General features: G+C 53.9%; 426 protein-coding genes, 7 tRNA genes, 1 rRNA gene, 2 other RNA genes, 7 pseudogenes and 1 riboswitch (1 of these 444 only partly in view). Of the genes and pseudogenes, 237 read left to right on the top strand and 206 right to left on the bottom strand.

The window, feature by feature from the left end:
- Positions 1-82: ribosomal RNA gene (gene rrf, locus OGV83_RS21650) — 5S ribosomal RNA — on the top strand; the annotation flags it as partial.
- Between the two features lie 130 nt (positions 83-212).
- Here the strand turns inward: rrf and OGV83_RS15685 are convergent.
- The 7 genes from OGV83_RS15685 to OGV83_RS15715 all read right to left on the bottom strand — a co-directional run bounded on the left by OGV83_RS15685 (position 213) and on the right by OGV83_RS15715 (position 9,614).
- A complete protein-coding gene (locus tag OGV83_RS15685; protein ID WP_012135408.1) occupies positions 213-971 on the bottom strand; it encodes an amino acid ABC transporter ATP-binding protein in 759 nt (252 codons plus the stop codon).
- A gap of 7 nt (positions 972-978) precedes the next feature.
- Positions 979-2,082, bottom strand: a complete 1,104-nt coding sequence (locus OGV83_RS15690; protein ID WP_024130997.1) for an amino acid ABC transporter permease — start codon at positions 2,080-2,082, stop codon at positions 979-981.
- Between the two features lie 9 nt (positions 2,083-2,091).
- Entirely contained in the window at positions 2,092-3,273 is a 1,182-nt protein-coding gene (locus OGV83_RS15695; RefSeq protein WP_058668172.1) for an amino acid ABC transporter permease, read from the bottom strand.
- Between the two features lie 108 nt (positions 3,274-3,381).
- Positions 3,382-4,407 carry an amino acid ABC transporter substrate-binding protein gene (locus OGV83_RS15700; protein ID WP_058668171.1) on the bottom strand — a complete coding sequence of 342 codons (1,026 nt, stop codon included), beginning with the start codon at positions 4,405-4,407 and terminating at the stop codon, positions 3,382-3,384.
- 433 nt (positions 4,408-4,840) lie between these two features.
- Positions 4,841-5,062 (bottom strand): putative periplasmic lipoprotein, encoded by a 222-nt coding sequence (locus OGV83_RS15705; RefSeq protein ID WP_012135403.1) that lies wholly within the window; start codon positions 5,060-5,062, stop codon positions 4,841-4,843.
- Between the two features lie 269 nt (positions 5,063-5,331).
- On the bottom strand, positions 5,332-8,445 hold the full coding sequence (locus tag OGV83_RS15710) for an efflux RND transporter permease subunit (RefSeq protein WP_110493742.1): 3,114 nt from the start codon (positions 8,443-8,445) through the stop codon (positions 5,332-5,334).
- Between the two features lie 11 nt (positions 8,446-8,456).
- Complete coding sequence (locus tag OGV83_RS15715) at positions 8,457-9,614, bottom strand: efflux RND transporter periplasmic adaptor subunit (protein ID WP_115181055.1); 1,158 nt, start codon at positions 9,612-9,614, stop codon at positions 8,457-8,459.
- A gap of 406 nt (positions 9,615-10,020) precedes the next feature.
- Between OGV83_RS15715 and envR the strand changes: the two genes are divergently transcribed.
- On the top strand, positions 10,021-10,683 hold the full coding sequence (envR, locus tag OGV83_RS15720) for an acrEF/envCD operon transcriptional regulator (RefSeq protein WP_110123633.1): 663 nt from the start codon (positions 10,021-10,023) through the stop codon (positions 10,681-10,683).
- 52 nt (positions 10,684-10,735) lie between these two features.
- On the opposite strand, the gene OGV83_RS15725 is transcribed toward envR, so the two are convergent.
- The 14 genes from OGV83_RS15725 to acuI form a co-directional block, all read right to left on the bottom strand.
- Entirely contained in the window at positions 10,736-10,900 is a 165-nt protein-coding gene (locus OGV83_RS15725; RefSeq protein ID WP_047460895.1) for a DUF2556 family protein, read from the bottom strand.
- Between the two features lie 82 nt (positions 10,901-10,982).
- Positions 10,983-11,867 carry an adenine-specific DNA-methyltransferase gene (yhdJ, locus tag OGV83_RS15730; RefSeq protein WP_115181056.1) on the bottom strand — a complete coding sequence of 295 codons (885 nt, stop codon included), beginning with the start codon at positions 11,865-11,867 and terminating at the stop codon, positions 10,983-10,985.
- Positions 11,868-11,953: 86 nt separating this feature from the next.
- Positions 11,954-12,250: a DNA-binding transcriptional regulator Fis gene (gene fis / locus OGV83_RS15735; protein WP_000462905.1), complete on the bottom strand. Its 297-nt coding sequence runs from the start codon at positions 12,248-12,250 to the stop codon at positions 11,954-11,956.
- A gap of 23 nt (positions 12,251-12,273) precedes the next feature.
- Entirely contained in the window at positions 12,274-13,239 is a 966-nt protein-coding gene (gene dusB, locus OGV83_RS15740) for a tRNA dihydrouridine synthase DusB (protein WP_115181057.1), read from the bottom strand.
- A 292-nt stretch (positions 13,240-13,531) separates the two neighbouring features.
- Positions 13,532-14,308, bottom strand: coding sequence for a carbonic anhydrase (locus OGV83_RS15745; protein WP_049010084.1), 777 nt, complete (start codon positions 14,306-14,308; stop codon positions 13,532-13,534).
- A 141-nt stretch (positions 14,309-14,449) separates the two neighbouring features.
- The gene (gene prmA / locus OGV83_RS15750; protein ID WP_047460904.1) at positions 14,450-15,331 is read right to left on the bottom strand and encodes a 50S ribosomal protein L11 methyltransferase; all 882 of its coding nucleotides are present in this window, start codon (positions 15,329-15,331) and stop codon (positions 14,450-14,452) included.
- Positions 15,332-15,342: 11 nt separating this feature from the next.
- Positions 15,343-16,794, bottom strand: coding sequence for a sodium/pantothenate symporter (gene panF, locus OGV83_RS15755; protein ID WP_047460907.1), 1,452 nt, complete (start codon positions 16,792-16,794; stop codon positions 15,343-15,345).
- Positions 16,784-17,026, bottom strand: a complete 243-nt coding sequence (locus OGV83_RS15760) for a YhdT family protein (RefSeq protein WP_012135393.1) — start codon at positions 17,024-17,026, stop codon at positions 16,784-16,786. The genes panF and OGV83_RS15760 overlap by 11 nt, the downstream gene beginning before the upstream one ends.
- Before the next feature lie 106 nt (positions 17,027-17,132).
- Complete coding sequence (gene accC, locus OGV83_RS15765; RefSeq protein WP_012135392.1) at positions 17,133-18,482, bottom strand: acetyl-CoA carboxylase biotin carboxylase subunit; 1,350 nt, start codon at positions 18,480-18,482, stop codon at positions 17,133-17,135.
- Positions 18,483-18,492: 10 nt separating this feature from the next.
- The gene (gene accB / locus OGV83_RS15770; protein WP_012135391.1) at positions 18,493-18,963 is read right to left on the bottom strand and encodes an acetyl-CoA carboxylase biotin carboxyl carrier protein; all 471 of its coding nucleotides are present in this window, start codon (positions 18,961-18,963) and stop codon (positions 18,493-18,495) included.
- A gap of 22 nt (positions 18,964-18,985) precedes the next feature.
- Entirely contained in the window at positions 18,986-19,438 is a 453-nt protein-coding gene (gene aroQ, locus OGV83_RS15775) for a type II 3-dehydroquinate dehydratase (protein ID WP_012135390.1), read from the bottom strand.
- Positions 19,439-19,673: 235 nt separating this feature from the next.
- Positions 19,674-20,294 (bottom strand): protein-methionine-sulfoxide reductase heme-binding subunit MsrQ, encoded by a 621-nt coding sequence (gene msrQ, locus OGV83_RS15780; protein WP_058668165.1) that lies wholly within the window; start codon positions 20,292-20,294, stop codon positions 19,674-19,676.
- Entirely contained in the window at positions 20,295-21,296 is a 1,002-nt protein-coding gene (gene msrP, locus OGV83_RS15785) for a protein-methionine-sulfoxide reductase catalytic subunit MsrP (RefSeq protein ID WP_024130995.1), read from the bottom strand. It abuts the gene before it with no gap.
- A gap of 77 nt (positions 21,297-21,373) precedes the next feature.
- On the bottom strand, positions 21,374-22,348 hold the full coding sequence (acuI, locus tag OGV83_RS15790; protein WP_047460914.1) for an acrylyl-CoA reductase (NADPH): 975 nt from the start codon (positions 22,346-22,348) through the stop codon (positions 21,374-21,376).
- A gap of 203 nt (positions 22,349-22,551) precedes the next feature.
- Here acuI and csrD point away from each other — a divergent pair, with 203 nt between their 5' ends.
- The 8 genes from csrD (at position 22,552) to tldD (ending at position 34,972) form a co-directional block, all read left to right on the top strand.
- Positions 22,552-24,492 carry an RNase E specificity factor CsrD gene (csrD, locus tag OGV83_RS15795; RefSeq protein ID WP_047460917.1) on the top strand — a complete coding sequence of 647 codons (1,941 nt, stop codon included), beginning with the start codon at positions 22,552-22,554 and terminating at the stop codon, positions 24,490-24,492.
- Positions 24,493-24,799: 307 nt separating this feature from the next.
- Positions 24,800-25,843, top strand: a complete 1,044-nt coding sequence (mreB, locus tag OGV83_RS15800; protein WP_000913396.1) for a rod shape-determining protein MreB — start codon at positions 24,800-24,802, stop codon at positions 25,841-25,843.
- A 64-nt stretch (positions 25,844-25,907) separates the two neighbouring features.
- Positions 25,908-26,927, top strand: coding sequence for a rod shape-determining protein MreC (gene mreC / locus OGV83_RS15805; RefSeq protein ID WP_012135384.1), 1,020 nt, complete (start codon positions 25,908-25,910; stop codon positions 26,925-26,927).
- The gene (gene mreD / locus OGV83_RS15810) at positions 26,927-27,415 is read left to right on the top strand and encodes a rod shape-determining protein MreD (RefSeq protein WP_012135383.1); all 489 of its coding nucleotides are present in this window, start codon (positions 26,927-26,929) and stop codon (positions 27,413-27,415) included. Before mreC ends, mreD begins: the two co-directional genes overlap by 1 nt.
- A gap of 8 nt (positions 27,416-27,423) precedes the next feature.
- The gene (locus tag OGV83_RS15815; protein ID WP_071257705.1) at positions 27,424-28,017 is read left to right on the top strand and encodes a Maf family protein; all 594 of its coding nucleotides are present in this window, start codon (positions 27,424-27,426) and stop codon (positions 28,015-28,017) included.
- Entirely contained in the window at positions 28,007-29,476 is a 1,470-nt protein-coding gene (gene rng / locus OGV83_RS15820; RefSeq protein ID WP_012135381.1) for a ribonuclease G, read from the top strand. The genes OGV83_RS15815 and rng overlap by 11 nt, the downstream gene beginning before the upstream one ends.
- Before the next feature lie 67 nt (positions 29,477-29,543).
- Entirely contained in the window at positions 29,544-33,341 is a 3,798-nt protein-coding gene (yhdP, locus tag OGV83_RS15825) for an AsmA2 domain-containing protein YhdP (protein WP_286464057.1), read from the top strand.
- 185 nt (positions 33,342-33,526) lie between these two features.
- A complete protein-coding gene (gene tldD / locus OGV83_RS15830; protein WP_047460926.1) occupies positions 33,527-34,972 on the top strand; it encodes a metalloprotease TldD in 1,446 nt (481 codons plus the stop codon).
- 102 nt (positions 34,973-35,074) lie between these two features.
- Here the strand turns inward: tldD and aaeR are convergent, their stop codons facing one another.
- Positions 35,075-36,004, bottom strand: coding sequence for an HTH-type transcriptional activator AaeR (gene aaeR, locus OGV83_RS15835; protein ID WP_047460928.1), 930 nt, complete (start codon positions 36,002-36,004; stop codon positions 35,075-35,077).
- 183 nt (positions 36,005-36,187) lie between these two features.
- Here aaeR and aaeX point away from each other — a divergent pair, with 183 nt between their 5' ends.
- The 5 genes from aaeX to OGV83_RS15860 all read left to right on the top strand — a co-directional run bounded on the left by aaeX (position 36,188) and on the right by OGV83_RS15860 (position 41,148).
- A complete protein-coding gene (gene aaeX / locus OGV83_RS15840; protein ID WP_000051840.1) occupies positions 36,188-36,391 on the top strand; it encodes a p-hydroxybenzoic acid efflux pump operon protein AaeX in 204 nt (67 codons plus the stop codon).
- 7 nt (positions 36,392-36,398) lie between these two features.
- On the top strand, positions 36,399-37,331 hold the full coding sequence (gene aaeA, locus OGV83_RS15845; RefSeq protein WP_286464058.1) for a p-hydroxybenzoic acid efflux pump subunit AaeA: 933 nt from the start codon (positions 36,399-36,401) through the stop codon (positions 37,329-37,331).
- Positions 37,332-37,336: 5 nt separating this feature from the next.
- Positions 37,337-39,304 carry a p-hydroxybenzoic acid efflux pump subunit AaeB gene (gene aaeB / locus OGV83_RS15850; protein ID WP_012135374.1) on the top strand — a complete coding sequence of 656 codons (1,968 nt, stop codon included), beginning with the start codon at positions 37,337-37,339 and terminating at the stop codon, positions 39,302-39,304.
- 90 nt (positions 39,305-39,394) lie between these two features.
- Positions 39,395-40,843 (top strand): NAD-dependent succinate-semialdehyde dehydrogenase, encoded by a 1,449-nt coding sequence (locus OGV83_RS15855; protein WP_110493746.1) that lies wholly within the window; start codon positions 39,395-39,397, stop codon positions 40,841-40,843.
- A gap of 29 nt (positions 40,844-40,872) precedes the next feature.
- The gene (locus OGV83_RS15860; RefSeq protein ID WP_012135372.1) at positions 40,873-41,148 is read left to right on the top strand and encodes a barstar family protein; all 276 of its coding nucleotides are present in this window, start codon (positions 40,873-40,875) and stop codon (positions 41,146-41,148) included.
- Between the two features lie 61 nt (positions 41,149-41,209).
- On the opposite strand, the gene yhcN is transcribed toward OGV83_RS15860, so the two are convergent.
- Both yhcN and argR read right to left on the bottom strand, forming a co-directional pair.
- Positions 41,210-41,473 carry a peroxide/acid stress response protein YhcN gene (gene yhcN, locus OGV83_RS15865; RefSeq protein ID WP_012135371.1) on the bottom strand — a complete coding sequence of 88 codons (264 nt, stop codon included), beginning with the start codon at positions 41,471-41,473 and terminating at the stop codon, positions 41,210-41,212.
- Positions 41,474-41,850: 377 nt separating this feature from the next.
- On the bottom strand, positions 41,851-42,321 hold the full coding sequence (gene argR, locus OGV83_RS15870) for a transcriptional regulator ArgR (RefSeq protein ID WP_012135369.1): 471 nt from the start codon (positions 42,319-42,321) through the stop codon (positions 41,851-41,853).
- A 436-nt stretch (positions 42,322-42,757) separates the two neighbouring features.
- On the opposite strand from argR, the gene mdh reads away from it, so the two are divergent.
- Entirely contained in the window at positions 42,758-43,696 is a 939-nt protein-coding gene (gene mdh, locus OGV83_RS15875; RefSeq protein ID WP_012135368.1) for a malate dehydrogenase, read from the top strand.
- Between the two features lie 147 nt (positions 43,697-43,843).
- Here mdh and degS read toward each other — a convergent pair whose 3' ends face one another.
- The 3 genes from degS to zapG all read right to left on the bottom strand — a co-directional run bounded on the left by degS (position 43,844) and on the right by zapG (position 46,937).
- The gene (gene degS, locus OGV83_RS15880; RefSeq protein ID WP_286464059.1) at positions 43,844-44,911 is read right to left on the bottom strand and encodes an outer membrane-stress sensor serine endopeptidase DegS; all 1,068 of its coding nucleotides are present in this window, start codon (positions 44,909-44,911) and stop codon (positions 43,844-43,846) included.
- Between the two features lie 91 nt (positions 44,912-45,002).
- Entirely contained in the window at positions 45,003-46,370 is a 1,368-nt protein-coding gene (degQ, locus tag OGV83_RS15885; RefSeq protein ID WP_058668160.1) for a serine endoprotease DegQ, read from the bottom strand.
- Between the two features lie 168 nt (positions 46,371-46,538).
- Positions 46,539-46,937 (bottom strand): Z-ring associated protein ZapG, encoded by a 399-nt coding sequence (gene zapG, locus OGV83_RS15890; protein ID WP_042292056.1) that lies wholly within the window; start codon positions 46,935-46,937, stop codon positions 46,539-46,541.
- Positions 46,938-47,129: 192 nt separating this feature from the next.
- Between zapG and zapE the strand changes: the two genes are divergently transcribed.
- From zapE to nanQ, 11 genes are all read left to right on the top strand, one after another.
- Positions 47,130-48,254 carry a cell division protein ZapE gene (gene zapE, locus OGV83_RS15895; RefSeq protein ID WP_049010584.1) on the top strand — a complete coding sequence of 375 codons (1,125 nt, stop codon included), beginning with the start codon at positions 47,130-47,132 and terminating at the stop codon, positions 48,252-48,254.
- A gap of 302 nt (positions 48,255-48,556) precedes the next feature.
- Entirely contained in the window at positions 48,557-48,985 is a 429-nt protein-coding gene (gene rplM / locus OGV83_RS15900) for a 50S ribosomal protein L13 (RefSeq protein ID WP_000847556.1), read from the top strand.
- 15 nt (positions 48,986-49,000) lie between these two features.
- The gene (rpsI, locus tag OGV83_RS15905; RefSeq protein WP_000829818.1) at positions 49,001-49,393 is read left to right on the top strand and encodes a 30S ribosomal protein S9; all 393 of its coding nucleotides are present in this window, start codon (positions 49,001-49,003) and stop codon (positions 49,391-49,393) included.
- Between the two features lie 315 nt (positions 49,394-49,708).
- A complete protein-coding gene (sspA, locus tag OGV83_RS15910; RefSeq protein WP_012135361.1) occupies positions 49,709-50,347 on the top strand; it encodes a stringent starvation protein SspA in 639 nt (212 codons plus the stop codon).
- A gap of 5 nt (positions 50,348-50,352) precedes the next feature.
- Positions 50,353-50,853, top strand: a complete 501-nt coding sequence (gene sspB / locus OGV83_RS15915) for a ClpXP protease specificity-enhancing factor (protein WP_012135360.1) — start codon at positions 50,353-50,355, stop codon at positions 50,851-50,853.
- Between the two features lie 115 nt (positions 50,854-50,968).
- A complete protein-coding gene (gene nanR, locus OGV83_RS15920; RefSeq protein ID WP_012135359.1) occupies positions 50,969-51,757 on the top strand; it encodes a transcriptional regulator NanR in 789 nt (262 codons plus the stop codon).
- A 137-nt stretch (positions 51,758-51,894) separates the two neighbouring features.
- A complete protein-coding gene (nanA, locus tag OGV83_RS15925; protein ID WP_012135358.1) occupies positions 51,895-52,788 on the top strand; it encodes an N-acetylneuraminate lyase in 894 nt (297 codons plus the stop codon).
- Positions 52,789-52,908: 120 nt separating this feature from the next.
- Positions 52,909-54,399, top strand: coding sequence for a sialic acid transporter NanT (nanT, locus tag OGV83_RS15930; protein ID WP_012135356.1), 1,491 nt, complete (start codon positions 52,909-52,911; stop codon positions 54,397-54,399).
- A gap of 49 nt (positions 54,400-54,448) precedes the next feature.
- Positions 54,449-55,138, top strand: a complete 690-nt coding sequence (locus OGV83_RS15935) for an N-acetylmannosamine-6-phosphate 2-epimerase (protein WP_286464060.1) — start codon at positions 54,449-54,451, stop codon at positions 55,136-55,138.
- Positions 55,135-56,007, top strand: a complete 873-nt coding sequence (gene nanK, locus OGV83_RS15940; RefSeq protein WP_114848373.1) for an N-acetylmannosamine kinase — start codon at positions 55,135-55,137, stop codon at positions 56,005-56,007. The genes OGV83_RS15935 and nanK overlap by 4 nt, the downstream gene beginning before the upstream one ends.
- Positions 56,007-56,474 (top strand): N-acetylneuraminate anomerase, encoded by a 468-nt coding sequence (gene nanQ / locus OGV83_RS15945; protein ID WP_286464295.1) that lies wholly within the window; start codon positions 56,007-56,009, stop codon positions 56,472-56,474. The genes nanK and nanQ overlap by 1 nt, the downstream gene beginning before the upstream one ends.
- Before the next feature lie 130 nt (positions 56,475-56,604).
- Here the strand turns inward: nanQ and OGV83_RS15950 are convergent, their stop codons facing one another.
- From OGV83_RS15950 to gltB, 3 genes are all read right to left on the bottom strand, one after another.
- Entirely contained in the window at positions 56,605-57,690 is a 1,086-nt protein-coding gene (locus OGV83_RS15950; RefSeq protein WP_286464062.1) for a PDDEXK nuclease domain-containing protein, read from the bottom strand.
- A gap of 209 nt (positions 57,691-57,899) precedes the next feature.
- Positions 57,900-59,318, bottom strand: a complete 1,419-nt coding sequence (gltD, locus tag OGV83_RS15955) for a glutamate synthase subunit GltD (RefSeq protein WP_012135351.1) — start codon at positions 59,316-59,318, stop codon at positions 57,900-57,902.
- An 11-nt stretch (positions 59,319-59,329) separates the two neighbouring features.
- Entirely contained in the window at positions 59,330-63,790 is a 4,461-nt protein-coding gene (gene gltB / locus OGV83_RS15960; protein WP_047460959.1) for a glutamate synthase large subunit, read from the bottom strand.
- Between the two features lie 673 nt (positions 63,791-64,463).
- Between gltB and mnmL the strand changes: the two genes are divergently transcribed.
- The 4 genes from mnmL to mtgA all read left to right on the top strand — a co-directional run bounded on the left by mnmL (position 64,464) and on the right by mtgA (position 69,480).
- A complete protein-coding gene (mnmL, locus tag OGV83_RS15965; RefSeq protein WP_199976853.1) occupies positions 64,464-65,393 on the top strand; it encodes a tRNA modification radical SAM protein MnmL/YtqA in 930 nt (309 codons plus the stop codon).
- 141 nt (positions 65,394-65,534) lie between these two features.
- Positions 65,535-67,871, top strand: coding sequence for an aerobic respiration two-component sensor histidine kinase ArcB (gene arcB / locus OGV83_RS15970; protein WP_199976855.1), 2,337 nt, complete (start codon positions 65,535-65,537; stop codon positions 67,869-67,871).
- A 230-nt stretch (positions 67,872-68,101) separates the two neighbouring features.
- The gene (elbB, locus tag OGV83_RS15975) at positions 68,102-68,755 is read left to right on the top strand and encodes an isoprenoid biosynthesis glyoxalase ElbB (protein ID WP_058668155.1); all 654 of its coding nucleotides are present in this window, start codon (positions 68,102-68,104) and stop codon (positions 68,753-68,755) included.
- Complete coding sequence (mtgA, locus tag OGV83_RS15980; protein ID WP_286464072.1) at positions 68,752-69,480, top strand: monofunctional biosynthetic peptidoglycan transglycosylase; 729 nt, start codon at positions 68,752-68,754, stop codon at positions 69,478-69,480. Before elbB ends, mtgA begins: the two co-directional genes overlap by 4 nt.
- Here mtgA and yrbL read toward each other — a convergent pair.
- The 12 genes from yrbL to OGV83_RS16040 form a co-directional block, all read right to left on the bottom strand.
- Entirely contained in the window at positions 69,455-70,126 is a 672-nt protein-coding gene (gene yrbL / locus OGV83_RS15985; RefSeq protein WP_012135340.1) for a PhoP regulatory network protein YrbL, read from the bottom strand. The two genes, mtgA and yrbL, sit on opposite strands and share 26 nt — an antisense overlap.
- Before the next feature lie 210 nt (positions 70,127-70,336).
- Entirely contained in the window at positions 70,337-70,609 is a 273-nt protein-coding gene (npr, locus tag OGV83_RS15990) for a PTS phosphocarrier protein NPr (RefSeq protein ID WP_012135339.1), read from the bottom strand.
- Positions 70,606-71,460 carry an RNase adapter RapZ gene (gene rapZ, locus OGV83_RS15995; RefSeq protein WP_012135338.1) on the bottom strand — a complete coding sequence of 285 codons (855 nt, stop codon included), beginning with the start codon at positions 71,458-71,460 and terminating at the stop codon, positions 70,606-70,608. Before rapZ ends, npr begins: the two co-directional genes overlap by 4 nt.
- A 36-nt stretch (positions 71,461-71,496) precedes the next feature.
- Positions 71,497-71,988 carry a PTS IIA-like nitrogen regulatory protein PtsN gene (gene ptsN / locus OGV83_RS16000; RefSeq protein ID WP_012135337.1) on the bottom strand — a complete coding sequence of 164 codons (492 nt, stop codon included), beginning with the start codon at positions 71,986-71,988 and terminating at the stop codon, positions 71,497-71,499.
- A 125-nt stretch (positions 71,989-72,113) separates the two neighbouring features.
- Positions 72,114-72,401 carry a ribosome hibernation promoting factor gene (gene hpf / locus OGV83_RS16005; protein WP_012135336.1) on the bottom strand — a complete coding sequence of 96 codons (288 nt, stop codon included), beginning with the start codon at positions 72,399-72,401 and terminating at the stop codon, positions 72,114-72,116.
- 22 nt (positions 72,402-72,423) lie between these two features.
- Positions 72,424-73,857 carry an RNA polymerase factor sigma-54 gene (rpoN, locus tag OGV83_RS16010; RefSeq protein WP_012135335.1) on the bottom strand — a complete coding sequence of 478 codons (1,434 nt, stop codon included), beginning with the start codon at positions 73,855-73,857 and terminating at the stop codon, positions 72,424-72,426.
- A 47-nt stretch (positions 73,858-73,904) separates the two neighbouring features.
- Positions 73,905-74,630, bottom strand: a complete 726-nt coding sequence (gene lptB / locus OGV83_RS16015; RefSeq protein WP_012135334.1) for an LPS export ABC transporter ATP-binding protein — start codon at positions 74,628-74,630, stop codon at positions 73,905-73,907.
- Positions 74,631-74,636: 6 nt separating this feature from the next.
- Positions 74,637-75,191: a lipopolysaccharide ABC transporter substrate-binding protein LptA gene (gene lptA / locus OGV83_RS16020; protein ID WP_047460976.1), complete on the bottom strand. Its 555-nt coding sequence runs from the start codon at positions 75,189-75,191 to the stop codon at positions 74,637-74,639.
- Positions 75,160-75,735 carry an LPS export ABC transporter periplasmic protein LptC gene (gene lptC, locus OGV83_RS16025; protein ID WP_012135332.1) on the bottom strand — a complete coding sequence of 192 codons (576 nt, stop codon included), beginning with the start codon at positions 75,733-75,735 and terminating at the stop codon, positions 75,160-75,162. Before lptC ends, lptA begins: the two co-directional genes overlap by 32 nt.
- On the bottom strand, positions 75,732-76,298 hold the full coding sequence (kdsC, locus tag OGV83_RS16030; RefSeq protein ID WP_071257742.1) for a 3-deoxy-manno-octulosonate-8-phosphatase KdsC: 567 nt from the start codon (positions 76,296-76,298) through the stop codon (positions 75,732-75,734). Before kdsC ends, lptC begins: the two co-directional genes overlap by 4 nt.
- A gap of 19 nt (positions 76,299-76,317) precedes the next feature.
- Positions 76,318-77,304, bottom strand: coding sequence for an arabinose-5-phosphate isomerase KdsD (kdsD, locus tag OGV83_RS16035; RefSeq protein WP_012135330.1), 987 nt, complete (start codon positions 77,302-77,304; stop codon positions 76,318-76,320).
- Between the two features lie 14 nt (positions 77,305-77,318).
- Positions 77,319-78,296 (bottom strand): calcium/sodium antiporter, encoded by a 978-nt coding sequence (locus tag OGV83_RS16040; protein WP_115181067.1) that lies wholly within the window; start codon positions 78,294-78,296, stop codon positions 77,319-77,321.
- 212 nt (positions 78,297-78,508) lie between these two features.
- Here OGV83_RS16040 and mlaF point away from each other — a divergent pair, with 212 nt between their 5' ends.
- The 7 genes from mlaF to murA all read left to right on the top strand — a co-directional run bounded on the left by mlaF (position 78,509) and on the right by murA (position 83,351).
- The gene (gene mlaF, locus OGV83_RS16045; RefSeq protein WP_012135328.1) at positions 78,509-79,321 is read left to right on the top strand and encodes a phospholipid ABC transporter ATP-binding protein MlaF; all 813 of its coding nucleotides are present in this window, start codon (positions 78,509-78,511) and stop codon (positions 79,319-79,321) included.
- 7 nt (positions 79,322-79,328) lie between these two features.
- On the top strand, positions 79,329-80,111 hold the full coding sequence (mlaE, locus tag OGV83_RS16050) for a lipid asymmetry maintenance ABC transporter permease subunit MlaE (RefSeq protein WP_047460983.1): 783 nt from the start codon (positions 79,329-79,331) through the stop codon (positions 80,109-80,111).
- A gap of 4 nt (positions 80,112-80,115) precedes the next feature.
- Complete coding sequence (gene mlaD, locus OGV83_RS16055) at positions 80,116-80,667, top strand: outer membrane lipid asymmetry maintenance protein MlaD (protein WP_012135326.1); 552 nt, start codon at positions 80,116-80,118, stop codon at positions 80,665-80,667.
- A gap of 18 nt (positions 80,668-80,685) precedes the next feature.
- Positions 80,686-81,321, top strand: a complete 636-nt coding sequence (mlaC, locus tag OGV83_RS16060) for a phospholipid-binding protein MlaC (RefSeq protein WP_012135325.1) — start codon at positions 80,686-80,688, stop codon at positions 81,319-81,321.
- A complete protein-coding gene (gene mlaB / locus OGV83_RS16065; RefSeq protein ID WP_112001517.1) occupies positions 81,321-81,614 on the top strand; it encodes a lipid asymmetry maintenance protein MlaB in 294 nt (97 codons plus the stop codon). The genes mlaC and mlaB overlap by 1 nt, the downstream gene beginning before the upstream one ends.
- A gap of 169 nt (positions 81,615-81,783) precedes the next feature.
- Positions 81,784-82,038 (top strand): BolA family iron metabolism protein IbaG, encoded by a 255-nt coding sequence (gene ibaG, locus OGV83_RS16070; protein WP_024130986.1) that lies wholly within the window; start codon positions 81,784-81,786, stop codon positions 82,036-82,038.
- 53 nt (positions 82,039-82,091) lie between these two features.
- Positions 82,092-83,351, top strand: coding sequence for a UDP-N-acetylglucosamine 1-carboxyvinyltransferase (gene murA, locus OGV83_RS16075; protein ID WP_012135322.1), 1,260 nt, complete (start codon positions 82,092-82,094; stop codon positions 83,349-83,351).
- Between the two features lie 70 nt (positions 83,352-83,421).
- On the opposite strand, the gene sfsB is transcribed toward murA, so the two are convergent.
- Both sfsB and ispB read right to left on the bottom strand, forming a co-directional pair.
- A complete protein-coding gene (gene sfsB / locus OGV83_RS16080; protein WP_012135321.1) occupies positions 83,422-83,694 on the bottom strand; it encodes a DNA-binding transcriptional regulator SfsB in 273 nt (90 codons plus the stop codon).
- A gap of 235 nt (positions 83,695-83,929) precedes the next feature.
- The gene (ispB, locus tag OGV83_RS16085) at positions 83,930-84,901 is read right to left on the bottom strand and encodes an octaprenyl diphosphate synthase (protein WP_047460989.1); all 972 of its coding nucleotides are present in this window, start codon (positions 84,899-84,901) and stop codon (positions 83,930-83,932) included.
- Between the two features lie 258 nt (positions 84,902-85,159).
- Between ispB and rplU the strand changes: the two genes are divergently transcribed.
- The 4 genes from rplU (at position 85,160) to cgtA (ending at position 87,998) form a co-directional block, all read left to right on the top strand.
- A complete protein-coding gene (gene rplU / locus OGV83_RS16090; RefSeq protein ID WP_000271396.1) occupies positions 85,160-85,471 on the top strand; it encodes a 50S ribosomal protein L21 in 312 nt (103 codons plus the stop codon).
- A gap of 19 nt (positions 85,472-85,490) precedes the next feature.
- Positions 85,491-85,748, top strand: coding sequence for a 50S ribosomal protein L27 (rpmA, locus tag OGV83_RS16095; RefSeq protein WP_012135319.1), 258 nt, complete (start codon positions 85,491-85,493; stop codon positions 85,746-85,748).
- A gap of 96 nt (positions 85,749-85,844) precedes the next feature.
- Positions 85,845-86,810 carry a DMT family transporter gene (locus tag OGV83_RS16100; RefSeq protein ID WP_012135318.1) on the top strand — a complete coding sequence of 322 codons (966 nt, stop codon included), beginning with the start codon at positions 85,845-85,847 and terminating at the stop codon, positions 86,808-86,810.
- 15 nt (positions 86,811-86,825) lie between these two features.
- Complete coding sequence (cgtA, locus tag OGV83_RS16105; protein WP_071257749.1) at positions 86,826-87,998, top strand: Obg family GTPase CgtA; 1,173 nt, start codon at positions 86,826-86,828, stop codon at positions 87,996-87,998.
- A 90-nt stretch (positions 87,999-88,088) separates the two neighbouring features.
- On the opposite strand, the gene dacB is transcribed toward cgtA, so the two are convergent.
- Positions 88,089-89,522 (bottom strand): serine-type D-Ala-D-Ala carboxypeptidase, encoded by a 1,434-nt coding sequence (gene dacB, locus OGV83_RS16110; RefSeq protein ID WP_275055506.1) that lies wholly within the window; start codon positions 89,520-89,522, stop codon positions 88,089-88,091.
- A 247-nt stretch (positions 89,523-89,769) separates the two neighbouring features.
- Between dacB and greA the strand changes: the two genes are divergently transcribed.
- Positions 89,770-90,246 carry a transcription elongation factor GreA gene (gene greA / locus OGV83_RS16115; protein WP_286464076.1) on the top strand — a complete coding sequence of 159 codons (477 nt, stop codon included), beginning with the start codon at positions 89,770-89,772 and terminating at the stop codon, positions 90,244-90,246.
- Between the two features lie 155 nt (positions 90,247-90,401).
- Here greA and yhbY read toward each other — a convergent pair whose 3' ends face one another.
- Entirely contained in the window at positions 90,402-90,695 is a 294-nt protein-coding gene (gene yhbY, locus OGV83_RS16120) for a ribosome assembly RNA-binding protein YhbY (RefSeq protein WP_004139797.1), read from the bottom strand.
- 126 nt (positions 90,696-90,821) lie between these two features.
- On the opposite strand from yhbY, the gene rlmE reads away from it, so the two are divergent.
- From rlmE to OGV83_RS16150, 6 genes are all read left to right on the top strand, one after another.
- Positions 90,822-91,451: a 23S rRNA (uridine(2552)-2'-O)-methyltransferase RlmE gene (rlmE, locus tag OGV83_RS16125; RefSeq protein WP_000145975.1), complete on the top strand. Its 630-nt coding sequence runs from the start codon at positions 90,822-90,824 to the stop codon at positions 91,449-91,451.
- Between the two features lie 99 nt (positions 91,452-91,550).
- On the top strand, positions 91,551-93,485 hold the full coding sequence (ftsH, locus tag OGV83_RS16130; protein ID WP_012135310.1) for an ATP-dependent zinc metalloprotease FtsH: 1,935 nt from the start codon (positions 91,551-91,553) through the stop codon (positions 93,483-93,485).
- A gap of 90 nt (positions 93,486-93,575) precedes the next feature.
- A complete protein-coding gene (gene folP, locus OGV83_RS16135) occupies positions 93,576-94,424 on the top strand; it encodes a dihydropteroate synthase (protein WP_286464078.1) in 849 nt (282 codons plus the stop codon).
- Positions 94,417-95,754, top strand: coding sequence for a phosphoglucosamine mutase (glmM, locus tag OGV83_RS16140; protein ID WP_012135308.1), 1,338 nt, complete (start codon positions 94,417-94,419; stop codon positions 95,752-95,754). The genes folP and glmM overlap by 8 nt, the downstream gene beginning before the upstream one ends.
- Before the next feature lie 227 nt (positions 95,755-95,981).
- Positions 95,982-96,314: a preprotein translocase subunit SecG gene (gene secG / locus OGV83_RS16145; RefSeq protein ID WP_012135307.1), complete on the top strand. Its 333-nt coding sequence runs from the start codon at positions 95,982-95,984 to the stop codon at positions 96,312-96,314.
- A gap of 9 nt (positions 96,315-96,323) precedes the next feature.
- A tRNA-Leu gene (locus tag OGV83_RS16150) sits at positions 96,324-96,410 on the top strand.
- A 205-nt stretch (positions 96,411-96,615) separates the two neighbouring features.
- Here OGV83_RS16150 and argG read toward each other — a convergent pair.
- The gene (gene argG / locus OGV83_RS16155) at positions 96,616-97,959 is read right to left on the bottom strand and encodes an argininosuccinate synthase (RefSeq protein ID WP_049010995.1); all 1,344 of its coding nucleotides are present in this window, start codon (positions 97,957-97,959) and stop codon (positions 96,616-96,618) included.
- 346 nt (positions 97,960-98,305) lie between these two features.
- On the opposite strand from argG, the gene OGV83_RS16160 reads away from it, so the two are divergent.
- The 12 genes from OGV83_RS16160 (at position 98,306) to mtr (ending at position 112,054) form a co-directional block, all read left to right on the top strand.
- A tRNA-Met gene (locus OGV83_RS16160) sits at positions 98,306-98,382 on the top strand.
- A 207-nt stretch (positions 98,383-98,589) separates the two neighbouring features.
- Positions 98,590-99,042: a ribosome maturation factor RimP gene (rimP, locus tag OGV83_RS16165; protein WP_012135304.1), complete on the top strand. Its 453-nt coding sequence runs from the start codon at positions 98,590-98,592 to the stop codon at positions 99,040-99,042.
- 28 nt (positions 99,043-99,070) lie between these two features.
- The gene (nusA, locus tag OGV83_RS16170) at positions 99,071-100,558 is read left to right on the top strand and encodes a transcription termination factor NusA (protein WP_012135303.1); all 1,488 of its coding nucleotides are present in this window, start codon (positions 99,071-99,073) and stop codon (positions 100,556-100,558) included.
- Positions 100,559-100,582: 24 nt separating this feature from the next.
- Positions 100,583-103,267, top strand: coding sequence for a translation initiation factor IF-2 (gene infB, locus OGV83_RS16175; RefSeq protein ID WP_012135301.1), 2,685 nt, complete (start codon positions 100,583-100,585; stop codon positions 103,265-103,267).
- Positions 103,268-103,435: 168 nt separating this feature from the next.
- Positions 103,436-103,837, top strand: coding sequence for a 30S ribosome-binding factor RbfA (gene rbfA, locus OGV83_RS16180; RefSeq protein ID WP_001040203.1), 402 nt, complete (start codon positions 103,436-103,438; stop codon positions 103,835-103,837).
- Positions 103,837-104,781: a tRNA pseudouridine(55) synthase TruB gene (truB, locus tag OGV83_RS16185; protein ID WP_012135299.1), complete on the top strand. Its 945-nt coding sequence runs from the start codon at positions 103,837-103,839 to the stop codon at positions 104,779-104,781. Before rbfA ends, truB begins: the two co-directional genes overlap by 1 nt.
- 152 nt (positions 104,782-104,933) lie before the next feature.
- The gene (gene rpsO / locus OGV83_RS16190) at positions 104,934-105,203 is read left to right on the top strand and encodes a 30S ribosomal protein S15 (protein ID WP_003861789.1); all 270 of its coding nucleotides are present in this window, start codon (positions 104,934-104,936) and stop codon (positions 105,201-105,203) included.
- A 246-nt stretch (positions 105,204-105,449) separates the two neighbouring features.
- Entirely contained in the window at positions 105,450-107,585 is a 2,136-nt protein-coding gene (pnp, locus tag OGV83_RS16195) for a polyribonucleotide nucleotidyltransferase (protein ID WP_047461008.1), read from the top strand.
- Positions 107,586-107,694: 109 nt separating this feature from the next.
- Positions 107,695-108,579, top strand: a complete 885-nt coding sequence (nlpI, locus tag OGV83_RS16200; protein ID WP_012135296.1) for a lipoprotein NlpI — start codon at positions 107,695-107,697, stop codon at positions 108,577-108,579.
- 105 nt (positions 108,580-108,684) lie between these two features.
- A complete protein-coding gene (gene yrbN, locus OGV83_RS16205) occupies positions 108,685-108,765 on the top strand; it encodes a protein YrbN (protein ID WP_010723222.1) in 81 nt (26 codons plus the stop codon).
- On the top strand, positions 108,758-110,656 hold the full coding sequence (gene deaD / locus OGV83_RS16210) for an ATP-dependent RNA helicase DeaD (RefSeq protein ID WP_024130983.1): 1,899 nt from the start codon (positions 108,758-108,760) through the stop codon (positions 110,654-110,656). The genes yrbN and deaD overlap by 8 nt, the downstream gene beginning before the upstream one ends.
- 153 nt (positions 110,657-110,809) lie before the next feature.
- A complete protein-coding gene (mtr, locus tag OGV83_RS16215; protein WP_286464079.1) occupies positions 110,810-112,054 on the top strand; it encodes a tryptophan permease in 1,245 nt (414 codons plus the stop codon).
- 90 nt (positions 112,055-112,144) lie between these two features.
- Here mtr and OGV83_RS16220 read toward each other — a convergent pair whose 3' ends face one another.
- The 3 genes from OGV83_RS16220 to ubiU form a co-directional block, all read right to left on the bottom strand.
- Positions 112,145-113,152, bottom strand: coding sequence for a luciferase-like monooxygenase (locus OGV83_RS16220; RefSeq protein WP_286464082.1), 1,008 nt, complete (start codon positions 113,150-113,152; stop codon positions 112,145-112,147).
- 185 nt (positions 113,153-113,337) lie between these two features.
- The gene (locus OGV83_RS16225) at positions 113,338-114,216 is read right to left on the bottom strand and encodes a U32 family peptidase (RefSeq protein ID WP_024130982.1); all 879 of its coding nucleotides are present in this window, start codon (positions 114,214-114,216) and stop codon (positions 113,338-113,340) included.
- Positions 114,217-114,224: 8 nt separating this feature from the next.
- Positions 114,225-115,220, bottom strand: a complete 996-nt coding sequence (gene ubiU, locus OGV83_RS16230; RefSeq protein ID WP_275376069.1) for a ubiquinone anaerobic biosynthesis protein UbiU — start codon at positions 115,218-115,220, stop codon at positions 114,225-114,227.
- A gap of 220 nt (positions 115,221-115,440) precedes the next feature.
- Here ubiU and ubiT point away from each other — a divergent pair, with 220 nt between their 5' ends.
- Both ubiT and OGV83_RS16240 read left to right on the top strand, forming a co-directional pair.
- Complete coding sequence (gene ubiT, locus OGV83_RS16235) at positions 115,441-115,965, top strand: ubiquinone anaerobic biosynthesis accessory factor UbiT (protein ID WP_024130981.1); 525 nt, start codon at positions 115,441-115,443, stop codon at positions 115,963-115,965.
- Positions 115,959-116,462 carry a GNAT family N-acetyltransferase gene (locus OGV83_RS16240; protein WP_012135286.1) on the top strand — a complete coding sequence of 168 codons (504 nt, stop codon included), beginning with the start codon at positions 115,959-115,961 and terminating at the stop codon, positions 116,460-116,462. Before ubiT ends, OGV83_RS16240 begins: the two co-directional genes overlap by 7 nt.
- On the opposite strand, the gene OGV83_RS16245 is transcribed toward OGV83_RS16240, so the two are convergent.
- Entirely contained in the window at positions 116,449-116,751 is a 303-nt protein-coding gene (locus tag OGV83_RS16245) for a GIY-YIG nuclease family protein (protein WP_024130980.1), read from the bottom strand. The genes OGV83_RS16240 and OGV83_RS16245 overlap by 14 nt on opposite strands.
- Before the next feature lie 52 nt (positions 116,752-116,803).
- Here OGV83_RS16245 and OGV83_RS16250 point away from each other — a divergent pair, with 52 nt between their 5' ends.
- From OGV83_RS16250 to OGV83_RS16260, 3 genes are all read left to right on the top strand, one after another.
- Entirely contained in the window at positions 116,804-117,244 is a 441-nt protein-coding gene (locus OGV83_RS16250; protein WP_115614385.1) for a YhbP family protein, read from the top strand.
- 32 nt (positions 117,245-117,276) lie between these two features.
- Positions 117,277-117,912 (top strand): NAD(P)H-binding protein, encoded by a 636-nt coding sequence (locus OGV83_RS16255; protein WP_024130979.1) that lies wholly within the window; start codon positions 117,277-117,279, stop codon positions 117,910-117,912.
- A gap of 190 nt (positions 117,913-118,102) precedes the next feature.
- Positions 118,103-119,140, top strand: a complete 1,038-nt coding sequence (locus OGV83_RS16260; protein ID WP_058668148.1) for a permease — start codon at positions 118,103-118,105, stop codon at positions 119,138-119,140.
- A gap of 178 nt (positions 119,141-119,318) precedes the next feature.
- Here the strand turns inward: OGV83_RS16260 and dolP are convergent, their stop codons facing one another.
- From dolP to OGV83_RS16280, 4 genes are read right to left on the bottom strand one after another with little or no spacing between them, the layout of a single operon-like run.
- A complete protein-coding gene (dolP, locus tag OGV83_RS16265) occupies positions 119,319-119,894 on the bottom strand; it encodes a division/outer membrane stress-associated lipid-binding lipoprotein (protein WP_012135280.1) in 576 nt (191 codons plus the stop codon).
- Positions 119,895-119,903: 9 nt separating this feature from the next.
- Positions 119,904-120,494: a DnaA initiator-associating protein DiaA gene (gene diaA / locus OGV83_RS16270; protein ID WP_012135279.1), complete on the bottom strand. Its 591-nt coding sequence runs from the start codon at positions 120,492-120,494 to the stop codon at positions 119,904-119,906.
- A gap of 20 nt (positions 120,495-120,514) precedes the next feature.
- Complete coding sequence (locus OGV83_RS16275) at positions 120,515-120,910, bottom strand: YraN family protein (protein ID WP_047461029.1); 396 nt, start codon at positions 120,908-120,910, stop codon at positions 120,515-120,517.
- Complete coding sequence (locus OGV83_RS16280; protein ID WP_286464084.1) at positions 120,868-122,913, bottom strand: penicillin-binding protein activator; 2,046 nt, start codon at positions 122,911-122,913, stop codon at positions 120,868-120,870. The genes OGV83_RS16275 and OGV83_RS16280 overlap by 43 nt, the downstream gene beginning before the upstream one ends.
- Before the next feature lie 62 nt (positions 122,914-122,975).
- Here OGV83_RS16280 and rsmI point away from each other — a divergent pair, with 62 nt between their 5' ends.
- Positions 122,976-123,839: a 16S rRNA (cytidine(1402)-2'-O)-methyltransferase gene (rsmI, locus tag OGV83_RS16285; protein ID WP_047461036.1), complete on the top strand. Its 864-nt coding sequence runs from the start codon at positions 122,976-122,978 to the stop codon at positions 123,837-123,839.
- Positions 123,840-123,935: 96 nt separating this feature from the next.
- Here rsmI and OGV83_RS16290 read toward each other — a convergent pair whose 3' ends face one another.
- The 10 genes from OGV83_RS16290 to kbaZ all read right to left on the bottom strand — a co-directional run bounded on the left by OGV83_RS16290 (position 123,936) and on the right by kbaZ (position 134,171).
- Positions 123,936-125,108 carry a MalY/PatB family protein gene (locus OGV83_RS16290; protein ID WP_286464086.1) on the bottom strand — a complete coding sequence of 391 codons (1,173 nt, stop codon included), beginning with the start codon at positions 125,106-125,108 and terminating at the stop codon, positions 123,936-123,938.
- 12 nt (positions 125,109-125,120) lie between these two features.
- Positions 125,121-126,692 (bottom strand): maltose/glucose-specific PTS transporter subunit IIBC, encoded by a 1,572-nt coding sequence (malX, locus tag OGV83_RS16295; protein WP_286464087.1) that lies wholly within the window; start codon positions 126,690-126,692, stop codon positions 125,121-125,123.
- 121 nt (positions 126,693-126,813) lie between these two features.
- Complete coding sequence (gene kbaY / locus OGV83_RS16300) at positions 126,814-127,686, bottom strand: tagatose-bisphosphate aldolase subunit KbaY (protein ID WP_275165113.1); 873 nt, start codon at positions 127,684-127,686, stop codon at positions 126,814-126,816.
- A gap of 12 nt (positions 127,687-127,698) precedes the next feature.
- Positions 127,699-128,844 (bottom strand): AgaS family sugar isomerase, encoded by a 1,146-nt coding sequence (locus tag OGV83_RS16305; RefSeq protein ID WP_286464092.1) that lies wholly within the window; start codon positions 128,842-128,844, stop codon positions 127,699-127,701.
- A 299-nt stretch (positions 128,845-129,143) separates the two neighbouring features.
- Positions 129,144-130,277 carry an N-acetylglucosamine-6-phosphate deacetylase gene (nagA, locus tag OGV83_RS16310; protein ID WP_115181077.1) on the bottom strand — a complete coding sequence of 378 codons (1,134 nt, stop codon included), beginning with the start codon at positions 130,275-130,277 and terminating at the stop codon, positions 129,144-129,146.
- The gene (agaF, locus tag OGV83_RS16315) at positions 130,274-130,708 is read right to left on the bottom strand and encodes a PTS galactosamine/N-acetylgalactosamine transporter subunit IIA (protein WP_049008851.1); all 435 of its coding nucleotides are present in this window, start codon (positions 130,706-130,708) and stop codon (positions 130,274-130,276) included. Before agaF ends, nagA begins: the two co-directional genes overlap by 4 nt.
- Before the next feature lie 17 nt (positions 130,709-130,725).
- Positions 130,726-131,604, bottom strand: a complete 879-nt coding sequence (gene agaE, locus OGV83_RS16320) for a PTS N-acetylgalactosamine transporter subunit IID (RefSeq protein ID WP_049008850.1) — start codon at positions 131,602-131,604, stop codon at positions 130,726-130,728.
- On the bottom strand, positions 131,594-132,373 hold the full coding sequence (gene agaW, locus OGV83_RS16325; protein WP_115181078.1) for a PTS N-acetylgalactosamine transporter subunit IIC: 780 nt from the start codon (positions 132,371-132,373) through the stop codon (positions 131,594-131,596). Before agaW ends, agaE begins: the two co-directional genes overlap by 11 nt.
- Positions 132,374-132,383: 10 nt before the next feature.
- Complete coding sequence (agaV, locus tag OGV83_RS16330; protein ID WP_012135267.1) at positions 132,384-132,857, bottom strand: PTS N-acetylgalactosamine transporter subunit IIB; 474 nt, start codon at positions 132,855-132,857, stop codon at positions 132,384-132,386.
- An 18-nt stretch (positions 132,858-132,875) separates the two neighbouring features.
- On the bottom strand, positions 132,876-134,171 hold the full coding sequence (gene kbaZ, locus OGV83_RS16335) for a tagatose-bisphosphate aldolase subunit KbaZ (RefSeq protein ID WP_024130977.1): 1,296 nt from the start codon (positions 134,169-134,171) through the stop codon (positions 132,876-132,878).
- A gap of 249 nt (positions 134,172-134,420) precedes the next feature.
- On the opposite strand from kbaZ, the gene OGV83_RS16340 reads away from it, so the two are divergent.
- Complete coding sequence (locus OGV83_RS16340) at positions 134,421-135,230, top strand: DeoR family transcriptional regulator (protein ID WP_012135265.1); 810 nt, start codon at positions 134,421-134,423, stop codon at positions 135,228-135,230.
- Positions 135,231-135,288: 58 nt separating this feature from the next.
- Here the strand turns inward: OGV83_RS16340 and garD are convergent, their stop codons facing one another.
- The gene (gene garD, locus OGV83_RS16345; RefSeq protein ID WP_012135264.1) at positions 135,289-136,860 is read right to left on the bottom strand and encodes a galactarate dehydratase; all 1,572 of its coding nucleotides are present in this window, start codon (positions 136,858-136,860) and stop codon (positions 135,289-135,291) included.
- Positions 136,861-137,269: 409 nt separating this feature from the next.
- Here garD and garL point away from each other — a divergent pair, with 409 nt between their 5' ends.
- The 14 genes and pseudogenes from garL to OGV83_RS21655 form a co-directional block, all read left to right on the top strand.
- Positions 137,270-138,040: a 2-dehydro-3-deoxyglucarate aldolase gene (garL, locus tag OGV83_RS16350; RefSeq protein ID WP_024130976.1), complete on the top strand. Its 771-nt coding sequence runs from the start codon at positions 137,270-137,272 to the stop codon at positions 138,038-138,040.
- A 28-nt stretch (positions 138,041-138,068) separates the two neighbouring features.
- Positions 138,069-138,959, top strand: a complete 891-nt coding sequence (garR, locus tag OGV83_RS16355) for a 2-hydroxy-3-oxopropionate reductase (RefSeq protein ID WP_104868152.1) — start codon at positions 138,069-138,071, stop codon at positions 138,957-138,959.
- Between the two features lie 96 nt (positions 138,960-139,055).
- Positions 139,056-140,201, top strand: coding sequence for a glycerate 2-kinase (gene garK, locus OGV83_RS16360; RefSeq protein WP_047461065.1), 1,146 nt, complete (start codon positions 139,056-139,058; stop codon positions 140,199-140,201).
- A gap of 32 nt (positions 140,202-140,233) precedes the next feature.
- Positions 140,234-140,612: RNase P RNA component class A (gene rnpB, locus OGV83_RS16365), an RNA gene on the top strand.
- Positions 140,613-141,406: 794 nt separating this feature from the next.
- Entirely contained in the window at positions 141,407-142,345 is a 939-nt protein-coding gene (gene tdcA / locus OGV83_RS16370; protein ID WP_047461068.1) for a transcriptional regulator TdcA, read from the top strand.
- A 103-nt stretch (positions 142,346-142,448) separates the two neighbouring features.
- A complete protein-coding gene (gene tdcB, locus OGV83_RS16375) occupies positions 142,449-143,438 on the top strand; it encodes a bifunctional threonine ammonia-lyase/L-serine ammonia-lyase TdcB (RefSeq protein WP_012135254.1) in 990 nt (329 codons plus the stop codon).
- 34 nt (positions 143,439-143,472) lie between these two features.
- Positions 143,473-144,804: a threonine/serine transporter TdcC gene (gene tdcC / locus OGV83_RS16380; RefSeq protein ID WP_012135253.1), complete on the top strand. Its 1,332-nt coding sequence runs from the start codon at positions 143,473-143,475 to the stop codon at positions 144,802-144,804.
- A 31-nt stretch (positions 144,805-144,835) separates the two neighbouring features.
- Positions 144,836-146,044, top strand: a complete 1,209-nt coding sequence (gene tdcD, locus OGV83_RS16385; protein WP_024130974.1) for a propionate kinase — start codon at positions 144,836-144,838, stop codon at positions 146,042-146,044.
- A 32-nt stretch (positions 146,045-146,076) separates the two neighbouring features.
- Positions 146,077-148,371 carry a formate C-acetyltransferase gene (pflB, locus tag OGV83_RS16390; protein ID WP_012135251.1) on the top strand — a complete coding sequence of 765 codons (2,295 nt, stop codon included), beginning with the start codon at positions 146,077-146,079 and terminating at the stop codon, positions 148,369-148,371.
- Between the two features lie 13 nt (positions 148,372-148,384).
- A complete protein-coding gene (locus OGV83_RS16395; RefSeq protein ID WP_012135250.1) occupies positions 148,385-148,780 on the top strand; it encodes an enamine/imine deaminase in 396 nt (131 codons plus the stop codon).
- 100 nt (positions 148,781-148,880) lie between these two features.
- On the top strand, positions 148,881-150,245 hold the full coding sequence (tdcG, locus tag OGV83_RS16400) for an L-serine ammonia-lyase (protein WP_012135249.1): 1,365 nt from the start codon (positions 148,881-148,883) through the stop codon (positions 150,243-150,245).
- A 381-nt stretch (positions 150,246-150,626) separates the two neighbouring features.
- Positions 150,627-151,958: an SLC5/6 family protein gene (locus OGV83_RS16405; protein ID WP_248623404.1), complete on the top strand. Its 1,332-nt coding sequence runs from the start codon at positions 150,627-150,629 to the stop codon at positions 151,956-151,958.
- 25 nt (positions 151,959-151,983) lie between these two features.
- Complete coding sequence (locus tag OGV83_RS16410; RefSeq protein ID WP_248623403.1) at positions 151,984-153,294, top strand: L-cysteine desulfidase family protein; 1,311 nt, start codon at positions 151,984-151,986, stop codon at positions 153,292-153,294.
- Positions 153,295-153,309: 15 nt separating this feature from the next.
- Positions 153,310-153,390: pseudogene (locus OGV83_RS21655) on the top strand (hypothetical protein); the annotation flags it as partial.
- Between the two features lie 32 nt (positions 153,391-153,422).
- Here the strand turns inward: OGV83_RS21655 and OGV83_RS16415 are convergent.
- Together OGV83_RS16415 and OGV83_RS16420 are read right to left on the bottom strand one after the other, a co-directional pair.
- Positions 153,423-153,587, bottom strand: coding sequence for a protein YhaL (locus OGV83_RS16415; RefSeq protein WP_047463896.1), 165 nt, complete (start codon positions 153,585-153,587; stop codon positions 153,423-153,425).
- Positions 153,588-153,613: 26 nt separating this feature from the next.
- Positions 153,614-154,315: a pirin family protein gene (locus tag OGV83_RS16420; protein WP_047461083.1), complete on the bottom strand. Its 702-nt coding sequence runs from the start codon at positions 154,313-154,315 to the stop codon at positions 153,614-153,616.
- A gap of 104 nt (positions 154,316-154,419) precedes the next feature.
- Between OGV83_RS16420 and yhaJ the strand changes: the two genes are divergently transcribed.
- Complete coding sequence (yhaJ, locus tag OGV83_RS16425) at positions 154,420-155,316, top strand: DNA-binding transcriptional regulator YhaJ (RefSeq protein ID WP_012135243.1); 897 nt, start codon at positions 154,420-154,422, stop codon at positions 155,314-155,316.
- Between the two features lie 89 nt (positions 155,317-155,405).
- Here the strand turns inward: yhaJ and OGV83_RS16430 are convergent, their stop codons facing one another.
- The 11 genes and pseudogenes from OGV83_RS16430 to OGV83_RS16480 form a co-directional block, all read right to left on the bottom strand.
- Positions 155,406-155,771 carry a DUF805 domain-containing protein gene (locus OGV83_RS16430; RefSeq protein ID WP_012135242.1) on the bottom strand — a complete coding sequence of 122 codons (366 nt, stop codon included), beginning with the start codon at positions 155,769-155,771 and terminating at the stop codon, positions 155,406-155,408.
- Between the two features lie 158 nt (positions 155,772-155,929).
- Positions 155,930-156,925 (bottom strand): glutathione S-transferase family protein, encoded by a 996-nt coding sequence (locus tag OGV83_RS16435; RefSeq protein WP_248623402.1) that lies wholly within the window; start codon positions 156,923-156,925, stop codon positions 155,930-155,932.
- A gap of 68 nt (positions 156,926-156,993) precedes the next feature.
- Positions 156,994-157,386, bottom strand: a complete 393-nt coding sequence (locus tag OGV83_RS16440) for a DoxX family protein (protein WP_012135240.1) — start codon at positions 157,384-157,386, stop codon at positions 156,994-156,996.
- Positions 157,387-157,663: 277 nt separating this feature from the next.
- Positions 157,664-157,963: a YqjK-like family protein gene (locus tag OGV83_RS16445; RefSeq protein ID WP_012135239.1), complete on the bottom strand. Its 300-nt coding sequence runs from the start codon at positions 157,961-157,963 to the stop codon at positions 157,664-157,666.
- Positions 157,953-158,358 (bottom strand): annotated as a pseudogene (locus OGV83_RS16450) (phage holin family protein). The gene OGV83_RS16445 and the pseudogene OGV83_RS16450 overlap by 11 nt, the downstream one beginning before the upstream one ends.
- A 2-nt stretch (positions 158,359-158,360) precedes the next feature.
- A complete protein-coding gene (locus OGV83_RS16455; RefSeq protein WP_012135237.1) occupies positions 158,361-158,666 on the bottom strand; it encodes an ElaB/YgaM/YqjD family protein in 306 nt (101 codons plus the stop codon).
- 41 nt (positions 158,667-158,707) lie between these two features.
- Positions 158,708-159,076, bottom strand: coding sequence for a DUF1090 domain-containing protein (locus OGV83_RS16460; RefSeq protein ID WP_049010354.1), 369 nt, complete (start codon positions 159,074-159,076; stop codon positions 158,708-158,710).
- 147 nt (positions 159,077-159,223) lie between these two features.
- Positions 159,224-159,607, bottom strand: a complete 384-nt coding sequence (gene mzrA / locus OGV83_RS16465) for an EnvZ/OmpR regulon moderator MzrA (protein WP_012135235.1) — start codon at positions 159,605-159,607, stop codon at positions 159,224-159,226.
- Positions 159,608-159,610: 3 nt separating this feature from the next.
- Complete coding sequence (gene yqjA, locus OGV83_RS16470; RefSeq protein WP_012135234.1) at positions 159,611-160,273, bottom strand: DedA family general envelope maintenance protein YqjA; 663 nt, start codon at positions 160,271-160,273, stop codon at positions 159,611-159,613.
- Positions 160,274-160,622: 349 nt separating this feature from the next.
- Positions 160,623-161,399 carry a transcriptional regulator ExuR gene (exuR, locus tag OGV83_RS16475; protein ID WP_012135233.1) on the bottom strand — a complete coding sequence of 259 codons (777 nt, stop codon included), beginning with the start codon at positions 161,397-161,399 and terminating at the stop codon, positions 160,623-160,625.
- Between the two features lie 142 nt (positions 161,400-161,541).
- On the bottom strand, positions 161,542-162,843 hold the full coding sequence (locus OGV83_RS16480) for an MFS transporter (protein ID WP_047463898.1): 1,302 nt from the start codon (positions 162,841-162,843) through the stop codon (positions 161,542-161,544).
- 472 nt (positions 162,844-163,315) lie between these two features.
- On the opposite strand from OGV83_RS16480, the gene uxaC reads away from it, so the two are divergent.
- Positions 163,316-164,728 carry a glucuronate isomerase gene (uxaC, locus tag OGV83_RS16485; RefSeq protein ID WP_024130971.1) on the top strand — a complete coding sequence of 471 codons (1,413 nt, stop codon included), beginning with the start codon at positions 163,316-163,318 and terminating at the stop codon, positions 164,726-164,728.
- A 14-nt stretch (positions 164,729-164,742) separates the two neighbouring features.
- Positions 164,743-166,230: a UxaA family hydrolase gene (locus tag OGV83_RS16490; protein ID WP_153257879.1), complete on the top strand. Its 1,488-nt coding sequence runs from the start codon at positions 164,743-164,745 to the stop codon at positions 166,228-166,230.
- A gap of 93 nt (positions 166,231-166,323) precedes the next feature.
- Here OGV83_RS16490 and sstT read toward each other — a convergent pair whose 3' ends face one another.
- The 4 genes from sstT to OGV83_RS16510 all read right to left on the bottom strand — a co-directional run bounded on the left by sstT (position 166,324) and on the right by OGV83_RS16510 (position 170,676).
- Complete coding sequence (gene sstT / locus OGV83_RS16495) at positions 166,324-167,568, bottom strand: serine/threonine transporter SstT (RefSeq protein WP_012135229.1); 1,245 nt, start codon at positions 167,566-167,568, stop codon at positions 166,324-166,326.
- 254 nt (positions 167,569-167,822) lie between these two features.
- Positions 167,823-168,791, bottom strand: a complete 969-nt coding sequence (locus tag OGV83_RS16500) for a TerC family protein (RefSeq protein WP_012135228.1) — start codon at positions 168,789-168,791, stop codon at positions 167,823-167,825.
- Positions 168,792-169,116: 325 nt separating this feature from the next.
- A complete protein-coding gene (locus OGV83_RS16505; protein WP_248623400.1) occupies positions 169,117-170,103 on the bottom strand; it encodes a Gfo/Idh/MocA family protein in 987 nt (328 codons plus the stop codon).
- Positions 170,104-170,172: 69 nt separating this feature from the next.
- Positions 170,173-170,676 carry a M48 metallopeptidase family protein gene (locus tag OGV83_RS16510; RefSeq protein ID WP_012135226.1) on the bottom strand — a complete coding sequence of 168 codons (504 nt, stop codon included), beginning with the start codon at positions 170,674-170,676 and terminating at the stop codon, positions 170,173-170,175.
- Between the two features lie 86 nt (positions 170,677-170,762).
- Here OGV83_RS16510 and rlmG point away from each other — a divergent pair, with 86 nt between their 5' ends.
- On the top strand, positions 170,763-171,899 hold the full coding sequence (gene rlmG, locus OGV83_RS16515) for a 23S rRNA (guanine(1835)-N(2))-methyltransferase RlmG (RefSeq protein ID WP_230009832.1): 1,137 nt from the start codon (positions 170,763-170,765) through the stop codon (positions 171,897-171,899).
- A 91-nt stretch (positions 171,900-171,990) separates the two neighbouring features.
- Here rlmG and OGV83_RS16520 read toward each other — a convergent pair whose 3' ends face one another.
- Together OGV83_RS16520 and ygjG are read right to left on the bottom strand one after the other, a co-directional pair.
- Positions 171,991-174,009 carry an NADPH-dependent 2,4-dienoyl-CoA reductase gene (locus tag OGV83_RS16520; RefSeq protein WP_286464103.1) on the bottom strand — a complete coding sequence of 673 codons (2,019 nt, stop codon included), beginning with the start codon at positions 174,007-174,009 and terminating at the stop codon, positions 171,991-171,993.
- Positions 174,010-174,297: 288 nt separating this feature from the next.
- Positions 174,298-175,677 carry a putrescine aminotransferase gene (gene ygjG / locus OGV83_RS16525; protein ID WP_286464104.1) on the bottom strand — a complete coding sequence of 460 codons (1,380 nt, stop codon included), beginning with the start codon at positions 175,675-175,677 and terminating at the stop codon, positions 174,298-174,300.
- 431 nt (positions 175,678-176,108) lie between these two features.
- Here ygjG and OGV83_RS16530 point away from each other — a divergent pair, with 431 nt between their 5' ends.
- Both OGV83_RS16530 and OGV83_RS16535 read left to right on the top strand, forming a co-directional pair.
- Entirely contained in the window at positions 176,109-177,629 is a 1,521-nt protein-coding gene (locus OGV83_RS16530; RefSeq protein ID WP_286464105.1) for a methyl-accepting chemotaxis protein, read from the top strand.
- 327 nt (positions 177,630-177,956) lie between these two features.
- Entirely contained in the window at positions 177,957-179,522 is a 1,566-nt protein-coding gene (locus OGV83_RS16535) for a methyl-accepting chemotaxis protein (RefSeq protein ID WP_275165166.1), read from the top strand.
- On the opposite strand, the gene OGV83_RS16540 is transcribed toward OGV83_RS16535, so the two are convergent.
- Positions 179,519-180,079, bottom strand: a complete 561-nt coding sequence (locus OGV83_RS16540; protein ID WP_047461113.1) for a PadR family transcriptional regulator — start codon at positions 180,077-180,079, stop codon at positions 179,519-179,521. The genes OGV83_RS16535 and OGV83_RS16540 overlap by 4 nt on opposite strands.
- Before the next feature lie 239 nt (positions 180,080-180,318).
- On the opposite strand from OGV83_RS16540, the gene OGV83_RS16545 reads away from it, so the two are divergent.
- Entirely contained in the window at positions 180,319-181,095 is a 777-nt protein-coding gene (locus tag OGV83_RS16545) for a siderophore-interacting protein (RefSeq protein WP_071257987.1), read from the top strand.
- A 59-nt stretch (positions 181,096-181,154) separates the two neighbouring features.
- Here OGV83_RS16545 and OGV83_RS16550 read toward each other — a convergent pair whose 3' ends face one another.
- Positions 181,155-182,813, bottom strand: a complete 1,659-nt coding sequence (locus tag OGV83_RS16550; RefSeq protein ID WP_049010701.1) for a glycerone kinase — start codon at positions 182,811-182,813, stop codon at positions 181,155-181,157.
- A gap of 594 nt (positions 182,814-183,407) precedes the next feature.
- On the opposite strand from OGV83_RS16550, the gene OGV83_RS16555 reads away from it, so the two are divergent.
- Together OGV83_RS16555 and dhaR are read left to right on the top strand one after the other, a co-directional pair.
- Complete coding sequence (locus OGV83_RS16555) at positions 183,408-184,505, top strand: glycerol dehydrogenase (protein ID WP_024130968.1); 1,098 nt, start codon at positions 183,408-183,410, stop codon at positions 184,503-184,505.
- Positions 184,506-184,610: 105 nt separating this feature from the next.
- Complete coding sequence (gene dhaR / locus OGV83_RS16560) at positions 184,611-186,536, top strand: dihydroxyacetone kinase operon transcriptional regulator DhaR (RefSeq protein ID WP_012135209.1); 1,926 nt, start codon at positions 184,611-184,613, stop codon at positions 186,534-186,536.
- A gap of 54 nt (positions 186,537-186,590) precedes the next feature.
- On the opposite strand, the pseudogene OGV83_RS16565 reads toward dhaR, so the two are convergent.
- A pseudogene (locus OGV83_RS16565) lies at positions 186,591-186,688 on the bottom strand (hypothetical protein); the annotation flags it as partial.
- 587 nt (positions 186,689-187,275) lie between these two features.
- On the opposite strand from OGV83_RS16565, the gene OGV83_RS16570 reads away from it, so the two are divergent.
- Positions 187,276-187,575 carry a DUF1889 family protein gene (locus tag OGV83_RS16570; protein WP_071257989.1) on the top strand — a complete coding sequence of 100 codons (300 nt, stop codon included), beginning with the start codon at positions 187,276-187,278 and terminating at the stop codon, positions 187,573-187,575.
- A 116-nt stretch (positions 187,576-187,691) separates the two neighbouring features.
- Here OGV83_RS16570 and OGV83_RS16575 read toward each other — a convergent pair.
- Positions 187,692-187,767 (bottom strand) — tRNA-Ile (locus OGV83_RS16575).
- Between the two features lie 125 nt (positions 187,768-187,892).
- On the opposite strand from OGV83_RS16575, the gene mug reads away from it, so the two are divergent.
- Complete coding sequence (gene mug / locus OGV83_RS16580; RefSeq protein WP_012135205.1) at positions 187,893-188,399, top strand: G/U mismatch-specific DNA glycosylase; 507 nt, start codon at positions 187,893-187,895, stop codon at positions 188,397-188,399.
- A gap of 51 nt (positions 188,400-188,450) precedes the next feature.
- Here mug and rpoD read toward each other — a convergent pair whose 3' ends face one another.
- From rpoD to rpsU, 3 genes are all read right to left on the bottom strand, one after another.
- Positions 188,451-190,325: an RNA polymerase sigma factor RpoD gene (gene rpoD, locus OGV83_RS16585; protein ID WP_256372597.1), complete on the bottom strand. Its 1,875-nt coding sequence runs from the start codon at positions 190,323-190,325 to the stop codon at positions 188,451-188,453.
- Positions 190,326-190,525: 200 nt separating this feature from the next.
- Positions 190,526-192,271 (bottom strand): DNA primase, encoded by a 1,746-nt coding sequence (gene dnaG, locus OGV83_RS16590; protein WP_012135203.1) that lies wholly within the window; start codon positions 192,269-192,271, stop codon positions 190,526-190,528.
- 164 nt (positions 192,272-192,435) lie between these two features.
- Entirely contained in the window at positions 192,436-192,651 is a 216-nt protein-coding gene (gene rpsU, locus OGV83_RS16595) for a 30S ribosomal protein S21 (RefSeq protein WP_001144069.1), read from the bottom strand.
- A 237-nt stretch (positions 192,652-192,888) separates the two neighbouring features.
- On the opposite strand from rpsU, the gene tsaD reads away from it, so the two are divergent.
- Positions 192,889-193,902, top strand: a complete 1,014-nt coding sequence (tsaD, locus tag OGV83_RS16600) for a tRNA (adenosine(37)-N6)-threonylcarbamoyltransferase complex transferase subunit TsaD (RefSeq protein ID WP_115608823.1) — start codon at positions 192,889-192,891, stop codon at positions 193,900-193,902.
- An 86-nt stretch (positions 193,903-193,988) separates the two neighbouring features.
- On the opposite strand, the gene ureG is transcribed toward tsaD, so the two are convergent.
- The 10 genes from ureG to ttdA form a co-directional block, all read right to left on the bottom strand.
- A complete protein-coding gene (gene ureG, locus OGV83_RS16605) occupies positions 193,989-194,606 on the bottom strand; it encodes an urease accessory protein UreG (protein ID WP_012135199.1) in 618 nt (205 codons plus the stop codon).
- A 9-nt stretch (positions 194,607-194,615) separates the two neighbouring features.
- The gene (locus OGV83_RS16610; RefSeq protein ID WP_047461132.1) at positions 194,616-195,290 is read right to left on the bottom strand and encodes an urease accessory protein UreF; all 675 of its coding nucleotides are present in this window, start codon (positions 195,288-195,290) and stop codon (positions 194,616-194,618) included.
- Positions 195,290-195,748, bottom strand: a complete 459-nt coding sequence (gene ureE / locus OGV83_RS16615; RefSeq protein ID WP_286464107.1) for an urease accessory protein UreE — start codon at positions 195,746-195,748, stop codon at positions 195,290-195,292. Before ureE ends, OGV83_RS16610 begins: the two co-directional genes overlap by 1 nt.
- 9 nt (positions 195,749-195,757) lie before the next feature.
- The gene (gene ureC, locus OGV83_RS16620; protein ID WP_012135196.1) at positions 195,758-197,461 is read right to left on the bottom strand and encodes an urease subunit alpha; all 1,704 of its coding nucleotides are present in this window, start codon (positions 197,459-197,461) and stop codon (positions 195,758-195,760) included.
- Entirely contained in the window at positions 197,454-197,774 is a 321-nt protein-coding gene (locus OGV83_RS16625) for an urease subunit beta (protein WP_012135195.1), read from the bottom strand. The genes ureC and OGV83_RS16625 overlap by 8 nt, the downstream gene beginning before the upstream one ends.
- 9 nt (positions 197,775-197,783) lie before the next feature.
- The gene (locus OGV83_RS16630; RefSeq protein WP_042289336.1) at positions 197,784-198,086 is read right to left on the bottom strand and encodes an urease subunit gamma; all 303 of its coding nucleotides are present in this window, start codon (positions 198,084-198,086) and stop codon (positions 197,784-197,786) included.
- Between the two features lie 10 nt (positions 198,087-198,096).
- Positions 198,097-198,954 (bottom strand): urease accessory protein UreD, encoded by an 858-nt coding sequence (locus OGV83_RS16635; RefSeq protein WP_286464110.1) that lies wholly within the window; start codon positions 198,952-198,954, stop codon positions 198,097-198,099.
- A gap of 89 nt (positions 198,955-199,043) precedes the next feature.
- A complete protein-coding gene (locus OGV83_RS16640; protein ID WP_058668123.1) occupies positions 199,044-200,507 on the bottom strand; it encodes an anion permease in 1,464 nt (487 codons plus the stop codon).
- Positions 200,508-200,555: 48 nt separating this feature from the next.
- Positions 200,556-201,161 (bottom strand): L(+)-tartrate dehydratase subunit beta, encoded by a 606-nt coding sequence (gene ttdB, locus OGV83_RS16645; RefSeq protein ID WP_012135191.1) that lies wholly within the window; start codon positions 201,159-201,161, stop codon positions 200,556-200,558.
- On the bottom strand, positions 201,158-202,069 hold the full coding sequence (gene ttdA, locus OGV83_RS16650; protein ID WP_012135190.1) for a L(+)-tartrate dehydratase subunit alpha: 912 nt from the start codon (positions 202,067-202,069) through the stop codon (positions 201,158-201,160). The genes ttdB and ttdA overlap by 4 nt, the downstream gene beginning before the upstream one ends.
- 210 nt (positions 202,070-202,279) lie before the next feature.
- Between ttdA and ttdR the strand changes: the two genes are divergently transcribed.
- Positions 202,280-203,215, top strand: a complete 936-nt coding sequence (gene ttdR / locus OGV83_RS16655; RefSeq protein ID WP_012135189.1) for an L-tartrate utilization transcriptional activator TtdR — start codon at positions 202,280-202,282, stop codon at positions 203,213-203,215.
- A gap of 103 nt (positions 203,216-203,318) precedes the next feature.
- Here ttdR and plsY read toward each other — a convergent pair whose 3' ends face one another.
- Complete coding sequence (gene plsY, locus OGV83_RS16660; RefSeq protein ID WP_012135188.1) at positions 203,319-203,936, bottom strand: glycerol-3-phosphate 1-O-acyltransferase PlsY; 618 nt, start codon at positions 203,934-203,936, stop codon at positions 203,319-203,321.
- A gap of 106 nt (positions 203,937-204,042) precedes the next feature.
- On the opposite strand from plsY, the gene folB reads away from it, so the two are divergent.
- Complete coding sequence (gene folB, locus OGV83_RS16665) at positions 204,043-204,411, top strand: bifunctional dihydroneopterin aldolase/7,8-dihydroneopterin epimerase (RefSeq protein WP_012135187.1); 369 nt, start codon at positions 204,043-204,045, stop codon at positions 204,409-204,411.
- A gap of 90 nt (positions 204,412-204,501) precedes the next feature.
- Complete coding sequence (gene bacA, locus OGV83_RS16670) at positions 204,502-205,320, top strand: undecaprenyl-diphosphate phosphatase (protein ID WP_012135186.1); 819 nt, start codon at positions 204,502-204,504, stop codon at positions 205,318-205,320.
- Positions 205,321-205,460: 140 nt separating this feature from the next.
- On the opposite strand, the pseudogene OGV83_RS21660 reads toward bacA, so the two are convergent.
- The 3 genes and pseudogenes from OGV83_RS21660 to OGV83_RS16680 form a co-directional block, all read right to left on the bottom strand.
- Positions 205,461-205,574, bottom strand: a pseudogene (locus OGV83_RS21660) (hypothetical protein); the annotation flags it as partial.
- Positions 205,570-206,811, bottom strand: a complete 1,242-nt coding sequence (locus tag OGV83_RS16675; RefSeq protein WP_286464112.1) for a multifunctional CCA addition/repair protein — start codon at positions 206,809-206,811, stop codon at positions 205,570-205,572. The gene OGV83_RS16675 and the pseudogene OGV83_RS21660, both read right to left, overlap by 5 nt.
- A 64-nt stretch (positions 206,812-206,875) precedes the next feature.
- The gene (locus tag OGV83_RS16680; protein ID WP_012135182.1) at positions 206,876-207,496 is read right to left on the bottom strand and encodes a TIGR04211 family SH3 domain-containing protein; all 621 of its coding nucleotides are present in this window, start codon (positions 207,494-207,496) and stop codon (positions 206,876-206,878) included.
- A gap of 241 nt (positions 207,497-207,737) precedes the next feature.
- On the opposite strand from OGV83_RS16680, the gene OGV83_RS16685 reads away from it, so the two are divergent.
- From OGV83_RS16685 to glgS, 4 genes are all read left to right on the top strand, one after another.
- The gene (locus OGV83_RS16685; RefSeq protein ID WP_047461147.1) at positions 207,738-209,039 is read left to right on the top strand and encodes a CYTH domain-containing protein; all 1,302 of its coding nucleotides are present in this window, start codon (positions 207,738-207,740) and stop codon (positions 209,037-209,039) included.
- 134 nt (positions 209,040-209,173) lie between these two features.
- Entirely contained in the window at positions 209,174-212,014 is a 2,841-nt protein-coding gene (gene glnE / locus OGV83_RS16690) for a bifunctional [glutamate--ammonia ligase]-adenylyl-L-tyrosine phosphorylase/[glutamate--ammonia-ligase] adenylyltransferase (protein ID WP_286464113.1), read from the top strand.
- A gap of 59 nt (positions 212,015-212,073) precedes the next feature.
- Positions 212,074-213,507, top strand: coding sequence for a bifunctional D-glycero-beta-D-manno-heptose-7-phosphate kinase/D-glycero-beta-D-manno-heptose 1-phosphate adenylyltransferase HldE (gene hldE / locus OGV83_RS16695; RefSeq protein WP_012135177.1), 1,434 nt, complete (start codon positions 212,074-212,076; stop codon positions 213,505-213,507).
- Positions 213,508-213,681: 174 nt separating this feature from the next.
- Positions 213,682-213,891, top strand: a complete 210-nt coding sequence (gene glgS / locus OGV83_RS16700; RefSeq protein ID WP_012135175.1) for a cell surface composition regulator GlgS — start codon at positions 213,682-213,684, stop codon at positions 213,889-213,891.
- Between the two features lie 34 nt (positions 213,892-213,925).
- Here glgS and ubiK read toward each other — a convergent pair whose 3' ends face one another.
- Entirely contained in the window at positions 213,926-214,222 is a 297-nt protein-coding gene (gene ubiK, locus OGV83_RS16705; protein ID WP_024130961.1) for a ubiquinone biosynthesis accessory factor UbiK, read from the bottom strand.
- 132 nt (positions 214,223-214,354) lie between these two features.
- Positions 214,355-214,560: riboswitch (FMN riboswitch) on the top strand.
- A 105-nt stretch (positions 214,561-214,665) separates the two neighbouring features.
- Between ubiK and ribB the strand changes: the two genes are divergently transcribed.
- Entirely contained in the window at positions 214,666-215,319 is a 654-nt protein-coding gene (gene ribB / locus OGV83_RS16710; RefSeq protein ID WP_012135173.1) for a 3,4-dihydroxy-2-butanone-4-phosphate synthase, read from the top strand.
- Positions 215,320-215,612: 293 nt separating this feature from the next.
- Entirely contained in the window at positions 215,613-215,789 is a 177-nt protein-coding gene (locus OGV83_RS16715; protein WP_012135172.1) for a hypothetical protein, read from the top strand.
- Between the two features lie 19 nt (positions 215,790-215,808).
- On the opposite strand, the gene zupT is transcribed toward OGV83_RS16715, so the two are convergent.
- Positions 215,809-216,582: a zinc transporter ZupT gene (gene zupT / locus OGV83_RS16720; RefSeq protein WP_024130960.1), complete on the bottom strand. Its 774-nt coding sequence runs from the start codon at positions 216,580-216,582 to the stop codon at positions 215,809-215,811.
- 141 nt (positions 216,583-216,723) lie between these two features.
- On the opposite strand from zupT, the gene ygiD reads away from it, so the two are divergent.
- Positions 216,724-217,512 carry a 4,5-DOPA-extradiol-dioxygenase gene (gene ygiD / locus OGV83_RS16725; RefSeq protein WP_047461156.1) on the top strand — a complete coding sequence of 263 codons (789 nt, stop codon included), beginning with the start codon at positions 216,724-216,726 and terminating at the stop codon, positions 217,510-217,512.
- 85 nt (positions 217,513-217,597) lie between these two features.
- Here the strand turns inward: ygiD and OGV83_RS16730 are convergent, their stop codons facing one another.
- The 3 genes from OGV83_RS16730 to tolC form a co-directional block, all read right to left on the bottom strand.
- Positions 217,598-218,758 carry a glutathionylspermidine synthase family protein gene (locus OGV83_RS16730; RefSeq protein WP_012135169.1) on the bottom strand — a complete coding sequence of 387 codons (1,161 nt, stop codon included), beginning with the start codon at positions 218,756-218,758 and terminating at the stop codon, positions 217,598-217,600.
- 5 nt (positions 218,759-218,763) lie between these two features.
- A complete protein-coding gene (locus OGV83_RS16735) occupies positions 218,764-219,432 on the bottom strand; it encodes a DUF1190 family protein (protein WP_110493817.1) in 669 nt (222 codons plus the stop codon).
- A gap of 215 nt (positions 219,433-219,647) precedes the next feature.
- The gene (tolC, locus tag OGV83_RS16740; protein WP_115608831.1) at positions 219,648-221,117 is read right to left on the bottom strand and encodes an outer membrane channel protein TolC; all 1,470 of its coding nucleotides are present in this window, start codon (positions 221,115-221,117) and stop codon (positions 219,648-219,650) included.
- A 205-nt stretch (positions 221,118-221,322) separates the two neighbouring features.
- Between tolC and nudF the strand changes: the two genes are divergently transcribed.
- The 5 genes from nudF to parE are packed head-to-tail and all read left to right on the top strand — an operon-like array spanning position 221,323 to position 225,728.
- Positions 221,323-221,955 carry an ADP-ribose diphosphatase gene (gene nudF / locus OGV83_RS16745; protein ID WP_024130957.1) on the top strand — a complete coding sequence of 211 codons (633 nt, stop codon included), beginning with the start codon at positions 221,323-221,325 and terminating at the stop codon, positions 221,953-221,955.
- Positions 221,952-222,374 carry a DUF1249 family protein gene (locus OGV83_RS16750; RefSeq protein WP_012135164.1) on the top strand — a complete coding sequence of 141 codons (423 nt, stop codon included), beginning with the start codon at positions 221,952-221,954 and terminating at the stop codon, positions 222,372-222,374. Before nudF ends, OGV83_RS16750 begins: the two co-directional genes overlap by 4 nt.
- A 24-nt stretch (positions 222,375-222,398) precedes the next feature.
- Positions 222,399-223,226: a 3',5'-cyclic-AMP phosphodiesterase gene (cpdA, locus tag OGV83_RS16755; RefSeq protein WP_112001543.1), complete on the top strand. Its 828-nt coding sequence runs from the start codon at positions 222,399-222,401 to the stop codon at positions 223,224-223,226.
- Positions 223,226-223,807, top strand: coding sequence for an esterase YqiA (gene yqiA, locus OGV83_RS16760; RefSeq protein WP_012135162.1), 582 nt, complete (start codon positions 223,226-223,228; stop codon positions 223,805-223,807). The genes cpdA and yqiA overlap by 1 nt, the downstream gene beginning before the upstream one ends.
- A 28-nt stretch (positions 223,808-223,835) precedes the next feature.
- Positions 223,836-225,728: a DNA topoisomerase IV subunit B gene (parE, locus tag OGV83_RS16765; protein WP_012135161.1), complete on the top strand. Its 1,893-nt coding sequence runs from the start codon at positions 223,836-223,838 to the stop codon at positions 225,726-225,728.
- A 75-nt stretch (positions 225,729-225,803) separates the two neighbouring features.
- On the opposite strand, the gene OGV83_RS16770 is transcribed toward parE, so the two are convergent.
- Positions 225,804-226,655: a helix-turn-helix transcriptional regulator gene (locus OGV83_RS16770; protein ID WP_012135160.1), complete on the bottom strand. Its 852-nt coding sequence runs from the start codon at positions 226,653-226,655 to the stop codon at positions 225,804-225,806.
- 165 nt (positions 226,656-226,820) lie between these two features.
- Between OGV83_RS16770 and OGV83_RS16775 the strand changes: the two genes are divergently transcribed.
- Genes OGV83_RS16775 through OGV83_RS16785 form a run of 3 tightly spaced genes read left to right on the top strand, consistent with a single transcriptional unit; the run spans position 226,821 to position 231,167 of the window.
- The gene (locus OGV83_RS16775) at positions 226,821-228,641 is read left to right on the top strand and encodes a DUF2264 domain-containing protein (protein ID WP_248623060.1); all 1,821 of its coding nucleotides are present in this window, start codon (positions 226,821-226,823) and stop codon (positions 228,639-228,641) included.
- A 32-nt stretch (positions 228,642-228,673) separates the two neighbouring features.
- Entirely contained in the window at positions 228,674-229,942 is a 1,269-nt protein-coding gene (locus tag OGV83_RS16780; RefSeq protein ID WP_012135158.1) for an oligosaccharide MFS transporter, read from the top strand.
- A gap of 34 nt (positions 229,943-229,976) precedes the next feature.
- Positions 229,977-231,167, top strand: coding sequence for a glycoside hydrolase family 88 protein (locus OGV83_RS16785; RefSeq protein ID WP_115181102.1), 1,191 nt, complete (start codon positions 229,977-229,979; stop codon positions 231,165-231,167).
- A 115-nt stretch (positions 231,168-231,282) separates the two neighbouring features.
- Here the strand turns inward: OGV83_RS16785 and OGV83_RS16790 are convergent, their stop codons facing one another.
- From OGV83_RS16790 to qseB, 4 genes are all read right to left on the bottom strand, one after another.
- Positions 231,283-231,597, bottom strand: coding sequence for a putative quinol monooxygenase (locus OGV83_RS16790; RefSeq protein ID WP_012135156.1), 315 nt, complete (start codon positions 231,595-231,597; stop codon positions 231,283-231,285).
- A gap of 30 nt (positions 231,598-231,627) precedes the next feature.
- The gene (locus OGV83_RS16795) at positions 231,628-232,209 is read right to left on the bottom strand and encodes an NAD(P)H-dependent oxidoreductase (protein WP_047461170.1); all 582 of its coding nucleotides are present in this window, start codon (positions 232,207-232,209) and stop codon (positions 231,628-231,630) included.
- A gap of 109 nt (positions 232,210-232,318) precedes the next feature.
- Positions 232,319-233,668, bottom strand: a complete 1,350-nt coding sequence (gene qseC, locus OGV83_RS16800; RefSeq protein ID WP_049009955.1) for a quorum sensing histidine kinase QseC — start codon at positions 233,666-233,668, stop codon at positions 232,319-232,321.
- Positions 233,665-234,324: a quorum sensing response regulator transcription factor QseB gene (gene qseB / locus OGV83_RS16805; RefSeq protein ID WP_012135153.1), complete on the bottom strand. Its 660-nt coding sequence runs from the start codon at positions 234,322-234,324 to the stop codon at positions 233,665-233,667. Before qseB ends, qseC begins: the two co-directional genes overlap by 4 nt.
- A gap of 153 nt (positions 234,325-234,477) precedes the next feature.
- Here qseB and OGV83_RS16810 point away from each other — a divergent pair, with 153 nt between their 5' ends.
- The 5 genes from OGV83_RS16810 (at position 234,478) to OGV83_RS16830 (ending at position 241,997) form a co-directional block, all read left to right on the top strand.
- Complete coding sequence (locus OGV83_RS16810) at positions 234,478-234,870, top strand: YgiW/YdeI family stress tolerance OB fold protein (protein WP_012135152.1); 393 nt, start codon at positions 234,478-234,480, stop codon at positions 234,868-234,870.
- Positions 234,871-235,001: 131 nt separating this feature from the next.
- Positions 235,002-237,260: a DNA topoisomerase IV subunit A gene (parC, locus tag OGV83_RS16815; RefSeq protein ID WP_115608838.1), complete on the top strand. Its 2,259-nt coding sequence runs from the start codon at positions 235,002-235,004 to the stop codon at positions 237,258-237,260.
- A 240-nt stretch (positions 237,261-237,500) separates the two neighbouring features.
- Positions 237,501-238,238, top strand: a complete 738-nt coding sequence (gene plsC / locus OGV83_RS16820; RefSeq protein WP_047461176.1) for a 1-acylglycerol-3-phosphate O-acyltransferase — start codon at positions 237,501-237,503, stop codon at positions 238,236-238,238.
- Between the two features lie 70 nt (positions 238,239-238,308).
- The gene (gene ftsP, locus OGV83_RS16825) at positions 238,309-239,721 is read left to right on the top strand and encodes a cell division protein FtsP (protein WP_012135149.1); all 1,413 of its coding nucleotides are present in this window, start codon (positions 238,309-238,311) and stop codon (positions 239,719-239,721) included.
- A gap of 104 nt (positions 239,722-239,825) precedes the next feature.
- Complete coding sequence (locus OGV83_RS16830) at positions 239,826-241,997, top strand: YgiQ family radical SAM protein (RefSeq protein ID WP_012135148.1); 2,172 nt, start codon at positions 239,826-239,828, stop codon at positions 241,995-241,997.
- 57 nt (positions 241,998-242,054) lie between these two features.
- Here the strand turns inward: OGV83_RS16830 and OGV83_RS16835 are convergent, their stop codons facing one another.
- From OGV83_RS16835 to yqhD, 3 genes are all read right to left on the bottom strand, one after another.
- Complete coding sequence (locus OGV83_RS16835; RefSeq protein WP_012135147.1) at positions 242,055-242,516, bottom strand: HIT family protein; 462 nt, start codon at positions 242,514-242,516, stop codon at positions 242,055-242,057.
- Between the two features lie 112 nt (positions 242,517-242,628).
- Positions 242,629-243,456 (bottom strand): 2,5-didehydrogluconate reductase DkgA, encoded by an 828-nt coding sequence (gene dkgA / locus OGV83_RS16840; protein WP_012135146.1) that lies wholly within the window; start codon positions 243,454-243,456, stop codon positions 242,629-242,631.
- Positions 243,457-243,559: 103 nt separating this feature from the next.
- Positions 243,560-244,723 (bottom strand): alcohol dehydrogenase, encoded by a 1,164-nt coding sequence (gene yqhD, locus OGV83_RS16845; protein ID WP_012135145.1) that lies wholly within the window; start codon positions 244,721-244,723, stop codon positions 243,560-243,562.
- Positions 244,724-244,916: 193 nt separating this feature from the next.
- Between yqhD and OGV83_RS16850 the strand changes: the two genes are divergently transcribed.
- Positions 244,917-245,816 (top strand): AraC family transcriptional regulator, encoded by a 900-nt coding sequence (locus OGV83_RS16850; RefSeq protein WP_137675730.1) that lies wholly within the window; start codon positions 244,917-244,919, stop codon positions 245,814-245,816.
- Between the two features lie 47 nt (positions 245,817-245,863).
- Here OGV83_RS16850 and yghB read toward each other — a convergent pair whose 3' ends face one another.
- Positions 245,864-246,523: a DedA family general envelope maintenance protein YghB gene (gene yghB / locus OGV83_RS16855; RefSeq protein ID WP_012135142.1), complete on the bottom strand. Its 660-nt coding sequence runs from the start codon at positions 246,521-246,523 to the stop codon at positions 245,864-245,866.
- Between the two features lie 131 nt (positions 246,524-246,654).
- Entirely contained in the window at positions 246,655-247,842 is a 1,188-nt protein-coding gene (gene metC / locus OGV83_RS16860; protein ID WP_024130955.1) for a cystathionine beta-lyase, read from the bottom strand.
- 251 nt (positions 247,843-248,093) lie between these two features.
- On the opposite strand from metC, the gene exbB reads away from it, so the two are divergent.
- Both exbB and exbD read left to right on the top strand, forming a co-directional pair.
- Positions 248,094-248,828, top strand: coding sequence for a tol-pal system-associated acyl-CoA thioesterase (gene exbB / locus OGV83_RS16865; protein WP_024130953.1), 735 nt, complete (start codon positions 248,094-248,096; stop codon positions 248,826-248,828).
- Positions 248,829-248,834: 6 nt separating this feature from the next.
- Positions 248,835-249,260 carry a TonB system transport protein ExbD gene (gene exbD, locus OGV83_RS16870; protein WP_012135139.1) on the top strand — a complete coding sequence of 142 codons (426 nt, stop codon included), beginning with the start codon at positions 248,835-248,837 and terminating at the stop codon, positions 249,258-249,260.
- Positions 249,261-249,390: 130 nt separating this feature from the next.
- On the opposite strand, the gene OGV83_RS16875 is transcribed toward exbD, so the two are convergent.
- Positions 249,391-249,813 (bottom strand): hypothetical protein, encoded by a 423-nt coding sequence (locus tag OGV83_RS16875; RefSeq protein ID WP_047461188.1) that lies wholly within the window; start codon positions 249,811-249,813, stop codon positions 249,391-249,393.
- 1 nt (position 249,814) lies between these two features.
- The gene (locus tag OGV83_RS16880) at positions 249,815-250,219 is read right to left on the bottom strand and encodes a hypothetical protein (protein WP_012135137.1); all 405 of its coding nucleotides are present in this window, start codon (positions 250,217-250,219) and stop codon (positions 249,815-249,817) included.
- A gap of 104 nt (positions 250,220-250,323) precedes the next feature.
- On the opposite strand from OGV83_RS16880, the gene OGV83_RS16885 reads away from it, so the two are divergent.
- Complete coding sequence (locus tag OGV83_RS16885; protein ID WP_286464116.1) at positions 250,324-250,827, top strand: ESA_00282 family adhesion-associated protein; 504 nt, start codon at positions 250,324-250,326, stop codon at positions 250,825-250,827.
- 63 nt (positions 250,828-250,890) lie between these two features.
- On the opposite strand, the gene OGV83_RS16890 is transcribed toward OGV83_RS16885, so the two are convergent.
- Positions 250,891-251,931: an aldo/keto reductase gene (locus tag OGV83_RS16890; RefSeq protein WP_071257848.1), complete on the bottom strand. Its 1,041-nt coding sequence runs from the start codon at positions 251,929-251,931 to the stop codon at positions 250,891-250,893.
- Between the two features lie 156 nt (positions 251,932-252,087).
- Between OGV83_RS16890 and yghX the strand changes: the two genes are divergently transcribed.
- The 13 genes from yghX to OGV83_RS16955 all read left to right on the top strand — a co-directional run bounded on the left by yghX (position 252,088) and on the right by OGV83_RS16955 (position 263,759).
- Positions 252,088-252,975, top strand: a complete 888-nt coding sequence (gene yghX / locus OGV83_RS16895) for a YghX family hydrolase (RefSeq protein WP_286464118.1) — start codon at positions 252,088-252,090, stop codon at positions 252,973-252,975.
- A gap of 216 nt (positions 252,976-253,191) precedes the next feature.
- Positions 253,192-254,832 carry a methyl-accepting chemotaxis protein gene (locus OGV83_RS16900; protein ID WP_024130951.1) on the top strand — a complete coding sequence of 547 codons (1,641 nt, stop codon included), beginning with the start codon at positions 253,192-253,194 and terminating at the stop codon, positions 254,830-254,832.
- An 83-nt stretch (positions 254,833-254,915) separates the two neighbouring features.
- Positions 254,916-255,203: a DUF2623 family protein gene (locus tag OGV83_RS16905; RefSeq protein WP_012135131.1), complete on the top strand. Its 288-nt coding sequence runs from the start codon at positions 254,916-254,918 to the stop codon at positions 255,201-255,203.
- Between the two features lie 187 nt (positions 255,204-255,390).
- A complete protein-coding gene (hybO, locus tag OGV83_RS16910; protein WP_012135130.1) occupies positions 255,391-256,509 on the top strand; it encodes a hydrogenase 2 small subunit in 1,119 nt (372 codons plus the stop codon).
- 2 nt (positions 256,510-256,511) lie between these two features.
- Positions 256,512-257,498 carry a hydrogenase 2 operon protein HybA gene (hybA, locus tag OGV83_RS16915; protein ID WP_024130950.1) on the top strand — a complete coding sequence of 329 codons (987 nt, stop codon included), beginning with the start codon at positions 256,512-256,514 and terminating at the stop codon, positions 257,496-257,498.
- Entirely contained in the window at positions 257,488-258,666 is a 1,179-nt protein-coding gene (hybB, locus tag OGV83_RS16920; RefSeq protein WP_012135128.1) for a Ni/Fe-hydrogenase cytochrome b subunit, read from the top strand. The genes hybA and hybB overlap by 11 nt, the downstream gene beginning before the upstream one ends.
- Positions 258,663-260,366: a hydrogenase 2 large subunit gene (gene hybC, locus OGV83_RS16925; protein ID WP_012135127.1), complete on the top strand. Its 1,704-nt coding sequence runs from the start codon at positions 258,663-258,665 to the stop codon at positions 260,364-260,366. The genes hybB and hybC overlap by 4 nt, the downstream gene beginning before the upstream one ends.
- The gene (locus OGV83_RS16930) at positions 260,366-260,860 is read left to right on the top strand and encodes a HyaD/HybD family hydrogenase maturation endopeptidase (RefSeq protein ID WP_047461208.1); all 495 of its coding nucleotides are present in this window, start codon (positions 260,366-260,368) and stop codon (positions 260,858-260,860) included. The genes hybC and OGV83_RS16930 overlap by 1 nt, the downstream gene beginning before the upstream one ends.
- On the top strand, positions 260,853-261,344 hold the full coding sequence (gene hybE, locus OGV83_RS16935) for a hydrogenase-2 assembly chaperone (RefSeq protein WP_012135125.1): 492 nt from the start codon (positions 260,853-260,855) through the stop codon (positions 261,342-261,344). The genes OGV83_RS16930 and hybE overlap by 8 nt, the downstream gene beginning before the upstream one ends.
- Complete coding sequence (gene hypA / locus OGV83_RS16940) at positions 261,337-261,678, top strand: hydrogenase maturation nickel metallochaperone HypA (protein WP_012135124.1); 342 nt, start codon at positions 261,337-261,339, stop codon at positions 261,676-261,678. Before hybE ends, hypA begins: the two co-directional genes overlap by 8 nt.
- A gap of 17 nt (positions 261,679-261,695) precedes the next feature.
- Positions 261,696-261,944 (top strand): hydrogenase maturation factor HybG, encoded by a 249-nt coding sequence (hybG, locus tag OGV83_RS16945; protein ID WP_012135123.1) that lies wholly within the window; start codon positions 261,696-261,698, stop codon positions 261,942-261,944.
- A gap of 79 nt (positions 261,945-262,023) precedes the next feature.
- Positions 262,024-263,076 carry an ABC transporter substrate-binding protein gene (locus OGV83_RS16950; RefSeq protein WP_049011490.1) on the top strand — a complete coding sequence of 351 codons (1,053 nt, stop codon included), beginning with the start codon at positions 262,024-262,026 and terminating at the stop codon, positions 263,074-263,076.
- The gene (locus OGV83_RS16955; protein WP_286464119.1) at positions 263,076-263,759 is read left to right on the top strand and encodes a molybdate ABC transporter substrate-binding protein; all 684 of its coding nucleotides are present in this window, start codon (positions 263,076-263,078) and stop codon (positions 263,757-263,759) included. Before OGV83_RS16950 ends, OGV83_RS16955 begins: the two co-directional genes overlap by 1 nt.
- 96 nt (positions 263,760-263,855) lie before the next feature.
- On the opposite strand, the gene yghU is transcribed toward OGV83_RS16955, so the two are convergent.
- Positions 263,856-264,725, bottom strand: coding sequence for a glutathione-dependent disulfide-bond oxidoreductase (gene yghU, locus OGV83_RS16960; RefSeq protein ID WP_012135120.1), 870 nt, complete (start codon positions 264,723-264,725; stop codon positions 263,856-263,858).
- Between the two features lie 221 nt (positions 264,726-264,946).
- Between yghU and OGV83_RS16965 the strand changes: the two genes are divergently transcribed.
- The 3 genes from OGV83_RS16965 (at position 264,947) to OGV83_RS16975 (ending at position 270,494) form a co-directional block, all read left to right on the top strand.
- Positions 264,947-267,235 carry an FdhF/YdeP family oxidoreductase gene (locus OGV83_RS16965; RefSeq protein WP_286464120.1) on the top strand — a complete coding sequence of 763 codons (2,289 nt, stop codon included), beginning with the start codon at positions 264,947-264,949 and terminating at the stop codon, positions 267,233-267,235.
- A 158-nt stretch (positions 267,236-267,393) separates the two neighbouring features.
- Entirely contained in the window at positions 267,394-269,256 is a 1,863-nt protein-coding gene (gene gss, locus OGV83_RS16970) for a bifunctional glutathionylspermidine amidase/synthase (RefSeq protein ID WP_012135118.1), read from the top strand.
- Positions 269,257-269,438: 182 nt separating this feature from the next.
- Positions 269,439-270,494, top strand: a complete 1,056-nt coding sequence (locus tag OGV83_RS16975; RefSeq protein ID WP_012135116.1) for an NAD(P)-dependent alcohol dehydrogenase — start codon at positions 269,439-269,441, stop codon at positions 270,492-270,494.
- Between the two features lie 51 nt (positions 270,495-270,545).
- Here the strand turns inward: OGV83_RS16975 and OGV83_RS16980 are convergent, their stop codons facing one another.
- The gene (locus tag OGV83_RS16980; RefSeq protein WP_225622014.1) at positions 270,546-271,523 is read right to left on the bottom strand and encodes an AraC family transcriptional regulator; all 978 of its coding nucleotides are present in this window, start codon (positions 271,521-271,523) and stop codon (positions 270,546-270,548) included.
- Between the two features lie 107 nt (positions 271,524-271,630).
- A complete protein-coding gene (locus tag OGV83_RS16985; protein ID WP_012135114.1) occupies positions 271,631-272,461 on the bottom strand; it encodes an alpha/beta fold hydrolase in 831 nt (276 codons plus the stop codon).
- Positions 272,462-272,649: 188 nt separating this feature from the next.
- Between OGV83_RS16985 and OGV83_RS16990 the strand changes: the two genes are divergently transcribed.
- Positions 272,650-273,075, top strand: a complete 426-nt coding sequence (locus OGV83_RS16990; RefSeq protein ID WP_047461225.1) for a MerR family transcriptional regulator — start codon at positions 272,650-272,652, stop codon at positions 273,073-273,075.
- Between the two features lie 54 nt (positions 273,076-273,129).
- On the opposite strand, the gene OGV83_RS16995 is transcribed toward OGV83_RS16990, so the two are convergent.
- The 15 genes and pseudogenes from OGV83_RS16995 to OGV83_RS17065 form a co-directional block, all read right to left on the bottom strand.
- Positions 273,130-274,170: a fimbrial protein gene (locus OGV83_RS16995; RefSeq protein ID WP_242514177.1), complete on the bottom strand. Its 1,041-nt coding sequence runs from the start codon at positions 274,168-274,170 to the stop codon at positions 273,130-273,132.
- Positions 274,161-276,662 carry a fimbria/pilus outer membrane usher protein gene (locus tag OGV83_RS17000; protein ID WP_286464129.1) on the bottom strand — a complete coding sequence of 834 codons (2,502 nt, stop codon included), beginning with the start codon at positions 276,660-276,662 and terminating at the stop codon, positions 274,161-274,163. Before OGV83_RS17000 ends, OGV83_RS16995 begins: the two co-directional genes overlap by 10 nt.
- An 11-nt stretch (positions 276,663-276,673) precedes the next feature.
- Entirely contained in the window at positions 276,674-277,351 is a 678-nt protein-coding gene (locus tag OGV83_RS17005) for a fimbrial biogenesis chaperone (protein WP_012135110.1), read from the bottom strand.
- A gap of 46 nt (positions 277,352-277,397) precedes the next feature.
- Positions 277,398-277,916 carry a fimbrial protein gene (locus OGV83_RS17010; RefSeq protein WP_012135109.1) on the bottom strand — a complete coding sequence of 173 codons (519 nt, stop codon included), beginning with the start codon at positions 277,914-277,916 and terminating at the stop codon, positions 277,398-277,400.
- Positions 277,917-277,988: 72 nt separating this feature from the next.
- A complete protein-coding gene (locus OGV83_RS17015; RefSeq protein ID WP_012135108.1) occupies positions 277,989-278,561 on the bottom strand; it encodes a helix-turn-helix transcriptional regulator in 573 nt (190 codons plus the stop codon).
- Between the two features lie 456 nt (positions 278,562-279,017).
- Positions 279,018-282,200 carry a response regulator gene (locus tag OGV83_RS17020; RefSeq protein ID WP_286464130.1) on the bottom strand — a complete coding sequence of 1,061 codons (3,183 nt, stop codon included), beginning with the start codon at positions 282,198-282,200 and terminating at the stop codon, positions 279,018-279,020.
- Positions 282,200-282,823, bottom strand: a complete 624-nt coding sequence (gene evgA / locus OGV83_RS17025) for an acid-sensing system DNA-binding response regulator EvgA (protein ID WP_371320451.1) — start codon at positions 282,821-282,823, stop codon at positions 282,200-282,202. Before evgA ends, OGV83_RS17020 begins: the two co-directional genes overlap by 1 nt.
- A 513-nt stretch (positions 282,824-283,336) precedes the next feature.
- A pseudogene (locus tag OGV83_RS17030) lies at positions 283,337-283,621 on the bottom strand (ISAs1 family transposase); the annotation flags it as partial.
- Positions 283,622-284,616: 995 nt separating this feature from the next.
- Positions 284,617-285,225 carry a DUF8188 family protein gene (locus OGV83_RS17035; RefSeq protein ID WP_058668102.1) on the bottom strand — a complete coding sequence of 203 codons (609 nt, stop codon included), beginning with the start codon at positions 285,223-285,225 and terminating at the stop codon, positions 284,617-284,619.
- 12 nt (positions 285,226-285,237) lie between these two features.
- The gene (locus OGV83_RS17040) at positions 285,238-286,377 is read right to left on the bottom strand and encodes a PAAR-like protein (RefSeq protein WP_058668101.1); all 1,140 of its coding nucleotides are present in this window, start codon (positions 286,375-286,377) and stop codon (positions 285,238-285,240) included.
- Positions 286,377-287,255, bottom strand: coding sequence for a hypothetical protein (locus OGV83_RS17045; RefSeq protein ID WP_058668100.1), 879 nt, complete (start codon positions 287,253-287,255; stop codon positions 286,377-286,379). Before OGV83_RS17045 ends, OGV83_RS17040 begins: the two co-directional genes overlap by 1 nt.
- Before the next feature lie 86 nt (positions 287,256-287,341).
- Positions 287,342-289,282 (bottom strand): type VI secretion system Vgr family protein, encoded by a 1,941-nt coding sequence (locus tag OGV83_RS17050; RefSeq protein WP_058668099.1) that lies wholly within the window; start codon positions 289,280-289,282, stop codon positions 287,342-287,344.
- 445 nt (positions 289,283-289,727) lie between these two features.
- Positions 289,728-290,045 carry a hypothetical protein gene (locus OGV83_RS17055; protein WP_286464134.1) on the bottom strand — a complete coding sequence of 106 codons (318 nt, stop codon included), beginning with the start codon at positions 290,043-290,045 and terminating at the stop codon, positions 289,728-289,730.
- A gap of 47 nt (positions 290,046-290,092) precedes the next feature.
- A complete protein-coding gene (locus OGV83_RS17060) occupies positions 290,093-290,821 on the bottom strand; it encodes a peptidoglycan recognition protein family protein (protein ID WP_200029778.1) in 729 nt (242 codons plus the stop codon).
- Between the two features lie 605 nt (positions 290,822-291,426).
- Complete coding sequence (locus OGV83_RS17065; protein WP_058668097.1) at positions 291,427-291,945, bottom strand: Hcp family type VI secretion system effector; 519 nt, start codon at positions 291,943-291,945, stop codon at positions 291,427-291,429.
- A 673-nt stretch (positions 291,946-292,618) separates the two neighbouring features.
- Between OGV83_RS17065 and tssB the strand changes: the two genes are divergently transcribed.
- From tssB to OGV83_RS17155, 18 genes and pseudogenes are all read left to right on the top strand, one after another.
- Positions 292,619-293,125: a type VI secretion system contractile sheath small subunit gene (gene tssB, locus OGV83_RS17070; protein ID WP_058668096.1), complete on the top strand. Its 507-nt coding sequence runs from the start codon at positions 292,619-292,621 to the stop codon at positions 293,123-293,125.
- 19 nt (positions 293,126-293,144) lie between these two features.
- Entirely contained in the window at positions 293,145-294,629 is a 1,485-nt protein-coding gene (tssC, locus tag OGV83_RS17075) for a type VI secretion system contractile sheath large subunit (protein WP_058668095.1), read from the top strand.
- A gap of 8 nt (positions 294,630-294,637) precedes the next feature.
- The gene (gene tssE, locus OGV83_RS17080; protein WP_125337101.1) at positions 294,638-295,063 is read left to right on the top strand and encodes a type VI secretion system baseplate subunit TssE; all 426 of its coding nucleotides are present in this window, start codon (positions 294,638-294,640) and stop codon (positions 295,061-295,063) included.
- Positions 295,063-296,895 carry a type VI secretion system baseplate subunit TssF gene (gene tssF / locus OGV83_RS17085; protein WP_200026891.1) on the top strand — a complete coding sequence of 611 codons (1,833 nt, stop codon included), beginning with the start codon at positions 295,063-295,065 and terminating at the stop codon, positions 296,893-296,895. Before tssE ends, tssF begins: the two co-directional genes overlap by 1 nt.
- A complete protein-coding gene (tssG, locus tag OGV83_RS17090) occupies positions 296,862-297,905 on the top strand; it encodes a type VI secretion system baseplate subunit TssG (RefSeq protein WP_134769063.1) in 1,044 nt (347 codons plus the stop codon). The genes tssF and tssG overlap by 34 nt, the downstream gene beginning before the upstream one ends.
- A gap of 16 nt (positions 297,906-297,921) precedes the next feature.
- Positions 297,922-299,208, top strand: coding sequence for a type VI secretion system-associated FHA domain protein TagH (gene tagH, locus OGV83_RS17095; RefSeq protein WP_058669120.1), 1,287 nt, complete (start codon positions 297,922-297,924; stop codon positions 299,206-299,208).
- 23 nt (positions 299,209-299,231) lie between these two features.
- Positions 299,232-299,738 carry a type VI secretion system lipoprotein TssJ gene (tssJ, locus tag OGV83_RS17100; protein ID WP_375379923.1) on the top strand — a complete coding sequence of 169 codons (507 nt, stop codon included), beginning with the start codon at positions 299,232-299,234 and terminating at the stop codon, positions 299,736-299,738.
- 2 nt (positions 299,739-299,740) lie between these two features.
- Positions 299,741-301,084, top strand: a complete 1,344-nt coding sequence (gene tssK / locus OGV83_RS17105; RefSeq protein WP_248623392.1) for a type VI secretion system baseplate subunit TssK — start codon at positions 299,741-299,743, stop codon at positions 301,082-301,084.
- Positions 301,085-301,088: 4 nt separating this feature from the next.
- The gene (gene icmH, locus OGV83_RS17110) at positions 301,089-301,898 is read left to right on the top strand and encodes a type IVB secretion system protein IcmH/DotU (RefSeq protein ID WP_227657306.1); all 810 of its coding nucleotides are present in this window, start codon (positions 301,089-301,091) and stop codon (positions 301,896-301,898) included.
- Positions 301,899-301,909: 11 nt separating this feature from the next.
- Positions 301,910-304,660, top strand: a complete 2,751-nt coding sequence (gene tssH, locus OGV83_RS17115; RefSeq protein WP_286460149.1) for a type VI secretion system ATPase TssH — start codon at positions 301,910-301,912, stop codon at positions 304,658-304,660.
- Complete coding sequence (vasI, locus tag OGV83_RS17120; protein WP_134769068.1) at positions 304,657-305,388, top strand: type VI secretion system-associated protein VasI; 732 nt, start codon at positions 304,657-304,659, stop codon at positions 305,386-305,388. Before tssH ends, vasI begins: the two co-directional genes overlap by 4 nt.
- 4 nt (positions 305,389-305,392) lie before the next feature.
- On the top strand, positions 305,393-306,808 hold the full coding sequence (tssA, locus tag OGV83_RS17125; protein ID WP_200029747.1) for a type VI secretion system protein TssA: 1,416 nt from the start codon (positions 305,393-305,395) through the stop codon (positions 306,806-306,808).
- 51 nt (positions 306,809-306,859) lie between these two features.
- A complete protein-coding gene (tssM, locus tag OGV83_RS17130; protein ID WP_464224286.1) occupies positions 306,860-310,348 on the top strand; it encodes a type VI secretion system membrane subunit TssM in 3,489 nt (1,162 codons plus the stop codon).
- A gap of 9 nt (positions 310,349-310,357) precedes the next feature.
- A pseudogene (locus OGV83_RS17135) lies at positions 310,358-311,738 on the top strand (VasL domain-containing protein); the annotation flags it as partial.
- Positions 311,722-312,201, top strand: a complete 480-nt coding sequence (locus OGV83_RS17140) for an Hcp family type VI secretion system effector (protein WP_286464143.1) — start codon at positions 311,722-311,724, stop codon at positions 312,199-312,201. The pseudogene OGV83_RS17135 and the gene OGV83_RS17140, both read left to right, overlap by 17 nt.
- 140 nt (positions 312,202-312,341) lie before the next feature.
- Positions 312,342-312,812, top strand: coding sequence for a glucosaminidase domain-containing protein (locus OGV83_RS17145; RefSeq protein ID WP_227657305.1), 471 nt, complete (start codon positions 312,342-312,344; stop codon positions 312,810-312,812).
- A gap of 292 nt (positions 312,813-313,104) precedes the next feature.
- Positions 313,105-313,443 carry a hypothetical protein gene (locus OGV83_RS17150; protein WP_286464145.1) on the top strand — a complete coding sequence of 113 codons (339 nt, stop codon included), beginning with the start codon at positions 313,105-313,107 and terminating at the stop codon, positions 313,441-313,443.
- Positions 313,444-313,558: 115 nt separating this feature from the next.
- Positions 313,559-314,074 carry a hypothetical protein gene (locus OGV83_RS17155; protein WP_286460152.1) on the top strand — a complete coding sequence of 172 codons (516 nt, stop codon included), beginning with the start codon at positions 313,559-313,561 and terminating at the stop codon, positions 314,072-314,074.
- Between the two features lie 152 nt (positions 314,075-314,226).
- Here the strand turns inward: OGV83_RS17155 and OGV83_RS17160 are convergent, their stop codons facing one another.
- Positions 314,227-314,988 carry a lipoprotein YafT gene (locus OGV83_RS17160; RefSeq protein ID WP_286460154.1) on the bottom strand — a complete coding sequence of 254 codons (762 nt, stop codon included), beginning with the start codon at positions 314,986-314,988 and terminating at the stop codon, positions 314,227-314,229.
- 156 nt (positions 314,989-315,144) lie between these two features.
- On the opposite strand from OGV83_RS17160, the gene OGV83_RS17165 reads away from it, so the two are divergent.
- The 3 genes from OGV83_RS17165 to OGV83_RS17175 all read left to right on the top strand — a co-directional run bounded on the left by OGV83_RS17165 (position 315,145) and on the right by OGV83_RS17175 (position 315,991).
- The gene (locus OGV83_RS17165) at positions 315,145-315,303 is read left to right on the top strand and encodes an AlpA family phage regulatory protein (RefSeq protein WP_072271835.1); all 159 of its coding nucleotides are present in this window, start codon (positions 315,145-315,147) and stop codon (positions 315,301-315,303) included.
- A gap of 65 nt (positions 315,304-315,368) precedes the next feature.
- Positions 315,369-315,590, top strand: coding sequence for a hypothetical protein (locus OGV83_RS17170; RefSeq protein WP_012135085.1), 222 nt, complete (start codon positions 315,369-315,371; stop codon positions 315,588-315,590).
- 131 nt (positions 315,591-315,721) lie between these two features.
- On the top strand, positions 315,722-315,991 hold the full coding sequence (locus OGV83_RS17175) for a hypothetical protein (RefSeq protein ID WP_286464302.1): 270 nt from the start codon (positions 315,722-315,724) through the stop codon (positions 315,989-315,991).
- On the opposite strand, the pseudogene OGV83_RS17180 reads toward OGV83_RS17175, so the two are convergent.
- The 4 genes and pseudogenes from OGV83_RS17180 to OGV83_RS17195 all read right to left on the bottom strand — a co-directional run.
- A pseudogene (locus OGV83_RS17180) lies at positions 315,895-316,586 on the bottom strand (transposase); the annotation flags it as partial. The gene OGV83_RS17175 and the pseudogene OGV83_RS17180 overlap by 97 nt on opposite strands.
- A gap of 58 nt (positions 316,587-316,644) precedes the next feature.
- Complete coding sequence (locus OGV83_RS17185) at positions 316,645-316,983, bottom strand: Arm DNA-binding domain-containing protein (RefSeq protein WP_024130940.1); 339 nt, start codon at positions 316,981-316,983, stop codon at positions 316,645-316,647.
- 151 nt (positions 316,984-317,134) lie between these two features.
- Positions 317,135-317,210 (bottom strand) — tRNA-Phe (locus OGV83_RS17190).
- Positions 317,211-317,315: 105 nt separating this feature from the next.
- The gene (locus OGV83_RS17195; protein ID WP_012135082.1) at positions 317,316-318,023 is read right to left on the bottom strand and encodes a DUF554 domain-containing protein; all 708 of its coding nucleotides are present in this window, start codon (positions 318,021-318,023) and stop codon (positions 317,316-317,318) included.
- A 427-nt stretch (positions 318,024-318,450) separates the two neighbouring features.
- On the opposite strand from OGV83_RS17195, the gene OGV83_RS17200 reads away from it, so the two are divergent.
- Positions 318,451-320,586 carry an ornithine decarboxylase gene (locus tag OGV83_RS17200; protein WP_286464148.1) on the top strand — a complete coding sequence of 712 codons (2,136 nt, stop codon included), beginning with the start codon at positions 318,451-318,453 and terminating at the stop codon, positions 320,584-320,586.
- A 72-nt stretch (positions 320,587-320,658) separates the two neighbouring features.
- Here OGV83_RS17200 and OGV83_RS17205 read toward each other — a convergent pair whose 3' ends face one another.
- The 4 genes from OGV83_RS17205 to mutY form a co-directional block, all read right to left on the bottom strand.
- Entirely contained in the window at positions 320,659-321,915 is a 1,257-nt protein-coding gene (locus OGV83_RS17205; RefSeq protein WP_049010794.1) for a nucleoside permease, read from the bottom strand.
- Between the two features lie 211 nt (positions 321,916-322,126).
- Positions 322,127-323,209 (bottom strand): membrane-bound lytic murein transglycosylase MltC, encoded by a 1,083-nt coding sequence (gene mltC / locus OGV83_RS17210; RefSeq protein ID WP_024130939.1) that lies wholly within the window; start codon positions 323,207-323,209, stop codon positions 322,127-322,129.
- Positions 323,210-323,306: 97 nt separating this feature from the next.
- A complete protein-coding gene (locus OGV83_RS17215; protein WP_012135077.1) occupies positions 323,307-323,582 on the bottom strand; it encodes an oxidative damage protection protein in 276 nt (91 codons plus the stop codon).
- Between the two features lie 28 nt (positions 323,583-323,610).
- Positions 323,611-324,663 carry an A/G-specific adenine glycosylase gene (mutY, locus tag OGV83_RS17220; protein WP_286464149.1) on the bottom strand — a complete coding sequence of 351 codons (1,053 nt, stop codon included), beginning with the start codon at positions 324,661-324,663 and terminating at the stop codon, positions 323,611-323,613.
- 161 nt (positions 324,664-324,824) lie between these two features.
- Between mutY and trmB the strand changes: the two genes are divergently transcribed.
- From trmB to ansB, 4 genes are all read left to right on the top strand, one after another.
- On the top strand, positions 324,825-325,544 hold the full coding sequence (gene trmB / locus OGV83_RS17225) for a tRNA (guanosine(46)-N7)-methyltransferase TrmB (RefSeq protein ID WP_024130937.1): 720 nt from the start codon (positions 324,825-324,827) through the stop codon (positions 325,542-325,544).
- The gene (locus OGV83_RS17230; RefSeq protein WP_012135074.1) at positions 325,544-325,870 is read left to right on the top strand and encodes a YggL family protein; all 327 of its coding nucleotides are present in this window, start codon (positions 325,544-325,546) and stop codon (positions 325,868-325,870) included. The genes trmB and OGV83_RS17230 overlap by 1 nt, the downstream gene beginning before the upstream one ends.
- A 52-nt stretch (positions 325,871-325,922) precedes the next feature.
- Positions 325,923-326,642: a YggN family protein gene (locus OGV83_RS17235; RefSeq protein WP_012135073.1), complete on the top strand. Its 720-nt coding sequence runs from the start codon at positions 325,923-325,925 to the stop codon at positions 326,640-326,642.
- Positions 326,643-326,824: 182 nt separating this feature from the next.
- Positions 326,825-327,871, top strand: a complete 1,047-nt coding sequence (gene ansB / locus OGV83_RS17240) for an L-asparaginase 2 (RefSeq protein ID WP_286464151.1) — start codon at positions 326,825-326,827, stop codon at positions 327,869-327,871.
- Positions 327,872-327,989: 118 nt separating this feature from the next.
- On the opposite strand, the gene hemW is transcribed toward ansB, so the two are convergent.
- The 5 genes from hemW to OGV83_RS17265 are packed head-to-tail and all read right to left on the bottom strand — an operon-like array spanning position 327,990 to position 331,296.
- Entirely contained in the window at positions 327,990-329,126 is a 1,137-nt protein-coding gene (hemW, locus tag OGV83_RS17245) for a radical SAM family heme chaperone HemW (RefSeq protein WP_286464153.1), read from the bottom strand.
- Complete coding sequence (locus OGV83_RS17250; RefSeq protein WP_286464156.1) at positions 329,119-329,712, bottom strand: XTP/dITP diphosphatase; 594 nt, start codon at positions 329,710-329,712, stop codon at positions 329,119-329,121. The genes hemW and OGV83_RS17250 overlap by 8 nt, the downstream gene beginning before the upstream one ends.
- 7 nt (positions 329,713-329,719) lie before the next feature.
- On the bottom strand, positions 329,720-330,010 hold the full coding sequence (gene yggU / locus OGV83_RS17255) for a DUF167 family protein YggU (protein WP_012135069.1): 291 nt from the start codon (positions 330,008-330,010) through the stop codon (positions 329,720-329,722).
- Positions 330,007-330,573, bottom strand: coding sequence for a YggT family protein (locus tag OGV83_RS17260; RefSeq protein WP_012135068.1), 567 nt, complete (start codon positions 330,571-330,573; stop codon positions 330,007-330,009). Before OGV83_RS17260 ends, yggU begins: the two co-directional genes overlap by 4 nt.
- Before the next feature lie 18 nt (positions 330,574-330,591).
- Positions 330,592-331,296 (bottom strand): YggS family pyridoxal phosphate-dependent enzyme, encoded by a 705-nt coding sequence (locus OGV83_RS17265; protein ID WP_049010785.1) that lies wholly within the window; start codon positions 331,294-331,296, stop codon positions 330,592-330,594.
- 17 nt (positions 331,297-331,313) lie between these two features.
- On the opposite strand from OGV83_RS17265, the gene OGV83_RS17270 reads away from it, so the two are divergent.
- Positions 331,314-332,294, top strand: coding sequence for a type IV pilus twitching motility protein PilT (locus OGV83_RS17270; protein WP_071257863.1), 981 nt, complete (start codon positions 331,314-331,316; stop codon positions 332,292-332,294).
- Between the two features lie 100 nt (positions 332,295-332,394).
- Here the strand turns inward: OGV83_RS17270 and ruvX are convergent, their stop codons facing one another.
- The 8 genes from ruvX to metK all read right to left on the bottom strand — a co-directional run bounded on the left by ruvX (position 332,395) and on the right by metK (position 339,744).
- On the bottom strand, positions 332,395-332,811 hold the full coding sequence (gene ruvX / locus OGV83_RS17275; protein ID WP_114848321.1) for a Holliday junction resolvase RuvX: 417 nt from the start codon (positions 332,809-332,811) through the stop codon (positions 332,395-332,397).
- Entirely contained in the window at positions 332,811-333,374 is a 564-nt protein-coding gene (locus OGV83_RS17280) for a YqgE/AlgH family protein (RefSeq protein WP_012135063.1), read from the bottom strand. The genes ruvX and OGV83_RS17280 overlap by 1 nt, the downstream gene beginning before the upstream one ends.
- Before the next feature lie 176 nt (positions 333,375-333,550).
- On the bottom strand, positions 333,551-334,498 hold the full coding sequence (gene gshB / locus OGV83_RS17285; RefSeq protein ID WP_012135062.1) for a glutathione synthase: 948 nt from the start codon (positions 334,496-334,498) through the stop codon (positions 333,551-333,553).
- 12 nt (positions 334,499-334,510) lie between these two features.
- Positions 334,511-335,242: a 16S rRNA (uracil(1498)-N(3))-methyltransferase gene (gene rsmE / locus OGV83_RS17290; RefSeq protein ID WP_049010798.1), complete on the bottom strand. Its 732-nt coding sequence runs from the start codon at positions 335,240-335,242 to the stop codon at positions 334,511-334,513.
- A 77-nt stretch (positions 335,243-335,319) separates the two neighbouring features.
- Positions 335,320-336,027 (bottom strand): deoxyribonuclease I, encoded by a 708-nt coding sequence (gene endA / locus OGV83_RS17295; protein ID WP_012135060.1) that lies wholly within the window; start codon positions 336,025-336,027, stop codon positions 335,320-335,322.
- Between the two features lie 94 nt (positions 336,028-336,121).
- Complete coding sequence (locus OGV83_RS17300; protein ID WP_058668076.1) at positions 336,122-336,619, bottom strand: SprT family zinc-dependent metalloprotease; 498 nt, start codon at positions 336,617-336,619, stop codon at positions 336,122-336,124.
- 158 nt (positions 336,620-336,777) lie between these two features.
- Positions 336,778-338,172 (bottom strand): galactose/proton symporter, encoded by a 1,395-nt coding sequence (galP, locus tag OGV83_RS17305; RefSeq protein WP_012135058.1) that lies wholly within the window; start codon positions 338,170-338,172, stop codon positions 336,778-336,780.
- Positions 338,173-338,589: 417 nt separating this feature from the next.
- Positions 338,590-339,744, bottom strand: coding sequence for a methionine adenosyltransferase (gene metK / locus OGV83_RS17310; RefSeq protein ID WP_012135057.1), 1,155 nt, complete (start codon positions 339,742-339,744; stop codon positions 338,590-338,592).
- 415 nt (positions 339,745-340,159) lie between these two features.
- Between metK and yqgG the strand changes: the two genes are divergently transcribed.
- The 4 genes from yqgG (at position 340,160) to speB (ending at position 343,662) form a co-directional block, all read left to right on the top strand.
- A complete protein-coding gene (gene yqgG / locus OGV83_RS17315; RefSeq protein WP_269475138.1) occupies positions 340,160-340,297 on the top strand; it encodes a small protein YqgG in 138 nt (45 codons plus the stop codon).
- 97 nt (positions 340,298-340,394) lie between these two features.
- A complete protein-coding gene (yqgB, locus tag OGV83_RS17320) occupies positions 340,395-340,526 on the top strand; it encodes an acid stress response protein YqgB (RefSeq protein ID WP_047463939.1) in 132 nt (43 codons plus the stop codon).
- 8 nt (positions 340,527-340,534) lie between these two features.
- Positions 340,535-342,511, top strand: a complete 1,977-nt coding sequence (gene speA, locus OGV83_RS17325; RefSeq protein WP_024130934.1) for a biosynthetic arginine decarboxylase — start codon at positions 340,535-340,537, stop codon at positions 342,509-342,511.
- Between the two features lie 230 nt (positions 342,512-342,741).
- Positions 342,742-343,662 carry an agmatinase gene (speB, locus tag OGV83_RS17330; protein WP_012135054.1) on the top strand — a complete coding sequence of 307 codons (921 nt, stop codon included), beginning with the start codon at positions 342,742-342,744 and terminating at the stop codon, positions 343,660-343,662.
- 39 nt (positions 343,663-343,701) lie between these two features.
- On the opposite strand, the gene OGV83_RS17335 is transcribed toward speB, so the two are convergent.
- A complete protein-coding gene (locus OGV83_RS17335; protein ID WP_286464158.1) occupies positions 343,702-344,970 on the bottom strand; it encodes an OprD family outer membrane porin in 1,269 nt (422 codons plus the stop codon).
- 332 nt (positions 344,971-345,302) lie between these two features.
- Positions 345,303-346,061 (bottom strand): metalloprotease LoiP, encoded by a 759-nt coding sequence (gene loiP, locus OGV83_RS17340; RefSeq protein ID WP_047461362.1) that lies wholly within the window; start codon positions 346,059-346,061, stop codon positions 345,303-345,305.
- Positions 346,062-346,338: 277 nt separating this feature from the next.
- Here loiP and tkt point away from each other — a divergent pair, with 277 nt between their 5' ends.
- From tkt to OGV83_RS17375, 7 genes are all read left to right on the top strand, one after another.
- Positions 346,339-348,330: a transketolase gene (gene tkt / locus OGV83_RS17345; RefSeq protein ID WP_024130933.1), complete on the top strand. Its 1,992-nt coding sequence runs from the start codon at positions 346,339-346,341 to the stop codon at positions 348,328-348,330.
- A 313-nt stretch (positions 348,331-348,643) separates the two neighbouring features.
- Entirely contained in the window at positions 348,644-349,084 is a 441-nt protein-coding gene (cmtB, locus tag OGV83_RS17350; protein ID WP_200029706.1) for a PTS mannitol transporter subunit IIA, read from the top strand.
- Between the two features lie 27 nt (positions 349,085-349,111).
- Positions 349,112-350,494: a PTS mannitol transporter subunit IIBC gene (locus OGV83_RS17355; RefSeq protein WP_286464160.1), complete on the top strand. Its 1,383-nt coding sequence runs from the start codon at positions 349,112-349,114 to the stop codon at positions 350,492-350,494.
- Positions 350,495-350,518: 24 nt separating this feature from the next.
- Positions 350,519-351,796, top strand: coding sequence for a zinc-binding dehydrogenase (locus OGV83_RS17360; protein ID WP_012135046.1), 1,278 nt, complete (start codon positions 350,519-350,521; stop codon positions 351,794-351,796).
- A complete protein-coding gene (gene glpX, locus OGV83_RS17365) occupies positions 351,793-352,764 on the top strand; it encodes a class II fructose-bisphosphatase (RefSeq protein ID WP_012135045.1) in 972 nt (323 codons plus the stop codon). The genes OGV83_RS17360 and glpX overlap by 4 nt, the downstream gene beginning before the upstream one ends.
- A 15-nt stretch (positions 352,765-352,779) precedes the next feature.
- Positions 352,780-353,289, top strand: a complete 510-nt coding sequence (locus OGV83_RS17370) for an MltR family transcriptional regulator (protein WP_047461374.1) — start codon at positions 352,780-352,782, stop codon at positions 353,287-353,289.
- On the top strand, positions 353,286-354,020 hold the full coding sequence (locus OGV83_RS17375) for a nucleoside/nucleotide kinase family protein (RefSeq protein WP_286464162.1): 735 nt from the start codon (positions 353,286-353,288) through the stop codon (positions 354,018-354,020). Before OGV83_RS17370 ends, OGV83_RS17375 begins: the two co-directional genes overlap by 4 nt.
- On the opposite strand, the gene OGV83_RS17380 is transcribed toward OGV83_RS17375, so the two are convergent.
- Genes OGV83_RS17380 through OGV83_RS17400 form a run of 5 tightly spaced genes read right to left on the bottom strand, consistent with a single transcriptional unit; the run spans position 353,953 to position 357,055 of the window.
- Positions 353,953-354,660, bottom strand: a complete 708-nt coding sequence (locus OGV83_RS17380; protein ID WP_286464164.1) for an ABC transporter ATP-binding protein — start codon at positions 354,658-354,660, stop codon at positions 353,953-353,955. The two genes, OGV83_RS17375 and OGV83_RS17380, sit on opposite strands and share 68 nt — an antisense overlap.
- The gene (locus OGV83_RS17385) at positions 354,654-355,331 is read right to left on the bottom strand and encodes an energy-coupling factor ABC transporter ATP-binding protein (protein ID WP_058668070.1); all 678 of its coding nucleotides are present in this window, start codon (positions 355,329-355,331) and stop codon (positions 354,654-354,656) included. Before OGV83_RS17385 ends, OGV83_RS17380 begins: the two co-directional genes overlap by 7 nt.
- Entirely contained in the window at positions 355,319-356,026 is a 708-nt protein-coding gene (locus tag OGV83_RS17390) for an energy-coupling factor transporter transmembrane component T (protein WP_012135040.1), read from the bottom strand. Before OGV83_RS17390 ends, OGV83_RS17385 begins: the two co-directional genes overlap by 13 nt.
- Positions 356,026-356,604 (bottom strand): ECF transporter S component, encoded by a 579-nt coding sequence (locus OGV83_RS17395; RefSeq protein WP_012135039.1) that lies wholly within the window; start codon positions 356,602-356,604, stop codon positions 356,026-356,028. The genes OGV83_RS17390 and OGV83_RS17395 overlap by 1 nt, the downstream gene beginning before the upstream one ends.
- Before the next feature lie 25 nt (positions 356,605-356,629).
- Positions 356,630-357,055, bottom strand: a complete 426-nt coding sequence (locus OGV83_RS17400) for a PPC domain-containing DNA-binding protein (RefSeq protein WP_012135038.1) — start codon at positions 357,053-357,055, stop codon at positions 356,630-356,632.
- Positions 357,056-357,429: 374 nt separating this feature from the next.
- Between OGV83_RS17400 and epd the strand changes: the two genes are divergently transcribed.
- The 3 genes from epd to fbaA all read left to right on the top strand — a co-directional run bounded on the left by epd (position 357,430) and on the right by fbaA (position 360,874).
- A complete protein-coding gene (epd, locus tag OGV83_RS17405) occupies positions 357,430-358,449 on the top strand; it encodes an erythrose-4-phosphate dehydrogenase (protein WP_012135037.1) in 1,020 nt (339 codons plus the stop codon).
- 81 nt (positions 358,450-358,530) lie between these two features.
- The gene (gene pgk, locus OGV83_RS17410; protein ID WP_024130932.1) at positions 358,531-359,694 is read left to right on the top strand and encodes a phosphoglycerate kinase; all 1,164 of its coding nucleotides are present in this window, start codon (positions 358,531-358,533) and stop codon (positions 359,692-359,694) included.
- Between the two features lie 100 nt (positions 359,695-359,794).
- On the top strand, positions 359,795-360,874 hold the full coding sequence (gene fbaA / locus OGV83_RS17415; RefSeq protein ID WP_012135034.1) for a class II fructose-bisphosphate aldolase: 1,080 nt from the start codon (positions 359,795-359,797) through the stop codon (positions 360,872-360,874).
- A gap of 132 nt (positions 360,875-361,006) precedes the next feature.
- On the opposite strand, the gene OGV83_RS17420 is transcribed toward fbaA, so the two are convergent.
- On the bottom strand, positions 361,007-361,912 hold the full coding sequence (locus OGV83_RS17420; protein WP_049008832.1) for a carbamate kinase: 906 nt from the start codon (positions 361,910-361,912) through the stop codon (positions 361,007-361,009).
- Positions 361,913-362,249: 337 nt separating this feature from the next.
- Here OGV83_RS17420 and OGV83_RS17425 point away from each other — a divergent pair, with 337 nt between their 5' ends.
- From OGV83_RS17425 to OGV83_RS17460, 8 genes are all read left to right on the top strand, one after another.
- Positions 362,250-363,473: an MFS transporter gene (locus OGV83_RS17425; RefSeq protein ID WP_012135031.1), complete on the top strand. Its 1,224-nt coding sequence runs from the start codon at positions 362,250-362,252 to the stop codon at positions 363,471-363,473.
- A gap of 13 nt (positions 363,474-363,486) precedes the next feature.
- Positions 363,487-365,148 carry an acyl-CoA synthetase FdrA gene (locus tag OGV83_RS17430; RefSeq protein ID WP_286464166.1) on the top strand — a complete coding sequence of 554 codons (1,662 nt, stop codon included), beginning with the start codon at positions 363,487-363,489 and terminating at the stop codon, positions 365,146-365,148.
- Between the two features lie 16 nt (positions 365,149-365,164).
- Positions 365,165-366,427, top strand: a complete 1,263-nt coding sequence (locus OGV83_RS17435) for a YlbE family protein (protein WP_286464168.1) — start codon at positions 365,165-365,167, stop codon at positions 366,425-366,427.
- 94 nt (positions 366,428-366,521) lie between these two features.
- Positions 366,522-367,394 (top strand): oxamate carbamoyltransferase subunit AllH family protein, encoded by an 873-nt coding sequence (locus OGV83_RS17440; protein ID WP_286464170.1) that lies wholly within the window; start codon positions 366,522-366,524, stop codon positions 367,392-367,394.
- Complete coding sequence (gene allS, locus OGV83_RS17445) at positions 367,312-368,244, top strand: HTH-type transcriptional activator AllS (protein ID WP_047461391.1); 933 nt, start codon at positions 367,312-367,314, stop codon at positions 368,242-368,244. Before OGV83_RS17440 ends, allS begins: the two co-directional genes overlap by 83 nt.
- Before the next feature lie 129 nt (positions 368,245-368,373).
- Complete coding sequence (locus OGV83_RS17450) at positions 368,374-369,231, top strand: small-conductance mechanosensitive channel MscS (protein ID WP_012135025.1); 858 nt, start codon at positions 368,374-368,376, stop codon at positions 369,229-369,231.
- Between the two features lie 202 nt (positions 369,232-369,433).
- The gene (gene argO / locus OGV83_RS17455; RefSeq protein WP_071257872.1) at positions 369,434-370,069 is read left to right on the top strand and encodes an arginine exporter ArgO; all 636 of its coding nucleotides are present in this window, start codon (positions 369,434-369,436) and stop codon (positions 370,067-370,069) included.
- Between the two features lie 93 nt (positions 370,070-370,162).
- The gene (locus OGV83_RS17460; RefSeq protein ID WP_012135022.1) at positions 370,163-370,891 is read left to right on the top strand and encodes an oxidative stress defense protein; all 729 of its coding nucleotides are present in this window, start codon (positions 370,163-370,165) and stop codon (positions 370,889-370,891) included.
- A 77-nt stretch (positions 370,892-370,968) separates the two neighbouring features.
- Here OGV83_RS17460 and argP read toward each other — a convergent pair whose 3' ends face one another.
- Positions 370,969-371,862 carry a DNA-binding transcriptional regulator ArgP gene (gene argP, locus OGV83_RS17465; protein ID WP_012135021.1) on the bottom strand — a complete coding sequence of 298 codons (894 nt, stop codon included), beginning with the start codon at positions 371,860-371,862 and terminating at the stop codon, positions 370,969-370,971.
- Between the two features lie 158 nt (positions 371,863-372,020).
- On the opposite strand from argP, the gene rpiA reads away from it, so the two are divergent.
- Together rpiA and serA are read left to right on the top strand one after the other, a co-directional pair.
- The gene (gene rpiA / locus OGV83_RS17470; protein WP_286464300.1) at positions 372,021-372,680 is read left to right on the top strand and encodes a ribose-5-phosphate isomerase RpiA; all 660 of its coding nucleotides are present in this window, start codon (positions 372,021-372,023) and stop codon (positions 372,678-372,680) included.
- 268 nt (positions 372,681-372,948) lie between these two features.
- Positions 372,949-374,181 (top strand): phosphoglycerate dehydrogenase, encoded by a 1,233-nt coding sequence (gene serA, locus OGV83_RS17475; protein WP_115608880.1) that lies wholly within the window; start codon positions 372,949-372,951, stop codon positions 374,179-374,181.
- An 88-nt stretch (positions 374,182-374,269) separates the two neighbouring features.
- Here the strand turns inward: serA and OGV83_RS17480 are convergent, their stop codons facing one another.
- The 3 genes from OGV83_RS17480 to zapA form a co-directional block, all read right to left on the bottom strand.
- A complete protein-coding gene (locus tag OGV83_RS17480) occupies positions 374,270-374,872 on the bottom strand; it encodes a 5-formyltetrahydrofolate cyclo-ligase (RefSeq protein WP_047461402.1) in 603 nt (200 codons plus the stop codon).
- Between the two features lie 20 nt (positions 374,873-374,892).
- A non-coding RNA gene (gene ssrS, locus OGV83_RS17485) (6S RNA) lies at positions 374,893-375,076 on the bottom strand.
- A gap of 41 nt (positions 375,077-375,117) precedes the next feature.
- Complete coding sequence (gene zapA, locus OGV83_RS17490; protein ID WP_006686880.1) at positions 375,118-375,447, bottom strand: cell division protein ZapA; 330 nt, start codon at positions 375,445-375,447, stop codon at positions 375,118-375,120.
- Positions 375,448-375,613: 166 nt separating this feature from the next.
- Here zapA and ygfB point away from each other — a divergent pair, with 166 nt between their 5' ends.
- The 7 genes from ygfB (at position 375,614) to gcvP (ending at position 385,118) form a co-directional block, all read left to right on the top strand.
- Complete coding sequence (gene ygfB, locus OGV83_RS17495; RefSeq protein WP_123907426.1) at positions 375,614-376,192, top strand: UPF0149 family protein YgfB; 579 nt, start codon at positions 375,614-375,616, stop codon at positions 376,190-376,192.
- Between the two features lie 25 nt (positions 376,193-376,217).
- Positions 376,218-377,543, top strand: a complete 1,326-nt coding sequence (pepP, locus tag OGV83_RS17500; protein ID WP_286464172.1) for a Xaa-Pro aminopeptidase — start codon at positions 376,218-376,220, stop codon at positions 377,541-377,543.
- On the top strand, positions 377,540-378,718 hold the full coding sequence (gene ubiH / locus OGV83_RS17505; protein ID WP_286464175.1) for a 2-octaprenyl-6-methoxyphenyl hydroxylase: 1,179 nt from the start codon (positions 377,540-377,542) through the stop codon (positions 378,716-378,718). The genes pepP and ubiH overlap by 4 nt, the downstream gene beginning before the upstream one ends.
- Positions 378,719-378,860: 142 nt before the next feature.
- Positions 378,861-380,063, top strand: coding sequence for an FAD-dependent 2-octaprenylphenol hydroxylase (gene ubiI / locus OGV83_RS17510; RefSeq protein ID WP_047461414.1), 1,203 nt, complete (start codon positions 378,861-378,863; stop codon positions 380,061-380,063).
- Positions 380,064-380,514: 451 nt separating this feature from the next.
- On the top strand, positions 380,515-381,609 hold the full coding sequence (gene gcvT, locus OGV83_RS17515; protein WP_012135011.1) for a glycine cleavage system aminomethyltransferase GcvT: 1,095 nt from the start codon (positions 380,515-380,517) through the stop codon (positions 381,607-381,609).
- A 25-nt stretch (positions 381,610-381,634) separates the two neighbouring features.
- Positions 381,635-382,024 (top strand): glycine cleavage system protein GcvH, encoded by a 390-nt coding sequence (gene gcvH, locus OGV83_RS17520; protein WP_012135010.1) that lies wholly within the window; start codon positions 381,635-381,637, stop codon positions 382,022-382,024.
- 220 nt (positions 382,025-382,244) lie between these two features.
- Positions 382,245-385,118, top strand: a complete 2,874-nt coding sequence (gcvP, locus tag OGV83_RS17525) for an aminomethyl-transferring glycine dehydrogenase (RefSeq protein ID WP_286464176.1) — start codon at positions 382,245-382,247, stop codon at positions 385,116-385,118.
- Between the two features lie 110 nt (positions 385,119-385,228).
- Here the strand turns inward: gcvP and bglA are convergent, their stop codons facing one another.
- Complete coding sequence (gene bglA, locus OGV83_RS17530; RefSeq protein WP_286464177.1) at positions 385,229-386,662, bottom strand: 6-phospho-beta-glucosidase BglA; 1,434 nt, start codon at positions 386,660-386,662, stop codon at positions 385,229-385,231.
- A gap of 120 nt (positions 386,663-386,782) precedes the next feature.
- A complete protein-coding gene (locus OGV83_RS17535) occupies positions 386,783-387,511 on the bottom strand; it encodes a MurR/RpiR family transcriptional regulator (RefSeq protein WP_012135006.1) in 729 nt (242 codons plus the stop codon).
- Between the two features lie 52 nt (positions 387,512-387,563).
- On the opposite strand from OGV83_RS17535, the gene yqfB reads away from it, so the two are divergent.
- The gene (gene yqfB, locus OGV83_RS17540; protein WP_114848307.1) at positions 387,564-387,875 is read left to right on the top strand and encodes a N(4)-acetylcytidine aminohydrolase; all 312 of its coding nucleotides are present in this window, start codon (positions 387,564-387,566) and stop codon (positions 387,873-387,875) included.
- 161 nt (positions 387,876-388,036) lie between these two features.
- Positions 388,037-388,696 (top strand): PAQR family membrane homeostasis protein TrhA, encoded by a 660-nt coding sequence (gene trhA, locus OGV83_RS17545; RefSeq protein ID WP_012135004.1) that lies wholly within the window; start codon positions 388,037-388,039, stop codon positions 388,694-388,696.
- A gap of 153 nt (positions 388,697-388,849) precedes the next feature.
- On the opposite strand, the gene ygfZ is transcribed toward trhA, so the two are convergent.
- Positions 388,850-389,830, bottom strand: a complete 981-nt coding sequence (gene ygfZ, locus OGV83_RS17550) for a tRNA-modifying protein YgfZ (protein ID WP_110493848.1) — start codon at positions 389,828-389,830, stop codon at positions 388,850-388,852.
- Between the two features lie 256 nt (positions 389,831-390,086).
- Between ygfZ and sdhE the strand changes: the two genes are divergently transcribed.
- Together sdhE and OGV83_RS17560 are read left to right on the top strand one after the other, a co-directional pair.
- Entirely contained in the window at positions 390,087-390,353 is a 267-nt protein-coding gene (sdhE, locus tag OGV83_RS17555; RefSeq protein ID WP_024130922.1) for an FAD assembly factor SdhE, read from the top strand.
- Positions 390,334-390,741: a protein YgfX gene (locus OGV83_RS17560; protein ID WP_024130921.1), complete on the top strand. Its 408-nt coding sequence runs from the start codon at positions 390,334-390,336 to the stop codon at positions 390,739-390,741. Before sdhE ends, OGV83_RS17560 begins: the two co-directional genes overlap by 20 nt.
- Before the next feature lie 97 nt (positions 390,742-390,838).
- Here OGV83_RS17560 and fldB read toward each other — a convergent pair whose 3' ends face one another.
- Entirely contained in the window at positions 390,839-391,363 is a 525-nt protein-coding gene (fldB, locus tag OGV83_RS17565; RefSeq protein ID WP_012134999.1) for a flavodoxin FldB, read from the bottom strand.
- 103 nt (positions 391,364-391,466) lie between these two features.
- Between fldB and xerD the strand changes: the two genes are divergently transcribed.
- The 5 genes from xerD (at position 391,467) to lysS (ending at position 397,548) form a co-directional block, all read left to right on the top strand.
- Complete coding sequence (xerD, locus tag OGV83_RS17570; protein ID WP_012134998.1) at positions 391,467-392,363, top strand: site-specific tyrosine recombinase XerD; 897 nt, start codon at positions 391,467-391,469, stop codon at positions 392,361-392,363.
- Positions 392,364-392,386: 23 nt separating this feature from the next.
- Entirely contained in the window at positions 392,387-393,097 is a 711-nt protein-coding gene (gene dsbC / locus OGV83_RS17575) for a bifunctional protein-disulfide isomerase/oxidoreductase DsbC (RefSeq protein ID WP_047461435.1), read from the top strand.
- Between the two features lie 5 nt (positions 393,098-393,102).
- Entirely contained in the window at positions 393,103-394,836 is a 1,734-nt protein-coding gene (gene recJ / locus OGV83_RS17580; protein WP_047461438.1) for a single-stranded-DNA-specific exonuclease RecJ, read from the top strand.
- An 86-nt stretch (positions 394,837-394,922) separates the two neighbouring features.
- A protein-coding gene (gene prfB, locus OGV83_RS17585; protein WP_096753903.1) for a peptide chain release factor 2 occupies positions 394,923-396,021 on the top strand; the annotation gives its coding sequence in 2 pieces (ribosomal slippage) (positions 394,923-394,997 and positions 394,999-396,021; 1,098 coding nt in all).
- Positions 396,022-396,030: 9 nt separating this feature from the next.
- Positions 396,031-397,548, top strand: coding sequence for a lysine--tRNA ligase (gene lysS / locus OGV83_RS17590; RefSeq protein WP_012134993.1), 1,518 nt, complete (start codon positions 396,031-396,033; stop codon positions 397,546-397,548).
- Positions 397,549-397,647: 99 nt separating this feature from the next.
- Here the strand turns inward: lysS and idi are convergent, their stop codons facing one another.
- On the bottom strand, positions 397,648-398,193 hold the full coding sequence (gene idi / locus OGV83_RS17595; RefSeq protein WP_115625883.1) for an isopentenyl-diphosphate Delta-isomerase: 546 nt from the start codon (positions 398,191-398,193) through the stop codon (positions 397,648-397,650).
- Positions 398,194-398,393: 200 nt separating this feature from the next.
- Between idi and actS the strand changes: the two genes are divergently transcribed.
- On the top strand, positions 398,394-399,140 hold the full coding sequence (gene actS / locus OGV83_RS17600) for an amidase activator ActS (RefSeq protein WP_058668057.1): 747 nt from the start codon (positions 398,394-398,396) through the stop codon (positions 399,138-399,140).
- 79 nt (positions 399,141-399,219) lie between these two features.
- Positions 399,220-399,293: transfer RNA gene (locus OGV83_RS17605), tRNA-Gly, on the top strand.
- A 96-nt stretch (positions 399,294-399,389) separates the two neighbouring features.
- On the opposite strand, the gene OGV83_RS17610 is transcribed toward OGV83_RS17605, so the two are convergent.
- Genes OGV83_RS17610 through OGV83_RS17620 form a run of 3 tightly spaced genes read right to left on the bottom strand, consistent with a single transcriptional unit; the run spans position 399,390 to position 402,235 of the window.
- The gene (locus OGV83_RS17610; RefSeq protein ID WP_049011223.1) at positions 399,390-400,085 is read right to left on the bottom strand and encodes a LutC/YkgG family protein; all 696 of its coding nucleotides are present in this window, start codon (positions 400,083-400,085) and stop codon (positions 399,390-399,392) included.
- Complete coding sequence (locus OGV83_RS17615) at positions 400,078-401,505, bottom strand: LutB/LldF family L-lactate oxidation iron-sulfur protein (RefSeq protein WP_047461453.1); 1,428 nt, start codon at positions 401,503-401,505, stop codon at positions 400,078-400,080. Before OGV83_RS17615 ends, OGV83_RS17610 begins: the two co-directional genes overlap by 8 nt.
- A 10-nt stretch (positions 401,506-401,515) precedes the next feature.
- The gene (locus OGV83_RS17620; RefSeq protein ID WP_024130919.1) at positions 401,516-402,235 is read right to left on the bottom strand and encodes a (Fe-S)-binding protein; all 720 of its coding nucleotides are present in this window, start codon (positions 402,233-402,235) and stop codon (positions 401,516-401,518) included.
- A gap of 492 nt (positions 402,236-402,727) precedes the next feature.
- On the opposite strand from OGV83_RS17620, the gene OGV83_RS17625 reads away from it, so the two are divergent.
- From OGV83_RS17625 to OGV83_RS17635, 3 genes are all read left to right on the top strand, one after another.
- Positions 402,728-404,281 (top strand): L-lactate permease, encoded by a 1,554-nt coding sequence (locus OGV83_RS17625; RefSeq protein WP_024130918.1) that lies wholly within the window; start codon positions 402,728-402,730, stop codon positions 404,279-404,281.
- Between the two features lie 121 nt (positions 404,282-404,402).
- Positions 404,403-404,633, top strand: a complete 231-nt coding sequence (gene yjdI, locus OGV83_RS17630; protein ID WP_071257888.1) for a 4Fe-4S mono-cluster protein YjdI — start codon at positions 404,403-404,405, stop codon at positions 404,631-404,633.
- An 11-nt stretch (positions 404,634-404,644) separates the two neighbouring features.
- Positions 404,645-404,917 (top strand): GNAT family N-acetyltransferase, encoded by a 273-nt coding sequence (locus OGV83_RS17635; RefSeq protein WP_058669118.1) that lies wholly within the window; start codon positions 404,645-404,647, stop codon positions 404,915-404,917.
- Between the two features lie 13 nt (positions 404,918-404,930).
- Here the strand turns inward: OGV83_RS17635 and OGV83_RS17640 are convergent, their stop codons facing one another.
- From OGV83_RS17640 to OGV83_RS17665, 6 genes are all read right to left on the bottom strand, one after another.
- Entirely contained in the window at positions 404,931-405,713 is a 783-nt protein-coding gene (locus tag OGV83_RS17640) for a fimbria/pilus periplasmic chaperone (protein ID WP_286464202.1), read from the bottom strand.
- Positions 405,679-407,016, bottom strand: coding sequence for a fimbrial usher protein StbD (stbD, locus tag OGV83_RS17645; RefSeq protein ID WP_286464204.1), 1,338 nt, complete (start codon positions 407,014-407,016; stop codon positions 405,679-405,681). The genes OGV83_RS17640 and stbD overlap by 35 nt, the downstream gene beginning before the upstream one ends.
- 3 nt (positions 407,017-407,019) lie before the next feature.
- Positions 407,020-409,587, bottom strand: coding sequence for a fimbrial outer membrane usher protein (locus OGV83_RS17650; RefSeq protein WP_286464206.1), 2,568 nt, complete (start codon positions 409,585-409,587; stop codon positions 407,020-407,022).
- A complete protein-coding gene (locus OGV83_RS17655) occupies positions 409,568-410,317 on the bottom strand; it encodes a fimbria/pilus periplasmic chaperone (RefSeq protein WP_286464209.1) in 750 nt (249 codons plus the stop codon). Before OGV83_RS17655 ends, OGV83_RS17650 begins: the two co-directional genes overlap by 20 nt.
- Positions 410,318-410,369: 52 nt before the next feature.
- Entirely contained in the window at positions 410,370-410,903 is a 534-nt protein-coding gene (locus tag OGV83_RS17660) for a fimbrial protein (RefSeq protein ID WP_012134978.1), read from the bottom strand.
- A gap of 982 nt (positions 410,904-411,885) precedes the next feature.
- Positions 411,886-412,746 carry a nickel/cobalt efflux protein RcnA gene (locus OGV83_RS17665; protein ID WP_286464212.1) on the bottom strand — a complete coding sequence of 287 codons (861 nt, stop codon included), beginning with the start codon at positions 412,744-412,746 and terminating at the stop codon, positions 411,886-411,888.
- 120 nt (positions 412,747-412,866) lie between these two features.
- Between OGV83_RS17665 and rcnR the strand changes: the two genes are divergently transcribed.
- The gene (gene rcnR / locus OGV83_RS17670) at positions 412,867-413,139 is read left to right on the top strand and encodes a Ni(II)/Co(II)-binding transcriptional repressor RcnR (protein ID WP_012134972.1); all 273 of its coding nucleotides are present in this window, start codon (positions 412,867-412,869) and stop codon (positions 413,137-413,139) included.
- Positions 413,140-413,171: 32 nt separating this feature from the next.
- On the opposite strand, the gene OGV83_RS17675 is transcribed toward rcnR, so the two are convergent.
- Positions 413,172-413,873: a helix-turn-helix transcriptional regulator gene (locus tag OGV83_RS17675; RefSeq protein ID WP_024130913.1), complete on the bottom strand. Its 702-nt coding sequence runs from the start codon at positions 413,871-413,873 to the stop codon at positions 413,172-413,174.
- A 689-nt stretch (positions 413,874-414,562) separates the two neighbouring features.
- On the opposite strand from OGV83_RS17675, the gene OGV83_RS17680 reads away from it, so the two are divergent.
- Both OGV83_RS17680 and OGV83_RS17685 read left to right on the top strand, forming a co-directional pair.
- On the top strand, positions 414,563-415,264 hold the full coding sequence (locus OGV83_RS17680; RefSeq protein WP_214143823.1) for a winged helix-turn-helix domain-containing protein: 702 nt from the start codon (positions 414,563-414,565) through the stop codon (positions 415,262-415,264).
- Positions 415,251-415,712: a YqeJ family protein gene (locus OGV83_RS17685; protein WP_214143822.1), complete on the top strand. Its 462-nt coding sequence runs from the start codon at positions 415,251-415,253 to the stop codon at positions 415,710-415,712. The genes OGV83_RS17680 and OGV83_RS17685 overlap by 14 nt, the downstream gene beginning before the upstream one ends.
- A gap of 61 nt (positions 415,713-415,773) precedes the next feature.
- Here the strand turns inward: OGV83_RS17685 and OGV83_RS17690 are convergent, their stop codons facing one another.
- A complete protein-coding gene (locus tag OGV83_RS17690) occupies positions 415,774-417,003 on the bottom strand; it encodes an amino acid permease (protein WP_214143821.1) in 1,230 nt (409 codons plus the stop codon).
- Between the two features lie 141 nt (positions 417,004-417,144).
- The gene (locus OGV83_RS17695) at positions 417,145-417,600 is read right to left on the bottom strand and encodes a multidrug/biocide efflux PACE transporter (RefSeq protein WP_024130912.1); all 456 of its coding nucleotides are present in this window, start codon (positions 417,598-417,600) and stop codon (positions 417,145-417,147) included.
- Positions 417,601-417,704: 104 nt separating this feature from the next.
- Here OGV83_RS17695 and OGV83_RS17700 point away from each other — a divergent pair, with 104 nt between their 5' ends.
- From OGV83_RS17700 to kduD, 4 genes are all read left to right on the top strand, one after another.
- Positions 417,705-418,583 carry a LysR family transcriptional regulator gene (locus OGV83_RS17700; protein WP_115614449.1) on the top strand — a complete coding sequence of 293 codons (879 nt, stop codon included), beginning with the start codon at positions 417,705-417,707 and terminating at the stop codon, positions 418,581-418,583.
- 107 nt (positions 418,584-418,690) lie between these two features.
- The gene (locus tag OGV83_RS17705; RefSeq protein WP_049011188.1) at positions 418,691-419,869 is read left to right on the top strand and encodes an acetyl-CoA C-acetyltransferase; all 1,179 of its coding nucleotides are present in this window, start codon (positions 418,691-418,693) and stop codon (positions 419,867-419,869) included.
- Positions 419,870-420,262: 393 nt separating this feature from the next.
- Positions 420,263-421,099 carry a 5-dehydro-4-deoxy-D-glucuronate isomerase gene (gene kduI, locus OGV83_RS17710; RefSeq protein ID WP_286464220.1) on the top strand — a complete coding sequence of 279 codons (837 nt, stop codon included), beginning with the start codon at positions 420,263-420,265 and terminating at the stop codon, positions 421,097-421,099.
- A 56-nt stretch (positions 421,100-421,155) separates the two neighbouring features.
- Positions 421,156-421,917, top strand: a complete 762-nt coding sequence (kduD, locus tag OGV83_RS17715) for a 2-dehydro-3-deoxy-D-gluconate 5-dehydrogenase KduD (protein WP_071257893.1) — start codon at positions 421,156-421,158, stop codon at positions 421,915-421,917.
- Positions 421,918-422,002: 85 nt separating this feature from the next.
- Here the strand turns inward: kduD and OGV83_RS17720 are convergent, their stop codons facing one another.
- Positions 422,003-422,329, bottom strand: coding sequence for a cupin domain-containing protein (locus OGV83_RS17720; protein WP_012134962.1), 327 nt, complete (start codon positions 422,327-422,329; stop codon positions 422,003-422,005).
- A gap of 142 nt (positions 422,330-422,471) precedes the next feature.
- Here OGV83_RS17720 and OGV83_RS17725 point away from each other — a divergent pair, with 142 nt between their 5' ends.
- Positions 422,472-423,164, top strand: a complete 693-nt coding sequence (locus tag OGV83_RS17725; protein ID WP_115625873.1) for an aspartate/glutamate racemase — start codon at positions 422,472-422,474, stop codon at positions 423,162-423,164.
- Here OGV83_RS17725 and OGV83_RS17730 read toward each other — a convergent pair.
- Positions 423,151-424,086: a LysR family transcriptional regulator gene (locus OGV83_RS17730; protein WP_012134960.1), complete on the bottom strand. Its 936-nt coding sequence runs from the start codon at positions 424,084-424,086 to the stop codon at positions 423,151-423,153. The genes OGV83_RS17725 and OGV83_RS17730 overlap by 14 nt on opposite strands.
- Positions 424,087-424,210: 124 nt before the next feature.
- On the opposite strand from OGV83_RS17730, the gene lysA reads away from it, so the two are divergent.
- On the top strand, positions 424,211-425,473 hold the full coding sequence (lysA, locus tag OGV83_RS17735) for a diaminopimelate decarboxylase (RefSeq protein ID WP_286464228.1): 1,263 nt from the start codon (positions 424,211-424,213) through the stop codon (positions 425,471-425,473).
- 178 nt (positions 425,474-425,651) lie between these two features.
- Here the strand turns inward: lysA and OGV83_RS17740 are convergent, their stop codons facing one another.
- Entirely contained in the window at positions 425,652-426,671 is a 1,020-nt protein-coding gene (locus OGV83_RS17740; protein WP_047461502.1) for a LacI family DNA-binding transcriptional regulator, read from the bottom strand.
- 13 nt (positions 426,672-426,684) lie between these two features.
- Positions 426,685-427,713: an HTH-type transcriptional regulator GalR gene (gene galR, locus OGV83_RS17745; RefSeq protein ID WP_012134956.1), complete on the bottom strand. Its 1,029-nt coding sequence runs from the start codon at positions 427,711-427,713 to the stop codon at positions 426,685-426,687.
- Between the two features lie 593 nt (positions 427,714-428,306).
- Between galR and aas the strand changes: the two genes are divergently transcribed.
- Both aas and lplT read left to right on the top strand, forming a co-directional pair.
- Positions 428,307-430,466 (top strand): bifunctional acyl-ACP--phospholipid O-acyltransferase/long-chain-fatty-acid--ACP ligase, encoded by a 2,160-nt coding sequence (gene aas / locus OGV83_RS17750; protein ID WP_286464230.1) that lies wholly within the window; start codon positions 428,307-428,309, stop codon positions 430,464-430,466.
- On the top strand, positions 430,459-431,655 hold the full coding sequence (lplT, locus tag OGV83_RS17755; protein WP_047461510.1) for a lysophospholipid transporter LplT: 1,197 nt from the start codon (positions 430,459-430,461) through the stop codon (positions 431,653-431,655). The genes aas and lplT overlap by 8 nt, the downstream gene beginning before the upstream one ends.
- A gap of 323 nt (positions 431,656-431,978) precedes the next feature.
- Here the strand turns inward: lplT and OGV83_RS17760 are convergent, their stop codons facing one another.
- The 4 genes from OGV83_RS17760 to mutH form a co-directional block, all read right to left on the bottom strand.
- Positions 431,979-433,019 carry an NADP(H)-dependent aldo-keto reductase gene (locus OGV83_RS17760; protein ID WP_047461513.1) on the bottom strand — a complete coding sequence of 347 codons (1,041 nt, stop codon included), beginning with the start codon at positions 433,017-433,019 and terminating at the stop codon, positions 431,979-431,981.
- A gap of 119 nt (positions 433,020-433,138) precedes the next feature.
- Positions 433,139-433,357, bottom strand: coding sequence for a lipoprotein YgdR (ygdR, locus tag OGV83_RS17765; protein ID WP_012134951.1), 219 nt, complete (start codon positions 433,355-433,357; stop codon positions 433,139-433,141).
- Between the two features lie 146 nt (positions 433,358-433,503).
- Complete coding sequence (locus OGV83_RS17770; RefSeq protein WP_049012027.1) at positions 433,504-434,217, bottom strand: TerC family protein; 714 nt, start codon at positions 434,215-434,217, stop codon at positions 433,504-433,506.
- Positions 434,218-434,295: 78 nt separating this feature from the next.
- Positions 434,296-434,988 (bottom strand): DNA mismatch repair endonuclease MutH, encoded by a 693-nt coding sequence (mutH, locus tag OGV83_RS17775; RefSeq protein ID WP_047461516.1) that lies wholly within the window; start codon positions 434,986-434,988, stop codon positions 434,296-434,298.
- Positions 434,989-435,174: 186 nt separating this feature from the next.
- Here mutH and OGV83_RS21665 point away from each other — a divergent pair, with 186 nt between their 5' ends.
- The 13 genes from OGV83_RS21665 to recD all read left to right on the top strand — a co-directional run bounded on the left by OGV83_RS21665 (position 435,175) and on the right by recD (position 454,383).
- Positions 435,175-435,321: a hypothetical protein gene (locus OGV83_RS21665; protein WP_047461519.1), complete on the top strand. Its 147-nt coding sequence runs from the start codon at positions 435,175-435,177 to the stop codon at positions 435,319-435,321.
- A gap of 351 nt (positions 435,322-435,672) precedes the next feature.
- A complete protein-coding gene (rppH, locus tag OGV83_RS17780; protein WP_024130909.1) occupies positions 435,673-436,203 on the top strand; it encodes an RNA pyrophosphohydrolase in 531 nt (176 codons plus the stop codon).
- 13 nt (positions 436,204-436,216) lie between these two features.
- Positions 436,217-438,463: a phosphoenolpyruvate--protein phosphotransferase gene (gene ptsP, locus OGV83_RS17785; RefSeq protein WP_012134945.1), complete on the top strand. Its 2,247-nt coding sequence runs from the start codon at positions 436,217-436,219 to the stop codon at positions 438,461-438,463.
- A 510-nt stretch (positions 438,464-438,973) separates the two neighbouring features.
- Positions 438,974-439,849 carry a prolipoprotein diacylglyceryl transferase gene (lgt, locus tag OGV83_RS17790; protein ID WP_286464232.1) on the top strand — a complete coding sequence of 292 codons (876 nt, stop codon included), beginning with the start codon at positions 438,974-438,976 and terminating at the stop codon, positions 439,847-439,849.
- Between the two features lie 6 nt (positions 439,850-439,855).
- Entirely contained in the window at positions 439,856-440,650 is a 795-nt protein-coding gene (gene thyA / locus OGV83_RS17795) for a thymidylate synthase (RefSeq protein WP_012134943.1), read from the top strand.
- A gap of 184 nt (positions 440,651-440,834) precedes the next feature.
- Positions 440,835-441,305: a prepilin peptidase-dependent protein gene (locus OGV83_RS17800; RefSeq protein ID WP_200092713.1), complete on the top strand. Its 471-nt coding sequence runs from the start codon at positions 440,835-440,837 to the stop codon at positions 441,303-441,305.
- Positions 441,296-441,859 (top strand): prepilin peptidase-dependent protein, encoded by a 564-nt coding sequence (locus OGV83_RS17805; protein WP_286464235.1) that lies wholly within the window; start codon positions 441,296-441,298, stop codon positions 441,857-441,859. The genes OGV83_RS17800 and OGV83_RS17805 overlap by 10 nt, the downstream gene beginning before the upstream one ends.
- Positions 441,856-442,263, top strand: coding sequence for a DUF2509 family protein (locus tag OGV83_RS17810; RefSeq protein WP_286464237.1), 408 nt, complete (start codon positions 441,856-441,858; stop codon positions 442,261-442,263). Before OGV83_RS17805 ends, OGV83_RS17810 begins: the two co-directional genes overlap by 4 nt.
- The gene (locus OGV83_RS17815) at positions 442,248-442,571 is read left to right on the top strand and encodes a prepilin-type N-terminal cleavage/methylation domain-containing protein (RefSeq protein ID WP_115614456.1); all 324 of its coding nucleotides are present in this window, start codon (positions 442,248-442,250) and stop codon (positions 442,569-442,571) included. Before OGV83_RS17810 ends, OGV83_RS17815 begins: the two co-directional genes overlap by 16 nt.
- A gap of 12 nt (positions 442,572-442,583) precedes the next feature.
- Positions 442,584-445,952, top strand: coding sequence for an exodeoxyribonuclease V subunit gamma (gene recC / locus OGV83_RS17820; protein WP_286464238.1), 3,369 nt, complete (start codon positions 442,584-442,586; stop codon positions 445,950-445,952).
- 181 nt (positions 445,953-446,133) lie between these two features.
- The gene (ptrA, locus tag OGV83_RS17825; RefSeq protein ID WP_047461534.1) at positions 446,134-449,022 is read left to right on the top strand and encodes a pitrilysin; all 2,889 of its coding nucleotides are present in this window, start codon (positions 446,134-446,136) and stop codon (positions 449,020-449,022) included.
- Positions 449,015-452,560 (top strand): exodeoxyribonuclease V subunit beta, encoded by a 3,546-nt coding sequence (gene recB, locus OGV83_RS17830; RefSeq protein ID WP_286464240.1) that lies wholly within the window; start codon positions 449,015-449,017, stop codon positions 452,558-452,560. The genes ptrA and recB overlap by 8 nt, the downstream gene beginning before the upstream one ends.
- Entirely contained in the window at positions 452,557-454,383 is a 1,827-nt protein-coding gene (recD, locus tag OGV83_RS17835; protein ID WP_286464242.1) for an exodeoxyribonuclease V subunit alpha, read from the top strand. Before recB ends, recD begins: the two co-directional genes overlap by 4 nt.
- Before the next feature lie 93 nt (positions 454,384-454,476).
- On the opposite strand, the gene argA is transcribed toward recD, so the two are convergent.
- Positions 454,477-455,808 (bottom strand): amino-acid N-acetyltransferase, encoded by a 1,332-nt coding sequence (gene argA, locus OGV83_RS17840; protein ID WP_024130906.1) that lies wholly within the window; start codon positions 455,806-455,808, stop codon positions 454,477-454,479.
- Positions 455,809-456,041: 233 nt separating this feature from the next.
- Between argA and amiC the strand changes: the two genes are divergently transcribed.
- Positions 456,042-457,295: an N-acetylmuramoyl-L-alanine amidase AmiC gene (gene amiC / locus OGV83_RS17845; RefSeq protein ID WP_024130905.1), complete on the top strand. Its 1,254-nt coding sequence runs from the start codon at positions 456,042-456,044 to the stop codon at positions 457,293-457,295.
- Positions 457,296-457,367: 72 nt separating this feature from the next.
- On the opposite strand, the gene OGV83_RS17850 is transcribed toward amiC, so the two are convergent.
- Both OGV83_RS17850 and OGV83_RS17855 read right to left on the bottom strand, forming a co-directional pair.
- Positions 457,368-457,444, bottom strand: a tRNA-Met gene (locus tag OGV83_RS17850).
- A gap of 151 nt (positions 457,445-457,595) precedes the next feature.
- A tRNA-Met gene (locus OGV83_RS17855) sits at positions 457,596-457,672 on the bottom strand.
- 208 nt (positions 457,673-457,880) lie between these two features.
- On the opposite strand from OGV83_RS17855, the gene mltA reads away from it, so the two are divergent.
- Both mltA and tcdA read left to right on the top strand, forming a co-directional pair.
- The gene (mltA, locus tag OGV83_RS17860; protein WP_012134931.1) at positions 457,881-458,978 is read left to right on the top strand and encodes a murein transglycosylase A; all 1,098 of its coding nucleotides are present in this window, start codon (positions 457,881-457,883) and stop codon (positions 458,976-458,978) included.
- Positions 458,979-459,117: 139 nt separating this feature from the next.
- The gene (gene tcdA / locus OGV83_RS17865; protein ID WP_012134929.1) at positions 459,118-459,924 is read left to right on the top strand and encodes a tRNA cyclic N6-threonylcarbamoyladenosine(37) synthase TcdA; all 807 of its coding nucleotides are present in this window, start codon (positions 459,118-459,120) and stop codon (positions 459,922-459,924) included.
- A gap of 77 nt (positions 459,925-460,001) precedes the next feature.
- On the opposite strand, the gene csdE is transcribed toward tcdA, so the two are convergent.
- Entirely contained in the window at positions 460,002-460,448 is a 447-nt protein-coding gene (gene csdE / locus OGV83_RS17870; RefSeq protein ID WP_104868245.1) for a cysteine desulfurase sulfur acceptor subunit CsdE, read from the bottom strand.
- Positions 460,448-461,373 carry the 3' portion of a cysteine desulfurase CsdA gene (csdA, locus tag OGV83_RS17875; protein ID WP_200029657.1) on the bottom strand. It continues 280 nt past the right edge of the window, so 926 of the gene's 1,206 nt are visible here — the last part of the coding sequence; the start codon falls outside the window, past its right edge; the stop codon is at positions 460,448-460,450. The genes csdE and csdA overlap by 1 nt, the downstream gene beginning before the upstream one ends.

Genomic DNA, 461,373 nt, shown 5'->3' on the forward strand with positions numbered 1-461,373 from the left:
CCATGCCGAACTCAGAAGTGAAACGCCGTAGCGCCGATGGTAGTGTGGGGTCTCCCCATGCGAGAGTAGGGAACTGCCAGACATCAAATCAAGCGAAGGGCCCGGTCGAAAGATCGGGCCTTTTTGCGTTTACGCGCCCTGAGAACTACCGGATGGCGGCTGTGCCTTATCCGGCTCACGTTCCACCAGATAAGCGCAGCGCCACCGGGCAGTTAGTGAATGACTTGCGACAAGAACGCCCGGGTGCGCTCTGATTTAGGATGGGCAAAAAACTCTTCCGGTGGCGCCTGCTCAACAATTTCACCACGATCCATAAAGATCACCCTGTCTGCTACCGTTCGGGCAAAGCCCATTTCGTGGGTGACGCAAAGCATTGTCATCCCGGACTGTGCCAGACCAATCATGGTATCCAGCACCTCTTTCACCATCTCAGGATCCAGCGCGGAGGTCGGCTCATCAAACAGCATAATTTTGGGCTTCATGCATAGCGAACGTGCAATAGCCACGCGCTGCTGTTGCCCGCCGGAAATCTGCCCTGGAAACTTATGGGCGTGCTCAGCGATGCGCACACGTTCCAGGTAATGCATCGCCAGTGCTTCAGCTTCTTTCTTTGGCATCTTCCGCACCCAAATCGGCGCCAGAGTACAGTTTTGCAGTACCGTCAGATGTGGGAAGAGGTTGAAGTGCTGGAACACCATACCGACTTCCTGTCTTACCCGCTCGATATTGCGAATGTCTTCATTGAGTTCAATACCGTCTACCACAATCCGTCCTTGTTGATGTTCCTCCAGATGATTAATACAGCGAATGGTCGTGGATTTACCCGAGCCGGAAGGGCCACACAACACGATACGCTCCCCCTGTTTCACGTTCAGATTAATGTCTTTCAGAACATGAAACTGACCGTACCATTTATTGACGTTTTCCAGCGTGATCATCGCGTCGGCAGGTTGAATTAATAATTGGCTCATAAAATCCTCAGTGCGGCGTACGCCCGGTGTTAAAACGTTTCTCCAGATGCTGGCTGTAACGCGACATGCTGAAGCAGAAAATCCAGTAAATCAGTGCGGCAAAAACATACCCTTCGGTCGACATCCCCAGCCATGCAGGGTCAACAGTTGCCTGCTGAACGCTACTGAAAAGGTCAAATAAACCGATAATGATCACCAGGCTGGTATCTTTAAACAGGGCGATAATGGTGTTCACCAGACCCGGTATTACCAGCTTCAACGCCTGGGGTAGAATGACCAGTCCCTGGGTTTTCCAGTACCCGAGCGCCAGAGATTCCGCGGCCTCATACTGCCCTTTCGGTAATGCCTGTAACCCTCCGCGTACGACCTCTGCGACGTAGGCAGACTGAAAAAGGATCACCCCGACCAGCGCCCGGATAAGTTTGTCGATACTGGTTCCTTCCGACATAAACAGCGGCAACATGACCGAAGACATAAACAGCACGGTGATTAACGGTACGCCTCGCCAGAACTCGATAAAGATAACGGAGAGCATCCGAACGATCGGCATATGAGAGCGACGGCCCAGCGCCAGCAAAATTCCCAGAGGAAGGGCACCCGCAATACCGACGGAAGCGATGATCAACGTGAGTGTTAATCCTCCCCATTGCCGCGTTTCTACCCGCTCCAGCCCGAAGAAACCGCCATACATCAGCCACCAGACAACAATGGGATAGATAACCGCCCATGCGGCGATATAGCGCCCGCGACGGGGCATTGCTTTCCAGAACATCGGCACAATGGAGGCCAGACCAACGAGTAATGCCAGGTTGATGCGCCAGCGTTGGTCATGTGGATAAAGCCCATACATAAACTGACCAAAACGTTCGTGGATAAATACCCAGCATGCACCCGCCTTCGTGCAATCAGCACGCGTCGAACCCACCCAGTTAGCCTGTAGAAACGCCCAGTTCAGCAAGGGGGGAATGAGTATCCACATGAGCCACAGACAAAAAAGGGTTAGCAGGCTATTGGACCAACTGGAAAAGAGATTTTTACGTACCCACAAAATTATGCGACCTGCGCCGTTATTGGCCGGGCGCATGGGATGAGACAGAAGAGCTTTTGTCATCATGGTTCCTTAGCGCTCAATCAGGGCGATACGGCGGTTATAAATATTCATCAGCAGGGAAATACTGAGGCTGATGATCAGATAAACCGACATGGTGATGGCGATGGTTTCAATGGCCTGACCCGTCTGGTTCAGTACCGTTCCGGCAAACAGGGAAACCATATCCGGGTAGCCGATAGCGGCGGCAAGCGATGAGTTCTTCACGATATTCAGATACTGGCTGGTCAATGGAGGAATGATCACGCGCAGTGCCTGGGGAATGATGACCTGACGCAGCGTTACCGGATTAGGGAGGCCCAGTGAACGCGCGGCTTCATGCTGGCCGTGGGGAACCGCCTGGATACCGGAACGGATGATCTCAGCAATAAATGCCGAGGTGTATACCGAAAGCGCCAGCGTCAACGCAGCCAGTTCTGGAATTAATGCCATTCCTCCCCGGAAGTTAAACCCGCGTAACTCAGGCACATCCCAGTGTAGCGCCGCGCCAAATAGCCACTGAGCGACAGCCGGCAATAGCACGATGAGCGCCAACGCCGTAGGCCATGTTCGGCGCAATTGCCCCGTCTTAATCTGGTGCGTTTTATTGAAGCGAAAGAGCCCGGTGGAGATGACGATCGCCAGAAGGATTGCCACACAAAAAGCGATAACGCCTTCACCCAGCTGTGGCGCCGGAATATAGAGTCCCCGATTACTCAGAAAAACCAAATCCAGCGCGCTGACCGCCTGCCGTGGCCCGGGTAAATTACGCAGGACGGCAAAGTACCAGAAGAAGATTTGCAGCAATGGCGGAATATTGCGAAAGGTTTCGATGTAAATGGTCGATAACTTACGCAATAACCAGTTATCCGACAGGCGTGCAAGGCCGAGGAAAAAACCTAAAAATGACGCAAAAACAATACACAGTGCGGAGACCAACAGGGTATTGAGCAAGCCGACCAGAAAAACGCGGCCATATGTATCCCCTTGCTCGTAGTCGATCAGGTGCTGAACAATACCGAACCCGGCGCTGCGATCGAGAAACGCGAATCCTGAGGTAATCCCCCGACTGCTCAGATTGTTAATCGTATTATGAATTAAATAGACCGCAACACTGACAACCGCAATAACGGCGAGTATTTGAAATAACCAGGCGCGGACCGCAGGGTTAGAAAAGGAGAGCATTCCTTTCACGGTTGAGCGGCGATGGGACATAAGAAAACCTCGGTAACCATAACTCTGGGCTGAGCGCCGCAGGTGCGGCGCCCGTTACATCACAACGGCTGAGCGCCGCAGGTGCGGCGCCCGTTACATCACAACGGCTTAGCGTACGGGTGGTGCGTACTGAATGCCGCCGTTATTCCAGAGATTGTTCTGGCCTCGTTTGATCTTCAGTGGGCTTTCCGATCCCACGTTACGTTCAAAGATCTCCGCGTAGTTACCAACCTGTTTAATGATGTTGTAGGCCCATTTGTTATCCAGTTTCAGATCCTTACCGTAATCCCCTTCTTTGCCCAACAAATGCGCCATGTCCGGTGTTGCCGGATTCGCCGCTTTCTCATCTACGTTCTGCGAGTTAATCCCCATTTCTTCAGCATTCAGCATAGCGAACAGCGTCCAGCGGACGACGGAGAACCACTCATCATCACCACGGCGCACAACGGGGCCCAGAGGCTCTTTTGAGATGACTTCAGGCAAGACGATCCATTCGGCAGGGTCGCTCAGCTTGATTCGCAGGGCATATAACTGAGACTGGTCAGAAGCCAGCGTGTCACAGCGGCCCGATTCCAGCGCTTTGGCTGACTCATCAGAGCGATCAAAAGTGACCGGGGTGTATTTCATTTTGTTGGCTTTAAAGTAATCGGCCACGTTCAGTTCGGTATCCGTGCCAGCCTGTATACAGACGGTGGCGCCGTCCAGCTCTTTAGCGCTTTTTAACCCCGCTTTGTTATGCGTCAGGAAACCAATCCCGTCGTAATACGTCACGCCAGTGAATGACATGCCCATACCTGCGTCGCGTGAAGAGGTCCAGGTTGTATTACGGGATAACAGATCGACTTCGCCGGATTGCAAGGCGGTGAAGCGCTCCTTTGCAGTGAGTGGGGTATATTTTACTTTTGTATCATCGCCAAATACGGCTGCGGCAACGCCACGACAAACATCGACGTCAATACCCGTGAATTTACCGCTTGCATCTGCATAAGAAAAACCAGGCAGGCCGTCACTGATCCCACATTGTACGAATCCTTTTTTCTTTACGGCATCCAGTGTTGCGCCAGCATACGCCTGATTTGCAACAGCAAGCAGCACGCCGACCGCAGCCAGGCTGGCTATCATCATCTTTTTCATAATGCATCCTGTGTGGAGAAATTATCGTTATAGAGAGACGTTCTGGAACGTCTTTACCTGTCTGTGGCTTTGGCCATACTCTTTTAAGCAAAGGTAGTGCCAGGTTTTGCGAACGAATGCTCGACGCAATATGCAGAGTGTAGACAGGAAAAAATAAATGCAGCGCCCTGAAATGGTGCGAAAATGAAACGTAAGCCACATTTTGGAGCAAAATATTTAAATTTACGGGCGCTGTGCGGAATAACGATTTCGCCCGTTAATATCGGCAGGATAAGTATGATAAATGCAGTTTCACTAAGACAGAATAATGAAAAGCGCCAATCTTATAGAGTAGATATGTGAGAGAAATCTATAATTAATGATTAATAATAAGTCGATTATCCAGAGCTTTGCCTTATATTAAAAGCGCGGGTTGCCGCGCTTTTAATAAAACCTATTTCGTCAGGGCAACAATCCCCAGCGTCAGGCCTGCGACAGCGGCTGCACCACCGGCAATCGCCCCCGCTGTTTCCCAGTTATCTTGCGTGGTGCCCTTCATACAGGTATTGGTATGAACCAGACGACCCTGGTCGTCATAAACCGGAACGCAAGGAGAGTCATGCGCACACCCCGCCAGCAAGGTTGTGAGCAATGCAACAGGAATTAATCTTTTCATGGTGTTACCTCAAAAATAAACGTTTCGCTACATCCAGCAAAGTCGAATGCTCCGCTAGCTGCGAACCCGACGCTATTTTATCACGCCTTAAAAAGGCACCCGCATATGGAATAATTTCAATTCATGTGGATTGTAAAAATAATGGAGAAAAGGATGGCTAAGCGGTGCATGTCTGGTAAATAGCAGGGAAAATAAATGACTATCTTTTTAATACATAAATGGATAATTATTTTGGAAAAAGGCGCCCGAGGGCGCCTTAATTTTAGTGGTTAATCATGATGCCGGTTAAATCGACGTCTCACGACCACAAAGAAGACCGGAACGAAGAAGATTGCCAGCAATGTCGCCGTCAGCATTCCTCCCATAACCCCTGTTCCCACCGCATTTTGTGCGCCACTGCCTGCGCCATGACTGATAACCAGCGGCATAACGCCGAGGATGAACGCCAGAGATGTCATCAGGATTGGGCGTAAACGCATACGTGACGCTTCAAGCGTTGCCTCAATCAACCCTCGTCCCTCTTTCTCCATCAGATCCTTGGCAAACTCCACAATCAGGATGGCGTTTTTAGCAGAAAGACCAATGGTTGTGAGCAGGCCAACCTGGAAGTAAACGTCGTTATTCAGTCCGCGAAGCGAGGCGGCCAGCAATGCGCCGACCACGCCTAGCGGTACAACGAGCATAACGGAGAACGGAATGGACCAGCTTTCATACAATGCAGCCAGGCAAAGGAAGACCACAATCAGTGAGATTGCATACAACGCCGGAGCCTGGTTGCCGGAGAGGCGCTCCTGATACGACATGCCTGTCCAGTCATGACCAATACCGTTCGGTAATTTTTCCGCCAGGCTTTCCATTAATGCCATCGCTTCCCCGGTACTTCTGCCGGGCGCCGCTTCACCCAACAGCTCCATTGAAGGCATACCGTTGTAGCGTTCCAGACGTGGTGAGCCGTAAATCCACCGTGCCGAACTGAAGGTGGAGAACGGAACCATTTCACCGTTTGCGCTACGGACATACAGATTGTTGATGTCACCGGGCAACATGCGGAACGGCGCATCCGCCTGGACATAGACTTTCTTCACTCGTCCATGATCGATGAAATCATTCACGTACGTGCCGCCAAGCGCGGTGGAAATCGTCTGGTTGATGTCTGACAGGCTGACTCCCAGAGCCTGTGCTTTTTCCTGATCGACATCCAGCTTGAACTGTGGCGTATCTTCCAGCCCGTTAGGGCGTACGCGAACCAGCAGGTCGGGATGCTCTTTTATCATACCCAGCAACTGGTTCCGGGCTTTGGTGAGCTCCGTGTGGCCCAGGTTCGCCTGATCGATCAGTTCAAAGTCAAACCCCGTTGCCGTACCCAGCTCAATAATCGCGGGCAGGTTGAACGGGAAGACAAGACCATCCTTTATCTGGCTGAATGCCCTGGTTGCGCGGGCAACGATCGCTTCTACGCCATTTTCTTCGCCGGGGCGTTCTTCCCAGGGCTTCAGGCTAATAAAGACGATACCGGAGTTCTGCCCCTGTCCGCTAAAGCTAAAACCATTCACGGTAAAGACGGATTCAACGTTGGCTTTTTCCTGGTTCAGATAGTAGTTCTGAATCTGATCCAGCACCTGCTGCGTACGCGTCTGCGTCGCGCCAGCCGGTAACTGCACCATCGTCATGAATACGCCCTGATCTTCTTCCGGCAGGAAGGAGGTGGGTAAGCGCAGGAACAAAATGGCCATGCCGCCGACGATAAGGACATACAGCAGCAAATAACGCCCGGTCTTGCGCAAAATACCGCTGACGCTGTTACTGTAATGCCCGACGCTTTTCTCAAACAGCGTGTTAAACCACCCGAAGAAGCCACCTTTCTTTTCATGGTGATCGGCAGACGCAGGCTTAAGCAGCGTGGCGCAAAGCGCAGGCGTCAGGATGAGCGCAACCAGTACAGAAAGCGCCATTGCAGAAACGATAGTCAGCGAGAACTGGCGGTAAATTGCGCCAGTTGAGCCGCCAAAGAAGGCCATCGGCACAAATACGGCGGAAAGCACCATCGCGATCCCCACCAGCGCGCCCTGAATCTGCGACATTGATTTCTGAGTCGCTTCTTTGGGCGGTAGCTTTTCTTCCACCATCACGCGTTCGACGTTTTCCACGACGACGATAGCATCATCGACCAGCAAGCCGATGGCGAGCACCATCCCGAACATTGTTAACGTATTAATAGAGAAACCGAACGCCGCCAGGATGGCGAATGTACCCAGCAGTACAACCGGCACAGCAATGGTCGGTATCAACGTCGCGCGTATGTTTTGCAGGAAAAGATACATGACCAGGAAAACGAGGATGATCGCTTCAAACAGCGTTTTCACCACTTCATGAATCGATATTTTCACAAACGGCGTGGTGTCATACGGGTAGACCACCTTCAACCCTTGCGGGAAGAACGGCTGTAGTTCCGCAAGCTTCGCTTTAATGGCCGCTGCCGTATCCAGCGCGTTCGCGCCGGTTGCCAGCTTAATACCCAAGCCTGTCGCCGCCTGGCCATTAATCTTCGTCACCATGTTGTAGTTTTCGCCGCCAAGTTCGATGCGGGCCACATCTTTAAGATGGACCATCGAACCATCCTGATTCACTTTCAGCGTGATGCGGCCAAACTCTTCCGGCGTTTTCAGGCGTGTTTGCGCGATGATAGAGGCGTTAAGCTGCTGTCCCGGGATGGAAGGCGTCCCGCCCAGTTGGCCTGCGGCAATCTGGTTGTTCTGCGTTTTCAGCTGGTTAATAACATCTAACGGCGTCAGTTGGTATTTGTTTAACGCATTGCTGTCGAGCCAGATACGCATCGCGTACTGTGCGCCAAACAGTTGGACGTCGCCGACGCCGGATGTCCGGCTGATGGTATCTTTAACGTTAGACGCCACATAATCGGAAATATCATCCTGCGTCAGGTTCTTATTGTCGGAAACAAAACCGGCCACCAGAAGGAAGCTACTGCTTGATTTCTCGACGCTGATACCTTGCTGCTGTACCTCCTGCGGCAACAAAGGCATGGCCAGTTGCAGTTTATTTTGTACCTGAACCTGTGCGATATCCGGGTCGGTGCCGGACTGGAACGTCAACGTAATGGTTACGCTACCGGACGAGTCGCTGGTGGACGACATATACATCAGGTTATCGATACCGTTCATATTCTGTTCGATAACCTGCGTTACGGTATCCTGCACCGTTTGCGCGTCTGCCCCCGGGTAGGTTGCGGAAATCGCAACGGCGGGCGGCGCGATGGTCGGGTACTGCGCAACAGGCAGCTGCATGATCGCCAGGGCGCCGGCCATCATGAGAATGATGGCCAGAACCCAGGCAAAAATCGGGCGATTAATAAAAAAGTTTGCCATGTCCGGTTACCTTATTGCGCTGCATTCGCCGCAGGGGCATCGGTGGTGGCTTTAACCTGTTCGCCCGGGCGGGCTTTCTGCAAGCCGCTGACGATAACTTTGTCGCCCGGTTGCAACCCTTTGCTGATTAACCATTTATCGCCGATCGCCTGAGTAGCGATAACGTCGCGCGCTTCAACCTGATCTTTATCATTGACGAGCATCACCATCGCATCGCCACGCGGCGTACGCGTTACGCCCTGCTGTGGAACGAGAATGGCATTGGGCTGAATGCCTTCATCAATTCGCGCGCGGACAAACATACCGGGAAGCAGGGTGTGCTGAGGATTGGGGAAAACAGCCCGAAGGGTGATAGAACCGGTACTTTCATCTACCGTAACGTCGGAAAATTGCAGCGTGCCTTTCAGCGGGTATGCCTGACCATTTTCCATTACCAACTCGACGTTGCTGCGGGTGTTGTCTTTGTGCAGGCTACCCTGCTCGACGGACTGCCTGAGACGCATAAAATCGCTGCTGGACTGCGTCACATCAACGTAAATAGGATCAAGCTGTTGCACGGTCGCCAGTTCGGTTGCCTGACCATTGGTTACCAGCGCGCCTTCGGTGACACTGGATTTACCAATGCGGCCGCTGATCGGCGAAGTCACTTTGGTGTAGGCGAGGTTGATGCGCGCGCTTTCTACTGCGGCTTTTGCGGCGATAACGGCGGCATCAGCCTGACGAGCATCGGCGATGGCCTGGTCGTACTCTTGTTGGCTAATGTATTTTGTGCCAACCAGCGGAACGTAGCGTTTAACCGTTAAGTGCGCAATGGCGGCGGCAGCTTCGCTTTTTGCCAGCTCGCCTTTGGCGCTGTCGTAATCAGCCTGATAAGTCGCCGGGTCAATCTGATAAAGCGACTGGCCTGCTTCGATATCGCTACCTTCGGTGAAATTCCTTTTCAGTACAATGCCGCTGACCTGAGGCCGGACTTCCGCAATACGAAATGGCGTCGTGCGCCCCGGCAGCTCGGTCGTCACCGCTAAGGGGGCAGATTCGACTACGTGGACGGTGACTTGCGGCTCAGCAGGGTGAGCTTGCGTATCTCCCTGATCGTTACAACCGGCGAGTAACGCAGCGGAGATTATGATGAATGAGGGCAGGAGTGCAAACCTGGCATGTTTCGTCATTACTGTTCCTTAGAAAACCGAAGCTCGTTATTTACCGGATAACGGTAAGGCGTTAACGCGCACAAATAAAATAGCAGTTGGCTATCCTACAAATTATCAGCTCGTGATGTAAGCAATACTTATTTCCGGTCGTCATGCACGGCACGTAAAAGCAAAAAAAGATTAATATCCTGTCGTTTCATAATGCGGTGGAAAAGTAAAATCCTGTCTTTCATTAACACAAATGGAAATATGCATTCTTTTGGTGAATGATTTTATTTGATTCATTTGTATTTATTATTTATTTGGATGTATTGTGCGTAATAATACACGAGGACTCTCGTTTAAATAAAAATGAAGTGATACATTTGCGCGTTATCCCTGAACAGTATTTACTGTCATCCTTCGGTTTCAGACACACTTCATTATGGCCAGGAAAACAAAAGCGGACGCCCTCAGAACCCGACAACACTTGATTGAAACAGCGATCGTACAGTTCGCCTTGCACGGGGTCGGCAACACCACGCTAAACGACATTGCAGACGCCGCGAATGTTACGCGGGGCGCTATCTATTGGCATTTTGAGAACAAGACGCAGTTGTTTAATGAGGTATGGGGTCAGCAACCGCCGCTACGCGATCTCATTCAGGACAGGTTAACAACGTGTGGGGGCGATAATCCGCTACAGAATTTGCGTGAAAAACTGATTGCCGCTTTGCAATATATTGCCGAAGTGCCCCGACAACAGGCATTAATGCAGATTTTATATCATAAATGTGAATTTCATAATGATATGATATCAGAGCAGGATATTCGGGAAAAAATAGGCTTCAGTTATCAGGTAATGCGTGAAGCATTACAGCAATGTATGAATAAAGGACTGATTGCGACCGGTCTTGATGTCGAGGTCAATTTAATTGTGCTTCATGGCAGTTTTAGCGGGATCGTAAAGAACTGGTTAATGAATCCTTCCAGTTATGATCTCTATAAGCAGGCGCCGCAATTAGTGGATAATGTATTAAAAATGTTAGTTCCGAATGGCAATGTGATGGTACTAACGCAGAATAACAACCCGGTCGGGGAAGCGTAACGGTTATCCCTAACTGTGCGTCGGCATAATTTGCATAGAACTGGCTGGCGTACTACTCAAGGTCGGCGCAGTTGACGAGTTTGAGCGGGTTAACCGAATTCATGTTGCGGCATTTATCGTATTCCGTTGTCATCAGTTCGATCCACTGCATGAGTAATGCGTCAAAAAGGAAAACGGAGACTGCGAAAACAACCAGCCACCAATACTTACGAATCATTGCCAAATCCTGTGTATTCATGCCCAAGCGTGCAAGGAATATACACGAAACAACGCGGCAGAAAAGCAGACTTACAATGCTTTTACTTCACCTGAGACGTATCCGTCATTTCGGTCATTCGGCTCTTTTTGGACAGGTTTGTTGTCTTGCGCTTTTTCACCTTTGCCAGTTCGTTTTCCGCATAGTGAGAGGTGACGTTCAGCCTTCTGATGCCCATTTTTACGTATTCATCGTTGATTTCGATGCCGACAAATTTTCGCCCGGTTTCCACGGCTACGGCGCCCGTCGTGAAGCTTCCGGCGAAGGGATCTAACACCGTGTCGCCCGGGTTTGAGGAGGCCAGGATGATCCGGCTCAACAGCGCTCTGGGTTTTTGCGTGGGATGGTTCTCATACTCATCCATTAAGTAGCGGACGCGGGGAAAATCCCAGACGTTTCCGGGGACTTTTTGCGTGTTGTAGGGCTGGGGCGGATTTTTGCGGTAATCGATCAACGCTCTTTTTGCGCCGGTTTTGGTTTCAACCAGGATGTCATCACGATTAAACGTATAGTTCTTCGCATCTTTTACCATCATCAGGATGGGTTCATACATTGAGCCAAAATACTTTTTGGCCTGCACGCCTGAGCTGTCGTACGACCATATGATGCGGCTTTTGATATCGAACAGTTTCCTGCATTTGAGGTCGAGATAGGGCATGTTCTCCGTGCTGTTCATGATGTACATCGTGCCGTGTTTTTTCAGCACCCGATGGCACTCATCAATGCATTCAAACAGCCAGGCCAAAAAGGTCTCTTCGTCCCAGGACTCCACCAGACCATCAAAATTTTTTCCGATGTTGTAGGGCGGGTCGGCAAAAATTAAATCGGCACTTTCCGGGGGCAGTTTTTTCAATTCTGAAAGCGCATCACCGTGAATGATCTTCTTCGATTCATCGCCAAAATATTGCGGCTCAAATCCGACATTCATGAACAAACTCCTGTCTGACGCGAATAAAAAAGGCGCTTCCCCATGCCGAGTAGCGCCTTTTTAAACAAGCAATTAGCTAATCGAAATTAGTTCATGCCGTATTTTTTCAATTTTTTACGCAGCGTACCACGGTTGATGCCCATCATCAGGGCAGCACGGGTCTGGTTACCACGGGTGTATTGCATCACCATGTCCAACAGGGGCTGTTCTACTTCAGCCAGTACCAGCTCATAGAGGTCATTAACATCCTGACCGTTCAGTTGAGCAAAATAGTTCTTCAGTGCCTGTTTAACCGAGTCACGCAGGGGCTTTTGAGTCACCTGATCCTGAGAGTTAACGGTAGAAACGGTCAGTACGTCAGAATTTACGCGTTGTTCGAACATAGTTCTGTCAGCTCTTTATTTCATTACGCAAAATTTTCGAAGTATGCCTCCAACGCCTCCAGCTGTTCGCTGGCATCCTCAATGGCGTTGAATGTGCGCCGAAACTGGTCATTTGGAGCGTGCTCCTGGAGATACCAGGAGACGTGTTTACGTGCAATTCGGTACCCTTTTGCCTGGCCATAAAAGTCATGCAGTTCCCGAACATGCGCGCAAAGCAAGCGCTTAACCTCTGCCAAAGGCAGGGGGGGTAGCAACTCCCCAGTGTCCAGATAATGCTGGATTTCCCGAAAGATCCAGGGTCTTCCCTGAGCTGCGCGGCCTATCATCAGGGCATCCGCCCCCGTATAGTCGAGCACAGCTCTGGCTTTATGCGGGTCAGTAATGTCGCCATTCGCGATAATCGGAATGGAAACTTTCTGCTTAACTGCCCGAATACTGTCGTATTCAGCATCTCCATTGAACAAACAGGCGCGGGTGCGTCCATGAATGGTCAGAGCCTGAATGCCACAGTCTTCAGCCAGTTGGGCAATCTCTACGCAGTTACGGTGTTCCGGGGCCCAGCCGGTGCGAATCTTCAGGGTGACAGGAACGTCCACTGCACTCACGACCTCGGTTAGTATCGACTTCACTAAATCCGGGTACTGCAAGAGGGCTGAACCTGCGAGCTTGCGATTCACTTTTTTAGCCGGACACCCCATATTGATATCAATAATCTGGGCGCCGCTTTCCACGTTAATACGTGCGGCATCGGCCATCTCAACAGGGTCGCTACCGGCGATTTGCACCGTGCGAACGCCTGGCTCATCAACGTGCACCATCCGTAAACGAGATTTGTCGCTTTCCCAAACCTGCGGGTTAGAAGACATCATCTCGGATACCGTCAATCCTGCTCCCATCTCATAGCACAGCGTCCGAAAAGGTCTGTCAGTAATGCCAGCCATGGGCGCTGCGATCAGGCGATTTCTAAGCTGGTATTGTCCGATGCGCATGAGTTAAGAAATGACCATACTGTGACTGCAAGGCGGCGTATATTACGCATTTTTTGCACGAGATGAAAGGCCAAACTTTGACCAATCCTCTGAGGTGGATCAAAGAATCGCGGTTAAGATGAACGATGAGAATTAATTAACTTTATAAATCATTGCGTTATAAAATGATGCCGAATTTTTATACGCTTACAATTTTGCGTAACTTCTCATTTTTTCTTCTATGGCTGACGGCTGGACAACATAATCTGCTGATTTAACCAGCAGATTATCGTTTCATAGTGTGATCACCGCCTCATTTCAGGACAGGATCGCGAAGCGTCGGTATCGACCATTCGTTAATGACGCGGCCATTCAAAGGCTGGACAGGGCGATTGTTGGCAGGGTGTATCGTATGGCGAAACTTTTCCAGTTGACCGGCAGAAAGCGTCATAGGCTGTTTCAGGACAATCCAGGTTACGCCTTCGCTACAGGGAGGCGTCGTTAACGAACCGCTAAAGCGCCAGTAGGTTCTGTCTTCCGGCAACAGCAGATTGATATCGACGGGGGAAAGCAACGGTATGCTGTCGCCCGGGGTTGCCGGGATGGATTGCCATAAACGTTCAATTGCCTCATTTGGCTCACCGATATCAAACATGACGGCAACGACGGCAATCTCACCTTCCTGGTTTTTGTGTGTCAGGTGCAGCTCCATCGCATAGTGTTTACCATTGATGGTATTTTCACTTGGGGCATGAAAATGAAATTCTGCTAAAGCATAAGGCTGATCGTCAATCTGAGCGAAAGCAGAAGAATAGGGGTTCATTGTTGCCTGAAGAGTGTGGTTAACGTTCAGGAGCATGTCGGCGCGATCGATGTACTGTACGTTAAGCGGCGGGAGCTGGATTTCATTCGTGGTGAGAATATCAACAGGGGACTGGCTCATCCCGGTCTGGCACAGTTTGTATGCTTTATTGATTTCACCCCAGTGCGCGGGAGAGGTGTCGCCTTCATAGCTCCAGTCAGTTGCCGAAACGGAAACGGGAATCATACAGATTGCCAGAAAGGCAGTGGCCAAAGAAATTAACTTCATGCATTTACCCGATGAATTGAAAACAACATAACATTATATAAATCAATCAATTATAAAGAATATTGTATCGGTGACGAGCAGGAGAGGAAAGTGAATCGTGTGAAAAAGGCGTGGCCAGATGACCACGCCGGAAAGGACTGATTATTTTTTACGACCGGTAATGCGGCACCACTCTTCTTTCTCTACCACCGGGTCGAGCGTAAAGAGTTCGGTATAGGCTTCGCATACGCTTTCCGCCTGGCTGGCCAGGATACCGGAAAGCCCCAGTAAACCGCCCTCAACGGGCAGTACGCTGATTAACGGGGCCAGTTCACGTAATGGGCCAGCCAGGATGTTAGCGACCACCACATCGGCTTTCATGGCTTCTGGCTGGTCTTTGGGGAGATAGAGCTCCAGACGCTCAGATACGCCGTTGCGCTCTGCGTTATCACGGCTGGCCTGGATCGCCTGCGGATCGATATCGATCCCGATAGCTTTCGCTGCGCCCAGTTTTAATGCGGCAATCGCCAGGATGCCGGAACCGCAGCCAAAGTCGATCACTGTCTTACCGTTCAGATCAAGCCCGTCGAGCCATTGCAGGCAGAGGGATGTGGTGGGATGCGTGCCGGTACCGAAGGCCAGACCCGGGTCCAGCATGACGTTGACGGCGTTCTCATCCGGTACATCGCGCCAGCTCGGGCAAATCCACAGACGCTCGCCAAAGCGCATCGGGTGAAAGTTGTCCATCCATTCGCGTTCCCAGTCTTTATCTTCCAGTTGCTCAATCTTATGCGCGAAACCCGCACCCAGCAGCGGATGATGCTCAAGGATTGCCACCACCTCTTTCATGTCGGTTTCGGCATCGAACAGGCCGATAACGTCGGTATCGCCCCACAGACGCGTTTCACCTGGCAGCGGCTCAAATACCGGCGTGTCGTGCGTGTCCTGGAAGGTCACAGAGACCGCGCCGGTTTCCACCAGCGCATCGCTAAGTTCTTCGGCGTTCGTACCGGTCGTATTCAGTTTCAGTTGGATCCACGGCATGGCAAAACTCTTTATTTATCAGTAGTCAATAAGGTGGCTTGCTGGGCAGATGAACCAAAACGGTTTCCGGCCAGAAAAGCCAATAAACTGAGCAGTAGCGAGGGCACGATGGGGTGAAAGCCCAGGTACTGAACGTTAAAGGTGGCGAGCACGGCATACAACACGCCGCCAATGATCATGGCGCTTAGCGCGCCTGTCGCGTTTGCACGCTCCCAGTACAGGCCCAGCACCAGCGGCCATAAGAACACCGCTTCCAGGCCGCCGAAAGCCAGCAGGTTAAGCCAGATAATCATTTCCGGCGGTTTCCAGGCTGCGAGCAGTAGCAACGCACCTAACAGCAGCGTGATGATGGCTGACATCCGCTTCAGGCGAGTTTCGTTATGCATTTGCTCCGGGCGAATATTCAGATAGAGATCTTTAATGATCGTAGCGGAACTTTGCAGCAACTGGGCATTGATTGTCGACATAATGGCCGCCATCGGCGCGGCGAGAAAGATGCCGGCGGCAATCGGCGGCAGAACCTTAACCATCAGCGTTGGAATGACCAGGTCCGGTACGGTCAGGTCAGGAATCACCGCCCGTCCCAGCGCGCCCGCCAGGTGCATACCGAACATCAGGATCGCCACCACAATCGTGCCGATGATAATGCCGCGATGCACCGCTTTACTGTCTTTATAGGAGATGCAACGCACGGCAGTATGCGGCAGGCCGATCACGCCAAAGCACACCAGCACCCAGAATGAGGTCATAAAGGTCGGTGACAGAATGTCATCCGCGCCCTGCGGCGTCACCAGTTTCGGGTCGATCGTTTGCAGGGTTTCGACCGCGTGTCCGAGGCCGCCTGCCGCATGAACCACGCCGACCAACAGGACGATGGTGCCAATCAGCATGACCATGCCCTGCATCGTATCGTTGAGCACGCTGGCGCGAAAACCGCCAAATGCGGTATACAACGCGATGCTGACGCCAAAGATTAACAGCCCTGTTTCGTAGGGGATGCCCGCTGCGGTCTCAAGCAGACGCGCGCCACCAATAAACTGTACGGTCATCGCCCCGACGAAAGCCACCAGCAGGCTGAGGCTTGCCAGCCAGACCAGCAGACGGCTTTGATAGCGGGCAAACAGCATATCGTTAAGGGTGACGGCGTTGTAGCGCCGCGCCAGAATAGCGAACTTCTTACCCAGAATACCCAGCGAGAGCCAGACGGCGGGTAACTGGATCATCGCCAGCAATACCCAGCCCAGGCCGTATTTATAGGCCGCGCCCGGGCCGCCGATAAATGAGCTGGCGCTGATGTAGGTGGCGGTCAGCGTCATCGCCAATACAATTCCGCCCATCGAACGGCTACCGAGGAAATACTCATTCAGGAAGGTGCCCGTCGTCCTTTTTCGCATGGCATAGACCGACAGACCAAACACCACCAGCAGATAGGCGATAAGCGGCAGAATGACTTCAAGCTGCATCATCGTCCTCCAGAGGAATGTCGCGATAGATAAATTTCACCATAGCCCAGCACAGTAAAATGAAAACAAGCGGCGTCAGCAGGCAGGCCATTTCAAACCAGTGTGGAAGGCCCGTTATGCCGGGTGCCGCGCCTGGTAAGTAAGCAGTCACCAACCACGCAGCCAGATACAGAAGGGTCAGCCACAGCGCCCAACGCGCCTCTTTGTTGGCCTGAACAAAACGCGTGTCCATTTTTTGTCCCTTGTGGATGAAGAAAGCGGGGATTGTACCTTATGGGATGTACCGGAGGGAAAAAAACAAAAGGCCGGAAAACCGGCCTTTTTCAGTTAACGCATGCTTATTTTTCCTGAAGACCGAGTTTCTTCTCCAGATAGTGGATGTTGGTGCCACCGTGCTGGAAGTGCTCGTCGTTCATGATGCGGGTTTGCAGGTCAATGTTGGTTTTGATGCCATCAATGATCAGTTCCTGCAATGCGTTTTTCATACGGGCAATCGCCACGTCACGGTTTTCACCGTAGCAGATCAGCTTGCCGATCATGGAGTCATAGTACGGCGGTACGGTGTAACCCGCGTAGATATGGGACTCCCAGCGTACGCCAAAGCCGCCCGGCGCGTGGAAACGCGTGATTTTACCCGGGCTTGGCAGGAAGGTGTTCGGGTCTTCGGCGTTGATACGGCATTCTACCGCATGGCCTTTCACCACAACTTCTTCCTGCTTGATGGACAGCGGCTGGCCCGCAGCGATACGCAGCTGTTCTTTGATCAGGTCAACGCCGGTGATCATTTCAGTAACCGGGTGTTCTACCTGAATACGGGTGTTCATTTCGATGAAATAGAACTCGCCGTTTTCGAACAGGAACTCAAACGTACCTGCTCCGCGATAGCCGATATCGACGCACGCTTTGGAGCAACGCTCGCCGATGTAACGACGCAGTTCCGGGGTAATGCCCGGCGCTGGCGCTTCTTCGACCACTTTCTGGTGACGACGCTGCATGGAGCAGTCACGTTCTGCCAGATAGATAGCGTTACCCTGACCGTCAGCCAACACCTGAATTTCGATGTGGCGTGGGTTTTCCAGGTATTTTTCCATGTACACCATGTCATTGCTGAAGGCTGCTTTCGCTTCCGCTTTGGTCATGGAAATGGATTGCGCCAGTTCGGCATCGCCGCGCACAACGCGCATACCGCGACCGCCGCCGCCGCCGGACGCTTTGATAATAACCGGGTAGCCAATGCGTTTTGCAATGGCGCGGTTTTTATCCATATCGTCGCCCAACGGGCCGTCAGAACCCGGTACGCATGGAACGCCAGCCTGTTTCATTGCGCTGATTGCGGACACTTTATCGCCCATCAGGCGGATGGTGTCGGCCTTCGGGCCAATGAAGATAAAGCCGGAGCGTTCAACCTGCTCAGCGAAGTTGGCGTTCTCAGACAAGAAGCCGTAACCCGGATGGATTGCCACCGCGCCGGTGATTTCAGCGGCGCTGATGATAGCCGGGATGTTCAGATAGCTTTTTACGGACGGAGCCGGGCCAATACAGACCGTCTCATCCGCCAGCAATACGTGTTTTAAATCGCGATCCGCGCTTGAGTGCACAGCCACGGTCTTGATACCCAGTTCTTTACAGGCACGAAGAATACGCAGTGCAATCTCGCCACGGTTGGCGATGACAATTTTATCCAGCATGTTCGCCTCGTTATTCGATGACGACCAGCGGCTCGTCAAATTCTACCGGCTGACCACTTTCGACCAGAATTGCTTTCACCACGCCGGATTTATCGGCTTCGATCTGGTTCATCATTTTCATGGCTTCAACGATGCACAGGGTATCGCCCGCGTTAACTTTCTGACCGACTTCGACGAATGCTTTCGCATCCGGGCTCGGGGTGCGGTAGAAAGTACCAACCATTGGGGAACGTACGATGTGACCACTGATTTCCGCTGATGCAGCAGGCGCTTCCATTGCTGGAACAGCCGCCGGAGCGACAGCGTTAGACAGAGCTGGCTGCTGCATTGGCGCAGCATAAGCTTGTTGCATCACTGGAAAACCTGCGTTTGGCGCGGTGCGGCTGATGCGCACAGACTCTTCGCCTTCAGAAATTTCCAGTTCGGAGATGCCTGATTCTTCAACCAGCTCGATCAGTTTTTTAATCTTACGAATATCCATGAGTGGGTTCCGTACTCTTTGTTTAGTGTGATTGTGACAGGCGTTTTACCGCCGTCTGTAAAGCGTATGAGTAACCGTCAGCGCCGAATCCGCAAATAACGCCAGCCGCAATATCGGAAAGATACGAATGCTGGCGAAACGGTTCCCGCGCATGTACGTTGCTCAGGTGAATCTCGATAAACGGGATGCTCACCGCGAGCAGCGCATCGCGAATCGCAACACTGGTGTGCGTAAACGCGGCCGGATTAATCAGGATATAGTCCACAGTGTCTTTAGCCTGATGAATACGGTCGATGAGTGCGTACTCCGCGTTAGACTGCAAATGATCCAGCGTCACATTCAGCGCGTCGGCTTCTGCATTCAAACGGTTAACAATTTCCGTTAATGTCAGGGTGCCGTACTTATCGGGTTCACGGGTGCCGAGCATATTAAGGTTCGGACCGTTTAAAAGCAAAATGTGTAATTTGTCGGCCATCGTGCAGCTATCTCCTGCGATTCTCCGGTAAAAAACAAAATATACCTTTGATGCGCGATTGTCACCCTTTCAGCGGCTTAAAAACCCTGTCCGGGAAACCAAGGTCGCACATTATAACGATTTCGTAGCATTTGGCAGCTAAATACTGGTCTTATCAGGGAAGATTATCAACTGCTAACACGCAAAGACCCAAGGCGAGTCCTGGTTTTGCAACAAACCGCACATAACGGAGGCGTTACAGCATTTTGCCCGCAAACGACCGCCACCACTGGCGAAATGTCTTGTAGCGCCAGGCTAAAAGCGCCAGCGCCAGCAGGGCATAAATGACTGGCTGCGGCGATAAAATTTTTACCGACCACAGATAATGAATGGGAGCCAGAATCGCGACAAGATAAACGAAGTTATGCAAACGTTGCCAGCGTTTCCCCAGTTTTCGTTGCGCCGCCTGCGTGGAGGTCAACGTAAGGGCGAATAAAATGAACCAACTGATAATGCCCAACGTTAAATAAGGACGAGTGATTAACTCCTGGCCCAGCAGCGCCAGATTATTTATGCCCAGTTCAAGTAGCGCATAGCTGGTTAAATGCAGCGTGGCCCAGGCGAAGCACCATAACCCTAACAAGCGGCGAGTGCGGATCAATAATGGTTGTTTAGCGTAGCGCGCCAGCGGTGAAACCAGCAAGGTGGCGAGCAAAAATTTCAGCGCTGTCCTACCGGTAAAGTGTTGAATATCTTTGACCGGATCGGCGCTGAGCCCTCCCTGATTCACCGCCCAGACGAGCCAGAGAAACGGTAATAATCCGGCAAGATGCAGCAGTACTTTTAGCCAGACGATCTGTTTTTGTGTCAGACGCACTTAGAAATTCTCCCGCAGATCCAGACCGCGATATAAAGACGCCACTTCACTGGCATAGCCGTTAAACAGCAGCGTCGGCTGTCTTTGTACATCCAGAATGCCGCCCGCGCCAATAAAACGCTCGGTCGCCTGTGACCAGCGCGGATGATCAACGTGCGGATTCACGTTGGCGTAAAATCCGTATTCGTTTGGCGCGGCCAGATTCCAGGTGGTCGGCGGGCGTTCGCGGGTCAGTTTAATACTGACGATCGACTTAATCCCCTTGAACCCGTATTTCCACGGCACCGTCAGACGGATGGGGGCGCCGTTTTGCGGCGGCAGCGCTTTACCATAGACGCCGACAGTCAGCAGCGTGAGCGGGTGCATTGCCTCGTCCAGACGCAATCCTTCGACGTAAGGGTATTTTAGCCCGCCGCCGATAAAGCGGTCTTTTTGTCCCGGCATATCGTCGGGCGCGTAGATCGTTTCGAACGCCACATAGTTGGCATTGCTGGTGGGTTCGACCAGTGCGAGCAGTTTATGTAAGGGGAAGCCAATCCAGGGAACCACCATCGACCATGCCTCAACGCAGCGCATACGATAGATTCGCTCTTCCAGCGGGAAACGCGTCGTGAGCGCATCGTGATCGAGCGTTAAGGGTTTCGCTACTTCGCCGCTAATTTTCAACGTCCAGGGATCGGTTTTCAGGCTACCCGCGTTGGCGGCTGGGTCTGCTTTATCGAGGCCGAATTCATAGAAATTATTATAACCGGTGACTTTGTTTTCCGGCGTTAACGGGAGATCGTTTTGCCAGGCGGCGGGTTTGCTGAAATCAAGCGGCTTACCGGCAGGCGCAGGGGGACGATCGTTGCCTTTAAACCAGCTCAGCAGGTCGGCCTGGGCGGTGGCGGGCAGAGAAAGGGCGGCTGCGCTGATGCCTAAAGCTTTCAGTACCTGGCGGCGCTGCAACATAAAAACGGACTCCGCGGTTACGTCGGCTTCCGTCAGTTTTTTCATTTTCATAGCATCCTCCGTCATGCGTTTTTTTAAGCATGACGGAGGCGAAACGTTAACGCGAATATGTCACGAAAATTTGAAGATTAGGCAATCTTCACCAGCGTACGGCCCTGCGCCTGGTTATTGATGATGGCATCGGCGAATTTCGGCGCGTCTGCCAGCGTGATTTCTGTTGCAGCCTGCGCATAGAAAGAGGCTGGCAGGTCGTTGACCAGGCGTTTCCAGGCTTCTGCGCGGCGGGCAGGTGGGGTCATCACGGAATCCACGCCCTGCAAGCGGACATTACGCAGAATAAACGGCATGACCGTGGTGGGGAGCGCGAAGCCGCCCGCCAGACCACAGGCCGCAACGCAGCCGCCGTAGTTCATCTGCGCCAGCACTTTCGCCAGCACTTTATCGCCAACGGTGTCGATGGCCCCGGCCCAGAGTTGTTTTTCCAGCGGGCGGGATTCGGCAAACTCATCGCGCCCCAGAATGCGGTTGGCGCCCAGGCTACGCAGGTAGTCGTGGGTGCTTTCGCGTCCTGACACGGCCACAACCTGGTAGCCCAGCTTATGCAGCAACGCAACGGCAGTGCTGCCCACGCCGCCGCTGGCGCCAGTCACGACAATCTCGCCATCTTCAGGGCGAATGCCCGCGTCTTCCAGCGCCATCACGCACAGCATGGCGGTAAAACCGGCGGTGCCGATAATCATCGCATTTCGGCTATCAAGGCCTTTCGGGAGAGCAACCAGCCAGTCGCCTTTTACGCGGGCGCGCTCAGCCAGACCGCCCCAGTGGTTTTCGCCTACGCCCCAGCCGGTCAGTAAAACCTCCTGACCGGCATGGAAGCGGGGATCTTCACTGGCGCGTACGGTTCCGGCGAAATCGATGCCAGGAATCATCGGAAAGTTACGGATGATTTTCCCTTTCCCGGTGATGGCCAGAGCATCTTTATAGTTCAGGCTGGACCAGTGGACATCTACCGTTACATCCCCTTCCGGTAGCCGACTTTCTTCAAGGGTCTGAACGGAAGCAAGGGTTTTACCGTCCTGCTGTTCTAAGATCAAAGCCTGCATAACCTGTCCTCAATTTGCATAGTGGATTGGAAAAATATTTATGAAGACTATACTCGCTAATCAAAACGTGATGCCGATTCAACGCAATAAATTGCCAGATAGACCTGATTTGGTAGTATGCCCGCTTAGCTGTGCAATTTAACGGACTTCGCGTTCAGAGTTGCTCTTTCATGTCGTTTATAACTGTCGGAGTTAACACACGGATGCGATTAACGACGAAATTCTCAGCCTTTGTCACGCTGCTTACCGGGCTAACGATCTTCGTTACGCTCATCGGCTGCTCGCTGAGTTTTTACAATGCCATCGAGAATAAATTCACCAGCCGCATTCAGGCGGTCGCCACCGCTATTGACACGCATCTTGTCTCCTCTGATTTTGTCACGCTAACGCCGCAGATTAATGAACTGATGGTATCGGTCGATATCGTGCGCGTCGATTTGTTGCAGGATGGCCGCCAGGTGTATAGCCATTCGCGCAACAGCAGCTATCGGCCAGCGGGAAGCAACAACCTGTATCGTGAGCTGACGATTCCGCTGGTAAAACATCCCGGCACCTCGCTGCATGTGGTGTTTCAGGACCCGATGGGCAACTATTTTCACTCGCTCGTGACCACCGCGCCGCTCACGCTGGCGATCGGCTTTATCGTTCTCATCTTGTTCTTATCGGTACGCTGGCTACAGCGCCAGCTGTCCGGGCAGGAGCTGCTGGAAATTCGTGCAACGCGTATTCTGAACGGCGAACGCGGGCCGAATGCGCGAGGGTCGGTCTACGAATGGCCCGCGCGTACCAGCAGCGCGTTGGATATGCTGCTGTCTGAAATTCAGTTTGCCAGCGAACAGCGCAGCCGTCTGGATACGCTTATCCGTTCTTATGCGGCGCAGGATGTCAAAACCGGGCTGGGCAATCGCCTGTTTTTTGATAACCAACTGGCGACGCTGCTGGAAGATCAGGAAAAAGTGGGATCGCATGGCGTGGTGATGATGATCCGTCTGCCAGACTTTAACCTGCTTCACGACAGCTGGGGGCGCGATCTCGCGGAAGAACAGCTGTTTGCGCTGATTAATCTGCTGTCGACATTTATTATGCGCTACCCGGGTTCGCTGCTGGCGCGCTACCACCGCAGCGACTTTGCCGTCCTGTTGCCGCACCGCACATTGAAAGAAGCGGAGAGCATCGCCGGGCAGTTATTAAAAGCGGTAGATGCATTACCGGTTAATAAAAAGCTCGATCGTGACGATATGGTACATATCGGCATTTGCGCATGGCGTAGCGGTCAGTCGACGGAGCAGGTGATGGAACATGCCGAAGCCGCGACCCGAAATGCCGTGTTGCAGGGAGGGAACAGTTGGGCGGTGTATGACGATTCGCTGCCGGAAAAAGGCCGTGGCAACGTACGCTGGCGCACTCTTATTGAGCAGATGCTCAGCCGGGGCGGGCCGCGGATTTATCAGAAACCGGCGGTAATGCGTGAAGGACGCGTACATCACCGGGAGCTGATGTGCCGTATCTTTGACGGCGCCGAAGAGGTGATTTCGGCGGAATACATGCCGATGGTATTGCAGTTCGGTTTATCGGAAGAGTATGACCGCTTGCAAATTAGCCGTTTGATCCCGCTGCTGAAATACTGGCCGGAGGAAAATCTGGCGATGCAGGTAACGGTAGAATCGTTGATCCGCCCACGGTTTCAGCGCTGGCTGCGTGATACGTTGATGCAGTGCGAAAAATCGCAGCGAAAACGTATTATTTTTGAACTTGCCGAGGCAGATGTTTGTCAACACATCAGTCGGTTACAGCCTGTTATTCGTTTAATGAATGCGCTTGGCGTTCGGATCGCGGTGACACAGGCGGGTTTGACGCTGGTGAGTACCAGCTGGATTAAAGAACTTAATGTGGAATTACTGAAACTTCATCCGAGTCTGGTAAGAAACATTGAGAAACGAACGGAAAACCAGTTGCTGGTACAGAGCCTGGTGGAAGCCTGCACGGGAACGCATACGCAGGTTTACGCGACAGGCGTCCGTTCGCGTAGCGAGTGGCATACGCTGACGGGGCGCGGAGTGGCGGGCGGACAGGGGGATTTTTTTGCCTCCTCCCAACCACTTGACACCAACGTGAAAAAATATTCGCAAAGATACTCGGTTTAACCTGCCGTTTAATTTGTTTTCACGTAGAATAACGCGCGCTGTGCCTCATGGGGGTGTGCTTGTCTGCTCGCCAGATTGTTGCAGCAAATATGCAGGTAAACGACCTTTTACAGGTTGCAAATGAAGGCCAGGATTGCTGCTGATGTATTCAGTTCTGATGGACCCAGACAGAGATTTGTAACAAAGGAAACGTACTGCGCTAATTTTCACCGTAGCAGATGATTTTTGCGCCTTGTCGCTGCTGCGTGTGGTTGGTAAAGTAAGCGGATTTTGTTTTCCGCCCCAGCTTTCAGGATTATCCCTTAGTATGTTGAAAAAATTTCGTGGCATGTTTTCCAATGACCTGTCCATTGACCTGGGTACTGCGAATACCCTCATTTACGTAAAAGGACAAGGCATCGTATTGAATGAGCCTTCCGTTGTGGCCATTCGTCAGGATCGTGCCGGTTCACCGAAAAGCGTGGCCGCAGTAGGTCATGATGCGAAGCAGATGCTGGGTCGTACGCCGGGCAATATCGCTGCTATTCGCCCGATGAAAGACGGCGTTATCGCTGACTTCTTCGTGACTGAAAAAATGCTCCAGCACTTCATCAAACAAGTGCACAGCAACAGCTTTATGCGTCCAAGCCCTCGTGTGCTGGTGTGTGTACCGGTAGGAGCGACCCAGGTAGAGCGTCGTGCGATTCGTGAATCCGCACAGGGCGCTGGCGCTCGTGAAGTGTTCCTGATCGAAGAACCGATGGCTGCGGCAATCGGCGCCGGTCTGCCGGTGTCTGAAGCAACCGGTTCAATGGTTGTCGATATCGGTGGCGGTACGACGGAAGTGGCCGTTATCTCTCTGAACGGCGTGGTTTACTCTTCTTCTGTGCGTATTGGCGGCGACCGCTTCGACGAAGCGATCATCAATTATGTGCGCCGTAACTACGGTTCTCTGATCGGCGAAGCGACCGCAGAACGTATCAAACACGAAATCGGTTCTGCGTATCCGGGCGACGAAGTGCGTGAAATCGAAGTTCGCGGGCGTAACCTGGCGGAAGGCGTTCCACGCGGCTTTACCCTGAACTCCAACGAGATTCTGGAAGCGTTGCAGGAGCCGCTGACCGGTATCGTGAGCGCGGTGATGGTTGCGCTGGAACAGTGCCCGCCGGAACTGGCGTCTGATATCTCCGAGCGCGGTATGGTGCTCACGGGCGGCGGCGCGCTGCTGCGTAACCTTGATCGTCTGTTAATGGAAGAAACCGGCATTCCTGTCGTTGTTGCTGAAGATCCGCTGACCTGCGTGGCGCGCGGCGGCGGCAAGGCGCTGGAAATGATCGATATGCACGGCGGCGACCTGTTCAGCGAAGAGTAATCGGATACCGGCAGGGTGATGGTTTGATTACCCTGCCGACTCTGATACGAGAATACGCAAACTTATGAAGCCAATTTTTAGCCGTGGCCCGTCGCTACAGATTCGCCTTATTCTGGCGGTGCTGGTGGCGCTCGGCGTGATTATAGCCGACAGCCGCCTGGGGACGTTCAGCCAAATCCGCACGTACATGGATACCGCCGTCAGCCCTTTCTACTTTATTTCCAATGGTCCCCGTGAATTACTCGACGGCGTGTCGCAAACGCTGGCTTCGCGTGACCAACTCGAACTTGAAAACCGGGCGCTGCGCCAGGAACTGTTGCTGAAAAACAGCGAATTGCTGATGCTGGGGCAATACAAACAGGAGAACGCGCGTTTGCGCGAGCTGCTGGGTTCGCCGCTGCGTCAGGACGAACAAAAAATGGTGACTCAGGTCATCTCCACGGTTAACGATCCTTACAGCGATCAGGTGGTGATCGACAAAGGAAGCGTGAACGGGGTCTATGAGGGGCAACCGGTCATCAGCGACAAAGGCGTAGTGGGCCAGGTCGTTGCGGTGGCGAAACTGACCAGCCGCGTTCTGCTTATTTGCGATGCGACACATGCGTTGCCGATTCAGGTGCTGCGTAACGATATCCGCGTCATTGCCGCCGGTAACGGCTGCACGGACGATTTACAGCTTGAGCATTTACCGGCAAACACCGACATTCGCGTTGGCGATGTGCTGGTAACATCGGGTCTGGGCGGCCGTTTCCCGGAAGGGTATCCGGTGGGCGTGGTTTCGTCCGTCAAGCTGGACACCCAACGTGCTTACACCGTGATTCAGGCGCGTCCGACTGCGGGTTTACAGCGTTTGCGTTATCTGCTGCTGCTGTGGGGAGCCGATCGTAACGGCGCTAATCCGATGACGCCGGAAGATGTGCATCGCGTCGCTAACGAACGACTGATGCAGATGATGCCGCAGGTTCTGCCTTCGCCAGATGCGATGGGGCCGCCAGCGCCAATGCCGGACCCTGCCACGGGGATTAGCCCGGCGCCTGCCGCGCCTCAACAACCGTCGGCTACGCGCGCAACGGGGGGGCAATAGTGGCAAGTTATCGTAGCCAGGGTCGCTGGGTTATCTGGCTCTCGTTTCTTATTGCGCTATTGCTGCAAATCATGCCCTGGCCGGATGACATCATCGTTTTCCGGCCAAACTGGGTGCTCCTTATCTTGCTGTACTGGATACTCGCACTGCCGCACCGCGTAAATGTGGGTACAGGTTTTGTGATGGGTGCCATACTGGATCTGATCAGCGGCTCCACGCTTGGCGTGCGGGCCTTGTCGATGAGTATCATTGCTTATCTGGTTGCACTGAAATTCCAGCTATTCCGTAACCTGGCGCTCTGGCAACAGGCGCTGGTGGTGATATTGCTCTCACTGGTTGTGGACATTATTGTTTTCTGGGCCGAGTTTTTAGTGATCAACGTCTCTTTCAGACCGGAAGTATTCTGGAGTAGTGTAGTAAACGGTGTGCTCTGGCCCTGGCTTTTCCTGCTGATGCGCAAAGTGCGCCAGCAGTTTGCTGTGCAGTAAAGGTTTCTATGACTGACGTTTATCTTGCTTCCGGTTCACCTCGCCGCCAGGAGCTGCTTGCGCAGCTGGGAGTATCTTTTGCACGTATCGTTACGGGAATTGAAGAAACGCGTGGCGAAGGCGAAAGCGCGCAACAGTATGTCTCCCGTCTGGCGCGGGAAAAGGCGCTGGCAGGCGTGGCGCAAACGGCGCGCGACTTGCCGGTGCTGGGCGCCGATACTATCGTGATTCTTAACGGTGAAGTGCTGGAGAAACCGCGCGATGCAGAACACGCGGCGCATATGCTGCGCAAACTGTCGGGGCAGACGCATCAGGTGATGACGGCTGTCGCGCTGGCGGACAGCCAGTACGTTCTGGATTGTCTGGTGGTGACGGAGGTGACGTTCAGAACACTGAGTGATGAGGACATCGCGGGCTATGTCGCCAGCGGTGAGCCTATGGATAAAGCTGGAGCATACGGTATTCAGGGGCAGGGTGGCTGTTTTGTCAGGAAGATAAACGGCAGCTATCACGCCGTGGTCGGCTTACCGCTGGTTGAAACGTATGAGTTGCTGAGCAATTTTAACGCACTGCGTGAGAAAAGGGATAAACATGACGGCTGAATTGTTGGTAAACGTAACGCCATCGGAAACACGCGTGGCGTACATTGATGGCGGTATTCTTCAGGAAATTCATATTGAGCGTGAAGCGCGACGAGGCATCGTAGGCAATATCTACAAAGGCCGTGTAAGCCGTGTACTTCCGGGTATGCAGGCGGCTTTTGTAGATATTGGACTGGAGAAAGCCGCGTTTCTTCATGCTTCAGACATTATGCCGCATACCGAATGCGTGGCGGGTGAAGAACAAAAGAACTTCACCGTACGCGACATCTCTGAGCTGGTGCGTCAGGGGCAGGATCTGATGGTGCAGGTGGTAAAAGATCCGCTTGGCACCAAAGGCGCGCGCCTGACGACGGACATCACGCTGCCTTCCCGCTACCTCGTCTTTATGCCCGGCGCGTCGCACGTTGGCGTTTCTCAGCGTATTGAAAGCGAAACCGAACGTGAACGCCTGAAGAAGGTGGTGGCGGAGTATTGCGACGAGCAGGGCGGATTTATCATCCGTACGGCGGCGGAAGGGGTGTGCGAAGAGGATCTGGCGTCGGACGCCGCTTACCTCAAACGCGTCTGGACGAAAGTCATGGAGCGTAAAAAGCGGCCGCAAACGCGCTATCAGATGTACGGCGAACTGGCGCTGGCGCAGCGCGTACTGCGTGATTTTGCCGATGCCGAGCTGGACAGAATCCGCGTGGATTCGCGTCTGACGTATGAGGCATTGCTGGAATTTACTGCGGAATATATCCCCGAGATGACCAGCAAGCTCGAACACTACAGCGGTCATCAGCCGATTTTCGATCTCTTTGATGTTGAAAATGAGATTCAGCGCGCGCTGGAACGCAAGGTGGAGCTGAAATCCGGCGGTTATCTGATTATCGATCAAACCGAAGCCATGACCACCGTTGATATCAATACCGGGGCGTTTGTCGGGCACCGTAATCTTGATGATACGATCTTCAATACCAATATTGAGGCGACGCAGGCGATTGCGCGGCAGCTGCGTCTGCGCAATCTGGGCGGTATCATCATCATCGATTTTATCGACATGAATAATGAAGATCATCGCCGTCGGGTACTGCATTCTCTGGAGCAGGCGCTGAGCAAAGATCGCGTGAAAACCAGCATCAACGGCTTTTCGCAACTGGGTCTGGTAGAGATGACCCGCAAGCGTACCCGCGAAAGCGTGGAACATGTGCTATGCAATGAATGTCCAACGTGTCATGGACGCGGTACGGTGAAAACGGTGGAAACCGTCTGCTATGAAATTATGCGTGAAATCGTGCGTGTGCATCATGCCTACGACTCCGATCGTTTCCTCGTTTATGCTTCTCCGGCGGTGGCGGAAACGTTAAAAGGCGAAGAGTCGCACGCGCTGGCAGAGGTGGAAATTTTTGTCGGCAAGCAAGTTAAAGTCCAGATTGAACCGCTCTATAACCAGGAGCAATTTGACGTCGTAATGATGTAAAAGACCGCCGTTTCCAGGCCGGATAACGGGTTTGTGAGTCACATTTTTGGCAGACAAGGAGAGACGCGTGAGGCGATTGCCGGGGATATTACTGCTCACTGGAGCCGCGCTCGTCGTCGTCGTTGCGCTGCTGATCAGTGGATTGCGCCTTGCGCTCCCCCATCTGGATAGCTGGCGCCCGGCGATCCTCAGCAAAATTGAATCTGCCACGGGTATTCCTGTTGCCGCCAGCCAGTTGCATGCGAACTGGCAAACCTTTGGCCCCACGCTTGAGGCCCGGGACATCCATGCCAGTTTGAAAGATGGCGGCGAGCTTTCAGTAAAGCGCGTCACGCTGGCGCTGGATGTCTGGCAAAGCCTGTTGCACATGCGCTGGCAGTTTCGCGATCTCACCTTCTGGCAACTGCACATCCGCACCAATACGCCGATCCAACGCAGCGACAGCGACGAAGGCATTGAAACCAACCGTATTAGCGATCTTTTCCTGCGTCAGTTTGATCACTTCGATCTCCGGGACAGCCAAATTAGCTTTCTGACCTTATCAGGCCAGCGAGCTGAACTGGCGATCCCGCAGCTTACCTGGTTGAACGGCAAAGACAGGCACCGCGCGGAAGGTCAGGTCAGCCTCTCCAGCCTGACCGGGCAGCATGGCGTGATGCAGGTTCGTATGGATCTGCGTGACGACGATGGGCTGCTGAACAACGGTCGGGTCTGGCTACAGGCCGACGATATTGACGTGAAGCCGTGGCTGGGCAAATGGATGCAGGATAACGTGGCGCTGCAAACCGCGCGCTTTAGTCTGGAAGGCTGGATGACGCTCACGAAAGGCGAAGTCTCCAGCGGCGATATCTGGCTTAAGCAGGGCGGCGCGAGCTGGCAGGGCGATAATCATTCGCACACGCTTTCCGTTGATAACCTGACCGCGCACATTACGCGTGAACAGCCGGGCTGGCAGTTTTATATTCCTGACACGCGTATCACGCTGGATAGCAAACCCTGGCCGCGCGGCGCGTTAACGCTGGCCTGGGTGCCGGAACAAGAAGTTGGCGGTCAGAACAACATACGCAGCGATGAATTGCGTATTCGCGCCAGCAACCTTGAACTGGCTGATATGGACGGGCTGCGTCCGGTGGCGGCGAAACTCTCGCCTGCGCTGGGCGACATCTGGCAGGCCACACAGCCACGCGGAAAAATAGACACTCTCGCGCTGGATATCCCGCTACAGGCGACGGAGAAAACGCGTTTCCAGGCGTCGTGGGATAACCTCGCCTGGAAGCAGTGGAAGCTCTTACCGGGCGCGGAACACTTCTCCGGCACCTTGTCCGGCAGCGTGGAAAACGGCGCGCTGACTGCCTCGATGCAGCAGGCCGAAATGCCGTATGAAACCGTCTTTCGCGCACCGCTGGAAATTGAAAGCGGCGTGGCGACGCTCACCTGGCTGAAGAATGACAAAGGGTTTCAGCTGGACGGGCGCAACATCGACGTGAAAGCGAAAGCCGTACATGCGCGCGGTGGTTTTCGTTACCTGCAACCCGCCGGAGAGGAACCCTGGCTGGGGATTCTGGCGGGGATCAGCACCGATGACGGTTCACAGGCCTGGCGTTATTTCCCGGAAAACCTGATGGGCAAAGAGCTGGTTGATTACCTTAGCGGCGCGATTCAGGGCGGCGAAGCGGATAACGCCACGCTGGTGTATGGCGGCAATCCACATCTTTTCCCCTACAAACATAATGAAGGTCAGTTTGAAGTGCTGGTGCCGCTGCGTAACGCGAAGTTTGCTTTCCAGCCTGACTGGCCCGCGCTGACCGACCTCAACATTGAGCTGGACTTCCTGAACGACGGCCTGTGGATGAAGGCGGATAGCGTCAATCTGGGCGGTGTTAAGGCCAGCAATCTGACCGCGATCATCCCGGACTATGCCAAAGAAAAGCTGCTGATTGATGCCGATATCAATGGGCCGGGTAAAGCGGTCGGCCCGTATTTTGACGACACGCCGCTGAAAGATTCTCTCGGCGCCACGCTGGAGCAACTCCAGATTGACGGCGATGTGAATGCTCGCTTACATCTTGATATTCCGCTGGATGGCGAGCTGGTCACCGCCAAAGGGGACGTCTCGCTGCGTAATAATAGTTTGTTCATTAAGCCGCTCGACAGCACGCTGAAGAACCTGAGCGGTAAGTTCAGCTTCAACAACGGCAATCTTAAGAGCGAACCGTTAACGGCAAACTGGTTTAATCAGCCGTTGAACGTGGATTTCTCCACCAATGAAGGGGAAAAGGCCTATCAGGTCGACGTCAACCTTAACGGCAACTGGCAGCCGGGCCGTATGGGCGTGCTACCTGCGCAGGTGAACGATGCTATAAGCGGCGGTATGGCGTGGAACGGTAAAGTGGGCATTGCGCTTCCTTATCACTCTGGTGCGACATACAACGTAGAACTGAAAGGCGACCTGAAGAATGTGAGCAGTCACTTACCGTCACCGCTCGACAAGCAGGCCGGGGAATCCTTGCCGGTGAGCATTAAGGCTGACGGTAACTTGCGTGGCTTCGCGCTGACCGGCAGCGCCGGGAAGAATAATCACTTTAACAGCCGCTGGCTGCTGAATCAGAAACTGACGCTGGATCGGGCAATCTGGACAACGGATAGCCGCACCACGCCGACATTGCCTGACCGACAAGGCGTTGAGCTTAATCTTCCGGCAATGGATGGCGCAGAGTGGCTGGCGCTGTTCCAGAAAGGCGCGGCGGATAACGTTGGCGCAAAGACCAGTTTGCCGCAGCGCGTGACGCTACGAACGCCTTCGCTGTCGCTGGGCGGGCAACAGTGGAATAACCTGAGCATTGTCTCTGAGCCGTCGCTGAATGGTCAGAAGGTCGAAGCGCAGGGGCGCGAGGTTAACGCCACGCTGGCGATACGCAATAATGCCCCGTGGCAGGCGAACATCAAATACCTGTATTACAACCCGAGCGCGGCGAAGCGTAACGGCACGCAGGCGACCTCGCCATTCTCCTCCCTTGAGCGAGTCAGTTTCCGCGGCTGGCCTGATGTGCAGTTACGCTGCGTTGAATGCTGGCTGTGGGGGCAAAAATATGGGCGTATTGACGGCGACGTCGCGATTCAGGGAAATACGCTGACCCTGAGTAACGGGCTGCTGGATACGGGCTTCTCCCGGCTGACGGCTGAGGGTGTCTGGGTGAACACGCCGGGTAGCGAGCGCACGTCGCTGAAGGGGAAACTGCGCGGCCATAAAATTGATGCCGCAGCGGGATTCTTTGGCGTTTCGACCCCCATCCGCAACGCCTCGTTTAACGTGGACTATGACTTACACTGGCGTAACCTGCCCTGGCAGCCGGATGAGGCTTCCCTTAATGGCATTTTACGTACCCGCCTGGGGAAAGGTGAAATTACCGAGCTGAGCACCGGTCATGCGGGGCAGCTTCTGCGTCTGCTGAGTTTTGACGCACTGCTGCGTAAGCTGCGTTTTGATTTTAGCGATACGTTCAGCGACGGTTTCTACTTTGACTCTATTCGCAGTACGGCGTGGATCAAAGACGGTGTGATGCACACTGACGATACGCTGGTGGATGGGCTGGAGGCCGACATCGCCATGAAAGGTTCTGTCAATCTGGTGCGTCGGGAACTCGATATTGAAGCCGTCGTCGCACCGGAAATCTCCGCCACGGTAGGGGTTGCCGCCGCGTTTGCGGTGAACCCGATTGTCGGGGCGGCGGTATTTGCCGCGAGTAAAGTGTTGGGGCCGTTGTGGAGCAAAGTCTCCATTCTGCGCTATCGCATCACGGGCCCGGTAGACAAACCGCAGATTAACGAAGTCCTGCGCCAGCCGCGTAAAGAAAGCCAGCAATGATTTGACGGGGGCGAGTAATTGCCCCAATCTCAGTAAATAGAAATGAATGACGAACTGCAAAAGCCGGATGGCGCTGCGCTTATCCGGCTTACATAACTTCTACCGCAGTCCGGCATTGAAGCGCCTGATGGCGACGCAGGCGCGTCTTATCAGGCCTACAACAGTAACTAACGAGTAGCAAAACGATGAGTCTGAACCTGGTAAGTGAACAATTGCTAGCGGCGAACGGCCTGAACCATCAGGATTTGTTTGCCATTCTGGGCCAACTGGCCGAACGCCGTCTCGATTACGGCGATCTCTATTTTCAGTCGAGCTATCACGAATCCTGGGTTTTAGAAGATCGCATCATCAAAGATGGTTCTTACAACATCGATCAGGGCGTTGGCGTGCGCGCTATCAACGGTGAAAAAACAGGGTTTGCCTATGCCGATCAGATCAGCCTGCAAGCGCTGGAGCAGAGCGCGCAGGCCGCGCGTACCATCGTGCGCGACAGCGGCGACGGCAAAGTAAAAACACTGGGCGCGGTAGAGCACCCGATGCTTTATACCGCCATTGATCCGCTACAGAGCATGAGCCGCGAAGAGAAACTCGACATTCTGCGTCGCGTGGACAAGGCGGCGCGTGAAGCCGACAAGCGCGTACAGGAAGTGACGGCCAGCCTGACCGGTGTGTATGAGCTGATTCTGGTGGCGGCGACCGACGGTACGCTGGCGGCGGATGTGCGCCCGCTGGTGCGTCTGTCTGTCAGCGTGCAGGTAGAGGAAGACGGTAAACGCGAGCGCGGCTCCAGCGGCGGCGGCGGTCGTTTTGGCTATGACTTTTTCTTAGGCGATTTGGACGGTGAAGTACGCGCCGATGCCTGGGCGAAAGAGGCGGTGCGCATGGCGCTGGTGAATCTGTCGGCGGTTGCCGCTCCGGCGGGAACATTACCCGTTGTGCTGGGCGCGGGCTGGCCTGGCGTGCTACTGCACGAAGCGGTAGGACACGGACTGGAAGGGGATTTCAACCGTCGCGGTACGTCGGTGTTCAGCGGCCATATCGGTGAACTGGTCGCGTCTGAACTGTGTACCGTGGTTGATGACGGCACGATCGCCGATCGCCGTGGTTCGGTCGCCATTGATGATGAAGGTACGCCGGGCCAGTACAATGTGTTGATTGAAAACGGCATCCTGAAAGGGTACATGCAGGATAAACTCAACGCGCGTCTGATGGGCGTTGCGCCGACCGGTAACGGACGTCGTGAATCATATGCGCATCTGCCGATGCCGCGTATGACCAACACCTATATGCTGGCCGGGAAATCCACGCCGCAGGAGATTATCGAGTCTGTGGAATACGGTATCTATGCGCCTAACTTTGGCGGCGGGCAGGTGGATATCACCTCCGGGAAGTTTGTGTTCTCGACTTCAGAAGCGTACCTGATCGAAAACGGTAAGGTGACGAAACCCGTGAAAGGGGCGACGCTGATTGGTTCTGGTATCGAAGCGATGCAGCAGATCTCTATGGTCGGGAACGATCTGAAACTGGATAACGGCGTTGGCGTCTGTGGTAAAGAAGGGCAGAGTCTGCCGGTAGGCGTGGGCCAACCGACGTTAAAAGTGGATAACCTGACCGTGGGCGGCACCGCGTAAAGTCGTTTTGTAGGCCCGATACGCCATTGCGTTATCGGGCATTTTGCCGGATGCGGCGTGAACGCCTTATCCGGCCTGCCTGTTCTGTAGTCGGGCCGTTGATCACTTCTCTTTCCCTCGACCGTACATTCCCTGAAATAGCTGCGCGACATCGACAAAATAGTCTGTCAGATAGTTAATCACCACCTGCACCTTCAGCGGCAACTTATCTTTTTCGGTATACAGCGCGTAAACCGGGCGTGGATCGGACTGGTAGCGGGGCAGCAGGATCTCCAGATCTCCGCTGTTGATCTCATTGATCACCCACATCAACGGAACGTAGGCGATCCCGGCGCCTGCGGTCAGCCAGCGGCTGAGCGTCATCGGATCGTTGGTGACGAAGCGTCCTTGTGGGATCAGCCGGGTGGAGATCCCTTCCGGCGCAATCAACTCAAACTCGTTATCCGGGCGCACGCTGTATTCCAGCCATGAGTGATTGCTGAGGTCGGCGGGTTTTTCCGGCACGCCAAATTGCGCGAGATAGCTTTTGGCGGCGCACACCACCATCGGCATTGCCCCCAGACGGCGTGAAAACAGGCTGGAGTCCTGCAACGCACCGACGCGGATCACCACGTCCAGACCATCGGCGATCAGGTCCGGCGCCGGGATGCCGGTCACCAGATTAACCGTCAGGCCAGGGTACTCTTTCAGCATTTTGGCCGTTAACCCGGCGAGGACATTTTGTGCCATGGTTGAAGAACAACCAATTCGCAGGGTGCCGATAGGCGTGTTGTTGAAGGCATAAAGCTGCTCATGGACATCCTGCACTTCGTGCAGCATCCGACGGCAACCCTGATAATAAATTTTACCGGCCTCGGTCAGCCCAATGCTGCGCGTACTGCGGTTTAGCAGCTTAACCTGTAGCTCATCTTCCAGTTTTGCCACGGTCTGGCTGATAGAGGAAACGCTCATTTGTAGCTGTCTGGCAGCGGCGGTAAAGGAGCCAAATTCAACGACTTTGGCGAACACCGACATGCGTTTTAATCTTTCCATTATTCACTCTGGCTTAAAAGTGATTTAGATCACATATTATAGATAACAGCATAACAGTTACGTTAATATATTATTATTCAAATAACCGCTATGCCGCTCTCGCCTGGCTTTCCACGCCCTTCCCTGCGGTGGCATTGGCTGAAAACTGTATCGCCTGCACTCTCTTTATAAATCAAGGTCAACATGAGTCTGTTTCCCGTTATCGTGGTGTTTGGTCTCTCCTTCCCACCGATATTTTTCGAATTGCTTTTGTCACTGGCGATTTTCTGGCTGGTGCGCCGGATGCTGGTTCCAACCGGCATTTATGACTTCGTCTGGCATCCGGCTCTGTTTAATACCGCGCTGTATTGCTGCCTGTTCTATTTAATATCGCGCTTGTTCGTTTGAGGTAGAAGTGAAAACACTAACAAGAAAACTCTCTCGTACGGCCATCACGCTCGTACTGGTCATTCTGGCCTTCATCGCAATTTTCCGTGCCTGGGTCTATTACACCGAGTCGCCGTGGACGCGTGACGCGCGCTTCAGCGCCGACGTGGTTGCCATTGCGCCAGACGTCGCGGGTCTTATCACCAACGTGAGTGTGCATGATAACCAGCTGGTGAAGAAAGACCAGATACTGTTCACCATCGATCAGCCGCGCTATAAAAAAGCCCTCGAAGAAGCGGAAGCTGATGTTGCCTACTACCAGGTGCTGGCACAGGAAAAACGTCAGGAGGCTGGCCGCCGTAACCGCCTTGGCGTCCAGGCGATGTCGCGTGAAGAGATCGATCAGGCCAATAACGTTCTGCAAACCGTATTACATCAGCTTGCCAAAGCGCAGGCGACGCGCGATCTGGCAAAATTAGACCTCGAACGTACCGTGATTCGCGCCCCTGCTGACGGTTGGGTCACCAACCTGAACGTCTACACCGGCGAGTTTATTACCCGTGGCTCAACGGCGGTTGCGTTGGTGAAACAGCACTCTTTCTACGTGCTGGCCTATATGGAAGAGACCAAACTGGAAGGCGTCCGTCCAGGCTATCGCGCAGAGATAACGCCGCTTGGCAGTAACAAGGTGTTGAAAGGCACCGTTGACAGCGTGGCGGCTGGGGTCACTAACGCCAGCAGCACGCGTGACGCCAAAGGGATAGCGACCATCGACTCCAATCTGGAGTGGGTACGTCTGGCGCAGCGTGTTCCGGTACGTATCCGTCTGGACGATCAGCAGGACAACCTGTGGCCTGCCGGGACAACCGCAACCGTTGTGATTACCGGCAAGCAGGATCGTGATGAAACGCAGGACTCTTTCTTCCGTAAAATGGCGCACCGTCTGCGCGAGTTTGGTTAATCACCATGGGTATTTTCTCCATTGCCAACCAGCATATCCGCTTTGCGGTAAAACTGGCATGCGCCATCGTCCTGGCGCTGTTCGTTGGCTTTCACTTTCAGCTTGAGACGCCGCGCTGGGCGGTGCTGACCGCCGCGATTGTCGCCGCAGGCCCGGCATTCGCTGCCGGTGGGGAACCCTATTCCGGCGCGATTCGCTATCGCGGGATGCTGCGTATCATCGGGACATTTATTGGCTGTATCGCCGCGCTGACCATTATCATCACCATGATTCGCGCGCCGTTATTAATGATTCTGGTGTGCTGTATCTGGGCGGGATTTTGTACCTGGATCTCCTCGCTGGTGCGGGTTGAAAACTCTTATGCATGGGGGCTGTCCGGGTATACGGCGCTGATCATCGTCATTACCATTCAGGCGGAGCCACTACTGACGCCGCAGTTCGCGGTTGAACGTTGCAGCGAGATCGTGATTGGTATCGTCTGCGCCATTATGGCGGATCTGCTCTTTTCGCCGCGTTCAGTGAAACAGGAAGTGGATCGTGAAGTCGACGGCCTGCTGGTGGCGCAATACCAGCTGATGCAGCTGTGTATTAAGCACGGCGACAGTGAGGAAGTGGACAAAGCCTGGGGCGATCTGGTGCGTCGGACGGCGGCGCTGGAAGGCATGCGCAGCAATCTCAATATGGAGTCATCGCGCTGGGGGCGCGCCAACCGCCGCCTGAAAGCGCTGAATACGCTCTCGTTGACGCTGATCACCCAGTCCTGTGAAACATACCTGATTCAGAACACTCACCCGGAGTTGATCACCGACACTTTCCGCGAGCTGTTCGAAACGCCCGTCGAAACCGCGCAGGACGTACATAAACAGCTTAAGCGGATGCGTCGCATCATCGCCTGGACAGGCGAACGTGAAACGCCCGTAACCCTTTACACCTGGGCCGGTGCGGCGACGCGCTATCTGCTGCTAAAGCGCGGCGTGATTGGCAACGCCAAAATCAGCGTGACGGAAGAGGAAGTGTTGCAGGGCGAGCCCGTCGTGAAGGTGGAATCTGCCGAGCGCCATCACGCGATGGTTAACTTCTGGCGCACCACACTGTCCTGTGTGCTGGGCACCTTATTCTGGCTGTGGACGGGCTGGACGTCGGGAAGCGGCGCGATGGTGATGATTGCGGTCGTCACGTCGCTGGCGATGCGCTTACCCAACCCGCGCATGGTCGCAATCGACTTTATTTACGGGACGCTGGCGGCGCTGCCGTTGGGCCTGCTCTATTTTTTAGTGATCATCCCGAATACGCAGCAAAGCATGTTGCTGCTGTGTCTGAGCCTGGCGGTGCTGGGGTTCTTTCTCGGGATCGAAGTCCAGAAACGGCGGCTGGGTTCGATGGGGGCGCTGGCCAGTACCATTAACATCATCGTGCTGGACAACCCGATGACCTTCCACTTCAGCCAGTTCCTTGACAGCGCGCTCGGGCAGATTGTGGGGTGCATGATGGCGTTTATCGTCATTCTGTTGGTTCGTGATAATTCACGTGACAGAACCGGACGTGTGCTGCTTAACCAGTTCGTTTCCGCAGCGGTGTCTGCGATGACCACCAACGTTGTGCGCCGTAAAGAGAACCACCTTCCGGCGCTGTATCAGCAGTTGTTCTTGTTAATGAACAAATTCCCGGGCGACCTGCCGAAGTTTCGTCTGGCGCTGACGATGATCATTGCGCACCAACGTCTGCGTGATGCGCCCATCCCGGTCAATCATGATTTATCTGCTTTTCACCGCCAGCTCCGGCGTACGGCCGATCATGTGATTTCAGCCGGAAATGACGATAAGCGTCGGCGCTACTTTGGACAACTGCTGGATGAGCTTGATGTCTATCAGGAAAAATTGCGAGTCTGGGAAGCGCCGCCACGGGTGACGGAGCCGGTAAAACGGCTATCCGGCATGTTGCACAAATATCAGCACGCCTTGACGGATAACTAACACTCAGGAGCCGACGCCAAAAGCGTCGGTTTTTTTGTGGCTATACTTATCTGACGTGCGGAAAACATGACATCAGGAGGAGAAAGAACCATGCAAACGCTCCAGGACAACGAACTTTTTCAGACGGGATATCTGGTTGATGGACTTTGGAAAACGCTGGATAACACCTTCGATGTTCTTAATCCGGCAACCGGTGAAACGATAGCCGCGGTTGCCAAAGCCGGTAAAAAAGAGACCGAAGAGGCGATTGCGGCGGCGGCAAAAGCCTTCCCTGCCTGGCGGGCCAAAACGGCAAAAGAGCGCTCGGCCATTCTGTATCGCTGGTATGAACTGATCATTGAGCATAAATCCTGGCTGGGCCGTCTGATGACCACTGAGCAGGGGAAGCCGTTGAAAGAGGCAGAAGGCGAAGTGGAGTACGCCGCCAGTTTCATCCAGTGGTTTGCTGAACAGGCGAAGCGGGCAAATGGCGAAATAATCCCGCCGATCAAACCCGGATCGCGGATCTTTGCCACTCGTGAACCGATTGGCGTCGTGGCGGCGATTACGCCGTGGAACTTCCCGATGGCAATGTTGACCCGTAAATTAGGCCCCGCGCTGGCGGCAGGCTGTACGGGGGTCATTAAACCGGCGAATAACACGCCGCTTAGCGCATTCGCCTTGCTGACGCTGGCGAAGAAAGCTGGCGTACCTGACGGCGTGCTGAACGCCGTCGCGGGCAATACCCCAGAGATCAGCGACGCCATTATGGCCAGCCACGAGGTGCGCAAAATCTCCTTTACCGGATCGACCGCCGTGGGGAAAACGCTGGTGCGTAATGCGGCTGACACGATGAAGAAAGTCTCGATGGAACTGGGGGGCAATGCGCCGTATATCGTGTTTGACGATGCGGATATTGACGCTGCGGTACAGGGGGCGATCGCTAATAAATTCCGCAACGCGGGGCAGGTGTGCGTCAGCGTTAACCGTTTCTATATCCATGAGTCGGTCTATGACGAATTTACCCGCAAGCTGGCGGATGCCGTACAAAAACTGAAGGTCGGAAATGGTCTGGAAGAGGGCGTGATCGTCGGCCCGCTGATTGAACCGGCGGCTGTCGATAAAGTGCGTGAGCACGTTGAGGACGCTATCGCAAAAGGAGCGAAGGTGCTGGCAGGTGCTAAAGCGCATTCGTTAGGCGGGAATTTCTGGCAGCCCACCGTACTGGGCGACTGTAGCGATGGGATGAAACTGGCCAGTGAAGAGACCTTCGGGCCGGTCGCGGCCTGCTTTCGTTTTACCAGTGAAGACGAGGTCATTCAGCGCGCCAACAATACGCCGTTTGGCCTGGCGGCTTACTTCTACACGCAAAATTTACAACGCGTATTCCGTGTTTCCCAGGCGATTGAAAGCGGCATGATTGGGATTAATGAATGCGCCGTATCAACCGAGCTGGGGCCATTTGGCGGGGTGAAAGAGTCGGGTCTGGGACGTGAAGGATCGGTGCTGGGGCTTGAAGAGTTTCTGGAAGTGAAGACCCTGCACATCGGCGGCCTGTAATGTGACTGCGTCGGGGGTGGTGGCTGGCTATGAACATCTATACCTTTGATTTTGATGAAATAGAAGACCAGAACGATTTTTACCGCGAATTTACGCGGATGTTTGGCCTTGCCAGAGAGAAAGTCGGCGATCTTGATTCTCTATGGGATGCTCTCATGAGCGAGGTGCTGCCATTGCCGCTGGAGATTGAGTTTGTTCATCTGCCGGAAAAACTGCGCAGGCGCTACGGCGCGCTGATTTTGCTGTTTGATGAAGCAGAAGAGGAACTGGAAGGACAGTTGCGGTTTAATGTTCGCCATTCGTGACGACAAACATAAAAAAGCCCCCGGCAGTCGGGGGCAAGTCGTCGGACTAGACGACGAGGGTTTATTTGTAAAGTTCTGCCGTAGCGTGCCAGTTGTCACCGCTACGTGCTTCAGTAATCTGATAGGCGGATGCGCCGTTTGCTTCTGCTTTTTTGTTCAGCATTTCATGCATATCCATCGGGGAAGAACCGATAGCGCTTACGGAAACAGAGCCGATAGCCTGACGGCCTTGCGCTTGTTCTGCGTTGATGGATTCGGCTGCGAATGCGCCAAAAGAGAGAACGGACAGAACGCTTAATGCTGCAACAGTAGTTTTGATTTTCATGATTTTTACCTCGTCGAATTCTTTTATTAGGGTCTGTGTTTCGTGACCCTCATCACAAAATCAAGTATACACTAATCACGTGATTAATTAATATCACGCTAATGGTTTCATGGGTTATTGTGTGTTAACGATTTGTTTTTTTATAACCGTATGGAATTAAAAACGTGTTAAAAAGCGTGTTGTTGATATTAAATGCAATAAAATCATAAGGATATGAAATTTTGCAATTTGTGCGTTTTTTCCAATGCACATTCACCATGTAAATGATTTTTGACGGTTAAACGCACTATTTGTTAAATGACAGGCAGTGAAAAATGACGGCAGAAGAGGTGGCGGCAGGTTTTTTCCCCGTCGCGTTTAACGACGGGGAGAAGGGATTACAGCTCTTGTTCGAACAGTTCCAGAATGGCTTCGTACAGATCTTTCACCGTAAAGCCATTCGCGGGAGTGGTGAAAATGGTGTCGTCACCGGCAATGGTCCCGAGGATGCCTTCCGCTTTCCCCAGCGAGTCCAGCAGACGCGCGATCAGCTGTGCGGCGCCAGGACTGGTATGGATCACCACAACAGCATCGTTGTAGTCGATATCTAACACCAGATTCTTTAAAGGGCTGGAGGTGGTTGGCACGCCTAGTTCAGCCGGGAGACAGTAGACCATCTCCATTTTTGCGTTGCGGGTACGCACCGCGCCGAACTTGGTCAGCATGCGCGAGACCTTGGACTGGTTGATGTTATCAAAGCCCTGATCCTGTAACGCGAGGACGATTTCGCCCTGTGAACTGAATTTTTCTTCTTTGAGTAGCGCTTTGAACGCCTTGACTAATTCTTCTTGTTTAGCCGAGCTTCGCATAAGTCACCCGTAATATGAGGATGGAAACAACATTATTATGCATACAGATGAATTTTTATGCAAACAGTCTGCCTCACCGGAGGCTGAAATAATGTTATGAAAGAGCGGAATTCTATCAAATTCCGTTATCAAGAAACATGCCTGCGTCACGGCGCGCAAATAAGCTTAAAAGTAAATTAAATGTTATCAAATTGATGTTGTTTTGGAGGGGCAGTAGAGTATATTGTCAGCACCTGTTGGAAAGTTGTTCTGTGGTTCAGGCGCTTTTGAATTACGTAAATTAGCTTTTCTATTACGTAAGTTAAATGCATAAAAGCCAAATTTGCGTGACTACGCATTCTTGACGCGTGGTGGTTGTATTCATTGGATTTGTGAATTATGGTCGCCGCCGCGGAGCAACAAACACTTAGCTTATCAATATAATAAGGAGTTTAGGATGAAAGTCGCAGTCCTCGGCGCTGCCGGCGGTATCGGCCAGGCGCTTGCACTACTGTTAAAAACCCAACTGCCTTCAGGTTCAGAACTCTCCCTGTACGACATCGCTCCAGTGACCCCAGGTGTGGCCGTTGACTTGAGCCATATCCCTACAGCAGTAAAAATCAAAGGTTTCTCCGGCGAAGACGCGACCCCGGCGCTTGAAGGCGCAGACGTCGTACTGATCTCGGCTGGCGTGGCGCGTAAACCGGGTATGGATCGTTCCGACCTGTTTAACGTCAACGCAGGTATCGTGAAGAACCTGGTACAACAGATCGCAACGACCTGTCCGAAAGCCTGTGTGGGCATCATCACCAACCCGGTGAACACTACCGTCGCTATCGCTGCTGAAGTGCTGAAAAAAGCAGGCGTTTACGACAAGAACAAACTGTTTGGCGTGACCACGCTGGACATCATCCGCTCCAACACCTTTGTTGCGGAACTGAAAGGCAAACTGCCGACCGACGTTGAAGTTCCGGTTATCGGCGGTCACTCTGGCGTGACCATTCTGCCGCTGCTGTCGCAGATCCCGGGCGTCAGCTTCACCGAGCAGGAAGTGGCTGACCTGACCAAACGTATCCAGAATGCGGGTACGGAAGTGGTTGAAGCGAAGGCTGGCGGCGGATCGGCAACCCTGTCTATGGGTCAGGCTGCTGCGCGCTTTGGTCTTTCTCTGGTGCGCGCGCTGCAAGGCGAGAAGGACGTGGTGGAATGTGCCTACGTTGAAGGTGACGGCCAGTATGCGCGCTTCTTCTCTCAGCCGCTGCTGCTGGGTAAAAACGGCGTGGAAGAGCGCAAGTCTATCGGCAAACTGAGCGCGTTTGAACAGAATGCGCTGGAAGGTATGCTGGATACGCTGAAAAAAGATATCGCCCTGGGCGAAGAGTTCGTTAACAAGTAAGCGCTTTTGTGCAGGCCGGATAAGGCGCGTTTGCGTCGCCGTCAGGCCTGGCAATAATGCCGGATGGCGGTGTAAACACCTTATCCGGCCTACAAGTTAACCGAGACACAGTAAAAAACCGGAGATGACTCCGGTTTTTTTATTACGTTAATTTGTCGCCGGGTATTCCTGAATGGTGACCTGGAGCGTCAGCTTTTTATCGTCACGCATCACAATCACCGGGATCACCGAACCTGGACGTATTTCAGCAACCTGATCCATGGTCTCCAGAGCGGAAACGGCAGGTTTGTTGTTGACTGAAATGATCACATCATTGACCTGAATACCCGCCTGTGCAGCCGGGCCATCCGGCGACACTTCATTGACCACAATCCCCTGGATTTGATCCATTCCGGCGCCCTGCGCATGCAGCGGCGCGATTTCTCGCCCACCGATGCCGATATAACCGCGAATCACGCGACCATCGCGGATCAGCTTATCCATAATCTTGGTCGCTAACTGGAACGGGATTGCAAAACCGATCCCTTCCGGCGTCTCGCCGTCGTTACTCTTATCAAATGACAGGGTGTTAATGCCCATCAGTTCGCCCAGCGAGTTAACCAGCGCTCCGCCGGAGTTACCGTGGTTGATGGAGGCGTCCGTTTGCAGGAAGTTTTGTCGTCCGGTTGGGTTCAGACCGATACGCCCGGTGGCGCTGATGATCCCCTGAGTAATGGTCTGCCCCAGGTTATACGGGTTGCCGATGGCCAGAACCACATCACCAATATGCGGTGAGCGTTTCGTGTTGATCGGGATTGTCGGCAGACCGCTCGTGGCATTAATCTTTAACACCGCCAGATCCGTCAGCGTATCCGAACCAACCAGCAGCGCTTCAAACACGCGTCCATCCTGTAGGGCGACGATGATCTGATCCGCATCGTTGATCACATGCTTATTGGTGATGATGTAACCGCGCTGATCCATGATCACGCCCGATCCCAGCGTACGGATCTCAAGCTGATTATGCGTGGTGCTGTTCATACTGCGGTTATAAACGTTGACGACGGCAGGCGCGGCGCGGCGAACCGCCGAATTATAGCTGGCTGGCGTCTCATCCGCGCTGTCGAATTGCGGTGTGGTCAGGGTATTTATTTTGCGCAGCGAGGGCATGGCCGCCAACAGAATAGCACCCACAATAAGACCAATTGCGACCGAACGTAAGATCTTCACAAACATGATGGAGGCGTCATTAAAAAAGGGAACGGCAGCAGCATACCACGAGTTAACCGGACATCGCACGCGGGGCTGATGTCCGGTTAACGATGACTTAACGCAGGAGCAGGTAAATGTTCTCGTTACCGCGTACGACCTGTAGCGCAATAATCGACGGTTTCGCTTCCAGCACTTTGCGCATTTCCGCAATCGAGTGCACGCGATCGCGGTTAACGCTGATGATCACGTCATCTTTGTGCAAACCGGCCTGGGCGGCGGGACTGCTTTTTTCAACGTTATCAATTTTGATGCCTTTATTGCCGTCTTTTAACTGACCATCGCTCAGCGTTGCGCCCTGCAATGCCGGGGCGATCATCTCCGCGCTGGCGGAGGATGACGTGCTGGTGTCGAGGGTGACTTCGACTTCCAGCGGTTTGCCGTCGCGTAACAGACCGAGCTTCACTTTCGTGCCGGGTTCCGTCGTTGCGATGCGTGAGCGCAGTTCGGCAAAGCTGCTCAGCGGCTTGCCGTTGAGACTGGTGATCACGTCGCCGGATTTCACACCCGCTTTCGCGGAACCTGAACCCGGGAGCACTTCGCTGATGAACGCCCCGCGCTGTACATCCAGCTTGAAGGCTTTGGCGATATCGGCGGTCAATTCCATGCCTTTAATTCCCAGCAGGCCGCGTTTAATTTCACCAAACTGAATCAGCTGTTGCGCCAGCGTGCGCGCCATATTACTCGGAATCGCAAACCCAATGCCGATGCTACCGCCGCCAGGCGCCAGAATAGCGGTGTTGATGCCGATCAGCTCGCCGTTGAGATTCAGCAGCGCGCCGCCGGAGTTGCCACGGTTAATCGAGGCGTCGGTTTGAATAAAGTTTTCCAGTCCTTCCAGATTCAGCCCGCTCCGGCCAAGCGCGGAGACAATGCCGGAGGTGGCGGTTTGCCCCAGACCAAACGGGTTGCCTACCGCGACGGCAAAGTCGCCGACGCGCAGTTTGTCGGAGTCGGCGATGGCGATTTGCGTCAGGTTGCTGGCGTTCTGGATTTGCAGCAGCGCGATGTCGCTCTGGTCGTCGCTGCCGATCAGTTTAGCGTCAAACTCGCGTCCGTCATTTAACTGAACGCTGATCTTCTGTGCCTGATTAATGACATGGTTATTGGTCAGAACGTAGCCTTTGGCGGCGTCAATGATGACGCCCGACCCCAGCCCTTCGAACGGCTGAGAGGGTTGATCAGGCAACTCGTCGCCAAAAAACTTTTTAAACTCTTCTGGAACCTTCTGACTTTGGGTCGCGGTTCCCTCAACCTTCACGCTAATCACGGCCGGCAGCACTTTTTCCAGCATTGGCGCGAGACTAGGGAGCGCCGCCTGACCGGGAATCTGCGCGGGTATCGATGCGACGGCCTGAAACGGTGCCGAGAGCGTTAACCCGACACTTAACGCTAATGCACTTAACAACGGGGTTTGTTTTTTCATGGAGCCTGCTCTCGTACCTTGAGTGAACGGAAAGACGATTCAAAACAGTTTGATGTTATTGAATTTTCGGCCTGGTAACAATGAGGTTAATGACTAAATAATAGCTGGGACAGGAGAGAAGAGACGGGCGCAATCGCTGCGCCCGAAAAATTTCTTAACGATGTGCGATTAGTCGCGTTTTGCGCCACTACGCAGCAGGCCGGAAGCGCCTTCGGAATAGTCACGCGGCATCTGGACCGGCGCCTGATCGTTACTGGCTTCAGACTCCGCCAGACGGTTACGGAACGGGTTCGATTCCGCAGACAGTTCCGGCAGCAGGCTACTGGAGCTTTTCGCCATGTGCTGATACAGCTGACGATAATCATGCGCCATGGTATCCAGCAGCTCGGCGCTGCGGGCAAAGTGGCTGACCAGCTCTTCACGATACTCTTCCAGCTCAGCTTTATTCTTTTCCAGTTCGTACTGCAATGCCTGCTGTTGGCGTAATTTACGATTACCAAAACGCATGGCTACGGCACCAATGATGATACCGACGACTAACCCAATTAGCGCATATTCCCAGGTCATGAACATCTCCCGTTGTCTTTTGTTTCCGTAGGGTGTTGGCTTTAGGCTCCATGCCTGCGCCTGATTATGCCACTATAACCGCTAATCCCGTAGAAGTGGAATCCCGTGTTTATATCACGTAATGTAGAACGGCCTTTTTTTCGTCAGCCGTGAACGTCGGCACATCGATTTTCAAGGAATAACAATAACATCATGCAAAGCATTTCCCCCACATCGCGTTACCTTCAGGCCCTCAACGATGGCAGCCATCAACCCGACGACGTGCAAAAAGATGCGGTCAACCGACTGGAGTCGATTTACCAGGCGCTGATCGCCAAAACGCCTCCGGCGCCGCAAACCGGCGGACTGATGGCCCGTTTCGGTAAACTGCTTGGCAAACGTGAACCGTCAGCGAATGCGCCGGTGCGTGGTCTGTATATGTGGGGTGGGGTCGGGCGAGGGAAAACCTGGCTGATGGATCTCTTCTATCATAGTCTGCCGGGCGAGCGGAAACAGCGTCTGCATTTCCACCGCTTTATGCTGCGTGTGCATGAGGAGCTAACGGCGCTACAGGGGCAGACCGACCCGCTGGAGATTATTGCCGATCGTTTCAAAGCCGAAACGGATGTGCTCTGCTTTGATGAGTTTTTTGTTTCCGACATCACCGACGCGATGCTGCTTGGCGGCTTAATGAAAGCGCTGTTTGCCCGCGGCATTACCCTGGTGGCGACCTCGAACATCCCGCCGGATGAGCTGTACCGCAATGGCCTGCAACGTACCCGCTTCCTTCCGGCTATCGACGCTATCAAAGCGCATTGCGACATCATGAATGTGGATGCCGGGGTGGATTATCGTCTGCGCACGCTGACGCAGGCGCATCTGTGGCTTTCGCCGCGTAATAACGAAACGCAGCAACAGATGGATAAACTCTGGCTGGCGCTGGCCGGTGCGAAACGTGAGAATGCGCCAACGCTGGAGGTGAATCATCGTCCGTTACCGACGATGGGGGTGGAAAACCAGACGCTGGCGGTCTCCTTCATCACCTTATGCGTGGACGCTCGCAGCCAGCATGACTATATTGCGCTGTCGCGCCTGTTCCACACGGTTCTGCTGTTTGATGTACCGGTCATGACGCCGCTGATGGAAAGCGAAGCGCGCCGTTTTATCGCGCTGGTGGATGAATTCTACGAGCGCCATGTGAAGCTGGTGGTGAGCGCCGACGCGCCTTTATATGAGATCTATCAGGGCGAACGCCTGAAGTTTGAGTTCCAGCGCTGTTTGTCGCGTTTGCAGGAGATGCAGAGCGAGGAGTATCTGAAACGCTCGCATATGCCGTAGGCCGGATAAGGCGTTTCGCCGCCATCCGGCGCAGGTTGCCTGGTGGCGCTTCGCTTATCAGACCAGCAGAAATGCCCCGCACAAAACCCATTGCAAATCACAAAAAGGGGTCGATCTTTGCCCCTGACTTCTCTATAATCCTGCGACCCCACGTTACAAGAAAGTTTTTTTCCCAAAACTTTTTGTGTGCTGGCATTGGCTATTCGAAGGGGTAGGTTTGCCGGACTTTGTCGTGTGAACCTCAACAATTGAAAACGTTTGGGTGTTCACCAACGTGTAACTATCTATTGGGTAAGCTTTTAATGAAAACTTTTACAGCTAAACCAGAAACCGTAAAACGCGACTGGTACGTTGTTGACGCGACCGGTAAAACTCTGGGCCGTCTGGCTACTGAACTGGCTCTTCGCCTGCGCGGTAAGCACAAAGCGGAATACACTCCGCACGTCGATACCGGTGATTACATCATCGTTCTGAACGCTGACAAAGTTGCTGTAACCGGCAACAAGCGTACTGACAAAGTGTACTATCACCACACCGGTCACATCGGTGGTATCAAACAAGCGACCTTTGAAGAGATGATTGCTCGCCGTCCTGAGCGTGTGATTGAAATCGCGGTTAAAGGCATGCTGCCAAAAGGCCCGCTGGGTCGTGCTATGTTCCGTAAACTGAAAGTTTACGCTGGCAACGAGCACAACCACGCGGCACAGCAACCGCAAGTTCTTGACATCTAATCGGGATTATAGGCAATGGCTGAAAATCAATACTACGGCACTGGTCGCCGCAAAAGTTCCGCAGCTCGCGTGTTCATCAAACCGGGCAACGGCAAAATCGTTATCAACCAACGTTCTCTGGAACAGTACTTCGGTCGTGAAACTGCCCGCATGGTAGTTCGTCAGCCGCTGGAACTGGTCGACATGGTTGAGAAACTGGATCTGTACATCACTGTTAAAGGTGGTGGTATCTCTGGTCAGGCTGGTGCGATCCGTCACGGTATCACCCGCGCTCTGATGGAGTACGACGAGTCTCTGCGTTCTGAACTGCGTAAAGCTGGCTTCGTTACTCGTGACGCTCGTCAGGTTGAACGTAAGAAAGTCGGTCTGCGTAAAGCACGTCGTCGTCCGCAGTTCTCCAAACGTTAATGGGTTTCTGCTCCGGCAGATTACCATTGGCGAAAAAACCCGCTTCGGCGGGTTTTTTTATGGAAAAAATGCGCGTGTGTCCAAAGTAATCCTCTGATTGCCACCTCTTTTTCCCCATTTCCAGAATCGACTCACCACAAAGGTCACAAAATCTGGTAAACTATCATCCAATTTTCTGCCCAAATAACGGGTATTGTTCATTTTTTGTTTGCTTTTTGAACAATAATGACTTTTCCGCAGGCGGGTGACATAACTTCTGGCTGGCCACGCGGTGGCTGGTAGCAGTAAAAATTCTGAATATACCTGGAGGTTTTCATGGCTGTCGCTGCCAACAAACGTTCGGTAATGACGCTGTTTTCTGGTCCTACTGACATCTATAGCCATCAGGTCCGCATTGTGCTGGCGGAGAAAGGTGTTAGTTTCGAGATCGAGCATGTGGAGAAGGATAACCCACCTCAGGATCTGATTGACCTCAACCCGAGTCAGAGCGTACCGACCCTGGTGGATCGTGAGCTGACCCTGTGGGAATCTCGCATCATTATGGAATACCTGGATGAGCGTTTCCCTCATCCGCCGCTGATGCCGGTTTACCCGGTTGCGCGTGGCGAAAGCCGCCTGTACATGCACCGTATCGAAAAAGACTGGTACACGCTGATGAACGTCATCGTGAACGGGTCCGCTTCTGAAGCTGACGTTGCGCGTAAACAACTGCGTGAAGAGTTGCAGGCGATCGCGCCTGTGTTTGGTCAAAAACCGTATTTCCTGAGCGATGAGTTCAGCCTGGTTGATTGCTATCTGGCGCCGCTGCTGTGGCGTTTGCCGCAACTGGGTATTGAGTTCAGCGGTGCGGGCGCTAAAGAGCTGAAAGGCTATATGACCCGCGTCTTTGAACGTGACTCGTTCCTCGCTTCTTTAACTGAAGCTGAACGTGAAATGCGCCTCGGTCGGGGTTAATCAGTATGGATTTGTCACAGCTATCCCCACGCCGTCCATATTTGCTGCGTGCATTCTATGAATGGTTGCTGGATAACCAGCTCACGCCGCACCTGGTGGTGGATGTGACGCTGCCTGGCGTGCATGTCCCTATGGAATATGCGCGCGACGGGCAAATTGTTCTGAACATTGCTCCCCGTGCGGTTGGGAATCTGGAGTTGGCCAACGACGAAGTGCGTTTCAACGCGCGCTTTGGCGGCGTCCCGCGTCAGGTCTCCGTGCCGCTGGCTGCGGTACTGGCGATCTATGCGCGTGAAAACGGCGCAGGCACAATGTTTGAACCTGAAGCCGCTTACGATGAAGACGTCGCCAGCTTAAATGATGACGATGTAACGCCGGGCGCGGAGAGCGAAACGGTCATGTCCGTGATTGATGGTGATAAGCCCGATCATGATGATGACAACAATCCTGATGACGATCCGCCGCCGCCGCGTGGTGGTCGACCCGCATTACGCGTAGTGAAGTAACCAAGACAGACAGGCCCTGAGGGCCTGTTTTTTTTCACGCCTGCCACGATTTCACCCCACTTTCGATCCTGTGATAGGATGGCTTTAGTTGCTGTTTTCCTCGACTATTTACATAATGGACGCTATGAACGCATTTGATTCGCAAGCAGAAAATTCTCCGCCAACCATCGGCCGTAGTTTGCGCAGCCGTCCGCTGGCGCGTAAAAAACTGTCGGAAATGGTAGAAGAAGAGCTGGAGCAGATGATTCGTCGCGGTGAATTCGGCGAAGGGGAGCAACTGCCGTCTGAGCGGGAGTTGATGACCTTCTTCAACGTGGGCCGCCCGTCGGTGCGTGAAGCGCTTGCCGCGCTCAAGCGTAAAGGTCTGGTGCAAATCAATAACGGCGAACGCGCCCGCGTGTCGCGGCCTTCTGCTGATACCATCATCAGCGAACTTTCCGGCATGGCGAAAGATTTCCTCTCGCATCCCGGCGGTATCGCCCACTTTGAGCAACTGCGCCTGTTCTTTGAATCAAGCCTTGTGCGCTATGCGGCGGAACACGCGACGGATGAGCAAATTGATCTGCTGGCGAAAGCCCTGGAGATCAACAGCCAGTCGCTGGACGATAACGCGCTCTTCATTCGTTCCGACGTCGAGTTTCACCGCGTGCTGGCGGAAATCCCCGGCAATCCGATCTTCATGGCGATTCATGTCGCGCTGCTGGACTGGCTGATCGCTGCGCGTCCTGCGGTCTCCGGGCAGGAGTTACATGAGCATAATAGCGTGAGCTATCAAGAACATATCGCTATTGTCGATGCCATTCGTCGGCGCGATCCAGATGAAGCTGACCGCGCGCTGCAAACCCACCTCAATAGCGTATCCGCCACCTGGCACGCCTTCGATCAAAAGAAAAAATTGCGTTAGCGATCGCGATCCTGACGATCGTTTAGTGAAGTAGATCGCACTCTGTGCGTTCTGTACTGGGGTGCTGCTTATTTGATCTGGTATAACAGGTATAAAGGTATGTAGTCAGATAACACTAATCATCGACAGAGGTCGTTATGGCAAAAGATTTACGAGGCGTAATGCCAGCGTTGTTAACTCCTTTTGATAACCAGCAGAAACTGGATATTGAGAGCCTGCGCCGTCTGGTGCGTTTCAACATTGCGCAGGGCATTGATGGGCTGTACGTCGGCGGCTCGACCGGAGAAGCGTTCGTTCAGAGCCGCGCAGAAAGAGAGCAGGTCCTGGAAATTGTGGCGGAAGAGGCGAAGGGCAAAGTGACGCTGATTGCCCATGTCGGTACGGTCAGTACCGAAGAGAGCCAGCAACTGGCCAGCGCGGCGCATCGTTACGGTTTTGATGCCGTTTCCGCCGTGACGCCGTTTTATTATCCGTTTAGCTTTGAAGAGCATTGCGATCACTACCGCGCCATTATCGATTCCGCTGAAGGATTGCCGATGGTGGTGTACAACATTCCTGCGCTGAGCGGCGTGAAGCTGACGCTGGATCAAATCAACACGCTGGTCACGCTGCCCGGCGTTGGCGCGCTGAAACAAACCTCCGGCGATCTCTATCAGATGGAGCAGATCCGCCGTGCGCATCCTGATCTGGTGCTCTACAACGGTTATGACGAAATCTTCGCTTCCGGTCTGCTGGCAGGCGCAGACGGGGGCATCGGCAGCACTTACAACATTATGGGCTGGCGTTATCAGGGGATTGTTAAGGCCTTGCAGGAAGGCGATGTAGCGAAAGCGCAGCATCTGCAAACCGAGTGCAATAAGGTCATCGATCTGCTCATTAAAACCGGCGTATTCCGTGGGCTGAAAACGGTGCTGCACTACATGGACGTGGTCTCCGTACCGCTGTGCCGTAAGCCGTTTTCGCCGGTTGATGAGAAGTATCTGCCTGAACTGAAAGCGCTGGCGCAGCAGTTAATGCAGGAACGCGGTTGACCGGTTGCCGGATAGCGCTAACGCTTATCCGGCCTACAAAATATGAAACGTAGGCCGGGTAAGGCGCGGCGAAGCCGCCATCCGGTAAAGCGACAATAAAAATCGTCGGGAGAATGAAAAATGAGTACTTCTACCCAGAATATCCCGTGGTATCGCCATCTCAACCGGGCGCAGTGGCGGGCATTTTCCGCCGCCTGGCTGGGATATTTGCTTGATGGTTTTGATTTTGTGTTGATTGCTCTTGTTCTGACGGAAGTGCAGGGCGAGTTTGGGTTAACGACGGTTCAGGCGGCCAGCCTGATCTCGGCGGCGTTTATTTCCCGCTGGTTTGGCGGGCTGATGTTGGGCGCAATGGGTGACCGCTATGGCCGACGTCTGGCGATGGTCACCAGTATCATTCTTTTCTCTATGGGGACGCTGGCCTGCGGTTTTGCGCCCGGCTATACCACCATGTTTATCGCCCGTCTGGTGATCGGTATGGGAATGGCGGGCGAATATGGCTCCAGCGCCACCTATGTCATTGAAAGCTGGCCGAAGCACTTACGTAATAAAGCCAGTGGATTCCTGATTTCCGGTTTCTCCGTCGGGGCGGTCGTGGCGGCGCAGGTTTACAGCCTGGTGGTTCCGGTCTGGGGCTGGCGCGCGCTGTTCTTCATTGGCATTCTGCCGATCATTTTCGCGCTCTGGCTGCGTAAAAACATCCCTGAAGCGGAAGACTGGAAAGAGAAACACGAAGGCAAAGCGCCGGTGCGCACGATGGTAGATATTCTCTACCGGGGCGAACATCGCGTCGTCAATGTGCTGATGACGATCGCCGCCGCAACCGCGCTGTGGTTCTGCTTTGCGGGCGACCTGCAAAACGCGGCGATCGTGGCGGTGTTAGGGTTACTGTGCGCCGTTATCTTCATCAGTTTTATGGTGCAAAGCAGCGGCAAGCGCTGGCCAACGGGCGTGATGCTGATGATCGTGGTGCTCTTTGCTTTCCTCTATTCATGGCCGATTCAGGCGCTGCTGCCAACGTATCTGAAAACTGAACTGGCTTACGATCCTCACACCGTTGCGCAGGTGCTTTTCTTTAGCGGCTTTGGGGCGGCAGTCGGCTGCTGCGTGGGCGGTTTCCTCGGCGACTGGCTGGGTACGCGTAAAGCCTACGTTTGCAGTTTGCTGGCTTCCCAGGTGCTGATCATTCCGGTATTTGCGATTGGCGGCGCAAACGTCTGGGTACTGGGTCTGCTACTGTTTTTCCAGCAGATGCTGGGGCAGGGGATCTCCGGGATCTTACCGAAACTCATTGGCGGTTATTTTGATACTGACCAGCGAGCGGCAGGTCTGGGCTTTACCTATAACGTCGGCGCACTGGGCGGCGCGCTGGCCCCTATCCTCGGGGCGCTGATCGCACAGCGTCTGGATCTGGGCACCGCGCTGGGATCGCTCTCCTTCAGCCTGACCTTTGTGGTGATCCTGTTGATTGGGCTGGATATGCCGTCCCGCGTACAGCGCTGGCTGCGTCCTGAAGCATTACGTATGCATGATGCTATCGACGGAAAACCATTCAGTGGGGCCGTGCCGTTTGGCGGCGACAAAAGCGCCTTTGTAAAAACCAAAAGCTGATGAGGTTTGCCCGGCCAGTTTGCCGGGCGACCTGCGTAAGGAAGTGGATATGTCGTTATTTGAACAACTGGATAAAAACATTGCCGCCAATGGCGGGTTGATTGTCTCCTGCCAGCCGGTTCCAGGCAGCCCGCTCGATAAACCGGACATCGTGGCTGCGATGGCGCTGGCGGCGGAGCAGGCTGGCGCCGTCGCGCTACGCATTGAAGGCGTGGACAATTTGCGGGCGACCCGTGCGCTAGTCTCCGTACCGATTATCGGTATTCTCAAGCGTGACCTTGACGACTCCCCGGTACGCATCACGCCATTTCTTGAGGATGTGGATGCGCTGGCACAGGCCGGGGCGGATATTATTGCGGTTGACGGTACTGACCGTGTACGTCCGGCGACCGTCGATGCGCTGCTGGCGCGTATTCATCAGCACCAGTTGCTGGCGATGACCGACTGCTCGTCACTGGAGGATGGCTTAGCCTGTCAGCGGCGTGGCGCGGAACTTATCGGCACCACGCTGTCGGGATACACCACGCCGGACACGCCAGACGAACCTGACCTCGCGCTGGTCAAAGTCCTGCATGATGCAGGATGCCGGGTGATTGCCGAGGGGCGTTACAACACGCCGGCACAGGCCGCTGAAGCCATGCGTCACGGCGCGTGGGCGGTGACGGTGGGATCTGCCATTACGCGGCTGGAACATATTTGTCAGTGGTACAACACGGCATTGAAAAAGGCGACGTCATGAGCACGCTGGCGATCGATATTGGCGGCACCAAGCTGGCTGCCGCGCGGGTGGATGATGATTTACGCATCCGCGAACGACGTGAATTGCCGACCCCCGCCAGCAAAACGCCGGATGCGCTGCGAGAGGCGCTAAAAGTGCTGGTTGAACCGCTGCAAACGACCGCGCAGCGGGTGGCGATAGCCTCTACCGGCATTATCAGAGAAGGCGCGCTACTGGCGATAAATCCGCATAACCTGGGTGGTCTGCTGCATTTTCCGTTGGTGCAGACGTTAGAAGATCTTACCGGTCTGCCGACGCTGGCGGTGAATGACGCGCAGGCGGCGGCATGGGCGGAATACCATGCCCTTACGTCTGATGTCCGCGATATGGTGTTTATTACCGTGTCGACCGGCGTTGGCGGCGGCGTGGTGAGCGACGGCAGATTGCTCACCGGGATGAGCGGTCTGGCCGGGCATCTGGGGCATACTCTGGCCGATCCGCAGGGGCCGGTTTGCGGTTGCGGCCGACGCGGCTGTGTGGAGGCTATCGCCTCAGGACGCGGCATCGCGGCAGCGGCGCAGGGTTCCCTGGCCGGGTGCGACGCCAGAACTGTCTTTGCACATGCGGCGGCCGGGAACGAACAGGCTGTGCGTCTGGTTCAGCACTCCGCGCAGGTTGTCGCGCGGTTAATTGCCGATGTTAAAGCGACAACGGATTGCCAGCAGGTGGTTATTGGCGGCAGCGTAGGGTTAGCTGAGGGATATCTGGCGCAGGTACGCCACTTTCTGGCGCAGGAGCCGGCGGTTTATCAGGTGGCGTTGAGCGCAGCGCATTACCGACATGACGCGGGGCTACTGGGTGCCGCGTTGTTAGCTCAGGGAGATAAATGATGTTGATGGGAGAAATTCAGTCGTTACCGTCTGCCGGGCTGCATCCGGTATTGCTGGATGCGTTAACCCTGGCGCTGGCGGCAAGGCCGCAGGAGAAAATGCCCGGGCGCTACGAATTGCAGGGCGACGATATGTTTATGAATGTGATGCAGTTTGCCACGCAGTCGCCGCAGGAGAAAAAAGCGGAGCTGCATGTGCAGTACATCGACATTCAGCTGTTATTGACGGGTGAGGAGCGCATTCTGTTTGGCGTAGTCGGGTCAGCGTGCGAATGCGAGGAGCTGCATGGTGAAGAGGATTACCAGCTTTGCCGCCGTATCCATGAACAGCAGTCCATTACGCTGACACCGGGGATGTTCTCCGTGTTTATGCCGGGGGAACCCCATAAGCCCGGGTGTATGGCTGGCGAGCCAGGGGAGATTAAGAAAGCTGTAGTGAAGGTGCGCGCCAGCTTATTAGAGGCATGAAAATACCGGATGGTTTATAGCCATCCGGTGTAACGCTTTATATCTCCCGATAGAGCATAATCCCGTCAGTCGAGTTGTTGAAAATTCAGCTCGTGACGCAGTGCTTTTCCTGATGTGCAAAGTAAATTGGTTATTCAGTTGATTCAACTTGCTGTGCAGTCAGTGCTATTTGTGAACGAATGAGCTCATCTGCCAGTAGTTTTTCGTCAGGCAACTGCACTTTGTACTCGCTCGCCATGATGGTATTCGGCAGGCCGTTTAGCGCGTAATGCGCTTCCCCCGCGCCTTTTCCTGCGCACAAAACCAACCCGACGGGCGGGTTTTCTCCCGGCATTGTCCAGTGCTCTTTGGCATAGTTCAGGTACATATTCATCTGCCCGGCATCCGCATAACTGAATTTGCCGACCTTCAGGTCAACGAGCAACAGGCAACGCAAGCGGCGATGGAAGAACAACAGATCGACGCGGAACCAGCTATCGTCTATGCGTAATCGGCGCTGGCGGCCGACAAAAGCAAAATCGTCACCAAGTTCCAGCATAAAGTCCATCAGGTGACTGAGCAGCGCTTCTTCGAGATCCGACTCGGAATACTCGTCCCTCAGGTTAAGAAATTCCAGAATGAACGGGTCGCGTATGGCTCGCTCCGGCAAGACTGTTGGCTCGGCGGGCGCAGGCTGCTGCAACATGGCGGATTTGTCATGGGACAGTAGCGTCCGTTCGTAGAACTGGGTGAAGATTTGCCGATCGAGTTGCCGCACAGACCAGCCGTTACGTAGCGTCTCTTTCTCGTAAAAAGTGCGGGCATCGGGATTTTTTACCGATAGTAAACGCACGTAAGCTGACCAGGGAAGCGGAAAAACTTTAGCGAGTTGTATCAAATGTGAAGATTCCGCAGACACTGTCTGCGGAATTTCAATATACTGAAAACATAGATAAAATGTTCTCATTTGCCACAGATTCCTGGTGGAAAACCCACGCTTATAGCGCTGGCTTAAATCTGCGGATAACCGCTCAATGAGTTGAATACCATAAGCCGCTCGTGCTTCGCCGCCTTGTTCAAACTCGACAATTCTCCTGCCGATTTCCCAGTAGGTTGCCGTCATCAAAGCATTAATACTGCGGACGGCCTCGGTATGGGCATTGTCCACTAATCGAATAATACCGTCATGGATTTGCTGATAATCGTCAGCGTGTTGAAGTGGTGTTGGTACAGTCATGTCATCCCTGGCGCGATAGTTGCGAAATGAAAAATATATCGCTACCAATACGCTTCAGGCATATCCCGGTCAATCCAGGAGAGGTGTATTACATTGAGTTACAGCTGTATTTGCGAGTGGCTTTCGAAGAATGAATTCGCATGTATTTAGCAGAGAAATATTGGCTCCCCATCCATCAGCGTCAGGCTGTGGCAGGGGAGCCAGAAGTATTACACTTCCAGGTAGTTCAGGATACCGTCTGCCGCTTTACGGCCTTCGGCAATTGCCGTGACCACCAGATCCGAGCCGCGCACGATGTCGCCACCGGCGAAGATTTTCGGGTTGCTGGTCTGGAAGGCGTTTTCATTGCCTTCCGGCGCGATAATCCGCCCCTGGGAGTCCAGCTCCACGCTGTGTTTCGCCAGCCACGCCATGCTGTGCGGGCGGAAACCAAACGCCATTACCACCGCATCTGCCGGGATCACATGCTCGGAACCGGCGACGATTTCCGCACGACGACGACCTTTCGCGTCCGGCGCGCCCATTTCGGTACGCACCATCTTCACGCCGCTTACTTTACCGTTGGCATTCACTTCTACGCCCAGCGGCTGCACGTTGAACTGGAATTCGACCCCTTCTTCGCGCGCGTTTTTCACTTCGCGTCTGGAGCCTGGCATGTTCTCTTCGTCACGACGATAGGCGCAGGTGACGTGCGTCGCGCCCTGGCGAACCGAGGTACGCACGCAGTCCATCGCGGTGTCGCCGCCGCCCAGTACCACGACGCGTTTGCCTTCCATACTGACGAACGGTTCGTCAGTGGTTTCGCCAAAGCCCATGATCTGTTTGGTGTTGGCAATCAGGAACGGCAGGGCATCGAACACGCCGTCGGCATCTTCGTTTTCCAGCCCGCCGCGCATTGATTGATAGGTGCCAACGCCGAGGAACACCGCATCGTACTCTGCCAGCAAGTCGTCCAGCTGCACGTCGCGACCCACTTCGGTATTCAGTTTGAACTCAATGCCCATGCCGGTGAAGATCTCACGACGGCGGGTCATCACCTCTTTTTCCAGCTTGAAAGCCGGGATGCCGAACGTCAGCAGACCGCCGATTTCCGGGTGACGGTCAAAGACCACCGCCTTCACGCCGTTACGGGTGAGTACGTCGGCACAGGCCAACCCTGCCGGGCCCGCGCCGATAATCGCCACGCGTTTGTCTGTCTGACGCACGCCAGTCATGTCCGGGCGCCAGCCCATTTCGAACGCTTTATCGTTGATATAACGCTCGATGTTGCCGATAGTCACTGCGCCGAACTCGTCGTTGAGCGTACAGGAGCCCTCGCACAAACGATCCTGCGGGCAGACGCGGCCGCACACTTCCGGCAGCGTGTTGGTCTGGTGAGACAACTCCGCCGCTTCGAAAATACGTCCTTCGTTCGCCAGCTTCAGCCAGTTCGGGATGTAGTTATGTACCGGGCACTTCCACTCGCAGTACGGGTTGCCGCAGGAGAGGCAGCGATCCGCCTGCGCTTTGGCCTGGCCTTCGGAAAACGGTTCGTAAATTTCAACAAACTCGATTTTGCGGATCTTCAGCGCCTTCTTCGGCGGATCAACACGTTGCAGGTCGATAAATTGGTATACGTTCTGACTCATTGCTCTACCCCTTACTGCGCCTGCACACGCAGCTCAGCTGCGCTACGACTACGGTGACCCAACAGTGCTTTCACATCACTGGACTTCGGCTTAACCAGCGCGAATTTGGTTGAGAATACTGACCAGTTAGCCAGGATCTCTTCACCGCGCTGAGAACCGGTATGCTGCACATGCTCGGTAATCAGACCGCGCAGATGTTCTTCGTGGATGGCCAGGTCATCGACGTTCAGCACTTCCACCAGCTCCGGGTTCACGCGTTTGCGGAACTCGCCGTCTTCATCCAGCACGTAGGCGAAGCCGCCCGTCATGCCAGCACCGAAGTTAACGCCCGTTTTGCCCAGTACACAGACAATACCGCCCGTCATGTATTCACAACCGTTGTCGCCAATGCCTTCTACCACGGTGATGGCCCCGGAGTTACGTACTGCGAAACGTTCGCCCGCGCGGCCCGCCGCATACAGACGACCGCCGGTCGCGCCGTACAGACAGGTATTGCCGATGATGCTGGCCTCATGACTGCGAAACGCTGAACCCACCGGAGGACGCACCGCCAGCAGACCGCCCGCCATGCCTTTACCGACGTAGTCGTTGGCATCGCCCGTCAGATACAGCTCCACACCGCCCGCGTTCCAGACGCCGAAGCTCTGACCTGCGGTGCCGCTGAAGTGTGCCTTGATCGGGTCAGAGGCCAGCCCCTGATCGCCATGCGTCTGAGCGATATAGCCAGAGAGCGACGCGCCCACGGAGCGGTCGGTGTTGCGAATGTCGAACCAGAAGGTTTTACTCTGGCGTTCATCGACAAACGGCTTCGCCTGTTGCAGCAGTTGCGCGTTCAGCACGCCGTTATCAAACGGCGGGTTATGCTCGGTGCAGTACAGCGCTTTACCCGGATGAGGCTCAGCGGTTTCCAGCAGTCGGGACAGTTCCAGCTTCTGCTGCTTAGCGGTAAACCCTTCCAGCTCTTTCAGCAGGTCGGTACGGCCAATCAGATCCACCAGACGCTTCACGCCAAGCTGCGCCATTAGCTCGCGGGTTTCGCGGGCGATAAACTCAAAGTAGTTGGTCACTTTGAACGGCAGGCCGTGGTAGTGGTTCTTACGCAGTTTGTCATCCTGAGTCGCCACGCCCGTCGCGCAGTTGTTCAGGTGGCAAATACGCAGGTATTTACAGCCCAGCGCCACCATCGGGCCGGTGCCGAAGCCAAAGCTTTCCGCACCGAGAATCGCCGCTTTGATGATGTCGAGGCCGGTTTTCAGGCCGCCGTCCACCTGCAAACGGATCTTGTGACGCAGACCGTTAGCCACCAGCGCCTGCTGGGTTTCCACCAGGCCCAGCTCCCACGGACAGCCCGCATATTTCACGGAGGAGAGCGGGCTGGCGCCGGTGCCGCCGTCATATCCGGCGATAGTGATCAGATCCGCATAGGCTTTCGCCACGCCGGTAGCGATGGTGCCGACGCCCGGTTCAGAAACCAGCTTCACGGAGATCATCGCTTTCGGGTTGACCTGTTTCAGGTCGAAAATCAGCTGCGCCAGATCCTCGATAGAGTAGATATCGTGGTGCGGCGGCGGAGAAATCAGCGTCACGCCCGGTACGGAATAGCGCAGTTTGGCGATGTACGGGGTCACTTTGTCACCCGGCAACTGGCCGCCTTCGCCCGGCTTCGCGCCCTGAGCGACTTTAATCTGAATGACGTCAGCATTGACCAGATACGCTGGCGTTACGCCGAAGCGGCCGGAAGCGACCTGTTTGATGCGCGACACTTTGTTGGTGCCGTAGCGCGCCGGGTCTTCGCCGCCTTCGCCGGAGTTGGAGTTACCGCCGATGCTGTTCATCGCTTCCGCCAGCGCTTCGTGCGCTTCCGGGCTCAGCGCGCCGATGGACATCGCCGCGGTATCGAAGCGTTTAAACAGCTCATTCGCCGGTTCAACATCGTTGATGCTGATGGCGTTATCGCCAGGATTGAGCGCCAGCAGATCGCGCAGCGTTGCCGCCGGACGTTCGTTAACAAGCGCGGCATATGCCTGGTAATCGCGGTACTCGCCGCTCTGCACCGCCTGTTGCAGGGTACGCACCACGTCCGGGTTATAGGCGTGGTATTCGCCGCCGTGCACGTATTTCAGCAGGCCGCCCTGATCCAGCGGTTTACGCGCCAGCCAGGCACGTTTCGAGAGGTTCAGCAGATCCTGCTGGAAGTCGGCAAAACCGGCGCCGCCAATGCGGCTGACTACACCCTGGAAGCAGTGGCTCACCACGTCGTCATGCAGACCGACCGCTTCAAACAGTTTGGAGCAGCGGTATGAGGCGATGGTCGAAATGCCCATTTTGGACATGATCTTGTACAGACCTTTATTGATGCCGTTACGGTAGTTCAGCATCACGGTACGGTAGTCTTTGGCGATGGCCTGGGTGTCGATCAGACGACCCAGCGTTTCATAGGCGAGATACGGATAGATCGCCGTGGCGCCAAAGCCCAGCAGCACGGCAAAGTGGTGCGGGTCACGCGCGCTTGCGGTTTCTACGATGATGTTGGCATCGCAGCGCAGGCTCTTATCCACCAGACGAGTCTGTACCGCCCCGACAGCCATCGGCGCCGGAACCGGTAAACGGTTTTTCCCGATGTTACGGTCAGAGAGCACCAGCAAGACGGTGCCGTTACGCACCATCTGTTCAGCCTTATCGCACAGCGCTTTCACCGTTTCTTCGAGCGAGGTTTCCGTCACATCGAAGGTGATATCCAGCGTATCGGCGCGGTAATGCTCCTCTTTCATGGTGGTGAGCTGTTTGAAATCGGAGTACAGCAGAATTGGCGATTTAAAGCTCAGACGGTGCGCCTGCCCTTCCGCTTCGCAAAAGACGTTCATCTCGCGGCCAATGCTGGTGGCCAGCGACATGACGTGCGCTTCACGCAGCGGGTCGATTGGCGGGTTGGTCACCTGCGCAAACTGCTGGCGGAAGTAGTCGTAAATAATGCGCGGCTGGCTGGAAAGCACGGCGAAGGGGGTGTCATCACCCATTGAACCGACTGCTTCCTGGCCGTTTTCGCCCAGTACGCGGATGACGGAATCCAGCTCTTCGGCGCTGTAGTTAAACTGTTTCTGATAGCTGGCGAGCATGTCGTCGTCCAGCTCGCGGTTTCCGACCTGATCGTCGGCCAGATCTTCAAATGGCACCAGGCGGCGGACGTTCTTCTCCATCCACTCTTTATACGGATGGCGGCTTTTCAGATCGTCATCGGTTTCCGCAGAGTGCAGGATGCGCCCGCCACGGGTGTCGATCACCATCAGTTCACCGGGGCCGACGCGGCCCTTTTCCACGACTTCGTCAGGCTGGTAGTCCCAGATTCCCACCTCAGAGGCGCAGGTGATCAGTTTATCTTTGGTGATGACGTAGCGCGCCGGACGCAGACCGTTACGGTCGAGATTACAGGCAGCGAAGCGACCGTCGGACATCACGATGCCCGCCGGGCCATCCCACGGCTCCATGTGCATGGAGTTAAAGTCAAAGAAGGCGCGCAGATCCGGGTCCATATCCGGGTTGTTCTGCCATGCGGGCGGCACCAGCAGGCGCATGGCGCGCACGATGTCCATCCCGCCTGCCAGCAGCAGTTCCAGCATGTTATCCAGCGAGCTGGAGTCGGAACCGGTCTCGTTGACGAACGGCGCGGCGGATTGTAAATCCGGGATCAACGGCGTCTGGAATTTATAAGTACGGGCGCGCGCCCACTGACGGTTGCCGGTAATGGTGTTGATTTCGCCGTTGTGCGCCAGGTAGCGGAACGGCTGCGCCAGCGGCCAGCGCGGCACGGTATTGGTGGAGAAGCGCTGGTGGAACAGGCAAATGGCCGATTCCAGACGCAAATCCGCCAGGTCCAGGTAGAAGCGCGGCAGATCCGCCGGCATACACAGACCTTTATAGATGTTCACCAGGTTCGACAGGCTACAAACGTAGAAGTCTTTATCGTCCTGAAGGCGTTTCTCAATGCGGCGGCGGGCGATAAACAGGCGGCGTTCCATATCCCGGGGACGCCAGCCCGCAGGGGCGTTAACAAAAATTTGCTCAATACGTGGCAGGGAGGAGAGGGCGATTTCACCGAGGACACCTTCGTTGGTCGGCACATCGCGCCAGCCCACAATCGACAGGGTTTCCCGCTGTAATTCTTCTTCGACGATACGACGTGATGCCGCCGCCAGCTCAGGGTCCTTATTCAGGAAGAGCATGCCGACAGCGTAGTTTTTGGCTAAACGCCAGCCGCGCTCTTCTGCAACGATGCGAAAAAAGCGATCGGGTTTTTGCAGCAGCAAACCGCAACCGTCGCCGGTTTTACCGTCAGCGAGGATCGCGCCACGGTGCTGCATACGGGCCAGTGCGTGTATGGCGGTACGCACTACCTTGTGGCTAGGTTCGCCTTCTATGTGGGCGATCAGGCCGAAACCACAGTTATCCCTCTCAAGGGATTTATCGTACAACATATCAGTGAACCTCCCCAGGCTCTGCGGGACTCCCATCCGATACCGATTGCGCACGGGCACAGAAAGAGCGTGGCGACGGGGGTTGCGTATCATACGCTTACCTCGCATTCGCCCTCTTTTATCCTTTTCGCATCGGTAAATACGTTTAAGAGGGAATCTCAATTACTGCATAAATATGATGAGCAGGCTGCTCATCCAGAAAGCTTCCAGCGGATTTCCAACTTATCGGGAATCCACACACAGGTCAAATGGCAATCTTATTTATGCAAAAATGTGCTATGGGTCGATTAACTTTATGAATGTATTGAAAATAATGACTTTTTTACATTGATTTGATGCGGCATAAGCGCGGGGGAGAGTGTGATCTGTCTCACTATCATAACGGCCTGTTAACCCTTATCTCACCTTGATTATCCGTAATGCTTAGTATTTTATGCTGGTTTAGGCGGCGCAGGCATTTCATGATACTGTTTTTTAGCCAGTGTCATCAGAAGATAAAAAAAGTGTGCAGTTATAAGGAAAAGTAATTAGCTATGGAGTGAATGAAATTGCGGTAATTTTGCTTGATTATGCAATAAATAAAAGCCTGCCGGAGCGATTGATCCAGGTCATCGCCGACAAAGGCTAAAAATGGCAGGCTTTGGCCTCTTTTCAAGGCGCGGTCTATCAGATTATGCAGTTACAGAAATTAGTCAATATGTTTGGTGGGGATCTTTCTCGTCGTTATGGGCAAAAAGTTCATAAACTGACGTTGCACGGCGGATTTAGCTGTCCAAACCGCGATGGCACCATCGGACGTGGCGGGTGTACTTTCTGTAATGTCGCCTCTTTCGCCGATGAGGCGCAGCAGTATCGCTCTATTGCCGAACAACTGGCGCATCAGGCGCATCTGGTCAATCGCGCCAAACGCTATCTGGCCTATTTCCAGGCGTACACCAGTACCTTTGCCGAAGTGCAGGTGCTGCGTTCTATGTATCAGCAGGCGGTAAGCCAGGCCAGCATTGTCGGGCTGTGCGTCGGTACGCGCCCCGACTGTGTACCGGATGCGGTGCTCGATCTGCTCTGCGAATATAAAGACCAGGGCTATGAAGTGTGGCTGGAACTGGGATTGCAAACCGCGCATGACAAAACGCTGCGCCGTATTAATCGCGGCCATGATTTTGCCTGTTATCAGCGAACCACCCAACTGGCGCGCGAGCGCGGGCTGAAAGTGTGCTCGCATCTGATTGTGGGTTTACCCGGCGAAGGGCAGACGGAATGCCTGCAAACGCTGGAGCGCGTGGTGGAAACGGGCGTGGATGGCATTAAGCTGCACCCGCTGCATATTGTAAAAGGCAGCATTATGGCGAAAGCCTGGGAGGCGGGACGCCTGAACGGCATTGCGCTGGAGGCGTATACGCTGACGGCGGGGAAGATGATCCGCCATACGCCGCCGGAGGTTATTTATCATCGCATTTCCGCCAGCGCCCGTCGTCCGACGTTGCTCGCCCCGCTATGGTGTGAGAATCGCTGGACGGGCATGGTGGAACTGGACCGCTATCTTAACGAACATGGTGCGCAAGGCTCCGCGCTTGGCACTCCGTGGATTCAGCCGGGGAGCTAACCATCCGTAGGCGTGTATGCCTTATCCGGCCTACCGCCTACCCGGTCATTTCACCGATAACCTCCGCATTTATTGCACAATTTTCAACGTACTGCTCAGAATTGAGTATTATTGTGCGAAGTTGTCGTGAAGGAATCCCCTATGAAGCAAATTCGTATGCTGGCGCAATACTATGTCGACCTGATGATGAAGCTGGGTCTGGTGCGCTTTTCGATGCTGTTGGCATTAGCGCTGGTGGTGCTGGCGATAGTGGTGCAGATGGCGGTCACCATGGTGTTGCATGGTCAGGTCGAAAGTATTGATGTCATCCGCTCCATCTTTTTTGGCCTGTTAATCACGCCCTGGGCCGTCTATTTCTTGTCGGTGGTGGTGGAGCAACTGGAGGAGTCCAGGCAGCGCCTGTCACGGCTGGTACAAAAGCTGGAAGAGATGCGCGAGCGCGATCTTAAACTCACGGTACAACTGAAAGACAATATTGCTCAGCTTAATCAGGAAATTGCCGATCGCGAAAAAGCGGAGGCTGAGCGCCAGTCGACTTTCGAACAGCTAAAAGTGGAAATCAAGGAGCGTGAAGAGACGCAGATTCAGCTTGAACAGCAATCCTCTTTCTTACGCTCTTTCCTCGATGCGTCGCCGGATTTGGTTTTTTATCGCAATGAGGATAAAGAGTTTTCCGGCTGTAACCGTGCGATGGAACTGCTGACCGGCAAGAGTGAAAAACAGCTCGTCCATTTAAAACCGGCTGACGTCTATTCCCCCGAAGCGGCGGAAAAAGTGATTGAGACCGACGAAAAAGTCTTCCGCCATAACGTCTCGCTGACCTATGAGCAGTGGCTCGATTACCCGGACGGGCGCAAAGCGTGCTTTGAAATTCGCAAGGTGCCCTATTACGACCGCGTTGGTAAACGTCATGGCCTGATGGGCTTTGGGCGCGATATTACGGAACGTAAGCGTTATCAGGACGCGCTTGAACGCGCCAGCCGCGACAAGACCACGTTTATCTCTACGATCAGCCACGAGCTGCGTACGCCGCTGAACGGCATTGTCGGCTTAAGCCGCATTTTGCTGGACACCGACCTTACCAGCGAGCAGGAAAAATACCTGAAAACCATCCATGTCTCTGCGGTCACGTTGGGGAATATTTTCAACGATATCATTGATATGGATAAGATGGAGCGGCGTAAAGTCCAACTGGATAACCAGCCGGTAGATTTCACCAGTTTCATGGCGGATCTGGAGAATCTCTCCGGCCTGCAGGCGCAGCAAAAAGGGCTACGCTTTTTGCTCGATCCGACGTTGCCGCTGCCGCATAAGGTGATCACCGACGGCACGCGTTTGCGCCAAATTCTGTGGAACCTGATCAGCAACGCCGTGAAGTTTACCCAACAAGGGCAGGTGACGGTGCGCGTACGCTATGACGAAGGCGATGTGCTGCATTTTGATGTGGAAGATTCCGGCATCGGTATTCCGCAGGATGAGCAGGATAAAATCTTCGCCATGTATTATCAGGTGAAAGACAGTCATGGTGGTAAACCCGCGACGGGGACCGGGATTGGCCTGGCGGTATCGCGCCGTCTGGCAAAAAATATGGGCGGCGACATCACCGTTTCCAGCCAGCCGGGTAAAGGTTCCGTCTTTACGTTAACCGTACATGCGCCCGCCGTGGCGGAAGAGGTCGAGGACACGCTGGAAGATAATGACATGCCGCTGCCTGCGCTGCATGTGCTGCTGGTCGAGGACATTGAGCTGAACGTCATTGTGGCGCGTTCAGTGCTGGAAAAACTGGGCAACAGCGTTGACGTGGCGATGACCGGGAAAGCCGCGCTGGAAATGTTCACCCCGGGTGAATACGATCTGCTGCTGCTGGATATTCAACTGCCGGATATGACGGGTCTGGATATCTCCAGAGAACTTACCCGCCGCTATGCGCGGGAAGAATTACCGCCGCTGGTCGCACTCACTGCTAACGTCCTGAAAGACAAGAAAGAGTATCTGGACGCGGGAATGGACGATGTGTTGAGCAAGCCGCTGTCGGTTCCGGCGTTAACCGCCATGATTAAAAAATACTGGGATACCCGTAACGAAGAGGAGAGCACTGTGACATCTGAAGAGAGCAGTAAATCGCAAGCGTTGTTAGATATCCCGATGTTAGAGCAGTATATCGAATTGGTCGGCCCGAAATTAATTACGGATGGACTGGCGGTGTTCGAGAAAATGATGCCGGGTTACTTAAGCATCCTGGAGTCCAACCTGACGGCGCGGGATACCAAAGGCGTTGTTGAAGAAGGGCACAAAATTAAAGGCGCGGCGGGCTCCGTCGGGTTGCGTCATCTACAGCAACTGGGCCAGCAAATTCAGTCGCCGGATCTTCCTGCCTGGGAAGATAACGTGGGTGAATGGGTTGAAGAGATGAAGCAGGAGTGGCAGCACGACGTCGCGGTGCTGAAAGCCTGGGTGGCAAACGCGGAAAAAAAATGACCCCGGATTGACCGGGGTGCGCGAATACTGCGCCAACACCAGGGAAATCGTGGCTGCGCCGTAAGTTATGATTGTTTTTTACACAGGCGCAGCTCTGCTTTTCAGGCCGCACGCAGTTAAGATAGCAAATCTTAAATGTTTTGTTACATGAATCAGTTAAATGTGTGAAGCGCAGCATTTTAATCAGAATTATTAATACGCTTCAGTAAGTTGCGAAAAGGATCATCACGATGAAAAAAATTGGCGTAGTGCTCAGTGGATGTGGCGTATACGACGGCGCCGAGATTCATGAAGCCGTTCTGACCCTTCTGGCGATTGCTCGCAGCGGCGCGCAGGCCATCTGCTTTGCGCCGGATAAACAGCAGGCTGATGTGATTAATCACCTGACGGGCGAAGCGATGGCGGAGACGCGAAATGTCCTGATCGAAGCCGCGCGCATTACGCGAGGGGAAATTCGTCCACTCGCTCAGGCGGTCTCCAGCGATCTGGACGCGCTAATTGTTCCGGGTGGATTTGGCGCGGCGAAAAACCTGAGTAATTTTGCCAGCCAGGGCAGCGATTGCCGGGTAGATAGCGATTTGGCCGCGCTGGCAATCGCCATGCACCAGTCGGGTAAGCCGTTAGGGTTTATGTGCATTGCCCCGGCAATGCTGCCCAGGATTTTTGGTTTCCCGCTTCGTCTGACGATTGGCACTGATATCGATACGGCGGAAGTTCTGGAAGATATGGGAGCCGAGCATGTGCCATGTCCGGTTGACGATATTGTGGTGGATGAAGATAACAAAATTGTCACCACGCCTGCTTACATGCTGGCGCAGGATATTGCACAGGCGGCGACCGGCATTGAAAAACTGGTGTCTCGCGTACTGGTTCTGGCTGAATGAGTAAAGGGCGTTTCACTCCGCTGGCGTCCCTGCGCCGTTTGCTCCTGCGCATCCTTGTGGTGCTGGCGGTTTTTTGGGGCGGCGGCATCGCGCTGTTCAGCGTCGTTCCGGTGCCTTTTTCCGCAGTGATGGTGGAACGGCAGATTAGCGCGTGGCTGCAAGGCGATTTCGGCTATGTTGCGCATTCCGACTGGGCTGGCATGGATGCGATCTCGCCGTGGATGGGGTTGGCGGTGATTGCGGCGGAAGATCAGAAATTCCCGGAGCACTGGGGATTTGATGTTTCGGCCATTGAGAAGGCGCTGGCGCACAATGAGCGCAATGAAAACCGAATTCGTGGGGCGTCCACGCTTTCTCAGCAAACGGCGAAGAATCTCTTTTTATGGGATGGCCGCACTTGGGTGCGCAAAGGGCTGGAGGCCGGGCTCACCGTCGGGCTGGAAACCGTCTGGAGTAAAAAACGCATCCTGACCGTCTACCTGAATATTGCGGAGTTTGGCGATGGCGTGTTTGGCGTGGAAGCGGCGTCGCAGCGCTATTTTAATAAACCTGCCAGCCGGTTAAGTATGTCAGAAGCCGCGCTATTGGCGGCGGTGCTGCCGAATCCTTTACGTTTTAAAGCGAACGCGCCTTCAGGCTACGTGCGTAGCCGTCAGGCGTGGATTTTGCGTCAGATGCGCCAGTTGGGCGGCGAATCGTTTATGACGCGTAACCATCTGTATTAAGATTGCGCTGACGCGCGGCCTCAAGAGAGGGGAGCGGCAGCGCGCTTTTGTCTTCTTCCTGGCGGTTCATCTTCAGCGCCGCCACCAGACCCGGTTGGGCGATCAACCGTTCCCACTGTCTTTCCTGTTTGCGATGGCAAAACCAGGCTGACCAGCTTGCCAGCGGGATCAGCGTGCTCTCGCCGATGTTGTCGCAGATCACCGGGATCGCTTCGGATTCGCTAATGCGGTGACACAGAATATTTTGCGGCTTCAGGGTCATGGTGACGATGCGGTTATCGTAGATATAACGCTTGAGCGTTTTCAGCAACTGGCGCAGGACGGCGGCATCTTCGTCATTGCGGCACTGCGCCACAAATTCAGTCAGCGTGACGGACGGTTTGCCATCGAAATCGGTTATCACATCGTAGACGTAGCCCGTACCACAATCGGTCTCTACCGTACCGTGATAGCGCGGGATGCCGCTCCAGTCTTGCAGGTAACGTGACAGATGCGCGTAATATTTCAGCTCGCGGCGGATCTCTTTCTTGCCGCTGCGGTCGGCATTGTAAATGATCTTAATGCAGCGTTGGGCATCGCCCGGATGCGCATAACATTTACGATGGCGTCCGGTGCCCAGGGGATTTTGTTCAGATAAAAGTATCATGAGATCTCCTGGTAATGTTGCTAATAGAACCAGTATGAACGCTCAACTTAAATAGAACGTAAACAACCCCCTCTTAAGGTTTTCTTAAGGTTTAATCAGGACGGAAAAGCGCACGGAATGTACAATATCGACGCAGGTAGAAAGACGAGGGAATAAAAAAACGCCGGATGGCGTTTTCTGGGGGAAAGGAGGAGACGAAAGCGAAATGGCCTAATCTTCGTCGAATCCTGAATTGAACAGCGCGATCACCGCCGCCAGCGCTTCGACCTCCTGCGGGCCGGTGGCTTCAATTTCTATCTGGCGACCTTTAGCAGAGTCCAGCATCAGCAGGGCGATGACGCTATTGGCTTCGGCTTCGGTTCCTTCATCATTGCGTAACAGCACTTCGGCCTCAAAACCCTGCATTAATTCAAACAGTTTCATCGCAGGCCGGGCATGCATACCCAGCTTGTTTGTGACTTCTACAGTCTGCTTCACGGTCATGTTTTGCGTTTTTCCAGCGTTCTATGGCGTGACTGCACGTTCTTACCGCGTGAACGGAAGTAGTCTGCCAGCTGTTCTGCAATATACACCGAACGGTGTTTCCCGCCGGTACAGCCGATGGCTACGGTGAGATAGCTACGGTTGTTTGTCTCCAGCATGGGTAACCATAACTCAAGATAGCTGCGAGTCTGGTAGATAAAATTGTGTACTTCTGTGTGCCTGTCGAGGAATGCCGCAACCGGTTTATCGAGGCCGGTCATTGGACGCAGTTTCGGGTCCCAGTGCGGGTTAGGCAGGAAGCGCACGTCAAAAACATAATCGGCATCGATTGGAATACCGTGCTTGAAGCCGAAGGACTCGAACACCATTGTCAGCTCGCGTTCGCGCTTGCCCAGCAGACGGGTACGCAGCATTTCCGCCAGTTCATGCACGGACATTTCAGAGGTATCGACAATCAGATCGGCGCGGGAACGCAGCGGTTCCAGCAGATCGCTTTCCTGGTCGATGGCGCTCTCCAGGGAGAGATTTTTGCTGGAAAGCGGATGCAGACGGCGCGTATCGCTGTAACGGCGAATCAGCGTATTGCGATCGGCATCAAGGAACAGAAGCTGTGGTGAAAACGCATCGGGCAGGTTGTTCATCGCCTGCTCGAAAATTTCAGGGGACTCAGGCATGTTACGCACGTCAATGCTGACGGCCGCAGAAATCTGGCGATCGGCCAGCGTACGAGCCAGATCGGGCAACAGCACCACGGGGAGGTTGTCCACGCAGTAAAAACCCATATCTTCCAGCGCACGCAGGGCGACAGATTTCCCTGACCCTGAACGACCGCTGACGATCATCAGTACCATGTACCGTTTCTCCTCACAACAGATGCCATTGGGTGGTTATGCCTCATCCTTTCCACCTTCGGTGTCAGTGATGATTTGATACAGCTCTTCGTCACTCTGCGCGGCGCGCAGACGGCGGCAGATGGTTTTATCCGCCAGACGTTTAGCGACCAGCGACAGTGTATGCAGATGCGTTTTGGTTTGATCTGCGGGCACCAGCAGGGCGAAAAGCAGATCGACCGGTTGATTATCAATGGCATCGAAAGCGATAGGCGTTTCGAGTTGGACGAACACGCCGACGGCGCGCAGCGTATCTTCTTCCAGCTTGCCGTGTGGGATGGCGATACCATTGCCAATGCCGGTACTGCCCATTTTCTCACGCGTCAGGATTGCTTCAAATACCACCTGCGGAGGCAGGCTGAGCTGTTTTGCCGCCAGTTCACTGATAATCTCCAGCGCACGTTTTTTGCTCTGGCAGTGAACGCCGCTGCGCGTACATTCCTGGTTAAGTACGCTGCTCAGTTGTAGAGTCGTATCGTTATTTGTCATAATTTCACCTAAGAACCTGTTCCATCAGAATGATTCCTGATGAAGCAGATTCGGAGCGCTAACTGTACAAATGGCCTGTTGTGCGTCACAACAGGCCGTCCTGCACTCGCTAACTGCCCGGACAATTAGTGTTGTTTCAGTTTATCTTTGTGTTTCGTTAGCTGCCTTGCCAGTTTATCGATCAAACCGTCAATGGCGGCATACATATCCTGACCTTCCGCGCTGGCGTGAATTTCGCCACCGTTTACATGCAGTGTCGCATCCGAGATGTGTGTTACCTTCTCCACTTTCAAAACAACGTAGACCTGATTAATCCTGTCAAAATACTGCTCAAGTTTGGCGAATTTGGTTGAGACAAAGTCGCGCAGGGCTTCAGTAATTTCGACGTTATTTCCAGTGATGTTGAGCTGCATAGTGTCTTCCTTATCGGTTGGTTCAAACCAGCTGTTTGCGCTGATTGGACGGCGGAATGGATAAAGACTCTCGGTACTTCGCAACGGTGCGGCGCGCCACCATGATACCCTGATCCGACAACATAGAGGTTAACTTGCTGTCGCTCAGCGGCTTCGCGGGGTTCTCCGCAGCAATTAATTTCTTCACCAGCGCACGTATCGCCGTGGAAGAGGCTTCGCCTCCGCCTTCGGTATTCACATGGCTGGAAAAGAAATACTTCAGTTCAAAAATGCCGCGTGGACTGTGCAGATACTTCTGCGTGGTCACACGGGAAATCGTCGATTCGTGCATCTCGACGGCCTGGGCGATGTCCGCCAGCACCATCGGTTTCATAAACTCTTCGCCTTGCTCGAAGAAGGCCTGCTGCTGCTCAACAATACAGCGGCTCACGCGTAACAGGGTGTCGTTGCGGCTTTCCAGACTTTTGATCAGCCACTTCGCATCCTGAAGGTTGCTGCGAATGAACTGGCTGTCGGCATCATTACGCGCGCCGTTGCACAGGGCGGCATAATGTTGATTGATCTGTAGACGGGGAATGCTGTCGCCGTTCAGCTCCACCATCCAGTAACCGTTATGCTTACGCACCAGCACATCCGGGATCACATATTCAGGTTCGCCGGTCTGGATAGACTGACCCGGTCTGGGATCGAGTGACTGGATAAGATTGACCGCCTCTTTCAGCACCTCTTCTTTCAGCCGCGTAACGCGCATCAGGGTGCGGAAGTCATGATTGGCCAGCAGATCGAGGTGATCGCTGATGATCAACCGGGCGTCTTCCAGCCAGGGCGTGGATTTATCGAACTGTGAGAGCTGGATCAGCAGGCAGTCACGGAGATCTTTCGCCGCCACGCCGATGGGATCGAAGCGTTGAACGCGTTTGAGTACCGCTTCTATTTCATCGAGGCCGATCTCTTCATCGCCGATGCTTTCGAGAATGTCATCCAGCGAAATGGTGAGATAGCCGGTATCATCAACGGCATCGACAATTGAGGTGGCAATCGCGCGATCGGTATCCGAGAACGGAGTCAGCCCGACTTGCCACATCAGGTAGTCCTGGAGGGACTGCGTGGTTTCGCCCTGGTACACCGGCAGCTCGTCGTCGATGTAGTCGCCGCTGGTACCGGACGGCGTACCTGCGGTGTAAATCTCATCCCAGCTGGCGTCAAGCGGCAGCTCTTCGGGCATCTCTTTCTGTTCGAGCGCGTCTGCGGTATCCAGGGCTTCGTTGTCCTGGGTTTCGCGCGTGTCGATTTCATCGTGAAGATCGGTTTGCTCAAGCAGCGGATTACTCTCCAGCGCTTGCTGAAGTTCCTGCTGAAGTTCCAGCGTAGACAACTGCAACAGACGGATGGCCTGTTGTAGCTGGGGCGTCATCGCCAGTTGTTGGCTGAGCCTGAGTTGCAAACCTTGCTTCATGTTCAGAGTCGTTTTCTCCCGCTGTGACGTCGCAGTCTTCTACCCTATCAGAGTCTGAAGTCTTCCCCAAGGTATACGCGCTTAACGTGCTCGTCTTGCAGGATTTCTGTCGGTGTGCCGTGTGCGATCAGATGCCCCTGGCTGACAATATACGCGCGTTCACACACCGCCAGCGTCTCACGAACGTTGTGGTCGGTAATCAGAACGCCGAGACCGCTGTCGCGCAGGTGCTCGATAATGCGTTTGATGTCGATGACGGAAATCGGGTCAACGCCTGCAAACGGTTCATCCAGCAGGATAAATTTCGGATTTGCGGCCAGCGCGCGGGCAATCTCCACACGGCGGCGTTCACCGCCGGACAACGCTTGTCCGAGGCTGTCGCGCAGATGCTCAATGTGGAACTCTTCCATCAGTTCATTGGCGCGGTCTTCACGCTGTTCGGTCGTGAGATCGTCGCGAATTTGCAACACCGCCATCAGGTTATCAAACACGCTCAGACGGCGGAAAATGGAGGCTTCCTGCGGTAAATAGCCAATACCGCGACGCGCGCGGGCATGCAGCGGCAGCAGGCTGATGTCTTCATCGTCAATAATAATGTTGCCAGCGTCGCGCGGCACAATGCCCACCACCATGTAGAAGGTAGTGGTTTTGCCTGCGCCGTTCGGCCCGAGCAGACCGACGATCTCCCCGGAATTCACGGTCAGGCTGACATCTTCCACCACGCGACGGCCTTTATAGGCTTTCGCAAGATTCTTTGCAGTTAATGTTGCCATAACGAATTAGTTACCCTTCTTCTGTGCCGGGGTCTGGTCTTTGTTTTTGTCCTGCAACTGCGACGGCACCAGAACCGTCGTTACACGTTTGCCTTTTTCGCTGAACGCCTGCATTTTCTGCTCTTTCACCAGGTAAGTGATCTTATCGCCGGTGATGTTGCTGTCGAGCTGCTCCAGGTAGGCGTTACCGGTCAGGACGACGAAATCTTTCGCCAGCTCATAATGCATTTTTTGGGCATGGCCTTTTACCGGCTTGCCGTTGTCCTGCATCTGATAAAACGTCGCCGGGTTGCCGAAGCCGTCGATCACCTCTTTGCCTTGCTCGCCGCCCGGACGGGTGACGACCACTTTGTCGGCATTGATTTTGATGGTGCCCTGAGTCACGACGACATTTCCGGTAAACGTCACCACGTTACCCTGCATATCCAGTGACTGCTGGTCCGATTCAATATGAATCGGTTGTTCGGTATCGCCGGTGACCGCGAACGCCGGAAGACTGGCGGCCAGAAGTGTGCTGGCAAGCACAAGATTAAGGCTGAGTTTGTTTGTTTTGAATTTCATAGGAGGTTCTAACCTTTTCAATCAGCTCGGCGTTCTTGCTGCGTAAGTTGCCGCGCATTTTCAGTCCGCTGGAGTTAAATGTTGTTCCGTATAACGTGACCAGATCTTCAGAGGTGACATCCTGCGTCACCAGGTTGATCGTCGCGTTATCCGTCGTGATTCTGCGTAGTTGAGCGTCAGGCGCCAGCGCATTGACTTCAACGTGACCATACAGATAGAGCATCCGGTCTTCGGTCAATTTCGCCTTATCCGCTTTAATCGACCATGTCGGGACTTTATCTTTATCAAAGGTGGTTAATACCGGTTGGGTAAACCACGAAAGCGCCTGTTCTGAATAATATTCAACGTGCTGCGCAATAAGACGATAGTTCAACGCGCCTTCCGGGCTATAGACGACCGTATCGGTATGCTCGCTCTTATAAGTCGGATCGCTGGTGTTCACCACAACCTGAGCAGGATCGTCTTTATCCGCCAGATTAATTCCGATCAACACCAGTACGGCCAACGACAGTAGAATGATAACCCAACGTCTGGTTTTACTCATATCGATTGCCCTTTGGCCTCATCAAGCTGACCCTGCGCCAGCAAGAGTAGATCGCACACTTCCCGCACCGCGCCGCGTCCACCGGCGATATGCGTCACATAGTCGGCGCGGGGGATCAGGAGCGGATGCGCATCAGCGACCGCAACGCTCAGACCCACTTTTTCCATCACCGGCCAGTCGATCAGATCGTCACCGACGTAAGCCACATTTTCAGGCGCAACGCCCAGCTTATCGAGCAGGTCGCCAAACGCGATAAGTTTGTCCGACTGCCCCTGATAGAGATGCGTGATCCCCAGGGTGGCACAGCGATCTTCTACAAGTTTAGCCTTTCGTCCGGTAATAATAGCGACCTCAATCCCGGAAGTGAGCGCACAGCGAATGCCGTAGCCATCACGGACGTTAAAGGCCTTCAGCTCTTCACCGTTGTTGCCCATATAAATCAGACCATCAGACAGCACGCCATCCACATCGAGGATGAGCAGACGGATGTTTTCCGCCTGGGCGATAACCTGTGTACTGACGGGGCCATAACAGGTCGCAAGCGACGCACCTGCTTTACTCATTTCTTTTATCCTTGAGTTTCTACACTACGCCTGCACGCAGTAAATCATGCATATGTAACACACCCAGTAACTGGTCGCCATCAGCAACCAAAACGGAGGTGATATGACGGGACTGCATTAAGTTCAGGGCGTTAACGGCGAGAATACCGGGGCGAACGCGAATTCCCCCAGGCGTCATGACGTCGGCAATCCCTAACTGGCGAACATCCACACCCATATCGAAAACACGACGCAAGTCGCCATCGGTAAAGATGCCGTCAATCTTCATTGTGTCATCACAAATGACGGTCATGCCGAGATTTTTACGCGTAATTTCCAGCAGGGCATCACGCAGGCTGGCGTTTTTATTCACATGCGGGATTTCATCGCCGGTGTGCATGATATCGTTAACGCGCAGCAGAAGTTTACGGCCAAGTGCGCCGCCCGGATGCGACAACGCAAAATCTTCGGCGGTAAAGCCGCGGGCTTTTAATAACGCGACCGCGAGCGCATCGCCCATGACCAGCGTAGCCGTGGTGCTGCTGGTCGGCGCCAGACCCAACGGGCAGGCTTCTTTCGGCACTTTAACACACAGATGCACATCCGCCGCACGCGCCATGCTACTTTCTGGCCGCCCGGTGATACAAATCAGCGGCACCTGCAAGCGTTTGAGTACCGGGATTAATGCGGCAATCTCATTGGATTCGCCAGAGTTGGAAATCGCGATCACCACATCCTGCGAGGTGACCATGCCGAGATCGCCATGCGCGGCCTCGCCCGGGTGAACAAAAAAGGCGGAAGTGCCGGTGCTGGCAAAGGTGGCGGCCATTTTCCGCCCGATATGACCTGATTTTCCCATCCCCATGACAACGACTTTGCCTGTGCACGAGAAGATTTTTTCACAGGCGAGCGTGAAGTTCTGGTCGATGTATTGATCAAGCTCCGCCAGGCCTTCACGTTCAATCTCCAGGACGTCTTTGCCTGCTTTCTGAAAGTCAAAACCCGGTTGTAACGCTAAGTGCGACATAGTCCGTTTTCCCGTTATCCAATAAGAAGCGGCGATAGCCAGTACAGCATCGCCAGCCATACGATAAAACCGCCGGTCAGCAGCACGCCTGCGCCCCGACCAATCTGGCGCGGACGCCGCCAGCACAGCAATGCCAAAACAATGCTCACTAACAGCATCACGCTATAGTCACGCTCAAACGCCAGCGGGTTGACGTCGCCTGGCGTAATCAATGCAGGCAGCCCCAGAACGATGGCGATATTGGAAATATTGGCGCCGATAATGTTGCCAATGGCGATATCATTTTCACCTTTGCGGATGCCCGCGATCGCCGTCGCCAGCTCCGGCAGGCTGGTGCCAATCGCAATCACCGTCAGGCCGATAGTCAGTTCGCTCATGGCGAAGTAGTTCGCCAGTACGGTGGCGTTATCAACCACCATCCGCGTCGCCATCGGCATAATAATCAGCGCGATACCCAGCCACAAAAACGCGACGGGTAAGCCGCCTTCGCGCGGCAGCTCCGCCACCTGCTCCCGGGTGAGGCTGTCATTTCCTTGCCGCTCCGCCAGGCGCGCGATCTTAACAATGAACAGCAGCCATAGCACGGCCAGCAGCAGAAGAAAGATTCCGTCGCTACGGCTCAGCTCGCCATCGTGCAGGACGGAACCCGCCAGCACACTGACAAATAACATTAGCGGCAATTCGCGGCGCAAAACATCAGAATGCACGGTAAAAGGGTGAAACAGCGCCGCCAGGCCCAGAATCAGCAAGATATTGATGATGTTGGAGCCGAGCGCGGTGCCTACGGCTAAGTCCAGTTGCCCGTGAAGAGACGCGGCAACTGAGACAATTATCTCCGGTAATGATGTTCCGATACTGACGACCGTCATCCCGATAATGAGCGGAGGAATCCCCACTGCCCGGCACAAAATCGATGCGGCAAACACCAGACGATCGGCGCTGTAGACCACCAGAAGTAAACCAATAATTAACAGCGCCGTAGCTAAAAGCATCTAAAGTCCTTTCTTCAGGTATACTCGCCGGTCCACTGGAGGGATCTTCTGGAAGCCGTAACGAAGTCTTAATTTTGACTTTATGCGGCTAAAAAGTAAAACAAATGCCAGCTTTAGCTAACCAGGGCAGGTAATATTCTGTAAATATGTTGGGTTCATGGCTAAATTCAGCGCCATGCTTAGATCAACAAGGCGATACAAAGGATGAATCAATGGGTCAGTCTGTGGCGAATTTAGTCGATATGCGCGACGTCAGCTTTTCGCGTGGCGACCGCTGCATTTTCGATAATATTTCCCTGACCGTGCCACGCGGGAAGATTACGGCGATCATGGGGCCATCGGGGATCGGTAAAACCACGCTGTTACGACTGATTGGCGGACAGATCCCGCCGGATAGCGGGGAAATACTGTTTGATGGCGAAAACGTACCTGCCATGTCTCGCTCGCGGTTGTACACGGTACGAAAACGGATGAGCATGCTGTTTCAGTCGGGAGCGCTGTTCACCGACATGAACGTGTTTGATAACGTAGCCTACCCGCTGCGGGAGCACACGAATTTACCCGCGCCGCTGTTGAAAAGCACGGTGATGATGAAACTGGAAGCCGTTGGTCTGCGCGGCGCGGCAAAGCTCATGCCCTCTGAACTGTCCGGGGGGATGGCGCGGCGTGCGGCATTAGCCCGTGCTATTGCGCTGGAACCCGACCTCATTATGTTCGATGAGCCGTTTGTGGGTCAGGACCCGATTACGATGGGCGTACTGGTGAAGCTGATTTCAGAACTGAACAGCACGCTGGGCGTAACCTGCGTTGTCGTGTCCCACGATGTGCCGGAGGTGCTGAGCATCGCCGATCACGCCTGGATTATGGCGGACAAAAAAATCGTGGCGCACGGTAGCGCGAAGGAACTGCAAGAAAATGCCGACCCGCGCGTCCGCCAGTTCCTGGACGGTATTGCCGACGGGCCGGTTCCGTTCCGCTATCCGGCGGGCGATTATCACTCCGATTTACTCGAAACAGGGAGTTAAGCCACTCATGCTGTTAAATGCGCTGGCATCGCTTGGACACCGGGGGATCAAAACCCTCAGAACGTTCGGGCGTGCCGGGTTAATGTTATTCAATGCGGTGATTGGTAAGCCGGAATTTCGCAAGCATGCGCCGTTGCTGGTGCGTCAGCTCTATAATGTGGGCGTCCTGTCGATGCTCATTATTATTGTCTCTGGCGTTTTTATCGGCATGGTGCTCGGGTTGCAGGGCTATCTGGTTCTGACGACCTACAGCGCGGAAACCAGCCTGGGTATGCTGGTGGCGCTTTCATTGCTGCGTGAACTGGGGCCGGTTGTCGCGGCGTTGCTGTTTGCCGGGCGCGCAGGGTCTGCGCTGACCGCAGAAATTGGTCTTATGCGAGCGACTGAGCAGCTCTCCAGTATGGAAATGATGGCCGTCGATCCGCTGCGCCGGGTGATCTCTCCGCGCCTGTGGGCGGGGGTGATTTCGCTGCCGCTGCTGACGATTATCTTCGTGGCTGTGGGCATCTGGGGAGGATCGCTGGTTGGCGTTAGCTGGAAGGGGATCGATGCCGGTTTCTTCTGGTCGGCGATGCAGGATGCCGTCGACTGGCGTCTGGATCTCGTGAACTGTTTGATTAAGAGCGTGGTGTTCGCCATCACGGTAACGTGGATTGCGCTGTTCAATGGGTATGACGCGATTCCGACCTCTGCCGGGATTAGCCGCGCAACCACGCGCACCGTTGTGCACTCGTCTTTGGCCGTTCTGGGTCTGGATTTTGTGTTGACCGCACTGATGTTTGGGAATTGAGTTCATGCAAACGAAAAAAAGTGAAATTTGGGTAGGGATCTTCTTGCTGGTTGCGTTGCTGGCGGCGCTGTTTGTTTGCCTGAAAGCGGCCAATGTCACCTCAATGCGCACGGAGCCGACCTACACGATTTATGCGACCTTCGACAATATTGGCGGCCTGAAAGCGCGCTCTCCGGTGCGCATCGGCGGGGTGGTTGTCGGCCGGGTTGCGGATATCTCGCTGGATCCGAAAACCTACCTGCCGCGCGTCACGCTGGATATTGAAGAGCGCTATAACCACATTCCTGACACCAGTTCGCTGAGTATCCGCACCTCTGGCCTGCTGGGGGAGCAATATCTGGCGTTAAACGTCGGGTTTGAAGATCCTGAACTGGGAACGTCTATCCTCAAAGATGGCGACACTATTCAGGACACCAAGTCCGCGATGGTGCTTGAAGACATGATTGGTCAGTTCCTTTACAACAGTAAAGGGGACGACAATAAGAATTCTGGCGATGCGCCAGCGCCAACTGAAGGCAATAATGAAGCGACACCGCCTGCGGGCGCAACAAATTAATCACAGGAGAATCGATGTATGTTTAAGCGATTAATGATGGTAGCGCTGCTGGTCATTGCACCGTTGAGCGCGGCAACCGCGGCGGACCAGACTAACCCGTATAAATTGATGAATGAGGCGGCGCAGAAAACCTTCGATCGTCTGAAAAACGAACAGCCGAAAATCCGTGCCAACCCGGATTACCTGCGCGATGTCGTTGACCAGGAACTGCTGCCGTATGTGCAGGTGAAATATGCGGGTGCGCTGGTACTGGGTCGTTACTACCGGGAGGCGACGCCGGCGCAGCGTGACGCCTATTTCGCGGCGTTCCGTGAATACCTGAAACAGGCTTATGGTCAGGCGCTGGCGATGTACCACGGCCAGACTTACCAGATTGCGCCGGAACAACCGCTGGGCAATGCGACCATCGTGCCGATCCGCGTGACGATCATCGATCCGAATGGCCGTCCTCCGGTTCGACTGGATTTCCAGTGGCGTAAAAACACCCAGACCGGTAACTGGCAGGCTTATGACATGATCGCGGAAGGCGTCAGCATGATCACCACAAAACAGAATGAGTGGAGCGATCTGCTGCGTACCAAAGGCATCGACGGCCTGACCGCGCAGTTGCAGTCAATTTCTCGTCAGAAAATTTCGCTGGAAGAGAAAAAATAATGACGCAGTCACTTAGCTGGACGCGCGAAGGTGACACGCTGGCATTAGCGGGAGAGCTGGACCAGGACGTGCTGAACCCGCTGTGGGATGCGCGCGTTGATGCGATGAAAGGCGTAACCTGCATCGATCTGAGCCAGGTCTCCCGGGTGGATAGCGGTGGTCTGGCGTTACTGGTGCATCTTGTCGATCAGGCGAAGCGACAGGGCAACAGCGTTTCGCTGCAAGGGGTAAACGAGAAGGTTTACACGCTGGCGAAGCTCTATAATTTGCCTGCTGACGTGCTTCCACGTTAATTTTTGTAGGCCGGATAAGGCCTTGTGCCGCCATCCGGAAAAACCCCTAAGCGGGATTTGCCACCAAAGCCTTGCCTGATTTATCAGCTGGGCTTTTTGCTTATTTATGACAGCGCCACTTTGCTCTAAGATGTTGGGCTGTTTTCCCTATTTGACGAATGAAGAGCCCATGGAAAATCATGAAATTCAGAGCGTGCTGATGAGCGCACTCTCCCTCCAGGAAGTCCACGTCTCTGGCGATGGCAGTCACTTTCAGGTTATCGCCGTGGGTGAGATGTTTGACGGCATGAGCCGGGTCAAGAAGCAGCAGTCTGTTTACGGCCCGTTGATGGAGTTTATTGCGGATAACCGTATCCATGCCGTATCGATCAAAGCGTATACCCCAGCGGAATGGGAACGCGATCGCAAACTTAACGGTTTTTGAGCGACGGGCGACACGCCGGTAGCAGATATGAATTCTTAACAGAGAACAGAATAATGGATAAATTTCGTGTACAGGGGCCGACAACGCTCCAGGGCGAAGTCACAATTTCAGGCGCTAAAAATGCCGCATTGCCGATCCTTTTCGCGGCGCTGCTGGCAGAAGAGCCGGTAGAGATCCAGAACGTTCCAAAGCTGAAAGACATCGATACGACGATGAAACTGCTCAGCCAGCTTGGAACGAAAGTGGAACGTAACGGTTCTGTCTGGATCGACGCCAGCCAGGTCAACATCTTCTGCGCGCCTTACGAACTGGTAAAAACCATGCGCGCGTCGATTTGGGCGCTGGGGCCGCTGGTTGCGCGTTTTGGTCAGGGACAGGTTTCTCTGCCAGGCGGCTGCGCCATCGGCGCGCGTCCGGTCGATCTGCACATCACCGGCCTGGAACAACTGGGCGCTGAGATCAAGCTGGAAGAAGGCTATGTGAAGGCGTCTGTTAATGGTCGCCTGAAAGGCGCGCATATCGTGATGGACAAAGTCAGCGTCGGTGCGACGGTGACCATCATGTCTGCGGCAACGCTGGCCGAAGGGACCACCGTGATTGAAAACGCCGCGCGTGAGCCGGAGATCGTCGATACCGCGAACTTCCTGGTGACGCTGGGAGCGAAGATCAGCGGTCAGGGCACCGATCGTATTACCATTGAGGGCGTTGAGCGTCTGGGCGGCGGCGTATACCGTGTTCTGCCCGATCGCATTGAAACCGGCACCTTCCTGGTCGCGGCGGCGATTTCCGGCGGTAAAATCGTCTGCCGTAACGCGCAGCCGGATACGCTGGATGCCGTACTGGCTAAACTGCGTGACGCCGGAGCGGATATTGAAACCGGTGAAGACTGGATCAGCCTGGACATGCATGGCCAGCGTCCGAAAGCTGTGAATGTGCGCACCGCGCCGCACCCGGCTTTCCCGACCGATATGCAGGCGCAGTTCACGCTGCTGAACCTTGTCGCGGAAGGGACGGGTTTCATCACGGAAACCATTTTCGAAAACCGCTTTATGCATGTGCCTGAACTGATCCGTATGGGTGCGCACGCGGAAATCGAGAGCAACACCGTGATTTGCCACGGCGTTGAAAAACTCTCCGGGGCGCAGGTGATGGCGACCGACTTGCGTGCGTCTGCGAGCCTGGTGCTGGCGGGATGCATTGCAGAAGGTACGACGCTGGTTGATCGTATTTATCACATCGATCGTGGCTATGAGCGCATTGAAGACAAACTGCGCGCGCTGGGCGCGAATATTGAGCGTGTGAAAGGCGAGTAATTTTTTCCGCATGCACTGGTAGCCCCTGTTCGGGGGCTACCGTTCAGAGCGTTATCCGTTCCTTACTTCTTTATTTCCCTTTTCGAGCCCGCATCAGACGTGTTCTGTCAATGAACTCATGGGTTTCTGGGTCATGATAGCGCGATGGCCAGATCACCCAGGGTTCTGTACCCAGCGCCTTCGCAATGATGAGCTCTCCTTTCGGCCACGGTCGGGTCAGGGCGTTTGCCAGCGTCGAGGAACTTAATCCATTCTTGCGTGATTCCGCCGCCATAGATGTCCCTTTTTTACGTAATCCGGCAATGATGTCTGCGGGATGCCAGTCAATGAGTTTATTTTCCATTATTCCCTCACTCCTTCGGTCAGTCAGTCGCTTGCGGCCTGGATAATCAGCCTGTGAGAAATACTATACGCCAGGTGATAGTATTGCTCTAATATGTTCCTGTAAAGAGTATGCATATTCATAAAATGTGACAGCATACGTGCGATGGGTAAAGGGTTGGAAAAGAAATGAGTAACTGGAATTTACTGGAACTTAAAGATTCATCCCGCGCAGAGCACGGGATGAGAAGGGCGGGTTAACGATCGCGTTGTACGGCGATGTGCGCCAGACCGATCAGGGCTTCGCGCCACGGCGTATCAGGCAGAATCTGTAGGGCGGCGATGGCTTTATCGGCCTCGTCTTCTGCACGCTGACGCGTCCATTCCAGTGAACCGCAGGCGGTCATGGCTTCCAGAACGGGTTCCAGAAGGTGGCGACCATTGCCTTGTTCAATGGCGGTACGGATCATTTGCGCCTGTTCTGGCGTACCGTTACGCATAGCGTGCAGCAGCGGCAGCGTTGGTTTTCCTTCGTTGAGGTCATCGCCGACATTTTTACCTAACTGCTCGCCATCAGCGCTGTAATCGAGTAAATCGTCAATCAGCTGAAAGGCCGTACCGAGATAACGACCATAATCCTGCAACCCTTTTTCCTGCTCAGGAGTGCAGCCTGCAAGAATACCGGAACACTGCGCCGCAGCTTCAAACAGGCGCGCCGTTTTGCTGTAAATCACGCGCATGTAATTTTCTTCGGTGATGTCCGGGTCGTTGACGTTCATCAGTTGCAGCACTTCGCCTTCGGCGATGACGTTCACCGCTTCTGACATTACCTCCAGCACTTTCAGCGAGCCAAGGCTGGTCATCATCTGGAACGCGCGGGTGTAGATAAAATCACCGACCAGGACGCTGGCGGCGTTGCCAAATGCCGCATTCGCCGTTGCCTTCCCACGACGCATATCGGATTCATCCACAACATCGTCGTGTAGCAGGGTGGCGGTGTGGATAAACTCGATTAAGGCAGCGATCGTGACGTGCGCATTTTCCTGATAACCAACGGCGCGCGCAGCGAGTACGGCAATCATCGGGCGGATACGTTTTCCGCCGCCGCTAACGATGTAATACCCTAACTGATTGATCAGTTGGACGTCGGAATTGAGCTGTTCAAGGATTGTCGCATTGACACCCGCCATATCTTGCGCGGTTAACTCATTGATTTTTTCTAAATTCATCGCAAAAGCCGGGCTTATCGCCCCGATTAACTCATCATGGGATGAGATAACTAAGGGTTTAGGGTTAGGAATATATGCTGATTGTACTGAAAAAACGGCGCAGATAAACGTTACCGTACACGTTGTGTTTTTTTTCTTCATGTATTGACGGTAGCACTTGTCAAAGGCTCGCGTTTTGCGTAATATTCGCGCCCTATTGTGAATATTTATAGCGCACTCTGAATCATTGAAAAGGCGTGCGCGGAAGCGGAGTTTTTTATGTACGCGGTTTTCCAAAGTGGTGGTAAACAACACCGAGTAAGCGAAGGTCAGACCGTTCGCCTGGAAAAGCTGGACATCGCAACTGGCGAAACTATTGAGTTCGCTGAAGTTCTGATGATCGCAAACGGTGAAGAAGTCAAAATCGGCGTTCCTTTCGTTGATGGCGGCGTAATCAAAGCTGAAGTTGTTGCTCACGGTCGTGGCGAGAAAGTTAAAATCGTTAAGTTTCGTCGTCGTAAACACTATCGTAAGCAGCAAGGCCACCGTCAGTGGTTCACTGATGTGAAAATTACTGGCATCAGCGCCTAAGACCTGAGGAGAGATTTAAATGGCACATAAAAAGGCTGGCGGCTCAACTCGTAACGGTCGCGATTCAGAAGCTAAACGCCTGGGCGTTAAGCGTTTCGGTGGCGAAACCGTTCTGGCGGGTAGCATCATCGTTCGTCAACGTGGCACCAAATTCCACGCTGGCACTAACGTAGGTTGCGGTCGTGACCACACTCTGTTTGCTAAAGCAGACGGTAAAGTGAAATTCGAAGTTAAAGGCCCGAACAACCGTAAATACATCAGCATCGTTGCTGAGTAAGTTCTTCGTGGTCCGGTAACGGATTAAAGCCCCGCAACGTGTTGCGGGGCTTTTTACATTGAAAACCCGGAAAATTTTCTTGTAGGGAAAACGGGCATGAAGCAGCAGGCTGGCATTGGCATCCTTTTAGCACTCACCACTGCAATGTGTTGGGGCGCCTTGCCAATTGCAATGAAGCAGGTGCTGGAGGTGATGGAACCTCCGACCATTGTCTTCTATCGCTTTTTAATGGCGAGTATCGGCCTCGGCGCGATCCTGGCAGTTAAAAGAAAGCTCCCGCCATTGCGTATTTTTCGCAAACCGCGCTGGCTGGTGTTGCTGGCGATTGCAACAGGTGGACTTTTCGGGAATTTCATCCTGTTCAGCTCTTCTCTGCAATATTTGAGTCCGACGGCATCGCAGGTTATCGGTCAGCTGTCACCGGTTGGCATGATGGTCGCCAGCGTCTTTATTTTGAAAGAAAAGATGCGCGGCACGCAGGTGATTGGCGCGCTCATGCTGCTTTGTGGGCTGGTGATGTTCTTTAATACCAGTCTGGTCGAGATTTTTACCAAACTGACTGATTACACCTGGGGTGTGATCTTTGGGGTCGGTGCGGCGACGGTCTGGGTGAGTTATGGCGTCGCGCAAAAGGTGTTATTGCGTCGTCTGGCCTCACAGCAGATCCTGTTTTTACTGTACACTTTATGTACGATTGCGTTATTGCCGCTGGCGAAGCCGGGGGTTATCTCGCAGTTAAGCGACTGGCAGCTCGCGTGTTTGATTTTCTGTGGGCTGAATACGCTGGTAGGATATGGCGCCCTGGCGGAAGCGATGGCGCGTTGGCAGGCAGCGCAGGTGAGTGCGTTAATCACGCTCACTCCGCTGTTTACGCTGTTATTTTCAGATCTATTATCTATGGCCTGGCCCGATTTCTTCGCCAGACCGATGTTAAACCTTTTAGGTTATCTCGGTGCGTTTGTCGTGGTTGCGGGCGCGATGTATTCCGCCATTGGTCATCGTATTTGGGGCGGTTTACGCAAGCATGAAACGGTGGTTTCGCAACCCCGCTCAGGCGAATGATTTACGGAGAGTAAAATGAAGTTTGTTGATGAAGCATCGATTCTGGTCGTTGCTGGCGATGGCGGTAATGGTTGCGTGAGCTTCCGCCGCGAAAAATACATCCCGAAAGGCGGCCCGGATGGCGGTGATGGCGGCGATGGCGGCGACGTCTGGCTGGAAGCCGACGAAAACCTGAACACGCTGATCGATTACCGCTTTGAAAAATCGTTCCGCGCTGAACGTGGTCAGAATGGCGCAAGCCGTGACTGCACCGGTAAACGTGGGAAAGATGTCACGATCAAAGTGCCTGTCGGTACGCGTGTTATCGATCAGGGCACCGGCGAAACCATGGGCGATATGACCAAACACGGTCAGCGTCTGATGGTTGCCAAAGGCGGCTGGCACGGCCTGGGCAATACCCGCTTTAAGTCCTCTGTTAACCGTACTCCGCGTCAGAAAACGATGGGTACGCCGGGCGATAAGCGCGATTTGATGCTGGAGCTGATGCTGCTGGCGGACGTGGGTATGCTGGGTATGCCAAACGCCGGTAAATCAACCTTTATCCGCGCGGTATCTGCGGCAAAACCGAAAGTGGCGGACTATCCGTTTACCACTCTGGTGCCGAGCCTTGGCGTTGTGCGTATGGACAACGAAAAGAGCTTTGTGGTTGCCGATATTCCGGGGCTGATTGAAGGCGCGGCGGAAGGCGCGGGTCTGGGGATTCGCTTCCTGAAGCACCTGGAACGTTGCCGCGTACTGCTGCACCTTATTGATATCGATCCGATCGACGGTTCCGATCCGGTGGAAAACGCCCGTATCATTATCGGCGAACTGGAAAAATACAGTCAGGATCTGGCTGCTAAGCCGCGCTGGTTAGTGTTCAACAAAATTGATTTGCTGGACCAGGCCGAAGCGGAAGAAAAAGCGAGAGCTATCGCGCAGGCGCTGGGCTGGGAAGATAAGTACTACATGATTTCCGCTGCCAGCCAGACTGGCGTGAAAGATCTTTGCTGGGATGTGATGACCTTTATCATTGAGAACCCCATCGTTCAGGCTGATGAAGCGAAGCAGCCGGAGAAAGTGGAGTTCATGTGGGACGATTATCACCGTCAGCAGCTCGCTGAAGTCGAAGATGAAGCAGAAGATGACTGGGATGACGACTGGGACGAAGACGACGAAGAAGGCGTCGAGTTCATCTACAAACGTTAATCTGGTTCAAATGCCCGGTGGCGCTTACGCTTACCGGGCCTACGGATAGTAGGCCGGATAAGCGTCAGCGCCATCCGGCACTATCCTCACCTAGTTGTTCTGATAAAGATCTTTGTACAACCGGCTTTCAAAACGTACTAACGGAATTCGACGATTGCGCTGGTCAGCTGGCGTAACGGCATACCCGGAAAGATACTGAACAAACGCCATCCGTTGCCCACTTGCCGTTGTAATAAATCCCGCCAGATTATAGACCCCTTGCAGCGAGCCTGTTTTCGCCGAAACTTTACCATCAACCCCAGCCTGATGCAGACCCGCACGGTATTGCAGAGAGCCGTCATATCCCGCCAGCGGCAGCATGGAGATAAAGTTCAGCTCGTTGTCGTGTTGGGCGATGTATTGCAGCACCTGCATCATGGTGGCCGGGGAAATTAGGTTGTGGCGAGAAAGGCCCGAACCGTCAGCGATGATGGTGTTGCCAATATCAACGCCAGCCTGCTGACGCAGGATCTGGCGCACGGCATCGGATCCCGCCCGCCATGTGCCGGGAACGTTGAAGCGTGCGTGGCCGATCATGCGAAAGACGGTATCGGCAATCATGTTGTCCGATTTTTTCAGCATAATCTTAAGCAAATCATGCAGCGGCGCAGACTGCTTGCTGGCAACCACCGTTCCGGGTTCGTTGACCTGCGTCTGGCGTAACAGCGTACCGCTGTAGGTAATACCTGCTTGTTTTAACTCGTCTTTCAGGATCGCTCCGGCATAGCTGGCGCCGTCCTGAATGGCGAAGGCCAGCGGTAACGGTTCGGCGCGCTGCGGCAGACAGCCTGTCAGCGTGAAGCGGTTTAAATCCCCAGGAACGACATCCAGCTCACAGTATTGCGCTTCCGCAGAGCCGCGTGGGAGAGTGCGAACCTGACTGAACATGGTCACCGGGTAATAGGACGCCACGCGAATATACGCTAAGTCATTCGGTTTTTGCGCGCTGTAGAGGGAGATGGAAAAGCAGTTGCGATCGACAATGGCGGCTGCGGGGGGGGCGCTAAAACATTGCGTCATGTCATTCCAGGGCCAGCCTGGCGCTTTATCATGGCTGGCGAAAATGGAGGTGTCGATGAGCACATTTCCCGCAATTTGCGTCACGCCGGATTTTTTCAGCGTCGCGACCATATTGCGAATATCCTGGCGTTTTAGCGTCGGATCGGCACCAAATCGCGCCACTAAGTCCCCTTTTAAGACGCCATTGTCCACGTTGCCTTTTGTCTCCAGCGTGGTGGTAAAACGAAAATCGGGGCCGAGCTGAATCAATGCCGCGAGGGCCGTGATCACTTTTTGCGTACTGGCGGGCAGCGCCATCTGCTGGCTATGGTAATCAATCGCGGGCGTGGACGCGCCGACCTTCTGAGCCATGAAAGCAAGGTTGGCCCCATCAGGGAGCTGATTGATGTATTCATCAACATTCGCGGCCTGGACGCTGAACGCTATACTGGTGGTCAATCCGATGATAAATCTGGAAAATCGCATAATCTCGCGCTAACAACCTGGAAACAAGCCGTCATACTACGGCGCAATGCCCTGGAAAGTAAACGATGACCCATAGGGAACTCCAGGGTAAAATACGTATCAAATTGAGAATTGTAGCTGACCTGGGGCTTTGTACCCGGGTCGGTATTTTTTTGCTTCTGGCTTTGGTAGAACGCATACCGGAGCAGGCTTAGCAGCCGAGGCGGGGTCAATCACCCCCTACAGGAATGTTCAAGAGGTATAACAAATGCAAGCTATTCCGATGACTTTACGTGGTGCCGAAAAACTGCGCGAAGAGCTGGATTTTCTGAAATCTGTGCGCCGTCCTGAAATCATCGCCGCTATCGCGGAAGCGCGTGAGCATGGCGACCTGAAAGAGAACGCCGAGTATCACGCTGCGCGTGAACAGCAGGGTTTCTGCGAAGGACGTATCAAGGATATCGAGGCGAAGCTGTCGAATGCGCAGGTGATCGACGTGACGAAGATGCCGAACAACGGACGTGTTGTTTTCGGCGCAACGGTAACTGTTCTGAATCTCGATAACGATGAAGAGCAGACCTGGCGTATTGTCGGCGATGACGAAGCGGATTTTAAACAGAACCTGATTTCCGTGAATTCACCTATCGCGCGCGGCCTGGTTGGCAAAGAGCAGGATGACGTCGTGAGCATCAAAACGCCTGGCGGCGAAGTGGAATACGAAGTGATTAAGGTGGAATACCTGTAAGAATTACCCAATACTCAAGATGTTGATGTATTGTAAAGAAAGGAAAAAGGCCGCTATGCGGCCTTTTATCAACGAAGAGAGCGTGGCATTTTGCTCTCCTGCTTGCGGAAAACCCCTCGTTTTACACAGATTTTGTGTTCGACTTTAGGATATTCTTAGCGTGGCAGCGAGATTTTACGTTCTTTAGTTGGGCGATAAAGTACCAGCGTTTTACCGATGACCTGTACGTTACAGGCGCCGGTTTCGCGTACGATAGCTTCCACGATCAAGGTTTTGGTTTCGCGATCTTCCGAGGCGATCTTCACCTTGATAAGTTCATGGTGCTCTAACGCTTGTTCAATCTCGGCCAGTACCCCTTCGGTCAAACCATTGTTGCCAAGCATAACTACCGGCTTGAGCGGATGTGCCAGACCTTTCAGGTGCTGTTTTTGTTTAGTACTCAGATTCATCGTATATTTTTGCTTACGTTGGGATTGAAAACGGGTCATTCTACCGCCATCTCCCATATATCACCAAATGAGCGCGTAAAAATTTACGCTACGGGTAACGATGAATTGCCCCGATGGGAAAGTTAAATGACAGGTAAAAAGCGTTCTGCCAGCTCGAGTCGCTGGCTTCAGGAACACTTTAGCGATAAATATGTTCAACAGGCGCAGAAAAAGGGGTTACGTTCCCGTGCCTGGTTTAAACTTGATGAAATACAGCAAAGTGACAAACTTTTTAAGCCGGGGATGACAGTTGTCGACCTCGGTGCTGCGCCAGGAGGCTGGTCACAGTATGTGGTCACGCAGATTGGCGGCAAAGGCCGTATCATCGCTTGCGATCTTTTACCTATGGATCCTATCGTTGGTGTGGACTTTCTTCAGGGCGATTTTCGTGATGAACTTGTTATGAAAGCGCTGCTGGAACGCGTGGGTGACAGTAAAGTACAAGTTGTCATGTCAGATATGGCACCAAACATGAGCGGAACACCGGCGGTGGATATCCCCCGCGCCATGTATCTGGTGGAACTGGCGTTAGAAATGTGTCGTGATGTGCTGGCGCCAGGTGGAAGTTTTGTAGTGAAGGTGTTCCAGGGCGAAGGTTTCGATGAGTACCTAAGGGAAATTCGCTCCCTGTTTACGAAGGTTAAAGTTCGTAAGCCGGACTCTTCGCGTGCGCGTTCACGCGAAGTGTATATTGTAGCGACCGGGCGAAAACCATAACCGGGGGATTTCAGACGAAAGTTTGAAAGAAGCTGGATATAGAGTATCCTGACGCTGTTTTTAACACAGTTGTAATAAGAGGTTAATCCCTTGAGTGACATGGCGAAAAACCTAATACTCTGGCTGGTCATTGCCGTTGTGCTGATGTCAGTATTCCAGAGCTTTGGGCCCAGCGAGTCTAATGGCCGTAAGGTGGATTACTCTACCTTCCTGCAAGAGGTCAACCAGGACCAGGTTCGTGAAGCGCGTATCAACGGACGTGAGATCAACGTTACCAAGAAAGATAGTAACCGTTACACGACCTACATTCCGGTTAACGATCCGAAGCTGCTTGATAACCTGCTGACCAAAAACGTCAAGGTTGTTGGCGAACCACCTGAAGAGCCGAGCCTGCTGGCTTCAATCTTTATTTCCTGGTTCCCGATGCTGTTGCTGATCGGCGTCTGGATCTTCTTCATGCGTCAGATGCAGGGCGGCGGTGGCAAAGGCGCCATGTCGTTCGGTAAGAGTAAAGCGCGCATGCTGACGGAAGATCAGATCAAAACCACTTTTGCCGATGTCGCAGGTTGTGACGAAGCGAAAGAAGAAGTGGCTGAGCTGGTCGAGTATCTGCGTGAACCAAGCCGCTTCCAGAAGCTGGGCGGTAAAATCCCGAAAGGCGTCCTGATGGTCGGCCCTCCGGGTACGGGTAAAACCCTGCTGGCAAAAGCTATCGCAGGCGAAGCGAAAGTCCCGTTCTTTACGATTTCCGGTTCTGACTTTGTCGAAATGTTCGTCGGTGTTGGCGCATCTCGTGTGCGTGACATGTTCGAGCAGGCTAAGAAAGCGGCGCCGTGCATTATCTTCATCGATGAAATCGACGCCGTAGGCCGCCAGCGTGGCGCGGGTCTGGGCGGCGGTCATGATGAACGTGAACAGACATTGAACCAGATGCTGGTTGAAATGGACGGCTTCGAAGGTAACGAAGGTATCATCGTTATCGCGGCGACTAACCGTCCAGACGTACTTGACCCTGCGCTGCTGCGTCCTGGCCGTTTCGACCGTCAGGTCGTGGTAGGTCTGCCAGACGTGCGTGGTCGTGAGCAGATCCTGAAAGTGCATATGCGTCGCGTACCGCTGGCGCCGGATATCGATGCGGCAATCATCGCACGCGGCACGCCAGGCTTCTCTGGCGCCGATCTGGCGAACCTTGTGAACGAAGCGGCGCTGTTTGCTGCCCGTGGCAACAAGCGTGTGGTATCCATGGTTGAGTTCGAGAAAGCGAAAGACAAAATCATGATGGGTGCGGAACGCCGCTCCATGGTGATGACGGAAGCGCAGAAAGAATCTACCGCTTACCACGAAGCAGGCCATGCGATTATTGGTCGCCTTGTTCCTGAGCACGATCCGGTGCATAAAGTGACGATTATTCCGCGCGGTCGTGCGCTGGGTGTGACCTTCTTCCTGCCTGAAGGCGACGCGATTAGCGCCAGCCGTCAGAAACTGGAAAGCCAGATCTCCACGCTGTACGGCGGTCGTCTGGCGGAAGAGATCATCTATGGCGTAGAGCATGTTTCTACCGGTGCGTCGAACGACATTAAAGTCGCGACTAACCTGGCGCGTAACATGGTCACCCAGTGGGGCTTCTCCGATAAGCTCGGTCCGCTGCTGTATGCAGAGGAAGAGGGTGAAGTGTTCCTGGGGCGTAGCGTTGCGAAAGCCAAACACATGTCTGATGAAACCGCGCGTATCATCGACCAGGAAGTGAAAGCGCTGATTGAACGTAACTACAATCGTGCTCGTCAGATCCTGAATGACAATATGGACATCCTGCATGCAATGAAAGATGCGCTCATGAAGTATGAGACCATCGATGCGCCGCAGATTGATGACCTGATGGCGCGCCGCGAAGTTCGCCCGCCAGCTGGCTGGGAAGATCCGAACGGCACCAACAACTCTGACAACAATGGCACGCCTCGTGCGCCGCGCCCGGTTGATGAACCGCGTACGCCGAACCCAGGCAACACCATGTCAGAGCAGTTAGGCGACAAATAAGTTATCTGTTATTGATGACTCTGCTTCACCGAAACCCTGGGGCTTGCTCCGGGGTTTTTTATATTTGAAATAACATCAGAAGGATTAGCTATGAAACTCTTCGCCCAGGGCTCCACGCTGGATCTCTCTCACCCACACGTAATGGGCATCCTGAACGTCACGCCGGATTCTTTCTCCGATGGCGGGACGCACAATACGCTGGTGGAGGCGGTGAAGCACGCTAATCTGATGATTAACGCCGGAGCGACGATTATTGATGTCGGCGGCGAATCAACGCGACCGGGTGCGGCGGATGTCAGCGTTGAAGAAGAACTGGAACGCGTGATCCCGGTGGTTGAGTCCATCGCCCAGCGTTTTGAGGTATGGATTTCAGTGGATACCTCAAAACCGGAGGTGATTCGGGAATCGGCAAGAGTGGGCGCTCACATCATCAACGACATTCGCTCCCTCTCTGAACCGGGCGCGCTTGAGGCGGCGGCTGAGACTGGTTTACCGGTCTGCCTGATGCATATGCAAGGGCAGCCTAAAACAATGCAGGAAGCGCCAAAGTACGAAGACGTTTTTGCAGAGGTCAATCGCTACTTTATTGACCAAATAGCATGCTGTGAAAGGGCAGGCATCGCAAAAGAGAAATTGTTGCTCGACCCGGGATTCGGTTTCGGTAAAAATCTCTCCCATAACTATACGTTACTGGCACGTCTGGCAGAGTTTCATCATTTTAACCTGCCGCTGCTGGTGGGAATGTCACGTAAATCGATGATTGGTCAGTTGCTCAACGTCGGACCCTCCGATCGTTTGAGCGGGAGCCTGGCGTGTGCGGTTATCGCCGCAATGCAGGGGGCGCATATCATTCGTGTCCATGACGTTAAAGAAACCGTAGAAGCGATGCGTGTGGTAGAAGCCACCCTGTCTGCAAAGGAAAATAAACGCTATGAGTAATCGTAAATATTTTGGCACCGATGGGATCCGTGGTCGTGTAGGCGATGCGCCCATTACTCCTGACTTTGTGCTTAAGCTGGGCTGGGCCGCAGGGAAAGTGCTGGCGCGTCATGGTTCACGTAAAATCATTATCGGTAAAGACACGCGTATTTCTGGCTATATGCTGGAGTCTGCGCTGGAAGCCGGTCTGGCGGCGGCGGGATTGTCTGCCTCTTTTACCGGCCCGATGCCGACGCCTGCGGTGGCTTATCTGACCCGAACCTTCCGTGCAGAGGCCGGGATCGTTATCTCCGCTTCACATAACCCGTTTTATGACAACGGGATTAAATTCTTCTCCATTGACGGCACCAAACTGCCTGATGAAGTTGAAGAGGCCATTGAAGCAGAGATGGAAAAAGAGATCACCTGCGTGGATTCCTCTGAGCTGGGTAAAGCCAGCCGTATTGTGGATGCTGCGGGGCGCTACATTGAGTTCTGCAAAGGTACGTTCCCGAACGAACTGAGCCTGAATGAGCTGAAGATTGTTGTGGATTGCGCCAACGGTGCGACCTATCACATTGCACCGAACGTCCTGCGTGAACTGGGTGCGAATGTCATTGCGATTGGCTGTGAGCCGAACGGCGTCAATATTAATGAAGAAGTCGGCGCTACGGATGTGCGTGCGCTACAGGCGCGCGTGATCGCGGAGAAAGCCGATTTAGGGATCGCGCTGGACGGCGACGGCGATCGCGTGATCATGGTTGACCATGAAGGGAATAAAGTCGATGGCGATCAGATCATGTATATCATCGCCCGCGAAGGTTTGCGTCAGGGTCAACTGCGCGGTGGCGCAGTCGGTACGCTGATGAGCAACATGGGTCTGGAGCTGGCGTTGAAACAGCTGGGCATTCCGTTCGCGCGTGCTAAAGTTGGCGACCGCTACGTGCTGGAAAAACTGCAAGAAAAAGGCTGGCGTATTGGGGCGGAAAACTCCGGCCACGTTATTCTGCTGGATAAAACCACCACCGGTGACGGTATTGTCGCGGGGCTACAGGTTCTGGCGGCGATGGTGCGTAACCACATGAGTCTGCACGATTTGTGCAGCGGCATGAAAATGTTCCCGCAGATTCTGGTTAACGTACGTTATGCGGCCGGTAGCGGCGATCCGCTGGAGAATGACAACGTTAAGGCGGTGACGGCGGAAGTCGAAGCGGCGCTGGGAAATCGTGGTCGCGTGCTGCTGCGTAAGTCCGGTACTGAACCGTTAATTCGCGTAATGGTAGAAGGCGAGGATGAAGCACAGGTTACTGAGTTTGCTCATCGTATTGCGGATGCCGTAAAAGCGGTTTAATCCTGGTGATAAGTGACTAAAAAGGCGGCGTTTGCCGCCTTTTTGTTGCAGGAAAAAGACCTTTTTGCTGTTTTTTTCCGCAGTTGATACAATGCACTAAAATTGCCCTTGCGAAGGTCATTCGCTTTGGTTAGTATTCACACCCGCTTCAGTGGGAAACAGTAAATTATCCCGCTTTATTGGTTGAAGCATTGGTATGCGGCAACTCCGCAAGGAACAGGTTGATTATGTACGAAGCTCTTTTGGTAGTTTTCCTTATTGTGGCAATTGGCCTGGTAGGCTTGATCATGCTACAGCAAGGTAAAGGCGCTGATATGGGAGCCTCCTTTGGAGCAGGCGCTTCCGCTACGCTGTTTGGTTCAAGTGGTTCTGGTAACTTCATGACCCGTATGACGGCTGTGCTGGCAACGCTGTTCTTCATCATCAGTCTGGCGCTGGGCAATATCAACAGCAACAAGACCAATAAAGGAAGTGAGTGGGAAAATCTGAGCGCTCCGGCAAAAACCGAGCAGACTCAGCCAGTTGCACCGGCACAGCCGAGCAGCGATATCCCACACTAAGATTTCCGTGCCGAGGTGGTGGAATTGGTAGACACGCTACCTTGAGGTGGTAGTGCCCAATAGGGCTTACGGGTTCAAGTCCCGTCCTCGGTACCAATATTCCGAAAGAAAGACGCTGAAAAGCGTCTTTTTTTTCGTCTGTATTTCGCGGGGGTTATAGACTTTGTTTTTGTCGGTTGGATAAGGCGTTTACGCCTCCATCCGACATGTTACGTAATGTGCCTGATGGCACTTCGTTTATCAGGCCTACACCGCCCACAAAAAAGGCCGCTTACGCGGCCTTTAATCGTTGTCCGTTAACTTACTTGCTTTTGTTTTCCAGATTCTCAACCTGCGGCAAACCTGTCGCGGAAGAGGCGGAAAGCAGGCCTGACTGCGCATAACCAAACAGTTTTTCACGCGTATCGGTGATATCCAGATTGCGCATCGTCAACTGACCGATACGGTCATCCGGCGAGAACACGGAGTCACCTTTTTCCATCGTCAGACGCTCTGGTTTGTAGGTCAGATTGTCAGAGACGGTATTCAGGATCGAGTAGTCGTTACCACGACGCAGCTCCAGCGTGACTTCACCGGTAATCTGGCTGGCCACCCAACGTTGCAGACCGTCACGCAGCATTAGCGCCTGGGAGTCAAACCAGCGGCCCTGATACAGCAGGCGGCCTAACTGACGGCCATGCGCATGATATTGCTCGATAGTGTCTTCGTTGTGGATGCCGGTCAGCAGACGCTCATAGGCGATATGCAGCAGAGCCATCCCCGGCGCTTCATAGATACCCCGGCTCTTCGCTTCGATGATACGGTTCTCAATCTGATCGCTCATGCCCAGACCGTGACGGCCGCCGATACGGTTAGCTTCCAGCATCAGTTCAACATCATCGCTGAAGGTCTTACCGTTTAGCGCGACAGGATGCCCCTGTTCAAAGCGCACGGTAACTTCTTCCGCCGGGATTTTCACGTTTTCATCCCAGAACTTGACGCCCATGATTGGATTGACGATTTTGACGCTGGAGTTCAGGAATTCCAGATCTTTGGCTTCATGGGTCGCGCCGAGCATGTTGGAGTCAGTGGAATAGGCTTTTTCGACGGACATCTTGTAGTCGAAACCGCAGGCAATCATAAACTCGGACATCTCATGACGACCGCCCAGCTCATCAATAAAGTCGGTATCCAGCCACGGTTTGTAAATCTGTAGCTCCGCGTTGGTCAACAGGCCGTAACGGTAGAAACGCTCGATGTCGTTTCCTTTATAGGTACTGCCGTCGCCCCAGATGTTAACACCATCTTCCTTCATCGCAGCGACCAGCATCGTGCCGGTAACGGCGCGGCCCAGCGGCGTGGTGTTGAAATAGGTCAGTCCGCCGGTGGTGTTATGGAAAGCGCCGCACTGAATCGCGGCGATCCCTTCGGCAACCAGCTGTTTACGGCAATCAATCAGGCGAGCGTTCTCTGCACCGTATTCCATTGCGCGACGAGGAATGGCGTCATAGTCATCCTCATCCGGCTGACCCAGATTCGCAGTATATGCATAAGGGACAGCGCCTTTTTGTCGCATCCACAGCAGTGCAGCACTGGTGTCCAGGCCGCCGGAAAAAGCGATACCAATACGTTGACCTACCGGAAGATGCTTGAGAATCGTCGTCATAAATAAAACCCTGCTTGATAGACTGATGAAGAGATCGGCTTTCTGCTCTCAGTGCATTTTTATGCAAAATAAGTGAGTTTTCATTTAATCATCTTTTACGGATGACAGGAAGAGTTTAGTGATAATTTCGTTAAAAAACGGTATGGGGTGGCTTCTTTCCTGACTGGCGCGGCTTCTTAACGGAGGCCGGGTTGGTATTCATTCATGTGCATATTATTAACGCGGTTGACATATCGCATATCGAATCAATATAATACGCGCAGATTTTACGTCCCGTCCTCGGTACCAAATCCCAGCAGTATTTGCATCTTTTACCCAAAGCGAGTAAAATTTGCCACGTTTCAGGCGCGGGGTGGAGCAGCCTGGTAGCTCGTCGGGCTCATAACCCGAAGGTCGTCGGTTCAAATCCGGCCCCCGCAACCACTTTCCCTTAGAGTTCTTTTTCAAATATACTGTGAAGACTTAGGCCTTCGTAGCTGGATTTGAAAAAAATTCTTTCGGAAGGTTCTCCAGACCGCAGTTGCGGTTATAGGGTTCAGTTATCTAAAGCCCCGATTTATCGGGGTTTTTTGTTATCTGACTACAGAATAACTGGGCTTTAGGCCCTTTTTTTATGTCTTGGGGGTGGGCTTGTCCACATTAGAGCAAAAATTAACAGAGATGATTACAGCGCCAGTTGAAGCCTTAGGTTACGAACTGGTCGGCATCGAATTTATTCGCGGTCGCACATCCACACTGCGCATCTATATTGATAGTGAAGATGGCATCAATGTTGATGATTGTGCTGATGTGAGTCACCAGGTGAGCGCGGTGCTGGATGTCGAAGATCCCATCACTGTGGCATACAACCTGGAAGTCTCCTCGCCAGGTCTCGACCGTCCTATGTTCACGGCTGAGCACTACGCGCGTTTCCTGGGTGAAGAAGTGACGCTGGTACTTCGTATGGCGGTACAAAACCGTCGTAAATGGCAGGGCGTTATCAAAGCGGTTGACGGTGAAATGATCACTGTCACAGTCGAAGGTAAAGATGAAGTGTTCGCGCTGAGTAATATCCAGAAGGCGAACCTGGTTCCCCACTTTTAATAGTCTGGATTGAGGTGAAAAGCCCGCGATGAACAAAGAAATTTTGGCCGTTGTTGAAGCCGTTTCCAATGAGAAAGCGCTGCCACGCGAGAAGATTTTTGAAGCGCTGGAAAGTGCGCTGGCTACAGCAACGAAGAAAAAATACGAACAAGAGATCGATGTTCGCGTACAAATCGATCGTAAAAGCGGTGATTTCGATACCTTCCGTCGTTGGTTAATCGTAGAAGAAGTCACGCTGCCGACAAAAGAAATTACGCTGGAAGCGGCGCGTTTTGAAGACGAAAGCCTGAACCTGGGCGACTACGTTGAAGATCAGATTGAATCTGTCACCTTTGACCGTATCACCACCCAGACGGCAAAACAGGTTATCGTACAGAAAGTACGTGAAGCCGAGCGTGCGATGGTGGTCGATCAGTTCCGCGAGCACGAAGGCGAAATCATCACCGGCGTGGTGAAGAAAGTAAACCGCGACAACATCTCTTTGGATCTGGGCAGCAATGCTGAAGCCGTGATCCTGCGTGAAGATATGCTGCCGCGCGAAAACTTCCGTCCTGGCGACCGTATTCGTGGCGTTCTGTACTCCGTTCGCCCGGAAGCGCGCGGTGCGCAACTGTTTGTGACGCGTTCCAAACCGGAAATGCTGATCGAGCTGTTCCGTATCGAAGTACCGGAAATCGGCGAAGAAGTCATCGAAATTAAAGCGGCGGCTCGCGATCCGGGTTCCCGTGCGAAAATCGCGGTGAAAACCAACGACAAGCGTATCGATCCGGTCGGCGCCTGTGTGGGTATGCGTGGTGCGCGCGTTCAGGCCGTTTCTACTGAACTGGGCGGCGAGCGTATCGATATCGTCCTGTGGGATGATAACCCGGCGCAGTTCGTGATTAACGCGATGGCGCCAGCAGACGTCGCTTCTATCGTGGTGGATGAAGATAAACACACCATGGATATCGCTGTTGAAGCCGGTAATCTGGCTCAGGCGATCGGACGTAATGGTCAGAACGTCCGTCTGGCTGCGCAACTGAGCGGCTGGGAACTTAACGTGATGACGGTTGATGACTTGCAGGCTAAGCATCAGGCTGAAGCACATGCAGCGATCGATACCTTCACCAAATATCTCGATATTGATGAAGAGTTCGCAACCGTACTGGTTGAAGAAGGTTTCGCGACGCTGGAAGAACTGGCCTACGTGCCAATGAAAGAACTGCTGGAAATCGACGGGCTGGATGAACCGACCGTTGAAGCGCTGCGCGAGCGTGCCAAAAACGCACTGACCACTCTGGCACTGGCCCAGGAAGAAAGCCTTGGTGATAACAAACCGTCTGACGATCTGCTGAATCTGGAAGGATTGGGTCGCGACCTGGCATTCAAACTGGCTGCCCGTGGTGTTTGTACGCTGGAAGATCTCGCTGAGCAGGGCATTGATGATCTGGCTGATATCGAAGGGTTGACCGACGAAAAAGCCGGTGAGCTGATTATGGCTGCCCGTAATATTTGCTGGTTCGGCGACGAAGCGTAATAAACTGTAGCAGGAAGGAACAGCATGACAGATGTAACCGTAAAAGCGCTGGCCGCAGAGATACAGACCTCCGTGGATCGCCTGGTACAGCAATTCGCTGATGCCGGTATCCCGAAGTCTGCTGATGACTCTGTGTCCGCACAAGAAAAACAGACTTTACTGGCGCACCTGAATCGTGAAAATGGTTCAGGGCCGGATAAGTTGACGCTGCAACGTAAAACGCGCAGCACGTTGAATATTCCAGGTACCGGTGGAAAAAGTAAATCGGTACAAATCGAAGTCCGCAAGAAACGCACCTTTGTGAAACGCGATCCGCAAGAGACAGAACGTCTCGCTGCGGAAGAGCAGGCGCAGCGTGAAGCGGAAGAGCAAGCCCGTCGTGAGGCAGAAGAAACAGCCAAACGCGAGGCGCAACAAAAAGCTGACCGTGAGGCCGCAGAACAAGCTAAACGTGACGCCGCTGAAAAAGCGAAACGTGAAGCTGCGGAAAAAGACAAAGTGAGCAATCAACAGACTGACGATATGACCAAAACCGCCCAGGCCGAAAAAGCCCGCCGTGAAAATGAAGCAGCAGAGCTGAAGCGTAAAGCGGAAGAAGAAGCGCGTCGCAAACTTGAAGAAGAAGCGCGTCGCGTAGCAGAAGAAGCTCGCCGCATGGCGGAAGAGAACAAATGGACTGATAACGCGGAGCCGACTGAAGACACCAGCGATTATCACGTTACCACGTCTCAACACGCCCGCCAGGCCGAAGACGAAAACGACCGTGAAGTTGAAGGCGGCCGTGGTCGTAGTCGCAATGCGAAAGCAGCGCGTCCGGCGAAAAAAGGCAACAAACACTCTGAATCGAAAGCCGATCGTGAAGAAGCCCGTGCGGCCGTTCGCGGCGGTAAAGGCGGTAAAAACCGTAAAGGTTCTGCTCTGCAACAGAGCTTCCAGAAACCGGTTCAGGCTGTTAACCGTGACGTTGTGATTGGTGAAACCATCACCGTTGGCGAGCTGGCGAACAAGATGGCGGTAAAAGGCTCTCAGGTCATCAAAGCGATGATGAAACTGGGCGCGATGGCGACCATCAACCAGGTCATCGACCAGGAAACCGCACAGCTGGTTGCCGAAGAGATGGGCCACAAAGTTATCCTGCGTCGTGAAAACGAGCTGGAAGAAGCGGTAATGAGCGACCGTGATACAGGTGCGGCGGCTGAACCGCGCGCACCGGTTGTGACCATCATGGGTCACGTTGACCACGGTAAAACCTCTCTGCTGGACTACATTCGTTCAACGAAAGTGGCCTCTGGCGAAGCGGGCGGCATTACCCAGCACATCGGTGCTTACCACGTTGAAACCGACAACGGTATGATCACCTTCCTGGATACTCCGGGTCACGCCGCGTTTACCTCTATGCGTGCTCGTGGTGCGCAGGCAACGGATATCGTTGTTCTGGTTGTGGCGGCAGACGACGGCGTGATGCCGCAGACCATCGAAGCTATCCAGCACGCGAAAGCGGCGGGTGTGCCGGTTGTGGTTGCGGTGAACAAGATCGATAAGCCAGAAGCCGATCCGGATCGTGTTAAAAACGAACTGTCCCAGTACGGCATCCTGCCGGAAGAGTGGGGCGGCGAAAGCCAGTTCGTCCACGTATCTGCAAAAGCGGGTACTGGCATCGACGAACTGCTGGATGCAATCCTGTTGCAGGCTGAAGTCCTCGAACTGAAAGCAGTTCGTAAAGGCATGGCGAGCGGCGCGGTAATCGAATCCTTCCTGGATAAAGGTCGTGGTCCGGTTGCAACCGTCCTGGTTCGTGAAGGTACGCTGAACAAAGGCGACATCGTCCTGTGCGGCTTCGAATATGGCCGCGTTCGTGCAATGCGTAACGAACTGGGTCAGGAAGTGCTGGAAGCGGGTCCGTCCATTCCGGTTGAGATCCTGGGTCTGTCCGGCGTTCCGGCTGCCGGTGATGAAGTGACCGTGGTTCGTGACGAGAAGAAAGCTCGTGAAGTTGCGCTGTATCGTCAGGGTAAATTCCGCGAAGTTAAACTGGCGCGTCAGCAGAAATCTAAACTTGAGAACATGTTCGCTAACATGACCGAAGGCGAAGTTCATGAAGTGAACATCGTACTGAAAGCGGACGTTCAGGGCTCTGTGGAAGCAATCTCCGACTCTTTACTGAAACTGTCTACCGACGAAGTGAAAGTGAAGATCATCGGTTCCGGCGTAGGTGGTATCACCGAAACCGACGCAACCCTGGCTGCTGCATCCAACGCGATCCTGGTTGGCTTCAACGTGCGTGCCGATGCCTCTGCGCGTAAAGTGATTGAAGCGGAAAGCCTGGATCTGCGCTACTACTCCGTCATCTATAACCTGATCGACGAAGTGAAAGCGGCAATGAGCGGCATGCTGTCTCCAGAACTGAAACAGCAGATCATTGGTCTGGCTGAAGTCCGTGACGTGTTCAAATCACCGAAATTTGGCGCTGTCGCAGGCTGTATGGTTACTGAAGGTACGATTAAACGCCACAACCCGATCCGCGTACTGCGCGACAACGTAGTTATCTACGAAGGCGAGCTGGAATCCCTGCGCCGCTTCAAAGATGACGTTAACGAAGTCCGTAACGGCATGGAATGTGGTATCGGCGTTAAGAACTACAACGACGTTCGCGTTGGCGATATGATCGAAGTGTTCGAGATCATCGAGATCCAACGTACGATTGCGTAAGGTCGGCCGGGTTGTAGGCCGGATAAGGTGTTTACGCCGCCATCCGGCAATGTAATGCCTGATGGCGCCATGCTTATCAGGCCTACAGTTTATAGCCCACGCCACCCGGCATGAAATTTAAAAAGGGGCTTTTGGCCCCTTTTTTGTCTTTATTCTGGAGAATTTATTATGGCGAAAGAATTTGGTCGCCCGCAGCGCGTAGCCCAGGAAATGCAAAAAGAGATCGCTATCATCCTGCAACGCGAAATTAAAGATCCGCGTCTTGGCATGATGACCACCGTTTCCGGTGTGGAGATGTCCCGCGATCTGGCCTATGCCAAAGTGTATGTCACCTTTCTGAACGACAAAGATGAAGACGCGGTAAAAGCGGGCATCAAAGCGTTGCAGGAAGCGTCTGGCTTTATCCGTACCCTGCTGGGGAAAGCGATGCGTCTGCGTATCGTGCCGGAACTGACCTTCTTCTACGACAACTCGCTGGTTGAAGGGATGCGTATGTCTAACCTGGTGACTAACGTGGTGAAACATGACGAAGAACGTCGTGTGAACCCGGACGACAGCAAGGAGGACTAATGAGTCGTCCTCGTCGTCGTGGTCGCGACATTCACGGTGTCCTGCTGCTGGATAAGCCGCAGGGCATGTCCAGCAATGACGTCTTGCAGAAAGTAAAACGCATCTATAACGCCAACCGTGCCGGACATACCGGCGCGCTGGACCCGCTGGCGACGGGCATGTTGCCCATCTGCCTCGGGGAAGCGACAAAGTTTTCGCAGTATCTGCTGGATTCTGACAAACGTTATCGCGTGATTGCCCGCCTGGGGCAGCGTACCGACACCTCCGATGCCGATGGTCAAATCGTGCAGGAACGTCCGGTAACCTTCAGCGCAGAGCAGTTAGCTGCCGCGCTGGAGACGTTCCGTGGCGATATCGAGCAGATTCCATCGATGTATTCGGCGCTGAAGTATCAGGGCAAGAAGCTCTACGAATATGCGCGTCAGGGGATTGAAGTTCCCCGTGAAGCCCGCCCGATTACCGTTTACGAACTGCTGTTTATTCGCCATGAAGGGGATGAACTGGAGCTGGAGGTTCACTGCTCGAAGGGCACCTACATTCGCACCATTATCGATGATTTGGGTGAGAAACTTGGGTGTGGCGCGCATGTGATCTTCCTGCGACGTCTGGCGGTCAGTAAATATCCGGTTGACCGTATGGTCACGCTGGAACAGCTACGTGAGCTTGTTGAACAGGCGGAACGGCAGGATATTCCGGCTGCGCAACTGTTAGATCCGCTGCTGATGCCGATGGACAGTCCGGCTTCGGACTATCCAGTTGTCAATCTTCCTTTAACGTCATCGGTTTACTTTAAAAACGGTAACCCGGTACGGACGACAGGCGTGCCGCTTGAAGGGCTGGTTCGCGTGACGGAAGGTGATGACGAAAAATTTATTGGCATGGGCGAAATTGACGATGAAGGCCGCGTGGCGCCTCGTCGGTTAGTGGTTGAGTACCCGGCGTAATGCTGCTCCGTCTTGCGATAACAGGGCGCTACGAGTAGAATACCGCCGCTTAACGTCACGTAAATTTTTTAACAAGTTCGCGCGGCGTTTACATGGGGTCGCTGAATTAGAGATTGGCACCCTTTCATTCTTTATTATTTTTGGAGTTCATCATGTCTCTAAGCGTTGAAGCTAAAGCTAAAATCGTTTCTGAGTTTGGTCGTGGTACTAACGACAGCGGTTCTACCGAAGTTCAGGTTGCTCTGCTGACTGCACAGATTAACCACCTGCAGGGCCACTTTGCAGAGCACAAAAAAGATCACCACAGCCGTCGTGGTCTGCTGCGCATGGTTTCTCAGCGTCGTAAACTGCTCGACTACCTGAAACGTAAAGATGTTGCACGTTACACCGCGCTGATCGAGCGTCTGGGTCTGCGTCGCTAATTCTTGCGAGTTTCAGAAAGAGGGGGCCTTCATGGCCCCTTTTTTCAACCAGACGGCAGCAATTCACTGGAAACTAATGTATTGTTGCTATGGATGATCTTCCGTTGCAGAGGTTCGCGCGGCTAATGAGAGGCTTCACCCAAAGAGCATGGGTTAGGGTTGTCATTAGTCGCGAGGATGCGCAGAAGATCGGGTATTAACGATGGCGCCTGAGTGTGCCGTCAAAAATTAAGAAAGGGTATTATTTTGCTTAATCCGATCGTTCGTAAATTCCAGTACGGTCAGCATACCGTTACGCTGGAAACTGGCATGATGGCGCGTCAGGCAACTGCCGCCGTTATGGTAAGCATGGATGACACTGCGGTATTCGTTACCGTTGTTGGTCAGAAAAAAGCGAAGCCGGGCCAGGATTTCTTCCCGCTGACCGTTAACTATCAGGAGCGTACTTACGCTGCTGGCCGTATCCCGGGCAGCTTCTTCCGTCGTGAAGGCCGTCCGAGCGAAGGCGAAACCTTGATCGCGCGTCTGATTGACCGCCCGGTTCGTCCGCTGTTCCCGGAAGGCTTCGTTAACGAAGTTCAGGTTATCGCAACCGTCGTTTCCGTTAACCCGCAGGTTAACCCGGATATCGTCGCGATGATCGGTGCTTCCGCCGCGCTGTCTCTGTCCGGCATTCCGTTCAACGGCCCGATTGGCGCCGCGCGTGTTGGTTATATCAATGACCAGTATGTACTGAACCCGACTCAGGACGAACTGAAAGAAAGTAAGCTGGACCTGGTGGTTGCCGGTACTGAAGCGGCTGTTCTGATGGTTGAATCCGAAGCAGAACTGCTGAGCGAAGACACCATGCTGGGCGCCGTGGTATTCGGCCACGAGCAGCAGCAGATTGTGATTCAAAACATCAACGATCTGGTGAAAGAAGCGGGCAAACCGCGTTGGGACTGGCAGCCGGAAGCGGTAAACGAAGCGCTGAACGCGCGCGTTGCTGCGCTGGCCGAAGCTCGCCTGAGCGACGCTTACCGTATCACCGACAAACAGGAGCGTTATGCTCAGGTTGACGTGATCAAATCTGAAACCATCGCTGCGCTGGTTGCAGAAGACGAAACCCTGGACGAAAACGAACTGGGCGAAATCCTGCACGCGATCGAGAAAAACGTTGTTCGTAGCCGCGTACTGGCCGGCGAGCCGCGTATTGATGGCCGTGAAAAAGACATGATCCGTGGTCTGGACGTGCGTACTGGCGTGCTGCCGCGTACTCACGGTTCCGCGCTGTTCACTCGTGGCGAAACGCAGGCGCTGGTCACGGCGACGCTGGGTACCGCTCGTGACGCGCAGGTTCTTGATGAACTGATGGGCGAACGCACTGACAGCTTCCTGTTCCACTACAACTTCCCTCCGTACTCCGTTGGCGAAACCGGCATGGTCGGTTCTCCGAAGCGTCGTGAAATTGGTCACGGTCGTCTGGCGAAGCGCGGCGTTCTGGCAGTTATGCCGGAAATGGACAAATTCCCGTACACCGTTCGCGTGGTGTCTGAAATCACCGAATCCAACGGGTCTTCCTCTATGGCTTCCGTGTGTGGCGCTTCCCTGGCGCTGATGGACGCAGGCGTGCCGATTAAAGCGGCCGTTGCGGGTATCGCGATGGGTCTGGTGAAAGAAGGCGACAACTTTGTTGTTCTGTCTGACATCCTGGGCGACGAAGACCACCTGGGCGATATGGACTTCAAAGTGGCGGGTTCCCGCGACGGTATCTCTGCGTTGCAGATGGATATCAAAATTGAAGGTATCACCAAAGAGATCATGCAGGTTGCGCTGAACCAGGCAAAAGGTGCGCGTCTGCACATCCTGGGCGTGATGGAACAGGCGATCAACGCGCCGCGTGGCGACATTTCTCAGTTCGCTCCGCGTATCCACACCATCAAGATCAACCCGGACAAGATCAAAGACGTTATCGGTAAGGGCGGTTCTGTTATCCGTGCTCTGACCGAAGAAACCGGCACCACCATTGAAATTGAAGATGACGGTACGGTGAAGATCGCGGCGACCGACGGCGAAAAAGCGAAACATGCTATCCGTCGTATCGAAGAGATCACTGCGGAAATCGAAGTGGGCCGTATCTACAATGGTAAAGTGACCCGCATCGTTGACTTTGGCGCGTTTGTTGCCATTGGCGGCGGTAAAGAAGGTCTGGTACACATCTCTCAGATCGCTGACAAGCGCGTAGAGAAAGTGACCGATTACCTGCAAATGGGTCAGGAAGTACCGGTTAAAGTTCTGGAAGTTGATCGCCAGGGCCGCGTACGTCTGAGCATTAAAGAAGCAACTGAGCAGTCTCAACCAGCTGCTGCGCCGGAAGCTCCGGCAGCAGAACAGGGCGAGTAAGGTTGCTATTTGCCCTCCGCTTTGGCGGAGGGCCTTTGACCCGGCAGGACGCCTTGTCAGCAACCGGGGAACAGGACGTTCATTCAATCGTTGTCTTCGGGAGTGGGAAATGAAGCCTTTTTTGCGCTGGTGTTTCGTTGCGACAGCACTCACGCTGGCAGGATGCAGCAACTCTGCCTGGCGTAAGAGTGAAGTCCTCGCGGTGCCATTGCAACCGACTTTGCAGCAGGAAGTGATTCTGGCACGCATGGAACAAATTCTTGCCAGTCGGGCTTTAACCGATGACGAACGCGCACAGCTTTTATATGAGCGCGGAGTGTTGTATGATAGTCTGGGTCTGAGGGCATTAGCGCGAAATGATTTTTCACAAGCGCTGGCAATCCGACCGGATATGCCTGAAGTATTCAATTACTTAGGCATTTATTTAACGCAGGCAGGCAATTTTGATGCTGCCTATGAAGCGTTTGATTCTGTACTTGAGCTTGATCCAACTTACAACTACGCGTACTTAAATCGCGGTATCGCATTGTATTACGGCGGTCGCGACAAGTTAGCGCAAGATGATCTGCTGGCGTTTTATCAAGACGATCCCAATGATCCTTTCCGCAGCCTGTGGCTTTATCTCGCTGAGCAGAAGCTCGATGAGAAGCAGGCGAAAGAAGCGTTAAAGCAACGCTTCGAGAAATCGGATAAAGAACAATGGGGATGGAACATTGTCGAGTTCTACCTGGGCAACATTAGCGAAGCAACGCTGATGGAACGCCTGAAGGCGGACGCAACGGATAACACCTCGCTCGCTGAGCATCTCAGTGAAACCAACTTCTATTTAGGTAAGTATTACCTAAGTCTGGGGGATTTGGACAACGCTACGGCATTGTTCAAACTGGCGGTGGCTAACAACGTTCATAACTTTGTTGAGCACCGATACGCATTGTTGGAATTATCGCTCCTGGGCCAGGACCAAGATGACCTGGCAGAATCGGACCAGCAATAGCTGACGTACACATCAGCCCGTAATCTTTTTGATTGCCATCACCTTCACGGGTGAGGGCGTTGTTGTTCGTTAATACACCTACTTTGAGCCGGTTCACACTTTTCAATGAAAATTGCAGATCAATTTCATGATGAGTTATGTAGACTGGCCGCCATTAATTTTGAGGCACACGTACTACATGGCTGAATTCGAAACCACTTTTGCAGATCTGGGCCTGAAGGCTCCTATCCTTGACGCCCTTAACGATCTGGGTTACGAAAAACCATCTCCAATCCAGGCAGAGTGCATCCCGCATCTGCTGGGCGGTCGCGATGTTCTGGGTATGGCCCAGACCGGTAGCGGCAAAACCGCAGCGTTCTCCTTACCGCTGCTTAACAATCTTGATCCTGAGCTGAAGGCACCTCAGATTCTGGTGCTGGCACCGACCCGCGAACTGGCGGTTCAGGTTGCTGAAGCCATGACGGATTTCTCTAAACATATGCGCGGCGTGAACGTGGTTGCCCTGTACGGCGGCCAGCGTTATGACGTGCAGTTACGCGCCCTGCGTCAAGGGCCGCAGATCGTTGTCGGTACGCCGGGACGTCTGCTTGATCACTTAAAACGCGGCACGCTGGATCTCTCTAAACTGAGCGGTCTGGTGCTGGACGAAGCCGACGAAATGCTGCGTATGGGCTTCATCGAAGACGTTGAAACCATCATGGCGCAGATTCCTGAAGGTCATCAGACCGCACTGTTCTCTGCCACCATGCCGGAAGCGATTCGTCGCATTACCCGCCGCTTTATGAAAGAGCCGCAGGAAGTACGCATTCAGTCCAGCGTGACCACGCGTCCTGACATCAGCCAGAGCTACTGGACTGTCTGGGGCATGCGTAAAAACGAAGCGTTGGTGCGTTTCCTGGAAGCTGAAGATTTTGATGCGGCGATTATCTTCGTTCGTACTAAAAATGCGACCCTGGAAGTGGCTGAAGCGCTGGAGCGTAGCGGTTACAACAGCGCCGCGCTGAATGGCGACATGAACCAGGCGCTGCGTGAGCAGACTCTGGAGCGTCTGAAAGACGGTCGTCTGGATATCCTGATTGCAACTGACGTTGCGGCCCGTGGCCTGGACGTTGAGCGCATCAGCCTGGTTGTAAACTACGATATCCCGATGGACTCCGAGTCTTACGTTCACCGTATCGGCCGTACCGGTCGTGCGGGTCGTGCTGGCCGCGCGCTGCTGTTCGTTGAGAACCGCGAGCGTCGTCTGCTGCGCAACATTGAACGCACCATGAAGCTGACCATCCCGGAAGTGGAACTGCCGAACGCAGAACTGCTGGGCAAACGCCGTCTGGAAAAATTTGCAGCGAAAGTTCAGCAGCAGCTGGAAAGCAGCGATCTGGATCAGTACCGCGCACTGCTGGCGAAAATCCAGCCGACCGAAGAAGGCGAAGAGCTGGATCTCGAAACGCTGGCTGCCGCACTGCTGAAAATGGCGCAGGGCGAACGCACGCTGATCGTACCGCCGGATGCGCCGATGCGTCCTAAACGTGAATTCCGTGACCGTGATGACCGTGGTCCGCGCGATCGTAACGATCGTGGCCCGCGTGCTGACCGTGGTGACCGTGAAGATCGTCCGCGTCGTGAACGTCGTGACGTTGGCGATATGCAGTTGTACCGCATTGAAGTGGGCCGTGACGATGGTGTTGAAGTGCGTCATATCGTTGGCGCGATTGCTAACGAAGGCGACATCAGCAGCCGTTACATTGGTAACATCAAGCTGTTTGCTTCCCACTCCACCATTGAGCTGCCGAAAGGTATGCCGGGTGAGGTGTTGCAGCACTTTACGCGCACCCGCATCCTGAACAAGCCGATGAACATGCAGCTGCTGGGCGATGCGCAACCGCATTCCGGTAACGAGCGTCGTGGCGGTGGTCGTAGCTTCGGTGGCGAGCGTCGTGAAGGCGGTCGTGGTTTTGGCGGCGAACGTCGTGAAGGTGGCCGTGGTGATGGTCGTCGTTTCAGCGGTGAGCGTCGTGAAGGCCGTGCGCCGCGTCGTGACGACTCCACCGGTCGTCGTCGTTTCGGCGGTGATGCGTAATCCACGCTAAATCGCGGTCTCGTACCGTAAAGTAAAATATACAGCCCCGATGATTGCGATCGGGGCTTTTTTTATTTCTTTTGTACTCGCGTACTGGTACAGTGCGACACAATAAAATGCAGTCGCAATATTATTCACTGGAGAGAGGGCTGAATGGCAACACTAACCACCACCCAAACGTCACCTTCGCTGCTTGGCGGCGTGGTGATCATCGGCGGCACCATTATTGGCGCGGGAATGTTCTCCCTGCCGGTGGTCATGTCCGGTGCGTGGTTCTTCTGGTCGATGGCGGCGTTGGTGTTTACCTGGTTCTGTATGCTGCATTCCGGGCTGATGATCCTCGAAGCCAACCTCAACTACCGGATTGGCTCCAGCTTTGACACCATCACCAAAGACCTGCTGGGTAAAGGCTGGAACGTGGTGAATGGGATCTCTATTGCCTTTGTGCTCTATATCCTGACCTACGCCTATATCTCGGCGAGCGGCTCGATTCTGCATCATACCTTTGCTGAAATGTCGCTGAACGTTCCGGCGCGGACGGCAGGTTTTGCGTTTGCGTTGCTGGTGGCCTTTGTCGTCTGGTTGAGTACAAAAGCGGTTAGCCGGATGACGGCGATTGTGCTGGGCGCGAAAGTCATCACCTTCTTTCTGACCTTCGGCAGTCTGCTGGGGCACGTCACGCCGGCGACGCTGTTTAACGTGGCCGAAAGCAACGCGTCTTACACGCCGTACCTGCTGATGACATTGCCGTTTTGTCTGGCGTCGTTTGGTTATCACGGCAACGTGCCAAGCCTGATGAAATATTACGGTAAAGATCCGCGTACCATCGTGAAATGCCTGGTGTACGGTACGCTGATGGCGCTGGTGCTGTATACCATCTGGCTGTTGGGTACGATGGGTAATATTCCGCGCCCGGCGTTTATCGGTATTGCGCAGCAGGGCGGTAATATTGATGTGCTGGTACAGGCGCTGAGCGGCGTACTGAACAGCCGCAGTCTGGATCTGCTGCTGGTGGTGTTCTCTAACTTTGCGGTGGCGAGTTCGTTCCTCGGCGTGACGCTCGGTCTGTTTGACTATCTGGCGGATCTGTTTGGTTTTGATGATTCGGCGCTGGGGCGCTTCAAAACTGCGCTGCTGACTTTCCTGCCGCCGGTGATTGGTGGTCTGCTGTGGCCGAACGGGTTCCTGTATGCTATTGGCTATGCGGGGCTGGCGGCAACCATCTGGGCAGCCATTGTTCCGGCTCTGCTGGCGCGAGCTTCACGCCAACGCTTCGGCAGCCCGAAATTCCGTGTCTGGGGCGGCAAGCCGATGATTGCGCTGATCCTGGTATTCGGTATCGGCAACGCGCTGGTGCATATTCTGTCGAGCGTGAACTTGCTACCAGTGTACCAGTAAGTTTGTTGTGCCGGATGGCGGCTACGCCTTATCCGGCCTGAACAATCTCGTAGGCCCGGTAAGCGAAGCGCCACCGGGCAAAACAACGTACTACCCCACCAACTCTTCTTTCACCTGCATCGCCAGGTCAAACGAATGCAGCCGCGCCTGATGATCGAAAATCTGCCCGTTGACCATAATCTCATCCGCCTGCGTTTCGCGCAGAATAGATTCCAGCCCGTGACGTACTTTGGCTTTATCGCCCACCAGCGACATGCTCAGCGCCTGCTGCACGCCATATTGCTCGGACGGCGACCAGAACTGATCCATATTTTGAATTGGCGCGGGTAGCTGCCCGGTCTCGCCGCGACGCAGTTTCACAAACGCCTGCTGCATAGAGGTAAACAGAAATTCCGCATCGCGATTGCTGTCAGTGGCGATGATATTGATGCACACCATCGCATACGGTTTTTCCAGCCGCGCGGACGGCTTGAACTGGGTGCGATAGAGATGCAGCGCCTGGAACAGCATATCGGGTGCGAAGTGGGAGGCGAAGGCGAACGGCAGACCACGCTGCGCCGCCAGCTGTGCGCCGTACAGGCTGGAACCCAGCAGCCACACTGGGATCTTCTCGCCATAGCCCGGAACCGGGCGTACATGTGGATTGGGATCGCGCGCGTCGAACCAGTCCACCAGTTCAGCGACGTCGCGCGGGAAATTATCAATATCGCCACTCATATGACGGCGCAGCGCCATCATGGTGCGCTGATCGCTTCCCGGCGCGCGCCCCAGGCCCAGATCAATCCGTCCAGGATAGAGCGTATTCAGCGTACCGAACTGCTCGGCGATAACCAGCGGTGAGTGGTTGGGGAGCATCACCCCGCCAGAACCCAGATGCAACGTGGTGGTATTGGCGGCCAGATAGCCAATCAGCACCGATGTCGCCGCGCTGGCGATACCGGTCATGTTGTGATGTTCCGCCAGCCAGTAGCGGTGATAGCCGCGCCGTTCTGCCAGACGGGCGAGATCCAGTGAGTGTGAGAAGGCCTCTTTCGCAGAGGAGCCTTCGGGGATCGGTGCCAGATCCAGCAGCGAAAATGGAATGGTTTTGTCAGTCATAACGGCTCACTTTGTCGTCGGTGAATCATTTAATACTGCATTAAAATTTGATTACCGTTGTTAACAAAGTGAGCGGTATAAGGCGGGGCGCAAACATCAACTGCCTGATGGCGCTTCGCTTATCAGGCCTACAAGCGCATTGTAGGCCGGATAAAGCATTTATGCCGCCATCCGGCAAGGTTCAGTTACACCTGTAGTTCCAGACCGGCCAGGCGTTTCCAGTAACCGTTGCAGTCGCTGTGCGCGGCCAGCGGCAACGGCGCGCTGCCGTTTTCATTGGCGCGGAAGGCGTCGAGCATGGCGAATATCTCCGTACCCAGCGGGGAAAGGCGCACAATGTCGACCAGCCCCTGCATGGAGGTCAGTTCGTTGCCGAGGTTATAAACGTAGCCGCTCATGGTCTGAATACCGTTAAGCACGAACACCTGCTGATTCTCCTGCGACAACACGTTGCGCCCGTTCGGGTACTTGATGCAGCAGGTTTCACACTCATCTTTCGGGCGGTCTTCCGAACGTGCGGTAAAACAGCGGGCGGAGTACGCCAGCGGCAGATGACCGTAGCTCAGCACTTCCACTTCAAACTGATTGCGGATGCCGAGCTCATCGCACTGGTTCAGCAGATTCACCAGCCAGTCGCGGGAAAGCTCGACCGGCATGCACCAGCGCACCATGCCCTGTTTAAGCAGCAGACGTAGCGTTACCGCGTTATAGCAGTTAAGCGCGTGACCGGCGACAAACGGCAGCTTGCGCTCGGCGCACATATTCACGACGCCGAGATCGCTGGCCTCCAGCAGGAAGTCGCCGTTTTCCACATAGCGTTTCAGTTCGCCCAATTCAGAGGCGGCCTGTACCAGCGCCAGCGTGGAGAGCACGATCTGCTTGCCGCTTCCGGCAAGGGATTTCGCCATATCAAGCCAGTCGCCCACTTTGGTGGCGCGGCGTTTGCTGCACACCGCTTCGCCAAGGTAAATCACGTCGGCGCTGCTGGTGGCGGCCTGCTGATAAAATGCTTCCAGCGTCTCTTTCGACCAATAGTAAAGCACCGGCCCTAAGGAATATTTCATTGCTTCTCTCACTGCCATTTACGGTGATACGCGCCAAGCGTGGTCTGAGTGCCTTCGGACATGGAGCCAAGCGTCTCCATCCAGGCGCTTTGCGGGACGAAGTTTTGCGGGTCGGCTATGCAGCGGTCGATCGCCTGACGCCACACTTTCGCCACCTGGCTGACATACGCCGGGCTGCGCTGACGCCCTTCAATTTTCACCGAGGCGATATTCGCCGCCAGCAGGTCAGGCAGCAGTTCCAGCGTGTTGAGGCTGGTAGGTTCTTCCAGCGCGTGGTAGCGCTCGCCATCAACCAGATAGCGACCTTTACACAGCGTTGGATAACCGGCGTTCTCACCGTCCTGATAGCGGTCGATGAGCACCTCGTTCAGGCGCGATTCCAGCCCCTGAGAGGTCTGTTGCCAGCGCACGAAGCGGGCCGGGGAGCAGGCGCCGACGGTATTGGGGGATTCACCCGTCAGATAAGAGGAGAGGTAGCAACGGCCTTCCGCCATAATGCACAGGCTGCCGAAGGCGAAGACCTCCAGCGGTACGGGCGTGACGCGGGCGAGCTGTTTCACCTGATGAATGGAAAGCACGCGCGGCAGGACGACGCGCGCAACGTCAAAGTTGCGATGGTAGAAGTTAATTGCTTCTTCATTCGTTGCCGATGCCTGAACAGAGACATGGCGCTCAATATGCGGATAGCGTTCTGCTGCATACTCAAGCATAGCAAGGTCGGCCAGGATCAGCGCATCTGCGCCCAGTTGCGCCGCCATATCCACGGCACGCTGCCAGCGAACATATCCATCCGGGTGTGCAAACGTGTTAATCGCGATGTGCAGTTTACGGCGATGTTGATGGACGTAATTCACCGCTTCCTGCAATTTTTTCTCAGTAAAATTAAGACCGGCGAAGTGACGGGCGTTAGTATCATCTTTTAGCCCGATATAAACGGCATCAGCACCGTTCTCAATGGCCGCCTTAAGCGCCGGGAGATTTCCGGCAGGGCAGAGCAGCTCCATAATTATTCCTGAATGTTGCGCCGTCCAGGCCGCAAAATTGTTAACGAAGAGAGATTTTAGTTAACCTTGCTGCGACAATTTTTGATTTAAGGCAGTTAAAGGCGTATTGGTTACACCTATAACTGGGTAACAATTTCGTATCGAATTGTTGATTTACGCCGCTATGTCGTTTATCTGATATGGCAAAATAACGGGATTATTGAAACAGGGAGTAAAGCTCGTGTTGGATAAACTGCGCTCACGCTTAGTACATTTTGGCCCGTCTCTGATGAGTGTTCCGGTTAAACTGACGCCCTTTGCGCTGAAGCGCCAGGTTCTGGAACAGGTTCTGAGCTGGCAATTTCGTCAGGCGCTGGCAGATGGGGAGCTTGAGTTCCTCGAAGGCCGTTGGTTAAGTATTACGGTGCGTGATATTAACCTCAGATGGTACACCTCTGTTGAGAACGGCAAACTGATTGTCAGTCAGAACGCTGAGGCCGACGTGAGCTTTAGCGCCGATGCCAGCGACTTGTTGATGATTGCGGCGCGTAAGCAGGACCCTGATACGCTCTTCTTCCAGCGTCGTCTGGTCATTGAAGGCGATACAGAGTTAGGGCTGTATGTGAAAAACCTGATGGACGCCATCGAACTGGAGCAGATGCCGAAAGCGTTACGCATTATGCTGCTGCAACTGGCGGATTTTGTTGAGGCGGGTATGAAAACCTCGCCAGAAACCAAACAGACCTCGGTAGGTGAACCATGCTGATTCGAGTTGAAATTCCCATTGACGCGCCCGGTATCGACGCTTTGCTGCGCCGCACGTTCGAAAGCGATGCGGAAGCGAAGCTGGTGCATGACCTGCGCGAAGATGGCTTCCTGACGCTGGGTCTGGTCGCCACTGACGACGAAGGTCAGGTGGTTGGCTATGTGGCGTTTAGTCCGGTCGATGTACAGGGTGAAGACCTGCAATGGGTGGGAATGGCGCCGTTGGCGGTAGATGAAAACTACCGTGGACAAGGGCTTGCGCGCCAACTGGTCTACGAAGGACTGGATTCACTCAACGAGTTTGGCTATGCGGCGGTCGTCACGCTGGGCGAGCCGGCATTGTACAGCCGTTTCGGTTTTGAACTGGCGGCGCATTACGATCTTCATTGCCGCTGGCCGGGCACCGAAAGCGCTTTCCAGGTACACCGCCTGGCGGAAGACGCGCTGGACGGCGTGACGGGCCTGGTGGAATACCACGACCATTTCAATCGCTTTTAAGCGTTGGGGTTTGCAGGCTGGCCAGTAGCGCCTCAAACCCTTCACCTTCTGTCACGAGGCGCTCCTTCTGGCGCTTTGTGAGTCTCTTGATGCGATACTCCATGCGCAGGGCAAGCGAGCGTTCGCCGACCTGCGCCGAAAACGCCAGGGTGAGTTCCCCTTTTCCGCGCAACGCTTTTGCGCCTTTACCACTTTGATGCTGCTTATAGCGGCGCGCCACATCGGTCGTAATCCCGGTGTAGAGGGCATTGTCTGCGGTGCGGATCAGATACAGATACCAGGGTGTCATCATGACCATTAGCGTGTTAATTTTCAGATGCCCAGTATAAGAGAGAATAACGATGGAAACACTCACCGCGATAAGCCGCTGGCTGGCAAAGCAGCATGTGGTCACCTGGTGCGTTCAGCATGAGGGCGAACTCTGGTGCGCAAACGCGTTTTATCTGTTTGATGCGCAAAAGGTCGCGTTTTATGTACTCACGGAAGAGAAAACGCGCCATGCGCAGATGTCCGGCCCGCGCGCGCCCGTTGCCGGAACGGTCAACGGTCAGCCGAAAACGGTGGCGCGGATTCGCGGAATACAGTTTAAAGGGGAGATCCGCAAGCTTGAGGGCGAGGAACGCGATGCGGCGCGTCAGGCCTATCTCCGCCGCTTTCCTGTCGCCAGAATGCTGCCTGCGCCAGTATGGGAAATCCGCCTGGATGAAATTAAATTCACTGACAACACGTTGGGATTTGGCAAAAAAATGCACTGGCTACGCAGCCCGATCCGTAGCCTATAGTTAGATGAATGGTTGAGGTTATGGAGCGCGCGATGACTCAGGTGTTAATTACAGGGGCGACGGGGCTGGTGGGAGGACACCTCCTGCGGATGTTGCTTAATGAACCCCGGATTCATTCGATAGCCGCGCCCACACGCCGCCCTCTGGCGGATATGGTCGGCGTTTATAATCCTCACGATCCTCAACTGACCGATGCGCTGGCGCAGGTGACCGATCCGGTGGACATTGTTTTTTGCTGTCTGGGAACGACTCGCCGCGAGGCCGGAAGCAAAGAGGCGTTTATTCATGCGGATTATACGCTGGTGGTGGATACCGCGCTGACGGGGCGGCGGCTGGGCGCCCGGCATATGCTGGTCGTGAGTGCGATGGGCGCAAATGCGCGATCGCCGTTTTTCTATAACCGGGTCAAAGGTGAAATGGAAGAGGCGTTAATCGCCCAGCAATGGCCGCGCCTGACGATTGCGCGTCCCTCCATGTTGCTTGGCGACAGAGCTAAACACCGGATGAATGAAACGCTGTTTGCGCCGCTGTTCCGGCTGCTGCCGGGAAACTGGAAATCCATCGACGCCAGAGATGTGGCGCGTGCGATGCTGGAAGAGGCTCTGGCGCCGGAGCAAGAAGGCGTTACCATCCTGACCTCATCCCAGTTGCGGGAAAGGGCGTTATAGCATCTGTTCACTGCCGGATGGTGGCTAACGCCTTATCCGGCCTGGGATTTCGTGGCGTTCTCCAGGCCCGATAAGCGTGAGCGCCACCGGGCATTTTGCCCCCATCCAATAAAAAACGACGTTTCCAAACATTTCCCAAAGGCGTAGTATTCACGGGCTTAATTATCTCAATAACTTCCTGGGGAATGCTATGGCTGGTCAGTCTTCATCTCAGGCGGTGACGCCATTTCAATGGTGGAAACCCGCACTCTTCTTTCTCGTCGTTATCGTTGGCCTCTGGTATGTGAAATGGCAGCCTTATTACGGCAAAGCCTTCACGGCTGCGGAAACGCACAGTATCGGTAAATCTATTCTGGCGCAGGCGGATGCGAACCCGTGGCGAGCGGCCTGGGACTACGCGATGATCTATTTTATCGCGGTCTGGAAGGCGGCGGTGCTGGGGGTGATCCTCGGTTCGCTGATTCAGGTGTTGATCCCGCGCGACTGGCTGCTGCGTACGCTGGGGCAGTCACGTTTTCGCGGCACGCTGTTTGGCACCCTGTTCTCGCTGCCAGGCATGATGTGCACCTGCTGCGCCGCGCCGGTGGCGGCGGGAATGCGTCGCCAGCAGGTTTCTATGGGCGGCGCGCTGGCGTTCTGGATGGGTAATCCGCTGTTAAACCCGGCAACGCTGGTGTTTATGGGCTTTGTGCTCGGCTGGCATTTTGCGGCTATTCGTCTGGTTGCCGGGCTGGCGATGGTGCTGGTGGTGGCGACGCTGGTGCAGAAATGGGTGAAAGAGTCGCCGCAGGTAGACATTCCTCAGGAGATCACCGTATCTGAACCGCAGGGCGGATTCTTTGCTCGCTGGGGAAAGGCATTGTGGGCGCTGTTCTGGAGTACGATCCCGGTTTATATCCTGGCGGTACTGGTATTAGGCGCGGCGCGCGTCTGGCTGTTCCCGCATGCCGATGGCGCAGTTGATAATACGCTGATGTGGGTTATTGCGATGGCCGTCGCGGGATGCCTGTTTGTGATCCCTACCGCCGCAGAGATTCCGATTGTACAAACGATGATGCTGGCAGGAATGGGAACCGCACCTGCTCTGGCGCTGCTGATGACCTTGCCGGCGGTGAGTCTGCCGTCGCTGATTATGCTGCGTAAAGCCTTCCCGGCAAAAGCGTTGTGGCTTACAGGCGTACTGGTGGCGATTTCTGGGGTGATAGTGGGAAGTATTGCGCTGGTGTGAAGTGGAAATGCCGGGGGCGCTTCGCTTGCCCGGCCTACGTAAGTGCTTCTCTGTAGGCCGGATAAGGCGAAGCCGCCATCCGGCGCAATGCCCGGTGACGCTGGCGCTTACCGGGCCTACAAATGGTACTTCCCGTAGGCCGGATAAGGCGCAGCCGCCATCCGGCTAAAACGGCGGGTTATTTGATAAACGTAAAGGCGGTGGTGACGCGTTTCACACCGCTGACCCGGCTGGCGATGTCCGCAGCGGCTTTTGATTCACGCTCGGTGACCAGACCCAACAGGAAAACCTCGCCATTTTCGGTCGTCACTTTTACGTTGGACGATTTCACCTGATCGCTGGTCAACAGCTGCGAACGCACTTTGGTGGTGATCCAGGTATCGTTCGAAGCCGTCCCAAGACCAATCGGCTGGCCCTGACGGATTTCGTTATACACTTCCGTCGCTCCATCGACACCCATCGCAATCTGTTTTGCCCGCGAGGAGAGTTCGCTATTCGGCGACTGACCCACCAGTAATACCTTGCCCTGATACGCCGTTACGTTGATGCGCGCTTCTTTCTTGATTTGTTCGTCTTTCGACAGCGCGCTGTTTACGCGCAGCTCCAGGGTTCCGTCATCCACCTGGGTGCCAACGCTACGTGGATCGGTTGCGGCTTTCGTACCCACAGCGGCGGTTCCAACCACCGCGGCAGCGACGCAACCTTGCAACAGCAACGCAGAAATAAGGACTGCGAGTGGCGAAAATGCCTTCATATGTACTCCTTAATCATCCTGGTGAGGGAAAAGCGTGTTGTCGATCAAATCGCACAAGCAGTTTACCGTCAGCATATGCATTTCCTGAATGCGCGCGCTGTGGTGCGAGGGAATACGGATTTCAACATCCTGCGGCCCTAATAACCCGGCCAGCTCGCCCCCGTCATAGCCTGTCAACGCCACAATGGTCATATCCCGAGTGACGGCGGCCTCAACGGCCTTAACGATATCGCGACTGTTGCCACGCGTAGAAATCGCCAATAAAACATCACCGGCATGGCCCAGCGCACGGACCTGTTTTGCATAGATTTCATCATGCAGGCGATCGTTGGCAATCGCTGTTAAGACCACATTATCGGTATTAAGTGCAATAGCGGGTAAACTGGGACGTTCTGTTTCAAAACGGTTGATCATGCTGGCAGCAAAATGCTGTGCGTTGGCGGCGGAAGTACCATTACCACAACAGAGAATTTTGTTGCCGTTGAGCAGGGAGTGAACCAGCGTCATGGCGGCACGGGAAATTGCATCCGGGAGAGCTTCTGCCGCAGCAATTTGCGTTTGAATGCTTTCTGTAAAGCAGACTTTAATTCTATCGAGCACGCTAATCCTTAAATCTTCAATTATGAGCGGTCGTTAAAGGCATCCTTAAACCACTCAACATCATTTCCGGTGAAGGCTAACACATCGAACCGGCAATCCACAGTATCAAAACTCCCATTGTGGCGAGCAAGCCACAAGCGGGCGGTCTGTAATAATTTGTGTTGTTTGCTCCAGGTCACACTGGCGGCCGCGCCGCCAAACTGTGCCGAGCGGCGATAACGAACCTCAACAAAGACCGTGGTTTTTCCGTCACGCATTATCAGATCGATTTCGCCGCCGCGCTCACGCACGTTGGCGGCAACAAAACGCAGTCCCTTGCTCTCCAGCCAGCGGCGTGCGGCGGCTTCCCACACGTCGCCGGTCTGTTTACTCGTTAACTGGCGGGGACGATTTGCCCTTGCTGGTATTTGAGCCATGATAACTTCCTGTTAATCACGCAATCCTGTGTGGCGGTTAACGCCCCGGTATTACCGTTAATTTCGAAACCCGGCACCTGGCGCATCTGCGAGAAGTGGTTCGCCAGCGACCACGCGTCTACGCCCATCGCGTACATACGGGCAAGGGAGTAGTCGTTGCGTACGGCGCCGAGCGCCTGCTGCATTAACGGCATGTTGCTACCGGCCAGCATTGGGATTTCGCTGTACTGCAAGCCTTCCATCTCCAGACGGAAGTCGGGGCCGGAAGTGCCCTGCGCGCTGCGCGAGCTGGCGTACAGCGTTGCGCCGCTTTGGCTGCCGTTACGCATGGCGATCATCGGTTTAATAAACCCGATCTCTTCCGGCGTCGCCAGAATGTAGACCGCGTCAACGCGACCGCCGCCGCCAATGATCTGCGCGTCTGTCGGCGGTGCTGGAATCGTCAGGCCGCCAATGGTGACGCCCGGCTGTGAGGGCTGGCTGGCGGCGACAGGGCTGCCCGTCAGGGCAATGCCGGAGCCGCCGTTGACGCCCATTCTCAGCTCAGCGGTAGAACCGAATTTCTGCTGCAACACCGTGCCGCCGCCCAGCTTCTGCCACTCCTGAGCGAAAGCGTTCGCCACGCGATCGCCCAGCCCGCTGCGTGGAATCAACAACAGCGGATTTTGTTTGCCCTGGTCGTGAATATGATGCGCCGCGTCGCGGGCTTCATCTTCAGGTGAGAGGGCAAAGTAGCAAATATTGGCGTGGTTCTGCACTTTTTCTGGCTGATTAAGCGCCAGGACATTCAGCGGCGTATTGCTTTTGATCAGCTCTTCAACGTTATTTTTCAGCAGCGGGCCGACAACAATGCTGGCGCCGTCCTGCTGAACCTGCGTGAGGATCTGATCCAGCGGTTGAGAGGTGGTGTCGTAGATTTTCAGTTCAGCGGAAGGGTTGGCCGGCGCGCTCGCCGTAGCGGTCTGCGCCGGGGCGCTTACCGGTTGTTCGGCAGGCTGCGTTTGTTCGTCGCCGGTTAAATCGTTCACCGCCGCCTGGGAAGGGCTGGCGACGCCGTCAGCGGCTTGCGGCTGGGCAGGTTCTGCTGGCGCTGTCGGTTCCGCGACAGGCGCAGCGGCAGGCTGCGCATCCACCGGTTGCGTCCCCAGATTTTTCGCCGCTTCAAAACCTTGCTGAATGGTGCGGCCAAAAATGGCGGCCTGGCCGTTCAGCGGCAGCAGCAGGGCGATTTTGCTGGTAGAAGCCGGTTTAAAGCTTTGCACATTGACCAGTTGTGTAGGCAGCAGTTTTGCCCCTGGGTTTTGCGGGTAGCGTTTTTGCCAGTCAGCAATCCCGGCTTTCATCATGTCCGGGTCGTTACGGTTATCGAACCAGACACGCTGTAAATCCAGCCAGCCTTGCAGGACGTTTTCATCGGCGTTAATGACCAGCGCCTGAGCCTGTTCCTGGGTCATAGAGGAGAGCGCTTGCCAGGTGGCGTCCATGTTCTTCTGCTTGTCTTTTGCAGACAGTAGCGGCTCCTGGGCGATTAACGCGCGCAGCAGTGAAAGAGAAGGGCGGCCCTGGCTGGCATCAATTTTCGCCTGCCAGTAACGCGCCTGTTGGTTCTGATCCAAATCAGCCGGAGTGAGTTTTTCCAGCAGCGCCTGCGCGCCGGCGATATCTTTCTGCGCCAGTTTGATCTCAACCGCCAGCAGCGACTGTTCGCGACGCTGCGCATCGTTCAGGTTTTGCGGCAACTGGTTGAATAATTCGATGGCATGTTGGCTTTTGCCTTCTTTCAGCAGTGCACGAATGGCGAGTAATTGCCAGTTGGGCTTGCTATCATCTGAACTTTGCTGCATTTGTTGCAGATAAAAGCCGGAATCAGCTTGTGCCGTGCCCTGCATATGGGCAGCACTTTGATCCGGCGCCTGGGTGCCACAGCCCGCGAAAATCAATGCTGCCAGAATGACAGGCAGCGCGCGCGCGGCTTTCAAACGAGAAAATGTTGAGGGTACCATACTGTATCCAGTGATATTTTTTACGCAATGCTCAATATTAAATCGGCAATACGGACGACACAATGAAACAAAACGAATCGGCGGATAATTCTCAGGGCCAACTCTATATTGTACCTACTCCTATCGGGAATTTGGCTGATATTACCCAACGAGCGCTCGAAGTTTTGCAAGCCGTTGATTTAATTGCCGCTGAAGACACTCGTCATACCGGACTATTGTTACAACACTTCGCGATTAACGCCCGCTTGTTCGCTTTACATGACCACAATGAGCAGCAAAAAGCCGAGACGCTGGTGGCGAAGCTAAAAGAGGGGCAGAACATTGCGCTGGTTTCTGATGCCGGAACGCCATTGATCAATGACCCGGGTTACCATCTGGTGCGCACCTGTCGTGAAGCCGGCATCCGTGTGGTTCCGTTGCCGGGGCCGTGCGCCGCGATTGCCGCGCTGAGCGCCGCCGGGTTGCCGTCCGATCGTTTTTGCTATGAAGGTTTTCTGCCCGCGAAATCGAAAGGCCGCCGTGATGCGCTGAAAGCGATTGAAGCAGAACCACGGACGCTGATTTTTTATGAATCCACACACCGTTTGCTGGACAGCCTGGAAGATATGGTCGCCGTGTGGGGAGAATCTCGCTACGTGGTGCTGGCGCGTGAGCTGACCAAAACCTGGGAGACCATTTACGGCGCGCCGGTCGGCGAACTGCTGGCATGGGTGAAAGAGGACGAAAACCGCCGCAAGGGGGAAATGGTACTGATTGTCGAAGGGCACAAAGCCCAGGACGATGCGCTTCCCGCCGACGCGCTGCGAACGCTGGCGTTGTTACAGGCGGAACTGCCGCTGAAAAAGGCCGCCGCTCTTGCCGCCGAAATCCACGGCGTGAAAAAGAACGCGCTGTATAAGTATGCGCTGGAGCAGCAGGGGGAGTAAGTGTGAAAGTCGGGCGGCCGCCATTTACTGCCCAGGCTGGCCGCATCAGAGGGAAAACAGTGTTACCCGGTGGGGATAACACTGTTTTTACAGGGATTAGTAATGTTTCAGCATTCTGTCGATGGCGTGTTCCAGCCAATAGCGTTGGGTGCCGAAGTTAATCCGTAAATAGTTTTCACCGTTTTGCACGTAGTGGCTGCCATCTTCGATCACCACTCCTGCCTGTTGAGCAAAGTGCTGTGTCAGTTGCGTTGCGCTGCGCTCATCCGCACTCACGTCAATCCATGCGAGATATGACGATTCCGGCGTCATCATTTTCCAGTCGGGAAAGTGGGTCTTAATGGCGTCAGCCAGATATACGGCGTTGCCGCGCAGATATCCATTCAGCGCATCCAGCCATGCAAGCCCCTGCTGATAGGCAAGAATGATTCCCCAGACACCGAAGATATTCGGCGAGGTGATGGAGTTCTTCTCAAGCTGCTGGCGAAAACGCTGCCTCAGCGTCTCATTCGGGATGATGGAATAAGAGGTTTTCAGCCCGCCTAAGTTGAAAGCTTTGTTGGGCGAGGTCAGGACAATAACGTTATCCAGTGCGGCGCACCCCGATGACAAGCAACTGACGAACTTACCATCAAGAATGTGCTCGGCATGGACTTCGTCAACGACCAGGATCACGCCATAGCGTTTGCATAAATCAGAGACCAGACGGATCTCATCCGCACGCCAGATCCTTCCTGAAGGGTTATGCGGCGAACAGAAGAACCATAGCTTTGGACGATGCGTTTTAAGCTGGTCTTCGATCAATTCAACATCAAGATGATAGCGGTTCTCTTCCACGCGAAGCGGGCTGGCGAGAACATGCACATTCTGCCGCTGCGCCGCCATCGCAAAAGGGTCATAGACCGGCGTATTCATCATCACGCTATCGCCCGGTTGGCAGAATGCCTGAACCGTGTAGTGCAGTGTAGAAACGGTGCCGTAGGTTAGCGTGATCCAGTCACGCTGAACATTTACCTGATGGCGTTCATACTGGAAGGTAATGACCGCGTCATAAAACGCATCGAAACAGTAGGTGTAGCCAAATGTTCCGTGCTGGACGATACGCTGGAAGCCGTCAATCACCGCAGGAGGTGAGGTGAAATCCATGTCCGCAATCCATAGCGGAATAAAGTCTTTTGGTACGGTGCCAAACCGCGAGCAGACAAACGGATGATCCCACTTGCGGCATTTATCACTTTGACGCTCGATGGTACTGTCGAAATCGAACATTCCAGACTCCTGTTAGATTAAGGTTTCAATGCCTGTTTTCACGCTTTGCACCTGTGGCCCAATAATGACCTGAACGCTATGCGCATCCAGTACAACGACGGAGAGCGCCCCGGCGTTTTTTAATGTTTGTTGATCCACTTTGGACATATCTTTCACCACCAGGCGTAAACGGGTAATACAGTTATCCAGAGAATCGATATTTTCTTTCCCACCCAGCGCATTCAAAATAACACCGTGATCATATTTTGATTTGCCGCGTGCTTTGGTATTTGCTGCAACAGCCTGGGCTGCATCATCTGAAGAGTCCTCACGGCCAGGTGTTTTAATATCATGCTTAAGAATGTACCAGCGGAAAACAAAGAAGTAGATCCCAAACCAAACGATACCAACCGGGAATAATAAATACCATTTCGTTGATGTTCCTTGCATCACGCCGAAAATTAACAAATCCAGAATGCCGCCGTCCGTATTACCAATGGTGACACCAAGAATTGCCATGACCATCAAAGCCAACCCAGACATTACAATATGGAAGGCATACAGCGCTGGGGCAATAAAGAGGAATAAAAATTCAATGGGCTCGGAGATACCAGTGATAACCGAAACTAAAACACCGGAAAGTAACAGTCCTTTAATCACCGGGCGGTTTTCGGGTTTGGCCGTTCTGTAGATAGCATATGCTACGGCAGGCAAACCAAAAATAAATGTCGGCATAAAGCCCTGAGATAAGAAGGCCGTTACATGTGGGCTGAAGGGAAGGCCAGCTTTCAGCTCGGCATAAAAAATATTGAGCGCCCCGGCGACTTCATGGCCGTTAACGAACTCCGTTCCGCCAGCCGGGGTGAAACGCACCATAGCTAACAGGATATGATGAAGGCCGAAAGGCTTGAGCAGCAGCACGCCTACACCGTATAAGAATGGGCCAAATACGCTGGTGCTCTGAATGATATGCCCGATACCGGCAATACCCATCGCGACGTAGGTCCAGAGTAATGGAATCGCTAACCCCACCAGAGACATTGTCAGCGAGGTGATAATAGGGACGAAACGAATGCCGCTAAAGAAAGCGAAAGCGTCATGCAAGACGGTATCCTGGAAACGCTCGTGCAGGAAATAGGTGATAACGCCAGCGATGATGCCGCCCAGCACGCCCATCTCTAATGTCTGAATGCCTAATACGATGGATTGCCCGACCTGTTTCATTGTCGCGGCATCCGCAATCTGGTGTGTTGCGGTCAGGTAATAATTGATACTCATATTCATCAGCATATAGCCGACAAAACCTGAAAAAGCGCCAACGGCTTTATTCCGTTTAGCCATTCCCATTGGAATAGCAATAGCAAACATGACAGGTAAATAAGTAAAAGCAAATCCACCTACCATTGCAATAAAACCAAAAGTTAATTGGGTAAGTTCTCCTCCCAGGAATGGAAAGCTTTTTATTGTCGACGGACTGGTAATTGAACTGCCTACCCCTAATAATAACCCCATAAATGCAAGCAGCGATACGGGGAACATAAATGTTTTACCCAGGCTTTGAAAGAATTCCCATAACCTCGATTTAAAGGACTTTTCCTGTGTCATGTAGAGTACTCCATGATTTTCATCAGTATAATATGAAGGTCATGAGGAATTAATCATGACCTTTTGAAATTGCGAAGTAAGTTGTTTTTATATGTTTATTGATTCAATTCGAAAACAAAGATTAACAATGCGAAGGTTGCAGTAACTTTTTGTAGGATCCGCAAACCGTTATTTTACTTCTGACGACGTCTTTCATCGCATCCATGCCCACGCGCATGTAATAACGCGGATCGTTGCCATCAGGGTTTTCCGCAAACCACTTCTTGACTGCATCGGCAAAGGCAATTTTCAGTTCGGTGGCGACGTTAACCTTGCATACGCCCAGTTCAATGGTGCGGCGGACGTATTCATCAGGTACATCGCTTGCGCCGTGCAGCACCAGTGGGATATCAACCACTTCGCGAATCTCAGCCAGACGCTGGAAATCGATTTTAGGACGTTTGGTGTAAAGGCCGTGTGCAGTACCGATTGCCACAGCGAGGCTGTCGACACCGGTGAGTTCGACAAAGCGTTTCGCTTCCTGCGGATCGGTCAGGAAGGCGCTTTCCGCATCGACGCTCATGTCGTCTTCCACGCCGCCCAGACGTCCCAGTTCAGCTTCCACGCTGCAATCGCGCGCGTGACAGAAATCCACCACCGATTTCACCAGCTTCACGTTTTCTTCAAACGGGAAGTGGCTACCGTCGATCATGGCGCTGCGTACGCCGGCATTGACCTTGCGGCGGATATCTTCCAGCGACTCATGGTGATCGAGATGCAGCGCCAGCGGTATGTCATAGCTGTTGGAGTAAGCGCTGCATAGCGCGTAGATCTCTTCCAGCGCAATGTGCTTAAAGGTGCCTGGCGTCCCGGCGAGGATCACGGGGGATTGCATTTCACTGCAAACTTCGAGAATCGCCTGGATCGTTTCGGCGTTATGGATGTTGAATGCAGGGACAGCGTAACCTTTCGTCTGGGCATCTTGCAGGAGGTACTTGGTGGAAATAATGCTCATGATGCGATCCTCTTAGGCATTCCAGGGATGGATAACAACACCTTGCACCACACGGTTAACCGTGCCGCTGGCGGATGGGGTGTCCGGGGTGTTTCCGACGCTGATGGATTGCGTGAGTGCGAACACCTGCGCGTAGATCAGGAAGCAGAAAGCCAGTTCTGTATCAATAAAAGCGCGCGATGGCGGCAGCAGGATATGTGGGCCTGTGTTGATGACAGGATCGCTTTCAGCGGCGATTGCGACGACGCGCAATGCCTGTTGATCGCGGCGCAGTTCCGCTAACAGATCGAGATCGTACTGACGGGTGTAGGGATGGCTGGAGATAAACACCACGACCAGCGTTTCGTTATCAACCAGCGATTTCGGGCCGTGACGGAAACCCGTCGGCGAGTCGTAAAATGCAGCCAGCTTACCGGCTGTTAGCTCCAGAACTTTGAGCGCGGATTCACGCGCAGCTCCCTGTAACCCGCCGCTACCGAGGTAAACGATCCGTTTCCAGGGCTCATTGCCAAAAACGCCTTTGCTGAAATCACCGAGCGAGGTGAGGATCGTCTGGCAGCGATCCGCAACATCGCGGAAGGTCTGGTTGTTGATCATATCGGGTGCGAACACCGCCAGACAGCTCGCCATCATGGTGGTGATGCTGCTGGTCATCGCAAAGCCGCGATCGTGCGTTTCAGCAGGCATCAACAATGCGAAGGCGTTATCGCTGTCGACGGCATTTTGATACAGATTTCCGGCTTCATTGCAGGTGATCGAAAGGTGATAGCACTCAGGCACAAACTGATTTGCCAGCTCAACGGCGGCAACGCTTTCCGGGCTGTTGCCGGAGCGGGCGAAGGAGACCAGCAGTAACGGATGTGCGGGCGTCAGGTAATCCATTGGATTTGTGACGAGGTCAGTGGTGGGTACGGCCGTGATGTTTTTCCCGGTGTGGCGTGAAAGCCAGGGGGCGATGATATCGCCGATAAACGCGGAAGTGCCTGCGCCGGTCAGTATGATCCGCAGATCGTTTTTGCACAGCAATGGCGTCAGGAAACGATCAATGGCCGATCGAATACTGCTGATGTTATTGAGTGAGCGGATCCAACTGGCCGGTTGTTGACGGATCTCTTCTTCCGTCCAGGTGCCGGTAACGGAGGTGCGAGTTTCTGGCATAACATAGTCCTTAGTCTTGTGAACTCCACTCAGCCGTTGGTATTGTGCCTTTGACTTTCGTTTCGTTTCACTTGTTCTGCTGTTCAGTTAAATAAAATCTATAGAAAAGAAATCGAAAGTTCAATAATGCAAAGTGAAATAAAACGAAAAATGTGATCGATGAAACGAAGGATGTGGTTATCTCATTGATATATAACGTGTTGGCTTTAACTTACGTTATCTAAGGATTTCCTTAGCGAAAGAAAAAGAAAGGCCTCATGACGTTACGTCTAAGGCCAATATGACAGAGAATGAAAGGTCTACAAGGCGAAGGGCTGCCCCTGAATCCAGACACGCTGGAGATGCAGGCCATTGTCCAGCGCGATGAGGCTGGCGCATTTGCCTGGCTCGATCGATCCCAACTGGCGATCGATGCCAAGCAGGCGTGCAGGATGCAGTGAGGCCATATGGATAGCTTCTTCTGGCGTCGCGCCAGCGTGTTTGACCATATTTCGCACGGCGGTATCAATCGAGAGCGTACTGCCCGCCAGCCCACCGGACGCGGTGCGTACAATGCCGCCACGCATTTCGACGTCGTAGCCGCAAATATCATATTGCCCGTCAGGCATACCTGCTGCGCGCATCGCATCGGTGATTAATACAACCCGCGTTTTCGCGTAGCCACAGCACAGACGCAGTGCCGCAGGATGGACATGATGCCCGTCGGCGATAAGCTCCAGCCACGCACGCGTATCGGTTAACCCGGCGCCCACCATTCCAGGTTCCCGATGGTGTAATCCGCTCATACCGTTAAAACAATGCACCAGCCCGTCTGCACCGGCATCAAATGCGGCGCAGGTCTGTTCGTACGTTGCCGCGCTATGGCCTAACATGACGCGTACGCCGCGTTGTTTGAGATGTTGAATCGCTTGCAGTGCGCCAGGTTTTTCCGGCGCCAGCGCGACGATGCGCAAGGTGTTCTGTGAGACGGCTATCAGGTCGTCCAGCTCGGCAAGATCCAATTCACGAAACAGTTCAGGCGGATGAGCCCCTTTGTTCTGCGGCGTGAACCAGGGGCCTTCCAGATAACTACCCAGCACCTGCGCGCCGGGGCCGCCGGACTGACAGCGTCGGGCAATACGTTCCAGCGCATTGCGGATAGCATCCAACGGTGCAGTGACCGTCGTGGGAAGCCAACCTCCCACGCCTTCGCGCGCTTTATGCAACGCCAGTTTATCGAGCGTCTCCGGCGCGTCGTCCATGACGTCCAGACCTGCGCCACCGTGAACATGAGTATCAATATATGCCGGGCACAGTAGCTCTGCATCACGCACTGTGATTCCTGGGGGAACGGGCTCTATTGCCGCAATAACGCCTTTCTCAATACGGAGTTGGTGATCGTCAAGCCAGCCCTGCTCGGTCAACACGCGTCGGGCGCGCAGCAACTGGCTCATATCCCTTCCTCTATGGCGTTTTCTTCGCGACAGCGCCCCAGCTCATCCACCAGACTGGTCAGGCCGCGATGCCCGCACTCCAGCGCCTGCTGGCGAAAGGCTTCGCTGGTTAATCCTTCGCGTTCCAGCACCATCTCCAGAAGGAGCTGTAAATTCGTGCCGGTGATCACTTCCCGTCCCGGTTTCTGTAACGCCAGTGTTGATGCCACCCGAAAAGGCGTACCGCCCAACAGGTCAGTCAGAAACACGATATCCTCCCGGTCGTCCAGTTCATCAACGGCCTGCTCAAGCTGTGAGGTGAGCAGCGCGGTCGTTGATGCTTCCGGGAAGTCGATAGCGATAAATTGCGACTGCTCGCCAAGGATCTGCTTCATCGCTTTTTCCATCCCACTGGCAAATCCGCCGTGCCCCGTCAAAATAATGCCTAACATCTCAAACCTCTTTGTCTTTACAGGAAGTGACAGAATTTACCGACTACACCCAAAACGACGGTGATGCCAATAAGGCGTAGCGGGCTCCAGCCGCGGCGTACCAGCCAGAACATGGTCAAGGTATAGACCAGCGGTAAAAACGCGGGCATGAGCTTATCGATAACATCGGCCTGTAATTTAACAACCGCATCACCGGCCTTGATTTCAAGCGTGGTGTTCAGACGAACATAGGTTGCCACCAGCGCGCCAATCACCGTCATCCCAACGATAGACGCCGCATGACCCACTTTCCGGGTGTTCGCTTTGATAAGCGGAATGGCCGCGACCCCCATCCGATAAGCATAGTGCGCCAGGCCAAAACGCAGGCCGAGGTGAACCACATTGAACAGAACAATAAAGACGACGGCGCCGAGGATAGAACCTTGCAGTGCGAGACTGGCTCCAATACCGCCGCAAATGGGCAGCAATGTCAGCCAGAACATCGCATCGCCAATTCCGCCGAGCGGGGCGCCAACGGCAATTTTGGTACTCTGAATGCTGTTCACATCCTGCTTGGAGCGCTCCATAGCGAGGATAATGCCGATCACAAACGTCACCAGAAATGGATGGGTGTTGAAGAAACCCATATGGCCTTTCATGGCACGCGCCAGATCGCGTTTGTTGGTATGGATCTTTTTCAGGGCGGGCAGTAAACCGTACAGCCAGCCAGATGCCTGCATACGCTCGTAGTTAAAGGAAGCCTGCAACAACATGGAACGCCAGGCCACGCGGTTGATATCCTTTTTCGTCAGTTCAGCGCCGATACTCTGGTCTTCATAGACGTTTTCGTTTACGCCGGACAGCAGCGTCTCGTCAGTGTCGGAGACGTTTGGTAGCGTGGTTTGATTAGATGCCATCTTCGAATTCCTCTTTCTGTGCCGCAGGTTGAGTCGGTTCAGGAGATTTACGCAGCAGGTCAATCAATGCCATTGCGAGGGCCGCAGCGGCGATGGCCAGCACCGGAAGTTTGAGCCAGGCTGCGGCAACGAAACCGATGATGAAATAGGGGATATAGACATTTTTCATCATGATTTTCAGCAGTACGGCGAAACCGATAGCAGGCATAATGCCGCCTGCGACGCCAAGCCCGTCAATCAGACGTTCCGGCAGCACATCAATGGCGGTTTTCGCATGTTCCGCCCCAAAGTAAATCGGCAGGAAGGCGCAGAGGAAGTAGAAGATGCCTAACGCCAGCAGCGCCAGATAGTTGACTCGTTCAATGCCGCGGGCGTCAGCGTTAGCCGCCATACGGTCGCAGCGGGACATTACGCCAGACATCACTGAGAACAGGAAGGTAATCCCCATTTGTACGGCGACGGCAAACGGTACGGCGACACCCACGGCGACATCGGGTTTCACGCCGGTCGTAATCGCAAACGTCGTTCCCACGATCGTGCCGATAATCACGTTTGGCGGCTGTGCGCCAGCTAAAGGTGCCAGGCCCATCCACACCAGTTCCAGCGTACCACCCGTCAAAATACCGGTATGCAGATCGCCCAGAATCAGGCCGACCAGCGGCCCAAGCACCACCGGACGGTGCATATGCGTTAACCCGTTGAACATATCCAGGCCTGCGATAAAGGCGAGAATACCCAACGCAAAAGCCTGCAACAGACTGATTTCCATTGTGAATCCCTCAGAGTAGTTTAAAGAGATCCAAAGCGGGTTCTGTCGGAACTCCCTGTACGAAGCATTCGACACCGGCGGTTTTCAGGCCATTAAATGCCGTAATATCGTTAGCATCGACAGAAACCGTTTTGGCAATTTGTTGTTTGCCATTGGCATAGTGCATGTTGCCTACATTGATACGTGTTACGGGAACGCCGCCCTCCACCAGCTTGAGGAAATCCGCTGGCGACTTGCAGACCAGCAGAATTTTCTGTCGATCGGCAGCGCGATGGATATTGTCGATCACTTTTTGCAGCGGCCAGAAACGTACGGCGATCCCCTCCGCCAGCACCATCTCCATCAGGTTTTGCTGTACCGGGTCTTCAGCCACTTCATCATTGGCGACCAGTACCAGATTTGCCCCCGCAAACCCAACCCACTGCACGCCGACCTGGCCGTGGATTAAACGTTCGTCAATTCGACTCAATACAATGTTTGGCATAGCGTTTCCTCTTCGTTGTTATGCGTTTTGGGATGTAACGCCCTGGCAGGCGGCGTGGTACTGCTGTAGTACGTCCTGAATGTGGCTGATAATGAGCTCTCGCGGCGTTGCGTTGAGATCCCCTTCGCGCACTCTGGCGTACTGTAGCGGCAAATACTGGCTGATGAGCGGCAGTGGAATGGGGTCATCCGCCAGGTTGCGAACCAGCCGTGCAAACGCCTCATCAATCTGCTGATCCGGCCAGTAATAGCGAACGCGATCGGAATAACTATAACCACGCGCCAGGCGGCGTGCGTTGCCGTCGCCGTGGTAGTGACTCTGCCAGTATTCCGGGCGATCGAGCATCACGCTTTCCAGCACATGGCGCAGACCAGAGCTGGTTTTGGCGGGTAACAGCTCTTCTTCAATTGCGGCCAGCGAGAATAACGCTTCGCGCAGGGCAAAGGTGAGGGCCGGGCCGACTTTCAGAATCGCAAAGTGATCTTTCACCAGCTGGCGCAGCGACTGTGGCGTCTGGTAATCCGTGGAGTGCGCTTCAAACACCAGCGTGTCATACGCTTCTACCATTGCACTCAACGCGATGGCTTTTTGCGGTTGGTAATCAATGATATGCGTATGGTCGAACTCAACGCCCGGTTGTACAACCAGCCCGATGATGCGAGGCCAAATGGCGCTCAGTCCCTGTTTCTCAAATGCATGACGATGCGCTTCCAGCGTGGCTCGTGCCGCGTCAGGTGTTGTTACTTCCAGTTCAGTCAATGTCTCATGCGCGCCGCCGGGAACCGGAACTTCAGTACCGATCACGTAAACCAGATCGGATTCGCCAAAATGCTCACGGCAGGTTTCTTCTGCGATCTTCGCCAGTCGCGCGGCGCGCTCAGCAACGATCTCATCGGTTAACGGTATCGGATCGTTGGCGCAGGACATGCTGCAATCGAGATGGATCTTTTTAAACCCGGCTGCCACGTAGCTCTTTATTAAATCATCCGCATTTGCCATCGCCTGGGCGGCAGGCAGATTTTGCCAACGGTTGGGGCCGAGGTGATCGCCGCCCAGAATCAACTGTGATTGTGGAAAATTAAGTGAGTCGGCCAGCTGGTAAACAAAGCCGCGAAAATCGGCGGGCGTCATGCCGGTATAACCCCCGAACTGGTCAACCTGGTTAGATGTGGCTTCAATCAGCAGTGGGGTATGGTTTGCATGGGCATAACGTATAGCGGCTTCCAGCACCAGTGGATGCGCAGAACAAACGGCATAAATCCCATTTGTGTTCCCTCGTTTATGCTGCTCCACCATTTCTGTTAGATGTTTCACTTTCCTCTCCAGGTTGAATGCTTAAGACAAGTGTCTTTCATTTTGTTTCATCTGATACTGGTGCAAGACGCTATAAAAATAAAACGAAAGATATCTGTTTTCGGATCTGTTTCACAAAAGAAACATAATGAAAGGTTTCAGCGATGCGTCGTCTTATGGCTTGCAGGTATGGGGGCTTGCATTCCAGTAAAAGAAAGGCGTTAATAGAAAAATCGAAATGAAACGAAAGATTTGATTAAAGGATTTTTTATGAGCAGTACTGATTCTTCTGCGGATAAGCGCATTACCGCTACCAGCGAAAGGCGGGAGCAAATTATCCAGCGGTTGCGACAGCAGGGAAGCGTACAGGTTAACGATCTTTCCGTCTTATTCGGCGTCTCCACCGTGACCATCCGTAACGATCTGGCTTTTCTCGAAAAACAGGGGATTGCCGTGCGTGCGTATGGCGGCGCGTTAATTTGCGACAGCAATACTCCGGGTATTGAGCCTTCGGTGGAAGATAAAAGTTCACTCAATACCGCTGTAAAGCGCAGTATCGCCCAGGCGGCGGTTTCGCTGATTAAACCCGGACACCGGGTGATCCTTGACTCAGGCACCACGACATATGAAATCGCGCGCATGATGCGCCAGCATACGGATATCATCGCCATGACCAATGGCATGAATGTCGCCAATGCATTGCTGGAAGCTGAGGGAGTGGAACTGCTGATGACTGGTGGGCATCTGCGCCGCCAGTCGCAGTCATTTTATGGTGACCAGGCAGAGCAGTCGCTACAGAATTACCATTTCGATATGTTGTTTCTGGGGGTCGATGCCATTGATTTAGAGCGTGGCGTCAGCACGCACAATGAAGATGAAGCCAGACTTAACCGCCGGATGTGTGAAGTGGCCGAGCGCATCATTGTCGTCACGGACTCCACGAAGTTTAACCGCTCCAGTCTGCATAAGATCATTGATACGCAGCGTATTCATACCATCATTGTGGATGAAGGTATTCCTGTCGACAGCCTGGAAGGTTTACGCAAGAGCGGTATTGAAGTGATTCTGGTGAACGCGTAATTCAGTTATCTGTAAAAGGCAGGATGGCGATGCGATCCCCATCCGGCCTTTTTCGTCATCAGGTCACTGGCGCGGGGTTAAACACGGCCAGCTGGTTATGCAGCCCCCATTGGTCTGAGAAGGTTTTCTTACGACCGCTCGCGACGTCCAGAATAAAGTGGAACAGCTTCCAGCCCACGTCCTCAATACTCTCTTCCCCTGTGGCAATGGTGCCCGCGTTGATGTCCATCAAATCAAACCAGCGATTCGCCAGTTCTGTGCGGGTCGCCATTTTGATTACCGGAACCGCCATCAGGCCATATGGCGTTCCGCGACCGGTTGTGAACACCTGCACGGTGATCCCGGAAGCGACCTGCTGCGTGCCGCAGACAAAATCACTGGCGGGCGTGGCGGCGTAAATTAAACCGCGTTTTGTCGGTCGCTGACCGGGGGACAGCACTTCCACAATCGCGCTCTGCCCGGATTTTGCGATAGAGCCCAACGCTTTTTCCACCACGTTCGCGAGACCGCCTTTTTTGTTGCCTGGCGACGGGTTGGCGCTGCGGTCAGTTTTCCCCATATCAAGATAATTATCGTACCAGGCCATCTCTTCCAGCAGGCGTTTGCCGACCTCTTCGTTAATCGCGCGTGGCGTGAGAAGGTGGATCGCATCACGGACTTCGGTGACTTCCGAGAACATCACCGTCGCGCCGCAACGCACTAACAGATCCGAGGCGTAACCCACCGCCGGGTTGGCCGTCACGCCGGAAAACGCATCGCTGCCGCCGCACTGCATTCCGACCACCAGTTCGGAAGCCGGGCAGGTTTCACGCTGGCGCTGGTTGAGCTTCGCCAGGTGGCGTTCGGCCACCTGCAAAATATCCTCGACCATCGACTTAAAGCCGACGTGCTGCTCATCCTGCAAACGCACAATACTGGCGCTGTCCACCGGAATCCCTTTCACATCTTCCGTGCCTTCCAGCAGACGTTCCGGCTGAAGTTTTTCACAGCCAAGGCCGATGACCATAACTTCGCCGCCGAAGTTCGGGTTCAACGAGATGTTATGAATGGTGCGGATAGGCACCACGGCCGCTGGCGCGTTGATCGCCACGCCGCAGCCGTACAAGTGGTTCAGACCGACAACGCCGTCTACATTCGGGTATCCGGGCAGCAGGTCACGCTCAATGATCTTCACGACATAATCCACGACGCCCGCCACGCAGTGTACGCTGGTGGTGATGCCGAGCAGATTTTTGGTGCCGACGCTGCCATCCGCGTTGCGGTAGCCTTCAAACGTGTAGCCTTCCAGCGGCGGCAGCGGTTCCGGCACTTTCGTCGCCAGCGGCAGGGTGTGTAACGGCGGCGCTTTCGGTAGCTCAACCAGCGACTCATCTATCCAGCTGCCGCGTGCGATGTCGCGAACGGCATAGCCGATCACCTCGCCATAACGCACAATTTCGCCGTGGGCAGGAATCGCCTCCAGAGCCACTTTATGCCCCTGAGGAATATGTTCAACCAACGCCAGACCGTCCGGGAAACGCGTTCCGGCTTGCAGACCATTGTCATTAACAATAATTGCCACGTTATCGGTGTCATGCACTTTAATATAAAACGCGGTTGGCGATTCTTGTCTAATTTCGATATCGGCCATTGTCCAGTATTCTCCAGCCAGGTGGTGATAATAAATGTGTTAAAGAGAACAACTGCTTTTTATTGTCGGAATTAAAAATACGTTGCTGCTAAATAAAGAATGCCAGGAGTTTTTGTTTAAAAATGTGATCGCGATCGGCCATTATTCCCGATGGTACGGGCGCTGGGCGAGTAATGTACAAATCTGTGCATCACCGCCCATGACGTTGTGCAAATGCTCAAAACATTATTCATTGTGAATATTAAAATTGAGCAATGCAACAATGTTTAGCGGCGTAAGTATGATTATACTGATTCACGACTTTCATTATCCGCTATCGATAAAATATCAGCGTAATTCCTTAGATGAGCAAATCGAAATATCTCCCGGAATTGCGGAAATAAATAATGATTCATCCAGGGTATAAATGATGAGTAACGATATCTTCCCGAACAAATTTAAAGCTGCGCTGGCAGCGCAACGCATTCAGATCGGCTGTTGGTCCGCGCTGGCAAACCCCATCAGTACGGAAGTGTTAGGGCTGGCAGGTTTTGACTGGCTGGTGCTGGATGGCGAACATGCGCCGAACGATATCTCAACTTTTATTCCACAACTGATGGCGTTGAAAGGCAGCGCCAGCGCGCCGGTGGTACGGGTGCCGACGAACGAGCCGGTCATCATTAAGCGTCTGCTGGATATCGGTTTCTATAACTTCCTGATCCCGTTTGTCGAGACGGAAGAAGAAGCCGTTCGCGCCGTGGCCTCGACGCGTTATCCGCCGGAAGGCATCCGTGGGGTCTCCGTTTCCCATCGCGCCAATATGTTTGGCACCGTGCCGGATTACTTTGCCCAGTCAAATAAGAACATCACCATTCTGGTGCAGATCGAAAGCCAGCAGGGGGTGGATAACGTTGATGCTATCGCGGCCACTGAAGGTGTTGACGGTATTTTTGTCGGCCCAAGCGATCTGGCTGCGGCGTTAGGTCATCTCGGCAACGCCTCTCACCCGGAAGTACAGAAAACCATTCAGCATATCTTTGCCCGCGCCAAAGCCCACGGTAAACCGTGCGGCATTCTGGCGCCGGTCGAAGCCGACGCGCGCCGCTATCTGGAATGGGGCGCGACGTTCGTTGCCGTGGGGAGCGATTTGGGCGTGTTCCGCTCCGCCACGCAAAAGCTGGCTGACGCCTTTAAGAAATAACCACCACTGAAACAAGAGAGAGAAGATTATGACGATGAAAGTAGGTTTCATTGGCCTGGGCATCATGGGTAAACCAATGAGCAAAAACCTCCTCAAAGCCGGTTACTCGCTGGTGGTTTCTGACCGTAACCCTGACGCGATTGCCGAAGTTATTGCCGCAGGCGCAGAAACCGCAACCACGGCAAAAGCCGTTGCCGAACAGTGCGATGTGATTATCACCATGCTGCCGAACTCGCCGCATGTGAAAGAAGTGGCGCTGGGCGAAGGAGGCATTGTTGAAGGCGCGAAGCCAGGCACCGTTTTGATCGATATGAGTTCTATCGCTCCGCTGGCAAGCCGTGAAATCAGCGACGCGCTGAAAGCAAAAGGTATCGATATGCTGGATGCGCCGGTAAGCGGCGGCGAACCGAAAGCGATCGACGGCACGCTGTCGGTGATGGTTGGCGGCGATAAAGCGATTTTCGATAAATATTACGATCTGCTAAAAGCAATGGCCGGTTCCGTGGTGCATACCGGTGATATCGGCGCGGGCAACGTGACCAAACTGGCTAACCAGGTGATTGTCGCGCTGAACATCGCAGCCATGTCTGAAGCGCTGACGCTGGCGACCAAAGCGGGGGTGAACCCGGATCTGGTGTATCAGGCGATTCGCGGCGGTCTGGCGGGTAGCACCGTGCTGGATGCGAAAGCGCCGATGGTGATGGAACGGAATTTCAAACCGGGCTTTCGCATCGATCTGCATATTAAAGATCTGGCGAATGCGCTGGACACCTCTCATGGCGTAGGCGCGCAGCTGCCGCTGACCGCCGCCGTGATGGAAATGATGCAGGCGCTACGTGCCGATGGTCTGGGCACGGCCGACCATAGCGCCCTGGCCTGCTACTACGAAAAACTGGCGAAAGTGGAAATCGCTCGCTAATGACGTCATGCCCGGTCGCGCGCGGCGGTCCGGGCCTATGACCCTGGCCGGATAAGTGAAATGCCATCCGGCGTTGTGCAGTAACAGGCTACAACTATGAAAATCGTAATCGCCCCAGACTCTTATAAAGAAAGCCTTTCTGCCGCTGAAGTTGCGCAGGCGATAGAAAAAGGATTCCGGGAAATTTTTCCCGATGCGCAGTATGTTTCTATCCCGGTCGCTGACGGCGGAGAGGGAACGGTCGAGGCCATGATTGCCGCCACGCATGGAACGCAGTATACCGCTTTTGTGACGGGGCCGCTGGGGGAGACCGTCATGGCCAACTGGGGCATGTCCGGGGACGGCAGTACCGCGTTTATTGAAATGGCGGCGGCCAGCGGGCTGGCGCTGGTTCCGCCAGAAAAGCGTAATCCGTTGATTACCACGTCGCGCGGCACCGGAGAGCTGATCCTGCATGCGCTGGAGCACGGCGCCAGAAGCATTATCATCGGCATTGGCGGCAGCGCGACCAATGACGGCGGCGCGGGCATGGTGCAGGCGCTGGGCGCCCGATTAACGGATGCGAACGGTACTGAAATTGGGAACGGCGGCGGCAGCCTGAACAGCCTGAATTCGATTGATGTCTCTGGTCTCGATCCGCGTTTAAAAACGTGTGCTATCCGGGTGGCCTGCGATGTGACCAATCCACTGACGGGCGAAAATGGCGCGTCGCGAATCTTTGGGCCGCAGAAAGGCGCGACCGAAAAGCTCATTCATGAACTGGACGGCAATCTTGCTCATTATGCCGACATGATTAAAAAGTCGCTGCGCGTGGATGTGGAAAATGTCCCCGGCGCGGGCGCGGCTGGCGGGATGGGGGCGGCCTTAATGGCTTTCCTCGGCGCAGAGTTGCGCAGCGGCATTGAGATAGTCACCACGGCGCTCAATCTGGAAGAACACATCCACGACTGCGCGTTAGTCGTCACCGGCGAAGGGCGTATCGACAGCCAGAGTATTCACGGCAAAGTACCGATAGGCGTCGCCAGTGTGGCGAAAAAGTATCATAAGCCAGTAATTGGGATCGCGGGGAGTCTGACGCATGATGTGGGAGTGGTGCATCAGCATGGTATTGATGCCGTGTTCAGCGTGCTTACCCGCATTGGCACGCTGGATGAAGCCTTTCGCGGCGCGTTTGATAATATCTACCGCGCCTCGCGAAACATCGCCGCAACGCTGGCGATAGGAATGCGCAGTGCAGGGTGACAATGGCGTACAAACCCTCTATACTGCGCGCCGAAGCTGACCAGACAGTCGCCGCTTCGTCGTCGTCCCTTTCGGGGGAGACGGGCGGAGGGGAGGAAAGTCCGGGCTCCATAGGGCAGGGTGCCAGGTAACGCCTGGGGGGCGCAAGCCCACGACCAGTGCAACAGAGAGCAAACCGCCGATGGCCCGCGCAAGCGGGATCAGGTAAGGGTGAAAGGGTGCGGTAAGAGCGCACCGCGCGGCTGGTAACAGTTCGCGGCACGGTAAACTCCACCCGGAGCAAGGCCAAATAGGGGTTCATAAGGTACGGCCCGTACTGAACCCGGGTAGGCTGCTTGAGCCAGTGAGCGATTGCTGGCCTAGATGAATGACTGTCCACGACAGAACCCGGCTTATCGGTCAGTTTCACCTCTTCATGTAAAAACCCGCTTCGGCGGGTTTTTGCTTTCATAGCGTTTGGGTTCCCGGTACTGCCTGATGGCGCTGCGCTTATCAGGCCTGTGGCAGAGCGCTTTGGTAGGCTGGATAAGACGCGCCAGCGTCGCCATCCGGCGGATTCCCCGCAGAAGGTGCCCGATCGCGCCGCGTAACATAATTTCCCCGCCAAAAGATATTTCTTGTTCTGTGACCACTAACACAAAACGCTGTGTGGTGTTTTTTTAACCGGATAAAAGATTGGCTGTTGATCGCTATCACAAAATTACGCGCTACAAAAATTGACAATCACAGTGTTAATATATTGTTGGTAATGATAATGGCGTGTATTAAATGAATTAAATATTCGTGTGTGTAATGTTTTTTTACAAACAAATAAGAAGAAAAAATGTGATATGCCACAATCTTTAATCCCAATAAGGGCGTAATTGTACTTATTTTTGATTAATTGTCCGTTAAATTTAAACGTAAATCTGCGTGTTAATTATGCGATAATTGATTGAATTATCGTCTTTCCCGAATTTGTAAAATAGCGAATGAAACGCATATGTTATCGCCATAAAATATTGTTATCCCCTCATGATTTTTTGACAAAAATCATGATAAAGTGCAGTCGTGTTCTTTCAACTTGTTGATAATAAATGGTTTATTTTTTAAAAAATAAGCTTACAAAATGTAAGGTAAGTTAATTTGTGAGTAGTCGCACATAACCATGTAACCTTTATTTGGTACACTTCATGCCGTCAACAAAGTAATTAGTGCAGGTCGATATGAATACTATTCTTCTCCCTAAAACACAGCACTTGGTGGTCTTTCAGGAAGTCATTAGAAGTGGTTCTATCGGTTCTGCCGCAAAAGAGTTAGGGTTAACTCAGCCTGCTGTAAGTAAAATTATCAATGATGTTGAGGCCTATTTTGGCGTTGAGTTAATCGTTCGCAAAAATACCGGTGTCACGTTAACCAGCGCAGGTCAGGTGCTGCTTACCTGGTCTGAATCCATCACCCGTGAAATGAAAAACATGGTGAACGAGATGAACAGCATGACCTGCAACACGGTGGTCGACGTTTCGTTTGGTTTTCCTTCGTTGATTGGCTTTACCTTTATGTCTGACATGATTCATAAATTTAAAGAGGTGTTCCCAAAAGCGCAGGTGTCGATGTATGAAGCGCAGCTCTCCTCGTTCCTGCCCGCGATTCGCGACGGACGCCTGGATTTCGCTATCGGCACGCTCAGTGATGAGATGAAACTACAGGATCTACACGTGGAACCGCTTTTTGAGTCAGAGTTTGTCCTGGTGGCCAGTAAGTCCCGAACATGCACCGGCATCACCACACTGGAATCGTTGCAGAACGAACAGTGGGTGTTGCCACAAACGAATATGGGCTACTACAGCGAACTCCTCACCACGTTACAAAGAAATGGCATCAGCAGTGAAAACATCGTTAAAACAGATTCCGTTGTCACTATTTATAATCTTGTTCTCAATGCTGATTTTCTGACCGTCATTCCCTGCGATATGACATCTCCATTCGGTTCAAACCAGTTTATTACGATTCCAGTAGAGGAAGATTTACCGGTCGCGCGTTATGCCGCGATCTGGTCTAAAAACTATCGGATTAAAAAAGCAGCATCGGTTTTGGTGGAATTAGCCAAAGAATATTCATCTTATAATGGTTGCAGACGAAAGCAATTAATAGAAATTAAGTAACGGATTAAATTTAATTTAATCAAAAACTGATGCCATCTGTCTGAATATCAGACGTTGGTACTGACTATTTATTTTACCTTAATACCCAGGTTAAGAGGTTATAATGCATATTACATACGATCTCCCGGTTGCGATTGAAGATATCCTCGAAGCGAAAAAAAGACTTGCGGGGAAAATTTATAAAACAGGTATGCCGCGCTCTAACTATTTCAGCGAGCGCTGCAAAGGCGAAATATTTCTTAAGTTCGAAAATATGCAACGCACGGGCTCTTTTAAAATCCGCGGTGCGTTTAACAAACTCAGTTCATTAACGGAAGAAGAAAAACGTAAAGGCGTGGTGGCTTGCTCTGCCGGTAACCATGCGCAAGGGGTGTCTCTCTCCTGCGCGATGCTCGGTATCGACGGCAAAGTCGTGATGCCGAAAGGCGCGCCGAAGTCCAAAGTGGCGGCCACCTGCGACTACTCCGCTGAAGTGGTGCTGCACGGTGACAACTTCAACGATACCATCGCCAAAGTGAGCGAAATTGTTGAGACTGAAGGCCGCATTTTTATTCCACCTTATGACGATCCGAAAGTGATTGCCGGGCAGGGAACAATTGGCCTGGAAATTATGGAAGATCTGTATGATGTCGATAACGTCATTGTACCAATTGGCGGCGGCGGTCTGATTGCCGGTGTTGCGATTGCTATTAAATCCATTAACCCGACAATTAAAGTTATTGGCGTACAGTCCGAAAACGTACACGGCATGGCGGCATCTTATCATGCAGGAGAAATAACCACTCACCGAACGACCGGCACCCTGGCGGATGGTTGTGATGTTTCTCGCCCGGGTAATTTAACGTATGAGATTGTTCGTGAATTAGTGGATGACATTGTCCTGGTCAGCGAAGATGAAATTCGTAACAGCATGATTGCATTAATTCAGCGCAATAAAGTCGTCACTGAAGGCGCTGGCGCACTGGCATGTGCCGCATTATTAAGCGGGAAATTAGATAGCTATATCCAGAACAGAAAAACGGTCAGCATTATTTCTGGCGGCAATATCGATCTTTCTCGTGTATCGCAAATTACGGGCTTAGTTGACGCTTAAACCCGGCTATTAATCTTTTCGTTGAGGATAGGATATGAGTACTACTGATAGCATTGTATCCAGCCAGACAAAACAGTCGTCCTGGCGTAAATCGGACACCACATGGACACTGGGACTATTTGGTACTGCCATCGGCGCCGGGGTGTTGTTCTTCCCTATTCGCGCAGGATTTGGCGGGCTGATCCCGATTCTTTTGATGCTGGTGTTGGCCTACCCCATCGCGTTTTACTGCCACCGTGCGCTGGCGCGCCTGTGTCTTTCCGGTTCTAACCCTTCCGGCAACATCACAGAAACGGTAGAAGAGCACTTTGGTAAAACAGGCGGCGTGGTCATCACGTTCCTGTACTTCTTCGCTATCTGTCCGCTGCTGTGGATTTATGGCGTAACCATTACCAACACCTTTATGACCTTCTGGGAAAACCAGTTGCAGATGCCGGCGCTTAACCGTGGCTTTGTGGCGCTGTTCCTGCTGCTGCTGATGGCTTTCGTTATCTGGTTTGGTAAAGACCTGATGGTTAAAGTGATGAGCTACCTGGTATGGCCGTTCATTGCCAGCCTGGTGCTGATCTCTCTGTCGCTGATCCCTTACTGGAACTCTGCGGTTATCGATCAGGTGGATCTCAGCAATATCGCGTTAACCGGGCATGACGGCATTCTGGTTACCGTGTGGCTGGGTATCTCCATCATGGTGTTCTCCTTTAACTTCTCGCCTATCGTCTCTTCTTTCGTGGTTTCCAAACGTGAAGAGTATGAGAAAGACTTTGGTCGTGAATTTACCGAGCGTAAATGTTCACAGATCATCTCCCGCGCCAGCATGCTGATGGTGGCCGTGGTGATGTTCTTCGCCTTCAGCTGCCTGTTCACGCTCTCTCCGGCCAACATGGCGGATGCGAAAGCGCAGAACATTCCGGTGCTCTCATATCTGGCGAACCACTTTGCGTCGCTGTCTGGCACTAAATCAACGTTTGCTACGGTTCTGGAGTACGGGGCTTCCATCATCGCACTGGTCGCTATCTTCAAATCATTCTTCGGTCACTATCTGGGCACGCTGGAAGGCCTGAACGGTCTGGTGCTGAAGTTTGGTTACAAAGGCGATAAAACCAAAGTTTCACTGGGCAAACTCAACACCATCAGCATGATCTTCATCATGGGTTCCACCTGGGTTGTGGCATACGCCAACCCGAACATCCTGGACCTGATTGAAGCAATGGGTGCGCCGATCATTGCCTCGCTGCTCTGCCTGCTGCCGATGTACGCCATCCGTAAAGCGCCGTCACTGGCGAAATACCGTGGTCGTCTGGATAACGTGTTTGTGACCGTGATTGGTCTGCTGACCATCCTGAATATCGTGTACAAACTGTTCTAATCCTTTAGCTCAGGATGAGCGGAGTAGTGAAATGAATGAATTTCCGGTAGTTCTGGTGATTAACTGTGGATCGTCTTCCATTAAGTTTTCAGTACTGGATGCAACCCATTGCGATGTGTTAATGGCAGGAATTGCGGACGGTATTAATTCTGAAGATGCGTTTTTATCCGTAAATGGAGGAGAGCCAGCTAAGCTGGCTCACCACAGCTACGAAGGCGCATTAAAGGCGATTGCGTTTGAACTGGAAAAACGTAATTTAATCGACAGCGTGGCCTTAATTGGCCACCGTATTGCCCACGGCGGAAATATCTTTACGGCATCAGCCATTATTACGGATGAAGTTATCGAGAATATCCGCCGGGTTTCTCCTTTAGCGCCGTTACATAATTACGCCAATTTAAGCGGAATTGAATCGGCGCAGCATCTTTTCCCGGGCGTACAGCAGGTGGCGGTATTTGATACCAGCTTCCATCAAACGATGGCGCCTGAAGCGTATTTGTACGGCTTGCCGTGGAAATATTTTGAGGAGTTGGGCGTCCGGCGCTATGGCTTTCATGGCACCTCGCACCGCTATGTCTCGCAACGTGCGCATGACCTTCTTGCGCTACAGGAAGAGGACTCGGGTCTGGTTGTCGCGCATCTGGGCAATGGCGCTTCTATCTGTGCCGTTCGTAACGGTCAAAGCGTCGATACCTCTATGGGGATGACCCCGCTGGAAGGGCTGATGATGGGCACTCGCAGCGGCGATGTGGACTTCGGCGCGATGGCGTGGATTGCCAGCGAAACCAACCAGACGCTGGGCGATATGGAACGCGTGGTGAATAAAGAGTCTGGTTTGTTGGGGATTTCCGGTCTGTCATCTGACTTACGTGTGCTGGAAAAAGCCTGGCATGAAGGGCATGAACGTGCGCAACTGGCGATTAAAACCTTTGTGCACCGTATTGCCCGCCACATTGCCGGGCATGCCGCATCGTTACACCGCCTGGACGGTATTATTTTTACCGGGGGGATTGGCGAAAACTCCGTGTTAATTCGCCGTCTGGTCATTGAACATTTGGCTGTTCTGGGCGTGAAATTAGATCACGAGATGAATAGCCTGCCTAATTCTCACGGTGAAAGAATTATCTCCAGCAAAGACACCAACGTTATTTGTGCCGTCATTCCAACGAATGAAGAAAAAATGATTGCCCTCGACGCTATTCATTTAGGCAAAGTTAACGCACCTGTGGAATTTGCATAATTTATTGTTGTTCTGTAGAGAGACTATTTTTCATGAAGGTAAATATCGATACCAGCGATATGCTGTATGCCGAAGCCTGGCTTGGCTTTAAAGGTACGGACTGGAAAGAAGAAATTAATGTCCGTGATTTTATTCAGCACAACTATACACCCTATGAGGGAGATGAATCCTTCCTCGCGGAAGCCACGCCTGCGACTACCGCATTGTGGGAAAAAGTTATGGCGGGTATTCGTATTGAAAACTCGACGCATGCGCCAGTCGATTTCGATACCAATATTGCGACCACCATTACTGCCCATGACGCGGGTTATATTGAGCAGGAGCTGGAAAAAATCGTCGGTTTGCAAACCGATAAGCCACTCAAGCGCGCGCTGCATCCGTTTGGCGGCATCAACATGATCAAAAGCTCATTCCAGGCGTATGGTCGTGAAATGGATGCTGATTTTGAATATCAGTTTACCGAGCTGCGTAAAACCCATAACCAGGGGGTATTCGACGCGTATTCGCCGGATATGCTGCGCTGCCGTAAATCCGGGGTGCTGACCGGCTTACCGGATGGCTACGGCCGTGGGCGCATTATCGGCGACTATCGCCGCGTTGCGCTGTACGGTATCCGTTATCTGGTGCGCGAGCGTGAGTTGCAGTTTGCCGATCTCCAGTCAAATCTGGAGTGGGGGCAGAACCTTGAAGCGACGATTCGCCTGCGTGAAGAACTGGCCGAACACCGCCGTGCGCTGCTGCAAATGCAGGAAATGGCTGCTAAATACGGTTGCGATATTTCCCGTCCGGCGCGTAACGCGCAGGAAGCCGTCCAGTGGCTTTACTTCGCCTATCTGGCAGCGGTGAAATCGCAGAACGGCGGCGCAATGTCGCTGGGCCGTACCGCGTCGTTCCTCGACATCTACATTGAGCGAGACTTCAAAGCCGGGATCTTAACGGAAGAACAGGCGCAGGAACTGATCGACCACTTCATCATGAAGATCCGCATGGTGCGCTTCCTGCGCACGCCGGAATTTGACACGCTGTTCTCCGGTGACCCGATTTGGGCAACCGAAGTGATCGGCGGTATGGGGCTGGATGGCCGCACGCTGGTGACCAAAAACTCCTTCCGCTATCTGCATACCCTGCACACGATGGGGCCTGCGCCAGAGCCGAACCTGACCGTGCTGTGGTCAGAAGCCCTGCCGGTCGCTTTTAAAAAGTATGCGGCGCAGGTGTCGATCGTCACTTCATCTTTGCAGTATGAAAATGACGATCTGATGCGCGCTGACTTTGACAGCGATGATTACGCCATTGCCTGCTGCGTCAGCCCAATGGTCATCGGTAAGCAGATGCAGTTCTTCGGCGCCCGCGCCAACCTCGCTAAAACGCTGCTGTATGCAATCAACGGCGGTGTGGATGAGAAGCTGAAAATCCAGGTTGGGCCAAAAACGGCGCCATTAATGGATGACGTGCTGGATTACGACACGGTGATGGAGAGCCTTGACCACTTCATGGACTGGCTGGCGGTGCAGTACATCAGCGCGCTGAATATCATCCACTACATGCACGACAAGTACAGCTACGAAGCGTCGCTGATGGCGCTGCACGATCGTGACGTTTATCGCACGATGGCATGCGGCATCGCGGGGCTGTCCGTGGCGACGGATTCGCTGTCCGCCATCAAGTACGCGAAGGTGAAACCGGTGCGCGACCATAACGGGCTGGCAGTCGATTTTGTCATCGAAGGCGAATATCCGCAGTACGGCAACAACGACGAGCGCGTGGACAGCATTGCCTGCGATCTGGTTGAACGCTTTATGAAGAAAATTAAAGTGTTGCCAACCTACCGCAACGCGGTGCCGACGCAGTCCATTCTGACCATCACCTCGAACGTGGTGTACGGCCAGAAAACCGGGAACACGCCGGATGGACGTCGTGGCGGTACGCCGTTCGCGCCGGGTGCGAACCCGATGCACGGCCGTGACCGTAAAGGCGCTGTCGCTTCGCTGACTTCCGTCGCGAAACTGCCGTTCACCTATGCCAAAGACGGGATTTCCTACACCTTCTCCATTGTGCCTGCGGCGTTGGGCAAAGATGACGGCGTGCGGAAAACCAATCTGGTCGGCCTGCTGGACGGATACTTCCATCATGAAGCGCATGTGGAAGGCGGTCAGCACCTGAACGTCAACGTGATGAACCGTGAAATGCTGCTGGACGCCATCGAGCACCCGGAAAGCTATCCGAACCTGACGATCCGCGTGTCCGGCTACGCCGTGCGCTTTAATGCGCTCACCCGCGAGCAACAGCAGGATGTGATTTCACGTACCTTTACCCAGGCGATATAACGCCGGAGGCGCTATGAGAAAGATTATTGCCACCCAACATGCACCGGGGGCCATCGGCCCCTACGTACAGGGTGTGGATTTGGGCAGTATGGTGCTGACCTCAGGTCAGATCCCGGTATGCCCGCAAACGGGCGAGGTCGCGGAAAATGTCGTCGATCAGGCGCGTCAGAGCCTGGAAAACGTCAAAGCGATTGTGGAAGCAGCGGGCCTGAAAGTGGGCGATATCGTGAAGACCACCGTGTTCATTACCGATCTGAACGATTTCACCACCATCAACGAGGTGTATCAGCAGTTCTTTGATGAGCATCAGGCGACTTACCCTACGCGCAGTTGTGTGCAGGTCGCCCGTTTGCCGAAGGATGTGAAGCTGGAGATTGAGGCTATCGCGGTGCGTGGCGATACGCTGTAACCCCCTGCGGGGCGATCGTCAGGATCGCCCCGATCCCAAAAACGAGTGTGAAACTATTTGATGTCTGGTCTCCACTGAACGGCAATCCGAGGTTCTGGATATGATTAGCGCATTCGATATTTTTAAGATTGGCATTGGACCTTCCAGCTCCCATACCGTAGGGCCAATGAATGCAGGAAAATGTTTTATCGATCAACTGACCAGCAAGGGTGATTTACTCCGCACGACGCGTATTACGGTTGATCTGTATGGATCGTTATCGCTGACCGGGAAAGGTCATGCGACGGATACCGCCATCATGATGGGGCTGGCAGGCAACAGCCCGCAAAACGTGAATATCGACGCGATTCCCACTTTTATTGAAGACGTAACGCGCAGTGGACGCCTGCCGGTGGCCGAGGGCGCGCACGTTGTTGATTTCCCGGTAGCAGACAGCATTCTCTTTCACGCCGAAACGCTACCGCGCCATGAAAACGGGATGCGTATTACGGCATGGAACGGGCAAGAGACGCTGTTGAGCAAAACCTATTACTCCATCGGCGGCGGGTTTATCGTCGAAGAGGAGCGTTTCGGGCAGGCGCATGATGTCGAAACGCCTGTGCCTTATGATTTTCACTCGGCCAGCGAACTGCTGAAACTGTGTGAGCGAAACGGGCTTTCGGTCTCTGGCCTGATGATGCAAAACGAGCTGGCGCTGCGCAGCAAAGAGGAGATTGACGCCGGATTTGCGCGCATCTGGGATGTGATGCACGCCGGGATTGAACGCGGCATGAACACCGAGGGCGTGCTGCCGGGGCCGCTGAATGTGCCGCGTCGCGCCGTTGCGTTAAGGCGTCTGCTGGTCTCCAGCGACAGCCTCTCCAGCGACCCGATGAACGTTATCGACTGGATCAACATGTTTGCGTTGGCCGTCAGCGAAGAGAACGCGGCAGGAGGACGGGTCGTAACGGCGCCAACTAACGGCGCATGCGGCATTATTCCAGCTGTACTGGCCTATTACGATAAGTTCCGCCGTCCGGTGAATGCCAACTCGATTGCCCGCTATCTGCTGGCCGCGGGCGCGATTGGCGCGCTGTATAAGATGAATGCGTCTATCTCCGGTGCGGAAGTGGGCTGTCAGGGGGAAGTTGGCGTCGCCTGCTCGATGGCGGCGGCAGGGCTGACGGAACTGCTGGGCGGTAGTCCATCGCAGGTTTGCATTGCGGCGGAAATCGCGATGGAGCACAACCTGGGATTGACCTGCGATCCGGTGGCCGGGCAGGTGCAAATTCCTTGCATTGAACGTAACGCGATTAATGCGGTAAAAGCGGTGAATGCGGCGCGAATGGCGCTGCGGCGGACGTCTGAGCCACGGGTGTCGCTCGATAAAGTGATCGAGACGATGTATGAAACCGGCAAGGATATGAACGATAAGTACCGCGAGACTTCGCGCGGTGGGCTGGCGATTAAGGTCGTTTGTACCTGAGGTGAATAGCCGTGCCTGATGGCGCTGCGCTTATCAGGCCTACGGTTTACGTACGTTTGCAGGCCGGAGAAGGCGCAAGCGCCGCCATCCGGCAATGAACTAATCAACATGGCATGATAAAAAAGGTGCACTTTAGTGCACCTTTTTTGTTGTGATCGGCTTCAAAAATAGAAATTAAATTCTTTATTTGGATGTAAAATAGAAAATATTTCTTAACTTTTAGAAATTACAGGGGTTTGTTTGTGAAGTTTTTCTCTGATCCTGCGCGTATGATTCCCTCACTACTCCAATAACTCGCCTGCGCACGACGTACCGCGTATCGCCTTGATGCGGCACGGAAAAATAATAAAAAACTCTACCTACATATTAAGCGAGAACGTAATGGAAACGGCAACGAATAACAGCGTAATACTCGACGCATCAGCTCCGGCGCGCCGGGCAGGGATGACCGAAAGAGAATGGCGCGAAGCCATTAAATTCGACAGCACCGACACGGGCTGGGTCATCATGAGTATTGGTATGGCGATCGGCGCGGGGATTGTTTTTCTCCCGGTGCAGGTCGGTTTAATGGGGCTGTGGGTCTTTTTACTCTCCTCTATTATCGGCTATCCCGCGATGTATCTGTTCCAGCGCCTGTTCATCAACACGCTGGCGGAGTCCCCGGAATGTAAAGACTACCCGAGCGTCATCAGCGGCTATCTGGGGAAAAACTGGGGCATCCTGTTAGGCGCACTCTACTTTGTGATGCTGGTGATCTGGATGTTTGTCTACTCCACCGCCATCACTAACGACAGCGCCTCTTATCTGCACACCTTTGGCGTCACGGAAGGTTTGCTCTCCGACAGCCCGTTCTATGGACTGGTGCTGATTTGCATTCTGGTGGCGATCTCGTCACGCGGCGAGCAGCTTCTGTTCAAGATTTCGACCGGCATGGTGCTGACTAAACTGCTGGTTGTCGCGGCGCTCGGCGTCTCAATGATCGGGATGTGGCATTTGTACAACATTGGCGCGCTGCCGCCGATGGCGCTGTTGATTAAAAACGCCATCATCACCTTGCCGTTTACGCTGACCTCCATCCTGTTTATCCAGACCTTGAGTCCGATGGTGATCTCTTATCGTTCACGCGAAAAATCCATTGAGGTCGCACGGCATAAAGCGCTGCGCGCCATGAACATCGCGTTCGGCATTCTGTTTGTTACCGTCTTTTTCTACGCGGTCTCTTTCACCCTGGCGATGGGGCATGACGAAGCGGTCAAAGCCTACGAGCAGAACATCTCTGCACTGGCGATCGCCGCGCAGTTTATTAGCGGCGCGGGTGCGGGCTGGGTGAAAGTGGTCAGCGTGATCCTGAATATCTTTGCCGTTATGACCGCGTTCTTCGGCGTTTACTTAGGCTTTCGCGAAGCGACTCAGGGAATTGTGATGAACCTGCTGCGCCGCAGAATGCCTGTCGAGAAGATTAACGAACGCTTCGTGCAGCGCGGCATTATGGTTTTCGCCATCTTACTGGCCTGGAGCGCCATTGTGCTGAATGCGCCGGTGCTGAGTTTCACCTCTATCTGTAGCCCGATCTTCGGCATGGTGGGATGTTTGATCCCGGCCTGGCTGGTCTACAAAGTTCCTGCACTGCACAAATACAAGGGCGCGTCTCTGTATCTGATTATCGTCACGGGTTTGCTGCTGTGCGTTTCTCCGTTCCTGGCATTTGCTTGATCTTCCTGAAAGTAAGGTTGTTGTTATGTTTGAGTCTACAGAAAATCCGTTATGGCAGCGTTTTATCCTCGCAGTACAAGAAGAGGTAAAACCGGCACTGGGATGTACGGAACCTGTCTCTCTGGCGCTGGCGGCGGCGGTTGCCGCGGCTGAACTTGACGGCGAAGTTGAACGCGTTGACGCGTGGGTCTCGCCGAACCTGATGAAGAATGGCCTGGGCGTCACCGTGCCGGGCACCGGGATGGTTGGGCTTCCCATTGCGGCAGCGCTGGGGGCGCTTGGCGGCGATGCCAGCGCGGGGCTGGAAGTGTTGAAAAACGCCTCTTCGGGGGCGATTGCGGATGCGAAAGCGATGCTGGCTGCCGGGAAGGTGTCGGTGATGTTGCAGGAGCCATGCGACGACATCCTCTTCTCACGCGCTAAAGTGTACAGCGGCGATGCGTGGGCCTGCGTAACGATCGTCGGCGGGCACACCAATATCGTGCGCATTGAAACTCACACTGGGGTGATCTTTACGCAGACCGAAAGCGTGCAGGGGGAGGCGCAAGAATCGCCGCTGTCGGTCTTATCAAAGACCTCGCTGGAAGAGATTCTGGCGTTTGTGAATGCGGTGCCGTTTGCGTCAATCCGCTTTATTCTGGAGTCTGCCAGACTGAACGGCGCGCTGTCGCAGGAGGGATTGCGCGGCACCTGGGGGTTGCATATCGGGGCGACGTTGCAAAAGCAGTGCGCACGCGGTCTGCTGGCGGACGATCTGTCAACGGCGATCCTGATTCGCACCAGTGCAGCCTCGGATGCGCGGATGGGCGGCGCGACGCTGCCAGCCATGAGTAACTCCGGCTCCGGTAATCAGGGGATCACCGCGACGGTTCCCGTAATGGTGGTGGCGGAGCATGTGGGGGCGGATGACGAACGTCTGGCGCGCGCCCTGATGCTCTCGCACCTGAGCGCGATCTACATTCACCATCAGCTTCCACGCCTGTCAGCGCTCTGTGCGGCGACCACGGCGGCAATGGGGGCGGCGGCAGGAATGGCGTGGCTGATGGATGGCCGCTATAACACGATTGCGATGGCGATCAGCAGTATGATCGGCGACGTGAGCGGGATGATATGCGACGGCGCATCGAATAGCTGTGCGATGAAGGTATCGACCAGCGCGTCTGCGGCCTGGAAAGCGGTGTTAATGGCGCTGGATGATACGGCGGTAACCGGCAACGAAGGAATTGTGGCGCATAACGTCGAGCAATCTATTTCGAATTTGTGCGCGTTGGCCTGTCATGCAATGCAGCAAACCGACCGTCAGGTTATCGAAATTATGGCCAGTAAGGCGCATTAACCCGGTGGCGCGGGTTTGCCTGATGGCGCTGCGCTTATCAGGCCTACAGTAACTTGTGTTTGTAGGCCGGATAAGGCGTTTACGCCACCATCCGGCATTGCGTTTATCGGAAATCAGAAGCCGCCTTTTCAGGCGGCTTCATCTTCTTCCGCTAACCGGATCTCTGCATCCGCGACGATAGCTTCCAGTTCGGTTAGCATCTCCTCGTAGCCAAATTTCCCGGGCGCGTTTGCCGCATCCTGTGCTGCGGGTTGGGTTACGGATTGATGCTTTTTAGCCGATTTTTTGCTCACAGTCATAACTCCCTTATTTTTTCTGACTACACAGGCAAATCTATCAGTAAAGCGCGCAATGGCGTGTCGGCAACTAACGTTATGTTAGCTTCATCACGAATAAATGCGCCGTCGCCGCAGGTAAGCGCTTCTCGCTCCTCGTTATGCGTTACCGCATGAAACGTACCGTGAATCGACTGCAAATAGGCGCGTGGGCCATGCAGTTGAAAGCTCAGCGACTCGCCTTTTTTCAGCTCAATATGGTGCACCCAGACCTGCTGGCGTAATTGCAGGCTGTCCTGTTCTCCATCCGGGGAGGCGAGGAGTTGCTGTTTGCTCGCAGTTAGCGTGGTTTTCTGTACCAACGGGTTTTCCCGCTCAGGACAGGCGTCCAGCCATAGCTGCATCCTGGTAAGCGACTTATCTTTACTGAGGTTATGCTCGCTATAGCTAATGCCTGGCTGCGTGGCGAGCAGCAGGGCTTCGCCCGCTTTCGCCTGGACATGATTGCCTTCGCTGTCGCGATATTCCGCTTCGCCTTCCAGAATCAGGTTTAAAATATCCACCTTCGGGTAGGTGCGCGGCTGGAAGGAGGCGCCCGGCGCCAGCACTTCCTGGTTGAGTACGCGCAGGGAGGCATAGCCCAGCAGTTTAGGGTCGAAGTAGTGTCCAAAGGAGAAGGTATAACGGGCCTGCAACCATCCGTAGTCTGCCTGTCCGCACTGTTTGGCTGTTCGGGTAGTAATCATAATTCTTGACCTCTCTTTACTTCCTTTTATGTTAAGGGGCTGGACGCTGCATTGTTAGCCAGATATTCTGCCCGGTATGTTCAAATTTCCTGAATGAGAACGATATGGCCAAAGAAAGGGCGTTAACACTGGAAGCGTTACGCGTCATGGACGCAATAGATCGACGCGGGAGCTTCGCGGCGGCGGCAGATGAGTTAGGTCGCGTACCATCCGCGCTCAGCTACACCATGCAAAAACTGGAAGAAGAGCTGGATGTGGTGCTGTTTGACCGCTCCGGCCATCGGACAAAATTCACCAACGTGGGGCGTATGCTGCTGGAACGCGGGCGCGTATTGCTGGAAGCGGCAGACAAGCTGACCACCGATGCCGAAGCGCTGGCGCGCGGTTGGGAAACGCACCTGACGCTGGTGACAGAAGCGCTGGTGCCGACCTCAGCCTTCTTCCCGCTGATTGACCGACTGGCCGCGAAAGCCAACACCCAGCTTTCGGTGATCACGGAAGTGCTGGCGGGCGCCTGGGAGCGTCTGGAGCAGGGGCGGGCCGATATTGTGATTGCACCGGATATGCATTTCCGCTCGTCGTCAGAAATTAACTCCCGCAAGCTGTATACGCTGATGAACGTCTACGTGGCGGCACCGGACCATCCGATTCACCAAGAACCGGAGCCGCTGTCTGAAGTGACCCGCGTGAAATATCGTGGTGTGGCGGTGGCGGATACCGCCCGCGAGCGACCGGTATTGACCGTGCAACTGCTGGACAAACAGCCGCGCCTGACGGTGAGTACCATTGAAGACAAACGTCAGGCCTTGCTGGCCGGGCTGGGCGTCGCGACCATGCCGTATCCGCTGGTCGAACAGGATATTGCACAAGGAAGACTGCGGGTCGTCAGCCCGGAATCGACCAGTGAAATTGATATTATTATGGCCTGGCGACGCGACAGCATGGGCGAGGCGAAAGCCTGGTGCCTGCGGGAAATCCCGAAACTGTTTGCCAGCAGATAAGAGCGCAAGCCCGGTTTAGCCGGATGGTGGTGCAGGCGCTCGCGTAGGCCTGATAAGCGCAGCGCCATCAGGCATCTACCGGCTTCACTTCAGGGCAGAATTTTAGGGTCCTGCCCGAAGCGGTTTTCGCCTGGCGTACCGTTCTGGCAGTTAAAGAGGATGATGACCAGCCAGCCAATAACAGGGATGAGGAGCAGTAACAGCCACCATGCGGAACGATCGGTATCATGCAACCGACGGAACTGTACTGCCCACCACGGTAAGAAAATCAGAATGCCATAAATGGTTGTCAGCACGCCTTCGCCCCCGGCGCGTTGCCAGCCGAACATCTTGTCCAGCACGCCCAGCACGAACGTAAAAATGACGTTGACCAGAATAAACATCCAGTACTCTTTACGACGCGCGCGGCCGCCAAAGCCGATATAGTTCTTCAATACTTTTAAATACCAGTCCATTTTCGCCTCAACATACGGTCAATCACTTGTTTTTAAATAAGAATAGCCGTGAATGGAATGGTGGTAAATATTCGAATGATTAATGTGTTTAATGCACCGGGCGGGTAAGGCGAGTTAGCGCCGCCATCAGGCTGTTTCCTGGTGGCGGCGTAAGAGGATTATCCCGCTTTTGCAAAGCGGACGTCGCGCCCGTGAGGCTCATTGAGATCCTGCAACGGGCCGATGGAGATAATCCCCGTCGGGTTGATGGTTTTGTGGCTACGGAAGTAGTGGTTACGGATATGGTCGAAGTTGACGGTTTCCGCAATGCCGGGCATCTGCCAGATATCGCGCAGGAAACCATAAAGATTCAGGTAATCGCTGATGCGGTATTTGTCGCACTTGAAGTGCGTAACGTAAACCTGGTCAAAACGCACCAGCGTGGTCCACAGGCGAATGTCCGCCTCGGTTAACTGGTCGCCGGTCAGGTAACGATGCTGCCCCAGGATTTGCTCCAGACGCGCCAGTGACTCGAACACTTTCTCTACGGCTTCATCATAGGCCTGCTGGCTGGTGGCGAACCCGGCTTTGTACACGCCGTTGTTGACGTTGTCATAAATCCAGCTATTGAGCTCGTCAATTTTTCCGCGCAGGGCCGTCGGGTAGTAATCCCCGGCTTTGGCGCCCAGCGCATCGAATGCGGTATTGAACATGCGAATGATTTCCGCCGATTCATTACTGACGATGGTGTGATTCTTTTTATCCCACAATATCGGTACGGTGACGCGACCGCTGTAGTGCGGATCGGCATGCAGATAGAGTTGATACAGAAACTCGTGTTGATACAGCGTATCACCGGTTGCCGCCGGGAAATTATCATCAAACGTCCAGCCATTCTCCAGCATCAGCGGATTCACAACAGAAACGGAGATAAACGGTTCCAGCCCCTTGAGCTTGCGCAGGATCAGCGTGCGATGCGCCCACGGGCAGGCAAGTGAAACATACAGGTGATAGCGATCTTTTTCGGCGGCAAAGCCCCCTTCGCCAGTCGGACCCGGCGCGCCATCAGCGGTGAGCCAGTTACGGAAAGCCGATACAGAACGTTGAAATTTCCCCCCCGTAGACTTGGTGTCATACCAGGTGTCATGCCATACGCCGTCAATCAGTTGTCCCATTTTCTCTCTCCTCCAGATAGCAAAAACGAGGAGAATATCCCCTCGTTTTTTGATTCAGTATAGCGTGCTTACCACTTTTTATTCAGGACGCGGTCGATGCTGAATGCGCCCGGCCCCGTGATGGCCAGCAGCAGGAAACCGCCTGCGATGGTCAGGTTTTTCATGAACATCAGTGAGTTCACGCCTTCCGCAAAGTTGCTGTGGAAGATGAACGCGGTCAGCAGGGTAAAGCCTGCGGTAAACAGCGCCGTTGTACGGGTCAGGAAACCGAACAGAATCGCCAGACCGCCGCCAAACTCAAGCAGGATAGTCAGCGGTAACAGGAACCCCGGAACCCCCATCGCTTCCATGTATTGTTGGGTACCCGCATAACCGGTGATTTTTCCCCAACCTGCGGTGATAAACAGAATGGGCATCAGAATGCGCGCTACCAGTACACCAACATCTTCTAATTTTTTCATTTTACTCTCCAGGGAACCACTCAGGCTGCTGATTTCATTTTTTGTGCAATCACGCGGAATGTCGCGTCGTTGCGGTTGATGGAGAGAATCATAAACGTGACATGTAACAATTGTTAGCAAGGAAAACTGTCAATAATTTTCAAAAATTTTGAGTGACAGGGCACAAATTGCCGAATGGCGGTGTAAACACCTTATTGGATTAACAGCAATACGTAGGCCCAATAAGCGTAGCGCCATCGGGCGTTATGCCGGATGGCGAGGAGGAAGGGTGCAGGAATCAGCCGCGCAGCTGCTGTTTTCGGATCGTGCTTTTGACCAGCCGCCAGGCGCTCCAGATGCCAAAACCGCGTTTTGCCCAGCGCACCAGCAGATTCGGGTGGCGAATTGTCCAGATAGCCATAACGCTGCTGCCGACCAGCGCCCAGGAACGCAGGCTGATCAGCGTGTTCCAGCCGCGATCCCAGCTGTCCGTCGCTTCCAGCCAGTCGCGACGACCGGCTGAAAGGTCCAGCCTTTGCTGCTGGATTTGGCTGAGCAGCAACGCCTTACGCTTTTGACGTTCGACTTTACTGCTCACGGCTTATCATCCTCCAGAAGTTGCCGGTCGTTAGCCAGTTCATGACGCGTATGGCGTAACAGCGTTGACTGGCGGGCTTTGTGTAACGTCCAGAGTCCGCCGATCAGCGCCAGAACCAGCAACACAACGGTGGTGGCGATCATTGCATTGAGGCGATACTGAGGGTCAACCGCCCAGATGATAAGCACCATCAGGCTCATCAGACCGAACGCCGCGAAAAGCATGGTCAGCCCCAGCATCAGCAGAAGCTGAAAGAGATTCGCTTTTTCCTCTTCCAGTTCCACAACCGCCAGTCGCAGTCGGGTTTCTACCATCTCAACAAGGATAGTGACAATCCGCTGCCCGATGCCCAGAACGCTTTTGCCTGGCCCCTGCGCGTGATGAGAATCCGCCATAATTAACGACGCGTCAGCAGTACGCCCAGCACCACACCAACGGCTGCGCCAATGCCGACGCCCGTCCACGGGTTCTCGCGTACATAGTCGTCAGCGCGCGCTGCGGCTTCGCGGGTTTGTTTGGCAATCGCATCGCCGGTTTCGCCCAGACGGTTGCGGCTTTCTTTCAGCGCGCGCTCGGCTTTGCTACGAATCTTACTCAACTCTTCTTTCGACTTATCGCCAGAGGAGCTAAGCACCTCTTCGAGCGTATCAGCCAGGGATTTCAACTCAGCGCGCAGATGTTCCGTAGTGTTATCTTTCGACATAGTTTTCTCCAGGTGAGTGAGTCGTTAACGTTTGATTTGACTTAGTAGTCGCGTGCCTCAAGCTTTTTCAGGTCATCCTGAGCTTCAGCCAGCTTGCGTTCACGTTTCGCAATTTTATCCGCATCGCCTTTTTGTTTTGCTTCGACCAGATCACGCTGACGTTCAGCAATCTCATCTTTTTGTTTTGCGATCTTTTTCTGATGGTCAGCACGCAGTTTACTGTCGGTGCAGTTTGCTCTGAGTTCGCTGAGCGCTTTATTCAAACCATTAATGCGGTTCTGGTTGTTGTGCTTTTCGGCGTAGCTAATTTCCTTCTGTATATCCTGCTCTTTTTCCTGACAGAGGGTATTGGCATAGCTGCCTGCACTGAGCGTGAAAAGGGTAATAGCGAAAGCGATGCGGTATTTCATTCTTGAACCTTCCATTGTGATTCGAACCCGTTACCGGGGGACGATGATCCAGGTCATAACACGGCGGACAATAAGTCCGCCTTATTAATCATAGTCAGTAAACGGCGAAATCACCAAAGTGGGTGATATGATTCGGATTCCTGGACATTAACCGAAGCGATGTGGGTTATCCCGTAAGCGGGTCAACCACTGTACGGCCTGGCTATCGCCGTTCTGTTGGGCGATGATATAGCCATGCGGCAACGTTCTGTCCAGCACGGCCTTAGCCGCCGCGCTTTGCGCGCTGGAGTCAAACGTAATAAGCAGCGCGTCATTTTGTGGAGTGATGCTTTTGAAGCGAATGCCGTTAGCGTCCAGATGATGCCAGATGGAAAAGCCGTCCGGCATACTGACGCCCTGATGGATGGCGCGAATGGCCAGCGTGGATTCCTGCTGGCGAATGGTCGACCAGACGAGAAAAAGCACGCTCATCAGCACGAGAAAAGAGGTTGTCCAGGCCAGTTGTCGAAGCGTTATGTGTGGTTTCACCATACTCTATCCCCGATTTCCGTATTTCTTTTTCCAGAGCACCACCAACGAACCCGCCAGCCCAAAGACCAGCAGTACCACCGGCAGCAGCATCAGACATGACATCAGTTGGTCTTCATACTTCAGGAATACAGGCGTTTTGCCCAGCAAGTAACCCAGCGAGGTCAGGATCAGGACCCACAACAACCCGCTCATCCAGTTAAAGAATTGAAAGCGCGCGTTATTAAGGCCGGACAGACCCGCGATAGTGGGTAACAAGGTACGAACGAAAGCGATAAAACGGCCAATTAACAGCGCGGACAGGCCATGTTTATGGAACAAATGGTGAGCGCGCTGATGATAATGCGCGGGCAGATGCGACAGCCAGTTTTGTACAATACGCGTGTTGCCCAGCCATCGCCCCTGAATATAACTGACCCAGCAGCCCAGGCTGGCGGCCACGGTTAACAGCAGGAGCGTTTGCGGAAACCCCATTGCGCCTTTGGCGATAAGTACGCCGACCAGCACCAGCAAACTGTCACCAGGTAAAAAGGCAGCAGGAAGCAACCCATTTTCCAGGAACAAAATCATAAATAGTACGAAATAAAGCATGCCAATCATGGAAGGGTTGGCGAGTGTTTCAAAATCCTGAGCCCACAGGGCATTCAGTAATTGAGTCAGTAGTTCCATTCAGTATTCCTGGAGAATCGGTTAACGTCACGCCGGTTTTTTGAGTTTGCAATACCGCAACATTATTCATTTTTTACTTGGGTTGCGGACGGGCGCAAAATCGCGGCCTGAACCATTCCTTGTTAAGTTGTGAAGTAAGCAAGCACTAACACACAAAAATTCAAAATGCATCTAATTGTAACAAAGGTCGACGTAGTCCGTTATAGAAATCGCACGTCGTTAAAATATGATTTTGCTTATCACAAAGGTGGGTGGCGAGAGGATTTACACAGGCTGACACTTTATATCTTACGCTTACTGAGCGGCGTCGCAGACAGGCGCCCTGATGCGCCTGCCAGCGTAAGATTGTCTATTTTGCCCCGTTAGCGGCGGTGTCCAGATGAACAACGGGATTTTCAGCAAAAAGATAGCGGTCGGCGTTAAATTCGAAATCGTCGCTGGTTTCGTTAAACAGCATCTGTTTGGTGTTCTCCAGATGCTGCCACATTGCCAGTTTCGCGGCATGAGGATCTTTGCGAATCAGCGCCTTGAGAATATGGTCATGATCGTCGCACCAGTTATCGACGGTGCGTGAATCAATATGATCGTGCAGTTTTTTCCAGTACGGGTTATGTACGCGCTGAGTCCACATTTTTTCGACAATGGCGGCCAGCGCGGTATTTTGCGTCGCCAGCGCGACCTGCACATGGAACTGGAGATCCCATTCGGAGTCGCGGAAACATTTTTCGTTACGCGCTTTCTCCTGGATTTCCATCAGCTTCATAATGTCCTGTTTCGTCACCTGCGTGGCGGCAAACTCGGCAATATTGCTTTCTATCAACTGGCGCGCCTGGAGAAGTTCGAACGGGCCATAATTGGCAAACTCAAGATTTTCATCCGGGGCGACATAATATTTCGGTTGATTTGAAATGACGTGGATGCCGGAACCTTTGCGGACTTCTACGTAGCCTTCGACCTCCAGCATGATAATCGCTTCACGAACCACCGTACGGCTGACGTTTTTCTCATCGGCAATAAAGCGTTCGGCAGGGAGTTTATCGCCCACAAGGTAGACGCCCTGTTCGATGCGCTCTTTCAGGTCAGCAGCAAGTTGTTGATACAAACGTCGTGGTTCGGTGATTTCCATATGCGCTCCAGGCATAAGACGGCAGACTATATTTGTTATACCACTTTTGCGAGGCTGGCTCCACTTGTACCGTTGAAAAAGCCGCCTGTTTAACAGGCGGCTTTGGATGAGTAAACCTTGTTGGATGATGGCGCAGGTCAGGTCAACTTTGCGTTGCGGGGTGATTGACCTGCGACCCTGGCCCCGCCTCGCTGGCCGGTTTGTTTTGCAGCACCGTCCAGATAACCAGCGCGCCGAGCAGGTCGAACACCGCCAGTACCGCGAACAGCGGGCTGAAGCCGATGGTGTCAGCCAGCGCGCCGACCACCAGAGCAAACAATGTGCTCGCCAGCCAGGCGGACATCCCGGTCAGGCCATTCGCGGTTGCCACTTCATTACGGCCAAAGACGTCAGAAGAGAGCGTAATCAGCGCGCCGGACAGCGCCTGGTGAGCGAAACCGCCGATGCAAAGCAGCATGATGGCGATATACGGACTGGTGAACAGGCCGATCATGCCTGGGCCAATCATCAGCAGCGCGCCCAGGGTAACGACCATTTTACGGGAGACGATCAGGTTTACGCCGAACCAGCGCTGGAACAGCGGCGGCAGATAACCGCCGATGATGCAGCCTAAGTCGGCAAACAGCATGGGCATCCAGGCGAACATGGCAATCTCTTTCAGGTTAAAGCCGTACACTTTAAACATGAACAGCGGGATCCAGGCGTTGAAGGTTCCCCATGCCGGTTCCGCCAGGAAACGTGGCAGAGCGATACCCCAGAACTGGCGGTTACGCAGGATCTGCGCGAGAGACATTTTCTTCGCAGTATTGTCTTTGTGCTGCGCTTCCTGACCGCCAATGATGTAGTCGCGTTCTGCATCCGTCAGCTTTTTCTGGTCGCGCGGGTGTTTATAGAACACCAGCCAGGCCATTGCCCAGATGAAGCTCAGCACGCCGGAAATAATAAACGCCATCTGCCAGCTGTGCATCACGATAGCCCAGACGACCAGCGGAGGCGCAATCATCGCGCCGATGGAAGAGCCGACGTTAAAGTAGCCGACCGCAATGGAGCGTTCTTTTGCTGGGAACCATTCAGAGCTGGCTTTCAGGCCCGCTGGAATCATCGCGGCTTCAGCAGCGCCGACCGCGCCGCGCGCCAGCGCCAGGCCGCCCCAGCTTCCAGCCAGTGCGGTTGCGCCGCAGAATACGGCCCACAGAACGGCGAACATGGCGTAACCCACCTTCGTACCGAGAACATCCAGTACGTAACCGGCTACGGGTTGCATGACAGTGTAAGCAGCAGAATAGGCTGCGATGATATAGGAATACTGTTGTGTGGAGATGTGTAACTCTTCCATCAGCGTTGGCGCAGCCGCCGCCACAGTGTTACGCGTCAGATAGCCCAGCACGGTGCCTAATGTCACCAGTGCAATCATGTACCAACGTAACCCTTTAATTTTACGCATGTAAAACCTCATCGTTTTGTTATTTCCGCAACAATCGCGGTTATCTTCCTGCGCTGAGCGGGGAAGTTATTGACGACGGGATAACCGAAAAAAAGCCGGTACGCCCCGAACGTTGCCATGAGTCATCGTGCTAATTCGGTTTCCGTACCGGTCAATTCGATGTCTTAACCATCGATAACTTTGCATTCCGTCGGCTTATGTATCGCGACGGCCAGAAAGATAACTTGTCATACAACTTCAAAAGGTGAGTGACATCACAAATGCAGGATTCTTAGTGTGGTCATTATTTCGATTTAGAAATACCAGCAATGGCGCGGCCTGGAGCGCTGTTTACTCTTTTAGGGGTAATTTATTTGTTGGTTTTTATTGATCCAACTCACGAAAATATCTTCAGGGTCTGGAAATTGGTGTGATAACTTTGACAGCATCAAAACATAAGCAATCTGACGCACTCGTTGAGAGGAAGACGATAATGACCCCGTTTATGACTGAAGATTTTCTGCTGGATACCGAGTTTGCCCGCCGTCTGTACCATGATTACGCAAAAGATCAGCCCATCTTCGACTATCATTGCCACCTGCCGCCGCAGCAGATCGCGGAAAACTACCGTTTTAACAACCTGTATGATATCTGGCTGAAAGGCGACCACTATAAATGGCGGGCGATGCGCACCAACGGCGTTGCTGAGCGTCTGTGTACGGGCGATGCGTCCGATCGTGAGAAGTTCGACGCCTGGGCCGCCACGGTGCCGCACACGATCGGCAACCCGTTATATCACTGGACGCACCTTGAACTGCGTCGCCCATTTGGTATTACAGGTAAGCTGCTGTCGCCTGCGACGGCAGATGAGATCTGGGATCGTTGCAATGAATTGCTGGCGCAGGATGCATTCTCCGCGCGGGGAATCATGCAGCAGATGAATGTAAAAATGGTCGGCACCACCGACGATCCTGTCGATTCGCTGGAGCACCACGCCACGGTCGCGAAAGACAGCACGTTCACCGTTAAAGTGCTGCCGAGCTGGCGTCCTGATAAAGCGTTCAACATTGAGCAGGCAACCTTTGGCGATTACATGACGAAGCTGGGCGAAGCATCGGATACCGATATTCGCCGCTTCACCGATCTGCAAGCCGCGCTGACTCAGCGTCTGGATCATTTTGCCGCCCACGGCTGTAAGGTTTCTGACCACGCGCTTGACGTCGTTATGTTTGCTGAAGCCAGCGACGCTGAACTGGACAGCATTCTGGCGCGCCGTCTGGCGGGTGAGACCCTGAGCGAGCATGAGGTCGCGCAGTTCAAAACGGCCGTACTGGTGTGGCTGGGCGCGGAATATGCGCGTCGCGGTTGGGTACAGCAGTACCACATCGGCGCGCTGCGTAATAACAACCAGCGCCAGTTCAAACTGCTGGGGCCGGATGTCGGCTTCGATTCCATCAACGATCGTCCGCTGGCGGAAGAGCTGTCAAAATTGCTGAGCAAGCAGAATGAAGAAAATCTGCTACCGAAAACTATCCTGTACTGTCTGAACCCGCGCGATAACGAAGTGCTGGGCACCATGATCGGCAACTTCCAGGGCGAAGGGATGCCGGGCAAGATGCAGTTTGGTTCCGGCTGGTGGTTCAACGATCAGAAAGACGGGATGGAGCGTCAGATGACGCAACTGGCGCAGCTTGGCCTGCTGAGCCGCTTCGTCGGTATGCTGACCGACAGCCGCAGCTTCCTGTCTTATACCCGTCACGAATATTTCCGTCGCATCCTGTGCCAGATGATAGGCCGCTGGGTTAATGCGGGCGAAGCACCGGCGGATATCCAGTTGCTGGGTGAAATGGTACGAAACATCTGCTTCAACAATGCGCGCGACTATTTCGCCATTGAACTGAACTAAGGTCTGGGGTTGATATGCAATACATCAGGATCCATACGCTGGATAACGTTGCGGTAGCGTTGGCCGATTTAACGCAGGGCGCTGAGGTCAGCGTCGATAACCATACTGTGACGTTACGCCAGGATGTCGTACGCGGTCATAAGTTTGCCTTACGCGATATTGCGCAGGGGGAGGACGTCATCAAATATGGTCTGCCTATCGGCCATACGTTGGTGGACGTCGCGGCGGGTGAGCATATTCATGCCCACAATACCCGGACTAACCTCAGCGATTTGGATGAGTACAGCTATCAACCCGATTTTCAGGCCCCTGAAGTACAACCGGCGGATCGCGATGTACAGATTTATCGCCGTGCCAACGGAGACGTCGGCGTGCGCAATGAGCTGTGGATTCTGCCGACCGTCGGCTGTGTCAACGGCATTGCGCGGCAGATCCAGAACCGTTTCCTGAAAGAGACTTTTGATGCCGAAGGAACTGACGGCGTTTTCCTCTTCAGCCACACCTACGGCTGTTCTCAGCTTGGCGACGATCACATCAATACCCGCACCATGCTGCAAAACATGGTGCGTCACCCGAATGCGGGGGCGGTGCTGGTGATTGGACTGGGTTGCGAAAACAATCAGGTGGATGCCTTTCGCGAGACGCTGGGCGAGTTCGACCCTGAACGCGTTCATTTTATGACCTGCCAACAGCAGGACGATGAAGTGGAGGCGGGCGTTGAGCATCTTCATCAGTTGTATAACGTGATGCGCCATGACAAACGCGTGCCGGGCAAACTGAGCGAACTTAAGTTTGGTCTGGAATGCGGCGGTTCAGATGGGTTGTCCGGTATTACCGCGAACCCGATGCTGGGTCGCTTCTCCGACTATGTTATCGCCAACGGCGGGACGACGGTGCTGACGGAAGTGCCGGAAATGTTCGGTGCAGAACAGCTGTTGATGAGCCATTGCCGTGATGAAGAGACGTTTGAAAAACTGGTGACAATGGTCAATGACTTCAAGCAATACTTTATCGCTCATGACCAGCCGATTTATGAGAATCCGTCGCCGGGTAACAAGGCGGGCGGGATTACGACGCTGGAAGACAAGTCTCTGGGGTGCACGCAGAAGGCGGGTTCCAGCCAGGTTGTGGATGTGCTGCGCTACGGTGAGCGCCTGAAAACGCGCGGTCTGAATCTGTTAAGCGCGCCAGGCAACGATGCGGTCGCCACCAGCGCGCTGGCGGGCGCGGGTTGCCACATGGTGCTGTTCAGTACCGGCCGCGGTACGCCATATGGCGGGTTTGTCCCGACGGTGAAGATCGCCACCAACAGCGAACTGGCGGCGAAGAAGAAGCACTGGATCGATTTTGACGCCGGGCAGTTGATTCACGGTAAGGCGATGCCGCAGTTGTTGAATGAATTTGTGGATACGATTGTGGCGTTTGCCAACGGCAAGCAGACCTGCAATGAACGCAATGATTTCCGCGAGCTGGCGATTTTCAAAAGCGGTGTAACGCTGTAAAACAATGCCGGATGGCGACGTAAACGTCTTATCCGGCCTGTGAGTGGGGCGTTGTAGGCCTGATAAGCGCAGCGCCATCAGGCTTGTGGTTATTTAGCTACGCAGCGCGCTTTTCGCTAAACGCGCGTCTTCCGCCTGACATACCGCGGCGGTAAACATAACGTCGGTAGAGGAGTTGATTGCGGTCTCGCAGGAGTCCTGCAACACGCCGATAATGAAGCCAACCGCAACCACCTGCATGGCGATTTCGTTCGGAATACCGAACATGTTGCACGCCAGCGGGATCAGCAGCAGTGAACCGCCCGCCACGCCAGAAGCGCCGCATGCGCACAGCGATGCCACCACGCTTAGCAGCAGCGCCGTCGGCAGATCAACCGGAATACCCAGCGTATACACCGCCGCCAGCGTCAGCACGGTAATCGTGATTGCCGCACCGGCCATATTGACGGTTGCTCCCAGCGGGATGGAAACAGAATAGGTATCTCTGTCCAGATTCAGTTTTTCGCACAGCGACATATTCACCGGAATATTTGCAGCGGAGCTACGGGTAAAGAAGGCGGTCACGCCGCTTTCACGCAGGCAGGTGAGAACCAGCGGATACGGGTTGCGGCGGATCTGTAAAAAGACCAGCAGCGGGTTGATGACCAGCGCCACAATCGCCATACAGCCAATCAGCACCAGTAACAGTTGCGCATAGCCCCACAGTGCTGAGAAGCCCGTAGTGGCGAGCGTTGAGGCGACCAGGCCAAAGATACCGATCGGCGCGAAACGAATCACCAGTTTCACAATAAAGGTGACGGCGTCGGACAGATCGTTCACCAGATTTTTGGTGGTTTGATTACTGTGGCGCAGCGCAAAGCCCAGGCCGATAGCCCACACCAGAATACCGATGTAGTTGGCGTTGATCAGCGCATGGATCGGGTTCGCAACGATGCTCATCAGCAGCCCGTGTATCACCTGGACAATGCCGCTCGGCGGCGTGATATCCGTGGCGCCAGTCGTCAGTTGCAGCGTGGACGGAAAGAGGAAGCTCACCACAACCGCCGTCAGCGCGGCTGAAAATGTGCCGAGCAGATACATCCACAAAATCGGGCGAATATTGGTTTTCTGACCGTGTTGATGGTTGGCGATAGACGCCATCACCAGCGTCAGTACCAGAACCGGCGCGACAGCTTTCAGCGCACCAACGAACAGGGTGCCCAGCAGACCCGTTGCCTCTGCGGCAGGTTTTGAAACTAAAGCCAGTAAAATTCCCAGTATAAGCCCAATTAAAATTTGTTTAACCAGGCTCCCTTGAACCAAACGCTGGAGTAGCCCCGATGAACGTTGCGTAGTCATTTCATGATCCTTTCAGTGTGATGTTGTTCATCCTTTGCACGCTCTGTTGGCGTATCTTTCAGGATGTAACAAAGTGTTTGCCTGAGTGAGTATAAGGAAAGATGGGGATTGGGAAAGCGTAAAATGCTGGAATTTACGTACTACGTCATATTTTTTAACTAAATGTTTACATGTTATCGGGTAGTGCTGCGTGTACTCAACCCACGACCGTGGTTTTTGTAAGCCCGGCAGACATGGCGCTGCCGGGCAGGGTCTTACTGTAGCTGCTGCTTTTTATCGTTCTGGCGATTTACCCACGCGTTAACAATCAGCGTGATCACCAGAATACTGAACACCACGCCCAGCGAGATGGCGATCGGAATATGGTAGAAATCGACGATCAGCATCTTAATACCGATAAAGACCAGAATGACGGCCAGACCATATTTGAGCATCGAGAAACGCTCTGCTACCCCTGCCAGCAGGAAGTACATGGCGCGCAGACCCAGGATCGCAAACAGGTTGGAGGTCAGGACGATGAACGGGTCGGTAGTCACGGCAAAGATGGCCGGAATGCTATCGACGGCGAAAATCACATCGCTCAGTTCCACCAGAATCAGGACCAGCATCAGCGGCGTCACGAACAGCAAGCCATTCTTACGCACAAAGAAATGCTCATTTTCGATGGTATCGGTCATGCGAAGGTGGCTACGCAGCCAGCGAACCAGCGGTTTGTCGCCGATGCCGGATTCGTCCTCTTTCACCAGCGCCATCTTCACGCCCGTAAACAGCAGGAAAGCGCCGAACAGGTACAGTATCCAGTCGAACTGGGCGATCAGCCAGCTACCGGCGAAAATCATAATCGTACGCAGAACAATGGCGCCAAGTACGCCATACACCAGAACCCGGCGTTGCAGGGCAGGCGGAACAGAGAAGTAGCTGAACAGCATCAGCCAGACAAAGACGTTATCAACGGCCAGCGATTTTTCGATCAGATAACCGGTGAGAAACGCCAGCGCCTGCGGATCGGCCACCGCCCGGCCCTGGGTCTCCGCCAGATACCACCAGAAGGCGGCGTTGAACAGCAATGAAAGTGTCACCCAGACCAGAGACCAGGCCGCCGCCTGCTTCATGGACATCGTATGTACGCCACGACGTCCCTGCAACAGAAGGTCGATAGCCAGCATAATCACCACAACGACAGCGAATCCGCCCCATAACAACGGTGTGCCGACAGTATTCATAGAATTTCCTTACACATAAAAAAAACGGCCAACGTCGAAAGACGTCAGCCGCTGCTTTTTATATGCATAGACCTCGCCTTCCGGCAAGGTCTCACTTACAACAAGAAAGTGATATGTACTCACTCCACGGGTGATGGCGAATCGGCTTCGTCATCAATCAAAGACATGAAGGCACATCACTTTCTTATTGCCCGGCGACCGGATGTGGTTTTTCACACATCGTAATGACGATCGACCGACAATGAAGTTACTCCCCTTTGCACGTAACAAAATATGACAGGCCATACGATCAGTCAATGGCCTGTTACATCTGTTTTACATTGTTTTACGCTGTGGCGTCATCAGCGGGGAAGACGACGCCCGTCTGCCGACGAATCTCCGTGAGCAGTTTGGCCGTGATACGGCTGACGGTCAGCTCGGGATGGTTCACCTCGTTGGTCTCGACCAGATGTGCAAAGCGTTCCGCCTCATACAGCATCGTATTGATATGCTGAGGAACGGATAAATCCTGCGTTTTTCCGCCGCGTGGAATGAAGCACACTTTCTGACATTCCGAAATTTTCTCGATGACCAGAGAACCGGCTTCGCCCTGGATTTCGCTGGGCAGTACGGAGTCACTCACTTTGGAATACTGTAGGGTGACGCTGAAGTCGCCGTAATCCAGCACCGCCACGCCATGCGCATCGACACCGCTTTCCAGCAGACTGGCGGACGCCTGAACGTTTTGCGGTTCTCCCCAGAGCGCAACCGCTGACGCCAGACAGTAAAAACCGATATCCATAATGGAGCCATTCGAGAAGGCCGGATTAAAGGTATTGGGGTTTTCGCCGTCCAGATAGCGCTGGTAGCGCGAAGAATACTGGCAGTAGTTGATAAGGGCTTTGCGCATTCTTCCTGCTTTCGGCAGCGACTGCTGTAGCAACTGGAAATTAGGCAGGCTGGCGGTTTTAAAGGCTTCGAACAGGACGACCTGATTTTCATGCGCACATGCGATGGCGGCGTCGACTTCGGCCAGATTCGAGGCCAGCGGCTTCTCGCAGATCACATGCTTCTTGTGGCTTAAAAAGAGCTGAGTCTGGGGGAAATGCAGCGAGTTCGGGCTGGCGATATACACCGCATCAATGGCGTCGCTTTGCGCCATTGCTTCAAGCGAAGTGAATAAATGCTCGACGGGATAATCATTGGCGAAGGTTTGCGCCTGTTCGAGGCGACGGGAATAGACTGCGGTTAACTTATATTTGCCGGTTTCATGGGCGGCATCGACAAACTGGCGGGTGATCCAGTTTGTGCCAATAACAGCGAAACGTATCATAAACGCCTTCAGGCTCCATAAAGGGATTCTTTCGTCAATTTAGCATGCCTTTATGACAAAGCCAGTGCGCTACTGCTCAGATTGCTTTAACGAAAGATGCGTTAACCACAGGCGGGTATCAAACTCAAGCTGGTGGTACTGCGGCTCCATATGGCAGCACAGTTGATAAAACGCTTTGTTGTGCTCTTTCTCTTTCAGATGCGCCAGTTCGTGAACCACGATCATTCGCAGAAAAGGTTCCGGCGCATTGCGAAACACGGTGGCGACGCGGATCTCGGCTTTCGCCTTCAGCTTGCCGCCCTGTACGCGCGAAACGGCGGTATGCAGCCCCAGCGCATTTTTCAGCACATGGATCTTGTTGTCATACATCACTTTGTTGATCGGCGGGGCGTTACGCAGAAACTGGCTTTTCAGATCCTGGGTATACTGCCAGAGCGCTTTATCGGTCGCAAAATCATGCGTTCCCGGATAGCGTTTTTCCAGCACTGCGCCCAGACGCTGTTCAGCAATGAGCGTGCGTACCTGAGACAGTAAATTCTCCGGGTAGCCGTGGAGATAAGTAAGTTGACCCATCAAAGCCCCAAATTAAATCTAAAAAAAGAGTATACTCACGCACCCTTTCAGGGATAACAGCGAAATTTTACCATTCAGGAGGGCCGATGAGCCACGTAGACAACGGTTTCCGTTCACTGACACTGAAACGTTTCCCGGAAACGGATGACGTTAACCCACTTCAGGCGTGGGAAGCGGCGGATGAATATCTGCTGCAACAGTTAGACGACACGGAAATCAGCGGCCCGCTGCTGATCCTGAATGATGCCTTTGGCGCATTAAGCTGCGCGCTGGCTGAGCATACACCATACAGCATCGGCGACTCGTATTTAAGCGAGCTGGCGACGCGCGAAAATTTACGCCACAACGATATCGCCGAATCCAGCGTGAAGTTTCTCGACAGCACTGCCACGTACCCGCCGGCGCCGGGCGTCGTGTTGATTAAGGTGCCGAAAACGCTGGCGCTGCTGGAGCAACAGTTGCGCGCGTTGCGCCAGGTCGTGACTCCGCAGACCCGTATTATTGCGGGAGCAAAGGCGCGTGACATTCATACCTCCACGCTGGAACTGTTCGAAAAAGTGCTCGGCCCCACGACCACGACGCTGGCCTGGAAAAAGGCGCGCCTGATCAACTGTACCTTCAGTAAGCCTGAACTGGCGGATGCGCCGCAGACGCTGAGCTGGAAACTGGACGGCACCGACTGGACTATCCACAATCATGCGAACGTTTTCTCGCGTACCGGCCTGGATATCGGCGCGCGCTTCTTTATGCAGCATTTACCGGAAAATCTGGAAGGGGAGATCGTCGATCTCGGCTGCGGTAATGGCGTGATTGGCCTGACGCTACTGGCGAAGAACCCTCAGGCGAGCGTCGTGTTTGTCGATGAATCGCCGATGGCGGTCGCGTCCAGCCGTTTGAATGTGGAAACCAACATGCCGGAAGCGTTGGATCGCTGCGAGTTTATGATTAACAACGCTTTGTCCGGCGTGGAACCTTTCCGCTTTAACGCCGTGCTGTGCAACCCGCCGTTCCATCAGAAACATGCGCTGACGGATAACGTTGCCTGGGAAATGTTCCACCATGCGCGCCGTTGCCTGAAGATCAACGGCGAGCTGTACATTGTGGCGAACCGTCACCTGGATTATTTCCACAAGCTGAAGAAGATTTTCGGTAACTGCACCACCATCGCTACCAATAACAAATTCGTGGTGTTGAAAGCGGTCAAAACCGGTCGCCGCCGCTAATAGCGTGTGCCGGATGACGGCTAACGCCTTATCCGGCCTACAACGTGCTACCCCGTAGGCCTGATAAGCGTAGCGCCATCAGGCAATGCCCTTAAATCGCCAGCGCTAATTTTGTTCCCTGCGCAATTGCCCGCCGCGCATCCAGCTCCATCGCCACGTCGCATCCGCCAATCAGGTGTACCGTTTTCCCTGACGCGCGCAGCGGCTCCGCCAGTTCGCGCCGTGGCTCCTGCCCCGCGCAGATCACGACATGATCGACGTTCAGAAGCTGCGGTTCGCCGTTGATCAATACGTGCAATCCGTCATCGTCGATCTTCTGATAACTGACTGCCGGGATCATTTTTACGCCGCGGGACAACAGCGTTGCGCGATGGATCCAGCCGGTGGTTTTCCCCAGCCCCTGACCGGGTTTACTGGCTTTACGCTGTAGCATCACAATCTGACGTGGGCTGCGAGACAGATGCGGCCCTTCCGGGCGTAACCCGCCGGGCTGTTGCAGGCTGGTGTCGATCCCCCATTCCACGCAGAACTCGGCAATGCTCTGGCTGCTGGGATCGCCTGGCTGGCTGAGGTACATCGCGGTATCAAAACCAATCCCGCCGCAGCCGATAATCGCGACACGTTTCCCGACGGGAGTTTTATCGCGCAGCACCTCAAGATAGGTCAGCACTTTCGGGTGATCGATGCCCTCGATCGACGGTTTACGCGGCTCGATCCCGCAAGCGAGGATCGCTTCATCAAACGGTTGCAGATCGTCTGCGGTGACAAACCGGTTGAGCTTCAGCGTCACGCCGGTCACTTCGATCATCCGACGGTAATAGCGCAGCGTTTCATAAAATTCTTCTTTGCCGGGGATCTGTTTAGCGATGTTGAACTGCCCGCCGATCTCGGCCAGGGCATCAAACAGCGTAACGTCGTGCCCGCGCGCCGCCGCGTTAATGGCAAATGCGAGACCCGCCGGGCCTGCGCCGACGACGGCCAGGCTTTTCTTATGTTCAGCCGGAACTATCGGCATTTGGGTTTCGTGACAGGCGCGTGGATTCACCAGGCAAGAGGTGACTTTACCCACGAAGATCTGATCCAGACAGGCCTGGTTGCAGCCGATACAGGTGTTGATCTCATCCGCCCGCCCTGATTGCGCTTTCGACAGCAGCTCGGCATCTGCCAGGAACGGGCGCGCCATCGATACCATATCCGCATCGCCGCGCGCCAGAATATCGTCTGCTACTTGCGGATCGTTGATCCGGTTGGTCGTGACCAGCGGAACAGTGACGTGGCCTTTCAGTTTGCGCGTTACCCAGCTAAAGGCGCCGCGCGGAACCGGCGTGGCGATCGTCGGGATACGCGCTTCGTGCCAGCCAATACCGGTGTTGATGATCGTCGCGCCAGCCGCTTCAATGGCCTGCGCCAGCTGTACGGTTTCGTCGAACGTCCCGCCGTTTTCCACCAGGTCGAGCATCGACAGACGGTAGATAATGATAAAATCGCTGCCCACGCGCTGGCGTACCGCCCGCACCACTTCCACCGCGAAACGCATACGCCTGGCGTAATCGCCGCCCCATTCATCGTCACGCTGGTTCGTGCGCACGGTAAGAAATTCGTTGATCAGATAGCCTTCCGAACCCATCACCTCGACGCCGTCGTAACCCGCTTCCCGCGCCAGCTGGGCGCAGTGGGCGAAATCGTCAATCAGTTGCAGGATTTCATCGTGCGTGAGTTCGTGCGGCGTAAAACGGTTGATGGGCGCCTGGATCGCCGAAGGGGCGACCAGATGCGGCTGATAGCTATAGCGTCCGGTATGCAGGATCTGCAACGCAATTTTCCCTTCTTCCTCATGAACGGCGTCCGTGATCACGCGGTGGTGCGGCAGCTGGCTGGCGTCATTTAATGTAGCGCCGCCTTCCATTCCCACCCCGGACAGTGCGGGGGCAATCCCCCCGGTGACGATCAGCGCGACGCCATGCCGCGCACGTTCGGCGTAGAAAGCCGCCAGCCGTTCGGCGCCATCGGGGTATTCCTCCAGCCCGGTATGCATCGAACCCATTAGCACACGGTTTTTAAGCCGGGTAAAACCCAGATCGAGCGGGGCGAAAAGCGACGGATAGCTCATAAGTGTGTCCAGTATGTAAAATTATTGTTATGTGGTCGGATGAGTTAATAATTTAGCCGTCGCGGCGTAAAAGGGAAAAGGGGAATGCGATGATTGTGATGGGATTCAAAAAAGGAGCGGGGCCAGAGAACGAATTTGCCGGATGGCGATGCTGGCGCGTCTTACCCGGCCTACAGGCGGGCGTGCGGGTTGTGTGAACATTGCCGGATGGCGATGCTGGCGCATCTTATCCGGCCTACGGATCGGATTCCTGTAGGCCGGATAAGCGTAGCGCCATCCGGCGGTGTGTTATGTTTCCTCAACGCTCACCCGTAACGCCGCCAGAGCCTTGCGGGTCGCTTTTAACACCTGCTCACACTGATCAATTGTTAATGTCAGCGGTGGTTCGATGCGAATCGTTTTCGAGTTGTTGAGCGTCCCGGCAACCAGTACCCGCTGGCGGAACATCTCGCTGGCGAAGTTGTAGCCGGTTTCGTTGTCAACAAACTCAATCGCCATCAACATCCCTTTTCCGCGAGCGTCCTGCACCAGGTCAGGGTATTCCCTGGCAAGCTGGAGGAAGCCGTCCAGCAACATATCGCCTTTCTGCTCCGCCTGTGCCGGTAGATTCTGCTCCAGCAACACGTTAATGGTCGCTAATGCTGCCGCACAGGCCAGCGGGTTGCCGCCAAAGGTTGTGGTGTGCAGGAACGGATTATCGAACAGAACGGAGAACACCTCTTCGGTGGCGATGGTTGCCCCAACCGGCATCACGCCGCCGCCTAACGCTTTTGCCAGACATAAAATGTCAGGCTGCACGTTTTCATGTTCACAGGCGAACATCTTACCGGTGCGCCCCATGCCGGTCTGGACTTCATCCAGAATCATCAGGGCGCCAAACTCATCGCAGAGTTTACGCACGGCGGTCAGATAGCCCTGCGGCGGCAGGATCACGCCGCCCTCGCCCTGGATTGGTTCCAGAATGACGGCTGCTACATCGTCGCCGGTTTTTTTACACTCGCTAAGCGCAGTACGCATGGCCTCAATGTTGCCAAACGGTACATGGCGAAAGCCCGGCAGCAGCGGCATAAACGGCTTGCGGAACGTGGATTTCGCCGTGGCGGAAAGCGACCCCAGCGATTTACCGTGAAACGCGCCGCTGGTAGCGATAAAGGTAAACTTACCGCGCGGCGACTGATACGCCTTCGCCAGTTTCAGCGCTGCTTCCACCGATTCGGTGCCGCTGTTGCTGAAAAAACTGTACTTCAGTTTTCCAGGCGTAAGCGCTGCGAGCGTTTTAGCCAGCATGGCCCGGAGCGGGTCCAGTAACTCCTGGCTGTGCAGAGGTTGTTTTGCGAGTTGATTCTGTACGGCGGATACGACAACTGGATTACGGTGCCCCACGTTGAAAATGCCAAAACCACCCAGGCAATCAATAAACTCCTGTCCCTGGGTGTCGACAAGCGTATTCAGACTTCCCGCTTGCCACTCTACGGCTCCGTAATCCCCGCCAGCGGTCACAGATTTTCGATACTCTAAAAACCCCGGATTAACATGCTCTTTGAAGTAATCAATCACCTCTCGGTTCAGTGCTTTCATTTCCTCATGATCAAGCGTTCGCTTTTCAATGAGATTCAGTGCGTGTGCGCTACAGGCCAAAGCCGATGCGCTGGAAGGTAACCTGTTCAAAATATGCTCCCGGAACTCGCGTATCACATGATACTGAGTTAAGTATTGCAGGGATTGCGCCATATCGGCGTGGATCATGAAAATCGGGATAAACACCAGGGAAAATATCAAGTGTGCAATATTTAATCTCATTCATTAACAATTGGTGATATTTTGCGCAGAGCGTGTGTGGGGACGCGGGGGCTGACCAGCGGGCAGTCGCACCAGAACGGTGCGGGCGGTGTGCGTATATGGGGCGGAAGTTATAGCGGAATTGAATAGTTACTCAATGAAAGTATTTTAAATCAATGAATTAGAAAACATACAAATATTACGGTTTAAACGCAAATTGCGATCTAAATCAAATTTAACAACTAAAGATAAATCAATTATCGCCGAAATAACATCTGACAGAAAAGTTAACATTCAAGTAACCTGCACAGGACGCAACCATGTCTTCTCATCCCTACGTCAGCCAGCATAATTATCCGCTGGATGATGATACAACCCTGATGTCCACAACTGACCTGCAAAGCTATATCACCCATGCAAATGATACCTTCGTTCAGGTAAGCGGCTTTACGCTGAATGAACTGCTTACGCAACCGCATAATCTGGTACGCCACCCGGACATGCCGAAAGCCGCGTTTGCGGATATGTGGTACACCCTCAGGCAGGGTGAGCCGTGGAGCGGCATCGTGAAAAACCGACGGAAGAATGGCGATCACTACTGGGTGCGGGCGAATGCGGTGCCGATGGTGCGGGAAGGGCGCGTGACCGGCTATATGTCGATTCGTACCCGCGCGACAGATGAAGAGATTGCTGCCGTTGAGCCTTTGTATAAGGCGCTGAATGAAGGCCGCAGCAACAAACGTATCCACAAAGGACTGGTGGTGCGTAAAGGCTGGCTGGGGAAACTGCCGGCAATCCCCATTCGCTGGCGTGTACGCAGCGTTATGGCGCTAACAGGCGTGGTGCTGATGGCGGCGATGGCGCAAATGGGCGTTGCGTGGCCAGCGCTATTCGTGAACGCCCTGCTGATGCTGGCGGGAACGGCGGTGTTTGAATGGCAGATTGTGCGTCCGATCGAAAATGTCGCCCGGCAGGCGTTGAAAGTCGCAACGGGCGAGCGTAATAGCGTATCGCATCTTAACCGTAGTGACGAACTGGGGCTGATGTTGTGCGCGGTAGGCCAGCTTGGGCTTATGTGCCGCTGGCTGATTAATGACGTCTCAAGCCAGGTTTCCAGCGTCAGAAACGGCAGCGAGACGTTAGCGAAAGGCAATGACGATCTGAACAAACATACCCGCCAGACGGTGGAGAATGTGCAGCAGACGGTGACGACCATGAACCAGATGGCGGAGTCCGTGAAGAAAAATTCCACCACCGCGTCCGCCGCCGATAAATTATCCAGCGCGGCCAGCAGTGCGGCGACGCAGGGCGGAGAGGCGATGGAAACCGTCATTAAAACGATGGATGACATCGCTGACAGCACGCAGCAGATTGGCACAATCACTACGCTGATTAACGATATTGCTTTCCAGACGAATATCCTGGCGCTGAACGCGGCGGTTGAAGCGGCGCGAGCGGGCGAGCAGGGTAAAGGATTTGCCGTTGTCGCCGGGGAGGTTCGCCATCTTGCCAGCCGAAGCGCCAGCGCGGCGAATGATATTCGTAAGCTCATTGACGCCAGCGCAAGCCGGGTACAGTCTGGTTCCGAACAGGTGCATGCGGCAGGACGCACGATGGATGATATTGTGGCCCAGGTGCAAAACGTCACTCAGCTTATTGCGCAAATCAGCCACTCGACGCTGGAACAGGCGGACGGACTCTCCAGCCTGACCCGCGCCGTGGATGAGTTAAACCATATCACGCAGAAAAATGCCGAGCTGGTGGAGGAGAGCGCTCAGGTTTCAGCGATGGTTAAACATCGCGCCAGCCGTCTGGAAGACGCGGTAACGGTTCTGCATTAAATCAAATTCCCTTTATTTCTGCCGACAAACGCTTATCGAAGCCGATAAGCGTTTTGTCATAATATTGGGCTAACAATGTTAAGCACATATTAAATATTTACCATTTCGAGCTATTTCCTTATTTAAACCCGCTGCATTATTTTGTGTGATTCTTCATTTTCCCGAACATGAAAAATGAATTGTATAACGATCGGTCTGCCGATATTCATCGTTGAAAACTATTTACCGTAATAACTTGAAATAAAAAACGATCAATATCATAAAGTTAGCGAAGCCGTAACCGATAACGAACCCTGTATAGAGGAAAAACAATCTCCAGGGGGAAATATGCTTTTGCATAACATGAAGATCCGCTCGAAATTATTTATTGCGTTTGGTTTGTTTATTGTACTGATGATCGTGAGTTCTGGCCTTTCGTTGTTCAGCCTGGATCGAACGAATACCAGTATGCAGAACATCATTACTCACGATTATCCCACAACGGTGAAAGCCAACCTGCTGATCGATAATTTTCAGGATTTCGTTAGCACGCAGCAGCTGATGCTGCTGGATGAAGAAGGGCGCTGGAGCCAGGAGTCGCAAAAGCAGCTGGATGCGATTAGCCAGCGCATTACGGTATTGCTCGATGAGCTGTCCGCCAGCCGTCATGACGAGGCCTCAAAGGCTATCATCGCCGGAATTCGCGATGTGCGTCAGCAGTATCTGGCCTCCCGGTTCCGTATTTTGCAGGAAATTCAGAACCATAATCGTCCGGCGGCGATACAGGAAATGATGACGACCACCGTCAACATACAGCAGGCGTATAAAGCCAAAGTACAGGAGCTGATCGCTATTGAAGATACGCTGATGCGCAACGCGGGCGCGTCGGTTGACCAGGATTTTCGCACCAACCGGGCACAGCTGATTCTCCTGGCGCTTATCAGCATTGCCGCCGGAGTGATAATGGGATGGTACATCGTGCGTTCCATTACCCGGCCGCTTAATGACGCCGTGCAGTTTGCCGGGGCGATTGCGGAGGGGGATTTGACCCGCACGATTCATATCGCGCAAAAGGATGAAACCGGCGTGCTGTTGCAGGCGCTGATGGAGATGAAAAACCGTCTGCTGGTGATCGTGCAGGAAGTTCAGAACGGCTCTGAAAATATCTCCAGCGCGGCGGCGCAAATTGTCGCGGGCAACCAGGATCTGGCGGCGCGTACTGAAGAACAGGCCAGTTCTGTTGAGCAAACGGCGGCCTCTATGGAGCAGATTACCGCCACCGTCAAAAATACGGCGGACCACACCAGCGAAGCGACCCATCTTTCTGCCGATGCGGCCAGCGTGGTGAAAAATAACGGTGAGATGATGCGTCAGGTCACGCAAAAAATGCGCGTGATAAATGAGACCTCTAATCGCATGTCCGACATTATCAACCTGATTGATTCTATTGCCTTCCAGACCAACATTCTGGCGCTTAACGCCGCCGTGGAAGCCGCTCGTGCCGGGGAACACGGGCGTGGCTTCGCGGTCGTGGCGGGGGAAGTTCGTCAACTGGCGCAAAAAAGCGCGTCGTCGGCCAGTGAGATCCGCCACCTGATCGAAGACTCTACCAGCCAGACGCAGGAGGGGATGCAACTGGTGGAAAAAGCCAGTGCGTTGATTAATGGTATGGTGGATAACGTTGAAGAGATGGATGTGATTCTGCGTGAAATCGGCCAGGCCAGTCGCGAACAAACCGATGGGATTTCGCAAATCAACAGCGCGATTGGGCTGATTGACGCCACCACGCAACAGAACTCGTGTCTGGTTGAGGAGTCCGTTGCGGCAGCGGCGTCGCTGAATGAGCAGGCCCGGCACTTAAAAGAGATCGTGAAAGTATTCCGCATCCGTGCGGAGGACGTACCGCCTGCTTAATCCAGTTGGCTGATTTCCAGCGCCGCGCGATCGATAACGCCGATGATCTGCTTAAGCTGCGCGTCGCTGATCCCGCCCTGATTTACCCGCAGATCCAACACGGCTTTGAAGTTGTCCAGCGCCCGTTTCATCTGCGGGTTCTTACGCAGTTCAAAGCCGACGCAGCGCGCTTTCACGCGTTCGTGGATGTGCTCCAGGTGTTCACGGTTCTCTTCCAGCCACCGTTGCCCCTGCTCTGTAATGGTGATCTGCTTACGCCCGCCGTCCTCTTCTTTGATAGTGATAAATTCCTGATCCTGAAGAAAATCCAGCGTTGGGTAAATCACGCCTGGGCTTGGGGTGTAGTTGCCCAGCGTCAGGTTCTCGATGGCTTTAATCAATTCGTAACCGTGGCTGGCCTCGCGGGTCAAAATTTCCAGAATCACCAGGCGTAGTTCGCCGTGGCCAAAAAAGCGCTGGCGACGTCCGCCGCCGCCGCCCCGGCCATGACGGTGCTCGCAGCCATGTTCATGGCCGTGGTGATGTTCTCTCTCGCAACCTTCATGATGATGTCGCATGATGTACTCCTGTTTTATTTAGATATATCTAATTTATATCTAAAACTTGTAATCTTGCAAGTTGATAGATTTTTATTTTGTTTAATCCATTGATTTTAAAGTGATTAAAATTGTTTTATATCGTGATATATATCGAAAGTTACTGTATCAAAAAAGTGCTTGCAATCTTCATAACTAACAATCATTATCATTTAAAATTTAATTTAGATATATCGTATTATCTGCATGAAGGCGAAAAAATGATAAATACATCCTCACGCTACCCACAGCGCGTTCGTAACGAACTGCGTTTTCGTGAACTTACCGTTCTGCGCGTCGAGCGTATTAGCGCCGGTTTTCAGCGCATTGTTCTTGGCGGTGAAGCGCTGGAAGGCTTTAGCTCGCGCGGCTTTGACGATCACACCAAAGTGTTTTTCCCTGAACCGGGCAGCCTGTTCGTCCCTCCGACGGTAACGGACGAAGGGATTGTCTGGGGAGAGGGCGTACGTCCTGCTTCCCGCGATTACACGCCCTTATATGATGAAGAGCGGCACGAGCTGGCGCTGGATTTCTTTATTCACGACGGCGGCGTGGCGAGCACATGGGCAGTAAACGCTCGCGAAGGCGACACGCTCACCATCGGTGGGCCTCGTGGATCGCTGGTGGTGCCGGAAGACTATGCATATCAGGTTTATGTTTGCGATGAGTCAGGGATGCCAGCGCTGCGCCGCCGCCTGGAAGCGCTCGATCGCTTGTCCGTTCGCCCGAATGTTACGGCGCTGGTCAGCGTACAGGATGCCGCATATCAGGATTATCTGGCGCATCTTGATGGCTTTTCCATTGAATGGGTGGTCGGACACGATGAGCAGGCGATTGATGAGCGGCTGGCGCAATTAACGGTGCCGGAGGCGGATTATTTCATCTGGATCACGGGTGAAGGGAAAGTGGTTAAGCATCTGAGCCGTCGCTTTGAGACGGAACAGTTTGATCCGCAACGGGTGCGCGCCGCAGCATACTGGCATCGTAAGCCGGCTTAATCATTCCTTATAGGTGGAAGCTTAACCGGGCCACTGCGGGCCCGGTTTTCTGCTAACTATCAGGCGTTGTGACTTTCCGCCAGCGCTTTAAACACCATTGCCACGGCGTGTGCGCCAGGGTCCATATTGCCAAGCAGGCTTTCGCTGCTGAGGTAGGATGCGCGTCCGGCGTTGGCTTTGCTGGACTGACAGGTACGTTCTGCGCCATTTTGCGCGGCGGAAAAGGCCGCGTGCAGATCCTGTGGCTGCGCAAGCAGCGATGTCAGGGCCGGCTGTAAAGCGTCGATCATGGTACGATCGCCTTCATCCGCGCCACCGTAATACTTCATCTGCGCCAGACCGGTATTCAGCGCTTCCGCCACACTGGCGCCTTGCTCCAGTTTCTGCCCCGCAGCGGTAAAGAAAATGGACATCAGCACACCGCTGGAGCCGCCCATGACGACGGTCAGGCGTTCGCCAATGAGTGCGAACAGCGTGGCGAGATGGTCGAGCGGCAACTGCTGGCGGTGTAGCAGGCCCGCGATTTCACGCGCGCCTGCCGCAAAGGTTGAGCCGGTATCGCCGTCGCCGACTTTGGCATCCAGCGCGTTAAGATCCATTTCCAGATCGGACAGCGTGCGGGTGACTTGCTCAACAATCCCGGCAACTAACGCGTTCTCTGAAGGCTGAAACTCTACCCGCGCGCTTTGCAGTGAGGATGGCATAATGGTTATCTCACGCGGCGGCACCGGCGTTTGCCAACTGCTGGTTTCCACCCCGGAGAGCAACGCTTTTTCGATACTTTCTTCCAGCACCATTGCCGTCAGTGAAAAACCTTTCATGTCCAGCGCAGTCACCAGCGAAGCCGGGCCGATAAGCCAGTCGATGCGTTTATGCAGCGGGCTGCGCGCCAGTTCACGCGTGATGATGGCCATTTCCGCGACGGAGACGCCGCCAAGGTTATTGACCATCACCGCCAGACGACCGGTTTCAGGCAGAGCGGAGAGGAGTTTGTCGGCCATCAGGCGCACAATCTGCGCGCTGTTTTGGGTATCAATGACTGATGCGCCGGGTTCACCGTGGATCCCCATGCCCAGCTCAGACTGATTAGGATGATGGCGTGGTGCGTTCTCCGTCTCCTGCGGCAGATGGCAACTGGAAATCGCAACGCCAAGACTCACGGTATTGTTGGCGGCATACTGCGCTTCACGCAAGACGGTCGCCAGGTTGTAGCCGCGTTCGGCAAAATAGCCGGCGACTTTATGAACCAGAATGGTGCCTGCGATACCGCGCGGGTGCTTATTGTCTGGCAGCGAAATGTCATCCCCGACAATCAGCATTTCAACGTTGTAGCCCAGACGGCGCGCTTTCTCTGCCGCAAGGCCGAAGTTCAGACGATCGCCGGTATAGTTTTTTACGATTAACAGGCAGCCGGCGTCGCCAGTGACCGCCTGAATAGCGGTCAGCACTGCATCGACGCTGGGGGAGGCAAACAGATCGCCGCAGACGGCAGCGGTTAACATGCCTTTCCCGATGAAGCCAACGTGGGCAGGTTCGTGCCCGGAGCCGCCGCCGGAAATCACCGCGACGTTGTTACGGTTCAGATCGCGGCGAACCACGACACGAATCGCCGGATCGCTCTCCAGGCGCACCAGATTGTTCCACGGGCTGGAGATAATCGTTCCTTCAATGACGTCGTTGACGAGATGGGGTCGCTGGTTAAAAAAGAATTGAGTCATAACGGTTCCTGGAGAGTGGGAAAAACAGACCCCCGGCTGCACATTATGGTTGCGGAGGCGCTCATCATCGGGACGCTGCGGGGCAGGTCGGCGATGAGGAGATTCTGGCTGAGTTCATGAAGAAAAAAATTTGAAGAAAAGGAGTTTCATTACGAAACGAAATTATTCTTTTACGTTCCGTAATGAAACGTTTTCTGATGAAAAAAAGCCAAAATGCGAGCCGGAGCGCGCCTTTTTCCCGCTTATTCACGCAGAAAAGTTGGCCGGACAGAAAAATATTTTCCTGTCTTGTCGGCAATCGACGGCGAAAACCACGCATGATTCCCCTTTTTTCAGACGCATTATGAGAAGGCTGAACGGATCGGGATCGCAATCCTGCCGTTTTTTAGGGTTTATTGTTCCACTATGAAACGTGATGAATTTTTCTGTGTTCCATTTCAGAACAAAAAGAGGAAAGATTTTTTTGGCGATGCCTCGTCCTACAGTGATTGCATCGCTCCGGTATCGCTCCGTTTTCGCCATTAACACAGGGCCAAACAGAATAACGCCAGGGCTCACCATGTAAATACATGCACTTATTTGAGGATGACAGGAATGCTAAAAGTTATTCAATCTCCAGCCAAATATCTCCAGGGACCTGATGCTTCTGTCTTATTCGGTCAATATGCCAAAGACCTGGCGGACAGCTTTTTCGTGATTGCAGATGACTTCGTCATGAAGCTGGCGGGAGAGAAGGTGCTGAATGGCCTGAATAGCCACGAAATCCGTTGCCACGCAGAACGTTTCAATGGCGAATGCAGCCATGTTGAAATCAACCGTCTGATGGCCATTTTGAAACAAAAAGGCTGCCGTGGCGTGGTGGGGATCGGCGGCGGGAAAACGCTTGATACGGCAAAAGCCATTGGCTACTACCAGAAACTGCCGGTCGTTATTATTCCGACTATTGCGTCCACCGATGCCCCGACCAGCGCATTGTCGGTTATCTATACCGAAGCGGGCGAGTTTGAAGAGTATCTGATCTACCCGAAAAACCCGGATATGGTGGTGATGGACACGGCAATTATCGCCAAAGCGCCGGTGCGTTTACTGGTGTCCGGGATGGGGGATGCGCTTTCCACCTGGTTTGAAGCGAAAGCCTGCTATGACGCCAGAGCGACCAGCATGGCGGGCGGGCAGTCTACGGCGGCGGCCTTGAGCCTGGCGCGCCTGTGTTATGATACATTGCTCGCAGAAGGTGAAAAAGCGCGTCTGGCGGCTCAGGCTGGCGTTGTGACCGATGCGCTGGAACGTATCGTTGAAGCCAACACCTATCTCAGCGGCATTGGCTTTGAGAGCAGCGGTCTGGCCGGGGCGCATGCGATTCACAACGGTTTCACTATTCTGGAAGAGTGCCACCATTTGTATCACGGCGAAAAAGTCGCGTTTGGCACGCTGGCGCAACTGGTATTACAGAACAGCCCGATGGAAGAGATCGAAACCGTTCTGGGGTTCTGCGAGAAAGTGGGACTGCCGATTACCCTCGCGCAGATGGGCGTGAAAGACGGCATTGAAGGGAAAATTCAGGCGGTGGCGAAAGCGACCTGCGCGGAAGGCGAAACCATCCACAATATGCCGTTTGAGGTGACGCCGGACAGCGTTTATGCCGCGATTCTGACGGCGGATCTGTTAGGCCAGCAGTGGCTGGCGCGTTAATCCGCCTTTAGTTACGTTCTCTTCCCGAGATGAACAGGCAGTTTCTCCTCCCCTCTGACCGTTCCGGCCGGAGGGGTTGTCTATGGTAAAATAGCGGAAAAGGATATGACGGCTCAGACGCAGGACATCGGGAAGGAAGTATCTTCCGTCATCGCTCAGTCATGGCATCGTTGCAGCAAGTTTATGCAGCGAGAAACCTGGCAGACGCCGCACCAGGCGCAAGGGCTGACCTTTGAATCGATTTGCCGACGCAAAACGGCGTTGCTGACGATAGGTCAGGCTGCGCTGGAAGATGCCTGGGAGTTCATGGATGGACGACCTTGCGCGCTGTTTATCCTGGATGAATCCGCCTGTATCTTAAACCGCTGCGGCGATCCCGGGACGCTGGAGAAACTGGCGGAACTGGGCTTTCTCGACGGCAGCTACTGTGCGGAAAGCATCATCGGCAGCTGTGCGCTGTCGCTGGCAACCATGCCGGGGCAGCCAACCAAAACGGCCGGAGAGCAGCATTTTAAACAGGCGCTACACCCGTGGTCATTCTGCTCAACCCCGGTATTTGATAATCACGGCCGCCTGTTTGGCTCCATTTCGCTCTGCTGTCTGGTGGAGCACCAGTCAGTTTCTGATTTATCGCTGACGCTGGCGATCGCCCGTGAAGTGGGAAATTCACTGTTAACTGATAGCCTGTTGGCCGAGTCTAATCGTCATCTGAATCAGATGTACGGGCTGCTGGAAAGCATGGACGATGGCGTTATGGCGTGGAACGAGCAGGGCGTGTTGCAGTTTCTCAACGCGCGGGCGGCCACGATGCTGCATCTGGATACGCAGGCCAGCCAGGGGAAAAACATCCATGATCTGGTCAATTTGCCTGCCTTGCTGCGTCGCGCCATTAAACACGCCCGCGGGTTGAGCCATGTCGAAGTGACTTTTGAAAGTCAGCATCAGTTTGTTGATGCCGTCATTACCCTGAAACCGATAGTTGAGGAGCAGGGCAACAGCTTTATTCTGCTGCTGCACCCGGTGGAGCAAATGCGCCAGTTGATGACCAGTCAACTGGGGAAAGTGAGCCATACCTTTGAACAGATGTCGACGGACGATCCAGAAACACGTCGGTTGATCCACTTTGGCCGCCAGGCGGCGAGGGGGAGTTTCCCGGTTCTGCTGTGTGGTGAAGAAGGGGTGGGCAAAGAGCTTCTCAGCCAGGCTATCCACAACGAAAGCGAGCGCGCGAGCGGGCCTTATATCGCCGTAAACTGCCAGCTCTATGCCAATAGCGTGCTGGGGCAGGATTTTATGGGCAGTGCGCCGACCGATGATGAAAATGGTCGTCTGAGTCGCCTTGAACTGGCGAGCGGTGGCACGCTGTTTCTGGAAAAAATTGAATATCTGGCGCCGGAGTTACAGTCTGCGCTGCTGCAAGTGATCAAGCAGGGCGTGTTAACCCGCCTTGACGCGCGACGTCTGATCCCGGTGGATGTGAAAGTGATCGCGACGACCACGGTTGATCTGGCGAATCTGGTTGAGCAGAACCGCTTTAGCCGTCAGCTTTACTATGCCCTGCATTCGTTTGAAATTATTATTCCTCCGCTGCGCGCGCGGCGTAACAGCATCCCTTCGCTGGTCTATAACCGGCTGAACGGCCTGAAAAAACGCTTTTCAACCAGCCTGAAGGTGGATGATGATGCGCTGGCGCAGCTGGTGGCCTATTCCTGGCCGGGCAATGACTTCGAGCTGAACAGCGTCATCGAAAACATTGCTATCAGCAGCGATAACGGCCACATCCGCCTGAGTAATCTGCCGGAATATCTGTTTTCTGAACGCCCCGGCGTGGATACGACATCATCGCTGCTACCCGCCAGCCTGACGTTTACGGCTATCGAGAAAGAGGCGATTATCCATGCCGCCCGCGTCACCAGCGGACGGGTGCAGGAAATGTCTCATTTGCTGAACATTGGCCGCACTACGTTGTGGCGTAAGATGAAGCAGTACGACATCGACGCCAGCCAGTTCAAGCGCAAGCATCACGACTAGACCGGCTTTCGCCGGGGGCTCCCGGCGATATCCGCAAATTTTTCCGGGTTACAGCCCGCCCAATAGTTTGCAGCGTTCGCCCACAACCGAAATGGCATTGGGCCGAAAAAGTTCACATTTGGCACCAGATAATCAAACATACGATAGCTCATAATAAGACCTTCCCGGGTTCGGATGAGCATTCAGAGAAACAGCGCAACGCAGTTTCTGCCAATAACATATCCTGCTACGACGTACAGGGCTGAGGCCGCGATGAATTATCGCGCGGCGGTAAATGTTTTATTTCGTGTTCTTTATTTTGTCGCTCTCAGGTATTAAGTCAACAGGATAAAAATTGCTCAATTGATAACGTAATTATCTTCCGAACGTATTTTTTGATTAATGTCATTCGACATGATCACACTTTTCTCTACAGACCATTATTTGTGTTTCATACTGAAACTCATATTTTTAGAGGCGTATCAAACTGGAGCGTAATTAATTTTGTTTTTTCTCTCGGTGAACCCGGCACTGACCGCCCCTCACCAGGCGTCTAATCCCCCACACTTGCTGCGCTTGTTGTCTCCTGCCTTGCGGGCTATCTGGTTGATCTGTGGAGCGGAAGACGGATGGTGTTGTGACTCACCTCGAAACCTGGTTGAAAGAAAAGGATAAATTTAATGATTTCTTTGATATTAAGTTCAATCCAGGGGCATATTAGAGAGGTGTTTTTCAGATGGTTAATTTTAAGGATAAAAGTATGCCAGCAGTCATTGATAAAGCCTTAGATTTCATTAACGGTATGAATACATCCGCTTCAGTTCCACACCCAATGGATGAAAGTACAGCCAAGGGGATTTTTAAATATTTGAACGAGTTGGGGGTTCCGGCGAGAGCAGCAGATGTGGCAGCCCGAGGCGATCGGGAAGGGTGGAATGCCGGGTTTACGGAAAAATTGGTCGGGTGGGCTGAAAAAATTGCGTCAGGAGAGCGGGTGCTTATTAAAAACCCTGAATATTTTTCTTTATATATGCGAGAGCAGCTTCGGGCACTGGTATAAGCTGAGCGCGCGCAAAAAGATCTATCTGCCCCGATGCTCTCGCCTTCAATACGGGAGCATTTATTCCGGCCTCCCAGAAAAAAAGGACCTGCGATTTCTCGCAAGTCCTTGAAATTTGGTGGCCCCTGCTGGACTTGAACCAGCGACCAAGCGATTATGAGTCGCCTGCTCTAACCACTGAGCTAAGGGGCCGTGGCGGTGGATTATAAAGTAACTCCGTGTTGCAATCCAGCCATAACCGTACGGATGCTGTTTTTATAAACAACGTATTTTCAATCCGTTATACTTTCAGCCTGATGTATCGTTCAGGAGTTAACATGGTTAAGGACATACTGGCGCGGGAGCTGAGAGTGGTATTTTGCGGCATCAATCCCGGCCTCTCTTCTGCGGGGACAGGGTTCCCGTTCGCGCATCCTGCCAACCGTTTCTGGAAGGTAATCCACCTTGCCGGATTTACCGGGCGTCAACTGAAACCGGAAGAGGCGCAGCATCTGCTGGATTTCCGCTGTGGCGTTACCAAATTTGTCGACAGGCCTACCGTGCAGGCGAACGAAGTTAAGCTTCAGGAGATGCGTAGCGGCGGCCATAAGCTCATTGAGAAGATTGAGCACTATCAACCTGCGGCGTTGGCGATTCTGGGCAAGCAGGCGTTTGAGCAGGGATTTAGCCAGCGCGGCGCGCAGTGGGGAAAACAGACGATGACCATTGGCGATACGCAGATCTGGGTGTTGCCGAATCCCAGCGGCTTAAATCGCATCAGGACGGAAAAGCTGGTGGAGGCGTATCGGGAACTTGATGAATCGCTGGTGGTTGATGGGCTGTAAGCGGTAAAAAAAACGCCACCTTGCGGTGGCGTTGATGCTTATGCGGCGAGATTAATCATCCAGGAAGCTACGCAGCACTTCAGAACGGCTCGGGTGACGCAATTTACGCAGCGCCTTCGCTTCGATCTGACGGATACGTTCGCGGGTAACGTCAAACTGTTTACCCACTTCTTCCAGCGTATGGTCGGTGTTCATATCGATACCGAAACGCATACGCAGCACTTTTGCTTCACGCGCCGTCAGGCCAGCCAGCACGTCGTGCGTTGCGGCACGCAGGCTCTCGGTGGTGGCAGAGTCCAGCGGCAGCTCGAGGGTGGTATCCTCGATGAAATCTCCCAGATGCGAATCTTCATCGTCGCCGATCGGCGTTTCCATGGAGATAGGCTCTTTGGCGATCTTCAGCACTTTACGGATCTTGTCTTCCGGCATCAGCATGCGCTCGGCCAGCTCTTCTGGCGTCGGCTCGCGACCCATTTCTTGCAGCATCTGGCGGGAGATACGGTTGAGTTTGTTGATGGTCTCAATCATATGCACCGGAATACGGATGGTGCGCGCCTGATCCGCGATAGAGCGGGTGATCGCCTGGCGAATCCACCAGGTGGCATAGGTGGAGAATTTGTAACCACGACGGTATTCGAACTTGTCTACCGCTTTCATCAGACCGATGTTGCCTTCCTGAATCAGATCCAGGAATTGCAGACCACGGTTGGTGTATTTTTTGGCGATAGAGATAACCAGACGCAAGTTCGCTTCAACCATCTCTTTCTTCGCACGGCGGGCTTTCGCTTCGCCGATGGACATGCGACGGTTGATGTCTTTTACCTGCTCGATGGTCAGGCCGGTTTCTTCTTCAATCTGTTGCAGTTTTTGCAGGCTGCGCTGAACGTCTTCAGTGACATCGTGCAGCTTTTCGGACCACGGTTTGTTCATCGCAATGGCGGCATTGAACCAGGTTTCGCTGGTTTCGTTGCCGGTGAACAGGGTGATGAAGTTTTTCTTCGGCATTTTGCACTGCTCAACGCAGAGCTTCATGATCAGGCGTTCTTGCGTGCGAACGCGATCCATCATGACGCGCATGCTGTTCACCAGGTAGTCGAACTGCTTCGGCACCAGGCGGAACTGCTTAAACACTTCAGACAGCTTCAGAATTTCGGTCTGCGCATCGGCGTGGCTGCGACCTTTCGCTTTGATGGTGTCACGGGTGACTTCGTACTGCGTACGCAGCTCTGCGAATTTTTCGCGCGCCAGTTCCGGGTCGATGCTGTTGTCGTCATCGCTGCTGTCGTCGTCTTCTTCTTCGTCTTCATCATCGTCGTCGTCCATCTCTTCCTGAGAGAGTTCAGAACCGACGTGCGTGGCGGTAGGCGCCATATCTTCTTCAGCGTTCGGGTCAACAAAGCCGGTGATCAGATCTGACAGGCGAGCTTCTTCGGCTTCAACGCGATCGTACTGTTCAAGTAGATAAGTAATCGCTTCCGGGTATTCGGCAACGGAGCATTGAACCTGGTTGATCCCGTCTTCGATACGTTTAGCGATGTCGATTTCGCCTTCACGGGTTAACAGTTCAACCGTACCCATCTCACGCATGTACATGCGTACCGGGTCAGTGGTACGACCGATTTCAGATTCAACACTGGATAAAACTTGAGCAGCAGCTTCTTCCGCGTCTTCGTCGGTGTTGTTGGTGTTTTCAGCAAGCAGCAGATCATCGGCATCCGGTGCTTCTTCCATCACCTGAATACCCATGTCGTTGATCATTTGGATGATGTCTTCGATTTGATCTGAATCGACGATATCTTCCGGCAGATGGTCATTGACCTCGGCATAGGTCAGATAGCCTTGCTCCTTACCACGGGTGACAAGAAGCTTCAGCTGTGACTGCGGGTTTTGCTCCATAAGACGGTATCCACACTTATTTCGTTTGATTGGTGTCGGCGGTGTATCTGCCAACCTTTAAAGCGAGGGCGTACTTATATTTTTGCCGCTGCCTCTCAGTGCGGCTGTCGGGGGCTTCCCGATCGCTATTCGGCACTTAAGCCGTTAAATACGTCATCCTTCAAGTTGTCTCTGCGTTAGCTGCATTCTCTTGCTGCCTTAATACAACTTGAACGATTTTGTCTATCAATTCATTTTTTGGCCAGTTCCTGGTTCAGCGTCCAGAGTTCCCGGCGTTCTTCGTTGCTTAAACCGTGTGTGCGATCGCGAGCAATCAACTCTTCCTGGCGCAGCTTAAGCATCGAATCAAACATATGGTTGAGTGAGTCGGTGAAGGTTTTTTCAGCAATGTCCTTATCAGCTATATCGTCCCACATCGACAATTTTTCAAGGGTCGCAGCACTATTTGTGCCGCGATAATGTTCTAAAAGTTGGCCGGTGGTCAGACCTGGTTGAGACAAACAAGTGTTGACCAGTTCTTCAAATAAGCCAAGCCCGGGCAGCTTTTTTTGATCCAGACCGCCTAGCGGTGGTACTAACGGCGCCAAATCCGGGTTTTGTACCAGTAACCCTATAAGTATACGCATGGTCGTGCGTTTTAGCTGCGGAGCTGGGCGTACCGTGCCACTTTCTGCCTGTTTTGGCATTAAGCGGTCAAGCTGGCTATCGTCAAAGATGCCTAATTTCAGCCCCAGCATCTGTCGTAGCTGGATCCTGTGCGTATCTCCGGGAACCTGGTTAATCAGCGGCAGCGCCAGCGCGGCAAGCTGCGTACTTCCATCCGGCGTACTCAAATCAACCTGCGGCAAGAGGCTATTGAAGAGAAACAGAGAGAGCGGCAGAGCCTGCTCCATCCGTGCTTCGAATGCTTCTTTGCCCTCTTTACGCACCAGCGTATCCGGGTCTTCGCCATCAGGCAGGAACATAAAACGCAACTGCCGTCCGTCGGTGATATAGGGCATTGCCGTTTCAAGCGCTCGCCATGCCGCATCGCGTCCAGCCCGATCGCCGTCATAACAGCAAATCACATTGTTAGTCGCCCGGAATAACATGTGGATATGGTCGGCTGTTGTCGATGTCCCCAACGATGCCACGGCGTAGTTAATGTCGTACTGCGCCAGCGCGACAACGTCCATATAGCCTTCAACAACAAGCAGTCGCTGTGGTTCAGCGTTATGTTGCTGAGCTTCATAAAGGCCATACAGCTGTCGACCTTTATGGAAAATATCGGTTTCCGGGGAGTTCAGGTATTTCGGCGTATCGTTACCGAGTACGCGACCACCAAAACCAATCACCCGTCCTCGTTTATCGCGAATCGGGAACATCACCCGATTACGGAAACGGTCATAGGTTCTGCCCTGGTCATTGTTGACCAGCATTCCGGCATCCAGTAACAGCGCTCTGTTGTCGCTATTATTACCGAAACGTTTTAATGCGTTATCCCAGCCTGGCGGAGCGAAACCAATCGCGAAGCGTTGAACGATTTCAGCGCTAAGGCCGCGTTTTTGCAGATATTGGCGCGCAGGCTCTGCTGTGGGATGGGCGAGCGACTGTTGATAAAACGCATTCAGCCCGTCCATTAACTGATAGAGGTTTTGCCGTTGATGGCGCTCTATCTGGCTAAGACCTGTCCCTGCTTCGTAGGGAATTTCCAGGTTGTGCATTGCAGCCAGTTCTTCGACGGTTTCCACGAAATCGAGCTTGTCGTAGTTCATGAGGAAATCGATCGCGTTGCCGTGTGCGCCGCAGCCAAAGCAGTGGTAAAACTGTTTTTCACCGTTCACGGTGAAAGAGGGGGTTTTTTCGTTATGGAACGGACAGCACGCGTGAAAATTCTTGCCCTGCTTTTTCAGCTTCACCCGCGCATCGATCAGATCGATGATGTCGGTGCGTGCCAGCAGGTCATTGATAAATACGCGTGGGATTCGTCCAGCCATATGCCCCTTTTATACACTTCATCTTTCAGGCGCCGCTTTGCCGCATCCTGAATGATTTTGTATATATGCCAATGCATAAACGAAAATAAGCCGCGCATTCCTTTCGGAAGCACGGCCTTACAACTACAACTCGGTCTGAATCGAGAGCTTACGCCCTCAACGCATTAGTACAGACGAGTGCGGCGTGCGTTTTCGCGAGCCAGTTTCTTCGCGTGACGTTTCACTGCTGAAGCTTTAGCGCGCTTACGTTCGGTAGTCGGTTTTTCATAGAACTCACGACGACGAACTTCCGCCAGAACACCTGCTTTCTCACAGGAACGCTTGAAGCGACGCAGAGCTACGTCGAACGGCTCGTTTTCACGTACTTTAATTACCGGCATGTGCCTCTCACCTTTGATTAAATCGGTTTGCCGCTGGCATCAGCGCCAGCTTATTTCAAAATGGTGCGGAATTTTACTGCAATTGCTGCTGCTTTGTAAAGCACCGACGCCTTTTTTGAAAGGGACTTTTATAAGGGTGAGGAGTATACACGAGGCTGTCGTCAGGGGCGAACAAAGTTTTACATCAACCCGCATTGGCCCTACACTGCGCGGTATCAGAGTGAGGTAAAACAAGTCATGCGTGTACTGGGTATTGAGACATCCTGCGATGAAACCGGCATCGCTATTTACGACGACGAAAAAGGTCTGTTAGCCAACCAATTGTATAGTCAGGTGAAATTGCACGCTGACTACGGCGGCGTAGTGCCTGAACTGGCCTCGCGCGACCACGTACGCAAGACCGTGCCGCTGATCCAGGCGGCGTTGAAAGAGTCGGGTCTGACGGCGAAAGAGATTGATGCCGTGGCCTATACCGCAGGGCCGGGTCTGGTGGGGGCGCTGCTGGTCGGCGCGACCGTTGGCCGTTCGCTGGCGTTTGCCTGGAATGTTCCGGCGATTCCGGTACACCATATGGAAGGGCACCTGCTGGCGCCGATGCTGGAAGACAATCCGCCGGAATTTCCGTTCGTGGCGCTGCTGGTCTCCGGCGGTCATACCCAACTTATCAGCGTGACCGGGATTGGTCAGTATGCGCTGTTAGGCGAATCCATTGACGATGCGGCCGGTGAAGCGTTTGATAAAACCGCCAAACTGCTGGGACTGGATTACCCTGGCGGCCCGATGCTGTCGAAAATGGCGGCGCAGGGCACCGCAGGGCGTTTCGTCTTTCCGCGTCCGATGACCGACCGTCCTGGGCTGGATTTCAGCTTCTCCGGGCTGAAAACGTTCGCCGCAAACACGATCCGCAGCAACGGTGATGATGAACAGACCCGCGCCGATATTGCCCGTGCGTTTGAAGATGCGGTGGTGGATACGCTGATGATCAAGTGTAAGCGAGCGCTGGATCAGACCGGCTTTAAGCGTCTGGTGATGGCCGGCGGGGTGAGCGCCAACCGCACGCTGCGTGTGAAGCTGGCGGAAATGATGCAAAAACGGCGTGGCGAAGTGTTCTACGCGCGGCCAGAGTTTTGCACCGATAACGGCGCGATGATCGCCTACGCCGGTATGGTGCGCTTCAAAGCCGGCGCAACGGCGGATTTAGGCGTGAGCGTGCGTCCTCGCTGGCCGCTGGCGGAGTTGCCTGCGGCGTGATTTTTTGCCCGGTGGCGGCTTCGCTTACCGGGCTTACAATACCGTAGGCCGGGTCAGGCGAAGCCGCCTCCCGGCGATAAAAAACGCTATACCCGCAACATCCCTTTATCTTCCAGAAACGCAATAATCGTCGCCAGGCCGTCACCGGTTTTCAGGTTGGTAAACGCCCACGGCCGATCCCCGCGCATACGCATTGTATCGCGCGCCATCACCTCCAGCGATGCGCCCACATACGGCGCCAGATCCGTTTTGTTGATCACCAGAAAATCGGATTTGGTGATCCCCGGCCCGCCTTTACGCGGGATCTTCTCGCCTTCGGCCACGTCGATCACATAGATCGTCAGATCGGCCAGCTCCGGGCTGAAGGTGGCGCTCAGGTTATCGCCGCCGCTCTCGACAAAGATCAGATCCAGGTTGCCGAATGTCTCGCTTAATGCTTCCACCGCCGCCAGGTTCATTGAGGCGTCTTCGCGAATGGCGGTATGCGGACAACCGCCGGTTTCCACGCCGACAATCCTTTCCGGCGCCAGCGCGCCCGCTTCGGTAAGAATGCGCTGATCCTCTTTGGTATAAATATCGTTAGTCACCACCGCCAGTTGATACGTATCGCGCATCGCTTTGCATAACGCTTCCAGCAGGGCGGTTTTACCGGAACCCACCGGACCGCCCACGCCGACGCGCAGGGGATGTTTATAGTCGTTCATCGTGTCTCCTCAGGAGCGAAATAATCGGCAATATTGTGTTTCGTGACGGGCAGAAGCGATAGCGGCCAGCGGCGTGGATGAGCCCAGATCCGCATCCGGGCGAGCCAGCGCCTGCGCCATACCCTGCGCGTAATGGTCGCAAAGCGAAAGAATGAGCTGCTGCGCCGCCTGTTGTCCGAAGGGCACCAGCTTCACCCCCGCCATCACCGCGCTTTCTAACCAGCTGTAGCCGAGGCTTAACGCCAGATCCGTCAGCGGGATGCGCCAGCGCACGCCCAGCCACGCCATACCGCAGAGCTGGCTGTCGGCAAAAAGCGGACGCCACGTCTGCGGGCAGTCCGGCACCCAGTCCACCACCAGGCGTGTAAACGCCGCCCCCCGGCTACGCTCTTCTTCGCGCAGTTCCCTGGTTTCCCGACAGGCCAGCAGGTATGCGCTCCAGCGGCGAGCGGCGGTAACGTCATTCCGTTCACAGGCGTGGTACAACCGGGCGAAAATCGGCAGGTCGACGGTAAAAAAGTTCTGCTCCAGCTGTTGCGTTTGCCAGTGCGCAAAGTCTTCCGCGTTTTTCACCCAGCCGATCTCCACCGCCCACTCCAGCCCCTGAGACCAGGTAAACGATCCCACCGGTAAACTGCTGCTGGCGAGCTGCATCAGGCGCAGCCGTTGTCTGGCGTCAGTCATCAGTGGGCGTGGCCGTGGTGATGGCTGTGAGATTCGCTGGCATATGCTCCCGCCTCCGGTTCAAAGGGCAGATGCGCGAAAGTCACCTCTAAGCTGAACTGGCGCAGCATGTCGTCGAGTACGTGATCGTGGTGATAGCGCAGCTCGTCAGGCAGAATTTGCAGCGGAACGTGGCGGTTGCCCAGGTGGTAGCAGGCTTTGGCGAGCAGGAATGGATCGGCGCAGCGCACGACCGAAACGGCTTCGTTTGCGGCGATGATCTCCACCACCTCTGCGCCATCTTCCGTACTCAGGCGATCGCCGCCGCGTAACAGCAGACCGCGCGGCAGCAGTAAACCGGCTTCGCGTCCGTCGCCCAGCACTACCTTCGCCCGGCTTTTGACGCGGACATCAATGGGGAGCGTCAGCGTTGCCGTGACGGCGGCGGGCGTTTCAATACGTTGCGTCAGATACAGCATATCGTCTCCTCAAAATAAAAAATAACGCTGGGCCATCGGCAACACGTCTGCCGGTTCGCTGGTGATCGGCTCACCGTCAATGCGCACCTCGTAAGTCTGGGCGTCAACGGTGATGTTGGGTTGCAGGCTGTTGTGGATCATGTCGGCTTTTTTTACCGTCCGGCAGCCTTTCACGACGGCGGTGGCGCTGCGTAAGTTGAGCTGCTGCGCAATGCCGTTTTCAACCGCAGCCTGAGAAAGAAAGGTCAGGCGACAGTGATGACGCGCTGCGCCAAGCGCGCCAAACATCGGCCGGTAATGCACCGGTTGCGGTGTGGGAATCGAGGCGTTGATATCACCCATCGGCGCGCAGACGATCATCCCGCCTTTAATGAGTGTTGCGGGTTTTACGCCAAAAAAGGCCGGAGACCAGAGCACCAGATCCGCCAGCTTTCCGGCCTCAACAGAACCGACCTCATGGGCGATGCCGTGGGTTAACGCCGGGTTTATTGTGTACTTGGCGATGTAGCGTTTTACGCGCTGGTTGTCGTTATCGCCCGTCTCCTCCGCTAACGGGCCGCGTTGTACTTTCATCCGGTGCGCCACCTGCCAGGTTCGCAGAATGACTTCGCCCACTCGTCCCATCGCCTGGGAATCCGACGAGGTCAGGGAAAAGGCGCCGAGATCGTGCAGCACATCTTCGGCGGCGATGGTTTCCCGACGAATACGCGACTCGGCAAACGCCACATCTTCGGCGATATCCGGGTCGAGATGGTGGCAGACCATCAGCATATCGAGATGCTCGTCAATGGTGTTGACGGTATAAGGCAGTGTCGGGTTGGTGGAGGAGGGGAGAATATGGGGATGCGCGCAGGCGGTGATAATATCCGGGGCGTGACCGCCGCCCGCCCCTTCGGTATGAAAAGTATGGATCGTGCGATCGCCAATTGCCGCCAGCGTGTCCTCGACGAAACCGGACTCGTTTAACGTGTCGCTGTGCAGCGCGACCTGAATATCCATCTCTTCAGCTACGGTCAGCGCACAGTCGATCGCCGCAGGCGTCGCGCCCCAGTCCTCGTGGATCTTCAGGCCGATCGCGCCGGCGGCAATCTGCTCACGCAGCGCGTCCGGGTTCGATCCATTCCCTTTGCCGAGAAAACCGATATTCACCGGCAGGCTGTCCGCCGCCTGCAACATGCGGGCGATGTACCACGGGCCAGGCGTACAGGTGGTGGCATTGGTGCCCGCCGCCGGGCCGGTGCCGCCGCCAATCATGGTCGTCACGCCAGAGACCAGCGCCTCTTCCGCCTGCTGCGGGCAGATCCAGTGAATATGCGTGTCCACGCCGCCAGCGGTAACGATCTTTCCTTCACCGGCGATCGCCTCCGTGCCGACGCCAATCGGGATCGTCACGTTGGGCTGAATATCCGGGTTACCGGCTTTGCCGATGGCGAAGATCCTGCCGTCTTTGATGCCGATGTCCGCCTTGACGATCCCCCAGTGATCGACGATCAGCGCGTTGGTGATCACCAGATCCACACACGCGCGAGCACGCATTTGCCCCTGGCCCATACCGTCGCGGATCACTTTACCGCCGCCGAATTTCACCTCTTCGCCGTAGGCCGTGAGATCGTTTTCGACTTCGATCCACAGTTCGGTATCCGCCAGACGCACCCGGTCGCCGGTCGTCGGGCCAAACATGTCGGCATAAGCCTGCCGGGAAATCTCAGTCATTGTCTGCCTCCAGAGAGCCCATTACTTCGCCGCGAAAACCAAAAATACGCTGTGCCCCGGCGACGCGCACCAGTTCGACCTCGCGTTTTTGCCCCGGCTCAAAACGCACTGCCGTGCCTGCGGGGATGTTCAGGCGAAAACCGCGTGCGGCTTGCCTGTCAAAGCGTAATGCGGGGTTGACCTCGTAAAAGTGATAGTGCGATCCGACCTGAACCGGGCGATCGCCATGATTCTCAACCACGATCGTGCAGGTTTCTCTGCCTGTATTGATCGCGATGTTTCCCGTGGAGATCCTGTATTCGCCTGGAATCATGGTTCCTCCTTATACGATCGGGTTATGAACGGTGACCAGTTTCGAGCCGTCTGGAAAGGTGGCTTCAACCTGAATATCCGGGATCATTTCCGGCACGCCCTCCATCACCTGATCGCGGGTCAACACATGGCGACCGTCTTCCATCAGTGACGCCACGCTTTTGCCGTCGCGGGCGCCTTCCATAATGAAAGCGCTGATCAGCGCCACCGATTCCGGGTAGTTCAGCTTCAGTCCACGCGCCAGACGACGCTCCGCCACCAGCGCGGCGGTAAAGAGCAACAGCTTGTCTTTTTCTCTGGGAGTCAGTTCCATAGTGATTCTCTTATGTCTGCCAGATACGGGGCAGGAGTGGCGGTTTTTGGGTCAGTTGTGGTCGTAAGGATTGCCAGACGGCGCGCATAACGCGCTGGATAAGCAGGTTGTCATGCCCGAGGAAGCGCAGGGCCAGCAGTGAATCAATCAGCGTCGCGCCAGCGTAGTCGCCGAGGGGGGCAATTTGCTCGCGTACGCCGTCCAGCATCTTTTCCGTGGCGGGATAACAGAGCAGCGTACCGCTCCAGGGATGTCTGGCGACGGTGTGCAGGTTTCCTCCCTCAAGATGCAGCTTTTCTATTAATAGCGGCGTACCGTCCCGCCATACTTCCAGGCGGTTGCGCAGCGTGCCGTGGCTGAAGGTCTCCTGCATCACCGGTCGCCCCAGACAGAGCAGATCCCAGGCCAGCAGCCGGCTCTCTTGCGCCAGATGAAAGACCGACTGGATGTTAGCGTTCGCGCCGGGAAAAAGGATCGTATCCTGCGGCAGCCACTCCAGCGTGGCCTGCGGGGCGAGATAAAAATCCTGCCGCAGCTGCGCCTGAGGGCCGCGACTGCGGTAAAACTTTCCTGCGCCAGGCTGGGTGATTAATGCGTGGCTGTCTGTTGCAAGCGTGGCGGAAATCGTGAGTTCATCGCCCCCGACAATGCCGCCCGGCGGATGAAGCAAATAGAGGTGGCAAACGTCATCTTCCGGGTAAAACGGACGCTGTACCGTCAGCGGGCCGACGTGTCGCGCCGAAGTGAGCACTGTTTTATGCGCGGCGCGGGTAAACCGCAGATCCAGTTCGGCCTGCCAGCCCCGTGTGAGAGTCTTGTGCGCAACGGTGTCCAGAGCGTTTCCCTTATCAGCGTGAGGGGAGTGCATACAAAAAAGTATGCCTCAGCGCATCGGGAAAACGGTCATACGAGAAGCTTATGGAAAAAAGAGGCGACGTCATGCCGCCCCAACGAGGTTTACAGCAAAACGAGAGGCATCCAGACAAGGCCGGTTATTACCAGCAGAACCAGGAAGATCAGGCCAAAAATAGCACCCAGCCGCCAGTAATCCACCGTCGGCAGATAACCGCTACCGTAGTAGATGGGGCTTGGGCCGGTCGCATAGGGGGTGAGAATGCTGCCCAGACCAATGGCGGCGCCGACCATCAGGCAAAACACCGGTAAGGGGATGTCCGGCATCGCCAGCGCGGCGGCAATCATCATCGGCGCCAGCGCGGAGGTATAAGCGGTGGCGCTGGCAAAAAAGTAGCGTAACAGATAAAACACCACGATGAGCGCGACCATCACCATCATCGGCGAATAGCCGCTTAGCCCGTTTGCCAGCAGTTTGCCAAACCAGGTGATAAAGCCGGTATTGTTCAGTCCGGTGGCGAGCGTAATCAGCGAAGCCAGCCAGAAGAAAACGTTCCATGCCGCTTTATTGCTGACGATGTCATCCCAGGAGATGATGCGTAATACCAGCATCAATGCCACCACGCTATAACCGACCATTGCGGCATCAATGTAATCGCCGCCGAAGATCCACAGCACCAGCGCGCCGACCATCAGCACCAGCATCTTTTTCTCGCGCGAGCAGAGCGGGCCCATCTCCTTTAGCTCAGCTTCCGCCCAGCGCGGCACCTGGTCGCCCGATTTCAGCACCGGCGGATACAGCACGTAGGCCAGCCACGGAACCAGCAAGACCAGCAGAATGCTTAGCGGCAGCATTCCTGAGAACCAGTCGCCCCAGCTTAGCGCCGTATGGGATGCGCTTTTCATTAGGCCAATCAGCAACAGGTTAGGCGCCATCGCCGTCAGGAAAATGGCGCTGGTAACGCAGTCGGCGGTGATGCCCATCCACATAATATACGAGCCAATGGAGCGGGAACTGGCGTCGTTAGGCTGCGAGTTATAGAGCGGCGGCAGGTTGCGGATAATCGGGTAGATGATCCCGGCGCCGCGCGCGGAGTTAGACGGCGTGACCGGGGCGAGAATCAGCTCGGAAAACATCACCGCATAGCCAAGAAACAGCGTGCGATGGCCCATCTTCTTCACCAGCATCAGCGCAATTCGCCGACCGAGACCGGTTTTTTCATAGCCGGTGCCAAACATAAAGGCGGCGAAAATCAGCCAGATAACCGAGTTAGAAAAACCAGACACCGCCCACGAGAGGGCTTTGGCGGTAAATTTGAAGCCTTCCTGCGCGAGCTGATCGGGGCTGAACAGCAGCCACGGCGACAGAACGGCAATGATCGAAATCCCGATCATCGCCACGACCGCGCCCGGTACAGGTTCCAGAATGAGTCCCACAATGACGCCGGTAAAGACCGCAAAATAGAGCCAGGTGTGGCTCTCAAGACCGGTGGGGACGGGCAAAACAGCAATAATGGCGATGACCACCAGTGGAGCCAGGTATCGCCACCAACCAGATAAAGGTGCCATTGTCGTATCCCTGAGAAAAGGGAGAGGCGTAGCGCCTCTCCTGAAGGGTTATTTGATGTAGTGCACGTACTCGCAGATCTCGTCAACGATGGGACCGCGACGCTCGGCGAACTGTTTTTTGTTGTCGGCGATCAGGTTGTTGCCGTGGGTATCGATAGAGACAATCAGCGGCCCGAACTCTTTCACCCGGCAAACCCACAGCGATTCCGGCATGCCGAGTTCCGTCCAGTGCACCTCTTCTATCTCTTCGACCTGGGTTGCCGCCAGCACCGCGCAGCCAGCCGGGAAGATGACGTGCAGCGCTTTGAATTTCTGGCAGCCTTCTTCGGTCAGCGGCCCCATACCGCCTTTTCCGACCACCAGCTTCACGCCGGTCTGCTCAATGAACTCTTTTTCAAAGGCTTCCATACGCATGCTGGTGGTCGGGCCGACGGAGACCATCTCCCATTTATCACCGTTTTTACGCACAATCGGCCCGGCGTGGAAAATCGCTTTGCCGTTGAGATCGTAAGGAATGGGGCGCTTGAGTTCGATCAGGCGGCGGTGACAAACGTCGCGGCAGGTCACCAGCGTTCCGGTCAGGTAGATCACATCGCCAACGCGGATATCTTCCAGGTCTTCGGCTTTGATCGGGGTAGTGAGGATCTTTTTCATAACGCGCTCCGGGTGTGGGACAGGTTTTCGAAGGAGAGGTCAGAATGAACCAGCAGCGTACCGCGACGGTGCGCCCAGCAGCCGGTGGAGACAGCCACGCCAATGGTTGACGGATGACGGGCGGCGGATTCGATGTGTACGCCCATCACCGAGCTGTTGCCGGTCAGCCCTTGTGGGCCGATTCCCAGGCGGTTTAGCCCTTCTTCCAGCCGCAGCTCAAGCTCTGCTGCCTTTGGATTCGGATGACGGGTGCCTATCGGGCGCAGAATCGCTTTGCGGGAAAGCACGGCGGCGGTTTCGACGGAGGTTGCGATGCCCACGCCGACCAGTACCGGTGGACAGGCATTGACCGCCAGCGTGGAGATGTTTTCAAAGACGAATTTCACCACGCCTTCGTAGCCTTCGGAAGGCATCAGCACTTTGGAACGCCCTGGCAGCGTGCAACCGCCGCCCGCCATATAAACTTCAATTTCCGCATCGTCGCCATCGGGAATAATCTCCCAGGTGACCCACGGCACGCCGCTGCCGGTGTTTTTGCCGGTATTCACTTCGTCGAAGATTTCGACCGCGTTATGGCGTAGCGGCGCTTTTACGGTGGCGTCTTCCACGGCCTGCTTAAGAATACTTTGCAGCTCGCCCAGCAGCGGGAAGCGGGAACCGACCTTCACGAAGAACATAATTTCACCCGTGTCCTGGCAGGCCGGGCGGTTCAGGTCGATTGCTTTCTGCATGTTATCGAACATCGTGTGGTAGATAATGTTTCCCATCGATGAGGTTTCGGCATCACGCAGCTGTTTTAATTTATCGACGACGTCGTCGGGCATTCGGGTGGAGATCATGGCGGTAAAATTAGCGACAATATCCGTCAACGTAGTAACCGCATTTTGGTTATTTTGATTGCTCATCATATCAACTCCAGTTCTTTTATTAATCTGGAAATAAATTCTCTGGAGTAAACTACCACTAAAGGTGTGGTTTTATATTTTTTGTCACTGTGTATATGCAATTAACAGTTCGTGAATCACACTACAGAAAGGTGATGAAAATTGAGCAAAGGCAGGGTTTAACGACGTTAAGAGATTTACACTGCGCGTATTAAAATCACGGATAACCGACAGATGCTGAACAACTATCCCTTAGCCAAAGACCTACAGGTTTTGGTTGAAATTGTCCATACGGGAAGCTTTAGCGCGGCAGCGGCGGCGCTGGGGCAAACGCCCGCGTTCGTGACGAAACGGATTCAGATTCTTGAGACAACCCTTGCCACCACGCTGTTGAACCGCTCGGCAAGAGGTGTTGCGCTGACGGAAAGCGGGCAACGCTGCTATGAACATGCGCTGAAGCTCCTCACGCACTATCAGCGGCTGGTGGATGAGGTGACGCAAATTAAAACGCGCCCGGAGGGAATGATTCGCATTGGCTGTAGTTTTGGTTTTGGCCGCAGTTATATTGCACCTGCCATTACCGACCTGATGCGCAATTATCCTGAATTACAGGTTCACTTTGAACTCTTCGATCGGCAAATTGATTTGGTACAGGATAATATCGATCTGGATATTCGGATTAACGATGAAATTCCTGATTATTATATTGCGCATTTGTTAACAAAGAATAAAAGAATATTATGCGCGTCTCCCGCATATCTCCAGAAATATCCTGAGCCGAAAACCTTACAAGAATTAAGCGGTCATGATTGTCTGGTGACAAAAGAACGTGATATGACCCACGGCATATGGGAACTGGGGAACGGGCAAGAGAAAAAATCAGTGAAAGTAACCGGACACCTCTCTTCCAATAGCGGTGAAATTGTTTTGCAGTGGGCGCTGGAGGGCAAAGGGATCATGCTGCGTTCAGAGTGGGATGTGCAGCCGTTTCTGGCGAGCGGTAAACTGGTGAGGGTATTGCCGGAGTATGCGCAGAGCGCCAATATCTGGGCGGTCTATCAGGAACCGCTGTACCGCAGCGTAAAGTTACGGGTATGTGTGGAGTTTCTGGCGGCATGGTGCCAGAAGCGACTCGGCAAGCCAGACGAGGGATATCAGGTGGCGTGGTGAACCAATCTGTAGGCCGGATAAGACGCTTTGCGTCGCCATCCGGCGATGCGTATGTGCCCGATGGCGGCTTCGCCTTACCTGGCCTACGGCGTGGTGTAAAAAGCTACTGCGGATCTTTCTCGCGCTTCTTCTTGAGTTTCGTCCAGATCTTCGTCTCCTGACGACGCCACAGGCGCTGGATGTTGTCATGGTGGCGCAGCAAAATCAGGCAAGACAGCATAGAGACCGGGAAGGTGAACTGGGGTTTAAACCACCAGACGTAGAATGGCGCAATCAGCGCGCTGACGATCGCACCCAATGACGAGTAACCGCTCAGTAAGACGGTCAGCAGCCAGGTGCCCGCCATCACGCCAGTTAAGTCCCAGCCGATGGGCGCGATCGCGCCGAATGCGGTCGCGACGCCTTTTCCGCCTTTGAAGCCAAAAAAGACCGGCCAGATGTGCCCCAGACAGGCGGCGATGGCAATCAGGCCCAGCCAGAAAGGGGTTACGCCTAATGCATAAGCGCCCCAGACCGGCAGCATGCCTTTGAGGACGTCGAAAATCAGTACCGCTACGGCTGCTCCCTTGCCCCCTATGCGTAACACATTGGTCGCGCCAGGGTTACCGGAGCCACTCTGACGCGGGTCGGGTAAACCTGCAATGCGGCAGACCAGAATGGCACTGGAAATTGAGCCGCAGAGGTACGCGAAGAGGATCATTCCAGGCGCGATTGCACTCATAAGCTGTTCCGTTTTGAAAATGTCGTGTTAAACGCTACTTCTGTGGATAATACGCATATTTCGCCGGAAGTGGTATCCGGGTTAGCCAAAAAGCAGGCAGGTCGTGATGGATATTGTATTTATAGAGCAACTTTCGGTAATCACCACTATCGGTGTTTACGACTGGGAGCAAACTATCGAACAGAAACTGGTGTTCGATATCGAAATGGCGTGGGACAACCGTAAGTCAGCCAGAAGCGACGACGTTGCGGATTGTCTGAGCTACGCCGACATTGCAGATACGGTAGTCAGCCATGTGGAGGGCGGCCGTTTTGCGTTAGTCGAACGCGTAGCGGAAGAGGTGGCGGATCTGCTGCTCAGCCGCTTTAACTCTCCGTGGGTGCGCATCAAGCTCAGTAAGCCCGGCGCCGTAGCGCGTGCGGCGAATGTTGGCGTTATCATTGAGCGTGGCAATAATCTGAAAGAAAATAATTAACTTCATAGTTTTTAAACCAAACGGCGATATATGGGTCTTAAAGCTGGAGTCATAACTGCTGTTCGTTTTTTTTGATTTAGGGGTTTATTGATGAGCGATATACACTCGCTGCTGGTGGCGGCAATTTTGGGTGTGGTCGAAGGATTGACGGAGTTTTTGCCCGTCTCCAGCACGGGCCATATGATCATTGTCGGTCACCTGTTGGGTTTTGAAGGCGATACGGCAGAGACGTTTGAGGTGGTAATTCAGCTGGGATCGATCCTGGCGGTGGTGGTGATGTTCTGGCGGCGTTTGTTCGGCCTGATCGGCATTCACTTTGGCAAACAACCGCATGAGGGCACCGGAAAAGGGCGCCTGACGTTAGGGCATATTGTGCTGGGGATGATCCCGGCCGTGGTGCTGGGCCTGGTGTTCCATGACACCATTAAGTCTTTGTTTAATCCCGTCAACGTGATGTATGCGCTGGTCGTGGGCGGTCTGCTGCTGATTGCCGCGGAATGCCTGAAGCCGAAAGAGCCGCGCGCGCCGGGCCTGGACGATATGACGTATCGTCAGGCGTTTATGATTGGCTGCTTCCAGTGTCTGGCGCTGTGGCCGGGCTTTTCCCGTTCCGGCGCGACCATTTCCGGTGGGATGTTGATGGGGGTGAGTCGCTATGCCGCATCGGAATTCTCATTCCTGCTGGCCGTTCCGATGATGATGGGCGCGACGGCGTTGGATCTCTACAAGAGCTGGTCGTTCCTGACGGTGGAAGATATCCCCATGTTCGCCGTGGGATTTGTGACTGCGTTCATTGTGGCGCTGATCGCCATCAAAACCTTCCTGCAATTGATTAAGCGTATTTCGTTCATTCCGTTTGCGATTTACCGCTTTATCGTGGCTGCTGCGGTCTACGTTGTTTTCTTCTGATAACGCTTGATGCCGGATGGCGGCGTTTACGCCTTATCCGGCCTACGGTTCGATTTTGTTGCCGGATGGCGGCGTAAATGCCTTATCCGGCCTACGGTTCTATTTTGATGCCGGATGGCGGCGTAAATGCCTTATCCGGCCTACGGTTCGATTTTGATGCTGGATGGGGGTGTAAATGCCTTATCCGGCCTACGGTTCGATTTTGTAGGCCGGATAAGCGGAGCGCCATCCGGCAACAAAACGGTGAGCTTACGCTTCGGGTTTCGGGCAACGCCGTTCCTTCCAGTTCGCCACCGCTGCAATTCGCCGTCTGGTGAGTTCTTCGCGGATCTCCGCGCCTTTAAAGCCTGCCTCCAGCACCTCTTTTGTCGGCACCGCCTGTGCGACCTGCCACGCTTCGCGCAGCCAGCGACCTTGCGGATAGTCAGACGCCTCAAAACCGGTACGACCGCGCACGTCGGCCTCGCTGGTCAGGGCGATTTGCTCTACGCGCTGCGGCTTACGCCAGGCGTCAATCGAATCGAACAGCTTCACGATCGTTTTCGGCTGCAAAATCGGGAAGGTATGGATGAGATCGTGGAATTCCGCCACCAGTTTGGCTAAATCCCGAATCTCATTCGGCACGCGCAGACGCTGGCATAACTGCTCGACCAGCTTTACGCCTGCCGGGCCGTGACCATGATGGCGCGGCCAGAGCGCTTTGGGCGTCAACCCTTTGCCAAGGTCGTGACAGAGCGTGGCGAAACGCACATCAACGTTCGGGCTGAGCATGGCGGCCATTGATAACGTCATCAATGTGTGGATGCCGGTATCGATTTCCGGGTGCCACTTTGCCGGAGCCGGAACGCCAAACAGCGCGTCCACTTCCGGGAACAGAACGCGTAGCGCGCCGCAGTCGCGCAGCACCTGAAAGAAAACCTGCGGATTGCGCGTGGTTAAGGCGTTCTCGGTCTCCTTCCATACGCGCTCCGGCGTGAGGTGTTCCAGTTCGCCTGCGGCGGTCATGTCGCGCATCAACGCCAGGGTTTCATCAGCGATGCGGAAACTGAGGTGCGCGTAGCGGGCGGCAAAACGCGCCACGCGCAACACGCGCAGCGGATCTTCGCTAAAGGCGGGGGAAACATGGCGCAGCAGGCGATTGTTCAGATCGCGACGCCCCTGATAGGGGTCGACGATATGGCCGTCGTCATCCTGCGCGAGGGCATTAATGGTGAGGTCGCGACGTTGCAGGTCTTCTTCCAGCGTCACGTCCGGCGCGGCATAGCAGGTAAAGCCGGTATAGCCTGAACCGGATTTACGCTCGGTGCGCGCCAGCGCATACTCTTCACGCGTTTGCGGATGAAGAAACACGGGAAAATCGCGGCCTACCTGCTGGTAGCCCGCGTCAAGCATCTCCTGCGGCGTGGCGCCAACCACCACCCAATCTTTATCTTTGACCGGTAGCCCTAACAACGCATCCCGAACAGCACCACCGACCAGATAAATCTTCACGCCACTTTCCCTTCCTGAAAAAAATCATCCCTTAATCATATGTCAGTGCGGCAGAGAAGGCGATTTAGTTCATCCAGCGGTCTTTGCGTTTACGGCTTGGGATCATGTGCGGGAGAACCAGGCCGAGCAGCAGGCCGAGTCCCAGCACGCCGCCGCCATACATGAACCACTGCATAATAATGGTGCGCTGCTTGTCATCAAGTTGCAGATTGGCGGCGCTGACTTTCTTCTGCGCCACGATCAGCTCGTTTTTCAGCTTCTGGTTTTCTTCTTTCAACCCGTTAATCACGCTGTCGCTCTGCGACACTTTTTGCTGCATGTCGGCCGTGCGCTGATTCCAGGTGGTATCAATATTGTTCAGCTTATCGGTCAGCGTCTTAACCTGATTTTCCAGATCCGGTACGCGGATACGCAGGCTGGGCGAGCTGTTCAGCTCTTTCATCGGGATCCAGGCAGTACGACCTGTACTGTCTTTCACCTGAGCGTAATTCGTGTTGGCGTCAGTCTGTAATAATGTCACTTCCTCGCCGGCATTCACCGTACCCACGAGGCGATAATTATCTCCCGGACCGCTGCGGACCCAGGTATTCAGTTCGTCAGAGACATAGCGCTTCTCTTCTGCGTGGGAGACGGCAGTGGCGCTAAGTGCAAGTAAAGTTAATCCAATCAGGCGTAATTTTGGCATCAGGCTGTCGTTTTTGTCATAAAAAGTGGAACGATAGTAGTGGCATCAGTGTCTCTACGCAAAGCATTCGACATCAATCGGAATCATCTGTGTCATCTTTGCCACTGTTTTAAACTTTTACGCCCGTCAAATTGCTCGTTGCATGGCAATTTGGCGCAAAATACTATCTACTGACAAAAAAGAACGCGTTAAGTTCGCCGTCATTCTTCCCATATGTGACATAACCCATAAGTACAAGGCAATGGCTCAGGAAATCGAATTAAAGTTTATCGTTAATCACGACGCTGTAGACGCGTTGCGTGACCATCTGCAAACACTCGGCGGCGAGCACCATGCGCCCAGCCAGTTACAGAACATTTACTACGAAACGCCGGACAAGTGGTTGCGTGGACATGATATAGGTCTGCGCATCCGTGGCGAGAATGGTCGTTATGAAATGACCATGAAAATCGCCGGTCGGGTTACGGGGGGCCTGCATCAACGGCCGGAATACAATGTTGCGCTGAGCGAGCCGACGTTGGATCTCGCACGGCTCCCGCAGGAGGTCTGGCCGAACGGCGAGCTGCCCGCGGATCTCGCTTCACGCGTGCAGCCGCTGTTCAGCACCGATTTTTACCGTGAGAAATGGCTGGTGGACGTTGACGGCAGCCGTATTGAAATCGCGCTCGATCTTGGCGAAGTGAAGGCCGGAGAATGTGCCGAGCCAATTTGCGAGCTGGAGCTGGAACTGTTAAGTGGCGAGACCCGTGCGGTGTTGAAACTGGCAAACCAACTGGTGTCGCAAGCGGGTCTGCGTCAGGGCAGCCTGAGCAAGGCCGCACGGGGATATCATCTGGCGCAGGGGAATGCTCCGCGTGGGATCAGACCTACTGCGGTGCTGAAAGCGCCAGCCAAAGCCAGCATTGAGCAGGGGCTGGAAGCGGCGCTGGAGCTGGCATTGTCGCAATGGCAGTACCATGAAGAACTGTGGGTGCGTGGAAATGACGCCGCCAAAGCGGATGTACTGGCGGCGATGGGGCTGGTTCGCCATGCGCTGATGCTGTTTGGCGGTATTGTACCGCGTAAAGCAAGCGCTCACTTACGCGATTTGCTGACGCAGTCGGAAGCGACCCTTGTCTCTGAGGTTTCAGCCATCACGGCTATCTATAGCACGCAAACGGCGATGGCTAAACTGGCGCTGACCGAATGGCTGGTCACCAAAGCCTGGCAACCGTTCCTTGATGCCAAAGCGCAGGCGAAAATGGCCGATTCTTTCAAACGCTTTGCCGATATTCACCTGTCGCGCCATGCGGCGGAGCTGAAAGCGACTTTCGGGCAGCCGTTGGGCGATCGGTATCGCGATCAGCTTCCGCGCCTGACCCGCGATATTGACAGCATTTTGCTGCTGGCAGGTTATTACGACGCGAATGCGGTACAGGCCTGGCTGGAGAACTGGCAGGGCCTGCGCCACGCGATTGTGACAGGGCAGCGCATTGAAGTTGAACACTTCCGCAATGAGGCGATCTTCCAGGAGCCGTTCTGGCTGCATAGCGGAAAACGATAACCAGTAACGCCTGATGGCGATGCAGCGCATCTTATCAGGCCTACGGGCGCAGGTTTTGTAGGCCGGATAAGGCGTCACGCCGCCATCCGGCAACACTCATCGGGATTAGTTAGCCATCTGAGGACACACCTTAAATGAAGCCGCTTTCTTCACCGTTACAGCAGCACTGGCAGACCGTGGTTGAGCGGTTACCAGAAATCCTGGCTGAAGCCACGCTTAGCGTTCAGGCGAAGTCAGTACTTACATTTAGTGACTTTGTGCAGGACAGCGTGATTGCGCATCCCGAATGGCTGACTGAGCTGGAAAGCGCGCCGCCGCAGGCCGATGAGTGGCGGCATTATGCCGCGTGGCTACAGGACGCGTTGGCGCAGGTGACTGATGAAGCGGCGCTGATGCGTGAGCTTCGCGTATTCCGTCGCCGCATCATGGTACGTATCGCCTGGGCGCAGGCGCTGTCGCTGGTGGAAGAAGAAAACATTCTGCAACAGCTAAGCCATCTGGCGGAAACGTTGATCGTCGCCGCGCGCGACTGGTTGTATGACGCCTGCTGTCGCGAATGGGGGACGCCCTGCAACCATGATGGCGTACCTCAACCGTTGCTGATTCTGGGGATGGGAAAACTGGGCGGCGGCGAGCTGAATTTCTCCTCGGATATCGATCTGATCTTCGCCTGGCCGGAGCACGGTTCCACCCGGGGCGGTCGGCGCGAGCTGGATAACGCGCAGTTCTTTACCCGCATGGGGCAGCGTTTGATCAAAGTGCTGGACCAGCCGACGATGGACGGCTTTGTGTACCGGGTGGATATGCGCTTGCGCCCGTTTGGCGACAGTGGCCCGCTGGTGCTGAGTTTTGCCGCGCTGGAAGATTATTACCAGGAACAAGGGCGCGACTGGGAGCGTTATGCGATGGTCAAAGCGCGCATTATGGGCGCTGCCGACAGTGCGTATGTCGATGAACTGCGCACCATGTTGCGACCTTTCGTGTTCCGCCGCTATATCGATTTCAGCGTGATCCAGTCCCTGCGTAATATGAAAGGGATGATTGCCCGTGAAGTGCGCCGTCGCGGTCTGAAAGACAATATTAAGCTTGGCGCCGGCGGTATTCGTGAAATTGAGTTTATCGTGCAGGTGTTCCAGTTGATTCGCGGCGGACGGGAACCCTCGCTGCAATCGCGCTCGTTGCTGCCGACGCTGAGCGCGATTGATGCGCTGCACCTGTTGCCAGAAAATGACGCCGGACAGTTACGCGCGGCCTATCTCTTCCTGCGCCGTCTGGAAAACCTGCTGCAAAGCATCAATGATGAGCAGACCCAGACGCTGCCGGGCGATGAACTGAACCGGGCGCGTCTGGCCTGGGGAATGCGCACGGATGACTGGTCGCAGCTCACCGACATTCTGGCGGCGCACATGGCTAACGTGCGTCGGGTATTTAACGAACTGATTGGCGATGACGAAACCGATACTCAGGAAGATACGCTGTCGGAACACTGGCGCGAACTGTGGCAGGATGCGCTACAGGAAGATGATACCACGCCAGTGCTGGCGCATCTGTCCGACGACGATCGCGGACGCGTGCTGGCGTTAATCGCCGACTTTCGTAAAGAGCTGGATAAGCGCACCATTGGCCCGCGTGGGCGGCAGGTGCTCGACCATCTGATGCCGCATCTGCTTAGCGACGTGTGCTCGCGCGAAGATGCTTCTGTGCCGCTGTCGCGTATTACGCCTCTGCTGGTGGGGATCGTTACGCGTACCACCTACCTTGAATTACTGAGCGAATTTCCCGGCGCGCTGAAGCACCTGATTTCGCTGTGCGCCGCTTCGCCGATGGTGGCGAGTCAGCTGGCGCGTTATCCGCTGTTGCTCGATGAACTACTGGACCCGAATACGCTGTATCAGCCAACGGCGACCGACGCTTATCGCGATGAGTTACGCCAGTATTTGCTGCGTGTGCCGGAAGATGACGAAGAGCAGCAGCTGGAAGCGCTGCGCCAGTTTAAACAAACGCAACTGTTGCGCATTGCGGCGGCGGATATTGCCGGTACGCTGCCGGTGATGAAGGTCAGCGATCATCTGACCTGGCTGGCGGAGGCCATTATCGACGCTGTTGTCCAGCAGGCGTGGGGGCAAATGGTGGCGCGCTATGGGCAGCCGACGCACCTTGCTGAGCGCACCGGACGCGGGTTTGCGGTGGTGGGTTATGGCAAGCTGGGCGGCTGGGAGCTGGGCTATAGTTCCGATCTTGATCTGATCTTTTTGCACGATTGCCCAATGGACGTGATGACCGACGGCGAGCGTGAAATCGACGGCCGCCAGTTCTACTTACGCCTGGCGCAGCGCATTATGCACCTGTTCAGCACCCGCACCTCTTCCGGTATCTTGTATGAAGTGGACGCGCGGCTGCGCCCGTCCGGCGCGGCGGGAATGCTGGTCACGTCGGCGGAAGCCTTTGCCGATTATCAGAAAAACGAAGCCTGGACATGGGAGCATCAGGCGCTGGTGCGCGCCCGTGTGGTTTATGGCGACCCGCAACTGACCTCGCAGTTTGACGCCGTGCGTCGCGATATCATGACTCTCGCCCGCGAAGGTAAAACGTTGCAGACCGAGGTGCGCGAAATGCGCGAGAAAATGCGCGCGCATCTGGGCAACAAGCATCGCGATCGTTTTGATATCAAAGCCGACGAAGGCGGGATCACCGATATTGAGTTTATTACCCAATATCTGGTGCTGCGCTATGCGCATGAAAAGCCGAAACTGACGCGCTGGTCCGATAACGTGCGCATTCTGGAACTGCTGGCGCAAAACGACATTATGGATGAACAGGAAGCGCAGGCGCTGACGCAGGCCTATACCACGCTGCGCGATGAGCTTCATCACCTTGCGCTACAGGAGCTTCCTGGGCATGTGGCGCAAGAGTATTTCAGCAAGGAACGCGCGCTGGTACGGGCAAGCTGGCAGAAGTGGCTGGTTGCCGGGTGAAGTGTGCTATTATCGCGCGCAAATTTTAAGACCCTCAGAGAATCTCTCAGGAGACAGGAATGAAAGTAACGCTGCCAGAGTTTGAACGTGCAGGAGTCATGGTTGTTGGTGATGTGATGCTGGATCGCTACTGGTACGGGCCGACCAGCCGTATTTCCCCCGAAGCGCCGGTGCCCGTTGTCAAAGTGGACACCATTGAAGAACGTCCGGGCGGCGCGGCGAACGTGGCGATGAACATCGCTTCTCTGGGCGCAAATTCGCGTCTGGTGGGTCTGACCGGTATTGACGATGCGGCGCGCGCGCTGAGCAAAACGCTGGCGGATGTGAACGTAAAATGCGACTTCGTTTCTGTGCCTACGCATCCGACGATTACCAAACTGCGTGTACTTTCCCGTAACCAGCAGCTGATTCGCCTGGATTTTGAAGAAGGCTTTGAAGGCGTCGATCCGCTGCCATTGCACGAGCGTATTAACCAGGCGCTGGGCTCAATTGGCGCGCTGGTGTTGTCTGATTACGCCAAAGGCGCGTTGGCCAGCGTTCAGCAGATGATTCAGCTTGCGCGTAAAGCGGGCGTTCCGGTGCTGATCGACCCGAAAGGCACCGATTTCGAACGTTATCGCGGCGCCACGCTGTTGACGCCGAACCTGTCCGAGTTCGAAGCGGTGGCGGGTAAATGTAAAAGTGAAGAAGAGATTGTCGAACGCGGCATGAAGCTGATTGCCGATTTCGAATTTTCTGCGCTGCTGGTGACCCGTTCCGAGCAGGGAATGACGCTGCTGCAACCGGGTAAAGCGCCGCTGCATATGCCGACCCAGGCGCAGGAAGTGTATGACGTTACCGGTGCCGGGGATACGGTGATCGGCGTACTGGCGGCCACATTAGCGGCGGGGAACTCCCTGGAAGAGGCCTGCTATTTCGCGAACGCGGCAGCAGGCGTTGTCGTCGGTAAACTGGGAACATCAACCGTTTCGCCAATCGAACTGGAAAATGCGGTGCGCGGTCGTGCGGATACCGGCTTTGGCGTGATGACGGAAGCCGAGCTGAAACAGGCCGTGGCCAGCGCGCGTAAACGCGGCGAGAAAGTGGTCATGACCAACGGCGTTTTTGACATTCTGCATGCCGGACATGTGTCTTACCTGGCGAACGCCCGCAAGCTGGGCGATCGCCTGATCGTCGCGGTGAACAGCGATGCCTCCACCAAACGTCTGAAAGGCGAAACTCGTCCTGTGAATCCGCTGGAACAGCGAATGATCGTGCTGGGTGCGCTGGAGTCCGTTGACTGGGTAGTTTCTTTCGACGAGGACACCCCGCAGCGGCTGATTGCAGGTGTGCTGCCGGATCTGCTGGTGAAAGGCGGTGACTATAAGCCAGAAGAGATTGCCGGTAGCGAAGAAGTCTGGGCCAACGGCGGCGAAGTGCTGGTGCTTAACTTCGAAGACGGTTGTTCGACCACCAATATCATCAAGAAAATCCAGAAAGACAGCGATAAATAACCGCTGAACAGACGGCCCGATACGCACAGCGCCATCGGGCATCTGGCTTGTTTCCAAAGTGTGATGTCAGGCAACTGATATGCGCACTTTTTGCACAACCGTTCAACACATATAAGAGAATACTGAAATTAGAAAAAGCATATGGCCTTAACAGATATTTGATAACTGGAGGGTATGCTGATGAACGACAAGAACGTATATTCGTTAAACAATTTTGATTTTCTGGCGCGCAGTTTCGCCAGGATGCAGGCTGAGGGCCATCCTGTTGATATCCAGGCCGTTACCGGAAATATGGATGAGGCGCACCGCAGCTGGTTTTGCAAACGCTATGCGCTTTACTGCCAACAGGCGACACAGGCTAAGAAGCTAGAACTCGAACACTGAAAATATCAACGGGCCTTACGGCCCGTTGTGGTTTTTACTCTTGCGGATCGACAGGCGGGATGGCGGGCGCAGGTTTAACATCTACAGGTTTCTCACGCGCTTCCAGCTCGCTGAGGCGTTGCTCCAGCAGCGCCAGCTTTTCGCGGGTGCGCAGTAAGACCTGAGTCTGCACGTCAAACTCTTCACGGCTCACCAGATCGAGACGCGTCAGCTGCGATTGCAGCGTCTGACGGATTTTCTTCTCGATATCTTCCCCGAACTCCCGAACCCCTTTCGGCATCGACTCGTGAACCTGACGAGCGAGTTGCTCAATTTTTTTCGGGTCAATCATTGTGGTTTCCCTGAACTGGTAAGTGTCAGAACACATTGTAGTGCGATATGCAGGCGTCATAAACCAGAATTGTGTGTCGCTTAGCGGAGTAAAGGCGTTGATGAAGGTAATCAATAGCGTTATAGTTAACTCGCTTATTCTCAGGGCGGGGCGAAATTCCCCACCGGCGGTAAATCAGCGTATGGCCAAAAGATTTCGCGTTGCGGCAATGCAGCAGCGGCGTGAAAGATGAAGGACAGGTTGAAAGCCCGCGAGCGCTTCAGGTGCAAATCTGAAGGTCAGCAGATCCGGTGTAATTCCGGGGCCGACGGTTAAAGTCCGGATGGGAGAGAGTAACGATCCAGTCGGGCATGGGCCCGCTCACGTTATTTTTTTGCCGCTTGTCGGTACTCCTAAGACTGCCCTGATTCTGGTAACCATAATTTTAATGAGGTTTTTTTACCATGAATCAGACGCTACTTTCCTCTTTTGGTACGCCTTTTGAACGTGTGGAACATGCGCTATCCGCGCTGCGTGAAGGACGCGGTGTGATGGTGCTTGACGATGAAGATCGCGAAAACGAAGGCGATATGATTTTCCCGGCCGAGACCATGACCGTTGAGCAGATGGCGCTGACCATTCGCCACGGCAGCGGCATTGTTTGTCTGTGCATCACTGAAGATCGTCGCAAGCAGCTCGATCTGCCGATGATGGTGGAGAACAATACCAGCGCCTACGGCACCGGTTTTACCGTGACCATTGAAGCCGCAAAAGGCGTGACTACCGGCGTTTCTGCCGCAGACCGCGTAACGACCGTTCGCGCAGCCATTGCCGATGGCGCGAAACCTGCCGATCTGCACCGTCCAGGCCACGTTTTCCCGCTGCGCGCGCAGCCGGGCGGCGTTCTGACCCGTGGCGGCCATACTGAAGCCACCATCGATCTGGTGACGCTGGCCGGGTTCAAACCTGCTGGCGTACTGTGCGAGCTGACGAATGACGATGGCACAATGGCGCGCGCGCCGGAATGCATCGCGTTTGCCGGTAAACACAACATGGCAGTAGTGACGATCGAAGATCTGGTGGCTTACCGCCAGGCGCACGAGCGTAAAGCCAGCTAATTCTGTAGGCCTGATAAGCGAAGCGCCATCAGGCGATGAGATGATAATAAAAACCGAAGCCGGTTCGCAGGCTTCGGTTTTTTGTGTTTACAGAGGTCATTAATCCCGCCGTTTATCCCTTATATTTTACTTTTTTAAACATCCCATCTGTTAATAAAAGCCCAACCTTTTTCTCTATGATCAAAATCATATTCTCGATTTCATACTGTGCCAGTATATAGGGCTACCTCAATATAGGTAGAAAAGGTTTTAACGCTAATTGTTTGGTAATATTAGATTTTAAGGGTAAGAGGATGTTTATCGCCTGGTATTGGCTCGTCTTAATTTTTCTGGTGATCGTAGGGTATTTTTGCCATATGAAACGCTATTGTAAGGCGTTTCGGCAGGACAGAGATGCGCTGCTGGAAATCCGCAATAAATTACTTCGTCGCGATGATGAAGAACGCGTTATGACCAAAGAGCAGGAATAAGCGCTTCCTGCTGCCTCTGTTATCCGATTCCCATCGCCTGAAGCACGACAAGACTCAACCCCATCACCGACATTCCACACAGTACGCCGTAGCTGGGATTATTATTAGGGTCGATCTCTTTTGCCAGCGGCATCAGCTCATCAACGGATAATGCCACCATAATTCCCGCGACGGCGGCCATGATGGACGCCATAACGACCGGTGAGATCAGGCTGCCCAGAATAAGCCACGCCATCACACCGCCAAGAATTTCCGCCATCCCGGAGATACCGGCCCAGAAAATTGCTGTCCGTTTTGAACCGGTTGCGGCGTAGACTGGCCCGGCGACCGCTAATCCTTCAGGAATATTGTGCAAGGCGACCGCCAGGGCAATGCCAAAACCCAATTCGAGGTTGCTGCTGGCGGTGACGAAGGTAGCGATACCTTCCGGGAAGTTGTGCAGGCTGATGCCCAGCGTCAGCAGGATGGCGGTGCGTTTTATCGAGCCGGGGAGAGGACGTGCGGTTTTTTGCACTAAATCTTGTGGATGGGCGTGGGGAAGCAGCCTGTCGAGACCGAAATAACCCAGCAAGCCGATAATAAACATGCCGTAACCCAGCACCGGAGACATGCCATCTGCCGCCAGCGCGGCTGGCAGCATCTCCATCAGCGAGATCAGCAGCATAATGCCTGCGGCGAATCCCAGTGAAAACGCCAGTACGCGGTTGGACGGTTTTTGCCCCAGCACGCCAAGAAACGCGCCAATAAAGGTGGCGGCGCCCGCCAGTAAGGTCAGAATTAAAGGTACTGACATCGACAACTCCTTATGATTCAACTGTCCGAACCTGACCTTCAAAATAACTGATGATCTTCATCATGGTTATCTGAGTTCTTCATCCATCGAAAAAGCGTATTGTGATGATATCAAAATGACTCCCTCAGTAAGGATATCATCATGTCTTCAACACGTATGCCAGCATTGTTTTTAGGTCACGGTAGCCCGATGAACGTTCTGGAAGATAATGTGTATACCCGCGCCTGGCGGCATCTGGGGGATACATTGCCGCGTCCAAAAGCGATTGTCGTTGTCTCGGCGCACTGGTTCACGCGAGGGACGGGCGTGACGGCGATGGAAGCGCCAAAGACGATCCATGATTTTGGCGGCTTTCCTCAGGCATTGTATGACACGCACTATCCTGCGCCCGGTTCGCCGGAACTGGCGCAACATCTGGTTGAGTTGCTGTCGCCGACGCCGGTCGCGCTGGATAAAGAGGCGTGGGGCTTTGATCACGGCTCCTGGGGCGTGTTGATCAAGATGTACCCGAATGCGGATATCCCGATGGTGCAGTTGAGCATCGACAGCACCAAACCGGCGGCCTGGCATTTTGAAACAGGGCGCAAACTGGCGGCGTTGCGGGACGAAGGCATTATGCTGGTCGCCAGTGGCAACGTGGTGCATAACCTGCGCACGGCGCGCTGGCATGGCGAGAATACGCCCTACCCGTGGGCAACGTCATTCAATGAGTATGTGAAAGCGAATCTGACATGGCAGGGGCCGGTAGAACAGCATCCGCTGGTTAATTACCTCGATCATGAAGGAGGATCGCTGTCGAACCCAACGCCGGATCACTATCTGCCGCTGCTGTATGTGTTAGGCGCATGGGATGGCAAAGAGCCGGTGACGATTCCGGTTGACGGCATCGAGATGGGCAGCCTGAGTATGCTGTCGGTACAGGTGGGATGATTAATGCCCGATGGCGCTACGCTTGTCGGGCCTACGGCACGAATTGTAGGCCGGGTAAAGCGGAGCCGCCACCCGGCACAAGAGACTATTCGACAAAGATATGCGGGTAGAAGCGGGACAGATCCTGGGTGATCAACGCTCTGTCTTCGCGAATACCGATCCCGGCGGGTTGATCGTTGATCAACCAGCTGCCAATCAGCATATAGCTGTCGCCAAACTTTGGCAGCGGACAGAACTGCTGCACAATCATGCCTTCTTCGCCGTAAGGGCCTTCCACCGCTTCGATCGTTTTCCCGTTCTCAATGATGGAGACGTTAGCGCCTTCACGCGAGAAGATCGGTTTGACGACGAATTTTTCCATTTGCGGATAGTCATCTTCCGCAAAATAAGCCGGCAGCAGGTTAGGGTGATCAGGGAACATTTCCCATAACATTGGGAGCAGCGCTTTATTGGAGATAATGCTCTTCCAGGCCGGTTCCAGCCAGCGAACGCCAGCATCTTCCAGCTTGGTGGAGAACATTTCACGCAGCATAAATTCCCACGGATAGAGCTTAAACAGATTGGCAATCACCTGATCCTGCAAGTCCGAAAACTGACCTTTTTCACCCAGGCCGATATCTTCAATGTAGAGGAACTCGGTGGCGATTTCAGCTTCGGCGGCGCAGTCCTGTAGATACTGGATTGTCCCGCGATCTTCCACGGTGTCGCGACAGCAGGTGAGGTGCAGCAGTTGGAAGCCATACTGCTCACGCAGCTCGGCGAAGCGTTCGATCAGCTTTTCTTGCAGACTGTTAAACTGATCGCTGCCTTCCGGCAGGTTGCCCGCATTGAGCTGGTCTTCCAGCCAGATCCACTGGAAAAACGCGGCCTCATACAGTGAGGTCGGCGTATCGGCGTTATTTTCTAAAAGTTTAGGCTCACCCGTGCCATCCCACGCCAGATCGAGGCGGGAATAGAGTGACGGCTGCTGCGTTTGCCAGGACTGACGTACAAAGCCCCAGGTATGCTTAGGAATGCGAAATTTCGTCATCAGCTCGTCGCTGGCGATCACTTTCTCCACGACCTTAAGGCACATCTGGTGCAGTTCAGCGGTGACGTCTTCCAGCTTCTCAACCTGGTCGAGCGTCAGCTTGTAGTACGCGTCTTCACACCAGTACGGTTCCCCGTACATCGTGTGAAAATTAAAACCGTATTCGGTGGCTTTCTCGCGCCAGTCCGGGCGCTCAGTAATACTGATTCTTTCCATGCGTCTTAGCCGCCCATCGAACGATTCGAGGTGCCGGTGGCGCTACGCTGCATTGTGCTTTGTTTTGCCACTGATTCGCCAAAACCACCACGGGTAACGGTTGTGGTTGTGGCGGGCTTCGGCGCCATCGCGGTTTTCGGTACGGTCATGGTGCGGCCCGGCTGTGCGGCGCCGTAGTTCTTGCCGCTGGCGTCGGTGTATTTACCGTAGGCCGGGCTGGCCGGGTTTTTTGAACTGAACAGTGGTTGCTGAGCAAAGCCCGCGCCGCCGCCCATCATTCGGCCCATCATATAGCCCGCCATCAGCGGCATCCAGAAGCTGCCGCTGGATTGCGCCTGCGCCTGATTTTCCGGCGCCATGCCAGCCTGAGCCGGCGCCTGCTGGCACTGGCCTTCGCCGAATTCAGCCACGCAGTCTTCACGCGTCGCGTATTTCGGCGCGGTACGTTCCGCTTCTTTCAGGGCATTGTTGAATGCGGTCGTACATTCAGCGTTTTTGCCCGGATTCGCCGCCGAGCAGTCGTCGGCGTTTTGATACAGCGAAACCGTTTCGTCGCTTTTTTCACAGCCGGCCAGCATAAAGACAGCGGTAACCGCCAGAGCAACCGGAGTAAGATGACGTGCGCTCCAGTTTTTGCGGAACGAGGCGTGATGTATAGATTTTGTCCGTTTCATTTTTGTCTTCCAGGACCCAGTGGTAAACACAATAAATAATGCTCAGGATAGTGGATGGCTGGTCGAAATTGAAGCGAGAAGAGGCGAGAATGCGGCAGAATGGCGGGATCTTTACGTTGCCTTACGTTCAGACAAGGTTTAGCGCCCGGTGGCGCGACGCTTACCCTGCCTGCAATCAGGTAGGCTCAATAAGCGAAGCGCCATCGGGCAATTCATCAGTTACGGAACGGGTTGTTACCGTTGCTGCTGGTGGAACGTGCTGAAGCAGGCTGAACCGTACTGGCATTATAGCCATCCGCCGCTGCATCCTGCTGCGGGGTTTCCGGCGCGACGTTATCCGGGGATGTCGAGATCGGTTTACCCAGCGCATTGTTCAGCGCCACCAGATCCTGCTCGTTCAACGTACCGAGAGCATTCTTGATGTTCAGCTGGTTAATCAGATAGTTATAACGCGCATTCGCCAGTTGTTGCTTCGCTTCATACAGCGCAGTGGTGGCATCCAGCACGTCAACAATGGTACGCGTACCCACGGAATAACCGGCTTCGTTTGCATCCAAAGAGCTTTGCGCGGAAACAACAGCCTGTTTGTAAGCGTTAATGCTGCTGATAGAAGCATTAATGTTGTTGAAGGAAGAGCGCACGGTCTGCACGACGCTGCGGTGCGCGCTTTCCAGCTGTTCGCTCGCGCCAACAAAGTTGTACTGCGCCTGTTTCACCTGAGAGTTGACCATCCCACCCTGATACAGCGGCAGCGAGAAGCTCAGGCCGATTTTGTTCTGGCCCATATTGCTGTCGTCATATTGGGAACCTGTTGCCCCATGGGTTTTGGAACCATTGTATGAGGTGTCAGACACGCCGGTAGAGGCGGTTAAATCCAGCGTTGGCAGATGGCCGTCCTGCGCCTGGCGGATTTGCTCGCGCGCCAGATCCTGGCTCAGACGCGCCTGCAACAGCGTCAGGTTACGGTTTTCGGCCTCTTTCAGCAGCGCGTTAACGGCCTGCGGCTTATCGGTTTTAAAGTTCGTGACATTCAGCGAAGCCAGTTCCGGGTAGTAGTTACCGGTGACCTGGCGCAGTTCTTCTACGGCGTTATCCAGATTGTTGCGGGCGGTGACTTCGTTCGCCAGCACGGTATCGTATTGTGCACGGGCGTTTTGCACGTCAGTGATAGCGACCAGGCCGACGTTAAAACGCTGGGTGGTTTGATCTAACTGACGATAAACGGCTTCTTTCTGCGCCTGCGTATAAGAGAGAACGTCAATGGCGTTCAGGACTTTAAAGTAGGCGCTCGCCGTATTGAGGATCAGCGTTTGCTGATCGGTCTGGAACGTGACGTCCTGGATACCTGCGGATTTTTCCTGCAACGTCAGCGCGCGCCATTTTGACATATCAAAAAGGGTCTGGGTTAATTGCAGAGAGGCGCTGGTGGCGTTGGAGTTGATGCCATTCGCATCACGATAGCCGTTGCTGTAGGTGTAATCGGCACCTAAACCCAGTTGCGGCAGTAAAGGACTACGCGCTTCGTTAATTTTTTCGAATGCAGCATCGCGATCGGCGGCGGATTTACGCAATTCCGGGTTGCTCAGGCGTGCTTGCTGATAAACTTGCATCAGGTTCTCTGCCTGGCTCAGTGTGCTGAACCCCGTCAGGCTCAGGCCGATAAGGATGGGGAGCAATTTCTTCATTTGCATTCCTTGTTGTGAAGCAGTATTTAGCGCTGATCAAATTGTAAAAATAATTGCTGATTCTAGCAGAATCCGCCACTGCAAAAAGTTGGCGTTACGTGCCATCCGGCGTTAATTTGCACCAATTTATCACAAGGTCGCTGAAACGGCAGTCAAACGCCCTTGAAATTCACATTTTAATCACTATTGGTACCAGGACAGCACAATGCATAAACCAGACAACTCGCCAATGACTTTCTCCAAAAACGATGTAGAAATTATTGCACGAGAAACGCTATATCGCGGTTTTTTTTCACTGGATCTCTATCGTTTCCGCCACCGCCTGTTCAACGGTGAAATGAGCGGTGAAGTGAAACGCGAAATTTTTGAGCGCGGCCACGCCGCAGTGTTGCTACCCTTTGACCCTGAGCGCGACGAAATTGTACTGGTCGAACAGATTCGTATCGCGGCGTATGACACCAGCGAAACGCCGTGGTTGCTGGAAATGGTCGCCGGGATGATCGAAGAGGGCGAAACCGTTGAGGAGGTCGCTCGTCGCGAAGCAATGGAAGAGGCCGGACTTGAGGTCAAACGGACGAAACCGGTCATGAGTTACCTGGCAAGCCCCGGTGGCACCAGCGAGCGTCTTTCTATTTTAGTGGGCGAAGTGGATGCCACGACCGCGAACGGGATTCATGGTCTGGCCGATGAAAACGAAGATATTCGTGTTCATGTGGTAAGTCGGGAGCAGGCTTACCAGTGGGTAGAAGAGGGGAAAATCGACAACGCGGCTTCTGTCATCGCTTTGCAATGGCTGCAACTGCACTATCAAGAGTTAAAACACGAGTGGAAAAAATGAAGCGTTACACACCTGACTTCCCTGAAATGATGCGCCTGTGCGAAACTAATTTTTCGCAATTGCGCCGCCTGTTGCCGCGCAATGACGCACCCGGCGAAACAGTAAGCTATCAGGTGGCCAACGCGCAATATCGGTTAACGATCGTTGAATCGACCCGATACACTACGCTTGTTGCGATCGAGCAGACGGCGCCAGCCATTACGTACTGGAGCCTGCCGTCACTTACGGTGCGCCTGTACCATGACGCGATGGTGGCCGAAGTGTGTTCAAGTCAGCAGATCTTTCGCTTCAAAGCGCGGTATGATTATCCAAATAAAAAGTTGCATCAACGCGACGAAAAGCATCAAATTAATCAGTTTCTGGCCGACTGGCTGCGTTACTGTTTAGCACATGGAGCGATGGCGATTCCGGTTTATTAGCGTCGTGAAACCTAAGGACACCATTTGGAAAGCCTGTTAACCCTTCCTCTGGCTGGTGAGGCCAGAGTCAGGATCTTACAAATTACCGATACTCACCTGTTTGCCGAAAAACATGAAACGCTGCTGGGCGTGAATACCTGGGAAAGTTACCAGGCGGTGCTGGATGCGATTCATGCCGGGCAGCACGAATACGATCTGATCGTGGCGACAGGTGATTTAGCGCAGGATCAAACGGCTGCGGCCTATCAGCACTTTGCTGAAGGTATCGCAAGCTTTCGCGCGCCTTGCGTTTGGTTGCCGGGTAACCATGACTTTCAGCCCGCGATGTACAGCGCGTTGCAGGAAGCGGGGATCTCCCCGGCCAAACGCGTGTTTATCGGCGATCAATGGCAAATCTTGCTGCTGGATAGCCAGGTTTTTGGCGTACCGCATGGTGAATTGAGCGACTTTCAGCTTGAATGGCTGGAGCGCAAACTTGCCGATGCGCCGGAGCGCCACACCTTGCTGCTTCTGCATCACCATCCATTGCCTTCGGGATGCAGCTGGCTGGATCAGCACAGCCTGCGTAACGCGGCCGAACTGGACAGCGTGCTGGCGAACTATCCTCGTGTCAAATACCTGTTGTGCGGTCATATTCATCAGGAGCTGGATCTTGACTGGAATGGCCGCCGCCTGCTGGCGACGCCGTCCACCTGCGTCCAGTTCAAGCCACACTGCGCGAACTTCACGCTGGACACGATAGGGCCAGGCTGGCGGACGCTGGAACTGTACGCCGGGGGTTCTCTGGAAACGCAAGTGCATCGTCTGCCGGGGACTCAATTCCGACCCGATACCGCTTCGGAAGGATACTGATGTCTACGCTTCTTTATCTGCATGGGTTTAATAGCTCTCCGCGTTCGGCAAAGGCATGTCAGCTTAAAAGCTGGCTGGCGGAGCGCCACCCTCATGTTGAGATGATCGTGCCGCAACTGCCGCCGTATCCTGCCGATGCAGCAGAGTTGCTGGAATCTATCGTGCTTGAACACGGTGGAGCGCCGCTCGGCGTCGTCGGATCGTCGCTGGGCGGCTATTACGCCACCTGGCTGTCGCAGTGTTTTATGTTGCCTGCGGTGGTGGTGAACCCGGCGGTGCGGCCGTTTGAACTGTTGACCGACTACCTCGGTCAGAACGAGAACCCCTACACCGGGCAGCAATATGTGCTAGAGTCTCGCCATATTTACGATCTTAAAGTCATGCAGATTGACCCGCTGGAAGCGCCGGATTTGATCTGGCTGCTGCAACAGACGGGGGATGAAGTGTTGGACTACCGCCAGGCGGTGGCGTATTACGCCTCCTGCCGCCAGACCGTTATCGAGGGCGGAAACCATGCATTCACGGGCTTCGAAGATTATTTCAACCAGATTGTCGATTTCCTTGGACTGCACAGTTTCTGACAATCAATTCGAATTGCTAATTTAAATCATGACGCAAACTTATAACGCTGATGCCATTGAGGTACTCACTGGGCTTGAGCCGGTACGCCGCCGCCCGGGGATGTACACCGATACAACCCGCCCGAACCATCTTGGGCAGGAAGTGATTGATAACAGTGTGGATGAAGCACTGGCGGGTCACGCAAAACGCGTGGATGTGATTTTACATGCCGATCAGTCACTGGAAGTGATTGATGATGGCCGTGGGATGCCGGTGGATATCCACCCGGAAGAGGGCGTTCCGGCGGTTGAACTGATCCTCTGCCGACTGCATGCGGGCGGTAAGTTCTCCAACAAGAACTACCAGTTCTCCGGCGGTCTGCACGGGGTGGGGATTTCCGTCGTCAACGCCTTGTCAAAACGCGTGGAAGTCACCGTGCGTCGTGATGCCCAGGTCTATAGCATCGCTTTTGAAAACGGCGAGAAAGTGCAGGATCTTCAGGTTGTCGGGACATGCGGTAAACGTAATACCGGCACCAGCGTTCACTTCTGGCCGGATGAAACTTTTTTCGACAGCCCGCGTTTTTCCGTCTCTCGCTTAACCCATATCCTGAAAGCGAAAGCGGTGCTGTGCCCTGGCGTTGAAATCACCTTTAAAGATGAGGTCAACAATAGCGAGCAGCGCTGGTGCTATCAGGATGGCCTGAACGACTATCTGGGCGAAGCGGTTAACGGCCTGCCGACCCTTCCTGAAAAACCGTTTATCGGTAATTTTGCCGGTGATACGGAAGCCGTAGACTGGGCGCTGCTGTGGCTGCCGGAAGGCGGCGAGCTGCTGACCGAAAGCTACGTTAACCTGATTCCGACGATGCAGGGCGGCACTCATGTGAACGGGCTGCGCCAGGGTCTGCTGGACGCGATGCGTGAATTCTGCGAATACCGCAATATTCTGCCGCGCGGCGTGAAGCTGTCTGCGGAAGATATCTGGGATCGCTGCGCTTACGTGCTCTCGGTGAAGATGCAGGACCCGCAGTTCGCCGGGCAGACCAAAGAGCGTCTCTCTTCGCGCCAGTGTGCGGCGTTTGTGTCGGGCGTGGTGAAAGACGCCTTCAGCCTGTGGCTGAATCAGAACGTTCAGTCTGCGGAGCTGCTGGCGGAGATGGCCATTTCCAGCGCCCAGCGTCGACTGCGCGCGGCGAAGAAAGTGGTGCGCAAAAAGCTGACCAGCGGCCCGGCGCTGCCGGGTAAACTGGCGGACTGTACCGCGCAGGATCTCAATCGTACCGAACTGTTCCTCGTGGAAGGGGACTCGGCGGGCGGTTCCGCCAAGCAGGCGCGCGATCGTGAATATCAGGCGATCATGCCGCTGAAAGGTAAAATCCTCAACACCTGGGAAGTCTCTTCTGATGAAGTGCTGGCATCGCAGGAAGTACACGATATTTCTGTGGCGATCGGCATCGATCCAGACAGCGACGATCTGAGCCAGCTGCGTTACGGCAAGATCTGTATCCTGGCGGATGCGGACTCCGATGGTCTGCACATTGCCACGCTGCTCTGCGCCCTGTTTGTGAAGCACTTCCGCACTCTGGTGAAGCACGGGCACGTCTACGTCGCGCTGCCGCCGTTGTACCGTATCGATCTCGGCAAAGAGGTCTACTATGCGCTGACGGAAGAAGAGAAAGCGGGCGTGCTGGAACAGTTGAAGCGTAAGAAAGGCAAGCCGAACGTGCAGCGCTTTAAAGGTCTGGGTGAAATGAACCCGATGCAACTGCGCGAAACCACGCTCGATCCGAACACCCGTCGCCTGGTGCAGCTCACTATCAGCGACGAAGACGATCAGCGTACCAACGCCATGATGGATATGCTGCTGGCGAAGAAACGCTCCGAAGACCGCCGCAACTGGTTGCAGGAAAAAGGCGATATGGCGGATCTCGACGCGTAATCGACCATTGAATGCCTTATCCGGCCTACGCTCGCATTGTGCCCGTAGGCCGGATAAGCGAAGCGTCATCCGGCGTTACTGTCTATGCCGCTTGCGATACTGCAACGGCGTTTCGCCAATCCCTTTGCCAAAGGCGCTAATAAAGTACGTCACGTCTGAAAACCCCACCTGTCGGGCAATCTCCCGCACACTCTCCTCGCTGTGTAACAACGCTTCGCAGGCTTTGCGTAACCGAAGGGTATTGAGGTAATTGAGGATGCTTTCACCGGTTTCAAAATGAAAGCGCCGGGAAATGTAGCTTTTTGATTTTCCTGACTCTTCTGCCAGCTCGCTGAGGCTGAATTTACGGGTGTAATTCTCATCCAGCCAGAACATCACCTGGCTTGCTATTCCGGTGCCAATCTCCGTCATATTGACGTTATCTTCGGGCAACAGGCTAAATAAACTCAATAACAGGCAGGAAATCTGTTCGGCGTTAAGCGGCTTGAGCGCTGCCATTTTTTCGTAACGGCTGAAGAGAAAATCAACGTGCGGGTGAATATCCGCCACATCGAATACTCTGGCCTCGCCGCCACGTACGGTCAGACTTTGCAGACGCTGTTGATTAAGCGGAAAATCGCGCAGCACTTTCAGTACCGCATGCTGATCGAGGTGAATAATGGTTCGGCGGTAGTGGTCTTGCGCCTGCTCATCCACCATGATTTTATGCAGGGTAAAGGGCGGGAAAAAGAACAATCGACCTGGCCGCATGGTGTATTGCTGGTGATCGACGATCACTACGCCAAATCCTTCCTCCACATACAGCACCTCCAGACACTGATGCCAGTGGTGATAGCGAACCGAGTTAGCAAATAATCGACTAAATGACGCAATGGCGTCATTGAGCGCGATCAGTTCCAGATGTTCCTGAGATGAGGGTGCATTCATAGTGCAACAGATTTAAATTTTTGCCGCTGAATTCTGGTTTATAAACCTTGTTTTTAAATTTTTTCAATCACTGTTTTATTTTAATTCTATTGGTGTGATTGAGATAACATTTCCGCTTGTCGGCGATTCACTATCCTTTAGCCACTTAATTCAGAGGGGCAGAGTATGTGGTCGGCAACTGAAGAAAAATCAAATCCATTGTCATTCCGTGAAGACGTAATCAGCGCCGTCACAACGATGCTGAGCGCGCTGGATAAACAGTTTCCCGCAGGGGCGGCGCAGTTTTCACTGGGTGACACCTGCGCGCACTACAGTGTGGATATCGCCTGCATGGAAGGGCTCTCCAGAGCGTTATGGGGTCTGTTTCCTCTGATGGCTGGCGGCGCTGAGGTGCCGTTTGCTGATAAGTATATTCAGGCGATTAAACTCGGCACCAATCCACTCAGTCCGCACTACTGGGGCGATACCGACCCTTACGATCAGCGCCTGGTTGAGATGGCCGCCTACGGCCTCGGCCTGGCGTTGCTGCAAACGCGTTTAACCGACAAGTTCAGCGAAACGGAACTGGCGAATCTCCATCGCTGGCTAAACCAGATCACCGACGCACAAATGCCGGACAGCAACTGGAACTACTTTGCGATTATCGTCCAGTTGGGTTTCAAACGTGCCGGGCTGCCGTTCGATCAGGCGGCGATCGACCGCCGTTTTACGATGATGGAAGCGTACTACCTGGGTGACGGCTGGTATGCCGATGGCCCCGGTCGCCCAAAAGATTACTACATCTCGATGGCTTTTCATTTTTACGGGCTGCTGTACGCCACACTGAACCCGGAAGATGCTGCCCGTGCCGCCACCCTGCGCGAACGCGCTCGCCTGTTTGCCGCTGATTTTATCTACATGTCGGCAGCAGATGGCGCATCCGTACCGTTTGGCCGCAGTTTGACCTATCGCTTTGCGATGGTCGCGTTCTGGAGCGCGGCGGCGTTTGCTGAGCTGGATGTCTTCTCGCCGGGCGTGATTAAAGGGGTGATCCTGCGGCATCTGCGCTGGTGGCAGCAGCACCCGATCGTCGATCGTGACGGCATTCTGACGCTGGGGTTTGCTTATCCGAACCTGGCGATGTGTGAAGATTACAACTCGCCGGGCTCCCCTTACTGGGCGCTGAAGGTTTTTTTGATCCTCGCCTTGCCGGACGATCACGCCTTCTGGCAGGCCGAAGAACTCCCGCTGCCGCAATGCGCAGAAAAACACGTTATTCCCCATGCCGCACAAATTTTGCAGCACAGTGAGAATTCAGACCATGTCACGATGCTGACTTCGGGCCAGCTTGAACTGAATAACTACGTTAACACCGAAGCGAAATACACGAAGTTTGCCTACTCCAGCCGTTTTGGTTTCACCATTGAACGCGGACGCTATGGCCTTAAACATGCGGCGTGCGACTCCATGCTGCTGCTGGCGGATGGCGACAACTATTTCCGTGGCCGCCGTCGCTGCGACGAAGTGCGGGTCGATGAGAATTTTATTTTTTCCCGCTGGTCTCCGTGGCATGACGTCACTGTCGAGACCTGGCTGGCGCCCTTCGGCGAGTGGCATCTTCGCCTGCACCGCATCCACAGCGCGCGAACGTTGCAAACCGTGGAAGGCGGCTTTGCGGTGATGAAAGCGGCGCATCAGCTCAGTGAGCGCGGATGCTACCTGGCGGCAGAGAACGGATGCAGCACGATCGTCGATCTGTCGCCCGCGCTGGCCCGCCAGCCGGACAGCATTATTACGCCGCCGAACAGCAGCATTATGTTTGCACAATGCGCCGCGATTCCACTGCTTACCGCAGAAATTGCACAGGGCGAAAGCTGGCTGTGTTGCGCGGTTTCTGCTTCCAGGCAACAGAAAAAATATACGGCAATTCCGCAACTGCAAATAAACGATAACCAGGTGGTTATTCGCGAACCAGAAAGCGCACGCCAGTTATCGTTCTTTTTATAAAACTCTGGCCCCTACACGTTGGCGAGGATGGTATGAAAAATTGTTCAACAAATAACAGAACTGAATATTATAAAATCAGTAGCTTTATATTCCTCTATTTCTTTACCTGGTCTGCCAGTATTGGTTTACTGGCCATCTGGCTGGGGCAGAAAGCACAGCTAAGCGGCACGGTTATTGGTACGGTGTTTGCAGTAAACGGTATTTTTGCGGTCATTCTGAAGCCCATTTATGGCTACATTCTCGATAAAATCGGCATGAGCAAATACCTGCTCTATTTTGTTGTGATGATGTCGGCACTAATGGCGCCATTCTTTATTTATGTTTATCAGCCATTATTGCTTTCAAACACCATGCTGGGCATTGTTATAGGCGCGATTTACCTGAGCTTTGCCTGGTATGCTGGCGTGGCGGCTTGTGAATCCTACTCTGACCGCTTCAGCCGTCTTAACGGCATGGAGTTTGGCCAAATCCGTATGTGGGGCTCGCTGGGGTGGGCGGTGGCGTCGTCGTTTTCCGGCCTGCTGTTTAACCTCTCTCCGGCGTATAACTTCATTATGGGCAGCGTGGCGTCGGTAGTGATGCTGGTGGTACTGCTGAGTCTGAAAGTGAATGTGAATGCGGCAAACGCAGCGGACGTGCTGACAAAAGAGAAAATCGTCCCGGCGGATGTCTACGCGCTGTTGCGCAGCCGTAAGTTCTGGGCGTTCTGTCTGTATGTCGCCGGTGTGGCGTGGATGATGTTTATCGCAGAGCAGCAGTTCTCCCGCTACTTTGTCACTTTCTTCTCTGACGTTCATGAAGGCAACGCGGTGTTTGGCTATCTGGGAACCGTGCAGTCGGGAATGGAATTTGTCATGTATATGGTGGTTCCATTATTTGTTAACGCGATCGGCGCTAAACGCGGTTTGTTGATTGTGGGGGCGCTGGTTGGCGCGCGTCTGATTATTTCCGGGCTGTGTGATTCACACCTGCTCATCTCCGTACTGAAGCCGCTGTATGGTCTGGAAATCTGTCTGCTGTTGGTTTCGGTCTTTAAATACATTGCTGAACACTTTGATAAACGCGTCAATGCGACCATGTATTTATTGGGCTATCAGGCGATGCTGTATGTCGGCAATGTGGTGATCTCTTCACCTGCCGGATTAATGTATGACCGAATTGGTTTTGAGAAAACGTATATCATCATGGGGATTATTGCTCTGACCTTTACGCTTATTTCGGCATTTACCTTATCGGCATGTCAGAGTAAATCCCGCCATCGTACCGCTATTGAGATCGCCGAAAATAATACGGCGCATTAAATTTCATTGGGTTTAATTTAGAAGGAACCGAAATATGTTAAATCATATCGTTGAGGAAACGTTGCGCGCATTTCCTGGCAGCCCGGTTGACGCCGGAACTTTTCAGGATGAAATGATCGGCGCGCGTGAACACGTCCTCGAACTGATTAGCCGTCATTTAACGGAATTCGGTGAAAAATTTCCTGCCGAAACCTGCGTTAAAGGTTATTACCCGTTAACTGACAACGTTGAGTGGACCACCAGCTTCTGGACCGGGCAACTGTGGCTGGCGTGGGAGATGAGCGGCGAGGCGAAATATCGTGAACTGGCGGAAAAACATGTGCGTTCTTTTGGCCTGCGTATTGCCGGACGCCACGACACCAACACCCACGATCTGGGGTTCCTTTATACCCTGTCCTGCGTCGCAGCCTGGCGACTGACGGGCAACCGCGATGCGCGTGGTTTTTCGCTGATGGCGGCAGAAGCGCTACTGGAGCGTTTCCATGAAAAGGCGCAGATTATCCAGGCGTGGGGCGATCTTAACGATCCCGAACAGGCCGGGCGGATGATCATCGACTGCAACATGAACCTGCCGCTGCTGTACTGGGCGAGCGAGCAGACGGGCGATCCGCGTTTTGCCGAGGCGGCAAAAGCCCATGTGGCGCAGGCCGCGAAATACCTGATTCGTGAAGATGCATCCACTTTCCATACTTACTACATGGATGTGAAAACCGGCGCGCCGCGTTACGGCAACACCCAGCAGGGTTATGCGGATGATTCATGTTGGTCGCGCGGTCAGGCGTGGGGGATTTATGGCTTCCTGCTGAGCTATATCTATACGGGCGACAAAGAGATGGTGGCGCTGTCGAAAAAGCTGGCGAACTATTTCCTTAATCGCCTGCCGGAAGACGCGGTCTGCCATTGGGATCTGGCGCTGGTGGGGACAGACGCGCTGCGTGACGCCTCGTCGGCGGCGATTGCCGTGTGTGGCCTGCTGGAGTTGATCAAACACCTGCCCGTGACCGATCCGGATCGTGAGCGTTATCAGCAGTGGGCGATGGGAATCATGTCATCGCTAACGAAGGGCTATCTGATGGCGAAAAATGAGAAGGGGAACGGGCTGTTGAAACATTCGGTGTACCACCTTTCGAGCAACAAAGGGGTCGATGAGTGTGCTAGCTGGGGGGATTATTTCTACGTGGAAGCGTTAACGCGTTTTACCCAGTGCTGGAAGCTGTACTGGTAACCATATTGCCAGGAATTGCCCGGTGGCACTGCGCTTACCGGGCCTACATTCAGGGAATGCGCTGTCGTGCTGTAGGCCGGATAAGCGAAGCGCCATCCGGCATTTAGCGCAAAACTTAAACGCCTGACTCCAGAATACGGATACTTGTTTCCAGCACGTCGCCTTTAACGGCTTCGGCGTAGGCTTTCATATGTGGGGTTTGCAAATGCGCTTCGAGATGCGCAACGCTTTCCCACTGTTCAACCATCACGATTGAGTCAGGTGCGGTCGTCTGAAAGGCCACGCCCGCAGCGTGATCGACCATCGGCGCGTAGCCGTGGCAACCCTCTTCTTTCAGCACGGTCGGAATGATTTTGGCAAACTGATCCAGTACCGCCTGACGGTGATGTTGACCTGGACGGGTACGGATTTCAGCAATGACAGTAAGCATGGTTAACTCCTTCTAATTCCAGGCTACTAGTTAACCAAAAATCTCGCTCAGATGCTTGCGATATTCTGCGATATAACGCGGGACATCCGGCATTTTGATGACGTCATTGGTGATAAAGGTCGGCAGCGCTTCCATTCCGAGGAACTGATTGGCCTTGTGGAACGGCAGGTATACGCCATCCACGCCAACGCCGTGGAAGAACTGATCGTTGTCGGTGAAAGCCTCCATCGGTGCGTTCCAGGTCAGAGAAAGCATGTATTTTTTCCCCTGAATCAGACCGCCGGAGCCGTATTTTTTTGACGCGTCCGAACGGGTGCGGCCATCGCTGGCGTACAGCGTACCGTGGCCTTCGGTAAAGACGTCATCCATGTATTTTTTTACGGTCCACGGCGCGCCCATCCACCAGCCAGGCATCTGCCAGATAACCACGTCAGCCCAGACGAAGTGCTGGACTTCGGCTTTGACATCGTAATCACTTTCAGCGCGGACGATTTTGACATCATGCCCGAGGTCGCGCAGAAGGCCATCCGCCACTTCGGTCAGGGTGTCGTTCAACTGACCATTGGAGTGCGCAAATTTTTTCGCCCCGTTGATAATCAGAATGTTGCTCATTATTTGTCCTCTCAGGAATGCGTTTGAAACAGATTTTACGCAGATGAGCGGCCCGGTGAAATGAGCAAAATGTGCAAAGTCTTTTGCTCATTGCGCAATAATCTTGCGATCACCAGGTTACTACGGCTTCAAAGCCTCCTTCCGGCGCATTGCCAAACGAGACGCTCATCCCATGCAGCGAGGCGATGCGGCGGACAATCGACAAACCCAGACCACTGCCGGTGACGCTCTGCCCTGGCGGGCGATAGAATCGTTCGCCGATACGCGCCAGCACCGCCGGCGAAACGCCGGGGCCATTATCCCGGACGGTAAAATACCGGGCATTCAGCGTCACGTTCACCACGCTGCCCTGTGGGCTGTAACGAATGGCGTTATCCAGCAAATTGCGCACCAGCAGGCTGAGCAGCAGCGGTTGGCCCGTGCGCGTGACGTTGTGGGCGTTAACGTGCAGACGCACGTCAATATGCGCCTGCTGGGCCGGTTGCCAGATATCCATCACGGCGGATTGCAATAGCGCCTCCAGCGAGACTTCCGCGACATCTTGCAGGTTATCGAGCGAGTCGAGCCGTGAAAGGGTTAAGAGCTGGTCCACCAGGCGCGTGGCGCGCTCAATCCCCGTATGCAGTTGCATGAGCGCTTTTTGACGCGCCTGCGGGTCGTCGTCCGAGAGTTGCGCCACCTCGGTTTGTACTTTCAGCGCAGTGAGCGGGCTGCGTAACTCATGCGCCGCGTCCGACGTGAATTGCCGCTCGCGCACCATCATCGAATGCGTACGGGCAAATAACTGGTTGAGCGCGCCGACTAACGGACGAACCTCACTTGGCACACCCTTATCGTCAAGCGGCTCTTCCGATTCCGGGGAGCGCAAACGCAGCGCCTGGGCGAGCTTTTTCAGCGGCCTGAGTTCCCGGCTAAGCAGTACAATCAGGATGAGCAGCATCAGCGGAAGCGCGATCAGCCACGGCGTTAGCTGCGCGGTGACAATCGCCAGCGCCATATCCTCGCGGTACTCCAGCTCCTGAGCGACGACGATACGGTACTTGCCATCCGCAGAGGTCAGCCAGACAAAACGCCATTTATCATCATCGCCATTCAGGTATCCGTCATCAAAACCTTCCCGACGGTAGCTGTAGGGAATATCCCGGCCATTATCGCCATCGTTCAGCACCATTCTGCCGTCGGCGGTATACACCGCAAAGGCCAGCACATCGTCATCGACATGACCATGCTTCAATTTTTTCGGCGTCTGCGCCATCCGTTCAGGCGCCGAGATTTCGTTGACATCCAGAGTAATAAGGCGCTTCGCAAACAGCATGAGCTGGGTATCAAACAGCTCGTCGACGTTGTCGGTCGTCTGTTTCCAGGCCACGAAGCTGGAGGCCACCCAGGTGATGGCGGCCAGGATCAGAAAAATAAGCGTGAGCCTGACGCGCAGGCTGAGACGTTGTGTGAGTTTCATGGGTTGCCCAGGGTGTAGCCGATCCCGTGTACGGTGCGGATAAAATCACTGCCCAGCTTACGGCGTAAATGATGAACATGTACCTCAATGGTATTGCTGGAGACATCTTCGTCCCAGGTATACAGCTTCTCTTCGATGAGCTTACGCGGCAACACGCGCCCGACGTTGCGCATCAGCAGCTCCAGCAGGGCAAACTCTTTCGGCTTCAGGGGCAGCGGATCGCCTGCCAGCGTCGCGACCAGATTACCGGGATTGAGCGTAACCTGGCCGTGGCGCAGTTCGTTGCTCACCTGGCCGTTAGCGCGGCGTAACAGCGCTTCCAGGCGGGCGGCGACTTCAATCAGCGCGAAAGGTTTGCACAGATAGTCGTCCGCTCCCAGACGCAGCCCCTCCACGCGTTCCGCCAGCGCATCGCGCGCCGTCAGAATCAGTACGGGTTCGCGTTTTCCCTGTTCACGCCATTCGCGCAGGATATCCCGCCCGTCCATCCCCGGTAGCGTAAGGTCGAGGATCACCGCATCATAAGGCGCGCTGTAGAGCGCTTCTTTACCCTGACGACCTTCGGTGAACCAGTCGACGCTGAATCCCATTTTGCTTAAACCCGCCTTGATGCCGTCGCCAATCAGCGCGTCATCTTCTACCAGTAAAATACGCATATGTTCATCCCTGCGGTGACTCTTTCTCTCGCCAGTAAACCCTGTCGTGGCGCGCGTTGTACAGAAAAAAAAGTATCTTTTTTTGCCTTAAGAAGTTGTTAAGGATTACCTTATTTAATTGAGACGAAACAGCGTAAAAAGGGAGAGAGAGTCATGAAAAAATTGGCTGCAATGGTTGCCGTAATGGCGTTGTGTTCCGCTCCGGTTCTGGCGGCTCAGCAAGGTGGATTTTCTGGCCCGACGGCGACGCAAAGTCAGGGCGGCGGGTTTGTTGGCCCGAACGGGAGTAATACGACCGTAGAAAGCGCGAAATCAATGCGTGATGACGCCTGGGTCACCCTGCGCGGTAACATCGTTGAGCGTATCTCCGACGATCTGTATCTGTTCAAGGACGCCACCGGGACGGTGAATGTCGATATCGACCACAAACGCTGGAACGGCGTTACCGTAACGCCGCAGGACCTGGTTGAAATCCAGGGCGAAGTGGATAAAGACTGGAATTCCGTTGAAATCGACGTGAAGCAAATCACCAAAGTCGCCAAATAAACCCCATCAGGGCCGCACTCGTGGCCCTTTTTCTTTGTGACTCAACGCGCCAGATAAGGTAGTATCTGCGGCAATATTGCCTGACGGATACTGGGTTATTGTTCAGGCTAACAGTTGAGGAACCACGATTAATGAGCGATATGGCAGAGCGCCTTGCGCTGCATGAATTCACGGAAAACGCCTATCTGAACTACTCCATGTACGTCATCATGGACAGGGCGTTGCCGTTTATTGGTGACGGACTGAAGCCGGTTCAGCGTCGCATCGTGTACGCGATGTCTGAACTGGGGCTGAACGCCAGCGCCAAATTTAAAAAATCCGCCCGTACCGTCGGCGACGTGCTGGGTAAATACCATCCGCACGGCGACAGCGCCTGTTATGAAGCGATGGTGCTGATGGCGCAGCCGTTCTCTTACCGTTACCCGCTGGTTGACGGGCAGGGGAACTGGGGCGCGCCGGACGATCCGAAATCCTTCGCGGCGATGCGTTATACCGAATCCCGCCTGTCGAAATACGCGGAAGTCCTGCTGAGTGAACTCGGTCAGGGGACGGCGGACTGGGTGCCGAACTTTGATGGCACCCTGCAAGAGCCGAAGATGCTGCCTGCGCGTCTGCCCAATATTCTGCTCAACGGCACCACCGGCATCGCCGTTGGGATGGCGACAGACATTCCGCCGCATAACCTGCGCGAAGTGGCGAAAGCCGCGATCACCCTGATTGAGCAGCCGAAAACAACGCTTGAGCAGGTGCTGGATATCGTGCAGGGGCCGGACTACCCGACCGAAGCGGAAATCATCACTTCCCGTGCGGAAATCCGTAAGATTTACGAAAATGGTCGCGGCTCCGTGCGTATGCGCGCGGTATGGAAAAAAGAAGATGGCGCGGTGGTGATTACCGCGCTGCCGCACCAGGTGTCCGGCGCTCGCGTACTGGAGCAGATCGCTGCCCAGATGCGGAACAAAAAGCTGCCGATGGTTGACGATCTGCGCGACGAGTCCGATCACGAAAACCCGACCCGTCTGGTGATCGTGCCGCGTTCCAACCGCGTGGATATGGAGCAGGTGATGAACCACCTGTTTGCGACCACGGACCTGGAAAAGAGCTACCGCATCAACCTGAACATGATCGGTCTGGACGGTCGCCCGGCGGTGAAAAACCTGCTGGAGATCCTGACCGAATGGCTGGCGTTCCGTCGCGATACCGTGCGCCGCCGCCTGAACTATCGTCTGGAGAAAGTCCTCAAGCGCCTGCATATTCTGGAAGGTTTGCTGGTGGCGTTTCTCAATATCGACGAAGTGATTGAGATAATCCGCCATGAGGATGAACCGAAACCGGCGCTGATGTCGCGTTTTGGCATCACGGAAACCCAGGCCGAAGCCATCCTCGAACTGAAACTGCGCCATCTCGCCAAACTGGAAGAGATGAAGATTCGCGGCGAGCAGGATGAGCTGGCGAAAGAGCGCGATCAATTGCAGGGCATTCTGGCCTCCGAGCGCAAAATGAACACCCTGCTGAAGAAAGAGTTGCAGGCGGATTCAGACGCGTATGGCGACGATCGCCGCTCCCCACTGCGCGAGCGTGAAGAAGCTAAAGCGATGAGCGAGCATGACATGCTGCCGTCTGAACCGGTGACGATCGTGCTGTCGCAGATGGGCTGGGTGCGTAGCGCCAAAGGCCATGATATTGACGCGCAGGGTCTGAACTATAAATCGGGCGACAGCTGGAAAGCCTCGGCGAAAGGCAAGAGCAACCAGCCGGTGGTGTTTATCGACACGACCGGGCGCAGCTACGCCATCGACCCGATTACGCTGCCGTCGGCGCGTGGTCAGGGTGAGCCGTTGACCGGTAAGCTGACGCTGCCGCCGGGCGCGACCGTAGAGCATATGCTGATGGAAGGGGATGAGCAGAAACTGCTGATGGCCTCGGACGCCGGCTATGGTTTCGTCTGTACCTTTAACGATCTGGTCGCCCGCAACCGCGCGGGTAAAGCGCTGATCACGTTGCCGGAAAACGCGCACGTTATGCCGCCGGTGGTGATTGAAGATGAAACCGATATGCTGCTGGCGATCACCTCCGCCGGGCGTATGTTGATGTTCCCGGTCAGCGATCTGCCGCAGTTGTCGAAGGGGAAAGGGAACAAAATCATCAACATTCCGTCTGCGGAAGCGGCCAGAGGCGACGATGCGCTGGCCCAGCTCTACGTTCTGCCGCCGCAAAGCACGCTCACGATTCATGTCGGCAAGCGCAAAATCAAACTGCGCCCTGAAGAGCTGCAAAAAGTGACCGGCGAGCGCGGTCGTCGCGGTACGCTGATGCGCGGTTTGCAGCGCATCGATCGTATTGAGATTGACTCGCCACGACGCGCCCGCGACGGCGACAGCGAAGAATAAGGCGATTTTAAGCGCCATCAGGCCATCTCATTGTGCCGGATGGCGGCGTAAACGCCTTGTCCGGCCTGCGGTTTTAACGATGCTGTCAGGCCGGATTAACAATAAAATTTCCCGTAAAACCGTTGTTTATTCGCGCATTGCGATTAACAATACGCTTTTCCAGAGAGCCGCTCTTAACAAAGCCCTAACCTGATATCAGGTGACGTAGAATGCGACGCTCTTAGGCCTTCAGAGGTTGTTATGCTATATATCTTTCGTCTAATCATTACCGTTATTTACTGCATTCTTGTCTGCATTTTCGGTTCGATCTACTGCCTTTTCAGCCCGCGTAACCCGAAGCACGTCGCGACGTTTGGCCATATGTTTGGCCGTCTGGCGCCGCTTTATGGCCTGAAGGTGGAGTGCCGTAAGCCTGCTGATGCCGAAAGCTATGGCAACGCTATCTATATCGCTAACCATCAGAACAACTACGATATGGTGACGGCAGCCAACATTGTGCAACCGCCTACGGTGACGGTCGGCAAAAAGAGCCTGGTCTGGATCCCGTTTTTTGGCCAGCTGTACTGGTTAACCGGTAACTTGTTGATTGACCGAAATAATCGTGCCAAAGCGCACGGCACAATCGCGGAAGTGGTGAGCCATTTTAAAAAGCGCCGTATCTCTATCTGGATGTTCCCGGAAGGAACGCGCAGCCGTGGCCGTGGCCTGCTGCCGTTTAAAACCGGCGCCTTTCATGCCGCTATCGCCGCCGGTGTTCCGGTGATTCCGGTGTGTGTTTCCAATACATCGAATAAAATTAAGCTTAACCGACTGAATAACGGTCTGGTGATTGTAGAGATGCTGCCGCCGGTGGACATCAGCCAGTTTGGTAAGGATCAGGTTCGTGAACTGGCGGCGCATTGCCGCTCGTTGATGGAACAAAAAATTGCAGAACTCGATCAGGAAATTGCAGAGCGCGAAGCGACCGGCAAAGTCTGAATCAGTGTGATCGCGTTTTTGTGGGAAACGACTTCCTGCGCACTCTTTGTCTGTTTTAAATGGAGCTTATATGTCACTCAGTCGGCGTCAGTTCATTCAGGCTTCGGGGATCGCACTGTGTGCCGGTGCCGTTCCGCTGAAGGCTAATGCTGCCGGTCAGCAGCAGCCTCTGCCCGTTCCGCCGCTGCTGGAGTCCCGTCGCGGGCAGCCGTTGTTTATGACGTTGCAGCGCGCGCACTGGTCCTTTACGCAGGGTACGCGCGCGCCCGTCTGGGGGATTAACGGGCGTTACCTGGGGCCGACGATTCGCGTCTGGAAAGGGGATGACGTTAAGCTCATCTACAGCAACCGTCTGACTGAAAATGTCTCCATGACCGTCAGCGGATTGCAGGTGCCGGGGCCGCTGATGGGCGGCCCTGCGCGGATGATGTCGCCCAACGCTGACTGGGCGCCGGTATTGCCGATTCGTCAGAACGCCGCCGTGCTGTGGTATCACGCCAATACGCCAAACCGTACCGCGCAGCAGGTCTATAACGGCCTTGCCGGGATGTGGCTGATCGAGGATGAGGTCAGCAAATCGCTGCCGATCCCCAATCATTACGGCGTGGATGATTTCCCGATCATTATCCAGGATAAGCGGCTGGATAATTTCGGTACGCCGGAGTACAGCGAACCGGGCAGCGGCGGGTTTGTTGGCGATACGCTGCTGGTCAACGGCGCACAGAGTCCTTACGTGGAGGTTTCCCGCGGCTGGGTACGCCTGCGCTTGCTGAATGCGTCGAACTCTCGCCGTTACCAGTTGCAAATGAGCGACGGTCGCGCGCTGCATGTTATTTCTGGCGATCAGGGCCTTTTACCCGCGCCGGTGTCCGTTAAACAACTGTCGCTGGCGCCCGGTGAACGCCGGGAAATTCTGGTCGATATGACCAATGGCGATGAGGTGTCGATCACCTGCGGGGAAGCGGCCAGTATTGTCGATCGCATCCGTGGCTTCTTTGAACCTTCCAGCATTCTGGTCTCTACGCTGGTGCTGACCTTACGGCCAACCGGGCTGCTGCCGCTGGTGACTGACAGCCTACCGATGCGTTTATTGCCCACGGAGATTGTCAGCGGCGCGCCGATTCGCAGCCGGGATATCAGCCTCGGGGACGATCCCGGCATCAACGGGCAATTGTGGGACGTCAACCGCATTGATATCACCGCCCAGCAAGGTTCCTGGGAGCGCTGGACCGTTCGCGCCGATATGCCGCAGCCTTTCCATATTGAGGGTGTCTCTTTCCTGATCCGCAACGTCAATGGCGCCATGCCGTTCCCGGAAGATCGGGGCTGGAAAGATACGGTATGGGTGGACGGACAGGTGGAATTGCTGGTTTATTACGGACAGCCTTCCTGGGCGCACTTCCCGTTCTACTTCAACAGCCAGACGCTGGAAATGGCCGACCGGGGGTCTATCGGACAAATGCTGGTGAACCCGGCGCCGTAAATCTTCCCTCGCCCGCAAGGGCGAGAAGTGAATACCTTTCTCTTTCGTTCCGGCATATAATCCCCGGCCTTTGATTATTTTTTTACCATTTTTTTGGAAGCATTATGAGCGCAATATCCCTGATCCAGCCAGACAGAGATCTTTTCTCCTGGCCTCAATACTGGGCGGCCTGTTTTGGTCCCGCGCCTTTTTTGCCGATGTCACGCGACGAAATGGATCAACTTGGCTGGGATAGCTGCGACATTATTCTGGTTACCGGTGATGCGTATGTCGATCATCCGAGCTTTGGGATGGCGATTTGCGGTCGTATGCTGGAAGCGCAGGGTTTCCGTGTTGGCATCATTGCCCAGCCGGACTGGAACAGCAAAGATGATTTTATGCGTCTGGGGAAACCGAATCTGTTTTTCGGCGTCACAGCGGGCAACATGGACTCGATGATCAACCGTTATACCGCCGATCGCCGACTGCGCCATGACGACGCCTATACGCCGGATAACGTGGCGGGCAAGCGCCCGGATCGTGCGACGCTGGTCTATACCCAGCGCTGTAAAGAGGCCTGGAAAGACGTGCCGGTGATCCTCGGCGGTATTGAAGCCAGCCTGCGTCGTACCGCGCACTATGATTACTGGTCTGATACCGTACGCCGCTCGGTGCTGGTGGATGCGAAAGCCGATATGCTGATGTTCGGCAACGGCGAGCGCCCGCTGGTTGAAGTTGCGCACCGCCTGGCAATGGGGGAGCCGATCGGCCAGATCCGCGATGTGCGTAACACCGCGATTATTGTTAAAGAAGCCCTGCCGGGCTGGAGTGGGGTTGATTCCACGCGTCTGGATACGCCAGGGAAAATTGATCCGATCCCCCATCCGTATGGCGAAGATCTGCCGTGCGCGGATAACAAACCGGTTGCGCCGAAAAAGCAGGAAGCCAAAGCCGTGACCGTTCAGCCGCCGCGTCCGAAGCCGTGGGAGAAAACCTACGTGCTGCTGCCCTCCTTTGAGAAGGTGAAGGGCGATAAGGTATTGTATGCGCACGCGTCGCGTATTCTGCATCACGAAACCAACCCTGGCTGCGCGCGTGCGCTGATGCAAAAGCATGGCGATCGCTATATCTGGATCAACCCACCCGCCATTCCGCTCTCTACCGAAGAGATGGACAGCGTTTTTGCGCTGCCGTATAAGCGCGTGCCGCATCCGGCATACGGTGACAGCCGCATTCCGGCTTACGAAATGATCCGCTTCTCGATTAACATCATGCGCGGGTGTTTCGGCGGCTGCTCGTTCTGCTCGATTACCGAACACGAAGGCCGCATTATTCAGAGCCGTTCAGAAGATTCGATCATCAATGAGATCGAAGCGATCCGCGATACCGTACCGGGCTTTACCGGCGTAATTTCCGATCTCGGCGGGCCGACGGCCAACATGTATATGCTGCGCTGTAAGTCGCCGCGCGCGGAACAAACCTGCCGCCGCCTGTCGTGCGTGTACCCGGATATCTGCTCGCATATGGATACCAACCATGAGCCGACGATCAACCTCTATCGCCGCGCCCGCGATCTGAAAGGCATCAAGAAGATCCTGATCGCCTCCGGCGTGCGTTACGACATTGCCGTTGAAGATCCGCGTTATATCAAAGAGCTGGCGAGTCATCATGTGGGCGGCTATCTGAAGATTGCGCCAGAGCATACCGAAGAAGGGCCGCTGTCGAAGATGATGAAGCCGGGCATGGGCAGCTATGATCGCTTCAAAGAACTGTTCGACCTTTACTCAAAACAGGCCGGGAAAGAGCAGTACCTGATCCCGTATTTTATCTCTGCGCACCCCGGTACGCGGGACGAAGATATGGTGAATCTGGCGCTGTGGTTGAAACGCCATCGCTTCCGTCTGGATCAGGTGCAGAACTTCTATCCGTCGCCGCTGGCGAACTCGACGACCATGTATTACACCGGGAAAAACCCGCTGGGTAAAATTGGCTATAAGAGTGAAGACGTGGTGGTGCCGAGAGGCGACAAACAGCGTCGTCTGCATAAAGCGCTGCTGCGTTACCACGATCCGGCGAACTGGCCGCTGATTCGCCAGGCGCTGGAAGAGATGGGGAAAAAGCATCTGATTGGCAGTCGTCGCGAGTGTCTGGTTCCGGCGCCTACGCTGGACGAGATGCGTGAAGCCCGTCGTCAGAACCGCAATACGCGCCCGGCGTTGACTAAGCATACGCCAGTGGCGCATCAGCGTCAGACGCCTGCAAGCAATAAAAAACGCAGCAAGGTAGCCGGACGTTAAACCCGTTAGCTGTTTGCCGGATAAGGTGCTTGCACCGCTATCCGGCAAACGGACGGATTATGCGTTCGCTTCACGAATTCTGGCGGCCAGCGCCGCCAGTTTTTCGTCATCCGCCCGCTCGTGGTCATGCGATGACAAATAGCCTTCGTACTGTTCAAAGAATTTCGCCTGCCGCGATTCAATAGGCTTCCATTCGCTCAGGTTAGCGGTACCGTGCATGGGGCTGAGCTTGCTGTGCACATGATCCACGCCAAATCCTTCAAAAAACATTCCCGTACGTCCCACGTCCGGGAAGGCGTTATCCAGCTTTTTCGCCACTTTTTGGGTGGCAAGCATCAGATCGGCCAGCGCCTGCGGCGGCAAGTCGAACGCATAGCTGGGATAATGCTTCTTCGGGATCACCACCGTAAAACCGTCGGTGTTCGGGAAGATGGAGAGGAAGGCCAGATGATGCTCGTCTTCCCAGATCTTATGGCAGGGGGCTTTACCCTCAACGATTTGGCAAAAAATACAGCTCATTCCTTTTCTCCGTTGCTGAGTTCACAATTCGCGTCGTACCGACTCAACACTTTCTACCAAACCCGCCTGGTAGTCAAAAAGCCCGACAGAAATGTCGGGCCGGAAAGGAAGGTTAGCCGCCGAACTGATCCGGGTCCGGCCCCAGGCGTTTACCCTGGTCAAGTTTGGCCACTTCGCTTAATTCGTCTTTGTCGAGACGGAAATCCCAGACGTCGAAGTTTTCCGCAATACGTGAAGGGGTGACGGATTTAGGGATCACCACCAGCCCGTTATCCAGATGCCAGCGGATCACAATTTGCGCCGGAGATTTACCGTACTTATCCGCCAGATCGCGAATGATTTTCTGATCGAAAACGCCTGCGCCGCCTTGCGCCAGCGGGCTCCAGGACTCGGTCTGGATCTTGTGCGTCGCATTCCAGGCATGCAGCTGACGCTGTTGCATCAGCGGATGCAATTCGATCTGGTTGATCACCGGTGTAACGCCGGTTTCATCGATCAGACGCTGGAGGTGGTTTACCTGGAAGTTACACACGCCGATGCTTTTCACCAGCCCCTCTCTTTGCAGTTCAATCATCCCTTCCCAGGCGTCAACATAATGGTCGATAGCCGGAACGGGCCAGTGCATCAGATAGAGATCGAGGTGATCCAACTGGAGCTTATCCAGGCTTTCCTGCAAGGCTTCTCGAGGGCGTTTCTGATCGTCATTCCACAGTTTGGTGGTAATAAACAGCTCTTCCCGGTCGATACCGGCATCTTTTAACGCTTTTCCGACGCCTTCTTCATTCTTGTACGCCGCAGCGGTATCAATGGAGCGATATCCCACTTCCAGCGCCTTATGAATGGCGGAAATTGCTTCCTCGTTGCTTGCCTTCCAGACTCCCAGGCCCAGTTGTGGCATTACGTTGCCATCCTGTAGCTTGATAACGGTTGGATTAGCCATGCGTTCCTCCTTTATGCGATCTCACCGGAGCAAACTCCGGTGAGGTTGTGTGACTTAAGTCTGGACGAAATGTCCAAAAACGAAAGCCAGAGGCGAAAAAACCTTAGCGAGCCGCTTCGTAAATCCGACGGCTGACATCAAGCGTAATGTCCTGATGTTCACCCAGATTTGTGCCGCCGTGCGCTTCCAGTTTTGCCAGCAATGCCGGAATGGAACTGCCGTCCAGACCGTAATCAGACAGGCGAGTCGGTACGCCCATTTGCTCAAAGAAGCGGCGGGTGGCGGCGATGGCGGCATCAATACGCGCATCGTCGGAACCGTCGGTGATATTCCAGACTCGCTCTGCGTACTGCAACAGTTTGGCGCGTTTGGTATCGCGTTTTTCATTCCACAGCGCAGGCAGGACGATAGCCAGCGTCTGCGCGTGATCAAGGCCGTGCATCGCCGTCAGCTCATGACCCAGCATATGCGTTGCCCAGTCCTGCGGGACGCCCGCGCCGATCAGACCGTTCAGCGCCTGAGTGGCCGCCCACATTACGTTGGCGCGGACATCGTAGTTTTCCGGCTCTTTCAGCGCTTTCGGGCCTTCTTCGACAAGCGTCAGCAGGATACCTTCGGCAAAGCGATCCTGAATTTTTCCGTCAACCGGATAAGTGACATACTGCTCAACGGTGTGAACGAATGCATCCACAACGCCGTTAGCAACCTGGCGCGGCGGCAGGGTGTAGGTATAAACCGGATCGAGCACCGCAAACACGGGTTGGACGAACGGCGTCATAAAGGCCAGCTTATCGCCGGTGGTTTTACGGGAAATCACCGCCCCGGAGTTAGATTCTGAACCCGTTGCCGGCAACGTCAGCACCGATCCCATCGGTACGGCGCTTTTCACGTCGTTGCCACGGGTTTCCAGAATGCGCCACGGGTCCACGCCTTCGTCATATTGCGCCGCCGCCGCGATAAATTTAGTGCCATCCAGCACGGAACCGCCGCCGACCGCCAGCAGGAACGTCACTTTCTCATCACGTACAATGTTGACGGCGTTCATCAGCGTTTCATAAGACGGGTTTGGCTCAATGCCGCCAAATTCCAGCACGTCCAGACCTTTCAGCGCGTCATGTACCTGATCCAGTACGCCGGTCTTTTTCACGCTGCCGCCGCCGTAGGTGATCAGTACGCGGGCGCCCTGAGGGATTTGATCGCGCAGATCGGCAATCGCGCCTTTACCAAACAGAATGCGGGTTGGGGTATGCAGATTAAAGTTGTTCATTGCTCGTTCCCTTATGTGGGTAAAAAAGTGGGCAGGCGAATGTCTGCCTGATGGTGAACATTGTGGTCGCCAGCCGCCTTCCTCTCAATGCTCATTTCTGCCAATGTCTTGCCCATTTCTCCAGAGCGCTGGAGAAAAAAGATAAATTTGCGCACAATCAAAGCGTCGTAAACCGATGAGAAAAAAGTGCGCCATGAACCGTGAAGCCATCTGCCTGTTGCTGACAGATAAAATTAAGCAGCTGATAAACAATCAAAATAACCTGAATGACTGCCTGCCCGACGTGCGTCTGCTCTACGGCACGGAGCCGGGGTTGCGCACGCCTGTGATGTATCAGCCTGGCATCATATTTCTCTTTTCGGGGCATAAGATCGGTTATATCAATGAACGCGTATTTCAGTACGATGCCAATGAATATCTGCTGCTGACAGTACCTTTACCCTTTGAATGTGAAACTTATGCGACGCCGGAAGTACCGCTCGCGGGGATTCGTCTGAATGTTGATATCCTGCAATTGCAGGAGTTGCTGATGGACATTGGCGAGGACGATCTGTTTCAACCGTCGATGGCGGCAAGCGGGATTAACTCCGCTACGCTGTCGGATGACATTCTTTGTGCGGCGGAACGCCTGTTAGATGTGATGGAAAGGCCGCTGGATGCGCGCATTCTGGGGAAACAGATTATTCGCGAAATTCTGTATCACGTTCTGATGGGGCCGCGTGGCGGCGCGCTGCTGGCGCTGGTCAGCCGCCAGACCCATTTCAGCCTGATTAGCCGGGTGCTGAAGCGGATTGAAACCAAATACACCGAGAACCTGAACGTTGAGCAACTGGCTGCGGAAGCCAACATGAGCGTCTCGGCGTTCCATCATAATTTTAAATCCGTTACCAGTACCTCGCCGTTGCAGTACCTGAAAACCTATCGTCTGCATAAAGCGCGGATGATGATCATTCACGACGGGATGAAAGCCAGCGCCGCTGCGATGCGCGTCGGCTACGAGAGCGCGTCGCAGTTCAGTCGGGAGTTCAAACGCTATTTTGGCGTAACGCCGGGGGAGGATGCGGCACGAATGAGAATGATGCAGGGAAGCTAATCATGTGTAAGCCGGATAAGCGTGAGCGCCATCCGGCAATCAGCAAATCAGGCGCTGCAATACTTCTTCTTGATCACGACGAATAATGTGCCGATCAAACCGGCGGCCAGCAGGGCAATCGGCAGGATCATCAAAAACGTCATCACCTGATCTTCATGACGTTTCACGAATGGGATCATGCTGAGCGCGTAGCCGAAACTGGTCACCACGCCGACCCACAGCAGCCCGCTCAGCCAGTTAAAAAACTGAAACCGGCGACTGGACAACCCTGAAATCCCCGCCATTGTGGGCAGCAGGGTGCGCACAAACGCCAGAAAGCGCCCGGCAAGCAGCGCCAGCAGGCCGTGCCGGTCGAACATACAGGTCGCGCGCTGATGGTATTTAACGGGAAGCTGCGCCAGCCAGCCTTTCACCGTTTGCGTATTTCCCAGCCAGCGCCCCTGAATATAGCTCAGCCAGCAGCCGAGACTGGCGGCTGTCGTCAGAATAAGGATCGTGGGGACAAAGTCCATGACACCTTGTGCAACCAGCGCGCCTGCCAGTAAGAGCAGGCTGTCTCCGGGTAAAAAAGAGGCCGGGAGCAGGCCGTTTTCTAAAAATAGCGTGGCAAACATCACAAAGTAGACAACGCTAACAACGTGTGGGTCCGCCAGCGCGGCAAAATCGTGTTGCCAGAGCGCAGCGATAATATCTTGAATGACAGCCATGGACTTTCCTGTGGAACCGCGTTTATGGGGCTATTGTACTCCTGAATTGCCCGGGATGCCTTGATCCCGGACGCAACAAATGCAGACTTTTCTGCCCGGAGTGTCTGCAATTCTGTCCATGACCGGAAACTTTACACAATACGCGTGAATCCTGCGGCTAAATCTGCAATCAGATCGTCAACATTCTCTAAACCGATGTGCAAACGGATCAGCGTGCCGGTGAAATCAACGTCGCCTTCGGGACGAATGGCGGCGATATGTTCCGGCTGGTTAGGCAGAATTAAGGATTCAAAGCCGCCCCAGGAGTAAGCCATGCTGAACAAGCTGAAATTATCCAGATAAGCGGAAAGCGCCTCATTACTCAGCCTTTTATTCAGCACAAACGAGAACAACCCGCTACTGCCCGTGAAATCGCGCTTCCAGAATTCGTGGCCTTTGCTGCCAGGAAGGGCGGGATGATTAACGCGGGCGACCTGAGGGTGATTCGCCAGCCACTCGGCGACTTTCAGGCTGCTTTCATGATGCTGGCGCAAGCGCACGCCCAGCGTACGTAGCCCACGGCTGGTCATATAAGCGGTATCCGCGTCCAGCATTTGCCCCATCAGATAGGCGTTTTCACGCAATTGCTCCCAACAACGCGCATTAGACACGGCTGTGCCGACCATCGCATCCGAGTGACCAATCAGGTATTTCGTTCCTGCCTGGATGGAGATATCGATCCCGAAATCCAGCGCTTTAAACAGCACGCCCGCCGCCCAGGTGTTATCAATCATAATGACGGCGTCTGGCGCAACGCGTCTTACCGCGCCGACAATCGCCGGGATGTCATGCACTTCCATCGTGATGGAGCCAGGGGATTCGAGAAACACCACTTTCGTATTGGGCTGAATATGCTTAACGATATCCGCGCCGACCAGCGGATCAAACCAGCCGGTCGTCACGCCGAGTCTGGCGAGAACTTTGGTGCAAAAATCCTGGCTGGGTTCGTAAGCGGTGTTGGTCATCAGGACGTGATCGCCCTGTTCCACAAAGGCCAGAATCGTGTTGGCGACAGCTGCCGCGCCGCAGGGGAAAAGCGCGCATCCGGCGCCCCCTTCCAGTTCGCACATGGCTTCCTGTAGCGAAAAATGGGTTAGCGTTCCGCGACGGCCATAGAAAAGTTCGCCATTGGCGCGGTTGCGGGTGGCGTGCTTTTTGGCTTCTACGGTGTCAAATACCAGCGAGGAGGCGCGCTGAATGACGCTGTTCACCGATCCCAGCGTGTATTTTTTGCTGCGTCCTGCGCTCACCAGTTTGGTTTCAAGATGTTTTTCTGCCATGTTGGAGTACCCATTTTTATACGTCTGGATGTCTAAACTATCATGAATGATGAGTGACGCATCCTGAAGAATCGGCATAAAGCAGAAAATTTTCTCAAAATGACATCTGGTGACTTTTTTACTGCGTAAGCGCAAGGAAAAGAAACCAAAGGTGCGGCACTATGTAAATAGTAATGAGAACGACTATCAATTCGACGTCGTTTTGATATTATTACGCTCAGAATTTGTGATTTGCGTCCTGGAGATACAGAGTGGGTAATAATTTGATGCAGACGGATCTCTCCGTCTGGGGTATGTATCAGCACGCCGACATCGTGGTTAAGTGCGTGATGATTGGTCTGATTCTGGCGTCAGTAGTCACCTGGGCTATCTTCTTCAGTAAGAGTCTTGAGTTCTTTACGCAGAAGCGTCGGCTCAAGCGTGAACAACAGCAGCTGGCTGAAGCGCGTTCTTTAGACCAGGCCAGCAATATTGCCTCCGCATTCGCGGCAAAAAGTTTAAGCTCACAGTTGCTCTATGAAGCGCAGAACGAGCTGGAACTGTCGGAAGGCAGTGAAGACAACGAAGGTATTAAAGAGCGTACCGGGTTCCGCCTGGAGCGTCGCGTAGCGGCGGTTGGCCGTCATATGGGACGCGGCAATGGCTACCTGGCGACCATCGGCGCCATCTCTCCGTTTGTCGGTCTGTTTGGTACGGTATGGGGCATCATGAACAGCTTCATCGGCATCGCGCAAACCCAGACCACCAACCTCGCGGTTGTCGCGCCGGGTATCGCGGAAGCGTTGCTGGCTACGGCGATCGGCCTGGTCGCGGCAATTCCTGCGGTTGTGATTTACAACATTTTCGCACGTCAGATCGGCAGCTACAAAGCGACGCTGGGCGACGTGGCGGCACAGATTCTGTTGCTGCAAAGCCGCGATCTGGATCTGAACGCGAGCGCTTCCGCTCAGCCGGTACGTACCGCGCAGAAATTACGTGTAGGATAATGTTCCATGGCAATGCGTCTTAATGAAAATCTGGACGATAACGGTGAAATGCATGAAATCAACGTGACGCCGTTTATCGACGTCATGCTGGTTCTGCTGATTATCTTTATGGTGGCCGCGCCGCTGGCAACGGTGGACGTGAAGGTGAATCTTCCTGCGTCCACCAGCACCCCGCAGCCGCGCCCGGAAAAACCGGTTTATCTGTCCGTGAAGGCCGACAACAGCATGTTTATCGGCAACGATCAGGTAACGGATGAAACCATGATCGGCGAGCTGAACGCGTTAACCGAAGGGAAGAAAGACACGACGATCTTCTTCCGTGCGGATAAAACCGTTGATTATGAAACAATGATGAAAGTGATGGATACGCTGCACCAGGCGGGTTACCTGAAAATTGGTCTCGTGGGTGAAGAGGTCGCGAAAGCGAAGTAATCGTTGTTGCTGATGGGCAGACAGACAGGCCGGGTAGGGCGCAAGCCGTACCCGGCTTTTTTATTGCCTGATGGCGCTGCGCTTACCAGGCCTGCATGATGCGGTATCGCTGGATTGCTGACTCACCAGATTACTTCGTCGTGGGAAAACGTTTTTCATTCAGCGCGACGGTGGTGATATTGGTCGTTCGGTAATCGCCATCGGATAGCTTACGGGTCAGGCGCAGGGTCGCCGTTTCTCGCGCCAGTAAGTGCTGATATGTGCTCTCCAGGCGCGCCATGATTTTATCCCGCATCTCGGGATGTTGCTCAATAATCGTATTGATAACCGAACCGTAGATCTCTTCTTTGACCTGGAGCGCATAGATTTCACGGCGATTTTGCCATTTCAGCCGCACTAACGCGGCGGGAATCGACACGATCTCCTGCGCCACCTGTTCGAGGGTCGCGTTTTTATTGGCGATAAGCGCTTTAAGATTTTGCTTTAAGATAAATTCATCGCTTTTATTATTATCTAAAGCTAAATAAACATTATTATCTTCAACGTCTTTCATATTATTTCTCTTCCAGAGAATAAAAAACGGGAGAGTTTTTCTCTCTGGTTATGAGATTAAGCCAAATTTCATTGCCGTGATCGTTTATTTTTGTTGTGGCATCTGCCAGAATTTTACTTAATGCCTGAGCATCAACATCGCCTTCCGCCTGTAGGCTATTAATAAGACGAGCAAACGTCTCAATTTTAGCTACGCGATAAAGCCGGTCTTTTAAATGACGGTCACGTTCTTCAAGTAACATGTTTTTAGATTGACCAGTCGGTGTGGCGCTAATTAAAATATCTGGCTCGTAATCGCTCAGCGTTTTCTTTCCCTGAGTCAAATTTTCACTATTTTCTACGGTCTCAGCATCGCCTGGCGAGGCAGATAAATGAAAACGAGTCGGTACAAGATGCTCGGGAAGCATGTTGGAATGTCCTTTACTATCAATAGGATATTGTTTTTTATAAGGCAGGTCTCTTTGACAATAGCATGGTGTAATTTTAAAATCAAAAAAAATGGAGTCGGCATATGAACAGCATTTTTTATTCTATTATCACTCTGCTATTACTCACTGGTGGCGTGCTTTTCTTGATGCACGAATTTAATAAACAGCGCTCTGCTGAGGCGTCTAATCCAGTAAATCAAGCGGAACCCTTGTCCAAAGAGGAGGGCGAAGATCATTTTTCGTCGCTCATGAATACTATTACACCGGTATGGTACTGGCGAGTCAATCACGAATATATTGATTTTCTTCACGCAACGATAAAGCGGATGACGATGGCGGAGCTAAACAGCACGCCGGGGTTATTTGATGCGCAGCGCCGTTGCAGCGATCTCAACTCTGCGGTCTATAAATATTATGACAACATTAAAAAGCGTTGTCTGAACGGGGAAAAGGTTCCGCATTCCGATCTGGATGTACTTAACTTGCGGCAATGTTTCCGGGAATTTAGCCTGGAGGCGTATCCCTCCCTGGTTGCTCTGGTGTGGCCTGAATATCAGCGGCCGCTAATCAAACCGGAAGAGGTTTAATAAACGCGCCTGACGTTGGCCGGGTAAGGCGGAACCGCCACCCGGCGCGCGTGCCCGAAAGCGTTATTTATCCGATGAGGCTTGCCAGAGGTTCAGCTCGCCGTCCGCGACATGTTTATCGATTTGCGCTAACTCGTCAGCGCTGAATGTCAGGTTCGACAACGCCTGCACATTTTCTTCCAGCTGCTCTGGTCGACTGGCGCCGATCAGCACCGACGTCACGCGATTATCTTTCAACAGCCAGCTAAGCGCCATCTGCGCCATTGACTGGCCGCGACGTTGCGCCATCTCATTGAGTAAACGCAGGCTGTTCAGATTCGCTTCCGTCAGCATATTCTCCGTCAGACCGCGAACTTTTTTCCCTTCACGCTGCATACGTGAACCTTCCGGGATACCGTTTAGGTATTTTCCGGTTAACAATCCCTGAGCCAGCGGTGTGAACGCAATGCAACCCATGCCGTTGGCCGCCAGCGTATCCAGCAGACCGCTTTTATCCACCCAGCGGTTGAGCAGGTTGTAGGACGGCTGATGAATCAGCAGCGGGATTTTCCATTCGCGCAGCAGTTCCGCCATTCGTTGAGTTCGCTCGGGCGAATAGGAGGAGATGCCGACGTAAAGCGCCTTACCGCTTTGTACCGCCTGCGCCAGCGCGGATGCGGTCTCTTCCATCGGCGTGTTTTCATCGACACGGTGGGAATAGAAGATATCGACATAGTCCAGCCCCATCCGCTTCAGGCTCTGATCGAGGCTGGCGAGCAGGTACTTACGCGACCCGCCGGAGCCGTATGGCCCAGGCCACATGTCATAACCCGCTTTGGTGGAAACGATCAGCTCATCGCGATACGGCGCAAAATCTTCCCGCAGCAAACGGCCAAAGTTCTCTTCTGCGCTTCCCGGCGGCGGGCCGTAGTTATTGGCTAAATCAAAATGGGTGATGCCTGAATCAAAGGCTTTACGCAGCAGCGCACGCTGTGAATCCAGCGTCTGAACGTGGCCGAAACTGTGCCACAAACCCAGCGATAGCGCGGGTAAACGCAAACCGCTTTTACCGCAGTAGCGATAAAGCATCTGCTCATAACGTTCGGGGTTGGCTAACCAGGCCATGTCATCTCCTTAGAGAAAGTGAATTTCAAAACAACGTTTCTATTCTAGCGGCTCAGCGGGGTTTATCCCGTTCGTCAGGTCACATTGATGCGAAAAATTGGGCAAAAACACGTCGTTATGCTTTGCTTAAAAAAACATCAATTCAGGAGTGAAACTATGCCGCGTCTGACTGCCAAAGACTTTCCGCAGGAGTTGCTCGATTACTATGACTACTATGCACATGGAAAAATCTCTAAACGCGAGTTTCTTAACCTCGCGGCAAAGTATGCCGTCGGCGGCGTGACCGCGCTTGCGCTGTTTAATCTCCTGAAGCCGAATTACGCACTGGCGGTGCAGGTGGAATTTACCGACCCGGACATTTTGCCGGAATACATTACGTATCCGTCACCGAACGGGCATGGCGAGGTGCGCGGCTATCTGGTTAAACCGGCGAAGGCGACGGGGAAAACGCCTGCGGTCGTGGTCGTACACGAGAACAGGGGGCTGAATCCCTATATTGAGGATGTCGCACGACGCGTGGCGAAAGCGGGTTATATTGCGCTGGCGCCTGATGGATTAAGCTCAGTAGGCGGATACCCCGGTAATGACGATAAGGGGCGGGAATTACAGCAGCAGGTTGATCCCACAAAATTAATGAATGATTTCTTTGCCGCGATTGAGTTTATGCAACGTCATCCGGCGGCCAGCGGAAAAGTGGCTATTACGGGGTTCTGCTATGGCGGCGGCGTATCAAATGCGGCGGCGGTGGCCTATCCAGAACTGGCGTGCGCCGTTCCTTTTTATGGTCGTCAGGCTCCGGCGTCAGATGTACCTAAAATTAATGCGCCTTTATTATTACATTACGCCGAGTTAGATACCTCAATTAATGAAGGTTGGCCTGCCTACGAAACGGCGCTGAAGGTGAATAATAAAGTCTATGAAGCGTATATCTATCCTGGGGTGAATCATGGTTTTCATAATGATTCGACTCCCCGCTATGATAAGGCCGCAGCGGATCTGGCCTGGGCGCGCACTCTGGCCTGGTTTGAGAAATATTTACAATGAAAAACAAACGATTATTTCAGGTGCGGCATATTGCTTTGCGGCATAATAATGCCGTTATGCTTTATAAGCATTCACAGGAATAGCGTGCTGACGATGATTCGTATACTTAGTTAAGTAAAAAAACAATAAAGAAAGTATATATTCTGCATTCTCTGCCGATAACGAGGATAAGTGTCGCCTGATGGCGAATCCCTCAAGTACGGCAAGGAAATTCTTATGCGTTTGCTGCAAAACTTCACTATTCGTATTGTCATGCTGACAATATTGGGGCTCTTCTGTCTTCTTTGGTCGGGCGTTGGTTTATTCAGCGTCCATGCATTATCTAAAGTGGCGGAAGGGAATGATATCGATCGTCATATTGTGCGTCAGATGACGGTGCTAAGTCAGGGGAACGATCAGTATTTTCGTTTTGTCACGCGTTTAAGCCGTGCGATGGATGTTAAAATCGGCGGCGGTACGCCCGATTTTGTACCAGTACAGCAGGCGCTGGACAATATGAGCAAAAAGCTGGAAGAGATGAAAACGCTCTCTCCAGGGCCGATGGACCCGGAGATCGCCGCTGCGGTATTGGCAAACTGGCAGGCGTTGCTTGATAAGGGCGTCGCGCCGCAGATGCAACTGGCGCAGCAGGGTACGCTCACCGAATTTGCAGAACAGGCGAATAATGTCACCCCCGCCCTGAGCCGCGCCTTCGGCGCCAGCGCAGAACGTTTTAACAGCGCGGCCGGCACGATGCTGGACAGCACCCGCGTGATGGTGGACGGCAAAACGTCAATTATCCGCACCCTGATTATCACCGCCGTTATTCTGGGAATTGTGATTCTCTTCTTTACCGACCGTTACCTGGTCACGATGTTAGTGAAACCGCTGGCGCGCATTCGCCAACAGTTCCGCCAGATTGCGCAAGGCGATCTGAGCCAGCCGATTGAAGAGTTTGGCCGTAACTGTGTCGGTCGTCTGGTGCCGCTACTGAGCGCGATGCAGGATAGCCTGCGGGAAGCGGTCAGTTCGATTCGTTCAGGCAGTGACAATATCTGGCGTGGCGCGACAGAGATCTCCAGCGGCAATAACGATCTCTCTTCCCGTACGGAAGAGCAGGCGGCGGCGCTGGAAGAGACAGCTGCAAGCATGGAACAGCTCACCGCGACGGTGAAATTGAATGCGGATAATGCGCGCCAGGCCAGTCAGCTTGCTGATGCCGCTTCCGCGACGGCCGGAAAAGGCGGCACGCTGGTTTCTGAAGTGGTCGAGACGATGGACGGTATTTCAGCCAGCTCCAGACAGATCGCCGAAATTACGAATGTCATCAACAGTATTGCCTTCCAGACCAATATTCTGGCGCTGAATGCCGCCGTTGAAGCCGCCAGAGCCGGTGAACAAGGGCGTGGGTTTGCGGTCGTCGCCGGTGAAGTGCGTAATCTGGCCAGCCGTAGCGCCGGGGCCGCCAAAGAGATTGAAACGCTGATCGCTGAATCCGTGCGTCGTGTCGAGCAGGGCGCGCAGCTGGTGCAGGAGACGGGCGCGACGATGGAGGCCATTCTGCGCGGAGTAACTGAAGTCACCACCATCATGAAGCAGATCGCTGCCGCTTCCGAGGAACAAAGCAAAGGGATCTCCCAGGTTGGCGTGGCGATAACCCAGATGGACAGCGTGACCCAACAAAACGCCGCGCTGGTGGAGCAAGTTTCTGCGGCAGCGGCGGCGCTGGAACGGCAAACGGAAGAGCTGCAACGCTCTGTGCAACAGTTCCGCCTTTCTCATAATGACGCGCAAATCAGCCCGGCGAAAACGGTCTCTCCAGCCAGTCCGCGTGGGGCGTCTGCCGCGAAGTCAGGCGATGAATGGGTCGCCTTCTGATCCGGTAAAAAAAAGTATGTGATACCTCTGGCGTTCGCTTAAAAAATCGCTATATAATTTGTTATATAGCGATTGGAGGTATCATGGACAATCATTTTGGTAAGGGCCTGATGGCCGGATTAAACGCAACGTGTGCCGATAGCGCGCGTAACGTGGCGGGTTTTTGTTCTGATTATAAGCGCGGATTCGTATTAGGATTTTCGCATCGCATGTTTGAAAAAACCGGCGATCGACAATTAAGCGCCTGGGAAGCGGGGATTCTGACGCGCCGTTATGGCCTGGACAAAGATATGGTGATGGACTTCTTTCGGGAGAATCAATCGAATACGACTATCCGGTTCTTTATGGCGGGTTATCGTCTCGAAAATTGATCCGAAGGGGGTATTACCCCGGTTTAATTAATTACACTATTGTCTTACTCCTTCGTTTTGTTGTTCCGTCAAAGTATCATGGTTCAATAACCATAAAGAAAGTGTGGTAAATGGCGCGCCGATCGCAATAAGTTATTTGTGAACGGTGCAAAATAGAGCCAGGTCTTTGCAACGGAATAACAATAAAATGACTGGAGATAATACTCTCATCACTTCTCACGGCGTTAATCGTCGTGATTTCATGAAGCTTTGTGCAGCACTGGCCGCAACCATGGGGCTCAGTAGCAAAGCCGCCGCAGAAATGGCCGAATCGGTTTCCCGTCCGCAGCGCCCGCCTGTCGTCTGGATCGGCGCTCAGGAATGTACGGGATGTACCGAATCGCTCCTTCGCGCGACCCACCCAACGGTAGAAAACCTCGTTCTGGAAACGATCTCTCTGGAGTACCACGAGGTCCTCTCCGCCGCCTTCGGCCATCAGGTTGAAGAGAACAAGCATAACGCTCTGGAGAAGTATAAAGGGCAGTATGTGTTGGTTGTCGATGGTTCCATCCCATTAAAAGATAACGGTATTTACTGCATGGTTGCCGGCGAGCCGATTGTGGATCACATCCGCAAGGCGGCGGAAGGCGCGGCGGCGATTATCGCGATCGGCTCCTGTTCCGCATGGGGCGGCGTCGCTGCCGCTGGCGTGAATCCGACCGGCGCCGTCGGGTTGCAGGAAGTCCTGCCGGGCAAAACCGTTATCAATATCCCGGGCTGCCCGCCGAACCCGCATAACTTCCTGGCAACGGTTGCCCACATCATCACTTACGGTAAACCGCCGAAGCTGGATGCCAAAAACCGTCCAACCTTCGCTTATGGCCGTCTGATTCACGAACACTGCGAACGCCGCCCGCATTTTGACGCCGGTCGCTTCGCCAAAGAGTTCGGCGATGAAGGCCACCGTGAAGGCTGGTGCCTCTACCATCTGGGCTGTAAAGGGCCTGAAACCTACGGCAACTGTTCGACGTTGCAGTTCTGCGATGTCGGCGGCGTATGGCCGGTGGCGATTGGGCACCCCTGCTACGGCTGTAACGAGGAAGGCGTTGGCTTTCATAAAGGCATCCACCAACTTGCCCATGTGGAAAATCAAACCCCGCGTTCCGAGAAGCCGGATGTCAACCTGAAAGAGGGTGGCCACATTTCCGCAGGCGCCGTCGGGCTGCTTGGCGGCGTGGTTGGGCTGGTTGCCGGTGTCAGTGTGATGGCGGTACGTGAACTGGGGCGTCAGCAGAAGAAAGATAACGCTGACTCACGGGGAGAATAACCGTGAACAGACGTAACTTTATTAAAGCAGCCTCTGGCGGGGCATTGCTGCTGGGCGCGTCGCCGTCCATCAGCCATGCGGCTGCGGAAAACCGTCCGCCCATCCCGGGTTCCCTGGGGATGCTGTATGACTCGACGCTGTGCGTGGGCTGTCAGGCGTGTGTGACCAAATGCCAGGATATCAACTTCCCGGCGCGTAACCCGGAAGGAGCGCAAACCTGGTCGAATAACGACAAGCTGTCGCCTTACACCAATAACATCATTCAGGTGTGGCATAGCGGAAGTGGCGTCAATAAAGATCAGACAGAGAACGGCTACGCGTACATTAAGAAACAGTGTATGCATTGCGTTGACCCTAACTGCGTCTCCGTTTGCCCGGTATCCGCGCTGAAGAAAGACCCGAAAACCGGCATCGTTCATTACAACAAAGACGTCTGTACCGGCTGTCGCTACTGCATGGTCGCCTGCCCGTACAACGTGCCGAAATACGACTACAACAACCCGTTTGGCGCGCTGCACAAGTGTGAACTGTGCAACCAGAAGGGCGTTGAGCGTCTGGACAAAGGCGGTCTGCCGGGGTGCGTTGAGGTATGTCCGGCGGGCGCGGTGATTTTTGGTACGCGAGAAGAGCTAATGGCGGAGGCGCAAAAACGCCTGGCGCTGAAGCCTGGCAGCGAATACCACTATCCGCGCCAGACGTTGCAGACTGGCGATACGTATCTGCATACCGTACCGAAGTATTACCCGCATCTGTACGGTGAAAAAGAGGGCGGCGGCACGCAGGTGCTGGTGCTGACCGGCGTTCCTTACCAGAATCTGGATCTCCCTCAACTGGCCGATCTGTCAACTGGCGCGCGTTCTGAACACATTCAACACACCCTGTATAAAGGCATGATGCTGCCACTGGCTGTGCTGGCGGGCTTAACCGTGATGGTTCGTCGTAATACGAAAAACGAGCATCACGACGGAGGAGACGATCATGAGTCATGATCCTAAACCGCTGGGCGGGAAAATAATCAGTAAACCGATCATCATCTTCGGGCCGCTTGTCGTCCTGTGTATGCTTCTCATTGTGAAACGTCTGGTCTTCGGGCTGGGATCGGTCTCCGATCTGAACGGCGGCTTCCCCTGGGGCGTGTGGATCGCTTTTGACCTGCTGATCGGCACCGGCTTCGCGTGCGGCGGTTGGGCGCTGGCGTGGGCGGTGTATGTCTTCAACCGGGGGCAATACCATCCACTGGTGCGCCCGGCGCTGCTGGCAAGCCTGTTCGGTTACTCTTTGGGCGGGCTGTCGATCACCATTGACGTTGGTCGTTACTGGAACCTGCCGTATTTCTACATCCCAGGGCACTTCAATGTGAACTCGGTGCTGTTTGAAACGGCGGTCTGTATGACCATCTACATCGGCGTGATGGCGCTGGAGTTTGCCCCCGCGCTGTTTGAACGCCTGGGCTGGAAAGTCTCGCTTAAGCGTCTGAACAAAGTGATGTTCTTTGTTATCGCCCTCGGGGCGTTGCTGCCGACCATGCACCAGTCGTCAATGGGATCGTTGATGATTGCCGCCGGTATTAAAGTACATCCGCTGTGGCAGAGCTATGAAATGCTGCCGTTGTTCTCACTGTTCACCGCTTTCATCATGGGTTTCTCCATCGTTATTTTTGAAGGCTCTCTGGTGCAGAGCGGCTTAAAAGGCAACGGCCCGGATGAGAAAAGTTTGTTTATCAAGCTGACCGGTACTATCAGCGTTTTCATCGCGCTGTTCCTCGTGTGCCGTTTTGGTGAACTGATTTACCGCGACAAGCTCTCTTATGCGTTTGCCGGTGACTACTACTCCTTGCTGTTCTGGGTTGAAGTCCTGCTGATGGTCTTCCCGCTGGTGGTGCTCCGTCTGCCGAAACTGCGCGGCGACTCGCGGATGTTGTATCTGTCCGCCCTCAGTATGCTGCTGGGCTGCGCAACGTGGCGTATGTCCTACTCGCTGGTGGCGTTCAATCCCGGCGGTGGCTACCACTACTTCCCCACCTGGGAAGAACTGCTGATTTCTATTGGTTTTGTGGCTATTGAGATTTGTGCATACATCTTACTCATTCGTCTACTGCCGATACTTCCTCCATTAAAACAAAACGATCACAATCGTCATGAGGCGAGCAAAGCATGAGCCAGAGAATTACTATTGATCCGGTAACCCGTATTGAGGGTCATTTACGCATCGACTGCGAAATCGAAAACGGTGTGGTGTCAAAAGCATGGGCATCCGGCACCATGTGGCGCGGCATGGAAGAGATCGTGAAGAATCGCGATCCGCGCGATGCCTGGATGATTGTGCAGCGTATCTGTGGCGTATGCACCACGACCCACGCGATCTCTTCCGTTCGTGCGGCGGAGAGCGCGCTGAAGATTGACGTTCCGGTCAATGCGCAGTACATCCGTAACATCATTCTGGCGGCGCATACTACCCATGACCATATTGTGCACTTCTACCAGCTTTCTGCGCTGGACTGGGTGGATATCACCTCTGCGCTGAAAGCCGATCCGGCGAAAGCGTCGGCGCTGTTGAACGGCGTGTCGAGCTGGCACCTGAATAGCGCGGAAGAGTTCACGAAGGTGCAGAACAAGATCAAAGACCTCGTTGCCAGCGGCCAGTTAGGGATTTTCGCTAACGGCTACTGGGGACACCCGGCGATGAAACTGCCGCCGGAAGTGAACCTGATTGCGGTCGCGCACTATCTGCAAGCGCTGGAATGCCAGCGTGACGCCAACCGCGTGGTGGCGCTGCTGGGCGGTAAAACGCCGCACATCCAGAACCTGGCGGTGGGCGGGGTGGCGAACCCGATCAACCTCGACGGTCTCGGCGTGCTGAACCTTGAACGCCTGATGTACATCAAGTCCTTCATCGACAAGCTAAGCGACTTTGTTGAGCAGGTTTACAAGGTGGATACGGCGGTAATCGCGGCGTTCTATCCAGAATGGCTGGAGCGTGGAAAAGGCGCGGTTAACTACCTGAGCGCGCCGGAATTTCCGACCGACGGTAAAAACGGCAGCTTCCTGTTCCCTGGCGGCTATATCCAGAATGCGGATCTGTCGACGTATCGCCCGATCGCCTCGCATTCCGATGAATACCTGATTAAAGGGATTCAGGAGAGCGCGAAGCACGCCTGGTACAAAGACGAAGCGCCGCAGGAACCGTGGGAAGGGACTACCGTCCCGGAATACACCGGTTGGTCTGATGACGGTAAATACTCGTGGGTTAAGTCCCCGACCTTCTACGGCAAAACCGTTGAAGTGGGGCCGCTGGCCAATATGCTGGTTAAACTGGCGGCGGGACGCGAGTCCACGAAGGCCAAACTGAATGAAATCATCGCGATCTACCAGAAACTGACCGGTAAAACGCTGGAAGTGGCGCAACTGCACTCCACGCTGGGGCGTATCATTGGCCGCACCGTTCACTGCTGCGAATTGCAGGGTATTCTGCAAAACCAGTACAGCGCGCTGATCGCCAATATCGGGAAAGGCGACCACACCACGTTCGTTAAACCGGATATCCCGGCGACGGGTGAGTTTAAAGGGGTGGGCTTCCTTGAGGCGCCGCGCGGTATGCTTTCTCACTGGATGGTCATTAAAGACGGCATTATCAGCAACTACCAGGCGGTGGTTCCGTCCACCTGGAACTCCGGTCCGCGTAACTTTAACGATGAAGTGGGGCCGTACGAGCAGTCGCTGGTGGGGACGCCGATCGCCGATCCAGAAAAACCGCTGGAAGTGGTGCGTACCATTCACTCCTTCGACCCTTGCATGGCGTGCGCGGTGCACGTAGTGGACGCTGACGGGAACGAAGTCGTCTCAGTTAAGGTTCTGTAATGCGGATTTTAGTGTTAGGGGTCGGCAATATTTTGCTGACCGATGAAGCCATCGGGGTGCGTATCGTTGAAGCATTAGAACAGCGCTACATCCTGCCGGATTTCGTGGAGATCCTTGATGGCGGCACGGCGGGAATGGAGCTTCTCGGCGATATGGCGGACAGAGATCACCTGATCATCGCGGACGCCATTGTGTCGAGAAAGAACACGCCGGGAACCCTTATGATCCTGCGTGATGATGAGGTGCCTGCGCTGTTCACCAACAAAATCTCACCGCATCAGCTTGGCCTGGCCGACGTTCTGTCGGCCCTGCGCTTCACTGGCGAGTTTCCGAAAAAGCTGACGCTGGTCGGCGTGATCCCGGAATCGCTGGAGCCGCATATCGGCCTGACGCCAACGGTTGAAGCGATGATTGAACCTGCTCTGGCGCAGGTTCTTGCCGCGCTGCGCGAGTCAGGCGTTGAGGCTATTCCACGGGAGGCTGCGCATGTCTGAGGAGATTTCAGGGTTCCCGTCCTCCCCGAGAATGCAGGTTCAGGCGGCGTTTGAAGAGATTGCCCGACGCTCAATGCACGATCTCTCGTTTTTGCACCCGAATATGCCGGTGTATGTCTCTGACTTCACCCTGTTTGAAGGGCAGTGGACGGGCAGCGTGATCGCGCCGTGGATGCTGAGCGCGCTGATTTTCCCCGGCCCCGACCAGCTCTGGCCGGTACGCAAAGTCAGTGAAAAACTCGGATTACGTCTGCCGTATGGCGCGATGACCTTTACCGTTGGCGAACTGGACGGGGTTTCGCAATACCTCTCCTGCTCGCTGATGTCGCCGCTCAACCACGGTATGTCGGCACAAGAGGGGATGCGTCTGGCGGACGACTGCGCGCGGATGCTGCTGTCGCTGCCGGTCAGCGATCCCGATGCGCCGCAGCTGGCAGGGCGTCGTGCGCTGCTGTTTGGACGCCGGAGCGGCGAGCATGCATGAGCTGTCCCTGTGCCAGAGCGCGGTTGAGATTATCCAGCAGCAGGCGGAACAGCATGGCGTGACGCGAGTCACCGGCGTATGGCTGGAAATTGGCGCGCTCTCATGCGTAGAAGAGAGCGCCGTGCGCTTCAGCTTTGATATCGTTTGCCAGGGTACGCTCGCGCAGGGGTGTGCGTTGCACATCGACTATAAACCCGCTCAGGCGTGGTGCTGGGATTGCAGCCAGGCGGTTGAAATCACGCAGCATGACGCGCAGTGCCCACACTGTCAGGGCGATCGTCTGCGGGTGGATACCGGCGACTCGCTGAAAGTGAAAAGTATTGAAGTGGAATAACGTCCAGGTGGTTAACTATGTGTATTGGAGTCCCGGGGCAGGTTCTGTCCGTTGGTGAAGATATTCACCAGCTTGCGCAGGTTGAAGTGTGCGGCATCAAGCGTGATGTGAATATTGCCCTGATCTGTGAAGACAGCCCTGCAACGCTGGTGGGGCAGTGGGTGCTGGTGCATGTGGGATTTGCCATGAGCATCATTGATGAAGAGGAAGCCAAAGCCACATTAGACGCGCTACGCCGAATGGAGTATGACGTTACCAGCGCCTGATAATCCCTGAAGGCAATCTATCAAGCGGCCTTGCAATCGTTGTATACTAATGTATATATCGATTGTGAGGACATCTCCCATGTTTAAATCCTTACGCCAGCTCTCCCTGCTGGCGTTGCTTTTTTCCCTGCCGTTTATGGCTCAGGCCGAGCGTACGTTTACCGATCAGATTGGTCGCCAGGTTACCGTCCCGGATACGGTGGATCGCGTAGTGGTACTCCAGCATCAGACGCTGAATTTGCTGGTGCAGATGAACGCCACCGACAAAATTGTTGGCGTGATGGCGAATTGGAAACAACAGCTTGGCGACGGTTATGCCCGCCTGGCGCCGGAGCTGACAACGAAAGCCGCGTTGGGTGATTTAACCCACGTTGATGCGGAAAAACTGGTCGCGCTGCATCCGCAGGTGGTGTTTGTCACTAACTATGCGCCGCAGGAAATGATCGACAAAATCAGCAGCCTGGGCATTTCGGTGGTGGCGATTTCTCTGCGCCATGATGCGGCGGGCGAACAGGCAAAAATGAACCCGACAATGACGGATGAAGAACAGGCTTACGATCAAGGGCTGCGTGAAGGGATCACGCTGATCGGCGATATCGTCAATAAACCTGACGAAGCAAAAGCGCTGATTGCCGCAACGGATGAGGGGCGCAAGATGGTGAGCGATCGCCTGAAAAACATCCCGGAAGATCAACGCGTTCGCGCCTATATGGCGAACCCGGAACTGACCACCTACGGCTCCGGTAAATATACTGGCCTGATGATGGCGCACGCGGGGGCGTTGAACGTGGCGGCATCGACCATCAAAGGCTTTAAGCAGGTCGCAATGGAACAGGTTATCGCCTGGAATCCGCAGGTGATTTTTGTTCAGGATCGCTATCCGAAAGTGGTGGATGAGATCCTGCAAAGCCCGCAGTGGCAGGTGATTGATGCGGTGAAAAATCATCGCGTCTATCTGATGCCGGACTACGCGAAAGCCTGGGGCTATCCGATGCCGGAAGCGATGGGCATTGGCGAGCTGTGGATGGCGAAAAAACTCTATCCGCAGAAATTCCAGGATATTGATATGCGCAAGGTCGCCAATGACTGGTATCAGCGTTTTTATCGCACTGACTATCAGGGCGTTGACTGATGAAAATCCTTGCCGCAGGCAGCCTGCGTGCCGTCTGGCAACCGCTAATGGCCTGTTTTCAGGCAGAGACGATCCGCTGTGATTTCGGCCCGGCGGGATTGCTGCGTGAACGGATTGAAGCCGGTGAGCCGTGCGACTTTTTCGCCTCGGCTAATGTGGCGCATCCGCAGGCGCTGCTGGCGAGCGGGTGGGCGCTGTCGGTTTCGTCCTTTGCGCTGAATCGCCTCTGCCTGACCGTGCGTGCTGACGCTATGCGGGAGGGCGACGACTGGCGGTCGTTGCTGATGCGCGAGGATCTGCGAATTGGCACATCAACGCCGGGCTGCGATCCTTCCGGTGATTACACGCAACAGCTTTTTTCGCGAATGGGAGCCGTCGGCGAGGCGATCCGCTCGCGTGCTGTGGCGCTGGTCGGCGGCCGCGATTCTTTGCCGCTTCCCGCCGGAGCGCTGGCGGCGCAATGGTTAATCGACCACGATTACACGGATGTTTTTATTGGTTATGCCAGCTATGCCCCCAGACTGCGGCAAATCAGTACCCTGCGCGTGGTTGATATTCCTGAACCGTATAATCCGATCGCTGAGTACGCGTTTGCCTGTCTGACGGCGCGCGGAAAACCGCTTGCCGAATTTCTGCTTTCCACTCCGGCAGGACTGATTCTCATGCAACATGGGTTTAATTAAACGCCGACTATCACAAACCCGTGGGCCTGATAAACGAACGCCATCAGGCAATATAACGCCTGATGGCGACGTTAAAATCTCATCCGGCGTCACGGTTTAGCTCTGACGCTTATCTTCGGTTTGTGTGTCGAAGTCGCTGGCGTCGTGACGCTCATGAAGCTGCTCGTTGAGCGGCCCGTTGGTGCGGTTCACAATGCGCCCGCGTTTGACCGCCGGACGTTCCGCAATCTCTTTCGCCCAGCGCTGTACGTGCTTATAACTTCCCGCATCCAGAAATTCTGCGGCGTCATACACGTTGCCGAGCACGACACTGCCAAACCACGGCCAGACAGCCATATCGGCAATGGTGTACTCATCGCCCGCCACATACGGATGACGCGCCAGCTGCTTATCCAGCACGTCCAGCAGACGCTTGGCTTCCATCGTAAAACGGTTGATCGCGTACTCTATTTTCACCGGCGCGTAGTTGTAGAAGTGACCAAAGCCGCCGCCGAGGAACGGCGCCGCCCCCTGGAGCCAGAATAACCAGTTCAGGGTTTCGGTACGTTTAGCGAGATCCTGCGGCAGGAAATAACCAAATTTTTCCGCCAGGTAGAGCAGAATTGCGCCGGACTCAAAGACACGCAGCGGCGGGTTCTGCGAGTGGTCGCGCAGCGCCGGGATTTTTGAGTTTGGGTTCACATCGACAAAACCGCTGGAGAACTGATCGCCGTCGCCAATGCGAATCAGCCAGGCGTCATACTCTGCGCCCGTCACGCCCTGCGCCAGCAACTCCTCCAGCATGATGGTCACTTTCTGGCCGTTTGGCGTTCCCAGGGAGTAGAGCTGTAGCGGATGCTTGCCGACGGGCAACGTCTTGTCGTGAGTCGGGCCAGAAACGGGACGGTTGATATTGGCGAATGCGCCGCCGCCTGCGGATTTATCCCACGTCCATACTTTCGCGGGTTGATAAGTATTCTCTGACATGTTGACCTGCCTTCTGGGTTGGTGTGTTGAAGCAGTGTAGCAGTCGGAGGCCATGCGGTTTAACAGATTGGGACATTAAGCGCCGGTTTTTTCGCTGGAAGGGGAACACAATATAACTCGTTAATTGTAGCCCGCCTGTACTCCATCAAGAGGAAATCAATATCAGACGGAAATTGTTACCGTACTCGCCATTAAAAATTGGCAGTGAATAAGCAGTAACAATGAAAAATGGTGTTCCAGGAGTAAGCGGTTATCAGGGCCCGGCGGGCGGCTGGGGAGCTGTGAAAGCGGTCTCTGCGTCGGTGTTTTCCCAAAAGGCCGTCACGCGCGATATTATCGCGATGTTCAAAATGAATCAGGTCAAAGGCTTTGACTGCCCTGGCTGCGCATGGCCTGACCCTGGCCATCGGGCGCCGATGGAACTTTGTGAGAATGGCGTCAAAGCGGTCTCCTGGGAAACCACCAGCAAGAAAGCCTCACCGGCGTTTTTCCGTCGTCATCCGGTGTCCACTTTATGGCAGTACAGTGATTACGAGCTGGAAAATATTGGCCGCCTGACGCACCCGATGAAATATGATGCCGTAACCGATACCTGGCAAGCCGTGGAATGGGACATCGCGTTTCAGGAAATCGGCGAACGCCTGCGCAGCTACGATTCCCCGGAACAGGTAGAGTTTTATACCTCCGGCAGAACCTCGAATGAAGCGGCGTTCCTGTATCAGCTGTTTGCCCGCGAATACGGCAGCAACAACTTCCCGGACTGTTCCAATATGTGCCACGGCCCGACCAGCGCAGGGCTGACGCGCGCTATTGGTCTGGGGAAAGGCACCGTTGAACTGGCGGATTTTGACCACTGCGATCTGGTGATTTGCATCGGGCATAATCCGGGAACCAACCATCCTCGTATGCTGACCACGCTGCGCGATGTGGCAAAGCGCGGCGCCAAAATTATCGCTATCAATCCGCTGGCGGAGCGAGGACTTGAACGCTTTAGCTTCCCGCAAAGCCCTAAAGAGATGCTTACCGGCCAGGCGACCGAACTCAGCAGCAGCTACTACCAGGTGAAAATGGGCGGCGATGCGTCGCTGCTCAAAGGCATGATGAAGGCGCTGATTGAAATGGATGAGGCGCGGGTGCTGCTAAACCAGCAGCCTTGCCTCGATCATGAGTTTATTGCTGCGCATACCGCCGGTTATCAGGCGCTGTATGATGACCTGCGCCAGTGCCACTGGGCGGAACTGGAAGCGGATTCAGGTCTGACGCGCAGCCAGATGGAAGATTTAGCGCACAGCTACAATAAATCGCGCGCCACCATCATTTGCTACGGCCTGGGGATCACCCAGCATAAAAACGGCACCGGGAATGTGCAGCAACTGGTTAACCTGCTGTTGCTGAAAGGCAATATCGGAAAGCCGGGCGCGGGTATCTGCCCGTTGCGTGGGCATTCCAATGTGCAGGGCGACCGTTCGGTAGGGATTAACGAAGCGGCGTCAGACGCCTTCCTGCAACGCCTTGAAGCGCGTTTTGCCATTACCGTTCCTCGTCAACACGGCCGCGCCAGCGTGGAGAGCATTCGGGCGATAGAGCGGGGCGAGGCTAAGGCGTTAATCTGCATGGGCGGCAATCTGGCCGTGGCGATGCCGCAGCCGCAGCGGACGTTTGCGGCGATGCAAAAGCTGGATATGCAGGTGCATGTGGCAACCAAACTGAACCGCTCGCACCTGCTGCTGGCGAAGCATAACTATCTGCTGCCCGCGTTGGGCAGAACGGAGCGCGACCTTCAGGCGACGGGGATTCAGTCCGTCACCGTCGAGGATTCGATGTCGATGGTGCACGCCTCCTGCGGCTCTCTGAAACCGGCTTCGCCGTGGCTGAAATCGGAACCTGCGATTGTGGCGGGAATGGCACGCGCCACGCTTACGCGTTCGCCGGTGAACTGGGAAGAGATGGTGGGAAACTATGCTCTGATCCGCGACGCTATTGAAGCCGTTATTCCGGCGTTTCATGACTACAATGCCCGCATTGCCGCGCCGGGCGGATTTCGCATGGACACGCCTGCCTCGCGCCGTGAGTGGCATACCGGGAATGGCAAAGCCAACTTTGTCGTTAGCCAGCAGCGCGCCGTTGAGCATCAGCAGCAACCCGCTGATGCGCTGGTGCTGGCAACGCTGCGCAGCCACGATCAGTACAACACCACCATTTATGGCCTGAATGACCGTTATCGCGGTATTACCGGCCGCCGTGACGTCGTGTTTTTAAATGCGGCGGAAGCCAGGGCGCGCGGGCTGGCGCAGGGCGATGTGGTGACCATTCAGGCGCTGGACGATCATGGACGCCCTTGTGAGGATCGCGCGATGCGCGGGCTGACGGTCGTGATCTACAACATGGCGGCAGGATCGATTGGCGCCTATCTGCCGGAAGCGAATGTGCTGTTGTCTCTGGATGCGGTTGATAGCGAAAGCCTGACGCCAGCCTATAAGAGCGTGCCGGTGGTTATCAATAAAACATAACATCGTTCCCGCTATGAATTTTTTGTCTCTGTGCGCCGTCTGGCCGGGTAGAGGTGTATGATGAATCGACCTCTGTCCGGTTAGTGTTATTGAGCAGGCAAGCAGAGCGAAAAATTCACGCCATACTGCTCAGGCTGTATTGTTTTGAGGTAAGGTGCATGAGCAAAGGAACGACCCGTCAGGATGCCCCATTCGGGACATTATTGGGCTACGCCCCCGGTGGCGTAGCAATCTACTCTTCAGATTACAGCTCCCTCGACCCACGGGAATACAGCGATGATGCCGCGTTTCGCAGCTACATCGGCAACGAGTATATGGGCCATAAATGGCAGTGCGTTGAGTTCGCCCGCCGCTTTCTCTTTCTCAATTATGGGGTTGTGTTCACGGATGTCGGCATGGCGTGGGAGATCTTCTCGCTGCGTTTCCTGCGCGAAGTGGTGAACGACAACATCCTGCCGTTACAGGCGTTCCCCAATGGTTCGCCCCGCGCGCCGGTCGCTGGCGCGCTGCTTATCTGGCAAAACGGCGGCGAGTTTAAAGATACCGGCCATGTGGCGATCATTACCCAGTTGCTGGACAACAAGATCCGTATCGCCGAACAGAATGTGATCCACACGCCGCTGCCCCCAGGGCAACAGTGGACCCGCGAGCTGGATATGGTGGTGGAAAACGGCTGCTATACCCTGCGCGATACCTTTGACGACACCACGATCCTCGGCTGGATGATTCAGACCGAGGACACGCAGTACAGCCTGCCTCAACCAGACATCGCCAATGATTCACTGAAGATTCGCGGCGCGCGGCTGGAAGAGAAAGGGCAGTTTGACGGCAAATGGCTGGATGAGCGGGACCCGCTGCAAAAAGCCTATGTGCTGGCGAACGGGCATGTGATTAATCAGGACCCGCATCAGTATTTCACCATTACGGAAAGCGCCGAGCAGGAGCTGATTAAAGCCACCAACGAGCTGCATCTGATGTACCTGCATGCCACCGACAAGGTGCTGAAAGACGATAACCTGCTGGCGCTGTTCGACATTCCGAAAATCCTCTGGCCGCGTTTGCGCCTCTCCTGGCAGCGTCGTCGCCACCATATGATCACCGGTCGTATGGATTTCTGTATGGATGAACGCGGCCTGAAGGTGTACGAGTACAACGCCGATTCCGCATCATGCCATACCGAAGCGGGGCTGATCCTCGAACGCTGGGCCGAAAAGGGCTACACCGGGAAGGGGCATAATCCGGCGGAAGGGTTGATCAACGAACTGGCGGGCGCATGGAAACACAGCCTAGCGCGTCCTTTCGTCCACATCATGCAGGATAAGGATATTGAGGAGAACTATCACGCCCAGTTTATGCAGCAGGCGCTGCGCCAGGCCGGGTTTGAAAGCAAAATTCTCCGGGGACTGGATGCGCTGCGTTGGGATGATGCCGGTCAGCTGATTGACGGCGATGGCCGCCTGGTGAACTGCGTCTGGAAAACCTGGGCGTGGGAAACCGCAATTGAACAGGTGCGTGAAGTCAGCGAGACGGAATACGCCGCCGTGCCGATTCGTACCGGCCATCCTGAAAATGAAGTGCGGTTGATTGATGTGCTATTGCGACCGGAAGTGCTGGTGTTTGAACCGCTGTGGACGGTGATCCCCGGCAATAAGGCTATTTTGCCTATCCTGTGGTCGCTCTTCCCGCATCACCGCTATTTGCTGGATACCGATTTCACGGTTAATGACGAACTGGCGCGCACCGGTTATGCGGTGAAACCGATCGCCGGGCGCTGCGGCAGCAATATCGATCTGGTGAGCCATCAGGAAGAGTTACTCGATAAAACCAGTGGGAAATTTGCCGCGCAGAAAAACATTTACCAGCAGTTGTGGTGCCTGCCAAACGTGGCCGGGAAGTATATTCAGGTCTGCACTTTCACCGTTGGCGGCAACTATGGCGGTACGTGTCTGCGTGGCGATGATTCGCTGGTTATCAAAAAAGAGAGCGATATCGAGCCGTTAATTGTGGAGAAAGGGGAATAGCCTCTTCTGAAAAAGAGCCTTGGGCGTGATGCGCCAGCGTCCGCCCTGGCCATTCAATGCCAGGGGATGCGTGACAGACGTTCTGTCGGGAGTATCAGGCAATCATCCGGCAGGATTAGGCTCACTCTGCCATTCATCAAGCCGCTACAGTTTCAGGTGGAAAACAAACAACTGGAGCTGCTATGAAAACCATCGGTTATGCTGCATTAAACGCGACTACGCCACTGGCCCCTTTTACGTTTGAACGACGCGCATTGCGTGCCAATGATGTGGCGATCGAAATCCTGTGGTCAGGCGTCTGCCACAGCGATCTGCATCAAACCCGTGACGACTGGAAAGAGTGGGGCGCGACGATTTACCCCTGTATTCCCGGACACGAAATCATTGGCCGGGTGATTGATGTCGGCAGTAAAGTGACGCGTTATCAGGTCGGGCAACAGGTGGCGGTCGGAACCCTTGTCGATAGCTGTCAGGAGTGCGATCAGTGCCGCAGGCACGAAGAGCAAATGTGCCGTGAGTTTCCGACGGTGACCTATAACGGGCGTGACCGCATCTCAGGAGACGTCACTTACGGCGGTTACTCGAAACATATCGTGGTTCGCGAGGAGTTTGTCCTGAATCTGCCGGAAGGCCTTGATCCGGCCAGAGCGGCGCCGTTGCTCTGCGCGGGCATCACCGTTTACTCGCCGCTGCGGACCTGGAACGTTGGCCCCGGCTCGCGCGTTGGGGTGATTGGCATCGGTGGCCTGGGGCACCTTGCGGTTCGTCTGGCGGCCGCTTTGGGCGCAGAGGTGACGGTTATCACCCGCAGTGAGTCAAAAGCGAAAGAGGCGCATGAGCTGGGCGCCGAACACGTTCTGCTCTCGACTTCCGCAGAGGCGATGAATAACGCGGCGTCCTCTTTTGATGTAATTATTGACACAATCCCGACGCGCCATGATGTTTCGCCCTACGTTCAGCTACTTGATGTGGAAGGGGCGCTGGTTATTGTTGGTAATCTGGGGAATATGGAAGGGTTCAGCACCTTGCCGCTGATTCTGGGGCGTCGTCGCATCACGGGTTCACCGTCTGGCGGGATTGCACAAACGCAGGAGATGCTGGATTTCTGCGCCCGTAAAGGTGTGTACCCGGAGTGTGAGATCATCGATATCCAGCAGATTAACCAGGCTTTTGAGCGTATGGAGCGGGGTGATGTGAAATACCGCTTTGTGATTGATATGGCTTCACTGTCGAACTGACGGTAAGCAACGCATATCGGATCGACTGTTTTGCGGTCCGATATGCGTGTATCAGCGCGGTATCCCGGTCAACGTTCCCGCTTCCCGGACGCGTTCTGCGCCTTTCAGCGACTGCACTTTATCGCCGATTGGCGTGATGCCGAACAGGCGTTTGTACTCCCTGTGAAACTGACTGACGCTTTCATAACCCACTCTGATGGCCGCTGTCGAGGCATCCACATTATCTGACAACAACAGGCGTCTGGCTTCATGGAGCCGTAATTGCTTCTGATACTGCAACGGGCTCATGTTGGTCATGCGACGAAAGTGGTGATGCAGCGTCGAAACGCCCATTCCTGCAATCCCGGCCAGATCCTCCATTTTTAATGGTTGGGAATAGTGCGTGCGTAACCAGTTGATTGCGGAAGATATCCTCTGGCTGCTCGATCCCGTTAGTACGGTTTCCCGCAGCGTCATACCTGCCGGGCTGGTTAAAATGCGATACAGAATTTCCCGCTGAATCAGGTTGCCGATATACCCCTTATCCTGCGGGCGTTCTGCGAGCGTGATGTAGCGCAGTATGGCGTCAAATAAAAAGCGGTCGGCATGGCTGAGCGAGAGTCCTTCGCCTGCGAATCCCACGTCATTGCCGTGCTGTTCCATATCAACCAATACTTCGCGCGCAACAGATAAATCCAGTTCCAGCAACAGCGATATAAAAGGACGCTCGGCGCTGGCCTGCATCACTTCGGCGACGGTCGGCAGATTGACCGCCGTCAGAAGAAAACGGGATTCGTTGTACACATAGGCCGTATCGCCTAACGTGACGCGCTTTTCTCCCTGGAGGATCAGCGACACGCTGGGCTGGTAAATATAAGAAAGCGGCGGCATTGGGCCGTGGAGTTCAGCAACGCTCAGACCGGGGAACGGGCAGACGACCCGTTCCTGATGTTCGGTATATGTTCTGACTTTTGCGGTAATTTCGTGGCGCAGCGATGCGGTGTCCTGCCGCAGGCGATCATCCTGTGAGTTCGGGCGGTGATCCAGCATGGTCAGACTCCTCAACATAGGTTCGTATGTTTTAAACTGGAATGCAGCCGCCCGCGACTCCTTTTTTTGCTAATTGACTTGCCAGCCCATCCGTCGTGGTTGGTATATCAGCTATTCACAAAGGCCAGCAGATCGGCGTTAACCCGATCTGCATGCGTGGTGGGGATGCCGTGTGGGGCTCCCTTGTACGTATTCAGCGTACCGTTTTTGAGCAGCCCGGCTGAAAGTACGCCGGAATCATGGTAGGGAACGACCTGATCGTCATCGCCGTGGATAACCAGAACCGGGATAGTGATGCGCTTGAGATCTTCCGTGAAATCCGTCTGCGAGAACGCGACGATACCGTCGTAGTGCGCTTTGGCTCCCCCCATCATTCCCTGACGCCACCAGTTCCAGATGACCGCCTCAGACGGACTGGAACCCGGACGGTTGTAGCCATAGAAAGGACCCGCAGGGATATCGTAATAGAACTGCGCCCGACTGGCGGCCAGCTGTGCCTGGAAGTCGTCAAACACCGACCGGGGCGTACCCTGCGGATTGCTGTCGGTTTTTACCATCAATGGCGGAACTGCGCTGATCAGCACGGCTCTGGAGACGTTATCCTCGCCGTGACGCACGATATAGCGCACGACCTCGCCACCGCCGGTTGAATGCCCGACGTGCATTGCGCCCTGGACGCCTAAATGCTTAACGACTGCGGCAACGTCATCGGCATAATGATCCATGTCATGACCGTCCCACACCTGGCTGGAACGTCCATGACCACGCCTGTCGTGCGCGACGACCCTGAACCCCTTGTCCACGAAAAACAGCATCTGAGCATCCCAGTCGTCGCTGGAGAGCGGCCAGCCGTGGTGGAAGAAGATCACTTTTCCCTCTTTCGGTCCCCAGTCCTTATAGAAAATGTCAACGCCATCGCTGGTTGTTACGTAACCCATATCGTTTCTCCGGTTCAGTAAGTTGTTAAAGGGAGAGACTTGTCTTGCGCGTAGCGCCAGGACGTCGGCTCCCGGAAAAAGGAGAAACGTCAGGGTCTGCGCGCTCGTCCGGCAACGATCTTCTGTTGACCGTTTAGAGAGTATAAGTTTAAAGTTAACTTTAAGGTCAAGAGAGGTCTGTAAACGGTATGAAGATTGGTGAACTGGCAAAAGTAACGGGGCTTACGCCCTCCCGTATTCGGTTTTACGAAGCAGAAGGGCTGATCAGTCCTCCTCAGCGTCAGAGCAACGGGTATCGTAATTATTCGGCGGAGGTGGCGAATCTGCTGAAGATTATTGATAACGCTCAGCGTGCCGGTTTTTCACTTGGGCAGATCCGCTGCTTTTTACCGCAGGAGCAGAAAAAGTGGGATCACGAGGGGCTGATACAATCCCTGGAGAAGCGTATCGCGGAGATTGAACTCATGCAGAAGCAGCTTGAAGAGAGCAAGAGCGAGTTGCTGAGTCTGATCGCCAGTATTGCAAACCGGCCTGACGGTATTTCCTGTGAGGACAACATGCAGCGGCTGATAGGGCAATTGCGTAATCCGGCGACCGCCACGGAAAACCGGTAAAATAAATGGCGAGGGGACGTGGTTCAGCTTCGGTCTTGCCGCCCCCTCACTGTCTTATTGGTATGTCATGGTAAATGACAAAACGCCATTCGCTGCACCGGTCGTGATGGTGTCTCCGGTCTGGTAATAACGCGCTTTCAGCGGCACCGTGAATCCGCCGCCGGAGGATGAAGTGCCAACGGCGACATCTGAACCCAGCGCCATCGGCTGATTGTTATAAAGTAATTGGATTCCCACGCCCGTGGCGGCATTATTTCCGCCAATGGTTTTCAGCACGCCTTTGCTCGCATCAAAAATATCGCCTTCCATCTTAACGCTGACCTTTGTTCCGGCATTACAAACCATCGGCAGATCGAAAGACTTTGTGTGTGCGTCTCCCGGCGTGGTGCCTTTGCCATTAAAGGCTTGTTTATCCACGTCCTGCATATTCACGGGGATAAACGTCGTTTGTAGATTACAGGCTGGCGTGGTAACCGTGAACGCGTTGATATTGACGGAAGATTCAGGTGAATGCCACAGCAGCGCGTTATTTAACATAACCAGCGATCCCACGGTTCTTGCCGTTATTGTTCCAGACCCGGTTTCGGCTGCCGTCTTATAAAACGTCACGATAACCACGCCATCCAAATTGCTGTTCACCATCCCCGCCGTATTTTCACAGAGCTTAGCGGTATTTATGTCTCCCCGTATGGTATTGCTTCCCGTAACGGTCACGATGCCTGCGGCACATTTTGTCGTTGCGGCGGACAGGGAATACCCCACGCCGCTAATGTTCGTTTTATATATCTGACGCCCGTTGAGTGACGAATCGAATGTGCCAATGGCTCTGATACCAAAAATCTGCCTGGATATAACGCCCTCAGCGGAGTCCCAACAGTTAAAGGCATTAATTGTCGGTGTAATAACCTGTGTTCCTATTATTGAGCCCACAGGGAGATCCCGCGAGATAGTTACATTCTGCGGTGAGATCGTTGTTGTTGACGTAACCGTAGTGCAGTTCCACGCCAGGGCGGTGTGTGAAAATAATCCCAGCGAGGTAAAAATTAAGCTGATTAAAATTCGATACATTTTTCTTTCTCTCCAGATCAGTGGCATTGCGCGATGACTGTTTGCGGTTTGTCAGCGATCTGCGTTATCTGATACGTTGCCTGACAACTTCCCTCGGCCCAGTTAACGATCACGCTTCCTTTTTCCGGTACGCCGTTGAGCCAGACGCGTTTGCGATCGTCAACCATTCCTTCTGGAATGTTGTCGTGATTTTTAATACGGGTCGTCGCGCCAAACGGAATCTCTTTTCCGGTGAACTGAAGCATGACCTTATAACCGGTGACGGTAGGGTAATCAGCCAGCGCCAGCGCGCCTTTGGTCGGTACAACGGTGTAGGTGTCATTCAGCACATCGGTATGCGGGTTCAGCGATGCGGTATCCAATGACAGACTGTTCTGCCGATATGGCGTGACATACGGCACCACGGCAAAACCTCTGCTGTCGGTGTAAATCCCGCTGTTATTCGCCACTTTCACATCCGCCGCGTTGTCCGCTTTCACCAGTGCCATAGTTTCGCCAAGAGGCTGCGTGGCCGAGACGCCGTAAGGGTGAACCACAATGCCGCCCATCGCCCCAACCGACATCTGGCGGTTATCGCGAGAGTAGTTGTAACCAAGCTGATACTCGCCATGACGGCCTTTGTAATTGACGGAAGCGCTTCCCATCGCATCCGAGCCTTTGCTGTTGTAGCCCTGCTGCACATTCCAGCTCAGGTTTTTATCTTCCAGCTCTGAACCGGATAACCCCACCTGCGAAGTCGTATCGCCTTTTTTGTTGCTGTTCCCGGATACCGTCATCCAGCTGTCTGGCAGGAAACGTGAGAGCGGAATCTGCATCGTCAGAGAGACGATATGATCGTTTTCATTGTGCCAGGGGCCGCGTGAATAGCTGTAGTTCAGGCCGTAGTTGATATTGTTTATGCTGGTGTTGTAACCCACGTTAACGCTGCGCTCGGTGTCGCCGCCCCAGTAATCCTGTTGCCAGGCGGAGAGGTTTATATTTCCCCAGTCGCCAAGTCGCTGGTTCAGCGTCACCTGCGCCTTGCTGCGTTTGTTCCGTTCATAGCGCCAGCTGTTGCCTTCACGTATTGTGTCGCTCCCCATTCGAAAGGTATTCACGTCCCCATTCGCTTCCTGGAAATCACGAAAACCTGATGAGGAATAGCGATAGCCCATCAAACTGAATGAGGTGCCCGTCGAAGCAAAGTCTTTGGCGTATTGCGCGCGTAACGACACGCCTTCTTCTGTCTTGCCGGGCAGTTGCGTACGGGCGAAAGTGGCGTCAAAAGAGAGTGAGCCGAATTCACCGAACCCCTTTCCGATCCCCAGTGCTCCGGCCCAGTAATCTGCGGATACCAGCGTGCCGCCATATATCGTGCTATCCCAGGGTAAACCGTAGCTCAGCGTGCCCTGTAGAAATTCCGGCTCTTTATCTTTGCTGTTTGCCGCGCGATATTTCCCTGCTGCCAGCGCATATTTGAACTGACCTTCGCGTTGCATCACCGGCACCGCGGAAAATGGCTGAATAAACTGATGCACCGATCCATCCGCCTCACGTACCGCCACTTCCAGATCGCCGCTGGCGGTGGTCGGGTACAGATCGTCAATCGCGAACGGGCCTGGCGGCACATAAGATTGCCAGATAACGTTGCCACCCTGACGAATGGTGACCTGCGCGTTGGTTTGTGCAATACCGCGTACCACGGGAGCAAAACCACGGACGCTTTCCGGCATCATGCTGTCATCTGAATAAAGCTGCGCGCCGCGAAAATTCACGCTGTCGAACACACCGGCCTGCGTATAACCATCGCCTATGCTGAACTGACTTTTCAGAGCCTTAATGTCACGCTCCAGCGACGTGCCAAGGGTGTTCCAGTGACCAGCGCCATCGTTGTTGTTATAAGTGGCGTAATGACGCAATCGCCAGGGCCCAACGTTAATACCGCTACGCAGGTTCAAATAGCTGTCGTTACTCGACTTGTCGCTGCCATGCGTGTTAGCGCCTGAGAAGTTGTAGTTCAGGAACAGCATATTCAGTCCATCATCCCACCGCTCAGGCGATACCGACCCCCGGGGATCGCGCTGTAGATACTCCTGCGGTACGGAGAGATCCAGGCGCATCCCGTCAAACTGGAAAATAAGCTGGCTGCCGGGAAGCAGTTTGCTGAGGTGTTCAACGTTCGCGGTATCTGCCATGTGCATCCATTCAGGTTGTGCATTGCGCTTAACGCCCCATTGCACCAGATCTGCACGAGTCAACACCGGTATTAACCCACTCTTACTGTCAATAAATGAAATATCCTGTGATGCCAGATAATTTCCATTTACATAGACATCAACGTGATAGACGCCAGGCACCTGCCCGTCAGCTTCATTAAAACGAGAAATATCAATATCACGCGGGATATTTCCACGGGTTTCAATAAAATCTGGAGAGAAATAATCGCCAGCCAGTACAGCAGGAGTATGCGTACACAGATAAATAAGTGTGGATAACCGAGTTAATTTAGCAAAACCCGAAACTGCATTGACATGAAACATGGCTTTGTAACCTACATTTTAAATTTATGTTCAGCCGTAATGCCTCCGAAGTCATTAATCGCACGCCACGATACTTCACCACCCGTTACCGCCGACTGAGGTAGCGATACCGTTTGAAATGGTAAAACCATTGGAGGTTTTGCTAGTTGTTTCCCATTCACCTTGATGTCGTATAGCGACACGCTATACGGCGAGGGGTTATGCACACTTAACTTTCCACCCACGCTTGAAAACGTTAGCTGCTGATACGCAAGTGAAGGGTCGCCTTTTAATCCTGCCGGACGATAAAACAGCTTCATTTTACTTTTGACCGCAATCAATAATTCATTTTTAGCATCCGGTGATGACGAAGGGATTGCTTTAATATTCAACCAGTAAACACTTTCTCTGTCCGTAGGGAGCGTGTCGCCTGATAACATAACGCGTACTGAATTCTGCGCCTGCGAATTTAATTTGAATAAAGGCGGCGTGGTGATGAATGCATTGTCACTGTCATCGCCATTTTCACTTTTGCTTACCCATGACTGAATTAAATACGGCTTGTTATCTGGATTGTTAACGCTGATTGCCGCCTGATTGCCACTGCCGTTATAAATAAGCCGGGTGCCGCCTATTTCCACACCGCTTATTGCCGTTGCGGAGATAAACAAAAGACCAACGGCAATCTTTTTATAGACTTTCTGAAACATGAAGAGATCCTGAGTGAATTACTCAGGGCCGCGAAGGGCCCTGCTTTTACTGGTAAATAACGGTAAACGCGGTTGAAGAGTTTGCCGTACCCGCGCCAACAGCGCCGGTTGCCATATATTTGGCAAAGTAAGTCAGTGTGTTATCAACATCTTCTTCCAGCGCTACGCTGGAGGATGCGGAACCCACGGGGATCAACGTTGAGTTGTCCTGTTCATAAATCGCGACACCAACATTCGATGCTGTCTGCCCATTGCTCAGCGCTAAGATAGAAGGGTTAATCGTGTCGGTGATGCCATCAAAACGAATACTGGCGTTGGAAATGCTGGCCGGGCAGGATTTCAGCACAATATTAAAACGCTTCGCCGCCGCCGTTGCTCCGCTACCGCCTGAGAATGCGGTTGTTGCGACAGTCCCCAGGTTGACAGGCTGCGCAATCGCAGAGGTATCCACCACACAGGCCGTACCGGTGATGCTGCCAGTAAAACTAATTACGCCGTCAGCAGCATTTGCTGCCTGAAATACAGAGAGCGATAAAATCGCGGAAATCAGTGCAATCTTTTTCATATAAGATCCAGTTAGTTAAGTTAATATTTAAGAAATAATATACTGATACTTTAAATGTTAATTAATAATGTGCTAATTCCCTCCAGTGAAATACTTATCTGACGAATGACATTGTCTGATTAACGAAATACTGTGTTCGCAGGTGTCCTGCTTATAACTTTCTACTCGTGCGATAGTTCGGTACAAAGATATACGATTGCCGACCTGAAGTTTAAAAACCAAACTGCGCCGGTGGGCATAAAATGTCTTAACCGTCATACCTAATTGTTTACCAATCTCATTCGCATCAAGCCCTTTTTGCATACATGAGAGCACTTCGCTTTCTCGCATTGAAAGCGTGTACTTCACCCGATAAATATATCGGGAATCATTGACAAACAGGCAGGACAGAATTTCATTAAGTCGGCTTCGCTTATCAACAAACGTAATACTCCGTAGATGTTTTAATGCATAGTAGTCAAGATCATTGCTTATAAACGCAATAATCTTCCTGTCTGCAAAAAAATGCTCTTTAACCTGCAGGAGGTTTGTTGTCTCAACATCTACTATGTAGTAATTTTCATCAATCAACTCCGATGTTAACAGCGTACTGATACCGACGATAAAAAAATAATCATCAGAAAAAACGGAGTTTGACAAATCCATAAAACTTCCCTTTTTGGCATGCCCTCTTTGGTTATTTAACGCCAGAAATTCACCTCATGTTTCTTTGTGAAATTTACAGAAAATAAAATCAGATGACACCACAAAAATAATGGATTTCGAATATAATCATAAAAACGATCGTTTCTTCTATTTGTTCCCTTTCAAAAGAACAACGATCCAGTGATTGCTGTCTTTATTGAAATAAAAAACTATTTATGTGCCATAAAAATGAAATTTAACACTATCACTATTGATAGGTGTAGTTTAATGGTTTGATGTCATTTGATAGTTGAAACTTGAAATGACGGCAAAAATGGATTTTTCTTAGGAAATATCCCAGGTTTAATTAACGAAATATATTCCGTCAGAACAAGGCTAATTTTACCTGGTTAACAACGGGACAACATCAGCGGCACCTTATTTTTCTGTCAGGTGCCGCCTACGCGTGTAGGAAGGTTATGGAATGAATGTTGCGATAGCCTGATCTAATTCATCAAGTAAGGCGTCGATGCGATCAAGGTCTGTGGCAAGGTCTGCGGCGGAAATGGCGTCAGGTAGTTTGTCTTCCAGCGACTGCGCTACCTTCATCAATGCCTTAACGCCCAGCAGTTGGGCAGTCCCGTTAATGCGATGAATATGACGCTTCACGGTCAGATAATCTTCAGTATGCGCCGCTTGTCGGGCGGCGACTAAATCACGGCGGTTCTCCTGCTGTGCATCTTTTAACGCTGTAAGCATGAGCGACCGGTTGCCTTGCGCCAGCATACCCAGCATTTCGATATCAAACATCGTATTGGCTGTCTCACACATTCCTGAAAGGAAGTGCGAGATTTGCGATAACGTAATCGGCTTGAAAATACAGGCATTCATGCCTGCCGCAAGACAGCGTTCGCGTTCATGTTCTTGCGCTGAGGCGGTCAACCCCCAGATGGTGAGGTCGCGATTAAATTTCCGTACCTGACGGGTAAGTTCAATGCCGTCCATTGCGGGCATATTGAGGTCGGTAATAAGCAAATCATAATGCTGTTGCTGAAGGTGTCGTAAGGCCTCTTCGCCGTTTTCGGCTTCATCCGCAACAATACCTGACGTTGCAAGCTGGCGTTTCAGGAGCAGTCGACTGGAGGGATGATCGTCAACGATTAATACCCGCAGCGTCCCCTGAATAACGGGAGGGGGCGGGGGCGCGTCAATAGATACCGGCGTGATATCACGCGAGGTTTGCACGGGCAGGTTCAGCGTCAGGGTGGTTCCACGGTTTATTTCGCTTTGCAGCGCGATGGTTCCCCCCATTTGCGTCATCAATGCCCGGCTGATCGCTAACCCCAGGCCCGAACCGCGATGATGCTTACCCGCTTTCCCCTGACTAAAGGCGGTGAATAAACGGTTCTGTTCTTCAGTGCTAATACCCGGACCGGAGTCGCTCACCGAGAGCGCCAGCATCGCGTTGGACTTTGTCGCCGAAATCCTGACATACCCTTGCTGCGTAAATTTAACCGCGTTGCCAATGAGGTTGGTGAGTACCTGCCCCAGCAACTGGGGGTCCAGATGCATCGCCTCTTGCGGGTCCAGCCGCGAGTCATAACGCAGGTCGATCCCTTTTTGGGCCGCCAGTGCGCTAAACAGCGTCATTTTTTCTTTTATCAGAGCATCAACATTTACCCACTGCGGAACGGTGTCTAAGAGTCCTGATTCAATCTTTTCCAGATCGAGGATCTCGCCAATCAGTTTTAACAATGATCGCGAGGCCTGGGCAGCCTGATCCACCGATGCTTTATCCTCAGGGCTGAAGCGAGCGGGGGAGAGCTGCAAGAGTTCCAGAAATCCCATAATTGCACTGACCGGCGTTCGGATCTCGTGGCTCATATGGGAAAGAAATTCCCGCTTCTCTTCATTGGCCTGCTGTGCCTTGTTTCGTTCCGCCTCCAGTAAGCGTTGAGAACGTTTCCTTTGGCGGACTTTCCGCGACAGGTAAACGGCCCACAGCAAGCTGCTCACCACCAGCAACGTCGCCAGTATCGCCACCAGATAGAACGGTCTGTTATACAACTCCCAGGTATCAATTTTGACGTCCGGCAGGCGTATCCATTTACTGACGATCTGGAAAATCTCTTTTTGCGGAATATCATCCAGGGCTTTGTCCAGGATCTGCCGAAGTTCCGGTTCGGAACGGGGAACGGCAAAACTGATTGCCGCTGGCGCTTCACCGGCAATCGGGAGCCAGGCGAGCTGATCGGGATAATAATGCTCGCTCATATAGCGGGCCGTCAGCTGATTTGAAATGGCCGCGTCCACCTTTCCCGTCGCCACGAGATTCAAGGCTACGCTGGAGTTTTCCACCTCTTTCCATTGGATGCCGGGGTGTTGGGCTTTAAGCTTTTCCAGTAACGCGTGGTCGGCGCCGATCGCCACACTCATCCCCGCCCGTAGCGTGGTCTCCTGCGTATTCTCTTTTCTGACAACGGTGACGAATTGGGTGGTAATAAAGGGATGGGTAAAGGAGAGCGCGTTTTCACGGCTCAAGTCGTAGGTTGCGGCCTGCACAATATGCCAGTTGTTTTTCTTCATTTCAGAAACCATTTCTTCGTTCGATTTGACGACAATGGTTTCAAACTGCATACCGGTTTGCAGACCGATCAGATTCAGGATATCCCCCACCACGCCCCGCGTTTCCTGGTTACTGTCGACCATAGTGTAAGGCGCAAACCACGGGTTAATGATGACACGCAGTGTGCTATGACTTTTCAGCCACTGTTTCTCTCGGTTGGTCAGGTTAAGCGGCTCTAACAGAAAGGACAGATTGCCTTTATCGATCATTGACTGGGCTATTTGCCCATGCACATTTTCATCGATGGCGCTGAGCGTGTTATTCACAATTGTCAGCAGACGTTCCTGCGTTGGCAAAAATAAAAAGGCGCTTTTTTTCTGTGGTTCAGGCCAGTATTTCACCGTCGTCAACGCGAGGCTAAATTCCTGCGATAGCCAGGTGCTGGTTGTCAGTGAGTCGCCAACAAACCAGGCGTTTTGCCCATGCGCGACGGAGCTGAGCGCTTCCTGATAGGTGGAGTAATTAATGATCTCTGCGTTAGGAAATGACTGCTGAATAAACCCCTCATCAGGATAGTGATTCACAGTAGCGACCCGGGTGCTTTGCGCACTCTGCAAGGGAACCATGACATTGGCTAACGACGTCACTAAATTTGGCCAGGAATGTACCAGCGGCTGCGAGGACAGAATGCCTTCTTCGGCGAAAGGGCGACTCTCCAGACCGGTCAAGACCATATCGACTTCGCCCGCTTTCAGCGCATGAATTGCCGATTCCTGATTTTTCCAGGCCGTCACGCTGATGTGGGTGTTGAGTGAATGCTGAATCAGCACAAGATAATCGGCATTCATCCCACGGTAACGTCCTGTGAGCGTGGTCTGCACGAGGGGCGATTGCTCTGGTTGATAAACCGCAACCTTAAGCGTTTTTTTCTGTTTCAGCCAGCGCTTGTCATCCTCACTCAGATAAACAGGAACCGGCGTAATGTAATTGTAGCCCGACAACTCCAGCTCAACGGGTAGCTCATCCTGGGCATGAACGCTACGCCCGGTAATCGATAAAACAATGAGCACGAATATGGGCCATTTATTCATCATCAGGTCAGCTTATTTTGGTGGGCAAATGAGAGCAGCTCAATTAATGATTTGCAGCCTAACTTTTCCATTAACCGTGTTTTATAGGTGCTGACCGTTTTGCTGCTGATATGCATTGCATCGCCAATTTGTGAATTATCAAGACCATTAAGCATATAGCCCATCACCTTCATCTCCTGTGCCGAGAGGGATTCCAGGCGTTGTGCATCGGTTAACGCAACTGAGGGGGCTTCAAGGAAAAAAGGAAAATAGCTATAACCATTTTGCGCTGCATTAATGGCGGCCAGAATGTTTTCCATATCCTGTTTTTTACTGATGAAAGCGTTAGCGCCCACCTGAGCGCAACGTTTGCTGTAGTAACGATCGTTTTTCGCGGACACGACAATCAGCACGCCGGTGAACTGCCGTGCTCTGAGCTTTTCTACCAGTTCGACGCCATTCACTCCGGGGATCTCGACATCCACGACAACAATATCCGCAGCCGTTTTTGTTAACGCTTCCAGCGCAGTCGCCCCGTCTTCATATTCGTTAATTACAGTAATGCGCTGTTTCTCCAGCACTCCACGGATAGCCAGACGCGCGAGGGGATGATCATCCACGATAATTGCAGTGCGTAACTTACTCATATTCATCCTGAAAGTTGTCATTCTGAATACAATATATACTAACGATAATAGCCTAAACGAGACGGGAGATGGATTTATATCGTGATGACTCAGGTGGTCATCCTGGCAGAGGTATGCTCCTGTGGCGCGCAGGCAGGGTAAGATCTGTAACGGGATGAAATGGAAAGGGTAGGGACGAAAAAAATCCGGACGATGTCATAAACACCATCCGGATTCTGAATCCCTGAACGATCTGATAGAAAATGAACGATGTTCACTTTTGCACAATATGGGGTCGGGACTTGTCTTGCCCGTTAAGGATCTCACTTCTTAACGAATAGGCTCTAAAGAAGTGGTACTCGGACTTGGTGTAATCCTTTGGGCTAATGAATTGTTTTCTATTTGCTGGTGTTTTCCCTGCCGGGTAAGAGTTTTACATACTGATACTGGCGTGCTTCTTGGAAACAGTACAGCCAGAGGCTGGTTCGTGGATAGCAAAAACGCGTGATAACTCCCGGTCGGAATGAAAAGTATTGAATGGCGAAGTGTTTTCCCGTCAATAGCAATAATATCTCCATCATCTGAAGCGTGACAATCACGCATCCAGTTAATGAAACATTTATGGAATTTTTTAGGGCTTATGCAGGATACAACTCTGGCAACGGTATCATGAACCTGAATACCATTTTCAAAATCCCCGTAACTTTTTAACCAGTACAGATGAACATGACCAAAATATTCTATCTCCTGCTACTCATCAGCACCTGCGATGACGGCACAAACAGTAGAAAATAATATATCGGATGATTTGTGTTTAATTCCCCTTTGCTACCGTATATCGAATTTAATAACTTCAAAAATACTCCGTAAGAATTAAAACAGATCACTCTATTTCTAGTATTGATTACTTATAGGTATAAACATACACTTAAATGATTAATATAACAGTCGGTGGAGGGGGTATTAATTCTCAATATAAAATTTATCTTCATATTTTAAATCATAATTGTTAAGTGAATTAAGAATAATATCTATAAATAGTATAGGAACTATTGGTTCCTGAGATTAGCTCAGGTTTAATGCTAACCGGTTTTACATCTAGTGGGAGTAATGTTTTGTAATATAAGCTTGTTACCTCTGAGGATGTATAACGGCATCGCCAAAAATGTTCTTTCTGGTATTCAAAACCATATGTTACTGATTCTGGGGGATTTTCGATTTTACTATTTTTTTCATAATAATATCTCTGAGTCGTTTTAAGCATATTTATAGAAATTGACGTGCAAAATGAATAAAGATTTAAAACTAGTTATTAATTAAATATTGGTACATGTGGTGATTGTCAATTATGGTATATACATAAGATACATGAAACACGCATATACATAAAAAAAGATAAATATAAGCTTAAGGAACCTTGATATATTTAATTGATTGGATAGATACCATTTTATTGGTTGTCTGTCGGTGTGGGCACCATTGTTTTTATATGAAATGTAGCTAATCGTTTAACACCACCATCCGACAGCCTTTTTATTTACGGTGTAACAGAATTGTTGTTTGTTTTTTATTCCGGTGAAAATAAGACTGTGCCTCCAGTCCTTTGATGCGGGTAATTAACACATCCAGCATAATGCTTACGTACATCATCAGCCCGTTTACAAAACGGGGAGAAAATGAATTCATTGCTATTGGATACCTTTTGCGAATCTACGTATGGATTGGAGGCATAATCTTAATTGATTTTTATTATGTCAATTCCTTTCACAATATCCAAAAGAGTCTGATGTGCATCATTTATCATGATAAAGATATTATTGTTTTTGAAATAATTTCTTGAAATTTTCATCTGATATAAAATAATTAAGGTATTGCTCTACAAATATACGGTTAATATCATCGGAAACATCAAATTCTTTCTTTTTATCTTCCAGGACCCAACTGGTTTTATAACTGCGGGGACTTACTTCAAAAGCGAAAATCGGTACTGGATTTTCTTTAGCTCCATAGTTTATATCATGCCATTGTGTATTGTTTGCATGTACCATAAAGTACCCACCTCTATGGAGTACGGGATTTCTCTCAAGTCCGTTACGATCAGAGTTAAATGCGCCACTATAATCAAAACCATCAAAGTTCATTACCACAAAATATCTGTTGTATTCTTTGGAGAAGAATGCAAACCGATGAATTGTTTTAAGATCACGTAAGCCTCTGCGATACACTTCGAAACTTACCTTTTTTTCATCACTTTCATCGTATGCATAAGGAATTAAGAATTCAATGGTCTTACTGTCATTGATATATTGGGTTACCTGCTCCTGCGTGACCTGATTACCACGAAAGCACAGTGAATTAATGATAAAAAATATGGCCGGAGCGATAACAAGAGAGCCAAAAAGAGTTCCAAGCGATTTACCCATATCCCCCCCTTTTTAATCGTTTCTTACGGAAATTATACCGATGGAATTTTTTGATGTCTCAGATTCATCTTTTGTATTGAATAAGTCGAGTTCAGTATTTGCCTCTTGCTCATACTTCCTTTCTTTTTCATTAGAATATTCATCCACAGCAAAACCCAGCACAGTGCCACCGAGTCCTACCAGGCTGCCTGTAGCAAACTCTTTAAAGGAAAAACGACTCCCGTATTTAACCAGCCAGTTCAGGACTGCGTCTCCATGAGCCGCCGTTAGCATACCTTTACTCTGTGCTATGATAACCCCGTCCAGAATCCAGGAACCTACCACATTTGTGGTTCCATGCTTAAGCGCCGCGTTTCCCACATCACCTGCGGTACCAATTCCTTGATTTTTTGCCGCTGTCTTAATGTCACCAGGAATATCACGACCTTGGTTTGACTTACCGCTATCAGTTGCTGTACCGTAAATCTCTAACCCTGAGAGAACGGATACCCCAAATGGTAACCCCATCGTGGCGATATAAGTAATTATGCCATTAACAAATTTACTGGTCCAATGAGCATAAATCTCACTACTGTTAGCGTCGGATATCATTCTTGCTGCTTTTTGTGCAATAGCATCATCTATAATAATGTTAAGCTTACCACCAACCGGGCACTTTATATACGATGAATCCAGAAGCGCATTTTCTCTTTCAATAAAAACGGTTTTATGATATTCCTGCCACTGAGAATCAGCAACCCTGTCACACTCATGCAGTGTTTTATAAATGCCATAACTTGCCGCAGCCACTTCACCCACTGTTGCTATTGTTCCAATTGTTAAAGCGGTCGCGGATGCAGCAGTTATTGCGGCAGCAATAGGGCCGGATATTGGCAGAGTGGCAACTACAAGAACAACCACCGCCACAGCGGCTATGCCTGCAAAAAACATGGCAAGCCCACCCCATACTTTCAGCGGCATTTTACATTCAAAACAAGCATCCAGCTTTTTATCTGATATATTGAGCAATGGTACAGGAATTTTTGAATATATTGTAATTCCCGCTGTCTCAACTGGTTCTTTAGCCGGATTCAGCCCCAGCTTTCTGGGGGTCGATATGGTCATATTACTGCAAATAATATTTACACCTTGTCTGACAAATGAACGCGCCATTACTGTATTCTCCAGATGCGACAGTGAATATCCATTTCCACGTTGTTTCTGATACACTCATTCATTCGGATATCAGCATACTCTATATGATTTCTCGCTGTATTAAATTCAATCTGAGCATCATACTTAACCTGATACTCAGAAAATTGATAGTCAATGACTGGTTTATATCTCTCATCATATTGTTCTTTTATTTTTGCCACATTTATATTACCTTTCGGCACACCCGTTTTGCGAATGGTTACAGTTTTCGGATTTTCCTGAATGATTTTCTGACTAACAACCAGAGGCGTTATGATATCTTTAAATAACTGAGAATGGTAATTCATACCAGAATCAGATTCAAAACCCTGCGTATGGACAAGATAATAATTAAAAAATGTATCAAAGAAAATTTGACTACCTAGGCCAGCAATCAACTGCTCATGGGAATGGATTTGTTCGTCAAATACTGACATGAAATCCTGAATACCCTGTTGGGTCTCTTTTGCACGAATGAATTCATTTTTTTTAAAAAAGTTTTCTTTGAAGATATTCCATTCATCAATAATAACATGATGATTTTTTAGTACTTCAGGCCTGCCTGTGTCAGCATTAATTAATAAATCCACATTACTTTTTATTATGTCAATTTCCTTCACGATATCCAACAGAGTCTGATGTGCATCTGGTGATGTTTTTGATATATGGTCATCGACATACACTGAATAGAATAAAGGCTCATTATGATTATGCTTTACTGTATAGTCAGTTTTGACTATTGTATTGTTCACCAGGATTTTGTTAAGTTTGATTGATACTTCTTGTTCAACTCTGTATCTGACAACATCCTGTAAATTATCAGGCTGATAAACAAAATTACTTCCACTTAAATCCATAGTATGTTCCTCATTAAAATAACACATCCACACATCCGTTTAATATTCTGAACAGGTTTTGTCCATATATTGTCCCGATAGATATATCAGTTAATGTCAACTTCTTTGCCTTTGATTTTAATCAGATTACCTGTGATGGTAATAGTTCCGCCCTCGTCCATACTGAACAGACTTTCACCACATTTCAGCACTATCATATTTTTTGCGGTTAGGGAAAACAGTTTGCCAATGTCAATAATTTGTGTTTTTAGTACTTTTTCAATATCGTCTCCTGTAATAGTTGATATCTGATCGCCACCTACCGTTTTTGTCCGTTTTTCCGTCACATCCAGTGTCTGGTTATTCTGAACGGTAATTTTCTGATCATTCGCCACCGTGACCGTCTGGTCATGACCCTCTGCCTTTTTACTGCCCACATTGACGGTCTGCCCCACGCCCACCGTGATTTTCTGGTTGTTGCCGATAGTTTCTGTGTGGTCAACCTTCACGTCCGTTGTCCGGTTATTCAGTACCTCCGTATCCATGTTCTTCTGCGCATGGATATACACCCGCTCCTTCCCGGTGGCGTCATCGAACGTCAGCTCGTTAAACCCGCCGCCTTTATAGGTTTTTGAGCGGATAGTCATCTGCGTCTTCGTGCCCGGCAGACTGCCCGGTGAGCGGTTATCCTGGTGGTAGGTGCGGCCCATGATTATCGGCTGGTCCGGGTCGCCGTTGAGGAAGTCCACGATAACCTCCTGGCCCACGCGCGGTATGGCGAGGTTACCGAACCCGGTGCCCGCCCATGCCTGCGATACCCGTACCCAGCAGGAGCTGTCCTCATTCCCCGGACAGTAGCGGTCCCAGTGAAAGCGCACCCGCACCCGGCCATGCTCATCGCAGAAGATTTCTTCCCCCGCCGGGCCGGTGACGATGGCGCTCTGGGGGCCGTCCACGGAAGGTTTCTTTTGGGGCGGAACGCGCCATGTCCTGTCTGCCGGGATAACCTCGAAACGATTGCTGAGAGTGGTTCCCGTTCCCTGACTGCCATGCAGTGCCTGCGGCTGGTCTCCTGCCAGTACGCTACCCACAATCTGCCACTCCCTGTTCAGCGATACTGATGGATGTCCTGTCAGGGTAAAGCGCTTCCCTGGCCACATTTTTGGTGAGTTACTGTAACCTGTTGCTATCTCTGCATCATGTCTCCGGCCCTCAATCTGGTAGCGGGCAAACGCCTGTCCGTGGGATTCGTCCTTGAAACGTCCGGGATAATCAAAGATTTCATACTGCGTGAGCTGGCCGTTCAGATTCTCTCCGGCACGGCTGTAATAACCCGGCCAGCCGGGCGTTTTGAAGGTGTAGTCCTGAGTTTCGACGGATGAAGGCCGTATCTGCGCATGATACCTGAACTGGCTGATATGCTCGGTAGATGCCTCTGCCGTCGTATTCGGATTAAATGGCATGGCTCCCAGTGACGATACTCCCGCCACATCATCGCACAGTACCAGCTTTTGCTCCGTCCCTTCCGGAGTGCACCAGTCAAAATAAAAGATACCTTCTTCTGACCACAGGCGGGTCAGGAAGGCAAGGTCTGTCTCACCGTACTGCACGCAGAACTCGCGTGCCGGGTGCGGCTCATAAAATACCGGGGTCCACTCGGTGATGCCATTTTCATTGAGCAGGGTGGAGGAGATTGCCTTGATATCCTGCTGCTGGAAAATGCGGAAATTCTGGCGTAAACCGCTTCTCCAGAGTGGTGGTGAGATAATTATATGGTACCCCATCTGCCAGTGGTTGTTTTCACTGAGGGTTACGGCAGAGACAATACCACTGATATAGCGTTGTGGCTCCATTCCTTGCCAGATGGTCAGTACGGCGTTTTTTTCAAGAAAATCGGTTGCTGTCAGGTCAGAAAGACCGCTAGCAATATCCACCTTTAGCTGGAAAGGTTTTGAGTAATGCTGAGTAAGTCGAAAACTGACCACCGCAGTGGTCATTTCCGGCAGTCCGCCCACTGCCAGTGTGAAACGCAGCCCTTTTAACGACATATTACCTTCCTAATGGTGACAGTAAAAAAAACAGCTCGCTGGTCAGCTGCTGTGACAGTACAGTGTTACGCTTGCGTTCAGGCCCCATGCCCGTAAGGGCCGGATGCCGTTAATTGAACTTATGTCCCCGGAGGAGCGAGCCAGCCGTTGGCATCGGATTTACCTCAAATTCTCTTGAAAATTATCAAAAAGTTGAAAATAAAGAGCAATAATATGAACTAATATATTAAGGTTTTATATGACGCTCTTTCGTTGAAATATTTTTATTTGATTGTTTAGTAGAGGAGTGGGGAATCGGATAAGTATGTTCTGTAAATTTAATTCTTTCATCAATATTTATGTCGCAACTTATATCAATTCTTATCTTGTGGTTGGCTTGTTTTTTTTAGTCTAAATGCATGTTTTATGGATTTCTCTGGGTCATTATATCAGATAGTAGTATCATTCAGTCTGGTATGTAGAATCCATTGGCAAGAAGTTTTTTCTTTATTTCTTTTCTACATTCGGATAGTTCGGTTCTATACCTTACCTGGCAGTAATTGTATAATTCATTATATTTGGCCTGAGTTAATGATGTATCCCTCAATATATCAGCAGGAGAAACGGGGATTTCAAAGATTAATTTTGATGATATAGTGTGTTTAATGAAAAAAATTGGTACCCAAGGCATATCACCTTCTTCATAGTATGGCTGCTTATCTATTCCAATTAGTAAATATAAAAACAGGTAAATAATAAAGTTACGTAATGAAGAAACACGCATATGATATTTTTCTCAAGTATATTTATTTTACATTTAACCCACTGTTTTTAAGGGGCCATTAACTTGAACTTTGTTCTGAGGTCAGCTGCAATCTGAAGTCCATAAGTTCCTGGACAAGCTCGGCCTAAATCATTTAAAGAGGCAAACTCTCTATGTCCTCCTAATTGTGTGATCGGGAAAAATTTTATAAGAGTCTTAACTAAAACATCGATAGATTTTTTCTGATTAGTGGTTGGTATATCAACGGATGAATCCCAGTTATCCTTCACTTGCCCGGCAAACTCACTTAATGATCCCCATCGGGAGGGGCCATATTGTGATGCTTCACCTGGTAAACTAAAGTCTGATAAAAAAACTATGCCAATTTTTCCTGTATTTGCACCTTTTAGATGAGCACCCTTTTCTCTTATATCCAGAGCTTCATAAATTATACCTGTGCAATCTATAGCATAATGATAACTTAAATGATTAAAACTTTTAATGTCGGTTTCTTCAGCCTGACGCATTTTAACTTCCCCATCGTTATCACAGGAGTAACTATTTCCAGCATGATGTATCACGATTGCGGGGTAGTTCCAGTCTTCGCCATCAGTTCCTGGGGCCTTTTTTGCTTTCCAGTCGCTTCGTTTTCTGACAGCTATTCCAGCTTCTTGCAAGTCAGAAAATATGGACTCCCTTACTCTGGCTTTTTTTTCACATTCTTTTATGGACTTTGATATTGCATCAAGCCCTGTATGAATCAAATCTTTAGTTACTTTATAATAATCGTTTTCCATATTAAGACCGTTTGCATGTAATTGATGACTAAAAGCTCATGGAATTATAACTATAACTATAATTAACACATTGATTTTATTGTAAATCGTCAAAAAATATCGTTATACGAGAAATATACTTCTCATGCGCTCACACTGCAACATCAGCACAGCCATAGGTCTGCGCGCGTAATTTTTTATCCTGCGTATTCTAAACAGTTTTCGGTATAAGACGTCGTTTGGTACGGGATAGTGGTGTTATAATCCGCATCGCTCAGTCCGGTTGGTGTTAGCGATTAACTAGATCGTACAATCCGGGCTGCTTTTTCTTTAATTGCTCTACTATTCGGCACAGCTATTTATCTCACTTCCAGTGTAAAACTCAACCCTTTTAACGACATATTAACCTCCCTAATATTGACAAGAAAAAAGACATCCCGCTGTTCAGCGACTGTAACAGTACAGTGTTACGCTGCATTCAGGCACGCTACCGCCGAAGTCTCCGGCGTCCGCCATCTCCCGTAAAAATGTAACCTCTTACTGACAACCTTCTTCTTTATTGATTGCCTGCGGCGTAATGTAAAAACAGCACCCTGCCCGTGAGGGCCGGATGCTGTGGACTTTCCTTATGCTTCCAGCGGCGCACGCCAGTCGTCGGCACCGGAAGTGCCAGACTTGATGTGTTCCCACTCAACCTTACGGTACGCCAGTGAAACGGCTAGCAACTGAGTGAACTCACGCTGTGCCGGGTCCTGGCAGTGCGGCATATGCAGGTCCATATCCACAATAGTCGCGTCTGTCAGGCGGGTGGTGAAGTAGTGCTCCTGCTTACCTTCAACAGAAGTACGCCACCAGTGCAGTTCAACTTTTGGCAGCATTTCACCGGACGCCAGTGCGTTGTACAGCAGTGGAACCGCTTTATTCAGCGCCACGGTAAAAATGAACGGCTTGTGGGCACGCTGACCGGCTGGCTGACCAGACTGCGGATCGGTTGGCACCGTCACGTTATGCAGAAATTCCTGCACCAGCATTTCATCTTCGTGGCCCTGCACATAGATGTTGCCGACAGAATCTGCGGTGAATGCGCCTGCGGTGATATTGCCCTGGGTCTGGCCTGTTATTGAGATGTAACATGGAGTTGGCATTTGTAGTGCTCCTTGTGAGTGTTGTTAACAACTATTTCCGGTGGTCTGCCGTTAATTCCTGACAGGCCGATAATAATGCGGCTCACTCCGGGAGTCGCATCATGCTTTTGCATCCGGTTTGCGGATAAACCGGTACGCAACGTTTAATATTTATAAATATCTTTTTAATTTAAGCTAAATATATGTGTGGGTGATCAGGTAAATTCGTTTTATATGTATTTCATTGTCTATGTGGTAAGGAATGATTAATTGTAAATATATATTGTGTTTGTCTTGTTTTAAGGAAAATCTGTTGGATATTTCTCAGGTTATCAGTTTTTCTCATTTATAAAATTAATTCATATGGTGTTATTATATAAATTGTTTATGGTTTATCTTTAAATGTATTTAAAATCAGTATGTTACAATTATTTCGTGAGTATTGCTAACCTTGCGTGTGACGCCACTGGCTTACGTTGAGTCTCATGTCGTCGTATTTTATGACAAAATCATACCCCTGTTTTATTCGAAGAAAAAGATCTTTTAAAATCTCTTTTATTGAGCGTAAAATGCGAAGCGAGAAAAGTGTGAAATTTATCTTTTACTGCCACTGAAACGGCATTATCAGTAATTTTTTTGTAGTGACAAACATGCTGTGTTCATGGCACGAACGACAATCTGATGGACTATTCTTATGAGCAGCAGAAAAAATGACAGCAGTGGCAGTATTGCCCCTAAAGAACGTGTAAATATAAAATTTCAACCGAAAACGGGAAATCAGACAGCAGAAGTGGAACTCCCGCTTAACCTGCTGGTGACTGGCAATCTGACCGGTGGCGCGGATGATATTCCGCTGGACGAACGCCAGCCGGTTGCTATTAATCGTAACAATTTTAACGCCGTACTGGACCAGGCGGGTATTGGGCGTGATTTTACGGTGCCCTCTGCGCTCAGTGAAACCCCTGATGCACGTATGTGCGTCAATCTGAAAGTGAAAGCGCTGGCCGATCTGTCACCGGACAACATTGCCGCCCAGGTGCCGGAGATGCGCAAAATGCTAGAACTGCGCGAAGCGCTGGTAGCGCTCCGGGGGCCAATGGGCAATATGCCTGCCTTCCGTGCGCAGCTTCAGGCACTGCTTGCTGACGAAAAGAGCCGCGAACAGCTGATTGCGGAGCTGGGCCTCGCGGGTCGGAAATAACTTGTACAAGGATTTCAGTATGTCAGAGACCACCTTACCGGAAGCGCTCGCTTCTACATCACCTGTCGCCACACCCTGCCTGTTGGATGAGATCATGGCGCAGACCCGTTTTAAACCGGCGTCAGAAAGCTACGATATCGCCCGTCAGGGTGTGACCGCCTTTATCACCGCACTGTTGCAGAATGATGATGAGGCAGAGTCTGTCGATATTCTGGCCGTCAACGGCATGATCGCCGATATTGATACGCGTATGGGACGCCAGATGGATCTGATCCTCCATGCCCCGGAATTTCAGGAACTGGAGTCATTCCTGCGTTCGCTGAAACTGCTGGTTGATCATGCCGATCCGCGTGAAAACATTAAAATTCACATCATGCACGCTACTAAGGACGAATTGCTGGATGACTTTGAATTTGCGGCAGAAATTACCCAGTCAGGGTTCTACCGGCACGTCTATTCCAGCGGTTTTGGTCAGTTTGGCGGTGAGCCATTTGCCGCAGTGATTGGCAACTACGCGTTTGAGAACACCGCCGCGGATATGAAGCTGCTGAAATATATCAGCGCCGTCAGCGCGATGAGCCACTGCCCGTTTTTGTCTTCTGTATCGCCGGAGTTCTTTGGTCTGGATTCGTTTACCGAACTTCCTGGCATTAAAGACGTTGCCGCCATTTTTGAAGGCCCGGCCTACACCAAATGGCGTTCGTTGCGCGAGTCCGAAGATTCCCGCAATCTCGGCCTGACGGCGCCGCGTTTCCTGCTGCGCCATCCTTATGCACCGGAGGAGAATCCGGTTAAGAGCTTTAACTACCATGAGGATGTCAGCAAAAATCACGAGCATTATCTGTGGGGGAATACTGCGTTTCTTCTGGCGGCGAACATGGCCGAAAGTTTCATGTCCACCAGGTGGTGTCCAAATATCGTCGGTCCACAAAGCGGTGGTGCGGTAAAAGATTTGCCGGTGCATTTATATGAGGCAATGGGCCAGCTTCAGGCCAAAGTTCCCACTGAAATTCTCATTACCGACCGGCGGGAGTATGAGCTGGCAGAGCAGGGCTTTATTACTCTTACAATGCGTAAAGGCTCTGATAATGCAGCATTTTTCTCCGCAAACTCGGTTCAGAAACCGAAAGTTTTCCCCAACACTGTGGAGGGTAAAGAGGCCGAAACCAACTACAAACTCGGTACGCAGCTTCCTTATCTTTTCATTATCAACAGACTGGCCCATTACATCAAAGTGCTGCAACGCGAACAGCTTGGCTCATGGAAAGAAAGGGGCGATCTGGAGCGTGAGCTGAACGGCTGGATACGCCAGTACGTGGCTGACCAGGAGAACCCGCCTTCTGACGTGCGCAGCCGTAAACCGCTGCGTCAGGCGAAGATTGAAGTCTCTGATGTGGAAGGTGAGCCAGGCTGGTACCAGGTAGCCCTGAGCGTCAGACCCCACTTTAAGTATATGGGGGCATCATTTGAGCTGTCCCTGGTCGGTCGTCTGGACAAGGAGTAAGCGTTGTGATCACGGAACGGGAGTTCGGGGGCAGTCTGTTTGAACGTATCGGGGGGGCGGAAAAACTGCCTTCACGCCAGCACCTAAAAACGGAGTTGTTGTATTCTGTACGCGATAACCTGCGCAATATCCTCAACACCCGTTCCGGTAGCTGTCATGGTTCGCCGGAGCTGGGGATCGCTGATTTTAACGATGAGTCACCTGAACGCCAGAACATCCGGGAATGGATGGTTCAGGCGATTCAGAACTGTATTCTGCGTTACGAACCCCGGATATCGGATGTGGTGGTGACAGCTGCCACAGAGGATCACCATGCGCCACTGGAACTGCGTTTTCATATTGTGGCGTATCTGGATTTCAGCGACAGACAGGATGTTCTGGAGTTTGACATTCTGCTGGATAATCACCAGCACTGGTGCGTGGAGTCAGACTGATGGCCTTCGAAGAGCGTTATTACCGCGAGGAACTGGATTATCTGCGTCAACTGGGCAAACTTCTTGGTCGTGAAAAACCTCATCTTGCCCGTTTTCTGGCTGAGAAAGAGGGCGACCCCGATGTGGAACGCCTGATGGAGGCATTTGCTTTCCTTTCCGGTGGCCTGCGACAGAAGCTGGAGGATGAGTTTCCAGAGTTTACGAACGGGCTAATCAACATGCTGTGGCCCAATTATCTGCGTCCGGTGCCTTCAATGGCTGTGGTTGAATACAACCCCGTTGCGACACAGTTTTCTGCGCCTGTTCAGGTTTGTCGTGATGAACTGATTTGCTCAGGCCCGATTCGCGTGACGTCATCGGGACGTAAGATCCTGGCCGGGGATGATGTTACCCCGTCTCCTGTCTGCCATTTTACCCTGGCACGTGATACTTGGCTGCAACCGTTACATATTCGCGATGTGCGTAACACCAGCACGCTGAAAAAAGGATACATTGACATTGATTTTTTCACCGAAGGTAGCGTCTCTCCCGACACACTGGATCTGAATAAGCTCACTTTCTGGCTGGGAAACGGAGATGACTATACCCGCCAGCAACTCTATTTATGGTTCAGTGAGCGGTTAATGGATGCGGAACTGGTGGCTGGAGAGCGGCGTATTCCACTACCGGATTTGTGGCTGAATGCCGCCGGGTTTGAACGGGAAGATGCGTTGTTGCCGTGGCCGAAAAACGTCCATAGCGGTTACCGCGTGCTTCAGGAGTATTTTTGCTACCCGGAGAGCTTTTTCTTCTTTCATTTGCAGGGGGGCACGTCGCTACCGGCAGATTTCCCGGTCGGCGCGTTTACACTGCGTTTGCATTTTAATTTGCCATTGCCTGTGGATATCAAGCTTCGCAAAGATTCATTGCGCCTGTACTGTACGCCGGTGGTGAATTTGTTCGCCCACCATTCTGAGCCTGTCAGGCCGGACGACAGTTCACCGCAATATGCATTACGGGCCAGTCAACAGAACCCGGAGCACTATGATGTTTTCCAGGTGAAGACGGTTTCCAGTAAGGTTGCAGCGTCGGATGATACTCCTGAGCCTGGTGAAATAATACATATCTGGCCCGAATTTGAAGGGTTTCAGCATCAGATTGAATACAGTCGGCAGCGTGAAGTCGTCTACTGGCACCACCGCACCAGAAGCTCCCTGTTTCATCGTGGTCTGGAGCACGCCATTGCCTTTGTCCACGCGGATGGCAGCCAGCCTGACTCTTCCCGGCTTAGCGGTGAAGTGTTCACTGCCTCGCTGGTCTGCACTAACCGGATGTTGCCTGCATCACTGCATACCGGTGATATCTGCGTTCCTGTTAACAAAAATCCGGCGGTGGCGTCGTTCAGCAACGTGACGCGCCCGACCCGTCCGCTGTATCCGGTGACGGATGGCGATATGCACTGGTCGCTGATTTCCTGCATGAATCTGAACTACCTCTCGCTGCTGGACCGGGAGGCGCTGATCCAGGTGTTGCGTACCTTCGATATGCCGGGTATCCACCATCCACAGCAGGCGCGGCTTTCCTCACAGAAGCTCGATGCCATCGAAAAAATGGAATCCCGCCCGGTTGACCGTCTGTTTAAGGGGGTGCCGGTTCGCGGTCTGTCCACCACGCTGTGGATTAATCCCGCCCCCTTTGTCTGTGAAGGCGAGATCTACCTGCTGGGTACCGTGCTGTCATACTTTTTTGCGCTGTACGCCAGCATCAACTCATTTCACTGCCTCAAAATTATTAACACGGAAAGTCAGGAGTCCTGGGAATGGCAACATACAGGTCAGCACGCCCTGATGTAGGGGAAACGACACCGCTCCCGGATGTGCGCGGGATGAATTTTTATGTGCTGATGGAGTCACTGTACCGCCGGTATGGTGAGCCTGATCGCGAGCCATCCCTGCGTACCGAACCGGAGCAGGAAGTGGCGCTGTTCAAATCCGATGCCAGTATTGCCTTTCCGGGTAGCGACCTGAGCACGCTTGAACGCAGTGAAAGCGGGCAGTTTATCCTGACGACAAGATTCCTGGGTTTTTCCGGCAGCCAGTCACCGCTGCCCGGCTACTACCTGGATCGAATGGCGCGGGAATCCGCGCAGAATGAGGAGGGGCTGAAAGGGTTCCTCGATCTGTTCAGCCACCGCTGGACGCAGTTTGCCTATCACGCCTGGCGCAAGTACCGCTATTACATCTGTTTTCGCAACGGCGGAACCGACACTTTTTCACAGCGGATGTATGCTCTGGTGGGCTTAGGTAACCCGAGCGTGCGCGACAGACTCGCTATCAACCACAGCAAGATGCTGGCCTACGCCGGGATACTGGCAACACCCGGGCGCTCGCCGGATGTGGTATGCAACCTGATCAGTCACTGCTTCGATTTGCCGGATGTCAGCATCGAAAACTGGCAGTTGCGTAAAGTGCCCCTTGATCCTGCACAGCAGAACCGGCTGGGCGTGCGTAACCCGAAACGGAAAACAGCCGGGTATGTGCCAGGCCGCTCGGTGATTGGCGTTAATTTTACCCTCGGTGCCAGAGTGCCGGATCGCAGTGGCAAATTTCTGCTACGGCTCGGCAACCTCTCAATGGCCCGCTACCTCTCTTTTTTACCGGATGGGGAAAACCACCAGGCGCTGACGATGTTTATCTCCTTCCTGTTACGCGATCAGTTCGCCTGGGATTTGCAGCTTGATCTTGCGCCGGATCAGGCGAAGGGAATGCGGCTGGGCGATCGTTTCCGATCCTGCATCGGACGCACGGCGTTTATCGGCCAGCCGAAAATGCCGCCATCCGTCACCCTCCACATCAGGGATTAATTTTATGGAACCGCAAATGGCTGAGGAAAAAACGCACACTCCCGTACTCTCACTGACGCTACAGGTGATGAACGGCAATGAGCTGGAGAGCGGACGCGCCGCAAAATGTCTGTTTACCGCCGATGGCGGGGATATCGGCCACGCGCCCGCCTGCCACTGGCCGGTACAGGACAGGGCCGGCTCCGTCGCCGATCGTGCCTGCCAGGTGGTGATGCATGATGGCACATTTTGTCTGAAAAGCCTGGTGCCGGGGCTGATGATTAATCTGGCACCGGTGTCCACGGATACCGGGCTGGTACGCCTGCGTCAGGGCGATGAAGTCGTTCTGGGGTCGCTGGCGCTGAAGGTATTTATCCACAATGGAAAGCTGGTCAGCTACGGCGAGCAGATGGCGGCACCGGAAACCATCGTCACCAACCGTGACCGTCTGGCAGACGCGCTACTGACGACGGACGGCCAGCCAGCGTATCCGGGAATGCCCAGGATGCACCAGCTTGCAGATACCGTGGTCAACAGTTTTTCAGCCGATCCGCTCCAGGCGCTGCGGACAGAAAGCCTGACCGTGGCGGGTGATCCGCTTTCAGGGATCGTACCTGCGCGATCTTCTGTTCCTGACAGGGATGGTGTGATCGACACTCCGTTTATGGATCTGCCGCCACTGTATCCCGATCCCCTGGTCGGACAGGATGCGGCGGCGTCCCTGGCAGACACCGCACAGCTTCATCTTGCGGTGACCCCGCTGTTGCGCGGGCTGGGCGGCTCGCTTGCCGTACGTAACTCACAGGATGCCGACGATTTTCTGGAGGAAGCGGGGCGGACGTTGCAGGCGGCGATAAAAGGGCTGCTTGAACTACAGCTGCGTCGTAACAGCCTGTCGGACAAGCATTTACGTCCGCTGGAAGATAATCCGCTGCGCTTGAATATGGACTACACCACCGCGCTGGACGTGATGTTTGCCGAAGGTAAAAGTCCGGTACACCTGGCGGCACCCGCTGCCGTTGGCGAGAGTTTGCGTAACGTCCGGCATCACGAGGAAGCGAACCGGGCCGCGATTGTCGAATCGCTGCGCGTGTTGCTGGATGCGTTCTCCCCGCAGAGCCTGATGCGCCGCTTTGTACAGTACCGGCGCAGCCATGAACTGCGAAAGCCGCTGGATGATGCCGGTGCCTGGCAGATGTACTGCGATTACTACGACGAACTGGCCTCCAGCCGCCAGCAGGGATTTGAAATGCTGTTTAACGAAGTTTATGCCCAGGTGTATGACCGGGTACTGCGCGAGAAACAGCGGGAGCCGGAAGCATGACAGGACGTTTTTTTCGTTCCTGCATGGTGGTTGTGCTTTTCAGTCTCACCCTGACAGGCTGCGAAACGGTGAAAAAGCTCGGCCAGGTGATTAAGAACCCGGATGTTCAGGTCGGGAAACTGGCAGATCAGTCATCGGAGGTGACGGTCACGTTGCTGACCGAGCCTGACACGAATATCAATGCGAACGGTGAGGCGGCAGCGGTCGATGTGCAGCTTATTTATATGAGCGATGACTCGAAGTTGCAGGCGGCTGACTACGACACGGTTGCCAGCACGCCGCTGCCGGAAGTGCTGGGGAAAAATTATATCGACCACCAGGACTTTAACCTGCTACCGGACACCATAAAAACGTTGCCGCCAGTGAGGCTGAACGAAAAAACACAGTTTATTGGAGTCGTGGCGTACTTCTCTGACGACCAGGCTACTGAGTGGAAGCAAATCGAACCGGTAGAAGGGACGGGTCATCACTACCGTCTGCTGGTACATGTACGACAGGGCAGTATCGAAATGAAGAAAGAGGACAACTGATAATGGCGACCATGAAAAACAGGGTGATCTGGCAGGAAGGTCTGTTTGCCCTGCCACAGCACTTCCAGCAGCAGCAGCGTAATCAGGAATATTTGCTGAACCAGCGTATGAGTGCGCAGGATGATTTTGCTTGGGGGTTCACCTCGCTGTCGATCAATACCGAGCTGCTTGCCCAGGGGAAACTGATGCTGGACTACGCGACGGGCTGTATGCCGGATGGCACGGTGTTCAGCATCCCGGAGCAGGATCAACTCCCTCTGCCGTATCAGCCGTTCGATCTCTCCCGGTCCGGCAGTAACGATATTTACCTGGCGCTGCCTGTTATCAGCGATATCACCTGTGAAATCGAAGGACGCCGGAGCGCGGGACAGGGAACGGAGCGTTACCGCCTGACGCAGGCCGATATTCGCGATTTGCACTCCGATGACGGTGACGTGCAGCCCATCGCGCTGGGACAACTGGCACCGAAAATCGTCAGCGGCGCGGACGATCTCAGCGCGATGGTCACACTGCCGTTGTGCCGTATTCTCAGCCAGCAGTCTGGTGGCGCGCTGGTGATGGATGACAGCTTTATCCCGACCTGTCAGGCCATCCGCGTCAGCCCGGTGCTGAACGGGTTTGCCGGTGATGTACAGGGGCTTCTCAGCAACCGCGCCAGCGATCTGGCAAAGCGTATCGGTTCGCCGGAACAGAGCGGTATTGCGGATGTGGCTGAGTTTATGATGTTACAGCTGCTTAACCGCAGCCAGATGCACTTCACTCATCGTACTCACCTGCGCACTCTGCACCCGGAAACGTTTTATCTGGATCTGGTCCGGTTGCTGGGTGAGCTGATGACCTTTACGGAAGACAGTCGTCTGCCCTGTCCGGTGGAATCTTACGACCACCGCAATCTTACGCAGTCGTTTGATACCGTGATCCCGGAACTGCGCCGGGCGCTCAATACCGTACTGATGCCGCGTGCGCAAAATCTGCCGCTTCTCTTCTCTGACGGGTTTTATGTCGCCACGGTTAACGATCCGACCCTGTTGCGTTCCGGCACCTTCATTCTGGCGGTACGCGCGCGGATGCCGCACAGTCAGCTTATCCACCAGTTTACCCAGCAGTCAAAAATCGCGGCCACCAACAAAATCCGCGATATGGTTAGCGTGCAGGTGCCGGGCGTACCGCTGACGCCGCGAACCGCCGCTCCGCGCCAGCTACCGTACCATGATGGCTTTGTTTACTTCGAGCTGGATAAAGGCGCGGCGGCCTGGCAGGACGTGATAAAAGCCGGGGCGCTGGCGCTGCATATCTCCGGCACCTTCCCGGATCTGGGGATACAGTTGTGGGCGATAAGGGGTTAATACCATGAGCGAGCCGTTCGTTTCGCCCATTGACTGTCTGACCACAGGGAACCCGCCGGGACAGGTCAATACTGCGCCTCAGGTCGCGAACGAAAACCTTTCCGGTCGCCAGTACCGGCTGGCCCTGCGTGGTAACAGCATAAACCCGATGATTGACGCTGCCACGCCACTGTTGGGGATGGTGATGCGCGTGGACGGGATGAACAGTCAGAGTATGCCGGAACACCTTTTTGCGCAGGTGGTGACGGACGTTCAGGCCGTGGAGCAACTATTGCAGGAGCAGGGCTACGAGCCGGGCGTGATTGTTTCGTTCCGCTATGTTCTCTGCACCTTTATTGATGAGGCCGCGCTGGGTAACGGTTGGTCGAACAAAAATGAATGGATCAAACAGTCGTTACTGGTGCATTTCCATAACGAAGCTTGGGGTGGCGAAAAGGTATTCATACTGCTGGAGCGCCTGATCCGCGAGCCAAAGCGCTATCAGGATCTGCTTGAGTTTTTATTTCTGTGCTTTTCGCTGGGATTTCGCGGACGCTACAGGGTTGCTGCGCAGGATCAGGGTGAATTTGAACAGATATACCGCCGTCTGCACCATGTTCTGCATACCCTGCGTGGCGATGCGCCTTTTCCACTGCTGCATCAGGATAAAAAAACACAGGGTGGACGCTATCAGCTTATCAAACGACTGACCATCCGGCATGTTCTGGCTGGCGGTATCGTCGTGCTGGCGCTGTTTTATTTCTTTTATCTACTGCGGTTGGACAGCCAGACGCAGGATATTCTGCATCAACTGAACCGGCTGCTTGCCAGGTAAGGACACGACATATGATCCAGATTAATCTGACCTCTCTGGTTAAGCATCTTAACCCGTTTTCCCGGCAGGCGCTGGAGGCGGCGGCGGCAGAGTGTATGAGCCAGCAGGCAACGGAAATCACCGTGGCGCATGTGCTGTTGCAGATGCTGGCAGCGGTGCGCAGTGACGTGAGGGTGATTGCTGAGCGGGCAGAAATCGACACAAATGCGCTTCGCCGGGCGCTGACGGTAGAAAATTACGTGACGGCGCGAGCGACAGACAGTTATCCGGCATTTTCGCCGATGCTGGTCGAGTGGCTGAAAGAGGGCTGGCTGCTGGCCTCTGCCGAGATGCAGCATAGCGAGCTGCGCGGTGGAACACTGCTGCTGGCTCTGCTGCATTCGCCGCTGCGCTATGTCCCGTCTGCCGCCGCCAGGTTGCTCACCGGTATCAACCGCGATCGCCTGCAACAGGACTTCGGCGAGTGGACGCGCGAGTCGGCGGAGTCAGTCGTACCGGACGCTGGCGGGCAGACCGTCGGCACCACAGCCGATACCGGCGACAGTCTGCTTGGTCGTTATGCCAAAAACATGACTGCAGACGCCTGCAACGGCAAACTTGATCCGGTGCTGTGCCGCGACCATGAAATTGATCTGATGATCGACATTCTCTGTCGCCGCCGCAAAAACAACCCGGTCGTGGTCGGCGAAGCGGGTGTCGGTAAGAGTGCGCTAATTGAAGGACTGGCGTTGCGCATTGTCGCAGGCCAGGTGCCGGACAAACTGCGCGACACCGACATTATGACGCTCGATCTCGGCGCATTGCAGGCAGGGGCATCGGTGAAGGGCGAGTTTGAAAAACGCTTTAAGGGGCTGATGGCAGAAGTGAGTCAGTCACCGAAACCGATCATTCTGTTTATCGATGAGGCGCACACCCTGATTGGCGCGGGTAACCAGCAGGGCGGACTGGATATCTCCGGCCTGCTGAAACCGGCACTTGCGCGCGGCGAGCTGAAAACTATCGCCGCCACCACCTGGCGCGAGTACAAAAAATACTTCGAGAAAGACGCCGCACTGTCACGCCGTTTCCAGCTTGTGAAGGTGAGTGAGCCGACTGCGGCGGAGGCGACCATTATCCTGCGCGGCCTGTCGGCGGTATATGAGCAGTCCCACGGCGTGCTGATTGACGATGACGCGTTACAGGCCGCGGCGACGTTGAGCGAACGTTACCTCTCTGGTCGTCAGTTGCCGGATAAAGCCATCGATGTGCTGGATACCGCCTGCGCGCGGGTGGCGATTAACCTCTCGTCGCCGCCGAAGCAAATTTCGGCGCTGACCACCTTAAGCCACCAATGCGAGGCGGAAATGCGCCAGCTTGAGCGCGAGATCCGCATCGGCCTGCGGTCGGATACCTCACGGCTGACTGACGTTATCGTTCAGTATGACGAAACGCTGGCCGAACTGGATGAACTGGAAGCGGCATGGCACCAGCAGCAGGCGCTGGTTCAGGAAATTATTGCGCTGCGTAAGGAGCTACTGGACGAAACGGAAGCCAGCAGTAGTGAAGATATCACGCTACCGAACTCTGACGATAACGCCGCATCAACGGATGAACCCGTTGCAGAACCGACGGATGCGACACCTGGCATTCCTCCTGCCATCCGTCTCGCACAGCTAACTGCTGAACTGGAGATTCTGCACCATACGCAACTGCTGGTTTCTCCGCACGTTGATAAAAAGCAAATCGCCGCCGTCATTGCCGAATGGACAGGCGTGCCGCTTAATCGCCTGTCGCAGAACGAAATGTCAGTGATTACTGACTTACCTCAGTGGCTGGGCGATACCATCAAGGGCCAGGATCTGGCGATCGGGCACCTGCACAAACACCTGCTTACCGCCCGCGCCGATCTGCGCCGTCCGGGGCGGCCGCTCGGCGCGTTCCTGCTGGCCGGTCCCAGCGGTGTGGGCAAAACCGAAACCGTGCTGCAATTGGCTGAGCTGCTCTACGGTGGTCGTCAGTACCTCACCACCATCAATATGTCGGAGTTCCAGGAGAAACACACCGTTTCGCGACTGATTGGTTCGCCGCCGGGCTATGTTGGCTACGGGGAGGGGGGCGTGCTGACCGAAGCGATTCGTCAGAAACCGTATTCCGTGGTGCTGCTCGACGAAGTGGAAAAAGCCCACCCGGACGTACTCAACCTGTTCTACCAGGCGTTTGACAAGGGCGAGATGGCCGATGGCGAAGGCCGTCTAATTGACTGTAAAAACATCGTCTTTTTCCTCACCTCCAACCTTGGTTATCAGGTGATTGTCGAACATGCGGATAACCCGGAAACCATGCATGACGCGCTGTACCCGGTGCTGGCGGATTTCTTCAAACCTGCGCTGCTGGCTCGCATGGAAGTGGTGCCGTATCTACCGCTGTCGCGTGAAACGCTCTCCGTCATTATTGCCGGGAAGCTGGCGCGGCTGGACAACGTACTACGCGCCCGCTTCAGTGCGGAGGTGGTGATTGAGCCGGAAGTGACCGACGAAATCATGCAGCGTGTCACCCGCGCCGAAAACGGCGCGCGGATGCTGGAATCGGTTATCGATGGCGAGATGCTCCCGCCACTGTCCCTGCTGCTGTTGCAGAAAATGGCGGCGAACGTCGCCATTGTCCGTATCGTGCTGGGCGTGACGAACGGCGCGTTTACCGCTGACGTTGAAGATGCGCCGGATGACAGCCTTGTAGAAAACATGCAGTCAGAACCGGAAACAGAGGACGAAACCGTTCTATGAGCAGAATGCAGACGCTCTTGATCATGCTGCTGCTGCCGGGATTATTCCCCGGCGCAGTACAGGCGGAAACACCTGCGAAACAGGCGGTTGCCGTACTGCCGGGGATTGTGGTGCCGGAAACCTACGCACAGACAACGCTCAGGGCCATGATGGCCTGTCGCCGGGAGCCTGCTGCGCTGGAGCGTCTCGACTGCTATGACCATATCTTGGCACCGGAGCAATCCGGTTTTGATGGCGCGCTGGTAAAGGCCCGTTATGAAGGTGAAGCCTGGAAGCGGGCCTTCACTCAGGAAAAGCAGCGTCCGGACAATTCCACCACACTGATGATGACGCAGAGCAGCGGTGGAGAGCGGCCAACGGTAATTATCACCACGCCCGCCATCGGCAACGTGCCGCCGCGTCCGGTGCTGATGTTCAGTTGCGTGGACAACATCACCCGGATGCAGGTGGCGCTGACGCATACCATGACGCCTGACGACATCGCCGTCACGCTGAGCACCGACGCCGGACGTTTTCAGTCGCGCTGGTTTATCCGCGAGAACGGCACGCTGCTGGAGTCCAGCCGGGGCTTATCCGGCATTGACGAAATCAAACAGCTTTTCGGCGCAAAGACCCTGACTATCGACACCGGTACGGAAAGCGCCGCCGGGAAACTGACCTTTAACATTGACGGGCTGGCGAAAACCATCGCGCCGCTGCGCGACGCCTGCCACTGGGCAGGAGAGTAACACTATGAACTTACGTGATCCGGATATCTGGATTTCGCACCTGCTGGAAAATCTGCCGGAAGACAAACTGGCCTGCGCGCTGAAAGACGATAATCCTGACTGGGAATATATCGACGGCGAAATGCTCAAACTCGGCTCGCTGGCTCACAGCCAGCTTGATATCCCGGAAATTCAGCGCCGGGGGCTGGTGCTTCTGGCCTCGGAAAGCAAGGATTTTCGCCTGCTGGCCCATCTGCTGCGTACGCTACAACATGCCGGTGATCCGTTGCTGGCGCTGCATTTACTGGCGCTGTACGTGGAGCATTACTGGACGGTGGCGGCACCGGGTATGACGCACAAAAAACGTTTTGCCGCCCAGGTCATAAAGCGTTTTGAAGCAGGCGCTGGCGAGTTTTCCCGTCAGACGAATACCACTCAACGCGATCTGCTCCTGGGCGAGTTGGCAAAACTGGCGCTGCTCTGGCAGAGCAATAACGCCGTCGAACTGGCGCAGGCAACGGACGATATTGCCGCGCTGTACCAGCGGGCGTTTCGCGACAGCGAACCTGCCGCGACGCCCGTTTCTGCACAATCTGCCGTCACGTCTGTGCAGCCTTCTGCCGCGCCTGTAGCGTCTGCCTCTACGCCGTCACCGGTAGCTTCCGCGCCGGTGGTGAATATCGACAGCCATGACGACAAAACCTGGCGCGATACGTTGCTGAAAGTCGCCGCCATTTTATGTGAACGCCAGCCGGATGCCCCATTGGGCTACCGTCTGCGCCGCCATGCGCTGTGGCTGGCAATTACCTCCGCGCCGCAGGCTGAAAGTAACGGACGCACGTCGCTGGCCGCATTCCCTGTCGATATGATGGATGATTATCAGGCGCGCCTGAATAATGCCGATATGGTGTTGTGGCAACAGGTAGAGAAAAGCGTACTTCTGGCGCCCTACTGGTTTGACGGTCATTACCTTTCAGCACAGGCTGCGCAGCGGCTGGGCTACATCGCCGTGGCAGAGGCTATCCGTGAGGAAGCTGGTGGCTTTCTTACCCGTCTGCCCCAGCTTTCCACCCTACTGTTTAACGACCATACGCCCTTTATCAGCAGCCAGACAAAACAGTGGATTACCGCCACCGCTTCCTCCGGCCAGCCCGCATCAGCACAGCAATCCGGTGAGGAATGGCAGACCGCCAGAGCCTGTTTTACTGAACAGGGGCTGGAAGCAGCATTACGGTATCTGGATACGCTGCCCGAAGGCTCCCCCCGCGATCAGTTTTATCGGCAGTATTCCGGCGCACAGCTTATGGAAGAGGCCGGACTGATCACACTGGCACAGCAGCAGTACCGGATATTGTTCACGACGGGCTTACGGATGGCGCTGGCAGACTGGGAGCCATCGTTGCTTGAGCAGCTTGAACAGAAGTTCACGGCAGAACAGTAAGAGATAACAGGAGTTTTTGTGAGATTACCGACCCCCCGAATATTCAGTGGCATGAGATCTGTCCTGCGACCCGCGATGCCAAGGTTTAAGGTCTCTGCGTTTTGGTTGCTGGTGTTGGCATGGATTGTGCTGCTGGTATGGATCTGGTGGAAAGGCCCGACATGGTCACTGTACGACGAACAGTGGCTTAAACCGCTGGCGAACCGCTGGCTGGCGACGGCGGCATGGGGAATTATCGCCCTGGGGTGGCTTACCGTCCGGGTGATGAAACGCCTGCAACAGTTTGAGAATCAACAAAAACAGCAACGTGAGGAAGCGCAGGACCCGCTAAGTGTTGAGCTGAATGCGCAACAGCATTACCTCGACAGGTGGCTGCTGCGCCTGCAACGCCATCTCGATAACCGTCGTTACCTGTGGCAACTGCCGTGGTATATGGTCATCGGTCCTGCCGGAAGCGGTAAAACCGCACTGTTACGGGAAGGTTTTCCGTCCGATGTTATTTATACGCTGGAAACTGTGCGCGGCGCAGAACAACGTGTGTACCTGACGCCGCATGTTGGCAAACAGGCGGTGATTTTTGATGTTGACGGCGTACTCTGCGAACAGCCGGATGCTGATGTCCTGCACCGTCGGTTATGGGAGCACGTTCTGGACTGGCTGGTGGAAAAACGCGCCCGCCAGCCGCTGAACGGGATCATTATCACTCTTGACTTACCCGACCTGTTGACGGCTGACAAACGCCGCCGCGAACATCTGTTACAGACGCTGCGCAGCCGGTTGCAGGATGTGCGCCAGCACCTTCACTGCCAGCTACCGGTTTACCTGGTGCTGACGCGGCTGGATTTATTACACGGCTTTGCCGCCCTGTTTCAGTCACTGGATAAAAAAGATCGCGATACGATTCTGGGCGTGACCTTCACCCGCCGCGCCCATGAAAACGAGGACTGGCGCGCAGAGCTGGATGCTTTCTGGCAGACATGGTGTGAGCGAATGAACCACGCCATGCCGGATCTGATGCTCACGCAGACGCATATGCGCAGTTCCCTGTTCAGTTTTTCCCGCCAGATACAGGGGAGCCGGGACGACCTGAAAGCCCTGCTCGACGGCCTGCTGGACGGTGAAAATATGGATGTGATGTTGCGCGGCGTATACCTGACTTCGTCGCTGCAACGGGGTCAGATGGATGATCTTTTTACGCAGTCTGCCGCCAGGCAGTACCGGCTGGACGGCAGTCCGCTGAGCGCCTGGCCGCTGGTGGATACCGCATCTTACTTTACCCGTAATCTGTTTCCACAGGCACTGCTGGCCGAGCCGAATCTGGCCGGAGAAAGCCGCGCCTGGCTGATAAGCAGCCGTCGCCGTCTGACCGCTTTTTCCGTCGTGGGTGGGGTGGCGGCATTGTTGTTAATCACCGGCTGGCACCATTATTACAATAACAACTACGCCTCCGGTGTTCAGGTGCTGAAACAGGCAGAAGCGTTTATGGCGATCACTCCCCCACAGGGGATGGATGACTACGGTAATCTGCAACTGCCGCTGCTTAACCCGGTGCGCGACGCAACGCTGGCCTACGGCGACTGGGATGACCGCAGCCGCCTCGCCGATATGGGGCTGTATCAGGGCAGGCGTATCGGCCCGTATGTGGAACAAACTTATCTGCAACTGCTGGAGCAACGCTACCTTCCTGCGCTGTTTAACGGTCTGGTCAAAGAGATGAATGCCGCCCCGCCGGAAAGCGAAGAAAAGCTTGCGGTGCTGCGTGTCATGAGAATGCTGGAAGACAAAAGCGGGCGTAATGATGAGGTGGTGAAGCAGTATATGGCGAAGCGCTGGAGCGGTGAATTCCACGGCCAGCGGGATATTCAGGCACAACTGATGTCGCACCTCGACTACGCACTGAAGCATACCGACTGGCACGCGGAGCGGGCAGCAGGCGACGGTGACGCCATCAGTCGCTGGACGCCGTATGATAAACCGGTCGTCGATGCACAACATGAACTGAGTAAACTGCCGGTTTACCAGCGCGTATACCAGAGCCTGAAAACACGGGCGCTGGGCGTGCTGCCCGCTGATCTGAATCTGCGCGATCAGGTTGGACCGACATTCGAACAGGTGTTCGTTTCCTCAGATGATAACAAACTGGTGGTTCCACAGTTCCTCACCCGTTACGGTCTGCAAAGTTATTTTGTCAAACAGCGCGATGCGCTGATTGAGCTGACGGCGATGGATTCCTGGGTGCTGAACCTGACCCACAGTGTGAAATACAGCGAAGCCGACCGGGCAGAAATCCAGCGTCAGCTGACCGAACAGTATCTCAGCGACTACACCGCCACCTGGCGGGCGGGAATGGACAACCTTAACGTGCGTGACTATGAGTCCATTGCGCAACTGACCGGCGCACTGGAGCAGATTATCAGCGGCGATCAGCCGTTACAGCGGGCGCTGACGGCGCTGCGGGATAACACGCAGCCTGCGGTTCTCTCTGAAAAACTTTCTGATAAAGAGCGTGAAGACGCACAGGCAGAGCCGGATTACCGCTTGCTGACGCGTCTCGGCCATGAGTTTGCGCCGGAAAACAGCACGCTGGAGGTACAGAATAACAGGGAAAATACCTTTCAGGCGGTATATCAGCAGTTAACGGAACTGCACCGCTACCTGCTGGCTATCCAGAATGCGCCGGTGCCGGGGAAATCGGCGCTGAAAGCCGTCCAGCTCCGTCTTGACCAGAACAGCAGTGACCCTATATTTGCCACGCGACAAATGGCGAAAACCCTGCCCGCGCCGCTTAACCGCTGGGTAGGCAAGCTGGCGGATCAGGCCTGGCATGTGGTGATGGTGGAAGCGGTGCACTATATGGAAATTGACTGGCGCGACAGTGTGGTGAAACCGTTCAATGAACAGCTGGCTGGCAATTATCCATTTAATCCGCGTTCATCACAGGATGCGTCGCTGGACGCTTTTGAAAGATTCTTTAAACCGGATGGCGTGCTGGATACCTTTTATCAGCAGAACCTGAAACTGTTTATGGAAAACGACCTGAGTCTGGAAGACGGCTATAACGCCGTGATTATTCGTGAGGATATCCGTAACCAGCTTGAGACGGCGCAAAAAATCCGCGACATCTTCTTCAGCAAACAGAACGGGCTGGGTACCTCATTTGCGGTGGAGACCGTTTCGCTTTCCGGGAACAAACGCCGCAGCGTACTGAACCTCGACGGTCAGTTAGTCGATTACAGTCAGGGGCGTAACTACACCGCGCACCTGGTCTGGCCGAACAACATGCGCGAGGGCAATGAAAGCAAACTGACGCTGGTTGGTGTCAGCGGTGGTGCTCCACGCAGTATCAGCTTCAGTGGGCCGTGGGCGCAGTTCCGCCTGTTTGGGGCTGGTCAGTTAACCAGCGTGGACGAGGGAACGTTCAGCGTGCGCTTTAATGTGGACGGCGGCGCGATGGTCTACCGGATACACGCTGATACCGAAGACAATCCGTTCAGCGGCGGGCTGTTCAGCCAGTTCCGGCTGTCGGATACGCTGTACTGAGGAGGCGGGATGAGCAACGATATACTGACCCAAACTATCGTGACAGGCAGCGATCCGCGCAATCTGCCGGAGTTCATTGCTGTTCGCGAGGAAATCAACAAGGCCAGCCACCCGTCGCAGCCGGAAATGAACTGGAGGCTGGTGGAATCGCTGGCGCTGACCATTTTTAAGGCCAACGGTGTGGATTTGCACACGGCTACCTACTACACCCTGGCGCGTACCCGCACGCAGGGGCTGGCCGGTTTTTGTGAAGGAGCCGAACTGCTGGCGGCAATGATTACCCATGAATGGGGCATATTCTGGCCGCAGGGTGGGCCTGCACGCACCGAGATGCTGGACTGGCTCAACACCCGTACCGGAAATATCCTGCGTCAGCAGACATCCTTTGCGGAAAACGACCTGCCGCTGCTGTACCGCACCGAGCGGGCCTTACAGCTTATCTGTGACAAGCTCCAGCAAGTGGAGCTGAGGCGCCAGCCGCGCGTGGAGAACCTGCTGTATTTTGTGCAGAACACGCGCAAACGGCTGGAGCCGCAACCCCGGAATCATGCAAGTGCCGCCACACAGACCGCCGTCAGAACACTGGTCTATGCCCCGGAAAGTACCGCGCCCACGGCCACTGAGACTGTCTCTCCACTCCCTGAGCTGCCGGAGATGCGGGTGAAAGTCCGTGGTCTGGCGGATAATGGCGGTATCGCCAGTCAGGGCAGCCTGGTAAAAGGTTTTATGGCGGGATTCATCGTGACCGCGGTTATCGCCGTCGCTCTCTGGTGGTGGCAGGTGTACCCGATGCAGCGGCAACTGGCACAGGTCAGGGATACGGCACAGGGCGCGGCAACGGTCTGGCTGACATCACCTGACCTGGACAGTTACGGGCAACGGCTGCAACAGCTTCCTGATACCCCGCCATTGCAGTTGCTGGAGACGGGTATGCAGATGGCCCGTACCGCCGACAGCCGCTGGCCGGAGAGCCTGCAACAACAGCAGGCGAGTGCGAAATGGAATGAAACGCTGAGAACCCGCGCACAGGGCAGTCCACAACTGCGCGGCTGGCTCCAGACCCGCCAGAATTTACATGCCTTTGCGGACCTGGTGATGCAGCGCGAGAAAGAGGGGCTGACACTTTCCTATATAAAGAATGTTATCTGGCAGGCAGAGCGGGGGCTGGGGCAAGAAACACCGCTGGAATCCCTGCTGACGCAGTACCAGGACGCCCGTGCACAGGGACAGAATACTGAGGCGTTGGAAAAACAGATTAATGAACGGCTGGATGGCGTGTTAAGCCGTTGGCTGCTGTTGAAAAACGGCGGAATGCCGGAAACGACAACTGAAACCAAATCCGAAAAATAACGACGAAATCAAAGGAGTTTATCATGGCAAATCCGGTTTATCTGACGCTGAACGGAGATCTTCAGGGACTGATCTCCGCTGGCTGCTCTTCTATGGCCTCTATTGGCAACAAAGCGCAGATTATGCATATGGATCAGATTATGGTGCTGGGGTTGTCCCACGGACTGACTCGTGCACAGAACGTCAATCATCAGACGCTGGTGATCCAGAAGCCGGTGGACAAGTCCTCCCCATTACTGACTAAAGCCATCAGCGAAAATGAGTGTCTGACCTGTGACTTTGAGTATTACCGTACCAACCGCTTCGGCATTAATGAACTGTATTACAAAGTGAAGCTGATTAACGCCCACATCGCCAGTATTGCACATAATGTGCCACACACAATCACCAACAGCGAGGGGCAACCGGAAGAGTCAGTATCACTGACCTATGAAAGTATTACCCAGGAACACTGTATTGCCGGAACCAGTGCGTACAGTCTGTGGGAGGCGCGACTTTTTTAGCGTGAATAATTGAAAATGCAAAGGAGGTCGTATCGTATGAAATTGAGAATTAGCAGGGCGGTGGGTGTTAGTCAGCCAAATAATATTGGTGACGTCAAAAAAATTCAGATGCTACTGACAGAGCTATTCGTGACGATAAGATGGAATCGCTGAAAGAAGACGGGTTATGGGGGCCTAAGACATTTTCCAGGTTAGTTTACTTTCAGACAAACTTCGTTCATTTGCCTCACGCTGATGCCATCGTTAACCTGCATGGTCCAACCTTCAGAAGGTTAAATCAGGCGAATGCTGTGGCTTATCATAGTGCTTCAACTCATCAGAAGCAGGCCGTGGTAGTACCGGATAGCAATCAGCTTCAACAATTAGCACAGCGAGTGTCATTGCCCTTACCGGCAATTAAATCTGAATGGATAAACAGGGCATTACCTGCGGCCATTAATGTTAAACGTAACTGGGGAGTTCCGATAGAGGTGACTATTGCTCAAGGCGCATTTGAATCAGGCTGGGGACGTAAGGCGAAAGGCGGAGCATATTTTGGTGTGAAAGGAAAATCTCCGGAAGGTAAGTCAATAACATTTACAACACATGAAAATTATGATGACAATCAGTAAAGATTAAGGACAGTTTTCGCTCTTACGATTCTTTAGAGCAATCAGCTGATGATTATGGTCGATTCCTTAGTGTTAACAAGCGTTATGCAGCTGCATTTTCTTATCCGAATGATCCTGAGAATTTATACATGAGATTGCTAAAGCAGGGTATGCCACAAATCCTGCTTATGAAAAGAACATAGTTAACATTATTAGAACTACCGGAATAAAAGATTATGATACTGTGTGGGGGGGGGGGAGTATCCATGTGTTATATTAATCCACTGCATTACTTTAGTATGTTGGAGTGAAAATGAAAAAGTCTATATTTATAACATTGCTTAGCTATATGGCTTTAACTGCAAATGCATTTTCAGCCGAGTTACCACCGATTATGCAACTGGTCAAGAAGACGCTTGAAGAGAAAAAGCTTCTTGTATCTCCGGAATGTACGGATTACCTTTATATACCAGACAATGAATCGGGTGTGGATGTAGTTAATGTCGTTGAAAAACACGGTGGAAGTTGCTCGGGCGATCCACAAACACAACCCAGATTATTCAGTGTCTCCGTGGGTAAAAAAACACATAAGATGAAGTCGGATATTAATGATCCTGAAGATGGTACTCTTTCTCCTCTTCCAGAAACGTAAACGCTCTCTTCTGACAATGTTGACGCAAGAATCAGGTAACAATTACTGGATCGAAGGCATTTATCATGATTACTCCTGTTTATCTGAACGGGTAGCGTAAACACAGGAGATAATTGTGGTTTATTATAAGAATGATCCAGTCTTGATTTCTGATATTTTCTGCAAAAAATATCTTAATGTCGCAGCAAACATTGAAAAAGTAAGATTACTGAGGGGGAAAGACATCCCTGACTGGCCGCACTGGTGTTTTTTACCCATAAAATACTGGATGCTGCTGTTTATGGACAAACCGGATATTTCCTTCACGCATGAACTCTGGCAGGAACTACAGAAATTTTCGGTACCGGGAGCTTGGCGCTACAGCAAAGGGATTTATACCCTGCATCGGTTAGTATTAAACACACTGACCGACACGCCCTTGTCTGAAGCACCCCTGTGGATATCTTTCTGCGCCATTCCTGAATGGTGTATCTATGTGAGACCCCCAGGGATGCATATTGACAGTGAGTGTCAACCTGGTACGTACCCGACTCGCCCAAAACTGGTGAAAACTAAAAAGGGATTCAGACTTCTTCCGGCGAATGGCCTCGGTACTGGACTGTCGGTGAGGATACGGAGCGGCATTCGATGATGCTACGGTCAGTGCTGTGAGTGGGCGGCAAGTTCGTGCCCATTTGTGGAGTGGACGCTGGCATGGCTTCTGGTCTGGAAAAAGAGATGGCTCAGAGAACAGGAAATTTTGCCGCCACAAATTATTGGCGGCAGGCGAAGTGAAGGTGTTAATTACTGATAGCGGTTTGCCAGGTCTTTAATCACTGTGGCAAAGGTTTTTTGCTTTAACTGAGCGATCTGCTGTTCTGTGATCGGTGTTTTTCCGGTGAGTGGCTGGAGAATATTATCTTCGTAGTTAACAGGAGACCAGGTTGCCCATTCGCCCGTCGCCACATCCACGAGGGCGAAACGCACCAGGTAGCGCAACGAGACTGAATCAGACAACGTTTCGTTTCGGAAATCCGACCAGATAGTGGTTTTTGTCGCAGTATTATACTTCCCCAGTTGTAGCGTATCCCAGTAAACAATGATCGCCTTTTGTTGTCCTTTTGCCGCAATATAACGTAGGGCTTGCATATAATTCATATTTTCGCTGTTGACGGCTTCTCCTTCTTCGTTTTTCACCTTATTACAAGAAATAGCTTTTTGCCTGTCGGGGATACCTGAAAATGTTGATATCCGATAATAGCGATTCATTTCCTGCTGCATGATCATTTCTGGTGCACGATTGCCAGACTGGACCAGAATGACGGCAGAGTTCAGCGGGACGCTGAATTTCTCACCATCCAGTGCGGCCTGGATATCTTCTTCTGAAACGGCAAGCGTGGTCTCGTTGCCGAAGATATCTTTATCTGTTAACTGATTGGGAGTATTTTTACTGATGCCACTCTCCGTTCTGGGTAGGGATTTTTTATTTGCATCAATTGGGGAATGGATACAGGCACTCAATAAAAATATTGCGGCGCATAAACATATCATTGAACAGATTTTCATATATTTTCCTGAAAATGGATGTTAGATGTGGATGTAATTATAAAGCTCTGGTTGTTGTTATGACTATATCCTGTTGTTGATAATTTTAGGAGAATTGTTTTTATATTCATGAATCAAATGAAATGATCTAATTTGATATTTTCTGTTTATTTCTGATTGGTTTCTCATCGATTCCTGCGATTGCGACAGGTTCTGGATAAAATCGGTCTCAAGCGTTCTCAGGTTTACGCCTACATGAAAACGGGACATTTCCTCAAATCCGTCAGGATTGGGCCTGCCAGTGTGGTCTGGCTTGAATCGGAGATTGATGGTTAGATTAATGCGAAAATAAACAGTCGCTGACCGTCTTTCTGTTACTCACTGACTTATTCAGGATCATAATGATGAACATTGATCAGGGCATACTCATGCCTGTTGCACTGGATCAACTGTGGGCATTTGATTTAAATCCTCGTATTACCTGTAATCCGAATTACGATGAAATTAAAGAGTCGATTCGCCATCGTGGGCTGGAACATCCACCGCAGATCACCCAGCGTCCGGGAGAGCTGTTTTATATTATCGCCAACGGTGGAAATATCCGTCTTTCAGAGTATCAATAAAGGGTGTTCGAAAAATGAAACTGTAAAAATGCTGACTCTTCGTTCCAGTACCAGAAAAATTCTGGGATAAAGCCTGCCAGGAATTACCATCGCCCGTTGAACGTAACCTGCCGTTATTTGATGATATTTTCGTGATGGCGCTGATATCGTTTAATGGCCCGACAACGGGATTCTCACAGGAGCATATTCAGGATGAACTGACCGACCTGAGCAGCCAGACGCTGAATATTGACTATAACACGGTTGTACTGGTGACAGATGCCCGCGCACAAAAGCGCACCTCAATACTCGGTATCTACGTCCTGATATCGCAACTCCAGACCCGATTTGCTTGCGTCGGTGTGAACTGCCGTTTCAGCAAGTTCGGGGAGGCAGATGTTTCTTCCCCGACGTTTCGGTAGCGATGTTTCCCTGGTTGGCGGCTCTCCAGACCACATTCTTGCATCAACCTACGAGCCAGCCAACGTCCCACGTTATAACCGGAGCGACGCATTAGCAGACTCAGAGTTCGATTTCCGGCTGACCCCCGGCTCTGTTGATGTAACTCCCGCAAACGGCTTCTCAGATGCAGTCGGCTTATATCGACCGACCGCTTTAGCGATGCATAGTAAACGCTACGCGTTATTTTCAGCAGACGACACAACTCAATCACCGGCCATTTTGCTTTCAGCCGTGTGATTAATGTATAGATTTGACGGGTATTTCGCTCATCAACACGGCTGCCTGCTTTAGTATTTCTTTTTCCATTTCTGGTCTCTTAATTCGCGCCCTCAGTGACTGGATTTCACGTTGCTCGGACGTCAGAGCAGGATTATCCGGCGTCACGTCACTCACTTCGGCCTAATACTGACGTATCCATTTACGTAATTGGCTGGGGTCTGGTTCAAGAGTATGAGCGACCTCAACAGCAGACTGTTGATATTTAACAACCTGTTCAATCGCTTCGAGCTTAAATTCGGGAGAAAAACGGCGTTTGGTTTGTTTACGTTGGGTCATTATTCGCTTACCTCAATTTACTGTTGTTACAATTAACAGGCTATTGAGGTGTCCGGAATTACTGAGCCACTACAAGTCTCAGGCAATCGGTATGCCACAGGGTGGCGATATACTGAAACGTCAGAGATTCATCAACAATGATTTTTTCAGACCGACACTGTTGTGAAGGATTTAAACCTGATTTTAGTATCCGTTTAGTGGCATTGCGTTTTTCGCGGGCAAGGGCGGGTGAGGTTTCGGGATAAGAACCGAGTGGCACTCTTGATTCTTTTCCCTCAAAACGATATTTGAGATACCAGATAAGGGAACCGGGAAGATACAAATCGAGCGTGTTAACGAGCTTGTAGGGTTTATCAGAGGGTTTTGCACTGCGGACTTGTTTATCGGTTAATGCCATTTGGGGGGCATTCCTTTATCGAACCAGGTTGACCACCAAAAGCCCCAGATACAGACAGATAAATAGATATCCGCTGGGAAGAGTTTTCCGCTAACTTATTGAACCCGCTACATATAGAGATTCATAGAAACGCGCAAAACAAGCAAGAAAGTGGTGCCCGGACTCGGAATCGAACCAAGGACACGGGGATTTTCAATCCCCTGCTCTACCGACTGAGCTATCCGGGCAACGGGGCGCATTAAAACCGATTCGCTTCGTTTCGTCAACGAAATTTCTTCAAATCCATGCAGACTGCACAATCTATCACCAGATTGTTGGTATTGCACGCATTTTCAAGCAAAAAACGCGGTCCACGCGGCGGAAAGCGGCATCGCCAGGAGCAGGGCGGGGAGCATATTGACCACCGCAAACATCTTGATTCCGCAAATACGTAGACCGGTCGCCAGCAGCAGTAATCCGCCTACGGCACTGAAATCTGCCATCATCGCCGGGGTGGTGAGCGGTAAAATTAAGGCTGCGCAGGTGGCGAGCAATAGCTGGATAACCAACATAGGGGCGGAAATAACGGCGACGGCGACTCCCAGCGAGCAGGCGAAGATCATGGCCGTGAAGAAATCGAGAAACGATTTTGCGATGAGAATGCTCGGGTCGCCGGTCATGCCTTCATGCATCGCGCCGAAAATGCCGGTTCCGCTGGCGCAAAAAAGAACAATAATGGCGACATAGTTCTGAATAAAGGTGTCGTGGACGGCTTTCTTCCCCGGTTTCTTAATCAGTTGCTGCGCTTTCGTCACCGCCGTGTTGATGCCTTTTTCCAGGTAACAAAACTCGCCGATAAGCGCGCCGATGATTGTCGCCAGAACCATTACCGGAAGATTAGCGCATTTTATGACCAGTAAAATACCGATCCCCAGCGATGCCAGCCCGAAAATAGAGGTCATTGAGACACGAATCCGTTCCGGTAAACGCTGGCTGAGAAGCGCGCCAAGCACGCCTCCAGCTAAAACGGCGCTGGCGTTAATAAAAGGCCCGATTACCACAGTCGCTCCTGCTATTTGTTTTATCTGATTGCATTATTATGCCCTGAATATCACGTATTATGCGCGTTTGTTGATGGCGCGTATGTCCGGGATTTGATCTTGCGCCCCCAGGGGAAAGGTGCCATGATTGCGCGAATTTTCTCCTGTTTGTACGGGGCTGCCTGGGATGACCATATTACCCTTACATCGCCTTCAACTTCGCCTTTCTGCGCGACGATTGCCCCTTTCTTTGATCTCCCTTCATTCTCTCACCATGCGGTGAGGGCAGCGCACGCTCACTGCGGGACAACAGTAAGATCAGAGGCTGTCTGCTTTTACTGATGTCTGGCGGTCGGAGCTGGTGACCAGTTTGACCCAACATTTCGTGGGGCAGGGTAATGTTACCTTGCCCGGGACTTCTATTCTCCCGAAACGGGTTTTTGCGCTTATGAAATCAATGAATATTGCCGCCAGTGGTGAACTGGTCTCCCGCCTGTCTACCCACCGCCATGTGGTGGCGCTGGACGGCACTGACTTTACTGATGTCGCGGCAGTCGTCATTACCGTTGCGGATAGTCGCAGCGGCATCCTGGCATTGCTTAAACGCACCGGTTTTCAGTTGCCGGTGTTTATTCTCTCTGACGATCATGTTGATGCGCCTGCCGGTGTTGAGGCGGTGATAAGCGGCAACGCGCAGGACTGGCTGGAACTGGAGTCGGCCGCCTGCCGTTATGAAGAGAATCTGCTGCCGCCGTTTTATGACACGCTGACCCAGTATGTCGATATGGGTAACAGCACTTTTGCCTGCCCGGGCCATCAGCACGGTGAGTTTTTCAGAAAACACCCGGCCGGTCGGCATTTTTATGACTTCTTCGGCGAAAACCTCTTTCGGGCGGATATGTGCAACGCCGACGTAAAGCTGGGGGATCTGCTCATTCATGAGGGATCGGCCAAGCATGCGCAGAAGTTTGCAGCGAAAGTCTTTCATGCGGATAAAACGTATTTCGTGCTGAATGGCACCTCGGCGGCGAATAAGGTTGTGACCAACGCGCTGCTGACGCGCGGCGATCTGGTGTTGTTCGATCGTAACAACCATAAATCAAACCACCACGGGGCGTTGATTCAGGCGGGCGCCACGCCGGTCTATCTCGAAGCCGCGCGCAACCCGTTTGGTTTTATCGGCGGCATTGATGAGCACTGTTTTGACGAGGCATACCTGCGTGAGCAGATCCGTGAGGTCGCCCCGCAGAAAGCCGATCGGCCGCGCCCGTTTCGTCTGGCCGTCATTCAACTGGGGACGTATGACGGCACGATCTACAACGCCCGTCAGGTCATCGACAAAATCGGCAGTCTGTGTGATTACATCCTGTTTGACTCCGCCTGGGTCGGGTATGAGCAATTTATTCCGATGATGGCGGACGGCTCGCCGCTGCTGCTGGCGCTGAACGAAAACGATCCGGGAATTTTTGTTACGCAGTCGGTACACAAGCAGCAGGCTGGTTTCTCGCAAACCTCGCAGATTCACAAAAAGGACAACCACATTCGCGGTCAGGCGCGTTTTTGCCCGCACAAGCGCCTGAATAACGCCTTTATGCTGCATGCTTCCACCAGTCCGTTCTACCCGCTGTTTGCCGCGCTGGATGTCAATGCCAAAATCCATGAAGGGGAGAGCGGTCGCCGCCTGTGGGCAGAGTGCGTGGCGCTGGGCATTGAGGCGCGCAAGGCGATACTCGCCCGCTGCAAACTGCTTCAGCCATTCATTCCGCCGCTTGTGGAGGGTAAGCCGTGGCAGGAGCATCCAACGGCACTGATTGCCAGCGATCGACGCTTCTTCAGCTTTGAACCCGGGGCGAAATGGCATGGCTTTGCAGGCTATGCGGAGGATCAGTATTTTGTCGATCCGTGCAAACTGCTGTTGACCACGCCGGGTATTGATGCTGAAACCGGGCGCTATACCGACTTTGGTATCCCGGCCACCATTCTGGCGCACTATCTGCGTGAGAACGGCATCGTGCCGGAAAAATGCGATCTCAACTCGATTTTGTTCCTGCTGACGCCTGCCGAAAGCGAAGCAAAAATGGCGCAACTGGTGGCGATGCTGGCCCAGTTCGAACAACATATCGAAGACGACACGCCGCTGGCGGATGTGCTGCCGACCATCTTTAACAAATATCCGGTACGTTACCGCGACTACACCCTGCGCCAGTTATGCCAGGAGATGCACGATCTGTACGTCAGTTTTGACGTGAAAGATCTGCAAAAAGCGATGTTCCGCAAAGAGAGCCTGCCTGCGGTGGCGATGAATCCGCAGGATGCCAATAGCGCTTTTATTCGCGGCGATGTTGAGTTAGTGCGTATTCGTGACGCTGAAGGGCGTATCGCGGCAGAAGGCGCGCTGCCATATCCTCCGGGCGTGCTGTGCGTCGTGCCGGGCGAAGTCTGGGGTGGGGCGGTACAGCGCTACTTCCTGGCGCTGGAAGAGGGCGTCAACCTGCTACCCGGTTTCTCGCCTGAGTTGCAGGGAGTTTACAGCGAAACTGATGCCGATGGGATTAAACGGCTGTATGGCTATGTGCTGAAATAAGTTCGCGTTATCCGGCCTACGGGGCGACTCCCTTGTAGGCCGGATAAGCATTAGCGCCATCCGGCGTAAAGATTAATGCGCGATAGTCTGCGCGCCTGCCGGAACGCGAACGTGTTTGTATTTAAACAGTGCCACGAACGCAAAGGCCAGAACCAGAGAGTAGCCTGCGAAAATCAGCCACACGGTCTGCCAGTCGGTAATGCCGTTCAGGGTGTAGTGTTCCACCACTTTACCGCTCACGACGCCGCCAAGGATACAACCGAAGCCGTTAGTCATCATCAGGAACATGCCCTGCGCACTGGCGCGGATTTCAGGGCGTACCTCTTTTTCCACAAACACCGAACCGGAGATGTTGAAGAAGTCGAAGGCGCAGCCGTAAACAATCATCGACAGAACCAGCAGCACGGTACCGAACGGCGTTGGGTCGCCATAAGCGAACAGGCCAAAGCGCAGCATCCAGGCCACAATACTGATCAGCATGACGTTCTTAATACCGTAACGGCTTAAGAAGAACGGAATGGTCAGAATGAACAGCGTCTCGGAAATCTGCGAAATCGACATCATGACCGAGGCATGCTGCACGATAAAGCTGCTGGCGAACAGCGGATCTTTATCAAAGCTGTGCAGGAAGGTGTTACCGAACATATTGGTAATTTGCAGCTCGGCGCCCAGCATCATGGAGAAGATAAAGAAAATCGCCATGCGTTTGTTTTTGAACAGCGCGAAAGCATCCAGCCCCAGCATTGAAGTCCAGCTCTGGTTCTTCTGCTGTCTGGCAACCGGAATGTGCGGCAGCGTAAGCGTAAACAGTACCAGAATGACGGAAAGCGCCGCGCCGATGTACAGCTGCATATGGCTCAGTTCAAAGCCAGAGAAGCTTACGCCCCACATCGCCATAATAAAGCCGATGGTGCCCCAGATACGAATAGGCGGGAAGTCGGTGACGATGTCCATCCCTGCGGATTGCAGGCGGTAGTAGGAGATGGTGTTGATCAACCCTAACGTTGGCATATAGGCCAGCGAGTTAAGCAAGATCACAAAGAACATGGCGCCTGGCGTGGTCACTTCGGCAGCCATGAACAATGTTGCAGCGCCAACGACGTGGCAAATGGCGTATACCCATTTCGCACTCAACCATTTGTCGGCCACAATCCCTAACAGCGTGGGCATAAAGACGGCGGCAATCCCCAGCGAGCTATACACAGCACCGATGGATGCACCGTCGAATTTAAGGGTGACAAACATATATGAGCCGAGGGTGGTAAGCCAGCTTCCCCACAGGCAGAACTGCAGAAAGGAGAGGACTTTCAGCTGCAGCTTAAGATTCATGTTAATTTCCTCACACCATATAGCGGATGGATGTTTTAAAAGGCACATTTGCCGTTGCAATATGATGTGATTCTATCAATGAAGAAAGGGTATTTTTTGTTACCTGTGACAAATATTTGCAAACAATTTCTAATTGCAAAGCAAAAGAGTGATGGAGTTAACACTTTTCGGCCTTCCCGCCCCAGTGCGATCGGGGGCGGGAACGGCGAGATTACTTCCGACGATAGGATTTCTGGGTGGCATTGACCTTATACAGATAGCGACGCGATTCCGCAGAAGGATGTCGCGTGGTTAATGTCTGGTACACATCGCCCGGGGACATACTGTTGATAATGTTTGCCGCCTGAACCTTATCGTTAGAGAAAACGCGCAACACGCTGCCTGCACCGCCGTTATAAGCGGTGATCACCGCGTAACGACGCGATGTCGGATTATCAATGCCGCCTAAATAGACATTGTTGAGCATCGCCAGATAAGCGGTGCCTGTATCAATGTTGCTGGCAGGATCGAACAGGAAACTGCGGCCTGGCGTGCCCGATTTCCCCTGTGAACGGAATACGTCCTTCCCGGCGGTGTGCTGTACCACCTGCATCAGCCCCAGCGCGTCGGACCGGCTGACCGCATACGGGTTGAAAGAGGACTCGGTTTGCATAATCGCCAGAATCAGCGACTCATCGACGCCGTATTTGCGTGCGGCCTGGCGAACCATGCCAACATATTTATGCGCACGTTTATCCAGGTGGTTCGGCACCAGATTGATCGTCACGCTGTAGATGATGCGCAGACCGTTACTGCGACTCTTAAGACGCGTTTTCAGCAGATAGTCAGCGAAGTTGGTTGCGCGTCCCTCCCAGCGAATGGGTTGCCCGGTATTATCGACCACCTGACCATACAGGAACGGCTCTCTGGAGATCTGAATATCATCGACGTCCGAGTAGAGGTCGACCGAACCGGGATCGTCGCCCATTAACAGCGTCTTGATGATCGCGCGACGCAGGTGCGCGGCGGGCTCTGTTCCGGCAATGGTTTCGACGGTGATGGTACCGTCGTCAAAGTTGATATGGCTGCGGGTCTGATACTGGTCAGTGTACTTCACGTAGTCCTTCGGACCCGCGATCAACACTTCCTTGAACCCCCACAGATTCTCAATGTTATGGGCAAACTGCCCCATCAGAATATCAAAACCGTTGGTATCCTTGACCCAGGCTTCGTTATAGGTATCGCCTTTTTTGGTCGAACTGGAGCAGGAGATGAGCAACGGCGCAACAAGAGCAAGCGCGAAAAATTTTTTCATCATTCCGGGAGTGCGTGTTGTGTTTGTTGTTGTATCGTTTTGCCGGATGGCGGTGCAAGCACCTTATCCGGCCTACGAGATTGCCAGCAAGAGATGCTTATTTTTTCTCTTCCGGCGTATAGCCTTCAATATGCACGTCTTTCCCTTCAAACAGGAAGTTGATCATCTCCTGCTCCAGCAGTTTGCGGTGCTCGACGTTCATCATGTTGAGTTTCTTTTCGTTGATCAGCATGGTTTGCTTATGCTGCCACTGCGCCCACGCTTCTTTAGAGATCTCGTTGTAGATGCGTTTCCCCAGTTCGCCCGGGTACAGCTGAAAATCCTGGCCTTCCGCTTCACGTTGCAGGAAAGTACAAAAAATGGTTCTGCTCATAAAAAATCCTCTTTATCGACCGGGGTGCTCAAACCGGCGCGCCGGTACGTAACTGCTGTAACAAACGCTCCACGGGGGCCGCCAGTCCGACCGACGGCGGTTGCGCTAAGTTATACCAGAGCGCGTTGCCTTCATCCATGCACACGGTGAATGAAGACACGGGAAGCCACATAGGCACAATATCTAAGTGGAAATGGCTAAACGTGTGGCGAAAAGCATTAAGTTGACTGAGATTATCGGTCTGAATATGCCGTTGCGCCAGCCACTGACGCAAGCCATCTTCATCCTCAAACTGAGGAAAACAGTATAATCCGCCCCATAAGCCGCTCGGCGGACGCTGCGCCAGAAACACCTCGTCATTATGCTGCAACAGCAAAAAATAGCCTGTACGCTCCGGCAGCGTCTGTTTTGGCTTCTTGCCGGGGTACAGCGACCAGCTCTCGTTCGCGGCGGCAACGCAGCCATTCTGGAGCGGACACAGCGAACATTTCGGCCTGGAGCGCGTACACACCATAGCGCCTAAATCCATCATCGCCTGGTTAAAACGCGCCACGCCGTTGGCAGGCGTAACCTGTTCGCTCAGATCCCACAGCCGTTTCTCAACCTCTTTTTTCCCCGGCCAGCCGCTGACAGCATAGCAGCGTGCCAGCACGCGTTTAACATTGCCGTCGAGAATCGGAAAATGTTTATCCAAAGAGAGCGAGAGAACCGCGCCGGCGGTGGAGCGGCCTACGCCGGGCAGGGCGGCGACCTCGTCGAACGTTTCCGGGAACCGGCCGCCGTGCAGCGTCGCCACCTGTTGCGCCGCCTTATGCAGATTGCGCGCGCGGGCGTAGTAGCCGAGGCCCGTCCACAAATGCAGAACCTCATCCAGCGGCGCGTTGGCTAAATCCGTCACCGTTGGAAAGTGCGACATAAAACGTTCGAAATAGGGGATAACTGTCGCAACCTGCGTCTGTTGCAACATCACTTCCGAGAGCCATACTTTGTAGGGCGTCTTGTCAATTTGCCAGGGCAGGGTTTTCCGCCCGTATTTATCGTACCAGCCCAAAACCTGAGCCGAAAATTGAGACGCTTGCATGGTCACCGCTTTAAAATTGCTGGGGGCAAGATTGCAGCACAGAGGCAACGAGGTGTAAACCGGAACTTTCCTGTGATCACTCTCTTCCTTTACTTGCATCCGGCAACTAACTTTGGATAATGCCCGTTTTCGGAACTCAATCACAAGCAGACTTAACTTTTATGAAGAACGACGTCATTTCACCGGAATTTGATGAAAACGGCCGCCCGTTGCGCCGAATTCGTAGCTTTGTTCGTCGCCAGGGGCGACTGACGAAAGGGCAGGAACACGCGCTGGAAAACTACTGGCCGGTGATGGGCGTTGAATTCAGCGAAGAACCGGTGGATTTCGCCACGCTGTTTGGCCGCGACGCGCCGGTTACGCTTGAGATTGGTTTTGGTATGGGCGCCTCGCTGGTGGCGATGGCGAAAGCCCGCCCGGAACAAAATTTCCTCGGTATTGAAGTGCATTCGCCTGGCGTCGGCGCATGTCTGGCGTCTGCGCACGAAGAAGGCGTCGGGAACCTGCGTGTGATGTGTCATGACGCGGTTGAAGTGCTGCATAAAATGATTCCTGACAATTCTTTATCGATGGTTCAGCTCTTTTTCCCTGACCCGTGGCATAAAGCGCGTCATAATAAACGCCGTATCGTTCAGGTTCCGTTTGCCGAACTGGTGAAAAGCAAACTGAAGCTGGGCGGTGTGTTCCATATGGCGACCGACTGGGAAGCCTATGCGGAGCATATGCTGGAAGTGATGTCCTCCATCGACGGGTACAAAAACCTGTCAGAGAGTAACGATTATGTACCGCGCCCGGAATCGCGCCCGGTAACCAAATTTGAACAACGTGGTCATCGTCTTGGCCACGGCGTATGGGACTTAATGTTCGAGAGGGTGAAATAATGGCAAAGAACCGTAGTCGTCGTCTGCGTAAAAAAATGCATATCGACGAATTCCAGGAATTAGGGTTTTCGGTTGCATGGCGTTTCCCGGAAGGCACTTCTGAAGAGCAGGTTGATAAAATTGTCGATGACTTTATCAATGACGTTATTGAGCCAAATAAACTGGCGTTTGACGGCAGCGGTTATCTGTCTTGGGAAGGGCTGATCTGCATGCAGGAAATCGGCAAATGCACCGAAGAACATCAGGCGATTGTGCGTAAGTGGCTGGAAGAACACAAACTTGAAGACGTGCGCACCAGCGAACTTTTCGACGTTTGGTGGGACTAATAAAGCATACGGGGCCAGCATTTGCTGGCCCGATTTGTCTTGAGGGAAAGTTATGATGCGCAAAACGCTGCTGGCGGCAGTTCTTTCGTTGACGGCGATGGCCGCACACGCAGATTATCAATGCAGCGTCACTCCGCGTGACGATGTGATTCTCAGCCCGCAAACGGTTCAGGTAAAAGGTGAAAACGGCAACCTGGTGATCGCGCCGGACGGCAATGTGATGTTTAACGGCAAACAGTACACCCTTAGCGCCGCGCAGCGCGAACAGGCGAAAGATTACCAGGCGGAATTGCGCAGCGCGCTGCCGTGGATCGATGAGGGCGCCAGAAGCCGCGTCGAGAAAGGCCGCGTGGCGCTGGATAAAATCATCGCGCAGGAAGTGGGCGAAAGCAGCAATATGCGTGGTCGATTGACCAAACTTGATGCGCAACTGAAAGAGCAGATGAACCGCATCATTGAGCATCGTACTGACGGCCTGACCTTCCACTACAAGGCGATTGATCAGGTGCGCGCCGACGGCCAGCAACTGGTGAATCAGGCGATGGGCGGCATTTTGCAGGACAGCATTAACGAAATGGGCGCGAAAGCGGTGCTTAAAGGCGGCGGTAATCCGTTGCAGGGCGTGCTGGGTAGCCTCGGTGGTCTGCAAACGTCGATTCAGAACGAATGGAAGAATCAGGAAAAAGACTTCCAGCAGTTCGGCAAAGATGTGTGCAGTCGCGTTGTGACGCTGGAAGACAGCCGCAAAGCGCTGGTGAGCAGCCTGAAATAAAACTCTTGTCTATGGCACAGCGCCTGCTGTGCCGTTTTATGTTGTCATACCCCGCCGTTTTGATATCCATCTCTAAAAACCACAAACGTAAAAAGATATTTATCTGGTTAATTGGAAGACGTCACATTATTCATCTTCGACATTGGGATAATGCGTCAAATTCACGTAACTGGAGAAATAACATGGAGTTTTTCAGGAAAACGGTACTCGCCGCTCTGGTAATGGGTTGCAGCGGCGCGGCGCTGGCTTTGCCGAATGTCACTATTCTGGCGACCGGGGGAACCATTGCCGGTGGCGGTGACTCCGCGACAAAATCAAATTATACGGCGGGTAAAGTTGGCGTCGAAAGCCTGGTGGACGCGGTGCCTCAGTTAAAGGATATCGCAGTTGTAAAAGGTGAGCAGGTCGTCAATATCGGTTCGCAGGATATGAACGATGAAGTCTGGTTAACGCTGGCGAAGAAAATCAACACCGACTGCGATAACACCGACGGCTTCGTGATCACCCACGGTACCGATACGATGGAAGAGACGGCTTATTTCCTCGACCTGACCGTCAAGTGTAATAAACCGGTAGTGCTGGTCGGGGCGATGCGTCCGTCCACGTCAATGAGCGCCGACGGCCCGTTCAACCTCTATAACGCCGTGGTCACTGCGGCGGATAAAGCGTCCGCGAATCGCGGCGTACTGGTGGTGATGAACGACACTGTGCTGGACGGCCGTGACGTCACCAAGACTAATACCACCGATGTCGCCACCTTCAAGTCTGTGAATTACGGGCCGCTGGGCTACATTCACAACGGTAACATCGATTATCAGCGTACGCCAGCGCGCAAGCACACCACTTCCACGCCGTTTGACGTTTCTAAGCTGACTGAACTGCCGAAAGTCGGGATTATTTATAACTACGCGAATGCGTCCGATCTGCCGGCGAAAGCGCTGGTGGATGCGGGGTACGAAGGGATTGTGAGCGCGGGCGTGGGTAACGGCAACCTGTACAAAACGGTTTTCGATACGCTGGCGACTGCTGCGCATAAAGGCACGGTTGTCGTGCGTTCTTCTCGTGTACCGACTGGCGCCACCACGCAGGATGCTGAAGTCGATGACGCGAAATACGGGTTTGTCGCTTCCGGTTCGTTGAACCCGCAAAAAGCGCGCGTGCTGTTGCAACTGGCGCTGACGCAAACCAAAGATCCGCAACAGATCCAGACGATGTTTAATCAGTATTAATCGGTGAAGGTGGCTGCGCTTATCGCCCTAACCCTGTAGGCCTGATCAGCGCAGCGCCATCAGGCAATTTGCCGGATGGCGGCTCAAGGCCTTATCCGGCCTACATCTTCACCCGCCATCACTCCGCCAGAAACAGCTCCAGCAGGGAGTTTAAAAACAGCTTGCCGTGTTGGGTAATCTGCCAGTGCTGCTCGCATTCGGTGAGATACCCCTGGGCGATGGCCTTGTCGAGCTGCTCACGAATTACCGCTTCGGCAAGCCCGGTATACTGCGTAAACTCCGCCCGGGGAGCCGCTTCCAGTAACCGAAAACGGTTCATAAAGAACTCAAACGGCTTGTCGGCCTGTTCGACATCACGCTGGCTTTCCAGATAGCGCCCCTGCATATAACCGCGCGGGTGACGCGTTTTGGTGGTGCGCAGGATGCGCCCGTCCGGGAAGGTCACTTTACCGTGTGCGCCGCAGCCAATTCCGAGATAATCGCCAAAGCGCCAGTAGTTCAGATTGTGCTGACACTGATAACCCGGCCTGGCATACGCGGAGGTTTCGTACTGCTGATAACCCGCCGCCGTCAGCAACTGGTGGCCTTGCTCGAAGATATCCCACAGTGCGTCATCGTCTGGCAATACCGGCGGGCGTGAGCCGAACAGCGTGTTAGGTTCGATAGTCAACTGATACCACGACAGATGCGGCGGATTGAGCGCGATAGCCTGGCGCAGGTCGCCCAGCGCCTCTTCCAGCGTTTGATCCGGCAGGCCGTGCATCAGGTCCAGGTTGAAGCTGCGCAGCCCCAGACTGCTCGCCAGATTCGCTGCCCGTTTCGCCTCTTCCGGGCCGTGAATGCGCCCGAGGCGTTTTAGCTTCGGTTCACTAAAACTCTGCACGCCGATGGAGATACGGTTTACCCCGGCGCGTTGGTAATCAACGAAACGGTCGGCCTCTACCGTCCCCGGATTCGCCTCCATCGTGATTTCTGCATCCGCCGCCAGCGGCAGGCGCGCCCGCACGCCGTCCAGCAGCGTTTGCATTGCCGGGCCTGAGAGCAGGCTCGGCGTACCGCCGCCAATAAAAATGGTCTTTACTTCGCGTCCCTGCGCATATGCCACGTTGGTATCGAGATCGCTCAGCAGGTGCTGAACATAATCATCGTGCGGCACTTCGCCTTTCAGCGCATGCGAGTTGAAATCGCAGTACGGGCATTTCTGCACGCACCACGGGATGTGAATATAAAGACTCAGCGGCGGCAGCTTAACCATTGCGTAAGGCGTCCAGCAGCAGCTTCAGCGCCTGCCCACGGTGGGAGATCGCGCTTTTTTCTTCACGGGTTAACTCAGCTGCCGTTTTACCTTCAGACGGAACAAAGAAAATAGGGTCATAGCCGAAACCGCCATTGCCCGCCGCTTCGCGGGTAATCATTCCTGGCCAGCTTCCGTGGCACACCAGCGGCGTCGGGTCTTCTGCATGGCGCATGTAGACCAGCACGCAGTGGAAACGCGCCTGGCGCTTCTCATCCGGCACCTCCTGCAGGGTATGCAGCAGTTTTTCCAGATTACGCTGGTCGGTGGCGTCTTCGCCGGAATAACGGGCGGAGTAAATACCCGGCGCGCCGCCCAGCGCATCAACGGCCAGGCCGGAGTCGTCGGCAATGGCGGACAGACCGGTAGCTTTTGCGGCATGACGCGCTTTCAGGATCGCATTTTCAATGAACGTCAGACCGGTCTCTTCGGCTGAATCAACGCCCAGTTCGGTTTGCGCGATGACATCAAGCCCAAAATCGCTCAACAGTGAGGCAAGCTCACGCACTTTACCGGCATTGCCGGTAGCGAGGACAACTTTTTGCATAGGATACCTAATCAGTTAACGCCGCGATTTCTGGCGGGATCTGTTGCGGATGAATGATTTTAACCTGTTTGTGGCGGCCCAGTTCGCCCTTTTCAATGACGACCTGGCTTTTTGCCACGCGGAATTGTTTGCCAAGAAACTTCACCAGATGGCTGTTGGCCTGGCCATCAACCGGCGGGGCGGTAATGGCGACTTTCACTTCGTCGCCATGTAAACCCACAATACTGTCACGGCTGGCTTTCGGCTGAATATAGAGCCGTAAAATCAGACCGTCAGCGCAGGGGGTAACGGCACTCATAGCGCCATCCACAGCCCCGGCAGCAGCATATTGCCCGTCGCCTGTAAGACTTCAGCGATGCCCATGTTGATAACATACAGCAGCAGAACCAGGATCATCGGCGAGAAGTCGATGCCGCCCATCGAAGGGAGCAGACGGCGAATCGGGCGCAGCAAAGGGTCCGCCAGTTGAAGCAGAACGTATTCAATCGGGCTGCGGCCCTGGCTCACCCAGCTCATGATCGCCATCACCAGCAGTACCCAGAAAATCAGCAGGCCGATGGTTTTCAGGACGATAAGTATGGCGGCGATCCAGATAATCGGCTGGAACGTCACGACCATGAAAAGCACTATCGCTTTGATAAAGCTCAGAATAAATGCCAACAGCATGGAGGCGCTATCAATCGGCCCCATTGGCGGAATAATACGACGCAGCGGCCCGATAATGGGTTGAGTCGCTTTCACCACAAATTGTGAGAAAGGGTTGTAAAAATCACAGCGAGCCCACTGCATCCATACGCGCAACAATAGCACCATGGTATACAGTTCAATTACCGTTGAGAGCAGGAAGGTCAACGTCTTCATGGCGTTCCTCAGTTTTCCTTAATTTTTTGTGTAATCACGCGCACCAAAAATAGCGGTGCCGATGCGCACCATCGTGCTACCTGCCGCAATTGCGGCGTCCATATCATCCGACATACCCAGAGAAAGGGTATCAACGCCAGGATAGCGCGTTTTCAGCCCGGCAAATGCTACAGCCATTTGGCGTGCAACTTCAAACTGCCTTACATAATCTGACTCAGGGGCGGGGATCGCCATCAGTCCGCGCAGCCTGATACCGGGAAGCTCAACCACGCTTGCCGCCAGAGCGTCCAGTTCCGTAAGCGGAATCCCGGACTTGCTGTTCTCATCGCTGATATTAATTTGAATCAGCACGTTCAGCGGCGGCAGACCTGCCGGGCGCTGTTCGCTCAGGCGGGCGGCGATACGCAGACGATCGATCGTATGGCACCAGTCAAAATGCTCTGCCACCAGACGACTTTTGTTGGACTGCAAGGGGCCAATAAAGTGCCATTGCAGCCCTTCGACGCCGCTTTCTTTGAAGTGGCGAATTTTCTCTACCCCTTCCTGAACATAGTTTTCGCCAAACGCCCGCTGCCCGACCGCGATGGCTTCTGCGATGGCGCTCGCAGGCTTGGTTTTACTCACTGCAAGCAGCGTAACTTCTTCTGAAGACCGCCCGCAACGCGTCGCGGCGGCTGAGATTTTGTCCCGGACATGTGCCAGGTTATGCGCGATATCGTTCATTTTCCGAGGATGTTCGTATGGATATGGAAGAAATAGTGGCCCTTAGTGTAAAGCATAACGTCTCGGATCTACACCTGTGCAACGCATGGCCTGCGCGCTGGCGTAAACGGGGAAAAGTGGAAATAGCCCCGTTTAGCAGCCCGAATGTCGAGGTTTTGCTGTCACAATGGCTTAACGACGCGCAGCGCCGGGCGTGGCAGGCGGATGGTCAGCTCGACTTTGCGGTGTCGCTGCCGGGCGAACTGCGGTTACGCGCCAGCGCTTTTCATCATGAGCAGGGCGCATCGCTGGCGCTGCGGTTGCTGCCCACTACGTGCCCGCAACTGGACGCGCTCCAGACACCTGCCGCGCTACCCGCGCTCCTTGGCGGCGAGAACGGACTGATTCTGGTGACCGGGGCGACGGGAAGCGGGAAATCCACCACGCTGGCGGCAATGGTGGAATACCTCAACCAGCATCTCGATGGTCATATTCTGACGCTGGAAGATCCTATTGAGTACCGCCATACCAGCCAGCGCTGCCTGATTCAGCAGCGGGAGGTTGGCGTACACTGCCGCTCCTTTGCCGCCGGGTTACGCGCTGCGCTGCGTGAAGACCCGGATGTGATTTTATTAGGCGAACTGCGCGACAGTGAGACCATTCGCCTGGCGCTGACGGCGGCGGAAACGGGGCATCTGGTACTGGCGACGCTACATACGCGCGGCGCGGCACAGGCGGTAGAGCGGCTGGTCGACTCCTTTCCGGCGCAGGAGAAAGATCCGGTACGCAGTCAACTTGCGGGCAGCCTGCGCGCCGTGTTGTCGCAGAAGCTGGAAACCGACAGGCAGGACGGACGCGTGGCGTTATTCGAACTGCTCATCAACACGCCAGCGGTTGGCAATCTTATTCGGGAGGGGAAAATCCACCAGTTGCCCGGCGTTATTCAGACCAGCCAACAGGCGGGGATGCAGACGTTTGCCCAGAGTCTGCAACAGCGGCAGGCGCAGGGCAGGCTTTAGCGAACGGTTGTGCCGGATGGCGGCCGATGGCCTTATCCGGCCTACACGCGTGCCCGTAGCCCGTAGGCCTGATAAGCGAAGCGCCATCAGGCAATTCGCTTCAGTAACCCTGCTCGAAATAGCTTTCGAGGATGATGACGGCCGAGGCGGAATCCACCTTGCCTTTGTTGAGTGCGCGATAACCGCCTTGTTCAAACAGGCCAGAGCGCGCTTCTACGGTGCTGAGGCGTTCGTCATGCAGCGTAACCGATACGCCAAAACGGCCATGAATGCGGTTGGCGAACTTGCGGGCGCGAGCGGTGAGGGGCTGCTCTGTGCCATCCATATTGAGCGGTAGCCCGACAATAATTTCATCCGGCTGCCACTCTTTCAGCAAACGCTCGATAATGTTCCAGTCTGGCGTTCCGTCCTGCGCTTTTATCGCTGGCAGCGCGCGGGCGGTGCCGGTGATGCGCTGTCCTATCGCTACGCCGATACTTTTGGTGCCGAAATCAAATGCGAGTAAGGTTCCGCTCATCAGGCATGCCCCGCCACGCCAGGCATGGTCAGAATATCAATTCCGATTAATTTGGCTGCGTCGCGCCAGCGGTCGGCAATCGGCGTTTTGAACAGAATATTGAGATCGGCAGGGGCCGTGAGCCAGGCATTATCCATCAGCTCTTGCTCCAGTTGACCTTTATCCCATGATGAATAACCCAGCGCCACCAGTACCTCAGAGGGTTGCTCCGGTGTGCCTAACGTCTCCAGCACGTCGCGGGACGTGGTGATCACCGTATTGTCAGAAATACGAATACTGGACGAAAAGCGGGAGGGCGGAGTATGTAAAATAAATCCCCGATCTTCCGCCAGCGGCCCGCCGAGCATTACGGCTTTATCCAGACGAATCGCCGGATCGCGCGGTTCAGGCGTAATCTTCAGTTTTTCCAGAATCCCTTCAATCTGTAGATTTTCCAGAGGCTTATTAATGATAATCCCCATTGCGCCATCTTCATTGTGTTCGCAAATGTACACCACGGAGCGGCGGAAAATTGGGTCCTGGAGAGCAGGCATGGCAATAAGAAAGTGATGCTGTAAATTCATTGTCAGAGGTTCTGTATCCGGGTTCAAAAAAGCAACAGCGTCCAGTATGTGGGGAAAGCGCGAAGATGTCACCCTCTGAAAATAGCTTTGCCGGATGGCAGTTTCGTCTTATCCGGCCTGTGGGGTGAAATTCCAGGCCGGATAAGACGCGAAGGCGTCGTCATCCGGTAACTAATTTACTTCTGCAAACGCGCCTCAATGGCATCCATCAGCATTCCGGTAATCGAAACCGGGAACTCCGCTTCAATTTCACGAATACAGGTTGGGCTGGTGACGTTAATTTCGGTAAGACGATCGCCGATGATATCCAGACCCACAAAAATCAGCCCTTTCGCTTTCAGGGTTGGGCCAATGCGGCGGGCGATTTCCCAGTCGCTGTCGGTAAGCGGGCGCGGTTCGCCGCGACCACCGGCCGCCAGGTTGCCACGGGTCTCGCCGCCCTGCGGAATCCGCGCCAGGCAGTACGGAACGGGTTCGCCGTCAACAACCAGCACGCGTTTGTCGCCGTCTTTAATGGCAGGCAGGTAGTTCTGCGCCATGCAATAGCGGGTGCCATGCTCGGTCAGCGTTTCGGCGATCACGCCGAGGTTGGGGTCGCCTTCCTTCACACGGAAGATAGACGCGCCGCCCATGCCGTCCAGCGGCTTGAGAATGATGTCGCTGTGCTTCTGCCAGAAGGCTTTCAGCTGCGCTTTGTTGCGCGTGACCAGTGTTTCCGGCGTCAGGTCGGAGAACCAGGCGGTGAACAGTTTTTCGTTGCAGTCACGCAGGCTCTGGGGCTTATTGACGATCAGCGCGCCTTTCTCTTCCGCGCGCTCCAGAATATAAGTGGCGTAGATAAATTCGGTATCGAACGGCGGATCTTTACGCATCAGGATGACGTCCAGATCGGCCAGCGGCAGATCCTGCTCGTCGTTGAACGTATACCAGTTGTCATAGTTCTGCTCTACGCTCAGGGTACGCGTGCGGGCGCGAGCCTCACCGTTGATCAAATACAGATCGGCCATCTCCATGTAATGAAGTTCGTAGCCACGACGTTGTGCTTCCAGCAGCATAGCGAAGCTGGAATCTTTCTTGATGTTGATGCTTGCGATGGGGTCCATCACGATGCCGAGCTTGATCATTGTTCTTCTCCGTTAGCCCAGATCGCCAAAACGCACCTGTAGCGCGGTAATGGCGGTGAGCGCAGTTGTCTCAGTACGCAGAACGCGAGGTCCTAACAGGATATCAGTAAACTGGTAGCGGGCGGTCATGGCGATTTCATCTGCCGACAAACCGCCTTCCGGGCCAATCAACAGGCGTACGCGCTCCACGGGGAGCGGCAGGGTGTTGATACTGGCGCTGGCGCGCGGGTGAAGGTTCAGTTTCAGCCCCTCGTCCTGCTCGGCGCACCAGGCTTCCAGATCCATTGCCGGGCGAATTTCCGGCACCCGGTTACGACCGCACTGTTCGCAGGCGGCAATAGCGATTTTTTGCCACTGCTGGCGCTTCTTGTTCAGACGTTCGCTGTCCAGTTTAACGCCGCAGCGCTCAGAAAAAAGTGGCGTAATGAGGCTTACACCCAGTTCGATCGATTTCTGGATAGTGAATTCCATTTTTTCGCCGCGCGACATCACCTGGCCGAGGTGAATATGCAGCGGGGATTCACGATCGTCGAGGGTGCCGCTGAGCACTTTTACATCGACGCTTTTTTTGCTGGCGTTGGTTATCTCGGCGTCAAACACCTGATTGCTGCCGTCAAACAGCTGGAGCGCCTGGCCTGGCCCCATACGCAGCACGCGTCCGATATGGTTGGCGGCGTCTTCACACAGGGAGAACTGGCTGCCGGATGTGATGGGTTCAGGGTGATAAATGCGGGGAATGCGCATAATAGAAAAATCCGCGTCATCTCCCCACGCCATCTGATCGCGTGGGGCTGGGTTAAAAATATTCCCGCTAGTGTAGGTTAGCTCTTTTGCGCCTGGCAAGCGCGTTGCACGTATGGATTGTGGTTCCCTTGTACCCTGGCGATGCGTTCGTCGCGCTCGCACTCCCAGTCCGTGACCGGATACAGCTTGTTCCAGGCGTTGAAAAGCTGCGTTTGCTGACGGGAGAGCGTCAGATTGTACTGATCGCGCATATAAAAGTAGGTACGGGCGATTGCACCACGGGCGCGAGCAGGCGGTTCGGCGATTTTTTCCTTGAAATTGACCTTCATGGCGCACTGGCCGTACTGACCTTCGCCGCCATTCCACTGGCTGTACATGAAGTTGCCGCGATCGCCATTCACCTCGCCGACGGCGGGTTGCAGATTGTGCATGTCGCTCTCCATCTTGCGGTAGACAGGATCTTTCGCACAGTTTTTTCGCCCGCCGTCCTGCCAGCACTGACGCTGGTGGCCGAACTGCCAGGCGGGTACGACGTGTTCCCATTCAATGCGGCTGGCGCGGTTTTCATTTTTTCGGACTTTATAGCCGCAGGAGGCGAGATCCACGACGCCTTTTTTACCCTGCCAGTTAATTTTACACCCGCAGTAGAAATCGCCGGGAACATCGGCATTGACTTTTACCCCGGCGGTTTTGGCCTGAGAAAAACTGTTGATGCCTGTAGCCAGCACCTGCCCTGAGAGCATCATCGCCAACAACGCTGCGGCAAAAGAGAAATTACGGTACATCACGAACTCCGTGTCAAAACGAGCCCGCAACGTAGCGAAAGTTGTTCTTGTATGCAATCAGGCAGATCAGAAAAGTTCCTGATTATTCTGGCGATTATTCAGCAACAAGCGGTTCGCCGCAGTGAACGCAGCGGTAGGTGGCTTCACCGCGTACGATGCGATTATGGCGGCGCACGGTGAGCTGATGCTGCTGGCATTTACAGCGGTAGGTAAAGGTATTGCGGCGAACGGATTGCAGTTCAAACTGATGCGTGCGTCTGGCAGGGACGCCCAGTACGCTTTCCATCATCCATTTCCACTCTTTGCCGTGCGGCGCAACCCGGCCAAAATGTTTCCAGACCAGCAAATGCGCCAGTTCGTGCGGCACCACTTCATTGACGAACGCGTCGACGTTTTCCATCAATAGCACAGGATTGAGACGGATTTCGTAAGTTTGTAGCCATGCTGTTCCCGCGGCAGTTCCACGTTGTTGATAAACCAGCCTGGGTTCCGGGTAATGACGTTCCAGTTTGAGATTGGCCTGGGCGAGTTTTTCCCGCAGGCTGCGCATAACGGCTTGCTGGACAGCGATAGGGAGACGGGAGGTTTTCATAACGACAGAGGATAATGGGAGGTGATGGAGACTGCAAGGGGGACGCTTCACCCCGCTAAGTTTTGCCGGATGGCGGCCGACAAACCGCGCTGCGTTCAACTGAGTGCAGTAGGCCCGATAAGCTTGCGCCATCGGGCACTTACCGCTAATTATCAGCGTTAGTCGTGAGCGCCGATTTCGCGCAGCTTACGGCCTTTCATCAGGTTACGCTCAATGTGTTCCAGAGAGACGTGTTTGGTTTCAGGAACCAGCCAGATGGTCAGGATGATGAAGAACAGGTTCAGACCGGCATAGACCCAGAAGGTGTTTGCGTTGCCCAGCGTGTTGAGCATGGTCAGGAACGTTGCGCCGACGATCATATTGGCGATCCAGTTGGTGGCGGTAGAGCAGGTGATACCGAAATCGCGGCCTTTCAGCGGCTGAATTTCAGAGCACAGTACCCAAATCAGTGGGCCGGCGCTCATCGCGAACCCGATGATAAACATCAGCAGCATGGCGATAGCGAAGTATTGCGCTGACGGCGAGTGAATGCCGATATGCATCATGGTGCCGAGAGTGCCCATGCCGATAGCCATGACCAGGAAGCCCAGCGTCAGCGTTGGTTTACGCCCCCAGCGGTCTACCAGACCGATAGCGATAAAGGTGGCCAGCACGTTCGTCAGACCAACGATAACGGTGCCCCACATCTGCTCGGTGGTATTGGTATAACCTGCCAGTTCAAAGATTTTCGGCGCGTAGTACATGATGACGTTCATCCCGGTGAACTGTTGCATCACCTGCAAAAGCACCCCGAGGAACACCGCGCGACGGAAGTTGCTGTTCTCTTTAAACAGCGCCCAGCCGCTCTGTTTTACTTGCAGACTTTCACGGATCTCATCCAGCTCGCGTTTGGCTTCTGCGCTGGTATCACGCAGGCGCAGCAGTACGCGTTCGGCATCAATAAAGCGACGTTTCGCCGCGAACCAGCGCGGGCTGTCCGGCAGGAAGAACACGCCGATCAGCAGCAGAATGGCCGGAATGATGATCACGCCCAGCATCCAGCGCCATGCGCCGCTGTAGCTGAACGCGGTATCAGACAGATAGGCGCCAAGAATACCGATGGTGATCATCAACTGGTACATGGAGATCATACTGCCGCGAATTTTCTCCGGCGCGATCTCAGACAGGTACAACGGGGCGGTGTAGGACGCGACGCCAACGGCCAGGCCTAACAGAACGCGGGAAACGATCAGCACCTCAACGTTAGGCGCGGCGGCGGAAAACAGCGAACCGGCCACAAACAGGATCGCGCCGATCATCAGGCTTTTCTTACGACCTAATTTGAAGGAGAGCCAGCCGCTGCCGACGGCACCGACGGCGGCGCCGAACATCATCGAACTGACCACCCACTCCTGAGTGTGCGCGGTAATCTGGAATTCGTCAGTGATGAAGGGTAAAGCACCGGCGATAACGCCGATATCCAGGCCAAAAAGTAATCCTGCCAGGGCTGCAAGAAAGCAGACAAAAAATGTCATGGCCTTGTTTGAACGCCCCTGTTTTTTATTGTCAGGCATGATGCCTCCGGTTGGGTTGCCAGTTTTGTTGATGCTAAGGGTAGGTGAGTGGCCCGCAAAAATATGTGATTAGAATCACGTTAGTGTAATCGTTTACACTAACATTTGATCGTTAAAGTAATTAATACTTTGAAAACATAGAGGTAAGTGAGGTGGTTTGTATCGCGAATGCGCACATTTAAGACTTAACTGAAAAAAATGTAACGTCAGAAGAAAAACGATCATGCAAAAGGATTATTTTCAACGCATTGCTTATGGAATGGAGGGTAAGCGGTTTCATTAATCGCCGGGTGACGGCTACGCCAAAACGACAGAACCCGTAGGCCCGTGCAAGCGAAGCGCCGCCGGGCAAAAGATGCGCGCACAAATACAAAAGGCCAGCACGAGGCTGGCCTTAAAAAAAGCAACGTCAGTAAATTACTTCAGACCTGCGGCATCACGCAGCAGCTGCGCTTTGTCGGTTTTTTCCCACGGGAAATGTTCGCGGCCAAAGTGACCGTATGCAGCGGTTTCTTTGTAGATCGGGTGCAGCAGATCCAGCATCTGAATCAGGCCGTACGGACGCAGGTCGAAGAACTCGCGTACCAGCAGGGTCAGCTGTTCAGAAGGCACTTTTTCAGTACCGAAGGTTTCAACCATGATAGAGGTTGGTTCAGCCACGCCGATAGCGTAAGAAACCTGAATCTCACAACGGTCAGCCAGACCTGCGGCAACGATGTTTTTCGCAACATAACGCGCGGCGTAGGCTGCGGAACGGTCAACCTTAGACGGGTCCTTACCGGAGAATGCGCCGCCGCCGTGACGCGCCATACCGCCGTAGGTATCCACGATAATCTTACGACCTGTCAGACCGCAGTCGCCCATCGGGCCGCCGATAACAAAACGACCGGTTGGGTTGATGAAGAATTTCGTCGACGCGTTCAGCCATTCTGACGGCAGGATCGGCTTGATGATCTCTTCCATCACCGCTTCCTGAAGCGATTTCTGGTCAATTTCTTCAGCGTGCTGAGTAGACAGCACTACCGCGTCGATGCCGACAATTTTGCCGTCGTCATACTGGAAAGTGACCTGGCTTTTCGCATCCGGGCGCAGCCACGGCAGCGTGCCGTTTTTACGCACTTCAGCCTGACGCTGTACCAGACGGTGCGCGTAGGTGATCGGCGCTGGCATCAGCACGTCAGTTTCATTGGTCGCGTAACCAAACATCAGGCCCTGGTCGCCCGCGCCCTGTTCCAGCGGATCGGCACGGTCAACGCCCTGGTTGATATCCGGGGACTGTTTGCCGATAGCGCTCAGCACGGCGCAAGAGTTGGCGTCAAAGCCCATGTCGGAATGCACATAGCCGATCTCACGGACCGTGTTACGGGTGATCTCTTCGATATCAACCCATGCGCTGGTCGTGATCTCACCGCCAACTAAAACCATACCGGTTTTAACGTAGGTTTCGCATGCGACGCGCGCTTTCGGATCCTGTTCCAGGATCGCATCCAGCACGGCATCAGAGATTTGGTCAGCAATTTTGTCAGGATGCCCTTCTGATACGGACTCGGACGTAAAAAGGTGTTTTGCCATGTTTTATTTCACCTAAGGAGAATTTGGTTAGCTCAAACTGTTGTGTGGAATAGCCAAAGCAGAGGATTCTACCAAGGCTTGCAGGTTGATGACACTGGCAGTCTGAGTGTTAATCAGTATGGATGGATTAACATCTGGATGGCTATTTTAGGTCACTTCTTCACCCGATTTCCAGTTTTTTTTGAATCAACTCCCGTTGCGTTGAAAACACGACTGGAAATTTTTCAGGACACTGCTGGCAATGTGCGCATTTATGCTTTGCATTTTTCCCCTCTTGTCGGTATAAAACGCGGCGCGCGGCTCATACTAAAAAGCACACGACGGATTCTTCGTGTCGCCACTTCCAGCCGGGCTAAAACGTTGCTTTGGCTTAGAGGCTTGTCTTACGGGGCGGCCGTGGAGGTGATACGAGATAATGAACCGTTGTATTCTGCTGAATCTGTCGCACCGTTCTGGTGTGCGCATGTCCCCCGCAATCTGCATCTCTGCTTTGCATACCTGCCGATGTTATACCCATCTCGGCGCTTCTCAGGACTCCAGAGCCGGTCGGTAACGGAAGACTGAACAAGGGCGCTCTTGTTGAAACAAGAGTTTTCTCGTGGTTTCGCCGAACCGTCATACTTAAGTTCGGTTACGTGTTTTACAATGATATGAAAAAGAAACCGGTCGCGCAGGCGGAGCGTCAGCACTATCTGCTGGAAAATACGTCTGTTTATGGGTTGTTATCGCGTCTACGGATTGCGATAGTAGTCAACTGTTTTACACTTGTTAATAAAATTTGAGGTTCGCTATGTCTGACGACATGTCTATGGGTTCGCCTTCGTCAGCAGGCGAACAGGGTGTACTACGCTCCATGCAGGAGGTTGCAATGAGCTCCCAGGAAGCCAGCAAGATGCTGCGTACTTACAATATTGCCTGGTGGGGCAATAACTACTACGACGTCAACGAACTGGGACACATCAGCGTGTGCCCGGACCCTGACGTCCCTCAGGCACGCGTCGATCTCGCCAAACTGGTGAAAGCTCGCGAAGCGCAAGGCCAGCGTCTGCCTGCGTTGTTCTGCTTCCCGCAGATCCTGCAACACCGTCTGCGCTCCATTAACGCAGCGTTTAAACGCGCGCGTGAATCCTACGGTTATAACGGCGACTACTTCCTCGTTTATCCGATCAAGGTCAACCAGCACCGTCGGGTGATTGAATCGCTGATTCACTCCGGCGAACCGCTGGGGCTGGAAGCCGGTTCGAAGGCGGAGCTGATGGCGGTTCTGGCGCACGCCGGAATGACCCGCAGCGTGATCGTCTGTAACGGCTACAAAGACCGTGAATACATCCGTCTGGCGCTGATTGGCGAAAAGATGGGCCACAAGGTCTACCTGGTCATCGAGAAGATGTCGGAAATCGCGATCGTGCTGGATGAAGCCGAGCGTCTGAACGTGATCCCGCGCCTGGGCGTGCGTGCGCGTCTGGCCTCGCAGGGTTCCGGTAAATGGCAGTCTTCCGGCGGCGAAAAATCCAAATTCGGCCTGGCGGCGACGCAGGTGCTGCAACTGGTTGAAACCCTGCGTGAAGCCGGGCGACTGGACAGCCTGCAACTGCTGCATTTCCACCTCGGCTCGCAGATGGCGAATATCCGCGACATTGCCACCGGCGTGCGCGAATCCGCCCGTTTCTACGTTGAATTGCATAAACTGGGCGTCAACATTCAGTGTTTCGACGTCGGCGGCGGTCTGGGCGTGGATTACGAAGGAACCCGCTCGCAGTCTGATTGCTCCGTTAACTACGGCCTGAACGAATACGCCAACAACATCATCTGGGCGATTGGCGATGCGTGTGAAGAACACGGTCTGCCGCACCCAACGGTGATCACCGAGTCTGGCCGTGCGGTAACTGCGCACCATACCGTGCTGGTATCGAACATCATCGGCGTGGAGCGTAACGAATATACCGTGCCCACCGCGCCTGCCGACGACGCGCCGCGCGCGTTGCAGAGCATGTGGGAAACCTGGCAGGAGATGCACGAGCCGGGCACCCGCCGCTCGCTGCGTGAATGGCTGCACGACAGCCAGATGGACCTGCACGACATTCACATTGGCTACTCTTCCGGGACGTTCAGTTTGCAGGAACGCGCCTGGGCGGAACAGCTTTATCTGAGCATGTGCCACGAAGTACAGAAACAGCTGGACCCGCAGAACCGTGCGCATCGTCCGATCATCGATGAGTTGCAGGAGCGTATGGCGGACAAAATGTACGTCAACTTCTCGCTGTTCCAGTCAATGCCGGATGCGTGGGGTATCGATCAACTGTTCCCGGTGCTGCCGCTGGAAGGGCTGGATCAGGTGCCTGAGCGCCGCGCGGTGCTGCTGGATATCACCTGTGATTCCGATGGCGCGATCGATCACTACATCGACGGTGACGGCATCGCCACCACTATGCCGATGCCGGAGTACGATCCAGAGAACCCGCCGATGCTCGGTTTCTTTATGGTCGGCGCCTATCAGGAGATCCTTGGCAACATGCACAACCTGTTCGGCGACACCGAAGCGGTTGACGTGTTTGTCTTCCCGGATGGCAGCGTGGAAGTTGAGCTGTCTGACGAAGGGGACACCGTGGCGGATATGCTGCAATACGTACAGCTCGATCCGAACACGTTGCTGACCCACTTCCGCGATCAGGTGAAACAGACCGGTCTGGACGATGCGCTGCAACAGCAGTTCCTCGAAGAGTTTGAGACAGGGCTGTACGGGTACACTTACCTGGAAGACGAGTAGCCGCTGATGCCCGGTGGCGCTGAGCTTACCGGGCCTACGAATATAGGCCGGATACGGCGAAGCCGCCATCCGGCAGAATGCTATACTCACTTGAACCCGTATGAATTAACGGCGATAATTCGCCCCAATAAGCGATTTACGAATCAATCCCTTCCTCGTCGGGTTTAACGACGCGGAGGGGATTTTTTTTCATCTGTTTTTAATGTATCGACTTTAAAAGAGGTCAGGACATGAGCACTTTAGGTCATCAGTACGATAACTCCCTGGTTTCCAACGCCTTCGGCTTTCTGCGTCTGCCGCTGAATTTCCAGCCTTATGACAGCGACGCTGACTGGGTGATCACCGGCGTACCGTTTGATATGGCGACTTCCGGTCGTGCGGGTGGCCGCCACGGCCCGGCGGCAATCCGTCAGGTTTCCACTAACCTGGCCTGGGAGCACAACCGCTTCCCGTGGAACTTCGACATGCGCGAGCGTCTGAACGTTGTGGACTGTGGTGACCTGGTCTATGCGTTTGGCGACGCGCGCGAGATGAGTGAAAAATTGCAGGCGCATGCGGAGAAACTGCTGTCAGCCGGTAAACGTATGCTCTCCTTCGGCGGCGACCACTTCGTGACCCTGCCGCTGCTGCGCGCTCATGCAAAGCACTTTGGTAAAATGGCGCTGGTGCATTTTGACGCGCATACCGACACCTACGCGAACGGCTGCGAGTTTGACCACGGCACCATGTTCTACACTGCGCCGAAAGAGGGGTTGATTGACCCGAACCACTCCGTGCAGATTGGTATTCGTACTGAATTTGATAAAGACAACGGTTTCACCGTGCTGGATGCCTGCCAGGTGAACGATCGCGGCGTGGATGACATCATCGCGCAGGTTAATCAGATCGTTGGCGATATGCCGGTCTACCTGACCTTTGATATCGACTGTCTGGACCCGGCGTTCGCACCGGGCACAGGGACACCGGTGATCGGCGGCCTGACTTCCGATCGCGCCATTAAACTGGTGCGCGGTCTGAAAGATCTGAACATCGTCGGGATGGATGTGGTGGAAGTGGCTCCGGCTTATGACCAGTCCGAAATCACCGCGCTGGCTGCGGCGACCCTGGCGCTGGAAATGCTCTACATTCAGGCGGCGAAAAAAGGCGAATAAGTGCTTCCCCCTCTCCGTCATCAGGAGAGGGGTTTTAACTTAAAAGATGTTAAACGGATATTCCACGTAAGCGCGAATCTCGTTGCCGCTGACGTTATAGTCGCTGGCGTTGCTGGACACGCGTAATACGGAATAGCGCAGCTTCAGTTTCAGGTCTTTCGCCATGCCGTCCTGAACCTGGTATTGCACCTGGTTGAACCACTCGTGCTCTTTGCCGTTGCTGGTTGCCGATGTTTTGATGTTATCGCCGCGAACATAAGCGGTTGTCCAGCTCAGCCCCGGTAAACCGAGACCGGCAAAATCCAGTCCATATGACGCCTGCCAGGAACGTTCGTTTTCACCGTTAAAATCAGACCAGTAAGAGTTCGCCAGCCAGATGGTGTTGCCGCCATCGCCGACGCCGCCCTGATCGCGATAGCTGCCGTAGTGATAACCGGTGCGGCCGCTGCTTTGCTGATACGCCACTTTAAAGGTATGAATATCCCAGATATAACTTGCCGCCAGGCTCCAGATGCTGTTGCTGCGGCCAGTATTCAGGCTATCGGCGTAACCGGAATCCAGACGTGAGTTGTAGCCGTTAAAGTCCAGCACCAGCTGCTGTCCGGTGCTGAAAGGCTGTTTGAAGTTCAGTCCCAGATACTGTTTGTTCAGCACATCTTCGACGTGCGAGGCATACAGGGCGCCGCTGAACTGATCGTTAAACTGGTAGCTCGCGCCGCCGAAAGAGAGGCTTTTCAGGCCGCTGTTGTGGCGGTCGTCGCTTTTGCGCTGCTCGTCGGTGAAATAACCGGCATTAATTTCCAGACCGTCGATCTCTCTGGAGGTCAACATGGTGCCGGTGAAGCTTTCAAACAGCAGACGGGAATCGTCGGCGTAGACGATCGGGAGCTGCGGACGCTGGTTGCCGTAGCTCAGGACGGTGTTGGAGATGCGCATTTTGGCGGTTGCGCCAAATTTTGCCAGATCGGATTTCGCGCGGCCGTCGCTGTCTTGTTTGAAGAAGTCGATACCGCCTGCGCCACTGCGGCCACGGCCGCCGTCCAGACGCACGCCATACTGCGCAATACCGTCAACGCCAAAGCCGATCAAACCTTCGGTATAGCCAGATTCAAAGGTGGCGACAATGCCCTGGCCCCATTCGGCTTTGTCCTGTACGCCGCCCTGATAGTCGCGGTTAATCCAGGCGTTACGTAAAAAGAGATTTAAATGGCTGTCATTAACAAAACCCTGGCTGTCGGATTGTTGGCTGGCAATGGCAGGCAATGCGGCGAATAAACTTAATGCGATTAACGATATTTCTTTTTTCACTGAGGGAACTTCTCTTTATGGATAATATCAAATTGAATTACTGCGTTACGGATAGTTACCTGAATAATTATTGATTGCAAACATTTTGTGACAAAGGCTTACAGCCGTTGGCGTACCGGCCATATTGGGGCTGGACTATTTTATATTTTGTCTGCGGCGTTAAAAGAAGTGATAAAACATGCCGGGGAATATAAATACTAAAATAATCCTCTATCAGAGAATAAAACGTCGAATATATCGCTACTGTTTATATTCTGATATTTAACGTTCTGTGCGCTTAAGTTATCAATTTATGCGTTATAAAAAAGGAGGCAATATTGCCTCCTTCGTTTTTATTTAATACCGTCTGCCGCCATTCGGTCTCGAATATGCTGGGCACGTTCGGCGGAGGCCGGGTGATCGTCAAACATGGAGCTTTGACGTCCCGCTTCCAGCTTCGCCAGTTTCTCAAAACTGGTTGCCAGACCAGCCGGACTGATGCCGCGTTTGCGCAACAAGTCATAGGAGTAATCATCCGCTTCGGACTCCTGGCGCTGGGAGAACTGTGAGTTCACCAGTTTCTCGCCAAGATCGCCCAACTGCGACTGCGACAGACTGCCGACAATACCGCCAGCGGAAGCGGCTGCGGCGCGAACCGCGTTAGTCCCCAGCGCAACCTGCATCCCTTTCTTCACATGGCCGAGCGCAACGTGTCCCATTTCGTGGCCGATGACCGCCTCCACTTCGTTATCGGTCATGATGTCCATCAGGCCGCTATAGACGCGGATACAGCCGTTCGCCATTGCAAACGCGTTAACGTCTTTCGCCACATAGACTTTGTAATTCACCGGCTGGCCGTTGATATTGTCGCCGAGCGCAGAGGCGATTTTGGTCAGTCGCTTCGCGTATTCGCTGCTGGCCGGGGCGATCGTCGCCTTGCTGTCCATTTCCGTACATGCCTGGTCGCTGAGCGCTTTTACTTGCTCATCACTGAGGCTGTAAGCCTGAAAAGCGCCTGCACCTGAAGCGAGCAGTCCATTGGAGTCCATATTCTGGCAACCGGTCAGAACCGTCGCCATGCTCATAGCAAGCAGTAAAGCGCGAATTTTCATGTTTTCTCTTCCGCACGAAATCAGGATTGTTCTAAAAGTGCGCCTTGTGTCGATGAACCAGCGCCACGCTAAGTATAAAGAAAAGAACGACAAGGGGGGGAGCAGATTGCGCAACATGCGAACACGATCCGGAGATTTCTGAAGCGGCGAAAGGATGCTCCATGTACATGGCTCGCGGCTTGGGTTACATTGTTGGCACTTTTTTCCGGCGTAGCCCAAAACGCGCTGTCGTCAAGTCGTTAAGGGCATGGCCTTCATCATCCGATCTGGAGTCAAAATGTCCTCACGTAAAGAGCTTGCCAATGCTATTCGTGCGCTGAGCATGGACGCAGTACAGAAAGCCAAATCCGGTCACCCGGGTGCCCCTATGGGTATGGCTGACATTGCCGAAGTCCTGTGGCGTGATTTCCTGAACCACAACCCGCAGAACCCTTCCTGGGCTGACCGTGACCGCTTCGTGCTGTCTAACGGCCACGGCTCCATGCTGATCTACAGCCTGCTGCACCTCACCGGCTATGACCTGCCGATGTCTGAGCTGCAAAACTTCCGTCAGTTGCACTCCAAAACGCCGGGGCACCCGGAAGTGGGTTACACCGCAGGTGTTGAAACCACCACCGGCCCGCTGGGCCAGGGGATTGCGAACGCGGTCGGTATGGCGATTGCGGAAAAAACACTGGCGGCGCAGTTCAACCGTCCAGGCCACGATATCGTGGATCACTTCACCTATGCCTTCATGGGCGATGGCTGCATGATGGAAGGTATCTCCCATGAAGTCTGCTCTCTGGCAGGAACGCTGAAGCTGGGCAAACTGATCGCGTTCTACGATGACAACGGTATCTCTATCGATGGCCACGTTGAAGGCTGGTTCACTGATGACACCGCTAAACGTTTCGAAGCCTACGGCTGGCACGTTGTGCGCGGTATCGACGGTCACGATGCTGAAGCGATTAAACGCGCGGTTGAAGAAGCGCGCGCTGTTACTGACAAACCGTCCCTGCTGATGTGCAAAACCATCATCGGTTTCGGTTCCCCGAACAAAGCGGGTACGCACGACTCTCACGGCGCGCCGCTGGGCGATGCTGAAATCGCACTGACCCGCGAACAGCTGGGCTGGAAATACGCGCCGTTCGAAATCCCGTCTGAAATCTATGCGCAGTGGGATGCGAAAGAAGCCGGTCAGGCAAAAGAAGCGGCCTGGAATGAGAAATTCGCCGCCTATGCAAAAGCCTTCCCGCAGGAAGCCGCTGAATTTACCCGTCGTATGAAAGGCGAAATGCCGTCTGACTTCGATGCGAAAGCGAATGAATTTATCGCTAAGTTGCAGGCTAATCCGGCGAAAATCGCCAGCCGTAAAGCGTCTCAGAATGCGATTGAAGCGTTTGGGCCGCTGCTGCCTGAGTTCCTCGGCGGTTCCGCTGACCTGGCGCCAAGCAACCTGACCCTGTGGTCGGGTTCTAAAGCCATCAACGAAGATGCTGCGGGTAACTACATCCATTACGGCGTGCGCGAGTTCGGTATGACCGCCATCGCTAACGGCATCTCCCTGCACGGTGGTTTCCTGCCGTACACCTCTACCTTCCTGATGTTCGTGGAATATGCCCGTAACGCGGTGCGTATGGCTGCGCTGATGAAACAGCGTCAGGTGATGGTCTACACCCACGACTCCATCGGTCTGGGCGAAGATGGCCCGACTCACCAGCCGGTAGAGCAGGTGGCTTCTCTGCGCGTAACGCCGAACATGAGCACCTGGCGTCCGTGTGACCAGGTTGAATCCGCAGTGGCGTGGAAATACGGCGTTGAGCGTCAGGACGGCCCGACCGCGCTGATCCTCTCCCGTCAGAATCTGGCGCAGCAGGAACGTACCGAAGAGCAGCTGGCGAACATCGCGCGCGGTGGTTATGTGCTGAAAGATTGCGCCGGTCAGCCGGAACTGATCTTCATCGCAACCGGTTCTGAAGTTGAGCTGGCCGTTGCCGCATGGGACAAACTGTCTGCCGAAGGCGTGAAAGCGCGCGTGGTCTCCATGCCGTCTACCGACGCGTTCGACAAGCAGGATGCCGCTTACCGTGAAGCCGTACTGCCGAAAGCGGTTTCCGCTCGCGTGGCAGTGGAAGCGGGTATCGCTGACTACTGGTTCAAATACGTGGGCCTGAATGGCGCTATCGTCGGCATGACCACCTTCGGTGAGTCTGCGCCTGCTGAGCTGCTGTTCGAAGAGTTCGGCTTTACCGTTGATAACGTTGTCGCGAAAGCAAAAGAACTGCTGTAATCACGATACAACTCCGAACGGGTCGCTCAGGCGGCCCGTTTTTTATAAAGGGATTATAAATAATTTCGTTCAGACAAGTGGCCATATATGATCTAATTCACATATTTGATATTTAGTGATTTGATGTAATTGTGATGAATAACACATAAATACAGTTGCTTTTTATTTTTATGTTTTTAACTGTCTGTTTTTATTGAGTTCTAAAAAAACACTTTCTCCTTCTTCGCATTTTTCCCCTCGATTGATTTCGCTTTGCCGCGCGAGTATTTTGTTTTTAACGATAAGCAGTACCCTATATAAATAAGGATAATTTATGCGGCTGATTGATTATTTCCCTGAATCGTCAATAGCAATAAAAAATGCAGCGACTGACTGGCGCGAAGCAATTGATTTTTCCATGTCCTCTCTGCTTTCTCATGATTATGTTAACTCACGGTATATTCAGGCCATTAAAGAGTCCACATTAACCAATGGACCTTATTATATTCTGGCTCCAGGCGTCGCAATGCCGCATGCGCGTCCTGAATGTGGTGCTTTAAAAACGGGGATGTCGTTAACACTCCTCCGGCAAGAAGTGAAGTTTACAGAAGATGATCCGATCAAACTATTAATCGGCTTATCCGCCGCAGATGCGGACTCTCACATTGGCGCTATTCAGGTGTTAAGTGAATTATTATGTGAAGATGAAATTCTTACTGAGTTGTTAACAGCGACATCTGAAAAACAGCTAGCGGATATTATTGCTCGCGCATAATTAATTTCTCCTCTACAGGATATTATTATGGAACACAAGTCTGCTCGTGCAAAGGTCCAGGCTTTTGGGGGCTTTTTGACTGCAATGGTCATTCCCAATATCGGCGCATTTATTGCCTGGGGGTTTATTACTGCCTTATTTATTCCAACCGGTTGGCTACCGAATGAACATTTCGCCAAAATAGTTGGCCCTATGATCACCTATTTGCTGCCAGTAATGATCGGTTCTACTGGCGGCCATCTGGTGGGCGGGAAACGAGGCGCGGTGATGGGGGGAATTGGTACGATTGGCGTCATTATCGGCGCGGATATTCCTATGTTCCTCGGCTCAATGATCATGGGGCCACTTGGTGGACTGGTGATTAAACATATCGACCGACTGCTGGACAAGCGTATTCCCGCTGGCTTTGAGATGGTGATTAATAACTTCTCTCTGGGTATTGCCGGGATGCTCCTGTGCCTGCTGGGGTTTGAGGTGATTGGCCCGGCAGTGCTCATCGCGAATAATTTTGTGAAAGAGTGTATTGAATCGCTGGTGCATGCCGGTTATCTGCCGCTGCTGTCGCTTATTAACGAACCCGCGAAAATTCTCTTTCTGAATAACGCGATTGATCAGGGCGTCTATTACCCGTTGGGGATGCAACAGGCGTCGGAGACGGGGAAATCGATTTTCTTCATGGTGGCCTCTAACCCTGGCCCGGGATTAGGGCTGCTGCTGGGCTTTACCTTCTTTGGCAGTGGTATGAGCAAAAAGTCCGCGCCGGGAGCGATGATCATCCACTTCCTGGGGGGGATTCACGAGCTGTACTTCCCGTATGTACTGATGAAACCGTTAACGCTGATTGCGATGATCGCTGGCGGGATGACGGGAACCTGGGTGTTTAATCTGTTAGGCGGCGGACTGGTTGCAGGCCCAAGTCCGGGTTCGATTTTCGCGTACCTTGCGCTGACGCCGAAAGGATCTTTCCTGGCTACGATCGCGGGTGTAACGGCGGGAACGCTGGTGACCTTCATCGTGACTTCGATCATCCTGAAAATGGAAAAGAGCGTTGAAACGGAGAATGAAGGAGACCATTTCGCAGAGTCTGCGAAAGCCGTGAAGGCAATGAAACAGGAAGGCGCATTTTCTTATAAGAATATTAAACGTATCGCTTTTGTTTGCGATGCCGGAATGGGTTCCAGCGCGATGGGGGCAACGACATTCCGTAAGCGTCTGGAGAAAGCCGGTCTGGTGATTGCGGTGGCTCATCATGCTATCGAAAATGTTCCTGATGACGCCGATATTATCGTGACGCATGCCAGCCTTGAGGGCCGCGTTAAGCGTGTGAGTAATAAGCCCACGGTGTTAATTAAAAATTACATCGGTGACCCACTGCTGGATGAATTATTTAAAAAACTCATCGCGGATTAGCATCATCAATTTTTCGGAGTAACTATGAAGACCAAAGTCGCTGCTATTTATGGTAAGCAGGATGTTCGCATCCGCGAGTTTGAATTGCCTGAAATTACAGATAATGAACTGTTAGTGAGTGTAATATCAGACAGCGTATGTTTATCGACATGGAAAGCCGCCACGTTAGGTAGCGAGCATAAACGTGTGCCTGATGACTTAGAGAATCACCCGGTTATTACTGGTCATGAGTGCGCAGGTATTATTGTTGAGGTGGGGAAAAACCTGACCGATAAATATAAAAAGGGACAACGTTTTGTGTTGCAACCGGCGATGGGGTTGCCCAGCGGATATTCAGCGGGATATAGCTATGAATATTTTGGCGGCAATGCGACGTATATGATTATTCCTGAGCTGGCGATTAACCTCGGCTGTGTTTTACCGTATCACGGCTCTTATTTCGCGGCGGCGTCACTGGCAGAACCCATGTGCTGTATTATCGGCGCATACAATGCGAACTACCACACGACGCCTTATGTTTATGAGCACCGCATGGGGGTGAAACCTGGCGGTAATATTGCGCTTCTGGCGTGTGCCGGGCCGATGGGGATCGGCGCCATTGATTATGCCATCAACGGTGGTATCCAGCCTTCGCGAGTGGTGGTGGTCGATATTGATGAAGCCCGTCTGTCACAAGCGAAAAAACTGCTGCCGGTCGAGCTGGCGGCGGCGAAGGGGATTGAGCTTGTTTATGTGAATACCTGCGGCATGGAAAACCCGACGGCAAAACTGCGTGCGCTAACGGAAGATGCGGGTTTCGATGACGTTTTCGTTTATGCCGCCGTCCCGGCGGTGGTGGAAATGGCCGATACACTGCTGGCTGAAGACGGTTGTCTGAACTTTTTCGCGGGCCCAACGGATAAAGATTTTAAGGTTCCGTTTAACTTCTATAACGTGCATTACAACAGTACCCATGTTGTGGGAACGTCCGGCGGTTCGACCGATGACATGAAAGAGGCCATTGCGTTAAGCGCCACAGGGCAATTACAGCCTTCGTTTATGGTAACGCACATTGGTGGGCTGGATGCCGTCCCGGAAACGGTGCTTAACCTGCCCAATATTCCGGGAGGGAAAAAACTCATTTATAACGGCGTGACCATGCCGCTGACCGCTATCGCCGATTTTGCCGAAAAAGGAAAAACCGACCCGTTATTCAAAGCGCTGGCGCGTCTGGTTGAAGAGACGCACGGCATCTGGAATGAAAACGCGGAGAGATATTTGCTGGCGCAGTTTGGCGTAGATATTGGGGAGGCGGCGGCATGATGTCTCTGGCGTGGCCGCTTTTTCGGATTACGGAACAGGCAGCGCTTGCTGCCTGGCCGCAAACCGGATGCGGCGATAAAAACAAAATCGATGGACTGGCGGTGACAGCCATGCGTCAGTCATTAAATGAAGTCGCCATGCGGGGCAAAATTGTTATCGGCGAAGGCGAAATCGACCATGCACCGATGTTGTATATCGGTGAAGAGGTCGGAACCGGGACAGGGCCGAGCGTGGATATCGCCGTCGACCCGATTGAGGGAACGCGCATGGTGGCGATGGGGCAGAATAATGCGTTGTCCGTGATGGCGTTGGCGCCGCAGGGGAGCCTGCTGCATGCGCCTGACATGTATATGCGCAAACTGGTGGTTAACCGTCAGGCAAAAGGGGCGATTAACCTCGCGTTATCGCTGGAAGAGAACCTGCGTAATATTGCCGCTGCGCTGAATAAGCCGCTCACGTCGTTGCGTATGGCGACGCTGGATAAACCGCGCCATCAGGCGGTTATTCAGCAGGCCGCGCAGCTTGGCGTCAAGGTGTTTGCCTTGCCGGATGGCGATGTCGCCGCCAGCGTATTAACCTGCCAGCAACATCATCCGTTCGATGTGATGTACGCTATTGGTGGCGCGCCGGAAGGGGTGATATCAGCCTGCGCCGTGAAGGCGCTTGATGGTGATATGCAGGCTGAGTTGATTGACTTTTGTCAGGCGAAAGGTGAAACGGCGGAACACCGATTGATCGCGAACGATGAGTTACGTCGCTGTAAGCAAATGGGTGTCGCGGTGAACCGGGTTTATACGCTGGATGAACTTGTGGGAAGCCAGGATATTCTGTTTTCAGCAACGGGCGTAACGGGAGGCGATCTGTTACATGGCGTGCAGAAAACGGAAAATGGCGTCAGTACGCAAACATTACTGATCGGCGGCATCGATCGAACGTGTAATATAATAGACTCTCTGCATTGCTGGTGATTTATCGAGAAACGCATGACGACGTTGACAGAAGATGATGTACTTGAGCAACTGGACGCTCAGGATAATTTACTTTCGTTTATGGCAACCGCAAATGACATCCTGTTGCAGGCCATCAAAAATTTTCTGCCGTCATTATTCGTCAATAACGATGAAGAAATCGTCGAATATGCAGTGAAGCCGTTACTGGCTCAAAGCGGCCCGCTTGATGACATTGATGTGGCAATACGTTTGATTTATGCGTTGGGAAAAATGGATAAATGGCTGTATGCCGATGTGATTCACTTTTCTCAGTTTTATCAGTATTTACGTGAACAGCGTGAAATCCCCCGTTTTTCTGATGATATCACCTGGGATTTTATGAGTAACGTCAATAGCATAACGACGAATGCCACACTCTACAATTCGTTGAAATCAATGAAGTTTGCCGATTTCGCCATCTATTCAGAAATACGTTTTGTCACCATGATCAAAACCGGGCTGGCTTTAGCGGTAACGACGATATTAAGGGAATTAACACCGTGAAAATATCGCTCCAGATTAATGGGCTGATGACTGACGCCTGGTATGATGACGATGAAGTAGAAAATGTCCATAAACCGCTGTTACGGCATCTGGCAACATTAAACGCGAAAACACCTGAGCGCCGCACCGTTATTTTTCTGAGCGCCCCGCCAGGAACAGGAAAGTCAACGCTCACCACCTTCTGGGAATATCTGTCGCGTAACGATCCAGAATTACCGACGATCCAGACGCTGCCGATGGATGGCTTCCATCATTATAATCGCTGGCTGGATGAGCATGAACTGCGCGCCGCTAAAGGTGCGCCTGAAACCTTTAACGTTGAAAAACTGGCGAGTAATTTACGTCAGCTCCATGAGCAGAATGCAACCTGGCCTCAATATGATCGCCAGCTGCATGACCCTGTCGAAAATGCCATTCAGGTGACGGCGCCTGTCGTTATTATTGAAGGAAACTGGCTGTTGTATAACGCGCCGTCCTGGCGCGAGCTACGGCAGTATTGCGATTATTCACTGTTTATCCGCGCGCCTGCCGATGTGCTACGCGGACGTTTAATCGCACGTAAACAGGCAGGAGGACTGAGAGAAGAGCAGGCGCAGATATTTTTTGACCGTACCGACGGGCCTAACGTTTGTCGGGTGCTGGAAAACAGCTTACCTGCGAGTCTTACGTTAGAGATGACGGCAAAGGGCGAGTATCGTCTTGCGCAGGCGTTGCCTGACGAGCCTCAGTAATGGCCCCGTTATGCAGACGAACCACCCTGGAAAAATGGCGCTGCGTAAAGGCGGTGTCATGACTGATCGCCACCACGCTGGTTCCCCGTTGTCGGCAAACCGCGAGCCAGTTTTCAAAGATTGCCAGCCAGTGGGCGTCAAAATCCCGGCTGGGTTCATCAAGCATCAGAATTGCTGGTCTCATGACGTCAAGACTGGCAACGGCGACCATACGGCGTTGCGCCGTATGAAGATCTAACGGATGCATATCCGCGACCTCTTCCAGAGCGCATAATTTCAGCGCCGTAGCGGTGCGTTGCGCAATTTCGGTCGGCGGCAACTTTTGTAGCCGCAAGCCAAAAGCGACCTCTTCGGCGACATTACTGTGAAAAAGCTGGTTTTCCGCTTCCTGAAACAGCACGCCGAGAATCTGCGCGCGTTCGCGGTTTTTGCGTTGCGCAATCGGCGTTCCCTGAAGCAGCACGTCGCCGGATGACGGAGTGAGTAAGCCAGCCATGATGCGCAGAAGCGTCGATTTCCCCGCGCCGTTATCACCGGTCAGCGCCAGCCATTCCCCTGCGTTCAGCGTCAGTGAGATATCGTGAAGGCAGGGAGTAGCGGCGCCCGGCCAGCGAAAAGTCACCTGTTCTAGCGTCAGCATCGTAAAGATAATCCTTCGTTGTGCAACTGCCATGTGCGATCGCAATAGGCGAGAAAGGGGGCGGGGTCACGCTCAAAAAGAATGATTAACGCCTGTTGCGTATGCGCCCAGTCCTGTAAACGCGTCAGCAGCAGCGCCGTGGCCTGAGCTGTTAAACGGCTGAACGCTTCATCAAGAATCAACAGTTTCGGCTGCATAGCGAGTGCGCTGGCAATCACCACGCGCTGGGTTTCCCCGCCGGAAAGCGTACCCGGGTGGCGATGGCGCAATGGCTGGCATTCCGTCAGCGAGAGCGCGGCATCAACGCGACGCAGGATCTCCGCCTCGCTGAGCGCAAGGTTTTCCGGGCCGAACGCGATCTCTTCCTCCACGCTGAAGGTACAGCCGGAAAGTTGCAGCCAGGGCGACTGCTGGACAAGCTGGATGGTTTGCGCGTGTTCCGCCAGGGAGCGCTGCCCTATGGGCGTGCATAACAGTTCGCCTTTGCCGTCGATCGTGCCGGGAAGAAAATCGGGAAACCAGCCCGCCATTAACTGCGCCAGCGTACTTTTTCCGCTGCCGTTATTGCCAAAAATCGCCACGATACCGGGCGTGTCGTAATGAAAATCGAAGCACAGCGGGGCGCGCGTCGCATGTGTCGGGTGATAACGGAACTGCTCTAGCGTAACCATATCCACACTCCGGTTTCGACCAGCATCGCCAGTATCATGCTGTAGCGTGCGACCCGTTGCCGGGCGCTGTCCTCCGGCGCCCACAATGTGGTGCGACGGCGATGTAAACGAAACGCCCGCATATCCAATGCCGCGCCGCGAACCGCCAGATCGTTGAGCGCATTGTGCGTTAACGGAACGATAAGTGCAGGCATGGCGCGAAGTCGCTGATACCAACGTTCGTCCAGCGGCACGCCGCGGGCGCGCTGGGCTTCATGAATGATCGACAGCTGGCGTTTTAGCTGTTCGACAACCAGCAGTGGGCCGGCAAACAGGTAGGCGATGCCCGGCGGCAGGCGTGAGGCGAACAGGGCGCGAATAAACTGGCGAACCGGCACGTACTGCATCCACAACTGTGAGGTGGAGACTATCGCCAGAATCCGTAGCCAGAGCGTGACGGCGTGTTGCCAGCGTTGCGGATCGCGCGGCTGGCCGCTGATCCACTCGGTCAGCCAGCCTCCGTGTACCAGCCATAGGCCGAATCCCAGAGAAAACATCAGCCACGCGACATATTTCGCCCGCGGGCGCGTGGCGCTTATCCCCAGTAAACAGAGAAACGTCGCCGCGCTGTACAGCGTGAGCGCCATGCCGGCAGGAAGCAGCAGCGTGGTGCAGGCGGCCAGCGCCCAGAGCGTTAACGAGGTAAAAGGGTGCATTAGCGCACGGGCGACATCGTTGGGAAATGGCGCGTGGTGCGTAATGGCAACTGGCGCAACAGCACCCAGACGATAATCGCGGTCAGGATTTTATCGACCAGATTCGCCCCCAGGACGGTAATCGCAACGGACTCCACCAGGTTCTGACCGACAGAGTGCATCCAGGCGACAAACAGGTCGGCGCCGCTTCCGGTCACACCGCCAAACAGCGTGGTTCGCAGCGGCACGGCGACAACTGTGACCGCCAGCGTAATCACCACGCCGCTGGCCACCACTTTTGGCAGGGTGCGAAACCATCCGGCACGCGCCAGCCAACCGGCGACCAGACCAATCACCATCGCGACCGGCGCAAAGGCGGCGGCGATGGGATCGGTTAATAATCCCCAGAGTACGTTGGTGAGCAACCCGGTTAACATGCCGACAATCGGGCCGAGCAGGACGGCGCTGATCAACGTCCCGATGGAGTCGAGGAAAACCGGTAACTTCAACATGCTGATGAGCTGTCCGCCGATCATATTGATGGCGATAGCAATCACGATCAAAGCCAGGGACTGGCTGGAAAACTGGCGACGCGCCATAGAAAACCTCTTACTGAGTGAAACGTTAACGGGGTGAGATAACCAGTTCTTCATAACCGGAAACAGCGCAGGGCTGGCGGCTAAACGCCAGCGCGTTAAGCTCTCCGATGACCAGCTCAAGCGTGGTGCGAACGGTACAGCCTGCCATCATATGGCCGCCCAGCATTGCGCCTTTTGGGTCGGAAACAGAGAGATGAAGGTGTTCGCCAGTGAGTTCCAGCGTGCCGTTCAGGGAGATGACCTCATACGTTCCGGTGAGCAGGGTGGTTTCCTCTTGCCCGGCGAATCGCAGCGCGACGTCAGTCAGGCTGCCGGTACACCCGGCTATCCACGCGGCGCGCAGTTGGTGCTGTTGGACGAACGCGTGTAGTTGTGAAAAAACTTCCTGGCCGGGAAGCAGGCGCAGCGCATAAAAGCGTGCGGCAGATGAGGGAACTGGCGGCATTGTCATGGTTTGGGGACTCCGAGACTCGGACGTAGCGCTGATAATATAGACGCTGGCTCACGTACTTCCTGATATAAATCAGGATTTGTGACGCGGCAACGAAAAGATATTGCTACGCTTATTCGCCATTCTGGAATATGGAATAAATTGGGCGCTAGAGGGGATGAAAGTGTGATGCAGGTCAGATAACTGGCTTCTTTGACTGGACAATCATTCCTTTTATTCCTCGTTTCGCTTATTCTAGCTGAAGCGTTTCAGTCGATTAAATGTTCGACAAATAATCAATCAGTCGCAGTTTGCGACAGGTAAGGTTTTCCTCGACGATTTGCTGGATTACTCTGTCAGCCTCATCTGAATCGGGATAGCCTTGCAGGAGACCTATGACCGTACGCGTAGCGATTAATGGCTTTGGTCGCATCGGGCGTAACGTGGTTCGTGCTTTGTATGAATCAGGACGCCGGGCGGAAATCAGCGTGGTGGCAATCAACGAACTTGCGGATGCTGCGGGCATGGCGCATTTGTTGAAATATGACACCAGCCATGGACGTTTTGCATGGGATGTTCGCCAGGAGCGCGAGCAGCTCATCGTCGGTGACGACACGATTCGCATTTTGCACGAGCGAACGCTGGATGCGCTCCCCTGGCGCGAACTGAGTATTGATGTCGTGCTGGATTGCACGGGCGTGTACGGTAATCGTGAACACGGCGAGGCGCATCTTGCCGCTGGCGCGAAAAAAGTGCTCTTTTCACATCCCGGCAGCCACGATCTTGACGCCACCGTCGTGTTTGGCGTGAACCAGGAGCAATTGCGTGCGGAACACCGCATCGTATCGAATGCGTCCTGTACCACGAATTGCATCATCCCCGTCATTAAATTGTTAGATGATGCATACGGCATTGAGTCGGGAACCGTCACGACGATCCACTCCGCTATGCACGATCAGCAGGTGATCGACGCGTACCATTCCGATCTGCGACGCACCCGCGCCGCCAGCCAGTCGATTATTCCGGTTGATACCAAACTGGCGGCGGGCATTACGCGAATTTTCCCGCAGTTCAACGACCGTTTTGAGGCGATTGCGGTACGCGTACCGACCATAAATGTGACGGCGATCGACTTAAGCGTGACGGTGAAAAAGCCGGTAAAAGCCAATGAAGTCAACCAGTTGCTGCAAAAAGCAGCACATGGGGCATTTCATGGTATAGTTGACTATACGGAATTGCCGTTGGTCTCGATAGATTTCAACCACGACCCGCATAGCGCCATCGTTGATGGCACCCAGACACGGGTCAGTGGCGCCCACCTGATCAAGACATTGGTCTGGTGCGATAATGAATGGGGCTTTGCTAACCGAATGCTCGACACGACGTTAGCGATGGCCGCAGTTGGTTTCAAGTAGGACATTCCATGCGCAAAATCCTTCAAAAGGATGAAGCGCATGACGTCTGCAAAACTTTATGAATCAATGAGAGGATTCACCATGTCTGTAATTAAGATGACCGATCTGGATCTTGCTGGTAAACGTGTTTTTATCCGTGCGGATCTGAACGTTCCAGTTAAAGAAGGGAAAGTAACCAGCGACGCGCGTATTCGCGCTTCCCTGCCGACCATCGAACTGGCCCTGAAACAGGGTGCGAAAGTGATGGTTACTTCCCACCTGGGTCGTCCTACCGAAGGCGAGTACAACGAAGAATTCTCTCTGCTGCCGGTTGTTAACTACCTGAAAGACAAACTGTCCAATCCGGTTCGCCTGGTAAAAGATTACCTGGACGGCGTTGAAGTGGCTGCTGGTGAACTGGTGGTTCTGGAAAACGTTCGCTTTAACAAAGGCGAGAAGAAAGACGACGAAGCCCTGTCTAAGAAATACGCTGCGCTGTGCGACGTATTCGTGATGGACGCTTTCGGTACTGCGCACCGCGCTCAGGCTTCTACCCACGGTATCGGTAAATTCGCCGACGTCGCTTGCGCAGGTCCGCTGCTGGCGGCAGAACTGGATGCGCTGGGTAAAGCGCTGAAAGAACCGGCTCGCCCGATGGTGGCTATCGTTGGCGGTTCTAAAGTGTCTACCAAACTGACCGTTCTGGACTCCCTGTCCAAAATCGCTGACCAACTGATCGTTGGCGGCGGCATCGCAAACACCTTCGTTGCCGCTCAGGGCCACAATGTGGGCAAATCCCTGTACGAAGCTGACCTGGTTGACGAAGCGAAACGTCTGCTGACCACCTGTGATATCCCGGTTCCAACTGACGTACGCGTAGCAACCGAGTTCTCCGAAACCGCTACCGCGACCCTGAAATCTGTTAACGATATCAAAGACGACGAGCAGATTCTGGACCTGGGCGATACCTCCGCTGAGAAACTGGCTGACATCCTGAAGAATGCGAAAACTATTCTGTGGAACGGCCCGGTTGGCGTGTTCGAATTCCCGAACTTCCGTAAAGGCACCGAAATTGTTGCCAACGCGATCGCAGACAGCGAAGCGTTCTCCATCGCAGGCGGCGGCGACACTCTGGCGGCAATCGACCTGTTCGGCATTGCTGACAAAATCTCCTACATCTCCACTGGCGGTGGCGCATTCCTCGAATTCGTGGAAGGCAAAGTGCTGCCAGCAGTAGCAATGCTCGAAGAGCGCGCTAAGAAGTAATCGTTACGGGCAGGGATTCCTGCCCGTTGATTTATTGCCGTGCTGACATTCAGGGCGGCCCGTGTTTTTTCTAAGGCCCGACGATACAGGACAACGAAACATGTCTAAAATTTTTGATTTCGTAAAACCAGGCGTAATTACTGGTGATGACGTACAGAAAGTGTTCCAGGTAGCAAAAGAAAACAACTTTGCTCTGCCAGCAGTTAACTGCGTGGGCACCGATTCCATCAACGCCGTTCTGGAAACCGCTGCGAAAGTTAAAGCGCCGGTCATCGTCCAGTTCTCCAACGGTGGCGCTTCCTTTATCGCGGGTAAAGGCGTGAAAACCGACGTTCCTCAGGGCTCGGCAATCCTGGGCGCTATCTCTGGCGCGCATCACGTTCACCAGATGGCTGAACACTACGGTGTTCCGGTAATTCTGCACACCGACCACTGCGCGAAGAAACTGCTGCCGTGGATCGACGGTCTGCTGGACGCGGGTGAAAAACATTTCGCTGCGACCGGTAAGCCGCTGTTCTCTTCTCACATGATCGACCTGTCTGAAGAGTCTCTGGAAGAGAACATCGAAATCTGCTCCAAATACCTGGCGCGCATGGCCAAAATGGGCATGACTCTGGAAATCGAACTGGGTTGCACCGGTGGTGAAGAAGACGGCGTGGACAACAGCCACATGGACGCTTCTGCACTGTACACCCAGCCGGAAGACGTTGATTACGCATACACTGAGCTGAGCAAAATCAGCCCGCGTTTCACCATCGCGGCTTCCTTCGGTAACGTACACGGTGTTTACAAACCGGGTAACGTGGTTCTGACCCCGACCATCCTGCGCGACTCTCAGGAATATGTTTCTAAGAAACACAACCTGCCGCACAACAGCCTGAACTTCGTATTCCACGGTGGTTCCGGTTCTACCGCTCAGGAAATCAAAGACTCCGTAAGCTACGGCGTAATCAAAATGAACATCGATACCGATACCCAATGGGCGACCTGGGAAGGTGTTCTGAAGTATTACAAAGATAACGAAGCGTATCTTCAGGGTCAGCTGGGCAACCCGAAAGGCGAAGATCAGCCGAACAAGAAATACTACGATCCGCGCGTATGGCTGCGTGCCGGCCAGACTTCCATGATCGCGCGTCTGGAACAGGCTTTCAAAGAACTGAACGCGATTGACGTTCTGTAATTCAGCCTGCTGATTGTAAAAATGGCTTCCTTCGGGAAGCCATTTTTTTTGCCGGATGGCGATTACGATTGGCAACCATGCTTCCCGTAGGCCGGATAAGACGCTTTCGCGTCGCCATCCGGCAAAAAAAGTTTACCGCGTCACACAGGTGCCTTTTTCCCCCGCCAGAATCTGTGGCGCATCTTTTAGCGCGCCGATAAACGCAGTGTTCCCGGTCTGTTTAACAAACTGCATCACCGCTGCGGCTTTGGGGCCCATCGCACCATCGGGGGCGGCAAACGGCGCCAGTTCTTCTACCGTTGCATGGCGCAGCGCGCGCGCCTGTGGCGTTCCCCAGTTCTCATACACAGCGTCCGCATCCGTCAGGATCAACAGATGATCGGCGTGGAGAGACTGCGCCAGCACCGAGGCCGTTAAATCTTTATCAATGACCGCTTCGACTCCCTGGTATCCCTCGTCTTGTGCGATAACCGGAATGCCGCCGCCACCGCAGCAAATTACCGTATGTCCGGCATCTATCAACGTTTGTATTGCGTCACTGTCGAGAATTTTTAATGGCGTCGGAGAGGGAACAACCCGACGAATATAGTTGCCATCGGCTTTCATCAGCCAGCCGTAGCGCGCTTCCAGCTCCGCCTGCTGCGCTGGTTGATATACCGGGCCGATATACTTGCCGGGCGTTGCAAAGGCGTCATCCCGCGGATCGACCGCCACGCGGGTCATCAGCGTTGTGACGGGCGCGCCGCCAGTGTATGACGCCAGTTCCTGAGCGATAGCAAAACCGATCATTCCCTGGCTTTCGGCGACCAGAATATCCAGCGGCCAGGCGGGGGAGTCTGTACAGGCCGCATTCTGTAACGCCAGCAGACCCACCTGCGGGCCGTTGCCGTGAACAATCACCAGTTGATAATCTCGGGCCAGTACGGATGCCATTCTGGCGAATACCTGAATGCTACGCTGCTGATTTTCCGCGCTAAGAATTTCTCCGCGCTGTAATAACGCATTGCCGCCAAGGGCAATGACGATTTTCTTTTTCATGATGACCTCATTGTGCGAAATATCTCGCGGTAAAAATATCGTCTTGTTATTTTCATAATGTGATGTAACCGACAGCTCATTTACCCACAAAAATATCTCGCTAATCCTTAGCGTTTTTATCTCTTTTATTTAAATTGTTTTAAAAATGATTATTAGACTTTTTTTAATAATGCAGCGGTCAGTTCCCAGGAATTTATAAAAATGGATTTTGTGTGATTTTGTTCAAATGAAATGGATTTTTCCCCCGATAAGGTAGCCTCAGTTAAAACATCAAACCTCACGTATCATGTCAGATAGCATGAGGTGTTCAGCGGTAAATATTACCGGGAGATTGCTTATGTCTGGATCATATGAAGTGACTGAGGTCACGAATAAAAGAGGAATACCGGCCTGGTGGGTCACCGTTTTCCTGTTCTGGTTAGGGTGGATTTTTATGTACGCTGACCGCACGATACTCAATCCGGTAATGGGAGAACTGGAAAAAGAATTTGGCTTAAGTGGTACGCAATTAGGTATTCTTAATTCAGTTTTCTATTTTTCTTATGCTTTGCTTCAGGTTCCGGCAGGAATTCTTGGCGATAAGATTGGCAAAAAGAAAGTGCTGGTGCCGGGGTTTATTCTTTTTGGCGTATTCACCGCCGTCACCGGTTGGGCGAAAAGCTGGTATACGCTGCTGTTTGCCCGCGTGGTAACGGGAGCGGGAGAAGGGACTTACTATGGCCCGCAGTATGGCTTGTCTTCCGAGCAGATCCCCAAAAAATACCGCTCGCTGGGCAGCGCCATCATCAATAGCGGGATGGCCTTCGGTATTGCGCTGGGCCTGATGACCTCCAGTTGGCTGGTGTACGACCAGGGGTATTCGTGGCGTATGCCATTTTACGCGATGGCGATCCCCTCCGTGCTGGTTGGGATTGCGATCTGGTTGTTTGTGAAAGAGAAGAAGCGCACGGCCGAAGCTGATGGCAAACCGGTAAAAAAAGGGAATTTCAGCGACCTTCTGAAAAACCGTAATTTAATTATCACCTATATTATGGTGTTCTGTAGCCTGTTTGGTTTCTTCGTTATTCTGACCTGGCTTCCCTATTATCTGCAAAGTGAACGTGGCATCGCGGGCAGTGAAACCGGATTTATTTCTTCGCTGGTGGCGTGGATTTCAATTCCTGGCGCGCTGTTATTCTCCAGCTTGTCTGACAAACTGGGTAAGCGTAAACCATTAATTATGTTCCTGGTGCCCGTTGCCATTCTCAGCATGCTGTCAATTATCTGGATGCCAAATATGACCGGCGTCATTATCGCTCTGTGCGTTTATGGCCTTGTCGGGAAACTGGCGCTGGACCCGGTACTGGTCGCTCTGGTGGCGGATAGCGTCGATGAAAATAATTACAGCACGGCATTTGGTTTATTTAATTTTATCGGCATGAGTTCATCCATTCTGGCACCCATTATTGCAGGCGCGGCGCGTGATATCACCGGAAGTCTGGCTTCCAGTTTCTATGTTTCAGCCGCGCTGCTGGCTGTCGGTTTATTCGCCATGTTGTTTTTAAAAGAAAAACGCACATAAAGAGGTAGCGGTAATGATTTACGCCTTTATTAAAAAGGGAAGTTTTCAGGACTCCGTCAGCCTGATGATTATTTCCCGAAAACTCAGTGAACGCCCGGAAGTTGATCAGGTCTCGGTGATGATGGGCACGCCAGCGAATAAGTCGATGCTGGATTCAACCGGGTTCTGGCATGACGATTTTGCCGATGCCACGCCAAACGATATTTGCGTGGCGGTGCGAACCGAAGGCGAACAGCCCGGCATTCTGGATTTGATTCGTGAGCAACTGGAGAAAGAACTGAATGCGATGACGAATGCCTCGGGCAGCTCGCACCAGTTGATCAAAGCGCGCCGCTGGGAGAGCGCATGTCAAAAATTACCCCAGGCCAATCTGCTGTTAGTTTCCGTTGCCGGGGAATATGCCGCATCGGTTGCCAGAGAGGGGCTGCTGGCGAATAAAAACGTGATGCTGTTTTCCGATAACGTGCCGCTGGAACAGGAAGTCGAGCTGAAAACAATGGCGCGCGAGCGGGGGCTGATTGTGATGGGGCCTGACTGCGGCACGGCGATGATTGCCGGAAGTCCGCTGGCGTTTGCCAACGTACTGCCTGAAGGCGGGATTGGCGTAATTGGCGCATCGGGGACGGGGATTCAGGAAGTGACGTCGCAGATTGCGCTGCATCAGCAGGGAATCAGCCATGCGATAGGTCTGGGCGGGCGCGACCTGAGCGCGGAAGTAGGCGGCATCAGCGCACTAACCGCGCTCGACATGCTGACCGCGGATGGCGCCACGCGGGTGATTGCTTTTGTCTCCAAACCGCCGTCGCCGCAGGTGCGAACCCGCATCATTGCGGCAATGCAAAACGTGGGGAAACCGGTGGTCGCGTTGTTCCTCGGGCGTCAACCGGAACAGCGCCGTGAAGGTAACGTCTGGCTGGCGAACTCCTTGTCAGATGCCGCCCAGCTGGCGGTGCTGCTGATGCGCGTGGCGCAACAGCGACGGATTCAGCCGGAAGTGGCAGGGAAAGGTATTTATGGCCTGTACGCCGGGGGCACGCTGGCAGCCGAAGCCGCCATGCTGCTCTCCGCCGGGCTGGGCGTCCCCGTCAGCGAAAGCCACGACCAGGGCGTGATGCTGGAGGCTGGCGGCCATCGCATTGTCGACCTCGGTGATGACAGTTACACCCTGGGCAGACCCCATCCGATGATTGATCCAACAACCCGCAGTATTGAAATCGAAAAACTGACTGCAATGCCGGCGGTGGGCGTGCTGCTGCTGGATGTGGTGCTGGGCTATGGCGCTTGTGCCGACCCGGCGGGAGCGGTCGTCGAGGCGATAGAGCAAGTGCGCGCCAAACGCGCCGCGCCGCTGGTGGTGATTGTCACCCTGACCGGTACTGATGCCGACCCGCAGGGGCGCAGCGGGCAGGCGGAAAAACTTCGCGAGGCCGGGATTGCGGTGGTGGAAACGCTGGAAGAAGCCGTCCTGCTCGCCATCAGTCTTACACGCCATCAGGAGCGCGGCATACCGCAAGCACATCGCGCGCTTCTTGATGGCGTGCAGGTCATCAACGCCGGGTTGCGCAGCTTCGCGCTGGATCTGCAAAGCAGCGGTACGCCGGTTGTGCATTATCAGTGGGCGCCCGTTGCCGGTGGCAACGCCCGTCTCGCCAGTCTACTCAAACAGTTACATTAAGTTCAGAGGTACGGATATGTATTCATCTATTGCACAGGCCAACGAAGCCATTATTGAACGAATCAAAGCCGCGCGCCCATATTGGGTTACGGTACGCCCGGCGAAAGACGCGGTGGACGAATTAGCGTCTGGACGTAAATTACTGCACGCCGGCCCGCCGATCGCCTGGGAAGAGATGACCGGCCCGATGCGCGGCGCCTGTATCGGCGCGTCGCTGTTTGAAGGCTGGGCGGCCAGCGAGGAAGAGGCCGTACGCATGCTGGAACAAGGTGAGGTGGCGTTTATTCCTTGTCATCATGTGGGCGCGGTAGGGCCGATGGGCGGTATCACCTCCGCCAGTATGCCGGTGCTGGTGGTGCGTGACGTGGTGCATGGCAACTTGTCCTGCTGCAACCTTAATGAAGGGATCGGCAAAGTGATGCGTTTCGGCGCTTACGGCGATGACGTCCAGAAACGCCTGCGCTGGATGCGAGATGTGCTGGCGCCGGTGTTGCAGGAAGCGCTCTCGCGGATGGAAAACGGCGTCGATCTGACGGCGCTGATGGCGCAGGCGATCACTATGGGGGATGAGTTCCACCAGCGTAATATTGCCGCCTCTTCTTTGCTGCTGCGCACGTTGTCGCCGGTGATCGCCGGACTGGATCGTCCGAAGGCTGAAATCATTGACGTGCTGCAATTCCTCAGTGTCACCGACCAGTTCTTCCTCAACCTGGCGATGGCCTACAGTAAAGCGGTGATGGATGCGGCGGCGGAAATTAAAGCCGGATCGGTCGTTACGGCCATGACGCGTAACGGTCGCGACTTTGGTATTCGCGTAAGCGGCACCGGCGACCGTTGGTTTACCGCGCCGGTGAATACGCCGCAGGGGCTGTTTTTTACCGGTTACAGCCAGGCCGATGCGAACCCGGATATTGGCGACAGCGCCATCACGGAAACGTTGGGGATCGGCGGCGCTGCAATGATTGCCGCGCCTGGCGTAACGCGTTTTGTCGGCGCAGGCGGTATGGGGGCGGCGCTGGAAACGTCGGAAGAGATGGCTGAAATCTATCTGTCCAGCAATCCGCTGTTTCAGATTCCGTCCTGGGATTTCAGGGGTGCCTGCCTGGGGCTGGATATTCGCCGCGTTGTTGAAACGGGGATCACGCCGCTGATTAATACCGGTATTGCCCATCGTGAAGCGGGAATTGGGCAGGTGGGGGCGGGAACCGTACGCGCTCCGCTGCTTTGCTTTGAAAAAGCGCTGGAAGCGCTGGCGGAGTTGCATCACATCACGGCGTAATCGCTTTGCCCGGTGGCGCTACGCTTACCGGGCCTACGGTCTGGCAATGCTGTAAAGGCGTTTACGCCGCCATCCGGCATACTGGAGTGTACCGATGAGCATTATCAATCCCCTGGCCTGTGCCGGACTTTATCGACTTCCCGATGGTGAGTGGTCGTTACACAGCCGCTTCTCGCAGGCGACTAACTTTTGCCATTCCGGTGGCGAGCTATTGACGCTGTTTCGCTATGGGAAAGGAATGGGGCCGACGGGCGTGTTACTGAGCACCGCGCAGTTTTCCCGCGTGTCCCATGTTGAACGACTTATCAAACAGGGGAACACCCTGTGGGGGCAGGGCATAATGCTTGACCCTCGTCGCATACTTCGTGTGTCGCTGAGTTCTGCTGCTGTCGCTCCTGTCGATCTCTCATTCTGTACGCAACGCAGCGGCTTCTCCGGGGCGTTAAATCAACCGCTGACAGCTCTGCCACACTATCCTGAAATAATTAAGCAGCTTGCATGCTGGCATCATGGCATGATGCCGGACTGGCGCTGGCTTATCGGGTGCGGGCCAGGACTGACACCCAGCGGCGATGATATGCTGACGGGTATGCTTGCCGTGCTGTATGCCGCCGGGTTTTCTGCACGGCTGAGGCATTTCTTACCTCCGGCGGATCGGCTTGCGCAACTTACAACGTCGGTAAGTTGCAGTTATCTGAACAGCGCCAGAATGGGTGAGTTTTCAATACCGGTGCTGAAGGTGATGCGCCGTTTACAGTCAGGGCGCGACCCGCAGCCCGCGATTCAGCGTTTGCTCGCGGTTGGACACACTTCAGGCGCCGATACATTACTGGGGATAGCAATAGCGCAACGGTGGTTACAGATGGTCGACTCAAGGGGAAGGCATGCTCGATCAGGAAACAATACGCACATTTATTCGGGTTGCGGAGACGGAGAGCTTTTCCCGCGCGGCCAGTTCGCTACATAAAACGCCAGCGGCGATCAGCTATCGCATAAAAACGCTGGAGGAGCAGGTGGGAACGCAGCTCTTTTTACGCACGACCCGATCGGTCAGCCTGACTCTTGCCGGGCAGCACCTGCTTGAGCATTGCCGCCAGTGGCTTAACTGGCTGGATGCAATGCCGGACGAGCTTCAGCAGATCAACGCAGGCGTTGAGCGGCAGGTGAATATTGTTATCAATAACCTGCTGTATCAGCCGCAGACCACGGCGGACTTACTGACGTGGTTACATCAACAGTTTCCGTTTACCCGTTTTCAAATTTCCCGTCAGGTCTACATGGGCGTGTGGGATTCGCTTTTGTATGACGACTTCCAGTTAGCGATTGGCGTAACGGGCTCGGAGTCGCTCTCCAATAACATCTCTCTGCTGCCGCTGGGGGATATCAGCTGGCAGTTTGTGGTGGCGCAGAGTCATCCTTTGGCGAGCCATCCTGCGCCGGTATTGTCTGACGATATGCTGCGCCGTTACCCCGCCATTAATATTGAAGATACTTCGCGAACGCTGACGCGCCGTGTTGCCTGGTTGTTGAGCGGACAAAAGGAGATCAAGGTTCCAGATCTCAGCACCAAGCTGGCCTGCCATTTAAGCGGCCTCGGCGTCGGTTTTTTACCGGAGCGATTGTGCCGTCCGTATGTCGAGTCCGGGGCGCTGGTTGCCCGCTCAGTGGTCAATCCACGCCAGCCTTCGCCGCTTTCTATCGCCTGGAAGAATGCGGGCAGCGGAAAAGTGGTGAGTGAAATCGCCGACGTCTTTAAGCAGAAGAGTGCATTAGTGAGCGGATTTATCAGAATGGTCGATCGACCTGCGGAGTATTAACGCTGCGCGTTTCCTTGATGGGATCATGTTGAAAAATGGCATATTCGACTGTTTTTGTTTACCTTTAAAAGGTCGTTTTCGTGAGAATGATCTCATTTGCGTTTTTTTGATATGACCAAGGAATATTGAATGGAAGATTTGAATGTTGTCGACAGCATAAATGGTGCGGGCACCTGGCTGGTGCGCAACCAGGAGCTGCTGCTAAGTTATGCGGTTAACATCGTTGCGGCTATCGCTATCATCATCATCGGGATGATCGTGGCGCGTATTGTTTCCAATACCGTTAATCGCCTGATGCTGGCGCGCCATATTGATGCGACCGTGGCTGACTTCCTGTCTGCGCTGGTGCGTTACGGCATTATTGCCTTTACGCTGATTGCCGCGCTGGGGCGCGTTGGCGTACAAACGGCTTCCGTTATCGCTGTGTTGGGTGCCGCTGGTTTAGCGGTCGGTCTGGCCTTACAAGGCTCTTTGTCTAACCTCGCGGCAGGCGTACTGCTGGTGATGTTCCGTCCTTTCCGCGCGGGAGAATATGTCGATCTCGGCGGCGTCGCGGGTACGGTACTGAACGTACAAATTTTTTCGACCACCATGCGTACCGTGGACGGCAAAATTGTGGTGATCCCGAATGGCAAGATTATTGCCGGAAATATCATTAACTTTTCCCGCGAACCGGTGCGTCGTAACGAATTTATCATTGGCGTGGCGTATGACTCTGATATCGACCAGGTGAAAAAAATCCTGACCGATATTATCCAGTCTGACGAGCGTATTCTGAAAGACCGTGAAATGACGGTGCGCCTGAATGAGCTGGGCGCCTCCTCCATTAATTTCGTGGTGCGCGCATGGAGTAAAAGCGGCGATCTGCAAAATGTTTACTGGGATGTGCTGGAACGCATTAAACGTGAGTTCGATGCCGCAGGCATCAGCTTCCCGTATCCGCAGATGGACGTGAATTTCAAACGAGTGAAAGAGAACGCGGAATAAGCCGTTTGCCGTTTTGCCCGGTGGCGCTGCGCTTACCGGGCCTACAGGTTGTTTTGTAGGCCGGATAAGGCGTCAGCCGCCATCCGGCATTTCCTACCCCCTTTATTAATTCCCCTAATCTGCGATTAAAATTATCAATTTCCGCTAATGATTCTCTCGCGCTATAGTCTGCGCTTAAGAGAAACAGTTCGGAATAATTATCGTGATATCTTATTATTTTCAAGGTCTTGCGCTTGGTGCGGCCATGATCCTGCCGCTCGGCCCGCAGAATGCGTTTGTGATGAATCAGGGGATTCGTCGGCAGTATCACATCATGATTGCGCTGCTTTGCGCGATCAGCGATTTAGTGCTTATCTGCGCAGGTATCTTTGGCGGCAGCGCATTGCTCATGCAGTCTCCCTGGCTGATGGCGTTAGTGACCTGGGGCGGTGTGGCGTTTTTATTGTGGTACGGCTTTGGCGCGTTAAAAACGGCAATGAGCAGCAACCTGGAACTGGCCAGCGCCGAGGTGATGAAGCAGGGGCGCTGGAAAATCATCGCCACAATGCTGGCGGTGACGTGGCTGAATCCGCACGTTTATCTGGACACTTTCGTGGTACTGGGTAGCCTGGGCGGGCAACTGGAGATGGAGCCGAAGCGTTGGTTCGCTTTGGGAACCGTCAGCGCCTCTTTCCTGTGGTTCTTCGGTCTGGCGCTGCTGGCCGCCTGGCTGGCGCCGCGACTGCGTACCGCCAAAGCCCAGCGTATCATCAATACTCTGGTAGGGCTGGTGATGTGGTTTATCGCTTTTCAACTGGCAAAAGAAGGGGTTGCACACGTTCACGCATTGTTCAACTAAGCGTTGTCTGATGGACAACGCGCAGATACCCGCTAAGCTTGCCTGCATGCGCCCTGAGTTTCAGGGCGATTAACGTAACATGGAGGAGCGACAGTGAAGTTCAAAGTGATGGCCCTTGCGGCATTAGTCGGATTTAGCGCAATCCCGGTACAGGCAAATGAGTTGCCGAATGGACCGCACATCGTGACTTCCGGGACGGCAAGCGTGGATGCGACGCCTGACATCGCCACCCTGGCGATTGAAGTCAACGTGTCGGCAAAGGATGCCGCTTCCGCCAAGAAACAGGCCGATGAGCGTGTTGCGCAATACCTTTCTTTTCTTGAACAAAATCAGATTGCCAAGAAAGACATCAGCTCTGCAAACCTGCGCACTCAGCCGGACTATGACTACCAGAATGGTAAAAGTGTGCTGAAAGGCTACCGCGCGGTGCGAACCGTTGAAGTTACGCTGCGCCAGCTGGACAAACTCAACTCTCTGCTGGATGGCGCGCTGAAAGCGGGTCTGAATGAGATCCGGTCGGTGTCATTAGGCGTTGCGCAACCGGATGCCTATAAAGATAAAGCGCGTAAAGCGGCGATTGACGACGCGGTTCACCAGGCTGAGCAACTGGCAGCGGGCTTTAACAGCAAGCTGGGGCCGGTTTATAGCGTGCGTTACCACGTTTCTAATTATCAGCCGAGCCCGGTGGTGCGAATGATGAAAGCGGACGCGGCGCCTGCGGTGTCGGCCCAGGAAACCTATGAGCAGCCGACAATTCAGTTTGCTGATCAGGTCGATGTGGTGTTCCAGTTAGAACCAGCAGCAGAGACAAAAGCACAGTAAGCGTTGTTGAAACGCCTTATCCGGCCTACAAAATAACCTGTAGGCCTGATAAGCGTAGCGCCATCAGGCACGGCGCGTTAATCCTGCCTTAAAACCTTATGCCCATACTCCAGCAGCGCGTCAGTCACGTTGCGCATCATACGGCTTTCCGGCGCAAAACGGTGCCAGTAGAGCATCCGACGCTGGAACAGGCCAGGCGTTAAATCGATCAGCTCACCGCTCTCCAGCTCTTTCTCGATCTGCAAATGCGGGATCATACAGCAGGTGGTGCCCTGACGCGCGAGCTGTACGAAGGCTTCGGAAGAGTTAACGATATGGCACGGCACGCTGCCCGGCGGTAAATCGAAGTTCTGCTGTAAAAAGGCCTGGTGCATGTCGTCCAGATGGTCAAACGCCACTGCGGGCGCTTTCAGCAGCGCGGAACGGGTGACGCCGTTGGGGAAGTAGCGCTCGGCGAAGGGTTTTGATCCCACGAACAGATAGTCGAGCGCGCCAAGTTTGTCTACCAGGCAGCTTGGCAGCGCCTGGTGCTGAATACTCACCGCGCCAACCACTTCGCCGCGACGCAGACGTTCCTGGGTGCGGGTTTCATCTTCCACCTGCAAATTGAGGCGAATAGGCGAGTCGGCCAGAACCGGCGCCAGCGCCGGAAGCAGCCAGGTCGCCAGACTGTCGGCGTTGACCGCCAGTGACAGCAGCAGCGGCGTGGAGCCGGTTTGCTCATCGCCAAGCCACTCATCTTCCAGTAGCTCTACCTGACGCAGCAACGCCAGCAATTTTTGTCCTTGTTCGGTAGGACGCGGCGGAACGGTACGTACCAGCAGCGGTTGCCCAAACATATTCTCAAGCTGTTTTATGCGTTGTGAGACAGCGGATTGTGTGATGCACAACTTCTGTGCGGCGCGTTCAAATCCCCGTTCACGAATCACCGCATCCAGCGCTTGTAGTGTTCTGTAGTCTGGACGTTTCATTGCTCTGAGGTACTCCTGAAATTTTTCTTATCCCGCACTATGACATAAATTTCACTCAGGTACAGACGAAATCCGCCGCTTGCGAGCGGGGCCGGAGGGATTTTTTCGTACAATGATCTATAATGCGCCTGAATTTTCACACCACAGGCGAAACGATCATGACGCAGGATGAACTGAAAAAAGCAGTAGGATGGGCGGCACTTCAGTATGTACAGCCCGGCACCATTGTGGGCGTAGGTACCGGTTCAACAGCCGCGCACTTTATTGATGCGCTGGGCACAATGAAAGGTCAGATTGAAGGGGCGGTGTCCAGCTCGGATGCATCTACTGAAAAACTCAAGAGCCTCGGCATTACCGTTTTCGATCTGAATGAAGTGGACAGCCTGGGCGTCTATGTTGATGGCGCGGATGAGATCAACGGCCACATGCAGATGATTAAAGGCGGCGGCGCGGCGCTGACGCGTGAGAAAATCATTGCTTCGGTGGCGAAGAAATTCATCTGCATCGCGGATGCCTCCAAAGAGGTCGATGTTCTGGGTAAATTCCCGCTGCCGGTGGAAGTGATCCCGATGGCGCGCAGCGCTGTCGCACGCCAGTTAGTGAAGCTGGGCGGTCGTCCTGAGTACCGTCAGGGCGTAGTCACTGATAACGGCAATGTGATCCTCGACGTATACGGCATGGAAATTCTTGATCCGATCGCGATGGAAAACGCGATTAACGCCATTCCGGGCGTCGTGACCGTCGGCCTGTTCGCCAACCGTGGCGCGGATGTGGCGCTGATTGGTACGGCAGACGGCGTAAAAACTATCGTAAAATGATCTGGCGAGGGTGATTCATCCCGCGTTAAAAAAATTTGGCAGGGCAAATTTGGTGACTTGTGTCACGTTTTGGATGTTGCTCTGCCGATCTCTCCAAAGAAAATCTTATCCCCAGCATTTTCCTCTGCCATTTCACGCTGAATGATATTTCTTCAGAGTGGCGACGCAAACGTTCATATTGCCGCAATAGTTTTTTTTGATATGTTGAAAGGCGGATACAAATCCACATACAACACATCAGTTTCGATAAAAAGACAGGGTCGGGGAAATGGCAAAGGTATCACTGGAGAAAGACAAGATTAAATTTCTGCTGGTTGAAGGTGTGCACCAAAAGGCACTCGAAAACCTTCGCGCGGCAGGTTATACCAACATCGAATTTCACAAAGGCGCTCTGGATACTGAGCAGTTGAAAGAGTCCATCCGTGATGCCCATTTCATTGGCCTGCGATCCCGAACCCATCTGACCGAAGATGTGATTGACGCCGCAGAGAAACTGGTGGCGATTGGATGTTTCTGCATCGGCACCAACCAGGTTGATCTGAACGCAGCGGCAAAACGCGGAATCCCCGTGTTTAACGCGCCGTTCTCCAACACGCGTTCTGTTGCGGAGCTGGTGATTGGCGAACTGCTGCTACTGCTTCGCGGCGTGCCGGAAGCGAACGCGAAAGCGCACCGTGGCGTGTGGAACAAACTGGCGGCCGGTTCGTTTGAAGCGCGCGGCAAAAAGCTGGGGATCATCGGTTACGGCCACATTGGCACGCAGTTGGGCATTCTGGCGGAATCGCTGGGCATGCACGTCTTCTTCTACGATATTGAAAATAAACTGCCGCTGGGCAACGCGACCCAGGTACAGCATCTTTCCGATCTGCTGAACATGAGCGACGTTGTGAGCCTGCATGTGCCGGAAAACGCCTCCACCAAAAATATGATGGGCGCGACGGAAATCGCACTGATGAAACCGGGCGCGCTGCTGATCAACGCGTCTCGCGGTACGGTGGTGGACATCCCGGCGCTGTGCGATGCGCTGGCGAGCAAACACCTGGCGGGCGCAGCTATCGACGTGTTCCCGACGGAACCTGCGACCAACAGCGATCCGTTTACTTCTCCGCTATGTGAATTCGACAATGTGCTTCTGACGCCGCATATCGGCGGCTCTACCCAGGAAGCGCAGGAGAACATCGGCCTTGAAGTGGCGGGCAAACTGACGAAGTATTCTGATAACGGCTCTACGCTGTCTGCGGTGAACTTCCCGGAAGTCTCCCTGCCGCTGCACGGCGGTCGTCGTCTGATGCATATCCATGAAAATCGTCCGGGCGTGCTGACCGCGCTTAACCAGATTTTTGCCGAGCAGGGCGTTAACATCGCCGCGCAGTATCTGCAAACGTCTGCCCAGGTCGGTTACGTGGTGATTGATATCGAAGCGGATGAAGATGTGGCGGAGAAAGCCCTGCTGGCGATGAAAGCGCTACCGGGTACGATTCGCGCTCGTCTGCTGTACTAATTTGTATACTGTGCCGGGTGGCGGCTATGCCTCACCCGGCCTGTGGGATCGGCTCGTAGGTCGGGTAAACGTAGCGCCATCAGGCAATTCACTGCGGCCACTCCCACACTTTTGACGGCGTCACCACCGCAGGCAGCGGGATATCCCACTCTTCGACAGGCAACTTTTCCACTAACTGACAATCGTGCGCATAACCCACCGGTTGGATCTTATGCTGTCGCCAGTTCTGCAACGTTCTGTCGTAGAACCCGCCGCCCATTCCCAGACGCTGGCCGTCTTCGTCGAAAGCGACTAACGGTGTAACCAGCACATCTAACTGAGAGAGCGGCAGCACGTCACGCACGTCCAGCTTCGGTTCCTGAATTTTCAGACGATTCATCACCAGCGAGCTTTGCGGATGATAATGCAGAAACAGCAAATTGCCGGGGCTGAACGGATGGAGAACCGGTAAATACACGCGTTTTCCCGCGCGCCAGAGCTGCTCAATCAAGGGTTGCGTGTCCAGCTCGCCATCAAATGAAAGAAACACCGCGACGGTGTGGGCAAGAACCACGGGAGGATAAGCAAGCATTCTGGTGGCGGCCTGTTGACCGAACGCGGTTTGCTGTTGAGACGTCAGCGTACGGCGACGTTGCCGAATCATCTGGCGGATTTCTTGTCGGGATAAAAGAAGTTCAGGAAGTTGCGTCATGGCTGTCGCCAGGTAGAAGGGGAATCTCCGAGATGCCGCCGCAGGCTGTAACCCTTGAACCCTTGGTTCAAGGTGAATGCGTCGTCACGGTTTTAAGGCTTCTCGGACTAGCCGAGCATGCTCACCAACCATGGAGCGCCACATTCTTGTGGTATGAAATATCGGCTCAGGGGACTGGCCCGCTTGCAAACATCTCAGAGAAATTTTGTCTTCACGGTCACTCTACCATAGTAAACCGAAAAGTGTTATTCAAAGTTTTGGCCCGTTTTTTCGGTTATGCGACCCTGATCAAGCAACGCCTGTTCAATGGTCTGTTGAAGCATCCGAATTCGTTGTTCCATGCTCGCCGCGTAGTCGCGGGTCTTCGCTTTTTCCTGAGTTAATTCATAGCTGATGTTCAATGCGGCAATGAAAACCAGCTGCTCAGTATTTGTGACTCTAGTGCGAACTTTTAGATCTTGCAACCGCTGATTCAGATCGTCCGCAGCCTGATTCAACGCATCCCTTTGTTCAGGCGGGCAATTCACGCGGAGTGAACGGCCAAAAATTTGGATATCGACGGGTTGTGCAGACATGCCACCTTCCTGCTGATTGACTGCGCTGCCTTCGCCTCCAGACCCTGGGTCGGCGAAGGGGCGACACTATAGCTACCCCGGTGTGAAGATACAAGCCCTTTTCTGGTTCACCAGGGTCCAAAGTGGTAGCATATCATGAATATCCTCCCTTTGATGACGAATGCTTATGTCTATACAGAACGAAATGCCTGGTTACAACGAAATGAACCAGTTTTTGAACCAACAGGGGACGGGGTTAACCCCGGCCGAAATGCACGGTTTGATCAGTGGGATGATTTGCGGCGGCAACAACGACAGCTCATGGCAGCCGCTGTTGCACGACCTGACGAACGAGGGGCTGGCCTTTGGTCACGAACTGGCGCAGGCGCTGCGTAAAATGCATGCGGCAACCAGCGACGCGCTGGAAGACGACGGCTTCCTTTTTCAGCTTTTTCTGCCTGAAGGCGACGACGTGAGCGTGTTCGATCGCGCTGATGCGCTGGCCGGCTGGGTTAACCACTTTTTACTGGGGCTTGGCGTCACGCAGCCTAAGCTGGATAAAGTGACCGGCGAAACCGGTGAAGCCATTGACGATCTGCGCAACATCGCCCAGCTCGGTTATGACGAAGACGAAGATCAGGAAGAGCTGGAGATGTCGCTCGAAGAGATCATCGAATATGTGCGGGTTGCGGCGCTGCTGTGCCACGACACCTTTACGCGTCAGCAGCCGACGGCGCCGGAAGTCCAGAAACCGACTCTGCACTAAGAACGTAAACGCAATGGAGAGTGTTATGAGCGATATATCTCAGCAGGAGTATCAGCGTCGCCGCCAGGCATTACTGGCGCAAATGCAGCCGGGCAGCGCCGCGTTGATTTTTGCAGCTCAGGAAGCCACGCGCAGCGCGGACAGTGAATATCCGTATCGCCAGAGCAGTGATTTCTGGTATTTCACCGGTTTTAACGAGCCGGAAGCGGTGCTGGTGCTGATTAAAAGCGATGACACTCATAACCACAGCGTTTTGTTTAACCGCGTTCGCGATCTGACGGCGGAGATCTGGTTTGGCCGCCGCCTGGGGCAGGACGTCGCGCCGGAAAAACTGGGCGTGGATCGCGCGCTGGCGTTCAGCGAAATCAACCAGCAGCTTTATCAGTTACTCAATGGCCTTGACGTGGTTTACCACGCGCAGGGCGAATATGCGTATGCCGACGAGATTGTTTTCGCCGCGCTGGATAAACTGCGTAAAGGTTCCCGACAGAACCTGACTGCACCAGCGACGATGACCGACTGGCGGCCAATGGTGCACGAGATGCGCCTGTTTAAATCGCCGGAAGAGATTGCCGTCATGCGTCGCGCGGGCGAGATCAGCGCGCTGGCGCATACCCGCGCAATGAAAAAATGCCGTCCGGGGATGTTCGAATATCAACTGGAAGGTGAAATTCACCACGAATTTAACCGTCACGGCGCGCGCTATCCGTCCTATAACACCATTGTTGGCAGCGGTGAGAACGGCTGCATCCTCCACTACACCGAAAATGAAAGCGAAATGCGCGATGGCGATCTGGTGTTGATCGACGCCGGATGCGAATACAAAGGTTATGCTGGCGACATTACGCGTACTTTCCCGGTGAACGGCAAATTTACGCCCGCCCAGCGCGAAATCTACGATATCGTGCTGGCGTCGCTGGAAACCAGCTTACGCCTGTTTCGCCCGGGAACGTCTATCCAGGAGGTCACGGGAGAAGTGGTGCGCATCATGATCGCGGGGCTGGTTAATCTGGGCATTTTGCAGGGCGACGTGGAGCAGTTGATCGCGGAAAACGCCCATCGTCCATTCTTTATGCATGGTCTTAGCCACTGGCTGGGGCTGGACGTACACGATGTCGGCGTTTACGGGCAGGATCGCTCCCGCGTGCTGGAGCCGGGTATGGTGCTCACCGTTGAGCCGGGTCTGTACATTGCGCCGGACGCCGACGTGCCGGAAGCGTATCGCGGCATCGGCATCCGTATTGAAGATGACATCGTCATTACGGAAACGGGCAACGAAAACCTGACCGCCAGCGTGGTGAAAAAAGCGGACGATATTGAAGCCTTAATGGCGGCGGCGCGTCAGCTATGAGCGTGATTATTGTTGGCGGCGGTATGGTGGGCGCGACGCTGGCGCTGGCCCTTTCTCAGCTTAGCCACGGCAAACTGGCCGTGCACCTGATTGAAGCGAGCGCGCCTGAAGCCGCCGCGCATCCCGGGTTCGACGCCCGGGCGATCGCGCTGGCGGTAGGCACCTGTCAGCAACTGGCGCGGATTGGCGTCTGGCAGGCGATTGCTGATTGCGCAACGGCGATCAACACGGTACATGTCAGCGATCGCGGCCATGCCGGTTTTGTCACTCTGGACGCGCAGGATTACAGCATCGCTGCGTTGGGGCAGGTTGTGGAGCTGCATGATGTCGGTCAGCGACTGTTTGCGCTGTTGCGCAAAGCGCCGGGCGTGACGCTGCATTGCCCGGATCGCGTTGCCAGCGTGGCGCGAACGCAAGAAAAGGTGAATGTCACTCTGGAAAACGGCGACGTGATTTCTGGTCATGTCGTGGTGGCGGCCGACGGTACGCACTCCGCTCTGGCGACCGCCTGCGGCGTGGACTGGCAGCAGCAGCCTTATGAACAACTGGCGGTGATCGCCAACGTTGCGACCGCTATCGCGCATGACGGACGTGCGTTTGAACGCTTTACCCAACACGGCCCGCTGGCGATGTTGCCGATGTCCGAAGGTCGCTGTTCGCTGGTGTGGTGCCATCCGCTTGAACAGCGCGACGAGATCATGCGCTGGTCGGATGAACGCTTTTGCCATGAGCTACAGTCGGCGTTTGGCTGGCGGCTGGGACGTATTACCCATGCGGGTAAGCGCAGCGCTTATCCGTTAGCGCTCACCACGGCGGCCAAAGCGATAACCCATCGCACCGTGTTGGTCGGCAATGCGGCGCAGACGCTGCATCCTATCGCCGGGCAAGGGTTTAACCTGGGACTGCGCGATGTGATGAGCCTTGCCGAAACGCTGGTGCAGGCGCATGAGTCTGGGGCGGACGTCGGCGAGTACGGCGTGCTTTCTGAGTACCAGTCGCGCCGTCAGGCTGACAGAGAGGCGACGGTTGGCATAACGGATAGCCTGGTGCATCTGTTTGCTAACCGCTGGGCGCCGCTGGTTGCCGGGCGCAACGTCGGCTTAATGGCGATGGAGTTATTGCCTCCCCTTCGCGACACGTTGGCAAAACGGACGTTGGGCTGGGTCGCACGATAATTCACCGGTAGGTCGGAATAAAGAAGTAGGCCTGATTAGCGCAGCGCCATCAGGCAATGCCGCGGAAGTAATGTAATGTCGGATGGTGGCTTTGCCTTATCCGGCCTACGGTTTTTGATTGTCCTATTTTCAGGAGTACACAGTGCAAAGTGTTGATGTAGCCATTGTTGGCGGAGGCATGGTAGGCCTGGCTGTCGCCTGCGGTTTGCAGGGCAGCGGTTTACGCGTGGCCGTTCTGGAACAGCGCGTTCCACAGCCGCTGGCGAGCGACGCTCCCCCGGCATTACGCGTGTCGGCTATCAATGCCGCCAGTGAAAAACTGCTTACGCGTCTTGGGGTCTGGTCAGACATTCTTGCTCGCCGCGCAAGCTGCTACCACGGTATGGAAGTCTGGGATAAAGACAGCTTTGGCCGCATCGAGTTTGATGACAAAAGCATGGGATACAGCCACCTGGGGCACATCATTGAAAATTCGGTGATCCACTACGCGCTATGGCAAAAGGCGCAGCAGTCAGCGGATATTACCCTGATGGCGCCGGCTGAATTGCAGCAGGTCGCCTGGGGAGAAAATGAAACCTTCCTGACCCTGAAAGATGGCGCGATGCTGACGGCAAGGCTGGTGATTGGCGCAGACGGCGCGAACTCCTGGCTGCGCAACAAAGCGGATATTCCGCTGACCTTCTGGGATTACCGTCATCATGCGCTGGTGGCGACCATCCGCACCGAAGAGGCGCACGGCGCCGTTGCGCGTCAGGCGTTTCATGGCGAAGGCATCCTGGCGTTCCTGCCATTAAGCGATCCGCATCTGTGTTCCATTGTCTGGTCGCTGTCTCCGCAGGACGCTGAGCATATGCAGCAGGCGAGTGAGGATGCGTTCAACCGGGCGCTGAACGTCGCGTTTGATAACCGCCTCGGCTTATGCCGCGTTGAGAGTGAACGCCAGGTGTTCCCGCTGACGGGACGCTATGCGCGTCAGTTTGCCGCACACCGGCTGGCGCTGGTGGGCGACGCCGCACATACCATCCATCCGCTGGCGGGGCAGGGGGTGAACCTCGGCTTTATGGACGCCGCAGAGTTGATCGATGAACTCAAACGTCTGCAACGTCAGGGCAAAGACATTGGTCAATACCTCTATTTGCGTCGTTACGAGCGCAGCCGTAAGCACAGCGCCGCGATGATGCTGGCAGGTATGCAGGGTTTTCGCGAACTGTTTGCCGGAGAGAACCCGGCGAAGAAATTGCTGCGCGATATTGGTCTGAAACTGGCCGATACTCTCCCGGGCGTAAAACCGCAACTGATTCGTCAGGCGATGGGATTGAACGATCTGCCTGAGTGGCTCCGCTAAGCATTTCCCTCCTGCTTCTGAGAGTTTGAAACCCGTCACATTTTCCTCTCCCGGCCTTCGCGCCGGGACGCTTTCCTCATTTGAAATAATCTAATTTCACCTCTCTTTTCGCATTAGTTTTTTTAATATTACGATTTTCAACTATCGTCATTTTTGACATTTTTTCCACATTTAATATGGATATGTGCGGGATGGTTGCGTATTTGATTATCGTTTATGGAGGTTTTTTGTTTATTTCATGGTTTTTTATGCTGAGGCGGGTTTGGCGTTTTTTGGTCATAAGCTAATGTGATGGTTAATTTTGCCTTATGGTTTAGCGTCTGCTTCGGTGGTAAGTTCAGGTAAAAGAGAACGTTTGCGTCGAAGCCCAGGAGTGGCTGCGACGCCGGGTTTCGTGGCGAAGATTTCACCATGAAATGGTTGTAAGCCCCGCTTATTCAATGAGGACAAGATGGCTCAACAGACTCCTTTATACGAACAACACACGCTTTGTGGCGCGCGCATGGTGGATTTCCATGGCTGGATGATGCCGCTGCACTATGGCTCTCAACTTGATGAGCACCATGCAGTTCGCACTGATGCCGGTATGTTTGATGTGTCGCATATGACCATCGTCGATCTACGCGGCAGCCGCACCCGGGAGTTTTTGCGTTATCTGCTGGCGAATGACGTGGCGAAACTCACAAAGACCGGTAAAGCCCTCTACTCTGGCATGCTCAATGCCTCGGGCGGCGTGATAGATGACCTGATTGTCTATTACTTCACTGAAGATTTCTTCCGCCTCGTTGTAAACTCCGCCACCCGCGAAAAAGACCTCTCCTGGATTACCCAACACGCCGAACCTTACGCCATCGACATCACCGTTCGTGACGACCTGTCGCTGATTGCGGTACAGGGGCCGAATGCGCAGGCGAAAGCGGCCACGCTGTTTACTGAAGAACAGCGCAAGGCGGTGGAAGGCATGAAACCGTTCTTTGGCGTGCAGGCGGGCGATCTGTTTATTGCAACAACCGGTTATACCGGCGAAGCAGGCTATGAAATTGCGATGCCAAACGAAAAGGCGGCGGATTTCTGGCGTGCGCTGGTGGAATCCGGCGTGAAGCCGTGTGGCCTGGGCGCGCGCGATACGCTGCGTCTGGAAGCGGGTATGAACCTGTATGGTCAGGAGATGGATGAAGGCGTCTCTCCGCTGGCGGCGAATATGGGCTGGACCATCGCCTGGGAACCGGCCGATCGCGATTTTATTGGTCGCGAGGCGCTGGAAGTCCAGCGTGAAAAAGGCACCGAACAACTGGTGGGTCTGGTTATGACCGAGAAAGGCGTACTGCGTAATGAACTGCCGGTACGCTTTACCGATGCCCAGGGGAATCAGCTGGAAGGCGTTATCACCAGCGGCACTTTCTCTCCAACGCTGGGCTACAGCATTGCGCTGGCGCGCGTTCCGGCGGGTATTGGCGAGACGGCGATCGTGCAGATCCGCAACCGCGAAATGCCAGTAAAAGTCACTAAACCTGTTTTTGTGCGTAACGGCAAAGCCGTCGCGTGATTCATCCTTTTTTGGAGATTTATTGATGAGCAACGTACCTGTAGAACTGAAATACAGCAAAGAACACGAATGGCTGCGCAAAGAAGCAGACGGTACTTACACGGTTGGCATCACGGAACACGCTCAGGAATTGCTGGGCGATATGGTTTTTGTCGATCTGCCAGACGTCGGCGCCACCGTTGCGGCGGGCGATGACTGCGCGGTAGCAGAATCGGTAAAAGCCGCTTCTGACATTTATGCGCCGGTGAGCGGTGAGATTGTGGCGGTAAACGACGCGCTCAGCGACTCCCCTGAACTGGTCAACAGCGAGCCGTATGCGGGTGGCTGGATCTTCAAAATCAAAGCCAGCGACGAAAGCGAAATCGACTCGCTGCTGGATGCAACCGCATACGAAGCATTGTTAGAAGACGAATAAATACGCTTCATCCTTCACGCAGCAGGTGTGTTGGCTTCCTCGCTCACCCCAGTCACTTACTTAGGTAAGCTCCTGGGGGTTCTCTGCGTCGCCGCCGTCCTGCAACGTGAATGATTTTGCGTATTCGTTTTCGCACGCGTAGGCCCGGTAAGCGTTAGCGCTACCGGGCAATTGAGCCAGAGACAATCACGATTCACTGCACGTTTCAGGAACCATCGCCATGACACAGACGCTAAGCCAGCTTGAAAACAGCGGCGCTTTCATTGAACGCCACATTGGACCGGACGCCGCACAGCAGCAAGAGATGCTGAATACCGTTGGTGCCGAGTCGTTAAACGCGCTGATCGGCCAGATTGTGCCGAAAGACATTCAGCTTGCCACGCCGCCGCAGGTAGGTGAAGCGGCGACGGAATACGCCGCGCTGGCCGAATTAAAAGCGATTGCCGGTCGCAACAAGCGCTTCACGTCTTACATTGGCATGGGTTATACCGCGGTGCAGCTGCCGCCGGTTATCCTGCGCAATATGCTGGAAAATCCGGGCTGGTACACCGCGTATACGCCTTATCAGCCGGAAGTTTCGCAGGGGCGTCTGGAAGCGCTGCTGAATTTCCAGCAGGTGACGCTGGATCTGACCGGGCTGGATATGGCCTCCGCTTCGTTGCTGGATGAAGCAACCGCTGCCGCAGAAGCGATGGCGATGGCAAAACGCATCAGCAAACTGAAAAACGCCAACCGCTTCTTTGTCGCCTCTGACGTTCACCCGCAAACGCTGGACGTCGTGCGCACCCGCGCGGAGACCTTCGGTTTTGATGTGATCGTCGATGACGCGGAAAAAGTGCTGGATCACCAGGATGTGTTCGGCGTGCTGTTGCAGCAGGTTGGCACCACCGGTGAAGTCCACGACTACAGCGCGCTGATTAGCGAACTGAAGTCACGTAAAGTTATCGTCAGCGTGGCCGCCGATTTTATGGCGCTGGTGCTGCTGACGGCGCCGGGTAAACAGGGCGCGGACATTGTGTTCGGCTCTGCGCAACGCTTCGGCGTACCGATGGGCTACGGCGGCCCACACGCGGCGTTCTTTGCCGCCAAAGATGAATTCAAACGCTCCATGCCGGGCCGTATTATCGGCGTATCGAAAGATGCGGCGGGCAATACCGCACTGCGCATGGCGATGCAGACTCGCGAGCAGCATATCCGTCGCGAGAAAGCGAACTCCAATATTTGTACTTCGCAGGTGCTGCTGGCCAACATCGCCAGCCTGTATGCCGTTTATCACGGTCCGGTTGGGCTGAAGCGCATTGCTAATCGCATTCATCGCCTGACCGACATTCTGGCGGCGGGCCTGCAACAAAAAGGGCTGAAACTGCGCCATGCGCATTACTTCGACACCCTGTGCGTAGAGGTGGCCGATAAAGCCGCCGTCCTGGCGCGCGCGGAAGCCGCAGAGATCAACCTGCGCAGCGACATCCACAACGCTGTCGGCATCACGCTGGATGAAACGACAACCCGCGAAAACGTGCTGCAACTGTTCTCTGTACTGCTGGGCGACGACCACAGTCTGAACATTGATACGCTGGATAAAGACGTGGCGCACGATAGCCGCTCTATCCAGGAGAGTATGCTGCGTGATGACGCGATCCTGACGCACCCGGTGTTCAACCGTTACCACAGCGAAACGGAGATGATGCGCTACATGCACTCGCTGGAGCGTAAAGATCTGGCGCTGAACCAGGCAATGATCCCGCTGGGTTCCTGTACCATGAAGCTGAACGCGGCGGCGGAGATGATCCCCATCACCTGGCCGGAATTTGCGGAACTGCATCCGTTCTGCCCGGCAGATCAGGCGGAAGGGTATCATCAGATGATCAACCAGCTTTCTGACTGGCTGGTGAAACTGACTGGCTATGATGCCGTGTGCATGCAGCCGAACTCCGGCGCGCAGGGCGAATACGCGGGCCTGCTGGCGATTCGTCATTATCACGAAAGCCGCAACGACGGTCATCGCGATATCTGTTTGATCCCGGCCTCCGCTCACGGCACCAACCCGGCTTCCGCACAGATGGCGGGTATGCAGGTGGTGGTGGTCGCATGCGATAAGAACGGCAACATCGATCTGGCGGATCTGCGCGCTAAAGCCGAGCAGGCGGGTGACAATCTCTCCTGCATCATGGTGACTTACCCATCCACCCACGGCGTGTACGAAGAAACCATTCGTGAAGTGTGTGAGATCGTGCATCAGTTCGGCGGCCAGGTATACCTCGATGGCGCAAACATGAACGCGCAGGTTGGCATTACCTCTCCGGGCTTCATCGGCGCGGATGTTTCACACCTCAACCTGCATAAAACCTTCTGCATTCCGCACGGCGGCGGCGGCCCGGGTATGGGGCCGATTGGCGTGAAATCACATCTGGCACCGTTTGTTCCGGGTCACAGCGTGGTGCAGATCGAAGGGATGCTGACCCGTCAGGGCGCGGTGTCCGCCGCACCGTTCGGCAGCGCATCCATTCTGCCGATCAGCTGGATGTACATCCGCATGATGGGCGCGGAAGGGCTGAAGCAGGCGAGCCAGGTGGCGATTCTGAACGCCAACTATATCGCCAGCCGCCTGAAAGACGCGTATCCGGTGCTGTATACCGGTCGCGATGGCCGCGTGGCGCACGAGTGTATTCTCGACATCCGTCCGCTGAAAGAAGAGACCGGCATCAGCGAGCTGGATATTGCCAAGCGTTTGATCGACTACGGTTTCCACGCGCCGACCATGTCGTTCCCGGTGGCGGGAACGTTGATGGTTGAACCGACGGAATCTGAAAGCAAGATGGAACTGGATCGCTTTATCAATGCGATGCTGGCGATTCGTGCGGAAATCGATCGCGTGAAAGCCGGTGAGTGGCCGCTGGAGGATAACCCGCTGGTTAACGCGCCGCACACGCAGAATGAGCTGGTCGCGGAGTGGAACCACGGATACAGCCGTGAAGTCGCGGTGTTCCCGGCGGGGGTAGCGAACAAGTACTGGCCGACCGTGAAACGCCTTGATGACGTTTACGGCGACCGTAACCTGTTCTGCTCCTGCGTACCGATGAGCGAATATCAGTAATCTCTCTGCCATGCTGTAGGCCGGGTAAGCGCAAGCGCTACCCGGCTTTTTTTTATTCGGAGACAGAACTTGTCGGCCGGATAAGGTATTAGCCGCCACCCGGCAAAAAATTACAGCTTCTCGCCGTTGCTGGCGATAACCTCTTTATACCAGGTAAAACTTTTCTTCCGCGAGCGCGACATATCGCCGCTGCCGTCGTCATGCTTGTTCACGTAAATAAAACCGTAACGCTTGCTGTATTGCCCGGTCGTGAATGACACGCAATCGATGCAGCCCCACGGCGTATAGCCCATCAGATCCACGCCATCATACGTCACCGCTTTCATCATCTCTTCTACGTGAGCACGCAGATAGTCGATGCGGTAATCGTCGTTGATGCTGCCGTCTTCTTCCACTTTGTCGTAGGCGCCAAACCCATTTTCCACAATAAACAGCGGTTTCTGATAGCGTTCATACAGCTCGCACAGGGAATAACGCAGGCCGACCGGGTCAATTTGCCAGCCCCAGTCGGAAGCTTTGACGTGCGGATTCGGCACGCTGCCCTCGAAGCCGGAAATGGCATCGCCGCTACCGCCTTCCGCTTTTACTGCGTTAGTCATGTAATAGCTGAAGCCAAGGTAATCGCAGGTGCCTTCGCGCAGAATCTCCGCGTCGCCAGCGTCCATGTTGATGTTAAAGCCGCGACGTTCCCATTCGTTCAGCACGTAAGACGGGTAGTAGCCGCGTAGCTGAATGTCGGTAAACACATAGCGCTCACGCATGGATTCTTGCGCGAACATGACATCTTCCGGCTTACAGGAAAACGGATAGAGCGCGACCATCGCCAGCATACAGCCGACCTTCATCTCCGGGTTGATGCGGCGTGCCGCCTTTACCGCCAGCGCGCTGGCGACGAACTGGTGGTGCAGCACCTGATACATGGTTTCTTCCGGGTTTTCATGCTCGGTATACACCACGCCGGAACAGCAGTAGCCAAACAGCGGCGCGCGCCAGTTGCGCTGGTTGTTGATCTCGTTGAAGGTCATCCAGTATTTGACTTTGTGCTTGTAGCGCTCAAATACCACCTCCGCGAAGCGGACGAAGAAATCCACCACTTTACGGTTGGTCCAGCCGCCGTATTGCTGTACCAGATGCAGCGGCATTTCAAAGTGGGAGAGGGTGATGACCGGTTCGATGTTGTATCTGAGCAACTCATCGAACATATCATCGTAGAATTTCAGCCCTTCTTCGTTCGGTTGCGTCTCGTCACCCTGCGGGAAAATGCGGGTCCAGGCGATGGAGGTGCGAAAGCATTTAAAACCCATCTCGGCGAACAGCTTAATGTCTTCTTTATAGTGACCGTAAAAATCGACCGCTTCATGGTTCGGATAATATTTACCCGCTACGACTTGTCGGGTGATTTCACGCGGTACGCCATGCGCTCCGCCGGTCAGCACATCACAGATGCTCGGCTCTTTGCCGCCTTTGTTCCAGCCGCCTTCAACCTGATGAGCGGCAACTGCGCCGCCCCATAAGAAATCTTTTGGTAAGGTGAGTTTTTTCATTGTTGCTCAATCTCAAATTAATACAATCTGATTTTGAGTCTAACAAAGGAAGGCCAAAAGTCACGATATAACAAAATAGCGCTGGTGTAATTTGTTACGCCCAAAAAACAAATTGTTTTTTTACGCTAATTTTTTCGCCAGCTTACGGCCTAATGATTCAAGAATATAGATAACGGGGATCTGCGTTGTAATATCATAAACGCCAGCAATACGGGTTTGTGGTACATGCCAGGAGAGATTAAAATCAGCCAGCTTTGCCAGCGCCGAGTGTTCATGGCTGGTAATCGACAGCACTTTGCAGTTGTGCAGGCTGAACTGGCTGGCAAAACGCAGGATCTCCGCAGTCTCTCCCGATACTGAAAGCACAATCGCCAGCGCGTTTTTTGCCATGTCGTTGGTGACCGGAAAATAAGGATCGTCAATATGATTACTGAATTTCCCGACGTTAGAGAAAAAACGTGCGCCATATTTTGCCAGCGCGCCGGAAGTTCCTGCGCCGACAAATATAATACGTTCGGAAGATAAAATGATATCGACAGCCTGATCGAGTAATTTATCAAACTCATCGTTATTGACGCTTTTAAAGAAACTGATAATTTCGCTGGCGCCAAAATTAGCCTGTTGCGGCTCATCCTGCTCTAAATATAATTTAAAGCGCACGCGGAATTCAGAGTAGCCGTCACAGTGAAGTTTGCGACAAAAGCGCAGCACGGTGGTGGTGGAAACGCCCACGGCATCAGCCAGTTCGCGAATGGTCATGTACATGACTTTGTCACGGTTTTTGATGACATAGTTGTAGACCAGCATCTCAAGATTGTTGAGACTGGCGATGGCAGCGTGGGAGAACATACTCACAATGGCAAAACTCACTCATCAGACTTCATCTACAGGGAATAATAACATGCAGCCAAATGACATCACTTTTTTTCAGCGTTTCCAGGATGACATTCTGGCCGGACGCAAAACTATCACCATTCGTGACGAGTCCGAATCACACTTCAAAGCCGGGGATATTCTACGGGTTGGACGCTTCGAAGATGAGGGTTACTTCTGCACAATTGAGGTTGTTGGCACCTCAACCGTCACGCTGGAGACGCTGACGGAAAAACATGCCCGGCAGGAAAACATGACGCTTGAAGAACTTAAACATGTGATTGCCGGGATTTACCCGGATCAGACGCAATTTTATGTGATTGATTTTAAATGCCTTTGATTTTAATGAACAACTGTTAGTTGAAAAATAAGTTTCAACATCATGATTTACAAGGATTAATCTTAAGTTGATATTTATTTTAGCTAACAGGTGTTCACTGGAACCATTCTCAGTTACGCTAGGAACGCTATCACGATTGTGAACGTTCTTTGGAGTAAGCTATGGTGCAGAAACCATTAATCGCACAGGGATATTCGCTGGCAGAGGAAATTGCCAATAGCATCAGCCACGGTATTGGGTTGGTGTTTGGTATTGTCGGTCTGGTGCTGTTACTGGTTCAGGCGGTAGACGCGAATGCCAGTGCAACGGCCATTACCAGCTACAGCCTGTACGGCGGCAGCATGATCCTGCTGTTTCTTGCTTCAACCCTCTACCACGCGATTCCGCATCAGCGGGCGAAGATCTGGCTGAAAAAATTCGACCACTGCGCTATCTATCTGCTGATTGCCGGAACCTATACGCCGTTTTTGCTGGTAGGGCTGGATTCGCCGCTGGCGCGTGGGCTGATGATTGTCATCTGGAGCCTGGCGCTGCTCGGTATTTTATTCAAGCTGACTATCGCCCACCGGTTTAAGGTTCTCTCGCTGGTAACGTATTTAACGATGGGGTGGCTGTCGCTGATTGTGGTTTATCAACTGGCGATCAAACTGGCGGCGGGAGGCGTGACGCTGCTGGCGGTCGGCGGCGTGGTCTATTCGCTAGGCGTGATTTTCTACGTCTGCAAACGCATTCCCTATAACCATGCAATCTGGCACGGGTTCGTGCTGGGCGGCAGTGTGTGCCACTTTCTGGCGATCTATCTGTATGTAGGGCAGGTCTGACACACTGTTGCCGGATGGCGGCTACGCCTTATCCGGCCTACGAGGGATGGGGCCTGAAACCCAACTGTCGGATGGCGGCTAATACCTTATCCGGCCTACATGGCGCACTGAACTGTAGGCCTTAAAGCTGCGCGCCATCAGGCGTTATTCTTTTCACTCTTCCAGCGAATAGGGCAGCGGTACGATGTGCAGGGTATTCGCATCATCGCGTACGCGAAATACGCTGTCAGCTTCCATATCGTTGTTCATGACCACCTGCACCAGAACCTGGCCGTCATCCAGTTGCACTGCCGCAAGAATGGTGCCGGTACGACGCCAGTTCTCACCCATCTGCAACTCCAGATCTTCTCCGGCTTCCGGTACGCGGCTGGCTTTACCTGCCAGAGACCAGAGCGCGCGTTTGTTCGCACCGCGGAATTTTGCCCGGGCGACCATCTCCTGCCCGCTGTAGCAGCCTTTCTTAAAGCTGATACCGCCCAGCGCCTGTAGGTTGGTTGCCTGCGGTATAAATTGCCCGCTGTTCGCGGAGTCAATGACCGGAATGCCCGCTTCAATATCCAGCGCCAGCCACTGCTGGCTGTTGTTCAGCGCCGCTTCGCCACGCAGTTTTTCAGTCAGGGATTCAGCCGTGGCGACATCCGTAATCAGCAGAAAACGTTCCGCCGGATGTTCAAACCAAAGCAGGGTGGACGCCCCTTCGCACACTACCTGTTTTTCGCTGTTCGGTAACTCGCTAAAGATATTCGCCAGCGCTGCGCGAGCCTGAAAACCAGCGATACCGAGCAGAACACGCTCATCGTCAGGCACGATCGCGACTTTAGAGAACACGGCGTATTTTTTCAGCTCGGTCAGTTGGGCCTCGCGCAGACTGCGGCGTTCGATCCAGGCAAAACCGTCGCCGTCGCGGAACAGACGCAGGTTGCTCCACATCTTCCCTTTTGCATCGCAATGGGCGACCAGTAAGTGTTGCTGTTCGGTAAGCTGGTTGACGTCCGCAGTGACCTGACCTTGCATATACTTCTCGCTGTCGGCGCCGGTGATCGAGGCCAGCGCCCAGTCATCGAGAGTGATCAGCGTCAGAGGCAAACGGGCTGACGCGGACGGTTGACGAGGAGGAAAAGGTGTAAAAGCCATAATAATGTCCTGATTTGCTTAACGCAGTAATAGCGACTAATGGTAAAAGAGCTATAGCCCATTGCAAGCGGTTTAAACATCCCATTTGTGCCTTATCGCCCGCTTTGCGAGGCGCGATGCAAAATCGATGAACCCTTTGACTTAATGTGGTTTTATTTGCCGATCATGCTTCCGTTTATGGAGATTCCCGTAAAAGAACATGAAAAACACGTTACAATAGCCGGGTACTTCATTTTCGCGAGACAGGAAGAAGAACATGGATATTAATAACAAAGCACGTATTCATTGGGCATGCCGTCGCGGTATGCGTGAGCTCGACATTTCCATCATGCCGTTTTTCGAACATGAGTACGATAACTTAAGCGATGAAGAAAAATGCATCTTTGTTCGTTTGCTGGAATGCGACGATCCTGATTTATTTAACTGGTTGATGAACCACGGTAAACCGGGTGATGCAGAGCTGGAACAAATGGTGAAACTCATCCAGACACGGAATCGGGAACGTGGTCCTGTGGCAATCTGATTTACGCGTCTCCTGGCGCGCACAATGGCTCTCTTTGCTCATTCATGGGCTTGTCGCCGCATTGGTTTTATTGATGCCCTGGCCATTGAGCTACACGCCGCTCTGGCTGATATTGCTTTCGCTGGTGGTGTTCGACTGTGTGCGCAGTCAGCGGCGGATTAATACCCGGCAGGGCGAAATTAAACTGCTGATGGATGGGCGTTTACGTTGGCAAGGGCAAGACTGGACGATTCAGGGGCCGCCCTGGATGCTTAAAACTGGCATGATGCTGCGTTTGCGCGCCGACAGCGGGAAGCGTCAGCACTTGTGGCTGGCGGCAGACAGCATGGATGACGCCGAGTGGCGGGATTTACGGCGGTTAATGTTGCAACAGGCGACGCAGGGGTAACGCCAACGAAGGCCTGATGGCGCGCAGCTTTAAGGCCTACGGTTCGGTGCGCCATGCAGGCCGGACAGGGCGTTCACGCCGCTATCCGGCAAAACGGTCAGCAGGAATAGTGCTCTGCCATCTCACCGAGAATTTGCTCGCACCAGGCCTGGATGCGCTCATCGCTGAGATCGTACTGGTTGGTTTCATCCAGCGCCAGGCCGACAAAAAGTTGCCCATCGGCAATGACCGGTTTCGGGCTGGTGAACTCATAGCCTTCGGTAGGCCAGTAGCCGACAAATTTAACGCCTTTGGTGACAAGTTTGTCATGCAGCATACCCAGCGCATCCAGGAACCACTCGCCGTAGCCCAACTGGTCGCCCATGCCGTAGAGCGCGACAATTTTGCCTTCCAGCTTGAGATCGTCCAGTTGATTCCAGACGGCTTCCCAGTCTTCCTGTATTTCACCAAAATCCCAGGTCGGAATGCCTAAAATGAGCACATCGTACTGCTCCATTAAGGTCGGAGAGTCATCCTTGAGGTTGTGTAATGTGACCAGTTCCGGGCCAATAATGTCGCGAATTTTTTCCGCTGCCATTTCGGTATAGCAGGTGCTGGAACCATAAAAAAGGCCGATATTCATGACGTACTGCTCTCGATTCTTGCGATGACGATGCGGCTAGTGTACCAGAAAGGCGTCGGCTTCAGGCATAATGGCGTTGATTTAACACGCAGAGGGGCCCGAGATGGATAAGGATCTGGCGCGTATCGAGCAGTTTCTCGATGCCCTGTGGCTGGAGCGTAATCTGGCGGAAAATACGCTGAGCGCGTATCGGCGCGACTTGTCGATGGTGGTCGAATGGTTGCATCATCGTGGAAAAACGCTGGCGACGGTGCAGAGCGATGATTTACAAACGCTGCTGGCGGAACGTATGGATGGCGGGTATAAAGCCACCAGTTCCGCACGGTTGTTGAGCGCCACGCGGCGCTTCTTTCAGCATCTGTACCGTGAAAAATTTCGTGAGGACGATCCGAGCGCGCAGCTCGCGTCGCCCAAACTTCCGCAGCGTTTGCCAAAAGATCTCAGCGAAGCACAAGTTGAGAGATTATTACAGTCGCCAGTTGTTGACCAACCGCTGGAATTACGCGACAAAGCAATGCTGGAAGTGCTGTATGCGACGGGCCTGCGCGTTTCTGAGCTGGTCGGGCTGACCATGAGCGATATCAGCCTGCGCCAGGGCGTCGTGCGGGTTATCGGTAAAGGCAATAAAGAACGTCTGGTGCCGTTGGGCGAAGAGGCGGTGTACTGGCTGGAGACGTATCTGGAGCACGGGCGCCCGTGGCTGTTGAACGGCGTGTCGATTGACGTTTTATTTCCCAGCCAGCGGGCGCAACAAATGACGCGTCAGACCTTCTGGCACCGCATTAAACACTATGCCGTGCTGGCGGGAATCGACAGCGAAAAGCTGTCGCCGCACGTTTTGCGTCACGCTTTCGCCACCCATTTGCTGAATCATGGCGCTGACTTACGCGTTGTACAGATGCTGCTTGGGCATAGCGATCTCTCGACCACACAAATTTATACTCATGTCGCAACGGAGCGCTTGCGTCAACTTCATCAACAGCATCACCCGCGAGCGTGAGTGCTGACAGGAAAGGATAGGTTATGAAAAAACGTTTTATGATGTTCACCCTGCTGGCGGCATTTTCGGGAATGGTTCATGCGGACGATGCAGCCATTCGCCAGTCGCTGACTAAGCTGGGTGTGCAGAGCACGGAAATTCAGCCCGCGCCGGTTGCAGGCATGAAAACCGTGCTGACCAACAGCGGCGTGCTGTACGTCACCGACGATGGTAAGCATATTATTCAGGGGCCGATGTATGACGTCAGCGGCGCGTCGCCGGTAAATGTCACCAATCAGTTGCTGATGAAACACCTGAATGCGCTGGAAAAAGAGATGATTGTTTACAAAGCGCCGCAGGAAAAACATGTCATCACCATCTTTACCGACATCACCTGCGGCTACTGTCACAAGCTGCATGAAGAGATGAAAGACTACAACGCGCTGGGGATTACCGTGCGTTATCTGGCCTTCCCGCGCCAGGGGCTGGAAAGCCAGGCCGAGCAGGATATGAAGTCCATCTGGTGCGCGAAAGACCGAAACAAAGCCTTTGATGACGCGATGGCGGGCAAAGGCGTGAAAGCCGCCACCTGCGATATCGATATCGCCAATCATTATGCGCTGGGCGTGCAGTTCGGCGTGAGCGGCACGCCAGCGATTGTGCTGAGCAACGGCTATGTGGTGCCTGGCTATCAGGGGCCGAAAGAGATGAAGGCGTTCCTTGACGCGCACCAGAAACAGACCAGCGGTAAATAATTCGCGTGAAACAACAGATACAACTTCGTCGGCGTGAGGCCGACGAGACAGCTGAGCTGCCTGCTGACCTGCCGCCGCTGCTGCGCCGTTTATACGCCAGCCGGGGCGTACGCAGCGCGCAGGAGCTGGAGCGCAGCGTAAAAGGGATGCTGCCGTGGCAGCAGCTTAGCGGCGTCGAAAAGGCGGTTGAGATCCTCTATAACGCGTTTCGCGAGGGGACTCGCATCGTCGTCGTGGGCGATTTTGACGCAGATGGCGCCACCAGTACGGCGCTTAGCGTCCTCGGTATGCGTTCGCTGGGCTGTAACAATATCAGCTACCTGGTGCCAAACCGTTTTGAAGACGGCTACGGATTAAGCCCGGAAGTGGTCGATCAGGCGCATGCTCGCGGCGCGCAGCTGATTGTGACGGTGGATAACGGTATCTCTTCTCATGCCGGTGTGGAACATGCCAGAGCGTTGGGGATTCCGGTGGTAGTGACCGATCACCACCTGCCGGGCGATACGCTACCTGACGCAGAAGCCATCATTAACCCGAATCTGCGAGATTGCGATTTCCCGTCGAAGTCGCTGGCAGGCGTTGGCGTGGCGTTCTATCTGATGCTGGCGCTGCGCACTTTCCTGCGTGATAAAGGCTGGTTTGATGAGCGTGGCATTACGCCGCCGAATCTGGCGGAACTGCTCGACCTGGTCGCGTTAGGCACGGTGGCGGACGTGGTGCCGCTGGACGCCAATAACCGCATCTTGACGTGGCAGGGGTTGAGCCGTATCCGCGCCGGAAAATGTCGCCCAGGCATTAAGGCGCTGCTTGAGGTGTCGAACCGCGATCCGCAGAAGCTGGCGGCCAGCGATTTAGGCTTTGCGCTGGGGCCGCGTCTGAATGCCGCAGGGCGGCTGGATGATATGTCCGTCGGCGTGGCGTTGCTGCTGTGCGATAACATCGGCGAAGCGCGGGTGCTGGCGAATGAACTGGATGCGCTGAACCAGACGCGTAAAGAGATCGAACAGGGGATGCAGGCGGAAGCGCTGACCCTGTGCGAGAAACTGGAACGCAGCCGTGAAACGCTGCCTGGCGGCCTGGCGATGTACCATCCAGAATGGCATCAGGGCGTGGTCGGCATTCTGGCTTCGCGCATTAAAGAGCGCTTCCATCGCCCGGTGATTGCCTTTGCGCCCGCCGGTGACGGTACGCTGAAAGGTTCCGGTCGTTCCATTCAGGGGCTGCATATGCGCGATGCGCTGGAGCGTCTGGATACGCTGTATCCGGGGATGATGCTCAAATTCGGCGGCCATGCGATGGCGGCAGGATTGTCACTGGAAGAGGCGCAGTTTGAACATTTCCAGCAGCGTTTTGGCGAGCTGGTGACCGAGTGGCTCGACCCATCGCTGCTACAGGGCGAAGTGGTTTCTGATGGCCCGCTGAGCGTGGCTGAGATGACGATGGAAGTGGCGCAACTGCTGCGTGACGCAGGGCCGTGGGGGCAGATGTTCCCGGAACCGCTGTTTGACGGACGTTTTCGCCTGTTGCAGCAGCGGCTGGTCGGCGAACGCCACCTGAAAGTGATGGTCGAACCGGTTGGCGGCGGCCCGCTGCTGGACGGCATTGCGTTTAACGTTGATACCGCCTGCTGGCCGGATAACGGCGTACGCGAAGTTCAGCTTGCCTATAAGCTGGATATCAATGAGTTTCGCGGCAACCGTAGCCTACAGCTGATCATTGATCACCTCTGGCCAAATTGACAACAGTATATTAATGAGAGCGCGAATCCGGTAGAATTCCGCTCTTATCACTGCATTTTGACTAGTCCAATAAAAGAAATCAGACCATGTTTGAAATTAACCCGGTAAATAACCGCATTCAGGACCTCACGGAACGCTCTGACGTTCTTAGGGGGTATCTTTGACTACGATGCCAAGAAAGAGCGTCTGGAAGAAGTAAACGCCGAGCTGGAACAGCCGGATGTCTGGAACGAACCCGAACGCGCGCAGGCGCTGGGCAAAGAGCGTTCCTCCCTTGAAGCGATTGTCGACACCCTCGACCAAATGACTCAGGGTCTGGAAGATGTTTCCGGGCTGCTGGAGCTGGCTGTAGAAGCCGACGACGAAGAAACCTTTAACGAAGCCGTAGCTGAACTCGATACGCTGGAAGAAAAGCTGGCGCAGCTGGAATTCCGTCGTATGTTCTCCGGTGAGTATGACAGCGCGGATTGCTACCTCGATATTCAGGCAGGTTCCGGCGGTACTGAAGCGCAGGACTGGGCAAGCATGCTGGAGCGTATGTATCTGCGCTGGGCAGAAGCGCGCGGCTTTAAAACCGAAATTATTGAAGAGTCTGAAGGTGAAGTCGCGGGGATCAAATCCGTCACCATCAAGATTTCCGGCGAATACGCCTATGGCTGGCTGCGTACCGAAACCGGCGTTCATCGCCTGGTGCGTAAGAGCCCGTTCGATTCCGGCGGTCGTCGTCATACCTCGTTCAGCTCCGCGTTCGTCTACCCGGAAGTTGACGATGATATTGATATCGAGATCAACCCGGCAGACCTGCGTATCGACGTTTATCGCGCATCCGGTGCGGGCGGTCAGCACGTTAACCGTACAGAATCTGCGGTACGTATTACGCACATCCCGACCGGGATTGTGACGCAGTGCCAGAACGACCGTTCCCAGCACAAAAACAAAGACCAGGCCATGAAGCAGATGAAAGCGAAGCTTTATGAACTGGAGATGCAGAAGAAAAATGCCGAGAAACAGGCGATGGAAGATAACAAATCCGACATCGGCTGGGGCAGCCAGATTCGTTCTTATGTCCTTGATGACTCCCGCATTAAAGACTTGCGTACCGGGGTTGAGACCCGCAACACGCAGGCGGTGCTGGATGGCAGCCTGGATCAATTTATCGAAGCAAGTTTGAAAGCAGGGTTATGAGGAACCAACATGTCTGAACAACACGCACAGGGCGCTGACGCGGTAACCGATCTTAACAATGAACTGAAAACGCGCCGCGAGAAGCTGGCTAGCCTGCGCGAGCAGGGTATTCCGTTCCCGAATGATTTCCGTCGCGATCACACCTCAGACCAACTGCACGCTGACTTCGACGCGAAAGAGAACGAAGAACTGGAAGCGCTGAACATCGAAGTGTCCGTTGCGGGCCGTATGATGACCCGTCGTATTATGGGTAAAGCGTCTTTCGTTACGTTGCAGGATGTCGGCGGCCGTATTCAGCTGTACGTTGCCCGTGACGATCTGCCGGAAGGCGTTTACAACGAGCAGTTCAAAAAATGGGATCTGGGCGATATCCTCGGCGCGAAAGGGAAGCTGTTCAAGACCAAAACCGGTGAGCTGTCCATCCACTGCACCGAACTGCGTCTGCTGACCAAAGCGCTGCGTCCGCTGCCGGATAAATTCCACGGCTTGCAGGATCAGGAAGCGCGCTATCGCCAGCGTTACCTGGATCTCATCTCTAACGATGAATCCCGTAACACCTTTAAAGTCCGTTCACAGATTATGGCGGGTATTCGTCAGTTCATGGTTGGCCGCGGCTTTATGGAAGTGGAAACTCCGATGATGCAGGTGATTCCTGGCGGTGCGGCAGCACGTCCGTTTATCACCCATCACAACGCGCTGGATCTGGACATGTACCTGCGTATCGCGCCGGAACTGTACCTGAAGCGTCTGGTGGTTGGTGGCTTCGAGCGCGTGTTCGAAATCAACCGTAACTTCCGTAACGAAGGGATCTCCGTTCGTCATAACCCAGAGTTCACCATGATGGAACTCTATATGGCGTATGCGGACTATAAAGACCTGATCGAACTGACTGAATCGCTGTTCCGTACGCTGGCGCAGGATATTCTGGGCAAAACTGAAGTGCCTTACGGCGATGAAGTGTTCGACTTCGGCAAGCCGTTCGAAAAACTGACCATGCGCGAGGCTATCAAGAAATACCGTCCTGAAACGGATATGGCCGATCTGGATAACTTCGACTCCGCCAAAGCGATCGCTGAATCTATCGGCATCAAGGTTGAGAAAAGCTGGGGCCTGGGCCGCATCGTAACTGAGATCTTCGAAGAAGTGGCGGAAGCGCACCTGATTCAGCCGACCTTCATCACCGAATATCCGGCAGAGGTTTCTCCGCTGGCGCGCCGTAACGACGTGAACCCGGAAATCACCGACCGCTTTGAATTCTTCATCGGCGGCCGTGAAATTGGTAACGGCTTTAGCGAGCTGAACGATGCAGAAGATCAGGCGCAGCGTTTCCAGGATCAGGTTAACGCGAAAGAAGCCGGTGACGACGAAGCGATGTTCTACGACGAAGACTACGTTACTGCTCTGGAGCACGGTCTGCCGCCGACAGCGGGTCTGGGAATTGGTATCGACCGCATGGTAATGCTGTTCACCAACAGCCACACCATCCGCGACGTGATTCTGTTCCCGGCGATGCGTCCGGTAAAATAAGACGTGAGATGCCGGATGGCGGCTTTGCCTTATCCGGCCTACGATTTGCACTTCTGTAGGCCCGGTAAGCGTAGCGCCACCGGGCACAAAGCCAGTAAATTAACCCTGGCTGTACTCCCGCAACAACTCACGCGCCTTGTCGTCAGACGCCTGCAATACCATCCACGGACTGAACGCCCACGGCGCCGCGCTCAATGCTTGCCATACGGTTTCCAGGCCGCTCCACTGGTAATCCATCACTTCATCCGGGTTTACCTGTAGCGCACTGGTCACCTGCGCGGCGTATACCGGACAGACCTCATTTTCCACGATGCCATTCGGGTCAGTTGCCCGATAGCGAAAATCTGGATAGACGGGCGTCAGGTTGGTAATTTCGACGCCAAGCTCAAAACGGCTGCGTCGGATAATTGCCGCTTCAGTGCTTTCTCCCTGCTGTGGGTGTCCGCATACTGAGTTGGTCCAGACTCCCGGCCACGCTTTTTTACTGAGCGAGCGGCGAGTGACCAGCAATTGCCCCTGCGCGTTAAACAACCAGCATGAGAAGGCGAGATGTAAAAGGGTATCAGAGGTATGAGCCGCATATTTCTCCAGTATGCCGTCAGGATTACCCTGCTCATCCAGCAATATGACATGTTCCCCGGTCATAAAAACTCCTGAATATGAAAATAGCCGCATACTGCTGCAAGCCATATACTCTGGCAACTAGCGTAGTCTATATAGGGTGGAAAGGCATTACCAAAAGTAGCGGTGGCAAGAAGGAGATATCGTGACACCGATGGCAATACATTGGGCATCTGGCTTTTGGCTGCTATGATAAGGCGTTTGAAATGTTGCGAGGAATAGTTTTGAGTGCAGGACGCCTGAACAACAAGAGCCTGAGTATTGTGATGCTGCTTTGTGCAGGCTTGCTTTTAGCGGGCTGCTCCAGCAATCAATCTTCTGATTCGGGTTCCGTCTATACCGTTAAGCGGGGAGATACGCTCTACCGCATTTCGCGCACGACGGGAACCAGCGTGAAAGAACTTGCCCGCCTGAACGGTATTTCCCCGCCTTACACCATTGAGGTCGGGCAAAAACTGAAACTGGGCGGCGGGGCGAAGCGTTCCGGTTCATCGCGTGCGACCACGGCGAAATCCTCTACGAAAACGGCGGCAGTCAGACCGTCCTCTTCTGTGCCGCAATCTTCCTGGCCTCCGGTAGGGCAACGTTGCTGGCGCTGGCCTGCCAGCGGCAAAGTCATTTTGCCTTATTCAACGGCGGAAGGCGGCAACAAAGGCATTGATATTTCCGCCGCGCGCGGTACGCCGATTTATGCGGCAGGGGCAGGGAAGGTGGTCTATGTCGGCAACCAGTTACGCGGTTACGGGAACCTCATCATGATTAAACATAATGAGGATTACATCACCGCTTATGCCCACAACGACACGCTGTTAGTTAACAACGGGCAGAGCGTGAAAGCCGGGCAGAAAATTGCCACAATGGGGAGCACTGATGCGGATTCTGTTCGCTTGCACTTCCAGATTCGCTACCGCGCAACAGCGATTGATCCACTGCGTTATTTACCGCCGCAGGGGAGCAAACCAAAATGCTGACGGTGAATTAATCGCCAGTCAGTGAGCAAGCACCTTGTCAATAAGAGCGTAAGGTTTATAATGCCTTACGCATCTCGAAGCGGGCGTAGTTCAATGGTAGAACGAGAGCTTCCCAAGCTCTATACGAGGGTTCGATTCCCTTCGCCCGCTCCAGCTTCAAGTCTCCTGAACTCCGCATTCAACTCCCAACAGGATTAACTGCCCGCTATTATGGCGTCCATGCCAGTAGTGCGGTCATTAACAGCCGTATCAACAATCTTCAATAATCAGATATACCGCCTTAACCGGGCCATGCACGCCGACCACCTTGATCAGTTCGATATCCGCCGTTGAGCTGGGGCCACTGATGATGTTAATACATGATGGCATGCGTTCACCGGCCTGCGCTTTCTGATGCAGTTTTTCCGCCAGTTGCGCCACGCGTGGCAGAATGGTGCTTTTACGCAGCACGAAAATCGAGGATTCCGGCAGCAGGCTTAATGAGCGCCCGCGCTCCGGCGCGGAAAACAGCACCACACCGCCCGATTCCGTTAAGCCATATTCGGCATACACTACGCCGACTTTCGCTTGCTCGGCCTGGGTAACATTCTCTGCTCCCCGGGTCGGGTCCCAGACCACGGCGTTGCATTCCTGCTGCAAGCGTTCGGTGATCCCCAGTTCAACCAGCCGACTGTCGCCGCTGAGCACCACCGATTTATGTCCCAGTTCTTCACACAGGCGTAACGCCGCTTCCGGCGCCTGCGCTTCGCTGGTCAGTTCGCAGCGTACCAGCATGACATCGCTCGCAAACTGGATAAACGCGTCGCAGCGCTGCTGCTGGCTAAGTTCGGTCAGTCGCTCGTTCGCATAGTTGTTAACCGGCAGCGTATCTGCCTGCGGTTCGAATCGCAGCGGGCGGCCCAGCGCCTGGGCGATGGTGTTTAAAAACGCGCTACGGTTATCCATTCTTTTTCTCCTCTGCCTGATGTTTCTTAAACCAGCTACGGAAACTCTCTCCGTCAGCATCAGGGAGATCTCGCGCCTCCATCCAGTCACCAATAGCGCCGACTTTAAGCGGCGTTTTACCGCCATTAATAAACCAGCTTGCCGCATGGGCGCCCGCCATCATCCCGACTTTCCACAGCCCAGGATGGCTATTGGCATAAGCGAACATTTTGATCGCCCGTCGCTCGGCTTTCGGGGTAATGCCCTCTTCGGCCATCACTCTGCGATGGCGCAGGATCAGTTTTGACAGCGGAATGCGCACCGGGCAGACACTGTCGCAGGCCGTGCATAATGAACAGGCATACGGCAGATCTTTAAAATCCTTATAACCGCCGAGCAGCGGGGAAATCACCGCGCCGATAGGGCCGGGATAGATTGAGCCATAGCCGTGTCCACCAATGTGGCGGTATGCCGGGCAGGTGTTCATACAGGCTCCGCAGCGAATGCAGCGCAGCACGTCGCGAAATTCAGAACCGAGTACCTGGGAACGCCCGTTATCCACGATAACCAGATGGAACTCTTCCGGCCCGTCAACGTGGCCTGCCTCGCGTGGGCCGGTCAGCCAGGTGTTGTAACCCGTCAAACGTGCGCCAACGGCGCTGCGCGCCAGCATGGTGATCAGTACGTCCACCTCGGCAAAGGTGGGGGCGATACGCTCCATCCCCATCACCGCAATGTGTGTTTTCGGCAGCGTGGTACACATCCGCGCATTGCCTTCGTTGGTCACCAGGCACACCGATCCGGTTTCCGCCACGGCGAAATTACAGCCGGTAATACCGATTTCAGCGCTGAGGAAATCCTCGCGGATCTTCTGGCGGATGAATAAGGTCATCGCTTCTGGCGTTTCCGGGCCGTCATAGCCCAGACGTTCATGCAGCACGCGGCGGATCTGATAGCGATCCTTATGGATTGCCGGAACCACAACGTGTGAAGGCGGGTCCTGATCCAACTGGAGAATATACTCGCCCAGATCGGTTTCGATCACCTGAATTCCGGCATCCTGCAACACATGATTGACGCCAATCTCTTCGGTCACCATCGACTTGGACTTCACTACCTTGCGCGCGTTTTTACTTTGGGCGACCTGTAAAATGTAGCGGGTGGCTTCTTCTTTGGTTTTGGCGAAGTAGACGTGCCCGCCGTTTTCCGTCACTTTCTCGGTGAGTTGATACAGGTAAGCGTCGAGATTACTCAGAACGTGATCGCGGATCTGGCTGGCACGGTCACGCCATTCGTCCCAATGCCCTAACTCATCGACCATTTTTTGCCGATTCGCGCCGATTCGCTCCTGCGCATTGGCCACGGCTTTGCGCATGATCGGATCTTCAATTTGCTGACGAATGCGCAGTTTAAATTCTACATCGCTGGTTTTTATCGACATCTCTTTCCCCTCAGCGGCTCATCAGCACTTCAGCAATATGCATCACTTTGACCGGCTGGCCTTCCCGTTGCAGTCGACCGCCAATGTTCAGCAGGCAACTGACGTCTGCGCCAATCAAATATTCAGGCCGGGCATCCATCAGGTGTAAGACTTTCTCTTTCACCATCTCGCCGGATATTTCGGCCATTTTGACCGAGAACGTCCCGCCAAATCCGCAGCAGGTATCCTGATCGGCAAACGTCAATAGCTCCAGCCCGCGCACATTTTTCAGTAGCGTGAGCGGCTCTTCCTTCACTCCCAGCTTGCGGGTCAGGCTACAGGATGGGTGATAGACAGCTCTGCCCTGAAGGCTGGCTCCCACATCCACCACACCCAGTTTATTAACGATAAAGGAGGTGAGATCCTGCATGCGCGCGGCGACCTTTTCCGCACGTAACGCCCATTCAGGCTCATCGACCAGATATGTTGGGTAGCTTTTTACCGCGTAGGTACAGGAGCCAGCAGGAGAGATAATCGGGTCGTCGTTGTCTTCCAGCGCTGCGATCAGGTTTTTCATCCCAGGGATCGCTTCTTTGATGTAGCCGCTGTTGATGGCTGGCTGGCCGCAACACCCTTGCTTCTCGGGGAAATTAACGCGGCAGCCCAGTTTTTCCAGCAGCAATACGGAGTCTCGTGCCATCCGTGATTTCAGCGCGTCACCAATACAGGTAACAAAGAAATTTACATTCACAATTAATGCTCCATTGCTTCACTTCTATTTAGCCCCGATGGCAACCGGCCACCGGGTCATAAATCAATAATAAAAACGACCATTGTTTTTCGGTTTATCCTACTCTATGTTCATTTGTATGACAAAATAGAATAATCCACCAATCAATACCCATATGCAATACCCGGGTTTATTTATTTCGGCATCGCTCACATTTTTATAATGAAAACTACAGCGATGTGAACGTCCGAAAAATAGTTTCAAGTGATTACTAATTTCGTCAATATCATTATTAAACAGGTTGTTAAATAACTATTTATAGGTATCTGCCTTGCTCTTAAGTATATTTGCCTGGCATTGAATTTTAATTAAAAGATTACAATAGTTACAAAACTACAAATCATAATTACTTTATTCACTGAAGCGATTCAGTTTACATATTTCATTTGACCGGCAATGTAGCCTCCCCACCATAAATATAAATCAGGTTTAATGAACCAATCAGGAATAGTAATGAACGAATATTTTATGTTTGCCCTGGCACTCTCTCCTTTGCTGCTTATGGTATTTTTAATTCTGAAATTGAAAATGCCCATCCATTATTCAGTTTTGATTTCGCTGGCATTCACTGCCGCGCTGTCTGCAATATTCTGGGACATGCCAGTACAAAATCTTAAAGCCTCGATGGGTTATGGCGCACTGAAAGGATTATGGCCGATCGTGATTGTGATCCTCGGCGCTATATTCAGTTATAACGTCATGCAGGCGACCAAAGCGCTGGATATTCTCCGCGATATTCTCGCCAGTATTAGCGAAGATAAGCGTATTCAGGTACTGCTGATTTCGTGGTGTTTCGGTGGATTCCTTGAAGCGGCTGCCGGGTACGGTACGGCGGTCGCGATACCTATCGGTATTCTCATCGCGCTGGGATTCAACCCACTGAAGGCAGCAATTGCTTCACTTGTGGCCAACACCGTACCCACGGCGTTCGGGGCGGTTGGTATTCCGGTCTCTATCCTGGCTGAACAGGTTAATCTGCCGGTTTACACCTTAGGCGGAACGATTATTCTGCAATTAGCCCTTTTTAATATCCTGCTGCCGTTTGTCATAATTTGCATTATTGGCGGTGGCCTGAAAGCCATTCGCGGCGTGTTCCTTATTACGCTGCTTTGCGGTATCACAACGCTTGTTCCGCAGTATTTTGTCGCCATACATCTCGGGGCAGAATTACCCGCCTTTGCCGGCAGTCTGGTCAGTCTTTTTGCTGTCGCAATTGCCAGCCGCCTGCGCAAAGGGAAAACAGATCCCGAGTGGCGCATTGAAGTCAGCCACACCCGTGAAACGACGCCGCGCTCGGCGAAAGTGCTGTTCCGGGTCGGTTCTATCTATCTGTTTATTTTTGTCTTTATTCTGCTGTGCTCGCCGTTATTTCCAACGATAAAAGCGGCGGCTTCTCAGTTGGCTTCGGTGCTGCATTTTACGCTGGCCGATGGCAAAACGCTGGCGCTGAAAGTTGAATGGGTCACCACGCCCGGAATGTTGATCATCTTTGCGACTATTATTGGCGGTTTTATTCAGGGGGCATCGGCACGCGGTATGCTGGAAGTGTTTATCAAGACCGTGTTCCAGCTTAAAAATTCCATTGTCGCGATTATGGCGATCGTCGCTCTGGCAACGGTAATGGATCTTAGTGGTATTATCTCCACGCTGGCCCAGTCGATTGTCGATCTGACCGGAAGCTCGTACGTTTTTCTCGCTCCGGTGATTGGCGCGCTGGGAACGTTTGTTACCGGCAGCGACACCAACTCGAATATTCTGTTTGGCAAACTACAAACCATTGCCGCCAGTAAATTAAATATTGATCCAAACTGGCTGGCTGCGGCAAATACCTCCGGCGCAACGGGCGGGAAAATGATTTCACCGCAAAGTATCGCCATTGCGGTTTCGGCAACCAAAATGGAAGGACAGGCGAATCAGATAATGTCCGGCACTATGAAGTACTGCTGTGCCTATATTGTGATCCTTGGATTAAAAGTTGGTCTCTTTTATTACTGGTTTATGACTTAACGTTATTTTGCGCAACGACGACTGTTCATCAACTGGCAAATGCCTCTGTTTTCCTGTAGCCACGCCACTTTGACGGGGCTATGCTTACTAGCGAAAACATAACAATTACAGAGGCAATGTCATGGATCAGGAACTACTGGATGCGGGTTACCGGGCCTATACCGGCGAGAAAATCGATGTCTATTTCAATACGGCCATTTGTCAGCACTCGGGTAATTGCGTGCGCGGTAGTGCGAAGCTCTTTAATCTGAAACGTAAGCCGTGGATCATCCCGGATGAAGTGGATGTGGCAACGGTTGTGCATGTTATTGATACCTGTCCGAGCGGCGCGCTGAAATACCGCCAGAAATAAGTGAGGAAATGATGGAGATACTCGAAGGCCACAACAAATTTTATGTGAATGATGCTGCGGGTAATCAGGTCGCCGAAATCGTATTTGTACCGACGGGCGAACATCTGAGCATTATTGAGCATACGGATGTCGATCCCAGCCTGAAGGGGCAGGGCGTCGGTAAACAGCTTGTCGCGAAGGTGGTTGAAAAGATGCGCGAGGAGAACCGCAAGGTTATTCCACTTTGTCCTTTCGCCAAACATGAGTTTGATAAAACGCGCGAGTATGACGATATCCGCGCCTGATGCGTTTTACCGGTCATCGCCGTGGGTTTCTGCCCACGGTCTTTTCCGGCGCTCCGCTGTTTATTATCGGTTTCTCATAAACCCAGCGATTACCGTGGTCGTTGATAAGCTCGTACCTGACGGTACGACAATGTCCTGCCTTCCCGGATAACGATAGCGGTTGTGAAGACAGCGGAGCGATCATCAGCGGCGTTGCGCTGACGTTGTCGCACGCCAGCGCTGCCAGCGTGATGTACCACGGCGTCGGGTTATTAACATAAAGCTGCGCCTCCTGCGGCTGGAATATGAAGGTCAGCCGTTCGCCATCCTGCTCTCTCAATGGCCCAACGCCCTGTGGACGAATAAACACTTTCATGCGGATGCGCAGCGGCAGCACGAGTTTTTGCCGCGTTTTCGCGTCCTGATCGGTCATCGGCGGGATCTGGTAGATATTCAGCCAGTAAAGCGACTCCCGCTCGCGCGCTAACTCAGGCTTCTCTGCGAGCTGTAACTTTACCGTCCGAATTTCCGTCGGCTGCATTTTGAATACGGGCGGTATCGCGACGATGGGCGTGATGGTCTCAGCAGGCTGACTCAGCGGATCGCCTTCATCCGTCCAGATTTGAACCAGGGCAGGGTGCTGCGCTGAATTTGCCAGCGCCAGCGAATAATGGCTCTCTCCGGCGTTAAAAATAACGCGAGTCACTTCCGTATTGACCACGGCCCGTGCGGGGGGCGCCGTCCATCCTGTCCAGACGATAAGAAGCGTGTATGTGGGCCAGTTACTGAAAACTGACCACCACCTGGAGCTGTGCATAGACCGTTCCTGCTGTTACGTTTTCCCCCGGAATCGCTTCCAGAGAGGCGGTAAAGTCGCCGCTGTAGAGGCTGGTTGAGCCGCTGGCGGTTTGCGTGGTCAGATCCTGATAGCCGTACCAGCCGCCCGCGTTGCCCGTGGCTGTGGCTATTTGGTTGGGCAGAAGATTCAGCGCATTGCCATTTTGCTTGTCGCTGTAGAGGCGAATGCCGACGCCTGATGCAACGCCGTTTACGCCATAATGATTGTCGAGTAGCCATGTATAGGCGCCGGAACCGGTCTTGAGGCCCAACTGAGAGGCCGCATTGGCTGCGGTGGGATTGCTGACCAGGAATCCCATCGCTACATATGCTCTTAAGCTGGTGGACGCCGTCGTGCCGGACAACGCCCCGGTTTCGCATTCGACGCTAATGCTAAAAGGAGCCTGACTGCTGCCGCCGCTGATGAGTTCGCCAACGCTGGTAGGCGGTAACCTGACAATGGCAGGATAGTCGTTGACCCGGCAGGCGGCGCCGCGCACGAACACGGTCTGGCTGGTTAACGTCCAGCCGCCGGGCCACTGCGCTGCGCCCCAGCCGCTATAGTTGGTTCGGCTGTCAGCGCCCTCGAAAAGCCCTGAACTCATGCCGCCACCGTGGAAAGCAATATAGCCTGCCGGTCCCGCGTAGGGATAGGTATAACGGTTGGAACCATCAACGCCTCTGGCGCTGTCATCAACCCGAAACAGTTCAACAAATACGTCGCTAAAGGCGCTGGCTGGGATGTAGATATAGGTGCCGTCATTGAACATTTCACTTTCCGGGATTGCGCGCGCTTTCCAGTAACGGGAGTAATATTCTCCGGTTTTTAGATTGGTCAGCCTGACCGCCACGTTTTTAACGTAGGTGTAGTAAGCGCCGTCGATTCCCGGTACGTCGACCATGCCTCCCCAGTAATCGTCGCCGTTGGTGGCGTAGTATTCATATACCTGGCCGATTTCGGAAACGGTACAGCGAAACATAATCTGATTGGTCGTGACGCCCTGCGTTCGTCCATTGGGGACGAAACTGGCAGCGGCGCTGCCCAGCAACGTGCCTTCGCTCTGAAATCCCGTCCCGTTGCTTAAGGTAATGACGCCGGGCAAGCCCAGTTTCCCTTTTACATCGCCATCCCCCACGCCGCCCCAACTGGCGCCCACATAACCTGCGTCTTTCGCCGCCTGAGAAAGGGAGCTGGCTGACGTGACCTTGATGCAGGCGGACAGGGCAGGATGCGCAACCATGCCGCTGAATAACAGGCCGTAAAAGAGCTGTCTGATTTTCATACGTTATTCCTGACGACAAGGTAGTGTGAGCTGATACAGCGGCGCATGCGTTTTAGCCGGTAGTTGATACCAGACCTGGCACCGCTGCGTGGATTTTTGCCCCCACTGTACGAACAGCACGCCGGATTGTTCCGCCAGTCGGGCGTAAATTTGCCCGCCCTGGCCGACCATTCCCACGGATTCGCCGTGGCCGTCCGTCACGTCAGCGCCCATCGGCGGCTGGTCGCCATCGGGAAGCGTTGTGTTGATGAGCGCCGCTTTACCGCTGGTGGTCGTGAATTTCACGCGAGAAATCGCGCCGGCGTAGGGCACGATGCGCTTGCTGCCGCTCTGTAGCTCAACTTCGGCATTCATGTTTCCGCTGTCCAGACTTACGGTGTTATAGCGATAGGGGGTCATGGAAGGGAGCAGGGCATAGCCGAAATAATCGACCGTTGCGCCTTGCCCGTTACGTACCGCCGCGCCGCGTGCGCCTGGCGCTTCGATAAGCGCGAACGTATCGCTGGTGTAGGGGCCAGCGGTGATCCCGCCGCGGTGGGCGACCAGCGTGCCGGACATCCCCAGACCATATTGCTGGTAATCGCTGCCGCGGGAGGCAAAGCCGCGAAACGCGCCGACGGCGGTTCGTTGCTCCACGTTGCCGCCCCAGGTTGCGCTGCTGCCGTCGTGCTTATCTCGCTCCAGACCGCTATAAACGGCCCAGGATGTGGCGCTGTTCTCGCCCGTGGCGCCGCTTATCCCCACCGTGGCGGTGCGAACGTCGCGGCTGCGATTCATATCCAGATTTAGCTGCGTGCGGCTGGCGCCAACATCGAAGGGGATGGAGATCCCCAGTGAAAGCGTGTTTTCGGTGTATTTACGCTGGTTTTCGCGGTCAAAATCCTGGTCGTTTACGCTGGTGTCGTAGCGGCTGGCATAACTGCTGCGCTGTCTGGCGGCGCTAAGATTAAAGGTGATGTTGCGCCAGCTGTTGCTGTAGCCAAACTGGAGTTGGGTGATGCGCGACGCGTCGCTGTAGTAATCTGACGTACTGCCGGTGAAGCTAACCATGCCCCAGTCGCCCATCGGCTGGCTGAGCGTGGCGGAAAAGTTATTACGCTGGTGCAGCGTATCCGAATAATACGCCACGCTGTTTTTCTGCTGACGGCGCACGCCCAGCACATCCTGCAAATCACGATAACCGCTGGTGGAGTAACGGTAGGCCGCCAGCACCAGATTTGTGCCGGTGGTAAACGTTTTGCTGTAGCTGGCCTCAATGCGCCAGCCCTGCTCGTTATCGTCGTTTTCGACTCTGGCGTTTGAGTAAACGGTATTGAGGCCGAATGCCCCGACGGATGTTGCCATTACCCCGCCCAGCAGAAACGCCTGATAATCATCGGCCAGCCGTGAACCCAAATTGGCGGTTAGCGTGTTGCTCATCCCGCGCTGCAAAACGCCTTCGACAAATTTATTCTCCACGCTGTAGTAGTGGCGAACGTAGCCCATTGCCAGCTCATAGTTCCAGTTTCCCGGTCGAACGGAATCAGGAACCGCCGAGTAGGGAACGGTAAAACTTGAGATTTGCCCGTTCGCTTCGATGACATCGACGGCCAGATCGCCCTGGCCACGGGTATTGTAGAGATCGTTAATAACAAAAGCGCCGGGCGCGACGGTGGTTTCGTAAATCACTTTACCCTGCTGGCGTACCACCACGCGGGCGGTTGTGGTCGCCACGCCGCGCACTTCCGGCGCATAACCGCGTTTGCCCTGCGGCCACATCCGTTGATCGGTGTTCAGTTTTATGCCGTTGAATGAGAGGCTACCGAACAGGCTGCTGTTGGTGTAATTGTCCCCAAACGCTATCACGCTCTCAAACTGAGGAAGAGGGCGCTGAATCGCGGTCGCTACCGCATTGTATTTGTAGTGGCTACCCGTCTGGTTGTCATCGGCATAGCGGAGGTTCCCCTGATGACGAAATTGCCACAGCCCGATGTTGAAACCGCCATTGATATTGCTCCACAGGTAGTCGTAGCGCAGGTGTGAGTCTGTATTTTCCGTATGATAAAAATTGGTATTGTGGCGCAAAAACAGCGCGGTCTCTCCGGCGTCCCATTCGGAAACGGGAATATACCCCCGGGGAGCGTGGTAAAGCCCGGCCTGAGGAATCGTCATATTCAGGCGCAGCTTCGCCATATCCACTTGCCAACTGATTTTTTGCCCGGTCTCGCTGATGCGCAGACAGTGCGGCGTTGAAGACGCCGCAGAGGAGCGCGTGCGAATCGCGCTGGCGCGAACCACCTCAAACGGCAGACAGGGTTCGACGGCGTTATCCGGCGTGGCGGATGCGATAAGTTCGATCTTTTCCTGCTGGCGAATCAACTGGTTATTAAGATAAACATCCAGCACGTATTCACCCGCAGGCACGCTGTCTTGGGTATGATTAAAGCGCTGGAGATCCAGACCATGACCGTATGCGGACCCCTGGAGCAGCGCGGGATCAAAATAGTAATCGGCCCTGGTCGCAGCGGAAAATGCCGTAACGCATACCATCAGGCCGAAACCCGCCGGGCGGTTAAAGAGGAAAATCTTCACTGATTCTGGCTCCCTGATCGTTAATCAACGTGATGCGAACACGCTGATTTGCAGTCGATCGGGCGTCGGTAAAGACATAACGCTCACTGCTGAAAGGGGCAATCATGCCTGCTTTTTGGGCGCGGGTTTCTGAGGCATTGATCAACTGTAGCCCGGCAATGGTGATGTAATAAGGCTGATTATTTTTAATGGTGATGCCGGTTTGACCTGTCCGCGTGACCTGAAGGTTCGCCAGCATTTTTTGTGGATTACCGTTTAATTCAGCCGGACGATAAAATAACTTCACCCGGTTGCGTAGCATGATCAGCAGGCTGTTTTGATTGCCCTGATCCGGGCTACGTTGGCCCACATTCGCGGGCGGAACCTGCATAAAATTAAAATAGAACAGAGATTCCCTGTCTTGTGGCAGGGACTGGGCCGCCGTAAAAACAATCCGAATAATTTGCCCTTCGCCGGGTTGAATACGAAATACCGGCGGCGTGGCGATAAAGGGAAGTTGAGCTGATTTCTCCGGCCCGTCTGTCATATTGCCGTTATCGAACCAGGTTGAGACCACGTAAGGGAAGGAATCTTTATTCTTTAAATGAACATCGACAGAGTTGGCTGAACCATTATAAATAATTCGCGTCCCGGTCATGGTAATACTGGCGGCGACGTGTTCACTCCAGAGTGTAAAAAAGATAAACAGAAACCCCGCGAGAGAATACAGGGCGTCGCGAATGGGGTTCATTTATTACTCCCTGGTCGAAAGAGGGCGGGACGAAATTCCCGCCTGGGTTAAATTACTGGTAAGAAACCGCGTATTGCATGGAGGCCTGCACCGTACCGGTGGTTGCTGCGCCCCCTGAGTAATATTGGGCCTTGTAGGTTGCCGTGGCTGATGTCTCATTTGCCGCCAGCGCTAAATCTCCGCCGCCATTAAACGCATTGCGAAAATCGATCTCTGTATCACTGGTGTCGAGGATCTGAATTTCAACATCGCTCGCCGAGCCATTGCTGGCCAGGTTCCCGGTCGTGGCGCTGATGTTATTTCCGACGAAGACGGTCGAAATATTGATCCCGGAGGCTGAGCCGGTGCATCCGCTGACGCCGATGTCGAAGGTCGTTTGTCCTGCAACCTGATTGGTGTTCAAGGTGTTTACCGTGACGGTAGGCAGTAAGACGACAGGTGAGGCCTCAGAACCATTTACCGATACGGAACAGGTTTCATCAGAAACTTCTCCCATAAATGTAATGGTATTATCAGAAGCCAGCGCGCCCGCAGAATAGATCGCGGAGATCACCAGCGCCGGAATTAGGGCACGATTCAGTTTCATAACTAAACTCCATTTTCATTCAGTCGTGTTGATTTACCCTGAGAATTCAGGGTGTTCCCAATGCTCAGGGACATTCATAAAAATGGCACTGTGCTGGAATGTTGCTGTATTAAGTCAGTGTTGGCGAAAATATTGGTATTAATCCTGGTGTTGAGGCGTTGAAATAGAAAAATGTGCTGCTGAACGCGCCTTCTCTGTTTTTATTCAACAATGCGTTTCAGGCGACAAATAGCCCATCTGAAAATATATCTTTTTTCTTATGCCGGAATTTTAACGACAGTAATCTTAAATATGAAAATCGTTTAAAACATCCGAATAAATCTTTTGTAATAGGTGGTGGCTATTAAAAACTGGAAATAGATCGGTTGCGTCGATATTAAGATAATTAGATATTCGCTTTATTGGTATTAATGATTTAGCCGTAAAGTCGTTCCATGTCGGTGTGTTAATTAATTGAATGTGTGATGTAAATAGATACCGGTTTTATAATAATCATCAGCATCACTATACTGTTTCTGTTGCTGACTATTAGGTGCGTACTCTTTACTTTAGGAATTTTATTTTATTTTGTTGGATCTTTTGGAGCTTAAAAGGCTTAGTTTCCAATAAACCCCATTTGATTAAGATCAACAATTGATGCAATCGTATTTAAGTTGCCAGTTGATATAGTGCGTTTTGTTCGCATAAAGCGTGTTTTCTGCGCGGAATTATGCTGATGTTGAGCGTGGGAGAGAACAATTTTTCCGCAATAAATCCGCAATGCCTGCGCGCTTGTCGCAAAAGCGCGGAACTGCAATACGCGCCGGGTAATAGCATCGAATTATACGGCCAGGCGACTTTCTGGAAAGATTTGTTAATGCGCCTCACTCATCAGAGCGGCTTACCGCCCGTCTACGGTCTGCTCATGGCTTGCGAAAAATTGATATGAACGGACGTGCAGCGCCCGGGTCGCTGCACGTTTGTGGAAAAAGGCGGGGAACAATTAGTGGATAATGCCCAGATAACCATGCATTCCCATATAAAGCCCCACCAGACCGATCAGTATGCTGGAGAAATAGGGGGCTTTTCTCGCCAGGGTATTAAATCCGCTCCAGCGTTTTGCGGCCTGTTGCACGCTGATGGCTGCGCCCACGCCAACGGCTACCAGCGTTAACGCCAGACCAATGCTGAAGCACAGTACCATCGTGGCTCCCAGCGTGAAGGCTTTAAGCTGGATGCAGATCAGCAATACGGTGATGGCTGCCGGGCAAGGGATCAGGCCGCCCGTCAGGCCAAACAGTAAAATCTGTCCGTTTGTCACTTCCCGGTCGTGAAAGCGGCGCTGAATATCGGTCGCATGTGCCCGTTCATGGGCATCCTGCCAGGCGTGCGATCCGTCCGTTAGCCCTTTCAGGGAAATATGAACATGCTGGTGGTCGTGGTGATGGTCGTGGTCGTGATGGTGGTGCTCATGGTCGTGATGGTGGTGAGTGTGGGCAGGAAGCCTGTTAGCCAACCCGTCCCGCTCCCCTTTCCAGGTACGCCAGAACATCCAGAACGCCGTGCTCAGAATAATGATGGCGGAGACCAGTTGTAGCCAGGGTTCCACGGATTCTGCGGTAAACGCTCTGCTGATGTACATGCCACCCAGGGCGATAAGCCACACAACGGCGGTATGTGAAAGCGTGGCTGCCAGCCCCAGCATCACAGCCTGCTTAATCGTCCCTTTGATGGCGATGATAAACGCCGCCATCATCGTTTTGGAGTGCCCGGGTTCCAGCCCATGTAATACGCCCAACAGAATGGCGCTGGGAATGAAAAACCAGGCGTTTCCTTGCTGAAGTAATGTTGAAAATTCGCCCATGAGAATGATTCTTAGTTGTCTTATTTCCCCGCATTCTACTCCCCCCCAGTACCAAATACTACCCCCCAGTAGCGTCACAATGCTATAATCCATAATGATTTATGTTAATAAGGCGTTGTTATGTCACATACGATCCGGGATAAACAAAAACTTAAAGCTCGCGCCAGTAAAATCCAGGGGCAGGTTGTCGCACTGAAAAAAATGCTGGATGAACCTCACGAATGTGCCGCGGTATTGCAGCAAATCGCGGCGATACGCGGCGCGGTGAACGGATTAATGCGTGAGGTGATCAAAGGGCATCTGACCGAACACATTGTTCACCAGAGCGATGAAGTGAAGCGCGAAGACGATCTGGAAGTGATCCTGAAGGTGCTGGATTCCTATATAAAATAGCCGGGACCGGTGCCCGACTGTTGTCTTCAATGCTAACGCCGTCTTTGCAGATGAATAAGCGAGCCTTTGCATTCCTTTGTGATCATTGGGAATGCGGCTTTTTCATTGGAGAGTGGATGCGAATGAATAAACAGCGTGTTTATCTTCCCGCCCATTCTTTTCTCGATCCTCTGTTTATAAGCATAGACGCTGCGGATATCCATACTCAGTAACTCGGCGATTTGATGCGGATTTTTCCCTGCAACCATGTTACCCATAATGATGAACTCCGTCTGGGTCAGGGTATTCCCTTTTGTAAAAGACAGATGTCGCCCAATAAATACTTGTCTGATTTTTTCATTTGCAACCGCCAGTCCATCATCGTGATAAATGACGACAGAAACCGCCGGATGATGTTTACGCCAGTAGTTGGCTAACGACTGCATGTTCCGATCGCTCACCAGTACAATACCCATACGTGTGCTGGCGAGATAATCAATCCACTGTTTGTCGAGAAACAGCCGCAAAAAGCTGATAGAGAAATCGACAAAAATATAACCATTTAATCGGGCATTATGATTATTATTTAAAATGCCCTCAATAACACCTCTGTTAAAGTAGATACTTTCTTCCGGCCACATACAAAAACATGCGTTAGCACAATATTGTAAACGAGGTGATTTTTCTGGCATTATTTTACAATGTAAAGAACAACTACTGCACGTAAGGTTTTTTAATTTAACATCCAGCTCCATACAGGAACCTCCCTATCCGTAGATAATTTCATAATTTCATCCGTTTTTAAATATGTCAATACTTTGCCAGACGGCAATTAGCGTGCGTAAAAAATCGATGTATATCACTTATTGCTATTTTTCTTAAAGCCTTGCGATGCATTTATAATAGTGGCTATTTACATGCTACTTATTTTCCTGGGGCAGTGTCTCGTCAGAGACAGAAACAATTTAGCATCCAGGACTTTTATAGCAAAATCCAGGAATAGTTATATTGCAAAAATGTTTAAGATATTTTGTTAAATGGCATTTATGGACAAAAGTTGCATTAATGTTAATTGCTGTATCTTAATTGTAAAATCGCTATTGTTTTTCATAATTAATAAATTATGTATTTGTGTGCTTTTTAAGCTTATCGTAATAATATCAGGAGAGCATGAAAATGCTTTAAAAATAGTCTTAATTAAGAACAAATGATCTTTTTTGACTTAAGGTTTTTGATTTATAAGTAATTTTACCGCTGGCGTTTGACAGTAATCGCATAATCAAATATTTATAGTGATCTCGATATAAGAATTTTGTAGCATGGCATTCATCATGTGAATGCCAGAAGGAATACTGTGTCGGATTTGTTAAAACACGCCAGATGTTACACAATTAATAACCTGGTTGACTTTCACCCTGGAAATCGGGCGTTATCGAATAGCGCAATGCAGAAGACCGTAACGTTACAAAGTCCTGCAAGCCTTATCCTTTTATATCTTATTCAGCATAACAACACGGTGGTTTCTCAAAACCAGCTGATTACAGCGGGTTGGGGAGAGAAGAATCATGTTACCTCGGCGAATACTTTTTATCAGACGATTCTCATTCTAAGAAATGCGTTAAGTGATATTGGGTTACCGCGCGATCTTATAAAAACCATTGCCCGTCGCGGTATGATGATTTCAGCGAATATTCAGACGGATGAGATAACCGCAAAAGCATCAGCGATCGAAGCGCCGGCGCAGATTGTTGCACCCCCTATGGAACCGAAGGGAGACACGCTAATAAAAAAGCGCCATCTCTCGTTGCCTGCGGCGCTTTGCGGACTGGCGCTTCTGGTGGTGATGATAAGCATTGCCGCCAGCCTGTTTTATATGTCTCCAGAGTCGCTGCTGTCGTCTTATGAGGTTCTGGATTCCGAGACTTTTTCATCCTGTACCGTCCTGCAAAAAGGGAATGATGTGCTGGAGCTAAATTATATTCGCTTTATGCACAAACATCGCGAGATTTGCGATAACAATAACTATGTGTTTCTCTCAGGAATGAGCAGCGCAAAAAATATCACGGCGATTATATGCCCGGAGGATGCCAGAGAAAATCCGTCCGTAAAGTGTATAACCTACTATTCGATAAATGATGAAAATTAAAATACTGGCAGCGGCTATTATTATCACGATCCTCATTGTGGGTGGCGGAGGATTCTGGTATGCACACAGCATTAACCCGAAAATTGATTGCAGTGGTTATGCCGTCTGGGATATTGACCATGAACTTTTTGCTGGTGATATTACCTACCAGATGCATAATCATCAGGGAATCGTGACATTAACCGGCGTGTTGAATACGCCCGACGCTCATTCTTATAAAATTAGCCGGATTATTTATTTTACGTACCAGAAGTTGCAGCAAAACTATATTATTACGACGCATAATCTGGTCCGATATCCGTCTGACGAATTACAGGGCAGTCATGAACGCAAGGCTATGCCGCTTATTTATTTATCAAAGGACGCGACGTTCTCGTTTTTGATACAACCCTGGCGGGAAGGCTGGACGTTTACGACAGTCGGGTCGCCCTCACTATTATGCCGATAGATTAAAGACTGAGTAAAACGGCTCGCCCCTCTTCAGGTGGATGAGCCGTTTTGTATTGAGATTAGCCAAAAAACATCACGGACACGCAAAGCAGACCCACAATCAGGGTAAGCAGATTTCCCAGAGAGCGGTATGGTTTGAGCGCGGGGATCAGATAGGTTGACAGCGTCGGCATGATAAACAAAATCATGGCGATAAGCGGGCCGCTGATCGCATAAATCATCGAAATGGCGTTGGGATTAATGCAGCAAACGACAAAGGTAATCAGCGAGACCAGCATGATAGACAGGGCGCGATTAAATGCCCGGCTTTTCTTCACGCCAGTCTGAAGTAACGCCGTTCGTACTATCTCTGTTGCCCCTTCAATCACTCCAAAATAGGTGCCCAGAAACGATTTTGACATCGCGATAACGGCGACAATAATCCCTGAAATGGAGAGCCATGCCGGTGCGGCTGGCATCATAGACAGCGCTGACAGGATGGTCACGCCTTCATGTTTCGCGGCTTCAATATAGGATGGCGGAATGGAGAGCAGACAGCTGAAAACGAAAAACAGCACGCTCAGGCAAATGATCAGATAAGCCACCTTCATGATTTTTTTGCATTTACCCATGGCCTGCTCGCCGTATCTTTCACGTCTGTCGATAGCAAACGTGGAGATAATGGGCGTATGGCTAAAAGCGAAAACCATCACCGGAATGGATATCCATACCTGATGAAGTGTGTGCCGATCGAAAGACATCTGGCTGGTCAATAACGCGGGCTGCCAGCTTCCGGTCAAATAAAGCGACAGAAATAAGAAATAGGCGATAAGCGGAAACACTAAAAAGCCCATCACGCGGATAGTCGCATGTCGTCCCATCAGGAAAATCAGATTCAGAATCAATACGACGCCCAGACTGACCAGAACACGCACCCGCAGGTCTACCGTCATCTGCTTTGCCAGCTGTTCCGTCAGGGAATTGGTTATCGCCACGGCGTAAATCAGGACCACCACGAAAAACGCAATAAAGTATAGCGAGGTGATGAGACTGCCGATCTTCTTGCCGTAGTAATGCGTTACCGCACCGGTGATCCCTTCGCCAGCGGAGGTTTTCGAAGAGAGGATAAACTGGCACAGCGCTTTATGAGGCCAGTAAGTCAGAGGCCAGGCAACCAGTGCGGTAATAAACAGCACGATGGCCCCCGCGGAGCCCAACTGAATGGGGAGGAAAAGGGTGCCTGCGCCGACCGCAGTCCCATATAGTGCAAAACTCCAGAGAGTTTCTTCTTTTGACCAAATTTTCGACATTATTTGAACGTATCAACTATAAAATAAACAAAAAGAAGCGCAATTTACCATAAATGGCATGAGGCTGGGGAAACTAAAGCGGTGTGCGAGGGCAGGCAGGAAGCGCCGGAACGGGGAATGTTCCGGCTAAACAGTGCATTATCAGGCAGTAACGCGCTGCTGGCGGCGTCTTACTACGCGAAGACGCAACGTGTCATAGGCCCAGTTGTAGAACATGGTGTATGGCAGGAAGAAAAGGAAGAAACCGATTTCCAGCGTGAAGGCCTGCAACAGGCTGACGTTCAGCGCCCAGGCGACAATACTTACACCAATAACGATAAAGCCGCTTTCAAATCCCAGCGCGTGCAGTGCGCGAACTTTAGCGGTGCGCGTCACTACGTGTGACGGCCAGAAGCGGTCAAACAGCGCGTTATAGATGATATTCCAGATCATCGCCGTGGTTGCCAGCAGAATGGTTAAGCCTCCCATTTCCAGCACTGAGCGCTGCATCAGCCAGGCGGTAGTCGGGGCCAGAATGGCGGTGGCAATGCCTTCGAAGCAGACCGCATGGAAAATGCGTTCGAGTAGCGAACGGCGTTGGACTAAATCATGTTGCATAGGATCAAACCTTTTTTTTCATCTCCGGGAAAACGGAATGTCAGGCATTTTATCGTTTAATATGATATCTAAAAGATAGAATCCATCGATAAAGTAGATAGTTTATGCGCTACTCTCCCGAAGCATTAATCGCATTTGTTGAGACGGTCTCCTGCGGCTCGTTTTCCGCTGCGGCGCGCCGGTTACGGAAAAGTCAGTCCACCGTCAGTACGGCGATTGCCCACCTGGAAGCCGATCTGGGGTTTTCACTGTTTGATCGCTCTTCACGACAGCCAGTGCTGACGGAAGAGGGCAAGCGGGTGCTCAGCTATGTGCAGGCTATTCTGTCAGCAAGCGATCGTCTGGATGAGGTGGCGTTATCCCTGTCTGGCGAAACGGAAACCCGTCTGACATTCGTGCTATCCGACACCCTGCATCCAGACGTTCTGGAAGAATTAATGGTGCAGTTCGACCGCCAGTTTCCCCATACGGAATTTGAATGTCTGATCGGCGAAGATGAAGATGTCATCGATCTCCTGCAAAAGGGACGCGCGCAGGTCGGGCTGATTGAAGCGCGCAATCATTACCCTACCGAGATGGGGGTGACGCGCCTGCCCATGCAGACATGGATGGGACTCTACGTGGCGGCCTCACATCCTCTGACCGCGCAGAAAACCCTGCAATGGGATCAGCTGCATACCTGGCGTGAACTGCGGCTGAATACCTATCTGGAAAGTGGCGCCAGCGTGGCGCGCGGCCCGGCCTGGTCTGCACCTAACTATTTGTTATTACTGAGTATGGCGGTACAGGGATTTGGCTGGTGCGCATTGCCTTGCGCGCTGGTGGAAGAGTTCGCGGCTGAAAAACCGCTGGTGCAACTGGATGTGCCCGGCTGGCCAAAGGCGATCTCGATTGATCTTCTCTGGAACAAGAAGTCGCCGCCGGGCGCGGCGGGAAGCTGGCTCCGCGATCATTTACAGCAGGGGCGTATACCGGCTGATTAAAATAGCTGCAATTTCCTTTGTGATAAAACTCACCATTTTTAAACAAGCAGGATAATTATCTTTAACAATCCTCTACTATTGCGGTGTTATTTTGCGCTGAGGTGGTGATGAAAGAGGTTGTGATAGTTGGGGCTTTACGTACGCCGATCGGATGCTTCCAGGGAACGCTGTCCCGCCATTCTGCCGTTGAACTGGGCAGCATGGTGGTAAAAGCGTTGATGGAGCGTACCGGCGTTGATGTACATGCTATCGATGAAGTTATCCTCGGTCAGGTGCTCACGGCGGGCGCAGGACAAAACCCGGCGCGGCAGTCAGCCATCAAAGGTGGGCTGCCCAACACCGTTTCCGCTATCACCATCAACGATGTCTGCGGCTCCGGCCTGAAAGCGCTGCACCTGGCTACGCAGGCGATTCAGTGCGGCGAGGCGGATATTGTCATTGCCGGCGGGCAGGAGAACATGAGCCGGGCGCCGCACGTTCTTACCGACAGCCGCACAGGGGCGCAGCTCGGTAACAGCCAACTGGTGGACAGCCTGGTTCACGACGGCTTGTGGGATGCGTTTAACGATTACCACATGGGCGTTACCGCTGAAAATCTGGCGCGGGAATACGGCATCAGCCGCGAATTGCAGGACGCCTATGCCCTCAGTTCCCAGCAAAAAGCGCGGGCGGCCATTGATGCCGGGCGTTTTAAAGCTGAGATTGTCCCGGTTGTCACCCAGCGTAACGGCCAGCCTGTCGTTGTCGATACTGATGAGCAGCCAAGAACCGATGCCAGCGCGGAAGGATTGGCCCAGTTGAACCCGGCATTTGATCTCCTCGGCTCGGTCACGGCGGGCAATGCCTCGTCAATTAACGATGGCGCGGCTGCCGTCATGATGATGAGCGAAGCCAAAGCGCAGGAACTGGATTTACCCGTACTGGCGCGTATTCGCGCTTTTGCCAGCGTCGGCGTCGATCCCGCACTGATGGGCATCGCACCCGTTTACGCCACCCGACGTTGTCTGGAACGGGTAGGCTGGCAACTGGCGGATGTGGATCTTATCGAGGCTAACGAGGCTTTTGCTGCGCAGGCGTTATCCGTTGGCAAAATGCTGGAGTGGGACGAACGCCGGGTGAACGTTAACGGTGGAGCGATTGCGCTCGGTCATCCCATTGGCGCATCCGGCTGCCGGATTCTGGTGTCGCTGGTGCATGAGATGGTTAAACGCAATGCGCGAAAGGGCCTGGCGACGCTCTGCATTGGCGGTGGGCAAGGTGTGGCGCTTGCTATCGAACGAGATTAAAACCGCTTTCATTTTCCGCTTCCCCCATACAGGCGCTGCCAACCGCGCCAGCCGCAATATGTGCTGATATTTCCCCTCCCTGACGCCGCGGGTTGCAGCAATCCGGCGTTTCTTTTCAGGAGCACACGCTGCTCCCATATCCACCTGATAAACCTATCTTATTGTTTTTAATTTTATTTTAAGTATCTCCGCCTGTGCCTGTTAAAGGGAAATCTCGCGCTGACGTGATCGCAATTACACTTTTGATAATAAGATGCAGAAAAACTGAAACAACGTTTTATTTGTAATTGAAAACCCGTTTCTGGAGGGATATCATTACCGCATAAAGTAAAACGGAACGGTGTTTCGCCTTCCGTTCTGACATTCACGGTCGGTTTATTATTGGAGGTTGATGTGGACGTAAGACAGAGCATCCACAGCGCGCACGCTAAAACGCTGGACACCCAGGGGCTGCGCAACGAATTTTTGGTCGAGAAAGTGTTTGTTGCTGATGAATACACCATGGTTTACAGCCACATCGACCGCATTATTGTCGGCGGCATCATGCCGGTAGCGAAAACGGTTTCCGTTGGCGGTGAAGTTGGTAAACAGTTGGGCGTTACCTACTTCCTGGAGCGTCGTGAACTGGGGGTGATCAACATCGGCGGGCCGGGCACGATCGCTGTCGATGGTCAGTGCTATGAGATCGGCCACCGCGATGCCTTATACGTCGGTAAAGGCGCGAAAGAAGTTGTTTTCGCCAGCGTTGATGGCGCAAATCCGGCGAAGTTCTACTACAACTGCGCGCCGGCGCATACCACTTACCCGACGAAAAAAGTGACGCCAGCCGATGTCGCGCCGGTCACTCTGGGCGACAACCTCACCAGTAACCGCCGCACCATTAACAAATACTTCGTGCCGGACGTACTGGAGACCTGCCAGCTGAGCATGGGCCTGACCGAACTGGTGCCCGGCAACCTGTGGAACACCATGCCTTGTCATACCCATGAACGCCGCATGGAAGTGTACTTCTATTTCAACATGGAAGAGAACGCCTGCGTCTTTCATATGATGGGGCAGCCTCAGGAAACGCGTCATATCGTGATGCATAACGAGCAGGCGGTTATCTCCCCAAGCTGGTCTATTCACTCCGGTGTCGGCACCCAGGCCTATACGTTCATCTGGGGGATGGTGGGTGAAAATCAGGTCTTTGATGATATGGACCACGTTGCAGTAAAAGATCTGCGCTAGTCGCGGACGGCAATCATGTCTGTCCGTGACAGGCACTAAGAAAATAAGGATTAACAATGATTTTGAATGCATTCTCTCTTGAAGGTAAGGTCGCGGTAGTCACAGGTTGTGATACCGGTCTGGGTCAGGGGATGGCGCTGGGTCTGGCGGAAGCGGGCTGTGATATTGTCGGGATCAACATTGTTGAGCCGACGGAAACCATTGAACGCATCACCGCGCTGGGCCGCCGTTTTTTAAGTCTGACGGCGGATTTGCGTCAGATTGACGGTATTCCAGCCCTGCTTGAACGTGCGGTGGCGGAGTTCGGTCACATCGATATTCTGGTGAATAACGCCGGTCTGATCCGCCGTGAAGACGCGATCGACTTCAGTGAAAAAGACTGGGATGACGTCATGAACCTGAACATTAAGAGCGTGTTCTTTATGTCTCAGGCTGCGGCGAAGCACTTCATCGCCCAGGGTAACGGCGGCAAAATTATTAATATCGCCTCTATGCTCTCCTTCCAGGGCGGGATTCGCGTTCCTTCCTACACCGCGTCTAAAAGCGGTGTTATGGGCGTAACGCGCCTGATGGCGAACGAATGGGCGAAACATAACATCAACGTGAACGCTATCGCGCCGGGTTACATGGCGACGAACAATACTCAGCAACTGCGTGCCGATGAGCAGCGTAGCGCGGAAATCCTCGACCGTATTCCGGCGGGGCGTTGGGGGCTGCCGAGCGATCTGATGGGGCCGGTGGTGTTCCTGGCGTCCAGCGCATCTGACTATATTAACGGCTATACCGTTGCGGTAGATGGCGGCTGGCTGGCGCGTTAATTCTGATGTCGTAAAAGCCTCGCCCCGGTGAGGCGATAACATCCGGCCTGCGCAGGGTTTCCTGTACAGGCCGGATGCGTATGGCTTACGCGTTGAGGAAATCTTCGCGTACTGGCGTGAAGGTATCCAGCAGTGTTCCCGGTTGTAAACACACGCAGCCATGCATGATATTGGGCCGTTTATATAGCGTGTCGCCGGCGCGCACCACATGCTTTTCTTCACCAATAGTAAACTCAAATTCACCAGACAAAACGTAAGTCAGCTGTTCATGAGGATGATTGTGCAACGGCCCGATTGCGCCTTTTTCGAAATTCACCTCTACCGCCATCATGTTACCGTCGTGAGCCAGAATACGCCGGGTAACGCCATTTCCCAGATCCTCAAGCGTCGTCTCATTATGAAAAATAAACATGCGGTGATCCTGTTATTTATTGAAACAATGTTTCAACTAAATTAGTTCATACCGGGGAAAAAGAAAATGGCAGACCAAATGAACTGGAAACTTGATCACAAGTTTGCTTCACTGCTGTCATCAAGGTGAGAAGGAGAAGGTAATGAAAACGATTGGACTGCTGGGCGGCATGAGTTGGGAATCGACGATCCCCTATTACCGTTTGATTAATGAAGGAATCAAAACACGGCTGGGCGGTTTGCATTCCGCCAGCCTGTTGCTGCATAGCGTTGATTTCCATGAAATTGAAGAGTGTCAGCGCCAGGGCGAGTGGGATAAAACGGGAGATATTCTGGCGCAGGCCGCACTGGGTTTGCAGCAGGCGGGCGCAGAAGCGATAGTGCTGTGTACTAATACCATGCATAAAGTGGCGGAGACGATTGAGTCGCGCTGTTCACTGCCGTTTTTACATATTGCGGATGCGACAGGGCGGGCGATTGTGCGCAAAAACATGACGCGCGTGGCGCTACTGGGGACGCGCTACACGATGGAGCAGGATTTTTATCGCGGGCGTCTGGAGCAGCGATTTGCGATTGAAACCCTGGTGCCGGAAACTGACGACCGCGCGCAGATCAACCAGATAATCTTTGACGAACTGTGCCTCGGCGAGTTTAGCGAACGCTCCCGCCAGTATTATTTGCAGGTGATCGAACGTCTGGCGGCGCAGGGCGCTCAGGGCGTGATTTTCGGCTGTACTGAGATCGGGTTGCTGGTGCCGGAAGCGCAGAGCGCGCTGCCGGTGTTTGATACTGCGGCGATCCATGCGGCTGACGCCGTGGAATTTATGCTTTCGTAACCGGCTCCAGAATGGCCTCCAGCGGATCGACAAGACGCGGAAGGCTGGTTTGCAGGTGCTCACTAAACGCATCCACCAGCGCGGATGATGGCCGGTGCAGCGGGCGGATCAGACTGACGGTAAACGGAACGTCGACACTGAACCGCCGCACGGTCACTCCGCTGGCGGCATAATCCAGCGCGGTGAGCGGGTTAACCACCGAGAGCCCGGCGCCCGCGCGCACCATCGCACAAACTGACGCCGCGCTGTGGGTTTCCACGACCATCCGGCGTTTAACCTGGTGTTCGTTAAACAGCGCATCCAGCAGCTGGCGATAGCTGTCGGTGCGCGACAGGCTGATGTAATTCTCTCCCTGAAAGTCGCCCGGCGTCAGCACGGATTTGGTCGCCAGCGGGTGGCCGGGCGGCAGCACGCACACTTCATTTAGCGTCAACAACGCGGTGCGTTCGGTGCCTGCCGGGGTATGCAACGTCTCCGTCAGGCCGAGGTCGTGGCGTTGAGCGGAAAGCCACTCTTCCAGCAGCGGCGACTCCTGCGGCACGATGTTCAGGCTGACATCAGGATAGCGGGCGAGAAACGGTTGCAGCAGCGTGGGTAAAAAGGACTGGGAGAAAACGGGCAGGCAGACAATCGACAGCTCGCCCTGGCGAAATTCACGCAGGCTCTCCGCCGCGTTTACAATGCGATCCAGCCCATACCAGGAACGCTGCACCTCTTCGAATAGCCGTAATCCTTGCACCGTCGGGTGCAGGCGTCCGCGCGTGCGCTCAAATAGTTTAAGCCCCAATACTTTTTCGAACCGCGCCAGCTCCCGGCTGACGGTGGGCTGTGAGGTATGCAGCAGGCGTGCCGCTTCGGTCAGGTTTCCGGCGGTCATCACGGCATGAAAGATTTCAATGTGGCGCAGGTTCACGGCTGCCATCGTTGGCTTTCCCCTCAGTGGATATCATCCATATCATTTTTGCATAGACTCGCCATAAAACGATATTTTTTATTCCCTTCAGTTTGTGGCGTAATCATAAAAAATGTCTTGCCCGGAGCCTGCTATGCCACATTCACTGAATTGCACTGATACCGACCTCAACGCTGAAAATCTGCTCAGACTACCGGCGGAATTCGGCTGCCCGGTATGGGTTTATGACGCGCAGATTATTCGCCGTCAGATCGCGGCCCTGCAACAGTTTGATGTGGTGCGCTTTGCGCAAAAGGCCTGCTCGAATATTCATATTTTGCGCCTGATGCGTGAGCAGGGCGTAAAGGTGGATTCCGTTTCGCTGGGTGAAATTGAGCGCGCGCTGGCGGCGGGATATGATCCGCAAAACCATCCTGATGATATCGTCTTCACGGCTGATGTCATTGACGCCGCCACGCTGGCCCGCGTCAGCGAACTGCGCATTCCGGTGAATGCCGGGTCGGTGGATATGCTGGATCAACTGGGGCAGGTTTCGCCGGGCCATCGCGTCTGGCTGCGTATCAATCCCGGTTTTGGTCACGGGCACAGCCAGAAAACCAATACCGGCGGCGAGAACAGCAAACACGGCATCTGGCATACCGATCTGCCTGCCGCGCTGGCGGTGATGCAGCGCCATCGGCTTCAGCTTGTTGGGATCCACATGCACATTGGTTCCGGCGTTGATTACGGTCATCTGGAGCAGGTGTGCGGCGCGATGGTGCGTCAGGTTATCGATTTTGGGCAGGATCTGGAGGCGATTTCGGCGGGAGGCGGGCTGTCGATCCCTTATCACGAGGGAGAAGAGGCGGTCGATACGCAGCATTACTTCGGACTGTGGAACGCCGCCCGCGAGCAAATCGCTCGCCATCTGGGGCATCGGGTGAAGCTGGAAATTGAACCGGGACGTTTTCTGGTGGCGCAATCCGGCGTGCTGGTGACGCAGGTACGCAGCGTGAAAGAGATGGGGCGCCGTCATTTTGTGCTGGTGGATGCCGGTTTCAACGACCTGATGCGCCCGGCAATGTACGGCAGCTATCACCATATTACGGCGCTGGCGGCGGACGGTCGCTCGCTTGAACATGCGCCGCTGCTGGACACCGTGGTGGCGGGGCCGTTGTGTGAGTCTGGCGATGTCTTTACGCAGCAGGAAGGCGGTAACGTGGAAACGCGTGCGCTGCCTGCGGTCGCGCCGGGGGATTACCTGGTTCTGCACGATACCGGCGCGTACGGCGCGTCCATGTCATCAAATTACAACAGCCGACCGCTGCTGCCGGAAGTGCTGTTTGATAATGGTAAAGCGCGATTGATTCGCCGCCGCCAGACGATTGAAGAGTTGCTGGCGCTGGAAGTTCTTTAACCGGCAGGCTGGATAAGACGCCTTTGCCTGATGGCGCTACGCTTATCAGGCCTACAGACGGCGCAATATCGTAGGTCGAATAAGGCGTCTTTGCCTGATGGCGCTACGCTTATCAGGCCTACGGACGGCGCAATATCGTAGGCCGGATAAGGCGCTTGCGCCGCCATCCGGCAAACCATCAGCAATCCGACTGAAAAAATGGCCCGGTGGTCACTGAATCACGCAGCACTAATGTTCCTGTAAACGGCGGGATCGGCTCCAGCTCCTCGCCGCTCGCCAGCCGAATCGCCTGATCGATTGCGGTGGTGATCATACTGTCGATCGGCAGATAAACGGTGGACAGCGCCGGTTCCAGCCACTTCGCGCTGGGCGCGTCATCGAAGCCAAACAGTGAAATATCCTGCGGTATCCGCAGCCCGGCCTGATGCAGCGCCTTTGATGCGCCAAGCGCCATATCGTCGTTACAGGCAAAGAGCGCGGTAAAGGCGATCCCTTCCTCCAGCAGTTCACGGCACGCTTCGTACCCGCGTGTCATACTGGAGTCGCCGTATTTCACTTTCGCCGGGTCCCAGGCGATCCCGTTTTTCTCCAGCGCCTTGCGGTAGCCCGTCAGGCGGGATTTTCCCGTTGGCGTGTGATTCGGTACGGTAATGCAGGCGATATCCCGATGGCCCTGTGAGATCAGGTAATCCACCGCCTGAAACGCGGCATCTTCCTGTTCAAAGAATATGGCGCGATCGCGGGCCAGACTGACATCGCGATTGATCACGACCAGCGGCGTCTCTATGGTATTAATCAACGAGATGATCGTTTTTTCGCTCATATAGCGGGTATAGAGAATGATCGCGTCGCACTGCCTGTCGGCCAGCATCTGCACCGCCTCTTGCTCGCGTTCCGGCGTGTCATGGCCATCGGTCACGATAAGCTGCTTACCGTGCGACTCTGTCTGGCGTGACGCCTGTTGCAGCAAACGCCCGAAGTAAAATCCGTCAAAGGTCGAGACAACAAGCCCAATGCTGTTACTGGTGCGGTTCGCCAGCGATCGCGCCAAAAAATTGGGTCGGTAATCTAACGCCTGCATCGCTTTGAAGACTTTCTGGCGCGTGCTCTCTTTCACCTGTCCCGTTCCGTTCAGCACGCGAGAAACCGTCGCTTTTGATACGCCCGCGCGACGTGAAACATCCAGCATTGTTGTCATGACGCTATCCTGATTAATCGTTTGACGAAGAATTCCCGGTTTCCGACGGCGTCGAAACGGAATGCCGACGTACCAGAGTAGGGCTAAAGACATGGGTGATTTCGGGTACAGGCCGTTTTTCCGCCAGCGCGAGCGCCAGTTCGGCGGCCTGGGTCGCCATGGTCACGATCGGGTAGCGTACTGTGGTCAGACGTGGACGCACGTAGCGCGAGACCAGCACATCATCGAAACCAATCAGTGAAATTTCGCCCGGCACGTCAATACCGTTGTCGTTTAATACGCCCATTGCGCCTGCGGCCATCGAATCGTTGTAACAAGCGATCGCCGTGAAGTTTCTTCCGCGACCTAACAGTTCGGTCATTGCCTGTTCACCGCCGCTCTCATCCGGTTCACCAAATGTGACCAGCCTGTCGTTAGCCGGAATATGGCTCTCTTCCAGCGCGTCGTAATAACCCTTGAGCCGGTCTTCCGCATCAGAAATCGAATGGTTGGAACAGATATAGCCGATGCGGGTATGGCCCTGCTGAATTAAGTGACGCGTTGCCAGCCAGGCGCCGTAACGGTCATCTAACGCCACGCAGCGCTGCTCAAACCCAGGCAGGATGCGGTTAATCAGCACCATGCCAGGCATCTGTTTCATTAATGACGCCAGGTCCGCGTCCGGGATCATCTTGGCGTGTACGACTAACGCCGCGCAACGATGGCGGATCAGTTGTTCAATCGCCTGATGCTCTTTTTGTTCATTGTGGTAGCCGTTGCCAATCAGTAAGAAATTACCGGTGTGGTAGGCCACCTGCTCGACCGCTTTAACCATCGCGCCAAAGAAAGGGTCGGAGACATCCCCCACGACTAAACCAATTGTCTCCGTGGATTGCTGCGCCAGCGCTCGCGCATTGGCGTTGGGGTGATAGCTGAGCGATTCCATCGCGCTGGTGACCGCGAGGCGGGATGCTTCGCTGGCTTTCGGGGAATCATTAATAACGCGAGAAACGGTGGCGACTGAAACACCAGCCAGTCGGGCTACATCCTTTATGGTCGCCATGACAGTACCTATAGTGGGTAAACGCTTACATTTCGTCAGTGTTACGGAAAATGGCTATCTGTTCAAGCAGATTGCCTGACGGGAACGCGCAAATGTGAGCGCACGCCGGGGAAGTAAGACAGAAAAGGGAGAATGCAAACCTTTGGTTACACTTTGCGAAGCGCTGTTGCGATTGTTCGCTGGTGAGGGCGTCGGGCGGATTGCTAGAGTTGAGATCCCAGAGGTATTGATAGGTGAAATCAGCTTTCGGGTTGATCACAAGAATTACACCAACCTGCGCATCATGTGCAGGTTTTTTTTTGCGCTTACACCAATCTGTAACAGTAACCGATAATTTACACAACTCGTTGCATTTGTGTTCATTCCTTTGCGTTTTGCTGGTGGCGCGCAGCGTCGCCGGAGACCACAATCAAGATCCCAGAGGTATTGATTGGTGAGATTATTCGGTACGCTCTTCGTACCTGTCTCTTGCACCAACCTGCGCGGATGCGCAGGTTTTTTTTCGTCCTTCCATTTACCTGTCGCGCCTGTTCCCCATCTCGTATAATCTGCAACCATGCATCTTTACCGAACTGTGAGCAAAGGGAGTTGACATGCTTTTTGGATTTTTTCGCAACCTGTTCCGCGTGCTTTATCGTGTACGCGTCACCGGGGATGCCAGGGCGCTACAGGGTGAGCGCATCCTGATCACGCCAAACCATGTCTCTTTTATCGACGGTATTTTACTCGCCCTGTTTTTACCGGTTCGCCCTGTTTTCGCGGTCTATTCCTCTATCAGCCAGCAATGGTACATGCGCTGGTTAAAGTCGCTGATTGATTTCGTGCCGCTCGACCCGACGAAGCCGATGGCGATTAAGCACCTGGTACGCCTGGTAGAGCAGGGCCGCCCGGTGGTTATCTTCCCGGAAGGGCGAATTTCGGTGAGCGGTTCGTTGATGAAAATCTACGACGGCGCCGGGTTTGTGGCGGCGAAGTCTGGCGCAACGGTGGTGCCGGTTCGTATTGAAGGCGCAGAGCTTACGCACTTTAGCCGCCTGAAAGGTCTGGTAAAACAGCGCTTTTTCCCGCGCATTTACCTGCATATCCTGCCGCCTACTCATCTGCCGATGCCGGAGGCGCCGCGAGCGCGCGAGCGCCGCAAACTGGCCGGAGAAATGCTGCATCAAATTATGATGGAAGCGCGCATGGCGGTGCGCCCGCGTGAAACGCTGTATGAATCACTGTTAGCTGCGCAGTACCGCTACGGGGCGGGTAAAAATTGTGTTGAAGATATTAACTTCACGCCGGACACTTATCGCAAATTGCTGACAAAAACGCTGTTTGTCGGCCGCATTCTGGAAAAATACAGCGCGCAGGGCGAAAACATCGGCCTGATGCTGCCAAACGCGGCCATCAGCGCCGCCGTCATCTTTGGCGCGGTTTCTCGTGGCCGTATCCCGGCGATGATGAACTACACGGCGGGTGTGAAAGGGTTGACCAGCGCCATTACCGCTGCGGAGATCAAAACCGTATTCACCTCCCGTCAGTTTCTTGAGAAAGGCAAACTCTGGCATCTGCCGGAGCAACTGACGCAGGTTCGCTGGATTTATCTCGAAGATTTAAAAGCTGATGTGACGCTCGCCGATAAGCTCTGGATTTTTGCGCATCTGCTGATGCCGCGCCTGGCGCAGGTCAAACAGCGGCCGGAAGAGGCGGCAATGATCCTCTTTACATCCGGTTCGGAAGGGCACCCGAAAGGCGTGGTGCACAGCCATAAAAGCCTTCTGGCGAACGTTGAGCAGATAAAAACCATTGCCGATTTCACGGCGAACGACCGCTTTATGTCAGCGCTGCCGCTGTTCCACTCCTTCGGCCTGACCGTCGGCCTGTTGACGCCGCTGCTGACCGGCGCTGAGGTGTTTCTCTATCCCAGCCCGTTGCACTATCGCATTGTGCCGGAGCTGGTCTATGACCGGAACTGCACGGTGCTGTTTGGCACGTCGACGTTTCTGGGCAACTACGCGCGGTTTGCCAATCCGTATGATTTCTATCGTCTGCGCTATGTCGTCGCCGGCGCGGAAAAATTGCAGGACAGCACCCGACAGCTCTGGCAGGACAAATTCGGCCTGCGCGTTCTGGAAGGTTACGGCGTGACCGAATGCGCGCCGGTCGTGTCGATAAACGTACCTATGGCGGCGAAACCAGGCACCGTTGGGCGCATTTTGCCAGGCATGGATGCGCGCTTGCTGGCGGTTCCGGGCATTGATGACGGCGGGCGTCTGCAACTCAAAGGGCCTAATATCATGAACGGCTACCTGCGGGTTGAAAAACCGGGCGTGCTGGAAGCGCCTGCGGCGGAAAATGCGCTGGGCGACGTTGAACAGGGCTGGTACGACACGGGCGATATTGTGCGTTTCGATGAAAACGGTTTTGTGCAGATCCAGGGCCGAGCGAAGCGCTTTGCGAAAATCGCCGGAGAGATGGTTTCGCTGGAGATGGTCGAACAGCTGGCGCTGGGCGTCTCGCCAGATAAAATGCACGCCACGGCGATTAAAAGCGACGCCAGCAAGGGCGAAGCGCTGGTGCTGTTCACGACAGACGGCGAGCTGACGCGTGAAAGCCTGCTGCAATATGCCCGCACGCACGGCATTCCTGAACTTGCCGTACCGCGTGATATCCGCTATCTGAAACAACTTCCGTTACTGGGCAGCGGCAAGCCGGACTTTGTGACGCTGAAAAGCTGGGTTGATGAACCGGAAAAACAACATGCGTGAGTCAGTACATACTAACACTTCGATCTGGTCGAAAGGGATGATGTCGGTTATCGCCGCGCAGTTTCTCTCTGCGTTTGGCGATAACGCGCTGTTGTTCGCGACGCTGGCGCTGCTGAAGGCGCAGTTTTACCCGGACTGGAGCCAGCCGATCCTGCAAATGGTGTTTGTAGGCGCTTACATTCTTTTTGCCCCCTTTGTCGGGCAGGTGGCGGACAGCTTTGCTAAAGGTCGGGTGATGATGTTCGCCAACGGCCTGAAACTGTTGGGCGCTGCGAGCATCTGTTTTGGTTTTAATCCCTTTGTCGGCTATACGCTGGTGGGGATTGGCGCGGCGGCTTACTCTCCGGCGAAATATGGCATTCTTGGCGAGTTGACCACGGGCGACAAACTGGTGAAAGCCAATGGTCTGATGGAAGCCTCCACCATTGCCGCTATTCTGCTGGGATCGGTGGCGGGCGGCGTACTGGCAGACTGGCATGTGATTGCGGCGCTGGTCGCCTGTGCGTTGGCCTATGCGGGCGCAGTCGTCGCTAACCTTTTTATTCCGAAACTCGCGGCGGCGCGGCCAGGCCAGTCCTGGCATTTGCGTAAGATGGTGCGCAGCTTCTTCTGCGCCTGCATGTCGCTCTGGCGTAACGGGGAGACGCGTTTCTCGCTGGTTGGCACCAGCCTTTTTTGGGGCGCGGGCGTCACGCTGCGTTTTCTGCTGGTGCTGTGGGTGCCGGTAGCGCTGGGAATTACCGATAACGCCACGCCGACTTACCTGAACGCAATGGTGGCGATCGGTATTGTTGTGGGCGCGGGCGCTGCGGCGAAGCTGGTTACGCTGGAGACGGTAGCGCGTTGTATGCCTGCGGGTATTCTGATTGGCGTGGTGGTGCTGATTTTCTCTTTGCAGCACGCATTGCTTCCGGCCTATGCGCTGTTGACGCTTATTGGCGTGCTGGGCGGCTTTTTCGTGGTGCCGCTCAATGCGTTATTGCAGGAGCGCGGCAAGAAAAGCGTCGGCGCGGGCAACGCGATTGCGGTACAGAACCTGGGGGAGAACAGCGCGATGCTGTTGATGCTGGGTCTCTATTCGCTGGCCGTGTTGGTGGGCATTCCGGTCGTGGCGATCGGCATTGGTTTTGGCGGGCTGTTTGCATTGGCGATTGCGGCGCTGTGGATTTGGCAGCGCCGCCAGATGTGATTGTTGCGCCGTCTGTAGGCCTGATAAGCGCAGCGCCATCAGGCAGAAGCGCCGGATGGCGGCACAGATGCCTTATCCGGCCTACGGTATGGTGCTGTCGGTAGGCCTGATAAGCGTAGCGCCATCAGGCAGAAGCGCCGGATGGCGGCACAGGCGCCTTATCCGGCCTACAATATGGGGCTGTCGGTAGGCCTGATAAGCGCAGCGCCATCAGGCAGAAGCGCCGGATGGCGGCACAGGTGCCTTATCCGGCCTACGGGTATGGTGCTGTCGGTAGGCCTGATAAGCGCAGCGCCATCAGGCAGAAGCGCCGGATGAACGCATTACGGTGCCGGGTAGGTATAAACCTGATGCACCGCTTCGATCTCCGCCAGCACCTCTTCGCTTAACTCCAGATGCAAACTCTCAACGTTGGTTTTTAACTGCGCCATCGTCGTTGCGCCCAACAGGGTGCTGGCGACGAACGGCTGACGACGCACAAACGCCAGCGCCATCTGGGCCGGATCGAGGTTGTGGCGTCTGGCGATGTCGACGTAGGCCGCAACCGCCTTTTGCGCCTGCTCGCCGCTGTAGCGCGTAAAGCGGCTAAACAGGGTGTTGCGCGCGCCGGCGGGTTTGGCGCCATTCAGATATTTACCGGTCAACGTACCGAATGCCAGGCAAGAGTAGGCCAGCAGCTCGACGCCTTCATACTGGCTGACTTCCGCCAATCCCACCTCATAACTGCGGTTCAGCAGGCTGTAAGGGTTCTGGATAGTGACAATGCGCGGCAGGTCATGTTTATCCGCCAGATGCAGATAGCGCATGACGCCGAAGGCCGTTTCGTTAGAGACGCCGATGTAGCGAATTTTGCCCGCGCGCTGGAACTCCGTCAGCGCGTCCAGCGTTTCGAGCAGCGTGACAACCGGTGCCGAATCCGTCCAGCTGTAGCCCAGCTTGCCGAAGCAGTTGGTCGGGCGCTGCGGCCAGTGAACCTGATACAGATCCAGATAGTCGGTTTGCAGGCGTTTGAGGCTGTCGTGTAAGGCCTCACGGATATTTTTACGATCCAGCGCCTGATTGGGGCGAATTCCGCTGTCGTTATTACGCGATGGGCCGCTTACCTTGGAAGCGATAACCAGCTTCTCACGGCTGCCGTGTTTAGCAAGCCAGTTACCGACATAGGTTTCCGTTAGCCCCTGGGTTTCCGGGCGTGGAGGCACCGGATACATTTCGGCGACGTCGATCAGGTTAATGCCCTGATCCACGGCGTAATCGAGCTGTGCATGTGCGTCGGCTTCGCTGTTTTGTTCACCAAACGTCATTGTGCCCAGCCCCAGTGTACTTATTTCAAGCGAGCTGTGGGGTATACGGTGATAGTGCATAGCCGTTTCCTTCTTATTATGAAGTCAGTAAATCCCGACAAAGGAATATAAAAATGGCAGAGGGAAGAGAAAAGGGAAAGAGAAAATTCTAAGGCCAGCAGGGCTGCTGACCTCAACAATTAGCGTTCAATGATCTGAGAGACTTCGTCACGATTGATTTGCATCGCGTTGCCTTGCTGATCGTGGTAGCTCACCAGACCCGTATCATCGTCAATTTCTGGTTTACCGTCGGTCAGAATCATCCGACCATCTTTGGTCGCCATTACATAATCGCTGCTACATCCAGAAACAGCAAAAGCCAGTCCTACAGCGGAAATCACAACTGCCCATTTTTTCATCCATTTATCCTCACGTGGCCTGCGTCTGATAATAGTCTAGTAATAACCTGAAGTTATGTCTGATAAAAGCAGTAAAATCTTAAACTGTGAGGAACGGGAGCGGCATTGCGGGTATTCGCTCCCCTTACAGGGAGCGAAAGAGTGAATCAGAGAGGGTTCTTTTTATTGCGCATCAGGTTCAGGCTCTCTACCGCGATAGAGAAGAACATGGCGAAGTAGATGTACCCTTTCGGAACGTGTACATCGAAACTTTCCAGAATCAGGGTAAAGCCGACCAGAATCAGGAAAGAGAGCGCCAGCATTTTTACGGAAGGGTGGCGGTCAACAAACTCGCCGATAGGGCGCGCCGCGAACATCATCACGCCGACGGCAATCACAACTGCCGCCATCATGATAAACAGATGATCTGAGAGGCCCACCGCCGTGATGACGGAATCAAGGCTGAAAATAATATCCAGCATCATGATCTGGACAATCGCGCCCAGGAAGGAGGAGACGCGCGTTTTCAGCCCTTCTTCCTCGCCTTCAATCGATTCGTGAATTTCTTTACTGGCTTTCCAGATCAGGAACAACCCACCCAGCAGCAGGATCAGATCGCGGGCGGAAATCGCTTCGCCGAAAACCTCGAACAGCGGGTTTGTCAGGCGTGTGACCCAGGCGATAGAAGCCAGCAAAGCCAGGCGCATTACCATCGCCGCCGCCAGCCCAAGGCGTCGGGCGTGATTCCGTTGCGCTGTAGGAAGTTTCGCCACCACCAGAGAGAGGAAAATAATATTGTCGATCCCAAGAACGATCTCCAGCAGCGTCAGCGTACCGAGCGCGAGCCAGGCGTTAGGATCGGTTACCCATGCAAATAACATCGAACAAAGTCCTGCCAAAAAAAAGAAGCGCTAATTATAGGCGCGCAATGCGGCAGGTGAAAGTCCAGTCTGTGCCTGTTAGCCCTGTAACAGGAAATGGCGGGCCAGCAGCGTGCGAGTGAAGTTCTTTTTCAGATAAAAGCCGCGCGGCAGCGTCAGAATGGTCTCTCCCTGCGCGCCAATTGCTTCGGTAAGGGCTTTGGCATTCGCCGCTTTTGGCCGCAGTTGTAAAAATTCGCCATGCCGGGCGGTGATCCGCTCAACCTGACCCAGCACAATCATGTCCATCAACTCTTCCCAGTCGAGGCGAAGCTGCTGGTCTTCTTCTTCATTTGGGCTCCACAGCAGTGGGGAACCGACGCGCCGATCGGCTAACGGAATACTGCGATCCCCCTCTACGGGAACCCATAACACACGTTTTAATTTGTGGCGGACGTGACTTGTTTCCCACGTCACGCCGCTGTTGCCGGTTAGCGGCGCGACGCAGACAAACGTGGTTTCCAGCGGGCGGCCAAGGCTATCGACGGGAATGGTTTTCAGCTCCACGCCAAGCGCGGCGAAATCTTGTTCCGGTTTGCTACCGGCGCTGGCGCCGAGCCAGATCTCCAGCAGCACGCCAATCCAGCCTTTATCCCGCTTCAAATCTTTGGGGGCCACTAAACCGGCCAGCGCCGCCAGTTCGCCCAGCGAGTAACCTGAAAGCTGCTGCGCCTGGGCAAGCAAAAGGGCTTCAGATGCTGGCGGAGAAAGTAGCGGGCGGAGTCCGGGCATGATGTTATACCTTAGGCGAAAAAGTGAACAATGATTTTATACCGTATGAACAGAGTTTAACGATTTCCACACGCGATGTTCAATCGCATGATTTATATTGGTTTTTAGAATCTGATCCTGCAAGTTGCGCAACAGAGAAATGGGTTTTCCAAATCTGGTCACTGAAAATAAACAGGATCTTACACCATGTTATCCACAGAAAGATGGGATAACTGTGAAAAACCGCCACTACTGTTTCAATTTACAGCCTTGACGTGCGACGAAAATCGAATTTTTACACAAATTGTGCCTAACTTATTGGCACAATCTGTGGATAAAAGCGACGGTGGTTGATCTTTCATCAGCCTGACGATCTTCAATGTGATGGCTGTCACGATTTAGCACGAATGGTCGCAGGTTTTGCATTTAACTTAATGAATTTACGAGGCTATTTTTTAATGGTGTTTGCCGCCCAATTCAGACTGTTCCGGGTTTTCCCGTAGTAATTCCGTACTTCTTCACAACTATATCCACAGAAAAGGTGAATAAAATCGTCTGTGAACACACCTCTCTGTTTATAACTCGGCTATTTGCTGTGAGTTATTCAATTGTTATTAGTAGCGCGTACGCCTAACAGAGTGGTTTACCGTCTCTCTGGAGTGTGAAACAATCATTCATATATAAGGTTTATGTTGAGGTAGTCCGGTGATTGATGACGATGGCTACCGCCCAAATGTAGGTATCGTAATTTGTAATCGCCAGGGGCAGGTTATGTGGGCCCGGCGATTTGGTCAGCACTCCTGGCAATTCCCGCAAGGCGGGATAAATTCAGGGGAGTCAGCAGAACAAGCGATGTACCGGGAACTGTTTGAAGAAGTCGGGTTGAGCCGTAAAGATGTGCGGATACTTGCTTCTACTCGCAACTGGTTGCGTTACAAGTTACCGAAACGTTTGGTGCGTTGGGACACGAAGCCGGTTTGTATCGGCCAGAAACAAAAATGGTTTCTTCTGCAATTGATGAGCGCTGATGCGGAAATCAATATGCAAACCAGCAGCACCCCTGAGTTTGATGGCTGGCGCTGGGTAAGTTACTGGTACCCGGTCAGGCAGGTGGTGTCATTTAAACGCGATGTCTACCGCAGGGTGATGAAAGAGTTCGCAAGTGTCGTGATGGCGCTTCAGGAGAGTACGCCGAAGCCACAAAACGCACCTGCCTGGCGACGTAAAAGAGGTTAAAGCTACGCAAATTATGCTCACCCGCCTGCGCGAAATAGTGGAAAAGGTGGCCAGTGCGCCGCGCCTTAACGAGGCGTTGAATATTCTGGTCACTGATATCTGTCTTGCGATGGATACAGAGGTCTGTTCGGTCTATCTGGCCGATCACGACCGACGTTGTTACTACCTCATGGCGACGCGAGGGCTAAAAAAACCGCGTGGCCGTACTGTCACACTCGCATTTGATGAAGGTATCGTCGGCCTGGTTGGCAGGCTGGCGGAACCGATCAACCTTGCCGATGCGCAGAAACACCCCAGCTTTAAATACATTCCGTCAGTAAAAGAGGAGCGTTTCCGCGCTTTTCTGGGCGTGCCGATTATCCAGCGCCGCCAGCTACTGGGGGTGCTGGTGGTACAGCAGCGTGAACTGCGCCAGTACGATGAAAGCGAAGAGTCTTTCCTCGTTACGCTGGCGACCCAGATGGCGGCTATCCTTTCGCAGACGCAGCTAACCGCGTTATTTGGTCAATACCGCCATACGCGCATCCGTGCGCTGCCCGCCGCGCCCGGCGTGGCGATAGCGGAAGGATGGCAGGATGCAACGTTGCCGCTGATGGAGCAGGTCTACGAAGCCTCCACCCTTGACCCGGCGCTTGAGCGCGAGCGGCTGACCGGCGCGCTGGAAGAGGCCGCTAACGAATTTCGTCGTTACAGTAAGCGCTTTGCCGCTGGCGCGCAGAAAGAGACGGCGGCGATCTTCGATCTGTATTCACACCTGCTTTCTGATGCCCGACTGCGTCGTGAACTGTTTGCCGAAGTTGATAAAGGCGCGGTGGCGGAGTGGGCCGTCAAAAAAGTCATCGAAAAGTTTGCCGAGCAGTTTGCCGCCCTGACGGATGGCTACCTCAAAGAGCGTGCCGGAGATTTACGCGCGCTGGGCCAGCGTCTGTTATTCCACCTGGATGACACCATTCAGGGGCCGAACACATGGCCTGAGCGTTTTGTGCTGGTGGCGGACGAACTCTCAGCCACCACGCTGGCGGAACTGCCGCAGGACAGACTGGCCGGCGTCGTGGTTCGCGACGGCGCGGCTAACTCGCATGCGGCGATTATGGTACGCGCGCTCGGTATTCCGACCGTGATGGGCGCGGATATTCAGCCTTCGGTTCTTCATCACCGCACGCTGGTGGTGGATGGCTATCGCGGGGAGTTGCTGGTCGATCCTGAACCGGTATTGTTGCAGGAATATCAGCGGCTTATCAGCGAAGAGAATGAACTAAGCCGGCTGGCGGAAGATGATGTCAATCTGCCCGCGCATCTGAAAAGCGGCGAACGCGTTAAGGTGATGCTTAACGCAGGGTTAAGCCCGGAACATGAAGAGAAGCTGGGCAGCCGTATCGACGGTATCGGGCTTTATCGCACCGAAATTCCGTTCATGTTGCAAAGCGGTTTCCCCTCGGAAGAAGAGCAGGTGGCGCAGTATCAGGGGATGCTGCAAATGTTTAACGACAAACCGGTGACTCTGCGTACGCTGGATGTCGGCGCGGACAAGCAACTGCCCTATATGCCGATCAGCGAAGAAAACCCGTGCCTGGGCTGGCGCGGCATTCGTATTACGCTCGATCAGCCGGAGATCTTCCTGATCCAGGTGCGCGCTATGCTGCGCGCCAACGCCGCGACCGGCAACCTGAGCATTTTACTGCCGATGGTCACCAGCATTGATGAAGTGGATGAAGCGCGACGCCTGATTGAGCGTGCCGGGCGTGAAGTCGAAGAGATGATCGGTTACGCGATCCCCAGACCGCGCATTGGGATCATGCTGGAAGTGCCGTCGATGGTATTTATGCTGCCGCAACTGGCGAACCGGGTCGATTTTATCTCCGTTGGCACCAATGATCTGACGCAGTACATCCTGGCGGTTGATCGCAACAATACGCGTGTGGCCAGTATTTATGACAGCCTGCACCCGGGGATGTTACGTGCGCTGGCGATGATCGCTCAGGAAGCCGAAAAACAGGGGCTTGATTTGCGGCTATGCGGTGAAATGGCGGGCGATCCGATGTGTGTGGCGATCCTGATAGGCCTGGGATTCCGCCATCTGTCGATGAATGGTCGCTCCGTCGCGCGCGTGAAATACCTGCTGCGGCACATTGATTATGAAGACGCGCAAACGCTGGCGCAGCGCAGTCTGGAAGCGCAAATGGCGACGGAAGTGCGTCATCAGGTGGCGGCGTTTATGGAGCGCCGTGGCATGGGGGGCCTGATACGCGGGGGGTTGTGACAGGCGCAGTGCCCTTGATTGCCGGATGGCGGCGCACGCGCCTTATCCGGCCTACGGCGCGGTGCCGTCTGTTGGCCTGATAAGCGCAGCGCCATCAGGCAAAGGTGTTGCGCGGTCTGTAGGCCTGATAAGCGTAGCGCCATCAGGCAAAGATGTTGTGCCGTCTGTAGGCCTGATAAGCGTAAGCGCCATCAGGCAAAGGTGTTGCGCGGTCTGTAGGCCTGATAAGCGTAAGCGCCATCAGGCAAAGGTGTTGCGCGGTCTGTAGGCCTGATAAGCGCAGCGCCATCAGGCAAAGGTGTTGCGCGGTCCGTAGGCCTGATAAGCGTAAGCGCCATCAGGCATTCCTGGGATTGTCATTGATAGCCTATACAGATCTTTTACATCTTCCCGGCATCACCGATGCACCCCTTGTGCTATCATTCGCTCCTTTGGAGCGCCTGTGAACGGCTGGCGCGCATATCAATTGCTGTCTATTTTCAGCGAAATAACAAGAACTTGTGGTGACAGATGACCAGTAGCTATCTGCATTTTCCGGAATTTGATCCGGTCATTTTCTCAATTGGGCCCGTTGCGCTGCACTGGTACGGCATGATGTACCTGGTCGGTTTTGTCTTTGCAATGTGGCTGGCGATTCGCCGGGCAAACCGTCCGGGCAGCGGCTGGACCAAAAACGAAGTTGAAAACTTACTCTATGCCGGTTTTCTCGGCGTTTTCCTCGGTGGCCGTATTGGTTACGTTCTGTTCTACAACTTCCCGATGTTCCTGGAAAATCCGCTCTATCTGTTCCGCGTCTGGGATGGCGGCATGTCCTTCCACGGCGGCCTGATCGGCGTCATTCTGGTGATGGTGATCTTCGCCAGACGCACTAAACGTTCTTTCTTCCAGGTATCCGATTTTATCGCGCCGCTGATTCCTTTTGGTTTAGGCGCAGGGCGTCTGGGGAACTTTATCAACGGTGAGCTGTGGGGGCGTGTCGATCCGAGCTTCCCGTTTGCCATGCTGTTCCCGGGCTCTCGCGCGGAAGATATCGCGCTGTTGCCGTCAAACCCGCAGTGGCAGTCGATCTTTGATACCTATGGCGTTCTGCCTCGCCATCCGTCCCAGCTGTATGAGCTGGTGCTGGAAGGTATCGTGCTGTTCATTATTCTTAACCTGTTTATCCGCAAGTCGCGCCCGATGGGGGCTGTCTCTGGCCTGTTCCTGATTGGCTATGGCGCGTTTCGTATCATTGTTGAATTCTTCCGCCAGCCGGATGCGCAGTTTACCGGCGCATGGGTACAGTACATCAGCATGGGGCAGATTCTCTCTATCCCGATGATTGTCGCTGGTGTGATCATGATGGTTTGGGCTTACCGCCGCAGACCACAGCAACACGTTTCCTGAGGAACCATGAAACAGTATTTAGAACTGATGCAAAAAGTGCTGGATGAAGGCACACAGAAAAACGACCGTACCGGAACCGGAACGCTTTCCATTTTTGGTCATCAGATGCGTTTTAACCTGCGGGAAGGATTTCCGCTGGTGACGACGAAGCGCTGCCATTTACGCTCCATCATTCACGAGCTGTTGTGGTTCCTGCAAGGCGATACCAACGTCGCTTACCTGCATGAAAACAATGTGACGATCTGGGACGAATGGGCCGATGAAAACGGTAATTTAGGCCCGGTATATGGCAAACAGTGGCGCGCATGGCCTGCGCCGGACGGTCGCCATATTGACCAGATCACCACGGTCATGAACCAGTTGAAAAATGACCCGGACTCCCGCCGTATTATTGTTTCCGCCTGGAACGTCGGCGAGCTGGATAAAATGGCGCTGGCGCCGTGTCATGCGTTCTTCCAGTTCTATGTTGCGGACGGCAAGCTCTCCTGCCAGCTGTATCAGCGCTCCTGCGACGTCTTCCTGGGGCTGCCGTTTAATATCGCCAGCTATGCGTTGCTGGTGCATATGATGGCGCAACAGTGCGACCTGGAAGTGGGCGACTTCGTCTGGACCGGCGGTGACACGCACCTGTACAGCAACCATATGGAACAGACGCACCTACAGTTAAGCCGCGAACCGCGCGCGCTGCCGAAACTGGTGATCAAACGTAAGCCTGACTCTATCTTCGACTACCGTTTTGAAGATTTTGAGATTGAAGGCTACGACCCGCATCCTGGCATTAAAGCGCCGGTCGCTATCTGACCTGAGCTCATCCTGTCATAACCGACGCCTTTGCGCGTCGGTTTTTTTTACCCCGTACGCCATTCTTCGGCGCTGCTTCCCGAATTTTTGCAACGCGCTGTAATACGATAACTATTTCTCGTAACGCGCCGAATAATCTGCATTCTTGCCTCGTCATTTTCTCCGCCTCCGGCATACTGCCGCTATGAAAAAACAACAGGGCTATACGCTCATTGAAACAATGGTCGCAATGCTTCTTATGGTTAGCCTTAGCGCCACAGGGCTCTATGGCTGGCAGCGTTGGCAACAGCAGCAACGGTTATGGCAAACCGCCAGCCAACTGCGGGATTATTTGCTGCAACTGCGTGAGGATGCGAACTGGCACAACCGGGATCACATTGTTCAGGTCATCAGAGAACGCGGCGACTGGTGCTTTGTCAGCGCTGCTGCGGCGCAAGGTGCCTGTACGCCAGACGCGCCGTTTGTCTTTATTCCAGCATGGCGCGATATCGACGTGGTGGAGATCACCCCCTCGCTGGCGTTTTTTGGTCTGCGCAATACCGCCTGGGCCGGGCATATCCGCCTGAAAAACGCCGCGGGTGAATGGCGTCTGGTGGTTTCGTCCTGGGGGCGAATCCGGCTCTGTGAGGGACGCGAGGCCGAAGCATGTCGATGAACGAGCGCGGTTTTTCTCTGCTGGAGGTACTTATCGCGATGGTGATAAGCAGCATGCTACTGCTCGGCGCGGCACGATTTTTACCCGCGCTACAGCGTGAGATTCTACAGACCACGCGGCAGCTGTTGCTGGAAGATGAGATCTGGCAGCGTGCTTATACCGTGGCAAAACACCTGCAACGCGCGGGATATTGTCGGGGAAACTGCACAGGGAAAGGACTGGTGATTGCCGGGCAGGGGGAGTGCGTTATCGTACAGTGGGACGCCAATAATAACGGGCGCTGGGAGACTGCGCCGGGAAAAGAGGCCGAACAGACCGGGTTTCGTTTAAACAATAAAACGCTGGAAACACTGCGTGGGGCAACATCATGCGCAGATAAAGGGTGGGATAGAATGACCGATCCCGATACGGTACAGATTGAGGCATTTAACGTTGAGCGTCAGGAGATGCCCGGTTTTGCGCCGGTACTGACGCTGTCTCTTCGGGGGCGCAGTAAAGCGGCTTCTAAAACCGCTCTTGAGGCGCAATACAGCGTCACCGGGTTTAATCTGTGAAGCGTGAACGGGGTGTGTCTTCTCTGGCGATGGTGCTTTTGCTGCTGGTATTGGGCAGCCTGCTGCTTCAGGGGGCAAACCAGCAGCAGGCGAGCTTTTCCACTCTGGTGGCGACAGAAAGCCGGGCCTTGCAGCGTCAGGCGGTGGCGCAGTCGGCGCTGGAATGGGGAAGGATGCAGTCATGGTCGGCGCAGGCTGCGGTTGAGTGTCGGCAATACGCCACGCCGAATTCCCGCGTTTGCCTGCGTCTGCTCGCGAACAACACCGCTTTATTGATTGCGCAGTATGATGGCGCATCGGTCTGGCGCCTGGGTGCTCTGGAGGAAAGCGGCGTTGTATTTTCTCCGCATGGATGGAGCGATTTTTGCCCGTTGAGTGAGGTGGCGTTATGCCAGATACCCTGAACAGGCAGCGTGGTTTTAGTCTGCCGGAAGTGATACTGGCGATGGCGCTGCTGGTGATAACCGTCACCGCGTTATCGGGTTATCAGCGGGCGTTGATGACGAGTCTTGTCGTCAGGGCGCAATATCAACAGCTCTGGCAGTACGGCTGGCAGCAAACGGCGCTGTATTCATTTTCACCTCCCGAAAGCTGGCAGGCCAACCGAATGCAGACAACACAAGCGGGATGTGTCAGCATCAGCGTTAAACTCATTTCCCCTTTGGGCAGGCAAGGCCAGATGTCGCGCTTACATTGCCCGAAAAGTCAGTAGTCAGGAGTTGCTATGTTAAGGGTCTACCACTCCAACCGTCTGGACGTGCTGGAAGCGTTAATGGAATTCATCGTTGAGCGCGATCGGCTTGACGATCCCTTTGAACCCGAAATTGTGTTGGTTCAAAGTACCGGTATGGCGCAGTGGCTGCAAATGACCCTTTCGCAGAAATTTGGTATCGCCGCGAATATCGATTTTCCGCTACCCGCGAGTTTTATCTGGGATATGTTTGTACGCGTGCTGCCTGATATCCCGAAAGAGAGCGCGTTCAGCAAGCAAAACATGAGCTGGAAGCTGATGACGCTGCTGCCGCAACTGCTGGAGCGTGAGGATTTTACGCTACTGCGCCACTATCTGACGGACGACGCTGACAAGCGCAAGCTATTCCAGCTTTCCTCGCGTGCCGCCGATCTTTTCGATCAGTATCTGGTCTATCGCCCCGACTGGCTTACCCAGTGGGAGGCGGGGCAGATGGTTGACGGGTTAGGGGAGGCTCAGATCTGGCAGGCGCCGCTGTGGAAGGCGTTGGTGGAATACACGGCTGAACTGGGGCAGCCGCGCTGGCACCGTGCGAATGTGTATCAGCGTTTTATCCAGACGCTGGAAAATGCGACAACCAGCCCGACGGGGCTGCCTTCGCGCGTCTTTATTTGTGGTATTTCCGCGCTGCCGCCGGTGTATCTCCGGGCCTTGCAGGCGCTGGGAAAGCACATCGAAATCCATCTGCTGTTCACTAACCCCTGTCGTTATTACTGGGGGGATATCAGAGACCCTGCCTGGCTGGTAAAACTGGTGGCTCGTCAGCGTCGTCACAGCTTTGAGGAGCGCGACTTACCGCTGTTTCGCGATAACCAACGCGCCGGGGAGTTATTTAATAGCGACGGCGAGCAGGATGTCGGGAACCCGATGCTGGCGTCCTGGGGGAAACTGGGGCGGGATTACATCTACTTGCTTTCCGAACTGGAAAACACGCAGGAACTGGATGCGTTTGTCGATATTCCCCCGGACAACCTGCTTCATAACATTCAGGCGGACATCCTTGAGCTGGAAAGTCGCGCCGTGGCTGGGGTGAACCTCGAAGAGTACGCCCGAAGCGACAACAAGCGTCTGCTTGACCCGAATGACGCCAGCGTGACCTTTCACGTATGCCATAGCCCGCAGCGTGAAGTGGAGATCCTGCACGATCGTCTGCTGGCGATGCTGGAGGCCGACCCGACGCTGATGCCGCGCGATATTATCGTCATGGTGGCGGATATCGACAGCTATAGCCCCTTTATTCAGGCCGTATTTGGCAGTGCGCCTGCCGAACGCTATCTGCCTTATGCCATCTCCGATCGCCGGGCACGTCAGTCGCATCCTGTTTTGCAGGCGTTTATCAGCCTGCTGTCGTTGCCGGACAGCCGTTTTGTCTCTGAAGATGTGCTGGCGCTGCTGGACGTGCCGGTTCTGGCGGCTCGGTTTAACATCAACGAAGAAGGGCTGCGCTATCTTCGCTTATGGGTCAATGAGTCGGGTATCCGCTGGGGGATTGATGACGACAACGTGCGCGAGCTGGCGCTTCCTGCAACGGGGCAGCATACCTGGCAATTTGGCCTGACGCGTATGCTGCTGGGTTACGCGATGGAAAGCGCGCAGGGCGAATGGCAGTCCGTGCTGCCTTATGACGAGTCCAGCGGGTTGATTGCGGAGCTGGTCGGACATCTGGCGTCCCTGCTTATGCAGTTGAACCTCTGGCGTCGCGGGCTGGCGCAGGCGCGTCCGCTGGAAGAGTGGCTCCCGGTTTGCCGCGACATGCTCAATGACTTTTTCCTGCCCGATGCGGAAACGGAAGCCGCGATGACCCTTATCGAGCAGCAATGGCAGGCGATTATCACCGAAGGGCTTGAGGCGGAGTATGGCGATGCGGTGCCGCTGTCTCTGTTACGGGACGAGCTGGCGCAAAGGCTGGATCAGGAACGCATCAGCCAGCGTTTTCTGGCGGGGCCGGTAAACATCTGTACGCTCATGCCTATGCGTTCTATCCCCTTTAAGGTTGTGTGTCTCCTTGGTATGAATGACGGCGTCTATCCGCGTCAGCTGGCGCCGCTTGGTTTTGACCTGATGAGCCAGAAACCGATGCGCGGGGATCGTAGCCGTCGCGATGATGACCGCTACCTGTTCCTTGAGGCCTTAATCTCTGCGCAGCAGACGCTCTATATTAGCTACATCGGGCGCTCTATTCAGGATAACAGCAAACGTTTCCCGTCAGTCCTGGTGCAGGAACTGATGGATTATATCGGGCAAAGTCACTATTTGCCGGGAGATGAAGAACTGACCAGCGATGAGAGCGAGGCCCGCGTGAAAGCGCATATCGCTCGCCTGCACACGCGGATGCCGTTTGATGCGCAAAACTATCTTCCCGGTGAACAGCAAAGCTACGCGCGCGAATGGCTGCCTGCTGCAAGTCAGTCAGGCGAGGCCCATTCTGATTTTGTACAGCCGTTGCCCTATGAACTCCCTGAGACGTTGACGCTGGAAAAACTTCAGCGCTTCTGGGCACATCCGGTGCGGGCGTTTTTCCAGATGCGGCTACAGGTGAATTTCCGCGCGGAAGAGAGTGAAATTCCCGATACGGAGCCGTTCATTCTGGAAGGGCTAACCCGCTATCAGCTTAATCAGCAGTTGCTTAATACGCTGGTCGAAGAAGAGGATGCCGGGCTTTTATTCCGTCGCTTCCGGGCGGCGGGCGATCTCCCGTATGGCGCTTTTGGCGAGATCCTCTGGGATACGCAGCGTCAGGAGATGCAGTCGCTGGCGGACAGGATTATCGCGTGTCGTCAGCCGGGGAAAAGTATGGAAGTTGATCTGCTCTGCAATGGCGTTCAGATCACGGGGTGGTTGCCGCAGGTGCAGGAAGACGGTTTGTTGCGCTGGCGCCCATCTTTAATAAGCGTTGCTCAGGGAATGCAACTTTGGCTGGAACACCTTGTCTATTGTGCCTGTGGCGGAAAAGGCGAAAGTCGTTTGTTCCTGCGTAAAGAGGGAGAGTGGCGCTTCCCGCCGTTAGAGGCTGAACAGGCGTTAACTTACCTCGCACAGCTGATTGACGGTTATCGGGAAGGGATGTCATCCCCACTGCTGGTTCTTCCTGAAAGCGGCGGCGCATGGATAAAAGCTTGTTATGACGCGGCGAATGATGCCATGTTAGATGATGCTGACACGCTGCAAAAAGCCCGGACGAAGTTCTTACAGGCTTATGAAGGTAACATGGTGATACGCGGAGAAGGGGATGATATCTGGTATCAACGGTTGTGGCGACAGCTGGAGCCGAAGACGATAGAGAGCATTATTTCTCAGTCTCAACGTTATCTGTTACCGCTATTTCGTTTTAATCAGTCGTGAGGGCTGTATAAAAATTGCGCAATTAAATGGCTTCATTTATGATGCGTTTTCTGTCACGGACTGATTTTACAATAAGAGATGCTGACTCGTTTAGTACACAGTTTTGTCCTGCTCAATAAGCGCCAGCGTCGCGCTCGCGCTTCACCTGAGCGGGAAAGAAAGTTAATGATGAGGTTCGTGAATGCCCCGCAGCACCTGGTTCAAAGCGTTACTGTTGTTTGTCGCCCTTTGGGCACCCTTAAGTCAGGCAGATACCGGTTGGCAGCCTTTGGCGGAAACCATCCGTAAAAGCGAGAAAGATACGCGTCAGTATCAGGCGATTCGTCTGGACAATGACATGGTGGTTTTGCTGGTATCCGACCCGCAAGCGGTGAAATCGCTTTCCGCGCTGGTGGTGCCTGTTGGATCGCTGGAGGACCCCGATGAACATCAGGGGCTGGCGCACTATCTCGAACATATGAGTCTGATGGGATCTAAAAAATATCCCCAGCCTGACAGCCTTGCCGAATACCTTAAAATGCACGGCGGCAGCCATAATGCCAGCACCGCGCCGTATCGTACCGCCTTCTATCTGGAGGTGGAAAACGACGCCCTGTCAGGTGCGGTCGATCGCCTTGCCGATGCCATTGCCGCCCCGTTGTTGGATAAAAAATATGCCGAGCGTGAGCGCAATGCGGTCAATGCCGAACTGACGATGGCGCGTACGCGAGACGGTATGCGTATGGCGCAGGTCAGCGCAGAAACCATCAACCCGGCGCACCCGGGTTCGCGCTTCTCTGGCGGCAATCTGGAAACTTTAAGCGACAAACCGGGCAACCCGGTTCAGCAGGCGTTGCAGGCGTTTCACGAAAAATATTATTCAGCGAACCTGATGAAGGCGGTGATTTACAGTAACAAACCGCTGCCGGAACTGGCGCGTATTGCGGCTGAAACCTATGGCCGGGTGCCGAATAAAAATATCAAAAAGCCGGAAATTACCGTGCCGGTAGTAACGGACGCGCAAAAGGGCATCATCATTCATTATGTGCCTGCTCTGCCGCGTAAAGTGCTGCGCGTAGAGTTTCGTATTGATAACAACAGCGCGCAGTTTCGCAGCAAAACCGACGAACTGGTGACCTACCTGATTGGCAACCGGAGCCCGGGAACGCTCTCCGACTGGCTGCAAAAACAAGGATTAGTGGAAGGCATTCGTGCGGACTCTGACCCGGTGGTTAACGGTAACAGCGGCGTACTGGCTATTTCCGCTACCCTGACGGACAAAGGGCTGGCGAACCGGGACGACGTTGTCGCCGCCATCTTCAGCTATCTCAATCTGTTACGTGAAAAAGGCGTGGATAAACGCTACTTCGATGAGCTGGCGCATGTGCTGGATCTCGACTTCCGTTACCCCTCTATCACCCGTGATATGGATTACGTCGAATGGCTGGCGGATACGATGATTCGCGTTCCGGTGGAACATACGCTGGATGCGGTGAATATCGCCGATCAATATGATGCGGCGGCGGTGAAATCACGCCTGGCGATGATGACGCCGCAGAATGCGCGTATCTGGTACATCAGCCCGAAGGAACCGCACAACAAAACGGCCTATTTTGTCGACGCGCCTTATCAGGTGAATAAAATCGACGACAAAACGCTCGCCGACTGGCAGCAAAAAGCGCAGGGCATTGCGCTGTCATTACCGGAGCTTAACCCCTATATTCCAGACGATTTCACGCTGATCAAACCGGAGAAGGAATATCCCCACCCGGAGCTGATTGTCGATGAACCGGATTTGCGCGTGGTTTATGCGCCGAGCCGTTATTTTGCCAGCGAGCCTAAGGCGGATGTCAGCGTTATTCTGCGTAACCCGAAAGCAATGGACAGCGCCAGAAACCAGGTGATGTTTGCGTTAAACGATTATCTCGCGGGGATCGCGCTCGACCAGTTAAGCAACCAGGCATCGGTCGGCGGGATTGGCTTTTCCACCAACGCCAACAATGGTCTGATGCTTAACGCGAACGGTTACACGCAGCGCTTGCCGCAGCTTTTCCAGGCATTGCTGGAAGGGTATTTCAGCTACACCGCGACGGAAGAACAGCTGGAACAGGCGAAATCCTGGTATGCGCAGATGATGGATTCCGCAGAAAAAGGGAAGGCCTACGATCAGGCGATTATGCCGGCACAGATGCTTTCTCAGGTGCCTTACTTCCAGCGTGACGAACGCCGTAAGCTGTTGCCTTCGATCACGCTGAAAGAGGTCATGGCTTACCGCGATACGTTAAAAGCAGGCGCGCGACCGGAGTTTCTGGTGATTGGCAATATGCGCGAAGCGCAGGTGAAAACCATGGCGCGGGATATCCAACAGCAGCTTGGCGCCAACGGTTCAGAGTGGTGTCGCAATAAAGACGTACTGGTGGATAAAAAGCAGTCGGTCATCTTTGAGAAGGCAGGGAGCAGCACTGACTCCGCGCTGGCGGCGGTATTCGTTCCAACCGGTTACGATGAATATGCCAGTTCAGCCTACAGCGCGATGTTAGGGCAAATCGTTCAGCCGTGGTTCTATAATCAGTTGCGTACTGAAGAACAGTTAGGCTATGCGGTGTTCGCTTTCCCGATGAGCGTCGGGCGTCAGTGGGGGATGGGTTTCCTGCTGCAAAGCAGCGACAAGCAACCGTCTTATCTCTGGGAGCGTTACAAAGCATTCTTCCCAACGGCGGAAGCGAAGCTGCGGGCGATGACGCCGGAAGAGTTTGCGCAAATTCAGCAGGCGATCATCGCGCAGATGTTGCAAGCGCCGCAAACGCTGGGCGAAGAGGCGTCGAAATTAAGCAAAGATTTCGATCGCGGCAATATGCGCTTTGATTCACGTGATAAAATCGTGGCTCAGATTAAACTGCTGACGCCGCAAAAACTTGCCGATTTCTTCCATCAGGCGGTGGTTGAGCCGCAAGGCATGGCGATACTGTCACAGGTTTCCGGCAGTCAGAACGGGAAAGCAGAGTACGTGCGCCCGGAAGGCTGGAAAGTGTGGGAGAACGTCAGCGCGTTGCAGCAAACCTTACCCCTGATGAGTGAAAAGAATGAATGATGCCGCTGAGTCCCTTGATCCTTTACGCTTGCCCCTCACGGGCGAGCGTCTGATTGAAGCCTCTGCGGGCACTGGCAAAACGTTTACTATCGCCGCGTTGTATCTGCGCCTGCTGCTCGGATTGGGCGGCTCTGCCGCCTTTCCCCGACCGCTGACCGTGGAAGAACTGTTGGTCGTGACGTTTACCGAGGCGGCCACCGAAGAGTTACGCGGCCGCATCCGCAGCAACATCCATGAACTGCGCATCGCCTGTCTGCGTGAAACTACCGATAACCCGTTATATGCTCGCCTGCTGGAAGAGATCGAGGATAAAAAGCAGGCGGCGCAGTGGTTACTGTTGGCGGAAAGACAGATGGATGAGGCGGCGGTATTCACCATCCACGGTTTTTGCCAGCGCATGCTCAGCCTGAATGCGTTTGAGTCCGGCATGTTGTTCGAGCAACAATTAATCGAAGATGAATCCCTTCTGCGCTATCAGGCCTGCGCCGACTTCTGGCGGCGTCACTGTTATCCGCTGCCGCGCGAAATTGCCCAGGTTGTCTTTGAAGCGTGGAAAGGCCCCCGGGCGCTACTGAAAGATATCGATCGTTATTTGCAGGGCGAAGCGCCGGTCATCAAAGCACCGCCGCCGTCAGACGAGACGCTGGCGTCTCGCCACGAACACATTTTGTCGCGTATTAACGCCCTGAAGCAGCAATGGTGCGCGTCCGTTGATGAACTGGATGGGGTGATAGAGTCGTCGGGAATCGATCGCAGAAAATTCAATCGCGGCAACCAGACGAAATGGATCGAGAAGATCACGGCGTGGGCGCAGGCGGAAACGCAAACCTATCAATTACCCGACGCGCTGGAGAAATTCTCCCGGCGATTCCTGGAAGAGAGAACTAAAGCGGGCGGCATAACCCCGCAGCATCCGCTGTTTGTCGCCATTGAGGAACTGCTGGCTGAACCGTTGACGATAAAAGATCTGCTGATCACCCGTGCGCTGGCAGAAATCCGCGAGACGGTTGCGCAGGAAAAACAACGCCGGGGTGAATTAGGTTTCGACGACATGCTGAGTCGTCTGGATGTTGCGCTGCGTAGTAATAGCGGCGATGCGCTGGCAAGCGCAATTCGTGGCCGTTTCCCGGTGGCGATGATTGATGAATTTCAGGATACCGACCCGCAGCAGTACCGTATTTTCCGCCGCATCTGGCGGCATCAGCCGGACACCGCGCTGTTGCTGATTGGCGATCCGAAACAGGCGATTTATGCGTTTCGCGGCGCGGATATCTTCACCTACATGAAAGCCCGCAGCGAGGTCAGCGCCCATTATACGCTGGATACCAACTGGCGTTCCGCACCGGGTATGGTCAACAGCGTGAATACGTTATTCAGTCAGATGAACGACGCCTTTATGTTCCGCGAAATTCCATTTGCGCCGGTTAAATCGGCCCAGAAAAACCAGTCGCTGCGCTTTGTGCTGAACGGCGAGACGCAGCCCGCCATGAACATATGGTTGATGGAAGGGGAAAGCTGCGGCATTGGCGACTATCAGAGTTACATGGCGCAGGTGTGCGCGACGCAAATTCGTGACTGGCTGAAAGCCGGGCAAACTGGCGATGCGCTGCTTGTTAGCGAGAAAACCTCACGCCCGGTTCGAGCCTCGGATATCAGCGTGCTGGTGCGAAGCCGCCAGGAAGCGGCGCAAATTCGTGATGCGCTGACGCTGCTGGCGATTCCGTCCGTTTATCTCTCCAATCGCGACAGCGTATTTGAGACGCTGGAAGCGCAGGAGATGCTGTGGATCTTACAGGCCGTCATGACGCCTGAGCGTGAAAATACGCTGCGTAGCGCGATGGCGGCCTCGATGATGGGGCTGACCGCGCAGGACATCGAAACGCTGAATAACGACGAAAATGCCTGGGATACGGTGGTCGAAGAGTTCGACGGCTATCGTCAAATCTGGCATAAGCGCGGCGTCATGCCCATGCTGCGCGCGCTGATGTCAGCGCGGAATATTGCCGAAAACCTGCTGGCGACGGCGGGAGGCGAGCGCCGCCTGACCGATATTCTGCACATCAGCGAATTGTTGCAGGAAGCCGGTTCGCAGCTGGAAAGCGAGCATGCGCTGGTGCGCTGGCTGTCGCAGCATATTCTTGAGCCGGACAGCAATGCCGCCAGCCAGCAACTGCGGCTGGAAAGCGATAAACATCTGGTGCAAATCGTCACCATCCATAAATCAAAAGGACTGGAATACCCGCTCGTCTGGCTGCCTTTTATTACCCATTTCCGCGTGCAGGATCAGGCGTTTTATCACGATCGCAATTCGTTTGACGCGGTGCTGGATCTCAGCCACGCCGAGGAGAGCGTTGAACTGGCGGAAGCAGAGCGTCTGGCGGAAGACCTGCGTTTGCTTTATGTGGCGCTGACCCGTTCGGTGTGGCATTGCAGCCTCGGCGTTGCGCCGTTGGTGCGTCGTCGCGGAGATAAGAAAGGCGATACCGATGTACACCAAAGCGCGCTCGGGTGCCTGCTGCAAAAAGGTGAGCCGAAAGATGCCGCCGGGCTTCGCGCCTGTATTGACGCGCTTTGCGGGGAGGATATCGCCTGTCGGACGCCAGCCGAACCGGACAGCGAACGCTGGCAGGTAACGGAAGCGTCGCGTGCGGCGCTAAGCGCCAGAGCGTTACGCCGAACGCCTGCCGACAACTGGCGAGTAACCAGTTATTCCGGCTTACAGCAGCAAGGCCATAGCGTCGCCCAGGATTTAATTCCGCGTCTGGATGTGGATGCCGCCGGGGTGGGGGATGTGGCGGAAGAGCCGGAGCTGACGCCGCACCAGTTCCCGCGAGGGGCATCGCCGGGTACATTCCTGCATAGCCTGTTTGAAGACCTCGACTTTACGCAGCCCGTTGACCCGGCCTGGGTGCGGGAAAAACTGGAGCTTGGCGGTTATGACGCGCACTGGGAGCCGGTTTTAACGCAGTGGCTGGACGCTGTTTTGCAGGCTCCCCTGACCGAACGCGGCGTGAGTCTGCGTCATCTTTCCGCCCGTGAAAAACAGGTGGAGATGGCGTTTTATCTGCCGATCGCACAGCCGCTTATCGCCAGTCAACTGGATGCGCTGATTCGCCGGTTTGATCCGCTCTCGGCGGGCTGCCCGCCGCTCGACTTCATGCAGGTTCGCGGCATGCTGAAAGGGTTTATCGATCTGGTGTTTCGCCATGAAGGGCGGTATTACCTGCTCGATTACAAATCAAACTGGCTGGGCGAAGACAGCACGGCCTACACTCAGGAGGCGATGGCCTCAGCGATGCAGACGCATCGCTATGACCTGCAATATCAGCTATATACGCTGGCGTTGCACCGCTATCTGCGCCATCGCATCGCCGATTATGACTATGAACGCCATTTCGGCGGCGTGATCTACCTTTTCCTGCGCGGCGTTGACCGTGAATATCCACGGCAGGGCATTTTCTCGACCCGGCCGGACGGCGAATTGATTGCGTTAATGGATGAGATGTTTGCAGGCGTTGTAGCGGAGGAGGCGCAATGACAATTCAGAAGCGGTTACTGGAGGCCGTAGAACAAAAGCTGTTGCGGCCATTAGACGCTCAGTTTGCGCTGGCGGTTGCCGGGCAGGACGATCCGTGCGTAACGCTGGCCGTTGCATTGCTCAGCCGCGATGCGGGGGAAGGGCATGTCTGTATGCCGCTTTCGCGCCTGGCGATAACGGAAGAGTCGCATCCGCTACTGGTCTCCTGGTTTAGCGAGAGGGACGCGCCTGAAGACTGGGCATCGTGTCTGCTGGCTTCCGGGGCGGTCAGTCGGGGAGAGCGGCCAACGCCGTTGATTCTGCATGAAGATCGCCTTTACCTGAACCGGATGTGGAGTAACGAGCGCACGGTAGCCCGCTTTTTTAGCGAGGTTAACCAGGCTATCGCGGTAGATGAACTGCAACTGACCCGTACGCTGGATGCGCTTTTCCCGCCGACGGATGACGTCAACTGGCAAAAAGTGGCGGCGGCCGTGGCGTTGACGCGCCGTATTTCCGTCATTTCCGGCGGGCCTGGCACCGGTAAAACCACTACCGTGGCGAAGCTGCTGGCCGCGTTGATTCAGATGGCGGACGGCGAGCGATGCCGTATACGACTGGCGGCGCCGACGGGGAAAGCGGCGGCGCGTCTGACCGAGTCGCTTGGCGCGGCATTGCGCCAGCTTCCGCTCACGGATGAGCAAAAAAAACGCATCCCGGATGACGCCAGTACGTTGCACCGGCTGTTGGGCGCACAGCCCGGTAGCCAGAGGCTGCGCCATCACGCGGGAAATCCGCTGCATCTGGACGTGCTGGTGGTGGATGAGGCATCAATGATCGATTTGCCGATGATGTCGCGGCTAATTGAGGCGCTGCCGCCGCACGGACGCGTGATTTTTCTCGGCGATCGCGATCAGCTGGCTTCCGTTGAGGCGGGGGCGGTGCTGGGCGATATCTGCGCCTGGGTAAATGCCGGATTTACCGCCGGGCGCGCGCAGCAGCTGAGCCGACTGACGGGAGGCCCCATTCCTGCGGGTGCAGGCACGGAGGCGGCCTCTTTGCGCGATAGCCTGTGTTTGCTGCAAAAAAGCTATCGCTTCGGGCATGATTCCGGCATTGGTCAACTGGCGGCAGCCATTAATTGCGGCGATAAAGCGGCGATGAAAACGGTCTTTCAGCAGGGATTCAGCGATATTGAAAAACGAACGCTACAGAGCAGCGAGGATTACGCCGCCATGCTCGATGAGGCGCTGGCCGGTTATGGGCGTTATCTGGCGCTTGTTCGCGAGGGCGCGGAGCCGGGGGCGATTATTCAGGCTTTCAATGAGTACCAGTTGCTGTGCGCGCTGCGTGAAGGGCCGTTTGGCGTTGGCGGTCTGAATGAACGTATCGAACAGGTTATGCTGCAAAAGCGCAAAATTCAGCGTCACCCGCACAGCCGCTGGTATGAAGGGCGTCCGGTAATGATTGCGCGCAATGACAGCGCGTTGGGGTTGTTCAATGGCGATATCGGTATTGCGCTCGATCGCGGCCAGGGGTTGAGGGTGTGGTTCGCCATGCCGGATGGCAGCATTAAGTCGGTGCAGCCCAGCCGTTTGCCGGAGCATGAAACAACCTGGGCGATGACGGTGCATAAATCGCAGGGATCGGAGTTCGATCATGCGGCGCTGATTTTACCCAGCCAGCGCTCGCCGGTTGTGACCCGTGAGCTGGTGTATACCGCCGTGACGCGCGCACGTCGTCGCCTGTCTCTCTATGCCGATGAACGGGTTTTGAGCGGGGCAATTGCGACGCGCACGGAGCGACGTAGCGGACTGTCCGCGTTTTTTAATAACGGGCTGTGAGGCAAGTTGCCGGATGGCGCCTGCGCTTATCCGGCCTACAGCATCCCCGTAGACCCGATAAGACGCTTTAGCGTCGCCATCAGGCAAAATGGATTATCCCAAATCTGCCATCAACACCTTTGAACGACGCTGATAGTTGTACATCTCTTTTTTGCTCTCGGGCAGCAGCTCGATATCCACCGGCGTAAACCCACGTTCCTGGAACCAGTGAATACTGCGCGTTGTCAGCACAAACAGCTTGCTGAGGCCCATCTGTCTTGCCTGCACGGCGATCCGCTCCAGCAAGACTTCGCCACGCGATGAACTGCGATAATCTGGATGTACCGCCACGCAGGCCATTTCGCCGATTTTTTCTTCGGGGAAAGGGTACAGCGCGGCGCAGGCGATGGTCAGATTATCTCGCTGGATAATCGTGAATTTGTCGATCTCCATCTCCAGTTGTTCACGGGAGCGGCGCACCAGAATCCCCTGTTGTTCCAGCGGGCGAATCAGCTCCAGGATCCCGCCGATATCGTTAATGGTGGCGCGGCGAATCTGCTCGGCGCTCTCCATCACGATTTGCGTCCCGATTCCGTCGCGTGAGAACAGCTCCTGCAATAGCGCGCCGTCTTCCTGGTAGCTAATCAGATGGCAGCGACGCACGCCGCTGCGACAGGCTTTCACCGCGCCGCGCAGGAACCGCACGGTGCCTGAATTGTAATCGCCTTTTTCTTCCTGCGCTTCAACGCGTGCCTGCGCTTCGTTCGGGAAAAGTTCGGAAACGATGTCGCCTTCGTCGTTAGTTACCCCTTGCGACGAACAGAAGCCGATCATCTTCTCCGCCTTCAGTTTGATAGCGAGCTGGGTGGCGATCTCTTCTGAGGTCAGGTTAAAACTTTCGCCTGTGACGGAAACCGCGACCGGCCCCATCAGCACAATTGCGCCGCTGTCTAACTGGCGATGAATTGCCTCTTCATCAATACGGCGAATGCGTCCGCTGTGGCAGTAATCCACGCCGTCATCCACGCCCAACGGCTGTGCAATAATAAAATTGCCGCTGACGACGTTGATGTGCGCGCCCTGTAAGGGGGTGTTGTTCAGGCTCATCGACAGACGGGCGGTGATATCCAGCTGCAACGTGCCTGCCGCTTGCTTAACCAGTTCCAGCGTTTTGGCGTCCGTCACGCGGGTATTTTTGTGGTACAGCGGCTCATGATGATGTGCGGCAAGGTTCGCGTCGATTTGCGGACGCGCGCCATACACCACCACCAGGCGAATGCCCAGACTGTGCAGAAGCCCGATGTCATTGACGATACTGGAGAAATTTTCATGCTCAATGGCTTCACCGCCAAGCATAATGACAAACGTTTTTCCCCGATGGGTATTGATATAGGGAACAGAATGGCGGAATCCCTGTACCAGTTCGGTTCTACGTTCCTTCACCACGGCACACCCTCATTGCATGATTATTCTAAATTAATGTATTTTTATTCTGTTTTTCCGTCGTGCGCAAGCGCAAATTTTAATCCCGCTGAAGTTTTCTCTCAGTAATACCGTGAATACAAAAAGAAAGTTTACCCTTTTATAGATGACAGATTATGCGTCATTCGCTAAAGTTTCCGGTCAATTTAGACGTTTTGTACATCAGCACCGTTAAGTTTGTTTTGCTCGGGAGAAGCATGTCGGGATCCAACTCAGCAATCAGTCGCCGTCGTTTACTACAAGGGACGGGCGCCATGTGGCTATTGAGCGTAAGTCAGGTCGGTTTGGCTGCCGTCAGCCAGGTCGTCGCGGTACGCATCTGGCCTGCGTCCAGCTATACCCGCGTCACGGTGGAATCGAACCGTCTGCTGAAATACAAACAGTTTGCCCTGAGTAACCCTGAGCGCGTGGTGGTGGATATTGAAGGCGTGAATCTGAACTCGGTGCTTAAAGGCATTGGCGCGCAGATCCGCGCGGACGATCCGTATATCAAGTCAGCGCGAGTAGGACAGTTTGATCCACAGACGGTGCGGATGGTGTTTGAGCTGAAGCAAAACGTGAAACCGCAGCTGTTTGCCCTTGCGCCAGTGGCGGGCTTTAAAGAACGCCTGGTGATGGATCTCTACCCTGCCAATGCGCAGGATATGCAGGACCCGTTGCTGGCGCTGCTGGAAGATTACAACAAAGGCGATCTGGATAAGCAGGTGCCGCCTGCGCAGAGCGGGCCGCAGCCGGGCAAGGCGGGACGCGATCGCCCGATCGTGATCATGCTCGATCCCGGTCATGGAGGAGAAGATCCCGGCGCCGTGGGGAAATACAAGACGCGCGAAAAAGACGTGGTGTTGCAGATTGCCCGCCGCTTGCGCGCGTTAATTGAGAGAGAAGGCAATATGAAGGTCTACATGACGCGTAATGAGGATATCTTCATTCCGCTGAAAGTGCGCGTGGCGAAAGCCCAGAAGCAGCGCGCCGACCTGTTTGTCTCTATCCATGCGGACGCGTTTACCAGCCGACAGCCCAGCGGTTCATCCGTTTTTGCGCTCTCGACGAAGGGCGCGACCAGTACGGCGGCAAAATACCTCGCGCAAACTCAGAACGCCTCGGATTTGATCGGCGGCGTGAGTAAAAGCGGCGATCGCTATGTCGATCACACAATGTTCGACATGGTGCAATCGTTGACCATCGCCGATAGTCTGAAGTTCGGTAAAGCGGTGCTCAACAAGCTGGGAAGGGTTAATAATCTGCACAAAAATCAGGTCGAGCAGGCCGGCTTTGCGGTGCTGAAAGCGCCGGATATTCCCTCTATTCTCGTGGAAACCGCCTTTATCAGTAATATTGAAGAGGAGCGTAAGCTCAAAACGGCGAAGTTCCAGCAGGAAGTGGCGGAGTCGATTCTGGCGGGTATTAAAGCCTACTTTGCCGATGGGGCGACGCTGGCGAGAAGGGGATAATAAAAAAGCGCTGAAAGGCGCTTTTTTTACGGGCCGCAGAAACGAAAAAACACCCGTTAAGGTGTTTAATATTGGTTGCGGGGGCCGGATTTGAACCGACGACCTTCGGGTTATGAGCCCGACGAGCTACCAGGCTGCTCCACCCCGCGTCCGTCTTTCTGCTTCGTATTTCAAACCACATCTGCGTTGGCTTTCCTCGTTCACCTCAGTCACTTACTGAAGTAAGCTCCTAAGGATTCACTGCGTCACCGCCTTGTTGTGATTCGAACTACTTTGCAAAATATTACATCAGATTTTAATTGGTTGCGGGGGCCAGATTTGAACTGACGACCTTCGGGTTATGAGCCCGACGAGCTACCAGGCTGCTCCACCCCGCGTCCGTGGATGCGCACTATACTCTGCTAACATTTTCATGCAACCCTTTTTTCACCCGGATCACGAAATTGGGGTGATTGTGTGCAAAAACAACGCGCTTTGGTACGTTTTTTGTGCGTAATTTGCGTCAGGGGAGCGCTTCGCATTTCATTAGGTTCGGGGGTTTGTTATCTTCATAGCGCAAGATTTACAGCTAAAAGACGAGAACTCATGAAAGGACGTTGGGCAAATTACCTTCTTATGGGGGCGGTGGTTGCAATGCTTGCCGCCTGTTCCTCTAAACCGACCGATCGCGGCCAGCAGTATAAAGACGGGAAGTTTACCCAGCCTTTCTCACTGGTGAACCAACCTGACGCCATTGGGGCGCCTATCAACGCAGGCGATTTCGCCGAGCAGGTCAACCAAATCCGCAGCGCGTCGCCGCGTCTGTATGGCAACCAGAGCAACGTCTATAACGCCGTGCAGGAGTGGTTACGTTCCGGTGGCGATACGCGAATGATGCGCCAGTTTGGTATTGATGCCTGGCAGATGGAAGGGGCGGATAACTACGGCAACGTCCAGTTTACTGGCTACTACACGCCGGTTATCCAGGCGCGCCATACCCGTCAGGGCGAGTTCCAGTACCCTATTTATCGCATGCCGCCAAAACGCGGCCGCTTACCGTCTCGTGCCGAGATCTATTCCGGCGCGCTGAGCGACAGCTACATTCTGGCGTACAGCAACTCGCTGATGGATAACTTCATCATGGACGTTCAGGGCAGCGGCTATATTGATTTTGGCGACGGCAGCCCGCTGAATTTCTTCAGCTATGCCGGGAAAAACGGCCATGCTTACCGCAGTATCGGCAAGGTGCTGATCGATCGCGGTGAAGTGAAGAAAGAAGATATGTCGATGCAGGCCATTCGCCACTGGGGAGAAACCCACAGTGAAGCGGAAGTGCGCGAGCTGCTGGAGCAAAACCCGTCATTCGTCTTCTTTAAGCCGCAATCTTTTGCCCCGGTGAAAGGCGCCAGCGCCGTGCCGCTTATCGGTCGTGCGTCTGTGGCTTCCGATCGCAGCATTATCCCGGCAGGAACAACCCTGCTGGCGGAAGTCCCGCTGCTGGATAACAACGGCAAGTTTAACGGCCAGTACGAATTGCGCCTGATGGTGGCGCTGGACGTGGGCGGCGCGATTAAAGGCCAGCACTTTGATATTTATCAGGGGATAGGCCCGGACGCCGGGCACCGCGCAGGCTGGTATAATCACTATGGGCGCGTCTGGGTGCTGAAAAACGCCCCGGGAACCGGTAACGTATTTAGCGGTTGATTGCCTGATGGCGGCTTCGCTGAAGATTTAAATCGTAGGCCTGATAAGCGTAGCGCCATCAGGCAAATCATGCCGGATGGCGTCGCAAGCGACGTATCCGGCCTACGATCGTATTACCCCTTTTTAATTCTGAGGTCGTATGTCTGTTGTAATTAGTGATGCCTGGCGCCAGCGTTTTGGCGGCACCGCCCGTCTGTATGGTGAAAAAGCGTTGCAGCTGTTTGCCGGTGCGCATATTTGCGTGGTCGGGATCGGCGGCGTCGGCTCCTGGGCGGCAGAGGCGCTGGCGCGTACCGGCATTGGCGCGATCACGCTCATCGATATGGATGACGTATGCGTCACCAACACCAACCGGCAAATTCATGCGCTGCGCGATAACGTCGGTCTGGCGAAAGCCGAGGTGATGGCCGAGCGTATTCGTCAGATCAACCCGGAGTGCCGGGTGACGGTGGTGGATGACTTTGTCACACCGGATAATGTCGCGGAGTATATGAGCGCAGGGTTTTCGTATGTCATTGATGCCATCGACAGCGTGCGGCCAAAAGCCGCGCTGATTGCCTGGTGCCGCCGAAATAAGGTTCCGTTAGTCACCACCGGCGGGGCGGGTGGGCAGATAGACCCGACCCAGATTCAGGTAACGGATCTGGCGAAAACCATCCAGGACCCGCTGGCGGCGAAACTGCGCGAACGGCTGAAAAGCGACTTTGGCGTGGTGAAAAACAGCAAGGGTAAACTGGGCGTGGACTGCGTGTTCTCAACGGAAGCGCTGGTTTATCCGCAGGCTGATGGTTCCGTATGTGCGATGAAAGCGACGGCGGAAGGGCCGAAACGAATGGATTGCGCCTCTGGATTCGGCGCAGCCACGATGGTAACTGCGACCTTTGGCTTTGTTGCTGTGTCCCACGCGCTGAAGAAGATGATGGCGAAGGCGGCGCGTCAGGCTTGATTGTGTCGGATGGCGCTATGCTTATCCGACCTACGGTTCGTGCGGTGTTGTAGGCCGGATAAGACGCATCAGCGTCGTCATCCGGCTTGCTGGGCAGCCTCAATAATCGCGTTATTCAGCGCATGCAGCCCCTGGCTGCGCGATGCGCTAAGTTGTGTTGTTAAGCCTAACTCATCAAACAACCCCAGCGGCGAGTGCGCCAGCAGTTCCGCCGGGGTCTTTCCCTCTACCGCCGTGAGTAAAACCGCCAGCAAACCGCGTACAATACGCCCTTCGCTGTCACCGAAAAAGTGCAGCGTTCCCTTCTCCGACAGGGTATGCCCCAGCCAGACGCGGTTCTCACATCCTGCGATCTCTTTTGCCTGCGTTTTTAGCTCATCCGGCAATGCCGGGAGTTGCTTACCCAACAGAATAAGCTGGCGATACTTGTCCTCCCACTGCGAGAGCGGGATAAAGAGAGCGCGTAACGTCTCTTCCGTTACGGTCGTGCCAAACGGGTGTCCGGCAAAAAGAGGGCTTGTCATTAATCCACCAGTATTTCCAGCGCGCGGTCAACGGCGCTGACCAACGCATCCACATCATGCTTTGTATTATACGGCGCAAAAGAGGCGCGCAGGGTGCCCGTTACGCCAAGCGCCGCCAGCAGCGGCTGCGCGCAGTGCTGCCCGGCGCGCAGGGCGATGCCGTATTCGGCCAGTAACGTCACCATATCGCTGTGATGAACGCCGGTAAAATCGAAGGCCAGCAGGCTGGAGTCCTGGCAACGGAAAGAGCGGAAACCCGGACGCTTCGCCAGCGCGTCTTCCGCCAGCGTCGCCAGACCGCGACTCCAGCTTTCGGCCTGCGCCATATCCACTTCCGCCAGCCACTCCAGCGCGGCGCTAAGGCCAATAACCCCAGCCACGTTTGGCGTGCCGGCTTCCAGACGCCAGGGAACGGCCTGGGTTGTGAATCCTTCAAAATTGACTTCAGCGATCATCTTACCGCCGCCGAGCCACGGGGACATCTCTTCCAGTAAGGCCGGTTTACCGTACAGCGCGCCGATGCCCGTCGGGCCGTACAGCTTGTGGGCGGAGAAAGCATAAAAATCAATATCCAGCTGCTGTACATCGGCGGGGAAATGCACCGCGCCTTGCGCGCCGTCAACCATCACCACCATCCCTGCCGTGTGCGCCAGCGTGATAGCGCGCGCCAGGTCCGGGCAGCCGCCCGTGACGTTCGACATCTGTCCCAGCGCCAGAATCCGGCTGCGTGGCGTGATGAGTTCAGGCAGACGCTCCACGTCGGGGAGGAAAAGGGCATTCAGGGGCAGTTTGACGATTTTTGCGCCCGTCTGCTGAGCGACCATCAGCCAGGGAACGAGATTCGCGTGATGCTCCGCTTCACTGACGATTATCTCATCGCCGGGTTGCAGGCGCGGGCGGGCATAGCATTGCGCCACCATATTGA

The sequence above is a fragment of the Citrobacter sp. CK189 genome (assembly GCF_030333505.1).
Lineage (GTDB): Bacteria > Pseudomonadota > Gammaproteobacteria > Enterobacterales > Enterobacteriaceae > Citrobacter_B > Citrobacter_B koseri.

Excerpts from the sequence above, each read along its gene's own strand:
- lysA (WP_286464228.1), top strand. The coding sequence starts at position 424,211 with ATGCCACATTCACTGAATTGCACTGATACCGACCTCAACGCTGAAAAT.
- OGV83_RS17060 (WP_200029778.1), bottom strand. The coding sequence starts at position 290,821 with ATGGAAAACGATTATTATAAAGTAACTAAAGATTTGATTCATACAGGG.
- hldE (WP_012135177.1), top strand. The coding sequence starts at position 212,074 with ATGAAAGTAACGCTGCCAGAGTTTGAACGTGCAGGAGTCATGGTTGTT.
- rpmA (WP_012135319.1), top strand. The coding sequence starts at position 85,491 with ATGGCACATAAAAAGGCTGGCGGCTCAACTCGTAACGGTCGCGATTCA.
- rplU (WP_000271396.1), top strand. The coding sequence starts at position 85,160 with ATGTACGCGGTTTTCCAAAGTGGTGGTAAACAACACCGAGTAAGCGAA.
- dolP (WP_012135280.1), bottom strand. The coding sequence starts at position 119,894 with ATGAAGGCATTTTCGCCACTCGCAGTCCTTATTTCTGCGTTGCTGTTG.
- tssG (WP_134769063.1), top strand. The coding sequence starts at position 296,862 with ATGGCAACATACAGGTCAGCACGCCCTGATGTAGGGGAAACGACACCG.
- OGV83_RS15725 (WP_047460895.1), bottom strand. The coding sequence starts at position 10,900 with ATGATTCGTAAGTATTGGTGGCTGGTTGTTTTCGCAGTCTCCGTTTTC.
- cgtA (WP_071257749.1), top strand. The coding sequence starts at position 86,826 with ATGAAGTTTGTTGATGAAGCATCGATTCTGGTCGTTGCTGGCGATGGC.
- OGV83_RS16535 (WP_275165166.1), top strand. The coding sequence starts at position 177,957 with ATGCTTTTGCATAACATGAAGATCCGCTCGAAATTATTTATTGCGTTT.
- tdcG (WP_012135249.1), top strand. The coding sequence starts at position 148,881 with ATGATTAGCGCATTCGATATTTTTAAGATTGGCATTGGACCTTCCAGC.
- OGV83_RS17010 (WP_012135109.1), bottom strand. The coding sequence starts at position 277,916 with ATGAAAAAGATTGCACTGATTTCCGCGATTTTATCGCTCTCTGTATTT.
- OGV83_RS17270 (WP_071257863.1), top strand. The coding sequence starts at position 331,314 with ATGGATATGGAAGAAATAGTGGCCCTTAGTGTAAAGCATAACGTCTCG.
- OGV83_RS17705 (WP_049011188.1), top strand. The coding sequence starts at position 418,691 with ATGAAAGAGGTTGTGATAGTTGGGGCTTTACGTACGCCGATCGGATGC.
- rsmI (WP_047461036.1), top strand. The coding sequence starts at position 122,976 with ATGAAACAAAACGAATCGGCGGATAATTCTCAGGGCCAACTCTATATT.
- OGV83_RS16785 (WP_115181102.1), top strand. The coding sequence starts at position 229,977 with ATGTTAAATCATATCGTTGAGGAAACGTTGCGCGCATTTCCTGGCAGC.
- lysS (WP_012134993.1), top strand. The coding sequence starts at position 396,031 with ATGTCTGAACAACACGCACAGGGCGCTGACGCGGTAACCGATCTTAAC.
- OGV83_RS17450 (WP_012135025.1), top strand. The coding sequence starts at position 368,374 with ATGGAAGATTTGAATGTTGTCGACAGCATAAATGGTGCGGGCACCTGG.
- nanR (WP_012135359.1), top strand. The coding sequence starts at position 50,969 with ATGGACGCTATGAACGCATTTGATTCGCAAGCAGAAAATTCTCCGCCA.
- speA (WP_024130934.1), top strand. The coding sequence starts at position 340,535 with ATGTCTGACGACATGTCTATGGGTTCGCCTTCGTCAGCAGGCGAACAG.
- garK (WP_047461065.1), top strand. The coding sequence starts at position 139,056 with ATGAAAATCGTAATCGCCCCAGACTCTTATAAAGAAAGCCTTTCTGCC.
- gshB (WP_012135062.1), bottom strand. The coding sequence starts at position 334,498 with ATGATCAAGCTCGGCATCGTGATGGACCCCATCGCAAGCATCAACATC.
- OGV83_RS17660 (WP_012134978.1), bottom strand. The coding sequence starts at position 410,903 with ATGAAACTGAATCGTGCCCTAATTCCGGCGCTGGTGATCTCCGCGATC.
- OGV83_RS17425 (WP_012135031.1), top strand. The coding sequence starts at position 362,250 with ATGTCTGGATCATATGAAGTGACTGAGGTCACGAATAAAAGAGGAATA.
- aaeR (WP_047460928.1), bottom strand. The coding sequence starts at position 36,004 with ATGGAAAGATTAAAACGCATGTCGGTGTTCGCCAAAGTCGTTGAATTT.
- garD (WP_012135264.1), bottom strand. The coding sequence starts at position 136,860 with ATGGCCGATATCGAAATTAGACAAGAATCGCCAACCGCGTTTTATATT.
- pflB (WP_012135251.1), top strand. The coding sequence starts at position 146,077 with ATGAAGGTAAATATCGATACCAGCGATATGCTGTATGCCGAAGCCTGG.
- pepP (WP_286464172.1), top strand. The coding sequence starts at position 376,218 with ATGAGCGATATATCTCAGCAGGAGTATCAGCGTCGCCGCCAGGCATTA.
- OGV83_RS17675 (WP_024130913.1), bottom strand. The coding sequence starts at position 413,873 with ATGGAGCTGGATGTTAAATTAAAAAACCTTACGTGCAGTAGTTGTTCT.
- lptC (WP_012135332.1), bottom strand. The coding sequence starts at position 75,735 with ATGAGTAAAACCAGACGTTGGGTTATCATTCTACTGTCGTTGGCCGTA.
- hybG (WP_012135123.1), top strand. The coding sequence starts at position 261,696 with ATGTGTATTGGAGTCCCGGGGCAGGTTCTGTCCGTTGGTGAAGATATT.
- OGV83_RS17395 (WP_012135039.1), bottom strand. The coding sequence starts at position 356,604 with ATGGCGCGTCGCCAGTTTTCCAGCCAGTCCCTGGCTTTGATCGTGATT.
- OGV83_RS16975 (WP_012135116.1), top strand. The coding sequence starts at position 269,439 with ATGAAAACCATCGGTTATGCTGCATTAAACGCGACTACGCCACTGGCC.
- plsC (WP_047461176.1), top strand. The coding sequence starts at position 237,501 with ATGCTATATATCTTTCGTCTAATCATTACCGTTATTTACTGCATTCTT.
- glmM (WP_012135308.1), top strand. The coding sequence starts at position 94,417 with ATGAGTAATCGTAAATATTTTGGCACCGATGGGATCCGTGGTCGTGTA.
- hypA (WP_012135124.1), top strand. The coding sequence starts at position 261,337 with ATGCATGAGCTGTCCCTGTGCCAGAGCGCGGTTGAGATTATCCAGCAG.
- OGV83_RS17160 (WP_286460154.1), bottom strand. The coding sequence starts at position 314,988 with ATGAAAATCTGTTCAATGATATGTTTATGCGCCGCAATATTTTTATTG.
- OGV83_RS16435 (WP_248623402.1), bottom strand. The coding sequence starts at position 156,925 with ATGGGACAACTGATTGACGGCGTATGGCATGACACCTGGTATGACACC.
- OGV83_RS17205 (WP_049010794.1), bottom strand. The coding sequence starts at position 321,915 with ATGAATCTTAAGCTGCAGCTGAAAGTCCTCTCCTTTCTGCAGTTCTGC.
- csrD (WP_047460917.1), top strand. The coding sequence starts at position 22,552 with ATGCGATTAACGACGAAATTCTCAGCCTTTGTCACGCTGCTTACCGGG.
- OGV83_RS17435 (WP_286464168.1), top strand. The coding sequence starts at position 365,165 with ATGTATTCATCTATTGCACAGGCCAACGAAGCCATTATTGAACGAATC.
- recB (WP_286464240.1), top strand. The coding sequence starts at position 449,015 with ATGAATGATGCCGCTGAGTCCCTTGATCCTTTACGCTTGCCCCTCACG.
- OGV83_RS17020 (WP_286464130.1), bottom strand. The coding sequence starts at position 282,200 with ATGATGAATAAATGGCCCATATTCGTGCTCATTGTTTTATCGATTACC.
- ureC (WP_012135196.1), bottom strand. The coding sequence starts at position 197,461 with ATGACTGAGATTTCCCGGCAGGCTTATGCCGACATGTTTGGCCCGACG.
- sdhE (WP_024130922.1), top strand. The coding sequence starts at position 390,087 with ATGGATATTAATAACAAAGCACGTATTCATTGGGCATGCCGTCGCGGT.
- OGV83_RS17390 (WP_012135040.1), bottom strand. The coding sequence starts at position 356,026 with ATGCACCCTTTTACCTCGTTAACGCTCTGGGCGCTGGCCGCCTGCACC.
- tsaD (WP_115608823.1), top strand. The coding sequence starts at position 192,889 with ATGCGTGTACTGGGTATTGAGACATCCTGCGATGAAACCGGCATCGCT.
- zupT (WP_024130960.1), bottom strand. The coding sequence starts at position 216,582 with ATGTCAGTACCTTTAATTCTGACCTTACTGGCGGGCGCCGCCACCTTT.
- mutH (WP_047461516.1), bottom strand. The coding sequence starts at position 434,988 with ATGCCCGGACTCCGCCCGCTACTTTCTCCGCCAGCATCTGAAGCCCTT.
- OGV83_RS17150 (WP_286464145.1), top strand. The coding sequence starts at position 313,105 with ATGAAAAAGTCTATATTTATAACATTGCTTAGCTATATGGCTTTAACT.
- OGV83_RS17230 (WP_012135074.1), top strand. The coding sequence starts at position 325,544 with ATGGCAAAGAACCGTAGTCGTCGTCTGCGTAAAAAAATGCATATCGAC.
- OGV83_RS16830 (WP_012135148.1), top strand. The coding sequence starts at position 239,826 with ATGAGCGCAATATCCCTGATCCAGCCAGACAGAGATCTTTTCTCCTGG.
- ttdB (WP_012135191.1), bottom strand. The coding sequence starts at position 201,161 with ATGAAAAAGATCCTCACTACCCCGATCAAAGCCGAAGACCTGGAAGAT.
- OGV83_RS16545 (WP_071257987.1), top strand. The coding sequence starts at position 180,319 with ATGATAAATACATCCTCACGCTACCCACAGCGCGTTCGTAACGAACTG.
- truB (WP_012135299.1), top strand. The coding sequence starts at position 103,837 with ATGAGTCGTCCTCGTCGTCGTGGTCGCGACATTCACGGTGTCCTGCTG.
- vasI (WP_134769068.1), top strand. The coding sequence starts at position 304,657 with ATGAGCAGAATGCAGACGCTCTTGATCATGCTGCTGCTGCCGGGATTA.
- OGV83_RS17615 (WP_047461453.1), bottom strand. The coding sequence starts at position 401,505 with ATGTCGATAAAAACCAGCGATGTAGAATTTAAACTGCGCATTCGTCAG.
- OGV83_RS17040 (WP_058668101.1), bottom strand. The coding sequence starts at position 286,377 with ATGGCGCGTTCATTTGTCAGACAAGGTGTAAATATTATTTGCAGTAAT.
- OGV83_RS17480 (WP_047461402.1), bottom strand. The coding sequence starts at position 374,872 with ATGACGCAACTTCCTGAACTTCTTTTATCCCGACAAGAAATCCGCCAG.
- rpsI (WP_000829818.1), top strand. The coding sequence starts at position 49,001 with ATGGCTGAAAATCAATACTACGGCACTGGTCGCCGCAAAAGTTCCGCA.
- agaE (WP_049008850.1), bottom strand. The coding sequence starts at position 131,604 with ATGGCATCTAATCAAACCACGCTACCAAACGTCTCCGACACTGACGAG.
- OGV83_RS16340 (WP_012135265.1), top strand. The coding sequence starts at position 134,421 with ATGAGCAGTACTGATTCTTCTGCGGATAAGCGCATTACCGCTACCAGC.
- OGV83_RS17700 (WP_115614449.1), top strand. The coding sequence starts at position 417,705 with ATGCGCTACTCTCCCGAAGCATTAATCGCATTTGTTGAGACGGTCTCC.
- OGV83_RS16240 (WP_012135286.1), top strand. The coding sequence starts at position 115,959 with ATGCTGATTCGAGTTGAAATTCCCATTGACGCGCCCGGTATCGACGCT.
- mlaF (WP_012135328.1), top strand. The coding sequence starts at position 78,509 with ATGGGTCAGTCTGTGGCGAATTTAGTCGATATGCGCGACGTCAGCTTT.
- yghB (WP_012135142.1), bottom strand. The coding sequence starts at position 246,523 with ATGGCTGTCATTCAAGATATTATCGCTGCGCTCTGGCAACACGATTTT.
- OGV83_RS17800 (WP_200092713.1), top strand. The coding sequence starts at position 440,835 with ATGAAAAAACAACAGGGCTATACGCTCATTGAAACAATGGTCGCAATG.
- OGV83_RS15760 (WP_012135393.1), bottom strand. The coding sequence starts at position 17,026 with ATGGACACGCGTTTTGTTCAGGCCAACAAAGAGGCGCGTTGGGCGCTG.
- OGV83_RS17655 (WP_286464209.1), bottom strand. The coding sequence starts at position 410,317 with ATGAACCCCATTCGCGACGCCCTGTATTCTCTCGCGGGGTTTCTGTTT.
- ptrA (WP_047461534.1), top strand. The coding sequence starts at position 446,134 with ATGCCCCGCAGCACCTGGTTCAAAGCGTTACTGTTGTTTGTCGCCCTT.
- rpoN (WP_012135335.1), bottom strand. The coding sequence starts at position 73,857 with ATGAAGCAAGGTTTGCAACTCAGGCTCAGCCAACAACTGGCGATGACG.
- yggU (WP_012135069.1), bottom strand. The coding sequence starts at position 330,010 with ATGAGTGCCGTTACCCCCTGCGCTGACGGTCTGATTTTACGGCTCTAT.
- OGV83_RS16775 (WP_248623060.1), top strand. The coding sequence starts at position 226,821 with ATGTGGTCGGCAACTGAAGAAAAATCAAATCCATTGTCATTCCGTGAA.
- tcdA (WP_012134929.1), top strand. The coding sequence starts at position 459,118 with ATGTCTGTTGTAATTAGTGATGCCTGGCGCCAGCGTTTTGGCGGCACC.
- hybB (WP_012135128.1), top strand. The coding sequence starts at position 257,488 with ATGAGTCATGATCCTAAACCGCTGGGCGGGAAAATAATCAGTAAACCG.
- amiC (WP_024130905.1), top strand. The coding sequence starts at position 456,042 with ATGTCGGGATCCAACTCAGCAATCAGTCGCCGTCGTTTACTACAAGGG.
- OGV83_RS16715 (WP_012135172.1), top strand. The coding sequence starts at position 215,613 with ATGTTTATCGCCTGGTATTGGCTCGTCTTAATTTTTCTGGTGATCGTA.
- rbfA (WP_001040203.1), top strand. The coding sequence starts at position 103,436 with ATGGCGAAAGAATTTGGTCGCCCGCAGCGCGTAGCCCAGGAAATGCAA.
- OGV83_RS17235 (WP_012135073.1), top strand. The coding sequence starts at position 325,923 with ATGATGCGCAAAACGCTGCTGGCGGCAGTTCTTTCGTTGACGGCGATG.
- degQ (WP_058668160.1), bottom strand. The coding sequence starts at position 46,370 with ATGAAAAAACAAACCCCGTTGTTAAGTGCATTAGCGTTAAGTGTCGGG.
- sspA (WP_012135361.1), top strand. The coding sequence starts at position 49,709 with ATGGCTGTCGCTGCCAACAAACGTTCGGTAATGACGCTGTTTTCTGGT.
- OGV83_RS17280 (WP_012135063.1), bottom strand. The coding sequence starts at position 333,374 with ATGAATTTACAGCATCACTTTCTTATTGCCATGCCTGCTCTCCAGGAC.
- ygiD (WP_047461156.1), top strand. The coding sequence starts at position 216,724 with ATGTCTTCAACACGTATGCCAGCATTGTTTTTAGGTCACGGTAGCCCG.
- OGV83_RS16905 (WP_012135131.1), top strand. The coding sequence starts at position 254,916 with ATGGACAATCATTTTGGTAAGGGCCTGATGGCCGGATTAAACGCAACG.
- OGV83_RS17640 (WP_286464202.1), bottom strand. The coding sequence starts at position 405,713 with ATGCACAGCTCCAGGTGGTGGTCAGTTTTCAGTAACTGGCCCACATAC.
- OGV83_RS16250 (WP_115614385.1), top strand. The coding sequence starts at position 116,804 with ATGGAAACACTCACCGCGATAAGCCGCTGGCTGGCAAAGCAGCATGTG.
- OGV83_RS17385 (WP_058668070.1), bottom strand. The coding sequence starts at position 355,331 with ATGGTTACGCTAGAGCAGTTCCGTTATCACCCGACACATGCGACGCGC.
- OGV83_RS15950 (WP_286464062.1), bottom strand. The coding sequence starts at position 57,690 with ATGACTGTACCAACACCACTTCAACACGCTGACGATTATCAGCAAATC.
- OGV83_RS17050 (WP_058668099.1), bottom strand. The coding sequence starts at position 289,282 with ATGTCGTTAAAAGGGCTGCGTTTCACACTGGCAGTGGGCGGACTGCCG.
- OGV83_RS15695 (WP_058668172.1), bottom strand. The coding sequence starts at position 3,273 with ATGTCCCATCGCCGCTCAACCGTGAAAGGAATGCTCTCCTTTTCTAAC.
- OGV83_RS15855 (WP_110493746.1), top strand. The coding sequence starts at position 39,395 with ATGCAAACGCTCCAGGACAACGAACTTTTTCAGACGGGATATCTGGTT.
- OGV83_RS16520 (WP_286464103.1), bottom strand. The coding sequence starts at position 174,009 with ATGAGCTATCCGTCGCTTTTCGCCCCGCTCGATCTGGGTTTTACCCGG.
- OGV83_RS17185 (WP_024130940.1), bottom strand. The coding sequence starts at position 316,983 with ATGGCATTAACCGATAAACAAGTCCGCAGTGCAAAACCCTCTGATAAA.
- kduD (WP_071257893.1), top strand. The coding sequence starts at position 421,156 with ATGATTTTGAATGCATTCTCTCTTGAAGGTAAGGTCGCGGTAGTCACA.
- ribB (WP_012135173.1), top strand. The coding sequence starts at position 214,666 with ATGAATCAGACGCTACTTTCCTCTTTTGGTACGCCTTTTGAACGTGTG.
- dacB (WP_275055506.1), bottom strand. The coding sequence starts at position 89,522 with ATGCGATTTTCCAGATTTATCATCGGATTGACCACCAGTATAGCGTTC.
- mreB (WP_000913396.1), top strand. The coding sequence starts at position 24,800 with ATGTTGAAAAAATTTCGTGGCATGTTTTCCAATGACCTGTCCATTGAC.
- OGV83_RS16810 (WP_012135152.1), top strand. The coding sequence starts at position 234,478 with ATGAAAAAATTGGCTGCAATGGTTGCCGTAATGGCGTTGTGTTCCGCT.
- OGV83_RS16795 (WP_047461170.1), bottom strand. The coding sequence starts at position 232,209 with ATGAGCAACATTCTGATTATCAACGGGGCGAAAAAATTTGCGCACTCC.
- tdcB (WP_012135254.1), top strand. The coding sequence starts at position 142,449 with ATGCATATTACATACGATCTCCCGGTTGCGATTGAAGATATCCTCGAA.
- yqfB (WP_114848307.1), top strand. The coding sequence starts at position 387,564 with ATGCAGCCAAATGACATCACTTTTTTTCAGCGTTTCCAGGATGACATT.
- tssJ (WP_375379923.1), top strand. The coding sequence starts at position 299,232 with ATGGTGGTTGTGCTTTTCAGTCTCACCCTGACAGGCTGCGAAACGGTG.
- ibaG (WP_024130986.1), top strand. The coding sequence starts at position 81,784 with ATGGAAAATCATGAAATTCAGAGCGTGCTGATGAGCGCACTCTCCCTC.
- OGV83_RS17685 (WP_214143822.1), top strand. The coding sequence starts at position 415,251 with ATGATGAAAATTAAAATACTGGCAGCGGCTATTATTATCACGATCCTC.
- OGV83_RS16440 (WP_012135240.1), bottom strand. The coding sequence starts at position 157,386 with ATGAAAAAATTAGAAGATGTTGGTGTACTGGTAGCGCGCATTCTGATG.
- mreC (WP_012135384.1), top strand. The coding sequence starts at position 25,908 with ATGAAGCCAATTTTTAGCCGTGGCCCGTCGCTACAGATTCGCCTTATT.
- elbB (WP_058668155.1), top strand. The coding sequence starts at position 68,102 with ATGAAAAAAATTGGCGTAGTGCTCAGTGGATGTGGCGTATACGACGGC.
- mtgA (WP_286464072.1), top strand. The coding sequence starts at position 68,752 with ATGAGTAAAGGGCGTTTCACTCCGCTGGCGTCCCTGCGCCGTTTGCTC.
- zapG (WP_042292056.1), bottom strand. The coding sequence starts at position 46,937 with ATGACCTGGGAATATGCGCTAATTGGGTTAGTCGTCGGTATCATCATT.
- pgk (WP_024130932.1), top strand. The coding sequence starts at position 358,531 with ATGTCTGTAATTAAGATGACCGATCTGGATCTTGCTGGTAAACGTGTT.
- uxaC (WP_024130971.1), top strand. The coding sequence starts at position 163,316 with ATGACCCCGTTTATGACTGAAGATTTTCTGCTGGATACCGAGTTTGCC.
- mltC (WP_024130939.1), bottom strand. The coding sequence starts at position 323,209 with ATGAAAAAATTTTTCGCGCTTGCTCTTGTTGCGCCGTTGCTCATCTCC.
- tagH (WP_058669120.1), top strand. The coding sequence starts at position 297,922 with ATGGCTGAGGAAAAAACGCACACTCCCGTACTCTCACTGACGCTACAG.
- OGV83_RS16280 (WP_286464084.1), bottom strand. The coding sequence starts at position 122,913 with ATGGTACCCTCAACATTTTCTCGTTTGAAAGCCGCGCGCGCGCTGCCT.
- OGV83_RS16505 (WP_248623400.1), bottom strand. The coding sequence starts at position 170,103 with ATGATACGTTTCGCTGTTATTGGCACAAACTGGATCACCCGCCAGTTT.
- icmH (WP_227657306.1), top strand. The coding sequence starts at position 301,089 with ATGAGCGAGCCGTTCGTTTCGCCCATTGACTGTCTGACCACAGGGAAC.
- tssM (WP_464224286.1), top strand. The coding sequence starts at position 306,860 with ATGAGATCTGTCCTGCGACCCGCGATGCCAAGGTTTAAGGTCTCTGCG.
- recC (WP_286464238.1), top strand. The coding sequence starts at position 442,584 with ATGTTAAGGGTCTACCACTCCAACCGTCTGGACGTGCTGGAAGCGTTA.
- mutY (WP_286464149.1), bottom strand. The coding sequence starts at position 324,663 with ATGCAAGCGTCTCAATTTTCGGCTCAGGTTTTGGGCTGGTACGATAAA.
- tldD (WP_047460926.1), top strand. The coding sequence starts at position 33,527 with ATGAGTCTGAACCTGGTAAGTGAACAATTGCTAGCGGCGAACGGCCTG.
- yghU (WP_012135120.1), bottom strand. The coding sequence starts at position 264,725 with ATGTCAGAGAATACTTATCAACCCGCGAAAGTATGGACGTGGGATAAA.
- nlpI (WP_012135296.1), top strand. The coding sequence starts at position 107,695 with ATGAAGCCTTTTTTGCGCTGGTGTTTCGTTGCGACAGCACTCACGCTG.
- thyA (WP_012134943.1), top strand. The coding sequence starts at position 439,856 with ATGAAACAGTATTTAGAACTGATGCAAAAAGTGCTGGATGAAGGCACA.
- OGV83_RS17035 (WP_058668102.1), bottom strand. The coding sequence starts at position 285,225 with ATGGGTAAATCGCTTGGAACTCTTTTTGGCTCTCTTGTTATCGCTCCG.
- tssB (WP_058668096.1), top strand. The coding sequence starts at position 292,619 with ATGAGCAGCAGAAAAAATGACAGCAGTGGCAGTATTGCCCCTAAAGAA.
- OGV83_RS15700 (WP_058668171.1), bottom strand. The coding sequence starts at position 4,407 with ATGAAAAAGATGATGATAGCCAGCCTGGCTGCGGTCGGCGTGCTGCTT.
- zapA (WP_006686880.1), bottom strand. The coding sequence starts at position 375,447 with ATGTCTGCACAACCCGTCGATATCCAAATTTTTGGCCGTTCACTCCGC.
- panF (WP_047460907.1), bottom strand. The coding sequence starts at position 16,794 with ATGCAGCTTGAAGTCATTCTGCCGCTTATCGCCTATCTGCTGGTGGTG.
- infB (WP_012135301.1), top strand. The coding sequence starts at position 100,583 with ATGACAGATGTAACCGTAAAAGCGCTGGCCGCAGAGATACAGACCTCC.
- secG (WP_012135307.1), top strand. The coding sequence starts at position 95,982 with ATGTACGAAGCTCTTTTGGTAGTTTTCCTTATTGTGGCAATTGGCCTG.
- mltA (WP_012134931.1), top strand. The coding sequence starts at position 457,881 with ATGAAAGGACGTTGGGCAAATTACCTTCTTATGGGGGCGGTGGTTGCA.
- rpsO (WP_003861789.1), top strand. The coding sequence starts at position 104,934 with ATGTCTCTAAGCGTTGAAGCTAAAGCTAAAATCGTTTCTGAGTTTGGT.
- OGV83_RS15685 (WP_012135408.1), bottom strand. The coding sequence starts at position 971 with ATGAGCCAATTATTAATTCAACCTGCCGACGCGATGATCACGCTGGAA.
- OGV83_RS17215 (WP_012135077.1), bottom strand. The coding sequence starts at position 323,582 with ATGAGCAGAACCATTTTTTGTACTTTCCTGCAACGTGAAGCGGAAGGC.
- tssH (WP_286460149.1), top strand. The coding sequence starts at position 301,910 with ATGATCCAGATTAATCTGACCTCTCTGGTTAAGCATCTTAACCCGTTT.
- allS (WP_047461391.1), top strand. The coding sequence starts at position 367,312 with ATGCTCGATCAGGAAACAATACGCACATTTATTCGGGTTGCGGAGACG.
- fis (WP_000462905.1), bottom strand. The coding sequence starts at position 12,250 with ATGTTCGAACAACGCGTAAATTCTGACGTACTGACCGTTTCTACCGTT.
- mug (WP_012135205.1), top strand. The coding sequence starts at position 187,893 with ATGGTTAAGGACATACTGGCGCGGGAGCTGAGAGTGGTATTTTGCGGC.
- OGV83_RS16790 (WP_012135156.1), bottom strand. The coding sequence starts at position 231,597 with ATGCTTACTGTCATTGCTGAAATCCGTACCCGTCCAGGTCAACATCAC.
- exbD (WP_012135139.1), top strand. The coding sequence starts at position 248,835 with ATGGCAATGCGTCTTAATGAAAATCTGGACGATAACGGTGAAATGCAT.
- dusB (WP_115181057.1), bottom strand. The coding sequence starts at position 13,239 with ATGCGCATCGGACAATACCAGCTTAGAAATCGCCTGATCGCAGCGCCC.
- OGV83_RS15705 (WP_012135403.1), bottom strand. The coding sequence starts at position 5,062 with ATGAAAAGATTAATTCCTGTTGCATTGCTCACAACCTTGCTGGCGGGG.
- rapZ (WP_012135338.1), bottom strand. The coding sequence starts at position 71,460 with ATGGTACTGATGATCGTCAGCGGTCGTTCAGGGTCAGGGAAATCTGTC.
- accB (WP_012135391.1), bottom strand. The coding sequence starts at position 18,963 with ATGGATATTCGTAAGATTAAAAAACTGATCGAGCTGGTTGAAGAATCA.
- OGV83_RS17055 (WP_286464134.1), bottom strand. The coding sequence starts at position 290,045 with ATGCGTGTTTCTTCATTACGTAACTTTATTATTTACCTGTTTTTATAT.
- OGV83_RS16965 (WP_286464120.1), top strand. The coding sequence starts at position 264,947 with ATGAAAAATGGTGTTCCAGGAGTAAGCGGTTATCAGGGCCCGGCGGGC.
- rlmG (WP_230009832.1), top strand. The coding sequence starts at position 170,763 with ATGAGCCACGTAGACAACGGTTTCCGTTCACTGACACTGAAACGTTTC.
- OGV83_RS16260 (WP_058668148.1), top strand. The coding sequence starts at position 118,103 with ATGGCTGGTCAGTCTTCATCTCAGGCGGTGACGCCATTTCAATGGTGG.
- mlaC (WP_012135325.1), top strand. The coding sequence starts at position 80,686 with ATGTTTAAGCGATTAATGATGGTAGCGCTGCTGGTCATTGCACCGTTG.
- OGV83_RS17625 (WP_024130918.1), top strand. The coding sequence starts at position 402,728 with ATGAACGAATATTTTATGTTTGCCCTGGCACTCTCTCCTTTGCTGCTT.
- serA (WP_115608880.1), top strand. The coding sequence starts at position 372,949 with ATGGCAAAGGTATCACTGGAGAAAGACAAGATTAAATTTCTGCTGGTT.
- OGV83_RS16735 (WP_110493817.1), bottom strand. The coding sequence starts at position 219,432 with ATGAAACGGACAAAATCTATACATCACGCCTCGTTCCGCAAAAACTGG.
- mlaD (WP_012135326.1), top strand. The coding sequence starts at position 80,116 with ATGCAAACGAAAAAAAGTGAAATTTGGGTAGGGATCTTCTTGCTGGTT.
- tdcA (WP_047461068.1), top strand. The coding sequence starts at position 141,407 with ATGAATACTATTCTTCTCCCTAAAACACAGCACTTGGTGGTCTTTCAG.
- ubiU (WP_275376069.1), bottom strand. The coding sequence starts at position 115,220 with ATGGAGCTGCTCTGCCCTGCCGGAAATCTCCCGGCGCTTAAGGCGGCC.
- metK (WP_012135057.1), bottom strand. The coding sequence starts at position 339,744 with ATGGCAAAACACCTTTTTACGTCCGAGTCCGTATCAGAAGGGCATCCT.
- dnaG (WP_012135203.1), bottom strand. The coding sequence starts at position 192,271 with ATGGCTGGACGAATCCCACGCGTATTTATCAATGACCTGCTGGCACGC.
- gltB (WP_047460959.1), bottom strand. The coding sequence starts at position 63,790 with ATGTTGTACGATAAATCCCTTGAGAGGGATAACTGTGGTTTCGGCCTG.
- nusA (WP_012135303.1), top strand. The coding sequence starts at position 99,071 with ATGAACAAAGAAATTTTGGCCGTTGTTGAAGCCGTTTCCAATGAGAAA.
- OGV83_RS16225 (WP_024130982.1), bottom strand. The coding sequence starts at position 114,216 with ATGAAATATTCCTTAGGGCCGGTGCTTTACTATTGGTCGAAAGAGACG.
- OGV83_RS16550 (WP_049010701.1), bottom strand. The coding sequence starts at position 182,813 with ATGACTCAATTCTTTTTTAACCAGCGACCCCATCTCGTCAACGACGTC.
- OGV83_RS16955 (WP_286464119.1), top strand. The coding sequence starts at position 263,076 with ATGAAAATCCTTGCCGCAGGCAGCCTGCGTGCCGTCTGGCAACCGCTA.
- OGV83_RS17690 (WP_214143821.1), bottom strand. The coding sequence starts at position 417,003 with ATGTCGAAAATTTGGTCAAAAGAAGAAACTCTCTGGAGTTTTGCACTA.
- ispB (WP_047460989.1), bottom strand. The coding sequence starts at position 84,901 with ATGAATTTAGAAAAAATCAATGAGTTAACCGCGCAAGATATGGCGGGT.
- mnmL (WP_199976853.1), top strand. The coding sequence starts at position 64,464 with ATGCAGTTACAGAAATTAGTCAATATGTTTGGTGGGGATCTTTCTCGT.
- yqgB (WP_047463939.1), top strand. The coding sequence starts at position 340,395 with ATGAAAAAGAAACCGGTCGCGCAGGCGGAGCGTCAGCACTATCTGCTG.
- folB (WP_012135187.1), top strand. The coding sequence starts at position 204,043 with ATGGATATTGTATTTATAGAGCAACTTTCGGTAATCACCACTATCGGT.
- hybC (WP_012135127.1), top strand. The coding sequence starts at position 258,663 with ATGAGCCAGAGAATTACTATTGATCCGGTAACCCGTATTGAGGGTCAT.
- OGV83_RS16430 (WP_012135242.1), bottom strand. The coding sequence starts at position 155,771 with ATGGACTGGTATTTAAAAGTATTGAAGAACTATATCGGCTTTGGCGGC.
- OGV83_RS16640 (WP_058668123.1), bottom strand. The coding sequence starts at position 200,507 with ATGGCACCTTTATCTGGTTGGTGGCGATACCTGGCTCCACTGGTGGTC.
- yhbY (WP_004139797.1), bottom strand. The coding sequence starts at position 90,695 with ATGAATCTGAGTACTAAACAAAAACAGCACCTGAAAGGTCTGGCACAT.
- OGV83_RS17045 (WP_058668100.1), bottom strand. The coding sequence starts at position 287,255 with ATGGATTTAAGTGGAAGTAATTTTGTTTATCAGCCTGATAATTTACAG.
- OGV83_RS17140 (WP_286464143.1), top strand. The coding sequence starts at position 311,722 with ATGGCAAATCCGGTTTATCTGACGCTGAACGGAGATCTTCAGGGACTG.
- OGV83_RS16290 (WP_286464086.1), bottom strand. The coding sequence starts at position 125,108 with ATGTTCGATTTCGACAGTACCATCGAGCGTCAAAGTGATAAATGCCGC.
- OGV83_RS16900 (WP_024130951.1), top strand. The coding sequence starts at position 253,192 with ATGCGTTTGCTGCAAAACTTCACTATTCGTATTGTCATGCTGACAATA.
- OGV83_RS16410 (WP_248623403.1), top strand. The coding sequence starts at position 151,984 with ATGTTTGAGTCTACAGAAAATCCGTTATGGCAGCGTTTTATCCTCGCA.
- OGV83_RS16995 (WP_242514177.1), bottom strand. The coding sequence starts at position 274,170 with ATGCCACTGATCTGGAGAGAAAGAAAAATGTATCGAATTTTAATCAGC.
- OGV83_RS16730 (WP_012135169.1), bottom strand. The coding sequence starts at position 218,758 with ATGGAAAGAATCAGTATTACTGAGCGCCCGGACTGGCGCGAGAAAGCC.
- OGV83_RS16570 (WP_071257989.1), top strand. The coding sequence starts at position 187,276 with ATGCCAGCAGTCATTGATAAAGCCTTAGATTTCATTAACGGTATGAAT.
- ftsP (WP_012135149.1), top strand. The coding sequence starts at position 238,309 with ATGTCACTCAGTCGGCGTCAGTTCATTCAGGCTTCGGGGATCGCACTG.
- OGV83_RS16530 (WP_286464105.1), top strand. The coding sequence starts at position 176,109 with ATGTCTTCTCATCCCTACGTCAGCCAGCATAATTATCCGCTGGATGAT.
- OGV83_RS17360 (WP_012135046.1), top strand. The coding sequence starts at position 350,519 with ATGAAGACCAAAGTCGCTGCTATTTATGGTAAGCAGGATGTTCGCATC.
- OGV83_RS17265 (WP_049010785.1), bottom strand. The coding sequence starts at position 331,296 with ATGAACGATATCGCGCATAACCTGGCACATGTCCGGGACAAAATCTCA.
- rcnR (WP_012134972.1), top strand. The coding sequence starts at position 412,867 with ATGTCACATACGATCCGGGATAAACAAAAACTTAAAGCTCGCGCCAGT.
- nanQ (WP_286464295.1), top strand. The coding sequence starts at position 56,007 with ATGTTGATGGGAGAAATTCAGTCGTTACCGTCTGCCGGGCTGCATCCG.
- evgA (WP_371320451.1), bottom strand. The coding sequence starts at position 282,823 with ATGAGTAAGTTACGCACTGCAATTATCGTGGATGATCATCCCCTCGCG.
- OGV83_RS17430 (WP_286464166.1), top strand. The coding sequence starts at position 363,487 with ATGATTTACGCCTTTATTAAAAAGGGAAGTTTTCAGGACTCCGTCAGC.
- plsY (WP_012135188.1), bottom strand. The coding sequence starts at position 203,936 with ATGAGTGCAATCGCGCCTGGAATGATCCTCTTCGCGTACCTCTGCGGC.
- OGV83_RS16770 (WP_012135160.1), bottom strand. The coding sequence starts at position 226,655 with ATGAATGCACCCTCATCTCAGGAACATCTGGAACTGATCGCGCTCAAT.
- OGV83_RS17380 (WP_286464164.1), bottom strand. The coding sequence starts at position 354,660 with ATGCTGACGCTAGAACAGGTGACTTTTCGCTGGCCGGGCGCCGCTACT.
- tdcC (WP_012135253.1), top strand. The coding sequence starts at position 143,473 with ATGAGTACTACTGATAGCATTGTATCCAGCCAGACAAAACAGTCGTCC.
- sspB (WP_012135360.1), top strand. The coding sequence starts at position 50,353 with ATGGATTTGTCACAGCTATCCCCACGCCGTCCATATTTGCTGCGTGCA.
- rpsU (WP_001144069.1), bottom strand. The coding sequence starts at position 192,651 with ATGCCGGTAATTAAAGTACGTGAAAACGAGCCGTTCGACGTAGCTCTG.
- kbaY (WP_275165113.1), bottom strand. The coding sequence starts at position 127,686 with ATGAGCATTATTTCCACCAAGTACCTCCTGCAAGATGCCCAGACGAAA.
- ptsP (WP_012134945.1), top strand. The coding sequence starts at position 436,217 with ATGCTCACCCGCCTGCGCGAAATAGTGGAAAAGGTGGCCAGTGCGCCG.
- prmA (WP_047460904.1), bottom strand. The coding sequence starts at position 15,331 with ATGCCGTGGATCCAACTGAAACTGAATACGACCGGTACGAACGCCGAA.
- nudF (WP_024130957.1), top strand. The coding sequence starts at position 221,323 with ATGCATAAACCAGACAACTCGCCAATGACTTTCTCCAAAAACGATGTA.
- OGV83_RS17355 (WP_286464160.1), top strand. The coding sequence starts at position 349,112 with ATGGAACACAAGTCTGCTCGTGCAAAGGTCCAGGCTTTTGGGGGCTTT.
- speB (WP_012135054.1), top strand. The coding sequence starts at position 342,742 with ATGAGCACTTTAGGTCATCAGTACGATAACTCCCTGGTTTCCAACGCC.
- OGV83_RS16610 (WP_047461132.1), bottom strand. The coding sequence starts at position 195,290 with ATGACTGACGCCAGACAACGGCTGCGCCTGATGCAGCTCGCCAGCAGC.
- OGV83_RS16685 (WP_047461147.1), top strand. The coding sequence starts at position 207,738 with ATGGCTCAGGAAATCGAATTAAAGTTTATCGTTAATCACGACGCTGTA.
- rpiA (WP_286464300.1), top strand. The coding sequence starts at position 372,021 with ATGACGCAGGATGAACTGAAAAAAGCAGTAGGATGGGCGGCACTTCAG.
- OGV83_RS17260 (WP_012135068.1), bottom strand. The coding sequence starts at position 330,573 with ATGAAGACGTTGACCTTCCTGCTCTCAACGGTAATTGAACTGTATACC.
- OGV83_RS21665 (WP_047461519.1), top strand. The coding sequence starts at position 435,175 with ATGTTATCCACAGAAAGATGGGATAACTGTGAAAAACCGCCACTACTG.
- ruvX (WP_114848321.1), bottom strand. The coding sequence starts at position 332,811 with ATGAGCGGAACCTTACTCGCATTTGATTTCGGCACCAAAAGTATCGGC.
- parE (WP_012135161.1), top strand. The coding sequence starts at position 223,836 with ATGACGCAAACTTATAACGCTGATGCCATTGAGGTACTCACTGGGCTT.
- argG (WP_049010995.1), bottom strand. The coding sequence starts at position 97,959 with ATGACGACGATTCTCAAGCATCTTCCGGTAGGTCAACGTATTGGTATC.
- glgS (WP_012135175.1), top strand. The coding sequence starts at position 213,682 with ATGCTGATGAACGACAAGAACGTATATTCGTTAAACAATTTTGATTTT.
- mtr (WP_286464079.1), top strand. The coding sequence starts at position 110,810 with ATGGCAACACTAACCACCACCCAAACGTCACCTTCGCTGCTTGGCGGC.
- OGV83_RS16780 (WP_012135158.1), top strand. The coding sequence starts at position 228,674 with ATGAAAAATTGTTCAACAAATAACAGAACTGAATATTATAAAATCAGT.
- accC (WP_012135392.1), bottom strand. The coding sequence starts at position 18,482 with ATGCTGGATAAAATTGTCATCGCCAACCGTGGCGAGATTGCACTGCGT.
- yhcN (WP_012135371.1), bottom strand. The coding sequence starts at position 41,473 with ATGAAAATCAAAACTACTGTTGCAGCATTAAGCGTTCTGTCCGTTCTC.
- ftsH (WP_012135310.1), top strand. The coding sequence starts at position 91,551 with ATGGCGAAAAACCTAATACTCTGGCTGGTCATTGCCGTTGTGCTGATG.
- OGV83_RS16835 (WP_012135147.1), bottom strand. The coding sequence starts at position 242,516 with ATGAGCTGTATTTTTTGCCAAATCGTTGAGGGTAAAGCCCCCTGCCAT.
- OGV83_RS16255 (WP_024130979.1), top strand. The coding sequence starts at position 117,277 with ATGACTCAGGTGTTAATTACAGGGGCGACGGGGCTGGTGGGAGGACAC.
- ubiK (WP_024130961.1), bottom strand. The coding sequence starts at position 214,222 with ATGATTGACCCGAAAAAAATTGAGCAACTCGCTCGTCAGGTTCACGAG.
- OGV83_RS15715 (WP_115181055.1), bottom strand. The coding sequence starts at position 9,614 with ATGACGAAACATGCCAGGTTTGCACTCCTGCCCTCATTCATCATAATC.
- yhdJ (WP_115181056.1), bottom strand. The coding sequence starts at position 11,867 with ATGAATGTCGGATTTGAGCCGCAATATTTTGGCGATGAATCGAAGAAG.
- exuR (WP_012135233.1), bottom strand. The coding sequence starts at position 161,399 with ATGGAAATCACCGAACCACGACGTTTGTATCAACAACTTGCTGCTGAC.
- ptsN (WP_012135337.1), bottom strand. The coding sequence starts at position 71,988 with ATGACAAATAACGATACGACTCTACAACTGAGCAGCGTACTTAACCAG.
- OGV83_RS17805 (WP_286464235.1), top strand. The coding sequence starts at position 441,296 with ATGTCGATGAACGAGCGCGGTTTTTCTCTGCTGGAGGTACTTATCGCG.
- OGV83_RS16880 (WP_012135137.1), bottom strand. The coding sequence starts at position 250,219 with ATGCTTCCCGAGCATCTTGTACCGACTCGTTTTCATTTATCTGCCTCG.
- OGV83_RS17440 (WP_286464170.1), top strand. The coding sequence starts at position 366,522 with ATGAGCATTATCAATCCCCTGGCCTGTGCCGGACTTTATCGACTTCCC.
- OGV83_RS16540 (WP_047461113.1), bottom strand. The coding sequence starts at position 180,079 with ATGCGACATCATCATGAAGGTTGCGAGAGAGAACATCACCACGGCCAT.
- ygfZ (WP_110493848.1), bottom strand. The coding sequence starts at position 389,830 with ATGGCTTTTACACCTTTTCCTCCTCGTCAACCGTCCGCGTCAGCCCGT.
- OGV83_RS16510 (WP_012135226.1), bottom strand. The coding sequence starts at position 170,676 with ATGGGTCAACTTACTTATCTCCACGGCTACCCGGAGAATTTACTGTCT.
- OGV83_RS16990 (WP_047461225.1), top strand. The coding sequence starts at position 272,650 with ATGAAGATTGGTGAACTGGCAAAAGTAACGGGGCTTACGCCCTCCCGT.
- OGV83_RS16500 (WP_012135228.1), bottom strand. The coding sequence starts at position 168,791 with ATGAATACTGTCGGCACACCGTTGTTATGGGGCGGATTCGCTGTCGTT.
- kdsC (WP_071257742.1), bottom strand. The coding sequence starts at position 76,298 with ATGAGTAAAGCAGGTGCGTCGCTTGCGACCTGTTATGGCCCCGTCAGT.
- rng (WP_012135381.1), top strand. The coding sequence starts at position 28,007 with ATGACGGCTGAATTGTTGGTAAACGTAACGCCATCGGAAACACGCGTG.
- OGV83_RS16885 (WP_286464116.1), top strand. The coding sequence starts at position 250,324 with ATGAACAGCATTTTTTATTCTATTATCACTCTGCTATTACTCACTGGT.
- OGV83_RS17400 (WP_012135038.1), bottom strand. The coding sequence starts at position 357,055 with ATGACAATGCCGCCAGTTCCCTCATCTGCCGCACGCTTTTATGCGCTG.
- qseB (WP_012135153.1), bottom strand. The coding sequence starts at position 234,324 with ATGCGTATTTTACTGGTAGAAGATGACGCGCTGATTGGCGACGGCATC.
- lptA (WP_047460976.1), bottom strand. The coding sequence starts at position 75,191 with ATGAAATTCAAAACAAACAAACTCAGCCTTAATCTTGTGCTTGCCAGC.
- mzrA (WP_012135235.1), bottom strand. The coding sequence starts at position 159,607 with ATGGTGAAACCACACATAACGCTTCGACAACTGGCCTGGACAACCTCT.
- OGV83_RS17065 (WP_058668097.1), bottom strand. The coding sequence starts at position 291,945 with ATGCCAACTCCATGTTACATCTCAATAACAGGCCAGACCCAGGGCAAT.
- rlmE (WP_000145975.1), top strand. The coding sequence starts at position 90,822 with ATGACAGGTAAAAAGCGTTCTGCCAGCTCGAGTCGCTGGCTTCAGGAA.
- OGV83_RS16930 (WP_047461208.1), top strand. The coding sequence starts at position 260,366 with ATGCGGATTTTAGTGTTAGGGGTCGGCAATATTTTGCTGACCGATGAA.
- agaF (WP_049008851.1), bottom strand. The coding sequence starts at position 130,708 with ATGTTAGGCATTATTTTGACGGGGCACGGCGGATTTGCCAGTGGGATG.
- malX (WP_286464087.1), bottom strand. The coding sequence starts at position 126,692 with ATGACACAGGAAAAGTCCTTTAAATCGAGGTTATGGGAATTCTTTCAA.
- nanA (WP_012135358.1), top strand. The coding sequence starts at position 51,895 with ATGGCAAAAGATTTACGAGGCGTAATGCCAGCGTTGTTAACTCCTTTT.
- OGV83_RS16460 (WP_049010354.1), bottom strand. The coding sequence starts at position 159,076 with ATGAAATACCGCATCGCTTTCGCTATTACCCTTTTCACGCTCAGTGCA.
- yqjA (WP_012135234.1), bottom strand. The coding sequence starts at position 160,273 with ATGGAACTACTGACTCAATTACTGAATGCCCTGTGGGCTCAGGATTTT.
- lptB (WP_012135334.1), bottom strand. The coding sequence starts at position 74,630 with ATGGCAACATTAACTGCAAAGAATCTTGCGAAAGCCTATAAAGGCCGT.
- glpX (WP_012135045.1), top strand. The coding sequence starts at position 351,793 with ATGATGTCTCTGGCGTGGCCGCTTTTTCGGATTACGGAACAGGCAGCG.
- murA (WP_012135322.1), top strand. The coding sequence starts at position 82,092 with ATGGATAAATTTCGTGTACAGGGGCCGACAACGCTCCAGGGCGAAGTC.
- folP (WP_286464078.1), top strand. The coding sequence starts at position 93,576 with ATGAAACTCTTCGCCCAGGGCTCCACGCTGGATCTCTCTCACCCACAC.
- aas (WP_286464230.1), top strand. The coding sequence starts at position 428,307 with ATGCTTTTTGGATTTTTTCGCAACCTGTTCCGCGTGCTTTATCGTGTA.
- OGV83_RS15690 (WP_024130997.1), bottom strand. The coding sequence starts at position 2,082 with ATGACAAAAGCTCTTCTGTCTCATCCCATGCGCCCGGCCAATAACGGC.
- OGV83_RS17535 (WP_012135006.1), bottom strand. The coding sequence starts at position 387,511 with ATGTTCTCCCACGCTGCCATCGCCAGTCTCAACAATCTTGAGATGCTG.
- aaeB (WP_012135374.1), top strand. The coding sequence starts at position 37,337 with ATGGGTATTTTCTCCATTGCCAACCAGCATATCCGCTTTGCGGTAAAA.
- yqgG (WP_269475138.1), top strand. The coding sequence starts at position 340,160 with ATGAACCGTTGTATTCTGCTGAATCTGTCGCACCGTTCTGGTGTGCGC.
- OGV83_RS16455 (WP_012135237.1), bottom strand. The coding sequence starts at position 158,666 with ATGTCGAAAGATAACACTACGGAACATCTGCGCGCTGAGTTGAAATCC.
- OGV83_RS16480 (WP_047463898.1), bottom strand. The coding sequence starts at position 162,843 with ATGCGTAAAATTAAAGGGTTACGTTGGTACATGATTGCACTGGTGACA.
- idi (WP_115625883.1), bottom strand. The coding sequence starts at position 398,193 with ATGACCGGGGAACATGTCATATTGCTGGATGAGCAGGGTAATCCTGAC.
- mlaB (WP_112001517.1), top strand. The coding sequence starts at position 81,321 with ATGACGCAGTCACTTAGCTGGACGCGCGAAGGTGACACGCTGGCATTA.
- garR (WP_104868152.1), top strand. The coding sequence starts at position 138,069 with ATGACGATGAAAGTAGGTTTCATTGGCCTGGGCATCATGGGTAAACCA.
- recD (WP_286464242.1), top strand. The coding sequence starts at position 452,557 with ATGACAATTCAGAAGCGGTTACTGGAGGCCGTAGAACAAAAGCTGTTG.
- tssC (WP_058668095.1), top strand. The coding sequence starts at position 293,145 with ATGTCAGAGACCACCTTACCGGAAGCGCTCGCTTCTACATCACCTGTC.
- OGV83_RS17680 (WP_214143823.1), top strand. The coding sequence starts at position 414,563 with ATGCAGAAGACCGTAACGTTACAAAGTCCTGCAAGCCTTATCCTTTTA.
- tssK (WP_248623392.1), top strand. The coding sequence starts at position 299,741 with ATGGCGACCATGAAAAACAGGGTGATCTGGCAGGAAGGTCTGTTTGCC.
- galP (WP_012135058.1), bottom strand. The coding sequence starts at position 338,172 with ATGCCTGACAATAAAAAACAGGGGCGTTCAAACAAGGCCATGACATTT.
- OGV83_RS17200 (WP_286464148.1), top strand. The coding sequence starts at position 318,451 with ATGAAATCAATGAATATTGCCGCCAGTGGTGAACTGGTCTCCCGCCTG.
- OGV83_RS17695 (WP_024130912.1), bottom strand. The coding sequence starts at position 417,600 with ATGCAACATGATTTAGTCCAACGCCGTTCGCTACTCGAACGCATTTTC.
- tssF (WP_200026891.1), top strand. The coding sequence starts at position 295,063 with ATGGCCTTCGAAGAGCGTTATTACCGCGAGGAACTGGATTATCTGCGT.
- OGV83_RS16875 (WP_047461188.1), bottom strand. The coding sequence starts at position 249,813 with ATGAAAGACGTTGAAGATAATAATGTTTATTTAGCTTTAGATAATAAT.
- OGV83_RS17665 (WP_286464212.1), bottom strand. The coding sequence starts at position 412,746 with ATGGGCGAATTTTCAACATTACTTCAGCAAGGAAACGCCTGGTTTTTC.
- OGV83_RS17740 (WP_047461502.1), bottom strand. The coding sequence starts at position 426,671 with ATGACAACAATGCTGGATGTTTCACGTCGCGCGGGCGTATCAAAAGCG.
- OGV83_RS17015 (WP_012135108.1), bottom strand. The coding sequence starts at position 278,561 with ATGGATTTGTCAAACTCCGTTTTTTCTGATGATTATTTTTTTATCGTC.
- hemW (WP_286464153.1), bottom strand. The coding sequence starts at position 329,126 with ATGGTTAAGCTGCCGCCGCTGAGTCTTTATATTCACATCCCGTGGTGC.
- OGV83_RS17720 (WP_012134962.1), bottom strand. The coding sequence starts at position 422,329 with ATGTTTATTTTTCATAATGAGACGACGCTTGAGGATCTGGGAAATGGC.
- nanT (WP_012135356.1), top strand. The coding sequence starts at position 52,909 with ATGAGTACTTCTACCCAGAATATCCCGTGGTATCGCCATCTCAACCGG.
- OGV83_RS16220 (WP_286464082.1), bottom strand. The coding sequence starts at position 113,152 with ATGACTGACAAAACCATTCCATTTTCGCTGCTGGATCTGGCACCGATC.
- cmtB (WP_200029706.1), top strand. The coding sequence starts at position 348,644 with ATGCGGCTGATTGATTATTTCCCTGAATCGTCAATAGCAATAAAAAAT.
- bglA (WP_286464177.1), bottom strand. The coding sequence starts at position 386,662 with ATGAAAAAACTCACCTTACCAAAAGATTTCTTATGGGGCGGCGCAGTT.
- OGV83_RS16850 (WP_137675730.1), top strand. The coding sequence starts at position 244,917 with ATGAACCGTGAAGCCATCTGCCTGTTGCTGACAGATAAAATTAAGCAG.
- ttdA (WP_012135190.1), bottom strand. The coding sequence starts at position 202,069 with ATGATGAGCAATCAAAATAACCAAAATGCGGTTACTACGTTGACGGAT.
- OGV83_RS16980 (WP_225622014.1), bottom strand. The coding sequence starts at position 271,523 with ATGCTGGATCACCGCCCGAACTCACAGGATGATCGCCTGCGGCAGGAC.
- OGV83_RS15935 (WP_286464060.1), top strand. The coding sequence starts at position 54,449 with ATGTCGTTATTTGAACAACTGGATAAAAACATTGCCGCCAATGGCGGG.
- lplT (WP_047461510.1), top strand. The coding sequence starts at position 430,459 with ATGCGTGAGTCAGTACATACTAACACTTCGATCTGGTCGAAAGGGATG.
- rsmE (WP_049010798.1), bottom strand. The coding sequence starts at position 335,242 with ATGCGCATTCCCCGCATTTATCACCCTGAACCCATCACATCCGGCAGC.
- ubiH (WP_286464175.1), top strand. The coding sequence starts at position 377,540 with ATGAGCGTGATTATTGTTGGCGGCGGTATGGTGGGCGCGACGCTGGCG.
- sstT (WP_012135229.1), bottom strand. The coding sequence starts at position 167,568 with ATGACTACGCAACGTTCATCGGGGCTACTCCAGCGTTTGGTTCAAGGG.
- kdsD (WP_012135330.1), bottom strand. The coding sequence starts at position 77,304 with ATGTCGCACTTAGCGTTACAACCGGGTTTTGACTTTCAGAAAGCAGGC.
- stbD (WP_286464204.1), bottom strand. The coding sequence starts at position 407,016 with ATGAAAATCAGACAGCTCTTTTACGGCCTGTTATTCAGCGGCATGGTT.
- trmB (WP_024130937.1), top strand. The coding sequence starts at position 324,825 with ATGAAGAACGACGTCATTTCACCGGAATTTGATGAAAACGGCCGCCCG.
- OGV83_RS16245 (WP_024130980.1), bottom strand. The coding sequence starts at position 116,751 with ATGACACCCTGGTATCTGTATCTGATCCGCACCGCAGACAATGCCCTC.
- garL (WP_024130976.1), top strand. The coding sequence starts at position 137,270 with ATGAGTAACGATATCTTCCCGAACAAATTTAAAGCTGCGCTGGCAGCG.
- OGV83_RS16405 (WP_248623404.1), top strand. The coding sequence starts at position 150,627 with ATGGAAACGGCAACGAATAACAGCGTAATACTCGACGCATCAGCTCCG.
- acuI (WP_047460914.1), bottom strand. The coding sequence starts at position 22,348 with ATGCAGGCTTTGATCTTAGAACAGCAGGACGGTAAAACCCTTGCTTCC.
- OGV83_RS16750 (WP_012135164.1), top strand. The coding sequence starts at position 221,952 with ATGAAGCGTTACACACCTGACTTCCCTGAAATGATGCGCCTGTGCGAA.
- OGV83_RS17300 (WP_058668076.1), bottom strand. The coding sequence starts at position 336,619 with ATGAAAACCTCCCGTCTCCCTATCGCTGTCCAGCAAGCCGTTATGCGC.
- nagA (WP_115181077.1), bottom strand. The coding sequence starts at position 130,277 with ATGAGCCAGTTGCTGCGCGCCCGACGCGTGTTGACCGAGCAGGGCTGG.
- msrP (WP_024130995.1), bottom strand. The coding sequence starts at position 21,296 with ATGAAAATGAAAAAACTGACGGAAGCCGACGTAACCGCGGAGTCCGTT.
- bacA (WP_012135186.1), top strand. The coding sequence starts at position 204,502 with ATGAGCGATATACACTCGCTGCTGGTGGCGGCAATTTTGGGTGTGGTC.
- gltD (WP_012135351.1), bottom strand. The coding sequence starts at position 59,318 with ATGAGTCAGAACGTATACCAATTTATCGACCTGCAACGTGTTGATCCG.
- agaW (WP_115181078.1), bottom strand. The coding sequence starts at position 132,373 with ATGGAAATCAGTCTGTTGCAGGCTTTTGCGTTGGGTATTCTCGCCTTT.
- yqhD (WP_012135145.1), bottom strand. The coding sequence starts at position 244,723 with ATGAACAACTTTAATCTGCATACCCCAACCCGCATTCTGTTTGGTAAA.
- tssA (WP_200029747.1), top strand. The coding sequence starts at position 305,393 with ATGAACTTACGTGATCCGGATATCTGGATTTCGCACCTGCTGGAAAAT.
- metC (WP_024130955.1), bottom strand. The coding sequence starts at position 247,842 with ATGGCAGAAAAACATCTTGAAACCAAACTGGTGAGCGCAGGACGCAGC.
- OGV83_RS15860 (WP_012135372.1), top strand. The coding sequence starts at position 40,873 with ATGAACATCTATACCTTTGATTTTGATGAAATAGAAGACCAGAACGAT.
- OGV83_RS16625 (WP_012135195.1), bottom strand. The coding sequence starts at position 197,774 with ATGATTCCAGGCGAATACAGGATCTCCACGGGAAACATCGCGATCAAT.
- OGV83_RS17635 (WP_058669118.1), top strand. The coding sequence starts at position 404,645 with ATGGAGATACTCGAAGGCCACAACAAATTTTATGTGAATGATGCTGCG.
- csdE (WP_104868245.1), bottom strand. The coding sequence starts at position 460,448 with ATGACAAGCCCTCTTTTTGCCGGACACCCGTTTGGCACGACCGTAACG.
- OGV83_RS16275 (WP_047461029.1), bottom strand. The coding sequence starts at position 120,910 with ATGGCTCAAATACCAGCAAGGGCAAATCGTCCCCGCCAGTTAACGAGT.
- hybO (WP_012135130.1), top strand. The coding sequence starts at position 255,391 with ATGACTGGAGATAATACTCTCATCACTTCTCACGGCGTTAATCGTCGT.
- ygdR (WP_012134951.1), bottom strand. The coding sequence starts at position 433,357 with ATGAAAAAATGGGCAGTTGTGATTTCCGCTGTAGGACTGGCTTTTGCT.
- OGV83_RS16420 (WP_047461083.1), bottom strand. The coding sequence starts at position 154,315 with ATGATTACTACCCGAACAGCCAAACAGTGCGGACAGGCAGACTACGGA.
- arcB (WP_199976855.1), top strand. The coding sequence starts at position 65,535 with ATGAAGCAAATTCGTATGCTGGCGCAATACTATGTCGACCTGATGATG.
- tolC (WP_115608831.1), bottom strand. The coding sequence starts at position 221,117 with ATGAAGAAATTGCTCCCCATCCTTATCGGCCTGAGCCTGACGGGGTTC.
- OGV83_RS17725 (WP_115625873.1), top strand. The coding sequence starts at position 422,472 with ATGAAAACGATTGGACTGCTGGGCGGCATGAGTTGGGAATCGACGATC.
- OGV83_RS16555 (WP_024130968.1), top strand. The coding sequence starts at position 183,408 with ATGCTAAAAGTTATTCAATCTCCAGCCAAATATCTCCAGGGACCTGAT.
- OGV83_RS17760 (WP_047461513.1), bottom strand. The coding sequence starts at position 433,019 with ATGCACTATCACCGTATACCCCACAGCTCGCTTGAAATAAGTACACTG.
- OGV83_RS17145 (WP_227657305.1), top strand. The coding sequence starts at position 312,342 with ATGGAATCGCTGAAAGAAGACGGGTTATGGGGGCCTAAGACATTTTCC.
- OGV83_RS16305 (WP_286464092.1), bottom strand. The coding sequence starts at position 128,844 with ATGCCAGAAACTCGCACCTCCGTTACCGGCACCTGGACGGAAGAAGAG.
- tdcD (WP_024130974.1), top strand. The coding sequence starts at position 144,836 with ATGAATGAATTTCCGGTAGTTCTGGTGATTAACTGTGGATCGTCTTCC.
- dsbC (WP_047461435.1), top strand. The coding sequence starts at position 392,387 with ATGAAAAAACGTTTTATGATGTTCACCCTGCTGGCGGCATTTTCGGGA.
- OGV83_RS17170 (WP_012135085.1), top strand. The coding sequence starts at position 315,369 with ATGATGAACATTGATCAGGGCATACTCATGCCTGTTGCACTGGATCAA.
- aroQ (WP_012135390.1), bottom strand. The coding sequence starts at position 19,438 with ATGGCCGACAAATTACACATTTTGCTTTTAAACGGTCCGAACCTTAAT.
- OGV83_RS15815 (WP_071257705.1), top strand. The coding sequence starts at position 27,424 with ATGACTGACGTTTATCTTGCTTCCGGTTCACCTCGCCGCCAGGAGCTG.
- OGV83_RS17005 (WP_012135110.1), bottom strand. The coding sequence starts at position 277,351 with ATGTTTCAGAAAGTCTATAAAAAGATTGCCGTTGGTCTTTTGTTTATC.
- parC (WP_115608838.1), top strand. The coding sequence starts at position 235,002 with ATGAGCGATATGGCAGAGCGCCTTGCGCTGCATGAATTCACGGAAAAC.
- gcvT (WP_012135011.1), top strand. The coding sequence starts at position 380,515 with ATGGCTCAACAGACTCCTTTATACGAACAACACACGCTTTGTGGCGCG.
- OGV83_RS16490 (WP_153257879.1), top strand. The coding sequence starts at position 164,743 with ATGCAATACATCAGGATCCATACGCTGGATAACGTTGCGGTAGCGTTG.
- gcvP (WP_286464176.1), top strand. The coding sequence starts at position 382,245 with ATGACACAGACGCTAAGCCAGCTTGAAAACAGCGGCGCTTTCATTGAA.
- OGV83_RS17250 (WP_286464156.1), bottom strand. The coding sequence starts at position 329,712 with ATGCAAAAAGTTGTCCTCGCTACCGGCAATGCCGGTAAAGTGCGTGAG.
- xerD (WP_012134998.1), top strand. The coding sequence starts at position 391,467 with ATGGATAAGGATCTGGCGCGTATCGAGCAGTTTCTCGATGCCCTGTGG.
- trhA (WP_012135004.1), top strand. The coding sequence starts at position 388,037 with ATGGTGCAGAAACCATTAATCGCACAGGGATATTCGCTGGCAGAGGAA.
- OGV83_RS16680 (WP_012135182.1), bottom strand. The coding sequence starts at position 207,496 with ATGCCAAAATTACGCCTGATTGGATTAACTTTACTTGCACTTAGCGCC.
- hybE (WP_012135125.1), top strand. The coding sequence starts at position 260,853 with ATGTCTGAGGAGATTTCAGGGTTCCCGTCCTCCCCGAGAATGCAGGTT.
- endA (WP_012135060.1), bottom strand. The coding sequence starts at position 336,027 with ATGTACCGTAATTTCTCTTTTGCCGCAGCGTTGTTGGCGATGATGCTC.
- ttdR (WP_012135189.1), top strand. The coding sequence starts at position 202,280 with ATGCTGAACAACTATCCCTTAGCCAAAGACCTACAGGTTTTGGTTGAA.
- yjdI (WP_071257888.1), top strand. The coding sequence starts at position 404,403 with ATGGATCAGGAACTACTGGATGCGGGTTACCGGGCCTATACCGGCGAG.
- OGV83_RS16630 (WP_042289336.1), bottom strand. The coding sequence starts at position 198,086 with ATGGAACTGACTCCCAGAGAAAAAGACAAGCTGTTGCTCTTTACCGCC.
- mdh (WP_012135368.1), top strand. The coding sequence starts at position 42,758 with ATGAAAGTCGCAGTCCTCGGCGCTGCCGGCGGTATCGGCCAGGCGCTT.
- degS (WP_286464059.1), bottom strand. The coding sequence starts at position 44,911 with ATGTTTGTGAAGATCTTACGTTCGGTCGCAATTGGTCTTATTGTGGGT.
- envR (WP_110123633.1), top strand. The coding sequence starts at position 10,021 with ATGGCCAGGAAAACAAAAGCGGACGCCCTCAGAACCCGACAACACTTG.
- sfsB (WP_012135321.1), bottom strand. The coding sequence starts at position 83,694 with ATGGAAAATAAACTCATTGACTGGCATCCCGCAGACATCATTGCCGGA.
- deaD (WP_024130983.1), top strand. The coding sequence starts at position 108,758 with ATGGCTGAATTCGAAACCACTTTTGCAGATCTGGGCCTGAAGGCTCCT.
- rplM (WP_000847556.1), top strand. The coding sequence starts at position 48,557 with ATGAAAACTTTTACAGCTAAACCAGAAACCGTAAAACGCGACTGGTAC.
- fldB (WP_012134999.1), bottom strand. The coding sequence starts at position 391,363 with ATGAATATCGGCCTTTTTTATGGTTCCAGCACCTGCTATACCGAAATG.
- OGV83_RS16985 (WP_012135114.1), bottom strand. The coding sequence starts at position 272,461 with ATGGGTTACGTAACAACCAGCGATGGCGTTGACATTTTCTATAAGGAC.
- gss (WP_012135118.1), top strand. The coding sequence starts at position 267,394 with ATGAGCAAAGGAACGACCCGTCAGGATGCCCCATTCGGGACATTATTG.
- yrbN (WP_010723222.1), top strand. The coding sequence starts at position 108,685 with ATGAAAATTGCAGATCAATTTCATGATGAGTTATGTAGACTGGCCGCC.
- OGV83_RS16395 (WP_012135250.1), top strand. The coding sequence starts at position 148,385 with ATGAGAAAGATTATTGCCACCCAACATGCACCGGGGGCCATCGGCCCC.
- OGV83_RS16635 (WP_286464110.1), bottom strand. The coding sequence starts at position 198,954 with ATGCACTCCCCTCACGCTGATAAGGGAAACGCTCTGGACACCGTTGCG.
- agaV (WP_012135267.1), bottom strand. The coding sequence starts at position 132,857 with ATGCCAAACATTGTATTGAGTCGAATTGACGAACGTTTAATCCACGGC.
- OGV83_RS16950 (WP_049011490.1), top strand. The coding sequence starts at position 262,024 with ATGTTTAAATCCTTACGCCAGCTCTCCCTGCTGGCGTTGCTTTTTTCC.
- OGV83_RS17000 (WP_286464129.1), bottom strand. The coding sequence starts at position 276,662 with ATGTTTCATGTCAATGCAGTTTCGGGTTTTGCTAAATTAACTCGGTTA.
- ureE (WP_286464107.1), bottom strand. The coding sequence starts at position 195,748 with ATGCTGTATCTGACGCAACGTATTGAAACGCCCGCCGCCGTCACGGCA.
- OGV83_RS17370 (WP_047461374.1), top strand. The coding sequence starts at position 352,780 with ATGACGACGTTGACAGAAGATGATGTACTTGAGCAACTGGACGCTCAG.
- dkgA (WP_012135146.1), bottom strand. The coding sequence starts at position 243,456 with ATGGCTAATCCAACCGTTATCAAGCTACAGGATGGCAACGTAATGCCA.
- OGV83_RS16040 (WP_115181067.1), bottom strand. The coding sequence starts at position 78,296 with ATGCTTTTAGCTACGGCGCTGTTAATTATTGGTTTACTTCTGGTGGTC.
- greA (WP_286464076.1), top strand. The coding sequence starts at position 89,770 with ATGCAAGCTATTCCGATGACTTTACGTGGTGCCGAAAAACTGCGCGAA.
- OGV83_RS17730 (WP_012134960.1), bottom strand. The coding sequence starts at position 424,086 with ATGGCAGCCGTGAACCTGCGCCACATTGAAATCTTTCATGCCGTGATG.
- glnE (WP_286464113.1), top strand. The coding sequence starts at position 209,174 with ATGAAGCCGCTTTCTTCACCGTTACAGCAGCACTGGCAGACCGTGGTT.
- mlaE (WP_047460983.1), top strand. The coding sequence starts at position 79,329 with ATGCTGTTAAATGCGCTGGCATCGCTTGGACACCGGGGGATCAAAACC.
- nanK (WP_114848373.1), top strand. The coding sequence starts at position 55,135 with ATGAGCACGCTGGCGATCGATATTGGCGGCACCAAGCTGGCTGCCGCG.
- hpf (WP_012135336.1), bottom strand. The coding sequence starts at position 72,401 with ATGCAGCTCAACATCACTGGAAATAACGTCGAAATTACTGAAGCCCTG.
- OGV83_RS16100 (WP_012135318.1), top strand. The coding sequence starts at position 85,845 with ATGAAGCAGCAGGCTGGCATTGGCATCCTTTTAGCACTCACCACTGCA.
- epd (WP_012135037.1), top strand. The coding sequence starts at position 357,430 with ATGACCGTACGCGTAGCGATTAATGGCTTTGGTCGCATCGGGCGTAAC.
- yqiA (WP_012135162.1), top strand. The coding sequence starts at position 223,226 with ATGTCTACGCTTCTTTATCTGCATGGGTTTAATAGCTCTCCGCGTTCG.
- aaeX (WP_000051840.1), top strand. The coding sequence starts at position 36,188 with ATGAGTCTGTTTCCCGTTATCGTGGTGTTTGGTCTCTCCTTCCCACCG.
- tkt (WP_024130933.1), top strand. The coding sequence starts at position 346,339 with ATGTCCTCACGTAAAGAGCTTGCCAATGCTATTCGTGCGCTGAGCATG.
- fbaA (WP_012135034.1), top strand. The coding sequence starts at position 359,795 with ATGTCTAAAATTTTTGATTTCGTAAAACCAGGCGTAATTACTGGTGAT.
- yghX (WP_286464118.1), top strand. The coding sequence starts at position 252,088 with ATGCCGCGTCTGACTGCCAAAGACTTTCCGCAGGAGTTGCTCGATTAC.
- OGV83_RS17770 (WP_049012027.1), bottom strand. The coding sequence starts at position 434,217 with ATGTTATTTGCATGGGTAACCGATCCTAACGCCTGGCTCGCGCTCGGT.
- loiP (WP_047461362.1), bottom strand. The coding sequence starts at position 346,061 with ATGAAAATTCGCGCTTTACTGCTTGCTATGAGCATGGCGACGGTTCTG.
- ureG (WP_012135199.1), bottom strand. The coding sequence starts at position 194,606 with ATGAACGACTATAAACATCCCCTGCGCGTCGGCGTGGGCGGTCCGGTG.
- OGV83_RS15710 (WP_110493742.1), bottom strand. The coding sequence starts at position 8,445 with ATGGCAAACTTTTTTATTAATCGCCCGATTTTTGCCTGGGTTCTGGCC.
- yrbL (WP_012135340.1), bottom strand. The coding sequence starts at position 70,126 with ATGATACTTTTATCTGAACAAAATCCCCTGGGCACCGGACGCCATCGT.
- ygfB (WP_123907426.1), top strand. The coding sequence starts at position 375,614 with ATGTCTATACAGAACGAAATGCCTGGTTACAACGAAATGAACCAGTTT.
- zapE (WP_049010584.1), top strand. The coding sequence starts at position 47,130 with ATGCAAAGCATTTCCCCCACATCGCGTTACCTTCAGGCCCTCAACGAT.
- OGV83_RS17815 (WP_115614456.1), top strand. The coding sequence starts at position 442,248 with ATGCCAGATACCCTGAACAGGCAGCGTGGTTTTAGTCTGCCGGAAGTG.
- OGV83_RS17610 (WP_049011223.1), bottom strand. The coding sequence starts at position 400,085 with ATGGATAACCGTAGCGCGTTTTTAAACACCATCGCCCAGGCGCTGGGC.
- OGV83_RS15745 (WP_049010084.1), bottom strand. The coding sequence starts at position 14,308 with ATGAAGTTAATTTCTTTGGCCACTGCCTTTCTGGCAATCTGTATGATT.
- qseC (WP_049009955.1), bottom strand. The coding sequence starts at position 233,668 with ATGAAACTCACACAACGTCTCAGCCTGCGCGTCAGGCTCACGCTTATT.
- OGV83_RS16890 (WP_071257848.1), bottom strand. The coding sequence starts at position 251,931 with ATGGCCTGGTTAGCCAACCCCGAACGTTATGAGCAGATGCTTTATCGC.
- argR (WP_012135369.1), bottom strand. The coding sequence starts at position 42,321 with ATGCGAAGCTCGGCTAAACAAGAAGAATTAGTCAAGGCGTTCAAAGCG.
- ansB (WP_286464151.1), top strand. The coding sequence starts at position 326,825 with ATGGAGTTTTTCAGGAAAACGGTACTCGCCGCTCTGGTAATGGGTTGC.
- OGV83_RS17420 (WP_049008832.1), bottom strand. The coding sequence starts at position 361,912 with ATGAAAAAGAAAATCGTCATTGCCCTTGGCGGCAATGCGTTATTACAG.
- dhaR (WP_012135209.1), top strand. The coding sequence starts at position 184,611 with ATGACGGCTCAGACGCAGGACATCGGGAAGGAAGTATCTTCCGTCATC.
- yhaJ (WP_012135243.1), top strand. The coding sequence starts at position 154,420 with ATGGCCAAAGAAAGGGCGTTAACACTGGAAGCGTTACGCGTCATGGAC.
- galR (WP_012134956.1), bottom strand. The coding sequence starts at position 427,713 with ATGGCGACCATAAAGGATGTAGCCCGACTGGCTGGTGTTTCAGTCGCC.
- gcvH (WP_012135010.1), top strand. The coding sequence starts at position 381,635 with ATGAGCAACGTACCTGTAGAACTGAAATACAGCAAAGAACACGAATGG.
- lgt (WP_286464232.1), top strand. The coding sequence starts at position 438,974 with ATGACCAGTAGCTATCTGCATTTTCCGGAATTTGATCCGGTCATTTTC.
- npr (WP_012135339.1), bottom strand. The coding sequence starts at position 70,609 with ATGACCGTGAAGCAGACTGTAGAAGTCACAAACAAGCTGGGTATGCAT.
- argP (WP_012135021.1), bottom strand. The coding sequence starts at position 371,862 with ATGAAACGTCCAGACTACAGAACACTACAAGCGCTGGATGCGGTGATT.